The sequence below is a fragment of the Agromyces flavus genome (assembly GCF_900104685.1).
GTDB classification, from domain to species: domain Bacteria; phylum Actinomycetota; class Actinomycetes; order Actinomycetales; family Microbacteriaceae; genus Agromyces; species Agromyces flavus.
The window spans coordinates 2,105,251-2,553,728 of the sequence record NZ_LT629755.1 but is presented as its reverse complement, the minus strand read 5'-3'; the positions used below and the strand labels follow the sequence as shown (position 1 = coordinate 2,553,728).

Below are 448,478 nucleotides of genomic sequence, written 5' to 3'. Positions count from 1 at the left end.
TCGATGATGCCGACGACGGTCGAGCCGCCGCGCGCCCGCAGACGCCAGATTCCGTCGACGAGTCCGAGCACGCCGGCCGCGAGAGCGATGAGGAGGAGCCAGGTCAGAGTGATCATGGGATTCCTTCGGGTTGGTGTGGGGTCACCGCGACGAGGGATCCGGTCCCTCGACGGCGCCAGCGTAGCGGCGACGCGATCCGCGCCGTCGACGGTTGCGAAACGACGCGCCGAACGTGTATGCCCGCCCGCGCATGTCGACGGATCCCGGCCGAATCCCGGCTGATCGGGAATGGAAACGGGGCGTCATCCGGTTTCACCCCGTGGCCGCGGCCGTGATGGACTCGTCATGCCGGAGGCCCACCGAGCCACCGCCTCGCGCCCGATGCGCACTCCCCGAACGTCACGAACGGAGCACCCCCCATGTCACGAACCCGCACCATCCTCGGCGTCGCCGCCGCGTCCGCCGCCGTCCTCGCGCTCGCCGCGTGCTCGAGCGGTGACTCCGGCTCCGGTTCCGGCGAGGCGAGCGGCGCGGCCGACGACTACGGGCTGGTGTCGGACGGCACGCTCACCGTCGCCACCGAGGGCACGTACCGGCCGTTCAGCTTCCATGAGGACGGCTCGGGCGAACTGGTGGGCTACGACGTCGAGATCGCCGAGGCGGTCGCCGACAAGCTCGGCCTCGAGGTCGAGTTCCAGGAGACCCAGTGGGACGCGATCTTCGCGGGCCTCGACGCGGGCCGCTTCGACGTGATCGGCAACCAGGTCTCGATCACGCCCGAGCGCGAGGAGCAGTACCTCTTCAGCGAGCCGTACACCGTCTCGCGCGGCGTCATCGTCGTGAACGAGGGCGACTCGTCGATCTCGTCGTTCGACGACCTCGACGGCAAGACCACCGCGCAGTCGCTCACGAGCAACTGGTACGAGCTCGCGACCGAGTCGGGGGCGAAGGTCGAGGCGGTCGAGGGCTGGGCCCAGGCCGTCGCGCTGCTCGAGCAGGGCCGCGTCGACGCGACCATCAACGACGAGCTGACGTTCCTCGACTACCTGACCACCACGCCGGACGCCCCGATCGAGGTCGCCGCCGAGACCGACGAGACCTCCGAGAGCGCATTCGCGTTCACGAAGGACAAGGAGGCGCTCGTCGAGGCCGTCGACGAGGCGCTCGCCGAGCTGCGCGACGAGGGCGTGCTCGCCGAGATCGGCGAGAAGTACTTCGGCGCCGACGTCTCGCAGTAGTCCGCACCGGTTCCGGCGGTGCCGCGTGATCGCGTGCGGCACCGCCGTCGTCCGTTCGCACCGGTTGCCGCGCCATGACCGTCGGCCACGCCGCGGATGGCAACATGGGGCGCAGGGTCCGCGGACGCGGCATCCGTGCGCCCGGAGGGACGTGAGCTCGTGAACGAGAACCTGCAGCTCCTGCTCGAATCGGTCGGGCCCCTGGTCCTCGGCGCGGTCACGGGCACCATCCCGCTCGCGCTCGCGTCGTTCGCCATCGGGCTCGTGCTCGCCCTGGCCGTCGCGCTCATGCGCCTCTCGAAGAACCGGATCGTGTCGAACATCGCCCGGTTCTACGTGTCGGTCATCCGCGGGACGCCGCTGCTCGTGCAGCTCTTCGTGATCTTCTACGGCATGCCCTCGATCGGCATCACGATCGACCCATGGCCGAGCGCGATCGCCGCGTTCTCGCTCAACGTCGGCGGCTACGCGGCCGAGATCATCCGGGCCGCCATCCTCTCGGTTCCGAAGGGGCAGTGGGAGGCGGGGTACACGATCGGCATGTCCAGCGCGACGACGCTGCGTCGCGTCATCCTGCCGCAGGCCGCGCGGGTGTCGGTGCCGCCGCTCTCGAACACCTTCATCTCACTCGTGAAGGACACGTCGCTCGCGTCGCTCATCCTCGTGACCGAGATGTTCCGCGTCGCGCAGGAGATCGCGGCGTTCAGCACCGAGTTCCTGCTGGTGTACCTCGAGGCCGCCCTGATCTACTGGGTCATCTGCCTGGCCCTCTCGGGTGGGCAGTCCGCGCTGGAGAAGAGGTTGGACCGCTATGTCGCGCACTGAACCGCCCCAGCCGCCGGTGCCGCCGTCCGGCGGCGACCCGCTCGCCCCACCGCAGACCGGGTCGACGGATGCCTCGGTGCTGCTGTCGGCACGCGGCATCCGCAAGTCGTTCGGCACCAACGAGGTGCTGCGCGGCATCGACTTCTCGGTGCGACGCGGCGAGGTCGTGACGCTCATCGGTCCCAGCGGGTCGGGCAAGACGACCGTGCTGCGCTCGCTCAACGGCCTCGAGACCCCGGATGGCGGCGAGCTCGCGTTCGACGGCGGGCCGACGATCGACTTCTCGCGTCCGCTCGCCAAGGCCGACCGGATCGCGATGCGCGACCGGTCCGCGATGGTGTTCCAGCAGCACAACCTCTTCCCGCACATGACCGTGATCGAGAACGTCGTCGAGGGGCCGATCCGCGTGCAGCGCGTGCCGAAGGCGCAGGCGCTCGCCGAGGCATCCGCACTGCTCGATCGCGTGGGCCTCGCCGAAAAGCGCGACGCCTACCCGTTCGAGCTCTCGGGCGGACAGCAGCAGCGCGTCGGCATCGTGCGCGCGCTCGCGCTCAAGCCCGACCTGCTGCTGTTCGACGAGCCGACGAGCGCGCTCGATCCCGAGCTGGTCGGCGAGGTGCTGCACGTCATCAAGGAGCTCGCCGACGAGGGCTGGACGATGGTCGTGGTCACGCACGAGCTCGCGTTCGCGCGGCAGGCGGCGCACGAGGTGCTGTTCATGGACGGGGGCGTGATCGTCGAGCGCGGGGCGCCCGGCCAGATCTTCACCAACCCGCGCGAGGAGCGCACCCGCAGGTTCCTCGACCGGATCCTGCGACCCATGGACTGAGGATCGTCGGAGGCGGCGCCGCTAGCGTGGTGGACATGCCCGCGACCGTCACCGGCTCCGCCGCAGCGGTGACGAGCGCGGATGCCGCGGGGCGGGAGCCGGGGCCGGGGCCTGGGCCGCACGGCAGCGTGAACGCCCGGCGGGCGCTGGGCGTCTTCCGGTTGGCCATCGCGATCGTCCAGGTCATCGCGCTCATCGGCAACTTCCAGTACGTGCTGCGGTTCCCGCTCTTCGCCTCGGTGAACTTCTTCAGCTACTTCACCATCCAGTCGGCGATGCTCGCGGTCGTCACGCTGCTCGTCGCCGCCGCGTACGCGTTGCTGCGCCCCGTGGACCCGCCGCTGCTCGGCGCGTTCCGGACGATGGTGACCGTGTACCTGCTCGTCTCGGGCATCGTGTTCGCGCTCATCGTCGTGCAGGCCTCGACGCGCGACTACCGGGTCGAGGTGCCGTGGTCGGACACCGTGCTGCACTTCGTCGTGCCACTGCTCGCCCTCATCGCGTGGACCGTCGACGCCGTCATGGCGGTGAATCCGCCGGTGCCATGGGCGACGGTCGGGATCGTGCTCGTGCTGCCCTCGGCCTGGCTCGTCTACACACTCGTGCGCGGCGCGGACGTCGGCTGGTATCCCTACTTCTTCCTCGACGCGACGCAGGTCGGCGGCTATCCGGGGGTCGCGGCGTACTGCGTGCTCGTGCTGCTCATCTTCGTGGCGCTCACGGCGCTGCTCGTGGCCGTGCATCGGCGGCTCGCGCGGAGCGCGCTGCGACGGCCGGCGCGGTACTAGTCGGCAGCCGGCCCGAACTCGACCACGAACGGCTGGAGTCCCTCGAGCACGACCTCGAGAGCCGCCTCATCGTCGAGCTCCGCCACGCGTCGCGCGTGCTCGGCCGCGAGGAGCCCGACGAGCACCGGTCGCCGCGGGTCCACGCCGAGGTCGAGCCAGGCGGCGACCGTCGGCGTCGCGCCGACGAGGGTGAGCACGTTCGGCTCGCCCTCGGCCGAGCCATCCGGCGTCGACCGCCAGAAGGCCTCGTCGAACGCCAGCCACACCACGTCGAGCGCGCCCATGCCGATCGTCGAGATCGCGCGCTGGTGGAGCAGCGGAAGCGGCGGGTCGAACGTGATCGTGTCGGTGCGCAGCACGCCGATCGACGCGGTGACGACGAGGCGGTGCGTGCGCAGCGACTCCCCGCTGTCGAGGCGCAGGCTCACGCCCTCGTCGTCGACGGCGATGCCGGTCACGGCGCTCGCGCCGGCGATGTCGAGGCCGTCGGCCAGCTGCTCGATGAGGCCGGTCCATCCGCTCGTCACCTGCGACGTCGGCCGCCAGACCAGGTCGGGATCGAACCGCTTCGCCGAGACCCGGGTCGCGCTCGCCCCGGTCGTCGGCTCCACCCCGCTCGTCAGTGCGTTGACGAACCAGTCCTGCGTGCTGAGCCCGTCGGCGCCCGCTTCGTCGGAGGTCGGCACGGCCCCGGACCGGACGAGCGCCGTGGCGAGGGCGACGTCGCTGGACTGGCCGACGGCCCATGCCTGGGCGGAGGCGATGACGTCCCAGCCGGCGGTGGATGGCGCAGCCGCGACGCCATCGGGAGTGCGCGGGCCGACGACCGGCGCGAAGGGTCGCGTGGCGACGCCGGCGTCGGCGAGCACCGACCGCATCGACCCGCCGTCGGCGACGAACGGGCTGCCGAGCACGACCGGGTCGTCGAAGCCCCGATCCTCGACCGTGAGCAGGCGACCGCCGAGGTGGTCGCTCGCCTCGATGACGACGACCTCGAAGCCCTCGTCGACGAGCGTGCGCGCGGCCGCCAGCCCCGTGATGCCCGCGCCGATCACGGCGATGCGATCGTCGGGCTCGGCCAGCGCGGCGATCCCGCGTGCGGCCCGCAGGCCCTCGGCGTAGGCGCCGTGCACCGTGCCGGATGCCTCGGGGGACGTCGCTTCGCCGGCGATCACGAGCCGGTCCTCGACCGGTCGGCCGAGCTCGCGGCGCAGGTCGGGCGTCGCGCCGACCGAGTCGAAGCTCACCGCGCCGCGCACGAACGGGTCGGCGCTCCAGCGCGAGCGCCGGAAGGCGAGCGGCCGTGGGACGCCGCCGGGAGTGGGCGAGGGGCTGCCGTCGGGTGTCGGGATGGGCGGCGGGGACGTGGGTTCGGGCCGACCGTCGGTGCACGAGCTCAGGGACACGGCGGCGAGGCCGCCGAGCGCCGCGGCGAGGAACGCGCGTCGCGGCATCCCCCCGGCCGGGCCCCGTGCGTCCATGTGCCTCAGGCTAGCCGCTCGGCCCGTCGCCGCTCGGCGGGCGTCCTGCCCCTGCGTGCGTCCGGCCCCGCACTGCGCGGAAACGCAGGAGAATCCGGGATCCGGGCGCCCTGGCGGCCCGTCACCCGGATTCTCCTGCGTTCCGATCAGGCGAGCTCGGCGTCGGCGAGGTCGAGCGCCTCGTCGATGATGTCGAGGCCGCGGATCAGCTCCTCCTCGGTGATCACGAGCGGCGGCGCGACGTGCATCCGGTTGAAGTGGATGAACGGCCAGAGCCCGGCCTGCTTGCAGGCGGCCGCGACCCGCGCCATCGGCGCGGCATCCGCCCCCGACGCGTTGAACGGCACGAGCGGCTCGCGCGTCTCGCGGTCGCGCACGAGCTCGATCGCCCAGAACAGGCCGAGCCCGCGAACCTCGCCGACCGACGGATGCCGCTCGGCGATCGCCCGGAGGCGCGGCTCGACGACGCGCGTGCCGAGGTCGCGCACGCGCTCGAGGATGCCGTCGCGCTCGAACACCTCGAACGTCGCCACTCCCGCCGCACACGCGAGCGGGTGGCCCGAGTACGTCAGGCCGCCCTGGAACGACACGGTGTCGAAGTGCGACGCGATGCGCTGCGAGATGACCACGCCGCCCAGCGGCACGTAGCCCGAGTTCACGCCCTTCGCGAAGGTGATGAGGTCGGGCGTCACGCCGAAGTGGTTCACGGCGAACCACTCGCCGACGCGGCCGAAGCCGACCATGACCTCGTCGGCGATGTAGACGATGCCGAACTTGTCGGAGATGCGGCGCACGCCCTCGAGGTAGCCAGGCGGCGGCACGAGCACGCCGTTGGTGCCCACGACCGTCTCGATGATGATCGCGGCGATGGTGTTGGCGCCCTCGAGCGTGATGACCTGCTCGAGGTGCGCGAGCGCGCGCTCGGTCTCCTCGGCCTCGGTCGCGGCGTGGAACGACGACCGGTACGGGTACGGCCCGAGGAAGTGCACGACGCCGCCGTCGCTCGGCTCGTTCGCCCAGCGGCGCGGGTCGCCCGTGAGCGAGATCGCGGTCGCGGTGCCGCCGTGGTAGCTGCGGTACATCGACAGCACCTTGCGGCGGCCGGTCACGGCGCGTGCCATCCGCACCGCGTGCTCGTTCGCGTCGGCCCCGCCGTTCGTGAAGAACACCTTGTCGAGGTCGCCCGGCGCCACGTCGGCGATGCGGCGCGCGAGCTCGCCGCGCACGTCGTTGGCGAGGGCCGGCTGGATGGTCGCGAGGCGTCCGGCCTGTTCCTGGATCGCCGCGACGAGGTCGGGGTGCTGGTGTCCGAGGTTCAGGTTCACCAGCTGCGACGAGAAATCGAGGTAGCCGTTGCCCTGGTAGTCCCAGAACGTCGAGCCCTCGCCCGCGGCGACGGGCACCGGGTCGATGAGCGCCTGCGCGCTCCACGAGTGGAACACGTGGGCCCGGTCGTCGGCGCGCACCCGCGCCTCGGCGGCGGTGTCGGGCAGCGGATGGCGCGTCCCGCGCCGGTCGACGTACGACGCCGCGGGCGCGGCATCCGTCGTCGCTTCGGGGATGAGTGTGTCGGTCATGCGAAGTCCTTTCGACCGGTGAGGTGACGTGAACCGTCGTTCCATCGGGAACCGTCGACCGTTCGCGTCACGTCGGCGGAGGAATCAGTGGGGTCAGTGGTTCTGGGGGAAGCCGAGGTTGATGCCGCCGTGGGTGGCCGGGTCGAGCCAGCGGCTCGTGACGGCCTTCTCGCGCGTGAAGAAGTCGAAGCCGTGCACGCCGTAGGCCTTGCTGTCGCCGAAGAGCGACTTCTTCCAGCCGCCGAACGAGTGGTAGGCGACCGGCACCGGGATCGGCACGTTGATGCCGATCATGCCGACCTCGACCTCGTTCTGGAAACGGCGCGCGGCGCCGCCGTCGTTGGTGAAGATCGCGGTGCCGTTGCCGAACTCGCCCGAGTTGATGAGGTCGAGGCCCTCGTCGTACGACGCGACGCGCACGACCGAGAGCACGGGCCCGAAGATCTCCTCGGTGTAGGCGCGCGACGTGGTGGGCACGCGGTCGAGCAGGGTGGGGCCGAAGAAGAAGCCGTCCTCGTGGCCGTCGACCGTGAAGCCGCGGCCGTCGACGACGACCGTCGCGCCGTCGGCCTCGGCGATGTCGACGTACGAGGACACCTTGTCGCGGTGCACGTCGGTGATGAGCGGACCCATGTCGGGCTCACGGAGCGTGCCGTCACCGGCCTCGACGCCGGCGCCGTTGCCGATCTTCAGCTTCGCGATGCGCTCGGAGATCTTCGCGATGAGGTCGTCGGCGACGGGCTCGACGGCGAGCACGACCGAGATCGCCATGCAGCGCTCGCCCGCGGCGCCGTAGCCGGCGTTGACGGCCGAGTCGGCGACCAGGTCGAGATCGGCGTCGGGCAGCACTAGCATGTGGTTCTTCGCGCCGCCCAAGGCCTGGACGCGCTTGCCGTGCTTCGACGCCGTCTCGTAGATGTACTGCGCGATCGGCGTCGAGCCGACGAACGAGATCGACTGCACGACGGGCGAGGTGAGCAGGCCGTCGACCGCGAGCTTGTCGCCCTGCAGGACCGTGAACACGCCGTCGGGCAGGCCGGCCTCCTTCCAGAGCTCGGCGAGCCAGAGCGCGGCCGACGGGTCCTTCTCGCTGGGCTTGAGCACGACGGCGTTGCCCGCGGCGATCGCGATGGGGAAGAACCACATGGGGACCATCGCGGGGAAGTTGAAGGGGCTGATGACGCCGACCACGCCGAGCGGCTGCTTGAGCGAGTAGACGTCGACGCCGGTCGAGGCGTTCTCGGAGAACGCGCCCTTGATCAGGTGGGGGAACCCGGTCGCGAGCTCGACGACCTCCTGTCCGCGCAGGATCTCGCCAATCGCGTCGGAGAGCACCTTGCCGTGCTCGGCGGTGATGATCGCGGCGAGCTCGCCCTTCTTGGCGTTCAGGAGCTCGCGGAACGCGAAGAGCACGCTCTGGCGCTTGGCGATCGAGTAGCGGCTCCAGACCTCGTACCCGCGCTGCGCGGAGGCGATCGCCTCGTCGATCTCGGCCTGTTCGGCGAGGGCGACCTCGGCCCGGACGGCACCGGTGGCGGGGTTGTAGACGGGGGCGGTGCGTCCGGACGTCGACGCACGAAGCGCGCCGTCGATCCAGTGCCCGATGTGCGGCACGTCGGTGATCGCGGCGGGCGAGGTGGCGGTCTCGGTGAGGCTCATTGCAGTCCTTCGGTGGGTGGCGGTGCCGTGCAGACGCGGAATCCGGACAAATCGACCGGCATCGTCTAGGCTGGCGTTTCCCCAGTCTGACAGAGAGAGCGAGGCGGGCCTGGTGCCATATCGTCGCGAAGCGTCCGACATCCGGACGGATCGTCCGGCATACGGCGCGGCTTACGGCGCGGCGACTGCCGCCGCCGACGAGAGCCTGCCCACCGTGGGAGAGATCCTCGCTCTCGACGCCGTGGCGGCCGGCGTCCCCGAGGTGCTCGTGGGCGGTCCGGCGCTCGACGCGCGCGTGCGGTGGTTGCATGTCTCCGACAGTGCCGGCGTCGCCCGGCTCCTCAACGGCGGTGAGCTGCTGCTCTCGACGGGGTCGGGCTGGCCGGCCGAACCGGCCGAGCTCCGTGCGCTCCTCGCCGGCCTGGTCGAGGCGGGAATCGCGGGCCTGGTCCTCGAGCTCGGCGCGCACTACCGCTACGTGCCCGCCGTGGTCGTCGACGCCGCGGCCGAGCACGGCCTCGCCCTCGCAGCACTGCACCGCGAGGTGAAGTTCGTCGCCCTCACCGAGGCGGTGCACCGCCGGATCATCTCCGAGCAGACGGCCGCGCTGCACGCGCGCGACGAGGTGCGCGAGCGCTTCACCGCGCTGGCGCTGCGCGGTGCGCCGGCCGACCACATCGTGCAGCAGCTCGCGCGCACGCTCGGCGCGCCGGTCGTGCTCGAGAACCTCGCGCACGAGGTCGTCGCGGCCGACCTGCCGCCCGAGGCCGAGGAGGAGCTGCTCGGCGGATGGCAGCTTCGCTCGCGCGACGCGCATCGGCGCGCGAGCCTGGGCGGCGGTGCAATGGTGGCGGCGGCCCGGCCCGACGCCTGGCTGATCGTGCCCGTCGAGGCCCGCGGCATCCGCTGGGGGCACGTCATCGCGATGCCCGGCCCGGCGCACCCCGCCGGCCGCACGAGCGTGCTCGAGCAGGGGGCGATCGCGCTCGCGCTCGGCCGGCTCGCCGACGCCGACGACGACACGTGGGCTCGCATCGGCCGCCAGCGGCTCGTCGAGCACCTGCTCACCGGGCGGTTCGGCACCGCCGGGGGAGCCTCGGCCCGGCTTGCGTCGGCGGGCTTCGCGCTCACGGGCGCCGACCTGTACGGCGTCGTCGCGTCGGGCCGGGTCGCCGACGGCACGGTCGACGAGGCGGCGAGGCGGCTCGGAGGGCGCGCGCTCGAGGGCCGTCCGCAGGCGGGCGGCGCACCGGCATCCGCTCGGGTGCTGCTGCTGTCGCTGCCGGCCGGCACGCGCTTCGACGATGCCGCGGCACGCGGGTTCGCGGCGGCGCTCGCCGGGTCCGATGCGGGCGGTGCGGATGCCGCGGGCGTGGCGCTCGCGATCGGCCGGCAGGCGCACGACCTCGACGGGCTGCTGGTCTCGGTGCAGGAGGCGCTCGACCTCGCCCGCACGCCGCTCCCGGCGAAGGCGCGAGGTCCGGTCGTCCGCCGGTCGCAGGATCGCCCGCTCGTGCGCCTCGTCACGTCGTTGCGCGACGACCACCGCCTGCAGGAGCTCGGCGAGCACATGCTCGCGCCGCTCATCGAGCACGACCTCGCGCGCGGCGGCGACCTGCTCGACGTGCTCGGCGCGATGCTCGCCCACCCCGGCAACCGCACGGCGGCGGCGCAGGCGAGCCACCTGTCGCGGTCGGTCTTCTATCAGCGCCTCGCGCTCATCGGGGACCTGCTCGACGTCGACCTCGACGACGGCGAGACGCTCACGGCGCTCCATCTCGCGCTGCTCGTGCGGCGCAGCGCCACGCGGTAGCACGCCGGCTCGCCGATCCGTTTACTTGCTATTGACAAGTTCACTTGCAAAGAGCAAGCTGGGCGCATCAGGCAGCAGCCGAGACATCCACCATCGGAGGACACCATGACCGCCACGAGCATCTTCGTGAACATCCCGAGCACCGACCTCGAGCGCTCCAAGGCCTTCTACGAGGCGCTGGGCTTCACGATCAACCCCAACTTCACCGACGAGAACGCCGCGTGCGTCGTGCTCAGCGACACCATCTACTTCATGGTGCTGACGCGCGAGTACCTCCAGACGTTCACCGACAAGCAGATCATCGACCCGAAGTCGCAGGCGCAGGTGTCCATCGCCCTCACCCGCGACTCACGCGAGGCGGTCGATGACGTGCTCGCCAAGGGTCTCGCCGCGGGCGGCAGCGAACCGCGCGAGGCGCAGGACTACGGGTTCATGTACTCGCGCGACCTCGACGACCCCGACGGCAACAACCTCTCCTTCCTGTTCATGGAGCCCGCCGCCGCCGAAATGGGGCCCGAGGCCTACATGGCACAGCAGGGCGCCGGCGACTCCGGCACGGCCTGACGGGCCGAGCCGTGGCGACGCGCGCCGCGCGCGGCTTCGGCCAGTACGACGGCGTGGCCCGGGCGATCGAGCGGGTCGGCGAGCGATGGGCGCTGCTCATCGTGCGCGACCTGCTCACCGGCCCGCACCGGTACGGCGATCTCAAGACGGCCCTGCCGCGCATCCCGACCAACATCCTGGCCGACCGCCTCAAGGAGTTGCAGGAGTCGGGCGTCATCCGCAGGGTCCCGACCGTGCGCGGCGGGTACGAGCTCACCGCGCTCGGGCGCGAGCTGGCCCCGGTCGTGGCCGGGCTCGAGCGCTGGGGCTGGTCGTCCCTCGGCGAGCCGGCCGAGGGCGAGACGGTCACGCGCGAGGCTCTCATCACGGCGCTGCGCGCCGCCTTCCGAGCGGATGGCGCGGCCGGCACGCCGCCCACCCGGTACGTGCTCCACGTGGCCGAGGCGTCGGTCTCCGCCGTCGTCGCGGGCGGCGCGCTCGACGTGGTGCCGATCGGCCCGGGCGCCCTGCCGCAACCGCGGCGCGAGCGGCCCGAGCCGGCTGTCGAGGCGAGCGTCGAGCTCGCGCTCGAGCCGACGGAGTTCCGCGACCTGCTCGCGGGGCGGCTCGGGCCGGGCGCGGTCCGGGTCCTCGCGGGCGAGGCGACGTCGGTCGGGCACTTCGTGCAGACATTCCGCATCGAGCCGATCGCCGGTGCGGCGGGGGCGGCGGCGGATGGCGCGGGCACGGCGTCCGCGTCCGAGGCCGGCGGCTCGGCGGCATCCGTCACCTGATCGGCACCCGGTCACCCGGCCGCTGCGGGGGAATCCCGCGACCCGCAACCCATGGCACGCTGCGCCCGGACGCGGTAGAACAATCGCATGGCCGAATCGCCGCTCGTGCTCGGCCCGATGCTGCGGCACGTCGACGAGACCTCCGCCAGCATCTGGGTCGAGACGCACTCGTCCGGCACCGTGCGCGTGCGCGCCGGCGGCCGCGCGTGGAGCGCGCGCACGTTCCGCGTGCACGACCACCACTACGCGCTCGTCGAGGTCGACGGGCTGGAGCCCGACTCGGTGCTGCCCTACGAGGTCGACGTCGACGGCGTCACGGCGTGGCCTCGAGCCGAGCCCGATCCCGGAGACGACTTCGTCGCGCCGGCCTCCGTGATCGCCACGCGCACGCCCGGTCGTCGGCTGCGGCTCGCCTACGGCTCGTGCCGCACGAGCGTGCCGCACGACTCGCACGGCAACCGCACCCACGGTGTCGACGCGATGCGCACCTTCGCCCTCGCGATGGCCGCCGGGGACGAGGAGCGCCCCGACCTGCTGCTGTTCCTCGGCGACCAGGTCTACGCCGACCTGACGTCGAAGGAGATGCAGGACTTCATCCGCAGTCGGCGCGACATCCATGAGGAGCCCGGCAAGGAGCTGAAGGACTACGAGGAGTACGCGCACCTCTACCAGCTGGCCTGGTCGGACGGCGCGAACCGCTGGATGCTCTCGACCGTGCCGACGGCGATGATCTTCGACGACCACGACGTCCGCGACGACTGGAACGCCTCGCTCGACTGGAAGCGCGAGATGGAGGCGACGTCGTGGTGGCATGGCCGGATCGTCGCCGGCCTCGGCTCGTACTGGGTGTACCAGCACCTCGGCAACCTGTCGCCGAGCGAGCGCGCCGAGGACGAGCTCTGGCAGCGGGTCGTCGCGCACGACCGCGAGGGGGCGGCGGACGAGCTCGACCTGACCGAGGCGCTCGACGAGTTCGCCGAGCGCAGCGACCGGGACCCGGCCAGCGTGCGCTGGAGCTACTCGCGCGACCTCGACGACGTGCGGCTCATCGTGGTCGACTCGCGCGCGGCGCGCGACCTCACGCCGACGGCGCGGGGCCTGCTCGACCGTGACGAGCTCGCCTGGTTCGACGAGCAGCTGCGCGGCGGCTTCCGGCAGGTGATCATCGCGACGTCACTGCCATTCCTGCTGCCGATGGGGCTGCATCACGTCGAGGCATGGGACGAGGCGATCTCGCAGGGCGCCTGGGGTCGGCCTGCGGCGCGCATCGGCGAGCGGCTCCGGCAGGCCGTCGACCTCGAGCACTGGGCCGCGTGGGAGCACACGTTCCAGGCGGTGGCGCGCATGGTGTCCGAGCTCGCCGACGGCGCTCGGGGTCCCGCCCCCCAGAACGTGCTGTTCCTCTCGGGCGACGTGCACTACTCCTACCTCGCCGAGGTCGAGCGCGGGCACGGCGGGCGCATCCTTCAGGCCGTGTGCTCGCCGGTGCGCAACCCGCTGCCGCGCTTCCTGCGCTGGTTCGCCGTGGTGATGTCGTACGGCGTCGCGACGCCCGTGGGCGCCGCCGCGGCCCGCTCGGCCAAGGTGCCCGATGCGCCGTTCGAGTGGCACACGGTGAAGGGTCCGTGGTTCGACAACAACCTCGCGCTCCTGCGAGACGGTCCCGATGGGCTGGTGCTGACCTGGCACACGGGCGTGGTCGACCACGGCGACGAGCGGCATCCGCGCCTGAAGGAGGTCGCCTCGGTCACGGTGCCCGCGGATCGCGACGTCGAGATCACTGCCTGAGCCTCGACCCCGGGCGGATGGCGCGTCCGCCGCTACGGCGCGACGTACAGCTTGCGCAGGGTCTCGTGCACCGTCCACACCGTGCGCATGCCCGCCTCGAGGCGCACGAGCGAGCCGGGCGCGAGCTCGATCGCGGGCAACGCCGGATCGATGAACTCGACGGTCGCCCGGCCCGCGATGACGAGGAACACCTCGTCGGACTCGGTGTCGCGCATCGCGCCGGGCGTCATCTCCCAGACGCCGAGTTCGCGCGCGCCGTCGGCGGAGACGTCGAGCTCGCCGTACGCGGTCGTCGGCGCGCCGGCCACGACCTGGTCATCGGGCACGGGCTCGTGGGCGAGCGGCCGCGTCGCGGCATCCGTCACCTCGCCGGGCGTGAGCCGCACCGCGCCGGCCGCGCCGGTCGCGCCCGCCGCGCCGGTCTCGTCGGTCCCGCCGCCGTCGCCGCTCACGAGTCGAACCCCAGGCCGACGGCGTCGAGCGTGCGCAGCAGCAGGTTGCGGCGACCCTGCCGGTGATCGGCGCGGTCGAGCGACCAGCGCGTGAGGTTGATGCCGACGGATGCCGCGGGCTCGGGCGGGAAGGGCAGCGGGCGCGTTCGCACCATCTCGAGCGCGGTGCGCTCGGTCTCGCGGCCGGCGAGCAGGTCGAGCATGGTCTCGGCCATGAACCGGGTCGAGGCGACGCCGAGGCCGGTGAAGCCCGACGCGTACGCGACGCGACCGTCGCGGGCGAGCCCGGTGAACGCCGTGAACTGGGTCGACGTGTCGATCGCGCCGGCCCACCGGTGCGTGAACCGCAGGCCCTCGAGCTGCGGGTAGGTCGTGAAGAAGTGGCTCGCGAGCTTGGCGAAGCTCTCGGGGCGGCGCTCGTACTGCTCGCGGATGCGCGCGCCGGCGTGGTAGATCGCGTCGTACCCGCCGAAGAGGATGCGGCCGTCGCGCGTCATCCGGGAGTAGTGGAACTGGTTCGCCAGGTCGCCGACGCCCTGGCGGTTCGCCCAGCCGATCGACGCGCGCTGCTCGGACGAGAGCGGCTCGGTCATGAGCACGTAGTCGTAGACGGGGACGGTCATGAGGCGGTTGCGCTTGAGCAGCGACGGGAAGACGTTGGTCGCGAGCACCGCGCGGGTCGCGTCGACGCGTCCGTGCTCGGTGCTCAGCCGCACAGGGCTCGTCGACCCCGGGGTGTCGAGGCGGGTCACGGGGGAGCGTTCGAAGATCTCGACGCCCGCCTCCTCGGCGACGCGGGCGAGTTCGGCCGCGAGCTTCGCCGGGTGCAGGATGGCGCTCGTGCGCGTGTTCCAGACGGCGCCGAGGTACACCGGCGAGTTCACCTCGGCGCGCACCTGGTGCTCATCGAGCAGCCGCACGCTGCCGTCGCCGCGGGAGGCCGCCTCGGCCGCGGCCTCGTGCAGCCACTCGACCTGGTGCGGCTCGACCGCGACGTCGAGGGCGCCGTTGCGCTCGAACTCGAAGTCCATGCCGAAATCGGCCTCGCTCGCCTCGATCGCGTCGAGGTTGGCCAGTCCGAGCCGGTCGAGCTCGTCGATCTCGGCGGGCCAGCGCGAGAGGCCGTTGTCGCGCCCGTGCGTGAGGCTGGCCTCGCAGAAGCCGCCGTTGCGGCCGGACGCCGCCCACCCGACCTGTCTGGCCTCGAGCAGCACCACGCGGCGGTCGGGGTCGGCGCGCTTGGCGAGGACTGCCGTCCACAAGCCGGTGTAGCCGCCGCCGACGATCGCGAGGTCGACGACCCGGCTGCCCTCGAGGCGCGGACGCGTCCGCTTGGCCTCGCCGGGCAGGTCGTCGAGCCAGAACACGGACTGCTGCGTGTCGGCCAGGCTGCGCTCGATGACGGATGCCGCCGGGCGGCGGCGCTCGTAGACGGTCGTTCCCACGGCGGATCACTCCAAGTCGGTCGGTGCTCCCATCATCGCACTTATTGCACGCGTGGACAATAGTGGAGCCGTCCGGCGGTACGCCCCTCGCCGCACGATCCGTCCGGCCGCGGCGCGGGCCGGACCCGTGGGGTGGCGGGGGATGTCGGCAGGTGACGGCAGGATCGCGGCATGCCGCCCGCCCCGCCCGTGCCCCCGCCTGCCCCCGACCTGCTCGAGTTCGACGCCGACTTCTCGGGTCCCGAACTCGACTTCGACCAGTGGCTGCCCTACTACCTCCCGCAGTGGTCGAGCCGCGAGCGCACGCGCGCACGCTACGACGTAGGCGACGGGGTGCTCCGCCTCCGCGTCGACGCCGACCAGCCCGCCTGGGCGCCCGAGTTCGACGGCACGACGCAGGTGTCGAACCTGCAGACGGCGGTCCGGTCGGGGCCCGTCGGGTCCGATGTCGGGCAGCACCCGTTCCGGGACGGGCTCGTCGTGCGCGAGGCGCAGGCCGACCGGCGCCGGTACACGCCGCACTTCGGCCGCATCGAGGCGACCGTCGCGATCGACGGCATCGACGAGCACGCGATGGCCGCGCTCTGGATGATCGGCCTCGAGGAGGAGCCGACGCAGTCGGCCGAGATCTGCGTGTTCGAGGTGTTCGGTCGCGACATCCGCCCCGACGGCAGTGCGCTCGTCGGCATCGGCGTGCATCCCTTCCGCGACCCGTCGATCAGCGACGAGTTCGAGCGCGTGCCGTTCGCGGGCGACGTGCGCGAGCCCCACCGGTACGCCGTCGACTGGCGGCCCGACGAGGTTGTGTTCTCGATCGACGGTGTCGTCGCCAAGCGCGTCGCGCAGTCGCCGCAGTATCCGATGCAGCTCATGCTCGACGTGTTCGCGTTCCCGCCCGCGCCTCCGGCTGCGGCGGCGTACCCCGAGTCGTTCGCGGTGTACGCCGTACGCGGGTACCGGCTCGGGTGAGGCCGTCGCGGCCTCCGATGCCTAACCGCGAGGCGCGTGCGCCTCGAGGAACTGGTACACCTCGGTCTGGTCCACGCCCGGGAACGTGCCGGTCGGCAGCGCCGCCAGCAGCGAGGTGGGCGTGCGCGCGGCCGGCCACGAGGCATCCGCCCACTTCTCGGACAGCGTCGCCGGAGCGCGCCGGCAGCACGATTCATCGGGGCAGGTCGACACCGCGCGGTGCGGCGTCTCACGCCCGCGGAACCACTTCACGTGCTCGAAGGGCACGCCGACCGAGACCGAGTACTCGCCCTCCTTGGCCTTCTCGATGCGCGAGGTGCACCAGAACGTGCCCGTCGACGTGTCGGTGTACTGGTACCACGGGCTGAAGCGGTCCTCGATGTCGAACACCGTGCGCGCGGTCCAGTTGCGGCACACCGTCGTGCCCTCGACCGCGCCGAGCGCGTCGGACGGGAAGCGGACCGCGTCGTTCTCGTACGCCTTGATGATCGTGCCCGACTCGTGCACCTTCATGAAGTGCACGGGGATGTCGAGGCGCGCCGTCGCGAGGTTCGTGAAGCGGTGCGCGGCGGTCTCGTACGACACCGCGAAGTGGTCGCGAAGCTCCTCCATCGAGATGCGCCGCAGGTTCTTCGCCTCGCTGAGGTAGCGCACCGCGGCCTGCTCGGGCAGCAGGATGGCGGCCGTGAGGTAGTTCGTCTCGATGCGCTGGCGCAGGAAGTCGCCGTAGCTCGCCGGTTCCTCGTGCCCGAGGAGGTGCGAGGCGAGCGCCTGCAGGATCGGCGAGCGCGAGTCGCGTGATGGGGACTGCTGCGTCGGCAGGTAGATGCGGCCGTTGCGCTTGTCGGTCACCGAGCGCGTCGAGTGCGGCAGGTCGCCGACGTAGTGGAGCGAGTAGCCGAGGTGGCTCGCCATGTCGGCGACGAGCTGGTGAGAGACCGGGCCGCCCGAATGCCCCACGGCCTCGAGCAGCTCCGCGGCCTTCGCCTCGAGCTCGGGATAGAAGTTGTCGCGCGCGCGCATCTCGGCGCGCAGCTGCGCGTTGGCGCGACGGGCCTCCTCGGGTGTCGCGGCGCGCTCGCGGTGCAGGCGGTCGATCTCGTGGTGGAGGGCGAGGATCGTCTGCAGCGTCTGATCGGACATCGTCTTCGCCACGCGGAACGGCTCGAGGCCGAGCGCGGCGAAGACGGGTCCGCGCTGGGCGCGCTCGACCGCGATCTCGAGCGCTGCGCGCTCGGAGGGAGGGTCGGGGCGGAGCAGCTCGTCGGCACTGGTGCCGAGCGCGAGGGCGATCGTGCGGAGCATCGACAGCCGAGGTTCGCGCTTGCCGTTCTCGATGGCCGAGACCTGGCTCGGGGCCCGGTCGATGGCGGCGGCGAGCTCGCCGAGCGTGAGGCCCGCGGCGAGGCGGCGATCGCGGATGCGGCGCCCGAGCGTGAGGGCGTCGACCTCATCGGGCGCCGGCTCGGCGGCGAGGCCGACTCCGCCGTAGGCGGCGGCGAGGGTCGTGGAACGAGCGCGATCGGCGGTGACCATGCCTCATGCTCACATGAGGGAGCGGATGTCGCAAACGGAAGAACTGCGGAAGTTCCGCGTCTTGGCGGAAATCGAACCGATTCAGTGGATCACGACGACCGATCCCGTGCGAAGAATCGCCGGAATGTCGCGCGCTCGGTGGCAGGAGCGCGATCCCGGTACCCGATCCGCGGGCGGCGTGCAAGCCGTTTCCGCGGCACGGGAGGTCTGCGAGCATGACGGCGCCCGCGGGACGCGGGACTGCCGAACGGAGGACCCCGAACGTGACGACCCTACGACGCTCCATCCGACCCACCGCCGGACTGGCTGCCTCGCTGCTCGCCGCAGCGCTGCTCTCCGGCTGCTCGGGAGGCTTCGCGCCCGCCCCCGAGTCGACCGACGCCTCGGCTCCCGCCAGCTCACCTGCCGAGACGGACGGTGCCGCCGCCGGTGAGCAGAGCGTGGCGGAGGCGTGCGACGCGATCCTCGCCGGACTGCAGGACCTGGGCGAGATCGATGCGACCACGCTCCAGGACGATCTCGCGAACGACCCCGAGGCGGCCGAGGCGACGCTCGAGGAGGCGCAGGCCGCCGTCGTCGATGCAACGGACTCGGTCGAGAACGCCGAGATCCGCCCGTACGCCGATCGCGCCGCCGAGGCCACGCGCGAATTCTTCGACGCCGCTCGCGAAACCGCCGAGAATCCCGCGAGCGCGGATCCCGAGTCGCTGCAGGACGAGCTCGGCGCCTTCGCGGCGGCTCTCGCAGAACTCCAGACAGCCTGCGCCGGGAGCTGACCGTCGCTGCCGGCCTGCGCTCACCCGGCGGTGAGCGCGGGCCGGAGCTCGTTCGCGAAGAACTCGAAGAAGCCGTCGACGTCGGGGCCGAGGTTCATGATGGCGATGCGGTCGTAGCCCGCATCCTCGTAGGCGCGCACCGATTCGACGTGCGCCGCGACATCCGGCCCGCATGAGACGTTGTCGCGCACGTCGTCGACGCGCACGAATACCGACGCCTCCTCGAAGTTCGCGGGGTTGGGCAGCTCGCTCATGACCTTCCAACCGAGCAGGGACCACCGCGCAGTCTCGTGGGCGGCCGCTGCCGCGGCGTCGGCGTCTGGAGCCCAGGCGATCGCGGCCTCGCCGTAGCGAGGGCCGTCGCCGGAACGCGCCCAGTACGCCTCCACGAGCGCCCGGTCGGGGTCGGTGCCGAACATGGCGTCGCCGTGCTCTGCGGCCAGCCCCGCGGCATCCGGGCCGCCCGCCGCGACCGCGATGAGCGGCAGCTCGTCGGGCAGGTCGAACACCCGGGCGTCCTCGAGCGCGAGGTACTGGCCGTCGTAGGAGTGGTAGCCGCCCGACCAGAGCAGGCGGATGATCTCGATCGCCTCGCGCAGCATGGCCTGCCGGTCGCTCACGCTCGGATAGCCGGCCGCGACGATGTGCTCGTTGAGCCGCTCGCCTGAGCCGAGGCCCAGCGTGAACCGGCCCTCGCTCAGGATCGCGAGCGTCGCCGCCGCCTGCGCGATGATCGCAGGGTGGTAGCGCACCGTCGGGCACGTGACGCCCGTGGCGAGCCCGATCCGCTCGGTCGACGCGGCGATCGCGCCGAGCACCGACCACGCGAACGGCGAGTGCCCCTGCGAGTCGAGCCACGGATGGAAGTGGTCGCTGATCTCGACGAAGTCGAAGCCGGCCTCCTCGGCCAGCCTCGCCTGACGCACGAGCTCGCGCGGGTCGAACGCCTCAGCGGCGAGCTTGTAACCGTATTGGACGGGCATGCCGGACTCCTTCCTGCCGCGAGCGCGGCAGGAGCGCAGCGGCGGTCGTGCAGGGCGACGGTACCCGACGCGTCCGCGCCACGGGAGCCGGTTGCATCCGGTGGAGGCGACGTGTAGCGACGCCCGGACACCCGATGTCGGGGTTCGCGCGCGGGGTTATACGCCCCGGTTCCCGGGATCGCAAGACCCTTCATGGGTGAGAACCGCCGACCTAGCGTGGCCAGTGCAAATCCACCGTCGAGGCCGGAGCACACGCCCGGTCTCGGAGAGGAAGGGGCGAACATGGTGAACACCGCAGGGACCGGAACGTCCGATCTCAAGCAGGAAGCAGGTGCGGCCGGCCACCGGGTCGCCGACACCGCCAAGCAGGAGGCCCGCAACGTCGGGTCCGAGGCGAAGTACCAGGCCCGCAGGCTCGCGGACCGCGTCGGCAGCGAGGTCCGCTCGCAGGCCTCGACGCAGCAGCAGCGCGCCGCCGGCGGGCTGCGGAACGTCGGATCGCAGTTCTCGGAGATGGCCGCGACGAGCCAGTCCGGGTTCGCGCGGGACGTCGTCGAGAACGTCGGCTCGCGCGCCGACTCGGTCGCATCGTGGCTCGAGCAGCGCGAACCGCAGGACCTCCTCGAGGAGGTCAAGGGCTTCGCGCGTCGGCGTCCGGGGGTCTTCCTCGCGATCGCCGCAGGCGTCGGCGTGGTGATCGGCCGGCTGACGCGCTCGCTCGCGACGCCGAGCGACTCGTCGTCGAGCGCAAGCGGCGCGCGGGCACAGCTCGCGGGCACGGTCGACGCGCCGTACACGACCGAGTACCCCGGCACGACCGGGACCTACACGGGCACCGGCGGCACCTACACGGGAGCCGACGGGACGTACGGCACCGGCACCGGCGGCGCGCACGTCGCCGACACCGACACCACATGGACGGCCGAGCCGACCGGTGTGACGGGTACCGAGAACCCGTACACCGAGCCGCTCCCCGGTGAGGACACGCGCCGGGGCGACGTGACCGGAGCCCCGTGATGAGCGGCGCGCACGTGGGCGGCATCGATCCGCGATCGAGCGGTGCGCACGTCGCGGGTGCGCCGGCGATGGGCGCGCCCGCCGTGGACATGCCGACACCGTCCGAGCAGAAGGCGGCGACGACCTCGCTGGGCGACCTGGTCGCCGAGGTCACGCGCGACATGTCGACGCTCATGCGGCAGGAGGTGGAACTCGCCAAGGCCGAGGCCACGCAGTCCGCGAAGCGGGCGGGCAAGGGTGCCGGCTTCTACGGCGGGGCGGGGGTCGCAGGATGGCTCACGCTGCTGTTCCTGTCGATCGCCCTCTGGTGGGGCCTCGGCGACGCCATGGAGAACTACACCTGGTCGGCGATCATCGTCGCCGTCATCTGGGGCATCGTGGCGGCCGTCCTGTACTTCATGGGCAAGAAGGAGTTCGACCGGGTCCAGGGCCTGCCCCGCACGGTCGACACCCTCAAGCAGATTCCGGACACGTTGAAGAGGAATGAGGAGAACCGATGACTACCGATCCGAATGCCATCCGTTCCGACATCGAGCGGACGCGAGTGGAGCTCGGCCAGGACGTCGACGCCCTCGCCGACAAGGTCAACCCCGGCAAGGCGGTCCACCGCCAGACCGAGAAGGTCAAGGGCGTCTTCCGCCGCGCGAAGGACCGAGTGATGGGCAGCGCTCATGACATGGCCGACGGCACGGGCGACGCACTGCACTCGGCGGGTGAGGCCGTCGGCGCCGCGCCGCAGCGCGTGGCCTCCGCGACGCGGGGCAACCCCATCGCGGCCGGCCTGATCGTCCTCGGTGCGGCGTGGCTCGTCTCGTCGCTGATCCCGGCCTCGCGCCCCGAGCGCGACATCGCCGAGAAGGCCAAGGACGCCGCGGCGCCGCTGGTCGACGAGGTCAAGAACGTGGCGCAGGATGCCGCGCAGAACCTCAAGTACGACGCGAAGGACGCTGCGGGGGCCGTCAAGGACAGCGCCGCCGAAGGCGTCGAGAACGTCAAGTCCGAGGGCAAAGAGGCGGCGGCTGACGTGAAGGACGCTGCCCAGCAGGGCGGCTCCAGCACCGGCACCACCACTCCCACCGGCACGCAGTACACCACGTACTGAGCGCAGAGCGGGACCGTACCGGCGCCCGTCGTTCGAGCTGAGGCTCGACGGCGGGCGCCGGTCCATGTGTCAGGCGTCGGATGCCGCGTAGACCCGCTCGCCCTCGACGAACGTCTGGAGTGCTCGGGTCGCACCGATCTCGTCGGCGGGGCCGGCGAACGGGTCGCGGTCCAGCACCACGAGGTCGGCGTACTTGCCGACCTCAACGGTGCCGGTGACGTCGTCGAGGTGGTTCACCCACGCCGAGCCCGCGGTGTAGGCGCTCAGCGAGGTGGCCAGGTCGATCGCCTGCTCGGGCAGGAACGCGTCGTACTCGCCCTCCTCGTGGCCGGGTGCGGATCGACGGTTCACCGCGACATGGATCGCTGCGAGCGGATCCGGGGTCGAGACCGACCAGTCGCTGCCGGCGGCGAGTACGGCGCCGGACCGCAGCAGGTCGCCGAACGGGTACTGCCAGGCGCTGCGCGGCTCACCGAGGAACGGCAGGGTCAGGTCGACCATCTGCGGCTCGAGCGCCGCCCACAGCGACTGCATGTTCGCGGCGACGCCGAGTTCGCGGAACCGCGGGATGTCCTCGGGGTGCACGACCTGGATGTGCGCGATGTGGTGGCGGTGGCCGTTCCGGCCGTTCGCGGCGATCGCGTGCTCGACGGCGTCGAGGCACTCCCGCACGGCGCGGTCGCCGATCGCGTGGAAGTGCAGCTGGAACCCGAGCCGGTCGAGCTCGACGGCGGCCGGGTTCAGGATCGCGGGGTCGACGAACGAGATGCCCGAGTTGTCGGTGAAGTGGCCGTGACCATCGCAGTACGGCTCGAGCATGGATGCGGTGAAGTTCTCGGCGACGCCGTCCTGCATGATCTTGATGCTCGTCGCGGCGAAGCGTCCGCCGCGGTAGCGCTCGCGGCGCTCGACGAGCGAGGGGATCTGATCGAGCCCTGCGGTGCGGTCCCACCACAGCGCACCGACCACCCGCGCGGTGAGCGTGCCCGCCGCCGCGGCGGCGAGGTAGGCGGGGCCGGGGTCGCCGGCGTCGCCGTACGGACCGACGATGGCGTCCTGCCACGCGGTGACGCCGAACGAGTGCAGGTACCGCTGGCCGATGAGCAGCGCCTCGGTCAGGGTCTCGAGGCTCGTCTCGGGCAGGTGGCGGTTGACGAGGGTCATCGCGCCCTCGTGCAGCGTGCCGGTCGGGTTGCCGTCGGCGTCGCGTTCGATCCGCCCGTCGGCGGGATCGGGCGTGTCGCGGTCGACGCCCGCCAGGCGCAGCGCCGCCGAGTTGACCCAGGCGCCGTGTCCGTCGCGATTCGGCAGGAACGCCGGGCGATCGGGCACGACGCGGTCGAGCGCCGCGGCGGTCGGCGTGCCGCCGGGGAACGCCGACATGGACCATCCGCCACCGAGTACCCACTCGTCCTCGGGGTGGTCCGCCGAGTAGGCGGCGATGCGCTCGAGGTACTCGGCTTCGCTGCCGAGCTCGGCGAGGTCGCAGCGGATCAGGTCGAGCCCGCCCCAGACGGGGTGCACGTGCGCGTCCTGGAATCCGGGCACGAGCAGTCGGCCGGCCAGGTCGACCACCTCGGTCGACGGGCCGACGAGGTCGCGGACGTCGTGGTCGGAGCCCACGGCGACGATGCGCCCGCCGCGGACGGCGACCGCGCCGGCGCGCGAGCGCACGGTGTCGGCGGTGAAGACGGGGCCGTTCGTGAAGACGAGATCGGCGTGGGTCATGGCGGGGGAGCGTCCTCTCTAGTTTCCGGTCATGGTGCGCGCGATCTGCGTCGCCGAGTCGCCCGCGCGCCGCAGCACGAGCGCGACGAGCGCGAGGGCCACGAGCGTGAGCACGAGCATGATCGTCGAGACGGCGGCGATCTCGGGCCGAAGCCCCGATCGGAGCGCGCTCAGCACGTACACGGGCCACGGCGTGGTACCCGAGACCTGCACGAACGCGGCGATCACCGTGTTGTCGAGGCTCAGCGTGAACGACAGCAGGAAGCCGGCCAGCACGGCGGGCATCGCGAGCGGAAGGGTTACGCGACGGAAGGTCGTGAACGGCCTCGCGTAGAGGTCGGCCGATGCCTCCTCGAGCTGCGCCTCGAGCCCGACCAGCCGGGCGCGCACGATGTACGAGACGACCGCGATCGAGAACAGCGAGTGCCCGATCACGAGCCGCACGATGCCGTCGCTGAAGACGCCGAGGCCGAGGTCCTGCCCCAGGAACACGAGCCACGGCAGCAGCGCCACCGCGTCGACGATCTCGGGCGTGACCGACACGAGCAGCAGCAACCCGATGAACCACAGGGCCCAGCGGCCCGGATGACGCGCCATCGCGATGCCCGCGAGGGTGCCGAGCAGCGTCGCGAGCACCGCGGCGATGAAGCCGGTCTGGATGGACACGAGCACCGCGTCTCGGATGGCGGGCTTGGCGACGAGCGCCGTGAACGCGTCGAACCCGAAGCCGTCCCAGGCGACGAGCAGCCGCCCGGTGTTGAACGACGACGCGATGATCACCGCGATGGGGAGGAACAGGAAGGCGAACACCGCGACGCCCCAGACGGCGAGCGCGACATCCGACCACGACCGCTGCTTCATGCGGTCACCTCCTGAGGGGTGCGGGACGACGGGCCGGCGGTCTCGGCGACGTGCCCCGTGGAATCCGGGCCGCTGGGACCGGCGGTGCGGTCGGACGGCGGATCGCCGAGCACCAGCCGGTTCCGCATCCGGAACGGCAGCGAGACGAGCCACACGATCACGCCGCCCACCGCGACGGTGAGCATGATCACGAGGATGAGCAGCACCGCCATCGCCGAACCGAGCGCCCAGTTCTGCGCGGTCTGGAACTGGCTCGCGACGAGTTGGCCGACCATGTTGCCGCGCGCGCCGCCCAGGACGGTCGCCGTGATGTAGTCGCCCATGAGCGGGATGAACACCAGCAGCACGCCCGCGATCACGCCCGGCCGGGCGAGCGGCAGCGTGACCCGCAGGAACGTGCGCACCCGGCCCGCGCCGAGGTCCTTCGAGGCCTCGCGCAGCGGGCCGCCGACCCGGTCGAACGCGACGAAGAGCGGCAGGATCATGAGCGGCAGGTAGTTGTAGACCACGCCGATGAGCACCGCGGTCCTCGTGTACAGCACCTCGAGCGGGCCATCCGTGACGCCGACGGCCTGCAGCAGCGTCGACACCCAGCCCTCGGGAGCGAGGATGACCTGCCAGCCGATCGTGCGGACGAGGAAGTTCGTCCAGAACGGCACCATGACGAGCGCGAGCAGCAGGCCGCGCCGCGAGGCCGGCACCTTCACCGCCATCCAGTACGCCACCGGCAGGCCGATCACGAGGCACAGGAGCGTGCCCGCGATGCCGACCCACAGCGTGTTGGTGAACGTCTGGAAGAAGGTCGGCGACAGCGCCTCGGCGTACCGGTCGAACGACAGCACGTCGGTCGCGTGCGTCCCGAAGATGCCCGGCTTGTAGCCGAAGCTGAAGTACACGACCATCGCCACGGGGGCGACGAAGAAGACGACCAGCCACGCCCACGCGGGGATCGCGAGGGCGAAGCGCGGCATGCGCAGCGCTCGCACTATGCCCCCGCCGCGGCCTTCGTCTTGTTCCAGATGTCGACGCGCACCTGCTGGGCCTCGTTGACCTCGCCCTCGCGCATGGTCTCGAGCTGCTCGGGCGTGAAGAACACGAGGTCGAGCATGGGCAGCCCGGCGTCGGCCGCGGCCTGCTCGATGTCCTTGCCGCCCGTGTGGTACCCGATGTAGTCGAGCTCGGCGAGGGAGTTCTCGGGGCTGAGGACGTAGTCGATGAACGCGTGCGCGGCCTCGGGGTGCGGTGCGCCCGCGGCGATCGCCCAGTTGTCCATCCAGATCTCGGTCTCGGGGCCGGGGAAGACCCACTTCCAGCGGTCGGGCTCGCCGCCCTCGAGCATGCCGATGCGCGCGTCGCCGTTCCACGCCTGCATGAGCACGTGCGTGGCCTGCGGGATCGCGGCGCCGCCGGGGTACGAGTCGAACGCCGAGACGTGCGGGGCGAGCGAGTTCACGAGGTACTCCTCGGCCGCGGCGAGGTCGGCCTCGTCGGTCGTGTTCCAGTCGATGCCGTTGGCCCAGAAGTACATGCCGGTCAGGTCGCCCGGGTCGTCCAGGACGCTGGTCTTGCCGCTCGCCTCGTTCTGCGCGGCATCCAGGAAGTCGGCCCAGGTCGAGAGCTCGCGGGTGATGACCGTGGTGTCGTAGACGTAGCCCGTCGTGCCCCACGCCTTGCAGATGGAGTAGTCGTTGTCGGGGTCCCACGCGCGGCCGAGGTAGGCGTCGTCGACGTGCTGCAGGTTCGGGATGAGATCCTTGTTGAGCTTCGAGAGCAGTCCGTTCTCGATCATCTGCGGGATGAAGACGCCGGTCGGCACGATGATGTCGTAGCCCGAGCTGCCCTTGGCCGCGACGAGCTTGGAGATGAGCTCCTCGTTCGAGCCGAAGGAGTCCATCTGGATGGTGGGCCCGAGGTCGGCGGTGAACCCCTCGAGCACGTCGGGGGCGTCGTAGTCGCCCCACGTGTAGATCGAGAGGCTGTCCTCGAGCTCGCCGCCCGTGGCCTGCGGTGCGCTCGACGTGCCGCCGCCGGTCGAGCAGGCGGCGAGCAGGCTCGTGGCGCCGGCGGCCGCAGCGGCGGCGAGGAAGCGCCGACGGCTCAGCTCGGCGGTGATGGCCCTCGCCGCCGTGGTCGAGGCGAGGATGCGGACGGGGGTGCGCGGCTGGCTCATTCGGGTCTCCTCAGGGTTGGGGGTGCGTCGGACGTGCGGGGTCGAAGGTCAGCGGGTCGGCGGGGCGACGTATCCGCCCTCGTCGGCCGCGCCGTCGGCCGGGAAGAGGAGCACGCTCTCGGCGCTCCAGCTGCATCGCACGGCGTCGCCGACCGCGAGGTCGGGTGCCTCGGGCGTGGGTCGCCGCGCGATGAGGCTCTGGTCGTCGCCGAGGCGGACCAGGTACTGCATGGTCTCGCCGAGGTGCGCGACGCCGAGCAGCGTGCCGCGAGCGACGTTCGCGCCGTCGACGGCTCCGGCCACCCCGGCGGACTCGGCCTCGATCCGCACGTACTCCGGCCGCACCGCGGCCTGCGCGGGTGCGCCCTCGGCCAGCGTGTCCGCGGCGTCCGATCCCGAGCGGATGCCGCGCACGAGCGCGTGCTCGGAGGACACCGCCGACCCGCCCTCGCTGGCGGTTCCGCGGAAGAAGTTCTGCTGGCCGACGAACGCGGCGACGTACGCCGAGGCGGGACGCGCATAGATCGTGTCGGCGTCGGCGAGCTGCTCGATGCGTCCGTCGCGCATGATGGCGATGCGGTCGCTCATCGAGAGCGCCTCGCCCTGGTCGTGCGTGACGAAGACGAACGTGATCCCGAGCCGCGACTGCAGCAGCTTGAGCTCGAGCTGCATCTCCTCGCGCAGCTGGCGGTCGAGGGCGCCGAGCGGCTCATCGAGCAGCAGCACGGCGGGCCGGTTCACGAGCGCACGCGCGAGGGCGACGCGCTGCTGCTGACCGCCCGAGAGCTGCGTCGACTTGCGATCGGCGAAGCGGCGCATCTGCACGAGGTCGAGCGCCTGCGACACGCGGTCGCGCAGCTCCGCCTTGGGTGTGCGGCGCTGCTGCAGTCCGTAGGCGACGTTCTCGGCGACCGACATGTGGGGGAACAGCGCATACGCCTGGAACACGGTGTTCACGTCGCGCCGATACGGCGGCGCGCCCAGGACGGACTGTCCGGAGATGCGGATGTCGCCGCCATCCGGCTGCTCGAAGCCCGCGATCATGCGCAGGGTCGTCGTCTTGCCGCAGCCCGACGGACCGAGCAGCGAGATGAACTCGCCCGGCTCGATGGAGAGGGTCACGCCGTCGACGGCCGTCGCCTCGCCGTATCGCTTGATCACGCGGTCCAGGTCCACCGAGCCCGCTGCGCCTCGGCGCTCATCCGTCGGTGAGGCCGTCATCGCCTCGGTCGCCGCTGTCACTCCTGGCACCTCCCGGTTTTCCTGCCGCCACGTCGCGTCCGGCCATTCAACGACGTATTGGCCGCGTGTGCAATTCCCCGCCGGAGAACCGGACGAACCATCCGGGCGGCACCCGCGGACGCGCAGAACGTCCGGCCGTTCGTCACGCGCCGGTAACCGGGGACCTACGAATCGGGGTTGGTCCGCGCCGGCGACGCCTGATCCGTCGCCGGCCCGTCGAGCTTCGCGTCGGACGGGTCCGGGTCCGGGGGCGCCGGCGTCCTGGCCTCCTCCGCGACGAGCAGCATCCGCAGCCCGATGTGATGCAACACCAGCCCGATGACGACGGCGGCGATGATCGCGAGCGGCCACCACGGCACGTCCCCGAATGCGAGCACGACGCCGAGGACGACGAGGGCGAGCCCGAGCACCGGTCCGATGACGAAGAGCGCGAGCCCGGCCGTCCCGAGCCGCCGGGCGCGGGTGCTTCGGGCGCGGGCGCGAGCCTGATCGCGCCGGGTGCCGCCCACCTCTTCGTCGTGGGTCACGCCCTCCATTCTGCTCGTTCGCGTCCGATTCCACCGCAGCGGCCCGGGGAGTTCCGCAAGGCGGAAGAACCGGGAAAGTTCACCCCCGGATCGGCCGGTGGAAGTGGTTGCGCGCCCCGCAGCATGGATGCCACGGACCACGGCGTACCCCGCTCGACGGGACGCACGAGACATCCATCGCACCGAAGGAGCACGACGATGAGCACCGAGAACCGCCCCGGCGACCAGACCCAGACCGCTGCCGAACTGCAGCTCGAGTGGGACGCCGACCCGCGCTGGGAGGGCGTCGAGCGCGACTACACGGCCGAGGACGTGATCGCCCTGCGCGGCCCGGTCCGCGAGGAGCGCACGCTCGCGCGTCGCGGCGCCGAGAAGCTGTGGGAGGACATCCGGAAGAACACCGGCACGGCCTTCGAGCGCATGGAGGACCCGGAGTGGTCGGCCGCGCTCGGCGCCCTCACCGGCAACCAGGCCGTGCAGCAGGTGCGCGCGGGCCTGAAGGCGATCTACCTCTCGGGCTGGCAGGTCGCCGCCGACGCCAACCTCAGCGGCCAGACCTACCCCGACCAGTCGCTCTACCCCGCGAACTCGGTGCCGGCCGTCGTGCGCCGCATCAACAACGCCCTGCTGCGCGCCGGCCAGGTCGAGCAGGGAACCGACGACCGGGACTGGATGGCGCCGATCGTCGCCGACGCCGAGGCCGGCTTCGGCGGCCCGCTCAACGCCTACGAGCTCATGCACCAGATGATCGAGGCGGGCGCCGCGGGTGTGCACTGGGAGGACCAGCTCGCGAGCGAGAAGAAGTGCGGCCACATGGGCGGGAAGGTGCTCGTTCCGACCTCCCAGCACATCCGCACGATCAACGCGGCGCGGTTGGCGGCGGATGTCGCGGGCGTGCCCTCGATCATCATCGCCCGCACCGACGCGCTCGCGGCGACCCTGCTCACGAGCGACCACGACGAGCGCGACCGCCCGTTCGTGACCGGCGAGCGCACCGCCGAGGGCTTCTACAACGTGCAGAACGGCATCGAGCCGGTCATCGCGCGCGGCCTCGCGTACGCCGAGTACGCCGACCTGCTCTGGGTCGAGTCGGCCGAGCCCGACCTCGACCTCGCCCGCCGCTTCGCCGAGGCCGTGCACGCGAAGTTCCCGGGCAAGCGCCTGAGCTACAACTGCTCGCCCTCGTTCAACTGGAAGCGCCACCTCGACGACGACCAGATCGCGAAGTTCCAGCGCGAGCTCGCGTCGATGGGCTACGCGTTCCAGTTCATCACCCTCGCGGGCTTCCACTCCCTGAACCACGGCATGTTCACGCTCGCCAAGGACTACAGCGAGCGTCACATGTCGGCCTACGTCGAGCTCCAGGAGGCGGAATTCGCCTCGGAGGCGGCCGGGTACACCGCCACGCGCCACCAGCGCGAGGTCGGCACCGGCTATTTCGACCAGATCGCCACGGCGCTGAACCCCACGAGCGCGACCCTCGCCCTCGTCGGATCGACCGAGGAAGAGCAGTTCCAGCACTGACCAATCTCGCGGGTCGAGGAGGCCGCTCCGGCCCTTCTCGACCCCCACGAGACCAAGGAGACGAGACCATGACCATCACGATCGACCGACCCACCACGCACCAGCCGCGACCCGCCCGCACCGCCCCCGCCTTCGAGACCGTGCAGCCGCACCTCGAGGTCACGGCGCCGTACGGCGAGCGGTACGAGGAGATCCTGACGCCCGAGGCGCTCGAATTCCTCGCCGCGCTGCACGACCGTTTCGCGCACACCCGCCACGAGCTGCTCGCCATCCGCCTGCAGACCCGCGTCGACGCCGCGAACGGCCGCGACCCGAAGTTCCTGCCCGAGACCGAGTGGATCCGCGACGACGCCTCGTGGCGCGTCGCCGGCCCCGGCCCCGGACTCGAGGACCGCCGCGTCGAGATCACCGGGCCGACCGACCGGAAGATGGCGATCAACGCGCTGAACTCGGGTGCGAAGGTCTGGCTCGCCGACCACGAGGACGCGACGAGCCCGACCTGGACGAACGTGGTCGAGGGTCAGCTGAGCCTGTTCGACTTCCTGCGCGGCAACCTCGAGTACACGAGTCCCGAGGGCAAGGAGTACCGCGTCACGGCGACGGAGACGCCGACGATCGTCTTCCGCCCGCGTGGCTGGCACCTCGTCGAGAAGCACCTGCGGTTCCACGACCGCGCGGGGCGCGCGATGCACGCGTCGGGCTCGCTCGTCGACTTCGGCCTGTACTTCTTCCATAACGCCACGGCGCTCATCGCCGCCGGCCGCGGCCCGTACTTCTACCTGCCGAAGCTCGAGTCGCACCGCGAGGCGAAGCTGTGGAACGACATCTTCACGTTCGCGGAGGAGTACGTCGGCATCCCGCACGGCACCGTCCGCGCGACCGTGCTCATCGAGACGATCCAGGCCGCGTTCCAGATGGACGAGATCCTCTACGAACTGCGCGACCACTGCGCGGGCCTGAACGCCGGCCGGTGGGACTACATCTTCTCGATCGTGAAGACGTTCCGCTCGCGGGGTCGCCGGTGGGTCATGCCCGACCGCAAGTCGATCACGATGACGGTGCCGTTCATGCGGGCCTACACCGAGCTGCTGGTGCAGACGTGCCACAAGCGCGGCGCGCACGCGATCGGCGGCATGAGCGCGTTCATCCCGAACCGCCGCGACCCCGAGGTGACCGAGCGTGCGCTCGCCGCGGTGTCGGCCGACAAGCGCCGCGAGGCGACCGACGGCTTCGACGGCACCTGGGTCGCGCACCCCGACCTCATCGCCACGGCCCGCGCCGAGTTCGACGCCGTGCTGGGCGACCGACCGAATCAGGTCGATCGCCTGCGCGACGACGTGCACGTGACCGCGGCCGACCTGCTCGACATCCCGTCGGGCGGTGGCGAGGTGACCGAGGCCGGCGTCTACGACAACATCTCGATCACTATCCGGTACGTCGAGTCGTGGCTCCGAGGGACCGGCGCCGCGGCCATCGACAACCTCATGGAGGACGCCGCGACCGCGGAGATCTCGCGTTCGCAGGTGTGGCAGTGGCTGCACGACAACACCGTCACCGCCGAGGGCACGCGCATCGACCAGACGTCGATCGTGCGGATCATGGCACAGGCCGTAGCCGACCTGCCCCGCTTCGGGGGCGACCGCTTCGACGACGCGATCTCGGTGTTCCGATCGGTCGCGCTCGAGCCGGAGTTCCCGACGTTCCTGACGATCGGCGCGTACGCCCGGTTCCTCTAGGCATCGCCGGGAAGCGATGAGGCGAGCGGATGTCGCGGGGCTCCACCCCGCGGCATCCGCTTCGTCACGCCCGCCTTGACGCCGTCAGATCACTGACTAGAGTCAGAGAATGGCATCGGATGTCGCCCTCGATCCCGTCGCGACCGTGCGCGCCTTCAACCGCACGGTGACCGAGCGCGTGGGCGCGCTCGAGGAGACCTACCTCGCTCGCGGCCGGTCGCTCGGAGCCTCGCGCCTGCTGTGGGAGATCGGTCGCCCGGGCGCCGACGTGCGCGAGCTGCGCGCGCGGCTCGGCCTCGACTCGGGCTACCTGAGCCGCCTGCTGCGCGGGCTCGAGTCCGAGGGACTCGTGGACGTCACGGGTGCTCGGGGCGACGCGCGCGTGCGCCGTGCGACGCTGACCGACGCCGGCCGCGCGGAGCTCGAGCGGCTCGACGCCGCGAGCGACCGGCTCGCCGCATCCGTGCTCGACCCCCTGCCGCCGGCGCGACGCGCTCGGCTCGTGGAGGCCATGGCGACCGTGGCCAGGCTGCTCGACGCCGGTCAGGTGGTGATCGAGCGGGCGGATGCCGCGTCGGCCGACGCGCGCACCTGCCTCGACCGGTACTACGACGAGCTCGCACGCCGGTTCCCGCACGGGTTCGACGTCGGGCGGAGCCTGCATCCCGGCACCGACGAGTTCGCCGAGCCGCACGGCGCGTTCCTGCTCGCCCGGCTGCACGGGCGGGCGATCGGCTGCGGCGGCGTGCTGTTCGAACCCGACGGCACGGGCTACCTCAAGCGGATGTGGGTCGCCGACGACGTGCGGGGGATGGGCGTCGGCGGGCGCCTGCTCGCGGCGCTCGAAGCGGCCGCGCGGGAGCGCGGCTGCGTCGCCACGACGCTCGAGACGAACGCGAGCCTCACCGAGGCGATCGCGATGTACCGCGCCTCGGGCTACGCCGAGGTGCCCGCCTTCAACGACGAGTTCTACGCCGACCACTGGTTCCGCAAAGACCTCGTCTGAGACGCTCAGCGCATCGGCACGCCCACGTCGCTGCCGCCTTCGGGCGTGAGCCGTGACCCCATCTTCACGAGCGTCGGGGCGGGCACGAACCCGCCCGCGAACAGCGCCTCGCCCTGGCGGAACCACGGCGACATGGCGAGCAGCCCGGCGGGCGCGACCCCGAAGTACGACCCGAGCTGCGCGAGGTCGCCCGGCGAGCTCATCTTCATGACCGCGAGGTTGTCGCACTGCGAGATGATCCCCGCATGGATCTTCGAGGGCCGCTGCGTCGACAGCAGCAGCCACAGGCCGTATTTGCGTCCTTCGGCCGCGATCTGGATGATCCGCTCGCGCACCGCGACCGCGAGCGGGGTGACGAGGTCGGGCGAGCACAGGTTGTGCGCCTCGTCGATCACGAGCAGGACGGGCCGGCGCTCGGCGCGGCGCGCCCACAGGTCGTCGAGCACCGAGATCGCGACCGACAGGTGCTGATCGGGCGTCGAGAACCCGCCGAGGTCGAGCACCGTGGCATCCGGCCGCTCGGCGATGACCTCGTTCACGGGCGTGCGCTCGCCCGCCCACACCTCCCACTCGAGCATGCCGAGGTTGTCGATGCGCGTCGCGAGCGCCTGGCGGCCGGGGTCGTCGGACGCCCGGAGCTGCCCGAGCAGGGTGTCCTTGTCGAGCGCCGTCGCGACCGCGTCGGAGTGCAGCAGCGTGTTGAACTCCCGCGCGTCGGCGACGGGGTCGAGGCGCAGGATCGCGGCCTTCGCCTCGATGGGAAGGGAGCGGAAGTGGACGAGCAGCGGGTCGGGCCCGTTCGGGCGCAGCACCCGGATGTTCCGCTCGGCGAGCGCCGCGGCATCCGGCCCGGTCACGCCCTCGCGCCGCTCGCCGAGCCGCACGAAGTCGGAATTCGGGTCGAACACGACGACCGGCAATGCCGTGTGGGCGATCAGCTGCTCGAGCACGACGCCGAGTGCGTACGTCTTGCCCGACCCGGACTGTCCGCACCAGAACGTGTGCCGGTTGAAGCGCGTGCCGATGAGCTTCGCCGGGCCGGGCGAGGCGAGCATCGAGCCGATGTCGAGGGTCGCGCGCGAGGCCCGATGCAGGGCGTCGACGGATGCCGCGTCGGCAGGACGCACGTGCGCATTGCGGAACGGCGCATCCGAGCGCTGGTCGAGCCCGCCGTCGGCGTCGAGCACCCCGAGGACGCGGCCGACCTCGGCCCCGTCGGGTGCGACCGCCTCGACGAGACCCAGCCAGGCGCCCTCGGGCGTCTCGAGTCGGACGAGCGTGCCGGTCGGGGCGCCCTCGCCTTCGCTCGTCGTGAACGACCGACCGTCGACCGAGGCCGCGAGCACTCCTGACATCCGGATCCCCCTTCCGAAGCTCGGGCGCTCGTCGCCCGCTGCCTGACGTCACCTTCTCACGCGGTGTCCTCGCGCGTCGAGGGTTCGCACCGGGGGTAGGGTGCCGTGGTGACCGTGCAGATCCGACCCGCAGGGCCGGCGGATGCCGCGGCGCTCGCCGCGCTCGCCGCCGTGACGTTCCCGCTCGCCTGCCCGCCGTCGACCACCGCCGAGGCGATCTCCGATTTCATCGCTCGGAACCTCACGCGCGACCGGTTCGCCGAGTACCTCGCCGACCGCGATCGCACGTTGCTGGTCGCGGTCGCCGACGACGCCGGCGATCCGTCGTGGCGACGCGAGCTCGACGGAACGTCGGGCCTGGTGGGCTGGTCGATGCTCGTGCGCACCGAGGACGGCGAGCCGGCCGACGCGGACGCCGCGGCCGCGGTGTCGGCGCGGCCCGCCGTCGAGCTCAGCAAGATGTACGCGCATCCCGCCGCGCATGGACGCGGCGTCGCCGGCGAGCTCATGCGTGCGACGCTCGCCGAGGCTCGCCGCGAGGGCGCCCCCGTCGTGTGGCTCGGCGTGAACGAGGAGAACGCACGCGCCATCCGCTTCTACGAGAAGCACGGCTTCGCCGTCGTCGGCACGAAGCGCTTCAGGCTCGGGGACCGGCTGGAGCACGACCTCGTGCTCGAGCGCGCGCTGCCCTGACGGCGAGCGCGCGGCCTCGAGCCGGAGGGCGCCGCGCCGTCGACCAGAGGTCGACGGACACCGGACACCCTCCGGGTGGGCGCGTCAGAAGCGCAGCGAACGGAGGTAGTCGTAGCCGACCGCGGCCGTCTGCAGCGGCGTGACATCGGGGGTGTCGTTCTCGACGATGTACTCCTCGACCGCGTGTGCCGCGAAGATGCGGTCGAACGCGATCGTGCCGGTGCCCAGGTCGGCCATGTCGCCGTCGAGGTGCCGGTCCTTCACGTGGAACTGGCGCACCCGCTGCGGGGCCTCGTGGATCGTGTCGATGGCGAACTGCACCGGGTCGGCCTCGCCGAGGTTCGCGCCGCCGGTGACCGCCCAGTACAGGTCGACCTCGAGGTGGACGAGCGACGGGTCGAGCCGCTCGGTGAGCACCTGCCAAGGCGTACGCCCGCCGCCGAGGTCGGTCGTGAACTCGTGGGCGTGGTTGTGGTACCCGTACGCGATGCCGTACGACGCCGCGGCCTGCGCCTCGACGTTCATGCGATCGGCGAGCCCCTGCCAGTCGGCGAGCGAGTTCGAGGCGAAGTAGGGCACGTTGAGGTACTTCTGCCCCAGGGTTGCCGCGTTCTCGAGCTTGATCGCGAGTGCCGCGTCGTCGGCCGACACGCCGTCGTGCGACGAGCTGGCACGGATGCCGATCGAGTCGTAGAACGCGCGCAGCTCGGCCGCCGACCGACCGAAGTAGCCGAGCGCCTGCTCGACGCGAGGGTAGCCCAGCTCGGCGATCGCGCGCAGCGTCGTGTCGTAGTCGCCGGGGCCCCACGGCGCACCCAGTGCCTCACGAACCGTCCAGAGCTGGATGCTGATCTTGCCGGGCGGCACTCGCTTCCACGGCTTGGTCGCGACATCGGCGACCGCCGGCATCGCCCCGCCGCCGAGCGAGAGCGCCGCGGCGGACGCGCCGAGCAGCCCCATCAGCACCCCACGCCTGCTGATGCCGCGCTGAGCACGTGATGCCTGCATCGCCTGGTCGCCGTCGAATCCGTAACACATCGGTGTGGTTTCCCTTCGTGAGAGCTGTGTCGCCCTCGACTCGCCATCGAGCACGTCAGCCCACCTTCGCGAACTTGTGTCGTGATGTCAACAGAATCTGCATTGGTCGTAACGTAAGTCGCGTAGCCGGGGGCAAGAAGTCGAGAGTCCCTCGCGCCTGCCCGCGTCGGAGCGGCCGAGGGGACGCCCAGGCTCCGGCGGTCCGGTGAGTCTGCCGACCGGGCCCGGCAGGGCGTCGCGACCGACCTCAGGGCCGCGTCCTCTCTGCGAGGCGGACGTGCGCGACCTATCGAGCGGCCTTCACGTGCTCGTACGCCGCGAGCGCCGCCTCGCGCGTCGCCTTCAGGTCGACGATCGGCTCGGGGTACTCGTCGGTGCCGATCTCGGGCACCCACCGCCGCACATACGCCCCGTCGGGGTCGAACTTCTCGCGCTGCAGCTCGGGGTTGAACACGCGGAAGTACGGAGCGGCATCGGCACCCGAGCCTGCGACCCACTGCCACCCGAACGGGTTCGACGCGTGGTCGGCATCGACGAGCGTGTCCCAGAACCACTGCTCGCCCCGCCGCCAGTCCACGAGCAGGTTCTTCGTGAGGAATGACGCCGTGACCATGCGCACCCGGTTGTGCAGCACGCCCGTGTGCCAGAGCTCGCGCATGCCGGCGTCGACGACCGGCACGCCGGTGCGCCCCCGCTCCCACGCGGTGAGCGCCGAGGGATGCAGCCGCGGCCAGGGGAACGCGTCGAACTCGGCGCGCCAGTTCTTCGTCGCGAGGTCGGGGAAGTGGAACAGCACGTGCCACGCGAACTCGCGCCATCCGACCTCGGAGAGGAACTTGCGCGCGCCGGCCGTGCCGCCCGCGTGTTCACGCGTCGCGTGCCATACCTGGTGCGGGCTCAGCTCGCCCCAGCGCAGCCTCGGCGAGAGGTGGCTGGTCACCTGCTGGTCCATGCGGTCGCGGCCGGTCGCGTACTCGGCGAGGTCGTGGCGCAGGAACTCGCGCAGGCGATGATGCGCGGCCGCCTCGCCGGGCTCCCACGTGTCGCGGAGGCCGCCCGCCCAGTCGGGGGTCGTGGGGAGGAGCGCCCAGTCGTCGAGCTCGTCGCTCGCCGGGCCGTCGCGCCCGCTCGGGCCGCCGAAGCCGTCGAGCTCGGACGGGGCGGGCAGGGGATGCCGCGGCTCGTCGGCCGCGAGGCACGCCTTCCAGAACGGCGTGAACACCGAGAACGGCGTGCCCGAGCCCGTGCGGATCGTCCAGGGCTCGAACAGCAGCGATGCGCCGAAGCTCTGCACCTCGAGCCCGGCGTCGCGCAGCCCGGTCTTCAGGTCGGTGTCGACGGCGCGCTCGGCACCGCCGTAGCGCCGGTTCCAGTACGCCGCGCCCGCGCCGACCTCGTCGACGAGCGAGCGGATCGCGCGCCCCGCCGACCCGCGGCGCAGCACGAGCTTGACGCCGAGATCGTGCAGGTCGGCCGTGAGCGAGGCGAGCGAGTGGTGCAGCCACCACTTCGCGGCGCCGCCGAGCGGGCGGATGCCGCGCGACTCCTCGTCGAGCACGTAGACGGCGACGATGGGCTCGCCCCGCTCGACCGCCGCATGCAGCGCCGGATGGTCGGCGACGCGCAGGTCGTCGCGGAACCAGACGACGGACGGCGCGGCGCTCATGCCGTCACGCTAGTCGAGCCATCCGACGCCCGGCCTGTGGGTTGGCTGCGGATCGGCCCCGCGCCCCCCGCCGGCTCCTCACCGTTTCAGGAGATCGGAGGCGGATCAGGACGAAACTGCGGATCCGGTCCTGAGCAGCTTCCCTTCTCCTGAAACGCGCTCATCGGCCGCGCGGGCCGCACGGCGCGCGATCGCCCAGGTGCCGAGCCCCGACGCGAGGAAGATCGCGCCGAGCACCGTCCACCCCGCGAGCCCGTGCTCGAGTGCGGTCGATGCGACGACGAGCGGCGCGCACATCGCGCCGAGCGAGTACCCCATCGAGAAGACCCCCTGGTACGTGCCCGCGCGCACGGGGTCGGCGAGCTCGAAGCTGAGGCCCCAGCCGCCGGCCTGCGAGAGCACCTCGGCGAACGCGTGCGAGAGCGCCGCGACGAGCACCACGGCGATGGCGGCCCACGCGGGCAGCCCCGCCGCGAGCGCGTAGACCACGCACGCACCGGCCATGAGCCAGGCGGCGATCGCCGAGACGCGTCCAGCCACGCGGAGGTCGTGGGTGCCGCGGGAGAGCGGCACCTGGAAGAGCACGACGATCGCGGTGTTGAGCACGAGCACGAACGCGACCAGGACCTCGGGCGCCGCGGTGTGGTGCGCGATCCACAGCGGGACGCCGACGTCCGAGACGCCGAACTGCATGCCGAAGACCGCGCTGCACAGCGTCAGGAGCAGGTACCGCGGGTCGCGCCAGGGCGAGTGGGCGCGCAACGCGGCACGCTCGGCGCGGGCGGATGCCGCGACATCCGTCGATCCGGTCGCGGTGGTCACCGGCGTCGCGAGCAGCCGCGCCGGTGCGTCGCCAGTGCGCGGCAGCCGCACGAGCTGGGTGACGCCGAGCAGGTAGGCCACGCCCGCCCCGACGATGATGGCGCGGTACGCCTCGGGCGTGCCGACGACGAGCGCGATCGCGCCGATGCCGGAGCCCACCGCGATCGAGAGGTTCGTGACGGTCCGCAGTACCGCGCGGGCCTCGACGCGCCGCTCGCCGGTGAACGCACGCGCGATGATCGCGGTGCGCGTCGCGTTCGCCGCCTGCTCGACCGCTCCGACGCTGACGGCGATGACCAGCGCGGTGACGAAGTCGCCGGCGAAGACGTATGCGATGAGACCGACGCCGTCGGCGACCGAGAGCCCGATCAGCAGCGCGCGTGCGCTGACGCGATCGGCGAGCCATCCGCCCGCGAGCGACGACAGCACGCCCGCCGCGCTCGCGAGCGACAGCACGATCGCGACCTCGTTGGCGGGCAGGCCCACCACGAAGGTGAAGTAGAGCACGGTGACGGTCAGGAAGATGCCGCGGCCGATGCGGCTGATGAGGGTCGCGACGACGAGGACGCGGAGCACCGGGTCGGCGAGCGGCGCGAGGATGCGGGAGACGAGCGGGGGACGACTGGGGGCGACGGTCACGACTCCGTTCTGCCAGCCCTGCATCCGCGACGGAATCGATGTAGCGTTCTGCTACATGTTGCGGTACGTGCTCGAGGAACAGGATGTCGCGTCGGTGCGCTTCGGCATCTCGCCGCTGTGCGAGCTCGGCCTCTCGCTCCGCGCCATCCGCGGGCCCGCGTACTTCCCGCTGCAGCTGCCATGGGTGCGCCGCACGGAGGAGGCGCGTGCCGACCTCGACCATGAGGTGCTCGATGCGCTCATCGACGATCGGATGTGGACGCCCGACTTCCTGAACCCGCGACCGCACTCCCCGCTCACCCGGCTCGACGAGGAGCTCGCCGAGCTCCGCGAGCTCTCCGCCGACGTGTTCCACCGCGACCTGACGGCCGTGCACGGGCGGGTGCCCGACGTGCTCGCCGGACCGCCTCGCGCGGCCGTGCGTCGCGTGGTCGCCGCACTCGAGGAGCTCTGGGACGCGAGCTTCGAACCGTACTGGCCCCGGATGCGCGCCGTGCTCGAGGCCGACGTCGTGCACCGCGGACGGCAGATCGCCCAGCACGGGCTCGGCGCGATGCTCAACGGGCTCTCGGCGACGATCGACTTCGACGGCGACATCCTGTCGGTGCGGCTCAAGGACCCGACCGATCGCACGCATCGCATCGACGGCACCGGACTCACGCTCGTGCCGACCATGTTCACGCGGCGCGCGTCGGCGCCCGTCGGCCTGGGCCCGCCCATGCTCATGTACCCGGCTCGCGGACAGGGCGCCCTCTGGGAGACCGAGCGGATCGCGAATCCGGCGGCGGTCGCGGGCATCCTCGGCGAGACGCGCGCCTCGCTGCTCGCGGCGCTCGGCGACCCGGCCTCCTCGACCGAGCTCGGCGTGCGGTTCGACGTCACGCCCAGCGCGGTGAACCAGCACCTGCGTGCGTTGCGCGACGCCGGGCTGCTCGTCAGCACCCGGTACGGCCGGAGCGTGCTCTACCTGCGCAGCGAGCTCGGCTCGGCGCTGCTCGGCGGCCGCACGCCGTCGGGGTGACCCGACCCGCCGGGAGGAGCGGGTGCGGAAGTCGCGATGCCGGCAGCCGTCCTCCCCGCGCGTGCGAAGCCCTCCCGCGCGTCCGCGTCAGGCGGGGTCGGGCGCGACCCGGAGCACGAGCTTGCCGCGCACGTGCCCCTCGCCGAGCCGCCGGTGCGCGGCCTCGCCCAGGTCGAGCGGGTACTCGCCGTCGACGTGCACCCGCACCGATCCGTCGTCGATGAGCCGCGAGATCACCGCGAGCGTCCGTGCGTCGGGCGAGACCGAGTAGCCCGTGGCGCGCACGCCCGCGGCTTCGGCCTCCTCGGCCATGGTCGGCCACGACCGGGTCGGCACGTTGACGACGAGCCCGCCGCGGCGCAGCACCCGCAGCGACCGCGTGCCCGTCTCGTCGACGACGTTGCCGATCAGGTCGATCACGACGTCCTGTTCCCCCGCGACCTCCTCGAACCGCTCGGACGTGTAGTCGATCACGCGCCGCGCGCCGAGCGAGGCGAGGAACTCCGCGTTCTCGGAGGAGCCCGTGGCCGTGACGTGCGCGCCGAAGTAGCTCGCGAGCTGCACCGCGAAGTGACCCACCCCGCCCGCCCCGGCGTGGATCAGCATGCGCTGGCCGTCGTGCGCGCGCGCGACGTCGACCACCGCGCCCCACGCCGTGAGGGCCGCGCACGGCACCGCCGCCGCCTCGACGAAGCCCGTCGCGACGGGCATGGGGGCGACGCTCATCGACGACACGCTCACGTATTCGGCGTAACTGCCCGACCCGCGCGGCACGCGCGTCATGCCGTAGACCCGGTCGCCGGGCTGCAGCGGATGCGCCGCATACGGCACCGTCTCCACGACGCCGGCGAAGTCGTTCCCGAGCACCGCGGGGAACGACGGGATGGCGGCCGCCACCCCCTTGCCGAGCTTGGTCTTGCGGTCGATCGGGTTCACTCCCGCGGCGATCACGCGCACGAGCACCTCGTCGGACACGCGGAGCGGCCGCGGCACCTCGCCGACGCGCAGTTCGGCCCCCTCGCCCGCCTCGTCGATCACCAGTGCCCGCATCGCATCCGCCATCCGCTCGCCTCCCGTGGGTCCATTCTGGGGCAGGTTAGGCTGCGAGCACCGGGGAGTCGAGGGGGATCGGCATGCGCGCGTTGTTCGGGGTGCTCCGCATCGTGGCGGCGGGCGCGGTGATCGTCGCCATCGTGGGCCAGTTCATCGTGAGCTGGTCGATGGTGCCCGATCGCGCGGCGTTCATCGTCAACTTCTTCAGCTTCTTCACGATCCTCTCGAACGCGCTGACCGCGCTGGTCCTGCTCGTCGGCGCGTGGTTCGCCTTCACGCGGCCCGACGACCCCGGCTGGTACAACCTCATCCGTGCCTGCGCGGTGACGTACATGGCGACGACCTTCGTGGTCTACAACCTGCTGCTCCGCGAGATCTCGCTCGACCAGGCCACCACCGTGCCGTGGTCGAACGAGATCCTGCACGTCTGGGCGCCGCTCTACGTCGTCGCCGACTGGGTGCTGGCGCCGGGCCGGCACCGGATCCCGTGGGCGCGGCTCTGGACGATCGCGGTGTTCCCGCTCGCTTGGGCGGTGTATTCGCTCGTGCGCGGCCCGATCGTCGGCTGGTACCCGTATCCGTTCCTCAACCCCGCGCAGGAAGCGGGGTACGGCGGCGTCGCGGTCTACGTGATCGCGATCGCGGCGTTCATCCTCCTCGTCGGCGCGGGGGTGCTCGCGCTGAGCCGAACGCCGTGGCCGCACGAGGCGGTCGCGGCGCCCGCGCCGGGTTCGGTCGCCGGCGTGGGCGAGCCCGACGACCTCGACCAGCGGGTCAGGGCCGGCTGAGCCATCCGCCGACGATCGCGCGCATCGCGGCATCCTGCGCGGGCTGCCCGTCGTCGCGCGGCGGCACGCGCTCGAGCGGCGCGCCGAGGCCGCCGGCCCAGCGCTCGGCCAACGAGAACGGGTGCACGGGGTCGCGCGGCGCTCCGACCACGAGCGAGCGGATGCCGCGGCTCGCGAGCGCGCCGAGATCGCCGTCGGCCTCGAACGCCCGGTTGCGCGGGATCTCGACGAGGCGCATCGCCCGCCGCGCGGCATCCGGCGCGGTGAACTGCGTGAGGAGTCCTCGCGCGCCGGCCGGGGACTCGTGCGCCACGCGCGCGTACGGCTCGGTGTGCCGGAACCGCTCGGCGCCGGCGACAGGGCCCCGCTCACGCAGCAGCTCGCCGATGACGGGGAAGGCCCGCAGGTTCGGTGGGAGCGACCGCTCGCCGAACGCCGGACGCACGAACACCGCGCGCTCGACGGGCAGCAGGCCGAGCAGGCAGATCCGCAGTGCGAGCGCGGCGCCCATCGAGATGCCGATGATCGTCAGGGGTTTCGACGGCCCATCGGCGGGCGGGGCGGACGCCGCGGCGTCGCCGCTCGCACTGTCGAGCGCCGCACGGGCCGCCTCGCCGACCTCGCGCGCGAGCCGGTCGAGCGCGAAGTCGCCGGGTTCGCCGACGAGAGTGGACGCGCCGTGCGCCCGCACGTCGGGCGCCGCGATCGCGGTGGGCGGCACGCCGAGCTGGTCGAGCACCGGGCCGAACAATCCGAGCGGCTGATTGCGCGCCGCACCGAGTCCGTGCAGGAGCACGACCTCGGTCGTCACGCGAGCGGCCCCGGGCGGTAGAACGCACGCTCGGGCGACTCCCGGTAGCCGACGGGTTCGGGCGCCCCGGGCTGCGGCCGGATCGCCTCGAGCAGCAGGTCGGCGAGGCGCACGAGCTGTGCGACCTGGTTCTCGTCGCGATCGACCCAGCGGCACTGCGGGTCGCCGACGGGCACGAAGCCGTCGTGCTGCTCCCAGACGATGAGCGTGCGCTCGGCGCCGAGCACGTACTGCTGCCACCACACCTGACGCAGGTAGCCGCGGGGGATGCCGCGCCACGGCTTGGACGTGGTCTTGATCTCGCACAGTTCGACCGCGCCCGCCGCCGAGACCCGCAGCCCGTCGGGCGTCGCCAAGTGGCGTCGATCGCGCTCGGCGTGGAACAGCAGGCTGGACGGCGCGATGCCGTGCTCGCGGCGCACCCACTCCGCGATCACGGGCTCGCGCGAACGGCCGTGGTCGGTGTACCGGCTCCCGCCGAAGCCGCGGCCCGGCGTGCCGTAGAGCTTCTCGCTCGCCGCGGCCTTCACGGATGCCGCGGACGCGAGCTTCGCGGCATCCGTCGCCGTGACGCCCCGCGATCGGGCACGAAGCCACGCGACGCGATCGCCCGCGTCGGCCACGACGCGTCGCTCGTGCGGGTGCACGGGCTCGCGGAGGGCCGACGCGACGCGCGGCGCGACCGACTCGAGGTCGAAGAGCGCGAACGGGGTGTCGGTCACCCGACCACGGTACCCCCGACCGCCACCCGCGGACGGCCGTGGCGGACGCGCGGCGCCGAGTCCATTTGCCGGGGTCGTGCCTACTTGACCGCGCGCATGAGCCCGGTCGACGACGCGGCGATCATGGCCTCGATGTTGGCGGGGGAGAGCGAGTGGTGGATCGCGAGCATCGTGGCGCCCAGGACCGCCGCGTCGGCCCCCGTCTGCGAGAGCGTGATGTGCAGTGCCTCGGTCGCGAGCGGCATCGAGCGCCGGTAGACGACCTCGCGCACGCCCGCGATCAGGTGCTCGCCCGCCTCGGCCATCGCCCCGCCGAGCACGATGACCGACGGGTTCATGAGGCTCAGGCAGGTGGTGAGCACCTCGCCGATGTCGCGCCCGGCCTGGCGGACCGCCTGGATCGCCTTGACGTTGCCGTTCTTGACGAGGTCGACCACGTCGCGCGAGTTCGTAGCGGGGATGCCCTCGGCCGTGAGGGCGCGCGCGATGGCACTGCCCGAGGCGAGGGCCTCGAGGCATCCGAAGTTGCCGCAGTTGCACGCGATCTCGGCGCCGCGCGACACGTAGACGTGGCCGATGTCGCCCGCGGTGCCCTGTGCGCCGCGCTGCAGGAAGCCGCCGGAGATGACGCCCGCGCCGATGCCGGTCGCGATCTTGACGAACAGCAGGTGATCGACGTCGGGCCAGGCGCGCTCGCGCTCGCCGAGCGCCATGATGTTCACGTCGTTGTCGACGAGCACCGGGACGTCGATCTCCTGGCGGATCCAGCCGGCCACGTCGAAGCGGTCCCAGCCGGGCATGATCGGCGGGTTGATCGGCCGGCCCGAGCTGAACTCGACCGGACCCGGCACGCCAACGCCGATCGCCAGCAGGTCATCCAGACGCCGGCCGGCCCGGTCGATGAGCTCGCGGGCCGAGGCGATCGCCGTGTCGAGCACGATCCTGGGCCCCTCGGACACCGCGATGACCGAGTTGGTCTCCTCGAGCATGCGACCGGTGATGTCGCTCAGCGCGACCCGCACGTGCGACGCCCCGATGTCGACGCCGATCACGTACCGGTCGCTCGCGGTGATCGCGAACAGCGAGGACGGGCGCCCGCCCGTCGACGCCGCCTCGCCGACCGGGCCCACGAGGCCGAGGTCGGTGAGCGCGTCGATGCGCATGGCCACCGTCGTACGGGCGAGCCCGGTGATGGCCGCGAGCTCGCTGCGGGTGCGCGGTTGACCGTCGCGGAGGATCTGGAACAGGTCGCTCATCGCGGTCGATCCGAGCGCGTTCACGTGGGGTCGGGGACCCCCCGCACTGACATCACCCATCTGTCGATCCTCCCATAGCCCATGTCATGACTCGCATGGCTTCGTATGCACCCGTCGTTCGCCGCGCCCCAGATCGAGGGACGCTATTGCGTCCGCGATCCCTGTCCGGAGAAGCGCTGCTGGAGCAGCACGGCGATGACGATGATGACGCCCTTCGCGACGGCCTGGACCGACGTGGAGAGGTTGTTCTGGGTGAACACGTTCGTGAGCGTGGCGAAGATGAGCACGCCGAACACCGTGCCGGTGATGGTGCCTCGACCACCCGCGAGCAGCGTGCCGCCCACGACCACGGCGGCGATCGCGTCGAGCTCGTAGAGCATGCCGTGGGTCGACGTTCCCGCGGTGGTGCGACCGAGGATCATGACCGCGGCGATGCCGGCGGTCAGGCCCGCGAGCGCGTAGAGGTAGATGGTGTGGCGGCGCACGGCGAGGCCGGCGAGGCGGGCGGCCTCGCGGTTGCCGCCGATCGCGATCGTGCGGCGGCCGAACGTGGTGCGGTTCAGCAGGATCCAGCCGCCGACGGCGACGAGGATGAAGATCCAGATCAGCATGTCGACACCGAGCAGGTCGAGGTTCATGAACTCGATGTACTCGGGGATGCGGACGACCTGCGTCTGGCGGTTGGCGAGGATCTCGGCGAGACCGCGTGCCGCGACGAGCATCGCGAGGGTCGCCATGAACGCGACGACCTTGCCGTAGGCGATGACGATGCCGTTGATGAAGCCGGCGGCGAGGCCGACCGCGAGCGCCACGAAGACCATCACGAGCCACGTGGAGTTCTCGGCCGCGACCTGCACGGCGCTCAGCGTCGCGACGACCGAGGCCAAGCCCATGACCGAGCCGACCGACAGGTCGATGCCGCCGCCGATGATGACGAACGTCATGCCGATCGAGATCACGCCGATGATCGAGGCGAGGCGGAGGATCACGAGGATGTTGTCGACGTTCGTGAATCGCTCGCCCGCAGTGATGGCGCCCACCGCGAAGAGTGCGAGGAGGGCGAGGACCAGGCCGAGGTTGCGCCCGACCGAGCCGCTGAGGAGCGACTTCGCCGAGAAGCGCCGCTCGGTGGGGGGGAGCTGTTCGGGATCGTTCTGGGCAGAGGTGATGGTCTGCGACTGCTGCTCGCTCACGCGGCGGTTCCTTCCATGATGAGGTCGAGCACGCGGTGCTCGTCGATCTGGTCTGCCTTCACGGTGCTGAGCACGCGGCCGTCGGCGATGACGAGGACCGTGTCGGCCAGTCCGAGGACTTCTTCGATCTCGCTCGAGACGATGACGACGGCGTCCCCGTTCGCCGCGAGCTTGCGGATGAGGGCGTAGATCTCGGCGCGTGCGCCGACGTCCACACCGCGCGTGGGCTCGTCGAGCAGGAGCACCGACGTGCGGTTCACCAGCCAACGCGCGAGGAGGATCTTCTGCTGGTTGCCGCCCGACAGCGTGCGTGCCGGACGGTCGGGGTCGGCTGGCCGCAACTGCAGCGCGGAGATCTGCTCCTGGGCCGTGCGGCGCTCGGCCCGCTCGTTGACGAAGCCGCCCCGCGCGTACCGCGTGAAGGAGGCGAGCGTGACGTTCTGGTAGATGGGCTCGTCGAGCAGGAGGCCCTGGCTCTTGCGCTCCTCGGGCGAGAGCCCGACGCCCGCGCGCACGGCGTGGCGGACCGAGCCGCGGCGCAGCTCGCGGCCGTCGACCTGGACCGAGCCCCCCGTGGCGCGGCGGGCACCGTAGATGGTCTCCAGGATCTCCGAGCGGCCCGACCCGACCAGGCCGGCCAGTCCGACGATCTCGCCCGCGCGCACGCTGAAGTTGATGTCGTGGAACACGCCGTCGAGGCTGAGGCCCTCGACCTCGAGCTTCACCGGGGCGGATGGCTCGACCGGGGTCGCGGGCGGGAAGACGTTCGCGACCTCGCGGCCGGTCATCAGCCGGATGAGCTCGGAGGTCGGCGTGTCGGCGACGGGGAGCCCGTTCGCGGTGCTCCGGCCGTCCTTCAGGACCGTGATGCGGTCGCCGATCTCGCGGATCTCCTCGAGCCGGTGGGTGATGTAGACCACGGCGATGCCCGCGGCCGTGAGCTCGCGCACCACGCGGAAGAGGTTCTTGACCTCTTCACTGTCGAGCACGGCCGACGGCTCGTCCATGATGATCAGCTTGGTGTCGTGGCTCAGCGCGCGGGCCATGCTCACGATCTGCTTGTTCGCGGCACTCAGCGATCCCACCTCGCGGGACGGGGAGAGGTTCGCGTGGCCGAGGCGCTTCAGCAGTTGGCGCGTGCGCGTGTTCGCCTCGCCCGTGCGGAGGAAGCCGCCGACCTCGAGCTCGTGCCCGAGGAAGATGTTCTCGGCGATCGAGAGCCCGTCGACCACGTCGAGCTCCTGGTACATCGTGGCGATGCCGAGCGCGATGGCGTCCTGGGGGGAGGAGAGCGTCACCTCCTCGCCGTTCCAGAGGATGCTGCCCTCGTCGGGAGTGTGCGCGCCCGCGAGCGTCTTGATCAGCGTCGACTTGCCCGCGCCGTTCTGCCCGAGGATGCAGTGCACCTCGCCGGCGACGATCTCGAGGTCGACGCCCTTCAGCGCCTGCACGCCGGCGAAGCTCTTCGAGATGCCGCTCATGCGGAGTAATGCCGGAGAATGGTCGTCTTTGATCACTCTGGAATCATAACTCCATCTCGCCGAGAAGCAAGTCTCATCTTGGCCCTCCTGGCGATCATGCGCGAGTACCGACTTCGAGGGGTCGTCGCGGCCACTCGTCCCACTTTCGACAATCATCGTGCATAAGTTGCGCAACGCGGGTGGTCTTCTGCTACGGTGACGAAACGTCAACGTGGACTCCGTCGGGTGTGGTCGCACTCGGGTGGATGAAGTCCACCTGGCGGCGCTGCGTCACATCCAACGAGAGGACAACCACAATGAGCGTCAAGCGCACTTCACGTGCTCGCGCCTTCGTCATGGCGGGAGCTTCGCTCGCCGTCGCCGGCCTGCTCGCGGGCTGCACCGCGGGCGACTCGGGATCGAGCGTGACCGAGAACCAGAACTCGGCCGAGGAGAACGCCGCCTCGGGCGACACGGTCGTCATCGGCTTCTCCGGCCCCGCCGCTGACCACGGCTGGCTCGGCGCCATCAACTCGGCAGCGCAGGCCGCGGCCGACTCCTACGACGACGTCGAGCTGCGCGTCGCCGAGGGCACCAACGACGCCAACCTCCAGATCAGCCAGGTCGAGACCTTCGTCAACGAGGGCGTCGACGCGATCGTGCTGCTGCCGACCGACGGCGCTGCGCTGACCGAGGCGGCGATCCAGGCCATGGAGGCCGGCATCCCCGTCATCAACGTGGACCGCGAGTTCTCGGACCCCGCCGCGGCCCGCGCGACGATCCTCGGCGACAACTACGGCATGGGCGTCTCGGCCGGCTCCTACATCTGCGAGCGACTCGAGGGCCAGGACGACGCCGTCGTCGCCGAGATCGCCGGCATCGACTCCCTCCCGCTCACGCAGGACCGCTCGCGCGGCTTCGCCGACGCGCTCGCGGACTGCGGCCTCGAGGTGAGCAACCGCGTCGCCGCGGACTTCACCATCCAGGGCGGTGAGGCCGTGACCTCGCAGCTGCTGTCCGCGGCTCCCCAGATCGACGCGATCTGGAACCACGACGACGACCAGGGCGTCGGCGTGCTCGCCGCGATCGAGGCGGCCGGCCGCGACGAGTTCTTCATGGTCGGCGGCGCCGGCAGCGCGAACGCGATGCGCGCCATCGAGTCGGGCGACTCGGTGCTCGAGGCGACGGTCATCTACCCGTCGACCCAGGCGGCCGACGGCATCGCACTCGCGCGCCTCATCGCGCAGGGCAAGACCATGAGCGACCTCTACACGCCGAGCGTCCCGAACCGAATCGTGCTCGACGCGCCGGTCGTGACGGCCGACAACGTGGACCAGTACATCGAGTTCGCGTTCGAGTCCTGATCCGAACACCCTCGAGGCCGGGCGCCCACGGGCGCCCGGCCTCCCCTACACAGGAAGGCGGCTTCGATCCGCATGGCTGAACGACTCCGCGTCGCGATGGTGGGCAACGGCTTCATGGGGGCCGCCCATTCGCAGGGATGGCGCGTGGCGCCGAGGTTCTTCGACCTCCCGCTGCAGCCGACGATGGACGTGCTGGTCGGGCGAGATCCGGGCCGTGCGGGCGAGGCCGCCGCGAAGTGGGGCTGGGGCGAGGTCTCGACCGACTGGCGCGAGGTCGTCGAACGCGACGACATCGACGTGGTCGACATCGTCACCCCGGGCGACAGCCATGCCGAGATCGCGATCGCCGCGCTCGAGGCCGGCAAGCACGTGCTCTGCGAGAAGCCGCTGGCCAACTCGACGGTCGAGGCCGAGGCGATGACGCGGGCGGCCGAGGCCGCGTCGGCTCGCGGCATCCGCTCGATGCTCGGCTTCACCTATCGCCGCGTGCCGGCCACCGCCCTGGCGCGGCAGCTCATCGCCGACGGTCGCATCGGCGAGGTCCGCCACCTGCGCGCGTCGTACCTCCAGGACTGGCTGGTCGACCCGGCGGCGCCGATGACCTGGCGCCTCGAGAAGGATCGCGCGGGATCGGGCGCGCTCGGTGACATCGGCGCCCACGCGGTGGACCTCGCGCAGTACATGACCGGGCTGCGGCTCAGCGAGGTCTCGGGCGTGCTCGAGACGTTCGTCCGTCGTCGGCCCCTGCCCTCCGGTTCGAGCTCGGGCGCGATCGCCGGATCGTCGTCGTCCGAGCCCGCGACCGAGTTCGGCGAGGTCACGGTCGACGACCTCGCGCTCTTCCGCGGCCGGTTCGCCTCGGGCGCACTCGGCACCTTCGAGGCCTCGCGCATGGCCACCGGGCGCAAGAACTCCCTGCGCATCGAGATCTCCGGCTCGCTCGGCTCGATCGCCTTCGACCTCGAGAACCTGAACGCGCTCGAGTTCTACGACGCGACCGAGCCCACGGTCGAGCAGGGCTTCAAGACCATCATCGTGACCGAGCCCGAGCACCCGTGGGTCGATGCGTGGTGGCCCGCCGGGCACATGCTCGGCTACGAGCACGGCTTCGCCAACCAGGCGAAGGACTTCGTGGACGCGATCGCCGCCGGCTCGCCGCCGCGACCCTCGTTCGCCGACGGGCTGCACGTGCAGCGCGTGCTCGACGCCGTCGAGCACAGCTCTGCCACGGATGGCGCGTGGGTGGGCGTCGCCGACGGATCGGACTGACCGACCCGTCCGCGCCGTTCGGCCCGAGTGCGATGGCGCGCCGGGCGGGGAGGAGTGTGCCATGCCGTTGCAGGAGCAGGCACGGCTCGCGGTGCCGCACGGCATCGCGCCGGCGCCTCGTATCGACGGAGCCGCCGAGCTCGCCGACGCGGTGGGCCGAGCCGTCACCCGGACGACGGCCGCGGTGGCCGCGTCCTGGGAGCGGGTCGCCGACTCGGCCGCCGCGGCGGATCCCGAGCTGCGCGAGCTGATCGCGGTCCTCGCCGAGCTCGAGGGCGGCAAGCAGCTGCGCGCCCGGCTCGCGGTCGCGGCCTACCTCGGGATGGGCGGCGGTGATCCCGCAGTCTGCGATGCGCTCGGCGCCGCCGTGCAACTCCTCCACACCGGCCTCTGCGTGCACGACGACCTCATCGACGGCGACGACCGCAGGCACGGGCGACCCAACGTCGCCGGCACCGTACTCAACGCGTGGCGTGCGGCCGGGGCGGCTCCGGATGTGGCGACTCGCCAAGCCGACTCCGCCGCGTTGCTCGCCGGCGACCTGGCGATCAGCGCGAGCCTGCGCGCGGTCGCCGAGGTACCCGTGCCTCCCGCACTGCGCCTCGAGCTCATGCGGGAGGTCCTCACGGCGCTCGACGCCGCGATCGCCGGCGAGCTCCTCGACGTCCGCAGCGAGCGGCTCGCCCCCGGGGCGGCGCGGCCGATCCGGATGGCCGAGCTGAAGACCGCCGGGTACAGCGTGATCCTGCCGCTGCGCCTGGGCGCGGTGGCCTCCGGATCGGCCGATCCCGCCGCGCTCGCCGCGCTCGCCGAGTACGGGCGGCACCTCGGCATCGCGTACCAGCTGAGGGACGATGAGCTCGCCGTGTTCGGCGATGCGGGCCGCACCGGCAAGTCGACGAGCTCCGACGTGCGCGGCGGCAAGCGCACGAGGCTGCTGCAGCTCGCGCTCGACGGCGCCGAAGCGGCCGACCGTGCCGTGCTCGAGCGCGAGGTCGGACGTGCCGACGCCACCGAGGAGAGCGTCGAATGCGTGCGCGCGATCATGCGGCGGTCGGGCGCCCTCGAGCGCCATCGCGCGCTCGTCGTCGGCCACGCTGCCGAGGCGGTCGGCGCGCTCGACGCGGGGGACCTCCCGCATGCACTGGTCGCCTACCTCCAGGTGATCGCCCGCGGGGTCCCCGGACGAGACCGCTGACTTCAGTCGATCACTGCGCAGGTTTTCAACTCCGATAGCGCGACTTCTGATTGACCAAAGATGCAAGCTCCGATACGTTCGGAACGAGCCGGCCGAGGGCGGAGGCGCCCGGGCAACGATGCACACGGAACGGAGTGGTTCGACGATGAACGAGGGACGCACGGGAGTCTGGTTCGTGGGCGCGCGCGGCAGCGTCGCGACGACGGCGACGGTCGGCCTGGCGGCGCTGGCTGAGGGGATCGCCCGGCCCGTGGGCCTCGTGACCGCGGGTTCAGCGTTCGACGGGGTGCCGCTGCCCGACTTCGACGACTTCGTCGTCGGCGGCCACGACGTCGATGAGACGCCGCTCGTCGAGCGCGCTCGACGCCTCGCGACCGGCGGCATGATCCCGGCCGCGACCGTCGAGGCCGTCGCCCACCGCCTGGACGCCGCCGACGCCGAGATCCGGCTCGTCCCGCGAACGGCGCGCGGCTCCCAGCGCCGCGAGATCGGCCTTCGCGCCGACGACATCCGCTCCTTCCGCGAGCGTCACGGCCTCCGGCGCGTCGTGGTGATCGACGTGGCCTCGACCGAGCCGCTGCCGGCCGACCGCCCCGAGTTCCACGACCACGATGCGCTCGTCGCGGCCCTGGCGCAGGACGGCGTCGAGCTCCTTCCCTCGAGCACCCTGTCGGCGCTCGCCGCGGTCACGGGAGCGGGCGCGCCCTACGCGTGCTTCACGCCGTCGATCTCGCTCGGCATCCCCGCACTGCACGCCGTCGCGGCCGACGCGGGCGTGCCGATCGCCGGCCAGGACGGCAAGACCGGTGAGACCCTGCTGCGCACGGTGCTCGCCCCGATGTTCTCCTCGCGCGGCATGCGCGTGCTCTCGTGGGCGGGCGCGAACCTGCTCGGCGGCGGCGACGGCGCCACCCTCGCCGATCCCGCCGCGGTCGAGTCCAAGCTGGCCTCGAAGAACCGCGGCCTGCACGACCTGCTCGGGCACGACGTGGTCACCCCGCTGCACATCGACAACGTGCCCGACCTCGGCGACGTCAAGACGGCGTGGGACCACGTGCACGCCGAGGGCTTCCTCGACACGCGCATCACGCTGCAGACCACCTGGACCGCGTACGACTCCACGCTCGCCGCTCCGCTCGTCATCGACCTGGCGCGACTGCTGACCCTCGCCGACCAGGCCGGGCTGTCCGGTCCCATCGCCGAGCTCGGCTACTTCTTCAAGGACCCGTGGGGCAGCGAGGAGCACGCGTTCGCCCGCCAGGCCGACGAGCTGGTCTCGTGGGCCCTGCGCACGGCGGTGCGGAGGACCACGGCGCAGGTGGCGTGATGGCCTCGGCGTCCACCTTCCTCCAACTGGTCCGCGCGCCCGCAGGACTCACGGTCCTCGGTGACGCGACCGCGGGCATGGCGTCCGTCGGTCGCACGGGCCTCGTGCCGCGGCTCGGCCTGCCGATCGCGTCCGTGCTGCTCTACTGGGGCGGGATGGCGCTCAACGACGCCGCCGACGCCGAGCTCGATCGCGTCGAGCGGCCCGAGCGCCCGATCCCATCCGGGCGGATCACGCGGCGGGGCGCGCTCGGGGTGGCCGGCGCGCTCACGGTCGCCGGCGTCGCGGTCGCGGGACTGACCGGCGGCCGCAGCTCGCTCGCCGTGGCCGTGCCGCTCGCCGCATCGATCTGGACCTACGACCTCGTGGCCAAGCGCGGCTGGACCGGTCCGATCGTCATGGCGGCGTGCCGCGGGCTCGACGTGCTGCTCGGCGCGGGCCGAGATCGCGCGGGCGATGCGCTGCGACCGGCGCTCGTCATGGCGGGGCACACCGCGAGCGTCACCGCGCTCGCGCGCGGCGAGGTGCACGGCACGCGACCCGCGATCGCGGCGGCCGTGTCGGCGACCACGGTGGCCGCCGGTGTCGCGGCGGTGCGCCCCGAGGCGAGCGTCGCTGGCGTGGTGTCGGCGGCGGCCGCCGCCCGGTTCGCGGTGCCGACCGTGCGCGCGCAGGCGGCCGCGGTCCGTTCGCCGTCGGCGTCCGTGGTCCGCACGGCGACGCGCCGCGGCATCCTCGGCATGGTGCCCCTGCAGGCGGCACTGACGGCCCGGGCCGGTCGCCCGGTCGACGCCCTCGTCCTGCTCGCGATCGACGCGGTCGCGACGCGGCTCGCACGGCGGGGCGCCGCGAAGGGCAGGGATGTGACGTGAGCGCGACGATGCCCGCCACGAAGCCGCGCCCGCGGCTCGGCTACGGCACGAACGGCTTCGCCGACCATCCGCTCGACGACGCCCTCGACGTGCTGCAGTCGAACGGCTACGACGCGGTCGCCCTCACGCTGGGTCACCCGCACTTCGACCCGTTCTCCGCCGGATGGCTCGACCGCGCGATCGCGCTGCGCGCCGACCTCGAGCGACGCGGCCTGCGCGTCGTGGTCGAGACCGGCGCCCGGTACGTGCTCGACCCGGTGCGCAAGCACCGGCCGAACCTGCTCGACGACGAGGCCGAGGCGGCCGAGCGCGTGGCCTTCCTGGTGCGAGCGATCGAGATCGCGGCGCTGCTCGACGCCGACTGCGTGTCCTTCTGGTCGGGGGTCCGGCCCGAGGGCGTCGAACCGGACGTCGCGTGGCGCCGCCTGGTCGACCGCGCCCGCGAGGTCGTCGCCGCGGCCCGAGCCGCCGACGTCCGGCTGGGCCTCGAGCCCGAGCCCGGGATGCTCGTCGAGACCGTCGCCGACGCACTCCGCCTGCGCGCCGAGCTCGGCGACCCGCGCGAACTCGGGATCACGGTCGACCTCGGGCACTGCGTCGTCGTCGAGCCCGACGGCGTCGAAGGTGCGCTGCGGGCGGCCGGCGACCTGCTCGTCAACGTGCAGGTCGACGACATGCGGCCGCACGCGCACGAGCACCTCGAACTCGGCGGGGGGAGCGTCGACCTCGAGCGGGCCTTCCGCACGCTCGCCGAACTCGGCTACGACGGCGTCGCGGCCATCGAGTTGCCCCGGCACTCGCACGCGGCGCCCCGGATCGCCGCGGAGAGCATCGCGCGGCTGAACGACATCATCGAGGGGATCGGGTGATTCGCATGGAGTCCATCGAGGAGCGCTACCGCGACGGCGACACCGAGGAGCGCGTCCGCGTGCTCGACGAGCTCGACCGGCTCGCCGCCTCGGACGGCGTCGATGCCGGCACGCGCGACATGGGCATCGCGCTCATCCGCGACGCGCTGCGAGCCAACGACCCGCGCCTGGTGGCCAGCGCCTTGGGCCCGTTCGCCGAACGGCACCTGCCCGACCACGACTGGCGGCACGGCGTGATCAAGCTCGTCTTCATGGGCGTGCCGCTCTCGGGCGTCTCCGGCCTCGATTCCCGTGCCGACGCCGAGCTCGCACGCATGGCCGAGGACCTCGCCGAGGAGCGCGAGGCGGCCGGCCGCGCCATCCCCGACGACCTGCGGGCGCTGCTGCCCGCCGCCCGAGCCCGACGAGAGGAAGCCCGCTGATGCGCATCTTCGACCCGCACATCCACATGACGTCGCGCACGACCAACGACTACGAGGCCATGTACGCGGCGGGCGTGCGCGCCCTCGTCGAGCCGTCGTTCTGGCTCGGCCAGCCGCGCACGAACGTCGGCTCGTACCTCGACTACTTCGACGCGCTCACGGGCTGGGAACGCTTCCGCGCCTCGCAGTTCGGCATCCGCCACCACTGCGCGCTCGCGCTCAACCCGAAGGAGGCGAACGACCCCCGCTGCCGCGAGGTCCTGGCCGAGCTGCCGCGGTTCCTCCGGCGCGAGTCCGTCGTCGCGATCGGCGAGACGGGCTACGACTCGATGACGCCCGAGGAGGACGAGGTGCTCGAGGCCCACCTCGCCCTCGCGATCGAGCACGGCCTGTCCGTCATCGTGCACACCCCGCACCGCGACAAGAAGCACGGCACGCGCCGCACGCTCGAGGTGATCGCGCACTCCGGCATCGCGCCCGAGCTCGTCGTGCTCGACCACCTCAACGAGGTCACCATCGAGATGGTCAAGGAGAGCGGCGCCTGGATGGGCTTCTCGATCTACCCCGACACCAAGATGGACCCGCACCGGATGGTCGCCCTCCTCCAGGGGTACGGCACCGAGCGCGTGCTCGTGAACTCGGCAGCCGACTGGGGGCGCTCCGACCCGCTCCTCACCGCGAAGACCGGTGCCGCGATGCTCGACGCGGGCTTCGCGCCCGACGACGTCGACACCGTGCTCTGGAGGAACCCGGTCGACTTCTTCGCGCAGAGCGGACGGCTCGACCTCTCACCGCTGCCCGGCTTCGACCTCGCGACCGCGCCCGAGACCTTCTCGGGCAACTCGATCCTGCGGGGCGGGGCGGATGTCGCGACGCCGGTCCCCGAAGGGGCGGCGCGCTGATGCACCTCTCCTATTGCACCAACGTGCACCCCGCCGAGGACCTCGACGGCGTCATCCGCCAGCTCGACGCGTACGCAGGCCCGGCGAGGGCCGCAGCCGGATTCGAGACCCTCGGCGTCGGGCTCTGGCTGCCCGCCCCGCTGGCGGCCCGGCTCGCGGCCGAGCCCGCGGCGCTCGACCGCCTCCGTACGGCGCTCGACCGGAACGGGCTCGAGGTGCGCACGCTCAACGCGTTCCCCTCCGAGGCGTTCCACGCCGAGGTCGTCAAGCTCGACGTCTACCGGCCGGACTGGACCGATCCGGCTCGGCTCGACTACACGATCGACGCGGCGCGCGTGCTCGCCGCACTGCTGCCGCACGGCGCCGAGGGCAGCATCTCGACGCTGCCGCTCGGCTGGCGGGTCGGATGGGACGATGCGGCCGATCGCGCGGCGACGGACGCGCTCGTCGCGCTCGGCGCCGAGCTCCGCGCCATCCGTGCCGAGACCGGGCGGGTCATCCGCCTCGCCATCGAGCCCGAGCCGGGCTGCGTGCTCGACGACGTCGACGACGTGGTCGCCTGGCTCGCGTCGCACCGCGACCGGCTCGACCTCGACCGCCTCGGCGTGTGCCTCGACACGTGCCACCTCGCGGTCTCGTTCGCCGATCCGGCCGGTGCGGTGGCCCGTATCGCCGACGCGGGGATCCGGGTGGTGAAGGTGCAGGCGTCGGCCGCGCTGCACGTCGAGCGGCCCGACGACGCCGGCGCGCGCCTGGCCGTCGCGGCCTACGCCGAGGACCGCTACCTGCACCAGGTCCGCGAGCAGGCGCCGGGCGGAGCCATCCGCGTCGACGACCTGCCCGAGGCGCTCGACCGGCTGCCCGCCGAGGCGCCGTGGCGCGTGCATTTCCACGTGCCGCTGCACCTCGAGCCCGAGGCACCGCTCTCGTCGACCACCGACGTGCTGCGCACCGCGCTCGCCGTCGTGCGCGAGGTGCAGCCGGTCGACCAGCTCCACGTCGACGTCGAGACGTACACGTGGTCGGTGCTGCCCGGCGCGCCGGTCGACCTCGTCGACGGCATCGCCGCCGAGCTGCGCTGGGCCGCGGCCGAGCTCCTCGAACGCGAGGGGCAGCCGGCATGAGCGGCCGCGTGCTCCTCCTCGACGTCGTCGGCCTCACCGCCGACGCGCTGCAGCACATGCCGCGCCTGAACCGGATGGCGCGAGCCGGCGCCCGCGCCGAGCTCGGCACCGTGCTGCCCGCCGTCACGTGCTCGGTGCAGTCGTCGGTGCTCACGGGTGCCATGCCCTCGAGCCACGGCATCGTGGGCAACGGATGGTACTTCCGCGGCCTCGGCGACGTGCTGCTGTGGCGCCAGCACAACCGGCTGGTCCGCGGCGAGAAGCTCTGGGAGACCGCCCGCCGCCGACGCGGCGGCGACTACACGAGCGCGAATCTCGGCTGGTGGTACGCGATGGGCGCGACGACCGACCTCACCGTGACGCCGCGTCCGATCTACCACGCCGACGGCCGCAAGTCGCCCGACTTCTACGCCCGACCCCCGCGACTGCACGACGAGCTGCGCGAGGAGCTCGGCGAGTTCCCGCTGTTCCAGTACTGGGGGCCGACCGCGAGCATCCGTTCGACGCAGTGGATCGTCGACGCCACCCGACGGGTGCTCGCCGATCCCGGCACGCCCGACCTCACGATGGCGTACCTGCCGCACCTCGACTACGACGTGCAGCGGTTCGGACCCGACGCCCCCGAGGCGGCGCGCGCCGCCGCCGAGCTCGACGCCGCGATGACCCCGTTGCTCGACCAGGCCGAGGCGCAGGACGTCACGGTCGTCGCGCTCGCCGAGTACGGGATCGCGCCGGCCGGCCGCCCGGTCGACGTCAACCGCGCGCTGCGTCGCGAGGGCCTTCTCGAGGTGTACGTGCAGGACGGTCGGGAGCAGCTCGACCCGTGGACATCGCGCGCGTTCGCCGTCGCCGACCACCAGGTCGCGCACGTCTACGTCGCCGACCCGGCCGACGTGCCCCGTGTGGCGGCGATCCTGCGCGATCTGGACGGGGTCGACGAGGTGCTCGATCGCGAGGCGCAGGCACGGTACGGCCTCGACCACTCGCGGTCGGGCGAGCTCGTCGTCGTGGCAGAGCCCGGCGCCTGGTTCACCTACTACTTCTGGCTCGACGACGACCGCGCGCCCGAGTACGCGCGCGGCGTCGACATCCACCGCAAGCCCGGCTACGACCCCGCCGAGCTCTTCTTCGATCCCGCCGACAAGCTCGCCAAGGCGAAGGCCGCGGGCAACCTCCTGCGCAAGAGGCTCGGGCTCCGCTACGCGATGAGCACCGTGCCCCTCGACCCGTCGTGCGTGCGCGGCACGCACGGCCGGCTTCCCGACTCCGGCGCCGACACGCCCCTGCTCCTGGCGTCCGATCCCCGCTTCCTCGACGGCGCCGGCGAGCGCGTGCACGCGACCGAGTTGCGCGACCTCGTGCTGCGATGGCAGGGCCTCGGCGAGATCTCCACGATGTCCGACCCCCACGAAAGGATCCGAGCATGACCGACACTCCCGCCGCGACGCATCCCGTCACGCTGTTCACCGGCCAGTGGGCCGACCTGCCGTTCGAGGAGGTCGCGCGCCTCGCCTCGGAGTGGGGCTACGACGGCCTCGAGATCGGCATCGGCGGCGACCACCTCGACACGAAGCTCGCCGATGAGGAGCCCGGCTACCTCAAGGAGAAGCTCGAGCTCCTCAAGCGCTACGACCTGAAGGTCTATGCGATCTCCAATCACCTCACCGGCCAGGCCGTGTGCGACGACCCGATCGACTTCCGCCACCAGGCGATCGTGCGGCCGTACACGTGGGGCGACGGCGACGCCGAGGGCGTGCGTCAGCGTGCGGCCGAGGATCTCAAGCGCACCGCGCGCGTCGCCCGCAAGCTCGGCGTCGACACCGTCATCGGCTTCACGGGCTCGAAGATCTGGCAGTACGTGGCCATGTTCCCACCGGTGCCCGCCTCGGTCATCGACGCGGGCTACGAGGACTTCGCGAACCGGTGGAACCCCATCCTCGACGTGTTCGACGACGAGGGCGTGCGGTTCGCGCACGAGGTGCACCCGTCCGAGATCGCGTACGACCACTGGACCAGCGTGCGCACGCTCGAGGCCATCGACCGTCGTCCGGCGTTCGGCTTCAACTGGGACCCCAGCCACATGATGTGGCAGGGCGTCGACCCCGTGGGCTTCATCTGGGACTTCCAGGACCGGATCTACCACGTCGACTGCAAGGACACGCGCATCCGCACCGCGAACAGCCGGTCGGGCATCCTCGGCTCGCACCTGCCGTGGGGCGACCCGCGCCGCGGCTGGGACTTCGTCTCGACCGGGCACGGCGACGTGCCGTGGGAGGACGCGTTCCGCGCGCTCGACGCGATCGGCTACACCGGCCCGATCTCGGTCGAGTGGGAGGACGCCGGCATGGACCGCCTGCACGGCGGCCCGCAGGCGCTCGAGTTCGTGCGATCGCTCATCTGGCCGCGCCCGACCGCGTCGTTCGACGCCGCCTTCTCGAACCAGTAGGGCGGCGCCGGATCCCGGGTTCGCGCGAGTCTTCGTCGCGCGAACCCGGGATTCGCCGCGCCGTGGTGAGCGGATGCCGCGGGCCGGAGGGCGGGCCCGCGACATCCGCTCGGCGACTACGCCCGCTCGGTCACCGACCCGTCCGTGAGATGCAGCCGCCGCTCCGCCCGCCGCGCGACGGCGGAGTCGTGCGTCACGATCACGAGCGTCAGCCCGCGATCGCGCCAGAGTCCCTCGAGGAGGTCCATGATCTCGTCGCGGGTCTGCTCGTCGAGGTTGCCCGTGGGTTCGTCGGCGAGCAGCACCTCGGGCTCCTTCACGAGCGCCCGGGCGATGGCGACGCGCTGCTGCTGCCCGCCCGAGAGCTCGCTCGGCACGTGGTACGCGCGGTCGCCGAGGCCGACCGACTCCAGCGCCGCCGTCGCGCGGCTCCGCCGCTCGTCGGCCGCGACTCCGAGCGGTTCGAGCGCGGTCTCGACGTTCTCCTGCGCGGTCAGCGTCGGGATGAGGTTGAACCCCTGGAAGACGAAGCCGATCTCGCGCGCCCGGATGGCCCCGAGCTTCGTGTCGGGCATGCCCGACAGGTCGGCCTCGCCGAGCGAGACGCGGCCTGCGGTGGGCCGGTCGAGCGCGCCGAGCAGCTGCAGCAGCGTCGACTTGCCGCCGCCCGTCGGTCCCTGGATCGCGACGAGCTGGCCCGCCGGGATCTCGAGGTTGACGTCCTTCAGCGCCGTGATCGTGCGCTCCTTCTGGCGGTAGGTCTTCGAGACGTTCTCGAGGGTGTACATGGGGTGCTTCCTTCCGTGCGGGTCGTGCGGGTCGTGCCGGCCGTGCCGGTCGCGGTGGGGGCGAGCGGATGCCGCGACATCCGTCACGCGACGCTGCGCAGCGCCTCGGCGGGCCGCAGCCGGCTGGCGCGCCATCCGCCGATCGCACCGGCGAGCAGGCCGCCGAGCAGGGCGAGGCCGACCGCGATCGCGACCACCGAGATCGTCACCGGGGCCGTGAGCACGACCTCGCTCGAGGCCTGCGCGGCGTCGAAGGGGTTCGCCCCGCCCGCGAAGCCGCCGCCCATCGGGCCTTCGGCCGCGACCTGCGGCGCCGCGGTCGTGGCCAGGGTGGGGGCGATCGCGTTCACGATCGCGATGCCCGTGAAGCCGAGCACGAGTCCCGCCGCGCCGCCGATGAGGCCCTGCACGAGCGACTCGCCGGTCACCTGCCCGACGATGCGGCGGTTGGACCATCCGATCGCCTTGAGCGTGCCGAACTCGCGCGTGCGTCGGGTCACGCCCTGGATGGTGAACAGGATCGCGATCAGGAACGCCGCCGCGAGCACCGCGACCGAGAGCCACAGGCCGAGGCTCGAGATGAGCCGGCTCGCGCTGCCGAGCGAGCCCGAGACCGAGGCGGCGAGCTCCTCCTGCGTGCTGACCTGCTGGTCGGGCAGCGCCGCCTCGAGGTCGGACTTCACGCTCGAGATGACGTCGGCCGACTCGGCCTGCACCGCGATGTCGGAGACTTGGCCGTCGAGGCCCGAGAGCTCCTGCGCCACGTCGAGCGGGATGTACGCGTCGGACGCGGTCGAGGCGTCGGCCGACGTCGAGGCGACCGTGCCGACGACCTCGAACTCGGTGCCGCCGAGGTCGATGGTGTCGCCCACCGCGAGGCCCTCGGTCGTCGCGTAGGCCTCGTCGAGCACGACGACGTACTCGCCGGCGTCGTCGGCGTCGAGGCCGCGGCCGTCGACGAGTTCGACGGCGCTCAGGGGCCCGACCGCGTCGGCGGCCGGGTCGATGCCGGTCACGCTCGTGCTCGCGACGTCGAACGCGCCGCCGCCGAAGCTGCGGCTGCCGCCCTCGCCCGGCGCCGGCATCGTCGCGTCGCCGTCCGTGCCGTCGCCCCCGTCCGTCGGCGGCGCGGGCAGTTCCCCGTCGAACGTGACGTTCGTGAGGCTGAGGGTGGCGGATGCCGCGGCCACTCCGTCGACCTCCTGCACCGTGTCGAGCGCCGATGCGTCGAAGGTCGACGAGCCCGGACCTGCGGTCAGGCGCGAGTTGCTGAGCTCGGTCGTCGAGCCGTCCGATCCGGTGGCGCCGTCGTCCTGGCCGAACTCGAAGCGCACGCCGCCGCCGGGGCCCTCGCCTTCGCCCGGTGCAGCGGGCGCCTGGGATACGGTCAGGTCGGTGCCGACCCCGTAGACGGATTCGAGCACGGCGGCCTGCGCGTCGCGCACACCGGCCGAGACGGCGTTCACGATCATGACGAGCGCGATCGCGAGCGCCATCCCGATCGCGATGATGGCGGTCTGCCTGCGGCGCCCGGCGAGTTCGCGCCGGAGGTAGGTGAAGAACATGTGGGGTCCTCGGGGTCTCGGAGCGCCCACCGGGCGATGGGCTCGACGCGACGCTAGGAACCGCGACTGTGCCCGCCCGATGCCGGGCCTATGCCTCCGGTATGAGAGACTCCGCCGCGTGCGGTCCTCATACCTTCATCACAGGCGGCATCCGCCCTGCCCATAGGAAACCCACAGGGCGGCGCGCATACTCGGAAGACATGACGAGTCCTCCCGCACCCGGAACCGCGCAGCGACCGCAGATCGCCAAGGCCGACGGCAGCGCCGTGCGCGTGCTCGTCGTGGACGACGAGCATTCGCTCACCGACCTGCTCAAGATGGCCCTGCGCTACGAGGGCTGGGAGGTGCGGACGGCATCGGACGGCTTCGGCGCGGTGCGCGTGGCGCGCGAGTTCCGGCCCGACGCGATCGTGCTCGACATCATGCTGCCCGACATCGACGGGCTCGAGGTGCTGCAGCGCGTGCGGGCCGACGGAACCGAGACGCCCGTGCTCTTCCTGACGGCGAAGGACTCGCTCGACGACCGCATCGCCGGGCTCACCGCCGGCGGCGACGACTACGTCACCAAGCCCTTCAGCCTCGAGGAGGTCGTGGCGCGCCTGCGCGGTCTCATCCGCCGCTCGACCCTGACGCTCGCACAGGCGAAGGACCCGGTGCTGCGGGTCGGCGATCTCTCCCTCGACGAGGACTCGTACGAGGTCGAGCGCGACGGCACGCCGATCGAGCTCACCGCGACCGAGTTCGAGCTGCTCCGCTTCCTCATGCGCAATCCGCGACGCGTGCTCTCGAAGGCGCAGATCCTCGACCGCGTCTGGAACTACGACTTCGGGGGCAAGGAGTCGGTCGTCGAGCTCTACATCTCCTACCTGCGCAAGAAGATCGACGCGGGCCGCGAGCCCATGATCCACACCGTGCGCGGGGCGGGCTACATGCTCAAGGCGGCCGGATGACGCGCCCGGGCGATCCGGGGCACGCCGCCGCGACGCGACAGGCCGTCGCCGACGCGCGCGCCGCCGATCCGCGGGCTGCCGGCGCGCGACCCGTCGACGCGCCCGCGCACCCTTCCGGAGCACCCGTGTCCGGCGATGCCGCCGGCACGCCGAACGCCGACGCACGCGTGCCCGAGGGGACCTCGACCACGGCCGCCGCACGCCGCAGGGGTGCGCCGAAGACGCTTCGCCGGCGCCTGCTCATGATCATCGCGGGGCTCGTGGTCCTCGTGAGCGCCGTCGTCGGACTCATCAGCGTCGCGGCCCTGCACAACCAGCTCGTGGCCCGATTGGACGCGCAGCTCGAGCAGGCGATCGAGCGTGCCGCGCGAGTCGTCGACGACCCGGGTGGTCCGCTGCCCATCCCGCCCGAGGGTGCCGAGGCGCTCCTCCGGATACCCGGGCAGCCGCTCGGCGCGATCGCCGCGTTCGTCACCGATCGTGCGGTGCTGTACTCAGGTACCATCGATCGCGAGGGCGAGATCGGGAAGCTCTCGGACGAGGCGGGCGAAGCCATCGCCGCGATCCCGACCGACCGCCAGCCGGTGACGGTCGAGCTCGACGAGCTGGGGGAGTACCGTGCCATCGCGGCGCCGACGAACGGCGGGTACTCGTTCGTGGTCGCATTCCCGCTCGCCGAGGTCAACGCCGTGACGACGCAGCTTGCGATCACCGTCGCCATCATCGCGCTCGCGGGACTGGCCGGCGCGCTCCTGCTCGGGGCGGTGACCGTGCGGCGCGCGCTGCAACCGCTCGACCAGGTGACGGAGACGGCGACGCTCGTGTCCGAGCTGCCGCTCGCCCGCGGCGATGTCGAACTGCCCGACCAGGTGCCCGTCGACGACGAGCGCACCGAGGTGGGCCGCCTCGGCACGGCGTTCAACCGCATGCTCGGGCACGTGTCATCCGCCCTGTCGGCTCGCGAGCAGTCGGAGCGCAAGGTGCGCCGGTTCGTGGCCGACGCGAGCCACGAGCTCCGCACGCCGCTCGCGTCGATCCGCGGCTACGCCGAGCTCACGCGCCTCCATGGCGGCGAACTGCCGCCCGACGTGGTGCATGCCGTCGGCCGCATCGAGTCGGAGTCGCTGCGCATGACCGAGCTCGTCGAGGACCTGCTGCTGCTCGCGCGGCTCGACGAGGGCCGCGAGCTGCGGCGGGATCCGGTCGACCTGCGGCAGCTCGTCGTCGACGCCGTGGGCGACGCGCAGGTGGCGGCGCCCGACCACGACTGGCGCGTTGCGGTGCCCGACGGTCCGCTCCAGATCACGGGCGACGAGTCGCGCCTGCGCCAGGTGCTCGCGAACCTCCTCGCCAACGCCCGCGTGCACACCCCCGAGGGCACCAAGGTGATCGTGCGCCTCCAACGGGCCGACCCGACGCCGGATGGCACGGGGCGCGGGCGCCGCGTGCGCGTCACGGTGACCGACGACGGACCCGGCATCGATCCCGCCGTGCGCGCGACGCTCTTCGAGCGGTTCGCGCGCGGCGACGCGTCGCGGTCGCGTCGTGCGGGCAGCACCGGCCTCGGACTCGCGATCGTGCGCGCGGTCGTCGCGGCGCACCACGGCGAGGTCTCGGTCGAGAGCGAGCCCGGACGCACCGAGTTCGCGGTCGAGCTGCCCGCCTGAGCCGCGCGCTCGCTCGTCGCCGGGTCGCCCGGACGGCTACGCCTCGGCGAGCACCTTGAGCATCTCGGCGAACGTGCGCAGCTCGCTCACCGAGCGCGATTCGAGCGCCGCGCGAACCCGTGACTGGTTGGCCGCTCGCACGGCCAGGACCCGCTCGACCGCGGTGGGCGTCGCACTCAGCGCGCGCAGGCGCCCGTCGCGCTCGTCGGGACGGCTCTCGACGAGGCCGGCCTCCTCGAGCACGCGGATCTGCCGGCTCACGACGCTCTTGTCCATGTCGAGCAGGTCGGCCAGGACGTGCGCGTTGGTCGATTCGAGGCGCACGATCGTGGCGAGCACCTTGTAGGCCGCGGGCGGCAGGCCCGGCTGCACCTGGTCGGCGGCTTCCTTCCAGACGAGCCGGGCCCGGGTGAACACCACGCCGAGCTGGTCCTCGACGAGGGCGATGGCCTCGTCGACGGCGGGATCGGCGGTCATGGCGCTCATGCTATCGGGCGCTCCGAGCGCCGCTCCCGGCCTCGGCCGGCACCCCGACCGAGCCGGTCTCGGGGTCGCGCACGAGGCCGACGGGTCGGAGGGCCACGGATGCGGCGGCGGCGTCGATCGCCGCATCCTCGGCGTCCTCGAGCTCGCGGGCGTGCTCGGCGGCATCCGGCGTCTCGCTCTTCGCCCGCTGGATCGCGTTCTGCGTGCCCAGGCTGATGTTCGGGAGGAACGCCACGGCGATGAGGGTCACGATCGCCAGCGGCACGGCCGCGAGGAACACGCTGCCGACGCCCGTGCCGTAGGCCGACTCGACGATGACACGCAGGAAGCCGGGCAGCTGGCTGATCTGCGGGATGGCGCCGCCGCCGAGGACCTTGGCCGCCTCCAGCTGCTGCTCGGGCTCGAGCCCCCCGATGCCGTCCCTGATCGAGTCGGCCACGACCGTGCCGAGGATCGACCCCATGACCGCGACGCCGACGGTGCCGCCGAGGCTGCGGAAGAACGTCACCGCGCTCGTCGCAACGCCGAGGTTCTTCACCTCGGTCGTGTTCTGCACGACGAGCACGAGGTTCTGCATCAGCATGCCGACGCCGGCGCCGAGCACGAACATCGAGATGCCGACGTACCAGAACGGCGTGTCGTAGTGCAGGCGCGAGAGCAGGAGGCTGCCGGCGATCATGAGCACGCCGCCCGTGACCATGAATCCCTTCCACTTGCCGCGGCGGCTGACGAGCGCGCCGATCACGGTGGAGGAGATGAGCACGCCGGCCATCATCGGGATGGTGAGCAGGCCCGACTCGGTCGGCGTGGCGCCGCGCGCGAGCTGCATGTACTGGCTCAGGAAGACCGCCGTGCCGAACATGGCGACGCCGACCGAGATCGACGCGATCACGGCGAGCGTGAAGGTGCGGTTGCGGAACATGCCGAGGGGGATCACCGGCTCCTTCACGCGGAGCTCGACGACGATCGCGATCACGAGGAGGAGCGCAGCGCCGCCGACCATGAGCAGGCTCGGGACCGACAGCCACTCGAAGTCCTTGCCGGCGAACGTGACCCAGAGCAGCAGGAGCGAGACGCCCGCCGAGATCAGCACGATGCCGGCGTAGTCGATCGAGACCTTCGTCTTCGGGCGCTTCGGCAGGTGCAGCGTGCGCTGCAGCAGGATGAGCGCGACGACCGCGATGGGAAGGCCCACGAAGAAGTTCCAGCGCCAGCCGAGTCCGTCGGTGATGACGCCGCCGAGCAGCGGGCCGCCGACCGTCGCGACGGCCATGACGGCGCCGAAGAGGCCGGCGTACTTGCCGCGCTCGCGCGGGCTGATGATGTCGGCCATGACGATCTGGCTGAGGGCGGCGAGGCCGCCGGCGCCGAGGCCCTGGAAGACGCGCATCGTGATCAGGGTTCCGGTGTCCTGCGAGAAGCCGGCGACGGCCGACGCGACCACGAAGATCACGAGCGCGAGCTGGAGCAGGAACTTGCGGTTGAAGAGGTCGGCGAGCTTGCCCCAGATCGGGGTCGACACGGTCGTCGCGAGCAGCGTCGCGGTGACGACCCACGTGAACGCCGATTGGTCGCCCTCGAGGTCGGCGATGATGAGCGGCAGCGAGGTGCCGACGACGGTCGAGGCGAGCATCGACACGAACATGCCGAGCAGCAGGCCCGACAGGGCGGTGAGCACCTCGCGGTGCGTCATCCCGTTGTCGGAGAGCGCGGCGGATGATGCCGAGGCGGTGGCTGCGCGGTCGCGCGAAGGGTTGGACATTGAGCTCCTGAAATCGTTGACAAGCGTCAACTATACGTAACTCATGGACATTGGTCAACTATTCCCGGATGGGCCGCATCGGGTGAGCACGTCGTGGCGAACCCGATTTGGCGGCGTGCGCGCCATCCGCTACCCTTGTCGGAGCCGAAGACCGCTGGTCGTCGCGCCCACCGCGAGGTGAGCCGACCGAAGCTCTGCGAATGCAGGGGCCCGCGCAGGTGTGACGAAGACCTCCCGATCGAATCGGGCCGAGCTCCGCGCGTCTGCGCCGGAGCTCTTTCCATTCTCCCGAACGTTGCCAGCGCTCCGAGGCCGTGCATCGCCACCGCGATGCACGTCGAGATACAAGGAGTGGCCATGGCGAACAAGGAAGCCGCGGTTGCCGAGCTCACCGAGAAGTTCGAGAGCTCGACCGCCGTTCTGCTGACCGAATACCGCGGCCTCACTGTTGCGAAGCTCAAGGAGCTGCGCAAGTCCATCAGTGGGGACGCGAGCTACGCCGTGGTGAAGAACACGCTGACCAAGATCGCGGCGAACAACGCCGGGATCTCCGCGTTCGACGAGGACCTCAAGGGTCCGTCGGCGATCGCGTTCGTGCACGGCGACCCGGTCGCCGTCGCGAAGTCGCTGCGTGACTTCGCCAAGGCGAACCCCCTCCTCGTGGTCAAGGGCGGCTTCTTCGATGGCAAGCCCCTGACCGCCGAAGAGGTAGGCAAGCTCGCCGACCTCGAGTCCCGCGAAGTGCTCCTGGCGAAGCTCGCCGGTGCCTTCAAGGCCTCGCTGTTCGGAGCCGCATATCTGTTCAACGCACCGCTGTCGAAGGCCGTCCGCACGGTCGACGCGCTGCGTGAGAAGCAGGAGTCCGCTGCGTAGGCGCGAGCCTCTCAAGCGGTGAGTAACCAGGAAATCTAAGGAGAAACCATCATGGCGAAGCTGTCCACTGAGGAGCTGCTCGAGCAGTTCAAGGGCCTGACCCTCATCGAGCTCTCGGAGTTCGTGAAGGCGTTCGAGGAGACCTTCGAGGTCACCGCGGCCGCCCCCGTTGCCGTTGCCGCCCCGGCCGCCGGTGGCGCCGGTGCCGCTGCCGAAGAGGTCGAGGAGAAGGACTCGTTCGACGTCGTCCTCGAGGCCGCCGGCGACAAGAAGATCCAGGTCATCAAGGTCGTCCGCGAGCTCACCTCGCTCGGCCTCGGCGAGGCCAAGGCCGTCGTCGACGGTGCTCCCAAGGCCGTGCTCGAGGGCGCGAACAAGGAGACCGCCGACAAGGCGAAGGCCGCCCTCGAGGAGGCCGGCGCGACCGTCACCCTCAAGTAATGTCGCGCGCTCACTCGAGCGCCGCAGCTTGAGGTGACCCGCGTCACCTGAACACACGGATGCCCCGTGCCGATTCGCTCGGCACGGGGCATCCGTCGTCTGCGCTCAGTCGTGCTCGCTCCTCACGAGGAGGTGGGCGAGCCCGGCATACGTGTTCGGCCCGGGGATGCCATCGATCGGCCCGGTGTAGCCGCCGCGTTGGGCGATGCGCTGCAGCGCCTTCCACGTGTTGGGTCCCGGGACGCCGTCGATGGGGCCGGCGTACCCGGTGCCCGTGAGCACGAACTGCACGCCCTTCCACGAGTTGTTCCCGAGCTGGCCGTCGTACGGGCCGAAGTAGCCGCCGATGCGGGCGAGCACCTGGAGTGCCCGGTACGTGTCCTCTCCGGGGTACCCGTCGACGGGTCCGGCGTAGCCGAACCCGGCGAGCACGGTCTGCACGCCCTTCCACGCCTCCGGCCGCATCGCGCCGTCATTGGGGCCGGTGTAGCCGCCCTTGGCGGCGAGCCGCTCGAGCGCATCCCACGTGGCCGGGCCCGGATAGCCGTCGACGTGGCCCGCGTACCCGTAGCCCTTGCCGGTCTGCTGGAGCGCCTTCCAGGTGTTCGGGCCGGGGACGCCGTCGTTCGGGCCCCGGTAGCCGCCCGCGCGCGAGATCCGTTGCAGGATGAGTCCCTGCTCGTGAGTGATCGCCGCAGTGGTGGCGGCGGCGGATTCGGTGGTCATGGTGTCCTCCTTCGGTGGATGAAGGACCGCGTGCGTCTGAGGGTTCCGCAGGCCGCCCGATGCGGACGCTACGACGGTGTCATCGGCTCGGCCACCGGGCTGTCCCTGAGGGACACCGGAGTCGCGTGGCGTCTCCGGACGCGGTCAGCGGGGCGCGCTGGTGGTCGCCCGGACGACCAGCCGGGTCGGCAGCGGCGCGCCCGAATCGGGCAGCGGTTCGGCCGTCGCGTCGTCGAGCAGGAGGGCCATGACCACGTCGACCGCTGCACGGCCCTGCTCGCCGGGGTACTGCTCGACGGTCGTGAGCTCGAACATCTCGGCGTACTCGTGTCCGTCGACGCCGATGACCGACAGGTCGCCCGGCACGTCGAGGCCGAGCTTCTCGGCCGCGCGGATGGTGCCGATCGCCATCTCGTCGGACGCCGCGAAGACCGCCGTCGGACGCGCCCCCGGGTGCCCGAGCAGCTGGAGCCCGCCCGTGTACCCGCCGGGGAGGCTCATCTCGGTCTCGAGGAGGTGCGGGCCTTCGTCGTCGAGCACTCCGGCGGCCGCGAGCGCATCGAGATGACCCCGGCGGCGCTGGCCCTGCACGCTCGTCGGGCGTGCGGAGGCTCCGACACCGGCGAGGTGGGCGATGCGCGCGTGTCCGAGGTGCAGCAGGTGCTCCGTCGCGAGCTGGCCGACCGCGCGATCGTCGACCGAGAGCCGCGCATCGGCACCCCCGCTGCCGCCCAGCGCAACGAGCGGCTTCTCGCGCCGCTCGAGCGCGGCGACCTCGTGGTCGTCGAGGTCGACGCCGATCGCGATGACGGCGTCGACGCGCTTGCGGGCCAGGAAGAAGTCGAACACGCGCGTGCGCTGCGGGCCCTGCTCGGAGAGGTTGTAGAGCGTCAGGTCGTACCCGGCGGCGAGGAGCGCTCGCTCGACGCCCTCGAGCACCTCGCCGAAGAACCAGCGGTTGACGAACGGGATGATCACCCCGATGTTCTTCGTGCGACCGGTCACGAGGCTCGCGGCATCGGGTGACGCAATGTAGCCGATCTCGCTGGCGGCGGCCTCGACCCTGCGCCGGGTCTCCTCGGCGACGTAGCCTCCGCCCGACAGGGCCCGCGAGGCCGTTGCCTTCGAGACCCCCGCGAGCCTGGCGACGTCGCCGATGGCCGCCATCGCCGCCTCCCTCCGTCGGGCTGCTCCGTTGCAGAGTGTAGTGCTCGGAGGAGCGATGTGGAACCGGTTCCCTTCGAGGGCCCGGAGCCGACGTCCTCGGCGGCGTTCGCGCGTGGGAGCGCTCTCGCAGCACACCGCCGCCGAAGGGACACGGAAGCCGAACCGTGACCCGCGAGACCTTGTGAGGAATCGGCCCCGTGTCCTAGCGTGGGCGCTGGAACCGGTTCCCGGTTCCGCCCTGCACCAACTCAACGAGGAGATGACATGAGACTCACACGGCATCGCCGTTGGGCGGTCCCCATCGTGGCGGCCGCGGCGGTCGGCCTGACGCTCACGGCGTGCACCGGCGACATCGCGAACGAGGAGGCGGGCGACGTCGACTGCAGCGACTACGAGGAGTACGGAACGTTCGACGGCGCCGAGGTCACGGTCGCCGGCACGATCCTCGACCTCGAGGCCGATCGCCTCGTCGAGTCGTGGTCCGACTTCGAGACCTGCACCGGCATCTCGGTCGACTACCAGGGCTCGAGCGAGTTCGAGGCGCAGATCGCGGTCCTGGCCGAGGGCGGGAACGCCCCCGACGTCGGCATCGTCCCCCAGCCCGGCCTGCTCAAGCGGCTCGCCGACGGCGGATGGCTGATCCCGGCGTCCGACCCGGTCGTCGCGAACATCGACGAATTCTGGGACCCGATCTGGAAGGAGTACGCCACCGTCGACGACACGGTGTGGGCCGCGCCCCTCATGGCGAGCGTCAAGGGCTGGGTCTGGTACTCGCCCGACGAGTTCGAGGAGAAGGGCTATGAGATCCCGCAGACCCTCGACGAGCTCAAGGAGCTGTCCGACACCATCGCCGCCGAAGGGGACCACAAGCCGTGGTGCGTCGGCCTCGAGTCCGGTGACGCGACCGGATGGCCCGGCACCGACTGGATCGAGGACTACATGATCCGGCTGCACGGCGCCGACGTGTACGACCAGTGGGTCACGCACGAGATCCCGTTCAACGACCCGCAGGTCGCCGAGGCCTTCGACGCCGTCGGCGAGTACCTGAAGAGCGACGACATGGTCAACGGCGGCATCGGCGACGTGTCGACCCTCGTGACCGAGGCGTTCCAGACGGCCGGCCTCCCCATCCTCGAGGGCGAGTGCTCGCTGCACCACCAGGCCTCCTTCTACGAGACCTTCTGGAACCCCGAGGGCGGCGACGAGAACACCGTGGCGTCCGAAGGCACCGTGTTCGGCTTCCTCCTGCCGCCGGCGAACGCGGGCGACCCGCTTTCGGTCACCGGTGGTGGCGAGTTCCCCGTCGCCTTCCGCGACGCGGAAGAGGTCGAGGCGTTCCGCACCTACCTGTCGAGCGACCTCTGGGCGAACAACCGGGTGAGCCTGGGCGGCGTCGTCAGCGCGAACAAGGGGCTCGACCCTGAGAACGCGTCGAGCGAGCTGCTCGTGCAGGCGGTCGAGATCCTCCAGGATCCCGAGACCACCTTCCGGTTCGACGGATCCGACCTGATGCCCGGCGCCGTCGGTGCCGACTCCTTCTGGAAGGGCATCGTGGCCTGGGTCGGCGGCGAGAGCACCGAGCAGGTCCTCGACACCGTCGAGGCGAGCTGGCCCGCGAGCTAGCCGCCCGCGCGCCGTACGCGAGGCTCGCCCAGCGCACGGCATGATCGAGGGGCGGGGTTTCACAGCCCCGCCCCTCGGCACCCCCAGTTTCAACGACGATCCCGGGAGGCACCCATGACTACGGCCGATCTGCTCGGCAAACTCCTTCAGGTGGTGATGGGCCTCGCGATCCTCGCGGCGGTCGTCGGCCTCCTCATCTTCTTCATCGACAAGGCGCCGAAGAAGGGCCGGGACTACTGGCAGCTCGCCGGCTTCCTCCTCCCCGCCATGCTGCTCGTGGTCATCGGGCTCGTGATCCCGGCGATCCGGACCAGCCTCCTCGCGTTCCAGGACGGCAGCGGCAACTGGACGTGGGACAACTTCGTCTGGACGTTCACGCAGCCCACCGCCATCCGCACCCTCATCAACACCGTCATCTGGGTGCTGATCGTCCCGACGTTCGCGACGATCATCGGACTCGCCTACGCGGTCTTCATCGACCGTTCGCGTGGTGAGAAGTACTACAAGGTCGTGCTGTTCATGCCGATCGCGATCTCGTTCGTGGGCGCCGGCGTCATCTGGCGCTTCGTGTACGAGTACCGCTCGGGCGACCGCGAGCAGATCGGCCTGCTCAATGCCATCGTCGTCGCATTCGGCGGCGAGCCGGTGCAGTGGATGCAGACCGACCCGATCAACACGTTCCTGCTCATCGTCGTCATGATCTGGATCCAGACCGGATTCGCCATGGTCCTCCTGAGTGCGGCGATCAAGGGCGTGCCGACCGAGCAGATCGAGGCGGCCCAGCTCGACGGCACCAATGCCTGGCAGCGGTTCCTGAACGTCACCGTCCCCGGCATCCGAGGGGCCCTCGTGGTCGTGGTCACGACGATCTCGATCGCCACGCTGAAGGTCTTCGACATCGTCCGCACGATGACCGCCGGAAACTTCAACACGAGCACGATCGCGAACGAGATGTACACGCAGGCGTTCCGGGCGAGCGAGGTCGGGCGCGGATCCGCGCTCGCGCTGATCCTGTTCATCCTGGTCCTGCCCATCGTCGTCTACAACGTCAACGTCCTGAGGAAGCAGAGGGAGATCCGATGAGCAGCGTCGCACCCGCCGATCTTCCGGTCGGCAAGGACCTCGGCTCGATCGAGGCCGCCGAGCAGGCCGAGTACGGCGAGCCCAAGGCGGCGCGGGTCAAGAAGCGCCTGACGTCGCGCACCGCGACGATCGCCTCGCTCATCATCGCCGTACTCTGGACCATTCCGACGTTCGGCCTGTTCCTCTCGTCGTTCCGGCCGGCCGAGCTGATCCGCACGACCGGTTGGTGGACGTTCTTCGCGAACCCCGGGCTCACGCTCGACAACTACCGCGACGTCCTGCTCTCGACGTCGTCATCGTCGCCGCAGCTCGGCGCGTACATCGTGAACTCCATCGCGATCGCCCTGCTCGGCACACTCATCACGCTCGTGTTCGCCTCGATGGCGGCCTACGCCTTCGCGTGGATCAAGTTCAAGTGGGTCAACTGGCTCTTCATCTTCGTGTTCGCGCTCCAGATCGTGCCGCTGCAGATGGCGCTCGTGCCGCTGCTGCAGACGTTCTCGACCTGGCTCCGGCCGATGCAGGCCTGGCTGCACGATGTGGTGCCGATCATCCCCGAGCAGAACTACGCCCCGGTGTGGCTCGCGCACGCGATGTTCGGCCTGCCGCTGGCGATCTTCCTGCTGCACAACTTCATCTCCGAGATCCCGAACGACGTCATCGAGGCCGCGCGCGTCGACGGCGCGACGCACGGGCAGATCTTCGGTCGGATCGTGCTGCCGCTCGCGACGCCTGCGCTCGCATCGTTCGCGATCTTCCAGTTCATCTGGGTGTGGAACGACCTGCTGGTGGCGCTGATCTTCTCGGGCGGCACACAGGACGTCGCACCACTCACCCAACGATTGGCCGAGCTCGTCGGAACGAGAGGCCAGGACTGGCAGCTCCTGACGGCCTCGGCGTTCATCTCGATCGTCATCCCGCTGATCGTGTTCTTCGCGCTGCAGCGCTACTTCGTGCGCGGTCTCCTGGCGGGCGCGACGAAGGGCTGACCACCTGCGGATGCCGCGGCATCCGCATCGACGAGGGCGGATGTCGCGAGGCATCCGCCCTCGGCGTGTCGCCGGCCGGCGCGGTGTGTCGCGGGCGCGACACACCTCCGCACCTGCGTTGAATATGGAGCGGACGGGCGGGCGCACGTGCGCGCGCACGCGAATGGCGGGCGACCCGGAGGCCGCCCGCCACTCGGCGTGATTCAGGTCACTCCTTCGTTCGGGCTCCGGCTGCGCGGTGGCGCTGCGCGATCAACGCTGCTCCGCCGAGGCCGAGCAGGACCATCGACGCGGCCAGCAGGCCGCCGGTTCCACCGGCGCCGGTCTCGGCCAGGCCTGCCGGGGTCGCCGGCTTGCCGGGTTCATGCGGCTTCGGCGGGCACGGGTCCAACGTGAAGCTCGTGTGCGCGTTCAGCTCCCAGTAGTCGACCTCGCCCCACTCGGACATGCCGCCCGGCGGCTCCCACGGCGCGTACACGTACACGTCATAGGACATGTCCGCGGGCAGGTCGGTGAACTCGACGTCGGCCATGTGCGTCGCATCACCGACCACGGCCTGGACGCCGCCCTGCACGACATCGTTCTCATCGATCACCCACACCTCGTAGGTCAGGCCCTCGACGAGGCTCGTCAGGTGCACGACCGCTGAGCCGGTACCCCCGTATGCCGGGCACTGCGTCACGGTGACCGTGACGTCCGGCGGGCAGGGCTCGACGAAGAACGTCGCGTCCGCAAGCACGATCGGCTCCTCACCGGCCGGCCATCCGATCTCCAAGAGGTAGTTCCCCGGCGCGAGGTCTCCGAACGGAACGTCCATCGACTCCGCTTCGGCGACGAGCGTGCCCTCGGCGAAGTAGTCGTCGCCGATGAGCACCCAGTCGTACTCCTCATCGACGACGAGTCCGCTCAGGCTCACCAGGGCGTCACCGTCGTAGCCGAGGCTGCAGCCGATCGCGGCGACGGTGACGTCGAGCACCAGGCACTCCTCGACCGTGAACGACTCCTCGTCCACGACCTCCCACACGCCCTCGACGATCGATTGCTCGAACACCACCGTGTACGACCCGCCCGGGATCGGATCCCAGACGTTGGACACGGTGCCCGAGGTTCCGGCGGGAATCACCCAGACGTCCACGACGCCGTCCTGGTTGCTCACCGTCACGCGGTAGTCCAGGTTGGCTCGGAGTCCCTCGAGCGTCACGGTGAGGCTCGGGTCGTCGCCGTCGTAGCCGACGCACGTCGTGTACTCGACCTTCATCGTCGGCGGCGGAGGCGGTTGCGGCAGCGCGCAGTCGTTCTCGTAGATCGCCTGGCCCTCGGCATCCCAGTTGAGGCCGGGGAAGAACTCCGGATCGGACTCGCCGCCGTCGTTGTAGTAGAACGCCGGAACGATGTCGCCCCACTCGGTGTGCTTGGGGATGTCGGGGTAGAAGATCGGGCCGAGGTGCTCCTCGCCGTGTCCGATCGCGGATGGCTGACCGCCGACCTCGGCGTTGGCTGCCGGCGTGATCACCACATACGGGTTCGAGTACGAGTCGGTGCGATGGCAGATCGTCACCTTGTCGACCGGATCCTCGCCCGGTGGGACGATCAGGGCCGCGACGTCTCCGGCCGCGACGGACTCGGCCGGTGCTTCAGCCGCCGGCGCCTCCGCGAGCGTTGCGCCGGGTTCCTCGGCCGCCGGATCCTCCGTGGTGGGCTCGTCCGCGACCGGCGCGGCGGGCTCCTCGACCGGTGCGGGTTCGGCCGCCGGCTCTGCCGGCTCTGCCGGCTCTTCGACCGGTTCCTCGGCCACCGGTTCCTCGGCCGGTGGGGCGGCCTGCTCCTCGGCAGGCGGCGTCCCGGGCTCAGCGGCCTCCGCTTCGGCCGCGGGTGCACTCTCGACGACGGCCGGGTCGGCCGGTTCGTCAGCCATCGCGGGCGCGGCGAAGGCGGTCATGCCACCGAGCGCGAGCGCGGCGACCGCCGCCGTGGCGGCGGCAGTTCGCCAGCTTCGTCGTGCGGTCGTGATGTCAGTTTCGGGGTCTGGCCGGTCAGGCCGTCCCGTCCGGCGCGTGGCGCCGCGGATCCTCGTGTTCACAAGTCCCCCCATCGAGCGGTGAATGCATGCGGATGTCGGGATCCGCACGCGGACGGCACCGGGTGGCCGTACACGACTGATGCAAGCACCTGTGCACAGGTGAGCGGGAAGGTCATCACGGGGTGAGAAGCGGGTGAGCGGCTCGTGAAAATGCCTCGTCAGGCCCCCATTCGGGGGCCGATCAGTCGATCAGCCCGAGGTGTCGCGCACGCTGGACCGCGCCGTCGCGCGTGGTGACGCCGAGCTTGCGGTAGATGCTGCGGACCTGGGTCTTGATGGTGTTGGGTGACACGGAGAGGTCGAACGCGATGCCATGGTGGGTGGCGCCACCGCTCAGTCGCGAGAGCACGACGCGCTCTCGCGCGCTGAGGCTCTCGGGCGAGTATGCATCCCGGGTCGGATACCGGGCCGCGACCGCGTCGAGCAGTGCCCTGGAGGAGGTGGCGCCTCCATCGTCGTTCCGGGCGTGGGCGCTCCGATCGATCAACCCTGCGAGCTCGTGAGGCGCCAGGATCCCGAACGGTCGAACGGCGGCGCTCGGCGCAGCGAGTGCCACCGACCGGTCGAAGAGGTCGTCGGCGGTGCGGATGTCGCCGAGCGCCGCGTGGGCGGCGGCGGTGACGAGCATCGACATGACGGCCGTGCGCGGAGCGTGCGCATCGCCCAGCTCCAGACAGTCCGCGGCGAGCTCGATCGCGCGCGCCGGGTCGCCGGTGTCGAGCGCGACGCGTGCCGACCACGTCGGCGGGCACTGCGAGTGGGCGGAATCGGGCTCGAGCCGCCCGATCTCCGCGCGCGCGGCGACCACCTCGCGACGACGGACGAGCATCGCGATACGGTGCTCGTCGTGAAGCGCGAGCGGGAGGTTGGGCGCTTCCCATTCGCGGACGAGGAACTGGACGTCCTGCAGCAGATCGGCCGCCTGGTCATCGTCCTCGGACGCTTCAGCCGATTCGGCAACGACGAGCGGCGCGTATTCCGTGCTGGCGGTCTCGGCGATGAGCTCGACGAGCCGGTCGCCGATGCCGTCGATCGCCCCGCGTTCGATGGCGACCGCCGCATCGGCGAGTTCGATCAGGGCGGAGCCGAGACGTGGTGCCGGGCCGGCCTGCGTCGCGGCGATTCGTGCGGCGGCGAGGTGCGCGTCGGCGCTGCGGAGCCCGCCGCTGCGCAGCTCGATGAGTGCGACGGCGGCGAGGGCTTCCGCCCGAACCGCCGGCGGAGTGCGGTCCTCCGCCACGTTCAGGGCCCGGCGCAAGGCTCGATGCGCCTCATCGAGTCGTCCCGTGAGCAGCTGGCACAGGCCGGTCTCGAGCGAGACGAGCGATTCGAGCTCGACGCGGCACGAGAGCGGCAGGGCTCCGTCGGCGAGCCGGCGATCCGCGAGGGTGAGCTGTTCGCGCGCAGCGGTGAAACGCCCGAGCGCCCGGAGCGACGTCGACCGGATCACCGGAGCGAGCACGCGGAGGGCGTCGACGCCCTCGACGCCGTCGAGCGCGCGGTCGGCGGCGTCGAGGTAGGGCTCGACCGCGTACGGGTTGGCCGAGCCGGGTTCGCGATGTGCGGCGGCGATGGCGAGCAGCGCTGCGGGGTCCTGCGTCCAGGTGTCCTCCGCGCCGTGCCCGACGACGCGGTCACGCAACTCGGCCGGGCCGAGGCGCACGATCTCCTGCCAGGTCACCGCCCCCGCGGCATCCGTCGCCTCGACCATCGCCACCCCCGTTTCGTGGCCGACGAGCGTTGGCTGCAGTCTACGCGTGGGTGATCCGCGGGTGAGCAGGGGTCGACCGGGTGTCGCCGGGGGTCGTCGCAGGGCTCCGGATGCCGCCGCGATCAGTTCGGACGGCGGGCGCCGCGGCGCGAGAGCAGGAGGGCGCTGCCCATGGCCAGCAGCAGGAGACCGGCGGCGGCGAGCCCCGTCGTGTCGCCGGCGCCCGTTGCGGGCAGTGCGGCCGGCGTCGACGGATGCTGCGGCGTCACCGGAGCCACCGGACACGGCGCGAGGGTCACGTCCGCGGTCGCGACGAGCTCCACGGTCTCGAGCGGGACGAAGTTCCCGCCGCCGATGAAGGGCGGCTCCTCGTACGGATCGGCGGTCCACGTGCCGCTCACCAGCACGGTGTACGTCGCTCCGGGCGGCAGGTCGACGTCGAAGCCCGCTTCACCCGCGTCATCCGCGACGACGGGTCCCGTGTCGACGAGCGCTCCGCTGTCGGCGTCGATGATGTCGACGAGGTACTCGATGCCGGGCAGGAGGTCACCGAGCAGGACATGCAGCGTCCCGTCGCCTCCGGCGGTCGTGCACTGGGTCGCCGCGACCTCGAGGGAGGGCTGGCAGGGTTCGACCGCGAAGGCGATCCAGTCGTACATGGGCACGGGTGCCGTTTCACCCTCGGACGGTCTCCACTGCACGTACACGTAGTAGTTGCCCGGCGGCATCCCGACCAGCTCGCGATCCACGGTCTCGGTGTCCGCGTCGAACGGACCGCCGACCAGGAAGTCCGGGCCGACGACCTCGAATGAGTACGACTCGCCCGGAATGAGCCCGGTGAACCTGGCCATCGTGACGCCGTCGCGTCCCAGGCTGCAGCTCACCGGTGCCGCCGTGACGCCGAGGTCGGGGCACGCTCCGATCGTGGCGGACTCCGAGTCGAGTTCGACCCCGTCCAGGAGGAGTCCGAGTCGGTAGCCTCCCGGCGCAAGCGTGTAGGTCAGTGAGGCCTCGGTGGACCCCAGTACCTCATCGGACAGGGCGAGTTCGCCACCGTCGGTCAGCACTTCGACCACGTAGTCGACCTCCGGATCGAGGCCGGTCAGCGTGACCTCGATCGATCCCGATCCGCCGTACGTGACGCAGTCCGTCGTCGCCGTGATCTCCAGACTCGACGCCGGCGTCTCCTCGGCCGATGCCGGAGCTGCGATCACGAGCGAGGCGATCGCCAGGCCGGATGCGACGACGCCGGTGGACAGCATCCGCCACCACCGAGCGCCGGTGCGGGCAGTGCGGGCGGGACGGGCAGAGCGGGCGGTGCGGGGCATGGGCGGGCTCCCTCGCGACGGACGTGAGACGCGCTCACCGTACTCCCGAGACGCCGTGGGCGAACATCCCTCGTTCGGGGTCCCCGCGCAGGGAGCCGTGCCGGAGGCCGCGCTTAGGGTGAATCCATGAGCATGCACGGTGGCGGGATGCCCCCCGGCGCCCGGGTGGGCGCGACCGGCGCCGGTCGAGGCGGCGGGGTCAGACGCCGGATCTCGAGCGCCGACGAAGCGGCCCAGCGCGCCGAGAATGCCGAGGCGCCGAAGATCCCGCACCTCCTGCGACGGATCGCCGAGCTCTTCCGTCCGCATCGCGGGCCGCTCGCGGTGGTCGTCGTCCTGGTCCTCACCGGGGCGGCGCTCAGCGTCATCCCGCCGCTGCTCACGCAGCGCGCGTTCGACGACGCCCTCTTCCCGACCGACGCGTCGGGCGACGTCGGCGCACCGAACCTGGACGCGCTCGTGTGGATCGTGGGCGCCATGATCGGCGTCTACGTGTTCTCGGCCCTGCTCGGGGTCTGGCAGACGTTCCTCACCGCAACGATCGGCAACAAGGTCATGGGCGCGATGCGCGTGCGCCTGTTCAGCCATCTCCAGTCGATGGAGCTCAGCTTCTTCACGCGCACCAAGACGGGCATCATCCAGTCGCGCCTGCAGAACGACGTCGGCGGCGTGGCATCCGTGCTCACCAACACCGTCTCGAGCGTGCTCGGCAACACGGTCACGGTGATCTCGGCGTTCGTCGCCATGCTGCTGCTCAACTGGCAGCTGACGCTCATCGCGCTCGTGCTCATGCCGTTCATGGTGATCGCGCAGCGCCGCGTCGGCCAGGTGCGCGCGCGCATCGCGGCGAAGACGCAGGAGTCGCTGTCCGAGATGACGGCGATCACGCAGGAGACGCTGTCGGTCAGCGGCATCCTCCTCTCCAAGAGCTTCACGCGGCAGCGGAGCGAGATCGACCGCTACGCCGACGAGAACCGCAACCAGATCCAGCTGCAGGTGCGCCAGCAGATGTCGGGCCAGTGGTTCTTCGCGATGGTCTCGATCTTCATGTCCTCCATCCCGGCGATCGTCTACCTGGTTTCCGGATGGCTCATCACGGGCGGAGTCTCGGGGATCACCGCGGGCACGATCGTCGCGTTCACGACCGTGCAGGCGCGCCTGCTGTTCCCCCTCATGGGACTCATGCGCGTCGCGCTCGACCTGCAGACCTCGAGCGCGCTCTTCGCCCGCATCTTCGAGTACCTCGACCTGACGCCGGCGATCACCGATCGCCCCGGCGCGAGCGAGGTGCCCATGGGCACGGATGCCGCGGACGAGCCTCGCCTCGGACGCGTCGAGTTCGACCACGTGTCGTTCCGGTACCCCGACGCCGACGACGACCAGCGGCCCACGCTCGACGACGTGTCGTTCACGATCGAGCCGGGGCAGTACGCGGCGTTCGTCGGACCCAGCGGTGCAGGCAAGACGACCGTGTCGTACCTCGTGCCGCGCCTGTACGAGGCGTCGAGCGGTGCCGTCCGCTTCGCGGGCGTCGACGTGCGCGACCTGTCGCAGGAGTCGCTCATGTCGCACATCGGGATCGTGAGCCAGGAGACGTACCTCTTCCACGCGACGATCGCCGAGAACCTGCGGTACGCGAGGCCGGATGCCACGGACGCCGAGCTCGAGGCGGCGGCGCGTGCGGCGAACATCCACGAGACCATCGCGTCGTTCCCCGAGGGCTACGAGACGGTCGTCGGCGAACGCGGCTACCGGCTCTCGGGCGGCGAGAAGCAGCGCATCGCCATCGCGCGCGTACTGCTGAAAGACCCCGCGGTCCTCGTGCTCGACGAGGCGACGAGCGCACTCGACACGATCAGCGAGCGGGTCGTGCAGGCGGCGCTCGACGACGCGTCGCGCGGGCGCACGACGATCGCGATCGCGCACCGGCTCTCGACCGTGGTCGCCGCCGACGTCATCTTCGTGATCGTCGCCGGCCGGATCGCCGAGCGCGGGACGCACGCCGAGCTCATCGATGCCGGCGGCGTCTACGCGTCGCTCTACCGCCAGCAGGCGGAGCGGCCCGAGGTCGCGGCGCCGCAGGCGTAGCGCCCAGCCCGCTACGAGCGCTCGGCGAGCATGTCCTCCATGAGCGCGATCTCGGACTGCTGGCTGGCCACGATCGCCTCGGCGAGCGAGACGACCACGGGGTAGTCCGAACGCGCGAGCACCGCGTCGGCCATCTCGACCGCGCCCGCGTGGTGGGCGATCATGAGCTCGAGGAACATGCGTTCGGCCTCGACGCCCTCGAGCGACTTCAGCTCCTCGATCTGCTCCGGAGTCGCGAGGCCCGGCATGGGGTCACCGGGTTCGTGCGCCGACGTGCCATCGCCGGCGCCCGAGCCGTGGCCGCCGTGCGCCTCGCCGTCGTCGGCGGGCTGCGTCATCCACGTCATCGCCGGCTCGGCGCCGAACTGGGGGAGCCCCCACTCGGCGAGCCACGCGTACATCTGGCCCGACTGCTGCGCCTGGGTGGTGGCGATGTCGTAGGCGAGCAGGCGCGTCGCGTCGTCGTCGGTCGCGTCGCGGATGATCATCGCGAGCTCGACGCCCTGCTGGTGGTGCACCTGCATGTCGCGCGCGAACCCGGCCTCGGCGCTCGTGGTCGAGGGCGTGGGTTCGCCGAGCGTCGAGAGGCGCCCGACCGAGAAGGCGATCGCGGCCACCACGACGAGCGCGACGGCCGCCGCGAGCACGACGGTCCAGCGACCGACCCCGCGACGCGGGGCCTCGGCGGCCTCGGCCGGCGACGGGGAGGAGTCGGTCACGACACCTTGCCGGCGCCGTCGATCGCGCCGGCGCACGACGCGCCGGGCTCGGGCACGCTCTGGCTCAGCCAGTACTCCTCGAGGAACTCGCCGATGCGCGGGTCGTCGGCGTCGTCGACCTGGAGCTGCGCGTTCCAGCCGCTCAGCACGATGGGCGAGGGCAGGCCGTCGTACGGCGAGAGGATGACGTAGGTCGACGGCAGCTTCGAGCGGAGGTTCGCGACCTCGTCGCCTGACAGCGCATCGGCGTCGTAGGTGACCCACACGGCGCCGTGCTCCATCGAGTGCACGGCGTTCTCGTTCGGCACCGGCTCCTCGTAGATGCCGCAGTTCAGCCACGCGGGGTTGTGCTCGCCACCGGCGGGCGGGGTCTGCGCGTAGTCGACCGCACCCTCGACGTGCCCGGCCGCGTTCTCGAAGGTTTCGACGCCCTCGACCTCGGCGCCGGAGCCGCCGGCGCTGTAGGTCGCGGGGCGCGGCGTCAGCACCACCGACGTGACGATGAGCGCGATGATCGCCACGCCGACCGCGACCGAGCTCCAGATCGCGATGCGGCGGTTGCGCTTCATGCGCGCCTCGCGCTTCTTGAACTCCTCGAGCTTGCGTTCGCGCTCGATGGCACGCTGCTGCTTGACGGTGGGCTTCTTACCGGTCGGGGTCGCGCTCACGCGTGGGCCTTCCTCGTGCGGGGGAGTCGTCTGAGTATACGAATGCATGGGCTGGGAGAACGCCGACCACGCAGCGCCGCGCCATCCACCTCGACCAGCCTGCCATGCGGCATCCGTCATGCCCTAGGCTGGCCGCGTGAGCTTCTCGCCTCGGTGTTGTCGTCGCTAGGCAGGCGACCCCTACCCCTGCGTCGCGCGCCGTTCCGGGCGCTGCTCAGACGCACTCCACCAGAGGATGAACACACCGGCATGAAGTACGCACAGAACATCACCGAACTCGTCGGCGACACCCCGCTCGTGAAGCTCAACCGGGTGACGCAGGGGGTGACGGATGCCACGGTGCTGGTCAAGCTCGAGTACTTCAACCCCGGCGGCTCCGCGAAGGACCGCATCGCCGCGCGCATCATCGACGCGGCGGAGCGCGAGGGCAAGCTCAAGCCGGGCGGCACGATCGTCGAGCCCACGTCGGGCAACACGGGCGTGGGCCTCGCGCTCGTCGCGCAGCAGCGCGGCTACAAGTGCATCTTCGTGTGCCCCGACAAGGTGAGCGAAGACAAGCGGAACGTGCTCACGGCGTACGGCGCCGAGGTCGTCGTGACGCCGACCGCCGTCGCGCCCGACAGCCCCGAGTCGTACTACGGCGTGTCCGACCGGCTCGCGCGCGAGATCCCCGGTGCCTTCAAGCCCGACCAGTACTCGAACCCGAACGGGCCGCGGTCGCACTACGAGACCACCGGCCCCGAGATCTGGCGCGACACCGACGGCACGATCACGCACTTCGTCGCGGGCGTCGGCACGGGCGGCACCATCACGGGCACCGGCCGGTACCTGCGCGAGGTCTCCGACGACCGCGTGCGAATCATCGGCGCCGACCCCGAGGGATCGGTGTACTCGGGCGGCACCGGGCGGCCCTACTTCGTCGAGGGCGTCGGCGAGGACTTCTGGCCGAGCGCGTACGACCCGAGCGTGCCGCACGAGATCATCGCCGTGTCCGACGCGAAGTCGATCGAGATGACGCGCCGCCTCGCGCGCGAGGAGGGCATCCTCGTGGGCGGCTCGAGCGGCATGGCGGTCGTCGCGGCGCTCGACGCGGCATCCCGCCCCGAGGTCACGGCCGACGACGTGTTCGTCGTGCTGCTGCCCGACTCGGGCCGCGGGTACCTCGGCAAGATCTTCAACGACAAGTGGCTGCGGGCATACGGCTTCGGCAATGCGCCGGCCGGCCACACGATCCGCGACATCCTGTCGGCCAAGGCCGATCGCACGGCACCGCTCGTCTACGTGCACCCGAACGACACCGTGCGCGAGGCGATCGACCGGATGACCGAGAGCGGCGTGTCGCAGCTGGTCGTCATCTCGGCCGAGCCGCCCGTGGTGCTCGGCGAGGTCGTCGGCGCACTGCATGAAGAGGAACTGCTCGAGCAGGTCTTCTCGGGCCGCGCGAAGCTGACCGACGAGGTCTCGACCGTGGTCGGCGAGCCGTTGCCCCTCATCGGCGTGAACGAGCCCGTCGTGGCGGCGCGCCAGGCCTTCGGCGAGGCGCCGGCGATGCTCGTCACCGACGGCGGCAAGGCGCTCGGCGTCATCACGCGCGCCGACCTGCTCGCCTACCTCTCCTCCTGATGACCCACTCGAGCCACTCGATTCAGGAGAACGGAGGCAATTCAGGACGATGTCGCCGATCGGATCCTGATCAGCCTCCGTTCTCCTGAAACCACATCGCGATTGGAACCACCGACATGCAGCACGACGCTCGATTCGACACGCGCGCGGTCCACGCCGGACAAGACCCCGACCCGACCACGGGCGATGTCATCCCGCCCATCCACGTGACCTCGACCTATGCGCAGGACGGCATCGGCGGGTTACGCAACGGGTACGAGTACTCGCGCGGCGGCAACCCGACGCGCACCGCGCTCGAGACGCAGCTCGCGGCGCTCGAGGGCGGCATCCGGGGACTGTCGTTCGCCTCGGGTCTCGCGGCCGAGGACGCGCTGCTGCGCACGGTGCTGCAGCCCGGCGACCACGTCGTCATCGGGAACGACGTGTACGGCGGCACGCACCGCCTGATCCGCCGCATCTTCGGCGACTGGGGCGTGCGGCACAGCACGGTCGACACGAGCGACCTCGACGCCGTGCGCGACGCGATCGAGCTGGGCACCACGAAGGTGCTGTGGGTCGAGACGCCCTCCAACCCGCTGATGAAGATCTCGGATGTCGCGGCGCTCGCCGAGCTCGGCGACGAGGCCGGCGTGCTCGTCGTGGTCGACAACACGTTCGCCTCGCCCGCCCTGCAGCAGCCGATCGCCCTCGGCGGCCACGTCGTCGTGCACTCGACGACGAAGTACCTCGGCGGTCACTCCGACGTCGTGGGCGGTGCGCTCGTCTTCGCCGACGGGCGGGAGGATCTGGCCGAGCGGGTCGGTTTCACGCAGTTCGCGGCGGGCGCGGTGTCGTCCCCGTTCGACGCGTTCCTCACCACGCGCGGCATCAAGACGCTCGGCATCCGGATGCAGCGGCACAGCGAGAACGCGTTGGCGATCGCGCAGCGGCTCTCCGAGCACACCGGCATCGCCCGCGTGCTCTATCCGGGCCTCGAGTCGCACCCGGGCCACGAGCTCGCGGCGCGGCAGATGTCGGGCTTCGGCGGCATGGTGTCGATCGACCTCGCCGGCGGCGGCGAGGCGGCGCGACGCTTCGCGGAGTCGACCGAGCTGTTCACGCTGGCCGAGTCCCTCGGCGGGGTCGAGTCGCTCGTGAACTACCCGTCCGAGATGACCCACGCGTCGGTCAAGGGGACCGAGGCCGAGGTGCCCGAGTCGATCGTGCGACTGTCGGTCGGCATCGAGGATGTCGCGGACCTGCTCGCCGACATCGACCAGGCGCTCGGCCGGCTCTAGCCAGCCGCGCGGCCGGCGCGCCATCCGCCGGTGGGAGAATGGGGTCGACGGCGCGCGGCACGTCACCGGCGCCGAGGAGATGAGCGCCATGGTCTGGCTCTGGATCACCCTGATCGTGCTCGGCATCGTCGCGATCGTGCTGCTGTTCATGTCGATCAAGATCGTGAAGCAGTACGAGCGGGGCGTGGTCCTGCGCTTCGGGCGGCTGCACGGCGTGCGCGAGCCGGGCATCCGCTTCATCATCCCCATCGTGGACGTCATGACGAAGGTGTCGCTGCGCATCGTGACGCTGCCCATCCAGTCGCAGGGCATCATCACGAAGGACAACGTGAGCGTCGGCGTCTCGGCGGTCGCCTACTACCGGGTCGTCGACGCGGTGAAGTCGGTGATCGCGATCGAGAACGTGAAGTCCGCGATCGACCAGATCGCGCAGACGACGCTGCGCAAGGTGATCGGCCAGCACCACCTCGACGAGGCGCTGTCCGACACCGCGATGCTCAACGCCAACATCCGCCAGATCCTCGACGTGACGACCACGGAGTGGGGCGTCGAAGTGACCCTCGTCGAACTGAAGGACATCCTGCTGCCCGACTCGATGAAGCGAGCGATGGCCAAGCAGGCCGAGGCCGAGCGCGAGAAGCGCGCGAAGATCATCGCCGCCGAGGGCGAGGCGCTCGCAGCGACACAGCTCGGCGTCGCGTCCGACACGATGATGTCGCATCCGCTCGCACTGCAGTTGCGCACCCTGCAGACTCTCGTCGAGGTGGGCGTCGACAAGAACACGCTGGTCGTGGTGCCGGCGCCGCTGATGAGCTCGATCGGCGAGCTCGCGAACTTCCTCGACCGCGAGTCGGCGATCGCGGAGGTGCGGCGCTCGACGCCGTCGCCCGCGGCGGGTCTGGCAGGATCTTAACGAATGATGTCTACCCTGCCATCGTGACGCGTCGGTGGCAGGGCCCAGAATGAGCGGGTGAGTTCGAGAACGCTGGATGCCGCGCCACCCGTCGCCACCGCCACCGCCACCGGCACCGGGCACCGGGGCAGCCTGGGCCTCGTGCAGGGCACCGCGCTGTACATCGCGAGCGTGCTCGGCACCGGCATCCTCGTGCTGCCCGGCCTCGCCGCCCAGGCGGCCGGTCCGGCATCGATCCTCGCCGTGGCCGCGGTGCTCGTCCTCTCCATCCCGCTCGCCGGGACGTTCGCCGCGCTCGCCTCGCGCTTCCCCGACGCCGGCGGCGTCGCCAGCTACGTGCGCCGCGCGCTCGGGCCCACCGCCGCCCGCATGACCGGGTACTGGTTCTTCTTCGGCGTCTGCGTCGGCGCGCCGGTCGTCGCGATCCTCGGCGGCGAGTACGTCGTCGCGGTGCTCGGCGTCGACCGTGCGGCGGTGCCCGTCATCGGCTTCGCGGTGTTCCTGCCGCCGTTCGTCGCGAACTGGTTCGGGGTGCGGGTCGCGGGCTGGGTGCAGTTCGTGCTCACCGGGCTGCTGCTCTCGGTGGTCGTCGGCGTCGTCGCCGTCACGTTCCCCGCGGCCGAGCCCGCGAACTTCACGCCGTTCCTGCCCAACGGGTGGGCGGGCGTCGGCGTCGCCATCAGCCTGTTCGTCTGGGCCTTCGCCGGGTGGGAGGTCGGCACGCACATCGCGGGCGAGTTCCGCGACCCGAAGCGCACGATCCCGATCGCCACGGCCATCGCGATCGTCATCGTGGGCGCCGGCTACCTCGCGCTGCAGTTCGTGACCGTCGCCGCGCTGGGCGAGCGGGCGGGAGCGAGCCAGGTGCCGCTGCTCGACCTGGTCGAGACCACGGCCCCCGGCATCGGTTCGGTGCTCGTCGCGATCGTCGCCGCCATCGTCACGGTCGGCGTGGTCAACGCGTACCTGCCCGCGTTCGGCAAGCTCGGCGCCGCGCTCGGGCGAGACGGCGACCTGCCGCGCTTCTTCGCGAAAGGCGCCGCCGACGGTGAGGTCCCGCGCCGCGCCCTCGCGCTGACGGGCACGCTGATCGTCGTCTACTTCGGCCTCATGCTGCTCAACGACCTCGACCTCACCGGCTTCATCCTCATCCACACGAGCAACATGGTCGCGATCTACGCGGCCGGAATGGTCGCGGCCACGCTGCTGCTCCGGCGCTGGTCGGTCGGCTGGTGGCTCGCCGTCGTGGCGACCGTGCTCTCGGCGGGACTCCTCGTGCTGGCCTGGCAGAACCTCGTGGTGCCGCTCGTGCTCGCCGCGGCCGCGGTGGTCGTCACGGTGGTGCGCCGACTTCGTCGAGGCCGCGCGATCGCACGCGCCGGCGACCACCACGACGCCGGCGGGCGCCGCACTCGAGCCGCACTGCTCACCGCACCTCGTCAGGAGCCCAGTTGACCGAGTACCGTGCCCGCTTCGACGCCGAGATCGAGTTCGTCAACGGCGGAGGACTGCGGGCCGAGGCGTTCCGCTTGGACATCCCGTCGGCCGACCTCACCGAGGCGCAGATCGGGGAGCTGCTGGTGCGGCATCTCGGACTCGCCATGGTGGGTCGCGTCGAGCTCGCGAACCTCGAGATCGTCGAAGAGCCGCACAAGGGGTCGCGCGGCGTGTCCGATTCCGCGGTCGGTGCGGCCGCGGCATCCGGCCCGATCTCCACCAGAGGCGAGCTCGTCGACCTGAGCCACACGGTGCGAGCCGGACTCGTGACGTACCCCGGCATCCCGGCGCCCACCATCACACCGCACCTCACGCGCGAGGCGTCGCGCGAGCACTACGCGCCGGGCACCGAGTTCGCGATCGACCTCATCACGATGGCCGGCAACACGGGCACGTACCTCGACAGCCCGTACCACCGCTACGCCGACGGCGGCGATCTCGCGAGCCTCGATCTCTCGACGCTGGTGGGGGTGCCGGCCGAGGTGTTCCGATTCACGGATGCCGCCACCCGCGGGATTCCCGCAGCGGCGTTCCTCGACCGCGACCTGGCCGGCACCGCGGTGCTCCTGCACACCGGCTGGAGCCGGCATTTCGGCACGCCCGCGTACGCGCACGGCTCGCCGTTCCTCACCGACGAAGGCGCGCAGCACCTCGTCGACGCCGGCGTCGCCATCGTCGGCATCGACGCGCTGAACATCGACGACACCGAGTCCGGCGGCACCCGGCCGGCCCATTCGCTGCTGCTCGCCGCGGGCATCCACGTCGTCGAGCACCTGACGGGGCTCGACCGCGTTCCGGTCCGTGGGGCTCGGTTCACCGCCGTGCCACCGAAGGTCGAGGGGTTCGGCACCTTCCCGGTGCGGGCGTTCGCCGAGTTGCCCGTCGGATAGTTGCGCGGGCGGCGGATCGCTCACGGCCATCGTCTCGCGCCCGACGGCGGCGGCGTGGGAACCGGGAATGTCCGGTGACCGCGCGTCGCGGCTGGCACGCGGGGGCCGTTCCGGGTGAGGATGGATGCCATGACCGCCCATGCGTACGCGCTCGCCGACGGCAACACGATCCCTGCGATCGGCTTGGGCACGTACGGGCTGAACGACCAGTCGGGCGTCGAGGCCATCGTCTCCGCCATCCAGGACGGCTATCGCCTCATCGATACGGCCTACAACTACGGCAACGAGGAGGTGGTGGCCGAGGCCATCCGCCGCGTCGACGTCGACCGCAGCGACCTCTTCGTCACCACCAAGCTGCCCGGCCGCCACCACGGCCTCGAGGAGACGCTCGCGAGCTTCGAGCAGTCGCGCAAGCGCCTCGACCTCGACTGGGTCGACCTGTACCTCATCCACTGGCCGAACCCGAAGCGCGACCGCTACGTCGACAGCTGGCGCTCGATGATCAAGCTCAAGGAGCGCGGCGTCGTGCGCTCGATCGGCGTCTCGAACTTCACGCCCGCGATGCTCGATCGGCTGAACGCCGAGACGGGCCTCATGCCGGTCGTGAACCAGGTCGAGCTGCACCCGTACCATCCGCAGGTCGAGCTGCGGGCGTATCACTCCGAGCACGCGATCCGCACCGAGAGCTGGACGCCGCTCGCCAAGGGCAGCGAGCTGTTCGCCGAACCCGTGATCGCCGAGATCGCGGCGCGGCACGGCGTGACGCCGGCCCAGGCGGTGCTCGCGTGGCATCTCGAGCTCGGCTCCGTGCCGATCCCCAAGTCGGCCGATGCCGCACGTCGCCGCGAGAACCTCGACGTCTTCGACGTCGGGCTCGAGCCGGCCGAGGTCGAGGCGATCTCGGGCCTCGAGCGCGGCCGCCTGTGGGGTGCCGATCCCGAGGTGCACGAAGAGCTGTAGCGCTGTCCGGTTGTCGCGGGTCGGCGACCGGTTCGGCGCGGCGGATGTCGCCGCCCCGTCGTAGGCTCGATCGGGTGAGCGAGCGCACCACCCCCGCACCATCCGCGGCCACCGAGGTTCCGGTCGGGGGTCCGCTCGCACGGCCCTGGCGCTGGCTGTCGCTCGGCATGTTCGCGCTCATCTTCCTCGCGGCGTTCGAGGTGCTCGCGGTCACCACGGTGATGCCGCTCGTCGTCGCCGACCTCGACGGCGAGCACCTCTACGCGCTCGCATTCTCGGTCCCGCTCGCCGCGGGCGTCGTGGGCATGGTCGTCGCCGGCAACTGGAGCGACCGTTCCGGGCCGCTGCCGCCGCTCATCGCGGCGGGCGTGCTGTTCGTGATCGGCCTGGTGATCGCGGGGCTCGCGCCGAGCATGCCGGTGCTGGTGCTCGGCCGGCTGGTGCACGGCATCGGCGGCGCGGCCGTCATCGTGCCGCTCTACGTGATCGTCGCGCGGGTGTACCCCGAGTCGGTGCGCTCTCGGGTGTTCGCGGGCTTCGCGGCGGCATGGGTCATCCCGTCGATCGTCGGCCCGGCCGTCGCCGGATTCGTCGCCGAGCAGCTCGACTGGCGGTGGGTGTTCCTCGGCGTCATCGCGCTCGTGCTGCCGGCCGGCGCGATGATGCTCGTGCCGCTGCTGCGCGTCCACGACCAGGTGCGGGGCGACCCGTCGGTGCCGTGGAGCGGCTCCCGGCTCGCGTGGTCGGTCCTCGCCGCGTTCGCCGCGCTCGGGGTCAGCCTTGCGAAGGAGCTGCCCGAGCCGTGGCGCTGGATCGTCGCGGTCGTGGGCATCTTCGTCGCGATCGTCGCCGTGCGGCCGCTGCTCCCGCCCGGCGCGCTGCGGGCGGCGCGGGGCATGCCCGCGACCGTGCTCATGCGCGCGATCGTCGCCGGCGCCTTCTTCGCCAGCGAGATCTACCTGCCGTACCTGCTCATCGAGCGCTACGGGTTGATGCCGAGCCTCGCTGGCGCGGTGCTCACGGGCGCCGGCATCTCCTGGGCCGTCGCCTCGTGGTTGCAGGGCCGGCTCGGCGACCGGATCTCGAACGCCGACGTCGTGCGGATCGGCGCGGGCCTGCTCGCCGTCTCGCTCGTGGTCGTGCTCGGGGTCGCCGCCTTCACGCTGCATCCGGCGGTCGCGTTCGTCGCCTGGACGGCGTGCGGCGCCGCGATGGGCTTCATGTATCCGCGCTTCTCGGTCTCGGTGCTCGAGCAGTCGACGCAGGAGTCGCAGGGCTTCAACAGCGCGGCGCTCACGATCGGCGAGTCGCTCGGCGCGGCGGTCGCCTTGGCGATCACCGCCCTCGTCGCGAGCGTCGTCGGGCCCGATGCATTCACGGCCGAGTTCCTCGTGACGGTCGCGATCGCGATCGTCGGGGTGGCGCTGTCGTCGCGCGTCCATCCGCCGCGCTGACGGGCCGCCGATCCGATGTGACGGTCACATTGTGACGGTCACATTCGCGCCATCCGCGTGCATAATGGTCGCGGCGGCATGTGTGACCGTGAACATGCCGGAATCGAACCGAGGTCACGTGCCGGAGACGACGCAGGAGTCCGTGCGTGGGCGTGCGCCCAGCATCCGCGATGTCGCGCGCCTCGCGGGCGTCTCGCATCAGACGGTGTCGCGCGTGCTGAACAACCATCCGAGCATCCGTCCGGAGACCAAGCAGCGGGTGCTCGACGTGATGGCCGAGCTGCAGTACAAGCCCAACCGAGCGGCGCGCGCGCTCGTGACGAGCCGGTCGCGCACGATCGGCATCCTGTCGGCGTCGAGCACGCACTACGGGCCGGCGTCGAGCATCGCGGCCATCGAGTCGGCCGCGCGCACGTCGGGTTACTGGGTCACCACCGCCAACATCGAGTCGGGCGACGCGGGCTCCATTGCCGACGGGCTGGCCCACCTCGCCGCGCAGGGCATCGAGGGCCTCGTCGTCATCGCGCCGCAGGTGCGCGTGTTCGACACGCTCGCGCAGTTGTCGATCGACGTGCCGTACGTCACGCTGCAGTCGACCGGCCGCGACCCCGAGCACACGCTCTCGGTCGACCAGATCGCGGGCGCCCGGATCGCCACGCGCCACCTCATCGAGCGCGGGCACCGCCAGATCTACCACCTGGCCGGGCCGCAGGACTGGATCGAGGCCGAGGCGCGCATGCGCGGGTTCCTCGACGAGATGAGCGCGCGGGACGTGCCCACGACCGCGCCGATCCTCGGCGACTGGACGGCCGACTTCGGGTACTACGCCGGTCGCGAGCTGCTGACCGTGCGCGACTTCACGGCGATCTTCGCGTCGAACGACCAGATGGCGCTCGGCGTCATGCACGCGGTGCGCGACGCCGGGCTCGAGATCCCGAGGGACGTCTCGGTCATCGGCTTCGACGACATCCCAGAGGCGGCCCACTTCTGGCCACCGCTCACGACGGTGCGCCAGGACTTCGCCGAGCTCGGGCGGCGGTGCGTCGCGCTGCTGCTCGGCGACATCGACGCCTCGGCGCCCGAGTACCGCGGCACGATCGTGCCCGAGCTCATCGTGCGGTCGTCGGTCGGCGCGCCCGCGTTCTGACCGTCATCCGGGGGCGGTCACGGCCCGTTACCGTTCCGTGATCATCGGTCAGTTGACAGCCGCGCCGATCGTAGGGCTAACATGTGACTCGCCATGTGAACGGTCACATCGATCGTCACATCGGCCAGGATCCATCGCCGCCGAGGCGGCCGCACCATTCGACGAGGGAGTCCGCGTGACCAGCTTCGGCCCGCAGATCGAGGTCGCGATCGCCCGAGTCCGGGCTGACGTGGCCCGGCTGCACGGCGAACTGACCCGGTACGGCCTCGTCGTCTGGACCGGCGGCAACGTGTCGGGCCGGGTCCCGGGCGCCGACCTGTTCGTGATCAAGCCGTCGGGCGTGAGCTACGACGACCTGGCGCCCGAGAACATGATCCTCTGCGACCTCGACGGCAACGTGATCCCCGGCACGCCGGGCAGCGAGCGGTCGCCGTCGTCCGACACTGCGGCGCACGCGTACGTCTACCGCAACATGCCCGAGGTCGGCGGCGTCGTGCACACGCACTCGACCTATGCGGTCGCGTGGGCGGCGCGCGGCGAGGAGATCCCCTGCGTCATCACGGCGATGGCCGACGAGTTCGGCGGCCCGATCCCGATCGGGCCGTTCGCCATCATCGGCGACGACTCCATCGGCCGCGGCATCGTGGACACGCTCACCGGCCATCGCTCGCGGGCGGTGCTCATGCAGAACCACGGCCCGTTCACCATCGGCGCCAACGCGAAGGACGCCGTCAAGGCGGCCGTCATGGTCGAGGATGTCGCGCGCACGGTGCACTTCGCCCGCGAGGCGGGCCCCCTGATCCCGATCCCCCAGGAGGCGATCGACCGGTTGTACGACCGGTACCAGAACGTCTACGGACAGTCCTCGGACGCCCGTCGACCCATCCCCAGCTGACCCACCCACCAGCTGATCCATCAACAACTCAAGAGCTTGCGGCAGCCGCGGTCCCGAACGGACGCCGCAGGGAAGCCGGTCGTCATGGACGAGGCCGGATTCCGAAACGTCACCAAGACGACGACGTCCATGACCACACAGTGAAAGGACACACCGTGAACAGCACGAAGAAGGTGCTCCTCGCCACGCTGGCGGCCGGTTCGATGCTCGCGCTCGCCGCGTGCTCGGGCGGCGGCGGAGGCGGCGGCGAGGGCGGCGGCGACGGCGGCCTCATCGGCGTCGCGATGCCGACCAAGAGCTCCGAGCGCTGGATCCAGGACGGCGACTCCGTCAAGGAGCAGCTCGAGGAGCAGGGGTTCAAGGTCGACCTCCAGTACGCCGAGGACGACATCCCCACGCAGGTCTCGCAGGTCGAGAACATGATCACCAAGGGCGCAGAGGCCCTGATCATCGCCGCGATCGACGGCACCACGCTGTCGGAGGTGCTGCAGACCGCCGCCGACTCGGACATCCCGGTCATCGCGTACGACCGCCTCATCCGCGACTCCGAGAACGTCGACTACTACGCCTCTTTCGACAACTACAAGGTCGGCGTGCAGCAGGCGACGTCGCTGCTGGCAGGCCTCGGCCTGACCGACCTCGAGGGCGCAGAGGTCGACGGCGCACCCGCCGGCCCGTTCAACCTCGAGCTGTTCGCCGGTTCGCCCGACGACAACAACGCGACCTTCTTCTGGAACGGCGCGATCGACACGCTCCAGCCCTACATCGACGAGGGCACCCTCGTCGTGAAGTCGGGCCAGACCGACTTCGAGCAGGCCGCCATCCTGCGCTGGGACGGCGAGGTCGCCCAGAGCCGCATGGAGGACATCCTCACGTCGACCTACTCCGACGGCTCGAAGGTCAACGCGGTGCTCTCGCCGTACGATGGCCTCTCGCGCGGCATCATCTCGGCCCTCACCGACGCCGGCTACACCGTCGGCGACGAATGGCCGATCATCTCCGGCCAGGACGCCGAGCTCAACTCGGTGCAGGCGATCAACGCCGGTGAGCAGTACTCGACCATCTTCAAGGACACCCGCGAACTCGCGACCGTGGCCGTGGACATGGCGACCGCGCTGCTGAACGGCGAGGAGCCCGAGGTCAACAACACCGAGGACTACGACAACGGCGTGAAGGTCGTGCCGTCGTACCTCCTCGAGTCGCAGATCGTCGTCAAGGACAACATCACCGAGGTCCTGGTCGACAGCGGGTACTGGACCGAAGAGGAAATCAACGGCTGATTCGCCGTTGAGCCGAATCGGATGACGCGACACCGCGTGTCGGGACCTGCGGCGGGAGTACTCTCGCCTCAGGTCCCGGCCGCGGCATCCGTGGCACCGGACGGCGCACCGGCAATGGAGCAGGAGCAAGGATGACCACCCACATTCTCGAGATGCGCGGCATCACCAAGACGTTCCCCGGCGTGAAGGCCCTCTCGAACGTCAACTTCGAGGTCGAGCGCGGCGAGGTGCACGCCATCTGCGGCGAGAACGGCGCCGGCAAGTCGACCCTCATGAAGGTGCTCTCGGGCGTGTACCCGCACGGCACGTACGACGGCGAGATCGTCTTCGAGGGCGAGACCGTCGAGTTCCGCGACCTCACCGATTCCGAGGCCAAGGGCATCGTGATCATCCACCAGGAGCTCGCGCTCAGCCCGTACCTGTCGATCGCCGAGAACATCTTCCTGAACAACGAGCAGAAGGGAGCCGGCGGTCTCATCGATTGGAACAAGACCAACTTCGAGGCCGCGAAGCTGCTCGCGCGCGTCGGCCTGAAGGAGAACCCGACGACGAAGATCCGGGAGATCGGCGTCGGCAAGCAGCAACTCGTCGAGATCGCCAAGGCGCTGTCGAAGCGCGTGAAGCTGCTGATCCTCGACGAGCCGACCGCGGCCCTGAACGACGAGGACTCGGATCACCTGCTCGACCTGATCCTGCACCTGAAGGGGCAGGGCATCACGTCGATCATCATCAGCCACAAGCTCAACGAGATCAAGAAGGTCGCCGACACCGTCACGGTCATCCGCGACGGCAAGACGATCGAGACGATCGCGAAGGCCGATGTCACCGAGGACCGCATCATCAAGGACATGGTGGGTCGCGACCTCGAGCACCGGTACCCCGACCACACGCCGAACATCGGCGAGGAACTGTTCCGTGTCGAGGACTGGACCGCGCACCACCCGCAGGACACGTCGCGCGTGATCGTCGACAACGTGAACCTCAATGTCCGCGCCGGCGAGATCGTCGGCATCGCCGGCCTCATGGGCGCGGGCCGCACCGAGTTCGCCATGAGCGTGTTCGGCCAGTCCTACGGATCGAGGATCTCGGGCAAGGTCTTCCTGCGCGGCAAGGAGATCAGGACGCGCACGGTCGCCGAGGCGATCGAGAACGGCATCGCCTACGCCACCGAGGACCGCAAGACCTTCGGCCTCAACCTGATCGAGGACATCAAGCGCAACATCTCGATGGCCTCGCTGAGGAAGCTCGAGAAGTACGGCCTCGTGCACGACAACGAGGAGTACGCGGTCGCCAACGAGTACCGCAAGTCGATGAACATCAAGGCACCGAACGTGCTGGTGAAGACGGGCAAGCTCTCGGGCGGCAACCAGCAGAAGGTCGTGCTGTCGAAGTGGATCTACTCCGACCCCGACGTGCTCATCCTCGACGAGCCCACTCGCGGCATCGATGTCGGCGCGAAGTACGAGATCTACACGATCATCAACAGGCTGGCCGCCCAGGGCAAGGGCATCATCGTCATCTCGTCCGAGCTGCCCGAGCTGCTCGGCATCTGCGACCGCGTCTACGCCCTCTCCGAGGGTCGCATCACGGGTGAACTCCCCATCGAGGACGCCACGCCCGAAGCGATGCTCAAGCTCATGACCATGGAGAAGCCCCGCTAGCCGCCGGCTGACGGATCACACCAGGAGACACCAATGTCGAATCCGAATCCACCCCTCCTCGAAGACACGACTCCCGCGGCAGCGAGCCCCCATCCCGTCGAGAACAAGTTCACCGACCGGCTGACGCACATGCTCAGCGACCTCGGTCGCAACGGCATCTTCATCGCGCTGGTCCTGGTCGTGGTCCTGTTCGCGATCCTGACGGACGGGATCCTGCTGCGTCCGCAGAACATCTCCAACCTCGTCGTGCAGAACGGGTACATCCTCGTCCTCGCGATCGGCATGGTCATGGTCATCATCGCCGGCCACATCGACCTCTCGGTGGGGTCCGTCGCCGCATTCGTGGGAGCCTGTTCGGGCGTCTTCGCGGTGAACTGGGGGCTGCCATGGTGGCTCTCGGTGCTGCTGTCGCTCGGCATCGGCGCGCTCGTGGGCGTCTGGCAGGGCTGGTGGATCGCGTTCGTCGGCATCCCGGCGTTCATCGTGACGTTGGCCGGCATGCTCATCTTCCGTGGTCTTGCGCTCGTGGTGCTCGGCAACGCGAACATCGGCAACTTCCCGACCGAGTACCGCGCTCTCGGCAACGGCTTCCTCTCGAACGTGTTCGGCGAGTTCGAGCTCGATCCGCTCACGCTCGGCGTCGGCGCGCTCGCGATCGTCATCCTCATCGTGCAGCAGGTGCGCACGCGCCGCGGCCGCCAGAAGTACGGCCAGGACGTCGAGCCCATGCCGTGGTTCATCACCAAGCTGGTGCTGATCTCGGCCGCGATCGGCTTCTTCGCCTACGCGCTCGCGTCGTACAAGGGCATCCCGATCACGCTGATCATCCTGGGCGTGCTCGTGCTGGTGTACAGCGTCATCATGAACCGCACGGTCTTCGGCCGGCACATCTACGCGATCGGCGGCAACCGCCACGCGGCCGAGCTGTCGGGCATCAAGACGCGCCGGGTCGACTTCTGGCTGTTCGTGAACATGGGCTTCCTCGCGGCGCTCGCCGGGCTCATCTTCACGGCGCGCCTGAACCTCGCCGGCCCGAAGGCCGGTGACGGCTTCGAGCTCGAGGCGATCTCGGCTGCGTTCATCGGCGGCGCGGCCGTGCAGGGCGGCGTCGGCACGATCGGCGGCGCGATCATCGGTGGTCTGATCATCGGTGTGCTGAACAACGGCATGTCGATCATGGGCATCGGCATCGAGTGGCAGCAGGCCGTGAAGGGCCTCGTGCTGCTGCTCGCGGTCGCGTTCGACGTGTACAACAAGCGGCGGTCGGGCGGCAGCTAGGCCGCGCGACCTCCTGGCGAACGAGGGGCGGATGCTGCGGCATCCGCCCCTCGTCGCATGCTGCGGCGTCGGGGCGTCGGCACCATCCTCCGCGAGAGTATGCCGAACAGCGCTTCCGGCCCCGGCACGGCGACGTTCGGCATACCCTCGGCGACTCGGATGGGGTTGGCAGGCGGCTTCGTTAGCGCTAACATCGACGACTGTTAGCGCTAACGAAGCCGCCGCGATGCAGAAGGAGGGCGCTCGCCGATGAGCGACACCGAGAACACGACGGATGGCGCGCGCGCCGCGATCCTCGAGGGGCGCACGTCGCTCGGGATCGAGCTCGGCTCCACGCGCATCAAGGCCTGCCTCGTCGGGCCCGACCCCACCGAGGTGCTCGCCGTGGGCAGCCACGAGTGGGAGAACGAGTTCGTCGACCGCCGCTGGACGTACTCGCTCGAGTACGTCGAGGCCGGCCTGCAGGCCGCCTACGCCGACCTCGTCGCCGACGTGCAGCGCCGCTACGGCGTGCAGCCGACGACGTTCGGCGCGATCGGCGTCTCCGCGATGATGCACGGCTACCTTCCGCTCGACGGCGACGGCGAGCTGCTCGTACCGTTCCGCACCTGGCGCAACACCTCGACGGGCGCGGCGGCCGCCGAGCTCAGTGAGCGGTTCGGGCTCAACATCCCGCTGCGCTGGTCGATCGCCCACCTGCACCAGGCGGTGCTCGACGACGAGGCCCACGTCCGCGACATCCGGAGCTTCACGACGCTCGCCGGGTACGTGCATTGGCGCCTCACGGGCCGCATGGTGCTCGGCGTCGGCGACGCCTCGGGCATGTTCCCGATCGACCCCGACACGCACGACTACGACGCACGGCTCCTCGGCGTCTACGACGGGCTCGTCGCCGACCGGGCGCCCGGGCTCCACGTCGCCGACCTGCTGCCCGAGGTGCTGCCCGCCGGTCGCGAGGTCGGGCGGCTCACTGCCGAGGGCGCGGCGTACCTCGATCCGAGTGGGGGCCTGCAGCCCGGCGTGCCGCTGTGCCCGCCCGAGGGCGACGCCGGCACCGGCATGGTCGCGACGAACTCGGTCGCCCCGCGCACCGGCAACGTGAGCGCGGGCACGAGCATCTTCGCGATGGTCGTGCTCGAGCGAGCCCTGTCGCACGCCCACCACGAACTCGACCTCGTCACGACGCCGGCCGGCGACCCGGTCGCGATGGTGCACTGCAACAACGGGGCGAGCGAGCTCGCCGCATGGACGGGCCTGTTCGGCCGGTTCGCCGCCGCTGCGGGTACCCCGATCGGGTCCGACGCCGCCTTCGGGGCGCTCTTCCGCGAGGCGCTCGAGGGCGACGCCGACGCGGGCGGACTGCTCGCGTACAACCACCTCGCGGGCGAGCCCATCGCGGGCCTCGACGAGGGGCGCCCGCTGTTCGTCCGCACGCCCGACAGCCGGTTCACGCTCGGCAACTTCATGCGCGCGCAGCTCTACGGCGTGTACGGCACGCTCGCGCTCGGCATGCGCGTGCTCGCGGGCGAGGGCGTCGAGATCGACCGGATGTTCGCGCACGGCGGCATCTTCCGCACGGCGGGCGTCGCCCAGCGGTTCCTCGCCGGGGCGCTCGACGCGCCGGTCGCGGTCGGCGAGACCGCGTCCGAGGGCGGCGCGTGGGGCATCGCGGTGCTCGCCGCCTACCTCGGTGCCGCCGACGAACTCGACCTCGGCGCCTACCTCGACCAGCGCGTCTTCGCCGGCGCCGACATCGACACCATCGATCCCGACCCGGCGGATGTCGCCGGCTTCGCCGCCTACCTCGATCGCTACCGCGCCGGCCTCGCCGTCGAGGCCGCCGCGGTCGCGGCGCTCTGAGGCGCGACATCCGCTTCCGGCGCGGCTCGCCTCACGGCCATCACCACTCGCAACTCACACGCAGACGAACCTCGCAGTAAGGACATCCCATGACCCGCACTCCGCTCACCACCTCGCTCGACGGGTACGAGGTCTGGTTCCTCACCGGAAGCCAGCACCTCTACGGCCCCGAGACCCTGCGGCAGGTCGCCGACCAGTCGCGCACGATCGCGGAGACGCTCGACGCGGCATCCGCCGTGCCCGTGGAGGTGGTCTGGCAGCCGGTGCTCACCGACTCGGCCGCGATCAAGAAGCTCGTGCTCGAGGCGAACGCCGCGCCCAACGTGATCGGCGTCGTCGCGTGGATGCACACCTTCAGCCCCGCGAAGATGTGGATCGCCGGCCTCGACGCGCTGCAGAAGCCGCTCGCGCACCTGCACACGCAGGCGAACGTCGAGCTGCCGTACGCCGAGATCGACTTCGACTTCATGAACCTCAACCAGGCCGCGCACGGCGACCGCGAGTTCGGGTACATCCAGACGCGCCTCGGCGTGCCGCGCAAGACGATCGTCGGACACGCGACCGACCCGCGCGTGCAGGGCGAGCTCGCGACCTGGCAGCGTGCGGCGGCCGGCCTCGCGGCATCCCGCGACCTCAAGCTCGCGCGCTTCGGCGACAATATGCGCTTCGTCGCCGTGACCGAGGGCGACAAGACCGAGGCCGAGCTGCGCTTCGGGGTGCAGGTCAACACGTGGGGCGTGAACGAGCTCGCCGACGCGGTGCACGCGGCGTCCGACGCCGAGATCGACCAGCTCGTCGCGCTCTACGAGGACGAGTACGACGTGGCCGCCGAACTACGGAAGGGCGGCGACCGCCACGACTCGCTGCGCTACGGCGCGGCCATCGAGCTCGGCCTGCGCTCGTTCCTCGAAGAGGGCGGCTTCGGCGCGTTCACCACGAGCTTCGAGGACCTCGGCGCGCTGCGGCAGCTGCCCGGCCTCGCGGTGCAGCGCCTGCAGGCCGAGGGTTACGGCTTCGGCGCCGAGGGCGACTGGAAGACCGCCGTGCTCGTGCGCATCGCCAACGTGATGGGCGCGGGCCTGCCCGGCGGCGCGACCCTCATGGAGGACTACACGTACGACCTCACGCCCGGCGACGAGCTCATTCTCGGCGCGCACATGCTCGAGGTCGCCCCGTCGATCACGACGGCCAAGCCGTCGCTCGAGATCCACCCGCTCGGCATCGGCGGCAAGGAGGACCCGGTGCGCCTGGTCTTCACGGCCGACCCCGGTCCGGCCGTCGTGGTCGCGATGAGCGACCTGCGCGACCGGTTCCGCCTCACGGCGAACGTCGTCGAGAACGTCGCCCCGCGCCATCCGCTGCCCAAGCTGCCGGTCGGCCGTGCGATCTGGAAGCCCGCGCCCGACTTCCAGACGTCGGCCGCCGCGTGGCTCACCGCCGGCGCCGCGCACCACACCGTCATGTCGACCGCGGTCGGCGTCGAGGTGTTCCGCGACTTCGCCGAGATGGCGCGCGTCGAGCTGCTCGTGATCGACGACGAGACGACGCAGCGCGGGTTCGAGCGCGAGGTGCGCTGGAACCAGGCGTACTACCGGCTGGCGCAGGGCCTCTGAGGCCGGGCGCGATGAGCGGGGCGGATGCGGCGGGGCGGGCGGTGGACCCGGCTGCCGTGTCCGACCCGGCCGCGGGGCTTGGCGCGGGGCCTGCGGCCGACCTGAAGGCGCCCGATCCGGCGGCGGCGGCGACCTTCGCCGGGGTGCCGACCATGTTCGACGTGGCCCGGCACGCCGGTGTCTCGCACCAGACGGTGTCGCGCGTGCTGAACGACCTGCCCGGGGTCGCCGCCGCGACGCGCGAGCGCGTGCGGCAGGCGATGGCCGAGCTCAACTACGCGCCGTCGCCGACCGCGCGGGCGATGGCGCGTCGCCGGTCGGGCTCGATCGGGCTGATCCAGGCTGGCCGACCCGACTACGGCCCGTCGAGCGCGGCGCTCGGCTTCAACGAGGCCGCGCGCGAGGCCGGATACGCCGTGAGCCAGGCGAGCATGCGCGCGCTCGACGCCGACGAGCTCACCCAAGCGGTGCACCGGCTCGTGCTGCAGCGCGTCGAGGCGATCGTGCTCATCTCGGGCGAACGCGAGGGCGTCGACGTGCTGCGCGGGATCGACGCGGGCGTGCCGGTCGTCGCGGTCGCCTCCGAGCGGTCGCCCGGGACGCATCGCGTGTCGTTCGATCAGGCCGCCGGCGCGCGCCTCGCGACCGAGCATCTGATCGGTCTCGGGCATCGGCGCATCGCGCATGTGGCCGGTCCGGCCGATTCGATGGATGCCGCGGAGCGCCGCCGCGGGTTCGCCGCCGCGCTCGAGGCGCACGGCCTCGAGCACCGCGAGCCCATCGAGGGCGACTGGCTCGCGGCATCTGGACACGCCGCGGGGGTTCGCGTGCTCGAGGACGGATGGGCCACCGCCGTGTTCGTCGGCAACGACCAGATGTCGCTCGGGCTGCTCGCCGCGTGCCACGCCGCGGGCGTCGCGGTGCCCGATGACCTCAGCGTCGTCGGGTTCGACGACATCCCCGAGGCGGCCTTCTTCACGCCGGCGCTCACGACGATGCGGCAGGACTTCCACACCCTCGGCCTCGACATCATGGCGACGGTGCTCGACGTCCTGCGCGACGAGCCGTCGGCGCCCGACCGCACGACGCGTGTGCCCGAGCTCGTCGTGCGCGCGAGCACAGCCGCCCCGCCCCGCGCGGCTGACCTCGCCGGGATGTGACGCGAACTGCCGTTCCGGCGGCGGCGAACCGCGTTGCGCGTCACCTCACGGCCAGCGGCGCGCCTCGGTCGCGAACCAGTTGGCGCGGGGCTGCGTGCTACCTGCCGGGACGGGACGCGAATTGCTGTTCCGGCGGCGGCGAACCGCGTTTCGCGTCACCTCACGGTCAGGATGCCGAGTAGTCGGGCAGCTGCTGCAGGGTCCAGCGGTTGCCGTCGGGGTCGCGCAGGGTGATGAAGCGGCCCCACTCCTGCTCGTCGATGCCCTCGGCCTCCACGCCCTTGGCGCGCAGGTCGGCGAGCACGGCGTCGGCGTCGGGGATCACGACCTGGATCACGTCGAGCGAGCCGGGCTCGAGCGTCGCGCCCAGGCCCTCCCCGATCGCGATCGAGCACGCCGATCCGGGCGGCGTGAGCTGCACGAAGCGCAGCCCCTCGTACACGGTGCGGTCGTGGTCGGCGTTGAAGCCGAGCTTCTCGACGTAGAACTCCTTCGCGCGGTCGACGTCGCTGACGGGCACGTGGATGAGCTCGATCTTCCAGTCCATGGTGGTCCTCCGGGTCGGGCCGGGCGGGTAGGCACGGCGTCTCGTTTCACCGACGAGTCTGCTCGCCGATGTGGACAGTTCCTGTCCGGAATGGCACGGGGTAAGGCCGCCATCCGGACGGGGCTCCGCGCTCCACCATGTCGCGGACCCGGTCGACGCCGCAAGACCGGTCGCACGACCGCGACGCATGGGTGCCGGATGTCGCGGCCCGCCGCGACCGGACCGGCCCGGTCCGTCCGCCGCATCCGGTGGGAGGATGGAACGCATGACGACGCTCAACATCACCGGGGATGCCGCGGCCGACGAGCTGCTCAGCACCGACGCGTTTGCGCTGCTCGTGGGCATGCTGCTCGACCAGCAGGTCGCGATGGAGACCGCGTTCGCCGGGCCGTTGAAGATCCAGCAGCGCGTCGGCTCGATCAAGCCCGACACGATCGCGGCCGTCGACCCCGATCACCTGGTCGACGTCTTCAAGCAGACGCCCGCGGTGCACCGCTATCCCGGCTCGATGGCCGGGCGCGTCCAGGCGCTGGCCGGCGCCGTGCGCGACGACTGGGGGAGCGACGCCGCGGCGATCTGGACGCAGGGCGACCCCGACGGTCCCGAGGTGCTCCGGCGCCTGAAGGCGTTGCCGGGCTTCGGCGACCAGAAGGCGAAGATCTTCCTCGCCCTGCTCGGCAAGCAGCTGGGCGTCGAGGCGTCCGGATGGCGCGAGGCCGTCGGCCACTACGGCGAGGAGGGGTGCTTCGCCTCCGTCGCCGACATCACCGACGCCGAGTCCCTCGCCAAGGTGCGCGCCACGAAGCAGGCGGCGAAGGCCGCGGCGAAATCCTCGAAGGCCTGACCCGTCGATCACGGCCCCCGGGGCGTCAGGTGCACCGGGCGCCGCAGGTTCACGATCAGGTGCGAGTCGAACTGCTTCTGCTTCGTGACGAGCGCCTTCCCGCGCACGCTCAACGTCCCGGTGACCTTCACGTCTCCGCCTTCGACCGCGACGAGGTCGCCGGCCGCGACGATCGCGGCGCAACCGATGACCTGGAAGACGAGGTCGAGCTGGAACTCGACCCTTCCGACCGGGACGTCGTCGACGGAGACCTCGATGACCGGCGTGTAGGTCGAGGTGACGCGGTGCGAGGCGAGCTCCACCACCTCGCGCGCGGGGGAGCCGAGCGTCCGGCGGCCGGCGTCTGCGAGGGCCCGGTACTTGAGCCAGCCTTCGATGAGCGCGTCGGTCACGTCGAAGTCGAGCAGTCGCTGGGCCGCGGCGGCCACCTGGCCGTAGACGGCGTTTCGGGCCACCGTCGACAGGTGGTCGACGCCGCCGGACGCCGTCCCCTCGCGGTCGGCCGCGACGAGCGCAGCGGCGATCTCATCGGAGAGAACGTGCGCGCGCCCCGGGTCTCCGAGCAGGTCGAGCACGGTGAGGCGATCCTCGTGCGACGGTGCCAGCATGGTCACGATCGGACCTCCTCGATCTCGTGGCGTCGGTCGCCGGAATGAGCCTCGATCCGCACCACGTGCCGGCGGGCATCGCGTTCGTCGGGCAGCGCGTCGATCGCACTGCGCACGTCGACGGGCGTCACCGGCGTCGCGCGCACGTGCGCGGCGACCCACGCGCGCTGGCGCGCGACGTGCTGGACGCGGAGGAGCACCGCCATGGCGGCGATGATCGCCAGGGCGAGGAGCACGGCGGCCACGACCAGGATCGCCGTCGACAGCGAGAGGGACGGCGCCGTCGTGGTGTGGACCGTGACCTCGGATGCCACCGGCACGGCGGTGCCGGGCGCGGGGTCCTGGGCGTCGATGACGTCGCCGTCGGACGAGCCCGAGATCGCGAGCCGCAGGCCGACCGCGCTCAACGCCGCGGCGGCCTCCCCCGTCGACATGCCGACGAGATCGGGTACCGGGACGGTCTCCGGAGGAAGGGGCTGCAGCGTCACGTCCACCGCCGTCCCGACGGTCACCTCGGTGCCGGCGGGAAGCGACTGCTCGCCGACCAGGTCGCCCGTGCCCGAGACGGCGCCCCGAACCAGCTGGGCGGCATCGAGTCGTGCGTCCGCGTCCTCGAGCGTGAGGCCGAGCAGGTCGGGGACCTCCGTCATCTGGGCTGGTGGGGGAGTGACCAGGAAACTCGCCTCCGCGGTCATCTTCGCGTCGCCGGTGCAGCGAGCGACCACCGCGTGCGTGTCAGGACTCGTCTCCGTCGGCACCTCGAAGGAGGTGGACGCGACGCCGCCCGACGCGACGACGGTCCCGAGGTCGACCGAGACGCCCTGCTCGATCCACGTGAAGACCACCTCCGGGTCCCCGACGTCGTCGTTGCCCTCGAGCGGACAGTCGACGAAGCCCGTCGCGACGGCCGCGACCGTCGAGCCGGGCTCTCCCTCGACGGGATCGAGCTGGAGCTGAGGCGCGGTGGCCGGTGGCGCGTCCGGCGCAGGAGCTGCCGGCGCGTCCGGCACGGGCGGCGCGGCCGACGCGCCGGTTGCGGTGGTCGCGACGCCGAACATCGTGCCGACGGCGAGCAGCACCATCGCCGCCGCCGCACGAAGGCGAGACGAACTGGAGTGCGCCATATCGCGGCCCCCTCCCACCGCGTATGTTCACTCCCACGGTCCTCCGGACCGCGCCGGATGTCAACGACGGTCCCGGGACGGGTCGAGACCGGCGCGACTCGACCGTCGGGCGGCTCAGCGCCCGATTCGGTCGCGCCATGAAGCCGCCGTCGCGTCGAGCAGCGCGTCCCAGTCTGTCGGCGTGATGCCGAACACCTCGGTCGTCTCTGAAGCGTCCACGACGAACGGCCGGTCGAACTGGTAGTGGACTCCGCGCACCTCGCGCACCACGGGGACGACGGCGCCGAGGGAAGCCGCCGCCCAGCGCGGCATCCGTCGCAGTCGCGGCTCGCCCGCGCCGACCCGAGACCCGAGCGCTCGCAGCACTTCGCGCACGCTCACCGGCGGGTTCGAGGGCACGAGCCACGCCGATCCCCACGCCCGCTCGTCACGGCCGAGCACCGCGAGCGTCGCGGCGATGTCGTCGACCGCCGTCCACGAGTGCGGCGCGTCGGGGTCGCCGAACACCGTCGCCGGGCGTCCGGTGAGGGTGCGCTCCGCATACCTCGGCAGCAGCCCGCTCGACACGGGCGCGGTCGGCCCGAGGTAGTCCGAGGCGCGTGCCTCGGTCACGCGTACGCGCCCGGCCTGGTGGGCGGCGAGCGCCTCCTCCCACATTCGCGCCCGGAGCGCGCCCTTGTGGTCGGACGGCCGCAGCGGCGTCTCGCGGCGCATCGGCCCGTCGACCGGACCGTAGCCGTAGAGGTTGCCCATCGTGACGAGCACGGCACCGGCTGACTCGGCCGCATGCAGGATCGACGCCGCGAGCGGCGGCCACACCTGCTCCCAGAGCGGGTACGAACCGGGGTTCGCGCAGTTGTAGACCACGCTCGCGCCGTGCGCCGCGTCGGCCAGCGATCGGGCGTCGCTCGCATCGAGCGCGACCCGTTCGACGAGCGGATGACTCGCGCCTCCGCCCGAGCGCGTGACCACTCGCACGCGCGAGCCGCCGTCGGCGAGCCGCAGGGCGAGGGCGGTCCCGACGGGTCCCGCGCCGACGATCAGCTGGAACGGCTCGGTCATGTCGAGCATCCTGCCGCACCGGTATGTCCTGCCGATGAACGAACGTGCCCGACACCGACCAGTTGAGCGCTCACATTCCACCCACGGGCCGCGGAGACGGGAGACGATTCGCCCACCGAACGAGTGGCTGAGTACCCCGCGCCCGCGGCGGGAACGCCTGCGGGGCGCCCGTGACCCAACCGTGACGAAATTCCCACTTGTGAGCGCTCACAAGTGAGCGCTAACATCTCGACTGCGGCCGGAATGGACTGGCCGCCCGGCGCACCGAGACTTCGCAGCACCCCCGCCGCCGGCCAGTGAACAAGGAGGTTCCAGCTGATGAAGAAGCAGCTCATCGGCATCGCCGCCGCCGGCGCGATGCTCCTCGCCCTCTCGGGATGCGCCAGCTCGGGCGACGCCACCGCCGAGGGCCCCAAGCCGCTCGACGAGCTCGTGGTCGGGTTCGCCCAGGTCGGCGCCGAGTCGGGATGGCGCACCGCCAACACCAAGGACATCCAGGCCGCCTTCGAGGAGGCCGGCATCGAGCTGAAGTTCTCCGACGCGCAGCAGAAGCAGGAGAACCAGATCAAGGCGATCCGGTCGTACATCCAACAGGGCGTCGACTACATCGCCTTCTCGCCCGTCGTCGAGACCGGATGGGACGCGGTGCTCAACGAGGCCAAGGCCGCCGGCATCCCCGTGGTGCTCACCGACCGCGCCGTCGACTCGCAGGACGAGTCGCTCTACGTGAGCTTCCTCGGCTCCGACTTCATCGAGGAGGGCAAGAAGGCCGGCCTCTGGGTGCTCGACGAGTACAAGGACGCGACCGAGCCGGTCAACATCGTGCAGCTCGAGGGCACGACGGGCGCCGCACCGGCGATCGACCGTGCCGAGGGCTTCGCCGACGTCATCCGCCAGAACTCCAACCTCGAGGTCGTCGCGAGCCAGACCGGCGACTTCACGCGTGCCGGCGGCAAGCAGGTCATGGAGGCGCTGCTGAAGTCCAACCCCGACATCGACCTCGTCTACGCCCACAACGACGACATGGGCCTGGGCGCGATCGAGGCGATCGAGGCGGCGGGCCTGAAGCCCGGCGAGGACATCAAGATCGTCACGGTCGACGCGGTCAAGGACGGCATGCAGGCGCTCGCCGACGGCAAGATCAACTTCATCGTGGAGTGCTCGCCGCTGCTCGGCGGCCAGCTGGTCGACATCATCAAGACCCTCAACGACGGTGGCGAGGTCGAGAAGCGCATCATCACCGAGGAGACGACCTTCAACCAGGAGCAGGCCATCGAGGCCCTGCCCGACCGGCAGTACTGAGCCCCGAGGGGCGGATGTCGCGGCATCCGCCTCTCGGACCCGGCGGGTGCGCGGCGTCCATGCGCGCACCCGCCGTCCCCTACTCTCGACCCACGGCAACGCACGAGCGGATGCCGCCACCACACCTCGATGGAGAGACACGTGACCCAGGCACCCGCCACGCCGGCGCCGGTCGTCGAGATGCGCGACATCTCGATCACCTTCCCGGGCGTCAAGGCGCTCGACGGCGTCGACTTCCGCATGTTCCCGGGCGAGGTGCACTCGCTCATGGGCGAGAACGGCGCCGGGAAGTCGACGCTCATCAAGGCGCTCACGGGCGTCTACGGCATCGACTCCGGCACGATCACGCTCGCGGGCGACCAGGTCTCGTTCAGCGGTCCGGCCCAGGCCCAGGCGGCGGGCATCGCGACCGTGTACCAGGAGGTGAACCTCCTGCCGAACCTGTCGGTCGCCGAGAACATCCTGCTCGGGCTCGAGCCCCGGCGGTTCGGCTCGGTCGACTGGCGAGAGATGCGCCGACGCTCGCGCGCCATCCTCGCCGGCCTCGGCCTCGAGATCGACCCCGGCTCGCTCCTCGGCGACCACTCGCTCGCGGTGCAGCAGCTCGTCGCGATCGCGCGCGCGATCGACGTGAACGCGAAGGTCCTGATCCTCGACGAGCCGACGTCGTCGCTCGACACCGACGAGGTCGCCGAGCTGTTCCGCGTCATCCGCTCGCTGAAGGACCAGGGCGTCGCCATCCTGTTCGTCTCGCACTTCCTCGACCAGGTGTACGAGATCTGCGACCGCCTCACGGTGCTGCGCAACGGCAAGTTGGTGGGGGAGTACCTCGTCGACGAGCTGCTGCGCATCGACCTCGTGCAGAAGATGATCGGCAAGGAGCTCACCGCGCTCGACGAGCTCGAGCAGCGCGTCCACACGGTGGTCGCCGGCGATTCGGATGCCGCGACGTTCGTCTCGGCCGAGGGGCTCGGCCGCCGCGGCGCGATCAACCCGGCCGATCTGCCGATCGCGGCAGGCGAGGTCGTGGGCCTGGCCGGCCTGCTCGGCTCCGGCCGGACGGAGTTCGCGCGCCTCCTCGGCGGCATCGACCGCGCCGACACGGGCGAGCTGACCATCCGCGGCGAGACCGTGAAACTGCGCACGCCGCGCCAGGCGATCTCGAAGCGCATCGCGTTCTCGTCCGAGAACCGGCGCGACGAGGGCATCGTCGGCGACCTCACCGTGCGCGACAACATCGTGCTCGCGCTGCAGGCCGACCGCGGCTGGTTCCGCCCCATCCCGAAGAAGAAGCAGGACGAGCTCGCGCAGTCCTACATCCAGGCGCTCAACATCCGGCCCGGCAACGCCGACGCGCTCGTGCGCAACCTGTCGGGCGGCAACCAGCAGAAGGTGCTGCTCGCGCGCTGGCTCGCCATCGCGCCGCGCCTCCTGATCCTCGACGAGCCGACGCGCGGCATCGACATCGGGGCCAAGGCCGAGATCCAGAAGCTCGTGTTCAACCTCGCCGAGAACGGCATGAGCGTGCTCTTCATCTCGGCCGAGCTCGAGGAGGTGCTGCGGCTCAGCCACCGCGTCGTGGTGCTCCGCGACCGGCACGTCGTCGCCGACCTCGAGAACGACGGGCTCACGGTCGACTCGCTGCTCGGGCTCATCGCCGACGGGCGGGTCGCGTCCGACGACGAGGCGCTCGACGAGCTGGCGGATGGCGCGGCGCCGGCGCCTGCGACATCCGGTGCCGCGGCAGCGCCCGCGCCCGTCACGGCCGGCGCCCGCGCGACATCCGTCACCCCTGAACCCACCGACCCCGCCGCAGGAGGCACCCGATGAGCGCCCTGCTCGCCCGCATCGTCGCCAGCCGGCTGTTCTGGCCGGTCGTGATGCTGCTCGTCCTGTTCGCGATCAACCTCATCGCGTTCCCCGGCTTCTTCACGATCACGGTGCGCGACGGGCACCTGTTCGGCAGCCTCATCGACATCCTGCGCAACGGGGCGCCGACGCTCATCATCGCGGTGGGCATGACGCTCGTCATCGCGACCCGGGGCATCGACCTCTCGGTCGGCGCGGTCGCCGCGATCTCGGGCGCGGTCGCGTGCTCGATCATCCTCGGCTCGCCCGAGCCGGCGAGCTCGGCGACCGTCGCGGTCGCGGTCACCGTCGCGCTGCTGATCTCGCTCGTGCTCGGGGTGTGGAACGGGTTCCTCGTCGCCGTGCTCGGCATCCAGCCGATCATCGCCACGCTGATCCTCATGACCGCGGGCCGCGGCGTCGCGATGCTCATCACCGAGGGCCAGATCATCACCGTGAACAGCCCGCCGTTCAAGGCGCTCGGTTCGGGCTTCTGGCTCGGGCTCCCGATCGCGGCCATCATCGCGGCCGTCGTGTTCGGCGCCGCGGCGCTCATCACGCGGCGCACCGCGCTCGGCATGTTCATCGAGTCGGTCGGCATCAACCCCGAGGCCAGCCGCCAGGCGGGCGTGCGCGCACGCGGGCTGCTGTTCGCCGTCTACACGTTCAGCGCGTTCTGCGCGGCGATCGCCGGCCTCATCCTCACCGCCAACACCGCCGCGGCGGATGCCAACAACACGGGCCTGTTCATCGAGCTCGACGCGATCCTCGCGGTCGTCATCGGCGGCACATCACTCGCCGGCGGCCGGTACACGCTGCTCGGCACGCTGGTCGGGGCGCTCGTCATCCAGACCCTCGTGACCACGGTCTACACGGTCGGCATCCCGCCGATCGCGACCATGGTGTTCAAGGCGGCGGTCGTGACCGTCGTCTGCCTCCTCCAGTCGCCCACCACGGCACAGGCGCTCAGCGGGTTCCGCAGGCGCCTCGCCGTCCGAGCCGGGAAGGGGCTCGCCGCATCATGACCAAGCTGCTCGACGCCCCTGATCGCCCCTCGCGTGGCAGCGCCCGGCGCGCGGCGCGCCCGACCCGCGGCGCCGGCCGCGGGGCCGCCGGACGCGGCCGGGGCACCGGCCCAGCGCCATCCGGCGGCAGCCCGATCGCACGCGCGGGCCGCGCCGCCGCCGCACTGCTGACCAGTCCGAAGTACGGGCCCGTCACGGTCACCGCCATCCTGTTCGTCGCCGTGTTCGTCGTCGGCGGGATCCGCTACCGCGGGTTCTTCTCGGGACAGGTGTTCCTCAACCTGCTGGTCGACAACGCGTACCTGATCGTGCTCGCGGTCGGCATGACGTTCGTGATCCTGACCGGCGGCATCGACCTGTCGGTCGGCGCGGTGGTCGCCCTCAGCGGCATGATCGCCGCGAACACCCTGCAGACGGGCTGGTCGCCCGCGGTCGTGATCCCGCTCATCCTCGTGCTGACGAGCGTGCTCGGGCTTCTCGTTGGCCTCATGATCCACGTGTTCAAGGTGCAGCCGTTCATCGCGACGCTGGCCGCGATGTTCCTGGCGCGCGGCCTCTGCTACGTGATCAGCCAGAGCTCGATCTCGATCACCGAGCCGACGTTCGTGCAGCTCGCGGTCTCGCGCATCCCGCTCGGCGGCGGCATGTCCATCACGCCGAGCGTGATCATCGCGCTCGTCGTGGTCGCGATCGCGGTGTGGGTGCTGCACGCCACACGCTTCGGCCGCACGGTCTACGCGATCGGCGGCAGCGAGACATCCGGTCTGCTCATGGGCCTGCCGGTCGCGCGCACCAAGGTGCTCGTCTACGTGATCTCGGGCTTCTGCTCGGGCCTGGCGGGCGTGCTCTTCACCTTCTACACGCTCTCGGGCTACCCGCTGACGGCGATCGGCACCGAACTCGACGCCATCGCCGCGGTCGTCATCGGCGGCACGCTGCTCACCGGCGGGTACGGCTTCGTGCTCGGCTCGGTGCTCGGCGTGCTGGTGCTCGGGGTGATCCAGACCATCATCACGTTCGAGGGCACGCTCTCGTCGTGGTGGACCAAGATCTTCATCGGCGCGCTGCTGCTGGTGTTCATCATCCTGCAGAAGGTGCTCACGGCACGGCGGCGGTGAGCGAGAGCGGATGGCGCAGCGCCCGTTCCCACCGCGGACCGGGCGCTCCGCCTCCCCGACCGGGGCTTCCCCGGGCGGGATAATCGACATGGACGAGCGCGCCGGCGGCGCGGGGCAGGGAGCCAGGCAGCGAGTGGCCGAGCACGACGACAAGACCCGGGCGGCGACGATCTTCGACGTCGCTCGGCTCGCGGGCGTGTCGCACCAGACGGTGTCGCGTGTGCTCAACGACCTGCCGAACGTGCGCCCGGCCACGCGGGCCCGCGTCGAGCAGGCGATCACGCAGCTGCGGTACGTGCCGTCGCCCGCGGCGCGCGCCCTCGTCACGCGTCGCACGCGCACCCTCGGGCTGATCGTCACAGGGGCGCCCGACTACGGGCCATCCTCGACCGCGCTGCACTTCAACGAAGCGGCGCGCGACGCCCGGTACGCGGTGATCACCGCCAGCATGCTCGAGACGGATGCCGCGAGCATGCGCTCGACCGCCGAGCTGCTCGTGCGCCAGAACGTCGAGGCGATCGTGCTCATCGCCGCGCAGCGCGCCGCGCTCGACGCGCTCGACGGCATCGAGCTCGGGGTGCCGATCGTGGCGGTCGCGTCCGAGGAGCGAGGTGCCATGCACCGCGTCTGGCTCGACCAGTACGCCGGCGCACGCCTCGCGGTCGAGCACCTCATCGGACTCGGGCACCGAGCCATACGCCATGTCGCCGGACCCCTGAACGCGATGGATGCCGCGGAGCGCGTCCGCGGATGGGCCGCCGCGCTCGGCGACCACGGCCTGCCGGCGCGCGAGCCGCTCGTGGGGGACTGGTCGCCCGGCAGCGGGTACGTGCACGGCCGCGCGCTTGCGGCCGACCCCGACATGACCGCGGTGTTCGTCTCGAACGACCAGATGGCGCTCGGCGTGATGCACGCGCTCGCCGAGGCGGGCCGCTCGGTGCCGGGCGACGTGAGCGTGGTGGGCTTCGACGACATCCCCGAGGCGGCGTTCTTCGCGCCGCCCCTCACGACGATCCGCCAGGACTTCGACGCGCTCGGTCGCGACGCGATGGCCGGCGTGCTCACCGTGCTCGGCGACGACGATCGCATGCCGGCCCCGCGCGTGCCCGACCTCGTGGTGCGCACGAGCACGGCCGCGCCGTCGCGCGACCGGGCGGCCGTCACGTCCTGACGTCGCTGCCGTCGCCGTCGTCGCCCGCCCGTCCGCCGGCCGGGCCTCACGTCCCGGTCCATCCCGGGGCGAGCGCCCGGCCCAACGCATGAGGTGACGCGAAGCGCTCCATCCCGCGGGATCACGCGCAGATCGGGTCACCTCGGGGTCATTGCGACCGGGGGCGCGGTCCGGGCTCAGCCTCGAGGTGACGCGAAGCGCTCCATTCAGCGCGATATCGCGCCGTTCGCGTCACCTCGCCGAATCGCTGGAACGACTCGCTCAGCCAGCGGCGGCCTCGCGCAGCTCGCGGATCCGCGCCCGCACGCGGGCGGACGCGTCGGCGATCGCTCGCCGCTCGTCGGGCTCGAGCACGTCGAGGAACAGGGTGCGGATGTCGCGCCCGTGCTCGCGCGTCGCGCGAAGGAACGCGAGACGGCCGAGGCGTGTCATCACGATGAGCGATCCGCGACCGTCGGTGTCGCACTCGATGCGCTCGATTAGCCCGCGCGAGGCCATGCGCGTGAGGTGATGGGAGACCCGGCTCTTCTCCCAGCCCATCATCTCGCCGAGCGCGCCCGGGCGCAGGCGGCGCTCGGGCGTGCGGAAGAGCGTGAGCAGCACGCCGTAGTCGGGCTGCGAGATGCCGACGTCGTCCTGCAGTCGGCGGTCGAGTTCGCGGGCGAGCTCGAAGTGCATCCCCACGAACCCGTCGAAGAAGGTCCAGTCATCCGCCTCGAGCAGTGGCTCCTCGGCAGATGACATGAACCCATCTTACGTGAATTTGGTTGACGTGTCAACAACTTCAAGAGAGGATGGAAGATGTCCCGAGTCAAGATCGGCATCATCATCGGCAGCACCCGGCCCGGTCGGGTCGGCGACCAGGTCGCGCGTTGGGTGCTCGAGCGGGCGCAGTCGCGCACCAACGCGGAGTTCGAGCTCGTCGACCTCGCCGACTTCGCACTTCCGCACCTCGACGAGGCGATCCCGGCCGCGGCAGGCCAGTACGCGCACGAGCACACGAAGGCGTGGGCCGAGAAGGTCGACTCGTTCGACGGCTACATCTTCGTGACGCCCGAGTACAACCACTCGACGTCCGGCGCGCTGAAGAACGCGATCGACTTCGTCTACCGCGAGTGGAACAACAAGGCTGCGGGCCTGGTCAGCTACGGCTCGGCCGGCGGCACGCGTGCCGCCGAGCATCTGCGGCTCATCCTCGGCGAGATCCAGATCGCCGACGTGCGCCAGCAAGTGTCGTTCTCGCTGCTCACCGACTTCGAGGCGTTCACGACGTTCAAGCCGGCCGACAACCACGCCGGCATGCTCGCCGCGCAGCTCGACCAGCTCGTGACGTGGGCGACCGCCCTCCGCTCGGTGCGCGAGCCTGTCGAGGTGGCCCGGGCCGCGTAACCGGCCGGCACGCGAGAAACGGGCGGCATCGGGTGTTTTCCACCCCGGTGTCGCCCGTCACGCGTCCGTCCTCCGCGCGACCTTCGCCCGGCTTCCGTGCGTCGCGCGTGCGGCCATCCGCTCACCGACCGCCCAGGCGCTCAAGCGATTGCTCGAGACGCAGCCCGCCGAGTGAGCCGAGCGGGAGGCCAATACGATCGTCGAGTGAACTCCACCCGAGACCTGACCGAGTCCCTCATCGCCGAACTCGAGCCGCACCTCGCGGACACGGCGTACACGATCAGCCGCACCGAGCGCGGGTTCGAGGTCCTGCTCGACCTCGCAGACGCGAAGTGGTGGATGCCCCTCAGCCGCAACGGACTCGAGCAGACCTTCGCCTACCAGGTCGCCGTCGACGAGGCCGCGCGAAACTACAGCGTGAACGACGTGAGCCGCACCATCGAGTGGAAGGTCGGCGTGGGCGGTCAAGAGATGATCCCGTCGTTCGGGGCCGGAGTGTCGAGACGGTCGGGCTCGATCACCACGTACCAGCGGAAGATCGAGATCGGGATCTCGGACCGGGGTGCGGTGGAGCCCGTCGTCGACATCGCGTTCGACTCCGCCGCCGTGAAGAAGAAGATCCACGAGGCGGCTTCGCGCCTCGGCCTGAACAGGACCCTGAGTCGCGACCAGCGGATCGGCCTGTGGTTCGGAATCGGCGGGCTTGGGATCGCCGCCGCGACCGTGCTGATGATCGTCGTCGTCGAGGTGTTCGTCCGGCCGTAGGGCGGTTGGGCCCCGTGCGCGAGCGAGTCAGCGCTCGACGTGCGCGTCGAGGAACTCCGCGATGGTCTCAGCCATCTGCTCGGGCTGCCACTGGTGCTGGGCGGCCGGGATGGCGCGGCGCTCGGCGTTCGGCAGGGCGGCGGCGATCGCGTCGGCCGAGGGTCCCATCGCGTCGAGCGTCTCCTCGCCGACGAGCACGAGCGTGGGCGCCTGGATGCCGCCGAGCAGTTCGGAATGCGGTGCCGACTGCGACCAGGCGAGAGACTCGGCATCCGCCTCGAGGCTCGGCCCGATGCGCACCATGATCGGCCACGACGGGCTCGACTTCGCCTGCTCGAGCCACTCGGGCGGCATGTCCTTCATGAAGTACTCGACGACCGCGTCGGGGTCGTCGCCGGCGATGCGATCGCGCAGGCCGGCGAGGAACTCCTCGCCCTCGGAGCCGCCCTCGCGGTCGAGCGGCACCTCGAACATGACCAGCGCGCTCACGGGCAGCCCGCCCGCGGCGGCCGCGAGCGCGATCGCGCCGCCCGACGAATTGCCGAACAGCGCGACGCCCTGGGGCGCATCGCCCGTGCGCTCGAGCTCGGTGACGATGGCGTAGAGGTCGGCGATGCTGTCGGCCAGGGTCATGCTGCCCTCGTGCGTGCTCTCGCCGCGCCCCCGCCGGTCGTAGTTGATCACCGAGTAGCCGCGCCCGGCGAGCAGCTTCGCGAGCTGCTTCGTGGTCGGGTCGAACGCGCGGAACTGGAACGCGCCGCCGATGAGGATGACGGGCGGGCCGTCACCCTCCCGGTCGTAGGCGATCGACGTGCCGTCGCGCGAGATCACGGTGTGGGACGGGGCCATGCGGTCCTCCTTCGCAGGTCCGGGCTGCGGGGGTTCGGTCCGCGGGCCACGCTACCGGGGTGCGCGTCGATCCGACAGGGCTTTCCCACCTCCGTGCCTGCGCCTCCGCGCTCCCACGCGCCCGCGCGCCCGCGCCACGCGGCGTCGCGACATCCGCTCAAGTGAGGTTTGTGGGCCTGAGGCACGCAGGCGAACCGCCTTCGGCCCAGAAACCTCGCTTGTGCGACCGCGACGGGGCGAGAGCGAGCGGATGTCGCGTTGCCGCCGCGACGCGCCGTGGCATCTGCCGCTCGAATGTCGGTGGGTGGTGCGAGCATGAATGCGGACAACACCACATGTTGGGGTCGGCGGGCCATGAAGGCCCAGATATCGGGATGGCGCGACACGCCGCGACACGCCCGGCATCTGTTCACAGGCAGAATCCGCTCGAACGAGCGGGCCTGTGGAGAACCGGCAGCGGAACCGCGGAAATCCGCCGGTCACGGGGTCTTCGGGCTGGGGATGGACGGTGGAGAACGCGGTGGAAAACTACACGGATGTAACTACATCATCTTGTGGTCGTGCATTTGCTCAGCCACTAGATGTAGTATTGAAGGACACCAGCAACACCGGGGGAGACGGCTCCTTCAGGGGCCAGAGACGAGGGGTTTCGACATGACGGTCACGGTCTACACCAAGCCTTCCTGCGTGCAGTGCAACGCGACGTATCGAGCCCTCGACAGCAAGGGCATCGACTACGAGGTGCTCGACCTCTCACAGGACGAGCAGGCGCTCGCCGCCGTCAAGGAGCTCGGCTACCTGCAGGCCCCGGTCGTCATCACCGACGAGGACCACTGGTCGGGCTTCCGCCCCGACAAGATCGACGAGCTGGCGAGCCGGCTCGCGTAACGGCTCCCGGGAGCAGCGACCGGGGGTCGTGATGCGGAACCTGGAGCAGCAATGACGAACCTCATCTACTTCTCGAGCGTCTCGGGCTACACCGCCCGGTTCGTCGAGAAGCTCGGCCGGCCGGCAGAGCGCATCCCGCTGCATGCGAAGGATGCCCCGCTCGTCGCCGACGAGCCCTACGTGCTGATCGTGCCGACCTATGGCGGCGGCGACGGTCATGGCGCGGTGCCCAAGCAGGTCATCAGGTTCCTGAACGACCCGCGCAACCGCGCCCTCATCCGCGGCGTCATCGCCGCGGGCAACACCAACTTCGGAACGGCCTACGGCCTCGCCGGCGACATCATCGCCGCGAAGTGCCACGTGCCGCACCTGTATCGCTTCGAACTGTTCGGAACACCAGACGACGTTCGCGCCGTCGACGAGGGATTGGACGCATTTTGGTCAACGCAGCAGCATCCGGCCGCGACAGTGGCGTGAGCGTCATCGACGCACCGCGCACGAGCAACGCGGGAATGGACTACCACGCGCTCAACGCGATGCTGAACCTGTACGGCGCCGACGGAAAGATCCAGTTCGAGAAAGACCGTGAGGCGGCGCGCGAGTACTTCCTGCAGCACGTCAACCAGAACACGGTCTTCTTCCACTCCCTCAAGGAGCGCCTCGACTACCTCGTCGAAAAGGAGTACTACGAGCCCGAGGTGCTCGAGCAGTACTCGTTCGAGTTCATCCAGAAGCTCAACGACCTGGCGTACTCGAAGAAGTTCCGCTTCGAGACCTTCCTCGGCGCGTTCAAGTACTACACGAGCTACACGCTGAAGACGTTCGACGGCAAGCGGTACCTCGAGCGCTTCGAAGACCGCGTCGTGATGACCGCGCTCGGCCTCGCCGGCGGCGACGAGCAGCTCGCGATCGACCTCGTCGAAGAGATCATCGCCGGCCGCTTCCAGCCCGCGACGCCCACGTTCCTCAACACGGGCAAGGCGCAGCGCGGCGAGCTCGTCTCGTGCTTCCTGCTCCGCATCGAAGACAACATGGAGTCCATCTCCCGCGGCATCAACTCGTCGCTGCAGCTGTCGAAGCGCGGCGGCGGCGTGGCCCTGCTGCTCAGCAACATCCGCGAGTCGGGTGCACCGATCAAGCAGATCGAGAACCAGTCGAGCGGCATCATCCCCGTCATGAAGCTGCTCGAGGACTCGTTCAGCTACGCCAACCAGCTCGGCGCACGCCAGGGCGCGGGCGCGGTGTACCTGTCGGCGCACCACCCCGACATCATGCGATTCCTCGACACCAAGCGCGAGAACGCCGACGAGAAGATCCGCATCAAGACGCTCTCGCTCGGTGTCGTCATCCCCGACATCACATTCGAGCTCGCGAAGAACAACGAGGACATGTACCTGTTCTCGCCGTACGACGTCGAGCGCGTCTACGGCAAGCCGTTCGGCGACGTGCCGATCAGCGAGCACTACCGCGAGATGGTCGACGACCCGCGCATCAAGAAGACCAAGATCAACGCGCGCGAGTTCTTCCAGACGATCGCCGAGATCCAGTTCGAGTCGGGTTACCCGTACATCGTGTTCGAGGACACGGTGAACAAGGCCAACCCGATCAAGGGCCGGATCAACATGTCGAACCTGTGCTCCGAGATCCTGCAGGTCAACACGCCCACGACCTACAACGAAGACCTCAGCTACGCCCAGATCGGCAAGGACATCTCCTGCAACCTGGGCTCGCTGAACATCGCGCTGGCGATGGACTCGCCCGACTTCGGCAAGACGGTCGAGACCGCCATCCGGGGCCTGACCGCCGTGTCGAACATGTCGCACATCTCGTCGGTGCGTTCGGTCGAAGACGGCAACGACAAGTCGCACGCCATCGGGCTCGGGCAGATGAACCTGCACGGCTACCTCGCCCGTGAGCGCATCTTCTACGGCAGCGAAGAGGGCATCGACTTCACGAACATCTACTTCTACACGGTGCTGTTCCACGCGCTGCGGGCGTCGAACCAGATCGCGATCGAGCGGGGTGAGACGTTCGACGGGTTCGCCGAGTCGAAGTACGCCTCAGGCGAGTTCTTCGACAAGTACACGGATGCCGCGTGGGTGCCGCAGACCCCGCGGGTCATCGAGCTCTTCGCCGACGCCGGCGTGCACATCCCCACGCAGCACGACTGGCAGGAGCTGAAGGCCTCCATCCGGGAGCACGGCATCTACAACCAGAACCTCCAGGCGGTGCCGCCCACCGGCTCGATCTCGTACATCAACAACGCGACGTCGTCGATCCACCCGATCGCGGCGAAGATCGAGATCCGCAAGGAAGGCAAGCTCGGCCGCGTCTACTACCCGGCGCCGTTCATGACGAACGACAACCTCGAGTACTACGAGGACGCGTACGAGATCGGCTACGAGAAGGTCATCGACACGTACGCCGCGGCGACGCAGCACGTCGACCAGGGCCTGTCGCTCACGCTGTTCTTCAAGGACACCGCGACGACCCGCGACATCAACAAGGCCCAGATCTACGCGTGGAAGAAGGGCATCAAGACCATCTACTACATCCGGCTGCGGCAGCAGGCCCTCGAGGGCACCGAGCTGGACATGTGCGTCAGCTGCACGCTGTAGTGAGTAATCCTCACGTTTGATGACCCGTCCGCTTCGCGACATCCGCCTCTAAGGAACTGACATGACCCTCACCGACCCGGTCAACGCGGCCGCCAACGACCCCGCCCACCACGGCAAGGTGAAGCTGGTCGACCACGTCAACGCGATCAACTGGAACCGCATCCAGGACGACAAGGACCTCGAGGTCTGGAACCGCCTGGTCGGCAACTTCTGGCTGCCCGAGAAGGTGCCGCTGTCGAACGACATCCAGTCGTGGAACACGCTAACGCCCGAGGAGCAGCAGCTCACGATGCGGGTGTTCACGGGCCTGACGCTGCTCGACACCATCCAGGGCACGGTCGGCGCGGTCTCGCTCATCCCCGACGCGATCACCCCGCACGAAGAGGCGGTGTACACGAACATCGCGTTCATGGAGTCGGTGCACGCGAAGAGCTACTCGTCGATCTTCTCAACGCTGTGCTCGACGAAGGACATCGACGACGCCTTCCGCTGGTCGGTCGAGAACGAGAACCTGCAGAAGAAGGCCGCGATCGTCATGGAGTACTACCAGGGCGACTCCCCGCTGAAGCGCAAGGTGGCTTCGACGCTGCTCGAGAGCTTCCTGTTCTACTCGGGCTTCTACCTGCCGATGCACTGGTCGTCGCGCGCGAAGCTGACGAACACGGCTGATCTCATTCGCCTGATCATCCGCGACGAGGCCGTGCACGGCTACTACATCGGCTACAAGTTCCAGAAGGGCCTCGAGCGGGTGGATGACGCGACCCGCGACGAGATCAAGGACTACACGTTCTCGCTGCTCTACGAGCTCTACGACAACGAGGCCCAGTACACGCAGGACCTCTACGACGGCGTCGGCCTCACCGAAGACGTGAAGAAGTTCCTGCACTACAACGCCAACAAGGCCCTCATGAACCTCGGCTACGAGCCGATGTTCCCGAAGACCGTCACCGACGTGAACCCCGCCATCCTCGCGGCCCTCTCACCGAACGCCGACGAGAACCACGACTTCTTCTCGGGTTCCGGCTCGTCGTACGTGATCGGCAAGGCGGTCGTGACCGAGGACGAGGACTGGGACTTCTGATCCACCGGGGACGAGAGTCCGGGTGTGCTCGGACAGCACAAGAGGGCGGATGTTTCGGCATCCGCCCTCTTGCGTATCCAACTGCACCAGGTTCTCGCGGTGAAGCCAGACGATCGCGGCGGTGGCGACCCGCCGGTGCGGCCCTGGTTGACGCTGGAGGGCTCAAAGACTGCGGAGGTACGCCTCGATGCGGTCGAACGCGCCGACCCAGGCCTGAGAGGCGAAGAAGTCGCGGATCTCGGGCGTCGGGAAGCCCGACTGCACGAGGCTCATGAGCGTGCCGCCCTTGACGGGCTCGAACGTGACAACGATGTGCGTGGTCATGGTCTCGCCGCTCGGGTCGCTGCCCGTCGACTCGGTCACGAGCCGGTGCGGACGGTCGATCTCGAGGAAGACCTGCTCCTCGCGGAAGAGCGTGTCGCGGTCGGGTCCCCACACGGCGACCTGCCGGCCGCCGACGCGCAGGTCGACCTCGATCTCGACGACGCCCGGCTCCTCGTCGAGGATCGAGAACCAGATCTTCTGCTTCTCGGCGTCGGTGTAGGCGTCGAAGACCTCGTCCGGCGTCGCGGGGAGCGTGCGCGAGGCGCGCAGCTCGAGGGTCTCGGTGGTGGTGTCGGCGGCGGTGCCGCCCGCGTGCTCGGTCATGATGCATCCTTGTCGGTGTCGTTCCGCGTGCCGTCGCGGAGGGTGAAGTAGGCCTCGAGACCGTCGAGACGGCGCTCCCAGAGGCGCTGGTAGAACGAGATCCACGCCATGGCGTCGTCCAATCGCTCGGCGCCCAGCCGGCATTGCCGGGTGCGTCCGACCTTCTCGGTGGTGGCGAGCCCCGCGTCGACGAGCACGTCGACGTGCTTGCGGATGCCGGTGAGGGTCATCCCCGCGGACTCGGCCAGTTCGCTGATCGTGGCCGGCCCGTCGCCGAGTCGCACCAGGATGTCGCGCCGGGTGGTGTCGGCGAGGGCGGCGAACGCCCGGTCGAGCACCTCATGTTGAACCATGTGGTTCAGTGTAAAACACTGAACCGAAAAGTTCAATATCATTTTCTCGCGGCTGCCGCGCGCGGGCGTGTTGCCAGGTCGTATGCGGGCTTCCACACGCCGGCGATATGCGGCGCGTCGTCGTACGGGCGCCGCACGGCTGTCGACGGGCGACGTCGGTGCCGCCCGGGAAGAGGCCCTGGCCGTCGACTGTCGCAACCCCGTGCGCTTGGACCGCAGCCCTTCCTAGACTCCGTGTGAACCGCGCCGCCGGCGCGACGCCATCAGATGGGGAGCTCGTAATGCAGCTGGGAATGGTGGGACTGGGCCGGATGGGCGCCAACATCGTGCGGCGACTGATGCGCGACGGCCACGAGTGCGTGGTGTTCGACGTGAATCCGGATGCCGTCGCGGCCCTGGTCGCGGAGGGCGCCACGGGTGCCGACAGCATCGAGGACCTGGCGGCGAAGCTGGATGCGCCCCGTGCCGTCTGGCTCATGGTGCCGGCCGGGATCACCGGACAACTGGTCGACCAGGTCGCCGCGACGTTAGAGGCCGGCGACACGATCATCGATGGAGGCAACTCGAACTACCGCGATGACGTCCGGCGTGCGGCGAAGCTCAAGCCCCGAGGCATCCATTACGTCGACGCAGGCACGAGCGGCGGCGTCTTCGGGCTCGAACGCGGGTACTGCCTCATGATCGGCGGGCCCGACGAGGCGTTCACACGTCTGGAGCCGATTTTCCGCACCATCGCGCCCGGCGAGGGCACCATCGAGCGGACCCCCGGCCGCACTGGTGACTACGCGCCGGAGGAGCTCGGCTACCTGCATTGCGGGCCCTCAGGCGCCGGCCACTTCGTGAAGATGGTGCACAACGGCATCGAGTACGGCATCATGGCGGCGCTCGCCGAGGGCATGAACATCCTCGAGAACGCGGATGCCGGTACTCGCGAGGCGGAGCACTCCGCCGAGGTCGCACCCCTCGAAGAGCCCGAGTTCTACCAGTTCACCATCGACACGCCCAAGGTCACCGAGCTGTGGCGCCGCGGGTCGGTGATCTCCTCTTGGCTGCTCGACCTCACCGCCGCCGCTCTGCAGGAGAATCCGGCGCTCGATGGCCTGGCGGGCCGCGTGTCGGACTCGGGTGAGGGGCGGTGGACGGTGAAGGCTGCGGTCGACATCGGCGTGCCTGCCCCAGTGCTCGCGGCATCCCTCTTCGAACGATTTGCGTCGCGCGACGAGGACGAGTACGCCAACCAACTACTGTCGGCCATGCGCCTGCAGTTCGGCGGCCACCGGGAGCTGCCCGCCGGCGACGTGCTCGAGGCGGGCACCCGCAAGGCCGACGCGTAGGCGAGCCCGGCCGCGGGGTCGACAGTCGCCGACCCCCATGCCTCCTCACGGCAAGGAGATGGCCGCGATGGGACGTCACGCATCGGCGAGTAGCGGATCGTGTACGTCGCGTCGGCTGAGCAGATCAGCGGATGGCGCGCGGACGCCGGCGCGGCGCCATCCGCTGTCGCCGTCTTGCCGATCACGGCGGTCGCGCCGGGACTGCCGGTCGAGGAGCTGGTGGCCGAGGTGCAGCGGCTCATCGAGCGTGCCGGCGGGTCCCGATAGCCGCTGCTGCAGGATGGTGTCCAGCGTTCCCCCCATCGCCGGACCGGATCCGACTCGATCGGACCGCGATTGTCGGGTGGGCATCGGAACCGATGCGCAGGCTGGATGTCGAAGGGGGTTCCGTGATCGCAGCACTGAACCGGCTCGTCGAGTTCGTCGAGCAGCACCTCGCCGACGAGATCGACCTCGCCGAACTGGCGAGCGACCTCGGCACGACGGAGTACCACCTGCGACGGATGTTCTCGTCGCTCGCGGGCATGCCGCTGTCGGAGTACATCCGGCGCCGGCGCATGACCGTCGCCGCGGCCGACGTGCTCGCGGGTCGGGACCTGCTGGGTACCGCGGTGCGATTCGGGTACGGCTCGACCGAGGCGTTCACTCGCGCGTTCCGAGCGGTGCACGGTGTCGTGCCAAGCGACGTTCGGCGAGACGGCGGGCCCCTTCGCACGCAATCGCAGCTCAGGTTCCGCTTGACCGTTGAAGGGAACACCACGATGGACACTCGCATCACCGATCGACCCGCCTTCCTTCTCGTCGGCCACGCCTGGCGTGTGCCGCTCATTCACCAGGGGCCGAACCCGCACATCCAGGCGCACCTCGCCTCGTTGCCGCCCGAGGAGCACCAGCGCCTGAAGGCGTTGGGCGACACCGAACCAGCCGGACTGCTGCAGGTGAGCGCCGACGTCGACCCCGACTACGCCCAGGGGAGTGAGCTGACGTACCTGCACGGGGTCGCAGTCGCGTCGGATGCCTCGGTGCCGGAGGATCTCGACGTGATCGAGGTGCCGGATGGCGCGTGGGCGGTGTTCCGGTCGTCGGGGGCGTACCCGGACGAGCTGCAGGCGACGTGGGCGGCGACGGCCGCGGACTGGTTCCCGTCGAATCCGTGGCGACCGCGGCCGGGACCGTCGATGGTCGCGGTGCTGGAGCGGACCGAGGCCTTCAGTACGGCACGACGGAGCTGTGGTTGCCGGTCGAGCGTGAGTGAGCCGTGACGGGTTGCGAAAGCGCGTTCAGACCGTGCCGTCGCCGCGGGCACGCGCCAAGCTTGGACGCATGACGATCTCCGAGGCCGACGTCGTCCACTTGCACGGGGCGGCCGGGTTCGCACGCGCCACTCTGGGCGTACGCTTCATCCCGCCCTGCGTCGGAACTCTCGACCGGGTTCAGCGATTCGTCAAGGCCGATCGCGCTGCGCGCCGCATTCGGGAACAGCAGATCGGGTGCGCCGCCCTGGAAAGGGTCGTCGCCTCGTGAAGCTGTTCACGATCGGGTTCACGAAGAAGTCCGCGGCGCAGTTCTTCGGCCTGCTTCGTGGCAATGGCGCGACGACGCTCGTCGACACCCGCCTGAACAACGTCTCGCAACTCGCCGGCTTCACGAAGCGCGACGACCTGCAGTTCTTCGCGAGCGAGCTGTGCGACATGTCCTACCGTCACGAGCTCCGCCTGGCGCCGAGTGACGAACTCCTGGCTGCGTACAAGAAGGGCAGGATGCCCTGGGAGACGTATGCGGGAGCGTACCTCGAGCTCATCCGAGTGCGTCGCGTCGAAGCAACGCTCCGGCCCGAGGAGTTCGACAACGCCGTTCTGCTCTGCTCCGAGCCGACACCGGACCACTGCCACCGCCGACTGGCTGCCGAGTACCTCGCGGCTGCCTGGGGCGGCGTCGAGGTCGTCCACCTGTGATCTCCCGCGGCAAGTGGCCTGCTGCCGGTAGTCAGCGTCGGTCAGGTCGCGGTCGACCTGGCCCTATTCGGCCGGGTCGTCAGCCCGAGCCAGTGGTGCCCTCTGCCGGCAGGCTGTGCCAGATCTCGAAGGTGAGCTCCGATGCCCGCTCGGCGTCGGCGCTCTCCAGGAGATGGATCAGCCGTTCATGCCGTTCGACCGCCGCCTGCCCGTCCGTTGCGAAGCGTTCGCGTTCTGCTCGACGCACGACAGGGCCGAACTGGTCGAGTACCGACTCGATGGCGCGGTTCCCGAGGATGGACACCGGAATCGCGTGCAGCTCCTCGTCGGCGTCGAGCGCGGCGGCGGTCTCGCCAGCGCTCACGGCCCGTGCGAAGCGGTCGTTCGCTTCACGCATCCGCGCCACCTCGGCCCCGGACAGGTTGCCCGCCATCTCTCGAGCAACCAGGACGTGCATGGCGGCGACCACGTCGCGAGCGTCCTTGACGGCCTTCGGGTCGATGGTGCTGACCGTCGTCGAACGTCCGGGCACGGCGACCACGAGCCCGCTCGCGCCGAGACGAAGGAGTGCTTCGCGAACCGGGGTCCGGCTGACGCCGAGCCACTCCGCCAGGTCCGCATCCTTCAGCTGCTCCCCGGGCAAGAACGTGCCGTCGACGATCGAGTCCCGCAGTCGGCGGTAGACATCGTCGCGGAGCAGGGACCGGTCAACACCGGGGAGGCTGCGGGGGATGGGCATGCAATATATTGCCCACACTCGAGCCCACGGATGCTAGTCGACTCGCCGCGCTTCGATGCCGTGGCAACCGACATGCAATATATTGCACATCGCCGGTGTTACATCACATGACCGCAATCCACCGGCCGAACGGCCGCTACGGAAGGAAGAGACATGAACACCGCACACGACATCACCAACGTCGTCCTCGTGCACGGGGCGTTCGCCGATGGATCCGGATGGCGCCGCGTCCACGACCTGCTGACCGCGCGTGGTTACCGGGTCTCGATCGTGCAGAATCCGCTCACCTCGCTCGAGGCCGACGTAGCGGCCACCAAGCGGGTGCTCGACCTCCAGGATGGGCCGACGATCCTCGTCGCCCACTCGTGGGGCGGCACGGTCATCACCGAGGCGGGCGTCCACCCCAACGTCGCCGGACTGGTGTACGTCTCCGCCCTGGCGCCCGACGCCGGCGAGACGACCGCCCAGCAGTACGAGGGTTTCGCACCCACGCCCGAGTTCGTCATCGACGTCGGCGACGACGGGTACGGCTACCTCAATCGCGACGCCTTCCAGGCCGGATTCGGCGCCGACCTCAGCGACGCCGACGCGGCCTTCCTCGCTGAGAGCCAAGTCCCCATCGACATGAGCGTGTTCGGCACTCCGGTGACCGTGGCCGCGTGGCGGGAGAGGCCGAGCTGGGCCGTCATCGCGACCGAGGACAAGGCGTTCGACCAGGCCATGCTGCAGCACATGGCCACGCGCATCGGCGCCGACATCACCAACGTCCCGGGCAGCCACGCGCTGTTCATCAGCCAGGCCGAGGCGGTCGCCGACGTCATCGCCACAGCGGCTGAGCGCAGCGCGACGCGCTGACGTCGTCGCCGAGCTCCGGGGTCGGTCCGCTCACAGGAAGGGAGCCGACCCCGGTCGACGGAGAGCTCGGTCTCTCAGTGGGTCGAGCGCCGCCTACCGCCACCCCAGCGCCGGCGCGACGTGGGTCAGGATCGACTCGAGGACGTGAGCGTTGTAGTCGACACCCAACTGGTTGGGCACGGTGAGCAGCAGGGTGTCGGCGGCGGCGATGGCCTCGTCTTCACGCAACTGTTCGATGAGCACGTCGGGTTCGGCGGCGTAGCTGCGGCCGAAGACGGCGCGGAAGTCGTCGATCACGCCGAACTGGTCGGAGCGGTCGCCGCCGCCGATGAAGTACCGCCGGTCCATGTCGTTCACGATGGCGAAGATCGACCGGCTCACCGAGACGCGCGGCTCGCGCTCGTGCCCGGCCTCGGCCCAGGCTGCGCGGAACGCCTCGATCTGCTTGCGCTGCTGCACGTGGAAGGGCTCGCCCGACTCATCCTCCTTGAGCGTCGAACTCATGAGGTTCATGCCCTGCTCGGCCGCCCACACGGCCGTCGCGTCGGAGCCGGCGCCCCACCAGATGCGGTCGCGCAGGCCCGGGGACTGCGGCTGGATGCCGAGCGGCCCCAGGTGGGGGTTCGGGAACATCGGACGCGGGTTCGGCTCGGCGAACCGCGCTCCATCGATGACCTTCAGGAACACCGTGGTGTTGTTGCGGGCGACATCCGCCATCGTCGAACCCTCTGGCGCCTCGTAGCCGAAGTAGCGGGAGCCGTCGATCACCGACTCGGGTGATCCGCGCGAGACGCCGAGCTGCAGGCGGCCGCCGGCGATGAGGTCGGCGGCGGCGGCATCCTCGGCCATGTACATCGGGTTCTCGTAGCGCATGTCGATCACGCCCGTGCCGAGCTCGATGCGACTCGTCTTGGCGCCCGCCGCCGCGAGCAGGGGGAACGGGCTCGCGAGCTGGTTCGCGTAGTGGTGCACGCGGAAGTAGGCGCCGTCTGCGCCGACCTCCTCGGCCGCGACCGCCAGGTCGATCGACTGCAGCAGCACGTCGGACGCCGATCGGGTCTGCGAGCCGGGCGAGTTCGACCAGTGACCGAACGAAAGGAAACCGATGCGCTTCATACAAAGCTCCAACGCTGAGCGCCGTGCGGCATTCCGGCGGCGGCGCCGGGTGCTCAGTGCGGCGGACGGCCGTCACATCGGATCGTGTGTTCCGCAGCTGTCGCGCAGGATGAGCTCGGAACGAAGCGTCGTGCGCCGCCGGGTCGGCTTCTTGCCGTCGATCAGGTCGGACAGGAGGCGCATTGCGCGATGGCCGATCTCGTACGCCGGGACTTCGACCACGGTGAGCGGTGGGTCGACGAGTTCAGCCATCGGCGTGTCGTTGTACCCGACGACCGCGAGATCGTCCGGGACCCGCAGTCCACGCGACCTTGCTTCGGACACGGCTCCGAGTGCAAGGGGTGAGCCGGACGCGAAGACCGCGGACGGTGGATCGGGGAGCTCGAGCAAGCGCGCGAGACCGACCCGGCCCGCCTCGATGGTGAACTCGGGTACTTCGGACACGAGTGCCGGGGACCGGTCGGCGCCGGCCTCTTCGATGGCTCGTCGGTATCCGGCGTGGACCTCGCCGACGGTCGGCCAGTTCAACGGAGCAGTGAGGAGGCCGATCCGGTCGTGTCCGTGTTCGGCCAGGTGACGCGTGGCGGAATATCCCGCGCCCTCCCCGTCGAAGAGCAGGCTGTATCCCTTGCGGTCGGGCTGGTCGACGTGCACGATCGGCAGCCGACTGAGGTCCTCGTCGAGTTGGTCGGGCATCCGGCCGACCGAGACGGCGATGATGCCGTCGACGCCGCGCGCAATCAGACGCCGGGTCATGGTGTCGGCAAGACGCGGTGAATCGCGGGCGTCTGCAATGAGCACCAACGCCCCCCGGTCACTTGCGACATCCTGAATTCCCTTGAGCAGCGGGAGGTAGAAGGCATTGAGACCGGCGATGAGCACGGCGATCGTGTTGACACCGAAGGTGAGGGCGCCGCTCGCCGGGCCGCCGGTGGATGTGGCCAGCACGACGGACCCGACGCCGTGTCTGGTCTGCAGCAACCCGTCTGCCTCGAGCCGGGCATAGGCGGCGCGGACCGTGTTGACGTTGACGCCCAACTCACCCGCGAGAGACCGGACGGAGGGAAGGAGATCACCCGGCGTGTACTCGCCGTCCGCGATCTGCAGCGCGATGCGAGTGGCGATCTGCGTCGCGAGGCTCAGGCCGGAACGCGGGTCGAGCTCGAAGGTTGACAGGTCGTCCTCCAAGTCGTGCGTCGCAACTGTATTAGTGATATATAACAGTATATCTCTACGCTCGTGACGGCAATCTCTCGAGAGCGTACGCCGTCATTGCCGGGCCGCTCGGCGAATCCGCGGTCGCCCCGGAGCATGCGAGGTCGATAGCGGGAGGATGTCATGAACGGCAGCAGGACTCACGCGGGAGAACGAGGACGCCAGCTTCGCGCATCCGTTCCCGCCCGAGGGAGGGGCGTGCGGTGGCCGATCGGTCTGGTAGCGGCCACGGTGGTGATGGCGGCAGCTGCGGGATGCACGCCCGTGGCCTCCGATCCGGTCCCCGACCTCACCAGCCCGAGTCCCGAGCCGGCTGAGTCGGCGTCGCCAGCGGATCTGGCTGCGGCGGAAGCAGTGGCAGCGGCGTTCGCCGCCCACGACGTTGGAACCGCCACCCAGTACATTGCGCCAGATCGGGAGCTGTGGGACGGCTGGATTCGGCACTGGGAACGCGACGCCGCCTGGGGCGTCGAGGTGCTGATGGAGCCGTGCGTCGTCGTGCCCCCCACATCCTGGGCGACGGAGTTCAGTTGCCCGTTCGATATGAACGCGAATTGGTCTCGTGAGGTCGGATCGGGCCCGTTCACCGACAACGCGCTGACGGTTCGCGTCGCCGACGGGAAGGTCCTCTCGGCGCACCGGGAGATCCCGTACGACACCAACGGCTTCGGGGAACATCTCGGCGCGGTCTGGACGTGGCTCGAGGCCACTCACCCCGACGACCTGGCGTTCCTCGGGTCGGACGAACTGGCGGTCAACGAGGACCAGTGGCCCGGGTGGCTCGAGCTCTGGACGCAGCGCATAGCCGAGTACGTCGAGGCGAACACGGCGCGCTGAGCGTCCAGCTGCCTGCCGAGCGACTCAAGGTGCGACCGCGTTCTGAGGCACGCGCTCGACCAGCTCCTGCACCCGGGCTTGACCTTCCTGCGTTCTGTATACAAAATACTGAGTGCCGGATGTGCCGGCGAACGACCAACGACGGAAGAGGTGGGGCGCGATGCGCCGTGCGAACTCAATGACGAGGCGTCTGCTCGCGGCCGGCGCGATCAGCGTGATGACGATCGGCCTGGCGGCGTGCAGCGGAGGCGGCGGCGCATCCGATGAGAACACCGTGGTCTGGTCCACGTGGGGGACCCCCGAGGAGCTCACGCGCTTCGAGGAGTTCAACGAGGACTTCATGGAGCGCCATCCCGACATCAAGGTCGAGCTGCAGCCGGTCGCCAGCTATGGCGACTACCACTCCAAGCTCCTCGCGCAGCTCACGAGCGGCACCGCGCCCGACGTCTTCTACATCGGCGACGACATGCTCGGCCAGTTCGTGGATGCCGACGTGCTCCTGCCGCTGCGCGACCTGATGGAGTCGGACGAGAGCCAGACGCAGCCCGACGACTTCTTCCCCGGCCTGTTCGGGGTCGCCGAGCGCGACGGCGAGTACTACGCCGCCCCCAACGACTCCAACCCCGACGTGCTCTGGTACGACAAGAGCGCGCTCGCTGCCGCCGGCATCACCGAGGACCCGGCCACGCTCGCCGAGCAGGGCGAATGGACCACGGAGAAGTACCTCGAGATGAACCACAAGCTCGCCGACGCCGGGCTCATCGGCTCGATGTTCTGGAACTACTGGGCGACGCACTACAGCTGGATCTCGGCGCAGGGCGGCACCGCCTATGACGACTCCGGCGCGTTCGTCGGCAACACCGACCCCGCCACGGTCGACGCCGTCACCACGCTCGGTGACGAGTTCCAGGACGGCACCTTCGTCGTCGCCGACACGATGCCCGAGGGCGCTGGCGCAGACAGCGTCTTCGTCACCCACGGCGCCGGGTTCTTCGTGCAGGGCCGCTACACGATCGGCACCGTGACGAGCGCGGGCGTCGAGGACGACTACGACATCGTCCGCTGGCCCACGCCCGACGGCGCCGAGGCGCCCACTGGCGTGGCCGCGTCGTACCTGGCGATCAACGGCCGCACCGACGCGAAGGATGCCGCGTTCACCTTCTGGACCGAATTCCTCTCGGCCGAGGGCCAGACCTTCCGTCTCCAGGGCGGCGGCAACGCGGTGCCCTCCATCGCCGGTGCCGACGACGTCGTGCTCGAGGACGGCTACCCGGCCCACGCGCAGAGCTTCCTCGACATGCGCGACATCGGCTTCGCGAACCACCCGACCGAGGCACGCGTGCCCGGCTTGTCGGGCGACATCAGCGAGCTGTTCCTCGCGCTCTACGAGGGCAAGGCCGACGCGCAGGCGACGCTCGACGCCGTCGCCGACCTCGTCGCCGAGAAGTCGGGGGAGTGAGTCGACCCATGGCGATCACGACGGGCGGCGCGACCGGGACCCCGGTCGCGCCGCCCGCGACCGCAACACCGCCCGCACCTCGCGCAACGAGCCGGGTGCGCGAGCCGCGCCCGGGCGCGACGGGCCCGCGCCGCGAGGCCGCCTGGCGCCGCCGCGACCGCCGCTGGGGCTACGTCTTCGTCGCGCCGCAGCTCGTCGGCATGGCGCTGTTCGTGCTGCTGCCGTTCGTGGCGAGCCTCGTGCTCGCGTTCGCGTCGTGGAACGGCCTCACCGAGCTCGAATGGGTCGGCTTCGAGAACTTCACGGCCCAGCTGCAGGACGAGCTGCTCCTGCGGTCGATCGTGAACACCCTGCTCATCGCGGTCATAACGGTGCCCGTCGGCCTCGGCCTCGCGGTCGTGATCGCCGTGGCACTCGAGCGGCTGCGCACGCGCACCCTCTACCTCATCCTCTTCTTCGCCCCGGTCGTCACGAGCACCGTCGCCGTGGCCATGATCTGGCAGCAGCTCTTCCGCGCCGACGGCGTGCTCAGCACCACGATCGCGAACGTGTTCGGCGTCGCCCCGCCCGACTGGCTCAACGACCCGAGCCTCGCGCTCCTCGCGGTCTGCATCGTGTCGATCTGGTCGTCGCTCGGCCTGAACGTGATCATCTTCCTCGCCGGACTGCAGAACATCTCGCCGTCGGTGATCGAGGCCGCGCGCATCGACGGCGCCGGCGCGTGGCGGCTCTTCCGCAACATCCGCCTGCCCCTGCTCTCGCCGATCGTGTTCTTCTCGTCGATCGTCGCGTTCATCTCGTCACTGCAGACGTTCGACACGGTGTTCGTGCTCACCGCGAACGCCGGCCCCGACAACGCGACCCGCACGATCGTCTACCACATCTACGACCTGGGCTTCGGGCGGTTCGAGTTCGGACCCTCCAGCGCCGCCTCCGTGATCCTGCTGCTGCTGACCCTCGTCATCACCGCGATCCAGTTCGGCGCACAGAAGAAGTTCGTGCACTACGAGGACGACGCCGCATGACCGCCGCAGACCTGACCCAGCCGCTCGTCGGCGATCCCGACCTCGAGCGCCGCGACCGCGGCCGGGCCGCACCTCGCCCCGGACGGCCCCGCAGCCGCCGCACCCTCGGCAGCGTATTCATCCACGCAGCGCTCATCGTCGCGGGCCTCGCGATGGTCTTCCCGTTCGTCTGGATGCTGCTGACCTCGTTCAAGACGCTCCCGCAGCTGTTGCAGGACCCGCTGAGCTTCTGGCCCGACCCGTGGACGCTCGACAAGTACGTCGACGCGTGGAACGCCGTGCCGTTCGGACAGGCGTACCTCAACAGCATCTACATCTGCGTCCTGGCGGTCGTCGGCTCCCTGCTCACCGCGTCGATGGCGGGGTACGCGTTCGCCAGGATCCGGTTCCGCGGCAGCCGCGTGCTCTTCATCGTGTTCCTGGCGACGCAGATGATCCCGAAGCAGGTCACACTCATCCCGTTCTACCTGCTGATGGCGAAGTTCGGATGGGTCGACTCCCACCTCTCGCTGATCGTGCCGGCGATGCTCGTGAACCCGTTCGCGGTGTTCCTGATGCGCCAGTTCGTGCTCAGCCTCCCCAAGGAGCTCGAGGAGGCGGCGCTCGTCGACGGGGCCGGCCGCTGGCGCATCTTCTGGAGCATCATCCTGCCGAACCTCAAGCCCGGTCTCGGCGCGCTCAGCATCATCGTCGCGCTCGACGTGTGGAACAGCTTCCTGTTCCCGCTCGTACTGCTGAACTCGCCCGACCTGTTCACGGTCCCGCTGCTCCTCGCCAGCTTCCGCGGCCAGTTCGGCTCGGTCGACTACGGGCTCGTCATGGCGGCGTCGGCGCTCGCCACGATCCCCATGCTCGTGGCGTTCGTGATCGGGCAGCGTCGCATCCTGAACAGCATGGCCGCGTCGGGGCTGGGCGGCCGATGAGCGTCATGCCGGTGTCGACGCGGCGCGTCGTGGGGCGAGCGGATGCCGCATCCGCCGCCGCACGCGCGGGCGCGCACCTCGACCTCGTGCGGGCGCCCTTCACGCTGCCGCGTTCGCGCATCCTCATGCTGCGCGACGGCGATCGGCTGCGCGTGCACACGTCGGAGTACGAGCGATCGCTGTCCGAGTGCGTCGCACTGGAGGCGCTCGAGGTGTGCGACGCCGGCGGCGTGCCGATGCCGATCACGCGGGTGCTGCCGCACGTGATCGAGTTCGGCGACGGCGTCACGCTCACGTTCGCCGGCGCGTCGGCGTGGTCCGTCGGCCTGCGGCGGGGCGGCGACGCTCTCGTGCGATGGACGCGGAGGTCCGGCGACGAGGCGGAGGAGATCCGGATCGGCGAGCCGCACGCGGCATCCGTCGTCTTCCGGCTCGACCGGTCGCGCAATCTCGAGGTCGCACCGTCGGAGGACCACGGCGAGCACCTCGAGGCGACTCGGCGGGTGTGGCTCGACTGGTTCGCGAGCTGCCCGGTCGTGCGACCCGACCTGCAGGACATGGCCGCGTTCTGCTGGTGGGTGCTGGGGGCCAACACCGTCGAGCTGCCGCACCTCGGCGACGCGCGCGCCGTCGTCCCGTCGAAGATCGGCTACGTCGGCCTCTGGCAGTGGGACGCCTACTTCATCGCCGTCGGCCTGCGCCATGGCCACCCCGAGCTCGCGCGCGAGCAACTCGACGTCGCCCTGCGCTTCCCGACCGCGGACGGGCAGCTACCCGACGTGATGCACGAGGAGGGGATCCTCGCGAGCAGCGACGACCTGCCCGCCGCCGACCGCGAGACGCTGCGTCGCGCCGGCTCCGCCGTCGCGGATCCGGCGGCCCCGGTGCCGCTCACCAAGCCGCCGCTCGCCGCGTGGGCGCTCCGGAAAGTGCTCGAGGCCGACAGCGCCGAGGACGTGAGCGGCGTCGACGACGACTGGGCACGCCGCATGATCGGCACCATCCGCCGCTCGCAGGACTGGTGGTTCGCCCACTCCGACCTCGACAGCGACGGCCTGCCCGAGTACGGACACCCCTATTCGTCGGGCCTCGACGACAGCCCCGTGTTCGACGGTCCGCTGCCGACGACGACGCCCGACCTCGCTGCCTACCTTGTGCGCCAGGACCTCGAGCTCGCCGAGCTCGTCGAGCAATGGAGCGCCGAGCCCGAGCCGGCCGCGGGACGCGCGGACGCGGCATCCGCTCATCGTGAGCGCGCGACCCGCACGCTCGAGCGCCTGCTCACCCTGTGGGACGAGCCGAGAGGCCGATTCCGGTCGCTCGCCGCAGGCCGGCCCGTCGACAGCGACACCATCGTCGGCCTCATGCCGCTGATGACCGGCGGACTGCCCGAGGCGATCGTCGACCGCCTCGTCGCCGCGCTCGACGACCCGCTCCGGTTCGCGACGCCCTGGCCCATCCCGACGGTGGCCGTCGGCGACCCCGATCACGCACCCCAGCGGATGTGGCGCGGCCCCGTGTGGGTGAACACCAATGCGCTGGTCGCGGACGGCCTCGAGCGATCGGGCCACGCGGACCGCGCACGCACGCTCGCCGAACGCACCGTCGAGCTCGTCAGGCACGCCGGCGGTCCCCACGAGTACTTCGACCCGAACACCGGCGAGCGCGCCGCGGGCGCCACGACGGCGTTCGGATGGTCCGCCGCCCTGTTCATCGACCTCGCGGTCGCGCTGTCGCACGGCGACTGAGCGATCGCATGGCGCCGGCATCCGCCGGCGCATCCCCCACCGACGAAGGAGTCCCATGAAACGCCTCAGCCTGCTCGCCCCCGTCGCCGCGCTCGCCCTGCTCTCGGGCTGTGCGATGGGCGGCACGGGTGCGGCCGCACCGGTCGAGCTCGACCCCGACGCGACGCCGAGCGGCGAGATCACGGTGTGGTCGTGGGATGTCGCGGCGACCGCGCTCTCGCGCCTCGCCGACGAGTTCGAGGCCGAGCACCCCGGCACGTCGATCGACGTCGTCGACGTCGGCTACGACAACGCCTACGACAAGCTGTCCGTCGGCCTGCAGGCGGGAAGCGGTCTGCCCGACGTGGTCACCATCGAGACCGATCGGGCGCCGGGCTACATCGCCGAGTTCCCGGCCGGGCTCGTCGACCTCACGCCGGTCTTCGCCGAGCACGAGGCCGAGTTCGACCCGTTCAAGTGGTCGGCGCACAGCGACGACGACGGCGCGCTGAAGGTCGTGCCGTGGGACTCGGGCACGGTCGCCCTGTTCTACCGCGCCGACTACTTCGAGGCGGCCGGGGTCGACCCCGCCGACGTCGAGACGTGGAGCGACCTCGTCGAGGCGGGCGAGCGGATCAAGGCCGAGACCGGCCACACCCTGCTCTCGCTCGACGTCGCCACGGGTGCCGGGTTCCAGATGCTGCTCCAGCAGCAGGGCCAGGGGCTCTTCGACGAGAACGGCGACATCACCGTTTCCTCGCCCGAGGCGGTCGAGGCCCTCACCCTCCTGCAGACGTTGAACGAGCGCGGGCTGCTGAAGAACGTGAAGGGATGGGACGGCCGCGTCACCTCGGCGAAGAACGGCGATTCCGCCGTCACGCCCGAGGCGGTCTGGTGGATCGGCACACTGCTCGGGGACGCACCCGAACTGGCCGGGACCTACGGCGTCACCGAGCTGCCGGCCTTCGAGGAGGGCGGCGCGCGCACCTCGAACTCGGGCGGCTCCGGACTCGCCATCCCGGCGCAGGCGGAGAACCCCGACCTGGCCGCCTCGTTCATCGAGTACGCGCTCGCCGACGCCGACCGACAGGTCTCGATGATGGCCGAGGAGGGGCTGTTCCCCTCCTACCTGCCCGCGCTCGACGACGAGTACTTCTCGGCGCCACAGGACTACTTCGGCGGCCAGCCGGTCTATGAGCTCTTCGCCGAGCAGACGTCGCAGATCCCGAGCATCCCGTTCACGACCGACAACGCCGAGGCGAGCGACATCGTGGCGAACGCCGTCGTCGCCGCCGTGCTGAACGGCGCCGACCCGGCGACCGTGCTGCAGGATGCCGCGGAGCAGATCGCCACGGCGACCGGCCGCGAGATCGCCGAGTAGCCATGGCCGCCACCTCCCTCGCGCTGCGCGGGCGAGGCGGGGCCGAGACGACACGCCGTCGGGCGCTGGGGCGCAGGCTCCAGCGCCCGGGGGCGTGGTTCGCGCTTCCGGCCGCGCTGCTGCTCGTCGTCTTCTTCGCCTACCCGCTGGCGACCTCGCTCTGGCAGAGCTTCCACGCGACATCCGGCGGGGTCACGACCTGGGTCGGCCTCGACCAGTACGCCCGGCTGCTCGAGGACCCGCTCGTCGCCAAGAGCATGCTGAACGCCGGCCTGATCCTCGTGGTCCAGGTGCCGCTCATGATCGGCCTCGCGGTGGGGCTCGCCTACCTCCTGAACCAGGCGTGGCTGCGGTTCAAGGGGGGATTCCGGCTGCTGGTGTTCCTTCCCGCGGTCACCACACTGGTCGCCTACGCGGTCGTGTTCCGGGTGATGCTCGCCACCGACGGCGGCGCGATCAACCAGCTCATCGGCCTGGTCGGCATCGCGCCGGTCGACTGGCTCAATAACGAGTGGTGGGCCCGGGTCGCGCTCATCGCGGCGATCACCTGGCGCTGGACGGGCTACAACATGGTGATCATCCTCGCCGGACTCCAGTCCATCCCCGGCGAGCTCTACGAGGCCGCGCGGATCGACGGCGCCGGGCGATGGCAGACGTTCACCAGGGTCGTGCTGCCGCAGCTGCGCCCCGTCCTGATCTTCACGACGGTGACCTCGACGATCGGCGCGCTCCAGCTCTTCGACGAGAACTGGATCCTCACCGAGGGCGGCCCGAACGACGCGACCCTCACACCGGTGCTCTACCTCTACAAGGTCGGCTTCCGGCAGTTCGACTTCGGCTACGCCTCGGCGATCGCGTGGCTGCTCGTCGGGATCACCGCCGTCATCGCGTTCGTCCAGTTCCGGCTCATGAGGGAGAAGCCATGACCGTCGTCTCGACCCGTCCGACCGCGCGAGCGGCGCTCGCCCCGTCCGCGCCACCGCGGCCAACGGCCGCCCCGCGATCACGCCTGCGCCGCGCGCTGCTCCGCTCGCCCGTCTACCTCGCGCTCGCCGTGGCCGCCGCCGTCTCGGTGCTCCCGTTCGCCTGGATGGTCGTGGCCTCGACGCACACCACGTCCGAGCTCTTCGCCACGCCCCTGCCGGTGCTGCCGGGCGGCGAGCTGTGGACGAACCTCGCCCGCCTCGAGGAGTCGGTGCAGTTCGGCCGCGTGATGCTGAACAGCGCGCTCATCGCCGTGATCTACACGGTGTTCAGCTCGATCGTGAGCGTCATGTGCGGCTACGGGCTCGCGACCTACCGGTTCCGGGGCCGCGGCGTGCTGCTCGGCGTCGTGCTCGTGACGATGATGATCCCGATGCAGGTGCTGCTCGTGCCGCTGTTCCAGATGATGGCGAGCGCCGGATGGATCGACAGCTACCAGGCCGTGATCCTGCCGTTCCTCGCCAACGCGTTCGGCATCTTCCTCATGCGGCAGGCGTTCCTGGACTTCCCGGTCTCGCTCGTCGAGGCCGCCCGCATCGACGGCGCCGACGAGCTCCGCACGTTCTACCGGATCGTGCTGCCGGTCGCACGCCCGCAGGTCGCGGCCCTGATCATCTACACGTTCATCAGCCAATGGAACGCGTTCATCTGGCCGCTGCTCATGCTGAACACCGAGTCGAACTACACGGTGCCCGTGGCCCTCAACACGATGATCGGGCTTTCGCGCGTCGATTACTCGGGGCTCATGCTCGGGTCGCTGCTCGCGACGCTCCCGCTCATGCTGCTGTTCCTGGTCTTCCAGCGGCAGTTCGTGGCGGGGCTGCTCGGCGGAGCCGTGAAGGGGTGAGATGAGCCGGTCAGGCGCTGAAGTACGCGCTCGAGGCGTTCTCGACGATGCGGCGCATGCCGTTCATCCAGTTCGCCTTGAGGGCGACGGATGCCGCGGCCACGTCGCCCTTCGCGAGATGCCGGGCGATCTCGGCGTGCTCGGCCGCGACGCGCTCGATCATGACGTCGTTGGGCACGAGCAGCGACTCGTACCGGTGGAAGGCGCCGCGCGTGCTCTCGATGACCTCGAGCAGGCGTCGGTTCGGACAGGCCGAGAGCATGATCGCGTGCCACTCGTCGTCCTTGGTGACGACGAGGGCGTGCTCGACGACCTCCTGCTGGAAGTCGGCACTCAGTTCCTCGAGCCGGCGGCCGATCGACCTCAGCTCGTCGCGGGGGCTCAGCTCGAGCGCGAGGGACTCGAGCGCGGCCATCACCGGCGCGAGTTCCTCGAACTCCGTCGCGGAGAGCGGGACGAACCGGAAGCCCTTCCCGTTCTCGCTGGTGATCTGCCCCTCGCTCTCGAGTGCGATGAGCGCCTCGCGGAGGGGGGTCCGGCTGACGCCGAGCTCGGCGGCGAGCTGCACCTCGTTGATGCCCTCGCCCGGGCTGACCTGCCCGGCCCGCATCCGGGCGAGCAGCTCGTCGCGCACTTGGGAACGCAGGTTCTTGCGTTCGATCGCCATCCAATCCTCCAGCCGGTCGGGCCGACGCCGTAAGCCTAGGGCTTGACCCCCGGCGACTTGCGCCATAGCGTGTCTGTATACAGAATACAGTGCGCAGAACGACCTGTACAGATATCCGACCGAGAGGACCCGCGTGACCGACGCGACACCGCGCCGCATCCGCCTCGATGCCCTCGCCTTCGGCGGCGACTACAACCCCGACCAGTGGCCCGAAGAGGTCTGGCACGAGGACGTGCGCCTCATGCGCGAAGCGGGCGTGAACCTCGTGAGCCTGCCCGTGTTCTCATGGCCCCAGCTCGAGACCAGCCCGGGCGTCTACGACTGGGAGTGGCTCGACCGGGTCATCGAGGTGCTCTGGGCCGGCGGCATCCGCATCGACCTCGCGACCGCGACGGCCACGCCGCCCGCCTGGCTCGTGCGCGCCCACCCCGAGATGCTGCCGTGGGATGCCGACGGTCGTCGCCTCGAGTTCGGCTCGCGCCAGGCGTACTGCCCGAGCTCGCCCGTGTGGCGCGAGCACGTCGGGCGGATGGCCCGGGCGATGGCCGAGCGCTACGGGCAGCACCCGGCGGTCGCGCTCTGGCATATCTCCAATGAGTACGGCGACCACGTCGCGCGCTGCTGGTGCCCCGAGTCGGCGGCGCACTTCCGGCGTTGGCTCGAGGCCCGCTACGGCGACCTCGACGGGCTCAACGAGGCGTGGGGCGTGAACGTCTGGGGCCAGCGCTACACGGCGTGGACGCAGATCGAGCCGCCCCGCCGCGCGACCGGCCCCGTCAACCCGACCCAGCTGCTCGACTTCGAGCGCTTCGGCTCCGATGCGCTGCTCGAGCTCTTCCGCATCGAGGTCGACGTGCTGCGCGAGGTCACGCCCGAACTGCCGGTCACGACGAACTTCATGAGCCTCTTCCGCGAGCTCGACTACTGGCGCTTCGCCGAGCACGAGGACCTCGTCACCGACGACGCGTATCCCGACCCGGCCGACCCGCACGCTCACGTGCCCGCGGCGCTCAATTACGGCCTGATGCGCTCGCTCAAGGGTGGTCAGCCGTGGCTGCTGCTCGAGCAGGCCGCTAGCGCCGTCAGCTGGCGCGACGTCAACGTGCCCAAGGCGCCCGGCCGGATGCGCGTCGACAGCCTGCAGGCGATCGCGCACGGTTCGGACGGCGCCATGTTCTTCCAGTGGCGGCAGGCTCGCTACGGCCAGGAGAAGTTCCACTCGGCGATGCTCGGGCACCGCGGCGAGTCATCACGCTCCTTCCAAGAGACGGCGGCCCTCGGGCGCGAGCTCCAGCGTCTCGCGGCGGTCCGCGGCACGCGCGTGCGCAGCAGAGTCGCGCTCGTCGTCGACTGGGATTCGTGGTGGGCCACGAGCGCCACCGAGTCGCTCCCGTCCCAGCGCCTGAGCTGGCTGCAGCAGACCCGCGACTGGCACGCGGCCCTTCACGCGCTCGGTCACCCGGTCGACACCGTGCGGGCGACGGGCCCGTTCGAGGGGTACGACCTCGTCGTCGTGCCCAACCTCTACGTGACGGATGCCGCGCAGGCCGCAGCGCTCGAGGCGTACGCCGTCGGCGGCGGAACGGTCGTCGTCGGTCCGTTCTCGGGCGTCGTCGACACCACCGAGAAGGTCCACCCCGGGGGTGCCCCCGGTCCGCTCCGCGCGCTCCTCGACATCGAGGTGGACGAGCCGTGGCCGGTCGCCGACGGCTCGGTCGAGCGGATCGCCCTCGACGGCGCCCGGTACGACGCGCCGGTGTGGACCGAGTGGATCGAGGCCGGCCACGAGGCATCCGTCGTCGCCGGCTTCGCCGGTGGGGTGCTCGATGGACGACCCGCGATCACCCGCCGCTCGCACGGCGCAGGCACTGCCTGGTACCTCGGCGCGGTGCTCGAAATCGACGGGCTCGTCGCCGTCATGCGACGCGCCCTCGCCCACGCCGGGCTGCCCGCCCGCGACCGCACCGACCCGCATCTCGAGGCCGTCACCCGTGCCGACGACCGCACCGACTACACGTTCGTCCTCAATCACGGCCCTCGCGAGCTCACGCTCGACGTGCCCGAGGGCGCGACCGACCTGCTCGCCGACGGGGTCGTCGCCGCGCGACTCGTGCTCCCGCCCCTCGGCGTCGCCGTGCTCGCCTCGCCGCGCGCGAGCAAGCCCCCGTTCATCACCCTGTCCGACACCACCGAGTGAGGCACCACCCATGAACCGACCATTCGTGCATCCGTACATTCCGAACACGGCGCCCGAGGTGCGCGCCGAGATGCTCGTCGCCGTCGGCGCGGCATCCGTCGAGGACTTCTACGCCGACGTGCCCGCCGACCTCCGGCTCGGTCGTGCGCTCGACCTGCCGGAACCGCTCATCGCCGAGCAGGACCTCGTCCGCCACGTCTCCGGGCTGCTCGCTGCCAACGTGCCCACGACCGAGCGACTGAGCTTCCTCGGCCAGGGCACCTACCACCACCACGTGCCCGCCGTCGTCGACGAGGTCATCGGCCGCAGCGAGTTCCTCACCGCGTACGCGGGCGAGCCCTACGAGGACCACGGCCGCTTCCAGGCGCTCTGGCAGTACCAGTCGCTCATGGGCGAACTGCTCTCGATGGACGTCGTGAACGTGCCCACCTACGACGGGTTCCAGGCGACCGCGACCGGCCTGTCGATGGCCGGGCGCATGACCGGCCGGCGCCGCGTGCTCGTCGCGAGCGACGTGCTGCCCGGGAAGCTCTCGAAGGTCCGTGACTACGTGCGGGTGAACCTCGACCTCGAGCTGGTCGACCCGGTCGACGGAACGGCGGATGTCGCTGCCATCGCCGAGCGGATCGGCGACGACGTCGCCGCGGTCTGGGTCGAGACGCCGAGCCGCACCGGCGCGATCGAGCACCGGCTGCAGGCGCTCGCCGACGCCGCTCACGCGGTCGGCGCGATCCTCGTCGTCGGGACCGACCCGGTCGGATACGGCGTGCTGACGCCCCCGGCCGAGCAGGGTGCCGACATCGTCTGCGGCGACATTCAATCGCTCGGCCTGCACCAGTGGTACGGCGGCGCCCACGGCGGGTTCATCGCCGTGCACGACGACCCGCGCTTCGTCATGGAGATGCCGTCGCGCCTGTTCGGGCTCGCGACGACCGACGTGCCCGGTGAGATCGGCTTCGGCGACGTCGCGTACGACCGCACCTCGTTCGCGCACCGCGAGGAAGGGAAGGAGTGGGTCGGCACGGCGGCCGCCCTCTGGGGCATCGCTGCCGGCGTGCACCTCGCGCTCATGGGGCCGCAGGGCATGCGGGAGCTCGGCGAGGTGCTCCTCGCCCGCACCGCCTACGCGCAGCGCGTGCTCGCCGCCATCCCCGGCATCCGCCTCACCGACCGGGCCGTGCACCTGCGCGAGTTCGCGATCGACGTCTCGGGAGCCGGCCTGACCGCCTCGGGCGTCGTCACCGCACTCCGCGCCGACGGCATCGAACCCGGCGTCCCCGCCGGCGAGCACGAGCTCGTCGTGTGCGTCACCGAGATGACCTCCCAGCGAGACATCGACCGGCTCGCCGCGGCCGTCACCGGGCTCGTCGCGGCATCCGCCGCCGAGGCCGCATCCACCCTCGACCCCATCACCGAATCCGAGGAGCACCGCGCATGAGCCTGCCCATCGCACCCAAGCCCGCCCACCGCCGGTTCCACCAGGCGCGGTGGGACGAACCGCTCATCTTCGCCCTCTCCACGCCCGGCGAGCGCGGGGTGCTGGTCACTCAGGTCGAGCCCGGCGTGCGCGACGTCGTCGGCGACGTCACCGCTGCGCTGCCCGAGGGGCTCGCCCGGAAGACCGCGCCCGGCCTGCCCGAGATGGGGCAGATGCGCGTGCTGAAGCACTACCTGCGGCTCTCGCAGGAGAACCTCGGCGCCGACCTGAACGTCGACGTGGGCCAGGGCACGTGCACGATGAAGTACGCGCCGAAGGTCAACGAGCAGCTGATCGCGACGCCGAAGCTCTCGGCGATGCATCCGCTGCAGGACCCCGCCGACGCCCAGGGCGCGCTCGAGATCATCTGGCGCACCGAGCGGATGCTCGCCGAGATTTCGGGCATGGACGAGGTGTCGCTGCACACGCAGGGCGGCTCCGCCGCGATTTGGGCGAACATCGCGATGATCCGCGCCTACCACGAGGCGAAAGGCGAGGGCGAGCAGCGGCGCGAGGTCGTCACGACGATCTTCAGCCACCCGTCGAACGCTGCCGCCGCGAAGGCGGCCGGGTACGACGTGATCACGCTGCACCCCGATGCCGACGGCTACCCCGATCTCGAGGCGCTCAAGCGGGCGCTGTCGCCGCGCACCGCGGCGATCATGGTCACCAACCCCGAGGACACGGGCATCTACAACCCGGCCATCAAGGAGTGGGTCGACGCGGCCCACGCCGTCGGTGCGCTCGCCTCGTACGACCAGGCCAACGCGAACGGCATCCTCGGCATCACCCGCGCGCGAGATGCCGGCTTCGACGTCTGCCACTTCAACGTGCACAAGACGTTCGGCACGCCGCACGGTTCGGGCGGACCCGGCACGGGTGCGAACGGCGTGAGCGCCGCACTCGCGCCGTTCCTGCCCGGACCCCGCGTGGTGCGCGAGGGCGAGCGCTTCGAGGTGCGCGAGGCCGGGCCGCAGTCGATCGGGGCCATCGGACCGTTCCATGGGGTGGTCCCGAACATCGTGCGCGCCTACGCGTGGATGATGGCGCTCGGCGCCGACGGTCTGCGGGCCGTCGCCGAGACCGCGGTGCTGAACAACAACTACCTGATGAAGCGGATCCTCGACATCCCCGGTGCGTCCGCGCCGTACGCGACGGGCCGCCGACGCATCGAGCAGGTGCGCTATTCGTGGCAGGAGCTCTTCGAGGACACCGGCGTCACGTCTGAGGAGATCGGCATCCGAGCCAGCGACTTCGGCATGCACTATTGGACGAGCCACCATCCGTACGTCGTGCCGCAGCCGTTCACGCTCGAACCGACCGAGTCGTACTCGAAGGCCGAGCTCGACGAGTACGCCGACGTGCTTGCCGAAGTCGCCCGCGAGGCGCGCGAGACGCCGGAGGTCGTGCGCACCGCCCCGCACCGCCAGACCGTGCACCACACGCACCACGACGATCTCGACGACCCCGAGCGCTGGGCCGTCACCTGGCGGGCGTATCGCCGCAAGTACCCGGACGCCGTCGGAGCGTGACGTGATCGGACTCATCGTGAACCCGGTCGCGGGCGTCGGCGGCCCGGCCGGGCTCGGCGGAAGCGACGGGGGCGACGTGCAGCGTCGGGCTGGCGAGCGCGGGGCGCGACCCCGCGCGACCGAACGCGCCGCGGCCGCGCTCGCCGTCGTGGCATCCGCTCGCCGTCATGAGCGGATCGTGACGGCCGCCGGCGCGATGGGAGCCGACGCGGTCCGCGCCGCGGGGCTGGAGGCCATCGTCGTGTGGCATCCGCGATCGCCGACGTTCCCGACCGACACGACTGCCGCCGCTCGCGCGCTCGCCGATGTGGGCGTCGAGCTGGTGCTCTTCGCCGGCGGCGACGGCACGGCGCGGGATGTCGCGGCCGGCCTGCCGTCGTCGGCGGTCGCGCTCGGCATCCCGGCCGGCGTCAAGATGTACTCGCCGGTCTTCGCGGTCGGCCCCAGCGCCGCCGGAGCACTCGCCGCCGCGTGGATCGACGAGGGCGGCCTCCCGACCGTGGATCGCGAGGTGCTCGACGTCGACGAGGCGCAGCTGCGCCGGGCGCGCGTCGAGCCGCGACTGTACGCCACCATCCGGGTGCCCTATCGGGCCGGGCGCACGCAGGCGCGCAAGGCCGCGACGCCGGCCGACGAGCGGGCTGCCATGCGACTCGCCGCGCGAGGGGCGGTCTCGCGCTTGCAGCCAGGGGTCAGGTACCTGCTCGGTCCCGGCGGCACGATGGCCGAGGTGGCCCGTGAGCTCGGCGTCGACAAGACCCTGCTCGGCGTCGACGTCGTGCTCGACGGCCGCGTCGTCGTCGCGGGCGCCTCCGAGCAGGAGCTGCTCGACCAGGTCGGGAGCGGGCCCGCCCAGGCGATCGTGTCGATCATCGGCGGCCAGGGCTTCCTGCTTGGCCGCGGCAACCAGCAGCTCTCGGCGCGCGTGCTCGACGCCATCGGCGACGATCCCGTGCTGGCGGTCGCGCCGGAGCAGAAGCTGATCGACCTCGAGGGGCGTCCCCTTCTCGTCGACACGGGCGACGCCCGCGTGGATGCCCGGCTCGCCGGCTTCGTGCGCGTCGTCACCGGGCCGTCGACCACCAGCGTCTACCCAGTCCAAGCACCAGAGAACGAAGGAGCAGCAGACCATGCGGCTTGAGCAGAAGCAGGCCATCATCACCGGAGGGGCGGGCGGTATCGGCCGTGCCACCGCCATGGCCCTCGCAGCAGAGGGCGCGGAGGTCGCCGTCGTGGACCTGGACGGCCGCGCCGCGGAGGCCGTCGCCGCCGAGATCCGCGACGCGGGCTTCGCCGCGATCGCCATCGAGGCCGACGTGTCGAGCGAGTCCGACATCGAACGCGTGATCGCCACGACGGTGGCCGAGTTCGGCGGGGTGAACGTCGTCTTCAACAACGCCGGCATCATCCGCCGGACGACCGCCGTCGAGACGACGGCCGACGAGTGGGACCGCGTGTTCGGCGTCAACGTCCGTTCCATCTTCCTGATGTGCAAGCACGTCGTCCCGATCATGGCCGCCGCCGGCGGCGGCTCGATCGTCAACACCGGTTCCGGATGGGGCCTCAAGGGCGGAGGCCGGGCGATCTCGTACTGCGCCTCCAAGGGCGCGGTCGTCAACATGACGCGCGCGCTCGCCATCGACCACGGGCCGCAGGGCATCCGCGTGAACTCCGTGAACCCTGGCGACGTGAACACCGGCATGCTTCGTGACGAGGCGCAGCAGCTCGGCGAGGACACGGCCGCGTTCCTGGCCGAGGCCGCCGACCGCCCGCTGCGGCGCATGGGCGAGCCGCGAGAGATCGCCGCGGCGGTCGTCTGGCTTGCGAGCGACGAGTCGAGCTACGTCACCGGGTCGGCGCTCGTCGTCGACGGGGGCGGGATCGCGTAGTCGCAGGTGTGGCGCTATCGACCGCGCGCTCCGGCACGCTAGCTGCTGAACGCGGTCCGATCGACCGCGGGAACGCCGGGATCCGGTGCGGTCCAGTCCAGCAGGATGTCGAGGAAGGCCTCAGGGTTCTCGAGCGAAGGCAGGTGCGCGACATCCGGCCAGTCGATGCGTCGGGCGCCCGGGATGCCCGCGACCACTCGCGAGGCCGCGTCGTGCGTCGTGTCGAGATCATGACCGCCGGTGATCACGAGCGTGCGAGCGGCGATCTCGGTCAGCCGGTCGAGCGCCGGCGGATCGAGCTCGGTCTCGGGCGCGTCCGACCGCCAGGAAGCGGCCACGTCGAACGCGCGCCGCTGCATGATCCGCACCGCCGCGATGAGCTCCGGGCCGGGATCGTTCGGGCTGCGGCGCGGCCCCACCACCCAGGCGTCGATGTTCGCCTCCACCGCCGCATCGAGGTCGTCGCGGGCGAGGGCGTCTCGCTCGGCGTCGAAGAAGGCCTTGAGGTCAGGGGTCAGCTCCGCGAGCAGGCTCCCGCCGGGCGGGCACAGCAGCATCGACTCGACGAGCTCGGGCGCCGTCAGCGCGACCTCGACCGCGACGCCGGCGCCGAACGACGCGCCGACGAGGTGGCAGCGGTCGATGCCGACGTGGCGCAGCGTCTCGAGCACATCGGCGACGTGCGACCACGCGCCGTCCGGCTCGATCGTCGAGTCGCCGTAACCACGCAGGTCGAGCCGGAGCGCCGGGCCTGCCGAGCTGAGCTGAGCCCACTGCGGGTTCCACATCCGCCGGTCGGCGATGCCCGCGTGGATGAGCACGACGGGTATGCCGGATGTCGCGACGTGATCGAACGCGATGCCCGCCGGGCTGACGCCGGTGACCATCAGAGGCCCCAGTAGTACGCCGCCGCCGACCCGTTCGAGTTGCTCGCGACGGCCTCGACGGTGACCAAGGAGATCGGCCCGGGCCCGACCGGGCAGGTCACCGGGATGCTGACCGTTCCGGATGATCCGAGGCCGGACGCGAGGAGGATGAAGCCGCCCGTCGCCCGGTAATCACCATCGGTGTACGCGTAGGAGATGGCGACGGTGTTGCCCTCGCGGGCCTGCCAGCTGAAGGGAAGCGTGACGACCTGGCCCGTCGGGTTCTCACCGCAGCTCCCACGCGGGCCCGGCTCCATCCCGATGATTCCGGGGTCCTCCAGATGCCCGGCCCAGCCGCTCCCGCTGGAAGGGCCTCCGCCGGATGAAACACCGCCGTCCCAGGCACCCGTGTCCGCGTCCGCCTCCGCCGCCTCCTGCTTCGCGGCGGCCTTGGCCGCGGCGACGCCGGCCTTCTGAGCCGCGACGACGGCGTCGGAGGCGTTCTTCACGAGCGCGAGCGCTGCGGCGACGTCGTCGGCGGTGGCGAGCTCGGCGACGGCCTGGGTGAGCGCGTCTCGCGATGCCCCGGCGAGCGGGCTCGCACTTATGAGCGCCTCAGCCTGTCCGTCGGCGCTGGCGGCGAGCTGCGTGAAGGCTTCGGTGACCTCAGCGACGGCCGCCGACAACTCCTCGAGTTCCCCATCCGAGATGGCGAAGGCGAGCTTCACGCGCGCGGCTTCGAAGGCGGCGGCGGTATCCGGATGCACTGCTGCACCGAGTGAGACGGTGAGTCCGGCGTATTCGGCGTTGAGTCGGGCCGCGTCGTCCTTCGCCTCGGCGAGCGCTTCCGCCGCCTTCGCTGCGGCGTCCCTCGCGGCTGCCGCCTCCTGCACCGCGATCTCGAGGGCCAGCTGCCGATCGCGCTCACCGGCGGCGACCGCGGCGACCGGGATCGACACGCCGCCGAGGACGATGACCGCGGCGCCCGCGACGGCCGCCACGCGCGTCCATACGGGAAGCGCCATCAACCTACTGACGACCTGCGCAGTTGACGCGCGCTTCGCGAATCCGTGAATCACGGCGTCAAGCATGTCACGCGCGCGACGCCCGGCATGTCGCGGCGGGAATGCGGCGGCAACCTCAGTCGGGACCAAGACCGTAGGGCGGGGAGACGGCGGGGACATGGACGTCCCGCATCGGCGCGTAGCGCACGGGCGAGGCGATGAACGCGCCGACCGCGAGGATGAGGACGACGGTCACGATCGAGCAGACGCGCGCGACCACGACGCTGGTGCGTTGCCGCAGTCTGCGGCGCGCCAGGACGATCAGGCCGAGACCGGCCAAGCCCCCGGCGGTGTTGACGACGACATCGGTGACATCCGCGCTGCCGATCGTCAGGGCGTATTGGACGACCTCGAGAGCGAGGCTCGATGCGGCGAGCACGCCCGCGACCTTCGGCCAGCGCCACGACGGGGCGAGGAGTCCCAGATAGAACCCGAAGGGAACGAAGAGGAGCACGTTGGCGACGACCTCGACCGGGTCGCTGGCACCGTCCTGGGCGGTGGGCGCGAACGGCACGAGCTTGACATGCCGCAGCCCGCCCTGGCCGAAATAGGGCAGCTCGAGCTTCCAGAGGACGACCCAGGCGAGCAGCACGAGGTAGACCGCGAACAGCAAGACCAGCCATGTGTGCCCGCCCGACGGCGAGGTATCTGCCGTCCGAATGTCCCGGGGAGTCGACCGCGACATCCGAAGTTCTGGACTCCCCGTCACCACTGCATCCTCGGGTCGTGGCTGGGGTCGGCATACGTGGCGGGGCAACCGTGCTCGATCGCCTCGGGGCGGAGCTCGTAGTGCCACGGCTCGTTGTCGTAGATCTGGCAGAGCCCGAACTGGGCACCGTGCTCGAACAGCCACGCCGTGGCATCCTCCTGCCCGATGTCGACCGCATCACCCGACACGTGCGGAGACGTCGCCGCGGTGGCGACCCAGCGGGCGGCCGCTTCGCGGGAGCCGTACTCGGAGACGGCCTCCTGGAAGAGCTGATCCTGGTATTCCGCGGAGCGCCATCCGCTGTTGATGACGAACTCGACGCCGGCGCCGGCCGCGTGCGCTGCAGCCTGACGAAGCGCCTGGCGCAGCTCGGGATCGAGGTTGGCGACCGCCGGCTCCTCGTCATCGAAGACCGTGACGCCGTCGGCGATTCGGCCGGTCTCGTCGAGACCCGGTCGATTCTCCTCGCGTGAGGGCTGCGCAGGGGCATCCGAGAGGGACCAGGACGGCGACGCCGACGGGGAATCGGGCAGCGTGCTGACGAAGGCAGCGATGCTCGCCGCGATGACGACCACCAGGCCGACCACGAACAGTCTGGGACGTGCGCGCGTCGACGCCCGCGCCGGTCGGTTGCGATTCATGCTGCCAGTCAACGCGCGGGCGTGTTGCGAGCACGTATGCGGGTTTGCATATGCCCGCGATATGCGGGGGTTCGTAGCATGACACCATGCGGGTGCTGATCGTCGAGGACGAGCCGTACATGGCGGAGGCGATCCGCGACGGGCTCCGACTCGAGGCGATCGCGGCCGACATCGCCGGCGACGGAGACACCGCCCTGGAACTGCTCGGCACCAATGCCTACGACATCGCGGTGCTCGACCGCGACATCCCCGGGCCATCCGGCGACGAGGTCGCTGGGCAGATCGTGGCGTCCGGCAGCGGCATGCCGATCCTCATGCTGACCGCCGCGGACCGGATCGACGACAAGGCGTCGGGGTTCGAGCTCGGCGCCGACGACTACCTCACGAAGCCGTTCGAGCTGCGCGAGCTCGTGCTGCGGCTCAGGGCACTCGACCGTCGCCGGGCGCACAGCCGGCCGCCGGTTCGCGAGATCGCCGGCCTGCGGCTGGATCCGTTCCGCCGCGAGGTGTACCGCGACGGCCGCTACGTCGCCCTGACTCGCAAGCAGTTCGCCGTGCTCGAGGTGCTCGTCGCGGCCGAGGGCGGGGTGGTCAGCGCCGAGGAGCTGCTCGAGCGCGCGTGGGACGAGAACGCCGACCCGTTCACGAACGCGGTGCGCATCACGGTCTCGGCCCTGCGCAAGCGACTCGGCGAACCCTGGGTGATCGCGACGGTGCCCGGCGTCGGATATCGCATCGACACCGGGCCGAGCGGCGGGGCGGCGGGCGACGAGCATGGATAGGGCTCCCGGCATGAGCGTCCGCCTCCGGCTCACCCTGAGCTACGCGGGCTTCCTCATGGTCGCGGGGGTGCTGCTGCTCGCCGTGGTGTGGCTGTTCCTCCTCCGATATGTGCCCCCGCGCGCCATCGAGACCATCGACGGGTTCATCCCCGGCCGCGACGACCTCATCCGGGCGTTCGCGCCGCCGGCGGCATGGGTGCTGTTCTTCCTGCTGCTGTTCGGCCTCCTGGGCGGATGGCTCCTCGCCGGCCGGATGCTCGCTCCGTTGACGAGCATCACGGATGCCACGCGCCGGGCCGCGGACGGATCGCTCTCGTATCGCATCCGGCTGGAGGGCCGCGACGACGAGTTCCGTGAGCTCGCCGACAGCTTCGACTCGATGCTCGCGCGACTCGAGGCGCAGGTCGCCGAGCAGCAGCGCTTCGCGGCCAACGCCTCCCACGAGCTGCGCACCCCGCTGGCGATCACGCAGACGCTGCTCGAGGTCGCCCGGAACGACCCCGGCAGCGTCACGCCCGAGCTCATCGAGCGCCTCCACGCCGTCAACGCCCGGGCGATCAGCCTCACCGAGGCGCTCCTCACCCTGAGCCGTGCCGACCAGCGCTCCTTCACGCGCGAGGACGTCGACCTCTCGCTACTGGCCGAGGAGGCCGGCGAGACCCTCCTGCCCCTCGCGGAACGGCGGCGCGTCGCCATCCAGACCACCGGCGACCCCGCCCCGACCGTCGGCTCGCGAGCGCTGCTGCTGCAGCTGACCACGAACCTGGTGCACAACGCCATCGTGCACAACCTCATCCAAGGCGGCACGGTGTGGATCGACACCGGCGTCCGCGATTCGCGGGCCGTGCTCACCGTCGAGAACACCGGCACCGAGCTGAGCGCGGGACTCGTCGCGACGCTGACCGAGCCGTTCCAGCGCGGCACCGAACGCATCCATACGGATGGCGCGGGCGTCGGCCTCGGCCTGGCGATCGCCAAGAGCATCGCGGAGGCGCACGACGGCACGCTCATGCTCGCGCCACGCGCGGGCGGCGGGCTCAGCGCGAGGGTCGGACTGCCGGCCGCACATGACGCCGAGGGGAAGCCCGCTTAGTTGATGATCTCGCCGCGCTCGGCGTTGATCTTCGCGATCCGATCCCGCCATTCCTGCAGCGCCTCGGAGGTCAGCCGCGTCCAGTCCGCGACCTCACCCACGACCCTGATCGGCGCGGTGCTGCGGTACGAGCGAGTGGGATTGCCAGGGAACTTCTTGTCGGTCACGTTCGGGTCGTCCTCGAACGGCCCGGTCGGCTCGACGAGGTACACGCGTGGAGGAGCGTCGCCGGCCGCGAGTTCCGCCGCCAGGCCGGCGCCGTCGCGCGTCGCGGTGAAGTAGATGTGGTTCATCACGATCTCGGGCCGGTAGTTCGAGCGGAACCCGGGCGTGAGGAGATCACCGGGCCGCAGGTCGGCCTTCGTGCCGTGGTAGAACGGCCCCTCGTCCAACGGTTGGGTCACGCCGACAGCCTATGCACCGGGCTCTCGCGGCGGGTTGTGCATGAACTCGAGCCGGATGCCGTTGTCGTCCTCGACGAACGAGGCGTAGTAGCGGTCGTTGAACCGCGGGAACGACTTGGGTCCGCTCACCGCCGTCCACCCGGCGCCGAGTGCGATGGCGTGCAGGCGATCGACCTCTTCGCGCGAATCGACGGGGAAGGCGAGATGCTGCCATCCGACCCGGCCGTGCCGATGCGGCCCACTGCCCGGTTCGCGCGCCGGGAAGAGGATCAGTTCGTCCTCCTCGCGGTACCACGACACTCCGTTGTCGGCGTCCTGGCGCGTGCAGCCGAGCGCCTGCATCACCGGGTCGAACTGGGCGATGGAACGCGGAAGGTCCTCGACGGTGATTCCGATGTGGTCGAACAGGCGCACCACGACATCCTATGGACCCACCGGTCGACGCATCCGTCGCGCCATGCTTGAACCATGACGATCTCCGATGCCGACCTCGTCCACCTCGGCCGGGCCGTCGAACTCGCGCGCGAAGCGCTGGCCGCCGGCGACGGGCCGTTCGGGTCCGTGCTCGTGGACGCCGCCGGGATCGAGCGCGCCATTACGCCGCTCTAGGCAGCTGCCGGAGAACGTGTCCTCCCTTGTGCGGACCCGTTAGAGCTATTCCACAAGGATCGGCGTCTTGCGTCGAGTTTTCCTCAATCTTCCTGCCAGACTTCGAGCGGCCACGCGGCGAGAGGACTACAACTTCCCCAACCCGAACCCGCAGTGAAATTGGGGGATTCTCATGCGTTGGGTTTGGCTCAGAATCGCAGCCGCAGTCATCGCGAGTTCGGGTGTCATCGCCGGACTCCTGGTCAACATCGATCGCGCGATGCGCGAGGGACAGGATCGCAGCGACGTGCTGGCGAACTACTTCAGCATGTTCACGATCGTGTCGTCGATCCTCGCCGTGGTCGCATTGACGATGGCAGCGCGATGGATGCAGCGGCATCCGGGCACTTCGACCGAACCGGTCGTCATCGCGATGGCGATCGCCGCGGTCACCGGGCCGGTGATTTTGCTCGGCATCGTGTTCAACGTGCTGCTGCGAGGCGACCCACCGGCGATCGCCGCGACCGACCCGGGCTGGGTCGCGTTCATGGACTCGTGGGCGACCGAAACCCTGCACGTCGTCCTGCCGGTCTACTTCGTGTTCGACCTGCTGTTCGCCGACCGACGCCGTGGACTGCCCTGGTCGTCGCTCCTCGTCATCGTCAGCTACCCGCTGGCATGGACGATCTACACGATGATCCGCGGCGAGCGCGTGGCCAACCCCGACGGCACTGCGCCGTGGTGGTACCCGTACGGGTTCCTCGACCCGCACCTTGCCGGGTACGGATCGGCCTTCAGCTACATCGGCGGCATCCTGGTCGCGTTCGTGCTGCTCGGTGTCGCCATCATCGGCATCGGCCGGGCTCGTGAGCGGCACGCCTCGCACCACGACGCGCCGCCGCCTCCGCAGATCGGTCGCCTCGCGGTCTGAGCGCCACGTGCGCTGGGGCGCCGCCGCCTTTCGATTCGAATCGGGAAGCGTCGGCGCCCCGGATCAGCTCATGACGGGAGTCACCACCGTGCTCGGCACCGCTTCGCTCCACCTGCCCGCGCCGCCGACTGCACGCCAGGTCCGTCGTTCGGGTCTCGTGTCCTACTGGCGATCGAAGCTCTGGGGCCTGCTCCTCTCGATCGTCACCGATGGGGTGACGACCATCCCGGCCGTCGGTGGCGAACCAGTCCCGCTCGCCCGCAAGCCACCGGTGCCCGACGGGCCGCTCGTCGTCATCGCCAACCATGCATCCCATGCCGACACGGCCGTCCTGCTCGCGACCATCGGTCGGTCCCGGCCGGTGCGATTCGTCGCCGCGGCCGACTACTGGTTCGGGAGGCGGCGCAACAAGCTCATCGCGCGATGGCTGGTCGGCATCTGGCCCATCCGGCGAGATCGCAACGGGATGAAGGACCTGCTCGCCGCCGCTCCGACCGTCGCAGCGGGCGTCGTCGTCGTCGTGTTTCCCGAGGGCAGCCGCCGCCACGCACCGGGACTCGCCGGGTTCAAGCGCGGTGCCTTCGAACTCGCCGCCGCATCGGGTGCCAAGGTCCTGCCGGTGGGCTTGGTCGGTGCCGGCGACCTGCTTCCGGTCGACCGCAAGCTCATCCGTCGCCGGCCGGTCGAGATGCGCTGGGGCGAGCCGTTCACCGTCGAGACAGGGCATGCGGATGACGCGGCCGCCGCAGCATTCGGAGCCATCGACAGGCTCATCGAAGCGCCCGCTTCCCAGCGTCCCGGCCGCGCCTGGATCCGCGTGCGTCGCATGGCGTTCGCCACGGCCGGGTTGGCACTGGTCACCGCCTGGGCGTTCGCCGAAGGCATCTTCTGGCCGCTGGTCGCGGAGATGCCGCTCCTCCTGCTCGTCTGCACGGTCGGACGATCCTGGCGTGGCCCGATGCTGATCGCAGCGACGGCGATCGCATCCGCCGCCGGGATCCTCACGACCTGGTGGCTGGTGTCCCACGGAGTCGACACCCCCACCCCGTTGACCACAGCGCGGATGCACGACACCGCGGTGGACGAGCTCAGGACCGACCCGTCGAGCGCGTTCGCGAACCAGATGTTCAACGGGATCCCCGTGAAGGTGTACGCCCACAGCGCGGGTCAACTCGGCATGGATTTCTTCGACGTCGCGTTCTCGATGCTCCCGAGGCTCGCTCGCATCGGCATCGTCGGCGTCATCGGATGGGTCGCCGGTGGCCTCCTGTCCCGGTACCTCAAACCCTGCCTCGGCACCATCCAGGCCACCTTCCTCACGTTGTTCCCGCTCGGGCTCGGCCTCGTCATCTGGTGGTGGTCGTGATGCGCGGGCTGTACGCGGCGAAGCCGTGGTTCACCCGTCAACTCGGGAGGATCGTGACCGTCGCCGTCGACCGCGGATGGTCACCCGATGCCTTCACCGCCGCCGGTGTCGCCTTCGCCGCGGTGGCCGCGGGCGGCCTGCTGGCCGGATGGTGGCCACTGGTGCTCATCGGACTCGTCGGAAGGCTCGCCGGTGCGAACCTGGATGGCGCAGTCGCTCGCGCCAGAGGTGTCAGCCGCCCGTTCGGGTTCGTGCTCAACGAGATCGGCGACCGCGCCTCCGACCTCCTGCCATCGGCGGCCCTCAGCATCGTCGCGTGGCAGACCGGGTCGCTGGCCGCTCTGGTGCTGGCCCTGGTCGCGATCACCGCCGCGTCCTTGCCGACCTTCGTCTCGTTGGCGGCTGCCGCGGCGGGGGCGCCGCGGATCAATGGCGGACCGTTCGGGAAGACGGAGAGCGCGCTCGCCGTGTTCCTCATGTCGATGGCGTTCAGCTGGTTCCCCGCGGATGCGGTGATCGGCGTCGGTTCGGTGGTGATCATCGCCGGTTCCACCGTCACTGCGGCGACACGGACGCGAGCAGCCCATCGCCACCTGCAGCTGGTGGACGCATGACCTGGCTCAGCTTGAGCGCTCCCGCGACCGTCGGGCTCATCGTGCTGCTCGCCACGGCGGTGCCGGTGTTGATCTTCGGCGACTCGACCATCCGAAGCAGGTGGCTGACCTGGGCGGTCATCGGGGTGATCGTCGGCGCAGCGGAGAAGATCGGTGTCGCCGGTGCGGTCATCGTGGCCGTCGCGGTCAGCGTCGTGTGCCTCCTCGAGTACGTGCGATTGGCCGGTCTCCGACCCGCTGATCTCGCGGTGCTGATCGCTGCGGGAGTCGGCGCGCCGGTGTTGGCGGCCGTGCAGCCGGCCGCGATCAACGCGTGGCTGCCGTTCGCGTTGCTGGCCGCCGCGGTCCTTCCCGTGCTCAGCCGTGATCCGGAGTCGGCCCTTCCTCGCGCCACTGCTGCCGTGTTCGGGATGCTGTGGCTGGTGTGGGCGCCCGCGCAGTTGGTGATCATCCATCAGGACCTGACCTTGCTCGTGTTGACCGTCGCGCTCACCGACGTGGCCAGCTGGGCGGTCGGAAAGGCGCTCGGGCGGCTTCCCGGCGTGAGAGTCCGGCCTTTCGCGGTGTCGCCGAACAAGACGGTCGCCGGACTCCTGGGCGGCGCCCTTGCCGCCGCGTTCGTCTTGGCGGTCACCGGGGAGTTCAGCTGGGTGCTGCTCCTCGCAGCGGCGGTCGGCGCCCCGCTCGGTGATGTGGTCGCCTCCATGGTGAAACGCCACGCCGGAGTGAAGGATGCCGGGACATGGCTTCCGGGGTTCGGCGGGCTGTTGGACCGGGCGGACTCGCTGCTCGTGGTGGCACCGCTGTTCTCAGTGACACTCGCGTAGGCAGCCGGATCGCCACTGCGCCCACCCTTACAGCTCGAGCGAGTAGAAGAACGCGCGCTCCCCGGTGTCGGGGTCGACGCCGCTGAAGCCATGCCGTTCGTAGAAGCGCTGCGCGTCGACGTCGACGGCGTCGACGTTGATCTCGATCGCCGACACGCCGCTCGCTTCGGCATCGGCGACGAGCCGTTCGATCATCGCCGAACCGAGACCGCGCCCTCGGTCAGCCGGCGCGACGTACAGTTCGTCGAGCAGCGCGACCGGTCCGTCGTACCAGACGTTGCTCCGCAGCGTCACGAGCGCGACTCCCGTCGCCGGCTCACCGGCCAGGTATGCGATCGTGCCGGGTCCGGCGAGCAGCGACTGCAGGCGCGTGGTCAAGACTGCGACGCCCGGCGTCGGGGTTTCGAACTCGGTGTTGAAGTCGTGCAGCAGTCGCGCCACCGTCTGGGCGTCGTCGGGACCGGCGCGCCGAGCGGCGAGACGTACGGAACCGTCCGACATGGGCGCCAGCCTATCCGCGCCATCCGCTACGAATCGAGGTCGTCGAGCTCACCTCGCAGGTCATCGGCGATGGGCATGGCGTCAATCCTCCCCGGATCTCGAACCGCCGGAAGCCGGTGGTGACGCGTCGAGTTGCGCCTGCACGGCGCGGGCGACGTTGCCGTGGATGTTCCCCGTCCCGACGCGCGGCAGCACGCCGTCCCGTTGAAGCGTGGCCCGGACGGCCTTCTTGAGGCGGGCGAGCCGAAGGGTGATGCCGGAGTCCTCAGCGAGGGTGACGACGTCGTTCATCTTGGCGGAGCCCTGGGAGTCGATGAAGTTGATGCCGGCGCAGTCGAGGACGACGCCGGTGAGCTCGGGGGTCGAGTGGATGATCTCGCGGATCCGGTCTTCGAGCGCGTCGGCGGTCGCGAAGAACAGGCCTCCGTCCATCCGGATGACGACGACGCCGGGGGTCAGTCGGTCTTCCGGGAACTCGCTCACGTCGCGGAAGACATCCGTGCCGGCCTCCCGGGCGAGGGTCGGGATGCTGGGGTGCGTCGCGACGCCGATGAGCCAGAGGAGCGACAGGCCGATGCCGATCATGACCCCGGCCAGCACGCCGAAGGCCAGGGTCGCGACGATCGCGGCGACCGCGATCCAGAAGTCGAACGGCTGCACCCGAGCCAAGCGCCGCATCTCGGGGATGTTGATCATGCCCATCACGACGGCCTCGATGATGAGCGCGGCGAGGACGGGCTTCGGCAGCAGGGAGAACAGCGGGGCCAGCACGAGGAGCGTGAGCAGGACGGTCGCCCCCGACGTGAGCGACGCCAGCCCGGTGCGGGCGCCGGAGTGGTCGTTGAGCGAGCTCGCCGACAGGCTGGTCGAGACCGGCATGCCCTGGAAGAGCCCTGCCCCGACGTTCGCCATGCCCTGCGCGACCGACTCCTGGTCGATGTCGACCTGGTAGCGGTGCTTCGCTGCGAACGTCCTCGCGTCGCCGGCGGTCTGCGAGAAGCCGATGAGCACCAGCGCGACCGCGGCGATCGCCACGGTGGACGCGTTCTCCCACATCAGGCCGAGATCGGGGACGGCGAAGGCCGGCAGCCCGCGGGGCACCTCGCCGACGAGCGCCACGCCGCGATCGCCGAGAGCCAGGAGCCACGAGGCGATCAATCCACCCACCACGAGGACCAGCGCGCCGGGCACCCGCGGCGCGACGACCCTCACCCCGAAGACGACGACCAGCGACACGACGCCGACGATGAGGGTCGCCCCGTGCGTGTCGTCCAGGCTCCCGAACCACGACCACAACTCCTGGAACGAGTTGGCGCCGCTCGCCTCGGTGCCGGTGAGCTTCGGCAGCTCGGAGATGACCACGTCGATCGCCGCCCCGAACAGGAACCCCGTGACGACCGCCCGCGAGAGGAACTGCGCGATCCAGCCCATCCGAAGCAGGAAGAGAATCAGGAAGAGCACCCCGGACGCCAGCGTGATGCCCGCGACGAACGAGGCGACATCCGCCTGATCGGTCAGGCCGGAGACCAGTACCGCGCTGGCGGCCACCGCGGCCAACGCCGAGCTCGGCCCCATCGAGATTTGGCGGCTGGTACCGAAGATCCCGTACAGGATCGCGCCCGCAGCTGCGGCGTACAGGCCGTTCTGCAGCGGGATGCCCGCGATGCCCGCATACCCCAGGTTCTTCGGCACGATCAGCGCTGCGACCGTGACGCCCGCGATCAGGTCGCCGCGGAGCCAGCGCCGGTCGTACGAGCGGGCCCAGTCCAGAATCGGAAGGAGTCCGGTGAGCACGCGGCGCCGGCTCATCGCGCGTCACGCGTTCTCGACATGGGCGGTCCTGCCCTTCCGGCTCTCGGCCGCATTCGGGAGACGCGGGCACGCGTCCCCTCAGGACGGTCGAGGCGGACGACATTGTGACACCGACGTTCCGAAGCCACTAGGGACCGTAGGCCCGCCTCGGCGTCACTCGACGAGCTTGCCGACCGTCGACACCTCGCGCATGAGCGCCGCGATCTCGTCGGGGATCGGCGGGATCTCCTCGCGGGTCACGCCCGTCGACGGCGACCACACCAGGTTCACTTGCAGCGACTCGTCGATCGACGGGTAGTCGCTGCGGTTGTGGCATCCGCGGGTCTCGCGCCGTTCGAGCGCGGCCTCGAGGGTGGCCCGCGCGGCCAGCGCGGCCGACTTGAGGTCGAACGCGTGCGCGAGGTCCTGGTACCCGGCAATGTCGGGATGCACGCCGATGTCGGCGATGCGCGCCTCGATCGCGTCGAGCTCCGCGAGGCCGGCGAGCAGGCCGGCTTCGTCGCGCACGACTCCGGCGTGCTCGGTCATGGTGTTGCGGATGGCGCGCTGCAGGGCTCGCACGTTCTCCGAGCCATCCGACGCCAGCAGCCCGGCGATCTCGGCGCGGGCCCCATCGACCGCGGCGGCCGAGCGCTTCTGCGCCGGCAGCGAGGTAGAGTATGCCGCCGCGGCCTGACCGACGATGCGCCCGAAGACGAGCAGCTCGATGAGCGAGTTGCCTCCAAGCCGATTGGCGCCGTGCAGCCCCGAGGATGCCTCGCCGATGGCATAGAGGCCCGGGACGTCGGTTCCATGGTCCTCGGGCCGCACCCAGACGCCGCCCATCGAGTAATGCGCGGTGGGCGCGATCTCGATCGGTTCCTTCGTGATGTCGAGCATCTGGAGCTCGAGCATCGTCTGGTACACGCGGGGGAGGCGCTGCATGATCGTCTCGCGTGGGAGGTGCGAGACATCCAGCCAGACACCGCCATTGGGGGTGCCGCGGCCCTCCTTGATCTCGGTGTAGGCCGCGAGGGCGACGCGGTCTCGGGTCGACAGCTCCATCCGCTCGGGGTCATAGCGAGACATGAAGCGCTCGCCGAGGCCGTTGGTGAGGATGCCGCCCTCGCCGCGTGCCGCCTCGGAGATGAGGGTGCCGGCCGCGCTCTCGGGCTCGATGATGCCCGACGGATGGAACTGCACGAGCTCCGGGTCGCGCACGCGCCCGCCCGCCTCGACGGCGAGGCGCCACGAGTCGCCCGTGTTCTCGTCGCGGCGCGACGAGGTTCGGCGCCAGATGCGGTTGTGGCCGCCGGCGGCGAGGATCACCGCGTCGGCGTGGATGAGGTAGCGCGTGCCGTCCTCGAGGTCGAAGCCGTAGGCGCCGAAGACCGCCCCGTCGTCGTTCACGAGGATGCGCGTCACGTAGACCGTGTCGAGGATGGGCACGCCGAGCTGCGCGGCCCGGTTGACGAGCGTGCGCTGGATCTCGAGGCCGGTGTAGTCGCCCGCGAACGCGGTGCGGCGGTAGGTGTGGGCGCCGAAGAAGCGCTGCGAGATCCGGCCGTCGTCTTCGCGCGCGAACGGCATGCCGTAGCGCTCGAGGTCCTGGATGCCGCGGGCCGCCCCCGACGTGACGATCTCGACCGTGTGCGGGTTCGCGAGGAGGTAGCTCTCCTTCAGCGTGTCGGCGGCGTGCTGCTGCCAGCTGTCGTCGGGGTCCATCGTGGCGAGCGCGGCGTTGATGCCGCCGGCCGCGAGCGAGGTGTGTGCGTCGGACTTGGGTCGCTTGCCGAGGGCGAGCACGTCGACGCCCGCCTCGGCGAGCTCGATGGCGGCGCGCAGGCCCGATCCGCCGGTGCCGATCACGAGCACGGTCGTGGCGAGCTGACGCTCGGAAGCGGTGCCTGAGGTACTCATGCGAACCACGGTAGGTTCGAGCGAGACATGAGTCCAATGCATCATTCGACTGTTGACCATACGAATTGACTATCGGAACGACGAGGAAGTTCACCGTGTGGGCGCGCTGCTTCCGACTAGCGACGTGTCGATTCGGCCATCGCCCGTGCCTCGGAGGCGTCACCCGCCACGATCCGCCCGTCGACGAGCGTGAGGAGCACCGTGGCCCGCCCGAGCTCCTCGGCGTCCGCCGTCAGCGGGTCGCGGTCGAGCACCGTGACGTCGGCGACGGAGCCCACCTCGAGCACCCCGCCCTGCTGCCCGATCGTGGTGAACGGGCGGGTCGTGAACCCACGCAGCGCATCCGACGCGCTGAGCGCCTGGTCGGGCGTCACGGGCGTGGCGTCGGGATCGTCGTGCGGGCGCCGCAACCGGGCGTCGGCGAGGATGCCGACTGCATCGCTCGGCGCGACCGGCCAGTCCGAGCCGAGCGCCAGCGGAACGCCGGCACGGACGAGGTCGCCCATGCGGAAGCCGCGGCCGGCGCGCTCCTCGCCGAGGCGAGTCGACCAGTTGTCGCTCCCGTCGGCCTTCGTGAAGAGCGTGCAGTGCGTCGGCTGCATGCTGGCGGTGATGCCGGATGATGCGAACAGCTCCAGCGCGGCATCCGTCATGGTCTCGATGTGCTCGACGCGGTGGGTGGCGTTGCGGTGCGGCAAGCCGGCGATGGCGCGCACCACGAAGTCGATCCCCGCATCACCGATGGCGTGCGTGGTGGTCGGGATGCCGCGACGATCGAGCTCGGTCAGTGCGGCACGGTACTGCTCGGGGTCGAGCCAGAGCGACTTCGTCGACTCGCCGAGGCAATCGGGCTCGTGCAGCCAAGCCGTGCCGTTGTCGACCGTTCCGTCGATCATGAGCTTGACGCCGCCCACGATCCAGCGACGTCCGGCCGTGCCCTGCAGCTCCGCCAGCCGGTCGACCTCCCCGACGGCGGTTCCGGGCTCGAACCACGGCGACATCCGGAGTCGGATGGGCAGGTCGCGGGTCTGCTCGATGGCGCGCAGGAGCTCGATCGTGCCGGGTGCGAGGTCCTGCACCTGTCCGCCCGTGAAGCCCGCGCGGGCCATGTGGAGCAGCACGTCGTAGAGGCCGTCGACACGCTCCTCGAAGCTGAACTCGGGGACGAACGGTTCCACGATCGCCATCGCCTGCAGCTCGAGGAGGTAGCCGGTGGGCCGGCCCCGGTCGTCGGTCACGACGCGTGAGCCGTCGGTGAACTGCTCGTCGCCGCGGCATCCGGCGATCTCGAGCGCCCGCGACGAGGCGAGCGCGGCGTGCGCGTCGAAGAGCCGGATGAAGGCCGGCCGCCCCGGCGCGATCTCGTCGAGGATCCGGTTGGTGACCTCGGTGCCCTCGAAGGCGTTCGGGTCGAGGCCCCAGCCGAGGAGCCAGTCGTCGTCGTCGAGGTCGGCGACCTCGGCTCGGAGCCTGCGCTGGATCTCGGCGAGGTCGCGGCACCCGCTGAGGTCTGCGCCGCGCGTGAGCGCGAGACCGAACACCGGGTGGATGTGGCTGTCGACGAAGCCGGGCAGGATGGTGGCATCCGGCAGGTCGATCACCGTCGTGCCGGGCCCGATGCATGCCTCGAGCGAGTCCGCGTCGCCGATGGCGACGACTCGGCCGCCGGCCACGGCGATGCCCGTGGCCGCGTCGGGCGCGACATCCGGCTCGGCCATCGTGATGACGCGGCTGCCGAGGACGACGGTCTCGGCGAAGTGCGTGGTGGTCATGCCTGCTCGGCCTCCTGGCCGCCGATCAGGGCGAACCGGTCGGGCCGTGTCGAGCGCAGCACGAGCGCGTAGACGATGCCCGCGACGAGCACGATGGGGACCACGGCGAGGATCACCGCGTTGATGGCCGGCCCGGCCGCAGTGAGGTAGTCGATCGTCGAGACCAGGATCGCCAGGAGCACGGTCATCGCCACGATCGAGAAGACGGCCGCCGGCAGCACGTACCACTTCCGTTCGAGCTGCCGGTTGCGGAGGATGAAGACGAGCACGGCGATCGAGGCGAGCAGCTGGAGCGTGATGATGCCGTACACGCCCGGCGAGTTGACGAGGATCACGAGCTGCGTGAGCGGATCGAGGCCCGCGATGCCGAAGGCGAGCACGACCGCGATCGCGACGACCGTCTGCAGGAGGCCCGCCTGCCACGGGGCGCCGGTGCTGTTCGTGCGGCTGAAGAAGGCCGGCAGGATGCCGTCGCGGGAGAGCGCGAAGCTGTAGCGGTTGATGGCGTTGTGGAAGGCCAGCTGTCCGGCGAAGATGCTCGACACGATCAGGATGAACATGGCCGCGACGCCCCACTCGCCCACGTACTGCCCCATGGCGGTGAAGAAGAATGCGGCGGGATCCTCGGCGATCACGCCCTGCACCGCCGCGTCGCCGAAGGCCTGGATGACGAGCCAGAGCGTGCCCGTGTAGAAGATGGCGAGGAACGCCACCGCGATGTACGTCGCTCGCGGGATGGAGCGAACCGGGTCGCGCGTTTCGTTGCGGTACAGCACGGTCGACTCGAACCCCATGAACGCCGCGAATCCGAAGCCCAGGACGGCGAACATGCTCGGCGTGAAGACGTTCTCGGGCGCGAACGTCCCGAAGCCGAGGTCGCCGGCGCGCTGGCTCAGGATGGACGCGGCGAGCACGACGAGCAGCGCCGTCTCGAGCACGAGCAGCACTCCGAGCACGCGGGCCCCGACGTCGACGCCGGCGGCCGCGAGCGCGAAGACCAGGACCGCGCCGACCACCGCGAGCACCCACCAGGGCAGTTGGATGCCGAAGACCTGCGCGAGCATGCCCTCGGCCATCACGCCGAAGAGGCCCCACAGGCCGATCTGCAGCAGGTTGTACGACGCCCAGGCGAGGAAGCCCGCGCCGAGGCCCACCACCTTGCCCAGCCCCACCGCGATGTACGTGTAGAAGCCGCCCATGGGCTTGAGGTTTCGGGCCGTGAAGAGGAAGCCGATGGAGAAGATCGCGAGCACCACGCCCGCGATGGCGTAGACGAGTGGCGCCGAGACGCCGCCGATGAGCACGGCGAGCGGACCGATGCCGGCAAGTACGCTCAGCGGCGCCGCCGCCGACACCACGAGGAACACGACGCCCCACGTGCCGAGTGCCGCCGTCTTGAGCGTTCCGGTCTTCGGTGCGTCGTCGAGCAAGGTGGAATCGAGCGTCACGAGCAACTCCTTCGTTGAATGCCGAGCCGTGGGACGACGTCGGCAGCGGGGTGACCCGCCTGAGTCTGCCTCATTTCGAGTGATTGCGCAATCGATTGTGCAAAACTGGTCCCGAGCCCGACGCCGGTCAGTAGGATCAGAGCCCGAGGGGAGGCATCCGATGGTCGCCACACGCCCGCCGACGCTGCAGGACGTCGCCGACCGGTCCGGTGTCTCCCGGGGAACCGCATCGCGGGCGCTCTCCGGCAGCGGGCGGGTCTCGGCCGAGACGCGAGCGCGGGTCGCCGCCGCGGCCGCCGAGCTCGATTTCACGACGAACAGCGGCGCCAGGAACCTCCGCCGCGCCCGGGCGGGATCGATCGGCCTCTGGTTGCCGCAGGGCTTGGCGTCCATGGACTACTACATGAACTTCACCTTCGGCCTCGTCGAGGCGACCAACGATCGCGAGCTCACGGTCTCGCTCATCCCCGGCGACTACCCGCCCGGGAAGGCGCGCGGCCTCCATGTCGACGGGTTCGTCATGGCCGACGTCGACGGGCACGACCCGCTCGCCCGGGCCATCCTCGATTCGGGCCGGCCCGTCGTCACCTCCGAACTGGTGCCACCCGGCGTGCCGGAACCCACCGCATCCGTCACCGCCGACCATGCCGCGGCCACGCGATTGCTCCTCGACCGCCTCCGCGAAGGGGGCGCGGCCTCCATCGTCGTCCTCATCCCCGACATCGACCAGATGTGGGTGCGGGCCGTGCACGAGGCCGCAGCGGCCTGGTCCGCGCAGGAGTCGGTGGGGCTCTCGTTCCTGCCGCTCGTCGGGGTGCCGGCTGCGATCGAACTCCGCCGCACCGTCGACGGCCTGCTCGCAGCCCGGCCCGACGTCGACGCCATCGTCTGCGTGCCCGACGGGCTCGGCGTGGGCATCCTCTCGACGCTCCAGGAGCTCGGGCGCACCGTGCCCGATGACGTGCAGCTCGTCTCGTACGTCGACAGCGCCACGCTGCGGATCGTGCAGCCGCCGATCAGCGCGCTCGATCTCCGCCCGCGCGAAGCGGGCCTGCGGGCCGGCCAGCTGCTCGTGTCGATGCTCGATGGAGGAGGCGGCGACGACGACGACCCGTCACCGGAGGGTGGAATCCTGATCGAGACGTTCGGGCTCGAGTATCACGAGCGCGCGTCGACCCGGCCCAGGTCGCGGCCGGCGCGCTGAAGGCGGGGCCTGGGTCGGCGCTCAGCGCCGCCGCCATGGCGTTGTTTGCGCCGAGCGCATCGTGTCGGCGGCGATGATGCGCGTAGCCTATCGACGTGAACCTCGAGCAGCTGCGATCGTTCGTCGAGGTGGCCCGGTTCGGCAACTTCACGCGGGCCGCTGAAGAGCTCTACCTGGCGCAGCCGTCGCTGAGCCGGCAGATCGCCGCCCTCGAGAAGGACCTCGGGGCCGAACTCTTCCAGCGGGCGCGCGGCGGCTCGACGCTCACGGTCGCCGGCGAGGCACTGCTGCCGCTCGCGCGCCGCATGCTGGCCGACGCCGAGTCGGTGCGCCGCGAGCTCGCCGAGCTGGCCGGCCTCGAGCGCGGACGCGTGCGGCTCGGCGCCACGCCGACCCTCTGCATCAGCCTCGTCGCCGAGGTGCTCAGCGCCTTCCACGCCGACCATCCGGCCATCGAGCTGCACCTCTCGGAACAGGGCTCGCGGCGGCTGCTCGACGAGCTCGGCAGCGGCGAGCTCGATCTCGCCCTGATCACCACGTCGGATGCCGCGACGGCCGAGCGGTTCACGGTGACGCCGCTGCTCGTCGAGGAGCTCGTGGTCGTGTCATCCGCGGCCGCACCGCCGGTCACCACACGCGACCGCATCGGGCTCGCCGAGGTCGCGCGCCTGCCGCAGATCGTGTTCAGCTCGACCTACGACCTGCGCACGACGACGGATGCCGCGTTCCGAGCGGCCGAACTCACGCCCGACATCGTGCTCGAGGGTGCCGAGATGGACGCGGTGCTGCGGTTCGTCGAGCGCGGGCTCGGCGTCGCGATCGTGCCCGCCATGGTGCTCATCGACCGCCCGGGCCTGCGTTCGGTCCGCCTCGACGCGCCGACGCTCACGCGAACCATCAGCCTCGCCAAGCCGGCGGATGTCGCGACCACCGCCGCGGTCGACGTGATGCAGCGCACCATCGCGACGACCGCGACGGCCTTCGCGTCGAGGGCGGGGGAGACCATGCGCCTCGCGGGTGCGGGCGTCGGCGGGGACGACGCGGCCCGCTGACGAGGCCGTGTCGCGCAGAATCGAACCGTGACGTCGCCGGCCGCAGAGTTCATCGACCGCACGCTCCAGGCCGAGGCTTCGGAGTGGCGGGCCGACGCAGACGCCGAGCGGATCGGCGGGGGACTGCGGTTCTACGGCGCCTCGGTGGGCGCCATCCGGGGCACCGTACGCGATGCCGGTCGGCGGCATCCCGACATGACGCACGACGAGATCACCGCGCTCGCCGCCGAATTGTGGTCGCAGCCGGTGTTCGAACGCCGGCTCGCCGCCATCGTCCTCCTCCAACGTCACGCGCGGATGCTGCGGGGCAGCGACCTCACTCGCGTCGAGCAGTTCCTTCGCGATGCGCGAGTCGCCGAACTCGTGGATCCGCTGACAACCGACGTCGTCCGCCCCCTGCTGGCCGGGTTGGGCGGGGTCGAAGCGACGCGAGCGCAGCAGGTCGTCGCGCGCTGGGCGGTCGACCCCGATCCTCGACTGCGGCGCGCCGCGTCGCTGCTCTGACATCGCGCTCCGACACGTTTCGGCAATAGCGTGGTCCGCACACGGAATTCACGGGGGCGACGGGCCATGAGACGATTCGGGATCGACGCCCTCACCGCGCTACGCCTCACCGAGGACGACCTGCCCGTCGCCGAGAGCCACCAGCTGGTCGCGCCGAACGTGCTCCGCTCGCAGGTGCTGTCGCATCTCTATCGCGCCGTCCGCGCGGGTGAGTTGCCGCGCGACGACGCGCGCACCCGACTCGACCGCCTCGCCTCCCTGCGAGTGCGGCTCCTCGGCGACCGCGTCTCACGCGCGGTGGCGTGGAAGATCGCCGAGGAACTCGACTGGGATGACACGACGACGGCCGAGTACGTGGCCGTCGCCCAGCTGCAGGCCGACGCATTCATCACGCTCGACGCCGACCTTGCTCGCCGCGTCGAGGGCATCGTCCCGATCGCGCCGTTCGAGGCGCTCCGCGCACCCTGACGGGTCTCACCGCGTCACCGGCTCACCGTCTACCGCCGCGGGCTACACCGGGCTGGTGAGCCAGGTGCGGACGCTCCAGGACTGGACGACGCCCTCCACCACGAACGGGTCGGCGGGCGCGAACTCCTCGGCGGCCGCGCGATTCGTGAAGACGTTCATCGCCCCGGGTTGGCCGTCGACCGGCTCCGCGAGCGGACCCGTGAGCAGGAGCTCGCCCGGTCGCTTCGCCATGAAGTCCATCGTGTACGCGTGATGCCGAGGGAACACCTCGGGGACGCGGCTGCGGCCGTCAGGCCCCGAGAAGTAGAAGAGCACGAATCGCTCGACCCACTGAGGTTCAGCTGTCATGGTCGACACGGTACCCGCGTGCGCCGCCGATCCCCTTGTACGGTGAACAGGGGTCCGATCGCCGATGGAGGCGTGAGGTGAGGGGAACCTTGGGCACGATCATCCACCAGCCCGCCGACCAGATGATGGCCGGGCACGCCATCGGGATCCTGCTGCTGAACACGGGATACCCGATCATCCCGGGCAACGTCGCGAACGCCTCGACGTACGACTACCCGGTCAGGTTCACGGTCGTCGAGGGCGCCGACAGTCCTCGATTGATCGGTGGTGATCCGACGCTGCTCGAACCGATCCTCGCCGCCGCTCGAGAGCTCGTCCGCGACGGGTGCCGCGCCATCGTCGGTGCGTGCGGATACTTCGCACGCTTCCAACGCGAGCTCGCCGAGGCGCTGCCGGTTCCCGTCTTCCTGTCGAGCCTCTGCCAGGTGCCGATGGTGCTCGGCGCGCTCCAGCCCGAGCAGCGGCTCGGCATCCTGTGCGCGAAGCGGAGCAGCCTCGACCAGCGGATGCTGAGTGCGGTGGGCATCCGCGAGGACGCGCCGATCGTCGTGGCCGGCATGGAGGACAGCCCCGGCTTCCGCGGCGCGATCCTGGAGGACCAGGGCTGGATGGACCTCGAGCAGGTGCGAGACGAGGTGGTCGGCGCGGCCGTGCGGCTGGTTGAGGACCACCCCGACCTCGGCGCGCTGCTGCTCGAGTGCAGCGACATGCCGCCGTATGCGAAGCAGATCCAGGACGCCACCGGGTTGCCGGTGTGGGACTACGTCACGCTCATCGACTGGATCCATTCGAGCGTGGTGCGGCGCACCCTCGACGGCTTCATCTAGCGGATCGGGGGAGTGCGGGCGCCGACGGCGCGGACTACCGTGAAGGCGTGTCCGTTCGCGAGACCGACGCACGCAACGCCCACGCCGACGGCGTGGAGCGGCTCCTCGCGAGCTACCGGGCCGTGCCCGAGTCATCCGGGGTTCGGCTCGCGAAGCCCACGTCGAACCTCTTTCGGCCGCGTGCGAAGGCGGATGCCCCGGGGCTCGACACGTCGGGACTGACGCACGTCATCGCGGTCGACCCCGAGGCGCGCACGGCGGAGGTCGCCGGCATGTGCACCTACGAGCACCTCGTCGCCGCGACCCTCGCGTACGGACTCACCCCGCTCGTGGTTCCGCAACTGAAGACGATCACGCTCGGCGGCGCCGTCACCGGCCTGGGCATCGAGTCGGCCTCGTTCCGCAACGGGATGCCGCACGAGTCCGTGCTCGAGCTCGACATCCTCACGGGCGCGGGCGAGGTGGTCACGGCGTCGCCCGACGAGCATGCCGACCTGTTCCGCGCTTTCCCCAACTCGTACGGCACGCTCGGCTACGCGGTGCGCCTGCGCATCGAGCTCGAGCCCGTGCTGCCATTCGTCGCGCTCACGCACGTGCGGTTCCACACGCTCGACAACCTCGTCGCCGCGATGGACCGGATCGTCGAGACCGGCATGCACGACGGCGAGCGCGTCGACTACCTCGACGGCGTCGTGTTCAGCGCCGACGAGAGCTACCTGTGCCTCGGCGCGCAGACAGCGGCTCCCGGCCCGACCAGCGACTACACGCGGCAGCGCATCTTCTACCGCTCGATCCAGCATGACGACGGCGCCCTCCACGATCGCCTCACGATCCACGACTACCTGTGGCGGTGGGACACCGACTGGTTCTGGTGCTCGGAGGGGTTCGGCGCGCAGCATCCGCTCATCCGCCGGTTCTGGCCGCGGCGGTACCGCCGCAGCAGCTCGTACTGGAAGCTCATGCGCCTCGCGCGGCGGTACGGCATCGCCGACGGGCTCGAGCGTCTCAAGCGCAGGCCGCCGCGGGAGTGGGTCATCCAGGACATCGAGGTCCCCATCGGGCGGACCGTCGAGTTCCTCGAGTGGTTCCTCGCGAACGTGCCGATCGAGCCGATCTGGCTGTGCCCGGTGCGGATGCGCGACGACGAGGGCTGGTCGCTCTACCCGCTGCGCCCGCGTGAGACCTACGTCAACGTCGGGTTCTGGTCGACGGTCCCGGTCGGGGCGACCCCCGGCGAGACCAACCGCGCCATCGAGCGGGAGGTCGGCGATCTCGACGGGCACAAGTCCCTCTACTCCGAGGCCTTCTACTCCCGCGAGGAGTTCGACGCGAGGTACGGCGGCGACGCCTACCGCGCGGTGAAGGAACGCTACGACCCCGACGGACGACTCCTCGACCTCTACGCGAAGGCGGTGCAACGACGATGACGACGTTCAAGAGCCAGGTACCCGGGGCGGATGGCGCGGCCGAGGCCGCGACATCCGGCACGGCCACGGCGACGACCGAAGGCGATCGCAAGCTGACCCTCGCCGAGATCCTCGAACTGCTCGCCGGCGGGCGGCTGCCCCTGCGGTTCACCGCCTACGACGGCAGCTCGGCCGGCCCCGAGGACGCCCCCTTCGGGCTCGAGCTCACCTCGCCACGCGGCACCACCTACCTCGCGACCGCTCGCGGCGACCTCGGCCTCGCGCGCGCGTACATCGCCGGCGACATCGAGGTCCACGGCGTGCACCCGGGCGACCCCTACGAGCTGCTCAAGGCGCTCGCCGACGAGCTGGTGTTCCGGATGCCGCCGCCGAAGACGATGGCCAGGATCGTCCGCTCGATCGGGGTCGAGCACCTGCGACCGATCGCGCCGCCGCCGCAGGAGGTGCCGCCGCGCTGGCGCCGGTTGGGGACCGGACGGCGGCACAGCAAGGCGCGCGACGCCGAGGTGATCCACTACCACTACGACGTCTCCAACACCTTCTACGAGTGGGTGCTCGGCCCATCGATGACGTACACGTGCGCGTGCTACCCCAGGGCCGAGGCATCGCTCGACGAGGCGCAGGAGAACAAGTACCGCCTCGTGTTCGAGAAGCTCCGGCTCGGGGCGGGCGACCGGCTGCTCGACGTCGGATGCGGCTGGGGCGGCATGGTGCGCTACGCCGCTCGCCGCGGAGTCCGCGCGGTCGGCGTGACCCTGTCGCAGGAGCAGGCGACGTGGGCCCAGCGGGCGATCGCCGAGGAGGGACTCGACGACCTCGCCGAGGTGCGCTTCGGCGACTACCGCGACATCCGCGAATCGGGCTTCGATGCGGTGTCGTCGATCGGCCTGCTCGAGCACATCGGCGTGCGCAACTACCGGTCGTACTTCCGATTCCTGCGGTCCAGGCTGCGCCCGGGCGGGCTGCTGCTCAACCACTGCATCACCCGGCCCGACAACAAGGCTGAACCGTCGACGCACGGGTTCATCGACCGCTACGTCTTCCCCGATGGCGAGCTCACCGGCTCGGGGCGCATCATCACCGAGGCGCAGGATGCCGGACTCGAGGTGCTGCACGAGGAGAACCTGCGTCCGCACTACGCGCTCACCTTGCGGGACTGGTGCGCCAACCTCGTCGCCCACTGGGACGAGGCCGTCGCCGAGGTCGGGCTCGAGAAGGCCAAGGTGTGGGGCGTCTACATGGCTGGGTCGCGACTCCAGTTCGAGCGCGGCGGCATCCAGCTGCACCAGGTGCTCGCCGTGAAGGACGACGGGCACGGCGGAGTCGGCGACCTGCCGCTGCGCCCGTGGTGGACGCCCTGACGGCGGGCGGGGCTCGCTCCCGCGACGCATCGTGACGGCGGGGCATCCGCAGTGCTTTAGGATAGCCTTACCTCCCCGCTCGGACTGGAAGGTCCTCTTTTCGATGTCTTCTCGCCTGCGCCGCGCGCTCGTCGCGACCGCCGCCGTCTCCACCCTGATGCTCGCCGGCTGCGCCGCCGGCGGCTCCGGCACCGCGGAGCCCGCCGCCGACCCTGACGCGCTCGTCGTGTACAACGCGCAGCACGAGGAGCTCACGCAGGAGTGGGCCGACGCGTTCACCGAGGAGACGGGCATCGACGTCGTGCTCCGCAACGGCGACGACAGCGAGCTCGGCAACCAGCTCGTGCAGGAGGGCGCCGCCTCGAAGGCCGACGTCTTCCTCACCGAGAACTCGCCGGCGATGTCGCTCGTCGAGCAGGCCGACCTCTTCGCCCCGGTCGACGAGGCCACGCTCGCGCTCGTGCCCGAGCAGTACCGCCCGGCCTCGGGAGCCTGGACCGGCATCGCCGCCCGCTCCACCGTGCTCGTCTACAACCCCGACCTCATCTCCGAGGACGAGCTGCCCGCGTCGCTCATGGACCTCGCCGAGCCCGAGTGGAAGGGACGCTGGGGCGCCGCTCCCGCGAAGGCCGACTTCCAGGCCATCGTCTCCGCCGTCCTCGCGACGCAGGGCGAGGACGCCACGCGCGACTGGCTCGAGGGCATGGCCGAGAACGCCACCGAGTACCGCAACAACATCGTCACCATGAAGGCGGTCAACGCCGGCGAAGTTCCCGTCGGCGTGATCTACCACTACTACTGGTACCGCGATCAGGATGCCGCAGCCGAGGACAGCGGTGACACCGAGCTGCACTACTTCGGCAACCAGGACCCCGGTGCGTTCGTGAGCGTCTCGGGCGGTGGCGTGCTGAAGAACGCGCCGCACCCCGACGAGGCCCAGCAGTTCCTCGCCTTCATCGCGGGCGAGCGCGGCCAGCAGATCCTCGGCGAGGGCTACAGCTTCGAGTACCCGGTCGCCTCCGACGTGCCCGCGAAGCCCGAGCTGCCGCCGCTCGACAGCCTCGACGCGCCCGTGATCGACCCGTCCACCCTCAACGGACCCGAGGTCATCGACCTCATGACGGAAGCCGGCTTGCTCTGACCACCACTGCGACCCGTTCACCGACGGTCCAGACGCACGGGCGTCGACCGCCGGTCGGATTGGTCGCACTCGTCGCGGTGCTCGCGGCCGGCGCGCTCGTACCGATCGCGTACGTCGTGCAGGCCGCGGTCGCGATGGGCTGGGACGAGCTGTCGGCGCTCGTCTTCCGGCCGAAGGTGGGCGAGCTGCTGGTCAACACCGTCCTGCTCGTCGTGATCGGCGTGCCCGCGACCGTCGTGCTCGGCGTCGGCGGCGCCTGGCTCGTCGAGCGCACCGGGCTGCCTGCGCGCCGCACGTTCGCCGTGGCCTTCGCGGCGCCGCTCGCGATCCCCGCGTTCGTCGCGAGCTACGGCTGGGCCAGCGCCATCCCATCGATCAGCGGGCTCTGGGGCGGCGTGCTCGTCTCGGTGCTCGCGTACTTCCCGCTCGTGTACCTGCCCGCGCTCGCCGCGATCCGCGGACTCGACCCCGCGCTCGAGGAATCGGCACGCGCGCTCGGCATGGGCTCGTGGTCGGTCTTCGCCCGGGTCGTGATGCCGCAGCTGCGCCTGGCGATCCTCGGCGGCGCGCTCGTCGTGGGCCTGCACCTCCTCGCCGAATACGGCGCGTTCGCGTTCCTGCGCTTCGACACGTTCACGACCGCCATCGTCACCGCGTACCAGGCTACGTTCGCCGGACCCAACGCCGCCGCACTCGGACTCGTGCTCGCGGTGCTCTGCCTCGTGCTGCTCGGACTCGAGTCGCTCGCGCGCGGTCGCGCGCGGTACGCCCGCATCGGAAGCGGCTCGCCGCATCCGCCGGTGCGACTCGAGCTCGGCCGGCTCACCGTGCCGACCGTCGTCGGCGCGTCGCTCCTCGTCGTCGCGGCGATCGTCGTCCCGCTCGCGAGCGTGGTGCGCTGGCTGTTCCGCGCCGACTCGGCCGACCTCGGCGGGCTCGTGCCGGCGACGATCCAGACGCTGGGGCTGTCGATCGGCGGCGCGGTCTGCGCCATCCTCGTCGCCCTGCCGTTCGCGTGGCTCGCCGTGCGATACCCGAGCCGGATGTCGCGACTGCTCGAGGGCGCGGCGTACCTCGCGAGCAGCCTGCCGGCGATCATCGTCGCGCTCGCGCTCGTCGCCACGACCCTCGCCTTCGCCCCGGCCCTGTACCAGACGGCGTTCACGGTCATCGCGGCCTACGTCGTGATCTTCCTGCCCCGGGCGCTCGTGCCGTTGCGCGCCGGCCTCTCGCAGGTGCCCGAGTCGCTCGAGGAGGCGGCGCGCTCGCTGAGCGTTCCGCCGTGGGCAGCCCGGCTGCGGGTCACGGCGCCGATGCTGCTGCCCTCGGTGGTCGCGGGCGGCGCGCTGGTCGCCCTCGGCGCGGCGAACGAGCTCACCGCGACCCTCCTGCTCGCGCCCACCGGCACGCGCACCGTCGCCACGAGCTTCTGGTCGGCGGCATCCTCGCTCGACTACCCGGCCGCCGCGCCCTACGCGGTGCTGCTGGTGCTGCTCTCGGTGCCCGCGGTCGCCCTCATGTTCTCCAACGCCACCGGACGGAGCCTTCGATGACCCTTCGCCTCAGCGGCATCTCGAAGTCGTTCGGCAGCACCGAGGTGCTGCGCGACGTGAGCCTCGAGGTGCCCGACGGCACGCGGCTCGCGCTCGTCGGGTCGTCCGGCAGCGGCAAGAGCACGCTGCTCCGCCTCGTCGCCGGCTTCGAGCGGCCCGACGCCGGGACGATCTCGCTCGACGACCGTGAGCTCGCCGGCCCCGCGACATCCGTGCCGGCGCACCGTCGCGGGATCGGGTACGTCGCGCAGGACGGCGCGCTGTTCCCGCACCTCTCGGTCGCCCGCAACATCGCGTTCGGGCTGCCGCGCAGCGAGCGTCGGCCCGCGCGGGTCGCCGAGCTCATGGAGCTCGCCTCGCTCGACCCGGCGCTGGCGGACCGCATGCCGCACGAGCTCTCGGGCGGCCAGCAGCAGCGCGTCGCACTCGCCCGGGCGCTCGCCCTTCGCCCGAAGGTGATCCTGCTCGACGAGCCGTTCAGCGCGCTCGACACGGGCCTGCGTGCGCAGACCCGCCGCGCGGTCGTCGAGGTGCTCGAGCGCAGCGGCGTCACCGCCGTGCTGGTCACGCACGACCAAGAAGAGGCGCTCTCGTTCGGCCAGCAGGTCGGCGTGCTCGCGGGCGGGCGGCTGGTGCAGGCCGGCGACCCCGCGGCCGTGTTCGACGCGCCCGTCGACGCCGGCGTGGCCGAGTTCCTCGGCGACGTGGTCGTCGTTCCCGCGAAGCCGGCGGGTGCCGCGCTCGCCGATTGCGCATTCGGATGCCTCGCGGTGCGCCATGACCGCAGCGGCGGCGCCGAGCGGGTGTGCGCCATGCTGCGCCCCGAGCAGCTGCGGCTCGAACCCGCCGAGCTCGACGGGAACGCGACCGTGGTGGGGGTGCGCCGCACGGGAGCGTCCGCGGAGCTCAAGCTGCGGCTCGGCGCGACCGAGTTCCCTGTCGAGGTGAGCCATCGGATCCCGTTGCACGAGGCGGCGCGGTTCGTGCCCGGTTGCCCCGTGCGCGTGGCCGTCGACGGCGGCGTCGTGCTCTACCCCGAGCCCGATCAGCCGCCCGTCGCGACCACGGCCTGACGCGGGACGTCTGGCCCCGGACTGTCCGCGCGTCCCGGTTCGCGGTTAGGCTGAACGGGCGGGTTTCGAGGCTCCGCGGTGACGCGGCACGCATCGACCCGTCGGGCACCCGAGGAACCACGCCCGAAACGGAGCTGCTCACCGATGACCTGGGATGACGATTCGTACGGCGATCCTGTGCGTCGCCGCACCGAGCCGCGTTCGGGTCGGCAGATCCTCGCGCAGGTGGCGGGGTACGTCGGGCTCGTCGTGGCCGTCATCGCCCTGATCGTCGGGACCGTCTACGCGGTCACCGCGGTCGGCGTCGCCGTGAACCCGGGCGGATTCGCCGCCGACTCGGCGCGCGGGCAGGGCGTCGCGCTGCCGCCCGTGAGCGAGCCCCTCGACGACGGCGACGTGGCGGCCGGCCCAGGCGAGTCGACCGAGGCGCCGACCGGCGTCACCAGCTCCGAGGTGGCCCCGATGGTCGAGCCCGAGGTCGACACCAGCGCCGAGGTCGAGGAGAGCTGGGTCTCGCGCATCGCCGAGGCGACGGGCATCCCCGCGCGGGCCCTGTCGGCGTACGCACTCGCCCACGTCTCGATCGCGCAGTCCGAGCCCGAGTGCGGCCTCGACTGGACCACGATCGCGGCCATCGGCTCGATCGAGTCCGGGCACGGCAGCCACGGCGATTCGACGCTCGACGCGGACGGCACGGTCCGGCCGGCGATCCGCGGTCCGGCGCTCGACGGCAACGGCTTCGCCGCCATCCATGACACCGACGACGGCGTCCTCGACGGCGACACCGAATGGGATCGCGCGGTCGGGCCGATGCAGTTCATTCCGTCCACGTGGGACATGTGGGGCATCGACGCCAACGGCGACGGGGTCGCCGACCCGAACCAGATCGACGACGCCGCGCACGCCGCCGCCATGTACCTCTGCGCTTCCGGGCCGATGACGAGTGCCGAGGGATGGCGCGGCGCCGTGTTCTCGTACAACCACGACGACGCCTACGTCGACAAGGTCGCGCGCATCGCGAACGAGTACGCGGCCGCCGTCAACTGACCGGCTGCCACGGGTCATCGCCGCGTGCGAGACTGCCCCGGTGACCGAGATCGAGATGGCGCGGATCGACGGCGGCACCGTCGCTCTCCACGACGCGCGCCGCAAGGTGCGGTGGAGCGTCGAACTCGAGCCGTTCGAGATCGGCGTGTATCCGGTGACGCAGGCCCAGCTCGGCGAGCTGCTGGGGGAGACGGCGAACCACCCACGTCGACCGGCGACCGAGGTGAGCTGGCTGCGCGCCATCCGATTCTGCAACGCCGCCTCGGAGTGGGAAGGGCTCGACCCGGCGTACGCGTTCGACGGCGAGGACGTCACCTGGCACGTCGACGCCGACGGGTTCCGGCTTCCGACCGAGGCGGAGTGGGAGTTCGCCTGCCGCGCCGGGTCGACCGGTCCGCACTACGGGCCGCTCGCCGAGATCGCCTGGACGAGCGCCGACGGCGTGGCCTCGCCGCAGCCCGTGGGCGGCAAGCTGCCGAACCTCAACGGACTCTTCGACACGCTCGGCAACGTCTGGGAGTGGTGCTGGGACCTGCTCGACCCCGCACGCTACGACGAGTACCGCGTGTTCCGCGGCGGCGGGTACGCGGATGACGCGTGGAGCGTTCGCGCGTCGACGCGCCGCGGCGGCGCCCCGCGCATGCACCACGACGACGTCGGGTTCCGCGTCGCGCGCGGGGGCTTCGACGCGACGGATGCCGCGCAGGGGTGGTCGGCGCAGGCCGATCTCGAGCGCGCGTCGATCGACGGGCCGCTGCCGTCCGGCTGGACGCCGCGGCGCTGAGCGCGCCGCGGCGTCCAGGGGTCCACGATCACCTGACGACGCGGTACCTCAGATGCGTCGCGGCATCCGTATCGACCACCTCCGGGCGTTCGAGGCGCACGTGCCGGTCGATCCAGCCGTCGCCGAAGAGGAGCGTGCCGCTGCCGAAGACCACCGGCACGAGGTGGATCGAGATCTCGTCGACGAGGCCCTCGCGCAGGAACTGCCGTGCGATGTCGGCGCCGCCCATGATGCCCACGTCGGCGTCGCCGGCGGTCGCGCGGGCGGCGTCGAGGGCCGAGCGGATGTCGCCGACGAACGTGTAGACGCCGCCCTCCGGTACGTCGGCGGGCTCGCCGTGGCTCACGACGAATAGGGGGACTCGCGCGGATCCCGTCGGGCCATCCGCTCCCCACCACCTGATCGAGTTGTCGTACGTGCGACGCCCCGCGATGACGGCGCCGAGGCGTGCGCCGGCCTGGTCGAGCAGTTCGCGGTCGCGCTCGCCGCCGGCGAAGGCCCAGTCGTGCAGCACCTCGCCGCCGACGCCCATGCCGGTCTCGGGCGTCATGCCGCTCGCCGCGATGTAGCCGTCGAGCGACATGCTGATGTCGAAGATGACGATGCCCATGATGTGCTCCTCTCTCGGCAACGTGCTCTCACTGGTACGTCGAACGGAGAGGGCGGCGATCGACATCGGCCCGCGATGGCCGAGACGACGAAGGCGCCGCCCGGACGCGAGTCCAGGCGGCGCCCTCGATGGCGGCGCGGGCGCTAGTCGCGCGCGGCGAGCCGTTCCCGGTCGTCGTCGAGCAGCGCCTCCGCGCCCTCGTCGCCCTCGGTGATGACCTCGTCCTCCTGCAGCGACATGCGGAGCTTGCGGCGGAAGACGCGCGTCATCACGAGCAGGGCCACGAACCCGACCGCGAGCCAGATCAGGCCGTAGGTCATCGCCTCGCTGCTCACGTTGAGCCAGAGCACGACCGTCAGCACGACGCCGATCGCGGGCAGCACCACGTTGCGGAAGACCTGCCACGCGGTCTTCACCTCGCGACGGCGGATCGCGAAGTGCAGGATGACCGCGAGGTTCACGACCGTGAAGGCGATGAGCGCGCCGAAGTTGATCATCGAGAACACGAAGTCGAGGTCGGCCACGGCCGCGCCGAGCGAGACGACGCCGACGAGCACGACCGCGACGGCCGGGGTGCGGAACTTCGGGTGCACGTACGACAGGCGGCGCGCGATCGGCCCGTCGCCGTTGCGGCCCATGACGTAGATCATGCGGGACACGCTGGCGTGCGACGAGAGGCTCGAGGCCGCCGCCGCGGCGATCGCCGCCGAGACGAAGAAGATCTGGAAGAGCATGCCGCCGACCGAGAACGCGATCTCGGGCAGTGCGGTGCCCTCGGTGAAGCCCTCCGTCACCGGGAACAGCGACTGCGCGAACCATCCGGCGGTGAAGAAGATGACGCCGCCGATGACGAGCGAGAGCACGATCGCCTTCGGCACCGTGTGCGCGTCCTTCGCCTCCTCGGTGTACATCGTGATCGCGTCGAAGCCGATGAACGAGAAGCAGACGATCGTCGCCGCGCTGATGACCGTCGCGATCTGCACATTCGCGTGGTAGAGGGGCTCGATGCTGAAGGCGGTGCCGTTGCCGGCGCCCTGCTGCAGCGCACCGAACGCGAGGAGCACGAAGACCGCCATGAGCACGACCTGGAAGACGACCAGGGTGGCGTTCACTCGCGAGGTCGACGAGATGCTCCACAGGTTGAGCAGCGTGATGAGCGCGACGTAGCCGACGACCCAGATCCAGCCCGGCACCTCCGGGAAGAACGACTCGAGGTACTGGCGCACGAGGAGCGCGTTCACGAGCGGCAGCAGCAGGTAGTCGAGCAGTGCCGTCCAGCCGACGAGGAAGCCGGCGTTCGGGTGGATCGTCTCTGAGGCGTAGGTGTACGCCGAGCCCGCGGACGGGTAGACCCGCGTCATCCGGCCGTAGCTGATCGCGGTGAACAGCATCACCACGAGAGCGAAGAGGTACGCGAGCGGCACGACGCCGCCGCTCTCCTCGGAGACGTAGCCGAACGTGTCGAACACCGTCATGGGCGTCATGTACCCGAGTCCGAGGCCCACGATCGCCCAGAGTCCGAGGGAGCGCTTGAGCTTGGTGGGGTTGGCCGTCAGTGCGGAAGTGGTCATGGTGGATCCTGTCGTCGCCATTGTCGAGCGGGGTGACACTACGTGAGCGAGCGGATGTCGCGCACCGCCGCGATGTCGATCGCGAGCGTTGTAATGCGCCGCGCTGTCGAATCGCCGGAAATCCCGGCCTGTCGTGCAGCCGCAGCACGCTCCATACTGAGCACATGACCACGGCCACGGCCGATCCGGTCGGCGACGTCATCGGGGACTATCGGGCGTTCACGGCGCAGCAGCGCGATCGCCTCCTCACGCGAGGCATCGACATCGCGCCCTACGAGCTCGGCCATCTCGCCTTCCGCGTTCCCGAGTGGGACCAGTACGTGCACGTGCGGACGCTGCTCGAACGCCACTCCACCGCCAACATGGAGGGCGTCTGGAATGGACGGCCGATGTCGATGCTCCTCCTCTCCGAGCCGCTCCGCGTCCTCGACGGCAAGGAGATCCCGCTCATCGAACTCATCCCGCCGGTGCATCAGCGCATCTACAAGATGGGCATGGAGCACTTCGGCGTGGTGGTCGGCGAGGAGGTCGACGAATTCTCACGCACGCACCGGGAGGTGCTGACGGGACAGCAGTTCCAGAACCAGTGGAACGAGCCGTACTACGTCCTGTTCGAGGACTTCACCCACGTGAAGTTCCACCGGCGCTCGCTGCGCGAGGTCATCGAGCTGCAGGGCGGCACATTCGACGGCATCCGCCACGTCGAGGGCTGGGTCCCGCAGCGGCTGGTCACCGCGACCGGGCCGAACCCACTCCCTCGCTGACGAGGCGGAGTGACGTCAGCCCGTGACACCGGATCGGTGTCGGAGACCTCGATGGCGGTGAACTTCTCGCCACTCCACCTCGTAGTACAGATCGGGAGTCATCGCGGCGCCCTGCGGCTGCGCCGGTCCGATCACCGGGGCCGATGCGGCAGTCAGTCGAAAGGAGCACTCATGTCACGCCTGCGTATCCTCGTCGGCACGGGCCTCGTCATCGCCGGCCTCGTGGTCGTCCCCGCCGGAGCGGCATCCGCCCACACGCATGGCATCACGCCGCTGCGGTGCACGCCCGCGCCCGCGAACGCGGGAGCCAATCAGACCAATGTCACTCCCGCGTCTGCCGCCGAGGGCGGCCCGCTCTCCGGCGTCATCCCCATCACGATGGGCGGGAACGTTCCGCTCAACGGAGGTGGGTTCGACGCAGCCGTCTGTGACTAGTCGCCGTCTCCCGCGCCGCCGAGGTCGCCGGCGTCGACGGCGGAGGATTCCCGATCCTCCAGGACGGTCGCGGTGGTACCCCCGAGCGAATCCCCGGCGCGCAGGTGCGCCGCTTCGAGCGCGCGCTCGAGGGCGAGGTCGGTGTCGGATCCGGGTTCAGTGCGTCGAGCGTCATTCGGCATGGTGCCTCCCTGACGACGAACGTAGCCCGACCGCCCGGGACGGTCCAGACTCAGGGGCGCAGCAGCAGGAACAGCCCCGACGCGAGCGTGAGCACCAGCACGATCCGCTCGAACCACACCGGCGAGATGCGGCGGGCGACGCGCCATCCGATGAGCGCGCCGATCAGGAGCGCCGGTACGAGCAGGAGGTTGAGCAGCAGCGACTCGGGCGTCATGAGCCCGAGCCCGACCGAGAACGGGACCTTGAAGGCGTTCACGATGAGGAAGAACCACGCGGCCGTGCCGAGCACGGCCTGCACCGGCAGGCGGGATGCCACGAAGTAGAGCGACATCACCGGGCCGGCGGCGTTCGCGATCATCGTCGTGAAGCCGCCGAGCGGCCCGAACACGTGAGCGAGTCCGGCCGGGAGCGGACGCGGTTCAGCGCTCTGGCGGCGTTCGCGCGCGAGGAGCGCGACGCGAAGCACGACGAGCAGGACGAGGATCGCCCCGATGATGCGGCGCACGGTCGCGTCATCGGCGAACCACAGCACGAGCACGCCGAGCAGCACGCCGACGACCACCGAGGGCATGAGTCGACGGAGGATCCCCCAGTCGGCGTGCGCGTGGTACATCCGCACCGCGATGAGATCGCCGACGAGCAGCAGTCCGAGCACGGCGCCGGTCGACGCGCGTGCGGGCAGGACCGCGGCGAACAATGCCGCGGGAATCGGCCCGAACGCGGGCATGCCGCTCTTGGAGAGGCCGACCGCGCAGGCCGCGACCGCGAGGAGCAGCCACTCGAGGGGCGTGAAGGTCGCGATCACGTGCTGGAGGCGTCACCGGACGCCGAGGCGGCCCGGGCCGCCTCGGCCGCACGCTCGGCCCACTTCGGCGTCTCGCCGTAGCGCAGCGGCGGGACGAGCCGGCCCGCCGCGCTGTCATCGATCAGCTGAGCCAGGCGCCGCTCGCGCGTCGCCTCCTGCTTCGCGGAGAGCACCCAGTGCACGACCTGGCGGCGATAGGTGGGGGTCGAGGCCTCCCAGAACGCCGATGCCGCGGCATCGTCGGCGAGCCGCGCGGCCTGCTCGGGTGGGAACTCCTGCGGCGGGCTCTCGAACGAGTACACGCCCGACCGGTCGTCGCGCCGCCGCTCGAACGCGGCGACCCCGGCGGGGCGCATGCGCCCCTCGGCGGTGAGGCGCTCGACGATCGCGATGTTGACGGACGACCAGTTGCTCGCCGGCTTACGGGGGGTCCAGCGTTGGCGGCGCGCATCGTCATCGATGCGCTGCGACACCGAGTCGATCCATCCGTAGCACAGGGCCTCGGGAACGGCCTCTTCCCAGGTGAGTCCGCGGTCGCGCACGTGCTTCTTGTAGAGGCCCATCCACAGCTCGGTCTCGCTGGCGTGGTTCGCCTCGAGCCAAGCGCGGAACTCATCGGGGCCCGAGAAGAAGATCGCGGGCCGCTCGGGAGTGCCGCCGGGCGTGCCGATCGTCGCGCTCATGGCACGAGTCTGCCAGCGCCCTCCGTCATGTGGCGGCGCGGCGGCAACTCAGTCGGCCGCCGCCGCGCGCCGGGAGACGATCGCCGCGGTGATGCGGGAGATGAGCGCGTCGGGCAGTTCGACGGAGTGCGTGAACGTCACGGAATCCTTGCCCGACCGCAACGGGGCGACCTCGGACTCGAGCGGGTCGGGCAGCGTGGGGACGGGGTAGATGCCGATGTGCTGCTTCCATCCGGCGAAGTGCAGCGCATAGCGGCCGCCGAGCATGACTGCTGCGATGCCGTAGCGCATCTTCTCCTCGGGGTGGGGCACCTCGGCGAGGATCGCGGCGCGCGTGCGCCGGAGCCGGTCGGCGATGTCATCGGGGAAGGACGCGATGTAGTCCTCGACGGTCTGCGGCGCCGCGTCCGTGTTCCCGCTCACGGCAGATCGAAGGCGCTGTCGCCGAGCAGGATCGTGGCGGCCACGAGCACCACGCCCGAACCGATGACGAGCGCGCCCATCACGAGCATGAGCGCCGTGCCGAGGAGCGTGATCTTCGACTCCCGGGCGAGCGGGGTGGATTCCGGCATCGTGCGGTAGTCGGTCATCGGTGCTCCTTCTGCTGACGGGCGTCGCGTTCCCGATTGTCGCAGACGGGCCCGCGCCGGGCCATTCCGATGCGATCGTTCCCTGACGCGATGCGTCCGGCGCGCGGCGCGACCCGTGGGTCGAGGGGCCCGCCCCGGTCGGCGGCACCGGGCGTACGCTGGGGAAACACCCGATCGCCAGACGGGAGGGGTCATGGTCCAGGTCCGCGTCCTCGGGGTCGCGCTCGACGCGTCGGGGCAGCACATCATCCTGCTGAAGCCGCTCGGCGAGGCGGCGAGCGAGGGGCGCGTGCTGCCGATCTGGATCGGCGCGCAGGAGGCGACCTCGATCCTCATCGCGATCCAGGGCGAGCAGGCGCCGCGACCGCTGTCGCACGACCTCATGAAGATGCTGCTCGAGGCGGTCGGGTCGCGCATCGAGCGCGTCGAAGTCACGCGCATCGACGAGGGCACGTTCTACGCCGAGCTCTCGATCACCGGGCCGACCGGCACGTACACGATCGACGCCCGGCCGTCCGACTCGGTCGCGCTCGCCTCGCGCACGGGCGCGCCGTTGTTCGTCGCCGACGAGGTGCTCGACGAGGCCGGCATCCCCGCCGAGATGGTCGAACCGCACGAGGAGACTGAGGAGGAGAAGCTAGAGGAGTTCAAGAAGTTCCTCGACGACGTCGACCCCGAGGACTTCCAGGGCTGAGCCACGCGGGGACACACCCCGTATGCGAGCCACTGCGGGCGCACCATCCGGGACAATCGACCACGTGGGCTGGATCTGGACGGTCGCCGGCTTCGCGCTCATCGCGGTCGGCCTCAACGAGGTGTTCCACACCCTGTTGCATCCGACTGGCCGCGGGCGATTCTCGCATTACGCGGCGAGCGCCTCGTGGACGTTGTCCTCCCGATTCGGACGGCGCGGCCGCACCCTGGCCGGCCCGTTCGCGGCGGTCGCGGTCGTGACGGTGTGGGCCGGGTTCCAGATCGTGGGATGGACCTTCGTCTACGTTCCGTACGTGCCCGACGGCTTCTCGTACAATCCCGGGATCACGCCCGGCGCGTCCCCGGCCATCCTCGAGGCGTTCTACTTCTCGTCCGTGAACATGTCGACGCTCGGACTCGGCGACGTGTACCCCATCGACCCGTGGCTGCGCGCGTTCGCGCCGCTGCAGGCGCTGATCGGGTTCGCGCTGCTGACGGCCGCGGTGTCCTGGTTCATCGAGCTGTATCCCGGACTCGGGCGGCGGCGCGCGCTCGCGCTGCGGATCGCGCTCGCCCGGCGGGCCGACACGGCCGACCACCTGCTCGACATGGAGTCGGCGACCTCCAGCGCCTTGCTCGACGGGATCACCACCGACCTCGCCCAAGCCCGAGTGGATGTCTGGCACAACGCCGAGTCGTACTACTTCACCGAAGACGACCCCGAGGCCTCGCTCGCGGCGCAACTGCCGTACGCCCTGCACCTGGCCCGGCTCGCGCGCCGTTCATCCGATCGCACCGTCCGGATCAGCGGCCAGATGCTCGAGGAAGCGGTGGACGACTTCTGCCACGTGCTGCGCGGGCGGTTCATGCCGGAGGCCGTCGTCGCCGAGGGCGACACCGACGGCACGCTCCGCGAATACGCCCGTCAGCATCGGCAGCGGCCGTGGCAGGCGCCGGATGTCGCGACCGAGGCGTCCTGACGGTCATGCCCGCGCGCGATCCCGTCGTGCGAGCAGGAACGTGAACGCGAGCGCGGCGAGCGCCGTGGCGCAGAGCAGCAGCAGGCCGATCGTGTAGCTGTGCGTCTCGGCGTTGTACGTCGCACCCATGACGAGCGGCGGGAAGAAGCCGCCGAGTCCGCCGGCCGCGCCGACGATCCCGGTGACCGTGCCGACGCGCTCGGCGGGCGCACGCTGGGCGACCCACGTGAACACCGCACCCGTACCGAGGCCGAGGAAGACGGCCATGAGCACGAACGAGGAGCCCGCGAGCAGCTCGGGCGGCGGCTTGAGCGCGATGACGACGGCCATCACGGCCGCACCCGCGAGGGAGATGCCGAGCACCTTCGCCGGGCCGATCCGGTCGGACAGCCAGCCGCCGACGGGGCGTGAGATGACGGCAGCGATCGCGAAGCCGGCCGTGCGGGCGCCCGCGTCGGCGAGGTCGAAGCCGTACACCTCCTTGAGGTACGTCGGGAGGTACGTCGAGAACGCCACGAATCCGCCGAAGGTCACGGCGTACAGGAAGGCCATCTGCCACGTCACCGCGAGCTTCGATGCGGCCACGAGCTTCGGCATCACCCGGTCGGTGTTCGGCTTCCAGGTCGGGGCGTCGCGCATGAACACCCAGACGGTGGCCGCGACGACCAGGAGGGCGACCGCGATGATGAGGTGCGTCGCCGTGTAGCCGAACCACGCCACCATCCGTGGGGTGAAGAACGACGAGAGTGCCGTGCCGCCCATGCCGGCGCCGAACAGGCCGGTCGCGAAGCCGCGCTTCGATGGCTCGTACCAGGCGTTCACGAAGGGGATGCCGACGGCGAACGTGGTGCCCGCGATACCGAGCAGGAACCCGAACGCGATGAGCAGCGGGTACGAGCCGATCTGGCCGGCGTACATGACGAGCAGCACGGGCACGGCCGACACCGCGGTGAGGATCGTGAACATGGTCCGGCCGCCGAACCGGTCGGTGAGCGCGCCCGTGAGGATTCGGCCGAGTGAGCCGACCAGCACCGGCGTCGCGATGAGCACCGAGGTCTGCGCGGCATCCAGCCCCAGCCCGTCGGCGTAGCGCACGGCGAGCGGGGCGATGAGGTTCCACGCCCAGAACGTGATCGCGAAGGCGAGCAGCGCGAGTCCGAGGTTGAGTCCCCGGCCGGGGAGCGCCGTGATCTCGGAGGTCGGCTTCGCGGAGGCCTCGGTCATCTCGTTCCCCTTCCGGTGCGGTCCGGCGTTCGGGCGGGCCGACGGTCGCCGGCCCGGTCGGGCGTGCCGACGGGCGCCCACCCGCGCCGGCGGATGCCGGAGCCGGGCGCGGGCCGCGCGTCGCGCGAGCGGTACACGATGTACGGGCGGAACAGGTAGTGGATCGGGGCGGTGAACGCGTGCACGAGGCGCGTGAAGGGCCAGATCGCGAAGAGCAGCATGCCGATCAGCGTGTGGAGCTGGAAGGCGAGCGAGGCCTCCGACATCGCCGCGATGTCGGGCTGGAAGACGAAGAGCGAGCGGAACCACGGCGAGACGGTCTCGCGGTAGGTCACCTCCTCGTGCGGCCCGAACACGCTGATCACCGTGGTCGCGAGGCCTGCGACGATCGCCGCCACGAGCACCACGTACATCGTCTTGTCGTTCCTGGTCGTCGCCATGAACACCGGCCCGGTCGTGCGGCGCCGGTAGATCAGGATGACGACGCCCACGAGCGTCGCGATGCCGGCGACGGTGCCGAGCCCGAGCGCGGTCACGTGGTACAGGTCCTCGGAGACGCCGACCGCGTCGGTCCACGACTTCGGGATGACGAGCCCGATGACGTGACCGATGATCACGACGAGGATGCCGAAGTGGAACAGCGGGGAGCCGATGCGCAGCAGCCGCGACTCGTAGAGCTGCGACGAGCGGGTCGTCCAGCCGAACTGGTCGTACCGGTACCGCCAGATGAGGCCGCCGATGAGAATCGCGACCATGACGTACGGCAGCACGCCCCACAGCAGCACGCTCATGCGCGTCCTCCGGCCGTCGACAGCGGCAGCAGCCGCGGATCGTACGGTTCGAGCCCGACGGATTCGGTCGGCGGTCCGGCCGAGGCCATCGCCATGGCGTGCTGCCGGTCGGCGGGCGAACGGCCGGGCAATGTCGCGCACACCGCCGCGACCACGCCCGCGTACGGCGACTCGCGTTCCGCGAGCGCGAGTCGGATCAGCTCGAGGCTCGCCCGGTACTCCTGCAGCAGGGCCGCGCCGGCCTCCGGGCGGTGGCGCGCGAACTCCAGCACGAGCGGCAGGTGGTCGGGCAGCTCGCGCGAGCCGGATGCCTCGAGCTCGAGGCCCGCGTTGCGATACCGCTGGCGGAAGTCGACGAGCACCATGCCGCGACGGCGCGTGTCCCCGTCCGTCCAGTACGACAGGTAGAGCGCGTGGCGCTTCGACAGGTCGAACACGTCGACGTAGGTGCGCTGAACGTCGGCCGCGGGTGTGGTCGCCCACCAGTCGAGCAGCGGTGCGAAGGATGGCGCGGCCGCCGGCGCCGACTCCTCCAGCGCGCGGCGGACCAGGCCCGCGGTCCCGAGCACCGTCTCGTCGGGATAGCTCAGGCAGATCGAGGCTGCCTGGTACACGACGGGCCGGTTCACGGCTCCTCCAGCTCTCGGGCGACGTCGTCGGCCGACGGGCGTTCGGCACGTTCGGGGAACAGCCCCGGCGGCGCACCCTGCCCATCCCAGTTGAGCAGGTTCACGCGGCCGCGGAGGGTCTCGTCGCCGGCGGCTCGATCGGAGGTCTGCCGTTCGCGCAGGGCTTGGAACGTCTCGACCGCCACGGGCGCCGGTCGACCGCTCGCCTCGCCGAAGGGCCCGGATCCCAGCTCGTAGGGGCCGCCGTCGAAGTCGAGCGAGCAGCCGAGCTCCTCGAGCTCGTGTGCGCGCTCGTAGTGCGCGGTCGGGATGACGTACCGCTCGTCGTACTTCGCGATCGCCAGCAGCCGGTACATCTCGTAGACGGTTGCGCCGTCCATGCCGACGGCCTGCGCGATCGACTCGTTGGTCGGCCGGCTCAGCGCGATGTCTCGCAGGTACGCCCGCATGGCGGCGAGCTTGCGCAGCACGCCCGTGACGAGGTCGGTGTCGCCCGCGGTGAAGAGCTCGGCGAGGTACTCGACGGGGATCCGGAGCGCCTCGATCGCGCCGAACAGCGTGCCGGCCGACTCGGCGTCGTGGCCCTGGTCGCGCAGCAGGTCGACGATGGGCGAGAGCGGCGGGATGTACCAGACCATCGGCATCGTGCGGTATTCCGGGTGCAGCGGCAGCGCGACCCGGTACTTCTTCGCGAGCGCGTACACCGGCGACCGCCGGGCGGCGTCCATCCAGTCGTCGGCGATGCCCTGCTCGCGCGCCGCGGCGATGACGTCGGGATCGTCGGGATCGAGCATGAGGTCGAGCTGCGCCTCGTACAGGTCCTTCTCGTCGGGCGTCGAGGCGGCTTCGGTCACGCGGTCGGCGTCGTAGAGGAAGAGCCCGAGGTAGCGCAGGCGGCCGACGCACGTCTCCGAGCACACGGTCGGGATGCCGACCTCGAGGCGCGGGTAGCACAGCGTGCACTTCTCGGCCTTGCCCGTCTTGTGGTTGAAGTAGATCTTCTTGTACGGGCATCCGGTGATGCACTGGCGCCAGCCGCGGCAACGGTCCTGGTCGACGAGGACGATGCCGTCCTCCTCGCGCTTGTAGATCGCGCCCGACGGGCAGGACGCCATGCACGACGGGTTGAGGCAGTGCTCGCAGATGCGCGGCAGGTAGAACATGAACGTCTGCTCGAACTGGAACGTGATCGCGTCCTCGGATTCGCGCCGCACCTTCTCGACCACGGGGTCGAGGTGGCCGAGCTCGCTGGTGCCGCCGAGGTCGTCGTCCCAGTTCGCCGACCACGTGATCTTCGTGTCCTCGCCGGTGATGAGCGACTTCGGGCGCGCGACGGGGAAGTCGTCGCCGAGGGGTGCGTCGATGAGCGTCTCGTAGTCGTAGGTCCACGGCTCGTAGTAGTCCTCGAGCTTGGGCTGCACGGGTGAGGAGAAGATCGTGAGCAGGCGCTTGAGCCGGCTGCCGGTGCGCAGCTTCATCCGGCCGCGTGAGTTCAGGGCCCAGCCGCCGCGCCAGGTCTGCTGGTCCTCGTACCGGCGCGGGTACCCCTGCCCGGGTCGCGTCTCGACGTTGTTGAACCAGACGTACTCGGTGCCGGCGCGGTTGGTCCACGCCTGCTTGCACGTGACCGAGCACGTGTGGCATCCGATGCACTTGTCGAGGTTCATGACCATGCCCATCTGGGCCATCACGCGCATGAACGGCTCACCTCCTCAGTACGTCACTTCTTGGCTGCGGCGGCGGATCGTCGCCACCATGTCGCGCTGGTTGCCGGTCGGGCCGAGGTAGTTGAACGTGTACGACAGCTGCGCGTACCCGCCGATGAGATGCGACGGCTTCACGAGCAGCCGGGTCACCGAGTTGTGGATGCCGCCGCGTCGGCCGGTCGCCTCCGACTTGGGCACGTCGATCGTGCGCTCCTGCGCGTGGTGCACGTACACGACGCCCTCGGGCATGCGGTGCGAGACGATCGCGCGCGCGACGAGCACGCCGTTCGAGTTCACGCACTCGACCCAGTCGTTGTCGGCGGCGCCGATGGCCGCCGCGTCCGACGGGCACATCCAGACCGTGGGCCCGCCGCGCGAGAGCGAGAGCATGAAGAGGTTGTCCTGGTACTCGGAGTGGATCGACCACTTCGAGTGCGGCGTGAGGTAGCGGACGACGACCTGCTGCCGCCCGTCGGGGCCCAGCCGCGGTTCGCCGAACAGCCGGTGCATGTCGAGCGGCGGGCGGTAGATCGGCATGGTCTCGCCGAGGTCGCGCATCCAGTCGTGGTCGAGGTAGAAGTGCATGCGGCCGGTGAGCGTGTGGAACGGCTTCAGCCGCTCGATGTTCACGGTGAACGGCGCGTAGCGGCGGCCGCCCGTCTCGGAGCCCGACCACTCGGGGCTCGTGATGACCGGCACGGGCGCGGCCTGCGTCATCGCGAACGTGATGCGCTTCTCCTCCGACCCCTCGGCGAGGTCGGCGAGGGGCTTGCCGACGCGTTTCTCGAGGGTCTTGAAGCCCTGCACCGCGAGCTCCCCGTTCGTCGTGCCCGAGAACGACAGGATCGCCTCGGCGAGCTTCACGTCGGTGTCGATCGCCGGTCGGCCGGCCGCCGGGCCGTCGGGCAGCACGCCGTGCGCCTTCGCGAGCCGCTCGACCTCGTGGCTCACGTCGTACGTGACGTTCTTGATCGTGAAGCCGAGGGTGTCGGCGAGCGGGCCGACGGTCGCGAGCTTGTCGGCGATCGCGGTGTAGTCGCGTTCGACGATCGCGTAGACGGGCATCGTCCTGCCGGGGGTCGGTGGGATGTCGCCGCGCGCCCAGTCGCGAACGGCGCCGCCGGGTTGCGCGGTCTCGCCGGGGGTGTCGTGCTGCATCGGCACCGCGACGAGGTCCTTGCGCGTGCCGAGGTGCGCCTGCGCCATCCGCGACAGGTCCCGGGCGATCGCGTGGAACAGGTCGAAGTCGCTCTTCGCCTCCCACGGCGGGTCGATGGCGGGCGTGAACGCGTGCACGAACGGGTGCATGTCGGTCGACGAGAGGTCGTGCTTCTCGTACCAGGTCGCGGCGGGGAACACTACGTCCGAGAGCAGGGTGGTCGAGGTCATCCGGAAGTCGGCCGAGACGAGCAGGTCGAGCTTGCCCTCGGGGATCTCGTCGCGCCACGCGATCTCGCGCGGGCGGACGGACGCCTCGTCGGAGGCCATCACGTTGCTGTGCGTGCCCAGCAGGTGCTTGAGGAAGTACTCGTTGCCCTTCGCCGACGAGCCCATGAGGTTCGAGCGCCACAGCGTGAGGATGCGCGGCCAACTCGCGGGTGCGTCGATGTCGGAGATCGCGGTCTTGAGCGTTCCGTCTCCGAGCGAGCGGGCGACGAAGGATGCCGCGTCCGCGGCGCTTCCCTCGGCGACGGCCGCCACCGCATGGTCGGCGACCTCGAGCGGGTTGCGGTCGAACTGTGGGTAGAACGGCATCCACCCGAGCCGCGCCGACTGCGCGATCGTGTCGGCCGTGTGCATGCCGTCGAGGTTTCCCTCGGCGAGCGGCGACGCGAGCGCGTCGGCCGAGTAGCCGTCGAAGCGCCACTGGTCGGTGTGCATGTACCAGTAGGACGTGCCGGTCATCGTGCGCGGCGGGCGCGACCAGTCGAGCGCATTCGCGAGCGAGAGCCATCCGGTGATCGGGCGGCATTTCTCCTGGCCGACGTAGTGCGCCCAGCCCCCGCCGTTGCGGCCCATCGAGCCCGTGAGGATGAGCAGCGACAGGATGGCGCGATACGTCGCATCGCCGTGGAACCACTGGCAGATACCCGCGCCCATGATGATCATCGAGCGCCCGCCCGAGTCGATCGCGTTCTGCGTGAACTCGCGCGCGATGCGGATGCACGCCTCGGCGGGCACGCCGGTGATCTCCTCCTGCCACGCCGGCGTGTACGGCGTCGCGCGATCGTCGTAGTCCGTCGGCCACTCGCCGGGGAGCCCGATGCGTGCGACGCCGTACTGCGCCAACAGCAGGTCGAACACGGTGGTGACCAGTCGGCCGCCGATGCGCGTGGCCGGGACCCCGCGGCGGAGTACGGCCCCCGAACCATCCGGTGCGTCGAACCGGGGGAGCAGCACCTCGGCGTCCTCGGCGTCGACCTTCGCGTCGCGCACCGACAGGGCGGGCAGCGTCTCGCCGAGGTCGAGGTTCCAGCGGCCGACGCCGGAGTCCGCGTAGCGGAAGCCCATCGACCCGTTCGGGACGACCGGCTCGCCCGTGGCCGCGTCGAGCACGATCGTCTTCCACGCCTCCTCGTCGGCCGTGCCGCCGAGGTCGGCCGAGGTCAGGAACTTGCCCGGCACGAGACCGCCGTCGGCGTGCTCGACGAGCGTGATGAGATGCGGCAGGTCGGTGTAGGTGCGCGCGAAGTCGACGAAGAACGGCACGCGCCGGTCGACGTAGTGCTCCTTCAGCAGCACGTGGCCCATCGCCATCGCGAGCGCCGCATCGGTGCCGGCCTGGCACGGCAGCCACTCGTCGGCGAACTTCGTGTTGTCGGCGTAGTCGGGGCTGACGGTGACGACCTTGGTGCCGCGGTAACGGACCTCGGCCATCCAGTGCGCATCCGGCGTGCGCGTGACCGGCACGTTCGAGCCCCACATCATGAGGTACGTGGCATCCCACCAGTCGCCCGACTCGGGCACGTCGGTCTGGTCGCCGAACACCTGCGGGCTGGCAACCGGAAGGTCGGCATACCAGTCGTAGAAGCTCGTCATGACGCCGCCGATGAGCTGCGTGAACCGGGTGCCCACGCAGTGCGACACCATCGACATCGCGGGGATGGGCGAGAAGCCTGCGCACCGGTCGGGGCCGTACGCCTTGATCGTGTGCACGTAGCCGGCGGCCACCAGTTCGACCGCCTCGGCCCAGCTCGCGCGCATCAGTCCGCCCTTGCCCCGCGCCTGCTGGTAGCGGCGTCGGGTCTCGGGGTTCGTGCTGATCTCGCCGAACGCGAGCACCGGATCACCCAGGCGCGCCTTCGCCTCGCGGTAGGCCTCGAGGAGGACGCCGCGGATGTACGGATAGCGGACGCGCGTCGGCGAGTAGGTGTACCAGGAGAACGCGGCCCCGCGGGGGCATCCGCGGGGCTCGTACTCGGGTCGGTCGGGGCCGACGCTCGGGTAGTCGGTCTGCTGCGCCTCCCAGGTGATGATGCCGTCCTTGACGTACACCTTCCACGAGCACGAGCCCGTGCAGTTCACCCCGTGGGTCGACCGAACGACCTTGTCGTGACTCCATCGGTCGCGGTAGAACGCATCGCCCTTGCGGCCGCCCTCGAGGAAGACCGCACGGTGATCGGCGGTCTCATCGCGCCTCGTGAAGAAGCGTCCGATCTCGAGCAGGGCGTCGGACGCGGGACCATCAACTCCGGTGTTGGAGGCCATGCCCCGGACCATAGCGCAGGCGGCGCGCGGCGCACCAGAGGACCTCGGTCCCCCTTCTGCCGACCGGGACAGGGCGCCGGGGCAGAATGGCCGCATGGATGTCACCGCCCCCGCCGCGCTCACCGAGATGCCGTCGCCGCAGTTCGTCATGGTGGGCGACGGCCTGCGGATCGCGACCTACCTGTGGGAGGCCGAGGCACCGGATGCGCCGACCGCGCTGTGCGTGCACGGCTTCGCGTCGAGCTGCCGCGACAACTGGGTGAGCACCGGGTGGGTGCGCGACCTGACGCGCGCCGGGTATCGGGTGCTCGGCGTCGACCAGCGCGGCCACGGCCTCAGCGAGAAGCCGCACCTCGCGACCGACTACAGCATGGACGCGTTCGTGGGCGACCTCGTCACGGTCCTCGACACGTACCTGTGCGACGAGGTGCACTACGTCGGCTACTCGCTCGGCGCGCGCGTCGGTTGGCAGGTCGCGGTGCAGGTGCCCGATCACGTCGAGCGGGCGGTGCTCGGCGGCATCCCCGACGGCCGGCCGCTCGGTCGCGTGCGGATCGACCAGGCCCGCGCCTACGCCGAACAGGGCACCCCCGTCGAGGACCCGGTGACCCTGGACTACATCAAGCTGGGCGAGCGGGTGGCCGGCAACGACCTGCGTGCGCTCGTCGCGCTCGCCGAGGGCATGCGCTTCGGCGATGCCGACCCCGACCCGAGCGACCCGCCGCTCCAGCCGGTCCTCTTCGCGACCGGCACGGAGGACCCGATCATCGAGCGCTCGCGTCGCCTGGCGGAATCCGCCCCCAATGGGACCTTCGTCGAGATCCCGGGTCGGCACCACTTCAACGCGCCCGGGTCGCGCGCGTTCCGGCAGTCGGCGCTCGAGTTCCTCGGGCAGGCGGGCTGACGACGCGCGGTCAGGATGCCGGCGGTTCCTGGCCGCTCGCCTGGCTCGACTCGGCCTTCGGCGGCGCCAGGAACAGGTTCGCGAGGTACCCCGTGAACGTGCCGAAGATGGCCACGCCCAGCACGATCATGAGCGTGCCGGCGAATCGACCCGCGTTGGTGACGGGGTACTGGTCGCCGTAGCCGACCGTCGAGATCGTGACGATGGTGTACCACAGGGCGTCCGAGGCCGTCGTGATGTTCGCGCCCTCTGCGTCCTGCTCGATGTACAGGATGGTGAGGCTCCCGAACTGCAGGACGAACACGCCCATGAGCAGCAGCGCGTACAACGCGCTCCCGGCCCGGTCCCTCACCAGCGTGCGCCAGACCATGCCCGGTCCGATCTCGCGCATCAGGCGGATGACGCGGACGATCCGGAAGAGTCGCAGCACCTTGAACTGCGGGAACGGCAGGCTCGCGAGGAGGTCCGCCCATCCGTAGTGCCGGAAGAAGTAGGCGCCGCGGTGGGGCGCCGTCACGAGCCGATACGTGAAGTCGGCCAGGAAGACGGCACTGAACAGGGCGTTCATGACCACGAGCACGGTGGCCAGCGACCCATCGTCGCCGAGGGCGAATAGCAGGACGAGGTTGACGATCGACAGCACGGACAGCGCGCCGATGAAGATCTCGTAGCCCGTGCCCTTCAGTTCGGAGCGAACCTTCGCCATGCGTGGATTCTGGCACAGGGCATTCGCGCGCCCTCGCCGCCTAGGCCGCCGCGTTCAGGATCGCCATCATGCGGCGGGCGATCGTGCGGTCGAGGTCGTCGGGCACGGGCTGCGGCCCTGCGGTGAGCTCGACCGCGCGCGTCGCGACGCGCTCGAGCGAGAGCGACTGCAGCAGGAAGCCGAGGTCCATCGACTCGAGCGAGTTGCCCTTCGGCTCGGTGCCCGCGAGGTTGAACATGCGGCCCTCGGCCAGGAGCACCACGTGCCGCCCGTTCGGCAGGTCGAAGCGGTCGATCGCGTCGACGACACGTGTACGGGCGACCGCGTTCGCCCGGAGCGCGGGCACGTCGATCTCCCAGGGGACGTGCCCGATGTTGCCCACGATCGCGCCGTCGTGCATGCGCTCGATGAGGTCGAAGCCGAGCACGTCGGGCCGGCCGGTCGCGGTGATGAAGACGTCGCCCCACTCGGCGAAGTCGTCACCCGTGCCGACCCGGAAGCCGTCGAGGGTCGCCTCGAACGCCTTGAGCTCGTCGACGTCGACGACCGCGACCTTGCCGCCGAGCGCGCGCAGGTAGTGCGCGACGCCGCGGCCGCACCATCCGTACCCGAAGACCACGAAGCGGCGCCCGGTCACCATCGCGTTCGTGAGGCGCATGAAGCTCTCGACCGCGGACTGCCCGACGGCGTGCTTGTTCTCGCCGATGGCCTTGAGGAGGCTGTCGTTGATCACGATGACCGGGAACGGCACGCGCCCGTGTAGCTCGCCGCGCAGCCGATCGCCGCCGCTCGTGGTCTCCTCGGTGCCGCCGATGATCCGGTCGCCGAGACCGCGAGCGACGATGCCGGCGGCGAGGTCGCCGCCATTGTCGAGCAGGATGTCGGGATCCGCGTCGAGCACCGTGGCGACGTTGCGCTCGTGTTGTTCGAGCGGATCGGATCGCCGCCCGACGATCGTGATGCCGGGCAGCGTGTTGAGGTACGCGACCACGTCGTCCTGCGTGGACCCGAAGTTGCCGGTGCCCACGAGCTCGGCGCCGCCGGCCGCGAGGGTCTCGACGAGCACGGCCGTCTTCGGCTCGACGTGCAGCGACATCCCGATGCGGCGCCCGTCGAAGGGCCGGCTGGCAGCGAACTCGCGGCGCACGTCCGCGAGCAGCCCCATGCGGGAGCGGATCCAGTCGACGCGCGCGGCGCCGGTGCTGATGAGGTCGGCGTGGGTCATCCGTGCACTCTAGCGAGGGGCGAAACTCAGCGAGCAGCCGTCGACGCGCGTTCGACGAGCGTGGCGCGCAGCTCGGGCGCGACCGTCGGCGCCGGGCGACCCTCGACCGCGCTGAGGGCGAGCTCGGCGAAGAAGCGGCCGAGGCCCGCCGTGTCGACGTGGATCGTCGACAGTGCCGGCTCGAACATCGCGGCGAGCGGGGTGTCGTCATGACCGATCACCGAGAGGTCGCCGGGGATCGCGAGTCCCATCCGCAGGGCCGCGCCGACGAGGGCGCCGGCGACGTCGTCGTTGTACGCGGCGATGGCGGTCACGCCGCGGTCACGCCATTCGGCGAGTTCGGTGCCCGCCGAGGCATCCGTCAGCTCGATGTCGGCGGTGGGGAGCGAGCCGAGCCCGAGTGCCGCGGCGGTCTGATCGGCCGCCCGCCGGCGCAGCCGCACGAGATCGGCGACGCGCGGGTCTGCCGAGCCGGCGAAGGCGATCTCGCGGTGACCCAGGTCGTGCAGGTGCCGCACCTGCAGCACGGGCCCTTCCTCGCTCCATTCCTCGGCGGTCGGGTGCTCGGGGTCGGGGATGATGCGGGTCACGCCGGCAGAGCGGATGGACTCGGGCCGACCCGTCGCCCAGGGCGTCATGGACATGACGAGGTCGGGCTCGAGCGTCTCCCAGAGCGGGCGCGCCTGTCCGGTCGGGTGCGGGGTGTACGTGATGAGGGCGTACCCGGCTTCGTCGAGCGCGAGCGAGGCCTCCTCGATGTTGCGTCGCAGGTTGAAGTCGAGCGGCCAGTCGGGCAGCACGAGCAGCACGATGTGCGTCCGCCCGCTCGCGAGCGCGCGGGCGGCGATGTGCGGGCGGTAGCCGAGGCGCTTGGCCTCGTCGAGCACGCGGACGCGAGTGGCCTCCGAGATGGTCTGGCCGGGTGTGTCGTTGAGCACGAAGCCGACCGTCGCTCGCGAGATGCCGAGCGAGCGGGCGATGTCGGAGGCCGTCACTCGTCGCGTGGTCGTCGGCTGCGGCATCCGCTCACCCTTTCTCACGGCGCTACTTGCGCGCGCTAGTTACTCAATGTAGCATCGCTGCCATCCGCTAGCACGCGCTAGTACCATCGAGCCGAGCGGATGCCCCAGCACAGCCCGCATTCATACGACAACGGAGTCCCATGAACCCCACCGACCGCGACGACGAGCCGATCGTCACCCCGGTGCCGTCCCCGCTGCCCACCGCGACCGTCGACCCCGAGGTGATCGCCGAAGCCCACGACGCACCCGTTCCCGACCTGCCCAAGGTGAACGCCCGCTACATCTGGTTCATGGTCCTGGCGCAGTTCGGCGTCTTCATGGCCTTCATCACCCCGCTCGCCATCTCGCTGTCGATCCGGCTCAACGAGCTCGCCCCCGGCCGCGAGGAGGTGCTCGGCTACATCACGGGAGCCGGTGCGCTCTTCGTCATGCTCACCGCGCCGTTCATGGGCGTCTGGAGCGACCGCACCCGGACGGCCATCGGCCGCCGCCGCCCGTTCATGATCGGCGGCATGGTGGTCGGCGTGATCTCGCTCGTGGTGATGGCGCTCGCGCCGAACGTGTTCGTGCTCGGCCTCGGCTGGGTGCTCGCGCAGTGGGGCTGGGGCACGGTGCTCGGCAACCTGCAGAACTCGACGGCCGACCGGCTGCCCGAGGAACAGCGCGGCAAGGTCGCCGGGCTCACCGGCTTCGCCACGCAGGTCGCGCCCGTCTTCGGTGTCATCCTCACCGTCGGCTTCACCGGCGACGCGCTGCTGTTGTTCCTCATCCCCGGCGCCGTCGGCGTCGTGCTCGTCACGCTCTTCGTCACGCTCGTGCACGAGGACGACAGCCGCGGGCTGCCGAAGGACGCGCTGACCGTCGGGGGCCTGCTGCGCAAGTACGTCTACGACCCGCGCCGCTACCCCGACTTCTCGTGGAACTGGCTGGGCCGCTTCCTCTTCTACTTCGGCCTCACGCTCAACACCACGTTCACGGCCTTCTTCTTCGCGAACCGCCTCGGCGTCGACGTCACCGAGGTCGCGGGCATCATCGCCACCCTCGGCGGCGTCGGCGTGCTCGCCGTGACCGCGGGCGCGCTCGGCGGCGGGTTCCTCTCCGACCGGTTCCGTCGCCGCAAGGTCTTCGTCGTCGCGGGCGGTGCGCTCATGGCGGCCGGAATGGTGACCATGGCGCTGTCGTCCGACCTGCCGCTGCTCATCGCTGGGTCGCTCATCGTCTCGACGGGGATCGGAATGTTCTCTGCCGTCGACCAGGCGCTGCTGCTCGACGTGCTCCCCGAGAAGGCCACCGACGCAGGCAGGTTCATGGGCATCACCGGCTTCGCCACCTCGATCCCACAGTCCGCGGGTCCGCTCGTCGCCTCCGCGATCCTGCTCGTCGGGGTCACGGGCGGCGACAAGAACTACTCGCTCCTCTTCATCGTCGCCGCGGCGCTCGTGCTCGCCGGCGGCCTCGTCATCCTGCGCATCCGCTCGGTGCGCTGAGCCGGCCGCGCCCTCCGACATCCGAACCCCACCGAAGGACCCCTCGTGAGCATCACCATCACCCCCGTCCGCTTCGAGCACCACCGCGACGCGCTCGGCATCGGCGAGGCCGAGCCCCGCCTCAGCTGGATCGTCGAGTCGGCGCCCGCCGGGTGGCGTCAGGCACGCTACGAGGTCGAGTCGAAGGCGACGGATGGCACGACGCCCGCCTCGCACGCGGTCGACAGCCCTGATTCGGTGCTCGTGCCATGGCCGTTCGCCCCGCTGGCGTCCCGCGAGCGGCGCGAGGTCCGGGTACGCGTGACCGACGAGGGCGGCGCGGCGTCGGAATGGAGTGAATGGGCCCCGGTCGAGGCCGGCCTGCTCGAGCCGTCGGACTGGCAGGCGCGGGTGGTCGGCCCGGACCCCGAGGGCGCGTTCGCGGGCGAGCGATCGCCGCTGGTGCGCGGCGTCGCCGACCTCGACGACGCGCCCATCGTGCGTGCGCGCCTCTATGCGACCGCCCACGGGCTGGTCGAACTCGAGATCAACGGCGCGCGCGTCGGCGACCAGGAGCTCACGCCCGGATGGACCGCCTACGAGTCGCGGCTCCGATATGCGACCTTCGACGTGACCGACCTCGTGCGCCCGGGACGCAACGCGGTCGGCGCCTGGCTCGGCGACGGCTGGTGGCGCGGACGCCTCGGCTGGGACGGCGGGAGCGCCCTCTACGGGGACCGCCTCGGAGTGCTCGCCCAGCTCGAGGTCGAGTACGCCGACGGACGGCGGCAGATCGTGGCATCCGGCACCGACTGGAAGGTCGGCGCGAGCGCGATCCGCGCAGCCGACCTGTACGACGGCGAGGACTTCGACGGCCGCCGCGACGTCCCCGGCTGGTCGACGGTCGACTTCGACGACGCGGGATGGGAGGCGGCCGCCGCTCAGGACCGCGACCCCGCGACCCTCGTCGCACCCGACGGTCCGCCCGTGCGTGTCACCGAGACGCTCCCCGTCCGCGAGGTGCTCGCGAGCCCGTCCGGCAAGCTGATCGTCGACTTCGGGCAGAACCTCGTCGGACGGCTGCGCATCACGGTGACCGGCACCGCGGGCGACACGATCACGCTCCGCCACGCCGAGGTGCTCGAGCACGGGGAGCTGGCGATCGAGCCGCTCCGATCCGCGAAGCAGACCGACCGGTACGTCCTGCGCGGCGACGGCGAGGAGACGTGGGCGCCGAGGTTCACGTTCCACGGCTTCCGATACGCCGAGATCGATGGCTGGCCGGGTGCATTCGATCCCGCAGCGGTGGTCGCAGAGGTGCTGCACTCCGACATGGACCGCACCGGCCGGTTCGCGGCATCCGAGCCGCTCGTCGACCGACTGCACGAGAACGTCGTCTGGGGCATGCGCGGCAACTTCGTCGACGTGCCCACCGACTGCCCGCAGCGCGACGAGCGCCTGGGATGGACGGGCGACCTGCAGGTGTTCGCGCCGACCGCGTCGTACCTCTACGACAGCGCCGGATTCCTCGTGTCATGGCTGCGGGACCTCGAGGCGGAGCAGCGGCGCCTGGGGGGTGTGCCGATGGTCGTGCCCGCGGCGACGCCCGGCGCCGCTTCACCGCAGGCCGGTTGGGCCGATGCCGCGACCGTCGTGCCATGGACGATCTACGAGCGCCGCGGCGATCTCGAGGTGCTGCGTCGGCAGTTCGACAGCATGGCCGCGTGGGTCGACCAGGTCGCCGGGCTCGCCGGCGACGACCGGCTCTGGACCGGCGGCCACCAGTTCGGCGATTGGCTCGACCCGACCGCCCCGCCCGAGCGCCCCGACGCGACCATGACGTTCACCGAGATCGTCGCGACGGCGTACTTCGCCAGGTCCGCCCGGATCGTCGCGAACGCCGCGGCGTTGCTCGGTCGCGACGACGACGCTGCGCGCTACGGGCGCCTCGCCGACGAGGTGCGCGACGCGTTCCACCGCGAGTACGTCTCGGGGTCCGGGAGGCTCCTCTCCGACTCGGTCACGTCCTATGCGCTCGCGCTGCAGTTCGACCTGCTCGACGGCGCCGACGAGCGGCGCCGCGCCGCAGATCGGCTCGCGGCGCTGGTGCGCGAACACGGCTACAGGATCGCCACCGGCTTCCTCGGCACCCCGCTGGTGACCGACGCGCTCAGCCGGAACGGACATGCGGATGCGGCGTACAAGCTGCTGCTGCAGACGCAGAACCCGTCGTGGCTCTATTCGGTCAAGCACGGCGCCACCACGATCTGGGAGCGGTGGGACTCGCTCCTTCCCGACGGGACGGTCAACCCCAGCGGCATGACCTCGTTCAACCACTACGCCTTCGGGTCGGTCGCCGACTGGATGCATCGCGTCGCCGGCCTCGCCCCCGCAGCTCCCGGATATCGCCGCCTCCGCATCGCGCCTCAGCCGCCGAAGCGCGGGCTCACCAGCGCCACGACCTCGCTCGAGACCCCGTACGGTCGCGCGGCCTCCGGATGGCAGCTGGAGGACGGACGGCTGACCGTGCGGGCGACCGTACCGGTGGGCGCGGTCGCCGACGTCGTGCTGCCGTCGGGTGCGCAGCACCCGGGCCTCGGACACGGCGAGTACGAGTGGACCGAGCCGTTCGAGATGGACCCGATCGAACTGCCGGTGTTCACCGTCGACTCGCGTCTCGCCGACCTGATCGAGAGCGAGGAGGCCATGCGCGTCATCACGGGCGTCGTGGTGAAGCACATCCCGGCGGCCGCCAATCACATGCAGGCCGGCCTTCGCGGTCAGGACGAGGTGACGCCCCGGCAGATCGCGGTCATGCTCCCCGACCCCGACGGAGTGCTCGTCGACTTCGAACGCGGGCTCGCCGCGGTGTCCACCGGGGAGCCGATCCCGGCCGACGTGCTCACAGCCGCCGAACCGACGGACGAGGAGGCCGCGGCGGCCGAGGCCGACCTCGCCGAGCAGGCGGCACTGCTGAGCGGCGCGAGCTTCTGGGCGACGCGCGAGGGCCGCGGCATCCGCTCGCTCACGCTCGTCGACGGGCCGCACGGCATCCGCCTGCAGCGCGAGGGCGGGGACCACCTCGGCCTCAACGCGAGCGTGCCGGCGACGTGCTTCCCGCCCGGGGTCGCGCTCGGCTCGAGCTGGGACCCGGCGCTCGCCCGCGAGATCGGCGAGGCCATCGGCCGCGAGGCCCGCGCCCTCGGTGTCGACGTCGTGCTCGGTCCCGGCATCAACATCAAGCGCTCGCCGCTCGGCGGCCGTACATTCGAGTACCTCTCGGAGGACCCGCGCCTGACGGGCGTGCTCGCCACCGAGTGGGTGCGCGGCCTCCAGTCGACCGGCGTCGGCGCGTCGCTCAAGCACTTCGCCGTGAACGGCCAGGAGACCGACCGGATGCGCGTGAGCGCCGAGGTCGACGAGCGCACCCTGCGCGAGATCTACCTGCCCGCGTTCGAGCGGGTCGTGAAGGATGCCGCGCCCGCGACCGTCATGAGCGCGTACAACGCGATCAACGGCGTGTTCTCGTCGGAGAACCGGTGGCTGCTCACCGAGTTGCTGCGCGATGAGTGGGGCTTCGACGGCCTCGTCGTCTCGGACTGGGGCGCGATCAAGGACCGCGTGGAGGCACTCGCCGCGGGACTCGATCTCGAGATGCCCACCTCTGGTGACGAGGGAACGGAGGCGATCCTCGCCGCGGTCCGAGGGGAGCGGCTCGACCGGGCGGTGGTCGAGGCGAGCGTCGAACGGCTGCGGCGCCTCGCCGAGCAGACGGCGCCGGATGTCGCAGCAGCACCCTTCGCGTTCGATGCCGACGCCCATCACGCCCTGGCTCGCCGGGCAGCCGCGGCCTCCGTGGTGCTGCTCCGCAACGAGGACGCGACGCTCCCGCTGCGCGCCGGCCAGCGCGTCGCCGTGATCGGCGAGCTCGCGGTCGACCCCCAGTACCAGGGCGGTGGCAGCTCGAACGTGAACGCGACCCGCGTCGACGTTCCGCTCGACGAGATTCGCCGCGCCCTGGGCGACGACCGCGTGGCCTATGCCGCCGGATACGAGCGGGCAGCCGACGAAGCGACGCGGGACGCGCTGCTCGCCGAGGCGCGCGCCGCCGCGGCGTCCGCCGACGTTGTCGTCGTGTTCGCCGGGCTGTACGAGATCGACCAGTCGGAGGGCTTCGACCGCGAGCACCTCGACCTGCCCAGCGCGCAGGTCGCCGCGATCCAGGCCGTCGCCGCCGTGGCGAAGCGCACGGTCGTCGTGCTGTCCAACGGGGGCGTGGTCTCGCTCGAGCCCTGGCACGACGACGTCGACGCGATCGTCGAGGGGTGGGCGCTCGGCCAGGCCGTGGGCGGCGCGCTCGCCGACGTGCTCACCGGCGTCGTGAACCCGTCGGGCCGGCTCGCCGAGACCATCCCGCTGGCGCTCGCCGACACCCCGACGTACCTGAACTTCCCGGGCGAGCAGGAGGTCGTGCGGCATGGCGAGGGCGTGTTCGTCGGGTACCGCTACTACACGAGCGCCGACCGCGTCGTGCGGTACCCGTTCGGGCACGGCCTGAGCTACACCGGCTTCGAGGTCGAGGCGTTCGAGGTCGAGACGACCGGCGCCGACACCGCCGTGGCGCGGGTCACCGTGCGGAACGCGGGGCCGATGGCGGGCGCCGAGGTCGTGCAGCTCTACGTCGCGCCTGCGCGGTCGAAGGTCCGCCGCCCGGCCCGTGAACTGGGGGCGTTCGCGAAGGTCGAGCTCGCTCCCGGCGAGTCGACGATCCTCTCGCTCGAACTCGAGCGCCGTGCGTTCGCGCACTGGGATGCGCGCGGCTCCCGCTGGTGGGTCGCCCCCGGCACCTACCGCCTCGAGCTCGGCCGCTCGGCGAGCGACATCGTCGCGGCACGCGACCTCGCCCTCGACGGCGACGTCGACCGGCCCGCGGCGCTCAGCCTCGACTCGACGGTCAAGGAGTGGTTCGGCCACCCCGTCGTCGGGCCCGCGCTCATGCAGGGCATGATGGCGAACGCCACGGCCGAGCAACAGGCCGCCGCCGAGGCGAACGCGAATGCCCTGAAGATGGTCGAATCGATGCCGATGGGCCAGTTCGCACGGTTCCCCGGCGTCGACCTCGCCGACGACGTGCTCGACCGGTTCATCGCGCTGAGCCTCGCCGCGGCCCAGCCGGAGCCGGTCGCGTGAGCCGTGCGGCGCGTCGGCCACCGCTCCGGTCTCGGTGACGGCCTGGGACGACGTGCTCCCGGGTCGTCACGGCCCGATCCCGGTGCGCCGGTACCAGCCGCAAGCCGCCATCGCCGGTCCGGGCCGCGCGGCCGCGCTCGTGATCTGGCTGCACGGCGGCGCGTTCTCGCACGGCGGGCTCGACCAGCTCGAGTCGCACGCCGTCGGGCTCGCGCTCGCCGCAGCCGGACACCCGGTCGTCGCGGTCGACTACCGCCGGGTGCCGCCGTGGAGCTGGTGGCGGCGTCCGCGCCCCGGCGTGCTCGAGGGCATCCGGTACCCGGTTCCGGTGGAGGACGTGATCGATGCGGTCGCCGCGCTGCGCCGTGAGGCGGATGACGCGGGCCGCGAGCTCGTGCTCGGCGGCGCGAGCGCCGGCGCATGCCTCGCCGCGGCGGCCGCGCTGCGGCTCGGCGCCGAGCGCGGGCCCCGCCCCGACGGGCTGCCGCTCGCGTACGGGACGTTCCACGCGGCGCTGCCGCCGATCTCCCGCGCGCTGCGCGCCCGCATCCGCGGACGTCACTCGCTCATGCAGTTCCGGCCGTCGACGGTGGAGCGCATGAACCGCAACTACGCGGGCAGCCCCGAGGCGATGGAGGACCCATGGGCGTTCCCCGGCGGGCACGACCTGAGCGGGATGCCGCCGACGCTCGTGCTCGACGCCGACCGCGATTCGCTGCGCGCGTCGGGCGACGCATTCGTTGCAGAGCTCGGGAAGGCCGGGGTCGACGTGACGAACGAGATCGTGCCCGAGTCCGTGCATGGATTCCTCGACCGGCCAGGGACGCCCGCCTTCGAGCGCGGCATCGGCCGTGCCATCCGCTGGCTCGACCGCCACTGAAACCGAGACGGCTCGATGCCGTCGAGCCCTGGAGGCATCCGCCCATGAATGAAACGTTCCATCAGCGAGGCCGACGCCGCGTGCTGCTCACCGGCGCGGCCGGAAACTGGGGTCGCGCCACGCTCCGCGAGCTCCGTGATCGCGCGGACCGCATCGACGTCGTCGCGCTCGCGCTGCCTGGCGAGCGCGACCGCGCGGCACTCGCCGAGTTCGACGACATGCCGAACCTCGAGGTGATCTGGGGCGACCTCACCGACGCCGCGACCGTCGCCGCCTGCGTCGCCCGCGTCGACGTCGTGCTGCACGTCGGCGCGGTCGTCTCGCCGCTCGCAGACGAATGCCCCGAACTCGCGCACCGCGTGAACGTCGGCAGCATCCGCAACATCGTCGAGGCCGTCCGCGCCCTGCCCGACCCGGCCTCGGTCGCGATCGTCGGCATCGGCTCGGTCGCACAGACCGGCAGCCGGAACCCACCGCACCACTGGGGACGCATCGGCGACCCGATCCGGGTCTCGCAGTACGACGAGTACGGGCAGAGCAAGGTCGTCGCCGAACGCATCCTCGTCGACTCCGGACTGCCCAAATGGGTGCAGCTCCGGCAGACCGGCATCTTCCACCCCGGCATGCTCGAGATCCGCGACCCGATCATGACCCACTCGCCCTTCGGCGGGGTCATGGAGTGGGCGAGCGCCGAGGACTCGGCCCGACTGCTCGCGAACCTCTGCGAAGCCGACGTGCCCGACGAGGTCTGGGGCGGCGTCTTCAACATCGGCGGCGGCGACGGATGGCGGCTCACGAACTGGGAACTGCAGACCGCGATCGGGCGGGCGATGGGGGTCCGCGACATCCGCCGCTGGTACGACCGCGACTGGTTCGCCACCCGCAACTTCCACGGACAGTGGTACGCCGACAGCGACCGGCTGGACGAGCTCGTGCCGTTCCGCCGCGACACGTTCGACGACGCCCTCGCCCGGGCCCTCGCCGCGGCGCCCGCCTCAGTGCGCTCCGCCGGCCGGGTGCCGGCCTGGATCGTGAAGCACCTGGTCATGAAGCCGCTGACGCGCAAGCCGCGCGGCACCATGGCCGCGATCCGGCGTGGCGACGAACCCGAGATCGCGGCGCACTTCGGCTCGCGCGCCGAATGGGAGGCGATCGGCGACTGGTCGACATTCGAAGCGCCGAGCCCCTCGCGCGAGCCGACCCTGCTCGACCACGGGTACGACGAGTCGAAGCCCGCCGCCGAGTGGTCGGCGCTCGACTACCTCGAGGTCGCGGCGCATCGCGGCGGGCAGATGCTCAGCACCGAGGTCGTGCGCGGCGATCTCGCGACGCCCATCGGGTGGGCGTGCGCATTCGGGCACGAGTTCACTGCCAGCCCGCGACTCGTGCTCACCGCGGGCCACTGGTGCCCGGTCTGCGTGACCGATGCCGCGGGATACCCGGCGCAAGCCGAGCAGAACGCGTTCCTCGCGCAGGTGGTCGCGGCGTAGCGCTCAGCCCTCGGTCTGGAAGTACAGGTGCGTGTGCAGGCGGCACCGGTCGTTGAATCGCGAGCCGCACGCCGGGCAATCGGTCGTCTCGAGGTAGGCGGCGATCGTCAGCTCGCCACCGCACGCGCCGCAGAGCACGGCCTCGCGGTCGCGCTCGGCCAGCGGCCACTGCTCAGCCGGATGGTCGGCGGTCTCCTCGTGGCACAGGTGGCACGGGTAGTACTCCCCGCAGCACGCGAACCGGATCGCGACGATGTCGACCTCGGTGCGGTAGTGCACGCACCGCGTCATGTCGTCGACCACGGGACCCAGCACCCGCGGGCGCGCGGGACGGATCGCCGGCTCGGTCATGCCGACCATCATCGCAGGGGATGACGCGTCCCCGCGCCATTCGCCCTGACAACGCCGCCGCACCGGGCGTAGGGTGACGCCATGTCCGACACGAGCATCCCGCCGGCCATCCAGCAGTTCGTCGAAACCACGAACAGCGGCGACTCCCAGGGTTTCGTCGCGGCGTTCACCGACGACGCCTACCTGAACGACTGGGGCCGCGAGTTCCACGGCCGCGAGGGCGTCGCGAGCTGGAACGAGTCCGACAACATCGGCAAGCAGGCCCACTTCGACGTGCTCGGCATCATCGCGGGACGCAAGCCCGAGCAGTACCTGCTCACCGTGACGGTGTCGGGCGGCGGCTACAACGGGCCGGGCATGTTCACGTTCGACCTGCGCGACGGACTCATCGCACGGTTCCTCATCGCCTAGCGCGGCGGACCGGGCCAGGGGAGGGGGCGGATGTCGGGGCTCGAACTGGTCGTCGTGCTCGGCGCCGCCCTCGTCGCGTGCACCCTGCTCGCCCGCCGGTTGCGGATCGCCTCGGCCGTGCTGCTCCTCGTCTGCGGGATCCTGCTCGGCCTGCTGCCCGCGCTGCACGACGTGGGGCTGCCGCCCGAGATCGTGCTGTTCATCTTCCTGCCCGCCCTGCTGTTCTGGGAGAGCCTCACGACGTCGCTGCGGGGCATCCGCCGCGACCTCCGCGGCATCGTCCTCACCAGCACTGTGCTGGTCTTCTTGAGCGCCGGGGCCGTCGCCGTGGTGACCCACGCGTTCGGCGTCTCGTGGGGCGTCGCCTGGGTGATCGGCGCGGCGCTGGCGCCGACGGATGCCACGGCCGTCGCGGCGTTCGCGCGGTCGCTGCCTCGGCGCAACACGACCCTGCTCAAGGCGGAGAGCCTCGTCAACGACGGGACGGCACTGGTCGTGTACGGCATCGCGGTCGGCGTGGTCGTGAGCGGGACACGGCCGAGCCTGCTGGGCGTCACGTGGGACTTCGCGCTCTCCTACCTGGGCGGTGGTGCCGCGGGCGCGCTCGTCGCCGCGCTCGGCCTGCTCGCCCTGCGCCTCATCCGCGAGCCGCTCCTGAAGAACGTCACGCTCATCCTCATGCCCTTCGTCGGCTACCTCGCCGCCGAGCTCATCCACGCCTCGGGCGTGCTCGCGGTGGTCGTCGCGGGCCTCATCACCACGCAGGTCGGTCCGCGCGTGAGCACGGCGGCGTCGCGCAGCCAGGGTGATTCGTTCTGGTCCCTCGCGACCTTCATGCTCAACGGCGCGCTGTTCGTGCTGATCGGGCTCGAGGTCAGCAACGACGTGCGAAGCGTGCCCGCGTCGGAGCTGGGCCGTGCGCTCGGGATGATCGTCGCGGCGTGGCTGACGCTGCTCGCCGTGCGGTTCGCGTTCCACTTCCTGGCGGGGGCGCTGGTCCGGCTCACGATGCGCTCGCCGGATGAGCGCGCGCGTCACCTCGACGCGCGTGCGCGCGTGGTCGCCTCGGTGGCGAGCCTGCGCGGCGCGGTGTCGCTCGCCGCGGCGCTCGCGGTGCCGACCACGGTCGCCTCGGGCGCCGACTTCCCCGAGCGTCACGTCGTGATCTTCGTGACGGCGGGCGTCATCGTGCTCGCGCTGGTCGTGCAGGGCCTGATCCTGCCGCCCGTCGTGCGGTGGGCGCGATTCGCCGTCGACGCCGAGGAGGAGGACGAGCGGCGGCTGGCGGAGACGACGGCGATCGAGGAGGCCCTCGGCGCCGTGCCGCAGGTCGCCGAAGAGCTCGAGGTCGACGACGACGTGCGGGAGCGGGTGGCGCGGGAACTCGAGGCGCAGCTCGCCGAGCTGCGCGCCTCGCGGGGAGAGGCCGACGAGGATCAGGCGACGCTGAGTCGCGGCGACCAATACCGCGCGCTGCGCCTCGCGTTGCTCGACCGCAAGCGCGAGGCCGTGCTGGCGCTTCGCGATCGCGGCGAGATCGACGACCTGGTGCTGCGCCGCGTCCAGGCGGTCCTGGACGTCGAGGAGGCGCGGTTGCTGCGACCCGAGCCCGAGGGCTGAGCGCGCTCGGCTCGGCCCTCGGGCTCGGCAGGAAGGGTCGTCGTCAGGCCGCGCCGGGCGTGACGAAGGACTCGCAGTCGCACTTCGACCAGGCACCGCCGGTGAAGACGTCGGTGCGGCAGGCGCCGAGGTGCTCGTTGTCGTCGTGTCCGCAGTGCCGGCATTCGGCGAGTTCGAGGACGTTCATCTCGATCTCCGATCGTGTGGGTCGGCGCGCGTTCGGGTGGCGACATCCGACAGCCGCGAACGATGTCGCGGGGGTGTTCAAGGGGGCGGGGGCGGCCGTGGGGACGGCCGGTCGGGCTCCGTGGGGGCGGAGGGGGCTGGGCCGGGTCGGGGGTGATCCCGGCCGGAGGAAGGCTAACCGCCCCGAGGTGGGCGGGTCAACGTGATCGTCGACACGTGAAGAATACTCAGGGGATCCTGACGGGTACCCGTGAGCCGCGCGGTCGCTGCGATGGGTCGGCACAACCCCCTCCCGGACGTGCTCGACGCGACCTAGGTTGGCCGCACGAACCGCGACGGGAGGACCCATCCATGCGCACCTACCAGGTCAGCTACTTCGTCGGCAGCCTGTCGTCCACCTCCATCAACCGCACGCTCTCGAAGGCGCTCCTGCGCGTCGCGCCGGAGCATCTCGAGTTCACCGAGATCCCGATCCGCGACCTCCCGCTGTACAGCCCCGACTACGACGACGACTACCCGCCGGAGGCGCTCGAACTCAAGGCCGCGATCGACCGCTCCGACGCCGTGCTCTTCGTCACGCCCGAGTACAACCGATCCATCCCGGGCGCGCTGAAGAACGCGATCGACTGGGCGTCGCGACCATGGGGGCGCAACTCGTTCGACCACATCCCCGCGGCGGTGATCGGCGCATCGCCGGGCGCGATCGGCACGGCCGTGGCGCAGCAGAGCCTCCGCGCGGTGCTGAGCTTCTGCAACGCCCGCCAGATGACCGCGCCCGAGGCGTACATCACGTTCTCGCCCGAGGTCTTCCAGGAGGACGGCTCGATCACCAAGGAGAGCACGGAAGCGTTCCTCACCGAGTTCATGAACGAGTTCGGCGACCACATCCGCCGTGTCCTCGCGGTGCTGCCGAGATCCGCGTAGTCGAGAACACGGGCGCGCGCAGCGCCATCCGCCTAGCATTGGCGCATGAGCGCCGCAGCCCCGGCATCCGCGCCCGCGCCCGACACGACCACGTCTTCGCGGCCGTGGCACGCCCGATTGCGCTTCGGCACCGGCGATCGCGCCGCGGCGGCACTCCTGCTGCTGTTCACGGTGATCGCCATCCTGTGGGCGAATTCGCCGTGGGGCGACTCCTACGAGCGGTTCTGGGAGACGCCGGTCGAGATCGGCGTCGGCGACATGCTCTTCGTCACCACGTTCCACCACTTCGTCAACGACGCCGTCATGACGCTGTTCTTCTTCGTGGTCGGCCTCGAGGTCAAGCGCGAGTTCACGCTCGGCGAGCTCACCGATCGAGCGCGCGCCGTCGTCCCGGTCGTCGCCGCCGTGGCGGGCCTCATCGTCCCCGCGCTCATCTTCGTGCTGATCGCGTGGCCGACCGGTGAAGCGCACGCGTGGGGCGTCGTCATCTCGACCGACACCGCGTTCCTGCTCGGCGCGCTCGCGATCATCGGGCCGAGGTTCCCCGCCCGCCTCCGCGCGTTCCTGCTCACACTCGCGGTGGTCGACGACATCGGCGCGCTGCTGGCCATCGCGATCTTCTACAACTCCGGGATCCAGGTCCTGCCACTGGTCGTGGCCGCGGTGCTGATGGTGCTGATCGCGCTCGTGCGGTTCCTGCCCGCCTGGCGCGGCATCGCCTACGCCACGCTCGGCATCGCGCTGTGGTTCGCCATCGCCGCGGCCGGAGTGCATCCGACGCTCGCGGGCGTGGCGGTCGCCCTGCTCATCCCCGTCTTCCCGCCCCGTCGCACCGACGTCGAGCGCTCGGCCGAGCTCACGCAGGCGTTCCGCGAGTCGCCCAACGCCGCCTACGCGGCCGCCGTCACCCGCAGCCTCCGGAACTCGATCTCGATCAACGACCGGCTGCAGGCGGCGTGGGGCCCGTACATCTCGTTCATCGTCCTGCCGCTGTTCGCGCTCGCCAACGCGGGCGTGCACCTCGATGCGGAGACTGTCGGCGCGGCCGTGACGTCACCGCTCACGTGGGGCATCGTGGCCGGCCTCGTCATCGGCAAGTTCATCGGCATCGCGGGCGCGACGGCGCTGATCCGGATGACGGGACTCGGCCGTCTCGCGCCCGGGCTCGCGATGCCCCGCATCGCCGGCGGCGCCGCGCTGTCGGGTATCGGGTTCACGATCGCGCTGTTCATCGTCACGCTCGCGATCGCCGACCCCGAGACGCAGGACCTCGCGCGCGTCGGCGTGCTCGTGGCCTCCGTCATCGCGTTCTCGCTCGGCTGGGCGATCTTCGCGGTCGCCGACCGGCTCGCGCCCCCGCAGCCGATCGGCAAGATCCTGATCCGTCCGCTGGATCCGGAACGCGACCACTACCGGGGGCGCCCTGACGCCCCCCACCAGATCGTCGAATACGGTGACTTCGAGTGCCCGTTCTGCAGCCGCGCCACGGGCTCGATCGACGCCGTCATCGAGCACTTCGGCGACGACGTGTGCTGGGTCTGGCGTCACCTGCCGCTCGAGGCCGTGCACTCGCACGCCAAGGAGGCCGCCCAGGCGTACGAGGCAGCGGCGCTGCAGGGCCGGTTCCTCGAGATGTCGCGCATCATGTTCGCCAACCAGGACGCGCTCACGGCCGACGACCTGTGCCGGTACGCGAAGGAGATCGACCTCGACGTCGACCGCTTCATCGACGACATGCGCTCGCCGCACGTGACGCGGCGCGTCGAGGAGGACCAGCTCGACGCCGAGATGATGGACCTGCACTCGACGCCGACGTTCTTCATCGGCGGCAAGCGTCACATCGGCCCGTGGGACTCGCGCACGCTGATCCGCACGCTCGAGGCGTCGGCCGCGCCGAGGGTCGAGCCCGCGCCGTAGCCCGGACATGGTGAGGGGCGGATGCCGCGGCATCCGCCCCTCACTCGAACCCCGCGGCTCAGCCGCGCAGGTCGACGCCCTTCGTCTCCTTGACGAGCGAGACGCCGATCAGCGACACGATCGCCGCGATCGCGATGTAGACGCCGATCGTCCAGGACTTCCCGGTCGAGGTCATGAGCCACTCGGCGATCATCGGTGCGAACGCACCGCCGAGGATGGCGCCGAGCGCGTAGCCGATCGAGACGCCGGAGTAGCGCACGTTCGCCGGGAACATCTCGGCGTAGAGCGAGGCCTGCGGTCCGTACGAGAGGCCGAGCCCGAACGTCATGACGAACAGGGCGACGAAGTACCAGACGATGTCGCCGGTGTCGATGAGGAACCACATCGGCACGGCCCACAGCGCGAGGAACGCGTAGCCGATCTGGAAGGTGCGGACGCGGCCGAGCCGGTCGGAGAGGCGGCCGCCCCACAGCGTGAACCCGAGCCAGCCGAACGAAGCGAGCGTGGTCGCGAGGAGCACCGTCGGGCGGTCCATGCCGAGCACCGTCACCGCGTAGGTGGCGAAGAACGCGATGAGCAGGTAGCCGGCGGCGTTGTTGCCGATGAAGATGATCGCGGTGAGGATCACGTTCTTGGTGTTGTGGCGGAACAACTGTCCGAGCGGCGCCGACGACTCCTTCTGGCGGCGCTGGAGGTCCTGGAAGACCGGGCTCTCCTCGACCGCGCGACGGATCGCGTAGCCGACGACGATGAGCACGATCGACAGGATGAACGGGATGCGCCAGCCCCAGGCGAGGAACGCCTCCTGCGACATCGACGACGTGATGATCCACAGCGTGAACGTCGCGAGGATCATGCCCACCGGCACGCCGATCTGGGGGAACGCGCCGAAGAAGCCGCGCTTCTTGTCGGGAGCGTGCTCGACGGCCATGAGCGCGGCGCCGCCCCACTCGCCACCCGCCGAGAAGCCCTGCAGGATGCGGAGCGTGATCAGCAGGATCGGCGCGGCGATGCCGATCGCGGCGTAGGTCGGCAGGAAGCCGATGAGCGAGGTCGACAGGCCCATGAGGATGAGCGTGAAGACGAGCATCTTCTTGCGGCCGATCTTGTCGCCGAGCCATCCGGCGACGATCGCGCCGAGCGGGCGGAACAGGAACGAGATGCCGATGGTCGCGAACGAGAGCACCTGCGCGAGCGCGGGGTTCGACTCGGCGAGCGGGGCGAAGAAGAGCGGCGCGAGCACGAGCCCGGCGGCCTGCGCGTAGATGAAGAAGTCGTACCACTCGATGGAGGTGCCGACGAGGGTTCCGGCGAGGACCCTGCGCTCCTCCTTGGGCATGCGCCCGGTGCGTTCGGCTTCGTCGTGGATGGTTGAGGTCATGCGAACTCCGTTGTTCATGCGGGGGACTGCTCGGGTGATCCAGCGCGGGGGTGGTGCGCCGAGGTTTATCGACCGATCGTTCGGTCGGAAATCAGACCATAGCGCACGATCGCGGTGCGGGGGAAGTCCCGGCGCGACGAACGGCATGAGTGGCGCGACGAGTGGCGGGGCAGGATGGTCGCAGCGATCGGGATCGGAGGGACCGATGGAACGCACGCTGTTCTGGCGTCGCATCGACGAGGTCGGACTCGAACGACTGGAGCTCTCGGTCACCGAGGCGGGGATCGAGGCGGTCGGCACCGTGCTCGGCCTCGACGCCGGCGGGTTTCGGGTCGAGCACCGGTGGTCGCTTGCCCCGGACTGGCGGACGCGGACGCTGGTCGTGGAGCGATCGGGCGCGGTGGGCCGTGTTCGGCTGCGGATCGAGCGCGACGGCGACGGATGGCGCGTCGACGACGTCAGGCGGCCCGACCTCGACGGCGCCGACGAGCCCGACCTCTCCGTCACGCCCTTCTGCAACACCCTCCCGATCCGGCGGCTCCCCACCCGCCGCGGTGCGGCCTCGACGCTCGACACCTGCTGGATCGATGCCGACGAGATGGCCGTGGTGCGCTCGCGTCAGCAGTACGTCCGTCGCGGCGCACGGGCCGTCCGCTACATCGACCTCGGCGCGGCCGCGGGATTCGAAGCCGACCTCGAGGTCGACGGCGACGGCCTCGTCGTGCGCTACGAGCACCTGTTCGAGCGCGTGTCGCCCGGACCGGTCACGCCGTGACGTCGGCCGCGGCGTCGGCCCAGCGCAGCACGCGCAGGGCACGCAGGGTGTTCCAGTGGCTCGGCTCGCCCTCGGGTGCATCGACCGCGAAGTACACCTGGCGGGGCCAGGGGCGGCCCGCGAGCCAGCGGCCGTCGTCGCCGCGCCGCGATCGGAGCAGCTCGAGCGGCTCGTCGAGTCGAGGGTCGGGCGTACCGCCCACATCGCGGAAGTAGTCGAGCGCGCGCAGCACGTCGTAGAACCAGTAGGGCGGGAAGGTGAAGTTGAGATAGCGGTCCTTCACTACCTCGCCGGTCGACCGGCGCCGGAACAGGTGCCGCTCGAGCAGGTACTCCTCGCCCCCACGGCGCGCCTCGGCGATCTCGGCGGCGGGGACCGCCGACGAGCCGTCGCGCTCGACCGCCAGCAGGCCCTCGAGCACGCACAGCGTGGAGTCGAACGAGGACCGCTGCGACTCGTCGGCCGGTTCGCAGTTCCACCCGCCGTCGGGCAGCCGCTCGCCGAGCAGGCGCCGCACGATCGCGTCGGTGCCCTCGTCGAGCTGGCCGAAGTACGTCGCGAGGGCGAGCACGCCGCCGTTGACGCACTCCTCCTCTTCGCCGGCGAAGAACGGACGATCGTCGAAGTAGCGCCAGGTCACGCCATCGCGCACGCGGTCGATCGCCGCGCGGACTCGGGGGTCGTCGGGTCGAGCGCCCAGCCGCCGCAGCAGCGAGAGCGACCAGATCACGCTGCGGCGGTCGCCATCTTCGCCGTATTCGTGCCCGTTCCAGTAGCCGTCGTCGGACTGCAGGGCGAGGATCCGTGCGCCGACGCCCTCGGTCGCGACGCGATCGCGATCGGCGGCGACCTGCTGGTCGGATTCGCCGAGCACGTCGCGGCGCACCTGCCAGCGGATCGCGGGGTCGGCGTCGAGCATCCAGTCGATGACATCCATGCGGCCCATGCTTCCGGATGCCACCGACGCTCGTGTCGTCACGCGCCGCGGTGGACGAGCAGTGCAGCGCCGACCAGCGGCGCGTCGTCGCCGAGCTCGGCCGGAACCACGCGCAGCTCGGCGGCGGCGGGGAGCAGCGCCGCGCCGCGCGCCGCCGCCTCGACCAGTGGAAGGTAGTCGTCGGCGACGCGCGAGAACCCGCCGCCGATCGCGGCGACGCGCAGGTCGAGCAGTGCGGCATAACCGGAGATCGCCTGCCCGACCGCTTCGGCCGATCGTCGCACGGCGCGCGTCGCAACCGGGTCACCCGAGCGGTACGCGCGGGCGAGCTCGAGCCCGTCGGCGCCCGTCCACCCGTGCGCGTTCGCCCAGCGCACGGTCGCCGGACCGGAGGCGACGCCCTCGACCGACGCGCGCTCCGGATCGATGTCACCGGGTCGCCGAACCCACACCTGGCCGACGTGACCGGCGTTGCCGGTGTCGCCGCGGATGACGCGACCGTCGAGCACGATCCCGCCGCCGATGCCCGTCGACACGACCATCGCGAGTCCGTTGCGGACCCCGCGGAGCGCGCCGAACTCCAGCTCGGCCAGGGCGATGCAGGTGCCGTCGAGCGCCACGCGCACGGGAAGGCCACGGGCGATGGCCGCGACGGGCTCGACGACCGCGAAGTCCCGGATCCCCGGCAGGTTGAGAGGCGAGATCCGGGTGCCGTCGCCGCGAAGTGGACCCGCGGCCCCGATGCCGACGCCGACGAGCCGATGGGCCGGCCCCGCGGCATCCGCCGCCTGCCGGCACACCGACGCGATCGCGGCCGAGAACGTGTCGGGCGTCTGGCCGGGTCCCGTGGCCGCGCGATGCCGACTTCCGGAGATGATGCGCCCGCTCACATCGACCAGGGCGGCGTCGACCTTGGTGCCGCCGATGTCGACGGCCAGCGCGACGTCGCCCGCTCCGCTCTCGCTCATGCGTCGATCATCGCGCGCCGCGGCGGTTCAGCGCAGGTCGAGTCGCATGAGCACGCGCGGGAAGCCGTTGAGCACCGAGTCGGTGTCGGCCGCCTTGCGGAACCCCGCCCGCTCGAACAGCCCGCGCGTGCCGACGTAGGCCATCGTGAGGTCGACCTTGGCGCCGTCGTTGTCGACCGGGTAGCCCTCGATCGCGGGCGCGCCGTTCGATCGCGCGAAGTCGACCGCGCCCGTGAGCAGGTGGTGCGAGATGCCCTGCTTGCGATGCCCGGGGCGGACCCGGATGCACCACACCGACCACACGTCGAGGTCGTCGACGTGCGGGATCTTGCGATTGGTCGCGAAGCTCGTGTCGGCGCGCGGGTGCACCCCGGCCCATCCGACCACCTCGTCGCCGTCGTAGGCGAGCACCCCGGGCGGGGGCGACTGCCGCACGAGCTCGGCCACGCGTTCACCGCGCGCAGGCCCGCGCAGCGCGAGGTTCTCTTTCGACGACGTGAGCCGGTAGCTCAGGCACCAGCACACGTTCGCGTCGGCTCGCTTGGGGCCTACGACGGCCGCGACATCGGCCAGCACCGTCGCGGGGTGCACCTCGATCGCCATGGGTCGAGCCTGCCACCGGGGTGCGACATCCGCATCGCCGGTCACTCCGGGCGGTTGCCGGCCGCGCCGTCGATCGTGAACCCGGTCGTGACGCCCTCGTACATCACATGTGCGACGAGGCCGTCGACCGCGTGCGGCAGCGTGTGGCAGTGGTCGCTCCAGATGCCGGGGTTGTCGGCCACGAACGCGATGTCGAAGGCCTCGCCGGGATGCACGTCGAGCGAGTCGACGATCCAGGGGCTGCCGGATGCCGCGACGCCGTCTCGTGAGAGCACGACCACGTGGTGTCCGTGCAGGTGCATGGGGTGCACGTCGCCGGAGCGGTTCTCGATGCGCATCCCGACGACGTCGCCCTCGCGCACGTGGAACATCGGCACGTCGGGGAACATGCGGCCGTTGATGGTCCAGAAGTTGCCGGGGCGCCCGTCGATGATGCCGAAGCGGCGCGCGATCACGTACTCGAAGCTGCGGTCGGGCACGGTCGGGTCGAAGTCGAGCGGTGCGGGCGCGCCGTAGGCGAGAAGGTCCAGCGTGTCCTTCGGCTGACGCGCGGGCGGGGCGGATGCCTCGGGGTGCGCCGGATCCACGATGACGACGCTGCGTGCGCCGCCGACCTGCAGCCGCACGGCGCTTCCGTCCGCGGGCGCGCGCACCGCGACATCCGCTCGCCCGCCTGCGGGGATGAGCAGTCGCTGGTCGCGGACCTCGCCGGGCGCGTGGACGTCGCGACCGTCGATCGCGAGCACGCGGTACGCGGCCGCAGACCACACCGCAGCGGTGCCCTGATCGGAGTTGATGACGCGCACGCGCACGGTCTCGCCGGGATGCGCCTGGATGCGCTCGTCGCCGATGCGGCCGTTGAGGCTGTGCTGCCCGCCGTACACGTGGAGCAGCGCGGTGACGTCGACGTCGGTGCGGACCTCGGGCGGTTCGGCCGGGTCGATCACGATCGCCCCGAGCAGGCCGCCGACCACCTGCTCGTGCGACACCTGGTGCGAGTGGTACCAGAACGTGCCGGCGTCCTCGGCGACGAACCGGTACACGTGGCGGCCGCCGACCGGGACGGCGTCCTGCGTGATGCCGGCGACGCCGTCGGCCGCGTTCGGCACGTCGATGCCGTGCCAGTGGAGGGTCGCACCATCCGTCACCGACTCGTTGACGAAGGCGACTTCGACGAGGTCGCCCTGCGTCGCGCGGATCTCGGGCCCGGGGGAGGAGCCGTTGACCGTGTACCCCTGGACGCGGCGGCCGCCGGGCACGTCGAACGCCTCCTGGCGTGCGACGAGCTCGACCCGCACGTCGGCGGGGCGCTCGGGGTCGGCCTTCAGCGACGTGACGTCGATGCCTGCCGACGGTGCGACGACACCGGATGGCGCGGCGGCGCCGGTGCCGCCCGCGGCGCCGTGCGCGTGCGCGCCGGGTCCCCCCGCGGCCTCGGCACCCATGTCCATGACCGAGTACTCTCCGAGCAGCGTGGAGCTCCACGCGAGCGCACCGGCGCCGAGCGCGGTCGCGACCGCGACCCCGACGACGGTGCACCGGAGGAGCTCACGCGGCGACGGCATCGGTCTTCGCCTCCTCGGGGACGGGCTGCGAGCTGCGCCGCCGCATCCGAAGGGCCGCGAACGACGCCGCCGCCACGACCGCGAGTGCGTTCGCGCCGTGGATGAGGCCGAGGTACGGCACGTCGGTGATCGAGAAGCCGAGCGTCACCTGCATCGCGACGAGTGCGAGCACGATCGCCGCCCACGTCGTCGCGCCGCGCGTTCGCGTGAGGAAGGACACGATGAGCAGTGCGAGGGCGACCAGCGGGATGACGACGCCGCCGACCACGCCGTGGATCAGGAACCCGACCTCGCCGACGCCGGCCGCCTGGAAGCTCTCGAGCAGCGCCTTGTCGACCACGCCGCCCTCGGCGACGAGGTTGAGCATGCCGCCGAACGCGAACGCGATCGCCGCGGCCTGGATGACGACGGCTCCGGCGACGGTCCAGGCGAGCCCGGTGTACAGCTTGCGCATGATGCCTTCTCCTTCGTGCGGCGCCCGGTCGCGGCATCCGCTCGACCACACGCTCGTCGCGCGCGGCCGTCGCCGGAACGCAGAGAACCGGATGTCGCGTGGCGGGCCGCCGCACACCCGATGGAGGCCAGCCGCCAAGGGCTGGCGTGGATGGCCCTCTCCCGTTCGCGGTGCGACAGGAGGAGCATGGAACCGTGAACCGCAGGTGGGTGTGCCTCGCGACGATGGGCCCGATCGGCGTCGCGGCGCTCGTCTACGTGGTCATCGTGCTCGGGTTCATCGAGGCCGAAGCGGGCCATCGCCTCGCGTGGCCCGTGCTCGGCATCCTGCCGATGTTCGTGTTCGGCATGTGGCTGCTCACGGTGTCGGCGTCCCGAACCGCCCTCCTCCTGGCGCTCGCGCCGACGGCCATGCTCGTCGGCTCGGCCTACGAGACGTTCATCTACCGCAACGTCGAGATCGTCACGGAGCCGTGGTTCCCGCTCTTCAACGTGATCGGGCTGACGGCCGACGCCACCGCGACGGCGACGTTCCTGATCGTCTTCGCGACGTTCCCCGACGGCGTGCCCGAGAAGCGGTGGCAGCGGATCGCGGTCGGGTTCCTCTGGACGCCGATCCTCGCCGGTCCGCTGACCCTGCTCACGACTCCGCACGTCGTGACATCGCCCTACCTCGGCATCAGCGGGGACGCCATTCCGAACCCGTTCGCGGTGCCGGCGCTCGAGTGGGCGGCGCCCGCCGTGTACTTCCTCATCGTCCAGCCCTGGCCGGCCGTCCTCATCGGGCTGGGCGTGCTCGGTCATCGCGCGATCTTCGGGTCGCCCGCGGTCCGCGCGCGGACGCGGGTGATCGCGATCACGGTCGGCGCGGCCATGCTCGTGTTCCTCCTGTGGGGGCTGCTGCCCGACATCTGGGCCGTGCAGTTCCTGGTGTACGCCTCGCTCATCGCGTTGCCGGTCGCCGCGATCCACGGGATCCTCCGCTACGGCGCCTTCGACATCCCACCGGGCGACCGTGGGCGCGACGTCGCGCGGTCGTCGAACCTGCTCATCACGGTGGTCTACGCCGCCGCCGTCGCCACGCCGGCCGTGCTGCTCGCTCCGCCGCTCACCGCGGTGCCCGCGATCCTGCTCACCGCGCTCACCGCCGTCGTGCTGCTGCCGGCGCGAGGGTGGGCGCAGCGCCGATTGCACCGCACGCTCTTCGGCGATCGCGAACGTCAGCTCGCGATGCTCGGCGAACTCGGGGTGCAACTGCAGCGAACGGGTGAGCCCGGCGAGCTGCTCGACAGCCTGGCCGAGGCGGTGCGCGACGGCCTCGACGCCTCGTGGGTGCGGATCCGGCTCGTGTCGGCCGACGGCGAGTTCGCCGTATCGCCCGCCGGGGTGGCGGGCGGCGCCGACTCCGACGCACCCGTCGAGACGTGCGACCTCGTGCGCGGCGACGACGTGCTCGGCCGCATCGAGGTGGGGCCGCGGCGTCGCGGCGAGTACAGCGACGCCGAGCGCACGCTGTTGCGCACCGTGGCCGGGCAGGCCGCGGCATCCGTGGCCAACGTGCGACTCACCGCGCAACTGGCCGAGCAACTCGACGAGCTCACGGCGTCGCGTGAACGGATCGTGGCGGCGCAGGACGACGAGCGCCGACGGCTCGAGCGGGACCTCCACGACGGCATCCAGCAGGACATCGTGGCCCAGATCGCGGGGCTCCGGCTGGCGCGCAACCGCCTCGAACGCGGCGAGCTCGAGTCGGCCGAGCTGATCGAGCTGCAGGAGCAGGCACGCGAGACGCTGACCGACCTGCGCGAGCTCGCCCGCGGCATCCACCCGCCGGTGCTGAGCGACAACGGGCTCGTGGCGGCCGTGGAGTCGGGCGTGGCACGGTTCCCGATCCCGCTGGCCGTCGAGGCCGATGCCGCCGTGCGCGGCGAGCGCTACCCCGAGGAGGTCGAGACGACCGCGTACTACGTCGTGCGCGAGGCGCTCGCCAACACCGCGAAGCACGCCGGGGCGACGCACGCGTCGGTCGGGCTCGCGCGGTCCAACGGGCATCTCACGATCACCATCACCGATGACGGCCGTGGCATCGAACCCGCGGCGACGGCGGCCGTGCACGGCGGGCTCGCGAACATCCGCGACCGGGTCGCCGCGCTGCGCGGCACCGTGCGCGTGACGTCGGCGGACCCGCCGGACGCGGGCACCGTGGTGCTCGTCGACCTCCCGGTCGGTGATCGTCGTGGATGACTCCGGCACGCTGCGGGTCGTGATCGCCGAGGACAACTACCTCGTCCGCGAGGGCGTGCGCCGGCTGCTCGAGGACTCGGGCGAGGTCGAGGTCGTCGCCGGGACGGGCGACGCGACCGAACTGCTCGACGCGGTGCGCCGGTTCGCGCCCGACGCGGTGCTCACCGACATCCGGATGCCGCCCGGCCACCACATGGAGGGCATCGAGGCGGCCCGCGCCATCCGGGCCGCCCACCCCGACACGGGCGTCGTCGTGCTGTCGCAGCATGCCGATGAGAGCTACGCGCTCGCGCTGTTCGCCGACGGCTCGGCGGGCCTCGGATACCTCCTGAAGGACCGGATCGGCGATCTCGAGGACCTCGTGCACGCGCTGCGGGAGGTGCGCGCGGGCGGGTCGGTGATCGACCCGCAGATCGTCGACACGCTCGTGCGGCGCCGCAGCGCGGCCGCGTCGAGCCCGCTCGCGGCGCTGTCGCCGCGTGAGCTCGAGGTGCTCCGCGAGATGGCGCGCGGGCGCACCAACGCCGGGATCGAGCAGTCGCTGTTCCTGTCGTCGTCGACGGTCGAGAAGCACGTCAACGCGATCTTCACCAAGCTGCGGCTGCCCGAGAGCGGCGTGCACCGGCGGGTGGCGGCGGTGCTGGCCTTCCTCCAGGACGGGGATGGCGGCGGGGCCTGAACCCTGCGTCAGCGGTTGATCGTCAGCGGTTCGGGTTCGTCGCCGCTCCGTCGAGCCACAGCGTGTCACTCGGGTCGGAGTGCGTGCTGCCGCTGTCGACGTGCTTCCGACTGATCTCAGGTCCCTTGGTGATGACGTGCACGAGCGCCATGGCGTGCCCGCGGCCGAGCCCGTAGTCGGCGGCGAGCCACTCCACGATCGGGGTCGCCTTGGTGCCCGGGCCGAAGCCCCTGTCGCGTGCGAGGTCGACGAACTGACGCGGGGTCAGGCCCGTCTTGGACTCGATGTTGTCGAGGTAGGCCTGGAATGACATGCGGGGGTCTCCTTCGGTGGATGGTGCGGCGGCGACGGGCGACGGGACGGTCAGTCCTCGTCGGCCCAGGTCTGGATGATGACGTCGGAGGCGTGGATGCAGAGCATCCGGAGGCGGCCCTCGCCGATGTTCTCGAAGCGGTGCCACACGCCCGCGGGCACGGTGGCGGTGTCGTCGGCCTGGGCGACCAGGCGACGGTCGCCCATGGTGATCTCGGCCGTGCCCTCGAGCACGACCCAGGTCTCGGTGTACGGATGCCAGTGGAGTCCGGGGCCCTGACCGGGGTCGTTGTCGACGAAGAAGTACGAGATGCCGGCGCCGTGCTCGCGTCCGACGAATCGGCGGGTGCGGCCGGTACCGATGAGCAGGGATGCGGCCGGAACGATGTCGGCCGTGGCCGGCCCGTCCATGGTGGGTGCGAGCGTGATCTCGGCGGCGTTCATGAGCTGCTCCGTTCGGTCTCGGATAGGTGTCGCGGTCGCGGCGGGTTGCCTGCAGCAAGGCTCGCGCGGCGCGCCCGGCCCTCGGTAGTGTTTCGATGTGGATCGAAACTTCGTGGAGTTCCGGCTCGCACCCGGGGATGTCTCCGCGATCCGGTTCGGCATCTCGCCCGGGCATGAGCTGTGCCATGCGGTGCGGATCCTGCAGCGTCCCGCCGAGCACCCGCTGCAATGGGGCTGGCTCCGCCGGGTGCGCCCCGAGGTGCCACGCGAGGCGTTCGAGCTGCTCGCCGTGGTCGTGCGCGAGCGCGGGTACTTCCCCGATTTCCTCACCACGACGCCGACGTGGGACCTCGAGCCCGTCGATGAGGCGGAGCGGCTTCGCGAGGTGCCCGATGCGCTCATGCGGGTCGACCTCGTCAAGGTCCTCGCGAGGTCCGAGGGCGCTCGCCGTGACGCCGTGCAGCACATGCTCGACGATCTTCCGCGCGCTCGGGCGATGATCGCCGACGCCTGGCTCGAGCTGTGGGGGGCGCTGCTCGACCCGGTGTGGGAGCAGCTCGAGCGCATCCTCCGCGCCGACATCGCCGTGCGCGCCCGGCGCATCGCCACGGACGGCCTGGCCGACATGGTCGGCGGCCTGCATCACACCGTCGGATGGCACGACGACGCGCTGCGCGTCGAGCTGGGCTTCCACTCCGAGGTGCTCGACTGCCGCGGTTCGGGGATCGTGCTCGTGCCGTCGGTGCTCGGCGGACTCGGCTGCGCGGTGCTCACGGAGCCGCCGGCCCAGCCGACGATGTTCTATCCCGCGCAGGGCGTGACCGAGCGGTGGGCGACGGATGGCGCGGAGCGCGCCGACGCGCTGGCGCTGCTGCTCGGTCCGGCCCGCGCCGGCATCCTGCTCGCGGCGCACGAGGAGCGGACGACCTCCCGCGTCGCAGGCGACGCGGGGCTCGCGGTCTCCACGGCATCGCACCACCTCACGGTGCTGCGCGACGCCGGTCTCATCGCGAGCCGACGTGACGGAGCGCGCATGCTGCACGTGCGGACTCCGCTCGGCGAGGCCCTCATGGGCGCGCCCGCCTGAACGGTGCGGCTCAGTCGCCGTTCATCGGATACGTCTCCGTCGTGATCCCGCCGAAGAGCACCGGGGAGATCGAGTTGCCGAAGCCGGTCTCCGTCATCGGAATCGACCAGAACCAGATGTGGCTGATCAGGGCCGATCCGAGCGCGATGCAGATGACCGCCGCGCGGGCGCGCTCGATGATGCGGATCGCGTCGGCTTCGTCGACGGCGCGCTCGAGGACGCGCGTGAGTTCCACGAGGACGACGAACGCGATGATGACGTACACCAACGGGCTGGGATGCAGCGTCAGCGAGGTGCACGTCGGCGCGACCTCGGTCGGCTGGCCGAACCCGTCGATGTACCCTCCCTCGCCCGCGAATCCGCCGGGGCAGATGCTGCGCGACGAGCCGGTGACGACCGAGTACACGAAGCCGGCGCCGAGCGCCCAGAGCAGCAGACGGCGCGCATGCCACAGCATGACCCCGCCGGGCAGGCTCGCGAGCGTGCCATCCATCACCCGCTGGTTCGCGTCCGACATGCGCACATGCTGGCAGCGGAATCCGCTCGGATGCAACGGCCGGGTCGGAGCGTTCGGAAACGACCGGATAACGATCTCCGATTCCGCGGTTGGGAGGGGCTTCCGTCGCCGGCACGATCGACCTACGATCGCTGCATTCGTCTCCCGCCCCTACCGCGGATACGAAGTGGGCTCACGACCCGACTCGATGGCCGGTCGTGAGCCCGTTCCCGTCTTCGGTCGGCTGCGCCCAGATCAGCCGCCGAGCACTGCGGCGAGGCTCTCGCGCACGATCGCGAGGCCACGGCGCAGCTCGTCCTCGCTGATCGTGAGGGCGGGCAGGAACTTGAGCACCTCGTCGAACGCGCCGGAGGTCTCGATCACGAGGCCCCGCTCGAACGCCGCCTTCGAGACGCGGCCGGCGAGCGTGGGGTCGGCGTCGCACGCGATGCCCATCATGAGGCCGCGACCGCGCACGACGAAGCCGAGCTCGGGGTACTCGTGGGCGATCCGCTCGAGCTCACCGCGCAGGAACTCGCCCTTGGCGACCACGCCGTCGGTGAGCGCGGAGTCGGCCCAATACGTCTCGAGTGCGACCCGCGCGGAGACGAACGCGAGGTTGTTGCCGCGGAACGTGCCCGTGTGCGCGCCCGGCTTCCACACATCCACGTCGGGACGCAGCAGCACGAGCGACATCGGCAGGCCCGAGCCCGAGATCGACTTCGAGACCGTGACGATGTCGGGCACGATGCCGGCGTGCTCGAACGCGAAGAAGGTGCCGGTGCGGCCGACGCCGGCCTGGATCTCGTCGAGGATCAGCAGGATGCCGCGAGCCTCGGTGATCGCCCGGAGACGCCGCAACCAGGGGGCGCTCGCGACGTTGATGCCGCCCTCACCCTGCACCGCTTCGACGATGACCGCGGCGGGCAGGTCGACTCCGGAACCCGGGTCGTCGAGCATCTTCTCGAACAGGTCGAGGGTGTCGACATCCGGTCCGAGGTAGCCGTCGTACGGAAGGCGCGCGATGTCGTCGAGCCCGACGCCCGCGGCGCCACGGTAGTGGCTGTTCCCGGTCGCTGCGAGCGCGCCCATGCTCAGGCCGTGGAACGCGTTCGTGAACGCGACGACCGTCGAACGGCCGGTGGCCTGACGGGCGACCTTGAGCGCCGCCTCGACCGCGTTCGCGCCGGTCGGGCCGGTGAACTGGAGCTTGTGGTCGAGGCCGCGCGGCTCGAGCACGAGGCGTTCGAACGCCTCGATGAACGCCTTCTTCGCGGAGGTCGCCATGTCGAGTCCGTGGATGATGCCGTCGCGCTCGAGGTACTCGATCAGCGCGCGCGTGAACGCCGGGTTGTTGTGCCCGTAGTTCAGCACGCCGGCACCGGCGAAGAAGTCGAGGTACTCGCGGCCGTCGGCGTCGACGAGGGTCGATCCGACCGCACGGTCGAACACGGTCGGGAACGCGCGGATGTATCCCCGGACCTCCGACTCGCGGCGGTCGAAGACGTCAAGTGCTGCGGCGCCGCTCATGGCAGGCGGTCTCCTCTCGGAAAGGGGCGGTGCATCGAGACTACGGGGTCGCGATTGGGAGGGAGGTGTGGGCGTGCTTCAGCGGCGTCGAAATGCGGCCCTCGTCGGGCGTTTCGCGTGATCGGATGTCGGTGGGTGTTGGTTGACTGTTCGTATGACGCCGCCCCCGACACCGCTGCTCGAGTGGGGTGGCGCGGTCGGCGATGGCGAGCTGATCGATGAGGCGTTCGTCGGTGACGGATGGCTCGAGGAGGCGTTCGCGCGCCCGCCGGCCGGGACGGAGACGCCCTCGGACGACCGCACCGCGACCGAGGACGTGGCGCTGGCGGAGGAGTTGGCGCGGGTCGTGTCGTTGGAGCGCACGATCCGGTGGGCGCAGGCCGAGCAGTTCCGCCTGGTCGAGTCCGCCAGGGTCCGGCACGCCCGCCTCGAGGGTGTCGGTGAGGTGTCCACCGCGACGCAGCGGGAGTTCGCCACCCGCTCGTTCGTGGCCGAGCTGGCGACCACCCTGGTGGTGCCCGAGGCGACCGCGGGCCGGCTGGTGGCCGACGCGACCCGACTGGCCGGGCCGCGCGCCGCGACGCTGGCCGCATTGTCCGCCGGAGAGCTCAGCGGCGCCCATGTCCGGGCGCTGCTCGAGACCACCTCGACCCTGCCCGCCGACGCCGCCGATGAGCTCGAGCAGGTCGCGCTGGCGGATGCCGCGTCGCGGACCAGCGCCGGGTTCCGGCGCCGGCTGCACCGGCTCCGGGAACGCCTGCACCCCGAACCCCTCGCCGACCGGCACGCCCGCGCCGCCGCCGAACGCCGGGTCGTGATCGATCCGGCATCGGACGGGATGGCATGGTTGAGCCTGTTCCTCCAAGCCGACCGGGCCGTGGCGATCACGGCCCGTCTGACGCGCTCACCGACGCCCGCGACCCCGCCCGGCCCGACCCGCGCATCCGGGCACAACGCGCCGCCGACGTGGCCGCCGACCTACTGCTGACCGGCCGACTCGACGCGACGGACGCGCACCTGGCCGCCGCGACCGGACGCGTCGCCGCCCGGATCGTGGTCACCGTACCGGTGCTCACCCTGCTCGGCGTAACCGACGAACCCGCCGAACTCGACGGGTACGGGCCGATCGACGCCGACACCGCCCGCCGCCTCGCCGGGCATGCGCCCACCCTGCACCGGCTGCTGGTGCACCCCGAGACCGGTGCCGCACTCTCCTACGGCCGCACCACCTACCGCGCCGGCGCCGACCTCGCCGGCTACCTGCGCATCCGTGACGGCGGCTGCCGATTCCCGGGCTGTGCCCGCCGCGCCACCACCACCGACCTCGACCACACCACCGCATGGGCGCACGGCGGCCGAACCGACGCGGACAACCTCGCCCACCTCTGCCGATCACACCACCGCCTCAAACACCACACCGGATGGCGCATGCACCACCGACCCGACGGCACCATCCACTGGACCTCACCCGCCGGACACCACCTCACCACCCACCCCGAACACCCCTTCACCCCCGTCGGCGCACCACCCGAACACCAACCACACCCGCCAGCGCCGCAGCCCCTAGAGCCGCCCTCGCATGACTCGACTGCCGACATCGGTGAACGCGACGACCCGCCATGGGCCGCACGCGCGGCGTGAGACGCTTGCGACGTGAGCTCTGATCGAATCCAGGTCTCCGGTGAGACCTACCTGTTCCGTCGCGCACGTTCGGAGGACGTTCGCGACCTGATCGCCCTTCTCGCCGCGGACTCATTGCGCGCATCCGAGTTCGGATCCGGCGACGCCGATCAGGCCGCCTACATGAGCGCGTTCGAGGTGATCGACGCCGATGCGGCCCAGCTGTTGGTCGCGGTGGAGGGGCCCGACGCCAGGATCGTCGGCACGATGCAGCTCACCTTCATCCCGGGCCTGTCCCGCGGCGGCGCGACACGGATGCAGGTCGAAGCCGTGCGCGTTGCCGACGACCACCGCGGCAACGGCCTCGGATCGGCGATGATCCGGTGGGCCGTCGACCTTGCCCGCGAGCGCGGTGCGAGGCTCGTCCAGCTCACATCCGATGCCCGCCGTGCCGATGCGCACCGCTTCTACGAACGGCTCGGGTTCGACGCGTCGCACGTCGGGTTCAAGCTGTTCCTCTGACGTCCTCCTCCAGCAGCGCCGCGAGCGTCCGGCGTGCCAACTGCACCCAACGCCGCTCGGGCGAATCGAGCAGGATCAGGACCTTCCACAGCGCCCAGCCGCGTCCGCGCGCCCAGGTCGAGTCGTCGACGTCGTAGGCTCGCACGAACGCGCGACGCGACGCCCCGCTGAACACCGTCCACGCGATGACGGTGTCGCACGCGGGATCGCCGACCCCGGCGCATCCGAAGTCGATGACCGCTGAGAGGCGGCCTTCGCGGACGAGCAGGTTCGCCTGAGCCACATCGCCGTGGAACCACACCGGCGCACCGCGGTACGGCTCGGCGACCGCATCCTGCCAGATGGCCGCGGCGCGAGCCCGCACACCTGGGTCGCCGATGCGGGGGAGGAGCGCCTCGACTTCCTCGTCCCACTGCGACACCGGAGCGCCGCGAGAGGCGCAATGCGGCCCGGGCCCCGGCCCACCCGCTGCGTCGATGCTCCGAAGGGTCACCAGGAATCCCGCGATGTCCTCGGCGAACCGGACCTCGTCGCCGATCGGTGCGGTCGCGGCTGTCTCGCCCTCGATCCAGCCGTACACCGACCAGGGGAACGGGAAACGGGCGGATGGCTCGCCGACGCCGACGATGCGGGGGATCGGCAGCGGCAGTTCAGGTCCGAGCCGCGGCAGCCAGGCCTGTTCCTTCGCGACCTGCGGCACGTACGCCGACCCGCTCGGGATGCGGACCACGAGCTCGTCGCCGAGCCGGAACGACCGGTGGTCGAATCCGCCCGGCTCGACGGCCCGCAGCGGCAACCCCGCCCACTCCGGGAACCGACCGTCCACGAGCTCGCGCGCGAGGGAGACGTCGACGGTCGGAGCCGTCATCCGGCCGACTCCAGGAGCACGGCGACCAGCACGAGCACGCCGATGATCGAGCTCGCGATCGCGCCACCGCGCCGCCAGCGTGGGTCGGGCAGCACGAGCATGGCAAGCGCGCCCATCGCCGCGCCCATGATCAGCATGCCGACCTCGCTCATCGCCACGGTCAGGACGTACGGGGTGAACCCGAGGACCGAGCCCCAGTGCAGCACCGCCGGAACGAGCGCCAGGAGTGCGGCGGCGATGGGGTGCAGGCGCGCGGTCGTGAGGCGGAATACGAGCGCGATGACCACGCCGGTCGCCGCCGTGACGAGCACCCCGCCGACGATGCCTGCGGGAGGGAGGATCATGCCCACGATGGTCGCCGCGAAGTGCACCTGCATCGCGATCACGCCGATCACCGCGACGAGCACGGGCGCCAGCCAGGCGGGCGTCGCGGATCGCGGTGGAGCGGCGGGCACGGAGGGCTCGGCGGCCGCGGCTCCGGGCGTCTGGTCGGTCATGGCCCCGACGCTAGCGATGCCGACCGATCAGGTGAACGGATGTCGCGTGACCGCGTCCGAACCGTGACCTCCGGTCCATGGCGCGCGTCAGAAGTCCAACCGCACGCTCGCGACCTCGAGGGCGTCGTCCTCCTCGCGCACCACGCATCGCACGTTGCCGGACTTCGTGGCGCCGTCCTCGTCCTGGTACGTCCCGGTGCCCTGCACGCGGTACTCGTCGTCCCCGGCCTCGGTCACGGTGAAGCTGCCCGAGACGTCGCCCGCCGTCCGGCCGGTCGACTCCATCTCCTCGAGCACGGCCTCACGGCACAGCGCCTCCGCGACGTCCTCGGGATCGTCGGAGTCGGACGATGCGCTGACACCGACGATCACCGCCACGACGAGCGCGCCCAGCACGAGCACAGGTACGACGATGCGGACCCACAGTGGAATGCGCGCGAGCCATCCGCCATTCGTCTTCGACTGCGACCCCGGCTGCTGCTGCGGTTCCGACCCCGACTCCATGCGCCGAATGCTAGTCCCGTCGGTCCGGCGACCGCAGCCCCCGAACGAGCGCAGTCCTCAGTCGTCGGGCATCGAGCGGCGGTCGCCGACCGGTCCGGTCGCGCACGGGAAGGCCAGCGAGCCCGCCCGGACCCACCACTCCATCACGTCGTATGCGAGGCGGCCCGCGACGACCGACGGATCCTGGTCGGACAGGCGCGCCGCCTCGGCGGGGTCGCACGCGAAGACCGACATGCCACGGTACGACGGATCGCTCTGCTCATCGAACGGCCCGTTCACGACGAGCACGCCGTTGCGCGCGAGCTCGGCCCGGTAGGCGAGGTGGCGGGACTGCAGGGCATCGAGCTCGGCCTCCGGCAGGTCCGGCGCATCGGCGGGTCGCCGCAGGATCACGATCGTGTAGACGTCGAACGCGTGGGGGACGTTGGGATCGCGTGCCATGCCGCCACGCTACGCGCCCGGCCGGCCCGGCGACATTCTGCAACCACGGGGTTGCATTGTAAGCCACGACATGCAAGTATCGGGTTGCACATGATTGCAACCGAGGAGTTGCGCTCACCGCCGAAAGGACTGATCATCGTGACCATGACCGACCACCCCCAGCCCGCCGTGATCGACGCCGCCGCGTTCACGGTGCGTCGCACCATCCGCATCGCCGCCCCCGTCGAGAAGGTCTGGGCGGCCGTCACCGAGCCCGAGCACATCTCGCGCTGGTTCGGGCGCACCGTCCTCGACGGCACCGGCCCGGGCGCGACCGGCACCATGACCTTCGAGGGCTATGGCGCGGTTCCCATCCGGGTCGAGGCGATCGACGCCCCGCGCGCGGTGACCTACCGCTGGGGCAACGACGACGCCCGCGGGCGGCTCGAGGACCACGTCGACGAGGGGACCTCGACGGTCTTCAACTTCACCCTCGAGGCCGTGGCGGATGGCACGCAGCTCACCGTGGTCGAGACGGGCTTCGACCGCACGTCCGACCCGGCCGCGAACATGGCCGCACATCAGGAGGGCTGGGTGTCCGAGCTCGACAAGCTCATCGCGCTGTTCGAGCCCGCCGAGGGCGCCGCGTGACCACGGCGACGCTGGTTCCCGTGTTCGCCGCACTCGGCGACGAGACGCGGTGGAGCATCCTGGCCGCGCTCGGCGAGGGCGACGCCTCGGCGTCCGCCCTCGCCGGGCGGCTGCCCGTCACGCGCCAGGCGATCGCGAAGCACCTCGCCGTGCTGCAGGAGGTCGGCCTCGTCGAACCCGTGCGCGTCGGCCGCGAGGTGCGGTACCGGGTGATCGGGTCGCAGCTCAGCGACACCGCGCGCCGGCTCGACGCGATCGGCGCCGAGTGGGAGCGCCGCCTCGCGTCGATCAAGGAGATCGCCGAAGGGCTCTGATCGACGTCGGCGGGATGCGGCGCCGTCAGGCGTTCTCGAGCTCGGCGATCACGATCTTCTTCTGGCGCATCATGACCCGGATCTGCGCGGGCGTGCGCGTGAGCTCGCCCATGTTCGCCGGGACGACCTGCCAGCTCAGCCCGAACCGGTCCTTGCACCATCCGCACTGCTCGGATTCGGGCACGTGCGAGAGCTTCGACCAGTAGTAGTCGATCTCGTCCTGGTCGGCGCACGACACCATGAACGAGATCGACTCGTTGAAGGTGAACAGCGGCCCGCCGTCGAGGCACGTGAACGGCACGCCGTTGAGGGTGAACTGCCCGTTCAGCACCTTGCCCGACATCCCCGTGAAGTGCTCGTCGAGCTTCTCGTCGGGGTACTCGTCGATCCGGTCGAGGCGCGAGTCGGGGAAGACGCTGACGTAGTACTCCATCGCCTCGCGTGCCTGGCTGTCGAACCAGAGGCAGGGATGGATCGGTGCGAGCTCGGCCATGGTGAACCCCCTCGTTCGGTCGCGGCGCTCCCGGGCCACGCTACGCCGAGCCGTCGACCCGCGGAAGCGGAACGGCGCGGGGCTGCTCGGGCGTGTGCAGCCGGCCGAGCATGCGCTCGGTGTTCGTGGGTCGCCTGCGCCGGTCGACCAGCGAGACGACGAGGCACGCGAGCGTCGCCGCGGGGATGGTCCACGCGCCGGGCTGCGCGAGCAGCGTCGAGATCACGCCGGCCTCGACGTCGGCGGTGCGCAGGGCGGATGACGCGACGAGTGCCGCGGCGCAGAGGATCGAGCCGACGAGCATCCCCGCGATGGCGCCGCGCGCGGTGAGGCGGCGCCACCAGATGCCGAGCACGATGACGGGCGAGAGGGCCGAGGCCGCGAAGACGAACACGTTGCCGACCGAGGACACCAGCGCCTGCGGCACGGTCGCGAGGGCGACGAGCAGCGGGATCGCGGTCGTGAACACCGCCGCCCACCGGAACGAGCGCACGGTGCCGTGGAACAGGTCCTGGCTGACGACACTCGACAGCGACACCACGAGGCCCGACGACGTGCCCAGGAACGCCGCGAGCGCGCCGGCGATGACGAGCGCGGTCAGCAGGTCGCCGGCGACCCCCGGGATGAGGCGCGACGGCAGCAGGAGGGCCACGGTGTCGGCGACACCGGGTTGCGCGAGGTCCGGCGCGGTCGCCCGGGCCACCAGGCCGATCGTGCCCGACACCATGTAGAACACGCTCACCAGCCCGATCACGATGACGGTCGTCCACCGCGCGGACGTTCCCGTCGGGCTCGTGTAGAACCGCACGAGCACGTGGGGCAGGCCGATCGTGCCGAGCAGCAGCGCGACCAGCAGCGACGCCGTCGCGTAGGTGTCGAGTCCGCCCGGCCCGTGCTCGGCGGGGAAGACCAGGTCGGGATCGATCGTCGGCTCGTGGGGGCCGAGCGCGATGACGAAGAAGATGACCGGCACCGCGAGTGCCGCGAGCTTGAGCCAGAAGAGGAACGCCTGCACGAACGTGATCGAGCGCATGCCGCCCGCGGCGACCGATCCGCTCACGACGATCGCGACGGTGACGGCGCCGACCCACGGCGGGATGTCGGCGACGACGTTGAGCGCGAGCGCGGCCCCCTGGAACTGCGGCACGATGTACAGCCATCCGATGACCATCACCAGGATGCTCGTGACGCGACGTGCGGCGAGCGAGTCGAGTCGCGCATGGATGAAGTCGGGGATCGTGTAGGCACCGCTTCGGCGCAGCGGCGCGGCCGCGAACGCGAGCACCAGGAAGTATCCGGCCGCGTACCCGATGGGGAACCAGAACGCGTCGGAGCCCGAGAGCAGCACGAGGCCCGACAGGCCGAGGAACGTGCCCGCCGAGAGGTACTCGCCGCTGATCGCGGAGGCGTTCCAGATAGGTCGCACCGTGCGCGACGCGACGAAGAAGTCACTCGTCGTGCGCGAGATCCGCAGTCCGTAGACGCTGATCGCGGCGGCCACGAGCACGACGAGCGCGATCGCGCCGACGACGAGCAGCGGACTCATTCGTGCTCCACCAGGGCGCGGAACCGGTGCTCGGCGCGGATCGCCGCGATCGTGTAGAGCACGGCGAAGACCACGATGACCGGGTAGTACCCGTAGGCCTGCACGAGCCACGGCAGGGGGACGCCGGCGATGATCACGTGGTGCAGCGCCTCGACCTGGCTGATCAGGAACGTCAGCCCAGCCACGACCGCGACGAACGCGAGCACGAACGCGAGCGCGAGCCGCGCCTGGGCGCGCATGAGCCCGCGCGTGAACAGCGACTCGGCCTCGCTCACGTGCGCGGCGCCGGCCGGCCGGGTGGCGATCGATTCGGTGCGGACGGTCGGCCGGTCGACCGAGGTCACGCGCTCGCGCGCCGGTCGCCCGTTCATCGCGCGTCGCTCCGCGGCTGCAGGATCGCCTCGCGCACGACGGAGATCGAGCGGCGGCTCACCGGGATCTCCTCACCCGCGACCGTGAGCGTCGGATGCGCGCCGACGAGGCGCACGGTCGTGATCGCGGCGCGGTCGACGAGGTACGAGCGGTGCACGCGGATGAATCCGGCCGCCGCCCATCGCTCCTCGAGGTCGGAGATCGGCTCGCGGATGAGGTGGCTGTCGGAGTCGGTGACCAGGCGCGAGTAGTCGCCCTGCGCCTGCACCCAGCGCACGTCGCTGCGCCGGACCACGCGCATGACGTTGCCGACCCGCACGGCGATGTGCTCGTCGGGCACGACGTCATCGTCGACATCGGGTCCGCGTCCGGAGTCGCGGGCCGCGAGGATCCGCGACACCGCCCGATGGAGCCGTTCGCGCCGGATCGGCTTGAGGATGAAGTCGACCGCCTGGAAGTCGAACGCCTCGACGGCGCCGGCCTCGTCGGCCGTCACGAACACGATCGCGGGGGCCGAGCCGAACCGCGAGAGCGCCCGCGCCAGGTCGAAGCCCGAGAGCCCGGGCATGTGGATGTCGAGGAACGCCGCATCCACCGCGTGCTCGGAGAGCAGGCGGATCGCCTCCGAACCGGATGACGCGCGGCGGATGTCGCGCACGCGCTCGTCGCGCCGCAGGAGCGCCTCGAGCTCGTCGAGCACGGGTCGCTCGTCGTCGGCGATGAGCACGTCGATCTGCGTCATCCGCTCACCGCCCGCTCGGTCTCGTGGAACGGCTGCGACTTGGGGATTCGCATGCGCACCATCGTGCCCGCCCCGGGATTCGTCTCGACGACGAGCGCGTGGTCGTCACCGTAGATGCCGCGCACGCGCGAATCGACGTTGCGCAGGCCGATGTGGGCGACGCGGTCGGCCGGACTGCGTTCGGCGAACAGCTCGCGCAGCGCGGCCGGATCCATGCCCACGCCGTCGTCGTCGACCGTGATCTCGGTGTGCGTGCCGTCGTCGTGCGACGAGATCACGACCGTGCCACCGCGCTCGCGCGGCTCGAGCCCGTGCCGGATCGCGTTCTCGACGAGCGGCTGCAGGCTGAGGAACGGGATGACGGTCGCGAGCGTCTCGGGCTCGATGCGCAGGGTCACGCTCAGCCGGTCCTCGAAGCGCGCTCGCTCGAGCTCGACGTAGGAGTGCACGCTCTGCAACTCGTCGGCCAGCGTCGTGAACTCGCCCTGACGACGGAACGAGTACCGGATGAAGTCGGCGAAGTCGAGCAGCAGGTCGCGCGCCCGCTCGGGGTCGGTGCTGATGTACGACGCGATCACGCTGAGCGCGTTGTAGACGAAGTGCGGGCTGATCTGCGCGCGCAGTGCGCGCAGCTCGGCCTCGGCCAGCGCGGTGCGGGATGCCTCGAGCCCGCCGAGCTCGATCTGCGCGCCGCACCAGGTCGCGACCTCGGTCGTGGCCCGCACGAGCGGCGCGCGCACCTTCGCCGCGAACGCGACGATGACCCCGACCGTGCGGCCGTCGGCGACGATGGGCGCGCCGACCGCGTCGGGCGATCCGCGCAGCAACTGGCGCTGGCCGGTCTGGAGCACGCTCTCCGCGACCTGCCAGGCGGCCGGACCCAGGTCGAGCCGGCCGTCGATCGAGACGATGCCCTCACGATCGGAGATCGCGATCGCCTCGCTGCCGAGCAGGGCGCGCAGCGTCCGCGCGGCGCGCGGGACATCGCCCGCCCCGAGGCCGCCGCGCAGGTGCACTGCCGCACGGGACGCGAGCGACAGGGTGCGGAACGCCGCGCGCTCGGCATCGCTGCCGAGGTCGCGCGCGCCACGCGCCATCCGCCACACCCATTGGGCGAGGAGCGTGAACGCGACGCCCGCGAGCGCGGCGACCGGAAGCCACACGGCGTCGATCATGTGCGCTCCCTCGTCACGTCAGCAGCAGCGGGCCCCGGGGTTGCGGTCCTGCTCATCCATTCTCTGCCGCCAGAACTCCCGCTCGGTCATCGGCGGGTGCTCGGGGCCGTGATGGGCCGCGTGGTGCTCGAGGTAGACGCGGTAGGCGTTGTCGCCCATGAGGTCGCGGACGTACCACGCGACGCCGCGGCATCCGCGGAGCACGAGGTCGGCGGCGGCGGCGAGGGAGGCGGCGGCGCCCGCCCGGACCGCAGTGGTCCGGGCGGGACGCCGCACGGTGGCGTCGGCCATCAGTGGCGCGCCGTCTCCGGCTGCCGCTCGGCGGGCAGCTCGGCCCACTCGCGCTCGAGCGCCTTCTCGGCCTTCGTGGCGAACACGCCGGCCGGCGCGAAGCGACGGGATGCCACGGGGGCGTCCTCGTGGTTCTCGCCGCCGCCGTTGCGCAGCGCCCGAGCCGTCGTGATGAGCGAGGTGATGAGCACGACGATCGCGAGCGTCACGAAGATGATCGACAGCGTGCCCTGGACCGCGGTGTTGCGCACGACCGCCTCCATCGCCTCGACCGTCCCGGCCGTGCCGAACGAGGTCTCGCCGGCCTCGAGCGCGTTGCGGAACGCCATGTGGTTGGCCCAGTAGCCCACCTGCGGCACCGGCGAGAAGATCTTGAACATCGATGCCGTGATCGTGACGACCGCCGCGAACCCGAGCGGCAGCGCGATGATCCACAGCCACGTGAAGTAGCTCCGCCCGCGCTTGGCGACGATCGCGAGCACGACCGCGAGCGCGATGACCGCGAGCAGCTGGTTCGCGATGCCGAACAGCGGGAAGAACGTGTTGATGCCGCCGAGCGGGTCGGTCACGCCGAGGATGAGGATGTAGCCCCAGCCGGCGACCATGATCGCCGTCGTGATCCACACGCCCGGGCGCCATCCGGTGTCCTTGAACTTCGGGATGACGTTGCCGATCGAGTCCTGGAGCATGAACCGGGCCACGCGCGTGCCCGCGTCGACGGCGGTGAGGATGAACAGCGCCTCGAACATGATCGCGAAGTGATACCAGAAGCCGGCCATCGCGGCGCCGCCGAACGCCTGCTGCATGATGTGCGCGAGGCCGAGCGCGAGCGTCGGCGCACCGCCCGTGCGGGAGACGATCGACTCCTCGCCGACCGCCGCGGCGGTCGACGACAGCATGTCGGGCGTGAGGTTCACACCCGTGAGCCCCAGCGAGTTCACGAACGCGACCGCGCCCTCGATGGTGCCGCCCGTCGCGGCCGCCGACGAGTTCATGGCGAAGTAGATGCCGCGGTCGAGCGAGATCGCGGCGACGAGCGCCATGATCGCGACGAACGACTCCATGAGCATGCCGCCGTAGCCGATGAAGCGCGTCTGGCGCTCCTTCTCGATCAGCTTCGGCGTGGTTCCCGACGCGATGAGGGCGTGGAAGCCCGACAGCGCGCCGCACGCGATGGTCACGAACAGGAACGGGAACAGCGAGCCGGAGAACACCGGGCCGAGCTCACCGCCGGCGAACTCGCTGAACGCGGGCACCGAGATCTCGGGGCGCACGAGCACGATCGCGCCGGCGAGCATCACGATGACGCCGATCTTCATGAACGTCGACAGGTAGTCGCGCGGGGCGAGCAGCAACCAGACCGGGAGCACCGCGGCGATGAAGCCGTAGACGATGAGGCCCAAGGCGATGGTGGTGCGGTCGAGGTGGAACATCTCCGCGCCCCAGGGCGTCGAGGCGACCCATCCGCCCGCGACGATCGCGGCGATGAGCAGAACGAAGCCGATGATCGACACCTCGGTGATGCGACCGGGCCGGATGTATCGGAGGTAGACGCCCATGAGCAGCGCGATCGGGATCGTCATCGAGACGCTGAACACGCCCCACGGGCTCTCGCCGAGGGCGTTCACGACGACGAGCGCGAGGATCGCGATGATGATCAGCATGATGAGCAGCGACGCGACGATCGCCGCGGTGCCGCCGATCTTCCCGAGCTCGTCGCGGGCCATCTGGCCGATGGTGCGGCCGCCGCGACGCATCGAGAAGAACAGCACGAGGTAGTCCTGCACGGCGCCGGCGAGGATGACGCCGACGATGATCCAGACCGTGCCGGGCAGGTATCCCATCTGCGCGGCGAGCACGGGTCCGACGAGCGGACCGGCGCCGGCGATCGCGGCGAAGTGGTGGCCGAACAGCACGCGGCGGTCGGTCGCGTGGTAGTCCTTGCCGTCGGCCCTCGTCTCGGCGGGAGTCGCGCGACGGTCGTCGGGGCGCGCGATGTAGCGCTCGATCACCTTGGCGTAGAACCGGTAGCCGATGAGGTAGCTGCAGACGGCGGCGAACACGAACCACATCGCGTTCACGGTCTCGCCGCGGATGATGGCGATCATGGTCCACGCGACGCCGCCGAGGAGCGCGATGGCGCCCCACAGCAGGATCTTGGGGAGCGTCCACTTGCGCTCGCGCTCCAGCTCGGCGTCGGGGACGGCCGTGTGGGGCAGGTCGGGGTGTGGCCGGAGCTCGTCGCCGGGTTCGGCGTCGAGCGTCGACTGTGGGGGCTGCGACGTCATTGTGCTCCTCCTGGGGGTCGCCTCGTTGCGGTGGGACGCAGTCACGCTACGGATGGCGCGCGAGCCGTGGGCGCCCGTCGCGGCCAGCGGTGCGTCGGCGCGACGAACGGTCGATCGCCGCGACGAACGGCGGGCGCGGCGGCGGGCGCCGCGCGTCATACTCTCGCTCTCTCGACGTGGGCCGGACGGCGGTCGGCGTCAGCGGCGGCGCCTCGCCTCGAGGAATGCGCGGACGTCCGGATCGCGCGTGAGCTCGATCGCCCTCGCGTACGCGGCGTCGGCCTCGGCGTCGCGCCCGGCGCGCCGGAGCAGGTCGGCGCGGGTCGCCCACCACGGCTGGAACGACTCGGCCTGGACGCGGGCCGGCAGCGTCGCGAGGCCGGCGGTCGCGCCATCCGTCCTGCCGATGACCGCGGCGGCCGCGACCCGCGCGCCCAGGCTCGGGGCGACGATGAGGAGTGCCGCGTAGAGCTCGTGGAGGGCCCGCCAGTCGGTGGCGCCGGTGCGGCCGCGGTCGAGGTGGACGGCCTGGATCGCGGCCTCGAGTTCGAAGCGTCCGGGCGCCGCCGAAGCCGCGGGCCGCTCGCGCAGCTTCGCCGCGCGGCGGAGGAACGACTCGCCCTCGGCGATCGCGCCGGCATCCCACGTCGTCGGGTCCTGCTCCTCGATCGGGATGTAGGGACCGCCGCGCGGACGCGCGAGCGAGAGCGTGATCAGCGCCGCCAGCGCCCACGCCTCGGGCTCGCGCTCGAGCAGCGCGGCCAGCGTGACCGCGAGGTGGCGCGCCTCGCCCGCGAGCGAGTCGCGATCGTCGCGCCAGGTGATCGCCGCGCAGCCGTACACCGCCTCGAGCACGGCGGGCAGCCGCTCGGGCATGGCGCGCCGGTCGGGGATGGCGAAGGGGATGCCCGCGCGCGCGATGCGCCGCTTGGCGCGCACGAGCCGCTGCGCCATGGTCGCGGTCGGCACGGCGTAGACCGCGGCGATCTGCGCCGCGTCGAATCCGAGCACGGCCTGCAGGGTGAGCGGTGTGCGCACGCTGGCATCGATCGCCGGATGGGCGCACGCGAAGCACAGCTCGAGCCGGCGATCGGGGATGCGCAGCGGGTCGATGCCGTCGAAGGGGTCGGAGTATCGGGCCGAGACCGCGGCCTCGGTCGCGGCCTCGAGCGGCACGCTCGTGCGCGCCGCGGCCGACTTCCACGCGTCGCGCTGCCGATTGCGGGCCACGGTGATCAGCCAGCCTTCCGGGTTCTCGGGGATGCCGTTCGCCGGCCACCGCTCGAGTGCTGACGTGAAGGCGTCGCCGAGTGCGTCCTCGGCGAGCGCCAGGTCGCCCGTGCCGGCGGCGAGTACCGCGACCAGCCGGCCGTAGGACTCGCGCGCCGCGTGGGCGGCGGCGGCGTGGGCGGCGACCGCCGCGTGCGGGGCGTCGCTCAGCCGCCCGTCGTCCATACCCCGTCGACGGTGTGCGTGGCGCCCGGCCGGATCTCGACCGCGCCGCCCCACTCGAGCGCCGGTGCCTGCGACGCCCATTCGAGCGCCGCATCGAGGTCGGGCACGTCGATCACGACGGTGCCGCCGAGCTGCTCCTTGCTGTCGATGAGCGGCCCGTCCTGCACTCGGACCGCGCCGTCGCCCGCATCGCGTCGCAGGGTCGTCGTGGCATCGGACGGCTGCAGCACCTCGGCGGCGAGCAGCACCCCGGCGGCGTGCAGCGTGGCCGCGTACGCCGACATCCGCCGCATGCCCTCGGCGATGGCCGCGTCGTCGAGGTCGCCCTCGGCCGGCTCGCCGTAGTGCAGCAGCAGGGTGTACCGCATGATGACCCCCGTTCACCGCACAGCGTACTGGCCGATGACCACGCCGGTCGTGGTCGGGATCGAGCGCCGCAGGTTGAGCGTGAGCGGGGTCGCGTCGAACAGCGTGGTACCCGTCCCGAGCACGAGCGGATGCTGCAGCAGCACGAGTTCGTCGACGAGGTGCGCGGCGAGCAGCGCGCGCACCAGTTCACCGCTGCCGAGCACCGTGATGCCGCCGTCGCGCTCGGCGCGCAGTTGCGCCACCGTGTCGGCCGCCTCGCCCACGAGCGCGGTCGAGTTCGGGTGGTCGAGTCGGATGTCGCGACGCCGCGTGGCCACGAACTTGTCGGCGGTGATGAGCGCGCCGGTGAACGGGTTCGGCTCGGGTGTGCTGGTCCAGAACCCCATGAGGTCGTCGTAGGTGCGGTGCCCGAACAGGAGGGCGCCGCCCTGCGACATCCCCTCGGCGGCGAACCGCCCGGCGACCTCGTCCTGGTACGGCAGGGCCCAGCCGCTGTGCGCGAACCCGCCGCGCGGATCCTCGTCGGGTCGGCCCGGCGCCTGCATGACGCCGTCGAGCGTGACGCTCTCGAACACGGTGATGGCGGCCATCGTCTGCTCCGTCCCGGGCGCGCCGTGCGCCCCACATGAGTTGAACGATCGAGTCGCCGCCGAATCGACACCTCGCTCGGATGTCACAACCGGCGTTCGGGCGGTGTCTCCATGTCGTGCGACGATCCGAGACGTTGGAGGAGACCATGACCACCGCACGCATCCCCGCCGCCGAGCTCTCCGGCCCGGTCGGCGCGCTCGCGAAGTTCGGCGCCCGCCGGATGCTCGGCCGCGTGCCCGACTCGGTCGGCGTGATGTGGCACAACCGCCGCGTCCTGATGGACCTGATGGGCATCGGCCGCAAGTCCGAGAAGTGGAGCGCCCTCGACCGCAACCTGGGCTCGTACGCGACGATGGCCGCGGCCGCCGCGATCGGGTGCAGCTTCTGCCTCGACTTCCACTACTTCCTGGCGCACGACGGCGGCCTCGACGAGGCGAAGGCGCGCGAGGTGCCGCGGTGGCGCGAGTCATCCGCCTTCACGCCGCTCGAGCGCCGCGTGATGGAGTACGCGGAGGCGATGTGCCAGACCCCGGTCGCGGTCACCGACGAGTTGTCGGATGCGCTGCTCGCCGAGCTCGGGCCGGCCGCGCTGGTCGAGCTCAGTGCGAAGGTCGGCCTGATGAACGCGACCGCGCGCGGGAACATCGCCCTCGGCATCCGCTCGGAGCACTTCGCCGACGCGTGCGGCCTGCCCCCGCTCGAGACGCGCGCGACCGTCGGCGCGGGCGCGGGTGTCGGCGTCGCCGGTGCGGCGTAGGGTGGCCGTGATGACCACCGACCCGTTCGTCGCCCACCGCAACCTCCTCTTCACGGTGGCCTACGAGCTGCTGGGCTCGGCCGCCGACGCCGAGGACGTGCTGCAGGAATCCTGGCTGCGCTGGGCGGCCGTCGACCGGTCCGAGGTGCGCGAGCCCCGCGCCTACCTCGTGCGCATCGTCACGCGCCAGGCGCTCAACCACCTGCGCACGCTGTCGCGACGTCGCGAGGACTACGTGGGGGAGTGGCTGCCCGAACCCGTGATGACGAGCCCCGATGTCGCCGACGACGTCGCGCTCGCCGAGTCGGTGTCGATGGCGATGCTCACCGTGCTCGAGACGCTCGGGCCGGCCGAACGCGCCGTGTTCGTGCTGCGCGAGGTGTTCGACCTCTCGTACGACGAGATCGCGGATGCCGTGGGCAAGACGCCCGCGGCCGTGCGGCAGATCGCGCACCGGGCGAAGGAGCATGTGGCCGCCCGGCGTCCACGGGTGCATGTCGAGCCGAGCGAGCAGGAGCGCGTCGTCGAGCGACTCATGCTCGCATTCAACACGGGCGACGTGCAGGGCCTCATGGATGTGCTCGCGCCCGACGTGGTCGCCGTGGCCGACGGCGGAGGCAAGGTGCGCGGCGCAGCCCGGCACCCGATCCGCGGCGCGAAGAAGCTCGTGGCCTACCTGCGCGGCGGCCTCGAGAAATGGGGCGTGCACCCTGTCGCAAGCCTCGCGTGGGTCAACGGTGCGCCCGGCCTTCGCGTGGAGAACGACGGACAGCTCGCCGCGGTGCTGAGCGTGACCGTCGAGGACGGGGTCATCACCCGCATCTACTCGGTCGCGAACCCCGACAAGCTCGCGCGGCTCGACGCCGAGGCGTCGCTCGCCCGCTAGGAAAACACCCCGAACGGGGGCCCGGGGCGCGCTTTCCTGAGGAATACTCTGGTTCCGACCCGACGCCTTCATGTCCGGGGGGGGGGGGGGACGAGATGGCCATTCAGACGATCGTCGAAAAGCTGAGCCCCGGGGAGACGCTTCGGACCTACCGGTACGCGCGCCTCTCGATCATCGGAGCGGTACTCCTGTTGGCCATCGTGCTCGGGATCTACGTCGCGAACGAGGGAATGATCGAATCGGTCAGCGCCTCGTACTACACGCCGGCGCGCAACGTGTTCGTCGGCGTCCTGTTCGCCGTCTGCCTGGCGTTCCTCGCGATCTCGGGCTCGGGTGCGCAGCATTACCTCCTGAACCTGGCGGCGTTGATGGCGCCCGTGGTCGCCGTGGTGCCGACGCCCATCACATCCAGGGAGCTCCTCCGGCTGTCCGGCCTGAGCTGCGATGACGGCGAGGTGCAGTGCGTGCGCGAGCTCGTGAACCAGGAGGTCCGGATGTCCGTGTCCGGGCTCGTCGTCATCGGGATCATCGGCTTGATCGCGGCCGTCTGGATCTCGGTCGCCGAAGGCAAGCCGTGGCGGAACGCGCTGCTCGAGTACGCCTTGCCGGCGCTGGCGATCCTGGCGTTCGGTGCATGGATGATGCTCGACTTCACCGGGTTCAAGAAGGGGGCCCACGTCCTGGCCGCCGTCCTCTTCTTCCTCCCGATCGCGCTGATCGCGGCGATCCATGCGGTGCAGATCAGCTCGGAGGGCGGCCAAGGGCGTCGGTCGGTGTCGAAGTACGTGCAGGGTTACGCCGTGATCGGCTTCGTGATCGCGCTGGACGTCATCGTCATGGCCGGACTCCTCGTGGCCGACGACTGGGGTCTGCTCGACGCGCAGCAGATGCTCGGACCGTGGTGGGTGTTCGTCGGTGAGGCGATCGCGATCGGGGCGTTCGGAGCGTTCTGGTTGCTGCGGACGATCGAGACGTGGGGCGAGGAGCGCGAGGTGATCGAGAAGCAGAAGGACGACGTGACCGCGGCGAAGGCGCGCATCGCGCCGGAGGAGCAGGTCGGGAAGGCCGCGAGCGTCTAGCCCCCCGCGGCGACTCGCCGGCGCTCGAGGCCCTCGAGCAGCAGGTCGAGGCCGAACTCGAACTCGGTCTGGTCGTCGCACCAGCCGAGCGTCGAGTCGGGGTCGTCGTGCGCGACCTCGCCGAGCATGCCGGCGAGGTTCGGGGCGAGGGTCGCGAGCTGCTCCAGTTCGACCGGCGCGGGCGCGGCGGTGTCGTCGCTGAGCTCCTGCACGTACCCGTAGACACGGCTGCCGATCGCGTGCAGCGCGTGGTGGATGAGGTCGTACGACATGCCGCCGGCGCGCATGATGCCGACGATGCCGTCGACGTGGCGCATCGCGTTCTGGCCCGGGGCGCCGCGTGCGTTCATGATCCATGGGGCCCACGGATGGCGCAGCAGCACGCGCCGGGCACCGAGGATGCGTTCCCGCAGCGCGGGCGCCCAGCCCGCGCCATCCGTCGCCGCGGGCACCCCGAAGCCGCCCACCTCGGCCTCGACCTCGGCGAAGACCTCCTCGACGACGCCGTCGAGGATCGCGTCCTTGTTGGACAGGTGGTAGTAGAGCGACATCGCCTCGACGCCGAGCTCGTCGGCCAACGCGCGCATGGTGATGGCGTCGAGACCGCCGCGATCGGCCAGCTCGATCGCCGTGCGCAGCACGATGTCGCGGCTGAGCCGCGTGCGCGTGGCGTTCTTCGAAGCGGGCACGTATCCACCTTACGCCGTCAGAAAAGTTCGTCGGAGGTCTGGACGCCGGCGCGTCGAGGGCGTATCTTACGGCGTAAGACTTACGAGGTAAGGGAGCCATCATGACCACCGCACACCGCGAGAACGCGACATCCGCCCCGCTGGTCTCGACGATGCGTGCCGCCGTCGCCGACCGGTTCGGCGGGCCCGACGTCGTGCGCGTCGGCGACGTGCCGCGGCCGCAGCCGAGACCCGATGAGCTCCTGGTGCGCGTGCACGCCTCGACCGTGAGCATCGCCGACCACCGCCTCCGCAGCCGAGAGGTGCCGCGAGGCCTCGCCCTGGTCGTCGGGCCGACGATCGGGTTCTTCCGTCCCCGCGTGCGAGTCCTCGGCATGGAGGCGGCGGGCCTCGTCGAGGCAGTCGGCGACGACGTCACGCGCTTCGCCCCGGGCGACGAGGTGATCCTCATGCGCGGGTCGCGCTTCGGCGGGCATGCCGAGTACGTCACCATCGCCGAGACCGGCGAGGTGGCGCACAAGCCCGCGAACCTCTCGTTCGACGAGGCCGCCGCGGTGATCTTCGGCGGGCACACGGCCATCCGCTACCTCGATCAGGTCGAGATCGGGCCCGGCACCGAGGTGCTCGTGAACGGCGCCTCGGGCGCGGTCGGCTCGGCCGTCGTGCAGCTCGCGGCACAGCGCGGAGCGACCGTCACCGCGGTGACGAGCGCGCGCAATGCCGAGCTGGTCCGCTCGCTCGGCGCGGCCCGCGTCGTGGACTATACGCGCGAGGACTTCGCCGCGTCCGGCTCCGATATCCGCTACGACGTGGTCGTCGACTGCGTCGGCAACGCGCCGTTCGAGCGCGTCGCGCCGGTCATCCGCCCCGGCGGAACGTTGCTGCTCGTCATCACCGACCTGCGCGGCATGCTCGCTGCCGGCGGGCAGACGCGGCGCAGCGGCATCCGGGTCGACCACCGCGGCGGCGACTTCGGCGCCGACGGGATGGCACGCCTCGCTGCGCTCGCCGAATCCGGCGCGCTGCGCCCGGTCATCGATCGCACCTACCCGCTCGACGAGGTGGTCGAGGCGCACCGGTACGTCGACATCGGGCGCAAGCGCGGGAGCGTCGTCGTGCGGATCGTGTGACCACACCGGCCGCAATCCGAACGCCTGCACGCGGGGCTCCGACTCGGCCAGAATAGGACCGACACGAAGGGGTTCCGACATGGGCAGCGACACGACCGGTTCGACGACGGATGCCGCAGGCCTCGTGCACGAGCCCGGCCATCACGCGATCGGCTGCCCCGAGTGCTTCGAGGAGCTGCAGCGCAACCGGGACTGGTGGAAGGCGCGCCCCGAGGGATCCCGGCTCGTCGGCCTGGTCGTCCCGCGCGACGACATGCCGCCGATCGTCGAGCAGCGGGGCGACCTGACGCGGTTCGGCGTGCAGATCCTCGACTTCCGGTATCCCACGCCCGAGGCGCCCGAGTCGTGGGAGCAGCGCCTCGCCCGCCTGTTCGAGACGCTCCGCGCGGGTGACGTGCTCGTCGTCGTGAACGAGCGCGCGCTCGGCCGCACGCCCGACGAGGTCGCGCGCACCATCCGCACGCTGCGCCGCCACAACCTGGTCGTGAAGGTGCTGAGCCACGGCGCCCCGCACCTCGAGGACGCGCAGGTGTGACGACCGACCGCGAGCTCGCGCGCTGGCGGCTGCACTCGCAGATGCTGGCGGCTCCCGTCGCGGATGCCGAGGAGGTCGTGCGCACGCTCCTCGGCGTGCAGGCCGAGAACCCGTCGCAGTCGGCGTGGGCGGTCGCCACGCGAACCGCGGCGCCGCGTCAGGACGACCTCGCCGGCGCGATCGCGAGCGGGCGCATCCTCCGCACGCACGTGCTCCGGCCGACGTGGCACTACGTCCATGCCGACGACGCGAAGTGGCTGCTCGAACTCACCGCACCGCGGGTGCTGCCGGTCATCGACCAGCAGGTCGCGACACTCGGCGAGCGGATGACGCCGCTCATCGACCTCGTCACCTCGACGCTGGCCGAGCATCCCGACCGCACCCGCGGCGACCTCGCCGAGGTGCTCGCCGCTCGCGGAGGCGGACCCGAGCTCACGGGCTTCCAGCTCATGCTGCTCATGGCGCACCTCGAGATGCACGCGATCGCGTGCAGCGGGGTGCCGCGCGACGGCGAGCACACGTACGCCCTGTTCGCCGACCGGGTGCCCGACCAGCGGCGCCTCGATCGCGACGAGGCGCTGGAGGAGCTGGCGCTGCGGTACCTCACCTCGCACGGGCCGGCGACCGACCGCGACCTGGCCTACTGGGCGACGCTCACGCTGACCGATGCCCGCCGTGCTCGCGAGCTCGCCGCGGCCGGCGGCCGGCTCGAGTCGTTCGAGCACGACGGGCGCACCTTCTGGCACGCGCCCCGCGATATCCCGTCATCTGCCGAGCCAGCGGGCCACCTGCTGCAGATGCTCGACGAGATGTACCGGGGCTACCAGGATTCGCGGTGGCTGATCGACGCCGAGGAACTGGCCGAGCGCGGCCGCGAGGCCGCGATCGGCATGGCGCTCGTCGACGGCCAGCTGCTCGCGAGCATGAAGCGCAAGCTGACCGCGAAAGCCGTGACCTTCGAGATCCGGCCGCATCGCATCCTGCGCACCGCCGAGCTCACCGCCATCCGCGATGCCGCCGCTCGCTACGCCGAGTACCTCGGACGCGAGCCGCGCATCGACGTCGTCGAGGGCTGACCGCGGGTCACTGCAGGCGCGCGGCGACCCGACGCCAGGGCTGCGACGCATCGGGCCGCGCCGCGGGGCCGCGTGCCTCGCCGTCGCACCGCACGACGATGCCCCAGTCGTCGAGCGACGTGCCGGCCGCGGCCAGCCGATGCTGCAGCCGGCGAACGGCCCGGGGCGACGGATCGCCGCGCACCGACAGGTGCGCCATGTGGGTCTCGACGATCGCGGCGACCGCGTCGACGAGGGGCCGCGGCAGCGCGAGGCGGCGGCCCATGGCACGGAAGACCTCGCCGCCGCGCTCGGCGTGCCCGTGCGAGGAGATCCGTCCGTTCATGCGGCGGGTGGTCTGCGGCTTGCCCACGTCGTGGAAGAGCGAGGCGGTGACGAGCAGCTGACGCCGATCGGCGTCGAGGTCGTGCTCGAGCGCGTGGGATGCCGCGAGGTCGGCTGCCCACAGCGAGTGCACGAGCACGTCCCCCTCGGGGTGCCAGTGCGGGTCCTGGGGTGTCTCGCCGAGCGCGGCCAGTTCGGGGATCGCCTCGATCAGGCCGTCGTCGCGCAGGGCCTCCGACGGCACGTCCGCGTGCCGCGTCACCTCGAGCAACGCGGCACCGATCTCCCGTTGAGCGCGAGCCATGCCGAGCGGCTACGCCTCGTCGTCGGCCGGGCGGATGACACGACGCGCCACGTTCTCGGCCGCGTCGGCGGGCACCTCCTCGGTGATCCACGGCCCGGTTCCCTCGCTGATGTCGAGGACGCCCTGCTCGAGCCAGGTGTAGTGGTCGTCGAGGACGCGGGCCGCCAGGCGCTCGTCCGCGACATCCGTGTTGCGCCAGAGCTCGTCGAGCAGGCGCTCGGTGCGGTGACGGGACTGCTCGGCGAACGTGTCGGCGAGCTGGTATGCCGCCTTGCCGTGCTCGGGCGTGTCCTCGGCGATCATCGCGGCGCGCACGCACGACGCCGCGACCGCGAACAGCTCGGCGCCGATGTCCACGATGCGGGCGAGGAATCCCTGCTTCTTCTCGAGGCCGCCCTGCCAGCGCGCCATCCCGTAGAAGGTCTCGCGCGCCAGTTTGCGGCTCGTCCGCTCGACATAGCGCAGGTGCGGCGCGAGCGGGCCGAACTCCTCGTACGACATCGGCAGGTCGCCCTTTCCGGCGACGAGCTGCGGCAGCCACTTCGCGTAGAACCCGCTCGCCGAGACGGCGGCCCTGAGCTTGCCGGCGAGGTCCTGCTCGGGGTCGATGAGGTCGCCCGCCGCCTTGAGGTGCGCGTCGACCGCCTCGCGAGCGATCAGCAGGCGCATGATCTCGGTCGAGCCCTCGAAGATGCGATTGATGCGCAGGTCGCGGAGCATCTGCTCGGCCGGCACCGCGCGCTCGCCGCGCGCGGCGAGCGACGCCGCGGTCTCGAAACCACGTCCGCCGCGGATCTGGACGAGCTCGTCGCCGATGCGCCATCCCATCTCGGACGCCCAGAGCTTCGCGAGCGCGGCCTCGATGCGGATGTCCTTGCGGTCCTCGTCGGCGAGCACGCCGGACAGGTCGACGACGGCGTCGAGCGCGAACGTCGTCGCGGCGATGAACGAGATCTTGTGCGCCATTGCGGCGTGCTCGCCCACGGGCCTGCCCCACTGCACGCGCGCCCTGGACCATTCGCGCGCGATCTTGAGGCCCCACTTGCCGGCGCCCGCGCAGATCGCGGGGATGGCGAGCCGCCCGGCGTTGAGCGTGGTGAGGGCGATCTTGAGGCCCTCGCCCTCCCGGCCGATCAGGTTCTCGGCCGGCACTCGGACCTCGCGGAGCGTCGTGAGGCCGTTCTCGAGTCCGCGCAGGCCCATGAAGGCGTTGCGGCGGTGGACGGTGATACCGGGGGAGTCGGCCTCGACGACGAACGCGGAGATGCCGCCGCGGTGCCCGTCCGACGCGGGCACGCGCGCCATGACGACCAGGAGTTCGGCGACGACGCCGTTCGTCGTCCAGAGCTTCGTGCCGTCCAGCACGTACTCCGAGCCGTCGTCGCTCGGCACCGCCGTCGCGCGCAGGCGGGCGGGGTCGGAGCCGACCTCGGGCTCGGTGAGCAGGAACGCGCTGATGGCTCCCGCGGCGCAGCGCGGGAGGAAGCGGCGCTTCTGCTCCTCGGTTCCCGAGAGCACGAGCGGTTCGGGCACGCCGACCGACTGGTGCGCCGACAGCAGCGCCACGATGCCGGCGTTGACCGACCCGATCATCTTGAGGGCGTGGTTGTAGTAGTACTGCCCGAGCCCGAGTCCGCCGTACTCGACCGGGATCTTCATGCCGAAGCAGCCGAGGTCGGCGAGTCCCTGGAAGACCTCGTCGGGTATGCGCGCGTCGCGCTCGATGGCCGGCGCGTCGATCGTGCGCAGGAACGTCTCGAGGTCGGCGAGGAACAGCTCGCCGCGCTCGACGCGCTCGGGCCGGGGCCGCGGGTGCGGATGGATCAGGGAGAGGTCGAACTGCCCCAGGTACAGCCCCTTGGCGAAGCTGGGCTTGCGCCACTCCTGCTCGCGCGCGGCCTCGGCGACGGCGCGGGATTGCTGCTCGTCGACGTGCGGTGGGGCGGATGGCGCGGACGCGGCCTCGGCGACCCGTGGGGCGGTCTGCGACGGCTCGGGCTGTTCAGGCTGTGCGGCGGTGGACTCGGTGGACTCGGTCGTGCTCACGCGAACCTCCTCGTTCAGCGCCAATCTACGCCGCATCCGGCTCACCGGCCCCGTGCGCCCGCTCCCTTGACCCCGTTCCGACGCCGGAGGAGGATCGGGCCGAACGGCGATGGGGGTCGCCATGTCATTCGACACGCGCAACGGCACGCGAGGCGCGCGCCAGCCCGGGCACAGTCGCCTGGAGCGCTGGGGCAACGCGAGGATGGTGGAACGCCTCGGCCGCCGGGGCGACCGGCGCGGCAGGACGGTCGTGCTCGTCACCATCGGCAAGAAGACCGGCCTGGAGCGCCGTACCCCGGTCGGGTGGTTCCCCGGCGAGGATGGCACGGGGTTCATCGTCGCGTCGGCCAGCGGCGCGCCCCGCAACCCGTCGTGGTACTACAACATCGCCGCGCACCCGGATCGGTTGGCCGTGGAGCGCGCGGGCGAGCGGACCGACGTCATCGCCGAGCAGCTCCACGGGGCCGAGCGCGACGCGGTCTGGCAGCGCATCATGGCGGTCGAGCGGGGGTTCGCGCGGCACGAGCGGATCACCGATCGCGTGATCCCGGTCATCCGCCTCACTCCGCGCGGCGGCGAGCCACGCCTTCCGGTCGACGACTGACCCCGTCGGAGACGTCTTCCGAGCGGGCTGCCTCTTGACGGCAGCACCGGCTCGGAACAGGCTGAACGCATCCGTCATCCGCGAAGGCGCGGGATGCCGCGCGAGGGGGTCAGCCGAATGGACGTCGCCACCGACACCACGACCGAGAAGATCGCGCGAGCGTTCTCGAGCCATCGGTTCGACCTCGCGTTGCCGAACCTCGCCGACGACATCTGCTGGACCGTCGTCGGGACAGCTCCGATGATCGGGCGCAAGGCCGTGAAGAAGGCCATCGAGCGCACCGCCAAGGACCTGTCGAGCGTCACGACCGAGTTCCAGCGTTTCCGCTCCGTGGTCGGCGAGGACAGCGTCGTGGTCGACAGCCTGGCCAGGTACACCGATGGCGGCGGCGACGTGTCGATCGTCGCCTCGTGCGACATCTACGACTTCGACAACGACGGGCGCATCACCGAGATCGTGTCGTACACGGTCGAGCTGCCGAGCTGAGTCGGACCGGGTCGCGCCACGACCGTGGGGTTCCGGTGCCACCGAGCCCGGACGAGCGCACCTACCTGTTCGCGCTGACCGACGCGGGCGGCACCGTGCCGCCCGAGGTCGGCGTGGTGCGGCGGGTCGTCGATCGCGGGCACCGCGTGACGGTGCTCGCCGACGCGAGCATGGCGTCGCAGGTCGAACGAGCCGGTGCCGCGCTCCGCACCTGGTCGCGCAGCGGCGGGGAGTTCCGCGACTGGGAGCTCCGCACTCCGATGGCGCAGGCACGCGGGATGGCCGACCACATGTTCGTCGGGCCTGCTGCGGCGCAGGCCGACGACGCCGTCGAGGCCATCGACCAGGTCGAGCCCGACTTGGTCGTCACGTCGGGCTTCGCCTCGGGTGCGATGATCGCCGCGGAGTCGCGCGGCATCCCGTTCGACCTGCTGATGCCGAACGTGTACGTGCTGCCCGCCGAGGGCATGCCACCCTTCGGCGCGGGGCTCCGCCCGATGCGAGGCGTGCTGGGGCGTGCACGCGACCGCGCGGGACACGCCGCCGCCACGCGGCTGGTCGACCGGTACGCGCTCTCGCGGCTCAACGACGTGCGCGCGGCCCACGGCCTCCCGGCCCTCCCGACGCTGTGGGCGCAGATGCAAAGCGCCCGACGGCAGCTCGTCCTCACGTCCGCGGCGTTCGACTTCCCGGCGAAGCTGCCCGACAACGCACGGTACGTCGGGCCGATCCTCGACGATCCGGGGTGGGCGGACGGCGTGGACTGGGCTCCGCCCGAGGGGAGTGGCCCGCTCGTGCTCGTCGCCATGTCGTCCACGTTCCAGAACCACGTCGACTGCCTCCAGCGGATCACGGACGCACTCGCCACGCTTCCCCTACGAGGAGTCGTCACCACTGGACCGGCGGTCGCGCCGGACGCGATCCGCGCGCCCCCGAACGTCTCGGTCGTGGCATCCGCGCCGCATCGGGACATCCTGCCGCAGGCCGACCTCGTCGTCACGCACGGCGGGCACGGCACCGTGGTCAAGGCGCTCGCGGCGGGCCTGCCGCTCGTGATCCTGCACCACGGACGCGACCAGGCCGACAACGCGGTGCGCGTCACGACACGCGGCGCCGGCCTCGCTGTGCCGCGCGGTGCGTCGAGTGCACGGATCGCCCGGGCCGTCCGACGTGTCCTCGACGACCCGCGTTATCGTGCGGCGGCCGAGCACCTGGGCCGTGCGATCGCACGAGACTCGACCGGCACGGCGCTGCTGGACGAGTTGGAGAGCGTGCCTGCGCGGTCGGCGTGACCGTGCTTCGCGCGAGGTCGCCCGTGGCTACGCGACGATCTCGATCTCGAGCCGCGCGCCCAAGGGCAGCGCCGCGACCGCGACGGTCGTGCGCGCCGGATACGGAGCGGTGAGCACCGTTGCGAGCACGGCGTTCATCGCCGCGAAGTCCGCGATGTCGACGAGGTAGACGTTCACCTTCACGACATCGTCGAGGGTGCGCCCGGCCGCCGCGAGCACCGATTCCAGGTTCGCGAAGACCTGCCGCGTCTGCGCCTCCATGTCGCCCTCGATGAGCCGGCCCGTGGTGGGGTCGAGGGGAGCTTGAGCGGAGACGAACAGGGGCCCCGCAGCGTGCTGCACGGCATGCGAATACGGCCCCACCGGCTCGGGGGCGTGCGGATCGGTGACCGTCGAGCGAGCCATGGCTGGAGTCTAGGACGCCCGGCATACCCTGATCCCGTGGATGCCTGCGCCGCGCTCGCCGAATCGATCGAGCGCCTCGCCGCGCTCGGGTACTCCGACGGCCGCTTCCTGAAGGAACTCGGGCGGGCGGCCGGTGTGCGGCGCGGCCCGATGTGGCTGTTCGACGCGGCATCCGGCGGGCGCAATCGGATCCGTGGCCGCGGCTTCGATCGGGCCGTCGACGACGACACCGACGGGCAGGCGCGGCACTTCGCCGGCACGATCGCGGTCGCCGCGCGCCTGGGCGGTCGGCTCACGCGGTGGTTGGTCGTCCAGGTGCTGCGGGACGCGCCGGACAGCGCCGACGGACGCCTGAGCGACGAGGCGATCGAGTTCGTCCGACTCGTCCGCACGGGCGGGCTTCAGCAAGCGGATGCCGCGGACTGGGTGCGTGATCGCCTGTGCCGCGCAGCGGCGACGTGACGGGGCCCTTCACTCCTCGGGTTCGAAGAACGGTGCCTGGTGCTCGGGCGGCCAGTCGGTGGCACGGCGGGTGCCGGCGTCGACGTGGGCCACGATCATGAGGCAGGTGGCGAGCGTGGTGCCTGCGGCATCCGTCATCGTGCACTCGATCATCGCGTCGGGTCCGCGGAACTCGCGCACGAACGAGGTGATCGTGATCTCGTGGTCGGCGTTGACGGGCCTGATGAAGTCGATCTCCATGCGGCGGACCCAGGTCATGAAGCCCAGCGTGCCGAGCGTGGGCAGGTCCCAGCCGGCGTACTTCGCGAGGCCCTCCATGCGGTGGTCGGTGAAGTACCGGGCGTAGTTGCCGGTGCTCACGTGCTGGAACGGATCGAGCTCGGAGAACGCGATGCGGTGCGTGGTCTCGTAGACGACGGGTTTCGGCATCGTCAGTCGAGCCGCCCGAGGAACCCGAGCACGCGCTGCGTCAGGAGCCGCGCCGCGTCGGCGTCGTAGCTCGGCAGGCTGGAGTCGGCGAAGTAGTGCTGGTCGCCGGGGTACAGGAAGAGCTCGGCGTCGTCGGCCGACGCGACCAGCTCGCGCGCGGCATCGACATCGCCCTCGTCCATGAAGATCGGATCGGCGTCCATCCCGTGGATCTGCGCCGGAAGGCCGGCCGGCCACGCGCCGAACTCCGACGGGGGCACGCACGAGTAGAAGAAGAGCGCACCGCGCGCGCCCGAGCGGGTCTGCGCGAGCATCTGGGCGGGCAGGACGCCGAGCGAGAAGCCGCCGTAGATAAGCTCGTTCGGAAGCGCTTCGGCCGCGCGCTCGCCGCGCGCCATGATCTCGCCCCACCCCACTTCGCGCGCGTAGCCGACGCCCTCGTCGATCGAGCCGAACGTGCGCCCCTCGAAGAGGTCGGGCGTGTGCACCGTGTGACCCGCCTCGCGCAACTCGTCGGCGAAGGCGTGCAGGCCCTCGGTGGGACCCAGCGCATGGTGGAACAGGACTACCTCGGCCATCGTTCGCCTCGATTCCGACCGACGTCGACGTCGCTCGGTCGAAACCTACTCCCCGCCACCGACATCTCGAAGGGGCTACCGAGGGGTGACGGGTGACGTCGGGCCGTGACATCCGGCAGCCCGCGGAGCATGCTGGGGCGCATGGGAAGCGTGACGAGCTCGGAGGCCGTGATGAGCCGGCTCGTCGGCGCGATCAACGACCACGACCTCGATCGCATGGTCGCCCTGTTCCATCCCGACTACGACAGCCGGCAGCCCGCGCATCCGGGTCGTGCCTTCGTCGGACGCGAGCAGGTCCGCGCCAACTGGGCGGCCATGTTCGCCGGTGTCCCCGACTTCAGGGCGGAGGTCGTGCGCTCGGTGCAGGACGGCGAACTGAACTGGAGCGAATGGGCCTGGCACGGCACCCGATCCGATCGGCAGCCGTTCGAGGTGCGCGGCGTCACCCTCTTCCGGGTCCGCGACGGACTCATCGTCGACGGAACGCTCTACGTCGAGGACGTCGAGCGCGAGGCCATGGGGATCGAGGACGCGGTCGAGGGGATGTCGGGCACACGCCCGGCTTCGGATCGCTGAGGCTGCGGCAATGGTCGACCCGAATGAGCCCGGCGCTCGGATGCCGCGAGCCGACGTGGTCGCGGTGCGCGTGCCCCGACCGGATGGCGCGGTCATCGCCGCCGAGCTGATCGGGTCGTCGCGACATCCGCTCGTGTTGCTCGTCGCCGGCGGCGAGTCGTCGATGGACTGGTGGAGACCCGCGTTCTGCGACCTGCTCGTGGCTCGCGGCCTCCGGGTCGCGCGCTACGACCAGCGCGGCATGGGCGAGACGTCGCTCGGGCCGCCCGCTGCGCGGCGCGACGGGCTCGGCGTGGCGGTGGGCGACGCGCTCGCCGTGGTCGATGTCGCGGGGGTGCGGGACGCGCACTGGCTCGGATTCTCGGCGGGCGGATGGGTGTGCCAGCTCGCCGCGCTCGACCATGCCGACCGGGTACGGGCGCTCACGCTGGTCTCGACCACGCCCGACGTGTCCGGGACGGACGCCGACCTGCCCGGGCCGGCGGCGCGGCTTCGGGAGGCCTGGGCTCATCCACGGCCCGACCCGGACTGGGACGATCCCGATGCCGTGATCGAACACCACGTGGAGATCGACCGCGACTACGCCGGCGACGAGTTCGACGAGGCCCACGACCGCGCGATCTGGACCGACACGGTGCGCCGTGCGCCCGACATGCACCGCGACGAGGGCGGGACCGGCGAGTTCGAGGAGGTTCCGCGTTGGCGCGAGCGGCTCGGCGAGATCCGCGTGCCGACGACGGTCGTGCACGGAACGTCCGACCCGATGTTCCCGCTCGGCAACGGTGAAGCGCTGGCGCGGCAGATCCCGGGCGCGCGGCTCGTCACGATCCCAGGCGGTGGGCACGAGCTGCCGCCGAGCGCGTGGCCGATCGTGGTGGATGCCGTGGTCGGAGGATGAGCCTGGCGTTCAGCTCAGTGCGACCAGCAGGCTCAGGACCGCCAGCAGGGTGACGACGGGCGTCATCGTGTAGCGCTCGGGCTTGCTGCGCGAGATCGCGTTCAGCGGGATGCCGAGAACGAAGTACGCGAGCACCACCCACATCCCCACGTCGGAGACCACGTCGGGCACGACGTCGATGAGCCCCACCTTGTCGAGCGCCAGCACCGCGATGACCGCGTAGATCACGATCGACACCAGGCTGCCGATCCGCAGGCGCGTCGGCAGCACGCGGTGCTGCCCGCCCCAGGCGAACCGGCCGATCGGCGCGCCGAGCGCGAGCGCGAGCTGGAACACGGCGAGGGCGGCGAGGATGACGGTCAGCGCGATGGCGGCGGGCACGAGCGAAGCGTATCGGTGCTCAGCGGCGCGGGCTCGGAGGGCGGCGGCGCTCCCAGGCGTCGGTGATGTGGGAGCGCATCGCCCGCTCCGCGGCATCCGGGTCGCCGGCCTCGATGGCGGCGAACACCTGCTCATGCTCGTCGAGCGTGATCTCGAGGCGGCTGTGCAGGTGGAAGCGGGCGCTCTCGCGCGCGCGACCGAAGAGCGTCTGGACGAGGTTGACGGCGAGCCGGTTGGTGCTCATGTCGCCGACTCGGGTATGGAAGACCACGTCGGCGGCGTTGAACGCGGGCTCGTCCTCGATCGTGTCGCGCATGAGTTGGAGGGCTTCGCGCAGCCGCTCGAGGTCATCAGGCGACCGGTGGGTCGCCGCGTCTCGGGCGATGACCCCCTCGAGCGAGGCCCGCACGACGCTCAGGTCGTCGAGGATGCCGAGCGTCGCATCGTTCGCGACGAGCGCGGAGAGCACCGTCGCGTCGACCATGTTCCACGACTCCGCACCCAGGACCTGGGTGCCGCGGCCCTGCGCGACCGTCACCAGGCCCTTCTCCTCGAGACGCTTGACCGACTCGCGAATGACCGTCCGGCTGACGCCGAACTGCTCGCAGAGCACGGCCTCGGGCGGGAGCGACGTCCCCGGCGGGAGGTCTCCGCGCACGATCGCGTCGACGAGGTCGGCGACGACGGTCACTCCGAGGCGCGGCGTTCGCGCCCGCGCGGCGAGGGTGGGGTACGCGGCGGAACCGTCCGAGGCGCGGAGTTCGGTGGACATGCATCAAGCCTACCTCGAAATGATCACACCTATGATCTTTCATTGCCATTTGGTGAGACGTATGATGTAATCACTCTCAGCCCGCCCCGGGTGCTCCAGTCGTCATCGACGCCGACCAAGAACAGGATGCGCGACATGTCCCAGCAATCGTCTTCCCGCCGCCGAGCCGCTCGGCTGATCACCGCCGGGGCCGCCGTCGCCGCCGGCCTCCTCGTCCTGAGCGGATGCTCCTCCGATGCTTCCGGTGGAGGTGGAGACGCCTACGGGTTCGCCGCCGCCGAACAGGTGGAGGACAGCCCGATCACCGTGTGGGTCGACGCATCCCGCGAACCCGCCGTCACCGCCTTCCAGGAGGCGTACCCCGACATCGACGTCACGCTCGAGACCTATGACGGCAACGCCGGCGGCAGCGGCTCGTTCCAGAGCAAGATCTCGCTCATGGACCAGGCCGGCGAGGGCTGGCCCGACGTCGTCTTCTCGACCCAGCAGAACGACGCCATCTGGGCGTCGAAGGAGACGCCGCAGGGCGAGCCCGGCTTCGCGGCACCGCTCAACAAGGGCCTCTTCGACCAGGACTTCCTCGACGGGTTCGCCGAGGGTTCGCTCGACTACGCCACGATCGACGGCACCGTCTACGGCCTGCGCAACGACCTCGCCCAGACCGTCTTCTACTACAACCAGCGCCTGCTCGACGAGTTCGGCTACGAGGTTCCCACCACGTGGGAGGAGTACGCCGAACTCGGCGACAAGCTCGCCGCCGAGCACCCCGGGTACATCCTCGGCAGCATGGGCGACAGCTTCATGACGTACGTCTACTACGGCGGTTCCGAGTCACCGGTCTTCCAGTCGCCCGAGCCCGGCGTGTTCCACTCGGACACCGAGGACGAGCACGCCCAGAAGATCTCGGAGATCATCGACGGCATGCTGGCGAACGGCACCCTCGTGCAGGACAGCTTCTTCAGCCCGGAGTTCGCCGCCAACTACGCCGACAAGCTCGTGGGCGTCCCCGGTCCGGTCTGGTACACGGGCGCCATCTTCCAGGGCGGTCTCGCGACCCCCGCCGGTGAGATCGGCGTGGCGCCCCCGCTTGCCTGGGAGGGCGGCGACATCGCGGCGGGCAACGTCGGCGGCGGTGTCTGGTATGCCTCGAGCCACTCGAAGAACCTCGAGGCCGTCAAGACGTTCCTCGAGTTCGTGACGAGCGCCGACGAGTTCCAGGTCGAGGCCTCCTCCGGGTACCCTGCCTACACCTCGGCGGCCGAGAAGTGGCTCGACAAGCAGGCCGAGGCCGGCTACTTCGTCAACGACGACTTCAAGACGGTCATGTCGGATGCCGCGGGCCAGATCTGGGACGGATGGAACGTGACCTCCTGGAGCCCCGAGACCGCGTGGGCGAAGGTCGTCATCCCGGCGATCGCCGAAGGCGAGACCGTGGTGTCCCAGCTGCCGGCGTGGCAGAAGGAGCTCGAGAATGAAGCCACCGTCAACGGGTACACGGTCGAGTAACGTGACCGTCACCGCACCTCCGGCTCCGGCCGGCGTCGTCCCCTCGGGGCGGCGCCGGCCGGAGACCCGGCGCTCCTCCCGGGTGAACGCGGGGCAGTCGCGATACGGCTACCTCTTCGTCAGCGGATACACGATCCTGCTGCTCGCGTTCGGCCTCCTCCCCACGCTCTACGCGCTCTACCTCTCGTTCACGCGCGACGGCGACTTCGTCGGCTTCGACAACTTCGCCCGCGTGATGGGCGACTACCGGTTCCTGCCCGCGGTCGGCCACGTCGCGCTCTACATCGTCTTCTGGCTCGTCAGCCTCCTCATCTTCGTCGTGGTGCTCGCGATCGTCGTGCACGGCATCCGGGTCCGCTGGCTCGGCGACACCGCGCGGTTCCTCTTCTACATCCCGGGCGCGATCGCGGGCGCCTCGAGCGTGCTCCTCTGGCTGTTCGTGCTCGACCCGTCCGTCAGCCCCGTCTCGGGGCTCCTGCGGGCCATGGGGTTCGAGTCGCTCGTCAACGTCGTCGCGGTCGACAACCTGCCCGTGGTGTTCACGGTCATCGCCTTCTGGGCCGGGGCCGGTGGATGGATCGTCATCATGTACGGCGCGCTCAACAACATCAGCTCCGACATCATGGAGGCGGCTCGCATCGACGGTGCGAACGCGCTGCAGGTGGCCTGGCACATCCAGCTCCCCATGCTCACCAAGTGGATCAGCTACATGGGCATCATGTCCCTGGCAGCGGGCACCCAGCTCTTCGTCGAGCCGAAGGTCCTCGCCCAGGCGACGAAGAACGTCGTCCCCGAGGACTACTCGCTGAACCAGCTGGCGTACCTCTACGCGTTCCGGCAGGGCGACTTCTCGGGCTCCGCGGCGATCTCGGTCATGCTCCTCGTCGTCGCCCTCGGGCTGTCCACCGTCTTCATCTTCCGCGGAAGGCTGTTCGAACATGACTGACCTCGCCGTGCGCCGCCGACGCGCCCTGACGCCGGGGCAGTGGATCGGTCGCGCCCTGGTGGCCGTGCTGCTCCTGGCCTTCGCCGCCTTCTTCATCCTGCCGATCATCTGGCTGCTCCTGGCACCGACGAAGACGAACACCCAGCTGCTGCTGGACGGACCGTTCAGCTTCGGCTCGCTCGAGCAGCTCGGCGCCAACTGGAACGAGCTGTTCGCGTTCGGCAGCGGGGTGTTCTCGACGTGGCTCGCGAACTCGGCGTTCTACTCGTTCACGGCGCTCGCGATCACGCTCATCGTCAGCATTCCGGCCGGCTACGCGCTCGCCCTCATCGAGTTCAAGGGCCGTCGGGTGCTGCTGGTGACCACCCTCGTCGTGATGCTCATCCCGAACACGGCGCTCGTGCTCCCGATCTTCCTCGAGCTGAGCGCCGCCCGCCTCATCGGCAGCCCGCTCGCGGTGATCCTGCCGTTCTCCTTCTTCCCGTTCGGCGTCTACCTCACGTACATCTACTTCTCGACCGCCGTCTCGCGCGACCTGCTGAATGCGGCGCGCATCGACGGCGCGGGCGAGCTGCGGGTGTTCGCGCAGGTGGCCATGCCGCTTGCGACGCCCGTGATCGCACTCGTGGGCTTCTTCAGCTTCGTGGCCAACTGGAACAACTACTTCCTCCCGTTCCTCGTCGTCGGCGGCCAGAAGATCCCCGTGCAGGTCGGGTTGGCGAACCTGCTCTCCAACGTGCCGGCGTTCAACCCCACGACGGCGACGAGCATCGTCATCGAGCTGCCCACCCTTGCCCTGGCGACGCTGCTCTCGGTCGCCCCCATCCTGCTGATCTTCCTCTTCGCGCAGCGGTTCCTCGTCGAGGGCATGACCGCCGGCGGAACGAAGGAGTGAGGACCCCATGAAGATCACCGGGTATCGCACGCTCACCGCCCAGCACCACTGGCGGCGCGCGATCGGCGACGTCAACGGCCACATCGTCGAGGCCGTCACGGAGGTCCCGATCGTCATCGTCGAGACCGATTCCGGCATCGAGGGCGTCGGCATCGGATCGCACGCCGACCTCGACCGGTTGTTCCCCGCAATCGAGGGGGAGGACCCGCGCGGCGTCTCGGCGCTGTTCGACCGCATGCTCGCGCAGGTGTTCAAGTCAGGCCACGCCGGGGCCACCTACGGCGGGGTGGCGAGCCTCGACGCGGCACTCTGGGACCTGAAGGCCAAGGCTGCGGACGAGCCGCTGTGGCGCCTCCTCGGCGGACGCGACCGGTTCGTCCCCGCCTACGCTTCGGGACTCGACATCGCCCTCGACGATGAGGAGCTCGCGACGCTGTACGCCGAGTTCGCCGAACGCGGCTTCGTCGCGGGCAAGCTCAAGGGCGGGCTCGACTTCGACGCAGACGTGCGGCGCCTCGGCATCCTCGCCGACGCCCTCGCGGCGAACACCGCGCGGCCCGGGCTCATGCTCGACGCGAACGAGTCCTGGCAGGTCAAGCAGGCCGTGCGCTACGTCAGCGCGCTCGAGGAGCACGTCGACCTGATCTGGGTCGAGGAGCCGCTGCGACGGTGGGACGCGGTCGGCCATGCCCGGCTGAGCACCGCCATCCGCGCCGCCGTCGCCACCGGGGAGAACCTCACCGGTGTCGACCAGTTCCGGTCGCTGTTCGAGGCGGGAGCGCCGGACGTCGTCCAGGCCGGGGCCGTCTGGGGAGTCAGCCACATGCAGCGGCTGGCACTCGCGTCGGCGGCTCGCGACCTCCCCATCAGCCCGGTGGGCTACAACGCGAACCCCGCGGTGGCGCACGTGATGACCGCGGTGCCGAACCACCTCACGACCGAGCTGCAGGCGTTCGACTTCGCGGACGGCGTACTCGTCGACCACGAGTTCGTCGACGGCGGCATCGTGCTGGGCGACGAGCCGGGTTCCGGCATCAGCATCGACGAGGTCGTCATCGAGGGCGCGCGTCGCGGCGACGGTTGGGCGAACCCCGCAGGACCGCACATGCGACCGGTGCGCGCCGGCCTGCGCGTGGTGCTCGACGGCGTCGAGCGCTGAGGCGAAGGACGAGGAGATCCGGATGGAGATCAGGGACGGGTTGCACCGCGTGCAGGCACCGCTCGGCGAGCGCTTCGTCGCGCTCTACCTGCTCGTCGGCGACACCGCCGCACTGCTCGTCGACACCGGCATCCGCGAGAGCATCACCGAGACGCTGCTGCCGTACCTCGACGCGGCCGGGATTCCCCGCGAGAAGCTGCGCTGGGCGGTGAACACGCACTGCGACTACGACCACACCGGCGGCAACGGGGCGCTGAAGGCCGCGATCCCGTCGATCGAGATCATGGCGCACCGACTCGACGCCGAGCTCGTCGAGGACGTCGACCGGCTGATCGACGTGCGGTACGGCGAGTTCCGCGACACCGATGGCTTCGACGACCCGCCCGAGACCACGGCCTACCTGCGTGGCGTCGCCGACCTCGTTCCTGTCGACCGGCGCCTGGCGGGCGGCGAGGAGTTCGACCTCGGCGGTCGCACGGTGAGGGTGCTCCACGTGCCCGGCCACAGTCCGGGCCACGTCGCCGTGCACGATCCGTCCAATCGGGCGATCGTGATCGGCGATGCGACGCTCGGCACGACGGTGCCGTACGCCGACGGCCGCGCGGCGTTCCCGCCGACCTATCGCGACGTCGGTCCCTACGTCGACAGCCTCCGCGCCTTCCGCGACCTCGACGTCGACCTGCTCCTGACGGCGCACTATCCGGTGTACGAGGGTGCCGCCGTCCGCGCCTTCCTCGACGAGAGCGAGGCCTACACCGCGCGCATCGACGAGGTGCTGCGGGAACTCCTCGCCGACGACGACGAGCCGCGGACCACGCTCGAACTGGTCCGGGCGGCGGGCGCCGACCTCGGGCCGTGGCCCTCCGACGCACTCGACTACGCGGTCTTCCCCGTCACCGGCAACCTCGAGCGGCTGGCCGCCCGCGGGGTCGTGACCGAGCAGGCGGATGACGCGGGCCGCCGTCGCTGGAGCCCGGTCGAATGAGCCGGCGGGTGCGCCTGGGCGCGGTCGGCGCCGGCTGGTGGGCGACGAGCAATCACTTCCCGATCTTCGCCGCGCGCGAGGACGTCGACCTCGCCGGCGTCTGCGGCATCGGCTCGGAGCTCGAGGCGGTGCGAGAGCAGTTCGGCTTCGGCATGGCGACGAACGACTACGACGAGCTCCTGGATCAGGACCTGGACGCCGTGGTGATCAGCACGCCGCACGACCTGCACCACCCGCAGGCCGTCGCCGCGATCGATCGCGGCCTGCACGTGCTCGTGGAGAAGCCGGTCACGCTGACGGCGGAGCAGGGCTGGGACCTGGCGGATCGTGTCCGTGCGGCCGGCGTCCACTTCCTCGCGCCGTACGGATGGAACTACAAGCCCTTCACGATCGAGGCCAAGCGACTCGTGGCGGAGGGCCACCTCGGCGAGATCCAGCACGTCCTCTGCCACATGGCCTCTCCGACGCTGGGGCTGTTCGCCGGAGACACGAACCACATCCGTTCGCTCTGGGACTCGAAGACGAGCGGACCCGACCCCCGTACCTGGCAGTCGCCGGCGCGCGGTGGCGGGTACGCGCACGGCCAGGTCACGCACTCGAGTGCGATGCTGTTCTGGCTGAGCGAGTTGCGCGCGGCATCCGTCATGGCGAAGGTCTCGAACGGCCAGGCCGCGGTCGACCTCTTCGATGCCGCCGTCATCACCTTCGACGGCGGGGCGCTCGGCTCGCTGTCGGGTGCCGCCACCCTTCCCGACGGCGACCCGTACCAGGTCGACCTCCGCATCTTCGGCACCGAGGGCGTGCTCATGCTCGACACCGAGCGCGAGCGCGTGTCGCTGCATCGCTACGACGGCCGGAGGTGGGACCTCGACATCCCGCCCGGCGAGGGCGCCTACGAATGCATCGTGCCGCCCAACCGCTTCGTCGACCTGATCACCGGCGCGAGCACCGAGAACAACTCGGATGCCGACGTCGCAGCCCGCTCCGTCGAGCTGATCGACGCGATGCTGCGCAGCGCCGCGGCCGGCGGAGCCGAGGTCGCCGTGCGGCACGGCGTCGGCGCCCGGCAGCACCACCACCACGAGGAGTCAGCGTGACCCAGACCAACGGAGTGCTCGCGGGCTATCGCGTGCTCGACTGCTCCATCGCCATGGCCGGGCCGTTCGCGGCGCAGCGCCTCGGCGACCTCGGAGCAGACGTGATCAAGGTCGAGCCCACGACCGGCGAATGGCAGCGGCACACGGCCGCGGGCGGCGCGAGCGGGAACGAGATCAACGTGTCGTTCCTCTCCCTCAACCGCAACAAGCGGTCGGTCGCGCTCGACCTCAAGAGCGATGAGGGCCGTGCTGCGCTCCGCGGCCTCGTGGCGGGCGCCGACGTCTTCCTGCAGAACTACCGACCCGGCGTCGCGGCCCGACTCGGCGTCGACTACGAATCGTTGCGGGCGATCAATCCGTCGATCGTCTACGTCTCCATCTCGGGGTACGGCGAGGACGGCCCGTACCGGGACCGTCCGGGCCAGGATCTGCTCCTCCAGGCGATGTCCGGTGCGATGCTGTCCGCCGGCCGGCACGGCGACGAGCCGGCGCCTGCAGGCCAGTACCTGGCCGACGCCGTGACGGCGTCGACCGCGTTCGAAGGCGTGCTCGCCGCGTTGCTGCACCGCGAGCGCACGGGCGAGGGCCAGCTCGTCACGGTGAACATGCTCGATGCGCTCACGACCCTGCAGATGCAGGAGCTGTCGGTGTTCACCGTGGGCCGAAAGACCCAGGAACGCTCCGCCGAACCGCACGCGCACGTGTACATCCGAGCGCCGTACGGCGTCTTCGCCACGAGCGACGGCTTCGTGGCACTCGCCTTCGCCGACCTGCACGAGCTCGGACGCCTGATCGACGAGCCCGCCTTCGAGGGCTGGAACAGCGAGGTCGAGGGCTGGACCCGACGCGACGAGATCCACGCCAGGACCGCCGCGAAGCTCCGAGAGAAGCCGTCGGGGTATTGGATCGAGGTGCTCGGTGCCGCCGGGGTCTGGATCGGTCCAATCCTGGGCTACCAGGAGCTCGTCGACGACGCCCAGATCGTGCACAACGGCACGTTCATCGAGTACGACCACCCGACGGAGGGGCACGTGAAGACGCCCGGCTTCCCGTACCGCTTCTCGGCGACGCCGCCGCAGCTCTATCGCGGCGCGCCACTCGTCGGAGAGCACACGCGCGAGGTCCTCGCCGAGGCCGGCTTCGACGACGCCGCCATCGACGCGCTGCTGGCCTCGGGCGCCGCGCGCGCGACCGAGACGGCGCGCGTCGCCGCGAGCGCGTGATGGACGCAGGGCGCCGTGACGGCGTGCTCCCAGCTCGGCTGACGCGAGCGACGGGTCAGCGCGCGACGGGGTCCTGACCGGGTCGGCGGTCGAGATCGCGCCTCGTGGGAAATCCCTCCCAGTCGCCGGGGTGCGTGCAGGCGGCGGCGCCCGTGCGGACCGCGAGGTCGAGCCGCGCGGCGACGGGCTCGCCCGCGAGGCGAGCGGCGAGGTAGCCGGCGACGAACGCGTCGCCCGCGCCGACGGTGTCGACCACGCCGACGGGCACCGCCGGGCGCTCGGCCACCGCGCCGTCGCCGAGCGCGAGCGCGCCTCGATCGCCGAGCTTCACGACGACCTCGGTCGGTCCCAGCCCGGCGATCGCCCGTGCCAGCGCGGCCGGCGCGGCATCCGCCAGCCCGGTCACGAGCGCGGCCTCCTCGTCGCCGGCGAAGACGAGGTCGGCCCGCGACGCGAGCGACCGGTAGCACTCCGCGGCGGCCGCGGCGTCCGGCCAGAGGGAGCGCCGGTGGTTCACGTCGAACGACACGCGGACACCGGCGGCTCGAGCCCCATCGACGGCGGCGTCGATCGCGGCGCGCGCCGAGGCGGACAGGGCCGGCGTGATCCCGGTCACGTGCAGCAGGTCGAAGCCCTCGAGGTCGACCGGCTCGAGGTCGGACGGCGACAACCGGCTTCCCGCGCTGCCGGCCCGGTGATAGGTCACGACGGTGCGTCCGGGGGAGGGGGACTCCTTGATGAGCAGGCCCGTCGCCGCCGCCGGGTCGACGGGGGCGACGACCGCCACGCCCTCGGCGCGCAGCTCGCGCACGACCCGGGTGCCGAGCCCGTCGTCGCCGACGCGGCCGAGCCAGGTGACCGGCGTCCCGAGCCGCGCGAGTCCGATGGCGACGTTGCCCTCGGCGCCCCCGGTGCCGACGACGAGGTCGGGTTCGTGTGCGAGCGAGCCGAACCCGCGCGTCCGGAGCACGCCGAGGCCCTCGCCGATCGTCAGGACTCCGCCGCTCACGGAGCCACCCCGCCGACGGCTTCGCGGCTGATCCGCGCGATCGCGTCGAAGTCGCCGGCCGCGATGAGCTCGCGCGTCGCCATCCAGCTCCCGCTCACGGCGAAGACGTGCGGACTGGCGAGGTACTCCGCGGCGTTGGCGGCGGTCACGCCGCCGCTGGGCAGGTATCGCACCCCTGGGAACGGGCCGGCGAGCGCGCGGATCGCGGCCGTCCCCCCGAGCGGCCCGGCGGGGAACAGCTTGAGGCGATCGAGCCCCAGCCGGATGGCGCGCTGCACCTCGGTGGCGGTCGCGACGCCGGGGATGACCTCGACCCCGAGGGCCTGCGCGCGTTCCACCACGTCGTCGGCGAGACCGGGGCTCACCACGAATCGCGCGCCGGCGTCGAACACGCGGTCGACGTCGTCGGGTTCGAGCACGGTGCCGGCGCCGACCGTGAAGTCGGGCACCTCGCGGAGCGCCGCGATCGCGTCGATGCCGGCCGGCGTGCGCAGGGTGATCTCGGCGCACCGGATGCCGCCGCGCTGCAGCGCCTCGGCGAGGGGAACCGCCCGTGCCGGGTCGTCGAGCACGACGACCGGGACGAAGCGCTCGCCGTCGAGGATCATCGGCCGAGCCATCCGCCGTCGACGGGCAGGACGACGCCCGAGACGTAGTCGGCCGCGGGCGACGCGAGGAACACCGTCGCGCCGGCGAGGTCGTCGGCGCGTCCCCAACGGCCGGCCGGGATGCGCTCGAGGATCGCCCGGGAGCGATCGGGGTCCTCGCGCAGCGCCCGGGTGTTGTCGGTGGCGATGTACCCGGGCGCGATGCCGTTGACCGTGACGCCGCGCGCGGTCCACTCGTTGGCGAGCGCCTTGATGAGGCCGGCGATGCCGGATTTCGCGGCGGCGTAGCCGGGCACGTTGATGCCGCCCTGGAAGCTCAGGAGGCTGGCGGTGAAGATGACCTTCCCTCGCCCGCGCTCGAGCATGCCGCGCGCGATCGCCTGGGTGAGCACGAATTGGCTCGAGAGGTTCACGGCCACGACGCGGTCCCACAGCTCGAGCGGATGCTCGGCGGCGGGAGCCCGCTCGATGGTGCCCGCGTTGTTCACGAGGATGTCGATCCGGCGGTCGGCGAGCGACTCGCCCAACGCCACGACGGCGTCGCGGTCGGCGAAGTCGACCGCGTGCGCTTCGAACGTGCGCCCGTGGGCCGCGACCGCGTCGGCGATCGCGCTGCCGCTCGTCCCGAGCGTCGCGCTCACGCCGATGATGTCGGCACCGGCGGCGGCGAGTCCCTCGGCCATCGCGTACCCGATCCCGCGCTTGGCACCGGTCACGACGGCCGTGGTTCCGGTGAGGTCGAAGCTCACGCTCATGCCGCGGCATCCGTTCGGGGCTGCCCGGCCTGGACGTCCACGAGGACCTTCATGGCCCGCCCGGCCTCGAGGTCGTCGAACGCGGCGCGGGTCTCGGCGAGCGGGACCACCTGGGTGATGAGCAGGTCGGCGGGGATGGTGCCGTCGGCCACGAGCTCGGCCGCCCTCTCGAAGTCGGTGCGCTCGTAGACCCGCGCGCCGAGGATGCGCAGCTCGCGCCAGAACACGCGCTGGAGGTCGATCTCGCGCGGCGTCGGATGGATGGCGACGACGACCAGCGTTCCGCGGACCTTGGCGAGCGAGGTCGCCCCGAGCACCGCCGAGGCGGCACCCGAGACCTCGAAGACGACGTCGGCGCCTGCGCGACCGGTCCACTCCTCGACCCACGCGACCTGGTCGACCTCGCGCGGGTCGAGGGTCGCGAAGCCGAGGTCGGCGACCTGGGCCCGCCGGTTGGCATCGAGCTCGATGACCGCGACCTCGGCGCCGAAGGCGCGAGCGACGGTCGCGATGAGCACGCCGATCGGCCCGCCGCCGATGACCACCGCCTTCTCGCCGGGCGCGACCTCGGAGCGCCGCACGTCGTGCACGGCGACGGCGACCGGTTCGACGAGTGCCGCGTCCCGGAGTGCGACCCCGACCGGCAGGGGCACGACGACCCGGGCCGGCACGTTCCAGTAGGCCTGCAGGGCGCCGGGGGAGTCGATGCCGATGAAGTCGAGGTTCTGGCAGACGTGGGTGTTCCCCGCCCGGCAGGCGGGACAGGTCCCGTCCCAGTCGAGCGGCATCACGGTGACGGGATCGCCGACGGCGAACCCGGTGACGCCGTCGCCGAGGGCGGCGATGGTGCCGCTCATCTCGTGGCCGAACACGAGCGGGGTGCGCACGCGCGCATCCATGCTGCCGTGCAGGATGTGGAGGTCGGTGCCGCAGAGGCCGACATACGCGACGCGGATCTGCACCTGGCCGGGGGCCGGAGGCTGCGCTTCGGCCTCGGAGACGGTGATGGTCGAGTCGCCTGTGTACGCGGCGGTCAGCATTGATCCTCCAGAGCGTGTCGGGTAGCGACGCCGAATTGAGGAGACCTTTCGCGCCGAACTGGCTCGATTATGCCACAGGAATGGACCAGCGCGCCAAAGTCATCTAACCTTTCGTCTGTTCACATGTTCTCTGGAGGGTCCTCGATGCTGAGTCGCACGCTGCGGTCGGGCGCTGCCCTGACCGAGATCGGATTCGGAGCGGCGCAGATCGGCAACCTGTACCGCCCGACGGGCGACGACGAGGCTCGAGCCGCCGTCGACACCGCGTGGGATGCCGGCATCCGCTACTTCGACACGGCCCCCCACTATGGGCTCGGCCTCTCCGAGCGTCGCCTCGGAGCCGCGCTTCGCACGCGTCCGCGCGACGAGTACGTGCTCTCCACCAAGGTCGGACGACTGCTCGTGCCGAACGACGCCCCCGAGGGCGCGATGGACGACCAGGGGTTCGCGGTGCCGGCGACCGTCCGCCGCGAGTGGGACCTCAGCCGCGACGGCATCCGCAGATCGGTCGACGAGAGCCTCGAGCGGCTCGGCCTCGATCGGATCGACATCGCCTACCTGCACGATCCCGACGAGCACGGCCCGCAGGCGCATGCCGAGGCGATCCCGGCGCTCATCGAACTGCGGGAGGAGGGTGTCGTCGGCGCCGTCGGAGCGGGGATGAACCAATCCGCGATGCCCGCCGAGTTCGTGCGCCGCCACGACGTCGACGTGATCATGCTCGCCGGCCGCTACACCCTCCTCGAGCAGGGCGCCCTCGACGACCTGCTGCCGGCCGCCGTCGAGCGCGGCGTGCGGATCGTGGCCGCAGCGGTCTACAACTCCGGGCTCCTGTCGAAGCCCCGCCCAACCGCCGATGCACAGTACGACTACGCACCGGCCCCCGCGGAGGTGCTCGCACGCGCGAACGCCATCGCCGACGTGTGCGAGGCGTTCGGCCTGACGCTGCCCGAGGCCGCGATCGCCTTCCCGCTGCGACATCCGGCGGTCGCGTCGGTCGTCGTGGGCCTTCGCACGGCCGGCCAGGTCGAGGGAACGGTCGAACGGTACGCCGCCGACATCCCCGAGGACTTCTGGCGGTCCCTGTCGGAGCGAGGGCTGGTCCGCGATGCGTGAGCGGTCAGGATTCGTCGGCGACGGGCTGCTCGTCGAGATGCCGCGCGGTGAATTCCTCGACGCCGAGCACGTGGACGCTCATGCGGATGCGAGCGCGGTCAGGATCATGGGCCTCGAGCGCATTGAGGATGGCGCGGTGCTCGCGCTGGGTGTCGTGCACGGCACCCCGCTCATGGATGGCGCGCCACAGGCGAGCACGCGCCGTCCGACTGACGAGCGCCTCGATGATGGCCGCGAAGGCCGGATTGCCGCTCGCGGTGGCGACGAGCCGGTGGAAGTCGGTGTCGACGTCGATGGTGCCCTCGAGGTCGATGTCGCCGTCGGCGTCGAGGATCGCCTCGCCGCGCTCGAGGATGCGCCGAGCCTCCGCGAGCTGCTCGTCGGAGACCCGGAGTGCGGCCTGGGCGGCGACCTCGGGCTCGAGCACGCGGCGGACGCCGAGCAGGTGCACGCTGTTCTCGGGGCTCTGGAGCTCGGCGAGCATGCCGAGTGGCTCGAGAAGCTGCCCCGGTTCGAGCGACGTCACGTAGGTGCCGTCGCCTTGGCGGGTCTCGAGCACGCCGAGCACGACGAGCGCGCGCACCCCCTCCCGGAGCGGTCCGCGCGAGACGCCGAGGCGGGCGCCGAGCTCGCGCTCGACCGGGAGGCGCGACCCGGCCACGAGCTCGCCGCTCGTGATCATCCGGCGGATGCCGTCGATCACGACGTTCGAACGAGATCCGGTGGCCATGGCCACAGCATAGGCCAGGCGGCCGGATTCATCAGATCTTTCCGACAGACGCTCGAGGTGGCGGAATGAGCGAGATCATCGATGCCCACCAGCACGTCTGGGACCTCGAGCGGGCACGGTACGACTGGCTCGGTCCTGACGCGGGCGTGCTGTACCGCTCGTTCGGCATGGACGACGTCCGGCCGTCGTTCGCGGCGACGGGCGTCACCGGCACGGTACTCGTTCAGTCGGCGGACGACGACGACGACACCGACCTCATGTTCGAGGTCGCGGCCGACGAGCCGATCGTGCGCGGCGTCGTCGGCTACGTGCCGCTGCACGAGCCGGATCGCGCGGCCGAACGGCTCGCCGAACTCCAGCAGCGTCCGCTGTTCTGCGGCGTGCGCAACCTCATCCACACCCGCCCCGAGCCGGACTGGCTCCTGCGGCCGGACGTCGACGCCGGCCTGGGCCTCCTCGAGGCGGCCGGCGTGCCCTTCGACGTCGTCGGCGTGCTGCCTGCCCACCTCGAAGCCGTACTCGAGATCTCCGAGCGCCATCCTGATCTCGACCTCGTGATCGACCATCTCAACCATGCGCCCGTCGGCATGGACGACCTGGAGCCCTGGGCCACCCTCATCGCCCGGGTCGCGGGCAATCCGCGCGTGTTCGGCAAGGTCTCCGGCCTCTACTCCGCGGTCGGCGACCCCGCAGCGTGGGCGGTCGACCAGGTCCGTCCGATCCTCGACCATGCGCTCGAGGCCTTCGGCCCCGAGCGTCTGATGTACGGCGGAGACTGGCCGGTCTCGCTCATCGCCGGCGGATACGAGCGCGTGTTCGCCGGGATCGACGCCGCGCTCGGCGACCTCGACCCGCGCGAGCGGGATCTCATCTTCTCGGGCACCGCCCGACGCTTCTACTCCCTCCCCGACACGGAAGGCCCCCGATGACCGCACCATTCACCCTGGCCCGACTGGGCACCGCCGGCCGCGAGGTCCCCGTCGTGCGCGTCGGCGACCGCGTGCTCGACGCGCGCGGCGTCACGGCCGACTACGACGCGGGATTCTTCGCCGATGACGGCATCGCGCGCCTCGGCTCGGCACTCGACACCCTGCCCGAGTTCAGGGGCGACGGGACGCGCGTGGGGGCTCCGATCGCCCGGCCCGGCAAGATCGTCTGCATCGGCCTGAACTACCGCGATCACGCGGAGGAGACCGGCGCCGCGCTCCCGGACGAGCCGGTCATCTTCATGAAGGACCCGTCGACGCTCGTCGGCCCGTTCGACGACGTGCTCATCCCGCGCGGCTCCGAGAAGACCGATTGGGAGGTCGAGCTCGGCGTCGTCATCGGGACGACCGCGCGCTACCTCGACTCGCCCGACGAGGCGCTCAAGCACGTCGCGGGCTACGCCGTCTCGCACGACGTGTCGGAGCGCGGGTTCCAGCTCGAACGCGGCGGGCAATGGGACAAGGGCAAGAGCTGCGAGACGTTCAACCCGTTCGGCCCCGACCTCGTCCCCGCCGATCAGGTCGCCGACCCGCAGCGGCTCGGCTTGCGGCTCTGGGTCAACGGCGAGCTGCGCCAGGACGGCTCGACCGAGAACATGCTGTTCTCGATCGCCCACGTCATCTGGTACCTCAGCCAGTTCATGGTGCTGCACCCGGGCGACGTCATCAACACGGGCACACCCGCGGGCGTGGCGCTCGGGCTCCCCGGGAACCCCTATCTCCGGGCGGGCGATACGGTCGAGCTCGAGATCGACGGCCTCGGCCGCGCGAGCCAGCGGATGGTGCAGGCATGAGTGCGGCGGAGTTCGAGGGCCTCGTCGCCGTGGTCACCGGCGGTGCCTCCGGCATCGGCCTCGCCGCGGCGCAGACCCTCGCCGCGCGAGGGGCTCGGGTGGCGGTGCTCGACCGCTCGGTCGACGGCCTGCCGGAGCCGCTCGTCGGCTTCACGGCCGACGTGTCCGATCGAGCGACCGTCCAGACCGCGATCGAGGCGATCGCCGACGGCCTCGGCGGCATCGACATCGTCGTGAACAACGCGGGCATCAGCGCGGTCGGCACCGTCGAGGACAACGACGACGACGAGTGGGCACGCGTGCTCGACATCAACGTCGTCGGAATGGCTCGCGTGACCGCGGCCGCGCTGCCGTGGCTGCGGCGCTCGCACGCGGCATCCGTCGTCAACCTCTGCTCGATCGCGGCGCTGAACGGCCTGCCGCAGCGAGTCCTCTACTCGGCATCCAAGGGAGCCGTGCTCGCGCTCACGTACGCCATGGCGACGGACCACGTCGGCGAAGGCATCCGGGTCAACTGCGTGAGCCCGGCGACGGTCGCGACGCCGTTCGTCGACCGCATGCTGCAGGGCTTCGCCGATCCGGTCGCCGAACGCGCCGCGCTCGATGCGCGCCAGGCCACCGGCCGCATGGTCGCTCCGGACGAGGTCGCCGCCGCCGTCGCGTATCTCGCGAGCCCGCTCTCCGGGTCCACGACGGGAACGGCCCTCGAGGTGGACGGCGGCGTGACGCACCTGCGCGTGCGGCCCCCGGGGGCACGCGCATGAAGCGACTGGCGTCGGTCATCGGGCTGCCCGACGCCAACCGGGAGGAGTACGAGCGTCTCCACGCGGCCGTCTGGCCCGCCGTTCTCGAGCGGCTCAGGCTCAGCAACATCCGCAACTACTCGATCTACCGCCATGGCGAGGTGCTGTTCGCCTACATGGAGTACGTCGGCGATGACCTCGAGGCTGACATGGCGGCGATCGCCGCCGATCCCGCGACGCAGGGGTGGTGGTCGGTCTGCGAGCCGCTGCAGGCGCCGTTTCCCGAGCGCGGGCCCGGCGAGTGGTGGATGGAGATCCCGGAGATCTTCCACCTGGATTGATGCCGTCACGTCACCCGGTGATGTCCGCGGCCTCGCTTCCCACGTCGATCAGCACCTTGCCGACGGTGCCCGCCTCGACCGCGTCGTGCGCCTCGGCGGTGCGCTCGAGCGGGAAGCGCGTCAGAGGCAGGCCCGCCTCCTCGCCGACCGGCAGCGCGCCGTCGTCGACCGCGCGGGTGACGTCGTCGGCCGCCGCGGCGAGCGCCGCGTCGCCGACGGTGTAGAGCAGCAGGAACTGGTACCGGGCGTTGAGGGAGAAGTGGTGGCGCACGTCGAGCGTCATCTCGGCGCCGCCGTCGGTCGCGTACACCGAGACGGATCCGTGGTTGGCGATGACCTTCGCGTTGAGCGCCGCATTGCGCGCGGGCGAGACCTCGACGACCTGGTCGACCCCGTCGGGTGCGACGGCGCGGATGGCTCGGGCCGCGTCATCGGCGCGATAGTTCACCACGTGGTGCGCGCCGGCCGCCGTCGCGAGGGCTGCCTTCTCGGGCGAGCTGATCGTCGTGATCACCTGTGCACCCGCCCAGCGTGCGAGCTGGATGGCGGCGTGGCCCACCGCTCCCGCGCCGCCGGCGACGAGCACCGTGCGACCCTCGAGTGCACCCGGGCCGAGGCGGGTCGGCCCGACCTCATGCACGGTGAGGGCACGATGGGCGGTCATGGCGGGAACGCCGAGGGATGCGCCGAGCTCGAAGCCCGCGGCATCCGGCAGCTTCACGACCCGGCTCTCCGGGACGACCGTGAACTCCTGCGCGGTGCCGGTCGGTCGCCCGTGCGCGGCGAGGAACATCCAGACTCGGTCGCCGACGGCGACGCCCGTCACCCCGTCGCCGACGGCATCGACGACGCCCGCGCCATCCTGGTTCGGCACGACCTCGGGGAACGGCGCCGGCCGGCCCGCTCGCGCGCCGGCGCGCGCCTTCCAGTCGGTCGGATTCACGCCCGAGACCACGATGCGCACGCGCACCTCACCGGGTCCCGGTTGCGGGATGTCGCGGTCGACCAGCTGCAGGACGGACGACGGGCCGGTTTCGGAGTACGCGATCGCTCTCATGATGGGCGCAACGCTACGCTCGCTCCGGCTCTTCCGTCAGCGTTCTCCGCAGCGACGCCGTGCCGGCAGTCGGCCGAAGTGAGGACTGTTCAACTCGGCCGAGCGCGAGTAGGACTGACGAGGGGTGCGTTGTGATGTCGAGTCTGCTCGTCGGTCGCGACACGGGGGACGGCGTCGCCCCGGCCATCGAGCGGGCACCGTCGGTGTGCCTGCTCGATGGGCCGTACGTCATGGACGACGAGCGCCGGCTGCCCGTGCCGGAGGGGAGCGAACGGCTCCTCGTGTTCGTCGCGCTCCGGAACGGGCACGCGGTGAGCCGTCGCAAGGTGGCCGGTACGCTGTGGCCCTCGGTTCCGGATGACCGCGCGGCCGGCAACCTGAGAACGGCGCTGTGGCGCCTCCGGTGCTCGGGCATCGAGATCCTCGAGGCCGATCGGCACACGCTGTGGCTGCGGTTCGGGACGAGGATCGACGTTGCGGCGGTCGAGCAGTGGGCGGGCCGGCTGGTCGACGGCACCGCCGGCCCCGACGACGTCTCGCTGCGCCGCTTCCACCCGGCGGCGATCGAACTGCTGCCCGGATGGTACGACGACTGGGTCGTCTTCGAACGCGAGCGGCTCCGGCAGCGGCTCCTGCACGCCCTCGAGGCGCTCAGTCGCCGGCTCGCCGACGAGGGACGGTTCGGCGAGGCCGTCGAGGCGGCGATGACCGCGATCGACATCGATCCGCTGCGGGAGAGCGCGCAGCGATCGCTCATCCTGGTGCACCTGTGCGAGGGCAACCTCGCGGAGGCGCGGCGCGCCTACCTGCAGTACGCGCGCCGACTCCGCGCCGAGCTCGGCGTCGCGCCGAGCGCGCAGCTCATCGGGCTGGTCCGTCCTTGGATCCACTAGCTCCCCGCCGCGTCACTGGATCTCCTGGTCGGGCGGTCCGATGTCGATGCCCTCCTCGAGATCGACCGACGCGACGCCGGGCACGGAGTTCAGCGCAGCGATATCCTGCGCCGACCCGGTCACGATGCCCACGCTCGGCAGCACCTGCTCGACCTGCATGCCGCGTTCGCGCAGCCCCTCGGCCACGTCGTCGATCGTGTCGAGGTGCTCGTCGTCAACCGTGACGCTGACCTTCGTCCAGTCCATGGCCGGATGGTACTCCCGCTCGTCGTGCGCCGGTTCGTCGCCCGGCTCGCGCTCTGTCATGGCGCCAGCACGAGTCCCGAACCGACGTCGAGCGACGGAGCCATCAGGCGCCGACCGTTCTGCATGAGCAGCGACCAGAGCTCGTTGCCGCGGTAGCCGGTGGCCTCGGCCCACAGCGCGGCGAGTCCGGCGACGTGCGGCGTCGCCATGCTCGTTCCGCTGATCGTGCGGTACTGCGTCGGCATGGGCCATGACGAGTACACCTGGTATCCCGGCCCCGCGACATCCACCTGCCCGCCGTTCATGTCGGCGAGGGTGCGCGCCGAGAAGAACGCGACATCGAGCTGCTGGTTGAGGGCCGCGACCGCGACGATGTACGGGCTGTTCGCGGGCGCGCCCACGAAGCCGTACTTCAGGTCGGTGCGCATCGCGTTGTTGCCGGCGGCGGCGACGATGAGGCTGCCCTTGTCGAGCGCACGCTTCCCGGCGGCCGTGTACGGCGGATGGATGCGCGGAACGTCCGCGCCGAGGGACATCGAGATGACCTGGCAGCCGTTCGTGATCGCCCAGTCGATGCCGGCGAGGATGCCGCCGTCGGATCCGGATCCGCCGTTGCTCAGCACCTTGCCCGCGAAGATCGCGGCGTTGTACGCGACGCCGTACCGGGGACCGGTGCCCGGCGACTTCGGGCCGCACGAGGTGCCGATGCAGTGCGTGCCGTGCCCGTGGCCGTCCTGGGGCGACTCGTTGGGGATGAACGACTGCGTGGTCACCGATCGCCCGACGAAGTCGGGATGCGCCGAGTCGAAGCCCGTGTCGAGCACCGCGACCGAGATGCCCTGACCCGAGAACGTGGACAGCTGCGCCTTCGTCGCCTGGATGCCCCAGGTGAAGTCGGTCGAGTCGCGGAAGAACTGCACGCCCGGGGTCTCGGGCGGGCCGCCGGGTGCGTTGGCGGCCGGCGTCGACGTCACGCCGAGACGGCCCGCCAGGTCGTTCACGCCGTCGGCGTACCCGCGCACGTAGTCGTCGCCGCGCACGTGGTGGATGAGCTCGGGGGAGACCGACAGCACCCGCTGCGGGCCCTCCTCGGTGGACTCGAGCGCGCCCAGCTGGCCGGGTTCGACGCTGACGACCGCCATGCCGAGCTGCTCGAAGACGGTGTCGTTCGAGGCGACGGCGCCCTCCTCGCCGGCGAGTTCCTGGGAGCTCACGACGTCGTCGAGTCCGGCCTCCTGCAGGACGCTCGCCGGGTCGGCGCCCTCGGCGAACACGATGATGAACCTGCCGGTCGTCTCCGGTGGCGTGGACAGGGTCGGCCCCTCGGGCGTGATCGCGACCTGCGACCCGGGTCCTGACTCGATCATGGGAGTGCTCCTCTCCGCTGTCCGCTGGTGTACCGCGCGTCACGGCTCGCGGAACGGCCGGACATTCCAGTGAAGTGGGCGAGCGTCACCGCCGCGTCACGGGCGGTGAGATCCGGGTGTCGTTCAGGGGATGAGCGCGATGAAGACGATCAGCCCGGCGAGCACGACGGCCAGGGCGGCGCCCACCGCGAGCGCGACCCAGCGCCATACCGAGCGTTCGACCGCCATGAGCCGATCATCCCACGCTCGGGTGGCCTGATGATCACGGCGTGAGAGATCCGGATGCCGCGGGCTGACGGCCTCGGTGCGCCGGTGAGCGCGCACAATGGGGACATGGTCGACATCTCCGACGAGGACTTCGAGCGGATGGTCTCCGAGGTGTTCGATTCGCTGCCCGACGACATGGTCCGCGGGCTCGAGAACGTCGCGATCCTCATCGAGAACCAGCCGCCGGGGCAACGACCCCGGCTCTATGGGCTGTACGCCGGGCATCCGCTGAAGACGCGCGGCGTCTACGGATTCGGCGAGCTTCCCGACCGGATCACCCTCTTCAAGAACAACATGCAGGAGCACAGCGCCGACCTCGAGTCCCTGCGCACGCGGGTGCGCATCACGCTCGTGCACGAGATCGGGCACTACTTCGGGCTCGACGACGCCCGGCTGCGCGAGCTGGGGTGGGCGTAGGGTTCCGCGCATGTTCCTGTTCATCGGCGTCTTCCCGCGCGAGCGGGAGATCGCCGTGGCGCACATCCGGTGCGACCACTGCCACGCGGTGGCCGCGCAGCACATCGTCGAGAGCGGCAGCCGGCTGTGGGTGTTCCTCGTCCCGCTGTTCACGTTCGGGCGCCGGTACGTCATGCTCTGCGAGCACTGCGGATGGGCCACCGAGCTGAGCCGTGACGCCGCGCGCCGCGCCGCCGAGCTGGCCGGCCGGAGCAGGCCGTCGTCGTGAGCGCCCGCACGCGACCATGGAGTGCCGCGCTCATGCCGGCCGCGGCGGCCTGCGTCGTACTCGCCGGCTGCGCGCCGGCGGATGAGCCCGCGAGATCCGACCCGCCGGCGACGAACCGACCGACGAATGGACCGACGTTCGCCGCCGTCGGCGACTCGATCACCGACGCCGACAGCGGCGACTTCGCCGCCGGCGACCTCGGTCCGGCGTCCTGGGCGCGGTACGTGCACGACGCCGGCTACGGGTTCGCCGGCGGCTGGGCCGAGTGGGGTGCGACGACGGCGCGGATGGCCGAGTCCGCGACCTCCGTCGACGCCGACGCGCTCGTGCTGCTCGCCGGCACGAACGACGTCGCGTTCGGCGTGCCGTTCGCCGAGACGTCGGCGAACCTCGGTCGCATCGTCGAGCAGGTCGGCATCGACGAGGTCGTCATCGCCTCGGTCCCGCCGATGGACGCCTTCCCTGAGGGCGCCGACGAGCTCAACGAGCGGCTCGAGGAGCTGGCCGATGACCGCGGATGGCGGTTCGTCGACGCATCCGCAGGACTTCGCACCGACGATGGGACATTCCGCGAAGGGATGTCGTTCGACGGGCTGCACCCCTCGGAGCAGGGCGCGCGCGTGCTCGCCGACGCGATCGCCGACGGACTGCGAGACGGATGACTCGGCGCGTCAGCGCCAGAGCACCGCGATGGCCGCGTTGGCGAGCGTGAGGATGCCGATCGACCAGAAGATCGCCGCCGGAACGGACCCGGTCTTGCGCTGACGACCCGCGCCGATACCGAGCAGCGCACCGATCACGATGAGGATCACGAGCTTCGTGCCGATCTTCGCGTAGTTGAGGTCGTACTCGATGCCCCACGGCGCGGCGAGCACGAGCCCTGCGGCTCCCGCGATCGCGAGGCCCCAGTTCATCAGCCGCGTGATGCCGCGCTTGCCGTTGACCCATTCGACGACCCAGGCGCCGAACAGGACAGCGAAGCCGACGAGGTGGATGAGCACGACGATGCCGCGAAGGGTCTCCATGCACCGCAGGCTATCGCGCGTTCGGGTCGCGCGGGAGAGGCGCCCGCGGTGGACCGCTCAGAGGGGCAGGGCCCGATCGTCCACCACCGTCTTCATGACCAGCGTCGACTGCACCCGCGCGACACCGGGCAGCGCCGAGAGCTTCTCGTCCCAGAGCTTCTCGTAGGCCCGCAGATCGGGCACGGCGACGCGCAGCAGGTAGTCGGGGTCGCCGAAGAGCCGCAACGCCTGGATGACCTCGGGAATCTCGGCGACCGCGGCGTCGAACGCGGGCACGGTGTCGCGATTCGCCTGCGCCATCGTGACGAACACGAGCGCTCCGAACCCCATGCCGACCACGTCGGCGTCGATGACGGCGCGGTATCCGGTGATGGCGCCGGATGTCTCGAGCGCACGCAGCCGGCGGTGCGTCGGCGACATGCTCAGACTCACCCGCTCGGCCAGCTCGGTGAGGCTCAGCCGACCGTCGCGCTGCAGCTCGGCAAGGATCCTCCGGTCGATCGCGTCCACGAGGTGAATTCTTCCATGGATGGCGCAGAGAGAGGCGAAACCAGGCAGCGGCTTCCCTCGCGACATCCGTACCGTGCTCTTCATGGACGGTCAACTGCTGCTCGCGTGCTCGGTGATGATGGTGCTCATGGTGCTGCTGCCCGGCCCCGACTGGGCGTACCTCATCGCCACGGGCATCCGCGAGCGCAGCATCGTGCCGTCGCTCGCGGGCATCCTGCTCGGCTACCTCTCCACGGTCGCCGCGGTCGCCATCGGGGTCGGCGCCGCCGTCGCGGCGCTGCCGTGGTTCATCGTCGCGCTGACGCTGGCGGCCGCGGTCTACCTCACGTACCTCGGGGTGCGCGTGCTGCGCGAGCCGCCGGTCGTGGCGGCGGTCGCGGGCGGTGCGGCGGTCGCGGCGGGCGGCGGCGACGCCGCGACGCCAGGAGGAGCGGCGGGCGCGGCGGGCGGCGGCGACGCCGCGACGCCAGGAGGAGCGGGGGGCGCGACATCCGCTCGGCCATGGATGCGCCTGCTGCAGGGTGCGGGCGTCAGCGGGCTCAACCCGAAGGGGCTGCTGGTGCTCGTGGTGCTGCTGCCGCAGTTCACGGATGCCGCGGGCGCCTGGCCGATCCCCGTGCAGCTCGCGGTGCTCGGCCTGATCTTCGTCGGCGCGTGCGCACTGGTCTACACCGCGGTGGGGTTCGGCGCGCGGACGGTGCTACGGCTCAGGCCGTCGGCGATGCGGGTCGTGTCGCGGGTGTCGGGCGCGGCGATGATCGTGCTCGCGGTGGTGCTCGTGGTCGAGCAGGCGGGGCACCTGATCGGCGGATGACTCGGGCGGCGGTGCGACGTGACGGCTGATCAGGCGGGGTCGATGCGCAGCACCGTCGACGACTCCTCGACGGTCAGGTCCTCGATGATGCGGAGGCCGCGCGCGAGCTCGTCGACGTCGCCGATGACGGTGCCGAACCGCTCGCGATCACTGCACACGGCGGTCACGGTCACTAGGTGCGAGCCGAGGTCCCAGGTGTACGTCGCGAACGGCGGCCGGCCGGGTGGGGGAAGCGGGATGACGAGCTTCTCGCCGACGCCGAGGTACGTGCCGCGGAACTCCTCGGTGTCGTGGTATTGCATGGGCATGGACGCGCGCGCGATCCGCAGCTCGTGCGTCGCCGCCTGAACCTGCGCGACCACGACGAGCAGCTCGGGCTCCGCCTTCCACACCCACGCGAGCACCCGACCGGCCGCCCTGCGCATCAGGAACGGAACCGCCTGGCTCATCGCCCAGGTGCTGAACCCCCTGCCGGAGCCGCTCGGCGTGGCGGTCGGGCCCATCGCCTGCGAGAGCAGCATCCCGATCGCCGCCTTGCGGTGGCGGCGACCGCGGAATCCGAGGGAGTCCGTGACGGGCACCCACTTGGATCGATCGGATTCGGCGTGGAGTCGGGGCACGGTTCCAGCGTACGAGGCGACGTTCCGTTCGTCCGCCGCCGGCCCGCGCTATCCGACCTGCTCGGCCAGCGCGACGGTGATGCCCGCCGGGCCGCGCAGGTAGCACAGCCGGTACACGTCCTCGTAGTTCGCGACTTCGCGCAGCGGCTCGGCGCCGTGCGGACGCAGCCGCGCGAGGGTGTCGTCGAGGTCGTCGACCGCGAACATGATGCGGTGCAGCCCCAGCGTGTTCGGCGGCAGCACCGCCGGTGACGGGGCGGATGCTTCGGGGTGCAGGTACTTCGTCAATTCGAGCCGGCCGTGGCCGTCGGGCGTGCGCATCATCGCGATCTCGCTGCGGATGCCGTCGAGCCCGACGGTCTGATCGGCGAATTCGCCCTCGATGACCGCGCGACCGCCCGGCTCGAGCTCGAGGCCGAGCTCGGTGAAGAAGGCGATCGCCGCGTCCAGGTCGTCGACGACGATGGCGACGTTGTCCATGCGTTGGATGGTCATGGGGTCGAGGGTAGCCAGTGCCACCGACCACCGGCGTCGAGCAAACATCTGCAATGCTGCGGTTGCACTTCTGGGAACTGTGTGCAACCATCGGGTTGCATGACCGAACTCGATATGACGACACGAACCACGACGGAACGAGCACGAGCACGGGCACGAGCACGAGCCGTCCTCGCCGTCCTCTTCGCCGGCGCATTCGTGATGGGCAGCGCCGAGATGCTCGTGGTCGGCATGATCGACCTCATCGCGGCCGACCTCGGCGTCTCCGTGCCATCCGCCGGCGCGCTCGTCACGGCCAACGCCCTCGGCCTCGCGATCGGGGGACCGCTGCTCACCCTGGCGACCACGCGGTTCGACCGGCGACGCGTGCTGCTCACCGCGACGGCGGTGTTCGTCGCGGCGAACCTGCTTCCGGCGATGGTTGCGGACTACTCGCTGTTCGTGGTCGTGCGCGTGGTGATCGGTGCGGTGCAGGGGCTGTTCATCGCCGCCGCGATGGTGACCGCGACGACGATCGTGCCCCGCGAACGCACCGGTCGCGCGATGGCGGTGATCATCTCGGGCTTCGCGATGGCGAGCGCGCTCGGACTGCCGCTGGGCACGCTGCTCGGGCAGGCGGTCGGATGGCGCGGCGCCTTCGTCGCGGTCGTGGCGGCGGGAATCGCGGTGCTGGTCCTCGCGGCCGCACTGCTTCCGTCGGTGCCCACGCCGCGGGGGAGCGGAGCGGCCGGGCAGGCGCGGCACGCCTTCGCCCCGCGCGTGCTCGCGGTGCTCGCGGTGAGCTTCCTCACGTTCGCGGCGATGCTCGCGGCGATCACCTACCTCGTGCCGTTCCTGACCGACGTGACGGATGTCTCGGGGCCGACGGTGTCGGTGTTCCTGCTCGTCTACGGGGCGGCGACCGCGATCGGCTCGTTCGGCGGCGGACGCTTCGCCGACGCGAACGCCTCCCGCACGCTGATCGTCGGAGCGATCGGCGTGACGGCGTCGCTGGTCCTGCTGCTCCTCGTCGGATCGAGCCCGTGGCTGGTCGGGCTCGCCGTGTTCGGCGTGGGGCTGTTCGGCATGGGCACGGGTCCGTCGATCCAGCATCGCGTCGTCGGCCTCGCCGGACCCGGTGCGCCGCTCGCATCGTCGCTGCCGGCGTCGGCCGTGAACGCGGGCATCGCATTCGGCGCATGGGCCGGCGGCGTGGCGATCGACCGTGGCGGCGTGCCGTCGGCGGTGGTCGCGGCATCCGTCATCGCCGTCGCGGCGGTCGTCGCGGCATGGGCGACGCGCGGATTGGCGTCGCGCGACGAGGAGCCGCGCGACGACGAGGCGCAGGACAACGAAGGGAAGGTGGCGTGATGCTGCTCGAAGACAAGGTCGCCGTGATCCACGGCGGTGGAGGATCCATCGGCGCCGCAGCGGCGCGCGTGTTCGCCCGTGAGGGTGCCCGGCTGTTCCTGGCGGGCCGGAGTCGGCCACGGCTCGAGGCCGCGGCATCCGCAGCTCGGAGCCTCGGGGCGGTCGTCGACATCGCCGTGGTCGATGCGATGGACGAAGTCGCCGTCGACCGGCACATCGACGAGGTGACGGATGTCGCGGGCCGCATCGACATCGCCCTGAACGCCGTCGGCTTCGACCATGTGCAGGGCCTCGCGATCGGCGACACGTCGCTCGCCGACTACCTGCACCCGGTGACTGGCTACCTGCAGACGAACTTCGTGACGGCGAAGGCCGTCTCGCGGCCGATGATCGCGCAGGGCAGCGGCGTCATCCTGACGATCTCGACGCCGGGCGCGCGGCTCACCGGTCGCGGCCTGATCGGCAACGCCGCGCAGAGCGCCGGGCTCGAGGGGTTCTCGCGGGCGCTCGCCGGCGAGCTCGGGCCGGCCGGCGTGCGCGTGGTGTGCGTGCGGCCGCACGCGATGATGGACGCCCTCGACACCTCGTACACGCGCGAGATGTTCGGGCGCATCGCCGCCGACTCGGGCATCGCGTTCGGCACGTGGATGGACGGACTCGTCGGCATGACGCTGTTGGGCCGGCTGCCCACGCTCGACGAGGTCGCGGAGCACCTCGCGTTCGCGGCATCCGATCGGGCGAGGTCGATCACCGGGGTGGTCTCGAACCTGACGGCCGGGGCGCTGGTCGACTGAGGTCCGGCGAGTGGGCCTGAAGATCGCGAGGGTCGATGCGGACGTGGGTGGACGGTGACATCCGCTCGGCATCGCGCGATGCTGGAGTATGGCATTCGATACGCGGAACGGCACCCGCGGAGCACGGCAGCCGGGTCGCAATCGGCTCGAGCAGTGGGGCAACCGGCGGATGGTCGAGCGCCTGCGCCGTCACGGCGACCGGCGCGGCACGAAGCTCGTGCTCGTCACCATCGGATCGAAGTCGGGTGAGGAACGCCGCACTCCGGTGAGATGGTTCCCCGGCGAAGGCGACGAGCGGTTCATCGTGGCATCCGCGAGCGGCGCACCGCGCAACCCGTCGTGGTACTACAACATCGCCGCTCACCCCGATCACGTGGCGACCGAGCTCGCGGGCGAGCGGATCGACGTCGTCGCTGAACAGCTGCACGGCGCCGAGCGCGATGCCGTGTGGCGGCAGATCACGGCGGCCGCTCGCGGGTTCGCCCGGTACGAGCGGAAGACCGACCGCATGATCCCCGTCATCCGCCTGACGCCGCTCGGAGGAGCCGAGTCGCGGCATCGGATCGTGTGAAGGCCGGCGTTGAGGACTGGTGACGTTCACTGCGAGTCGACGCGCGTGTGCACCATCCGCCAGTTGACCGGCTCCCAGGTCGCACCGCCGTCGAACGAGAAGTCCTGCTCCCAGACCGGATGGGCGCTCCCGGTCTCGATCCAGTGGAAGCGCGCGAGGAACGCCCGCCCGCCGGCCTCGGCGGCTCCGACGAACGTGCCGCGCCCGTCGACGAACCGCCCACGGACGGGATCGTCGAGCACGCCCGGCCGCGACTTCGACGCCCACCAGATCGCCCATTCATCGGTCGCCGGGTTGAAGAGGCGGAGCGAGAAGCCGACGAAGTCGCTGCCGTCGGCGAGCGTGCCGCGGGTCTCGTCGGCGGTGCCGAGACCGTCGAGGATGTGCTGCACCGTCACCCGCGACCTGAACCGGAGTCGAGGGCCGTCGGGCGGGCCGAGAGTGTCGGCGAGCCGGTCGTGTTCGACGTCCCAGGTTCCGATGAGGAAGTCGAAGTCGGAGGCGGGCATGTCGGCAGTCTCTCCCTGATCAGTCGAGCTCTCGGAGCGCCGTCGTCCGTTCGCTCGGTGTGTCGCCGGTGTTGACGACGCCCTTGGGTTCGATCAGGATCGCCGAGACTTCACCATCCGATCTGGGGCAGTGCTCGACACCTCGAGGAACGACGAACACGTCGCCCGGGCCGAGTTCCACGTCGCCGTCTCGCATCTGGATCACGAGCCGGCCGGAGAGCACCATGAACAGCTCATCGGTGTCGGGGTGCGAGTGCCAGGTGAACTCGCCGAGGATCTTCACGACCTTGACGTCGTAGTCGTTGACGCTCGCGAGCCGTCGGGGTTGCCAGGGCTCCGAGAACGAGTCGAGGGCGGACTGCACGTTGCGAACCCGGGCGTTCATCGTCCGATCTTCACCCCGGGCCGCGCGATTCCGCAACGCGCATCGCCGCCGACGCTGCCGACGTCTGAGGTCTCGTGCTGGTGGAGGCGGTCGCCTCGCAGTACCCTCGTTCCTGATGAGCACGGGAGATCGCGACGCGCGGTTCGAGTATCCCGATAGCGCCGGATATCCCGACGGTACCGGGATCCTCGACGAGGGCACGGCGGCCCTCGTCGAGGAGGTGCGGGCCGGTGCCGTGCGGGACGTCGACACCCCGTCGGCGGACGCCGAGTCCGAGGTCCGGGTGCACCGCGTCGACGACGAGCACATCTATGCGGCGACCCTGCGCGACCTGCGGGTGGCGACCATCCCATACGAAGAAGCCGACGACCGGATCACGGTGTACACCACGACGGTCGAGCCCGACTTCCGTGGGCGCGGCCTCGCCACCGAGCTCATCGCATATGCGCTCGACGACATCCGACGGCGCGGCATGAAGCTGACCGTGCGTTGTCCGGTCGTCGCCGCATTCATGGAGGCGAACACTCAGTACGCCGACCTGATCGACGCCGAGCGTCCGAGCCCCTGACGGCCACGGGTCGAACGGCCTCGTCCGCCGGCCCAGGCCGCCGGTGGAGCCCCCGGCGGGGCGAGTACTCACATCATCGACTGCAGCAGCTGCGTGGCCCGCTGGTTGTCGCTCGTCGCGAGGACGACGCGGTTCCTGGAGGCCACGTACACGAGCGAGATGTTGATTCCGGCATCGGCGATCGCGCGCGCCATCTCACCGAACTTCCCCGGCGTGTCCAGGTCGGGTTCGGGGAGCGCCGGACTGACGAGGACATCGGTCTCGGCCTCGACCCCGATGCCCGCGCCCTCGAGCGCGGCCCGTGCGCCCGCCACGTCCTCGACGAGGACGTGGACGTGGGCTGTTCCGCCCTCCATGATCGCGCAGAGGCCCTCGATGTTGACGCCGGCCTTGCCGAGCGCCTCGCCGAGTCGAGCCCCTTCGCCGGGTTGGTCCGTGAGGGTGACCTTGAGATCCTTCGCCATGGCGACACCTCCATCTCGGATGCCTCAGGTCTACGCCCGCACCGTCGGTGCGTCAACGCGCGTCGGCGACACCACGCGCGCTACGCCGGCCGCTGGGCGGCCAGTCGAAGCGCGTCGAGCGTCTCACCGATCAGGGAGGCGAGTTCGCGGATGTTCGCCTCGTCTGATTCGTCGAAGTCGCGCTCACCGCTCTTGTCGCTCAGCTGCAGCAGACCGTAGATCCGACCGTCGTCGCCGCAGACACTCGTGGCGAGCCATCCCCGCATCGGCGGGTGGGCGTCGGCGAACGCGCCGAAGCCCTGGAAGAGCGGATGCGACGACACCTCGGCCTCGGTCAGGCGGATGACCTCGCCGGGTGGGATCTTCATCCCGTGAAGGCCGTGGCCTTTCGGGTCGACCCGGAAGTCGCGGAAGGCTGCGTACTTCGCGCTCATGCTGAAGTACTTGCGTGCCTGCGACGGGTCCTCGCCGACCCAGAGCTTGAGCGCCGCCTGTTCGGCACCGGTCAGCGCGCGGGCGAGATGGCAGGTGCGGCGCAGCAGCGCGTCGAGCTGGGCGGCGAACTCCGGTTCGACCGATCCGGCCGCCAGGATCGGGCTGATCTCGATTCCGACCTCGCCGGGGTCCATGGCACCAAACTAGCGCGCGAGGGCGCCGCCCACAGCGACGAGCGAGACCGGCTCGCTCCGATGGCGGGTGAGCTCAAATCACCGCGGCCCGCGCCGGCCGAACAGGCCGGCGAAGACGGCGTGCAGGAGCGGGACCACCGACACCACGATCAGCGTGACGCCCCACACCGGCTCCTCGCGCCGTAGCAGGATGCCGCCGACGAACAACCCCACGAACAGCACCGCCGAGACGATGCGCTGGGCCGCGCGCTCGAGTCGCACCATCCGGTGCTCGATTTTCGGCGAGTTCGCGACGAGGCGGCCGCCCTCGATGCGGTCGATGACGTTGTCGAGGCGCCCCGGGAGGCGCCAAGCGGTGCCGGCGACCGAGAGCGCCTGGCGGCCGAACGACTGCACGATGTTGCCGCGCTCGTCGCGCAGGAGTCGGGCCGCGTAGGGCTCGACGGCGTCCCAGATGTTGAACGCCGGGTCGAGCGAGCTGCACAGGCCCGAGGTCAGCGACATCGAGCGGATGATGAGGAGGAAGTTCTCGGGCAACTGGAACGGCAGCGTGCGCACGACCTCGCCGAACTCGATCGCGAAGCGGCGCAGTTCACGCTCGTCGACCTGCTGCAACTCGGCGAAGCCCATGCCGCCGAAGCGTGCGAACAGCTCGGACATCGCGCGTTCGAGCTCAGCCGTCTCGGCCGTGGGCAGCAGGAAGCCGACCCCGCGGATGGCGTCGACCATCCGCTTGCCGTCGCGCGCGGCGACCGCGAGCAGCAACTGCTGCAAGCCGCGACGCAGCCCGTCGGGCACCTCGCCCATCATGCCGAAGTCGATGAACGTGAACTGCCAGGCGGGGGCGGATGGCGCGGCATCCGAGCCACCGGAAGCGGGCCCCGCAGGCGCACCCGGCCCGCCCGCCGAGACCGGCGTCACGAAGATGTTCCCCGGATGCGGGTCGGCGTGGAAGTAGCCGTCGCGGAACAGCTGGTCGAACATGACCGCCGCGAACTGCTTCGCGACGTCCTTCGGGTCGATACCGGCGGCGAGCAGGCCCGCGCGGTCGTTGACCTTGATCGCCGTCACGTCGGCGAGCGTGAGCACGCGGCGGGTGGTGCGCTCCCAGACGACCTCGGGCGCGGCCACGCGCGGGTCGCCGGCGAAGCTCGCAGCGAACCGTTCGGCGTTGCCGGCCTCGTGCAGGTAGTCGATCTCCTCGAGGCTCGTGGTGGCGAATTCCTCGACGAGCGCGGGCAGGTCGACGCGGCTCGCGACGAACCGCACGCGGCTGAGCCATCCGGCCACCCGCCGCAGCGCCGCCAGGTCGACGTCGACGATCACCTCGATGCCCGGTCGCTGCACCTTGACGACGGCCTCGTCGTACCCCATGTCGGCGGCGTCGATGGGCGCGAGTCTGGCGCGGTGCGCCTGGCCGAGGGATGCCGCGGCCAGCGGCGTCGGGTCGAACTCGGCGTAGGCGCGCTCGAGCGTCACCCCGAGCTCGGCCTCGGCGAGGCGGCGGATGGCGTCGAACGGCACGGGCGGCACTTCGTCCTGCAGGCCCGCGAGCTCGCGCGTGATCTCGGGCGGCAGCACGTCGAGTCGTGACGAGAGGTACTGGCCGACCTTGATCATGAGGCCGCCGAGGTCGACCGCGAGCGCGTGGAAGCGCTGCGCGATGCGCGTCATGCGTGCCGTGCGCCCGCGCGCCGCGATCCTGGCCAGGCCGAACCGCGGCAGGACGATCTCGAACCACCACGTCTGGATGATGTACCGCGCGGCGAACCGCAGGATGCGGCGGTAGCGAGCGCGCGTGTTCCCCACATCGGGCATCCTGCCTGCCGGATGCCGACGTGTCGAGGGCACCTAGGTCAGTCCTGGGCGAGGATCGAGTAGAGACGCCGGCGCGCCTCGTCGATGATCTCGACCGCCTGCTTCACCTGCTCGGGCTTGCCGCTGCGCCCCACTGCCGCGGCCGCCTGGGCGAGGTCCATCCCGGCCTTCGCGAGCGGACCCGCGTTGCCCCAGTCGCGGCGGCCGCTGCTGCTGCTCCCGCCGCCGCTGGTGGTCGTACCACCCATCGGCCACGGCGCGCGGTCAGCGGATGCCTCGGCCTCGGCCTTGCCCGCCTCGGTGAGCGTGTACGTCTTGCGGCCGTTGGACTCCTCAGCGGTGATCAGTCCCTCGTCGGCGAGCAGCTGCAGGGTCGGGTACACCGAGCCCGCGCTCGGCTTCCACGCACCGCCGCTGCGCTCGGAGATCTCGCTGATGATCTGGTAACCGTGCATCGGCTTCTCGGCGAGCAGCGCGAGCACCGCCGCGCGGACGTCGCCCTTGCCCATGCGCGGCGCGACCTTCTGCTCGAACATGCCGCGAAGCTGCTCCATGGCCTCCCACAACCCCTGACCGGGATTGCCCTTGCCGCTCCAGCTGCTCGAGCCGCCGAAGCCGCCGCCGCTGTACGAATCGCTCATGATGACCTCCTGGAACCGGGGCCCTGATCGGGTCTCGACGATATGTCAACGATATATCGCTGGGTTGTGTCGGTGGTCGTGAGTTGGCTGTGAACAACGGCCGGCGGCGGGTGGGCTCTGGCGGCGAAGCGGCACGCGAACGTGCCGATCGGGGTGCTGATGAGGGGGCTGTCGGCATGGCTCGTTCGCGCACGGCTGCCGTTCTCGCGGCGTCGGCGTCGGCGACACGCCCACGGTGAACGCGTACGAATGGCGTCATGCCGCCCGCTCTTCGCGCAGCTCGAAGCGGGCTCGGCCGCCCAGTCGCGGCACCTGTGCCGGGTCGATGTGTGGTGGCGGGATGAACCACACTTCGGCCGGGCCCGCGTGAACGCGCCATCCGTCGCGGTGGATCATGTGGTGGCAGAAGCTGCAGAGCATCACTCCGTTCGACAGGTCGGTCGGTCCGGTGTCGCGTTCCCACCAGTCGATGTGGTGCGCTTCGACGTAGCCGATGTTCTGGCCGCAGGATGCGCATCCGCCGTCGCGTTCTCCGAGGGCGAGCCGTTGCGCCTTCGTGAACAGTCGAACGGCTCGTCCGAGGTCGAGCGGGAGGCTGTCACCGCCGAGGACGGCCGGGATGAGTTCGGCGTCTGCAGCCATGCGGCGAACGGTGCCTGCTGAGACGGGCTGTTCGATCCCGTCGATCCGAGCGTGGCCGAGCTGGGTGACGAGGGTGTCGAGGTCGACGCGCACGATCACCGTGGTCTTCGCGAGTGGCGCGAGTGTCTGGGAGCAGCCGAGCGCGTGCCGGGCGAGCGCGGCGAGCGCGTCGACTCGGATCTGCGGGATCGTGCGGTGGTCGTCGATGACCGGGCCTGACGCTCCCTCGCCGACCGCGCCTGCGCCGGAGTCGCGTCGCCGCAGCGCGTCGCTGACGAGCGCTTCGATCGCTGCCTTCACCGGAGCCGCGCTCTCGGGGTCGATTCGGGCGTGCAGGTGCACCATGCCGTGGCCGTCTTCCCGCATGGTCAGCGAGCGCTCCATGCGGAGTTCGTCTTCGCGGGGTTCGACGCCGTCGGGATCGAGCCGCGCCTCCGCCTCCCGCACTCCGCGCAGGAGGGTCTCGAGCGGCACCCGCCCGGCGAGGTCGACCAGCGCACGCTCGACGACCTGGACACGATCGGGGTCGGATCGCATCGACGCTCGGTCGAGCATCGTCGTGATTGCGGATGCCGCGTCGATGCTGATAGTGGCAGATTCGAGCGCCTCGGCGATGTGCCGGTGCCGCGACGGGAGTGGCTCGCCGGTGAAGGTCTGCCGTTCGGCTGTGGCGGTGCCGACCGCGATCAGCCTCGCCGCGTCGGATCGCGACGCTCCAGTGGCCGCGGCGACGAGGCGGATCGCGTTGTGGAACCCCTGCGCCTTGGCGAACCCGGAATCGCCGAACTCGGGCCCGGACCGCTTCGACATCTCGGCCGCGACCCTGGCAAGCACCGCGTCGACATCACGCCGGACCCTCGCCAGCGCATCGGTGACCTGCATGAGACCGGCATCGCTCAACTGCTCGAGCTCGGATTGCGGGCCCCCTCGCACGGCGCCCCACGCCGGCGACACGCCGGCCCACACCTCGTGCAGCGCGGCGACATCTCGCTGAAGCGCGGACAGCGCAGCGAGCGGATGCTGCTCGGGCGCGGGCTGTTCCATGCTTCGATCCTGCACCCACCCACCGACATTCGTGAGCAGGAAATAGCGTTTGACCAGCCCATTTGTCGTGTGCAGAACTCGGCCAGATGCCCGCCTGTGGAGGACGAGTCACCAGAACGCGCACTCGGGATGCCGCGATAGCGGACCTCTGAGCGAGTAGCCCCAGCGCGGCCTCGAGCAGCCAGAGCCGGGAGACTCGGGCTCGGTTCGCTCGACGACCCAGGACCGGCCCCGTGGTCCCGGTTTCGCCCGACCGTGCCGGGTCGGCCCGTGGCATCCGTCTGGGGTTCTGCCTCTCAGCTGGGGGCGCCGACGCAGCCAGCCGTGCGGCGTGTACCGCACGGCCCGTTTCGCGTCATCTCGACTGCGGCGCGATCGCTTGCAGATCGGATGCCTCGGGCGCAGGCGACGACTCCGGCACCGCCCCATCCGCCCTCGCCGCCGCCCTCCGCCGCCCCGGCGCGTTCGCCACGAACACCCCCGCCACGAGCACCGCCCCACCCGCCGTCTCCCACACGTTCGGTACCTGCCCGAGCAGCAGCGCCGCCGACAGCATCGCCACGACCGGCGCGAGCAGCACCCACGGCACGACCGACGCCGACCGGTTGCGGGCGAGCAGCCCATTGAAGATCGCGTAGCCGACGAGCGTGCAGAGGCCTGCGGTGTACAACGTCGAGAGCAGCGGCCGCCACCCGAACGCCACGATGCCGGCGGCGATGGCGTCGGGCCCCTCGATGAGCGCCGACAGGCCGAGCGCAGGCAGCGGCACGACGAGCGACGACCACACCGTGAGCGACAGAGCGCCGAGTCGCCGCGCCGGCGCGACCGGCCCCGCCCGCCGCGCGACCACGTTCCCGACAGCCCACGACAGCGCGGCGAGCAGGCACAGCACGACCGCGAGCGCCGGCGCGTCGCCGCCGCGACCGAACGCCACGATGCCGAGCCCCACCGTCCCGAGCAGTACCCCCGCGACCTGCAGGTGCGTCGGCCGCTCGCGCAGCGCGAGCGCCGCGACGAGGATCGTGAGCACGACCTGCGCCTGCAGCAGCAGCGCGGCGATACCGGGCTGCAGTCCGAGCGCGATCGACGTGTAGAGCAGCGCGAACTGGCCGAGGCTCATGAAGAGGCCCACCCCGACGACGGTCTTCCAACTCGCGAGCGGCCGCGGCACGACGACGACCGCAAGCGCGACGACGGCGAAACGGATGGCGACGAAGAACAGCGGCGGGATGCCATCCATGCCCCAGTCGATGACGACGAAGTTGAAGCCCCACATCGTCGCCACCAGCGCGGCCAGCAGCATGTCGCGTCTCGTCATGGGTCAAGGGTGGCTCGCGGCATCCGGAATCACCAGCGACCATTTCTGCCCCTGAATCGGTAGCATTGCTGCATGATCGATCTCGAAGCCGTGGTCGCGCTCCGGGCGGTGGCCACCAACGGCAGCGTCGCGGCGGCGGCGGATGCGCTCGGGTTCACGCCGTCGGCGGTGTCGCAGCAGATCAAGCGGCTCGAGCGCGGCACCAGGGTCGCATTGCTCGAGCGGGCGGGTCGCGGTGTGGTGTTGACGGATGCCGGTCGCCACCTCGTCACGTCGTCGGCGACGGTGCTCGCCGACCTCGAGCGCATCGAGGCCGACCTGCATCTCACCGGCCGAGCGAGCGGGGCGGATGGCGCAGCTGCCCGCCGCATCACGGGCGAGGTGCGCATCGGCGCGTTCTCGACCGCGGTGCGCGGTCTGCTGGTCGACGTGCTCCCGCGGCTGCGCGAGGAGCATCCGGAGCTGCGCGTGCCGTTGCGCGAGAGCGAGCCGTGGGAGACGATCGCGCTGGTCGCGTCGGGTCAGCGCGACCTCGGCATCGTGCACCGGTGGGGCGGGGTCGCGCTGGCGATGCCCGATCACCTGGTCGAGACGCCCCTGTTCACGGATGTCGCGGACGTGATCCTGCGCCGCGAGCACCCGCTCGCCGACCGGGCCGAGCTGACGCCGCTCGACCTCGCCGACGAGCAGTGGATCGCGACGTTCGACTCGACGATCTGCCGGCAGTGGCTCCGGCGGCTCTTCGACGGCGTCTCGAACGCGCCGCGCATCGTGCACGAGTCGATGGAGTTCGAGAATCACCTCGAGCTCGTGCGCGCCGGCCTCGGCGTGGCCTTGGTGCCGCGGATGGGGCGTCCCTCCCTGCATCCTGACCTCGTCGCCGTGCCGACGGTGCGCCCGGCGTCGACCCGCGGAGTCTCGGCCGTGCACCGTCGCAGCCAAGCGGACTCTCCGGCGCTGCAGGCGGTGCTTGATGCGGTGCGGTCTGGTGCGTTGGGACTGCACGACGGCTCGATCGCGTGAGTGGTATCACGGTGATACCACGCGGTACGCTGGTGGTGAGGGAAGGACCGTGCGATGGCGATGACCCTGCGACTCGACGCGGCTCACGACCAGCTGCTCGAGGCTCTGGCCACGAAGTTCGGGCGTTCGAAGACCGAGGTCGTGCAGATCGCGCTCGACGACCTGGCGGCGCGTGCCGACAAGTCCGCCCGTACGCGCGCGGCCTTCGATCGGGTACGTTCGCGCGACGCCGACCTCCTCGAGCGTCTCGCCAAGTGACGGCGCGCCGGGAGGTCGAGTACCTCGACCCCGACGACGTCGAGGCGCTGCTCGACGTCGAGGGGTTCCACTTCAAGGACGGCGCCCGCGGTCGCAATCTGTTGCTTTCGGCCCTCGCCGCACCGATGCCGGTGTTCGGCGAGGAGGTGCACCCGACGCTCGACGAGAAGGCGGCGGCGCTTCTGCTCGCGGTGATGCGCAACCATCCGCTCGCCGACGGGAACAAGCGACTCGCATGGTTCGTGACCGTCGCGTTCCTCGAGCTCAACGATCTCGACCTCGTGGCCGATGACGTGGTGGAGGCCGACCGGTTTCTTCGCGAGGTCGCGGCAGGCACGATCGATCTCGACGGCGTCGCGGCATGGATTCGACACCGCATCCGACCGCTGATGTGACCCGATCAGACGGCATCACCCCCCAGGTGCAGGCCTCAGTGGGCGTCATCCATCCCGGTAGCATGCACGGCTGCCCCGTGGCATCCGGCCTGCTGCCAGTCGTAGGCATTGCCGAGCGGCTGGTCGTCGGCGCCGTACATGGCCTCCCGCCACTCGGGAGTGCGGGCGTCGTTGAACGCGTCGAGCTCGTTGATCACCGCCATCGTGTCGCCCGTCTCCCAGGTCTGCCACATCGGGATGAACGCGGCTCTGAAGCCCTTCTCGGCCATGCAGACGGCGTCGAGGTGATCCTGCATCAGGCCCACCTCGACGTCGAACGGCCACTCCTCGAGGAACTCGGCCGAGGGCCTCGGGATCAGGTCGAGGTCGGAGGTCTCGTCGTAGACGGTGTACCCGAGGATGGTGGTGATGCCGCCGGGTTCTGGTGCGACCGCGTCCTCGACGACAGCGGATGCCGGTGACGGAGTCGCACTCGGACCGGGGTCGATCGTCGGGGGCGTCGGGACCATGGCCGCGTCGGGCGGCGCGGCTGCCGACACATCCGGAGCCGCGGTGGACGCAGCCGTCTGCTGGCCGTCGCCGCTGATCTCGGAGACGGCCGCTGCGGTGAGCGCGGCACCGGTTCCGATGGCGATGACCGCCCCGACGGCGCCGACCACGAGCGCGATTCGGTGTCGCGGCGTCGATCGCTCCTGTCGTCGTTCTTCGCGTCGTTGTTCGTCGTCGAGCAGGTCCTGCAGGTTCATCGGGGTTCCTCTCCAGCGTGTAGGGATGCTGCGGACGCGGCCGGGATTCGGCGCGCGGAGTTCGTCCACTGGGCGGTGGCGGCGAGGCAGAGGATCGCGACGCCGGTGCCGATCGCGTAGGCGGCCGGTTCGAGCCATGGCACTCCGATGATCACGACGAGCGCCGTCGCACTGAGGTAGTACAGCGCCTCGACGCTCTGCGCGAAGATCAGGAGGCCGGTGAGGGCGAGCGTCGCCGACCCCCAGGGCCGCGTAGGTCCGCGGCCGAGCAGCGCGAGAGCGACGAGCGCGACCGAGCCGAGCGCGATGGTGAGCGCTGCAGAGCTTGGGATGAAGCTGATGTCGCCGATCTGCAGTGCACGCACCTGCCGGACCGCGATGAACGCGCCGACCGCGACCTGCACGATCCCGATTGCGGCGACCGCGGCGAGGAGCAGCCCGTCGGTGCGCGGAAGACTCCACCGGACGCCCTCTCGACCGGAGAGCTGCGCGCGCCGCCAGCCGAGGTCGGCCGGGATGCCGCGCAGCATCCGCGCCCTGAGCGACCGGGCGGTGGCGCGCGGGCTGGTGCCGGCCTCGGTCGCCCATGCGGCGTGCTCGTGCAGGTCGGAGAGGATCTCCTCTTGCCGTCGAACCGCGACGAGGGGATCGAGACCGGCCGTGTACCGCACCGACCAGCGAAGGGTCGCGCGGGCGGCGCGTTCCACCGCTCGGTCGTCGCGGTCGCCTTGGCCGGTCACGCGAGCGCCTCACCGGTCACCGTGCCGCGCTGCTCGGTGCGGGCGGCCGCGCGAAACGCGGCCTCACCAGCCCCGGTCACTTGGTACAGCCGCCGGCGCGGGCGCCCCTCGGCCTCGGCCGCCTCGGGCGCTTCCCACTCCGATTCGAGCAGTCCCGCGGTCTCCATGCGGTTCAGGGCGCGGTACAGCGCGCCCTGCGAGACCAATGCGGAGCCGTCGCGTTCGGCGAGCGTGCGGGCGAGCGCGAAACCGAAGAACGACCTCTCGCGCGGCTGGATGGTGAGGCCCGCATCGAGGATCGCCAGCTCGATCGGGAGGAGCACTCCCGGGCGTCGTCGTGGCATGGATGCGACTATACGCACCTATGTGCGTATAAATCCAGAGGCGGCGTCAGTCGCTCCGCGAGCGGGCGCCGATCGGTCCGGTCCCGCGATGCGTATGACTCCTACCTCGCCGCCGCCGCCGTCGTCGTGGCTCGGGCGGCCAGCCACTCGCCGAACGACGTGGTCGACAGCTGCGCATCAGGGCCGGGCGTCAATTCGTCTCCCGAGAGCCGTGTGCCGAAGTACAGCGCGTCGGCGTCGCCCATGACCTTGCGCGGGTCGCCCGCGGCTCCGAGCCCGCGTCGGATGAACTCATCCATGGGCAGTCGCTCGGGTCCGCCGATCTCCAGCGTGCCGTTCACGGGTGCGCCGGCCGCCACCCGCGCGACCGAGGCCGAGACATCCGCGGCAGCGATGGGCTGCATGAGGCCGGTGCTGAGTCGCGCGACGCCGTCGACGGTCGCCTCGTCGGCGATGCGGCCGACGAACTCGTAGAACTGCGTTGCGCGCACGATCGAGTACGGCCGTCCCGACTCGCGGATGAGCTGCTCCTGGGCGACCTTCGCGCGCAGGTATCCGCTCGCGGGAAGCCGCTCGGCGCCCACGACCGACAGTGCGACGTGGTGTCCCACGCCCGCCTCGCGCTCCGCCGCGAGCAGGTTCCCGGTGGAGGTGGTGAAGAACGCGAGCACGTCGTCGTCGGCGAATGAGGGTGAGTTCGACACGTCGACGACCACGTCGGCGCCGACGAGTGCCTCGGCGACTCCCTCGCCGGTGATCGTGTCGACACCCGAGTTCGGCGAGGCGGCGACCGCGTCGTGGCCGTACGCCGTGAGCAGTTCGACGACCTTGGATCCGATGAGGCCGGTGCCTCCGATGACGGCGATCTTCATGACGGGTTCCTTCCGGTGCGCGGCTGCGGCGTCTCCGCTGCCGTCATGAACTCCGACCGGATGGCTCTCGGAACTGTGACACGTCGGCTCGTTCAGTTCCCGCCCACGCGGTTCCAGCAGGCGAGCTTGCCCGGTGCGGTCGTGACCCAGAGCTCGACGATCCGGCCGCGCCATCCCGACCGAAGACTGATCAGGCCGGTCACGTCGCCGTTCGGCCGGCGGATGGCGAGGCCGGGCGCGCCGTTGACGTGGACGATCTCGAGCGCGGCATCCGGATGGTGCAGAAGCCGCGCGACGAGTTCGCGTGCGACCGCAGTCCGTCCGGTTCGCTCGCCCCCCGATGAATCGCCCGAATCGATCGTGAGCCGCACCCTGGCGTCGAGGAGTCCGGCGAGTGCGACGTCGTCGCGGGGGTCGAGCGCGAGAAGCAAGCGGGCGGCGGCGTCGTCAGGCCGCAGCACGGAGCGCCACGGCGGCGAGCTTGTGCGGGTTCATCATCCACAGCACCTGATCGATGGCGTCCCCGGATGCGACGACGATCACCACCGCGAAGGTCGATCCAGCCTTCGAGAGGATGACGGACGGCTGGCCGTTCACGTCGGCCTCCTCGATGTCGACGCCCTCCCAGAAGTGCGTGTGGAACGCGCGAACGAACCTCGCCACCCGTACGCGCCCGACGACCGGGAACTTCGAGGCGCGCACCACACCGCCGCCGTCGGAGTACGACACGACGTCCTCGGTGAAGAGCTGCTCGAGTGCCTCGAGGTCACCCGTCTTCGCGGCCGCGAGGAACGCGGTGAGCAGCCGGTGCTGCTCGTGCCGGGTCACCTCGCGCCGTCGCTCGCCGGCGAGGTGCTTGCGCGCTCGGCTGACGAGCTGGCGCGCGGCGGCCTCGGACACCTGCACGATCTCGCAGATCTGCGAGTAGTCGTAGGCGAAGGCCTCGCGCAGCACGTACGCGGCGCGCTCGGTGGGCGTGAGCCGCTCGAGCATGACGAGCACGGCGAAGCCCAGCGCTTCGGCGCGTTCGGCACCGAGGGTCGGATCGTTGCTCGTGTCGACCGGTTCGGGCAGCCATGGCCCGATGTAGGTCTCGCGTCGCGCCCGAGCCGACTGCAGCGCGTTGATCGACAGGCGCGTGGTCACCGTCGCGAGGAACGCGGGCGGGTCGAGCACGGCCGTGCGGTCGGTGCCCTGCCACCGGAGCCAGGCGTCCTGCACGATGTCCTCGGCCTCCGACGCGCTGCCGAGCATCCGGTAGGCGATCCCGAAGAGCCTGGGTCGCACGGCCCGGAACGTATCGAGCGCGGCCTCGATGGTGCCTTCCATGTCGTTTCCCGTCGGTCGGCGAAGCGGGGCCGGGTTTCGGCCCCTACAGCTGAGACCACGCAGCCCGCCCCGACGTGACAGCGATCCGCGAATCCGCGCGAATGCTCGGGACGATACTCCGGATGCCGCGGGCGTGCGAGGCACGGACGCGGGCCCCGCACGCCCAGCGCACGGCTTCGACCGGTGGGGCGGCGGCGCGCACTCCGCTCACCCAGCGGACGGCGCCGAGGATGGTGCGCGGAAGGCGGTGCCCGGTCGACTGCCTCGCGCGGCTCAGCCGATCTCGGGCGCCGGCGGCGGTTCCGGCGTCGGCGGCAGGCCGACCTCGATGATTCGCGTCACCATCCGAACCGCCCGATCTGGCAGCGCTTCACCCGAGTAGAAGTCCTCGTACAGTTCCTCCGCGGCGTCGAGGGTCCGGATGTCGCAGATCGCCATGAGCTTGGCGATGTCGGTGTCGTCGCGGCCGGGCCGGTTGGCTCGGAGCTTCATCGCGAGAAGCGCCTCGGCGGAGGCGACCTGGATGACGACGACACCGTCGTCATGAAGTGTCTCCCATTCGGTGGAGCGCCGGCCGTAGTCCGGGACGAAGCCCGCGGCCTTGTCGTTCAGCCAGTCGTCGGGCCATCCGTTGGCTTCGGCGATCGCGCGACCTGCCTCGAGCACGAGCTCATGATCGCCGATCAGGCGCGCATCGATGTCAACAGTGGCCTCGCGATCGAAGTAGCGGAGTGCGAGCGCGGCGCCCCCCACGATCCCGATGCCGCTGCGCTGGCCGCGCTCGTTGAGGGTGCTAACGAGATGCCGGAGCCCAACGACGAGCTCGTCGCGTTCGAAGCGGGTCATGCGCTGACCAGCGTGTCTGCGTCGACGAGGACGCGGCGCCGAGCGAACTCCGGCGGCACCCGGTCGGGCGTCGGCGTCAACGTGTAGGGGCCTTCGCCGAGGGCCCACGGGCGTCGAAGCGTTCGCTCGGGGCTGACGGCCCAGTCAGGAATGGGCAGCTGCTCGGCCACGAGGTGGTGCGCGACGAGTGCGGCGAGCGCGGCATCCCACTGGCGGCTGCCGGTCGGCTCGGGCGGTGAGATGGCCAGGGCGAAGCGGGCCGCGCCGTGTTCGGCGTTCAGGTTGTCGTTGAGCTGGATGAATCGGCGCAGCGCCCCGCTCTCGCGACCGTCGGCGACGGCGAAGCGGATGTCTGCGGCGATCGCCGCCGCGTCGTCTCGGACGGTCGGCACCGAGACGAGCCGGTGGCCGGCGGCGCGGAGGGCACGCTCGACCGCCTCGAACGAGGGATTCTGATGCCCGCGCTCGATCAGCGAGAGGTGCGACTGCGACAGCCGGGCACGTCGGCCGAGCGCCTGCTGGGTGAGTTTCCGGCTCCGCCGCGCGGCGCGGATGAGGGTTCCTGCGCTCACAGATCACCTCCGAATATTCGATCCATCTCATACTAGCCCCTTTGCCATGTAGCTCGCCGGATGGCCTGGCGACGCAGGCGACTGCGACGTACCGACGCCCCGCGGTCGATGACGGGGTCGCCAGAACGTACGGCGAAGATGAGGCTCGACCCACCGACTTCCGATGGGAGAGGGTCGGTGCGAGGGGCGCCTCAGGCGGTCGCCGCGAGTGCGCGCACGGCGCGCTCGACTGCAGGACGCACGTCGAGTTCGGGGTCGACCGTGAGTCGGTGCAGCACCAGGCCGTCGCCGAGGGCCATCAGGGCGCGCGCCGCCGGCACGGGGTCGGGGATGCCGGCTGCGGCGATGAGCCGGTCGGTCCACTGCTCGAACTCGCGACGCTGGCGGCGCAGCGGTTCGAGCAGCTCGGGGTCGGCGGCGAGTTCGACGAAGAGCGCGTAGCGCGCCCGGGTGCGGGTCGCGGCGGGGCCGGTCTGTACGAGCAGCACGGCGCAGAGTCCCTCGGCGATCGAGTCGAGCGTCGGCTGCTCGAGCAGCTCGGGCGTGAAGTCGGCACGCTCGAGTTCGGCCATCCAGTCGATGATGCCGGCCAGCAGGGCCCGCCGTGTGCGGAACCAGTTCGAGGTCGACCCTGCGGGCAGCCCGGCGCGTTGATCGACGCGCGCATGGCTGAGTGCCCGCACTCCGTCGGTGCCGAGGACCTCGACCGCCGCCTCGAGGGCTCGCTCCCTGGTTGCTGCAGCCATCGGCGCCTCTCACGTCGCGTACGTCGACGAGTTTCGCACGGGCGCGCGTGGCGCCGTGGCATCCGTGCGCCGTGGCATCCGCAGGTCGGGGTCGCCGGGCCGAGCTCAGTCGGCTCGCCGGATCCAGTCGAGCGTGAGGTTCGCGACCGCGTCGGGAGCCTCGGCGGGGAGGAGCTTGCCCCCGTCGTCGACGAACGCGAACTCGACGTCGTCGGCGAATCGCTCGGGGTTCGCGCAGAGGCGGCGGATGAGCTCCTCGTCGAACCTGGTGTCGACCCGGCCGAAGGCGAAGAGCGTCGGGACAGTCAGGCGCATCCGCTTATACACGCCACGGCTCAGCCGCATCGACTCGGGGATCACCATGCCCCGGTAGAGCGCGCGGACCGCCTGGTCGATGGCGGGGCGCTGCTTGGGCGCGAGGTGCGCGTCGACCTCCGGCTCCGGCGTCCGTCTCGCGTTGTACTGATCGGCCCACACGTCCCGGAGCGAGCTCCCGGGGCGATGCCAGAGCAGCTTCGGCATGTGCCGGAAGGCGGCGACGAGCCTGGGGCTGAACGAGATGAATCCGGGCGGCACCGAGAGCTGAACCGCCCTCCCGACGCGTTCGGGGTGGGCGTAGTCTAGCTGCATCGCGGTGATCGCCCCCATGTCGTGACTGACGAGGTGCGCACGTTCGACGCCGAGCGCCTCGAAGAGCGCGAGCAGGTCATGCAGTCGCGTCTCGCGCTCGATGCCGGAGTCGTCGGCTTCGGTCCAACCGGCACCGCGAAGGTCGGGACAGATCACGCGGTAGCCCTGCTCGGCGATCAGCGGCGCGACCTGATGCCACTGCCACCAGTGCAGCGGGAAGCCGTGGAGCATGACGACGGGTTCACCATCGCCCACGGTGGCGACGTGGGTGCGCAGGCCCGGGGTCTCGACGATGAGGTGCTCGAATCCGGATGCCTCGGGCAGAGGCGGTGCGAGATCTGCCGGAGCGGTGATCGAGTGACTGTTAGGTTCAGGTGTACGCATGACGACTCCTTCGTCGGTGCGGTTTACTACGTTTATAGTACGGCGGATGGTGCGCGTCAGCCAGACCCGCTGTTCGGAGTTGCGGGGGCTCTCGTCGCTTGCAGCGGCGACCGGGTCGCGGCGCCCGGCTCGAACGGGTCGGGCACGTCGACGCTGCTCGACGTGCTGACCGGCGAGACCGAAGCGGATGCCGGAACCGTCCGTTGGGCGAAGGGCGTCAGGTTCGTCTCGTACAACCGGGTCTACGCCGAGCTGGATCTCGACGACACCGTCGGCCACGCGGTGAACGCCTACTCGGACTCACTCGCGTTCACGGCGACGAAGAAGGACGTGAACCGGTTCCCGTCGATGCTGCAGTTTCTCGGAGGCCGGCCTGCAGCAGAAGATCGGCACCCTCTCCGGTGGCCAGCGCGGCCGCGTCGCGATCGCCCAGCCTGCTCTCGGGCGCGGCGGTGATCGTGCTCGACGAGCCCACCAATCAACCGACATCACCTCCACCCAGGTGATGGAGCGGGCGCTCATGCACTTCCCGGGCGGGGTCATCGTGGTCTCGCACGACCGCTTCTTCGTCGACAAGGTCGCCGAACGGCTGCTCGTGTTCGACGGCGGGCCGCGGTGCGGGCGCTGGCGGCCGGGGCGCTCTGATGGGTCTCTGTGCACGCGACGGTCACCGGGTACCCGGTGCGTCGAGCCTGCTAGTTCGGACTCGCCGCCGGTGGAGCGACAGGGCGCTGCTATATCGTGTGGGGGATGGTGGCATTGAACGACGGCTCCGCGATCGTCGTTCGATTCGCGCCGTTCACTCGCGAGGGACTAGAAAAGAGTGCGGCCAAGCAGGCGCTGTCCGATCAAGCGAAGGGACGACCCGCGAGGCGTGGCGTCTCGGTGTTCGCTACGCACGTCGACGTTGGCGAGTCGCTCGACGATGCGGTTCGGCGCATATGCGAACACGCGTCACGATTCTGTGGAGGGGAGCGCGTGGCAGTGGTCGCAGAGAGTACGTTGAATCAGGAAGGCTACGCACTCCACTTGAGCGAGCCGCCAGATGCTCACTACCTTGTGGGTACGGCTGATCTCTCAGAGTTGCCAGACTTCAGCAGGCTCGCTGAATTGCTCCGGGACGATAGACGGGACAACCCCGGTTTCAGAGGAAGGGGCTAGGGATGCAGACTTCGACCGTTGAGATCGACCTCAACGATATCGACGAGGAAGGGCTGACCGTCGCGTTGCTCAGCGATGCCAGCGGACCACTTGAGCCCGGGCGGATGACGATTGCGTACGAGAACGAGGATCGGTTGGCGGCTCCTGCGCTCGTAGCGTCCGTGCGCACGGACCTTGGAATCGCTTATCTTCGCTTGAACTGGCGAGCACTAAGTCATCGTCTCTATAACGAGCGGGCTTTTCGGCTCGACCCGGTTCACTCAAGTTCCGCTGTACGCTCACGTCGAGCAGGCGCAGAGATTGACGCCGCATCTCGGCGAATAGTTGCACGCGGATCGGCGGCCGCGCCTAATTCGGCGGTGGCATTCCGTTGAGACACGTCACTGTCCTTACCCTCTGCGATGCCGTATCGGTACGGGAGGGCCTCCTGCACGTGCTCGGTGGCGGCATAACCCGGCTTGAGCGGGAGAGCTTCCCGGCGCCACTTTTGTGCAACATCGCAACGATGGTGGAAGTGGAGAATGTCGCAGACGAAGGCCACATAGACATCGTGCTTCGCTTGTTGAAGGCGGAGGCCGGTGGCGAGTCGCTGCTGAGTGAGATCTCGTTTGGCGCAGACTATGGGCCGAATGATGTCCTCTCGCTTGACGCACCTGCGGCCATCCCGCTTGCTGTTGAGGCGGCAAACCTAGGGCTGCCAGGCCCTGGTCGCTACCATGTAGCTGCTTTGCTGGATGGCAAAGAAGCCGCACGGATCTCGTTCTGGGCGGGACTGTCTCCCGAAACGCCGCAGGCATGAGCTCCGGGGCGATGGGCTTTTAGGCCCGCGGACGTCGCTAGGCGACAACGGATTTGCCCACTGCTCGATGGTGGTCGACGTCGCGTAGGCGCGTCACTCCACCAATCAGTTCCAGCGGTGGCGGCGCCTGCCGGTATAAATCGCTCCTCATGACCCTCCTGTGACGAGGCTCTGATCGGGTCTCGCAGAACTCGGGCCTATCCCTGCGTGAAGTCCTGTGCAGGAGTGTGGCACCGTTTCGCTTCGGACGATCAGGGCGGCAGACGTCTTCTCGATCTTCGACGTGATGGCGGTGGAACATGAATGGCCGGTCCGCGAGCCCAAAGCGTTGGACTGTCACGGCGACGGGCGTGGCGGGCAACTAGTCGGCCGTGAACTAGCGTCTCCACGGGCCGCCGGATGAGGAGGGGATAGTGGTCGATCCAGAAGCTGTTGTCTTCGATGTCGACGGCACGTTGTGTGACATTCGTGACGTACGCCACTACTTCGGGCGTCAAATCGACGCGCCTTCAGTCCCATCGTTACAGGGAAGCGACCTGGTCGTTTAGCGTCCGCGGCAAGATATCGAGCGGACGCGATCGTCAAGTCGGAATGATTGGTTCAAAGATGAGCCGATACAAGGGGTGCTCGCCGTAGATGACCGAGACGACATTCTGCGATTACGGGCGGCAGCCGTTGTCGGAACGGTAAGAGTCAGCGAGGAAGGCTCATCATTGGACGAGGTCCAGCGGCCGGTAGGCCAGCGGGATATCGTGATCGAGCGGCTGATCATCGAATGTCGACTGTGACGCGCCGTGCTCGCGGCGTGCTGCCGAAGTGCGTCTGCGGTCGTGGGTAGGGTGGGGTACCTCGACACTAACCACGAGTAGGGACCAATGACTGCGAGCACCGACACCGCTGTTGATCTCGCGGAACGGGCACGGAGCGTCGCGGCCGAAAGGATCCCGCCGTTCCTCCGCTGGGCGGGCGGCAAAAGGTGGCTCGTGCCGCAGATCCTTCGCCTAACCTCTGGCATCGAGGTCAAGCGGTACCACGAGCCCTTCGTTGGCGGAGGTTCGGTCTTTTTCGCACTTCCCCGGTTGGAGGAGGCCGTCCTTTCAGACCTAAACACCGATCTCATCGAGGTCTATCGGGAAGTTCGCGATCATCCTATGGACATACACGACCGGCTAGAGCGTTATGAGAACACTCGGGATCACTACTACGCTGCGCGCGCGGCATCACCGGTTGATGCGATCGATCGTGCGGCGCGATTCATCTACCTGAATCACACGTCATTCAACGGCATTTTCCGGGTGAATCTAAGGGGCGAGTACAACGTTCCGTTTGGAAATCGAAAGTCGGTAAACATTCCTGACCGCGCGGCACTGCGCGCTGCCAGCGAACGTCTCAAGGGTGCACGTCTGAACGCGGCGGACTTTGAGCGCGCCCTCGGTGACGTCCGTGAAGGTGACCTCGTGTTTCTAGATCCCCCTTATACAGTCGCCCACAACAACAACGGGTTCGTCAAGTACAACCAGCACTTGTTTTCTTTTGATGATCAGAGACGACTGGCAGAATCAGTTCGAACCTTGGTTGAAATCGGCGCAAGATACATCTTGACGAATGCTGCGCATCACTCAATCGACGAGTTGTTTTCTACCCACGGCCGACGCCTTACAGTCTCGCGTCGAAACGTTATCGCGGGCAAAGCGGCGGCACGCGGGAGTGCTGAGGAGTATTTGTTCACGAACATCGAGGAACTGTGACCACAGTCGAACTTGACCTTCTGCCCGCTACGCAACTGCGGGCCGCGACTGCCCGCCGTCTTTCCAGAGACCTCAGGGAGAAGGTTCCCCTCGCGCGCCAAGGTGAGTACGAGGCTAACGGCTGGGTGGTTGACAAGGTGCTGAAGAGCGCGGTCTGGATGCGGCGGCCGAAATCGCACGGCCTGGCATTCGAAGATCGCGTCTGGGCGATGTGCGCTCGGCTCGGCTTCTCCTCAATGAATCGGACACGGGAACTAAAGATTCGTTACGGGAAATCCGACAACGAGACAAAGCAACTCGACGTGTTCGCTGCCGACGACGATGTTGTCCTGGTAATTGAGTGCAAGTCCTCGGATAAGGATCAGGCTCCCACTTATGCTTTCAAGACGGAGATCGAAAGTATCCAGGGCTACCGGAAAGGAGTTACGCGCCAATTGCGCGAGCTCTTTCCGGACCACAAGGTGAAATTTGTCTTCGCGACAAACAACATCGGCGTGAGCGAGGAAACTCGCGAACGGATCTCAAATGCAGACATCGCGTACCTTGATGAGGAGTCCGTCGCCTACTACCACGAGTTGGCTGATCACCTGGGCGTGGCTGCCAAGTATCAGTTCCTTGGGAATTTGTTCCAGGGCGACAAGATTCAGGCGATGGATGCAACAGTTGCTGCGATCCAAGGAAAGATGGGTGGCCACACCTACTACTCCTTTGCTATCGAGCCTGACCGCTTGTTGAAGCTCGCGTACGTCTTACATCGGAACAACGCGAACTCTCAGTGGATGCCGACATACCAGCGAGTCATCAAGAGGTCGCGCTTGAAGCGCGTCACGGAATTTGTCGGGCGCGGTGGCTTCTTCCCCAATTCCCTCATCATCAACATCGAGACTGGTCGGAGAGGTCTTCGATTCGAGCGTGCGACAACTCAAGCGGGCGAGAGCAGACTTGGTGTTCTTCATCTACCTCAAAAGTACAGATCTGCATATGTTATCGACGGTCAACATCGGCTCTACGGCTTCGCCAACTCCGCTCGCGCGAACACTGAGTTGCTCCCTGTTGTGGCGTTCGTCGACCTTCCCGGGGACAAGCAGCTCGAATTGTTCATGCAGATCAACGAGAACCAGCAAGCCGTCCCCAAGAACCTTCGGCTGACTCTCAAGGCCGATCTCGAGTGGACGAGCATCGATCTGCGGCGTCGGGCTCAAGCACTGAAGTTGAAGGTCGCTCAGCAACTCGGTGAGCGAAAGTCTTCCCCGTTGCGTGGAAGAGTAATCCTTGGCGAGGAGAAGAGCACCGATCGGCTATGTATCACTCTCGACGCCATTAACCGAGGGATAGACCGCGGGCGTTTCATTGGGGAGTTCACTAGCAGCGAGATGAAGAAGGTCGGATCCTTCTATCGCGGCTCGAATGAAGCTACTCTGAGACCTCTTACGGAATTTCTTGAGTACTGTTTTGATCACGCTCGCGATCGCTTGCCACTTCAGTGGAACGCTGGCAAGGGCGAGGGGGGTTTTGTCTTCACGAATCCCGGCACCGAGGCGATGCTTCGGGTCGTCGGTGACATCGTCGACTTTCTCGCCGACCAAGGGAAGCTAGATGCGCGTGTCAATACCCCGAAGGAAACATTCGCACAGGTGCGCGAGATTTTGGATCCGCTGCTCAACCATCTTGCCCCCCTTTCAGTTGAGGATATCGCAGAGTTCAAGAGTTGGTTCGGCAGTGGTGGGCCGACCAAATATCTTCGCCGGTTTCAGGCCGCACTGGTCGAATGCGTCGACGGTTTCATGCCTGATGGATTCGACGAGTGGAAAGCCAATCAGGAAAAGCAATTTAATCAAGAGTCATATTCGATGATTAACGACATCGAGAACCACATGAAGCAGGACATCCGTCGGCGCCTCCAGGACCGGTTCCGCGGGACATGGATCAAGGACGGTGTGCCGAAAGCCGTGTATGCCCGTGCAGAGTCACTCCGTGCGGAAAAGCAGTACGAAGCACCCGAGGGTGTCACCGTCGATTGGTGGGATTGTCTTTACCTGATCGACTATCACAGCATCATGCAGCAGGGATCGAAGGCGTTGTGGGACGAGATATATGACGAGGCTTACACTTTGCCGAGCGACCGAAAGGCCGGGGCATGGAAGAGCAAGTTGTCGTGGGTAGTCACGCTCAACGAGGTTCGGAAGAAGACGCACCACAGTGGCGGCGAGGCCGTGACTGAGGAGGAGTATGCCTTTCTCCAGACCTTGCACTCCCACTTTGATCTCGGCGGAACTGGCCGGAACGACTAGTTGCGCCGGTCGCCATGCTTGGCTGGATTGCTTCGTCGTTCCGTGTTGAACCGGGGCAGTTGCCGAGGGTGTCCCGCGCGGGCGATGACTGCACCGGTAAGGTTCGTCGGTGTTCAAGCACGCGTGGCAACGACCATCGCGAGTGTTCGTCCGTGGCGTCGGCGCCGACCAATGGACATTTCTGGCGGTGGATGGTGATGGCGGGCATGTCGGCTTGCTAGCGGGCAGGGCGCAGACCCGCGCTGATTTGGAGCTTGCTGATTTGTGCGACGTCAGGCGCTCCGGGAGATTGGATCTTCGTCGGGCCATGCGCTGATACACAAGGCGGGAATACCGTCAGCTGCTCTGCGTTGAAGTTGAGCGTACCCAACTCAAGTTCCCCAGGAGGACCTAGGTGCCCGACAACTTCAACGAGGCCGGCGCGAGCTCGTTCGACGAGTTCCTCGCCCGCTACCTCGCGGGTGAGCAGGCCAGGCAGGCGCGGTCGATCGACCTCAGCCGGTTCCTGACCTCGCGCACCCAGAGCATCCTGCAGCGCGCCGGACGCTTCGCGCTCGAGCGCGGGCAGACCGAGCTCGATGCACTGCACATCCTGCGCGTCATCGTCGAGGACGAGTCCGTCGCGCAGGCGATCACGCGCGTCGGCGCGAGCCCCGAGCGCATCATCACGGCGACCGAGGCGCGGCTGCCCGCGGCATCCGACACCGCCGACGTCAATTCGGCCATGATCACCCCCAGCGCGAGCCGCGCGCTGTTCCACGCGTATCAGGTCGCGCGGTCGAGCGGGTCGACGTACATCGACCCCGAGCACCTCTTCTTCGCCCTCGTGCTCGGGCAGGACGCCCCCGCCGGGCAGGTGCTCGCGCGCGCCGGCGTCACCGCCGACGCGCTCGCGGCCGGGCTCGGCGAGCACGTGGCATCCGCTCAGGGCGAGGGCACCGACACCGCGAACGACGGTTACGGCGAGCAGACGGATGCCGCGGCATCCGCCACCCCCATGCTCGACAAGTTCGGCCTCGACCTCACCAAGCGCGCCATGAACGGCGAGCTCGACCCCGTGATCGGCCGTGCCGACGAGATCGAGCAGACCATCGAGATCCTCAGCCGCCGCACGAAGAACAACCCCGTGCTGATCGGCGAGGCCGGCGTCGGCAAGACCGCGATCGTCGAGGGCCTCGCCCGCGCGATCGTCGAGGAGAACGTGCCCGAGGCGCTGCTCGGCAAGCGGGTCGTAGCGCTCGACCTGCCCGGCATGCTCGCCGGCACCCGCTACCGCGGAGACTTCGAGGAGCGCCTCACCAAAACCATGGAAGAGATCGCCGAGCACCGGGGCGAGCTCATCGTCTTCATCGACGAGGTGCACACGGTCGTCGGCGCCGGTGGTGCCGGTGAGGGCGGCATGGACGCGGGCAACATCCTGAAGCCCCGCCTCGCGCGCGGCGAGCTGCACCTCGTGGGCGCGACCACGCTCAAGGAGTACCGCACCATCGAGAAGGACCCCGCGCTCGAGCGCCGGTTCCAGCCGGTGAAGGTCGGCGAGCCGTCGATCGAGGACTCCGTGCTCATCCTGCAGGGCCTCCGCCCCGCGTACGAGGAGCACCACGGCGTCACCTACACCGACGACGCGCTGCGCGCCGCCGTCGAGCTCAGCGCCCGGTACCTCACCGACCGCGTGCTGCCCGACAAGGCCATCGACCTCATCGACCAGGCCGGCGCACGCCTGCGCCTCAAGCTGGGCGTGAAGGTGGACGTCTCGGCGCTCATCTCCCGCCTGGCCGAGCTGGAGGCCGACAAGAACGCGGCCGTCCGCGCCGAGCACTACGAGGAGGCGTCGCGGATCCGCGACGAGATCTCGAAGGTGCAGGAGCGGCTCGACGAGGCGACCGAGAAGGCCGCCGCGCAGGGTCGTGCCGTGTCATCCGGTTCATCGACGGATGACACGACCGCCGCCTCGACGACCCTCGACGAGGCGCAGATCGCCGCCGTGATCTCGCGGGCCACCGGCATCCCGGTCAATCGGGTTACCGAGGGCGAGCGCGAGCGCCTCGCGAACCTCGAGGGCGAGCTGCACGCCCGGGTCATCGGGCAGGATGACGCGGTCACCGCCGTCGCCCGCTCGGTGCGGCGCAACCGCACCGGCATGGGCGACGCGAAGCGGCCCGTCGGCTCGTTCCTGTTCTTGGGTCCGACCGGCGTCGGCAAGACCGAGCTGGCGCGTGCGCTGGCGTCGTCGCTGTTCGACGACGAGGGCGCGATCATTCGCTTCGACATGAGCGAGTTCGGCGAGCGGCACACCGTGTCGCGGCTCGTCGGCGCCCCTCCCGGATACGTCGGCTACGACGAGGCCGGCCAGCTCACCGAGCGCGTGCGGCGCAACCCGTACTCGATCGTGCTGTTCGACGAGATCGAGAAGGCGCACCCCGACGTGTTCAACCTGCTGCTGCAGGTGCTCGACGACGGACGCCTCACCGACGGCCAGGGTCGCACGGTCGACTTCCGCAACACGGTGGTCATCATGACCTCGAACCTCGGCTCGGAGTTCCTCGCGTCGCGGTCGGGTGCGCTCGGCTTCGTGGCGTCGACGGATGGCTCGGGGTTCTCCTCTTCGGAGGACGTGAAGGCGCGCGTGATGGGCAAGGTGCGCGAGGCCATGCGGCCGGAGTTCCTGAACCGCATCGACGAGATCGTGCTGTTCCAGAAGCTCTCGGCCTCGGAGATCGCGTCGATCGTGCGCCTCATGCTGGGTGCGACCGAGCGCCGGCTGGCCGCTCGCGAGATCGGCTTCGAGGTGACGGATGCCGCGGTGGCGCTCCTCGCGGAGCGCGGCTACGAGCCCGAGTACGGTGCCCGCCCGCTGCGGCGCCTGATCCAGCGCGAGATCGACGACCGCATCGCCGACCTCTTCGTCACCGGCGCCCTCGGCGACGGCGAGGCGGTGCGAGTGGATGCCGCGGACGGCGCGTTCGTCGTCGCATCCGTGCCGAACGCGACCGTCGACATGGCCGCCTAACCCGGTGGTCGAGTAGCACCACCGAAGGCGGCGCCTACCGAGACCACTCGCAGGAGAACGCCCGACCCCGATCGCTGGGGCCGGGCGTTCTCTGCGCGGCGGCGTGTGGGGAACGTTTGGAGCACGCTGGCCGCGGAACAATGAGACATGCTCATCGAGGGAGATGCTTCTCGCGGCCATCGTTGGACGCTGTATTTGTCGGGGGGTGGAGTCCGAGCTGCACTCGCGGCAATCGGGGTGATCTACTTCATCGGGAGCGAGGGTGCGTGGCCGGCGGTCAAGCGGGTGGTCTCCGTTTCGGGCGGAGGACTGGTGAATGCGTGGTTGATGACCCGCCGCCCGAGCGAATCCGATATGCCCAGCGAGCTTGGCAAGATCTTCGATCTTCTCACCAATCGCGCCCGGTCCTGGATTCTCGTTCTCGTGGTGTTGGTGGTGACGATCGGGTCGGCCGCAGTCACGTCCATCCTGCTTCTCGGCGCGGTGGGTCCCGAGGCCAAGGGCTGGGTCTTGGCGGCTCTCGTTCTCTTGTGGATCGCAATCGGCCTTCAACTGAGCACGCGCATTTGGCTGCACTGGTTCTTCCTGCCCTTCGGTCGCCGGGAGCGCCTCGGGGAGACGCTCGGTACGGACTGGGAACGACTCCACGTCTTCGCGACATCTGACATCGGCAGCGCAGGCCCGCTGTTCTTCGAATCCAGTTCGGCCGTCTGTCTCGCCTCGTCTGATCGCAGAGGGGTCTTCGACGCGCGCGATGTCAGCGTCGCGAAAGTGCTGCGCGCTACCACCGCTTTCCCTCCCGCCTTCCCCCCGACCAGATTCAGGCCGCGAAGGCCGCCAATTGATCGAGGCCCCGATTGGACGTGGCAACCAACGCCGGACGGGACTCGCGCGGCATGGTTGGCCGACGGAGGCGTTACGGGCAACCTCGGCGTGCAGTACGGATTGGGGCGCTATGAAGCGGTTCAGTCGATCGTCGGCATTTCTGCCGCGCGTGCTCGAATCTCGTCGACAGCGATCGACTGCAAGGTGCATCGAGACCAAGTCGCGTGGCTCTGCGAGAGATGTGTACAGCGATCCGTGATCGTCGATGCCTCGGGTGCCACTCCTCGGCTCAGTGGACTCGTGGGGATCCTCGTCACGATTCCAGGGGTGGGGGTCGTTTATCACGCTCTCCGGTCACTCAGAGTGATGTACGAGTCGCACCTTCAGCTTGATGCCGTGACCGCTGACGCTGGTCTCATTTCCACCGTGCGCGTGCCCGCCTTAATCGACGAGATCGCAAGTGAACGAGCACCGGCGGTCGACGGCGGGAACCAAAACGCGGTGTCCCTGCGGTCGGGGGCGTTCCGCCAGTGGCGCCACAACGCCGTCGAGTTCCCGTCTGTCGCCTTCACGAGCCTGGAGTGGGCGTGCGTACGTGCACGTCTCGCAACCACCGGTGTGCGAACTGGGCTGCTGGCCGTGCGGCGGAGCACCGCCATGCTCGTGGTTGCGAGCGGCTACCTGAACGCGTGCCTGGCGATGCGCGGCCGCGACGCGATCGGGCGTGCGACTCAGGGAATCGCGCGCCTTGACCTTCGCTTCGGTCTCAATGGCGATCTCGTCGAGTGGTTGAACCGCGCATGCGCGGAGTTCACCGAGGGGGAGCTCACCGAACGGAATCGGCGCCTCAGCGCGCTCCTGCGTGGTGCTGGCCTGTCCAGGCCGGAGTAAGTGTCGACTTCCGCAACACGGTAGACATCATGACCTCGAACCTCGGCTCGGAGTTCCTCGCGTCGCGTCGGGTGCGCTCGGCTTCGTGGCGTCGACGGATGGCTCGGGGTTCTCGTCGCAGGATGAAGTGCGCCGGCGCGTGATGGGGAAGGTGCGCGAGGCCATGCGGCCCGAGTTCCTGGACCGCATCGCCGACCTCTTCGTCACCGGCGCCCACGGTGACGGCGCAGCGGTGAAAGTGGATGCCGCCGACGGTGCGGTTCTCGTGGCATTCGTGCCGAACGCGACAGTCGACCTGGCGTCGGCAGCGTAGCCCCCGCCGGGAGCCCCTGTCCGGGCAGTCGTTGCGGGTCGGTCGCCGACGACACCCGCAACGACCGCCCGTTCTGCCGGAAGGCCCGGCATCATCACGGTGCCGGGCTTCGTCGCATACGGCCGCCCTCCGCTCGCGACCATTGCATAAAGATCAGTTACAGCTATCATTAGTGCATGTCCGACCTGATTCGCACCACCCGGCAGGAGCTCGGCCTCACTGGTGCCGAGCTCGCCGAGCGTCTCGGTGTCACCGCGGGCGCGATCTCGCAGATGGAACGGTCGGAGCGCGACGGCCGCATCAGGCTCGACACCCTCGAGCGCGCGCTCGCCGCGCTCGGCCAGCGGCTGGACCTCGGAACGACGCCTGCGTCCGCGTTCGCCGACTACGCCCCGGCGGCGGTCACCGATCAAGTCAACGACGCGCTCGACGATCGCGACGGCAGCTACGCGCTGCGACTCATCACGCACGCGGCATCCGTAGTGCGCGATGACGCCGAGCAACTGAGCGATGCCGAACTGGAGCGCCGGCCATCGCGGATCAAGGACGCGCGCTGGGAGCAGCTGTTTCGAGCGGTGTACGGCGATGCCATCCCCGAGCGCCGGCGTCCCGACTGGGCGACGCCGGAGCGGCTGAACCGACGCTGGTACGTCTCCCGATTCGCGCCGCTCCGCGAAAAGGCCAAGACCTCGACCCCGCAGCGGCTGCGCGACCTGAACATCTTCATCGACGAGAACTCGCTGTCGACCCGATGAAACGCGAGTTCGACGCGCAGGCGGTCCGCGACCTCCTCGACAAGCTCATTCGGCGGCTCGAGGAGCGGGGCGTTCGCGGCACCATCCGCGTCGCAGGCGGGGCGGCTATGCTCCTGCACTTCCCGGACGACCCGGCGATGCGGGGTCACGCGTGACATCGATGCGGTGATCGAGCCGTCCGACGAGATCGAAGCCGTGGTCGCCGAGATGGCGGTCGATCTCGGACTCCCCTCCGGGTGGCTGAACGCCGCTGGTCGCGCAGAGCGTGATCGACGACGACGTACGCGGACCATGACCCTACGGGCACGGTGAGCACCCCCGCAGCCGCGTACCGGAACAGCACGCACATCACGAACGCCCGGCCTCACCTCGAGGCCGGGCGTTCGGGCACGCGCGTCAGCGCGAGATCACCTTCGGCGCCGACACCGCCTTGAGGCCGTGGATGCCGAACTCATGACCGTAGCCCGAGGCCTTCGTGCCACCGAACGGGATGTTCGGGTTGAGGACGCCGTGCTGGTTGATCCACACGGTCCCGGCCTGGATGCGACGCGCCACCGCGACCGCAGCGTCGGCGTCGCTCGACCACACCGAGGCGCCGAGCCCCTGTTCCGAGGCGTTCGCCCGGGCGATCGCGTCGTCGACGTCGGAGTAGCGGATCACCGGGATGACGGGACCGAACTGCTCCTCGTCGACGAGGGCCGCGCCGTCGTCGATGTCGGCCACGACGGTGGCGCGGTAGAACAGCGGACCGAGCTCGGGCGCCGGCTCGCCGCCGGCCACGACCCGCGCGCCACGGCCGCGGGCGTCATCGACGAGGCGGCGCACGATGTCGTACTGCTTCTCGTTCTGCAGCGGGCCGAGCACGTTGCCCGCGTCGAGGCCGCGGCCCATCGGCATGGTCCGCGCGATCCCGGCGAGCGTGTCGACGACCTCGTCGTAGACCGAGTCGTGCACGTAGAGCCGCTTCAGCGACGCGCACGTCTGCCCGGTGTTGATGAAGCAGCCCCAGAACAGGTCATCGGCGATCGCCGCGACATCCGTGCCCGGAAGGACGATGCCGGCGTCGTTGCCGCCGAGCTCGAGCGTGAGCCGCGCCAGGTTCTGCGCCGATGATTCCACGATCTTGCGGCCGGTCGCCGTCGACCCCGTGAACATGATCTTGTCGAGCCCGGGGTGGGCGGCGATCGCGGCGCCGACCTCGCGGTCGCCCGCGACCACCGTGAGCACTCCCTGTGGCAGGTGGCGGTTGAACACCTCCGCGAGCGCGAGCACCGACAGCGGCGTGTACTCGCTCGGCTTCACGACGACCGTGTTGCCCATACGCAGCGACGGCGCGATCTGCCAGACCGAGATCATCATCGGCCAGTTCCATGGTCCGATCGCGCCGACCACCCCGAGCGGCTCGTAGTGCAGCTCCGCCCGGGCGCTGCCGTCCTCGAACACCACCTCGGGCTCGAACGCCGTGTCCGCGGCATTCCGGGTCCACGCGGCGCAGGCGCCGACCTCGAAGCGGGCGTTCGGCCCGTCGAGCGGCTTGCCCTGCTCGCGCGAGAGCAGCACGGCGAGCTCCTCGGCGTTCGCCTCGATCTCGTCGGCGATGGCGTTCAGGATGGCGCTGCGCTCGCCGTGTCCGAGCGCGGCCCACGCGGGCTGCGCGGAGCGGGCGGCGGCAACGGCCGCGTCGAGGTCGGCGAGGGAGTGCACCGGGGCGTAGCCGATGGTCTCGCGGGTCGCGGCATCCGGAATCGGAAGGCCGGTTGTCTCGTCGGCGGCGATCGCCTCGAGGATCGTGGTGGGCTGCGTGGTGGACATGGGTTCCTCCGGAATCGTCGTTCGACTCGTGGGTCAGTCGGTGGGGTGGGCGGTCTCGTTGAGGACCGTGAAGCGGCTGTCGAACGGCAGGTGCACCGGCGCGAGGGTGGGTCCGTCCCAGCAGAACATGCGGCCGATCGACCGCTCGTTCACGAGGTCGACGACGAGGAACGACTCGACCGGCATGACGGACTCGCTCCAATGCAGCATCACGATGCCGTCGCCGAGCTCGTACACCGTCGCCGGGTCGACGTCGGCGAGGCCCTGCTCGGCGCCGCGGATGCAGTGCCAGACGAACGTGCCGTTGTTGAGGTAGATGTGCTCGTAGTGCTCGCTCGGGCTGTAGCGGTAGTAGATCCGCTTGCCCACGAGCGCGTTCGACCGCCGCAGCGGTTGGATCTCGCCCGTGCCGGCCACGCGACCGGTGAGCACCTCGGTATGCATGCGGACCGCGCCCTGCCGGTCGACGAAACTCGAGTCGGCGACCGTGACGCGACCGTCGTTCCGGTCGAGCACCATCGAGACATCGCTCGCGTGCGCCCCCTCGCCCTTGATGAAGTCGATGAAGTACAGGCCGGGGCGCGCCTCGACGGCGCGATAGGGGTGGGTGCCGGTCATCCCGGTGCCGTCGCCCTCGACGATCGTCCAGGTGACGGCGCCGCCCACGAAGCGGTGCGCGATGGTCCACCCGTTGTCGAAGCGGATGTCGAAGCTCGAGCCCTCGAGGTCGTCGGTCGCATCGAGGCTCGGCTCGCCGAAGCCCTCGAGCATGGCGGTGACGTCGGGCCATTCCTCGACGGGGACGTAGTCCTGCTCGATCGGAGTGGGGGTGGAGTTGCTCATGATGAGGCCTTTCAGGTGCGGATCGGATGCGGATCGGGGATCAGGCGACGGCCGTGACGACCGACTCGTAGTCGATGTCCTTCTTGACCGTGGGGAGGAGGGCGCCGAGGGCGAATGCGATGGGGATGAACCAGAGCAGGAGCTTGGCGGTGGCGCCCTCGCTGAAGAGCATCGCGTCGTAGTTCTGCAGCGCGATCACCAGCACCGCGACGACGAGGACGAGGGATGCCGCGGGCGCGACCTTCGTCGTCCAGAAGCCGCGCTCGACCTTCTCGCGGAGGAAGAAGACGACGATCGCGAGCGACGCGAGGGCCATCATGACGATGAAGCCGACCGTGCCGAGCGCGACGAACCAGGCATAGACGACCTCGATCGGGTCGGCGCCGGCGAGCAGGAAGGCGAGCACGATGACCGCGACGACGACGCCGTTCGCGAGCGCCGCCGCGTACGGCGCGTGCGAGCGCCGGCTGACGCGCGACAGCGGCGAGGGCAGCACGCCCGCGCGGGCGAGGGCGAACCCGTACCTGGCGAACATGTTCTGCATGCCGATGAGCATCGCGATGAAGCTCGACACGACGAGCACCTGCATCGTGACATCCAGCCACGGGCCGACGTACGTCGCCGCGAGGCCGAAGATGAGCCCGGCGAGGTCGTCGGCCGCCGCCTGCTGCACCTGGTCGGGACCGACCGCATAGCTGACGGCCCAGGTCGCGACCGTGTAGAAGATCGCGACGAACAGCACGACCGAATACAGGGCGAGGGGGATGGTGCGACGCGGGTTGCGAGCCTCCTCGCTGAAGACCGTCGTGGCCTCGAAGGTCGTGAAGCACGCGAAGACGAACAGCACCGCGACGCCGAAGCCCGGGTTCGCGAGCTGCGACGGGCTGAAGCTCTCGAGCGACGGCGGGTTGCCGGCCGCGCCGATCATGATGCCGACGACGAGGATGGCGACGACCGCGATCTCGGCCACGAGCAGCAGGCCGAGGACCCTGAGGTTGAGGTCGACGCCTCGCATCGCGAGGGCCGTGGTGAGCACGATGAAGGCGAGCGCCCAGACCCAGACGGGCAGGTCGAGGCCGAGCCATCCGGCTGCCAGCTGCTGCGCGAACACGCCGAACTGCGCCCAGAAGCCCACCTGCAGCGCGATGTAGGTGACGATGACGATCCCCGCCGCGCCCGTGGCGGCGTGCCGGCCGAGGCCACGGGCGATGTACGCGACGAAGCCGCCGGCGTGCACGATGTGACGGCTCATCTTCAGGTAGCCGACCGCGAACAGGGCGATGACGAGCGCGACGAGGACGTAGACGAGCGGGACGCCCGGTCCCATGATCGAGAACAGCACCGGTCCGGCGCCGACGAAGGCGGCCATCGGTGCGGCCGCAGCGACGACGAAAAACGCGATGCCGATGAAGCCGAGGCTGTTGGACTTGAGGGTCGTGCCGTGCACGGTCTCAGTTTGGGTCTCGACCGGCTCTGGTGTTGTGGTGGTGCTCATGAGGTCCTCCTTTGGACTTCGAGCGGTGCTCTGGTGGGTGAGGTGCCCGCGGGTGCGGGTGGCCGGCGCTCAGGCGCTGGCGGCGAGGAGACGGATGCCGGATCGGGCGTGCTCGGCGAGGATGCGGCGCGCTTCGATGAGGCCGCTCTCGATGGCGCCGTCGATGAAGCCGCCCCAGCCGTGGGCGTAGTCGGCTCCGGCGAACCGGAGGCGGCCGGCACCGGCGTGGAACTCGGGCAGCGCCCGCGTGAGGTAGCCGGGCCGGTGCATCGGCCAGGTCTCGCCCGCGAACGGGTCGGCGACCCAGTCGTGTGCCGCGACTGCGCTGACCCGGGCGCCGGGGATGAGGCGTCCGATGACCGCCTCGATGGCGCGAGCGTCGGTCGGGTCGATCGCACCAGCGTCGGGCCCGAAGCCGATGACGATGATGCCGTCCCCGTCGGGGTACTCGCCCTGGAAGAAGTTGAGCGGCCAGTGCTTCTCGCCGAACGCGACGAACGGTTCGCTGACGCCCTCGAGGCGGAACCACACCTTGGTTCCGAGGCCGGCCTGGCCTTCGGTCGCCGCCTGGCGCATGGCGCGGGGAAGCTCGGGCGTGACGCGGATCGGCGACAGCGCCGCGAGCGGGAACGTGACGATCGCGGTTCGTGCCGTGTGCACGTCGCCGTCGTCGGTGTACACGCTCACCGATCCCTCGTCGTGCTCGATACCCTCGACGACGGCGCCGAAGCGGAACTCGGCGTCCGAGTCCTCGGCGATCGCCTGGGCGAGACGCCCGGTGCCGCCGTCGACCTTGTACGACGCGCACGCCTCGAAGTTCACGGCCCAGTCGCCGTTCGTCAACGCGACCCAGCGCAGGGCCTGGGTGTATGCGGCCTCGTTGATCGATCCGTTCACGTTGAGCGTCCAGAACGTCTCGAGGAGCGCCCGTTCGGCGGCCGGGAGGTCGAGGGTGGCGATCCGATCGGCGATCGTCTCCTGGTCTGTCGACTCGACGAGCTCTCGTTGCTCGAGCGGCTGGAACGGCGTCGGGAAGACGCGCCGGGCGTCCGCCGTGAGACGCCGGTTCGGCTCGTCGAGGAGGCCGAGCAGCTCATCCGGGTCGCCCGACCGTGGTGCGCCCGCCTCCCACCAGTGGGCGACTGCTGGAGCCGGGCTCGGAACGGTCCCGATCCCGTAGCGGGCGAGCTCGGCCCAGACGTAGGGCTGGGTCCAGTGCACCCACGTGCCGCCGAACTCCAGCCCGCGGCCGAGGCCGTCGGCGTACCAGGTGCGACCGCCGATGCGGTCGCGCGCTTCGAGGACACGCACCGAGAGACCGCGCTGGGCGAGTTCGCGAGCGGCCGTGAGGCCGGCGAAGCCGGCACCGAGGACGAGCACGTCGGCGTCGGTCCGACGAGGGGGCGAGACACGGTTAGGCGTGTGCAGAGACATCATCGTTTCCTTCACGGGAGCTTCCACTCGAGCCGCGCAGAGCCGGACTAAGCAGTTGCTGAGTATTGGTGCCGGTAAGCTAAGCACATGCTCAGTTCAGCGTCAAGCAATTCGCGGACGACCGATGCGCCGGTGCCTACACTGGAGCGCATGACCGACCCGCCGCGGCGCCCCCTGAACCACGGCGACGGCAAGGAGGCGCTGCTCGCGGCGACGGTTCGAGTGGTTGCGGCGAAGGGGTTGCGGGGCATGACGTTCCGGGCGGTCGCCGATGAGGCCGGCGTCAACAACACCCTCATCGCGCACCACTTCGGCACACGCGACCGGCTCCTCGCCGCGACGCTCGAGTGGTCGATGGAGCGGTCGATCGGCCTGGCCGACCTCGGCGCGTATGCCCGCGAACCCGAGTCCTTCCGGGCCGCCCTGATCGAGAACGTGCTGTCCGAGCCCGCGCTGCAGGTCTTCCAGTTCGAGATGGTCCTCGAATCGAGTCGTCGCTCCGACTTGCAGCCGGCCGTGCGCAGGCTCTACCAGCGGTATGTCGAGGAGCTTGCACACGGCCGATCCGACCCCGAGCCGGCCGGCAGCGCGGGCTTCCACCGGGCGATGTTCGCGGCACTCGACGGGCTCGTGCTCCAGTACCTGGGTCGGGCCATCACCGCCGACCAGCTCGCCGAGGCGGTCGAAGCGCTCGGTGCGGTGATCGCTGCCGGACCGCGCGGCTGACCGGCGGCGCCGTCGCGCTCAGCCGCGGCAGGTGGTCGCGTGCTGCCGGCGTATGCCATTGTGAGCAGCGACCCGTGTCGGACTCGCGACGGAGGGGTTACGGATGACGGATGAGGCGGCCGACCCGGATGCCGCGGAGCAGACGCGCGTCTCGCGGTGGCGGCATCGGCCGTTCATCGAGATCGTCGCGGTGGCGATGTTGTCGGTGACCGCCGTCCTCACCGCCTGGTGCGGCTTCCAGGCCTCGCAGTGGAGTGGCGAGCAGTCGATCGCGTTCGCCGAGGCATCCGCCGCTCGAGTCGAGGCCGCCGATGCCGACGGCGAGGCCCGTGAGGCCCGAGTGGCCGACCTGGTCATCTTCGCCGAATGGGTCACCGCGACGGCTCGGGGCGAGACCGCCCTCGCCGATGAGATCGCGGCTCGGTTCACACCGCACTTCCGCGTGGCGTTCGACGCCTGGCAAGCCGACGAGGAAGCGGCGCCGAGTCCCTTCGCCATGGACGAGTACGTGCCTCCCGGCACGGAGGAGAGCGCCGAACGCACGGCCTACGCCGACGCACGCGCGGCCGAGGGCGTGGAGTTCAACGAGCGCGGCGACGACTACTCGCTGCTGACCGTGTTGTTCGCGCTGGTGCTCTTCCTGACGGCGATGGCGCAGCGCGACATCCGCCACGTCGCCGCGTGGGTGCTGCTCGGGCTGGCCGGCGTCATCGCGGTGATCGGGTTCGTCGCGATGCTGACGTTCCCGGCCCTGTGGTGACGCGGTGCCGCGGCGTCAGCCGCCGTTGTTCGAGATGGCCAAGCCGCCGAAGATCAGGATGAACATCGCGGTGAGGGCACCCGCCACCACGGCGAGCCAGCCGACAATCACCGCCGTCAGGGCGAGGCCGCGGCCGCGTTCGCCGGTGCGCTTGATCTGCGAGAGCGCGATGTGTCCGAAGATCAGGCCGAGGATCACCGTGAACCACACCGTGATGATGGCGACGATCGCCCAGACGTTCCACTTGTCGGTCTGCGGGGTTGCGGGAGCAGTCATGGCGGGAGGCTAGCCGCGGCCCGCGGATGCGGCAGGGTCGTTGGGCCCGGCGCGCTCAGGGCCAGCCCGGTGGTGCGAGCCGCATGCCCCGGAGAGGCTGGGCGGATGAGCGAAGCCCTGTCCAACGCCCACGACGCCGGCGCCCACCCTCCGATCGCCGAAGACCACCCCGCGTTCGAACTGCGAGGCCGTGCCACCGAGACGCTCGTGCTCGTGGCTTCCGTCGTCGTGCTTCGCCTGGTAGGCGTGCTGCTGCTCCTCGTCTCGTCGTACGAGTTCGGTTCGTTCGACGCGCTGCTGCCGCTTCTCGCCCTGGTCGCCGATCCCAACCTGCTCGTCTGGATCGGCCTCACCGCAGCCGTGCAGCTCGGGCTTCGGGGGATGCGCCGCTCCGGACGATGGGCGCTGATCCTGCTGGCCGTGCCGGTCGCCGTGTTCTTGGTCTCCCTGGTGCGCGGCATCCCGAACCTCGCATCCGCCGGAATCGTCGGGATACTGGGCAATGCCGTCGGATGGATCGACGCCGGCATCCTCATGGCCGTCGTCGCGCTCGGGCTCGTGTTCACCGCGGCGTTCGTCAGTCACGAACGCCAGAGGTCCGCGAGTATCGCCGGCGGGCTGCTCGCGGTCGGCGGACTGCTCACGCTCGTGCTCCTCTGGCAAGCCTTCGAGACGTACTTCACGCTGTTCGGCTCGCAGCCGGTCGTCACGCCGGCTGACGAGGACCGGTACGTCGTCACGGCTGCGCTCACGCTCGGCGCCCTCGTGGGCGCGATCGTGTTCGCCGCGATCAGCCGTCGGCGCGCCCTTATCGTCACTGCGTGCATCGTCGGATGCCTGGGTGTGGTCGTCGCGCTCGCCGTGCCCGTTCCCGCCGACCGCTTCATCCCTCCGCCGCCGCCCGCGCCCGGCGACGACGGCGGCGGCGGAGGCGGGAGCTGCTACGGTCCCGGCGATCCGAACTGCGTCGGCGGTTGACGTCCGCCTCGTGCGGTCAGCCGGCTCGACGCGCGAGCAGTGTCGAGTCCTCGACCTCGACCGTGCGGCCGTCGCGGACCACTGAGCGGGGACGCTGCTCGACGATGAGGGCTTCGAAGTCGTCGGGCAGCGCGGGCAGGAGGTCGACGGCGCGCCAGGTCGCGTCGCGATGACTCGAGGTCAGGTGCTCGTGCGCCTCGGATGGAGCGTGGCCGACCACCAGCAGGTGACCGCCCGGCGCCACGGCCGCCGTGAGCCGCCGCGTCACGTCGCGCATTCCGCCGCCGGGCGGGTGGAGGTAGTGCGTCGTCACGAGGTCGAACGACCGGCCCGCGGCGTCGAACTCGCGGGCATCGACCCGCCACCATTCGGTGCGGTCGGCAACGCCGGACTCCTCGGCGTGCCGGGCAGCGCGCGCGAGGCCGTTGGCCGAGAAGTCGGCGCCGGTCACGCGCCATCCCTGCCGGGCCAGCCAGATCACGTCCCCGCCTTCCCCGCAGCCCACGTCGAGCGCCGCGCCGGGGGTCAGCCTCGCGACCTCGGCGACCAGCTGGGGATTCGGATGACCGCTCCACACCGGCCCAGCGCCCGAGTACCGGTCATCCCAGGCCGGCGGCTCGAACTTCGCCGCCGCCGTGTCATCGCCGTCCCAGGGCGCGGGTTCGTGTCGGTGCATCGATCGTCCTCGTTCCGATGTTCGTGTCCTTCAATTCAGGAGGCGGGCGACCGCGGTCGTCACCACTTCCCGGACCCGCGCATCCGGCGCCTCGTCAAGCATGACCGGCACGATCGACGAGAGCACCTGCACAAGGGCGAGGACTTCGGTGGGGGAGAACCGGCTCGAGATCGTGCCGGAAGCCTGGGCTTCGGCGATGGCGGTGATCTTCGCGGCATCCGTCGCCAGGAGATCGGCGGAGCGCATGCCGGCGCCGCCGCGCTCGAGGCGGTCCCACAGGGCGAGGCGGACGAGCTCGGGGCGCTCGAGCGATGCGTCGACGAGTTCGCCCGCATACGCGTCGAGGTGCTCTGCGTCGATCGGGGTTTCAGCGACCAACCGGGCGACGAGCGCGGCGAACACGGCGTCGAAGAGCTGCTCCTTGTTGCCGAAGTACGAGTAGAGCAGCGCCTTGTTGCATTCCGCCGCCTCGGCGATGCGGTCGACCCGCGCGCCCGCGATGCCGCGCGCCGAGAACTCGGCTGTGGCGGCCTCGAGGATCCGGGCGCGAGTGCGGTCGGCGTTGCGTGCCATCCTGTGAGTATATAACCGGTTAGTTGCAAAGTTCAGGCGAACGTGCTTCACTCGAGACATCCAATGTAACCAACTGGTTAGGAAATTCGACATGGAACGACGCGTCGCCCTCGTGACTGGTGCCTCCTCCGGCATCGGTGAGCAGACCGCCCTCGAGCTGCTGCGTCGCGGCTTCATCGTCTACGGCGCGGCGCGGCGCGCCGCCCGGATGTCGGCGATCGTCGACGCCGGCGGCCACGCCATCGCCATGGACGTGACGGATGACACCTCCGTGCGCGCCGCCGTCGACCGCATCCTCGCCGAGCAGGGGCGCATCGACGTGCTCGTCAACAACGCGGGCTACGGCTCGTACGGCGCGCTCGAGGACGTGCCGATCGACGAGGCGCGGCGCCAGTTCGAGGTCAACGTGTTCGGCCTGGCGGGCATCACCCAGCTCGTGCTGCCCGGGATGCGTGAGCGCCGCTCGGGCACGATCGTGAACATCTCCTCGATCGGCGGGCGGATCTACGAACCCCTCGGCGCTTGGTACCACGCGACGAAGTTCGCGGTCGAAGGCCTGAGCGACTCGCTCCGCGTCGAGCTCGAGCCGCACGGCGTCCGTGTCGTGGTCATCCAGCCCGGCGCCATCCGCACCGAATGGAACGGCATCTCGAGGCGCAGCGCCATGGAGCGCTCGGGGACGACGGCCTACGCCGCGCAGGCGCGGGCGCTCGTGCGCACGCTCGAAGCGGCCGACGAGTCGGCCGGGGCGGGCGAGCCCCACGTGGTGGCGGCGACGATCGCCAATGCCGTGACGGCGCGGCGCCCCCGCACCCGGTACGCGACCCCCGTGAGCGCGAAGTTCATCGTCGGGCTGCGGCGCGTACTGCCCGACCGGGTCTTCGACCTCCTGATTCGAAGGATCTTCGCGCCGACGAAGGCCGAGTTCGCCGAGTCGGCCAACCCGCGCGTCGACGAAGCGAGCACCACGGCGAGCCCGGTCGCCGGCAGGGAGCGCGCCGCAGCCTAGCCAGGTATCCCGAGTTCCGTGTCGGCGCGGCCGAGGCGCACCGACACGGGACTCGGGGCGGACATCCCTGCCGAATCGTCAGCTCACGTGCGGCCGTCGGCGCCCTGCAACTCCTCGGCGATTCCCGACGCCCACGCGTCGATCACGTCCCACTCGCGGAAGTCGCCCTCGTCCATGAGGTCGCGGACCCCCGGAAGCCAGGCGACGAACCGGTCGCCGCGGTTGACCTTGTCGTGGTCGTACGCGCCGCGGAACACCGTCGTGCCCCGCGGGTGGACGAGTTCCTCGTACTTCGCGAACTGCTTCGGAGCCGAGTCCGTCAGGGCGTCGTTGCCCTCCTTGGCCTTCTCCTCGGCGCCGAGCGGCCCGCTTGCGAACAGCCACGTCGGCTTCGAGGCCAGCACCTCGGCGTTGTCCTCGACGAACTTCCTGGCGGCCTTGCGCCAGCTGAATTCGTAGACGGCGGAGCCGACGATGTAGGCGTCGTAGCCGGATGCCCCATCAAGGTCCTTGCACCTCCTGACGTCGACCTCGATCCCGCGCGCACTCAGGGTCTCGCCGATCCGCAACGCGATGCCCTCCGTCGCGCCGTACTTGCTCGCGTAGGCGACCAGCACCTTCATCGCAATCTCCCCCTCCCGCTCTCTGGCAGGAACGCTACGCCGGCGCGATGCGGACGCCGGTGACGAAGGTCACTCCCGGATGACAGTGCTCGTCGGCGAATGCGTCGATAGCCTTGGCGGACGGCCGGTCGTGGCGGCCGACCGGTCGGCAGGGGGCTTGGGTGGGCGCCGATGCAGGGCAGGCTGGGCCGGGCCGACGCGGATTCCGCGTCGATCGTGTGAGCGAGCACCTCCACTTCGTCCACACGCCGCACGTGAACTGGTCCATCTATGCCGGACCCGACGGGGTCACGCTCATCGACGCGGGGTACGTCGGGCAGCGCGACCTGCTCGTCGCCTCCCTGCAGATCATCGGTTGTCGCGTCGAGGACGTCTCCGCGGTCCTGCTCACCCACGGGCATGCCGACCACCTCGGCGGTGCCGCGTGGCTCGCCGCCACCTTCGGAACGCGCGTGTACGCCCACCCCTTGGAGGTGCGGAACGTCCGTCGCGACGTCGTCGAGCAGGCCGGCGTCGCCGACCTGGTGCGTCAGGCGTGGCGCCCCGGTGTGCTGCGCTGGGCCCTCGACATCCTTCCCCTGCTCGACCGGAACCCCGCCCTCGGCGTTCCGGATGTCGCGGCGATCCCGATGCGGGATGGCGAGGCCGACGTGCCCGGGCATCCGCGCGTCATCCTCGTCGAGGGCCACACGACCGGGCACACCGCGTTCGACTTCGAGGGCGAAGGCGTACTCGTCGTCGGTGATTGCCTTGCGACCCGCCACGGTACGTCGCACCTCGCCGGGCCACAGCTGCTGCCGTCCGTCTTCCATCACGACCTCGCCGGCGCACGTGAGACGCTCGGACAGCTTCGAGGCTCCTCATCACGCGTTGTGGTGCCGGGGCACGGCGAGGCGTGGATCGGGTCGGTCGATGCGATGGTGGACGCCGCGTTGCGCGCCGGGACGGCGTGGTGAGCGCGCGCTGCCGGTGGACGAGCCGGTCGATCTCAGGGCGCCTCCTGATTACCTGAGGAAATCTCAGAACTAATCTCGACCGCGAGCCGAGAGATCTGATGCGGTCATGTCCAGAGAATCAGGCGTGCGGACGCAGCCGAACGACAGCGGCGGGACTACGAACCCGCGAGGGCCGTCCTGGCGCCGAGCCGGAGTCTGGGTCGGCGGCGTCGCCGCGGCGGCGCTCGCGACCGTCATCGCCGGTGCGGTGAGCCAGGGCTTCGGATGGTTCCAGGCCGCCCTGGACACGCGGGGCGAACCCGTCGACGTGCGAGTCGACACCGAGCCGCGAATGGACGACGTCGTGCTCGCGCCATCCGCTGAACTCTCGTCGATCGAGCTCGCCGAACTGGCTGACCTGTCCCCAGAAGGGCAGGTCGAATGGCTCGAGGACAACGAGCACGGAGACGTCGCGGGGCCGCGGCGGGTCACGCTGTACCTCACCGGCAACCGGGCCGGCACCGTCCGCATCACCGACATCACCTCGGTCGAGCGCTGCGACCCGATCTCGCGAGGCACGCTCGTCCGCATGACGTCGGGGCGGGGTGCGGGAGTCGAGTCCGAGATCGTGAACATCCACGTCGGCGAGGGCCCGTCCGAGGCCTACGTGTACGACGAGGTCGGGAATCCGCATGACTACTTCCCCGAGCGCACGATCACGCTGGCCCGCGACGAGCAGATGGCGCTCGTGGTCGACTTCAGTCCGGCGTTCACCGGTTCGATCTGCGAGGTCGAGCTGGACCTGACGGTCTGGGATGGCAACACCAAGCACATCGAGCGCGTCTCGGCCCGGACGGCCCGTTCGTCGTCATGTCGATCGAGCTCGAGGAGGACGAGGGCGAGTACGGCGCCGTCTACCTCGGCGGCGAGGTGTGTCACCGGTACGTGCCGGCACCGCCCGACTGGAGCAGCAACACAGCGGCGTGCGGCGAAGGCAATCGCGTCGAGTGGTGAGCCCGGCGCGCGCCCCGCAGGTCGAGCAGGAATCGAGAAGCGAGCGCGTCCTCGCCGCGCCTACCGTCGAGGACATGAACACCACCGACTCCGCCACCATCACCACGATCGACTCCATCACCGTCAAGGTCGACGACCCCGAGGCCGCACGCCGTTTCTACGCCGACGCCTTCGGGCTCGGCGAGCAGGTGCACACGGTCCCATCGGATGCCGCGACGAGCGGCTTCCGCGGGTTCACCGTGTCGCTCATCACCTCGCAGCCGGCCGACGTGACGGCCCTGTTCGACTCCGCGGTCGCCGCCGGCGCTACCGTCGTGAAGCCCACCGAGAAGTCCCTCTGGGGCTTCGGCGGCGTCGTGCAGGCGCCCGACGGAACCATCTGGCAGATCGCCACCTCGAACAAGAAGGACACCGGTCCGGCCACGCGCACGATCGACCACATCGTCATGCTGCTCGGGGTCGACGACGTCGGCGCGAGCAAGCGCTTCTACGTCGAGCGCGGCCTCGCGGTCGCGAAGAGCTTCGGCAGCTACGTCGACTTCGCGACGCCCTCCAGCCCGATCGGCCTCGGCCTCTACAAGCGACGTGCGCTCGCCAAGGCCGCCGGTGTCGCGGCGGAGGGGACCGGTTCCCACCGCGTGCGGCTCAACGGTGATGGGGGAGCATTCACCGACCCGGACGGGTTCGCCTGGGGTGCGGCATCCGAGTGACCGACGTGACCCGCGCCGGTCGGACGCTCACAATCAGGGGTGTCCGCACGTCGGCGGGTCGTGCGATGCTGGCCGCATGCCCGAGTCGCCCGAGGTGCAGATCCTGGCTGAAGAACTCGATGCGGCGCTGGCCGGTCGTACCATCACCGACGTCGACGTCATCGAGTTCCGCGTCACCAAGACGCGAGCCAGGCCGCTGACCTCGCTCGTCGGCGGGAAGATCGCCCGTGTGACGCGGCACGGCAAGCTCATCGACCTCGCCCTCGACGGCGAAGCCGGGCATCTCGTCGTGTCGCTCGGCCGGCACGGCTGGGCGCGGTGGGCCGATGACGGCGACGACGCCGACGACGCCGGCGCCGCCACGACCGCGGCCGACGAGCCGCCACCTCCGGCGCTCGTCGAGATCACGTTCGACGACGGGCGCACGCTCCTGCTGACCGACGCGGGTGACTTCGTCTCGCTCGGCGGATGGATCGTCGACGATCCGTTCGAGGTGCCGGCCGTCGCCAAGCTCGGCCCCGACCCTGCCGCCGACGAGTTCTCGCAGGCCGACTTCGACGCCGCCACCGTGGGTCGCCGAAAGCAGGTGAAGGCGGTGCTGCAGGAGCAGGAGTCGCTCGCGGGCATCGGCAACGCGTACTCCGACGAGATCCTGCACGCGGCGAAGGTCTCACCGGTCGGGCACGCGGCGGCGCTCGCCGACGACGAGCGGGAGCGGCTCTACCGGGTGACCGTCGACGAGATCCGCTCCGCGATCGACGCACGCCGCGGCATCCCGATCGACAAGCTCAAGGGTGCGAAAGTCGCGGCCATGCGCGTGCACGGACTCGCGGGCGAACCCTGCCCGCGGTGCGGCGACACCATCCGCGACTTCACGTTCGGCAGCACGACGGCGCAGTACTGTCCGACCTGCCAGACGGATGGCGCGGTGCTGCCGCTCCGCGAGGCGTGAGCGTGGCGCAGCCGGTCGTCCTGGTCGTCGACGTCGCGAACGTCATGGGCTCACGCCCCGATGGTTGGTGGCGCGACCGAGCCGGTGCCGCCACGCGGCTGCTCACCGGGCTGCCCGGCCTCGCGGGGCGGGAAGTCGACGGGCCGGATGGACGCGTCCGCATCGAGCGCATCGTCGCGGTGGTCGAGGGTGCCGCCAGGGCCGCCGGCGCGCCCGAGGGTGTCGAGGTCGTGCGCGCACCGGCAGCCGGCGACGACGCCATCGTCGACGCGGCCGGCGACGCCGCGGCATCCGGCGCCCGGGTGCTCGTCGTCACCGCCGACCGCGGCCTTCGCGCGCGACTCGTCGACGTCGACGCGCTCATCGCGGGGCCGGGTTGGCTGAACGGCCTGCTCGGCCGCTGAGCGCGGGGGGTGACGTGCGCAGAATCCCACCGGAACGGGGGTGGAGGGGCACGGTCGCGCAGCAGTACGCTCGGTCCAAGTGAGGTCGGCTCACGTTGGGACGGTGAACTCCTCGGCGCGTTCGCGCGCCGCGACGCTCGTCCGCCCGCGACGGGCCGAAGTGCTCCGGGGGGAGGGGCCGACGATGGCCGAACACATCATCCGCACGGGCAAGGACGGCGAGCTCGAAGGCCTGTCCGCCGCCGACATCGACGAGATGGTCCGCGAGGCCGTCGCCAAGGGTCGCATCGTCGTGTACTTCCACGGCGGGCTCGTGCCCGAGGCGGCCGGCACCGCGACCGCGAAACGCCTCTCGACGGAGTTCACCGACGTCGGCGCGTATCCGGTCTTCTTCGTCTGGCGGTCCGGCTGGCTCGAGATCATCCGCAACAACCTGTTCGAGATCGCCAAGGAGGACCTCTTCGAGCGGCTCCTCAAGCGCGTGGTGTCGTGGGCCGTCGGCAAGGCGCGCGCCCCCGAGGGCAGCCGCGGGACGGCGCTGCCCACCGAGGCCGAGCTCCGAGACCAGCTCGCGCAGCGGCGACGGCTCGAGGCGCCCGAGACCGGCGAGGAACCGTTCGCGGGTGAGTCGACCGAGGGGACCGCCGAGCTGACGAAGGCCGACGAGGAGGCGTTCGAGCGCGACATCCGCATCGACACCGAGCTCAACCGGGCGCTCGCCGGGGCCTTCGCCGCACGCGACAAGCCGATGAACCAGGACGGCTCGCGCGGCGTGCCCGACGTGCCACCGAAGCCGACGCGCATGGACGACGACGTGCTCGACGAGATCGGCGAGGGCGTCGCAGCGGGCGGGGCGCGCGGCGACCTCAGCATCATCGCGCTCGCTCGGAAGGCGTTCCAAGTGCTCACCGCGGTCGTGGCCCGGTTCCGCAACGGCACCGACGCGGGCGTCTACCCGACCGTGGTCGACGAGCTGCTGCGTGCGTTCTACGTCGGCGAGGTCGGCGGCGCGCTCTGGAACGCGATGAAGAAGGAGACCGAGGACACGTTCAGGTCCGGAGGCGACCGCGGCGGGCGCCTCTTCCTCGACGCGCTCGCGAAGCATCTGCCCGACGACGGCAGCGTCAAGATCTCGCTGGTGGGCCACTCGACCGGCGCGGTCTTCATCGACAACCTGCTGCGGGATGTCGCCCGCCGCCGACGCGAGGACGAGACGCCGCTGCCCGAGATGACGAAGTTCCAGGTGGTGCTGCTCGCGCCGGCCGCCACCACCACGCACTTCGCCGAGACGCTCGCGCTCGCCGAGCCGATGGTCGAGCGCTTGCGCATCTTCACGATGGACGACACGAGCGAGCGCGCCGACCGGGTCGCCGGCGCCGTCTACCCGCGCTCGCTGCTCTACCTGGTCTCGGGCGCGCTCGAGCGCGACGGCGACGAGAAGTCGGCGCTCGTGCCGTTGATCGGGCTCTCGCGCTATCTCGCGGCCACCGAGGACGACGACCTCAAGCGCGTCCTCGCATCGCCGCTCAAGAAGTCCGCGCTGCTCTCGGAGACCCGCACCTATCTCGGGGTGAAGGACCGGGTCGTGCTCTCTCCGAGCAAGGATGACGCGCTCCCGGGGTTCCGGGCGAAGGCCCTCAGCCATGGCGCGTTCGACAACGAGCCATCCGTCATCGAGAGCGTGACGATGATGGTGCGGGATTGGTGATACGGGGGAGGCCGTGAGCGCGAATCCGTACCACTACGGCGTCGTCGTCGGCATCAACCGCTATCCGGGCGGGTACCGGGAGTTGAAGGGACCAGTGGCCGACGCGCGTGCGTTCGCGGTGTGGCTGACCGCGGCACGCCAGGGCGGCCTGCCGAAGGAGAACGTGCGGCTCGTCACGACGCAGCGGCCGTTCCCGAAGAGCCTCGGCGAGGCGCGGCCCACGAAGGAGCTCATCGACGACGCCCTCTGGGAGTCGTACAAGGCGCTGCGCGCGAAGCTCGACGCCGCGCCCGAGGAGCACCGCACCGAGCTCCGCAAGCAGTCGCGCCTCTACCTGTTCGTGGCCGGCCACGGCATCATGCCCGGCGGCGGGGACGCGGCGCTCCTCGACGCGAAGGCCGAACTCGACCGGCCCACCAACCTCGACCTCGGCCGCTACCTCGACTGGTTCCGCCGCGACGGGCTGTTCGCGGAGGTGTGCATCTTCGCGGACTGCTGCCGCGGATTCGAGCTGCTCGCCGAACCCGGGTCGCCGGGGTTCGGTCGCGCCGGGCGCGCGCCCGAGGCGGTCCGGTTCCTGCTGGCACTCGCGACGAGTTCGGGAGAGCTCTCGTTCGAGGACGTCACGTCCGATGCCGACGAGTGGCGCGGACACTTCAGCTACGCGCTCATGCAAGGACTGAACGGCGCGGCCGCCGATCCTGAGACGGGGCTGGTCACGTCGGACGCGCTCATCGCGTACGCACGGCGGATCGTCACCGATCGCACCGCCGGCCTCGGGCCGGGGCGCCAGCAGTCGGTGCCCGAGCCGGTCGTGAGCGGCTCGCTCACCTTCGGCCAGCCGAGGCGGGCGCCCGCGCCGGCGCCGGACGGCGGGTCGCCGCCGCCGCCCGGACGCGATCCCCGCAAGGTGCGCATCACGTTCCGGCGCCGGCCGCGGGGCATGGTCGAGCTGGTGGCACCCGACGGCACCACGCAGCGCTGGGATCCGGCGGACGGCCCGTGGACCGTCTGGCTCTACGACGGCACGTGGTACCTGCAGCACGCCGGCAAGGCCATGCACACCACCGGATTCGCGAACGACGGCGTCTTCACGATCACGGGGGAGGGGCGCGATGTCGAAGTCTGAAGCGCGCGGCTCGCTGCACGTCACCGCCCCCGGCGCCGACATCCAGGTGCTCGACGCCTACCTGCGCCCGGTGCCCGACGCCAAGGGCGTGGGCGCGGTGCAGGTCACGCTGCCGCCGGGTGCCTACACGGTGGTGAGCGGTCTCGAGGGCACGAGCGTGTCGCATGACCTGCTCGTGCGTCCGGGCAGTTCCAACGACGTGTCGCTCGAGGTGCCGCTCGCGCCGGCCGCACCCGTTTCGCGCTTCCCGACGGCGAACGAGACCCACGGCGAGCTCGCGCACGAGCTCAGTCGGGCGAGACCGCCCGCGGGGGCGTCGGCCCTCATCATCGTGCTGCGCGGGCTCAGGGGACACGAGATGGCGCCGCTCGAGCAGTCGCCCGAGATCACCGACTGGGATGGCGCGCCCATCGCGCTCCCTGCTCCCACCTTCGATCCGCACGTGCAGCCGCCCCGTGCAGTCGGATGGCGCGTCGACCTCGATCCCGGCGCCTACCGCGTGCGCTGGACGCGGATCGGCGCGCAGCCTGCTGAGCACACCGCGTGGGCGGCGCCCGACCGCAAGACGGTGCTGTTCGTGCCGCAGGGCCAGGGCGGGCCGGATGTCGCGGGCATGTCGATGCACCTGCTCGCGCGGACGCGCGCCTACGACCCCTACCGATCGCAGACCGAGACCGTCGAACGGGCACTGTCGATCCTCCGTCGCGGAGCGCGTCGCGCGTCGCTCGAGGACGCCGAGCGGATGCTCTCGGCGCGGACGCCCCTGACCGCCCGGCTGTTCGCGGCGGCCGCGCTCGCGACCCGTGCGGACGCGACATCCGACCGCACGCGATCACGCGTCGCCGACACCGTGCGCCGACTGCACGACGAGCTCGGCGACGTGCCCGACGTGCTCGCACTCGGGCGGGCCGTGTCCGAGAGCGGGGTCGCCGGGTCCGCCGATGTGCCCCCCATGCTGAGCGCCTGCATGGACCTGCTGCTCGCCGCCGATCGCGACGACCCCGACGTGATCCCTGCTGGATCGCTCGTCGAGACCGCCTCGGGGGAGCGGTACGCGTGCCGGCCCTGGCTGCTGTGGCGCCCGCTTGAACTTCCCGCCGAGGCAGGGTTCGACGAACTGCCCATGATGCCGCCGGCGCCGGGAGCCGCGCCCGCGACGGCGGCCGCCGAGCCGGTCTCGCCGACCGTCATGCGCCGCGTCGAGGAGGTCGTCGTGGAGGCCGCGCCCCGCCTCGAGCTCCCGGCGCACGAGGCTGCGGCCGCGCTGGGCGCGGAGGAGATCGCGCACCGGCTCGAGGTGCCGACCGCGCTGGTGGAGCGGAGCCTGGCGAACCTCTACGGCTGAGCGGGCTCCACGGCGCCCGGCCGGGACACCGCGTCGGCGTGGCGGTGGACGACGCGCCAGTCGCCATCCTCCTTGCGGTACACCTGCGTCGCGCGCAGCGTGAAGGTGCGCGGGCGCCCGTCGATCGACGCGGTCATGCGCTCGAAGCCCACGGTGTAGGCCATGTCGCCCACGACGTCGTACGAGATGAGCTCGAGGTTCCAATCGGTGCAGTCCGAGAAGCTCCCGGCGAGCACCTCGAAGGCCTCGATGAGCTCCTCGCGCCCGACGGCGTTCTTCCACGCGCCCAGTACGCTCACGGGCGGCACGCGCGACCAGATCGCACGGCGTGGATTGTCGTCGCCGCTCATCATCGCCCGCTCGGCGTTCACCAGGTCGCCTTGCACCCACGCCAGGAACTCATCGCGCTCGCTCATGCGTTCAGGATCCTCCCGCCGGGCGCGAGACACAATGACCGCGCCGCTCGCTGCTAGCATCCGCTGGTGCGCATCCTCCGCCGCGTCGTCGCCGTCGTCGCCGTCCTCGTGCTGGTCGTCATCGCCGCGTTCACCGGCGTCTCCCTCTGGCAGCAGCCGATCCTGCTCACCGGAACGGGATACGCGGCGCACAACGCGTGCGCCGTGACCGAGGTCACCGGCCGCGACGACCCCGAGACCGACCTGCCGCCGAACCCGCTCGTCCCCTACCTCCGCGTCGACGGTGCGGGCGATCCGACGACCGGTTCGCTGCTCGGGGCGCTCGCGCGGCAGAAGGCGTGGTACGCCGAGGGCTTCGGCTGCACGCTCGCGCCGTCGCGACCCGACCTCGGCGAGGCATCCGCCATCGATGCGGGAGCGAACCCGTTCACCGACGTCCCCGCGCCGGCGCCGAACCCGGCGCTCGATGACGCGATGGCCGCGGCATTCGCCGATGACGACGAGATCCTCGCCGACGTGCTCGGCACGCGCGCCGTCGTCATCGTGAAGGACGGCGAGCTCGTGGCCGAACGCTACGCCGAGGGCTTCGACGCCGACACCCGGCAGCTCGGCTGGTCGATGTCGAAGAGCGTCGCGAGCCTGCTCGCCGGCGTGCTGGTCGAGCAGGGCGTCGTCTCGCTCGACGACGACCACCTGCGCCCCGAGTGGACGGACGAGCGCGCAGACATCACGATCGAGCAGTTGCTGCGCATGACCAGCGGCCTCGATTGGGACGAGACCTACGACCTCGGCACGCCCATCACGCGCATGCTGTACCTCGAGCCCGACATGGGCGACTACGTCGCCAGCCTGCCCCTCGCGCACGAGCCGGGCGCGGTGCAGCTGTACTCGAGCGGCAGCACCACGCTGCTCTGCGACATCCTCACCGAACGCACCGGCGTGGATGCCGACCTGCCGCGGCAGGAGCTGCTCGGCCCGCTCGGGCTCACCTCGGCGGTGCTCGAACCGGATGCCTCGGGCACGCCCGTGTGCTCGTCGTACGTGTGGGCGACTCCGCGGGACTGGGCCGCGATCGGGCAGTTCGCGCTGCAGAACGGCGAGTGGAACGGCGAGCAACTGCTGCCGCGGGACTGGATGCTGCAGAGCCTCACCGTCACCGACGTCGACGAGACCGACGACCCCGGCTACGGCATGGGATGGCGCACCAACACGATGCCCGACGGATCGCTGCGCTGGCCCGAGCTGCCCGCCGACACCTACTACGCCGCCGGGCACGACGGACAGAAGATGCTCATCGTGCCGTCCGAGCAGCTCGTCGTGCTGCGAATGGGATTCACCCCCGAGGCGAGCGAGGACGAGTCCGTCGTGCAGCTCGTGGAGGACGCGATCGCGGCGCTGTAGCCTGCAGCCATGCCCGACGAGAAGGTCGACCTCAAGCGCATATACCGCGAGCTGTATGCGCCATCCGCTCGGGACTTCACCCTGGTCGAGGTGCCGCCGATGCGGTACCTCGCGATCGACGGGCACGGCGATCCGAACACCGCTCCCGCCTACGCCGAGGCGGTCGAGGCGCTCTATGCCGTCGCCTACGCGGTCAAGTTCCGCAGCAAGCGCGAACTCGGACGCGACTTCGTCGTCGGCCCGCTCGAGGGGCTGTGGCGCGCCGACGACCCGGCGACCTTCGTGACCCGCGAGAAGTCGGCGTGGGACTGGACGATGCTCATCGCCCAGCCCGACTGGATCGACGAGGCGCTCGTGGCCGACGCGATCGCGGCCGCCCGCGCGAAGGGCGATCGGCCGGGTCTCGACCTCGTCGAGCTGCGCGAGCTGGACGAGGGGTCGGCCGTGCAGATCCTGCACCTCGGCTCGTACGACGACGAAGGCCCGACGCTGGCGCGCCTGCACGACGAGTGGATGCCGCAGCACGGCCTCACCTTCGCCGGCGACCACCACGAGATCTACCTGAGCGACCCGCGGCGCACGGCGCCCGAGAAGCTCAAGACGGTCCTCCGCCAGCCCGTCCGGCCGGCCTGACGTTCGGAGCGGCGAGCGCCGTCCGAGAGAATGGACGGGTGACGACCCCCGCCTCCATCACCATCGAACGCGGCGACCTCGCCGATGAGCGCGTGCTCCGCCTGCTGCGCGACCATCTCGACGACATGTTCGCGACGTCGCCGCCCGAGAGCGTGCACGCGCTCGACGTGTCGGGACTCGAGGTGCCCGAGGTCACGTTCTGGACGATCGCCGAGGGCGGTGACATCCTGGGCTGCGTCGCACTGAAGGAGCTCGACCCCGGGCACGGCGAGCTGAAGTCGATGCGCACGGATGCCGAGTCGCGCGGGCGCGGACTGGGTGCGCGCCTGCTCGAGCACGTGCTGGCCGAGGCGGCCCGCCGCGGATACGGTCGCGTGAGCCTCGAGACCGGGTCGCAGGACTTCTTCCGCCCGGCGCGCACGCTGTACCAGCGGTACGGCTTCCGGGAGTGCGGACCGTTCGGCGACTACGTGCTCGACCCGCACAGCGTGTTCATGACGCTGGAGCTGGAGGGATAGCGCCGGCCTCTTCCTCGTCGTCCTCGTCGTCCTCGTCTTCGTCCTGCTCGTCGTCGCGGCGGGGCGTCATCGCGAGGGCGACGCCGAGCGGGGCGAGGATCGGCGTCACCAAGAGCGCGAGCAAGGCCGGCGTCTGACCTCCGCCGTGCATGACCAGGTGCAGCAGCCCGGGTGAGGCGACGAGGAGCGCTGTCCACCAACGGCCGCCGAGCGCGATCCCTCCGACACCGGCGGCGAGGCTTGCCAGCGTCGCCATCAGTGCGAGCGGCTCGGCCCACGGGTGCGCGTTCGGCGAACCGATGGCGCCGAATCCGTGGAACAGTTCGGCCACGATGATCACCGGCCCGGCCGCGATGGCGACCGCCGCCCAGATCGCCCGCACCGCCCAGTGGCTGCTCCAACCCGTTCCGGACATCGACGTCGTCACGGGCACAGCGTAGCGATCGCGGCGCCGTTCGCGGCGGATCTCCAGCCACGGCGCCGCCCGGCAGGGTTACGGTCGGAGGCATGGCCTCGTCGACCGCCGAGACGTCGCGCGCGACCCCGCGTCCGCGGGTGCGCGTCCGCGGTCGCACGACGCAACCCGACGACGAGCTCCCCGCCTGGACGCGCGCGCTCGCCGAGGGCGACGACCCCGGGTTCTTCGGTCCGGGCAGCGCCGTGTGGGCGGTCAACGGCGCACTGCCGACGCTCGTCGCCGGCATCCGGGCGTTGCTGCTCCAGACGTTGCATCCCGGCGCGATGGCGGGCGTCCACGACCACTCGCGCTACCGCGAGGACCCGCTCGGACGGCTCGACGGCACCATCCGCTGGGTCGCGACGACGACGTTCGGCGACCGTCGCCAGGCGACCGAGGCGTGCGCCTTCGTGACTCGGCTGCACGGACGCGTGCGGGGCACCTACACGGATGCCGCGGGCGAGACCCGCCCGTACGCCGCCAACGACCAGGACCTGCTGCGCTGGGTGCACGACGCGTTCACCGAGGCCTTCATCGGCGCGCATCAGGTCTGGGGGCGACCGATCCCGGGCGGACCCGACGCCTACGTGCGCGAGTGGGCGCAGGCCGGGCGGCTGATGGGCGTGGAGGATCCGCCCACGACCGTGACAGACCTGCACGCCGAGCTCGACGCGTACGTGCGCGACGCGAAGGTCGATGAGCGCGTGGTCGCGGCGGTGCGGTTCATCCGCCGGCCGGGGCTGCCGGGGCTCACCGGATGGCTCTATCCGATCCTGTTCGGCGGCGCCGTCGCGTCGCTCGACCCGCGGTACCGCCGCCTGCTGGGGCTCCGACGGCCGTGGTGGCCGGCGATCACGCTCACGCGCTTGGTGCTCGCGACCGGCGAGCGCGTGCTCGGGCGCGTCTCGCCGAGCGAGCGGCACGCGCGTCAGCGCATCGGGCGACTCGAGGTGTCGGCGGCCGACGCGAGCTGACGCTCGCGCGCGCCATCCGCTCGCGCGTCCGCCTGCCGGCGAGTTGCCACTTTCGCCCGGTGCGAGGCGTGCTGACCCGGCGCAACCGGCAACTCGGGCGGCGATGAGCTCGAATTTCCGCAGCCGACTTGACAGTGGGGGAGCAATGTCGTACGTTCGTCCCTCAGATGGTCAGACCATCTAATGTTCCACCACCGGCACGGCCGGACGATCGATACAAAGGGGTAGGGTCCGTGAACCTGTTCTCGCTCATGCAGCAGCGCACCGCCGAAGCGGGCCCGATCCGGGTCGGCGTCATCGGGGCCGGAAAGTTCTCGTCGATGTTCCTGACGCAGGCCGTCGGCAGCAGCAACATCCACGTCGTCGGCGTCGCCGACATCAACGTGCCGAAGGCCAAGGACGCGCTGGCGCGCACCGGCTGGCCGGCCGAGCGGTACGCCGCGGCATCCCTCGACGACGCCGTGCGCACCGGCGGCACCGCCGTCATCGACGACTCGACCGCGCTCATCACGCACCCGAGCGTCGAGGTCGTGCTCGAGATCACCGGCAACCCGCTCGTCGGCACGTACCACGCGGTCACCGCGATCGACCACGGCAAGCACGTCATCATGGTCAACGTCGAGGCCGACTGCATGGTCGGCCCGATCCTGCAGCGCCGCGCTCAGGACGCTGGCGTCGTCTACTCGATGGCGTACGGCGACCAGCCCGCCCTCATCTGCGAGCTCGTCGACTGGTGCCGCACGGTCGGCTTCGACGTCGTCGCCGCGGGCAAGGGCACCAAGTACCTGCCCGAGTACAACTACTCCACGCCCGACACGGTGTGGAACTACTACGGCTTCACCGACGAGCAGCTCGCGTCGGGCGACTACAACCCGAAGATGTTCAACTCGTTCCTCGACGGCACCAAGTCGGCCATCGAGATGGCCGCCGTCGCGAACGGCACCGGCCTGCTGCCCCAGGACGAGGGCCTGCTCTTCCCCGCCGCGAGCAAGGACGACCTGCCCACCGTGTTCCGCGAGCGATCGCTCGGCGGCTCGCTCTCGCGGCGCGGCACGGTCGAGATCGCCTCGAGCATGTACCGCGACGGGCGCGAGGTGCCCGACAACCTCCGCTGGGGCGTGTACGTCACGTTCGAGGCGGTCACCGACTACGCCGTGCAGTGCTTCGCCGAGTACGGCGTGCACACCGACGAGACCGGCCGCTACGGCTCGCTCTACCGGCCGTACCACATGATCGGCCTCGAGCTCGGGGTCTCGATCGCCGCCGCGGTCACGCGTGGTGAGGCGACCGGTGCGCCGACCGGCTTCCGCGGCGACGTCGTGACGACCGCCAAGCGCGACTTGCGCGCCGGCGACACGCTCGACGGCGAGGGCGGCTTCACGGTGTTCGGCAAGCTCGCTCCCGCGGCCACGTCGCTCGAGCGCAGCGCACTGCCGCTCGGCCTGGCCCATGGCGCGAAGCTCATCCGCGACGTCCCGAAGGACCAGATCGTCTCGTGGGACGACGTGCAGCTCGACGAGTCCCAGTTCGCGGTCCAGATCCGCCGCCAGCTCGAGGCGGAGTTCCGCGCCGAGCACCTCGCCGCGGCCGCTGCCTGACCAACGTCAGACGGTCAGACATCGGAGACTACGATGGACGCACACGAGACGCGGACCGGCCTCGGCCGGCGACCGGAGGGGCTTCCAGGTGGTCACGGCGAACGACGGATGGGAACCGGTCCAGCGCATCCGGACCTACGAACAGGTCATGGCGCAGATCGAGCAGCGGATCCTCGACGGACGGCTGAAGGCGGGCGACAAGCTCCCGAGCGAGCGCGAACTGGCGCAGTCGCTCGGGGTCTCCCGGCCCTCGCTCCGCGAGGCCATGCGGGTGCTCGAAGCGCTCGGCCTGGTCGACATCCGGGTGGGCGGCGGACCGGATGGCGGAGCCGTCCTGGTCCAGTCGCCCGGCGACGGCATGGTCAACCTGCTCAAGCTGCAGATCGCGCTCGCGCACTTCAGCTGGGAGGACGTGCTCGAGACGCGGCTGACCCTCGAGGTCTGGAGCGTCGAGGAGGCCGCCTACCGAGCGAATGAGGACGACCACCGCGAACTCGCCGCGATCCTCGAGCGCATGGATGACCCGTCCATCGACTCCGCCGAGTTCAACCGCCTCGACGCCGCGTTCCACGTCAGGATCGCGGAATCGACCGGGAACGCGCTGACCGCTCACTTCATGGGCTCGCTGCGTACCGCGATCCACCGCCAGATGGTGGAGGTGTACGCCGGGCTCGACGACTGGCGCGAGACCGCGAAAACCGTGCGGGCCGAGCACCGCGAGATCCTCCAGGCGATCGTCGATCGCGACGGGCCTCGCGCGGCCGCAGAGGTCCGCAACCACATCACCAGCTTCTACACGATCGACCCCCACCGCGGGAGCGAAGTCCCGAGTTGACCCTCGGTTCGTCTCCCGCCCAGGCGCACCAGAGCCGCCGGGGATTCACATCAAGGGAGATATGAACCGACATGACCACCATGACTGCAACTGAGCCCCGCGAAGTCCGGGCCGAGCACGGCTCGCCCGACAAGCTCCGCACCGCGATCGGCAGTGCCGTCGGCACCACGATCGAGAACTACGACTTCCTCGCCTACGGCACCGCCGCAGCGCTCTACTTCAGCGACGCGTTCTTCCACGCCGAGGACCCGGTCGTCGGCGTCCTGCTCGGCTTCGCCACGTTCGGCATCGGCTTCGCGATGCGGCCGCTGGGCGGCCTCCTCGGCGGGTACCTCGGCGACAAGATCGGCCGCAAGCCGGTGCTCGTCGGCGCGCTCCTGCTCATGGGGATCTCGACCGTGCTGATCGGCGTGCTGCCGACGTACGCGCAGGTCGGGCTGCTCGCGCCGATCCTGTTGACGCTCATCCGCGTCATCCAAGGCATCGCCTTCGGTGCCGAGTGGGGCGGCGCCATCCTGATGACCTTCGAGCACGCGCCGTGGAGGCAGCGTGGTCGATACACGGCCATCCCGCAGGCCGGCGTGCCGCTCGGCCTGCTGCTCGCGAACCTCGTGTTCCTCTGGTCGAGCACGCTCGACAATGAGCTCGCCTGGCGCCTGCCGTTCCTGCTCTCGGCGGTGCTCATCATCGCCGGCCTCATCATCCGCGCGAAGGTCTCCGAGAGCCCCGAGTTCATCGACACCAAGACGCAGGGCCTCGTCGTGAAGAACCCGCTCAAGGAGGTCTTCAAGAACGACTGGCGCAACATCCTGCGCGTCATCGCGCTGCGCCTCGCAGAGTCGGGCGGCTTCTACGTGATCGTCACGTACATGCTCTCCTACCTGACGAGCGGCGACGAGCCGATCACCGACCGTGCGACGGCGCTCACCGGCCTCATCATCGCGGCCGCACTGGGCCTGTTCACCACCATCCTGTTCGGTTCGCTCACCGACCGGATCGGCCGCAAGCCGGTCTACTTCTTCGGCACGATCGCGCTCATCGCCTTCGCGTTCCCCATGTTCCTGCTCGTGAACACCGGCCTGCCGTACCTCATCGTGTTCGTGTACGTCGTCGCCATGGCGATCATCCACGACTCGCTGGCCGGAACGCAGGGCGCCTGGTTCTCCGAGCTGTTCAACACGAACACCCGTTCCTCGGGCGCCTCGGTCGGCTACCAGTTCTCGGCGGCGATCTCGGGCTTCATCCCGCTCATCGCGACTGCGGTCGCCGTGCCCCTCGGCTGGGGCGGCGTGGCGCTCGTCTACATGGCGTGCGGCGTGCTCGGCCTGATCGGCACCGTGCTCACCCGCGAGACCTGGGGCAAGCGCGAGCGCGCCGAGGTCGACGCGATCATCGAGCGCTCCTGAGCGAAGTGCGGGGCGGGGCGGATGTCGCTCCCGCCCCGCACCCGCATCCCTCCGCTTCCGACTTCCGTCCGAGACCACCTGGAGACACCATGAAGACCGTCGTGCTCGACGACGACCCCACCGGCACGCAGTCCGCGACGGGCGTCACGGTGCTGCTCGACCACGACGCCGAGGCGCTGGCCGAGATCCTGGCCACTTCGGATGCCGTCTACGTGCAGACGAACAGCCGCGCGCTGCCCGAGGACGAGGCGATCGCGCTCGCGCGTCGCATCCGCGACGATGCGCTCGCGGCCGCCTCGCGCCTGGGCGCCGATGTCCGGTTCGTGCTGCGCGGCGACTCGACGTTGCGCGGGCACGTGTTCGCCGAGACCGAGGTGTTCCTCGACGGCGACGCGGTGATGCTCTTCGTCCCGGCGTTCCCCGACGGCGGACGCACCACGCGCGACGGCGTGCACTTCGTGCGCGTCGCGGGCGACGACGTGCCCGCGCACGAGAGCGAGTACGCCGACGACCCCGTGTTCGGGTTCGGCACGGGCGTGCTCGTCGACTACGTGGCCGAGAAGTCCGACCGGCGCGGCATCCACGTGCCGCTCGCCGACGCGCGGGCCGGCCGGCTGGCGCAGGCGCTCGCCGAGGCGCCCGCCGGCAGCGTGGTGCTGCCCGATGCGGTGACCGATGACGACATCCGGCTCATCGCCGAGGCGACGGATGCCGCGATCGCGGCGGGCACGTCCGTCGTCGTCCGTTCGGCCTCGCCGCTGGCCGCCGAGCTCGCCGGCGTCGCCAGCCACGGGCTGCTGCCGACCCCGCTCACCGGCACCGGCGGCCCGGTGCTGCTGGCCTGCGGCTCGCACACCGCGGGTGCGACGGCGCAGCTCGCCGCGGTCACCGCCGACTGGGGCGCGCCGGCCGTGATCGACACCGACGCGGCGCTCCTCGACCCCGTCGCCGCCGGGCGCGCGGCGGCCGAGGCCGCCTGGAGCGGCCTCGACCGTCGGCCGCTCGCGTTCGTCACGACCGACCGACGGCGTTCCGCGTCGCACAACACGCTCGCGCACGGCGAACGGGTCATGACCGCACTCACCACCGCCGTCCGAGAACTGCTGCCGGACGTGTCGGTCGTCGTCGCCAAGGGCGGGATCACGTCGGCCGAGGTCGCGCGGACCGGCGTCGGCGCGCGCGCCGCCGTCGTGCTCGGGCAGGTGCTGCCCGGCGTCTCCGCGTGGCGCATGACCGCACACGACGGGCGCGACGTGCTCTACGTCGTGGTGCCCGGCAACGTGGGCGGAGCCGACACGCTCGTCCGCGTGCTCGAGGCCGTGGGCGTGCGCGCGCCCGCCCGGGCCTGACCGGCCGGCGCTGCCAGGCCAGCTGGCCGCCCGCGAAGCGGCGGCCGACGCGTTCGCGTCCTAGGGTGAGTGGGCACCCCCCGACGAGCGAGGAGCCAGACCCATGAAGACCATCCGGCTCGGCGGCACCGAACTCGCCGCCCCCAACGTCGTGCTCGGCATGATGCGCATCCAGCAGATGACGGATGACGCGGTGCGCGAGCTCGTGGGGACGGCCCGCGACGCGGGCATCGACTTCTTCGACCACGCCGACATCTACGGCGATCCGCTCCACGAATGCGAGCGACGGTTCGCCGAGGCGCTGCACCTGACCGCGTCGGAGCGCGACGAGATCACCATCCAGACCAAGTGCGGGATCGTGAAGGAGCCGTGGGGCTTCGACTTCTCGTACGAGCACATCATCGACTCGGTCGAGGGCTCGCTTCGGGCGCTCGACACCGACCGGATCGACGTGCTGCTGCTGCACCGTCCGGACGCCCTGGTCGAGCCCGACGAGGTCGCGCGTGCGTTCGACGAGCTCGAGGCATCCGGGAAGGTGCGGCACTTCGGGGTCTCGAACCACACGCCGGGGCAGATCGAGCTCCTCAAGAAGTCGGTGACGCAGCCCATCGTCGCCAACCAGATCCAGTTGTCGGTCACGCACGCGCCGTCGGTCGCGCAGGGCCTCGCCGCGAACATGCAGGGCGTCGAGCAATCGATGAGCCTCGACCTCGGCGTCGTGGACTACTGCCGACTGCACGACATCACGATCCAGGCGTGGTCGCCGTTCCAGGCGGGGTTCTTCACGGGCGTGTTCCTCGACTCGCCCGAGTACCCCGAGCTCAACGCCGTGATCGACCGCCTCGCCGCGAAGTACGACGTGCCGCCCATCGCGATCGCGACGGCGTGGATCACGCGCCATCCGGCCGACATGCAGGTCGTGCTCGGCACCACGACCCCCTCACGCGTGGCGGCGGCGGCAAAGGGGTCCGACATCCCGCTCACGCGTGGGGAGTGGTACGAGCTCGTGCGCACGGCGGGGTACCGCGTGCCCTGACGCTCGGCGAACCGAACCGTCACGCCCCAGCAACCGGCCCATCGCCCGCGCCCCGCTCGGGGTCTGGCGGAGGCACGGCTCCGGTCCTAGGCTGTGCCGCGTCGACGGGTGTGCGCGCGCCCGTCCCGCGCTGATCCGGGGGGAGGGGCGGCGTGACCTGGTTCACCAACGCGAGCATCTGGATCACCCTGCCGCTCTTCGTCGGCGGATTCGTCCTCGCCTCGTGCCTGATCGTGCTCGCGCTGCGGCCCCTGGTGCGACGCCTGGTCAAGGATCGCGGCGAATGGGACCGCACGCTCGGACACGTGATCGGCACGTTCGGCATGTTCTTCGGCATCCTGCTCGCGCTCGTGGCGGTCTCGGTGTACGAGAACTACGCGGCGACGCGCGACGCGACGGTCGAGGAGGTCGGTCAGATCGGTGCGTTCTACCGCGCCACGACCGCGTTGCCCGACGAGGTCGGCGAGCCCATGCGAGAGCTCATCGACGACTACCTGGTCGCCGTGATCGAGGAGGACTTCCCCCTCCAGCGCGAGGGCGTGCTGCCCGATGCCAGCCTCGACGAGGTCGATGCCATCGAGGAGGTCATGCACTCGTTCGAGGCCGAGACGATGAGCGAGCAGATGGAGTACAAGCAGGTGCTCGAGGCGTTCGACCTCTTCGTCGAGGAGCGCCGGGAGCGCCTCGACGCCACCGCGCTCTCACTGCCCACCCTGATCTGGGTCGTCATCTGGGTCGGCGCCGCCGTGAACGCCGTCCTGATCGGGCTGATCTACGTCGACGGCAAGCGCATGCACGTGCTCATGGCCGGCCTGCTCGCACTCTTCATCGGCCTCGTCATCTTCGTGACCGCCGACATGGACTTCCCGTACGCCGGCACGGTGGCGGTCGACGCGGGCGCCTACGAACGCGTCTACGTGCAGATCGTCGAGTGACGGATGGCGCGGCCCTCAGCCCGCGCCGACCTCGCCCTCCCAGAATCCCGAGCCGTCGCCGTCGGGCGACGTGATCTGCCAGGGCACTGCGCCCGAGCCCTCGTCGAGGCCGTCCCTGAGTCCGGGAGCGACGAGGCGAGCCGCGATCGCCTCGGCCTCGGCCGTGGTGACGCGGGCGATGTAGAGCTTCGGATGCTGCGGCCCCTCGAGCAGCACCTCGGCGTGCGGGTACTCGCCGGTGAGCGCGACGAGCTCGTCGATGAGCGCGCGCGAGGTGACGCCCTCGATGTGCGAGAAGCGCAACAGGGGCTGCTCCGAGCGCAACGCGAACGACCCGCCCTGCGCGAAGAGCGGCGTCTCCATGAGCGCGTCGAAGCGATCGGCGACGCGATCGGGCTCGAGCAGGGCCGCGTACGGCCACCCGTCGATGAACGCGAGGCCGACGACGCCCTCGACCTCGGCGGCGTCGAGGAGGCCGCTGACCGTGGCGCCGGAGGTCGCGGCATCCGTCTCGGGCGTGATCTCGAACGACCACCAGGGCTCGACGAAGGTCGCCTCGGCGGCGGCGGATGACTCGGGCGCCTCGGCGGTCAGCGTGATCGGGTCCTCCCAGGCGAGGCCTGCCGCGATGCCCGGCACCTGCTCGGCCGTCGCGAGCACGTCGTCGCGCTCGGCGTCGGCCTCGAACGTGACGGTCGTGTAGCGGGGGTTCTCGTCGGCGGGCTCCATGCCGCCGATCTCGACGGACGCCACCGCCGGCAACTCGGCGAGGTCGGCCTTCAGCTGCGCCTCGGGATCGGCCGGCGGCTCGTCGGCGGCCGGCGCAGCGCACCCCGAGAGCGCGACGGCGACGAGCGCCGCGATAGCGGTGAGGCGGAGGCGCGATGCGGTAGGGCGCATCCTTCGAGCATGACGGATGACGCCGAGCATGCCCAATCGGAGGAGGGGGTCCGGTGCCCGGGGGACAGCAGGGCCAGCGCCGACACATCCGAGGCGGGGGCTTGCGGGCGACTTTTGAAACGTGCCAAACTGTGGATCGGTCTACAGTGTAGATCGGTCTACAAAGACTGGCGACGCCGGGACATGCCGGCGTCGCTTCGCGATCCACCTTCGACGGAGAGGGAACACACGATGCAGATGAGCCGGATTCACGACGGGCCGCGCGCCCGATCGCGGCGGCGCCTCGCGGCGCTCGTCACCGGTGCGGTCATCGCCTCGAGCGGGATGATCGCCGCAGCCGGCATGCCGGCCGCGGCCGAGGACTGCTCGACGGTGCCGTGGATGGACACCGCCACGAGCTCGGAGGAGCGTGCCGACGCGCTCCTCGCCGCGAGCTCGCAGCACCAGAAGTACCGCTGGCTCGTGGAGCAGCCGGCGAACGACCCGACCCGGACCACCTGGCCCGCCGGCATGACCGGTGAGGCGCCCGTGGTTTACCCGGCCCAGCTCGCCTGCACGCCGGTCGTCATCTACGCCAACGGACCCGACGGCGTCTACGGGAAGGCCGGCACCACGGCCTGGCCCGGCCCGATCGCCGTGGCGTCCACCTGGAACCTCGAGCTCGGCGAGGAGAAGGCGGTCGCCCACGGAAGCGAGTCGTTCGACAGCCGCAGCGCGGTCGTCCTCGGCCCGGGCATCGCGAGCGGCCGCACCCCGCTCTCGGGCCGCGGCTCGGAGTACTTCGGCGAGGACCCGCTGCTCTCCGGCCTCATGGCCGCCGCCAACGTCCGCGGGCTCGAGCACGGCAATGCCGACAAGCCGGTCGTCGCCAACCTGAAGCACTACGTCGCGAACGAGCAGGAGACCGACCGCGAGGAGAGCTCGTCGAACATGGACGAGCGCACCCTGCGCCAGGTCTACGACCTGCCGTACGAGATCGCGGTGAAGGAGTCCGACCCGGGCAGCGTGATGTGCTCGTACAACCAGGTCAACGGCGTGTACGCGTGCGAGAACCCCATCCTCACCACCAGCCTCGGGGAGCAGGCCGGATTCGACGGCTACGTGATGAGCGACTTCGGCTCGGTGCACTCGACCGTCGCATCCATGGACGCCGGCCTCGACCAGGAGCTCAACCGCCCGGTCTGGTACACCCCGGCACGCCTCGACGCGGCCCTGAAGGCCGGCGACATCACGCAGGCGCAGATCGATCAGGCCGCGTTCGACGTGGTGCACACCTACATCGAGAAGGGCCTGTTCGACCACCCGGTCCCCGCGACCGCGATCCCGAACGTGTCCACGGCCGAGCACAAGGCGCTCGCACGGGAGATCGCCGAGCAGAGCACCGTGCTGCTGAAGAACGACGGCGAGGTGCTGCCGCTCTCGGATGACGCGCCCACCGTCGCCGTCATCGGCCAGACCGCCTCGAAGACCGCCACCGGCAACGTCAGCGCCAAGACCGGCTGCGCCTGGTACCTCGTGTTCATCCGCGGCACCGCGTTGAACTGCGACGCGATCGTCGACCCGCTCACGAGCATCACCGAGCGCGTCGAGCAGGCGGGCGGCGAGGTCCTCTACGCCAACGGCGCCGACCTCGCGCAGGCGGCGTCCGTCGCCGAGCAGGCGGATGTCTCGATCGTCTTCGGCCACTACACGATGGGCGAAACGACCGACCTGGCCGACCTGCACCTCGATGCGAACGGCGACGCGCTCATCGAGGCGGTGGCCGCGGCATCCGATCGCACCGTCGCCGTGCTGAACGCCGGCAGCGCCGTCGAGATGCCCTGGATCGATGACGTCGACGCCGTGCTGCACGCGTGGCACTCGGGCGAGCAGTTCGGCCCTGCACTCGCGGGCCTGCTCTGGGGTGACGTCAACCCGTCGGGCAAGCTGCCGATGACCTTCCCGAAGTCGGTCGCCGACACTCCGACGAGCACGCCCGAGCAGTACCCGGGGATCGTCGACGAGTCCGGCATCCGCCAGGTCGAGTACTCCGAGGGTCTCGAGGTCGGCTACAAGTGGTACGACGAACAGGGCATCGAGCCGCTGTTCGAGTTCGGCCATGGCCTGTCGTACACGTCGTTCGAGTACTCCGACCTCGACGTGGCGGTCGACCGCCGCTCGGACGGGGCTGCCGTGACCGTCTCGTTCACGATCGCCAACACCGGCGACCGCGACGGCGCCGAGATCCCGCAGGTGTACCTGACGCTGCCGGCGTCCGCGCACGAGCCGGGCAAGCGCCTCGTCGGGTTCGACCGCATCGAGCTCGCCGCAGGCGAGAGCACGCGCGTCGAGCTCGTGATCGACTCGGCCGCGAGCAACCAGCCCTTCTCGATCTGGGACGAGGACGCGGACGCCTGGCTCGTGCCGAAGGGCCGCTACGAGGTCGCGGTGGGCTCGTCCTCGCGTGACCTGCCGCTCTCGAAGGCGCTCCAGCCGAACATCACCATGCCGTCGGCCGCTGCGAACGGCCTCGGCTGACGCAGTGACGCGGTGAACGACCGCGACGGGCGTCCGACTCCCTCCCGGAGGTCGGGCGCCCGTCGCCCGTCAGGGGCGTCGTCCATCCGCGCCCCGTTCAGACGGCGACCGGCGGGGCGAGTCGGAACGACGGCAGCCCGCGGCGCCGGATCAGCCACTCCGCGACGATGAGGTTCGGCAGACAGCAGAGGAACGGCACCACGGCGTACGCGTTCGCGAAGGCGGCATCCGCATCGAACCCGCCCGCGCCCGCCGAAGGGATCTGCGCGACGATGAGCAGCGGCAACCAGATCCGTAGCGTGACGGCGGCGTACGTGAGGGCGAAGTTGCGCATCATCCACGCCCGGTGGCTCGCGACATCCCGCGCCCGGATCGCGCGGTAGCCCCGCCAGCCGGTCAGCAGCCACAGCACGCCGAGCGCCCCGAACCCGAAGAGCCCCACCAAGCCGGCCCCGTTCACCGGCGCGAGCACGAGGCCCGCGATCGCCGCCGCGCCGACCGCGACGAGGTAGGTCCGACCGATCCAGCGATGGGCGAGCGGATGGCGCGTCCGCAGGCGCCGCCAGAACTGCAGCGGCCCCAGCACCAGCGCCAGGCCGCCGCCGACGATGTGCACGTAGAGCGCGACGAGCACCGGCGCCGGACGGCCGTCGTACGACGAGGCGAGACCGCCCGACGATTCCGCCAGCGGGGCGGTGAGGTACGGCACCACGGCGAACGCCGCGATCGCGAGCGAGCTGAGGAGGACCCAGGTCCAGCCGATGCGAGCGCCCATGCGTCGGTTCCCGCGAGGGCGGCCGACGTGGTCGTGCCCCGACTCAGCGGAGGCGTCGACGTCGGGTGCGTGGGTCGAGGTCGCGGTCATGCGCCGACGGTACCGATGGGTCGCTCGACGCCGACATGCGGCGAACCCCCCGATCGCGGAGGTGGCTGGCCGCCGCGCCTCAGCCGACCGCGGCGACCGCGGCGCGGATGTCGGCGTCGATGAGGTCGGCGTTGATGGCGGCGCCCGCCGTGTTGCCCGCGGCCATCGAACCCGGCACGGTCGCGCGCGCCGTCACGACATTGCCGGCGGCCCACACGCCGCGCACGCTCGTGCGGCCGTCCTCGTCGACGAGCACCCAGTCCACGCCGTCGTTCCGCATGCGCCGGGCTCGCACCTGCTGCAGCACCTCGTCGTTCGGCTCCGGACGCGGTGCGACGAAGATCGCGTCGACCTCGCGTTCGCTGCCGTCGTCGTAGCGGATGGCGCGCACGCGGCCGTCGCCGTCGGCGACCACCTCGGCGATCGCGCGCTCGTCGATCGAGATGCCGCGGGCCTCGAGCGATGCCCGGGCCGGGGCAGGCAGCGAGACGCCCTGCGCGTGGAAGGCCACGTCGGACGAGAGCTGCCGGAGCAGCTGCGCCTGGTGCGCGTTGGCGGCCGAGGTCGGGATCACCGCGATGCGCCGGTCGCGCACCTCCCACCCGTCGCAGTACGGACACGACACCACGCCGGTGCCCCAGTGCTCGGCCAGCCCGGGGATGTCGGGGAGGCGGTCGCGCAGGCCGGTGGCGACGAGGATGCGGCGAGCGGTGTGCCGCTCGCCCGACGAGAGCACGACCTCGAACGCCGGCTCGTCGTCGTCGGACGCCGTGACCGACGCGACCGTCGCGGACTCGATCGCGACGTCGTCGTAGCGTGCGAGCTCGGACCGGCCCGCGGCGAGCAGGTCGAGCGGAGAGGTGTGGTCGCGCCCGAGCACGCCGTGCATGTGGCCCGCGACCCGGTTGCGCGGCTCGCCGCCGTCGACGACGAGCACCCGACGGCGCGAACGGCCGAGCATGAGTGCGGCGCTGAGGCCCGCGCTGCCGCCGCCGACGATCACGACGTCCCAGGCCGTGCCGCCCATCTAGACGGCCCCTTCAGCTTCGGATGCGACGACGAAGTACGCGCCGGTCGGATCGGTCAGCCCGGCCCGGCGGCCCGCCGGCACGTCCCACGGCGGGACGACGAGCGTCGCGCCGGCGGCGATCGCCCGCTCGACCGAACGCTCGACGTCCTCGACGCCGAAGGCGACGCTCCACGACGGCGGCAGGTCGGCGCCCAGCAGTTCCTTCGCGTCGAGGATGCCCGCGTAGTTGCGGTGCGCGTGCGTGTAGACGCCGTACCGGGGTTCACCCTCGCCGTGGTCGACGCTCCAGTGGAACGCGTGCGCGTAGAACCGCTCGGCCGCGTCGAAGTCGCTCGCGGCGAGCTCGAACCAGGCCGGGGTGTCGGCCATGCCGAATGCGTCGAAGCCCGCGAGCCCGCCCGGCTGCCAGTACCCGACCACGGCCCCGGTCGCGTCGATCGCGAGCCCCATGACGCCCATCTCGGGGATGTCGAGCGGCTCGAACAGGACGGTGCCGCCGGCCTCGGCGATGCGCTCGCTCGTCGCGGCGGCGTTGTACGTGAGCAGGTAGACGGTCCAGTGCGGCGGCGCCGGATCGGACTCCTGCCGCCGCGCCGCACCCGCGACGCGCTCGCCGTCGTGGCGGAACGTGACGTAACCGCCGTCGCGGTCGTCGCCGTGTTCGGCGGTCCAGCCGAAGAGGGCCTGGTAGAACGCGACCGTGCGCTCGAGGTCGGTCGTGGTCACGTCGACCCAGGCCGGCGCACCGGCGACGAGGTCATCGGGTCCGGGCATGCGCGGCTCCTGTCGGGTGCGATCGGCATCGGCGGCGCCAGCACGGGCTGCCGTCGAGCGCGATGCTAACACCGCGCGCGCTCACGCGGTCGGCGCGTCATCGGCGGCCCCCGGGGTGATCGAGTCGACGAAGGCGAGCCCCTCCTCGGCGACGGCCCGCCAGCGATCGGCGCTCTCGGCGAGCGGCACGACCGCCCACTCGGCCATGGCCCGACCGCGCATGACCATGTTGTCGAGGCCGAGCTCGCCGATGCGGTCGCGGTCGAGCTTCACGACGAGGTCGCCCGTGTGCGCGGTGAACGCGAAGAACTTGCCCCGGATCGACAAGCCGTCGGAGCCGAACATGCGCCCGAAGCCGACCCCGGGCCGGCCGAGGAACTCGGGCGCGATCTCGTCGAGGCGTGCCCGCCCGCGGTCTCGATCGTCCATGGGCCGACGCTACGACGCACCACCGACACGCGACAAGGGCGGCCCTGGTCAGGATGCGGACCACGCCTCGAGGATGCGCTCGCGCAGGGCGTTGCCGCGCTCGGCGAACCCGCGCTGCCGACGGACGTACTCCGCCTTGCCCTCGGGCGTCTCGATGCGTACGGGCTCGCCGCCCCACGGCGCCATGTCGTACGGCGAGGCCTGCATATCGAGGTACCGGATGTCGCGGGCGAGCTCGAACGCGTCGAGCAGCAATTCACCCGGCACGAGCGGGCCGAGCTTGACCGCCCACTTGTACACGTCCATGCCGGCGTGCAGGCACCCGGGCTGCTCGAGTTCCGGCTGGGATGCGCGCGTGGGCGCGAACCGGTTGCGCGGCACCGCGTCGGGCGTGAAGAACCGGAACGCGTCGAAGTGCGTGCAGCGCACGTCGTGGGCCTCGACGACCTCGTCGGTCGCGGCCTGGCCGAGGCGCAGCGGCACCGGGTGGCGATGCTCGCCCTGCCGGTAGACCATTGCCCACTCGTGCAGGCCGAAGCAGCCGAACCGGCCGGGCCTCGCCGCCGTGCGCCGCAGCATCCGCTCGACCGCCCGCAGCTGCGGCCCCTTCTCGCGCAGCATCGCCTCGACGTCGACGATCAGGCCGGCGGATGTCGCGCCCCGCGCGTACCAGCGCCACTCCGCGCGCGGGGTGCCCGCGGCATCCGCGAGCTCGACGCCCGCGCCCGGGTGCCACCGACGCAGCAGCGAGGGGGAGTACGAGTAGTACGTGAAGAGGAAGTCCTCGATGGGATGCGACTCACCCCGCGCCCGGCGCGCCCGATGGCCCGTCGTGAGCGCGTCGGCGCAATCGGCGTGGGCCTCCTCGCGCGCGCGCCACTCGTCCACGGCGAGCACGGTCGCGGACGCGGTGGGAGCGGTCGGGGTCACCCGACGAGGATAGGCGCCGCGGCTGGGCGCGCCATCCGCCCCGCCCGCCCCCGAACGCGGGGAATTCGCGGATGGGGCCGAGCGGTACCCTGAGCTCGTGGGACGCTCGTTCGTCCCGGCCCTGCCGCAGCTCGGAATCGGTGCGGCAGCAGACACCGGTGAAGGGGTCGGATCGCCCGCGGCAGTGGCCGCCGGGGCGGTGCTGCCGCTCCCGGTCGCGGATCTCATCGTCCTGATCGCGGTCGGCACGATCGTGGCGATGATCGTCGTCGGCGTGCTGTGGTGGAGAGGCTCGATCGCGAACGGGCCTGATGTCGCCGTCGCACCCGACCAGGCGGGCCTGATCGCGGTCATCTTCGTGACCGGCATGGGCCGGGAGCGGTGGCTGGCGGCTGCCGTGCTCCGCCTTGCGATCGAGGGGGTGCTGCGCATCGTCGATGAGGGCGGGGTCACCTCGCCCGGCGATGACTCGCCGGGTGGACGGAGGATCTGGGTCGAGCGCCGCGCGGACGGCCCGGACCTGGATCGCGCGAGCGAGGTGGACGCGGACGATGCCGGGGTCGCGCGCGCCCTCTTCGGAGGTGCCGCGCCGCACGCGGCGCTCCGCGTCCCGGCACGGCTGAGGTCCGACATGATGCCCGAGCTCCGCACGACCTGGGCGGTCGGGACGGCGAGCGCGAGGCGGCGCTTCATGGACGTCATCCCGCGGCGCTGGCGCATCGCCTTCGTCCTCGGCAACACCATCGCCGTCGTGGGCGGGTTCGCGATCGCCGGCTACGGACTGCAGACCGGAGAGGGATACGTGCTCGCCGGGATCGCGATCGTGACGGGCCTGGTCGGGTTCATGGTCTGGATCATGATCAGGTTGCGGATGGGAGCGCTGGATCCGGCAGGCATCGACCTCCGGGAGCGATCGCAGCCGGAGCGGCTGTTGTCCCCGACGTTCGGCACCCTCTCCGAGGGCGCTCGGCTGCTCCCGTGGGCGGTCCTGTTCGATCGCGCCGACGTGATCGCGCGGTTCGCCGAGCTCGTCCAGCAGACGAAGGCCGTGCCCGACTGGTACCGGTGCGATCACCCCTTCTCCGCGGAACGTCTCGAGTCCTGCATCGCCGCCCTGCGCCTCGGGTTCGCACGAGCGACGCCGCCGGCGGTCACGGCGTCCGACGAGGAGGCGCTCGCGGAGTTCCAGGCGTACCGCCTCACGACGATGGGGGAGCGCGGGCTCTGGGCCGGTGTCGGCGACGGCGGCGACGGGGCCATCGGGGACTGGGGCGACGGAGGGGCTTTCGGGGGAGGCTTCGACGGCGGCGGCTTCGATGGCGGCGGGGGAGGAGGCGGCGACGGCGGCAGCTGACCCCGTCCCGCCATCCGTCGACGTGTCGCGAGGTGACGCAACATGCGTCTCAGGGCCGTGTCGGGAGCGTTCCGAGTCACCTCACGTGGCGGTTCGCTCGCCGACCACGACCGAGTCGTTGACGGGCGGGACGGCCTCGCGGATCATCCACTGCTCGGGATGCGGGAGCGGCGTGAAGCCGTAGCGTGCGTACAGTCCGTGGGCGTCGCCGGTCGCGAGCGCGATGCGCTTGAGCCCGAGCGGTTCGAGATCCGCGAGCACGAAGCCGACGAGCTCGACGCCCACTCCGCGTCCGCGCGCGCCGGGGTCGACGATGACGTCGCAGAGCCACGCGAAGGTGACGCCGTCGGTGACCACGCGCGCGTAGCCGAGCTGCGCACCGGTCGTCGTGTCGTAGGCGCCGTAGTTGCGAGACGCGTCGATCGCGGCATCCTGCACCTGTCGCGGCCGGTCGAGCGCCCAGTAGGCGTGCTGCGACAGCCATTCGTGCACCACGGCTCGGTCGAGCTCGGCGGCGTCGGACGAGCAGCGGATCCCGTCGGTCATCCGCCCATCCTCGCAGGCCAGGTCGGTGCCGGCGTGTCGCCAGGTGACGCGTTCTGCTCCTCGTGCTGGCGCGAGCAACGTTTCGCGTCACCTGGCGAGCCGGGGCTGGCCCCGGCTCAGTGGTAGCGGCCGCTGTAGGCGTTCAGGGCGGGCTGGCCGCCGAGGTGGGCGTAGAGCACGTTCGAGTCCCTCGGGATGTCGCCGCTCGAGACCAGCTCGATCAGGCCGGCCATCGACTTGCCCTCGTAGACCGGGTCCAGGATGACGCCCTCGAGGCTCCCCGTGAGACGCATGGCCTCGTCGGTCGACTCGACCGGGATGCCGTAGTGGTCGCCCGCCCAGCCCTCGAGCACCGTGATCTCGTCGTCGCGGATGTCGCGGCCGAGGCCGATCGTCGCCGCCGTGTCGCGAGCGATGCGCGCCACCTGGTCGCGGGTCTCGTCGATCTTCGCCGAGGCGTCGATGCCGATGACGCGGCGTGGCCGGCCGCCGAAGTTGTGCTCGAGGTCGGCGAAGCCGGCGATCATGCCGGCGTGCGTCGAACCCGTGACGGAGCACACCACGATGGTGTCGAAGAAGACGCCGAGCGCCTCCTCCTGCGCGGCGACCTCGTGCGCCCAGTTCGCGAAGCCGAGCCCGCCGAGGGGGTGGTCGGATGCGCCGGCCGGGATCGCGTACGGCGTGCCGCCGGCCGTCTCGACGTCGGCGATCGCCTGCTTCCACGACTCGCGGAACCCGATGCTGAAGCCCGCGGAGGAGAGGCGCACGTCGGCGCCCATCAGGCGTGAGAGCAGGATGTTGCCCACGCGGTCGTTCACGGAGTCGGGCCAGTCGACCCAGTGCTCCTGCACCAGCACGGCCTTCATGCCGAGGTGCGCGGCGACGGCCGCGACCTGGCGCGTGTGGTTGGACTGCACGCCGCCGATCGACACGAGCGTGTCGGCGCCCTTCGCGAGCGCGTCCGGTACGAGGTACTCGAGCTTGCGGGTCTTGTTGCCGCCGAACGCGAGGCCGCTGTTCACGTCCTCGCGCTTCATCCAGACGCGGGCGCCGCCGAGGTGGGCGCTGAGCCGGTCGACCGGGTGGATCGGGCTGGGGCCGAACGTCAGCTGGTGGCGGGGGAAGTCGGCGAGGGCCATGGGGCTCCTTCGGTCGGTGCGGTCGGGGAGGGGGGCTCGCTCGACCAGGGGCGGCATGCAATATATTGCAGCGGATGGCGCGACATCCGTCAAGCGTGCGGCCAGCCGACCGGGTCGCCGCGGCTAGATCGTCTGCGGGATCTCGCGACCGGGGAACAGCGTCGAGTACTGCTCGCGATACAGCCGCTTGCCGACGAGGCGGTACGCCAGCCGGATCGGCAACGGCATCTCGGCGAGGAACTCCCGCTGGTCGCCTGGCGGATTCGTCGCGAGGATCATGCCGAGGTAGGCGAGCACCACCTTCTTCTCGAAGGCGTCGACCCCGTGGCTCGCGAGCTTCTCGAACTCCTCCTGGGTGAGCACCTTCTCGACCGCCGGCGTCACCTCGGTCACCTCGCGGCGGAGATGCACCTGCAGCATGGCCGACAGTCGCTCGTACCCGGCTGCGAGCTGGTCGCCGAGCGCCGCGTCGGCCGTGTCGCGCCACTGCTCCCGAATCGGCGCGAGCTCGTCGAGGACTCCCTTGACCTCCTCGTGCTGCGCCAGCATCTGCGCGATGTGCAACTCGCACCCTGGAGCGCGTTCCCCCAGCTGCGGGTACATGAAGAGGTCCTCGCCCTCGTGGTGCACGTGCAGGAGCTTGTCGAAGTTGCCGAGCACGTCGCCGACGTACCGGGAACGTTCGGTGTCGCCGTCGGCTGCGGAGCGCGCGAGCCCCGGTGCCTCCCCGTACGCCCACAGGAAGACCCGGTGGACACGGCGCATGGCCGGGGTCGCCGGGCACAGCACGGGGCCGTCGGGAACGGGCGCGGCGGTCTCGCCCTCGCGCATGGTGAAGAAATCGGACATCGGCCAACCTCCAGGCGGACGCGCCGACCTCGATGCCGGCCACGCCGTCGAGCGCGAACATATCGGCCGCCCTCGGGGGCGACAAGAACCCCGTTCGGGTGAGCGCCGCGGCGCAGCCGGCCCTTCTCGATGTCGGAGCGCGCGCGTAGCGTGAGGCGCATCCGAGCGCGGTGGTGCCGACGGTGGCCCGCCGCACGCAGCCGAATCAAGGAGGCATCATGGCCAACCTCGTCGTGCACTTCGAGATCCACGCGTCCGAGCCGCAGCAGCTCATCGACTACTACTCCGAGCTGCTCGGGTGGAGCTTCACCCAGTACGGCGACGACTACTGGGTGATCGAGACCGGTGAGGGCGCCATCGGCAACACCGCCGGGCAGCCCGGCATGGGCATCAACGGCGGCCTCACCCGGCGCGAGGGTCCGGCGCCCGAGGTCGGCGCGCCCGTCAACGGCTGCAACATCGTGGTCGGCGTCGACGACATCGACGGTCTGATGCGGCGCGGAGTCGAACTCGGCGGCACCGAGGCCCTGGCCGCTGCCGACTGGCCGGGCATCGGTCGCGGCGGGTACCTCCTCGACCCCGACCACAACCTCATCGGGCTCATCTCGCCGGTCCTCTCCGACGGCACCACGGCGATGGGTCCCGACGCAACCCCCTGACCGCTGCCGGCCTCGACTCGGCCGGTGTCGGCGGCCGGTGCCAGACTGGGCGGGTGCTGCTCGACGAGCTGGTCGCCACCGCCGAGCGGGTCGCGTCCACGCGGTCGCGCCTCGCGAAGGTCGATGCGCTCGCGACGCTCCTCGGCCGACTCGAGCCCGACGAGATCCTGCCCGCCGTGGGCTTCCTCACCGCCAAGCCCCGTCAGGGTCGGGTGGGCGTCGGATGGCGCGGGCTCACCGGAGCCATGGGCGACCCGGCCGATGTCGCGACGCTCACGATCCTCGACGTCGACCGCGCGCTCGAACGGCTGGCCTCGGCGTCCGGTGCCGGCTCCGCGACCGAGCGCGCCCGCATCCTGCGCGAACTGGGCTCGCGGGCCACGACTCGCGAGCAGGACTTCGTGAGCCGCGTCATCCTCGGCGAGCTCCGCACCGGCGCGCTCGAGGGCGTGCTCACCGACGCGATCGCCAGGGCGGCCGACCGCCCCGGCGAGGTCGTGCGCCGCGCCGCGATGCTGTCGGGCGACCTCGGCGAGACCGCGCGCGTGGCGCTCACGGGCGCGCCCGGCGACCTCGAGTCGATCGGACTCGTGGTCGGGCGCCCGGTGCAACCGATGCTCGCCGGCACCGCCCCGAGCGCGGCCGCGGCGCTCGAGCAGGTGGGCCGTGCCTCGGTCGAGTACAAGCTCGACGGCGCCCGCATCCAGGTGCATCGCTCGGGCGACGACGTGCGCGTCTACACGCGCAACCTCGCCGACATCACGCACCGCCTTCCCGAGGTCGTCGAGGTGGTGCGCGGCATGCCCGCGAACGACCTCATCCTCGACGGCGAGACGCTCGCGCTCGACGAGGGGGGCGCGCCGCGTCCCTTCCAGGACACGATGTCGCGCTTCGGCGCCGAGGCCGCGCGCGAGGTGCTGCTGCATCCGTGGTTCTTCGACGTGCTCCACGTCGACGGACGCGACCTGCTCGACGAGCCCCTGACTGATCGGCTCCGCGAGCTCGAGCGCGTCGCCGGCCCGCATCGCATCCCCGGCGAGGTCACCGATGACCCCGAGGTTGCCGAGGGCATCGCGCGCGACGCGCTCGCGGCCGGCCACGAAGGCGTTGTCGTCAAGGGCGTCGACGCGCCGTACGCGGCGGGCCGGCGCGGGGCGAGCTGGATCAAGGTCAAGCCGGTGCACACCTACGACCTGGTCGTCCTCGCCGCCGAGTGGGGTTCGGGCCGGCGCACCGGTTGGCTCTCCAACCTCCACCTCGGCGCGCTCGACCCGGTCGGCGAGTTCGGCGAGCCGGGCGGGTTCGTCATGGTGGGCAAGACCTTCAAGGGCCTGACCGACGACCTCCTTCGCTGGCAGACCGAGCACTTCCCCGAGATCGAGACGCGTCGGACCGCCAACACCGTCTGGCTCGAGCCCGTCACGGTCGTCGAGATCGCACTCGACGGCGTGCAACGCTCGAGCCGGTATCCGGGCGGCATCGCGCTCCGGTTCGCGCGCGTCAAGCGCTACCGCGACGACAAGCGGCCCGACGAGGCCGACACGATCCAGACGTTGCGGGCACTGCTCCGCGGCGGTGCGGCGGAGGGAGCGGATGATGGCGCATGAGGCGGCAACGGGTCGCGTGCGGCAGCTCAGGCTGGTCGTCGAGGCCGAGGATCTCGAGGCGGCGGTGGCGTTCTACCGCGACGTGCTCGGCATGCCCGAGCAGGAGTCGTACGACGGCGACGAGGGCGCGCGCGTCGTGATCCTCGACGCCGGGCGCGCCACGCTCGAGCTGTCGAACCCCGCGCAAGTCCGCTTCATCGACCGCGTCGAGACCGACGGCGGTCCCAGCGACCGGCTCCGCGTCGCCCTCGAGGTCGACGATGCCGCGGCCGTCGCCGACGACCTCGTCGATGCCGGTGCCGACCTCGAGGCCTCGGCCCGCGAGACGCCGTGGCGCTCGATCAACGCGCGGCTCCGCGGGCCTGCCGACCTCCAACTCACGCTCTTCCAGGAGCTCGACGAGCGCTGAGTCCTACTCGTCGATCTGGATGCCGGTGACCGGCACGCCCGCGCGTTCGTAGACCAGCGAGACGGCCCCCTTGGGGAACGCGATCGGCTGCTGGGCGAGCGAGAACGCCGCCGGCACCGTGCCGGTGTCGAACAGCCGCTTCCCAGCCCCGAAGACGATGGGGTATAGGTACAGGTTGAGCCGATCCACGAGGTCGGCCGCCAGCAGTGAGCGGGCGAGCGCGCCGCTGCCGATCACGTGGATCTCCTCGAAGCGTTCCTTGATGGCGGGGATCTCGGCGGCGATGTCCGTCACGACCGTGGTGCGCGCCCACGTCGGATCGGTGAGCGTGCGCGACGCGACGAACTTCGGCACCTCCTCGAACTTCGCCCCGATCGGCGTGTCGGTGTGCTTCGGCCAGTAGTCGGCGAAGATGTCGTACGTCTTCCGGCCGAGCAGTAGCGCGTCGAGCCGGTCGATCCCCGCGCCGATGACCGCGCCGGACTCGTCGTCGAAGTAGGGCGCCTGCCATCCGCCGTACTCGAATCCGTCCGACGGGTCCTCCTCCGGGCCCCCGGGGGCCTGGTAGACCCCGTCAAGGGTGATGAACAGGTCGACCGCGACGATTCCCATGGTGATGCTCCCCTCCGCGCGCCACGCTAGCGTCGTGCGCGGGCGGCGTCGAGGGGCGATCAGGGGGAGCCTTTCGGCCACCGGGGTGCAAGCGTAGAGTCGATGCGCCGGGCCGTTCGTCACGGGCCACCCGGTCGCGCACTCCGCGGGAGCGTCGCGAGCCGCGTCGGGGAGGCACCTCATGCGCGCTCCACAATCGCATTCATCGGGCCCCGCGCGCCGGGCCGCCGTCCGGGCCGCGGTCGCTGCTCCTGCCGCCGTCGCCGCGGCCGTCCTCGCGCTGTCGGCCTGCACGGCCGGCACCCCGGCCGCGAGCCCGTCCGCGGGCGACCTGCCGCAGGGCGGCGAGACGGTCGAGCTCGACCCCGCCGAGTTCTCGGCCGACATCGACCATCCGTACTGGCCCATGGAGCCGGGCACCCAGTGGGAGTACCGGGAGCTCGACGGAGACGGTGAGACGCTGCGCGTCGTGGTGACGGCGACGACCGACACCCGCGAGATCGCCAACGGCGTCACCGCGCGCGTCGTCCGCGACACCGTGTACCAGGGCGACGAGATCGTCGAGGACACCTTCGACTGGTACGCGCAGCGCGACGACGGATCGGTCTGGTACCTCGGCGAGGACACCGCCGAGTTCGAGGACGGCGAGATCGCCACGACCGAGGGTTCGTTCGAGGCGGGTGTCGACGGCGCGCAGGCGGGCGTGCTGCTGCCAGCGGACCCGAAGCCGGGGCAGTCGTATCGGCAGGAGTACCTCGAGGGCGAGGCCGAGGACGAGGGCGAGGTCCTGCGGGTCGGCGAGCGCGCCGAGGCGCCGTACGGCGCGTACGACGACGTGCTCGTGACGCGCGACACGAACGCCCTCGAACCCGATGTCGTCGAGTACAAGTTCTACGCGCGCGACCTCGGCCCGCTGCTCGCGCTGGATGTCGCGGGCGGGAGCGGCCGCGAGGAGCTCGTCGACGTGCGCACGGTCCCCGACGGCACCGGCACCGGCCCGCTGGGTGATCCGGGTTGAGCATCCGCCCAGCAGGCCGAGCCTAGGCTGGAGGACATGCAGCTCGCCCTCATCCGCCATGGACAGACCGACTGGAACCTCCGCGGAGTGATGCAGGGGCGCACCGACATCCCGTTGAACGACACCGGGCGAGCGCAGGCCGAGGCGGCCGTGGCGCTGATCGACCCGGCGGAGTGGGACCTCGTGGTGAGTTCGACCCTCGGACGCGCGCGCGAGACCGCCGCCATCCTGGCACGTGGCCTCGACCTCCCGGTGGCCGGGGCGTACCACGATCTCGTCGAGCAGGACTTCGGTGCCGCCGAGGGGACGCCGGTCTCCGAGATCGACGTCCGCTGGCCGGGTCGCGCGTTCGAGGGCAAGGAGCCCGACGCCGAGGTCGGACCGCGGGGGGTGCGGGCGCTCGAGCGGATCACGGTCGACCACGCCGGTGCCCGGGTGCTCGCGGTCGCGCACGGCACGCTCATCCGTCACGTGCTCGGCGAGCTCAGCGGGCACGAGGCGAGCAGCTACCCGAGGCTCGACAACCTCGCGATGTCCGAGCTCGAGCGCGCGGCCGATGCCTCGTGGCGAGTGCGCACCGTGGGCGGCGCGCCGTTCGCCGAGGTGCTGCCGTCGCTGCTCGCCGTCGAACTGGCGGCCTGACCGACCCGCCCTTCGGCCCTGCCGCCGCGCCACGATCCGGACGTACAATCCGGAAATGGAGGGTCCCGGCAGCACCACCCTCGTCGTCGTCGGCGACGAGTCGACGAGCGCGATCGATTCGCTCGCGGGGTTCGCGAACGTCGAGAGCGCCAGCTTCGCCGAGATGCCGGATGCCACCGACGCCGAGGTCGTCACGTGGTCGAGCACGTCGCACGCGCCGTTCGTCGTGCACGACCGTGATCCGCTCGGCCACGTCGCCTCGGCATGGGTCGAGTTCTACGACGAGCGATCGACGCTCGGGGTGCTGCAGCTCGAGATCGACCAGGTGATCGACCAGGTCGCGCGGCATCAGCTGCGTGTGCCGGACTACTACGTCGTGCTCGAACCCGAGTCGCTGCAGGGTACGTGGCTGCACTGGTGGCTCGGGGTGCTGGCCGCCGCGTCGCCGAGTCGCGTCATCCCCTGGGCGCCGGGGGAGGCGCCGCTCGCAGGCCTCATCCGCCGATTGCCGACCGCCCGGGCGTGGCCCGAGGTGCGCGACTGGCTGCCGACGGTCGTGAAGGCCGTTCCCGATCGCGTCGGGCCCGGCCTTCCCGGTGCCGCCTGAGGCGGGCGCCGCCGTCAGGAGGCGTCGGCGGGCTGCAGCTCGGCGTGCTCGACCGCCCAGGCGAGCGCGAAGTCGGCGACCTCCTGCCATCCGTCCTGGCTGACGATCCGGTGGGTCCGGCCCGGGAACTCCCGGTAGTCGACGATCGCGGGGCTGCCGGTCGAACGGTACTTCTTGACGATGGCTCGCCCGATGGCCGGCGGCACGACGTGGTCGATCTCCCCGGTGATGACGAGCAGGGGCGCGCGATCGGTGCGGCCGTAGTCGACGTGGGTCACGCCGCCCTTCTCGTTGAGCGTCGAGGCGACGCCCTCGAAGAACACGCGGTTGTAGGAGTTCACCGCGTACTCCTCCCAGATGCGGTCGGATGCCTCGCGGGTGAGGTCGTTGCCGAACGTGAAGTGGAAGTGGCGCTTCGAGATCGGGCGCGCCCCGTTGCGGTCGAACGGGTTCGACAGGATCGGGAAGCCGGTGCGCAGCGTCGACGGCGGGAGCGTCGTGATGCCGGCCGCCTGGCCGGGCGTCACACCGACGTAGGCGGCGCCGAGCCCCCGGTCGGCGAGCATCTGGGTGATGACGCCGCCGAACGAATGGCCCATGATGAGGGGCTTCTGCGGCAGCGCCCGGATGATCCCCTCGTAGTGGTCCACGATCTGCTTCAGGCCGATGCCCTTCAGCGGTTCGGGGTTCGAGCGGATGTCGCTCACGGACCGGTCGTCGATGCCGGGCCATCCGGGCACGATGACCTCGTGGCCGGAGGCGCGGAAGCGCTCGGCCCACGTGTCCCAGCTCTTCGGGGTCATCCAGAGCCCGTGGATCAGGACGATGGGGGCCTTGGTGGTGCTGCTCATGATTCGTGCTCCTTGTCGGTACGTCGATGAGAAGTAGAACGATCGTTCTGTCTTGGTATTCCCACACGGTACGCCCGGGCGCGATCCTGTGTCAAGCCAAAAAGAGAAAGATCGTTCTATCATTTACGACGTGGCAACGCGAACGACATCGAGCGGCACCTCAGCGGCGCGTGAGCGCCTGCTCGCGACCGCCAGCGAGCTCTTCTACCGCGAGGGCATCCACGCCGTCGGGGTCGACCGCATCATCGCCGAGGCCGGCGTCACGCGGGCGACGTTCTATCGCCACTTCCCGAGCAAGGAGTCGCTGGTCGAGGCGTATCTCGGCGTGGAGGACGCGAACATCAAGGCGGCCTTCGCGGCGGCCGAGGCCACCGGTGCCGAGCCGGCGCCCTTGGTCGACCTGGTGATCGACGGCCTCGCCGACGACATCGCGCGCCACCACACGCGCGGCTGCCCGTTCATCAACGCCGCAGCCGAGTACCCGGATGCTGCGAGCGGAGTCCGCACGACCGTCGCGCGGCATCGCGAGTGGTTCCGTTCCGAGCTCGAGGAGCTCCTCGGTGCCGCGGGTGCTCCTGAGCCCGCCGAGTCCGCCGCGGAGCTGGTGCTGCTCCGCGACGCCGCGATGGTGGGCGGATACCTCGACGGCTGGGACCGCGTGCGTCCCGCGTTCGTGGCATCCGCCCGCCGCATCGCGGGCGTGCCCGGCACCTCGGCGGGGGAGTAGCCGCTACCCGTGCACGCGCAGGTCGACCCAGACCAGCCGGTGGTCGCTCGATGGGAACGGGAAGTTGCCCGTGAGCGCCGAGAGCGGATCGCTCGACACCGGCCAGAAGACCCCGGCGTCGAGCACGCGCAGGTCGCGCGAGGGCAGCACGTAGTCCGCACGCAGGTTGCCGGGCGCGGGGTTGTCGTTGAAGTCGGCGGTGTCGTACGCCGGGTCGCCCTCGTGCGTGAGGTTCGCGCCGCCCTGGATCTCTGACGCCTCGACGGCACCCTCCGAGGTGGGCAGCGGGTCGGTGAGGCGCGGGTGGTCGAGGAACTGCAGGATGGCGTCCTCCGTCGAGTCGCCGTCGAGCGGGTCGGCGTTCTGGTCGCCGAGGATCACGAAGGACTCGCCGGGCTTCAGGCCGCCGTGGACGCGCTCGTCGTCGTAGATGTACCTGGAGGCCGCGCCAGGCGTCACGTAGTCGGCCCAGAAGCGGATCTCGTCGTGGTTGCGCGTGCCGTTGCGGTCCTCGGCGCCGTCGAAGGTGGGCGGGGTCGGGTGCGACGCGAGGACGTGCACGGTGCGGCCGTCCACGTCGACCGGGACATCCCAGTGCGACTTGCTCGACAGCCGGAAGACGTCGAGCTCGGCGGGCGAGTACCAGTCAGCCGGTGCGGCCGTGTTCGGATCGTCGGGCAGCAGTGCGCCGGGCATGTCCTTCCAGAGGAAGTGCTGGAACGTACGGACGGCGTCGGTGTCGATCGGGTACTTCGAGAGCACCGCCATGCCGTATTGACCGGGGAAGAGCCCGAAGCCGAACGCATCGTCGCCGCCGCCGATCGTGCCGTTGTTGTTGAGGTCGAAGCCGCTCGGGATACCGGTGTTCGACGGCGCGACGAACGCGTACGGGTACTCCACCGGGTCGGCGCCGCCCTGCGACACCTCGAGGTAGTTCTCGCGGAAGAGGTCGACCGCGAGCCCCTCGTCGTCGAAGTCGAACTCGTTGAGCAGGACGATGTCGGGGTTCGTGCGCTGGATGATCTCGGCCACCGTCTGCGCCTGGTCGTTGGTGGGTGTCGACAGGTCGTCGATGAGCTGGCCGGCGGCGTTGCGGTTGAGCGAGAGATTGTAGGTCGCCACGCGCACGTCGGTGGTGCCGCTCCCTTCGGGCGGTGCCGCGGCGGCCGGGCCGGCGAGCGAGGTGACGGCGGCGGCTCCGATCAGCGTGGCGGTTGCAGTGAGTGCGGCGGTGGTGCGGCGGCGTCTCGTGGACATGCGCGTTCTCCTTCTCGGCGACATCGGCGATGGCGACTGCTGACCCCACGCTAGGCCGGTGAGGTGGAGTCCGGAAGAACGGGCAGTGACCGGATGTCCCTCAGTCGATGCCCGTTCGGTGCCATCCGTCAGCCGGTGGCGGCCGCGAGCACCGCATCGACCTCGGCGATCCATGTGTCCTTCTCGCGGGGCTCGGCGAAGCTCGCCGTGAACGAGTTGCGGGCGAGGGTCGCCAGGGCTTCGGCATCCAAGGGCAGCGCCGAAGCGATCGCGCGGTAATTGTCATCGATGTAGCCGCCGAAGTACGCCGGGTCGTCGCTGTTGACCGTCACGACGAGTCCCGCGGCCATCATCGCGGGCAGCGGATGCCGCGACAGCTCGCGCGGCGCGGTGCCGAGCGCCACGTTCGAGAGCGGGCAGACGGTGAGCGGCATCCGCAGCTCGGCGAGCCGCCGCACGAGGTCCGGATCCTCCATGGACCGGTTGCCGTGGTCGACCCGTTCGACGTGCAGCACGTCCACGGCCTCGCGCACGTACTCGGGCGGACCCTCCTCGCCGGCGTGCGCGACGAGGTGGAGCCCCGCGGAAGCGGCGCGCGCATAGACCTCGGCGAACAGGTGCGGCGGGTGGCCGACCTCGGTCGACACCATGCCCAGGCCGACGAAGTGCTCGCGGAACGGCAGGATCACGTCGAGCATGTCCATCGCGGCATCCGCCCCGCGCTCGCGCAGGAGGCAGGGGATGAGCGCGATCGACATGCCGAGATCGCGCCGTGCCTCGTCGAGCGCCGACGCGAGGCCGCCGATCACGGCCTCGAACGGAATGCCGTTGCCGAGGTGCGTCTGCGGGTCGAAGAACATCTCGGCCCGGCGCACGCTCGCCCGGTGCGCGCGCCGCAGGTAGGCGCTCGCGAGGTCGTGGAAGTCCTGCTCGGTGCGCAGCACCCCGAGGTTGGCGTAGAGGCGGTCGAGGAACTCCTGCAGGTCGGCGAACGCGTACGACTCGCGCAGCACGTCGGGGTCGTAGGTGGGCAGGACGACGCCGTTGCGGCGTGCGAGCTCGACGAGCAGCTCGACCTCCATCGTGCCCTCGAGGTGCACGTGCAGCTCGGCCGTCGGCCAGTCGATCACGTTCGCCGTCATGGAGGCTCCGTCATCCCCACGGCTTCCGCGTGGGATTTCAGCGCCCGCAGCATCCGCTCGCTCTCGCGCGCGTAGCGCCCGACGATCACGGGCCGGAGGAGACCGATGCGCCGAGGGATCCCGAGCTCGACCGTTCGCGTGACATGCGTGCGGTCGCCGTTCGAGCCCACCGCCATCGTCACGGTGCTGTCGATCGTCCCGGCCACGCGCGGGCGCAGGGTCATCGGCTGACGGAAGGCGACGCGTGCCGGCCGCTCGAAGGCGATGACCCGCCCGTGGCGCACGCCGCGGCGGCTGTGCTCGACGTAGGTCGTGCCGACCGCGACCGGCGGGGGCGAGACCTCGCTCGTGCCCTCGTAGTCGCCCGCCGACGGCAGCCAGCGACCGTAGCCGTGCAGGTCGGCGACGAGGTCGAAGACCACCTCGGGGGCTGCCTCGATCTCGATGTGCCGCTCGATGGTCGTCGTCACGCCCCCAGCGTCCCACCGTCGGCCGCGCGTGCATAGCGCTCCGACAGCGTCCTGAGCAGCTGGACGAGCTCGGGCGGCGATTCGACCGTGAAGTCCATGCCGAGCATGCCGATGTAGGCGCCGATGGTGTCGAGCGTGTCGGCGCCGGTCACCAGCACGGATTCCGCGTCCGAGACCGCCTCGACGACACCGACGGCCGGGTTGATGCGGTCGAGTACGGCGTCGGCGGATGCCGCGATCCGCAGGCGAGCGTGCACCTTCCATCCACTCGCGGCGATCGAGCGCATGGCGAACGCGGTGTAGTCGCCGCCGGGCAGCGGTACGGGGGTGAAGCGGCGTCGCGTCGGCATCCGCGGCTCGAGCCAGTCCGCCCGGTACGTGCCCCACTCGCCCGTGTCGGGATCGCGGCCGACGAGGTACCACCGGCGCTGCCAGCTGAGCAGCCGGTACGGCTCGACCAGGCGGGGCGTGCCGCGGTCGGTGAATCGGAACCACTCGACATCACGGATCGCGGCGGCGATCGCCGCGAGCACGGCGGGGTCGACCTCGGGATCGGGCGCGTCCGTGCCCGTGTTCTCGGGCGCCCGGTCGACGACCGAACCGATCGCGGCGACGACCGGACGCAAGCGCGACGGCAGCACCTGCTCGAGCTTCGCCAGGGCACGGGCGCTCGACTCCTCGACGCCCGCGACCCCGGTCGCCTCGCGGAGCCCGATCGCCACGGCGACCGCCTCCTCGTCGTCGAGCAGCAGCGGCGGCAGCCTGCCGCCCGCGCCGAGACGGTAGCCGCCGGCGGCCCCGCGGGTTGCGTCGACGGGGTAGTCGAGCTCGCGGAGCCGCTCGATGTCGTTGCGGATCGTGCGGGTCGAGACCCCCAGGCGCTGGGAGAGTTCGGAGCCGGTCCAGCCTGGTCGCGACTGGAGCAGGGAGAGGAGTGCGAGCATCCTCGCGGCGGTGTCGGACATGTCTCGATCTTCCTCGACTATTAGGAATCAAACGTGCCTGATTGCACCGTAGCGTCGGAGACATGACGAACACGACGAACACCCCGAACACCACCGCCGCCACCGACATCCGCCCGTTCCGCATCGAGGTCGACCAGGCCCAGCTCGACGACCTCATGGACCGCCTCGCCCGCACGCGCCTTCCGCAGCCGGCGCCCGGTGACGACTGGAGCTACGGCACGCCGAACGCCTACCTCCGCGACGCGGTCGAGCAATGGCGCTCGACCTACGACTGGCGCGCCGAGGAGGCCCGCATCAACGCCGTGCCGCACTTCATGACCGAGATCGACGGGCAGCCGATCCACTTCATCCACGTGCGCTCGCCGCACGAGGGCGCGACACCGCTGCTGCTCGCGCACACCTACCCCGGCTCCTCGCTCGACTACCTCGACCTGATCGGCCCGCTCTTCGACCCGGTCGCGCACGGTGGACGCGCGGAGGACGCGTTCGACGTCGTGGTGCCGGATGCCCCCGGCTTCGGCTTCTCGAATCCCGTCACCGAGCCCGGCTGGGCCACAGCCCGAGTCGCCCGAGCGTACGACGAGCTCATGCGACGGCTCGGCTACACCGAGTACGGGATCCACGGCTCCGACAACGGCGCGATGGTCGCTCGCGAGCTCGGCCTGCTGAACCCCCACGGCTTCCTCGGCCTGCACGTGCTGCAGCTGTTCTCGTTCCCGTCGGGCGATCCGGCCGAGTTCGAGAAGCTCGGGCCGCAGGATTACGCCGGTCTCGAGCACATGCAGTGGTTCCAGTCCGTCGGCGGCTACAACACGATGAACGCCAGTCGCCCGCAGACGGTCGCGGTCGGACTCAGCGACTCGCCGGTCGGCCTGCTCGCCTACAGCGAGCTCTTCAACTCGTTCGGCAACGGCACCTCGCTCGTCCCGCTCGAGAAGATCCTCACCGAGGTCACGGTGAACTGGTTCGCGAACGCCGCCGCCGGCATGAGCCGCGTCTACCTCGAGGACGCCCGCGTCCAGGCCGAGCCGAAGGTCAACGACGCGCCGACGGGCGTGGCCGTGTTCAAGGACGACTTCCAGACGATCAAGGTCTTCGCCGAGCGCGACAACTCGAACATCGTGCACTGGCGCCGCTTCGAGCAGGGCGGGCACTTCGCCGCGCTCGAGGTCCCCGAGGACGTCGTCGGCGACATCCGGGCGTTCTTCGCCACGCTGCGAGGCTGACGCCGAGGCACGGTGTGACGAGCGGATGTCGCGGGCGCAGGCTCGCGACATCCGCTCGTCGTCTGCGCGGCGTTCAGGCTGCGCCGCGCACGGTGGGGGTCAGGTCGAGTGCACGCTCGCGCACCTGCCCGAGGGCGTGCTCGATCGCCCCGAGGGTGACGCAGCGGTCGCCGAGTTCCGACCGTCGGAGCTCTGGCGCGGTGGGGTCCCCACTTTCGTCGAGGATCGCCGCGGCGCGCGTGATGACCATCGGCAGCGATGCTGCGGCGGCGCCGCTGACGACGACGCGGTCGACGTCGAGGAGGTCGCCCAGCAGGAGGCAGATCCGCGCGAGGCGCGCCGCGAGCCGGTCGATGATGTCGATGGCGGCAGGGTCGCCGGCCAGCGCGGCATCGCCGACGGCGCCCTCGTCCAGGTCGAGGGGATCCAGCAGGCCGAGCGCGCTGTCGGACGGGAGGCCGGCGCGGATCGCCTCGACCGCCCACCGCCGGGCGAGGAGTGCGACGCCGTCGGCCGAGCCGACGCCCTCGACGCGGTCGAGGAAGCGCAGCTCGCCCGCACCGCCGCGGCGCCCGCGGACGAGGCGTCCGTCGAGCATGAGGCCCGCACCGAGCCCCTCGCCGACGATCAGCGCGATGAACGAGTCCACGTCTCGACCGCCGCCCGCAGCGACCGAACGTTCCGCGATCGCCGCGAGGTTCGCGTCGTTCTCGACCGTGACGAGCTCGGCCGAGGCTTCGAACAGGTCGGCGTAGCCGGGGTTCGTGAGACTCCAGAACCAGTCCTCGGCAGGGGACGCGCCGTCGCGATCGGCCGGTGCGGGCACCGCGACCGTAATGGCGAGCACCTCGCTGCCGTCGGCGTTCGCGTCCTGCAGTGCACCCGCCACGGCCGCACGAGCGAGCGTGCGACGCTGTTCGGCGTCGGCGAGGCGTTCGATGTGCTCAGGGCCGGGCGCCGGGATCACGGCCCCGTGGGTGCCGAGGATCGTGCCGCGAAGGTCGGCCACCGCCGCCGAGACGTGGTCGTACCCCGCATCGACGCCGACGACGACCGCCGCCCGCTCGCGCAGCGCGTACCGTCGCGCCGGGCGCCCCTTCGTGTAGGCGCCCACGGCGCGCGCGTCCTGGAGCTCTTCGAGCCAGCCCTGCCGCAGCAGCTCGTCGCACACGCCGATCACGGTCGAGCGCGTGAGGCCGGTGGCGGCCATCGCATCGGACGCGGTGAACGCCCCGGTGCGCCAGGCGTGCTCGAGGACCCGGCGGGCGTTGACTCGGCGCAGCACCTGCGGCGACGTCGCCGCACCGATCTCCTGGTCGATCTGCTTCATCCGCTTGACACCTCCCTGCCCCTCCGTCATTATTTACGACAACAAGTAAATATATAGTCTAAATTTACTTAGCAGGGCAGCGGCGCCATGTGGCGACGGCCCGGAACACGGGGAGACGACGACGTGCCTCATCGCGACATCCGACACACTGCCCGAGCCCGGCGCGCGCGTCGCCGCGCACCGCTCGCGATCGCGACCGCGGGAATGCTGGGCGCCGTGCTCGCGCTGTCCGGCTGCGCCGGTGCCGGCGGCGGCGGCCGGGCCGAGATCACGTTCCACATGTCCAAGCCCGAGGCGATCCCGTACTTCCGCGATCTCGTCGAGCAGTTCAACGCCGAGCAAGACGACGTGCGCGTCACGCTCGACACCGCCTCGAACCTGTCGGCCGGCTTCCTGCGCGGCAATCCTCCCGATGTCGGGCTGCTCAACTACAACTACGAGATGGCGCGGTTCATGGAGCGCGGGGCACTCTCCGACCTCTCCGACATGCCCGAGGCCGACCGCATCCGCCCCGAGGTGCAGGATCTCGTCGATCAGTACGCGACCTACCCCGGCCGCACGAGCGTGCTGCCGTATTCGGTGGCCGCGGCATCCGTCATCTACAACGTCGAGATCTTCGAGGAGAACGGCCTCGAGGTGCCGACGACCTGGGACGAGCTGATCGCGGTCTGCGACGAGCTCGAGGCCGCGGGCGTCACCCCGATCTACAGCACGTTCAAGGACACGTGGACCCTCGGCCAGGGTCTCTTCGACTACTCCGTGGGCGGGTTGGTCGATGTCCCGGAGTTCCTCACGAAGATGGAGGAGCTCGGCACCGAGGTCGGCCCCGACTCCGAGGTCTCGTTCCAGAAGACGATCCTCGAGCCCTCCGAGAAGATGAAGCAGCTCGCCGACTACTCCAACGACGACGCCGAGAGCCGGGGCTACGGCGACGGGAACGTCGCCTTCGCGAACGGCGAGGCGGCGATGTACATGCAGGGTCCGTGGGCGTTCGGCGAGATCGCGAAGACGAATCCCGACCTCGAACTGGCGACGTTCCCGTTGCCCTCCTCTGACGACCCCGACGACCTCAAGGTCCGGGTCAACCTCGACCTCGCCCTCTGGATCCCAGAGGCGAGCACCGAGAAGGAGGCCGCACGGGAGTTCGTGTCGTACCTCATGCAGCCCGAGGTCATGGACGAGTACAACGCGGCGTTCCTCGGCTTCGGCACGACCACCGACGCCGCACCGGTGACCGACGAACGGATCGTCCCGATGCAGGAGTACTACGACGACGGCGCCTTCTACCAGGGCCTCTCGCGGTCGATCCCGCTGACCATCCCGATCGACAACTACATCCAGACCATGGCGACCGGCGGGGACATCCCCGAGACGCTCGCCAAGATCGACGCCGACTGGGCGCGGCTCGCGCTGCGCGGCTGACCGGCCGAACCGAGAGAGGACTCCTGCCATGAGCACTCCGATCACGACCGCGGCGGCCTCGGCCGGCGCGCTGGTCGACGAGGCCGAGCACGGCCAGGTCGACCACCTCGCGGGCGCCGCCCACGACAAGCGGGGGCGCCCTCGGGTCGACCCGATCTACTACTGGTTCCTGATCCCCACCCTCGTGGTGTTCACGCTCGCGATCACGGTCCCGGCGGTGCTCGGCATCTTCTACTCGTTCACGAACTTCATCGGGTTCGGCGACTGGCAGTTCATCGGGTTCACGAACTACATCGCGGCCTTCACCGACCCGGCGATCCTGGCCAGCTACGGCTTCACGTTCGGCTTCGCGATCGTGACGGTGCTGCTGGTCAACGTCATCGCGTTCCTGCTCGCGGTGGGCCTCACCTCGCGAATCAAGTTGAAGACGCCGCTGCGCGCGGTGTTCGTGATCCCGATGGTGATCTCGGCGATCGTGATCGCCTACGTCTTCAACTTCCTCTTCTCGAACTCGCTGCCGGCATTCGGCGCGGCCGCCGGCATCCCCTGGCTGTCGGAGTCGATCCTCGCGAACCCCGATCTCGCCTGGGTCTCGATCGTGATCGTGACCGCCTGGCAGTCGATCCCGGCGACCCTGCTGATCTACATCGCCGGGTTGCTCTCGATCCCGGGCGACGTCTACGAGGCCGCCGACATCGACGGCGCGAGCGCGGCCCGTCGTCTCTGGTCGGTGACGCTCCCGCTCGTCGCGGGGTACGTCGTGATCAACGTGATCATCGGCTTCAAGAACTACCTGAACGTCTACGAGGTCATCGTCGGCCTCACCAACGGCGGCCCCGGAACGGCGACGCGGAGCATCGCGATGACGATCTTCACCGGCTTCACCGGAGGCGACTACGCCTACCAGATGGCCAACGCGACGATCTTCTTCATCATCGCCGTGGCCCTCTCGGTCCTCCAACTCCGAATCTCCCGCGGAAGGGCGGCGATCTGATGACCACGGCAACGAAGCGACTGCCCGCTTCCGTCACGACCACCCGCACCCGCGACGATGCCGTCGCCGCGACCGCGCCGCGCCGCCGGCGCCGAGTCGGCCAGGAGCGCACGAACTGGACGACCTTCGTCATCCTGCTCCTCTGCGCGCTGACCGTGCTCCTCCCGCTGTACGTGACGATCTCGATGTCGCTCAAGTCGACATCGCAGGCGGTCGACGGCAACGCGTTCTCGCTCCCGAACCCGATCGACTTCTCCGGGTTCGCGCAGGCGTGGGAGCTGACCAACTTCCCCGTCGCCTTCATGATCTCGCTCTTCATCACCGCCGGAACCGTGGTCGGCACGGTGATCCTGGGTGCGCTCGCGTCGTACGCGATCGTGCGGAACTGGGACCACCGGCTCTTCCGCTGGTCGTTCTTCTACCTGCTCACGGCGCTGTTCCTGCCGTTCCCGGTCGTCGCGCTCCCGCAGATCCAGCTGACGGGGCTCGTCGGCCTCGCGAACCCGGTCGGCGTCATCATCCTGAAGATCATGTTCGAGCTGTCGTTCAGCATCCTGCTGTTCACGGCGTTCCTGCGCTCCATCCCGCTCGAGCTCGAGGAGAGCGCCCGCATCGACGGCGCGACGACCTGGCAGACCTTCCGTCAGCTGATCTTTCCGCTGCTCGCGCCGATGAGCGCGACGGTCGCGATCTTCGCCTTCCTCGCCTCGTGGAACGACTTCATGATGCCGTCCCTGATCATCGCCGACTCGGCCCAGCAGACGCTTCCGGTCGTGCAGTCGATCTTCCAGACGCAGTTCAGCAACAACTACAACGTGTCGTTCGCGTCGTACCTCATGGCGATGGCGCCGGCCATCATCGTGTACCTCTTCACGCAGCGATGGGTCATGGAGGGCGTCACCCAGGGAGCGGTCAAGGGCTGAGCCCTTCCGGTACACGCTGCCGACCGAGCACCCCATCCACCGACCGAGCGTCCCTCCTCCGACCGAGCACGCCATCCGACCGAGCACGCCCTCCGAATGAAAGAGCCGACCACGAACATGTCCGACCTCCTCGCACGCCCCGACCTCGACCGGACCCGGGCGGATGCCGACTGGTGGCGCCAGGCTGCGGTGTACCAGATCTACCCGCGCAGCTTCGCCGACGCCGACGGCGACGGCATCGGCGACCTGCGCGGCATCCTCTCTCGCGTGCCCTACCTGCGCCGGCTGGGAATCGACGCCGTGTGGCTCAGCCCGTTCTACCCGTCGGCGCTGGCCGACGGCGGGTACGACGTCGACGACTACCGCGACGTCGATCCGCGGCTCGGCACCATCGCCGACTTCGACGCGCTCGTGGAGGCGCTCCACGACGCCGCCATTCGTGTGATCGTGGACATCGTCCCGAACCACACCTCCGACCGTCACGAGTGGTTCCGCGAGGCGATCGCGTCGCCGCGCGGGTCCGCGGCCCGCGCCCGCTACATCTTCCGCGACGGCCTGGGGCCGGATGGCGCGTCGCCGCCCGCCGACTGGACCAGCGCGTTCGGGGGATCCGCCTGGGAGCCGGTGGGCGACGGGCAGTGGTACCTGCACTACTTCGCCCGCGAGCAGCCCGACCTCAACTGGGACAACCCCGACGTGCGCGAGGACTTCCTCACGACCCTGCGGTTCTGGTCGGACCGCGGGGTCGACGGGTTCCGCATCGACGTCGCCCACGGCCTCGCCAAGCGCCTCGGTGACGACCTGCCCGATCAGGCGACGCTCGACGCGCTGCCGCGCGACGGCGCCCACCCGCTCTGGGACCGCGACGAGGTGCACGAGATCTACGCCGAATGGCGCCGGCTCTTCGACGAGTACTCGCCGCCCCGCATCGGCGTGGCCGAGGCCTGGGTCGAATCCCACCGGCGCCCGCGCTACGCGAGCGTGGAGGGCCTCGGGCAGGCGTTCAACTTCGACCTGCTCGAGGCGCCGTTCGACCCGCACGCGTTCCGTCGGATCGTCGACGCGAACCTCGCCCTCGCCGCCGCTTCCGGCTCGTCGACCACGTGGGTGCTGTCCAACCACGACGTCGTCAGGCATGCCACGCGGTACGGGCTCCCCGAGCCATCCGACCCCGAGGAGAAGCACGGCGCGGCCTGGTTGCTCTCGGGCGGCACCCTGCCCGTGCTCGACCGGGAGCGCGGCCTTCGACGGGCTCGCGCCGCGAGCCTGTTCATGCTGGCCCTTCCCGGCTCGGCCTACCTGTACCAGGGCGAGGAGCTCGGCCTGCACGAGGTCGCCGAGATCCCGGCGACCTCGCGCCAGGACCCCTCCTACTTCCGGAACCCCGGCGTGGACGTCGGCCGTGACGGGTGCCGCGTGCCGCTGCCCTGGACCACCGCCGACGGGTCGTTCGGGTTCGGCCCGGCCGGCGCGCACCTGCCGCAGCCGGAGTGGTTCGGCGAGCTCGCGGCCGATGCGCAGGCCGACGACCCGTCATCCACCCTGTGGATGTACCGCCGCGCGCTGCTGCTGCGGTCCGACCTCCAGACGTCCGAGGAGCTGGAGTGGCTCCCGACCGCCGATCCCGAGGTGGTCCACTTCCGCCGTCCGCACGGGTGGCACGTCGTGATGAACTTCGGGACCGAACCCGCCGAGCTTCCCGAGGGGGTGCCGCTGGTGGCGAGCGGGCCGCTCGAGCACGGTCGGCTGCCCGGCGAGACGACGGTGTGGTTGCGCGCTTGACGGGCGCCGCCTCGCGTGGTCGCATGACCACATGGACGCCGCGCGGCCCGAGCTGATCACCGACGACGCGCTCGACGACCTCGAACGCGAGGCGATCGGACGCGTGCGCGGTCGCGTGCTCGAGATCGGTGCCGGCGAGGGCGCGAACTTCGGCGCCTTTCACGAGGACGTCGAGTGGATCGGGCTCGAGCCCGACTTCGACCGGCGCGTCGAGCTCGCGCAGCAGGCGCGCGCCTGGCGACACGCGGGGGAACCGCTCGACGCGGTCGCGGAGTCGATCCCGCTGCCCGACGCCTCGGTCGACGCGGTGGTCGGCACCTATGTGCTGTGCTCGGTACGCGACCAGGGTGCCGCGCTCGCCGAGGTGCGACGCGTGCTGCGCCCCGGCGGACGCGTGGTGTTCGTCGACCACGTCATCGCCCCGCCGCGCACGCTCAAGCGCGCCATCCAGCACGTCGTCACGCCGTTCTCGACGCGGTTCTGCCACGGGTGCCACTGGGATCGTGACACGGGGGCCGCGCTCGCCGCCGCGGGCTTCACCGGCGACGACGTCCGGATGGTGCGCGTGCCGTCGTTCCCGTTCGGCCCGACCCGGGTGCTGCTCTTCAGCGGACGTGTGCCCGAGGCGGCCGTATGACGCTGGGCGGCATGCCGCGCCTCGTCGTGCTCACGGGCGCCGGCATCTCGGCCGAGAGCGGCGTGCCCACGTTCCGCGATGCCGGCGGGCTGTGGGAGGGGCACCGAGTGGAGGACGTCGCGACGCCCGAGGCGTTCGAACGCGACCCCGACACCGTGCAACGGTTCTACGACGCACGCCGCCGCGCCGTGGCATCCGTCGCCCCGAACCCCGCGCACGCCGCCCTCGCCCACCTCGAAGCCCGTCTCGGCGACGACTTGCTGCTCGTGACGCAGAACATCGACGATCTGCACGAGCGCGCCGGTTCGGTGCGCGTGCGCCACATGCACGGTGAGATCGGACGTGCGTCGTGCCTCGCCTGCGGATCGAGGGTCGACGTGCCGGGCGACCTCGCCGACGCGCCGCCGTGCCCGGTCTGCGGCGAGCGGATGCTGCGCCCAGACGTCGTCTGGTTCGGCGAGATGCCCTACTGGCTCGACGACATCGATGCCGCCCTCGTCGCCTGCGAGCGGTTCGTCGCGATCGGCACCTCGGGAGCGGTGCACCCCGCGGCCGGATTCGTCCTCACCGCGTCGGCGTTCGGTGCGGCCACGCTCGAGCTGAACCTGGCCGAGAGCGAGATCACGCCGTTCTTCAGCGAGAGCCGGCTCGGCCGCGCGACCGTGCTCGTGCCGCAGTGGGTCGACGAGGTCCTCGGCGGATAGCGGGCTCAGGCCCGGTCGGCCGCGACCGGATGCACCTCGTCGAGCACGGATCTCGCGAGCATCGTCGCACCCGCGACCGCCGCGGGCATCGTGGCGATCGCGCCGAGCGGCACGAGGAAGCACAGCTGCGTCGCGACGCCGAAGCCGAGGAACCGCCACCGATGCGCCCGGATGAGCGCACGGCGCACCCGCGGATCGAGGTGCCGGGCGTCGAACGCCCTGGCGGCGAGCTCGCGCGCCAGCAGCCGACCGGTGAGCACCGCGCCGAGCACGGCCGCGAGCACGCCGCCGACGACGGGGACGAAGCCCGCGACGGCGACGACCGCGGCCGAGAGCACGCCCTGGACCACGAGCACGAGCGAGTTGCCCACGCCGCTCCAGAAGCTGGGGCCCTCGGCCGGCACTTCTCCGCCGAGATCGGCTTCGACGGCCTTCCAGATCCGCTCGTAGAACGGATCGCCCACGATCAGGGTGAGCGCGGTGAACGTCACGAACGCGAGCACGGCCGCACCGGCGAACACGACCACCGTGACGAGCGCGCGGAACGCCGATCGCCAGAACTCCTGCCAGCCGTCGGCGAAGGGCGTCGCCCAGTCGACGAGTCCGGGCAGGCCGATGCCGAGTGCGACGAGCCCCCACACGAGGGCGGCGAAGACGATCGCCGCGGGCACGAGTCCGAGCAGCATGACCCCGGCATCGCGGCGCCAGAATCCGAAGCCGCGCAGCAGCATGCGCGCACCGGCCGCGAGTTCCTTCAGCATCCGCCCCAGCATAGAGACCGCGGATGGCGCGTGCCGCCCTCGTCGCGGAGCGTCATCCGCCGCACGCGTTCCCAGCCGGCGGCGCTATCGTCGTAACGCCTTGTGCCCCCGCCGACCGCACCGGAGAAGGAACCGCCCGGAGATGACCGTGACCTCGACGAAGCCCTCGCGCGCCGCCGAATGGTGGAGGGCGCAGCGCCGGCGAGTGGCGTGGGGCGTCGGCATCGCACTGGTTGCCCTCGTCATCGCCGTGGTGGTCGCGCGCGCCCTCCGCGGCATACCGGCCGTCGAGGCGTTCGTCGCCGAGTACCCCGGCATCGTCCCGCCGCCCGAGGAGGCGCCGGTCGGCATCCCGGCATGGCTCGGCTGGCAGCACTTCCTCAACGCCTTCTTCCTCGCGCTGCTCGTGAAGACCGGGTTCGAGCTCCGCGGCAAGCGCCGCCCACCCGGGTTCTGGACCCGCGACAACACGCGCTGGCCGCGCACGAAGCGAGCACCGCGTCGGCTGGGGATCTGGCTGTGGTTCCATCTGTGGCTCGACGCGTTCTGGGTGATCACCGGCGTGAGCTACGTCGTGCTGCTCTTCGCGACCGGCCAGTGGGTGCGCATCGTGCCGACCGACTGGGCGGTCGTGCCGAACGCGATCTCCGCGGCGCTGCAGTACGCCTCGCTCGATTGGCCGACCGAGGACTCGTGGATCGTCTACAACTCGCTCCAGCAGCTCGCGTACTTCGCGGTCGTGTTCGTCGCGGCGCCGCTCGCGCTGCTCACCGGACTTCGGCTGTCGTCGGCCTGGCCGGTCGAGGGTGCGCTCGCGAGCCCGGCGACCGAGAAGTGGGCGCGCGCCATCCACTACCCCGTGATGCTGTTCTTCCTCGCGTTCACGTTCGTGCACGTCGTGCTCGTCTTCACGACGGGCGCCCTGCGCAAGCTCAACCAGATGTACACCGCACGCGACACCGACGACTGGCTCGGCTTCGCGGTGTTCGCGCTCTCGGTCGTCGTCATGGTCGCCGCGTGGGTGCTCGCGAAGCCGCCGCTGCTCAAGCGGATCGCGGCGAAGTCGGGGCGGGTCCAGGGCTGACGGGTGCCGACGGGCGGACTCCTCCGCAGCGCCGCTAGGCTCGGAGGATGGCCCGCACCATCTGGATCGTCCTCGGCGTCATCGCCTCCGTCGTGATCGCGTGGTTCGTGGTCGACCTCGTGTTCAGCGTGCTGTGGTTCATCGTCAAGCTCGCGGTCGTCGCGGTCGTCGCCGTCGCGGTGTTCTTCGCCCTGCGTGCGTGGCTCGGGCGCGCCGGCGAGCGGAGCAGCATCGAGCGCTGACGCTCAGCGGTGCCGAATCATCGCTTCTTCGACCCGGCCCACTCGACCAGGCGGTCGGCGTCCCAGGTCGTGACGATCCGCTCCGCCGGGATGCCGGCCGCCTCGGCACGGGCGGCGCCGAGCGCGAGGAAGCCGAAGTGCCCCGGCGCGTGGCCGTCGGTGTCGATCGAGAAGCGGCATCCGTGGTCGAGCGCGAGCCGGATCAGGTCGTCGGGCGGGTCCTGACGCTCTGGGCGCGAGTTGATCTCGACCGCGACGTCGTGCTCGGCGCACGCCGCGAACACCGCGTCGGCGTCGAACTCCGACTGCGGCCGGGTTCCGCGCGACCCCTGGACGAGGCGTCCCGTGCAGTGCCCGAGCACGTTCGTCCGCGGATCCCGGATGGCGCGCAGCATCCGCGGCGTCATCTCGGCGGCCGGCGCGCGGAGCTTCGAGTGCACGCTCGCGACCACCACGTCGAGACGGTCGAGCAGGTCGGGTCGCTGATCGAGCGTGCCGTCCTCGAGGATGTCGACCTCGATGCCCGTGAGGATCCGCACGCTGAGGTCGCCGCGGTCGCGCGCATCGGCGTCGTCGACGCCCTCGCCGTGCCCGGCATTCAGGGCCGCCACGATCTCGAGCTGCGACTCGAGCCGCTCGGGCGAGAGGCCGTTCGCGACGCGCAGGTTGGGCGAGTGGTCGGTGAGCGCGAAGTACTCGAGACCGGCGGATGCCGCGGCGCGCGCCATCGCGGCGATGCTCGTCGTGCCGTCCGACCATTCCGAGTGCGCGTGCAGGTCGCCCTTCAACTCGGCCCGCAGGCCGGTGCGGGATTCGGCTCCCGCCTTCTCGCGGAGGTCGGCGAGGTACGAGGGCACGTCGCCCGCCAGCGCCTCGGTGATCACCCCCAGGCTCGAGTCGCCGATGCCCGGCGTGCGCTTGAGCCGCCCGTCGGCGGCCCGCTCGCGCACCTCCTCGGCAGACAGCGGCGCGATCGCCGCGGCCGCCTTCCGGAAGGCCTTCGCCTTGAACGGCGAGGCGAGCTGCACCTCGAGCAGCGTCGCGATCTCCTCGAGCGCCTGCACCGGGTCCATCGCCCCAGTCTGCCGGGGCGACGGCCGGTGGTCGAGGGGTCAGGCGTCGAAGGCGACCGCGCGCACGGGAGCGCCGTCGGTGCCGAGCCGGACCGGGAAGATGCCGATCCGCACGCGCGGGGGCAGTCCGTCGAGGTTCGCCAGGTTCTCGACGATGAGCCCGTCGGCCCCGAGCACGATCTCGTGCACCGGGAAGTCGGTCGTCCCCGCGGCATCCGTCGGGTCGGGGCTCAGCGTGTCGACCGCGAGCACGCGCATCCCGCGGTCGACGAGCTCGCGCGCCGCCTCGGCCGACAGCGCCGGATGCCGCAGCGCACGCTCGCTGCCGAAGTGCGCGGCCCATCCCGTGTCGAGCACGACGATGGCGGGGACACGCTCGGGGAGGTCGCCGAGGTCGGCGACCCCGACCGTCGCCCGATCCTCCAGCCCCGCGACCCGGATGACGAGCGCGTCGCCGACCAGTTCGTCGAGCCCGACCGCGTCCATCGTGCGGCCGCCCGCGACGGTGTGCGCGGGCGCGTCGACGTGCGTGCCCGTGTGCGATCCCATCCGCACCGACGTGACGGCGGCGCCGTCGCGTTCGAGCTCGAGCGCGGGCGCGAGGTGTACCCCGGGGTCACCGGGGTACACCATCATGCCGTCCGCGATGGGGTGGCTGAGGTCGCGCACGGTCAGGCCCGCGCCTCGCGCGGCGCGTCCTCGACGCCCTCGGCGGTGCGGGAGAGGTGCCGACTCGGCTCGGCGGGGTGCTTCGAGCGCTCGCGCAGGGAGAGCAGCAGGTACAGCACGAACGTCACCGCGAAGCCGGGGATCGTCGCGCCGATCGGCGTCGGCCACACGTACGTCCAGAGGTACACCAGCACCGCGCCGACCAGCCACGACGCGACCGCGGCCCAGTTCACCCCCGCCAGGTACCAGTACCGGCCGCCGCCTCGGGCGTCGAGGATCGCGGGCGTGTACGCGCCGCGCTTGACGATGTAGTAGTCCGCGATCATGATCGCGAACACCGGCGCGAACAGCGCGCCGATCGTCACGAGGAACGTCGTGAACTGGTTGAGGAGCCCGAAGAACGTCGCGCCGATGACCGAGATCGCGCCCAGGATCAGCGCGGTCGGCAGGAACTTCACGCGCGTTCCGGGCACCGCGTTCACGACGGTCGTGACCATGCCGTAGACGACCATCGTGTTCGTGGCCATGACCGAGACGAAGATCACGATCGCGAGCGGCCAGCCGAGCGGCTCGATGATGCTGACCGGGTCGAAGGGGATCGCCTCGCCGCCCGACAGGATGACGAACGCGAACGCGGTCGCGCCGAGCGCCATCGAGATGATCGTCGAGAGGCTGTAGCCGATGCCCGATCCGATGATGCCGGCCTTGCTGTCGCGCGCGAACCGGTTGAAGTCGGCCGAGAGCACGGTCCACGAAATCGCCGTCGCGATGACCACGTCGAGCACCAGGATGGGCGTGTAGATCGTGGGTGCTTCCGGGATGGCGTTGTACTCGGCCGGCGTGAAGGTCGTGAAGGCGACGAAGAAGATGTACGCCATGATCGCGAGCATGAGCGCCGCGAGCCACGGCTCGATCCTCGCGATGCCCTCGTGGCCGAAGATCGCGAGGATCACGACGATCGTCTGGCAGACCACGGCCCACAGCACGGGCATCGAGACGCCGGTGACGGATGCCACGAGGAAGTCGAGCGCGATCCCCGCGAGCATCGCCTGCACCCAGCTCCACCCCATGAGGATGACGACGTTCGCCGTCACCGGGAGCAGGCTGCCGCGCGTGCCGAACGGACCGCGCGTGAGCGCCATCGTCGGCAGGCCCGTGCGCGTGCCGATGTTGCCCACGAGCACGAGCACGACCGCGCCGATCAGGGTGCCGACGACGATCAGCAGGATGACGAGGCCGTAGTCGACCTCGGGGATGAAGAGCGTGCCGGTCAGCAGCGTCGTGACGACGAGGTTGGCGGCGAGCCAGATCATGCCGATGCGCACCAGCGAGAACTCGCCGCGCACCGGGCCGGCGTCATCGGAGTTGCGTTCGAGGCGTTGTTCGAGGCGGGTGTAGAGCGACATTGCTGTTCTCCTCGGTAAGGGGGTGGGGCGGTCAGGCCGCGTCGGAGGCGGGCATGGGGGAGAGGTGCTCGTGCACGGCGACGAGTCCGCGGTTGGGGTCGGTGCGGAAGACGATGGTCTCGCGCTCGAGGTAGGAGTCCTGGCCGTCGGGCGTCTCGACGGTGGTGTCGACCGTGTGGCTGAACACCGCGCCGCCGGGGAAGGGCTGCACGGCGGGTTCGCTCGACGTGCATGTGACGACGCGCCATCCGCCCGCCACCCACTCGGCCCAGAGCCGCTCGTAGGCGGCCCGGTCGTCGAGCCGTGCCGGCTCGGTGTGGAAGACGAACGTGGCGTCGGGCGCGAACGTCGCGAAGTAGCGGGGCGCGTCGGTCGCGGCGAAGGCGTCGACGATGGCGGATGCCGCGGTCTCGACCTCGTCGCGGGAGGGGGTTCGGGGTTCGGACATCTGCTGGCTCCTTCGCCGGATGTGAGAGGGGTGGTGGGGGATCAGGCGCGGGGCGCCATCGCGCTGAGCAGTTCGTACGCGACGTGGCTCGCCGCCACGGCCGTGAGCTGCGCGTGATCGTAGGCCGGCGCGACCTCGACGATGTCGGCGCCGACGATGTTCCGGTCGGCGAGCGCCCGGAGCATGCGCAGCAGTTCGCGGCTCGTGAGGCCGCCGGCCTCGGGCGTGCCGGTGCCGGGTGCGTGGGCGGGGTCGAGCACGTCGATGTCGATCGAGATGTAGAGCGGCGCGTCGCCGATGCGGGCGCGCATGCGATCGATCGCGCTCGCGACGCCGTGCTCCTCGAGGTGCTCGCTCGTGACGATCGAGAAGCCGAGCCGCTCGTCATCCTCGAGGTCGCTCTTGGCGTAGAGCGGTCCGCGGATGCCGACGTGCATGCTCGCGGTGAGGTCGATGAGGCCCTGCTCGCTCGCGCGGCGGAAGGGCGTGCCGTGCGTGGTGGGAGCGCCGAAGTAGGTGTCCCACGTGTCGAGGTGCGCGTCGAAGTGCAGCACCGCGACCGGACCGTGCTGGGCGTGGACCGCGCGCAGCAGCGGCAGCGCGATCGTGTGGTCGCCGCCGATGGCGACGAGCTTGCCCGCGCTGGACTGCAGCTCGCGGGCCCCCGCCTCGACCTGACGGACAGCCTCGGCGATGTCGAACGGGTTCACCGCGATGTCGCCCGCGTCGGCGACCTGCTGTGCACCGAAGGGGAACACGTCCTGCGCCGGGTTGTACGGGCGCAGCAGGCGCGACGCCTCGCGCACGTGCGACGGGCCGAATCGAGCGCCCGGGCGGTAGCTCACTCCCGAGTCGAACGGGACGCCGACGATCGCGACATCCGTACGCCCCACCTCGTCGAGGCGCGGCAGGCGGGCGAAGGTCGCGATGCCGGCGAAGCGCGGGACGACGCTGGCGTCTACCGGGCCGCGCGGGCCGTGCTCGGGAGTGGGTTGCATATTACGAAACTTCCAGTACTGTTGAGGAAACTTGAGCACACCGTACGCCCGCCACGCGCCGGCGTCAAGCGCGAGGAGCCGCCCTGCGTCCCATCCACCCCTCCGCCGATGTCGGCGGAACCCCCATCGGCGCCAAGCTCCGCAGCACGCGGATGGCGCAGGGCCTCACGCTCGCCCAGGTTGCCGAGTCAACGGGGCTGAGCAAGGGGTTCCTCAGCCGGCTCGAACGCGACGAGACCTCGCCGAGCGTCGCGACCCTCGTGCAGCTCTGCCAGGTGCTCTCGCTGCCCGTCGGCGCGCTCTTCGCCGAACCCGAGATCCAGAAGGTCTCGCGCACCGAGGCGCCGCGCATCAACCTCGGTGGGGTGCACGTCGAGGAGCACCTCATGTCGCCGCGCGGCGAATCCCGCGTGCAACTGCTGCGCTCGTCGCTCGAGCCCGGGGCGCACGGCGGCCACGAGCTCTACACCGTGAACTGCGACGTCGAGGTGCTGCACGTCATCTCGGGCGCGGTCAGCGTGCGGTTCGCCGATCGCGTCGTCGAGCTCGAGGCCGGCGACGCGCTCACCTTCCCGGGGCGCGAGCCGCACACCTGGAACGCCGAGGGCGACTCGCCGGCCGAGGTCGTGTGGGTGCTCGTCCCCGCGCCATGGAGCGGCTCCGCCTGAGGCGCGCCGCGTCAAGGCCCGTGCAAACCCGGTCGACCGGCCCTATCGTCGTGCCATGTTCTTCCGACGCAGGGACACCCACGAGACCGTCGCCTCCGCCGACCCGGGCGGAATCGCGGACGACCCGGCCAGTCGCGGGGCAGGCGGACCGATCTGGAACGACCGGCTCGGTCGTTGGTCGATCCGCAGCCTGCAACTCACCCTGTTGGTCATCATCGCGGCCATCGGCATCTGGGCGCTCCTGCAGGTCAAGGTGCTCGTCATTCCGGTGCTCGTGGCCGTCATCCTGGCGGCCGCGGCCAGCCCGCTCATCGTGTGGCTCCGCCGCCACGGGTTCCCGGCGATGCTCGCCGCCTGGGTGACGCTGGTCGGCGGCATCATCGTCCTCGGCGGCATCATCACCGCGATCGTGTTCGCGGTTCGCAGCCAATGGGATGAGCTCGCCGACTCCGCGACGCAGGGCTTCGACGACCTGCTCGGGTGGGTCGAGCAGCTGCCCATCCCGATCGAGCAGCAGCAGATCGACGACGCCCGCAACTCGATCATCGACTTCATCACGAGCGCCGAGTTCGGCCAGACCGCGCTCACGGGCGTCTCGCGCGCGACGGAGTTCATCACCGGCCTGCTGCTCATGCTCGTCGTCCTGTTCTTCTTCCTGAAGGACGGCGATCGGATCTGGGCCTTCTTCCTCCGTCCCTATCGCGGCGAACGACTCGAGCGGGGCCGCCGCATCGGCGTGACGAGCGTGAAGGTGCTCGGCGGGTACATCCGCGGCACGGCGATCGTCGCCTTCGTCGATGCGTTCTTCATCGGCCTCGGACTCGTGATCCTGCAGGTCCCGCTCGCGTTGCCGCTCGCGGTCATCGTGTTCCTCACGTCGTTCATCCCGATCGTCGGCGCCACGCTCGCGGGCATCCTGGCGGCCCTCGTGGCGCTGGTCGCCAACGGACCCGTGGTCGCGCTCATCGTCGTGGCGATCGTGATCGTCGTGAACCAGCTCGAGGGCGACCTGCTCCAGCCGGTCGTCATGGCGCAGTCGCTGAAGCTCCATCCCCTCGTGATCCTGATCGCGCTGACCGCGGGCACGCTGCTCGCCGGCGTCGCCGGTGCCGTGCTTGCGGTGCCGCTCACCGCGCTCGGCTGGGCGATCATCAAGGTGTGGAACGGCCCCGACCCGTCGCTCGACGAGCGGAAGTCGTACCGGCTCAGGCGACGGCAGCACGCCGACGCGACCTCCGACGCTCCGGCGCTGCCAGCCGACACCGCCGGCGGCACGCCGGTCGCATGACGATCAGCAGCGCGACCCCGGCCGTCTTCTTCGGGGCCGCGACGAGCTACGCGGCGAACTGCGCGCTCGGTGCGTCGGTCGCGCTGCGGCTCGTCGACACGCGCGACGTCCGATGGGTGCACCACGCGATCTACATCGCGACGTGCGTGCTCGCCGGGGCCGCGGTGTCGAGCGCGCTCTGGGGCCGCCCGCGGCGTACCGCGAGGTCCGCGGCGCTGGCCCTCGCTCCCGCGGCCGTGCCGCTCGCCATGATCCCGTACGCGGGGACGCACACGCCGCGCCATCCGCTCATCGCCCTGACCGCCGCGCCGTTCTTCGCGGCCGCGGCGATCCGCGCCGGGAGGTCATGACCATGGAACTGCTCGACGCCATCCGACGACGCAAGACGACCAACGGACCCTTCCTGCCCGATCCCGTGTCCGAGGAGCACCAGCGCACGCTGGTCGAGGCCGCGGGCCGTGCGCCGTCGCAGCTGAACAGCCAGCCCTGGCGATTCGTCCTCATCGAGGACCGCGCGACGATCGAGGCGATCGCGCGCATCTCGGGCGAGAGCATGACCGAGGCGATGTCGAACGGCACCTTCTTCGAGCGGTACAAGCCGTACTTCCGGTTCAGCCAGGCCGAGATGGAGGAGAAGCGGTCGGGCATGCTGTTCGACAAGCTGCCCGCTGCGCTGCGGCCGTTCACCTCGCAGGTCTTCACGAAGCGCGGCCAGAAGCTCATGAACACCTTCGGGGTCCCGAGGACGCTCGGCGAAGAGAATCGCAAGTTGGTCGCCGGCTCGCCGCTGCTCATGGGCGTCATGCTCGACCGGTCGGAGTACCGGCCCGGGCAACTCTCGTCGTTCTACTCGGTCTTCAGCATGGGCGCGGCGATGGAGAACGTCTGGCTCACCACGGTCGAGCTCGGCATGGGCATCCAGTTCATCTCGTTCCCGATGGAGGTGCCCGGGCGATGGGAGGAGATCGTTCGCCTGCTGCACGTGCCCGACGAGCTCGAGCTGATGGCCGTGTACCGGCTCGGGTACGTGCCGGCCGAGCAGCGACGTCCGGCGATCGACTGGGTGAGCCACGAGCGCAAGCTGCCGTCGCAGGTCGTGTTCCGCGAGACCTGCGAGACGCCGCAGACCGGATGGGACGAGCCGCTGCGCTGAGCACCGATTCAGGAACTCGGAGGCTCATCTGGACCCGGGCGGCGATCCGGTCCTGATCAGCCTCCAAGTTCCTGAAACCCGAAGGTCAGGCGGATGTCGCGAGGTGCCGTTCGAGCGCGTCGAGCGCGCCGAGCTGGCCCTTCACGAGGAGCGTGCGCGCCTCAGCGAGCCCGGCCCAGCGCACGTCGTCGACCTCGGGGAACTCGGCGGTGCGCCCGGAGCGCGGCGGCCATTCGAGCTCGAACGTGCCGGGCGCGAATCCGTCGAGCTCGAAGTCGGTGGCCTCACCGGCGAAGACGTGCAGGAGCTTGCCCGACGCGTATCGCACGGTTCCGAGGTCGGCGTAGTCGACCTCGGGCGCGGGTAGGCCGAGCTCCTCGGCGAACTCGCGCAACGCGGCGGCGCGCGGCTCCTCGTCGGCGTCGAGCTCGCCTTTCGGGATGGACCACGCGTGCTCCTGTTTGCGCGCCCAGAACGGACCGCCCATGTGCGCGACGAGCACCTCAAACTGCGGCGCGCGCCGGTAGAGCAGCACGCCGGCGCTCGTCACCGGCATGGGCGGCGCCCGGTCACGGTCGAGGCGAGCGCGCGAACATCCACAGGCAGGCGGCGAGGCCGAGCCCGCCGATCGCCATGATTCCGAAGATCGCGCCCCAGAGCAGCGTTTCGATCGACATGCGCACCCCCGTGTGTCGTGTCCTGGGCTCATTCTGCACGCGCGTCGGGCGATGACGCCAGCATTCCGCGCCCGGTGTTGCCGACGAGGCATCCGTCACTACGGTTGAGGTACCGGGGAAGGGGACGACGATGGCGAAGGTGCTGATCATCGGGGGCCACGGCAGGGTGGCGCTCCAACTCGAGCGGATCCTGGCGGAACGCGGCGACGAGGTCGATGCGGTCATCCGGAACCCCGACCACGTCGACGAGGTCGCCGACACCGGGGCCAACCCGGTCGTCGCCGATATCGAGGAACTCGACGTCGCCGGGCTCGCCGAGCTCATCACCGGGCACGACGCCGTGGTCTGGTCGGCCGGAGCCGGCGGCGGCAACCCCGTGCGCACGCGCGCCGTCGACCACGACGCCGCCGTCCGCTCGATGGATGCCGCCGAGCAGGCGGGCGTGCGTCGCTACGTGATGGTCTCGTACTTCGGTTCGCGCACCGACCACCGGGTGCCCGCCGACAGCGCGTTCCGCCACTACGCCGATGCGAAGGCCGACGCCGACGAGCACCTGCGTGCGTCGAGGCTCGACTACACGATCCTCGGGCCCTCGACGCTGACCGATGGGTCCGGCACGGGCGCGATCGACGCGTCGGGCGATCACAGCAGCGAGGTCGACCGAGCGGATGTCGCGGCGGTCGCCGCGGCCGCGCTCGCTGCCCGGGCACGATCGGGCGCACCATCCGATTCAACCGCGGCGACACCCCGATCGCGGAAGCCCTCCGGGCGGCGCCATGAGCGCGATCTTCCGCAAGCTCAACCTCAAGGGGGACGGCGCCGTGCACGTCATCGACGCGCCGAGCTCGTTCGAGCCCGAGCTCGCCGAGGTCGGTGAGACGAACGCCGTCGAGCGCACCCTCGAGGGTGTGACGAACGCCGGCTTCGCGATGGCATTCGCGACGAAGCAGCACGAGGTCGACGCGTTCGCCGAGCAGGTCGCGCGCGCGACCGAGGGCGACGCCGTCGTGTGGATCGCCTACCCCAAGGCGTCATCGAAGCGGTATACGTGCGAATTCAACCGTGACAGCGGATGGGCCCCGATGGGCGCGGGGGGGTTCGAACCCGTGCGCCAGGTGGCCATCGACGAGGACTGGTCGGCGCTCCGGTTCCGCCGTGTGGAGTTCATCAAGAACCTGACCCGATCGAGCGCGAACACCGAGCAGGGCCGGGCCCGGCTCGCCGAGGGCGACTCGGCCGGCTGAGCCCCGCCGCGGCGGCGGATCAGGCCGACTCGCGCCAGACGATCTCGGTGTCGAGGCGCCGCTCCGTGATCATCTCCTGTTCGCGCAGCTGGGCGAGGACGAGACGGGCCGCCTCGGCACCGAGTCCGGCCGCCGGCTGTCGCACGGTCGACAGCTGCGGCGTCGTGCGACGCGCCCATGCGCTGTCGTCGAATCCCACGACGCCGACATCCTGGGGGACGCGACGGCCCGAGGCACGCAACGCCTCGATCGCGCCCGCCGCGACGGCATCGGATGCCGCGAACACGCCGTCGAGGTCGGGGGCGCGCTCGAGCAGCCGCCGCATGCCGTCCCGTCCCGCGGAGTACGAGTAGAACGGCACGGGCTCGACGAGGGCTTCGTCGAATGAGTCGCCGAGCGCCGCGGTGAAGCCGGCGAGGCGGTCGGCGCCCGAGTCGCGGTCGAGGGCCGCGGCGATCATCCCGATCCGTCGACGGCCGGTGGCGGCGAGCCGTTCGGTGATCGAGCGAGCCGCGCCCAGGTTGTCGATCACGACGAACGCGGCGCTGCTCGCGGCGCCCGGCGGATGCCCGACGTAGGCCGCGGGCAGCTGCAGGCGCTCCACGACACGGGTGATCGGGTCGTCGGCGCGTGCTGAGACGATGATCACCCCGTCGACGAGTCCGCCGGTGAGATACCGGGCGACGCGGTCGGTGTCGCGGTCGGAATCGACGATGAGCACGACCATCTGGTGGTCGGCTTGGGAGAGCTCGGTATTCGCACCCAGGAGGATCGATCCGATGTTGGGATCATCGACGAACAGCGAGTGCGGCTCGTGCACGATGAAGCCGACGGCCTGCGTCCGCTGCATCACGAGGTTGCGCGCGGCCGTGTTCGGCACATAGCCGACCTTCGCGATGGCCGCCTCGATCGCGTCGCGCGCGGCTGCCGAGACGTACCGCTCGCCGTTGACGTACCGACTGACCGTGCCGCGCGAGACGCCGGCTTCGAGGGCCACGTCATGCACGGTGGCGCGCTTCGATCGGGCCGGCCTCGTGCTCATGCGACTCACTGTACTGCGGTCCGGTGTTGACACGGTCGATTCGCGATGGCAGTCTGTGTACGTTCACAGAAATTGCCCGCAACATCCGCTCGGCGAAATCTGTGCACGTTCACAGAATCAATGACGATCACCGGGAGCACCGTGGACCACCCCGCGACGACGCTGGCGCCGATCCCGCCGCAGCAGGCCGAACCTGCGCCCGCCGCCGGACGCCCTCAGTTCCAGCACCAGGGGATCGCGTTCGGATGCGACTACAACCCCGAGCAGTGGGACCCCGCCGTCTGGCGGGAGGACGTCGCGCTCATGCGCGAGGCGGGGGTCGACCTCGTCGCGGTCAACATCTTCGGGTGGGCCCAGCTCCAGGGCCCCGACGGCGAGTTCGACTTCTCAGCACTCGACGAGGTCATCGAGCTCCTCCACGGCGCCGGCATCCGCGTCAACCTCGGCACCGCGACCTCGTCGCCGCCTCCGTGGCTGACCGCGCGCCATCCCGAGATCCTCCCCGTCATGGAGGACGGCACGAGTCGCTATCCCGGCGGCCGGCAGGCGTGGTGCCCGAGCTCCCCGGTGTTCCGTCGGTATGCGCTCGCGCTCGTCGAGGCCGTCGCCGAGCGGTACGCGAGGCACCCCGCCGTCGAGCTGTGGCACGTCTCGAACGAGCTCGGCTGCCACAACGCCCTCTGCCACTGCGACGAGAGCACCCGGGCGTTCCGCCGTTGGCTGCGCGAGCGCCACGCCACCATCGAGGAACTCAACCGCGCGTGGGGGACCAGCTTCTGGAGCCAGCGCTACACCGACTGGGACGAGATCCTCACTCCGCGGCTCACGGTCTCGAGCCGCAACCCCGGTCAGGTCCTGGACTTCCACCGGTTCTCCTCGGACGAACTGCTCGCGTACTACCGCGCGGAGGCCGAGGTGATCCGTCGGCACAGCACGCTTCCGATCACGACGAACTTCATGGTCACAGCGCACATCCGCGACCTCGACTACTGGTCGTGGGCGGCCGAGATGGACGTCGTCGCCAACGACCACTACCTCGACCACCGCCTGGGCGAGCCGCGCACCGAACTCGCGTTCGCGGCCGACCTGACGCGCGGCCTCGCGGGCGGCGCGCCGTGGCTGCTCATGGAGCACTCGACCGGCTCGGTCAACTGGCAGCCCGTCAACCTGGCGAAGGAGCCGGGTGAACTGCTGCGCAATTCGCTCACCCACGTCGCCAAGGGGGCCGACGGCGTGTGCTTCTTCCAATGGCGGGCGTCGCTGCAGGGTTCCGAGAAGTTCCATTCCGCGCTCGTCCCGCACGCCGGCACCGACACGGATCTCTGGCGCGAGGCCCTCGAGCTGGGCCGCATCGTCGGCTCGCTCGGCGAAGTCGCCGGCAGCCGGGTGCAGGCCGACGTCGCCCTGCTGTTCTCGTGGGAATCGTGGTGGGCGTCCGACGCCGAGGCCCGCCCCACGCACGCGATCGAGTACCTCGACCAGGTCCACGCGCTGTACGGCGCACTCCACGACCTCGGCGTGACGGTCGACGTGGTGCGACCCGGCGCCGACCTCACGGGATACCGGCTCGCGGTCGTGCCCGGCCTGTACCTCGTCGGGGACGACGACGCCGCCGCGCTCGATGACGCCGTGGCATCCGGCACCCACGCCCTCGTCACGTTCTACAGCGGCGTCGTCGACGAGCACGACCGCGTGCGGCCGGGGGGATACCCGGGTGCGTGGCGCGACCTGCTCGGCATCCGGGTCGAGGAGTTCGCGCCCGTCCTGCCCGGCACGCCGATCACGCTCGAGTCGGGTTCCGCCGCGTCCCTCTGGGCCGAACGGCTCGCGGTGACCGATGCCGCGGCGCTCGACCGGTTCGCCGACGGCCCCGCCGCCGGCCGCCCCGCCGTGACGCGACGTGACGGCGCCGACGGCGCCGGAGACGCGTGGTACGTCGGCACGCTGCTCGAGCGCGACGACCTGCTCGACCTCGTCGGCCGTGCCGTCGAGCGCGCCGGCGTCGTCCCGGAGCCCGGAGCGTCGGCGGACGTCGAGGTCACGCGCCGCACCGACGGCGAGCGCACGTGGCGCTTCATCGTGAACCACGGTTCCACCGCCGTCGAGGTCGACGGGCGGGGCACCGAACTCGTGACCGGATCGGCCGTCGACGGGCGCCTCGAGGTGCCCGCCGGCGCGGTCCGGGTGATCAGAGAGGATGGCGCGGCATGACCGCTTCGGCCACCACCCCGACCGCCGCACGATCGGCCGTGCTGGAGGAGAAGGGGCGGCGGGGCTCGCCTCGCCGGCGTCGCGTGCAGCACCCGTGGGCCATCGTCGCCTTCGTCGCGCCGTTCGCCGTGATGTTCATCGCCTTCTACCTCGTGCCCATCGCCGTGGCCGTCTGGCAGTCCCTGCTCGTCGTCGAGCGCGAGGGCACCTACGGCGCGGCGACCGAGGTGTTCGGCGGACTGCAGCAGTACGCACTGGTGTTCCAGAACGAGGCCTTCTGGACCTCGGTCGTGCGCGTGCTCATCTTCGGCATCGTGCAGGTGCCCGTGATGCTCGGACTCGCGCTGCTCTTCGCGCTCCTGCTCGACTCGCCGCTCATCCGGGGCAAGAAGTTCTTCCGCCTGGCATTCTTCGCGCCCTACGCCGTGCCGGGCGTGATCGCGGCGATCATGTGGGGCTTCCTGTACTCGCCGAACCTGTCGCCGTTCGAGGCGCTCACGAGCCAGGTGAACCTGCTCTCGGCCGACTTCGTGCTGTGGGCGATCGCGAACGTCGTGACGTGGGTGTTCGTCGGCTACAACATGCTGATCATCTACTCGACCCTCCTCGCGATCCCGCAGGAGATCTACGAGGCGGCCCGCATCGACGGCGCGGGCCAGGCGCGCATCGCGTGGTCGATCAAGATCCCGCTCGTGCGACCCGCGCTCGTGCTCACCGCGGTCCTCTCGATCATCGGCACGCTCCAGCTGCTGGCCGAGCCGCAGACGTTCCGTTCGTTCAGCTCGGCGGTCACCAGCACCTACACGCCGAACATGACGATCTACGCGACCAGCTCGATCCCGAACGTGTCGCTCGCGGCCGCATTCTCGGTCGTGCTCGCGCTGGCCACGTTCATCCTCTCGTTCACGTTCCTGCGACTCACCCGACGGAAGGGAGCGGGCGAATGAGCACCGCGATCGGACCGGACGCGACGACCGCGTCGCCCGCCGTCAACCCTCGTGGCCTCGCTCGCACCGGCGGTGCCTCCACCAGCCGCGGCCCACGCGAGAGCCTGCTGTCGCGCACGGGTGCCATGCTGGTCATGGCCGTCTTCACGTTGTACTTCCTCGTGCCGATCTGGTGGCTCGTCGTGGCCTCGACCAAGAGCCGCGGCGACCTGTTCAGCACCAACCCGCTCTGGTTCGCCGACTTCAACCTCTTCGAGAACATCGGCGCGCTGTTGACCTACCGCGACGGCGTCTATCTCAGGTGGATCCTGAACAGCCTGCTCTACGCCGGCCTCGGCGCGGTCGTCGCGACGATCCTCGCCGCCATGTGCGGATACGCGCTCGCGAAGTACCGGTTCCCCGGCCGCGAGACGATCTTCAACGTCGTGCTCGGCGGCGTGCTGGTCCCGGCCACCGCGCTCGCGCTGCCGCTGTTCCTCCTGTTCAGCCGCGTGCAGCTCACCGACACCTTCTGGGCCGTGTTCCTCCCGAGCGTCGTGAGCCCGTTCGGCGTGTACCTCGCGCGCGTCTTCGCCGAGGCGTCCGTGCCCGACGAGCTGCTCGAGGCAAGTCGGCTGGATGGCGCGGGCGAGCTGCGCACGTTCTTCACGGTCTCGATCCGGCTCATGTTCCCCGCGCTCGTCACGGTCTTCCTGTTCCAGTTCGTGACCATCTGGAACAACTTCTTCCTGCCGCTCATCATGCTGCGGAGCGAGGAGCTGTTCCCCGTGACCTACGGCCTCTACGCCTGGAACTCGACCATCAACCAGTTCCCCGAGCTGCGCACGTACGTGCTCGTCGGCTCGATGCTCTCGATCATCCCGTTGATCATCACGTTCCTGCTGCTTCAGCGTTACTGGCGCACGGGCCTCGGCACCGGCGCCCTGAAGTAGGCACTCCACCCGGAGACATCCGGGCGACCACCCCACCGAGAAGAGGAAACCCCATGCGTCACACGAAACGAGCGGTCACCGCAGCCCTGCTCACCTCCGCCGCGCTCGCGCTCACCGGCTGCGCCGCGGGAGACTCCGGTTCCGGCGGCGGCGACGCCGCCGCATCCTGCGAGCCGGCCGGCGAGGACGTCACGCTCACGTTCACGAGCTGGATCCCCGGGATCGAGGACGCCGTCGCCGTCTGGAACGAGGCGAACCCCGACATCCAGGTCGAGGTGCAGACGGGCCCCAACGGCAACTCCGGCACCTACCAGAACTTCTTCAACCAGCTCGAGGCCGGCAACGCGCCCGACCTCGGCCAGATCGAGTACGACGCCCTGCCGAACTTCCGCGTGCAGGACGGTCTCGAGAACCTCGCCGCGTGCGAGGACGTCGTCGCCGCCGAGGACCAGTTCCTCGACTGGACCTGGGGCCAGGTCTCCCTCGGCAGCGAGGACGAGGTGTACGGCATCCCGCAGGACCAGGGCCCGATGGCGCTGTTCTACCGCAGCGACCTGTTCGAGCAGAACGGCATCGCCGTGCCCACGACGTGGGAGGAGTACCGCGAGGCGGCCGTGAAGGTGCGCGAGGCCGGCGGGTACATCACGAACTTCTCGCAGACCGACATCAACCAGTTCGCCGGCTTCGTGTGGCAGGCGGGCGGACAATGGTTCGCCAACGACGGCGACGAGTGGACCGTCGAGCTCACGAGCGACGAATCGACGAAGGTCGCCGAGTACTGGCAGGACCTCATCGAGAACGACCTCGTCTCGACCTACCCCGCGTGGACCGACGAGTGGAACAACGCCTACAACTCGGGCGAGGTCTGGACGTGGAACTCGGCCGTGTGGGGCGCCAACTCGATCGCGTCGGGTGCTCCCGACACCGCCGGCAAGTGGTCGGTCGCACTCGCACCGCAGTGGGAGGCCGGCGGCGCCGCGGCCGGCAACTGGGGCGGTTCGTCGATCGCGGTCTTCAAGGGCACCGACCACCTCTACGAGGCGGCCAAGTTCGCCCTGTGGCTGAACACCTCCGACGAGGCGCTCACCATCCTCAACGAGCAGGCCGCGATCTATCCGGCCACCGAGGCGGGCCTCGACCTGCCCACGCTCACCGAGGGCGTCGAGTTCTACGGCGGCCAGGCGATCTACGACGTGTTCGCCGAGGCGTCGGCGCAGGTCGACCCCGACTTCACCTGGGGTCCGACCATGACGCAGACCTACGCCGACGTGTCGGACGGCTTCAAGGCCGCCGCGTCCGGCAGCGGCACACTCATGGAGGCGCTCGAGAAGGGCCAGCAGTCGACCGTCGACGCGCTCGAGGCCCAGTCCATCCCGGTCGCCGGATAGCGCGACTGGAGCAACCGCCCGGGCCGTGGGCTGTCGACGTGCGAGTCGACACCCACGGCTCGGGCGTACGTGCTCCTGCGGGTGCGGGATGATGGGGCCATGGCCCTTCCGCTGCCCGGCACGTCCCACGAGCCCGACGGCGCGGCGGGCGAGACGTACGGCGCGGCGCTTCTGCGCACGAACGGCGGGCTGACGCGCGACGTCGTCGTCGCCGCGCTGCGCGGTCTCCGCTTCACCGGATGGGTCGCCGAACCCGACGGCGGATGGATCACCGCGATCGCGGAGCCGGGAGCGGGTGTCGCCGCCGCGGGACGGCGCGGCGTGCTCGAGGTCGCCGCGGCGCTCGCCGAGCGATTCGAACTCACCGGATTCGCGCTGCGAGTCAGGCAGGACCGCCAGCTGGTGATCGCCGCATGGACCGGGCACGACGAACTGGGCCGCTACTCGAGCGACCCGTCGAGGGAACCCGGCGCCGACGACGAGGTGCTGAGCGAACCGCACGGTGCCGAGCATGCTGGCGCGTTCGCCGCCGCGGCCGGCCGACCCGATGCCGCCGATGAGCTCGCCGAGGTCCTCGAGGAGGAGCTCGACTCCGACAGCGTGTTCGAGTCCGAACGACTCGCGCGCGTGCTCGACCTGCTCGGGATGCCGCGCTGGATCGTCGCCGTGGCGGCCCTGCCGCGCGACATCCCGACCGGTCCCGGACGGCGGGAGCTCGTGCGGCTCGGCGCCGGGTCGCCCGGCGTGCTCGGTCGCGCGCGCGGGCGCGCCGCGGCATCCGCTCGACGACGGATGGCGCCGCCACCCGCGATCGCGGACCCGCCGCGCGGCGACGACCTCGGCATCGATCCGTGGCTGCTCTGAGGCCCGACGGATCACGAGCGACGCGCCGATCGGGTCTGGCCGCGGCGACCGCGCGGGAGTAGCATCGCCCGCACCTGCCGGTCCGACACCGCCTCTGGAGGTCACCGTGAGCATGACGCTCGACGAACTGCCCGCCGTCGCCGAATGCTCGGTGGCCGGGTGCTCGTACAACGACCACTCCCACTGCCACGCCGCCGCCGTGACGATCGCCGGGTCGATCGGCGACGCCGAGTGCGCGACGTTCATCCCGCTCGGCACCAAGGGCGGGCTCGACAAGGTGATCAGCCACGTCGGCGCATGCCAGCGGTCCGAGTGCGTGCACAACGACGCGCTCGAGTGCACCGCGGCGTCGGTGCGCGTCGGCCCCGGCGCGGTCGACGCCGACTGCCTCACGTACGAGCCGCGCTGACCCGCCCGGCCGCCCGTCCGACCGTTCTGCTGTGAGCGGATCGGCCTGTCGCTCGCGGACGCCGCTGCGTAGCCTCGGGGCATGGGCCTGGTCGAGTTCCCGTCTCCCGAGCCGGCGCGGCGCAACGCGAAACCGCTGTGGCGTCACGTGCTCGGCGAGGTGCTGCGCGGCGAGCGCCTCGAGCAGGAGCGCATCCTGACCGAGGTCGCCGCGACCGCGGGCGTCTCGCCGCAGTACCTCTCCGAGGTCGAGCGCGGTCGCAAGGAGGCCTCGTCCGAAGTGCTCGGCGCGGTGGCCGAGGCGCTCGGGCTCGAGCTCGTCGACGTGGTGGTCCGGGCTGCGGGGCGGCTCGCGGCGCGCACCGACGGACGACGCACGCTCGACCTGCGCGAGGCGCACGTCCGCGGCGCGGACGCGATGCGGTCCACGACAGAACTCGCCCCGAGCACCGCCCCGCCCGGCAGCTCCATCACCGGCGCCTTCCTCCTCGCCGCCTGACCGCGCGCGGCCTCGCCGGAGCGCCGCGAGATGACGCGAACTGCGGTCCGGGGCGGCGGAGACCGCAGTCCGCGTCACCTCACCGAAGTCCGGCGCCGGCGAGCATGCCGGCCGCGGCCGGCACCGCCGCCGACAGCACGTGATCGGCGAGCCCGTACTCGACGGCCGCCTGCGCCGGCAGGATCAGGTCGCGGTCGGTGTCGACGCGGATCGCCTCCGCCGAGCGCCCGGTGTCCGCCGCGAGCGCCGCCTCGAGCTCGGCACGGACGCGCAGCACCTCGTCGGCGTGCAGGATCAGGTCGGGCACCGTGCCGCGGCCCTGCGTCGACGGCTGGTGCAGCGTCACGGTGCTGTGCGGCAGCATCGAGCGCTGACCGCGCGCGCCGCCGGCCAGGAGCACCGCAGCCGGCCCGCCCGCGCGGCCCACGCACGTCGTCGCGACATCCGGCCTGATGTGCCGCATGGTGTCGTACACCGCCAGCGCCGCGCTCGGGGAGCCGCCGGGCGAGTTGACGTACAGGCTGATCGGCGCGTCGCTGGAGTCTGCGGCGAGGTGCAGGAACTGCGCGATCAGCACGTTGGCGACGCCGTCGTCGATCTCGGTGCCGAGGTAGACGATGCGCTCCGACAGGAGGCGGCTGTACACGTCGAGCGACCGCTCGACGCCGCCGCGCTTCTCGACGACGTAGGGGATGGCGTACGAGCTCATGCCGGCACCCCCAGCCCGGCGACGGCGCGCGGTTCGACGGGGAACAGCTCGTCGAGCCGGTGCGCGACGTGGTCGATGAAACCGTAGTCGACCGACTGCTCGGCGGTGTACCAGCGGTCGCGCAGCGAGTCCTGCCGTACCCGCTCGACGGGCTGCCCGGTGCGCTCGGCGATGAGCCCGAGCACGGTGTCGCGCGTGTGCCGCAGGTCGTCGGCCTGCAGCTCGACGTCGACCGCCGTTCCGCCGATGCCCGCGGAGCCCTGGTGGAGCAGGATGCGCGCGTGCGGCAGCGCGGCGCGCTTGCCCGGCGTCCCCATCGTGAGCAGGAACTGCCCGGCACTCGCGGCCATGCCGATCGCGATGGTCGCCACGTCATTCGGGATGGCGCGCATCACGTCCATGATCGCGAGCATCGCCGGCACCGACCCGCCGGGCGAGTTGATCCAGAGGCGGATGTCGCGGCGCGAGTCGTCCGCCGCGAGGGAGACGAGCTGCGCGCAGATGCGGTTGCCGCCCGCCTGGTCGAGCTCGTCGCCGAGCACGACGATGCGCTCGTGGTGCAGTCGGCGGATGAGCTCGTGGTCGATGGGCTGGATGGGTGGGCTCTCGTCTTCGCTCATGCCTCCACACTGCGTCGCGCGGGCCCCTGGTGGGGCGGATGCCGCTCAGGGCAGTGCTGCCCTCGGCAGCACGATCGGGCGGGTCACGGCGGTGCCGGGCGCCATCCGGGTTAGATTGACACGAGGGACCCCGGATGCAGAGGAGGCATCGTGCTGTTCACATCGACCGGGGGCGCGTGACGACGCGATGACCACGAGCGCCCGAGCCCCCGCCACGGACGTGCTCCAGCCGTACGTCGCCCGCCTCGTCCGCTACTGGGACGAGGAGGCGCCGGGACGGCTGCATCGCACGTTCGAGGGGACCATGGCGCTCGTCGACATCTCCGGTTTCACGCGGATGTCCGAACGGCTGGCACGGCACGGCCATGTCGGTGCCGAGGAGGTCACCGAGGTCATCGACGGCACCTTCGGAAGGCTCCTTCCCGCCGCCTACGCGTTCGGCGCCAACCTGCTGAAGTTCGGCGGCGACGCCCAGCTCCTGTGGTTCACGGGCGAGGATCACCACCTGAGGGCGGCCGCCGCCGCGCACGCGATGCGCGCCGAGCTCCGGCGGATCGAGGGGTTCGCGACGAACGCGGGCAACGTGACGCTCCGGATGTCGGTGGGAGTGCACAGCGGCCACTTCGACTTCTTCCTCGTCGGCGGGTCGCATCGCGAGTTGATCGTCGCGGGTCCGGCCGCCACGCGCACGGTCCACATGGAGACGGCGGCCTCCGCGGCGCAGATCCTCCTCAGCCCCGAGACCGCGCGGCTGCTTCCGCGCTCGTCCCTCGGCGCACGGAGCGGCCCCGGCGTCCTCCTCCGTCGGGCCCCCGAGGTCGATGAGTTCGGTTTCCGCGCGGCCGAGAGCCCTGCGGTCGACCTCGAGCAGTTCGTTCCGCGCGGCCTCCGGCAGACTCTGACGAGCGGCACGATCGACCCCGAGCACCGGCCGGCTGCGGTGGCCTTCCTGCGCTACATCGGATTCGACCGGCTCGTGCTTCACGATCTGAACGACGCCGCCGACGTCCTCGACGACCTCGTCCGTGCCGTGCAGCGGTTCGCCGACTCGCACGGCGTGACCTTCCTCGCCACGGACATCGCCGAGGACGGCGGCAAGATCATCCTCACCGCAGGGGTGCCCGACACTGCGGGCAACAACGAGGAGCAGATGCTGCTCGCCCTCGGCGAGATCCGGAATTGCGCCCCCGAGGGCCTCGCGCTCCGCATCGGCGTCAACTCGGGCTACGTCTTCGCGGGTGCGGTCGGCCCCGGCTACCGGCGGACCTACACGATCATGGGCGACGCGGTGAACCTGGCGGCCCGGATCATGGAGAAGGCACCGGCGGGCGAGGTCTACGCCACGAGGGATGCATTGGACGGGTCGCGCACGACGTTCCACGTCTCCGCGCCCGAGCCGTTCTCGGTGAAGGGCAAGGCGGAGCCCGTCCATGCCTTCTCCGTCGGCAAGCCGGAGGGCAGCCGCAGTTCGCTGCAGGTGACGACGACGCCGCTGGTCGGTCGCGACGAGGAGCTCGCCGTCCTCACCCGGGCCTGGGCCGACGCCCTGGAGGGCCGCGGGGGCGTGGTGGAGATCACTGCGGGCGTCGGCATGGGCAAGTCCCGGCTCGTGCAGGAGCTGTTCACGGCCACCCAGCCGGAGCGCGTGATCGCGGTGGAGTGCCGGCTCTACCGGACCAACACGCCGTACTTCCCGTTCCGGGCACTCCTCCGGGAAGCCTGGGGCCTGGAGGACCTCGACCCGGTGGCGACCGCGGCCGCGCTCGCCGAACTGGTGCGCTCGCTGGCCCCCGACCTCGAGCCCTGGCTCGCGCTGATCGGCACGCCCCTGGGCCTCGCGTTGCCCGAGTCGCCCCAGGTCGCCGAGCTGGACGACCAGTTCCGCCCGGTGCGCACCAACGCGGCGGTGTCGGCACTGCTGCGGGCCACGAACGACCAGCCCACCCTGTTCCAGATCGACGGCACGCAGTGGATGGACGAGGCGTCCCGCGACCTGCTCAACGCCCTCGTCGCCGAGATCGAACACCATCCGTGGCTGGTGATCCTCAGCCGGCAGCCCGGCGACGACGGCTTCGTCGCGGACGAGAACCCGGCCGTCACGCGTCTCGAGCTTCGACCCCTCGAGACGGCGGACGCGAAGGTGCTCCTCCAGCGCGCGACGACGGGTGTGCCGCTGCTGTCCAGCCAGGTCGACACGCTGGCCGCACGAGCCGAGGGCAACCCGCTGTTCCTGCTCGAGCTGCTCCACGCGCTGCGCGCCGGCGCAGCGGTCGACTTCCTTCCCCAGTCGGTCGAAGGCCTGATCGCGGCGCGCATCGACACGCTTGCGCCCGCCGACCGCAACCTCGTCCGGCGCCTGGCCGTGCTGGGGACCGGATTCCGGCAGGAGCACACCCCCGCCGTGCTGGGTCGATCGGCCGAGGACCCCGGCTGGCTCCTCAGCACCCTCAACCGGCTCGGCGACTTCCTCTCGGTCGACGCGACCGGGTGGGTCAGCTTCCAGCACAGCCTGATCCGGGATGTAGCCTACGAGGGGCTGCCGTACAAGACCCGCCGGGAACTGCATGCCGACGTCGGCGACGCCATCCGGGCGAGTTCGTCCGGCCACCCCACGGGTCAGGTCGAACTCCTGTCGGTGCACTACTCCGAAGCTCATCGCTGGCCGGAGGCGTGGGACTTCTCCCGGCAGGCGGGCGACGGCGCCAAGGAGATCTACGCGAACCTCGAAGCTGCGACGTTCTACCGACGGGCTCTGGCCGCATCGAGCAGCATCCCGGATCTGCCCACCTCCGAGGTCGCCGACGTATCGGAGGCGCTCGGCGACGTTCTCGAACAGGCTGGGCTCTTCGAAGAATCGCTGGACGCCTTCCGGCGAGCCAGCCGGTTCGTGCGGGACGATCCGATTCGATCCGCCGACCTGCTGCTCAAGCGTGCTCGCCTTCGCGCTTATACGGGCGCCTACTCCGTGGCATACCGCGAGCTGTCGATCGGCCGACGGCTCGTCGCAGAGATGGGAACTGCAGAGGCTCTGGGCGCGACGGCGCGGCTCAATGCGCTCAATGCCCAGATCCGGCAGCTGCAGCAACACCCGCAGGCGGCACTGCGCCTCGCCGCCAAGGCGATGGCTCAGGCGGAAGCCTCAGGTGAGCGAGAGGCGTTGGCGCGTTCGTACCAAGTCGTTGATGCGGCCTACAACATGCTCGGCCAATCGGCCAAGGCGGTCTACGGCGAGCGGGCGCTGGCGATCTACGAGGAACTCGGAGACCTGCCCGACACAGCGATCGTGACGAACAACCTGGGGGGCCAGGCCTACTTCGAGGGCAAGTGGGAGGACGCGGTGAGTTTCTACGCACGCGCCCGGGATGCCGACGCGCGCGCCGGGAACGAGGTGGGAGCAGCGATCTGCGGCGCCAATATGGGCGAGCTGCTGGTCAGCCAAGGGCGGCTGTCGGAGGCCGAGGATGTGCTGGTCGACTCGGTACGAGTGCTGCGGGCGCACGGCCGCGTGGCCGCGACGTTCGCCGCGATACAGCTCGCGAGGTTGCGACAACTTCGTGGCGAGAGCGGAGCGGCCGAGACTCTGAAGGCCTTGCGGCTTGAGGCCGTACGCACCGGTCAGGTGCAGTCGGCGATTGAGGTCGCGATACTGATCGCTCACGGTCTCGTCATGGAAGGCAGGGCGCAAGAGGCGCTCGACACGTTGACTGAGATAGAGCGTGGGGCCGGTGACGAAGCCGAGCTCTACGGCAGCATGCTCGCCCGCACGCGCGCCCAGGCGCTCGCCGCGGTCGGTCGCAGCGGAGAGGCATGGGATGCAGTGACCGCCGGGCTTGAGCAGGCCCGCGAACAGGGCCTCCCCTTCGAGGTGGCGCAGCTGCTCCTCATCGAGGCCGAGATGATCTCCGATCCGAGCGCGCGGGAACGGGCGCTCGCCGAGGCGGACCGCCTGCTGCGACAGCTGGGCGTGGTGAGCACTCCGCCGAGTCTTCGTCGCTGACGATCAGCGGAAGTACGGGTCGCCGATTCCTACTGCATTCCACGTGGTGCGCGTCTGCGTCGCCGATGCAATCTCGGTGCCCTCGGAAACGATGCACCAGGTGTCGCCGGCGGGGATCACCGAGGTATTGATCGAGCCAGGTGCGTCCGGGTTGGTGAACGGATCGCCGGTGCACCACGGCATGTCCTCGAAACCGAGCGGGCCGTCGCCGTCCTGGTCGTACTCCAGCTGACTCGTGAACGGGTTGGCCGAGTTCTGTGGAGCGAACTTGAGCGTGGCTTGATACGTCGCCGGCTGCGGTGCCCCCTCGTTGTCGACCGGCACGAAGCTGATCGTCTCGGCCGCGATGTCGACATCGAGCGTGTAGGGCTTCAGCACGCAGTCGGATCCGTCGCTGTTCTCGAGACGCGTGAAGCTGCCGAAGACCGTGCCTTCCTCGATCGTGGCGGTGTTGTCGGCCTCGGTGCATCCGAGCTCGCCGTCGAACCCCGACCCGAGGGTGAAGATCGTGTCGAACGCGGGGTTGTTACCGAAGTCGGCGCTGCCCTCGAGCGAGACCTCGCCCTCCGCGGGACGCAGCAGCACGGTGTCAAAGGCCGACGAGGGTTCGATGGTCACATAGCAGTTGTCCGCCGGCCCCGCGTCCGGGCCGGAGTTCGAGGCGTTGCGGCAGTTGACGATCGGCTCCGCGGATGTCGCGGTGGCGGTGAACGGCTCCGTTCCGCTGCCGTTGACGCCTTCGCCGGGCACGATCTCGTCGCCCGAGCGGACTTGGAACGTGTCGACCGGGGTGCTGCCGAGCGAGACCACGATGTCGAGGAGCACCTCGCCCTTGAGCTCGAGGTCGAGCGAGGCCGAGATCGCGTCGGGCACGCCCTTCAGGGCGACGGTCAGCTCCTCGGTGTTGTCCACGCGAGCGCACGGCACGCCGGTCGAGCCACCGGACTTGATGCCGATGGAACCGTCCTTGAGGCCGGGGCCCTGATCGGTGCCGGTGATGGTGGCGAGCGCCCCGTCGATGCTCACCCGGCAGTTGCGCGGAGCGGGGATCGTCTGGGTGATCGGGTCGCCGCCGTTGCTGTAGACGAAGCGCGTGCCGTCGCTCCCGAGGTGCAGCCGGAGCGTCTCGTCGTCGGCGCCGGCGGCGCTCAGCGCTGCCGTCGACCCGAGGGCGAGGAGCACTGCGGCGGATACCAGCACCGCAGGCTTGGCGAGAGCTCGAACCACGTTCATCCTGGCCTCCTCAGCACAGGTGATCCGGGCGCGGCCGTATCGCCGTCCCTCGGGTCACGATCACGCTCATGCTAACGATGCACCATCGCCGCCACGACCCACCAATGGGGGGTGAGTGCCTGCCCGGTCGGGCGCGGAATGCGTTCCGAGGAACTGCATCGCGCACCCTCGCGTGCCCGCTAGGCTCATGCCTCGACGCGGAGCGAAGGATGGACCGGATGGGCAGCGAGGAGTCGGCTGTCGAGGATCGCGCGCAGGATGAAGGCACGCGCGAGTTCGTCGCGGGAGCCGACACCGCACGGCGTCTCGCCGACGGATACGTCCGCTACGTCAACACGCGTCCCGTGGCGATCGCGATCCTGGCGGCGCTCGCCGTCGTCGGGGTGGTGCTCGCGGTGACCGTCTTCGGCTCGTGGATCGGCGCCGTCCTGCTCGTCGGGTGCGAAGCGGTCGGCGCATGGATCGGCGTGATCGTCCAGCGCGGCCGCTTCACCCGCCAGGTCCGAAGCGTCGCGGCGGAGGGCCTCCGCATGCGGCTGGATGCGCGACCCGACGGGCTGTGGCTGCAGACCGCGCTTTCCGAGGGCCACGTGCAGTACGGGGCGTTCGGTTCGCTCGTGGTCAGCGGAGACGCCGTGCTGCTCAAGACCAGCAACGGCAGCTCGTACACGGTCCTGCCCGCTGAGCTCTTCCCGCCCGAGACGCTCGCCCGGGTCCGACAGCGCATCAGTGACGCCGCGGCGTCCTAGCCGGCCCGCGCGAGCGCCGGACCCTCGCTGAACTGGCAGGAGGTCGCCGAGAGGCGCTCGTCGGGGTCGAGCCGCGCGAGCACCGCGCCGGCGATCGCGTAGAGCTGCTGCAGCTGCTCGGGAGTGAGCGCGTCGAGCACCATGCGACGGACGGTGTCGACATGGCCCGGGGCAGCTTGCTCGATGAGCTCCATGCCGGCGTCGCTGATCGTGGCATTGGTCGCCCGCCGGTCCTCGGGGCACGGGAAGCGGCGGATGAGCCCGCGCTCCTCGAGGCGGCGCGCGACGTGCGAGAGCCGGGGGAGGGTCGCATTCGTGCGGGCGGCGAGGGCGGTCATGCGCATCGTGCGGTCGGGTGCGGCCGCGAGCGCCATCAGCGCGCCGTACTCGAAGTGGGTGAGCTGGGCCTCTCGCAGCAACTGGGCGTCGAGCGCGCCGGGCAGCAGTTCGGTGAGCGCCACGAGGCGCACCCATGCCGCCGATTCCTCGGTGTTCAGCCAGCGCGTGTCATCCGTCATGTCGACATTCTCTCACACATAGTTGACGCGACAACTGATCTGGGCTACTTTATTGGTTGTCGCAACAATTAATCGCGTCGGATGACGCGGAGAGGACATCATGACGACGGTCAGCATCATCGGAAACGGCAACATGGGCACCGCCATCGGCGGCATCGTGGCAGCGGGCGGCAACACCGCCGAGTACGTCGGCCGCGACGCCTCGCAGCAGGTGACGGGCGACATCGTGATCCTCGCCGTGCCCTATCCGTCGCTCGGCGAGATCATCGAGGCGCGTGGCGAGCAGCTCGCCGGCAAGATCGTCGTCGACATCACCAACCCCCTGAACTTCGAGACCTTCGACTCCCTCGTCGTGCCGGCCGACGCGTCGGCCGCTGCCGAACTCGCGGCGAAGCTTCCCGAGTCGCGCGTGCTCAAGGCGTTCAACACCAACTTCGCCGCAACCCTCGCCGCGAAGTCGGTCGGCGGTGCCCACCCCACGACGGTGCTCGTGGCCGGCGACGACGACCTCGCGAAGCAGGCGCTCGTCGACGTCGTCCGCGCCGGTGGCGTGAACGCGGTCGACGCCGGAACGCTCTCGCGTGCCCGCGAGCTCGAGTCGATCGGCTTCCTCCAGCTCACGCTGGCCGTGCAGGAGAAGGTCGGCTGGAACGCGGGCGTCGCGCTCGTCGCCTGATCCTCGCGCACCAAGCGCCCCGCGCCATCCGCCCCCACGCGCGACGCGCCCCGAGCCCCGGCTCGGGGCGCGTCGTCGCTTCCCGGGTCGCCCGAGCGGTGAAGGGTGTCAACCCGTTGACGCTTCCGCGGTGCCGGAGCAACGTGGAGTCATCACGGAATCCACGATTCGCAGAGGAGGCACGCGCACATGGGCGACCCGCTGAACCCGTGGGAGGACGAGGATCGACTCCCACCCGCGGGAGACCTCAATGAGGACTCGCCGGCGCTGACCGGCACGATCAACACGATGGGTGGGGGAAGCATGATCGACTCCGGAGGAACGATGGGCGGCGGCGGCAGCCACGGCGACGCGATGCTCGACCCCGACACGGCCGACCGCGAGGCGGCCGACGCGGAGCAGGCCGCGGCAGGCGGTGTCGGGGACACCGGCGCCGCGTCAGGTCCCGGTGGCCGGGCCGACACCGACCCCGGCCCCGACGCGAACGACCTCGAGGCCGACAACGCGGTCGAGCAGGAGACCATCGAGACGCTCGACCCGCAGAATCCACCGGCCTGACGCATCCGACCGGGCACCGACCGCGCGGTGGGGCCATGGGCCCGGGCCGGCCGTCGGCAGCGCGGCTAGCGTGGCGACGTGGACGGGACCGACTGGTTCTGGTGGTTCGACGCGCGCGACTCCGACCTCGCGCGCGAAGTGCTGCAGCGCGGCATCGCCGCTCTCTACCTCATCGCGTTCGTCTCGACGCTGAACCAGTTCCGAGTGCTGCTCGGCGAGCGCGGGCTGCTCCCCGTGCCCGACCTGCTCGACGCGGTGCGTGCGACCGAGCGGCGCATGCACGAGCGCGAAGCGCGCCTCGGCGAGAAGGTCGGCCCGCTCCGGCGCACGCGCCGTCGCGGTTACCTCGGCCCGACGGTCTTCCGCCGATGGGGGTACAGCGACGCGAAGCTCGTCGGCGTCGCGGTCGTCGGGGTCGTGCTCGCGGCATCCGTCGTCGTCGGATTGCCCCAGCTCGGCCCGCCCTGGCTCCCGATGCTCGTGTTCCTCGCGATGTGGGGCCTCTACCTGTCGATCGCGAGCGTGGGCCAGACGTTCTACGGCTTCGGCTGGGAGATGCTCCTGTGCGAGGCGGGCTTCCTCGTCGCGTTCCTCGGCTCGCGCGAGGTGCCGCCGCCGCTGCTGATCATCGTGCTCGTGTGGTGGTTGGTGTTCCGCCTCGAGTTCGGCGCCGGCATGATCAAGATCCGGGGCGATCGAGCCTGGCGCGACCTCACCGCGCTGTACTACCACCACGAGACCCAGCCGATGCCGGGCCCGCTGAGCCGCCAGGCGCACCTGCTGCCGAAATGGTTCCACCGCTTCGAGGTGCTGGGCAACCACTTCGCGCAGCTCGTCGTGCCGTTCCTGCTCTTCGCGCCGCAGCCCGTGCGGACCGTCGCGGCCGCCGTCATCATCGCCACGCAGCTGTGGCTCGTGATCACCGGCAACTTCGCCTGGCTCAACTGGATCACGATCGTGCTCGCGTTCGGCGCGGTCGGCGACACCGCGGTCCAGTGGCTGCTCCCGTGGCTGCCGCTCGACGCGATCGAGGCACCCGCGGATGCCGCGAGCCCGCGATGGTGGATCGCGATCGTGCTGCTCGTCACGGCGCTGATCCTGTGGCTCAGCCGACATCCGCTCATGAACCTGTTCTCGAAGCGGCAGCTCATGAACGCGTCGTTCGACCGCTTCATGCTCGTCAACGCGTACGGCGCGTTCGGATCGGTCACCCGGCAGCGCGTCGAGGTGATCGTCGAGGGCACGGCCGACGATCCGCGCGACCCGTCGGCGGAATGGCGCGAGTACGGGTTCAAGGGCAAGCCAGGTGACGCGAAGCGCATCCCCCGGCAGTTCGCGCCGTACCACCTGCGACTCGACTGGCTCATGTGGTTCCTGCCGCTCGGCCGCATCGAGGAGAACTGGTTCCTGCGCTTCCTCGAGAAACTGCTCGAGGCGGATGCCGCGACGCTGAAGCTGCTCGCGCACGATCCGTTCCGCGGCGAGCGCCCCACCGCCGTGCGCGCGCGGACCGAGCTGTACACGTTCGCGACGCGGGACGAGCATCGGCGCACGGGCGACGTGTGGGTGCGCCATCCGCTCGGCACCGCCATCCCGCCGATCTCGCTTCGGCCGACGCACCGGGACTGACACGCGTACGCCGCCGCGACCTCGTGTGCCTCGTTCTGGGGTCTCGGCCCACTCGGCTGGTCGGTAGAGTCCAGCCATCCGTCGCAGCTGCGGCCCCACCGGTGGGCCTGACGGGAGATCCCGCGGCGGCGAGTCTCGAGGGGGACCACGTGCGACGACTCGGTGCGCTTGCGACGATCACGACGATCCTTGGGGTGGCGCTCGCGGCGGTCGCGACCCCGGCCGTGGCCGCGCCGCGCGGGCCGAAGCCGCCGTCACCCGGGGACACGGTCACCCTGGCGGAGCACCTCGTGACCCCGCTGACGTTCGACGTGACGCCGAACGGCACGCTCTACGTCGGCCAGGACTTCGCCGGCCTGTTGACGAAGGTCACCAAGGGGGCGCCCGAGACGCTGGCGACCGGCCCGGGCATCGCCGCCGTATCGACCCTCGGCGACGTCGTGATCTGGGGCGAGCGCGAGGGCGACATGGAGCAGGTGCTCGCCTCGCGGCTCATGCAGCGCGCGGCGGACGGAACCGTGTCGTCGATCGACGTGCTCGCGTGGGAGCAGGCGAACAACCCGGATGCGGACGCCGAGTACGGCTTCCGCGACCTCGCACCCGACTGCCTCGAGCAGATCCCGCCGTTCCTGCTCCCGTTCGTCGGTCCGCACGGCGGCGCGATCGACACGCACGTCTACGGAGCGCTCGCACTGAAGGGCGTGACCTACGTCGCGGATGCCGGTGCCAACGCCGTCCTCGCGGTCGATCCGGCCGGGGAGATCTCGACTGTCGCCGTGCTGCCCCCGTCGAGCCTCATCGCCACGGACTCGCTCGCCGCGGCGTTCGGCCTGCCCACGTGCGTCGTCGGTCACGAGTTCATCACCGAGCCCGTGCCGACCGACGTCGAGATGGGACGCGACGGATGGCTCTACGTCACGTCGCTCCCGGGCGGCCCTGAGGATGAGAGCAGCGGCGCGCGAGGCGCCGTGTACCGCGTGAACCCCGACACGGGTGAGGTGCAGCTGTACGCGTCCGGGTTCGCGGGTGCCACCGGCGTCGCGGTCGCCCCGAACGGCAACGTGTTCGTCACCGAGCTGTTCGGCGGCAAGGTGTCCGTCATCACGAAGCGCGGCGAGGTCAGCACGTTCGCCGAGCTGCCGTCGCCTGCGGGCGTCGAGTGGCAGAGCGGCCGCCTCGTCGTCTCGACCGACGTGTTCGGCGACGGCAAGGTCGTCTCGATCGGGTTGCGATAGTCCGCCCGATCGCGAGGTCTCGCCGGTCCGACGCACAGGGACTGACCACCGCACTCGGAGAGAATGGTCCGCATGGACTTCTCCCTCGAGTTCACGCCCGACCTGGTGGCCGTGTTCCTGACCCTGTTCGTGCTCGAAGTCGTGCTCGGCGTCGACAACGTGATCTTCATCTCGATCCTCGCCGCGAAGCTGCCCGTCGAGCAGCAGGCGAAGGCGCGCAACCTCGGCCTCACGCTCGCGATGGTCATGCGCGTCGGGCTCGTGTTCGCGGCCGGATGGATCATCACGCTGAAGACCGACCTGTTCACGCTCTGGGGCATGGGGTTCTCGGGCCGCGACCTGATCCTCATCGCCGGCGGCACGTTCCTCGTCTACAAGGCCGTCACCGAGATCCACCACAAGCTCGAGGGCGCCGAGGAGCACACGACCGGCGCGGGCACGGCCACGTTCGGCGCGGTGATCGCGCAGATCCTCGCACTCGACATCGTGTTCTCGCTCGACTCGGTCATCACGGCCGTCGGCATGACCGAGAACATGATCGTGATCATCACGGTGGTGGTGCTCTCGTTCGCGCTCATGCTCGTCGCGGCGCGGTACATCTTCGCGTTCGTGAACCGTCACCCCACGGTGAAGATGCTCGCGCTCTCGTTCCTGCTCCTGATCGGCGTGTTCCTCATCGCCGACGGGTTCGGCCTCAAGATCGACAAGGCGCTGATCTACGGGCCGATGGCCTTCGCGATCTTCGTCGAGCTGCTGAACCTCACGGCGGCACGGCGTCGCGCGAGGCGTGCGGCCGCGCGCGAGGTCGAGCCCGTGCACCTGCACCAGCAGTACGTCGACGACACCGGCAGCGTCAAGGAGGTCCAGCCGGTCGAGTGACCGGCCGTGACGTGGCGGATGGCGCGCGCCATCCGCCCACGTCGGCCTAGCCTCGGCGGAGGTACTCGAGCTGCGCGCGCACCGATGCCTCGGCGGCGAACCGCACGGACCCGTGGACGTCGGCGTACACGACATCGGTCACGGCTTCCGCGGTGGCGTCGGCGCCGAGCCGGGCGAGCGCAGCCCGGATCTGGTCGAGGCGTTCCTGTCGGTGCGCGAGGTAGGCATCGCAGATGCCGGCGAGGTCGGGGAGCACGGGCCCGTGGCCGGGGAGGACGGCGACGCCTCCCGCGGCGCCGAGCTCCCGCAGGCGCGCGAGCGAGTCGAGGTAGGGGCCGAGCGCGCCGTCGGGGTGGGCGATGATCGTCGTCCCGCGGCCGAGGACGGTGTCGCCGGTGAACACGGCAATCGCGGTGTCCGAGGCGCCGGGCGCGTCATCTGCCGCCGCCACCAGGGCGAAGCACGCCGAGTCGGACGTGTGACCGGGCGTCGCGAGCACCTCGAGCTCCACTCCTCCCGCTCGGATGCGCTCGCCGTCGACGAGCGGCGCACCGCCGCGGCACCACATCTCATCGATCGCCCGTACGGGCGCACCCGTGAGCGCCGCGAACGCGTCGACGGCCTCGGTGTGGTCGGGATGGCGGTGGGTGATGAGCACCAGCTCGACGCCGCCTCGTGCGAGTCGCTCGAGGTGCGCGGCGTTCGCAGGTCCGGGGTCGATGACGATCGCGCCTGAGGCACCGGGCGCGCGAAGGACCCACGAGTTCGTGCCGTCCAGCGTCATCGGGCCCGGGTTCGGCGCGCGGACCAGCGTCACGCCATCGGGCGGGTGCGGGGCATCGGCGGTCTCGGCCACCTCGGCAGTGTATCGACCGGCATAGGCTGACGGGATGGATCGCGACGAGGCCCCCGCCACCGTTCCCGCCGTCGGGTCGGCCGCGACCGTCGTGCTGCTGCGCGACGGGATCGGGGGAGTGGAAGTGCTCCTCGGCTTGCGGCCCGACCGAGGGTCCTTCGCCGGTGCGTGGGTCTTCCCGGGCGGCGCCGTCGACGCCGAGGATGCCGCGGGCGAGGCGATCGACTCGAGCGCGGCCGCACGACGCGCGGCGGTTCGCGAGACGGCCGAGGAGGTCGGACTGTCGATCGACCCCGAGGCTCTCGTGGAATTCGCGGTGTGGAGTCCGCCCGAGGGCGTCCCCAAGCGTCTGCGCACGCGGTTCTACGCCACCCGCGCACCCGAGGCGGATCCGGTGCCGTCGGAGGCCGAGCTCGTCGCGACCGAATGGTTGCGGCCGACCGATGCGCTCGATCGCCACGCCGCAGGCGGCATGACGCTGTTCCCGCCGACGTGGGTCACGCTGCACGGCCTTCGCGACGCGACGTCCTCCGATGCCGTGCTCAGGCAGCTCCGCGAGCAGGGCGTGCTCCCGTTCGTCGGGCGGTTCAGCGGCGACCGGAGCCGGTTGTACTGGCAGGAGGATGAAGAGTTCGCCGCGGAGCGCGACGCCGTGGTGGCCGACGAGGCGGCATCCGACGCGGTCGGCCCGAGGCATCGGCTCGTCATGGACCGCCTGCCATGGACCTACGTCCGATCGTTCTGAGTCACCGGGCTCCCGATCGGGTTCACTAGATCGTCTAGTAACGAGGTCATGTAGTATCGGTGGGATGACTGGCGAGCGCTCCTCGGGGTACTGGTACGCCGCCGATCGCACCCGTCGCGGAGTCGCGGTCCTCAATGCGCTGCGCGACTATCGGGCCGCTGAGGCCGCGATGCGGCGACGCACGCGCTCGGCCATGCGCATGGGCGAGACCGATCTCCTCGCGATCCGGTTCCTGCTCAAGAGCGAGACGGAAGGTCGCTCGGTGAGCCCGAAGGACCTCTCCGCCCATCTCGGGATCTCGTCGGCGTCGACGACCGTGCTCATCGACCGCCTGGTGCGCAGCGGCCACGTCGAGCGCCGTCCGCATCCCACCGACCGCCGAGCGCTGGTGATCGCACCGACCATCTCGAGCGACGACGAGGTGCGCGCGACGCTCGGCGAGATGCATCGGCGGATGATCGATGTCGCCGAGGGGCTCGCGCCCGAGGAGGCCGTCACGGTCCTCGACTTCCTCGAGCGCATGCGCAGTGCCGTCGACAGCGTGAGCGAGGTCGACGCGCACGCGGCGGAGGCCGACGTGCTGGTCTCGCCGATCCCTTCCGCGCGCAGTGTCTCCTGAACCGAGCACTGCTGCTGCACGTTCGCGTCCGCGTGTCAACGGGCAGCGGGTGAATTGCCTTGCCGTATCCGGATTCGGAAGACTGCATGGTGTGATGCGATCGCCGGGGTTACTAGTTAGATAAACTAGCGAAACGACGCAAGATCCCCAGCAATCGTGCGCGTGGAGCCGGTCGCCCCCGACCGGAGAGAAGAGGCCATCCGCATGCACGAGTCGTCGCCCGAAGGGCGCCCCCACCCGCCCGGCATGCCCGGCGTCGCGGGCGTCGGCGTCAGCACCGACCCCACCCTCCGACCCGATGCCGCGTACCGCACCGGGCCGAGTGCGGTTCCGGGCCAGAACTCGGCCGGCGCGCACGCGGCAGGCCTGCACGCCGATCCCATCCTCCCCGCCCACCGCGACGTTCGCACCGACCCGAGCGTCCGCACGGATCCCAGCGTCCGCACCGACCCCGGCGCCATGCCGTCGATCCCGGGCGCCGTCTCGCCCGATGCGGCGCTTCCGACGAGTGCGCCGGGCACCGCCGGTGAGTCCGAGTACGCCGAGCCGGTGCCGCGCTACGAGTTCCTCGAGCACATCGGCTCCGGCGGCATGGCCGATGTCTACCGCGCTCGCGACAACGAGCTCGGCCGGCACGTCGCCGTGAAGCTGTTCCGCGACGCCGACGAGACGGTGGCCGATCGCCAGCGCCGCGAGCGCGAGATCAACCTGCTCAGCGGGCTCACCCACGTGGGACTCGTTCCGGTCTACGACGCCGGACGGCTCATGCACGCCGGCGTCGAGCGCCGGTACCTCGTCATGGAGCTCGTCGAGGGACTGTCCCTCGCACACCGCATCCACAACGGGCCGCTCAAGCAGCGGCAGGTCGCCGATGTCGGCGCCCAGGTCGCCGACGTGCTCAGCTACGTGCACGGGCACGGTGTCATCCACCGCGACATCAAGCCCGAGAACATCCTCGTCAGCGAGACCCCGACCTTCGGGTACACGCTCATCACGCGACTCGCCGACTTCGGCGTCGCCCAGTTCGTCGACGGCACGCGCCTCACCGGGCACGGCACGATCATGGGCACGGCGGCGTACATCTCGCCCGAGCAGGCCCGCGGTGAGGACGTCACCGCGGCGACCGACATCTACTCGCTCGGGCTGGTGCTCCTCGAAGCGTTGAAGGGCGAGCGCGAGTACTCGGGCACTCCCATCGAGGCCGCGCTCGCGCGCCTCCACCGGTCGCCCGAGATCCCCGAGGACCTCTCGCCCGAGTGGCGGGCCCTGCTCGCCGCGATGACGGCGGACGACCCGGCGGTGCGCCCGAACGCGCATGACGTTGCGAGCACCATGCGCGACATCATCCGATCGATGATCGTCGAGACGCAGGTGCGCAAGGGCCGGGTGCCGACCTGGGCCCGTGTCGCCGATCGGGCGGATGCCTCGAAGCAGCGCCTGCTCGTCGGCGGCGCCGGCGTGCTGCTCGGCGCGCTGGCCGTCGGCATCGCCGTCGTGGTCTGGCTCACGACCGGCGGTATGCCCGCGTGACCGGCCCGGTGGCGATGGTGATGCCGCACGTGTTGGACGTCGGCGCGGCGCGCCGGTCGGACCGTCGCGCGGCTCACGCGTAGCGTCGCAGCCATGTGGAGACGCGTCGCCGGCGTGGTCCGGCAGCCCGAGCCGCCCGTCCAGGCCGAGGTGACCGCCGAGGCCAACTCGAACGCGCCCGAGGTCAGGGTCCGGGCGTTCCGGATGGGGTTCGTCGGCGCGATCGGCGTCCTGCTCGCGGTGTTCCTGGGCGGCATCGTGGGTCAGCTGAGCACGGTCATCCTGTACATCGCGTTGGCCCTGTTCCTCGCGCTCGGCCTCGACCCGGTCGTGAGCTGGCTGCAGCGCCGCGGCATGGCGCGGTGGCTCGCCATCCTGCTCGTCTTCCTGTTCGTCATCGGCCTGTTCGTCGGGCTCATCGCGACGATCGTGCCGCTCGTCGTCGAGCAGGTGACCACGATCGTCGAGAATTGGGACCAGATCGTCGAGGATGCCGCGAACAGCGACCTCGTCGCATGGATCAGTTCGATCGCCGGCGGCACCACGTGGATCGAGGACAGCATCGGGTTCCTCGGCGACTGGCTCGGCGACCCGAAGAACATCGGAGCGCTGACGGGCGGCATCCTGGCCGTCGGCGCGGGCATCGCGGGTGGACTCACGGGGGCGACGATCGTGCTGATCCTGACCCTGTACTTCCTCGCGTCGCTCGACGCGATGAAGCGCTACGCCGGGCGGTTCGTGCCCGCGTCCTCGCGCAACGGGTTCGTCGAAGTGTCCGAGGAGATCACGGGCTCGGTCGGCCGCTACGTGATCGGCCAGGTGAGCCTCGCCTCGATCAACGGCGTGCTGAGCCTCATCTACCTGACCATCATCGGCGCGCCCGCGCCCATCCTGCTGGCCTTCATCGCGTTCCTCGGCTCGTTGGTGCCCCTGATCGGAACCCTGACCGGCGCCGTGATCATCACGCTCATCAGCTTCACCGCGGGGCCCGCCACGGGCGTCGCCGCCGGGATCTACTACCTCATCTACATGCAGATCGAGGCGTACGTCCTCAGCCCGCGCATCATGAGCCGCGCGGTCTCGGTGCCGGGTGCGCTCGTGGTCATCGCGGCGGTCGCGGGCGGCACGCTCGGCGGCGTGCTCGGCGCGCTCGTCGCCATCCCGATCGCGGCATCGCTCATCATCATCGTCGAGAAGGTGATCTTCCCGCGCCAGGACGCGGCGTGACTCGAGGCCGGTCGAGCGGATGTCGCGTCAGAACCAGATGCTGAGGTGCGGCGTGCGCGGCGACGCGAACATGCGATCGGCGAGCTCGAGGGCGCCGGGCGACGCCTCGGCGATCCGGCCGGCGCGGGCGAGCACCGACGGACGCACGCCGCCGAGGTAGATCGACGCGAGATCGCGGACGTGCAGGCGCATCGACCGCGGTGCCGCCGCGCGCGATGCCGCACGTGCGCCGCCCGTCGATGCGTCGGCCCCGCGCGAGCGGGACCGCTCGCGCTTGGGGGCCTCGTCGGTCTCGCCCTCGCCACGCGGGGAGTGCACGACCGCGCGTCCGTCGGCGGAGGCCAGCAGGGTGTAGCGACCGGCCGCGTAGCCGAGCGGATCCACGATGTCGAGCACGAGCTCGCCGGCGGCACCGTAACGCCGCGCCCCGAGCGCGGCCGCGGCGTCGACCACGCGGACCCACAGGTGGTCGCCCGCGTCGCGCGTCGTCACCGCGCGCGGATCCTCGAGCAGCCACTCGAGCGGCTCGTCGACCGAGCGCAGCAGCCCGCGCACGCCCGTCACGAAGTCCTGCTCGACGAGCACGCGCCAGAGCGCCCGCTCCGCGTCATCGGTCGCCGCGGCCAGCACGTCGAACTCGACCCAGCCGGGCTCGTTCGGCTCGCGGGTCACCCGGAACGTCGCGAAGCCCTGCGGCTGGCCGTGCTCATCGTCGTATCGCAGCGCGCGAAGTCCACGCGAGGCATCGGAGTCGGGATCGACGAGTCCGAGCATCCGATCGAGCGCACCCGGCCACCGGTCGATCTCACCGGGCGTGCGGGAGACGGCGCGCCGCGAGATGGCGGGCGCCTGGTCGCGAAGCGACCCGGGTTCGACGAAGTGGACGCGCCCCGGCGCGTCGGGCCCGATCCAGTGCGCGCGGCGGCGGTCGACCTCGACGGTCGCGGCCTTGGCGGCGGGGGCGTAGCCGAAGCGGCCGTAGATGGTCGCCTCGGTCGCGGTGAGCATCGCGACGGCCGCGCCAGCGCGGCGCGCGGTCGCGAGTTCGGCCTCCATGAGGGCGCGCGCGATGCCGCGACGACGGTGCGTCGGCGAGACGGTCACCGAGCTCACGGCCCAGCCGTCGACGCTGCGGCCACCGGGCACGCTGAGTCCCGCCGGCCAGCTCGAGACCGTGGCGACGGGCACGCGCGGCTCGGGGATGTCGTCGTCGTACACCCCGTGGATGCGGCGCTCGGCCATGACCGCGCGGTCGTACTCGCGGCCCGGGTCGCGGGGCCGCGCGTGATGGAAGCCGCGGTGGTCGGCGTCGATCCATCCGTCGAGTGCCTCGAGGTCGTTCGAGTCGACGAGTCGGTAGTCGAGGCCCTTGGCGGCGAGGGCCGCCTTCGCGTCGGGGTCGATCGGGATGGACCGGGGTTCGAACGACATCGATCCAGCCTACGATGCCGCGCCGACTCGCGGGCACCGCCATGTGGTCGAGCGACTCGCGGCCGGCAGGATGCGCGGAACTGCATCGCGTGCGATCCGCGTGATCGCAGTAGCCTGACCGGAAGGGTCCGCGCGGGCCCGTTTCCCGGGGGTGCTCGATGGACTGGACCGAACGCCTGCTCGTCGACGGCTACGTCTTCGGGTATCCGCTCGTCTACAACCTCTCGTCGATCCAGGCGATCGCCGCGCACGGCATGGGGGCCGCCCTTCCGCCGCCGGGATGGAACCGCTTCGCGTTCGCTCCGCGGCTCGCGACGCCCGATGACGCGTTCGTGAGCGTCAACAACGACACGATCTACGCGATCGCGTTCCTGGACCTCTCGGGTGGCCCGCTCCGGCTCCGGGTTCCCGACACCGACGGGGCGTACTACGTCCTGCAGTTCGTTGACGCGTGGACGAACAACTTCGCCTACGTCGGTCGGCGGGCGACCGGCACGGGTGAAGCGGAGTTCCTCATCGTGCCGCCGGGGTGGGAGGGCGCGGGCGCCTCCGACGGCGTGCGCGTCATCGAGTCGCCGACCGACGTGGCCGCCATCGTGGGCCGGCTGGCGGTCGACGGGGACGACGACCTGCCCCGTGTGCAGGCCATCGAGGCGGGCCTCGCGCTCGAGTCGCTCCCCGGGAACGGGCCGCTCCGCGGCATCCCGCACGGCCATGCCGCCGGGCTGCCCGAGCACCTTCGCCCGTGGGAACTGCTGCGCGTGTGGAGCCAGGCGTTCCCACCGGCCGCCGCCGACCGCGAGTACCTGCACCGCTTCGCCGCGTACGGGCTCGCGGATCGCGGCAACCCGTACGGCATCGTCTCGCGCGAGCTCGACGAGCACCTCGCGCACGCCACCGCCGAAGGACGCAACCGCATCGAGGAGCTGTCGCGACCCGACGCGTCGAGCGCCGTGAACGGGTGGAACCTGCTCGTGCACGCGTTCGACTACAACCTCGACCACTTCGGCGTCGGCACCATCGACTCGCCGGAGTGGCGCATCGCCGATCGCGAGCAGGCGTACGAGACGCGGGCGCGATCGGCGCGCAACGGCCTCTGGGGCAACCACGGATACGAGGCGGTGTACGGCGAGGTGTTCGTCGACGCCGAGGGCCGGCAGCTGACCGGCGCGCACGCCTACGAGCTGCGACTCGAGGAGCCGCCGCCGGCCGACGCGTTCTGGTCGATCACCATGTACTCGATGCCCGACTTCCTGCTCGTGGCGAACCCCATCGACCGGTACTCGATCGGCGACCGCACGCCCGGACTCGTGCGCGGAGCCGACGGATCGCTCGTGATCAGGATGCAGCACCAGCGACCGTCCGACGCGGATGCGGCGGCGAACTGGCTGCCGACGCCCCTGGGCGAGTTCCGGCCCATGGTGCGCATCTACCAACCGCAGGCGTCGGTGCTCGACGGCACGTACCGGCTGCCCGCCATCACGCGCCTCGACTGACCGCGGATCGGGACTGTGCGCGGCACACTCGCGCATTGTCAGCGGCCGCGACCTGCGGGACCATGGAGGGGCGTCCCCAGAGGCACATCACCCGTTCGAATGCACATGGTCGTGCGTGAGGAATCGGAGGAAGCCATGGCCGTCTCACCTGCCTCGTCCCGTGCGGGCCGGAATGCCGTGCTCGCAGTGATCGCCGCCGCCGCGTTGGCGGTCGCTCCCGGAACGGCCCAGGCCGAGGAGGTGTTCACGCCCGGCGCCCCGGGTGTCGGCGATCCGTACTTCCCGCTCGACGGCAACGGCGGGTACGACGTCGACCACTACGGCCTGGAGGTGGCATACGACCCGCGGACCGACGTGCTGACCGGCACGGCCACGATCTCGGCGCTCGCGACGCAGGGCCTGTCGAGCTTCAACCTCGACCTCGACGGACTGTCCGTGCGCTCGATCAAGGTCGACGGCAGGCCCGCGACGTGGAGCCGCGCCGGAGACGAGCTGACCGTCACGCCGCGACGCGGCATCGCCGACGGCGCCGCCTTCACGACGGTCGTGCAGTACGACGGCGTGCCGAAGACGCTGCCCGACGGCTCCGGTTTCTTCCACACCGACGACGGCGCGCTCGCGCTCGGCCAACCGCACGTGGCCGACCTCTGGTTCCCGGTCAACGACCATCCGATCGACAAGGCCTCCTACACGATCGCGATCACGGTGCCGGAGGGCCTCGAGGCGATCTCGAACGGCGTGCTCGCCTCCGAGCGCACCCGCAAGGGGCTCACCACGTGGACGTGGGACGCCGTCGAGCCCATGGCCTCCTACCTCGCCATGATGGCGATCGGCGAGTACGAGCTCGACGCCTACAGCGACGGCGGGCTGCAGTACTGGGATGCCCTGGACTCCGACCTCGTCGAGCCGTTCGCGGCTCGGACCGGTGGGCAGTATGCGTGGTCGCAGGTCGCCGACACGACCTACAAGCGCCTGAGCCGGACCATCAGCGTGCCGCAGGATGGCGCGCAGCTGTCGTTCTGGATCAACCGCGAGACCGAGCTGAACTGGGACTTCGCCTTCGTCGAGGCCCGGACCGCTGGTCAGGGCGACTGGACGACGCTGCCCGACCTCAACGGGCACACCAGCCAGGGCACCGGATCCGTGTGTCCGTACTGGTTCGGCCTGCACCCGTTCCTTCGGCACTACCAGTCGCAGGCGCCCGGTGGATGCGCGCCATCCGGTTCGACGGGTGAATGGTGGGGCGTGAGCGGCGCGAGCAACGGGTACGAGCAGTGGGCCGTCGACCTCTCCGACTACGCCGGCACCGACGTCGAGGTCTCGATCAGCTACGCGAGCGACGACCTGTTCCAGTTCAACGGCGTCGTCGTCGACGACATCGTCGTGTCGACCGGCGAGGGCTCGACCTCGTTCGAGGCCGACGGCGACGTGATGGACGGCTGGACCGTGCCGGGCTCTCCGGCCGGCAGCGCGCCGAATGCCAACGACTGGATCGTCGCCACCGCGGCGGATGCCCCGACTCCGCTGGGTGCGATCGCCCAGTCCTCGATGGACCGCCAGCCCGAGATCATCGCGTTCCTGGCGGACACGTTCGGGCCCTACCCGTTCTCATCCGCCGGTGGGGTCGTCGACGACCTGAACGAGCTGGGATTCGCACTCGAGACCCAGACGCGCCCGGTGTACTCGCGGTACTTCTTCACCGACACGTTCAGCGGAGACGCCGTCTTCGTGCACGAGATCGCGCACCAGTGGGTCGGCGATCACCTCGCGGTGGAGCAGTGGCAGCACATCTGGCTGAACGAGGGATTCGCGACCTACGCCGAATGGCTGTGGAGTGACGCCGAGGGTCTCGGGACCACGCAGCAGATCTTCGACTTCTACGACAGCATCTTCCCGGCGAAGGACCCGATCTGGGGTGTCGTCATCGGCGATCCCGGACCCGATCTCCTGTTCGACTTCGCCGTCTACTTCCGCGGGGCGATGACGCTGCAGGCGCTTCGGCTCACGGTCGGCGACGAAGACTTCGTCGAGATCCTCCGGCAGTGGGTGGCCTCGCAGGCCGGCGGGCACGTCACCACCGACGAGTTCATCGCGCTGACCAAGGACGTCTCCGCGGTTCCGGATGCCGAGCTCGACGAGCTGTTCCAGACGTGGCTGTTCACGCCGGAGAAGCCCGACATCGATGCACTGCTCGAGTCGACGTCGGCATCGACGGATGCCTCGAGCCTCGAGCTCTTCCGGGCGCCGTCCACGTTCACAGCTCCGGATGACCACCGGGGGGCCAAGCACTGACGGGCCGATGACGGTTCGGTCGCGCGGCGATCGCACGCCGGGGCGGATCAGCTCCGGCCCGGCGTCGCCTCGCCCAGTACGACCGCGGTGCGCACGGGCGCGGGTGGTCGGCCGTCGAGAGGCCTTTGTGCCCCACGGCCGCGCCGCCCTGGTGGCAGCATCGCCGGCATGACCGATCCAGTGAACCCTCCCGCCGGCTGGTACGACGACGGCCGCGGCGCGCTGCGCTACTGGGACGGGACGCAATGGACGGAGCACACCGCCCCGCTCGCGCCCGCCGCCGACCAGGCCGCGACCGCCGCCTATCCGCCGAGCCCGGCCGACCTGACCGCCACTGCGCCGTACGGCGCGGTCCCGCCCGCCGACCAGTACGCGACGCAGCAGTTCGGCACCGATCCGTACGGCACGCGAGCGGCGGGCACCGATCCGTACGCGATCGCGCCGTACGGCACCACCACGACGACCACGACGACCCGACCTGCGGGCGGGCCCGGGGGCGAGTCGACCGGCGCCAACGTGGTCGGGATCATCGCGCTCGTGATCGCCGTCGTGGGCTTCGTGTTCGCGTGCATCCCGTTCGTGCAGGTCGTCGGATGGATCCTCCTGCCGATCGCGTTCGTGCTCTCGATCGTGGGCCTGTTCCTGAAGGGCCGCAAGTGGCCCGCGATCACCGCACTGATCGTCTCGGTCGTAGGCGCGATCGCCGGCGCCATCGTGGCCGCCGTGGTCGCGTGGGGCATCTTCGGGCAGCTCGTCGACTCCGGTGTCATCCAGGATGAGATCCGCGAGACCATCGAGGACGAGCTCGGCACGCCGGTGCCCAACGAGTCGCCCGATCCGGGCGACGACGACGAGGCGACCGCGAACGGGCTCGCGTTCGGCGAGACGATGGAGTGGAGCGACGGCGTCACCATGACGGTGTCGGAGCCCGAGCCGTTCAGCGCGTCCGACCTCTCGGCCGGCTCCGACCAGGCCGAGGACCTCGTGTTCACGCTGACGATCGTCAACGACTCGACCGAGAACGTGCAGCCGATCGTCGTGTCGACGCTCTCGTCGGGCGGCACCGAGGCGACGCGGATCATCGACGTGGGCGCCGAGGGCGGCCAGGTCGGCATCCCGCCGACGACTCCCATCCAGCCGGGTGAGTCGATCACGTGGCAGGAGGCCTGGTCCGTCGCCGATCCCGACTCGCTGACGATGAGCACCTCACCGTCGTTCGTGTACGAGGCGGCGACTTTCACGAACGTGTCGCAGTGAGCCGATGACGCGGGCCGGATCACCCGGCGAGCGAGTCGTCAGCGCTCGCCGTCGATCGCCGGCGCACCTCGCGGGTACCCGAGCAGCATCGCGCCCGACGCGATCCAGACGGCGCCGATCGCCACGATGAGCGCCTCGGCGCCGACGCCGGCCGCGAAGCCGGCGATCGCGGCTCCGGCGGCGGCCGCCGCCGCGCGGAGGCCCGCGCCGACCGTGAAGACCTGCGAGCGGAGCGCCGGGGGGCTCTGCTGCTTGCGGATGAGCAGCATCGCCGCCGAACTCGACGCCGTGAACAGCCCGGACGCGCCGATCGCCGCGACGGTCCACCACGACCCGAGGTCGAGCACGGCGAGCACGGTGAAGACGCCCGTCGCGGCGAAGCCCGCGCCCATGACCCACTCGGGCGCCCGACGCGACTGGTGCCGCGAGTTCCACAGCGCGCCGAGCAGCCCGCCGATCGCGAACGCGGTCACGATCACCGGACCCTGACCCGCTTCGCCCGTCCGCGAGATCGAGAGCGCGACGGCCGCGATCGTCAGGCCGCCCGCACCGAATTGGCTGAGCGTGCCGCTCGCGGTGATGACCGCGAGCGGGCGATGCGTGGCGATGTGGCGGAAGCCGGCCGCGATCGTGCCGAGGAACGACGCCGATTCGTGACGACCTGCGAGCGGCCTCAGTCGCAGCGGCACCGTGGCCAGGGCGCCGAGCAGCGCGAATGCGGCCATGAGCAGCGTCGCAGCGCGGGCCGAGCCCAGCGCAGTGGCGGCCGCGACGGCGGCCGGGCCGATCACGGCGCCGAGGTTGTAGGCGAGCGCGTCCATCGCGTACGCCCGGCGTTCGTCGGGGATCTTCTCGGTGACGAAGCTGGACAAGCCGCCGAACACGAACGGCGTGGTCGCTCCCGCGAGCACGAGTGCGAGCGCGACGACCCACACGGGGACCGGCCCGAGGAATGCGGCGATCGTGAACGCGACGGCCGTGGCCGCTCCAGCGCCGGCCACGAGCGCGCCCGGCCGACGGCTGCGGTCGAGCAGGGCGCCGGCGATCGGGGCCGCGACGATGCTCGGGCCGAGCGCGGCCGCGGCGAGGAGGCCGCCGACCGCGACATCCCCCAGCTGCTCGACCGCGAGGACGGGCAGCGCGACCGTGATGCCGCCGACGGCGAGGCGCGGCGGGGTCGCGGCGGTGAGGTAGGAGCCGACCCCCACTCAGGCGACCGGTTCGGGTTGCCCCGGCAGAACCAGCACGCCGTTCACGCGCCGCGGGATGCCGAGCACGTTCTCGTCGCGCAGTTCCGGCGGCAATGCGGCATCCGGAGCGTCCTGGAATGCGATCGGCCGCAGGAACCGACGCATCGCGGTGACGCCGACCGACGTGTGGATCGTCGTCGTCGACGGCCATGGCCCGCCGTGCTGCTGGGCCCAGCTCACGGCGACGCCCGTGGGCCAGCCCGCGAACAGCACGCGCCCCGCGACCTCGGCGAGCACCTCGACGATCGGCGCGACGTCCTCGCCCGGCTGCGCGTGCACGGTGGCCGTGAGGCTGCCGCCGACGGCGCGGATGGCCGCGAGCGCGTCCGCGACATCCGCGTACTCGACCACCAGGGTCGACGGACCGAAGCACTCGTGGAAGAGGGTGCCGGGGTCGGCGAGCACCGCGGCGGTCGTGGTGCGCAGCACGACCGGGGCACCGGAGCCGGGCTGCTGCGCCGGGTCGCCCGCGATGACCTCGACGTCGGCGTGGCCGGCGAGCCGCGCGATCCCGTCGGCGAAGGCCGCGGCGATCCCGTCCGTGAGCATGGGTACCGGGCCGGCGGATGTCGCGGCCACCGCGGCACCGACCTGCTCGGCGAACCCCGAGCCGGCCGGTACGAACACGACTCCCGGGTTGGTGCAGAACTGCCCGGCGCCGAGGGTGAACGACCCGGCGAGGCCGGCCGCGAGTTCGTCGGCTCGCGCCTCGAGGGCGGCTGCGGTGATGAGGACGGGATTCACCGCGCTGAGCTCCCCGTAGAACGGGATGGGGTCGGGGCGCTGCTGCGCCAGGTCGAAGAGCGCGCGCCCGCCGTGCAGCGATCCGGTGAATCCGACCGCACGGATCTCGGGATGCTGGACGAGCGCGATGCCGGTCTCGTGGCCCTCGACATGGCCGAAGACGCCTTCGGGTGCGCCCGCGGCGACGAGGGCCGCGGCGACGATCTCGGCGGTTCGGCGCGACAGTCGGGCGTGCGCGGGGTGGCCCTTGACGATGACGGGGCATCCGGCCGCGAGCGCCGACGCCGTGTCGCCGCCGGCGACCGAGAACGCGAACGGGAAGTTCGATGCGCCGAACACCCCGACCGGGCCGAGCGGACGCAGCATCCGGCGCAGGTCGGGGCGCGGCGGGATCGCCGCCGGGTCGGGGTGGTCGATGGTCGCCTCGAGGTAGGAGCCCTCGAGCACGGCGTCGGCGAAGAGGCGCAGCTGGGCGGTGGTCCGGGCGACCTCGCCCGTGAGGCGTGGCGCGCCGAGGTGCGTCTCCTCGTCGGCGAGGGCGACCAGTTCGTCGCGCGCGGCGTCGAGGGCGTCGGCCGCGGCACGCAGCCAGGACGCGCGTTCGGCGGCGGTCGAGGCGAGTGTGACCGCGAACGCCCGGCGCGCCGCGGCGGCGGCCGCATCGAGCTCGGCGGGGGCGGTCGTGGTCGCGATGGCGGTGTCGGTCATGGTTCCTCCGTGGGTCGATCGGATGGCGCGCCATCCGACTGCTCGCGTGAAAAGCGTATGCCGAGACCGGGCCGTGCGGAGGTGGACACCGTGGCGCCCGCGACCACGACCGGTGCCGCCTCGGCGAATGCTCGGTGCGGTCAGGGGACGTCGGACGGCCGACCCACACGGCGGCGCAGCCCGCGCAGCATGCCGCGCGACATCACGAAGTCCGCCGGCACGATGAACAGGTGCGCACCGAGCGTCAACCACCACGGCGCGGTGCGGGCGCGCCACCGGAACACGAGCCGCGTCGCGCGCCCACCGTCGACCGGCGTCAGCCGGAAGCTCCACGTCCAGTGCAGGCGCGCCAGGTCGCGTTGACGCCACGACAGCGGCAGGTGCGTCGTCGACTCGAGGAGCAGGTGGTCGGCGGCCTCCACCTCGCGCACGGTGAACCCGCACATCGTCTCGGGCGTTCCGTCGGGAATCACGTCCCCCACCGCGAGCTCTTGGAATTCCGCGTGGATCCGGCTGGCACTCGGCCAGTTGTCGGGGAACAGCAGCGCGTCGACCCAGCGCGGCGTGTACCAGCCGCCCCGGTGCCATCCGACCTGGACCAGCCACGGCCAGATGCGCTCGGGCGCCGCCGGCAGGGTCGCCGCATGCGTCGCGACGATCTGCGGATCGTCGACGACCTCGTCACCGGGAAGTCGCGCGCGTCGCTCGGTCGCCGTCGAGCCCGAGGTGCGGCCGAGCCACTGGAGTGCCGCGATTCCCGCGGTGAGCGGAACGACCACGGCCAACGCGACGTTGCGGGCGGAGGGCATGCGCCGAGTCTGGCGACGGCGGGCACCGCGCGGTCGGGTCGATGGTCCTTCGGTCGGTGTTCGCAATCCGGTGCCGGATGCCTCGACCGGCGCCGCTACGCTGTCCGGATGCATCCCGACTGGATCGAGCACCGGCGCGGTGCCGACGGCGAACTGCTCGGCTGGATGGAGCCGGCCGAAGGCGGGTTCGTCGTCATCGACCTGCTCGGTCGGCCGCGCTCCGACGCGCTCGACTGGCTCGCCGCCGAGGAGACCCTCGACGCGCTCGGGATCGGCTACCTCGGTGAGCCGCACGAGCTGCGACTGGACACGGGGGAGTGGATCCGCGTCCGCATCACCGAGGCATCGCCCCGAGGCATCCGCGTCAAGCAGGACGACTGGGGTGCCCAGGCGGTCGGTTCCCCGCAGGTCTTCTTCACGGTCGAGTTCCCAGCGCCCGCGCACCTGCGACCGATCATGCGCGGCACCGCCCGATGACGCGATCCGCGGTCCTCGACGAGGTGGCGCGCCGGCTCAGCGAGCGGGACGCCGGGCATCCGCTGCGCATCGGCATCGACGGCGTGTGCGGGGTGGGCAAGAGCACGTTCGCCGAGGAGCTCGTCTCGCGCATCGGGTCGCACGGCCGGCCGGCGATCCTGCTCGACTCCGACGGCTTCCATCACGTGCGGGCCATCCGGTATCGGCGGGGTCGGGACTCGGCGCGCGGGTACTACGAGGACGCCTACGATTTCGGAGCGCTTCGCGAATTCGCCCTCGAGCCGCTCGGGCCCGAAGGTTCGCGGCGGTACGCGGTTCGGGTGCACGACCTCGCGACCGACGAGATCGTGCGCGAGTTCGCGACGGCACCCGCGGACGCCGTCGTCGTCTTCGCCGCGACCTTCCTCCAGCGCGGCGATCTCCGCGAGCTGTGGGATGAGGTCGTCTACCTGGATGCCGCCATCGAGCGAGCCGAGCGGCGAGGCATCCGGCGCGATGCCGTGCAGCTCGGCGGCGCGGATGTCGCGGCGCGCGCGTACGCGTCCCGGTACATGGCCGCGTGCCGGATCTACCTCGACGAAGAGGACCCGCGGAGCAGGGCATCCATCGTGGTCGACCACGACGACCCCATGCGCCCTCGCCTGGTGGATCGGCGCGACTGAGCACCCCACGCGCCGCGGGCCGGAATGCGAGACGCGTGTCGGTCCTGAGGAGCAGTATGGAGGCAGCGCCGGACGACGACCAGAAGGAGATCCGATGGACCCCGCCGGGCACGCCGCCCACTCGCCCTCCGACACGGCCGGCCCGCTGCGGGCCGCCATCATCGGCACCGGCGCGATCGCCAACGCGCACGCGAAGGCGATCGCCGCGACGCCGAATGCCGAGCTCGTCGCGGTGGTCGACCGCGACGACGACGCGGCTGGTCGCTTCGCCGAGCTGTGGGGCGGTCCGGCCGGCCCCGCGGTCGTCTCGTCGCTCGACGCGCTGCTCGCCACCCGCGCCGCCGACGTGCTGCACATCTGCACCCCTCCCGGCGTGCACGCCGAGCAGGCGATCGCCGCCCTCGACGCCGGCGTGCACGTCATCTGCGAGAAGCCCGTCGCTCGCTCGCTCGGCGAGCTCGACGCCATGACCGAGGCCGCGGCGAAAAGCGACCGCAGGCTCGCCGTCGTGTTCCAGCAACGAACCGGAACCGCCGCGGCTCACGTGCGGGAGCTCCTCGAGTCCGGCGCACTCGGCCGTCCGCTCGTCGCGACGTGCGAGACGCTCTGGTACCGCGATCCGGCGTACTTCGCGGTGGCGGGTCGAGGCGATTGGGCCGCAGAGGGCGGCGGCCCGACGCTCAGCCTCGGCATCAACCAGATCGACCTCCTGGCATGGCTGCTCGGCGACTGGGCCAGCGTGCACGGCCGGCTCTGGCGGCTCTCGCGCGAGACCGAGACCGAGGACGTCTCGACGGCGACGGTCGAGTTCCGGAACGGCGTGGTCGCGTCCGTCACCACGAGTGCGCTCTCACCCCGCGAGATCAGCGCCATCCGCATCGACACCGAGCTCGCGACCGTCACCGTCGACCACCTCTACGGACACGGGCACGAGCACTGGCGGATCACGCCCGCCCCGCACGTGCACGAGTCCGTGGCAGCGCGCTGGGCCCTGCCCGAGGTCGAGGAGGCGAGCGGTCACGAACCGCTCGTGCGTGACATCTACCGCGCGCTCGTCGCGGGTGGGCCGCTCCCGCCCACGGCGACGGATCCCGCGCGCTCGTTCGAGATCGTCACCGCGATCTACTCCTCGGCCGCCACAGGGCGTACTGTCACGCCCGAGGCGCTCCGCGACGACGCCGACCGCCTGCGCAGTCTCGAGAGTCCGATCACCGACCTGCGCCGATGAGCGATGCCGACGTGCGAGCGCATCCGGGCCCGCCGCGCGAGGGCAACCGGATGGCGGAGGTCCGGCTCGAGGCGTACGACTGGGCCATGGTGCTCAGCGACTGAGCGTCGTACGATGCCGCCGACCGAGGAGGTTCCATGCGCGCGATCATCCTGAGCGGAGCCGGGCGATACGACGACCCGTGGCATCCGTACCCCGAGACGAGCGCGCGGCTCGCCGAGCTCGCGCGCAACGCCGGGTTCGAGGTCGAGGTGCGCGAAGACGTGGATGACGCGCTCGCGACCCTCGACGACGACGTGACGCTGCTCGTGGTGAACGCCGGCGATCCCGACGGCCCCATCCCCGACGGCGGCGACGACGGGGCCGACGACCTCGTCGACCCCGCGGCACTCGACGCGGCGCTCGAGCGCGGCATCGGCATCCTCGCGATGCACGCGGCCGCATCCAGCCTGCGCGACTACGGCGCGTTCGACCGGGCGCTCGGCGCGCGGTGGGAGCCCGACGAGTCGTGGCATTCGCCGCTCGGAGACGCCCTCGTGCACCTCGTCGGGAACCACCCCGTGCGCGAGGGGATCGACGACTTCACCGTGGAGGACGAGCGGTACGCCGACCTGCACCAGTACGAGGTGATCGAGCCCATCGCCGAGCACGTCGAGGGCGGCATCCGGCACCCGCTCGTGTGGGGTCGGGAGCTCGGGCGTTCGCGGCTCGTGTACGACGCGCTCGGGCACGACACGCGCTCGTACGACTCGGCCGAGCATCGGGCGCTGATCTCGCAGGCGCTCGCCTGGCTCTCGCAGGTGCCGGCGCCGTCCGCGGGCGACTTCGGCGGCGACACGGGCGACGGTGGTGAGGGCGGCGGGGCGGGCGACGTGGCCGACGGGCGGGCCGGATGACGCGCCGCGTCGTCTTCGCGCCGGACTCGTTCAAGGGCACCGCCACCGCCGCCGACGCCGCCGCGGCGCTCGCCCGCGGGTGGCGCTCGGTCGCGCCCGCCGACGAGCTCATCGAGAAGCCGATGGCCGACGGCGGCGAGGGCACGCTCGACGCGTTCGCCACATCGGTGCCGGGCGCCGAGCGCATCCCGGTCACGGTGCAGGGGCCCGACGACCGCCCCGTGGATGCCGCCTGGCTCCGCCTGCCCGACGGATCGGCCGTGGTCGAGCTCGCGATGACCAGCGGCATCACGCTGCTCGACCCGCTCCGCCCGCTCGACGCGCACACCCTCGGCTTCGGTCAGGCGATCGCGGCCGCGCTGGATGCCGGTGCCACGCGACTGCTCCTCGCGCTCGGGGGCAGCTCGTCGACCGACGGTGGCGTCGGGGCGCTCGTCGCGCTCGGCGGCAGCTTCCTCGACGCGCAGGGTCGCCCGGTGCGGCCCGGCAACCGCGGCGTCGGGACACTCGCCCGCTTGGACCTGTCGCGGCTTCGGCCGTTGCCACCGGATGGCGCGCTCATCCTGTCCGACGTGACGAATCCGCTGGTCGGCCCGTTCGGCGCGGCCGCGATCTTCGGCCCGCAGAAGGGCGCGACGCCCGAGCTCGTCGAGGCGATGGATGAGAACCTCGCGCGGCTCGTGCGCGCCATGGCCGGTGGCGAGGAGCTCTGCGAGTCGGCCGGCGCGGGTGCCGCCGGCGGCACCGGCTTCGGACTGCTCGCGTGGGGCGCGACGATGGCGGGCGGCTCGCGTGCGGTCGCCGACGCGATCGGGCTGTCCGAGGCGCTGCGTGGCGCGTCGCTCGTCGTGACGGGCGAGGGCCGCTTCGACGGTCAGTCGGCCGCCGGCAAGGTGCCGAGCGAGGTCGCCGCTCGCGCCGGCGCGTCGGGCGTGCCGGTCGCGCTCGTCGCGGGCGCCATCGAGGCGGATGCCTCGCAGTTCGCGGCATCCGCGTCACTCACCGCGCTCGCGGGCGACGGTGCGTCCGCGATGACCGACCCGCTGCGGTGGCTCGAAGCGGCCGGCGCACAACTCGCGCGTGGCTGATCGCGACCAGCGGGGAGTGCTCGGTCAGATGTGGTGCATGCCCGGGTGCGGCTTCGGGGGCTCCGAGCGCACGTACTTGCCGTGGCGCTCGCTGGGATCGTGCGTGTGCGGATGCTCCTCGGTCGACACGTAGTCGCCAACCACGTTCTCGTCGTCGGGAGCCCCGTCGGTGCGGGTGTACTCGCCGGCGACACCGCGCGTCGGGGCCGCTTCGCCGTCGACCTCGGTATACGTGCCCTCGACGCGGTCGCTGTCGGTGGCCTGCTGGCCGGGCTCGGCGTTCTCGTCGGCCGGAGTGCGGTCTGACATGTTCGCTCCCTCGCTCGTGGTCCGGGGCGCCGTCGTACGACGTCTCACCCTCATGCTAAGCCCGAAGGTGCGCCGGGCCGCGGTGCGGGGGCGACTTCACAGAACGACGGATGCCGCGTCGGCCACGCCGCGCGCGATCGCGAACGGCCTGGGCGCGTCATCCGTACCGGCTTCGCGCACCACGTAGTCGCCGGCGAAGCCCCGCACCGACACGCGCCCCGCGGCATCCGTGCGCACCGTGGTCGGCGCCAGCCACCATTCGCCCTTCACGAGCGCGTGCACGGCGTCGAACGACGGCTTCGGCGTGCCATCGGCGCGCAGCAGGCCGATCGGGGCGTTCAACCACGCGCCGCGATCGGTGATGCCCCAGTACGTGATCGCCTCGACGGCGGGGTGTCCGACGAGCGCGCGGTAATGGCGCTCGAGCTCGTCGGCCTGCTGGGCTTCGCCCTCGGGAGTGGACGGCCACTCGTCGACCTGCCAGTCGTTGAGGTCTTCGATATACGCGGGCATGAGCTCGCCCGAGACGAGCGACGTCTCGGTGAAGTGCAGCGGCAGGCCGAAGCGCGCGAAGCGGTCGGCGATCTCGACGAGCGCGTCCTCGCCGCGGAAGCCCTGGTGCATGTGCGTCTGCAGCCCGATCGCGTCAAGGCGGATCCCGGCGTCGAGCACCTCCTCGATCAGGCGCTCGTATGCGCTCGAGAGGTCGAAGTCGTTGAGCAGCAGCGTGGCGCCGGGGTTCGCGGCGCGCGCCTCCTCGAACGCGAGGCGGACGACGTGGATGCGGCCGCGCTCGCGAGCGAGCGGCGTGATGGCATTGTCCTCGGCCTCGAACACGGGCATGATCACGACCTCGTTGATCGCGTCCCACGTGTCGATGAGGCCGGCGAAGTCGGTGACGTCGCGTCGGATGCGGTTGCGCAGGGTGGCCTCGATCTCGTCGAGGGGTCGGTCGAGCAGCCACCGCGGGGCGAGCGTGTGCCAGGCGAGCGGATGTCCCTTGACGGCGATTCCGCGGTCGCGGAACCACTCGGCGGCGCGACGGAGCTCCTCGGTGCGAGGACGCCCCGGCTCGGGCTCGAAGTCGCGCCAGTAGAACGGGAGCGTCGCGGCGTTGAACAGCTCGACGTAGCGTTCGCCGAGCTCGTCGTCGCCCGGACGGCCGCGCCCGTTCGCGAGGTCGATCAGGTCGAAGCCGATGTTGCCGAACGTGAAGGCGTGGCGTGTCTGCTCGACGGTGACGTCGGTGTCGGCGAGCGGCGTGCCGTCCGGCGCGGTGAGCGTCAGGGTGGTCGTCCCGAACCGGTGCTCGGGTCCGCCGGGTGCGGCCACGACCGCGGTCATCCGGCGCTTGCGCGAGATGCCGGTTCCGCCGGGTCGTCGGCGACGGGACCCGGCGCAACCGGCACGTCGACGCTGGGCTCGGAGGAGACCGTGGCCACCCGGCGCGCCTGGGCCGCGTACTGCTCGCGGATGACGGCGCGTTTGTCGGCGGCGACCTCGTCGGCGATCTCGACGGACCAGGTCGGCCGCTCGCCCGTGAGCGCCCACGCCGCCTGGCGCGCGGCGCCGTCGGCCACGTACTCGCCGGGAGCCGGCACCGTCACGGGCACGTCGAAGACCTGTGCCGCGACCCGTCGTACGGCGGGGTTCTGGGCGGCTCCGCCGATGAGCAGCACGCGCTGCGCCTCGACGCCCTGGCCGCGCACGGCGTCGAGCCCGTCGGCGAGTCCGCAGAGCATGCCCTCGATCGCGGCGCGCGCGATCGAGGGTCGCGTGGTGTTGGCGAGCGTGAGGCCCGAGAACGACGCGGTCGCCTCGGGCAGGTTGGGCGTGCGCTCGCCCTCGAAGTACGGCACGAGCACCGCCCCGGATGCCCCGGGCTCGCCGTCGAGCGCGATCCGGCCCAGCTCGGCGTGGTCGACGCCGAGCAGGCGCGCGGTCGCGTCGAGCACGCGGGCCGCGTTGAGGGTGGCGATGAGCGGTAGGAAGCGCCCCGTGGCATCCGCGAACCCCGCGACCGTGCCCGAGGCATCGGCGACGGGGGCATCCGTCACCGCGAACACCGTGCCGCTCGTGCCGATCGACACGACGACGTCGCCGGATGCCGCATCGAGCCCGAGCGCGGCCGCCGCGTTGTCGCCCGCGCCGGGGCCCACGACGATGCCGTCGGGCGTGCGCCCGGCCGCGTCGCCGGGGCCGAGCACGCGCGGGAGGATCGCGTCGTGCCCGAGCGCCCGCACGAGGAGGTCGCGGTCGTAGCCCTCGGCGCCCCAGTACGCGGTGCCGCTCGCGTCGGACCGGTCGGTCGTGAGTTCGTCGAGCTCGGGTCCGAGCGGCGACTCGCCCGCGGGGCCGTAGCCGCGCAGGCGCCAGGTCAGCCAGTCATGGGGGAGCGCCACCGCCGCGACGCGCGCCGCGGCATCCGGCTCGGCGTCGCGCAGCCAGCGCAGCTTCGTCGCCGTGAAGGAGGCGACCGGGACGACGCCGGTGCGGCGTGCGTACTCGTCGGCGCCGACCTCGTCGATCAGGTCGCGGGCGGCCTGCGCCGATCGCGTGTCGTTCCAGAGCAACGCGTCGCGGATGACGCGACCCTCGGCGTCGAGCGCGACCATGCCGTGCTGCTGCCCGCCGATCGAGATGGCCTCGACGCCGTCGAGTCCGCCGGCATCGGTGAGCGCGCTGAGCAGGGCGCCCCACCACGCGGCGGGGTCGACCTCGGTGCCGTCGGGATGCGGTGCCCGACCGGAGCGCACGAGCGCGCCGGTCGCGGCATCCCGGATCACGACCTTGCAGGACTGCGTCGACGAGTCGACACCGGCGACCAGTGCCATGAGTTCCTCCGGACGCCGCCTCAGCGGGCGCCGAGCACGTGCTCGGTCGCCAGCTGCTGCAGGCGCACGAAGCCGAAGCCCTTGCCGCCGAGGTAGGCCGAGGCGTCGAAGTCCTCGAACGCCGAGCGGTCGGCGAGCAGGTCGCCGTACGACTCGCCGTCGCCGAGGGTCGGCTGCGCGAGCTCGAGCACCTTGGCGGCCTCGAGCGCCTGCTGCACCTCGGGGTCGGCGCGGAACGCGGCCGCGCGCTCCTTGAGCAGCAGGTAGGTGCGCATGTTCGCGGCGGCCGACTCCCAGACGCCGGTCTCGTCCTCGGTGCGACTCGGCTTGTAGTCGAAGTGGCGCGGGCCCTCGTACGCCGGTCCGCCGTTCGGCCCGCCGTTCTCGAGCAGGTCGACGAGCGCGAACGCGTTGTGCAGGTCGCCGTGGCCGAACACGAGGTCCTGGTCGTACTTGATGCCGCGCTGGCCGTTGAGGTCGATGTGGAAGAGCTTGCCGTGGTAGAGCGCCTGGGCGATGCCGGCGGCGAAGTTGAGGCCCGCCATCTGCTCGTGGCCGACCTCGGGGTTGAGGCCCACGAGCTCGGGGCGCTCGAGCGAGTCGATGAAGGCGAGGGCGTGGCCCACCGTGGGCAGCAGGATGTCGCCGCGGGGCTCGTTCGGCTTCGGCTCGATCGCGAACTTGAGGTCGTAGCCCTTGTCGGTCACGTAGTCGCCCAGCAGGTTCACGGCCTCGCGGTAGCGCTCGAGCGCCGCGCGGATGTCCTTCGCGGCGTCGTACTCGGCGCCTTCGCGGCCGCCCCACATGACGAACGTCTTCGCGCCGAGCTCGGCGGCGAGGTCGATGTTGCGCAGCACCTTGCGGAGCGCGAAGCGCCGCACCTGGCGGTCATTCGAGGTGAATCCGCCGTCCTTGAACACCGGGGCGCTGAACAGGTTGGTCGTGACCATCGGCACGATGATGCCCGTGGCCTCGAGCGCGCCTTTGAGGCGGTCGATCTGCGTCTGGCGCTCGGCGTCGGAGGAGCCGAACGCGAACAGGTCGTCGTCGTGGAAGGTGAGGCCGTAGGCGCCGAGCTCGTCGAGCTTCTCGACCACGTGCACGACGTCGAGCGCGTTGCGCGTCGGACCGCCGAACGGGTCGGTGCCGTTGTAGCCCACGGTCCAGAGACCGAAGGAGAACTTGTCGTCACGGGTCGGGGCGCTGGCCATGATCCGCCTCTCAGCGTCGTCGGTGATTTGTTGGCGTACAAAACATAACCGGATGGCGCGGTCCGCGCAAGTCGAGCCCGGCCATTTGTTCTCAATCTCGACAAACTACTTGCGAAACGCTTCGACACCTGCGTAACATCCCCGTCAGTCCCAATCGAAGCGTTTAGACGATGGAGTCGACATGGCGAAGATCCACGAGGTGGCCGAGGCCGCCGGCGTGTCCATCAGCACCGTGTCGTATGCACTCAGCGGCAAGCGCTCGATCTCTCCCGACACGCGCCGCCGCATCGAGGAAGCGGCGCGCGCCCTGGACTACCGTCCGAACGCCGGTGCCCGCATGCTCGCCGGTCGTCGGACCCAGATCTTCGCGCTGACGGAGCCGTTCCGGGCCGACACCCACGCGCCGGCCCACATGGCGTTCGTGCTCGCGACCTCGATCGCTGCACGCAGGTACGAGTACGACATCCTGCTCCTCACCGAGGAGGAGGCGTCGGCGGGCATGCGCCGGGTCGCGTCGAGCGGCCTGGCCGACGGCGTGCTCGTCCTGGACGTGGCACCCGACGACGAGCGCGTCGCCCTGGCGCGGCGCATCTCGCTGCCGACCGTCTTCATCGGCGTGCCCGACGACCACGAGGGCCTCGTGTGCGTCGACCTCGACTTCGAGTCGGCCGCCGCGCTCGCGATCGATCGGCTCGCCGGGCTGGGCCATCGCTCGATCGGCTTCATCGGCCACCCGCCGACCTCGTACGAGAAGTCGAACTTCCCACCGCGCGTGCGAAAGGGTATCGAGATGCGTGCAGCCGAGCTCGGTCTCGCGCTCGAAACGCTCCTCCCGGAGGGCGACGGTCCGCGACGCACCCCTATTCGCGCCGCCGTCCGTGCCCTCGTCGAGGGCGGCGCGACCGCGCTCGTGCTGCACTGCGACGACACGAGCCACGCCGTCGCGCTCGACGAGCTCGCGACGCTCGGCCGCCGCGTGCCCGAGGACGTGTCCATCGTCTCCGTCGGAGCCACCTTCGACACCTCCGCCTTCCAGCCTCCGATCGACTCGATCCCGCTCGTGCCGAGCGCGTCGTGCGAGCTCGCGGTCGAACTCGCCATGCGCCTCGTCGAGGGCGAGGACGTGCCGGCCGGCGTCCGCCTGATCGCCCCGGAGTACCGCGAGCACGGTTCGACCGCGCCGCCGCCCCGCGCCGGCTGACGCGCTCGCGTCGACTCGCGGCATCCGTTCGCCCCGTTTCGAAGCGCTTCGACGACATCACGACCCGACCCGACATCCCACACCCACCACCCACCCCACCACCACGGAACCCAGCACCACCCACACCAGGAGGTAGCAATGAAGCACACCAGAACCCTCGCCACGGCCGCATCCCTCGCGGCCGCGGCGCTCATCCTCAGCGGTTGCTCGGGGAGCGACGCGGGCGGCGACGACGACACCCTCCGCCTCTGGCACTACGAGGGCGCCGACTCGGCCATGGGCATCGCCTGGGATCGCGCCATCGAGATCTTCGAGGAGGAGACCGGCGCCACGGTCGAATTCGAGGAGAAGAGCTTCGAGCAGATCCGCTCGACGGCGAGCCAGGTGCTGAACTCCGACGAGGCGCCCGACATCCTCGAATACAACAAGGGCAACGCGACCGCCGGCCTGCTCTCGAGCGAGGGCCTGCTGACGCCGCTCGACGACGTCGTCGACGAGTACGGCTGGGGCGACCAGCTGGCGCCTGCGCTGCAGACGACGGCGCGGTACGACGAGAACGGCATCATGGGCTCGGGCAGCTGGTACGGCGTGCCCAACTACGGCGAGTTCGTGCAGGTGTACTACAACAAGGACGCGTTCGCCGAGGCCGGCGTCGAGGTGCCCACCACGCTCGACGAGTTCGAGGCGGTGCTGAAGACGTTCGCCGACCAGGGCACCACGCCGCTCGCCGAGTCGGCCGCCGAGTACCCGCTCGGCCAGCTCTGGTATCAGCTCGCGCTCACCGAGGCCGATCGGCAGTTCGTGAACGACTACCAGCTCTATGAGAACCCGGTCGACTGGTCCGGTGACGAGATCTCGTACGCGACCGAGACCGTCAAGGACTGGGTCGACGCCGGGTACATCTCGACGGATGCCTCGGGCCTCAAGGCCGAGGACGCGGGCGTCAGCTTCATCAGCGGCGACGCGCCGATCTTCTACTCGGGCAGCTGGTGGTACGGCCGCTTCCAGAGCGAGATCACCGACTTCGAGTGGGGCACGTTCCTCTTCCCGGAGGCCGAACTCTCGCCGGGCTCCGCCGGCAACATGTGGGTCGTCCCCGAGCGCGCGAAGAACAAGGAGCTCGCCTACGAGTTCATCGACATCACGATGCGTCCCGAGATCCAGGCGCTGCTCGGCAACAACGGCGGCGTGCCGGTCGCGGCCGACGAGGCCGACATCACCGACGAGAAGTCCAAGGAGCTCATCGCGAACTTCAACGCGCTCAACGACATGGACGGCATCTCGTTCTACCCCGACTGGCCCACGCCGACGTTCTACGACGAGCTCAACGCGGGCCTCCAGGAGCTGGTCAACGGCACGAAGACGCCGGCCGAGGTGCAGGAGCAGCTCGGCGAGCAATACCAGTCGGGCGTCGACGACATCATCGGCTGACCGGCTGATCGACCCGGATGCCGCGGCGAGTGCGTGCGCCGCGGCATCCGCCCTCGGGGCCATGCCCCGAACCATCCCACCCGACCCGGACGGACCACCGGAAGGACCACCATGTCAGCCCTCGACACCAGGGCCGCGACGACGATCGAGGCGGCGGATGCCGCATCCGGCCGCCGCGCGCCCCGCCGCCGGCCGCGCGGGCCCGAGGAGGGACTCATCCCGGGCGCACGTCGCGGCACGTACTGGCTCTACCTCGCTCCCGGACTCGCACTGCTCGCGATCATCGTGATCGTGCCGCTGCTCTGGAACATCTACCTGACGTTCACCGAGTACCGCGGCATCCGACCGCCGCAGTGGATCGGCCTCGAGAACTGGGTCGAGCTCCTCGGCGACGAGGTGTTCTGGACGAGCTTCGCCAACTCGATCGCGATGATCCTCGCGATGGTCATCATCCCGACGCTGCTCGGCCTGCTCCTCGCCGCGATGCTGTTCGACCTCATCGGCCGCAAGTTCGGCGGCAAGCTGGCGAGCTTCCTTCGGGCCACGTACTACCTGCCGCAGATCCTCCCCGCGGTCATCGCGGCGATCGTGATCGGCTGGATCCTGCGGCCGAAGAACGGCGCGCTGAACCAGGTGCTCGAGGCGATCGGCCTCGGCCACCTCGCGCACAACTGGCTCGGCAGCCCCGACACCGCGCTCGCCAGCATCATGGTGATCATGGTCTGGGTGCAGCTCGGCTACCCGATCGTGATCTTCATGGCCGCGCTGCAGCGCGTCGACCCCGAACTGTACGAGGCCGCCGAGCTCGACGGCGCGAACTGGTTCCAGCGGTTCCGCGCGATCACGCTCGGCATGATCCGCCCCGAGATCTTCGTCGTCACCCTGACGTGCACGATCGCGGCCCTGAAGGTGTTCGGGCCGGTGTATGCGCTCACGGGCGGTGGCCCCGGCACCTCGACGATCGTGCCCGCGTACTACGCGTACAGCGAGTTCTTCCAGTCCCAGCAGGTCGGCTACGGCGCGACCATCGCGACCGCGCTCACGATCGTGATCGCCGCCGTCAGCGTGCTGTTCATCCTCGCCCAGCACCGCATGGAGAAGAAGGAGGAGGCGCGATGACCGCCATCGTCCAGGAACTCGACCCCGAACGGCGCGACGTCGAGCTGCCCACCGATGACACGCCCGCACGTCGGCCCCGTCGCGACATGCGTTCGCGCCGGCCCGCCGGCAACGCGAGGCGCACCGCCGGTGACTGGGTCGTCCTGGCCGTCGCCGTGCTGCTCGGCTTCTTCATCGCCGTGCCGTTCCTGCTGATCCTCATCAACTCGTTCAAGTCGCCGGCCGACTACAACACGTCGGGGCCGCTGAGCCTGCCGACCCAGCTCTACTTCGACGGCATCGTGAGGTTCTGGGAGCGCGTCGACTTCCCCGAGAAGCTCTGGAACAGCGTGTTCATCTCGGGCCTGGTCGCGGTGTTCGCCGTGCTCATCTCGATGCTGAACGCGTTCGCGCTCGGGATCGGACGCGTGAAGGGCCGGCTGTGGATCGTCGTCGTGATCCTCCTCGCGAACATGCTGCCGCAGGAGGTGCTGCTGTACCCGCTGTACTTCATGTTCAAGCAGGTGGGCCTCTACGACAGCCAATGGGCGGTCATCATCATCTTCACCGTCATCCAGTCGGCCTTCGGCACCTACCTGCTCGCGTCGGTGTACTCGACGTTCCCGAGGGAACTGCTCGAGGCCGCCTCGCTCGACGGCGCCTCGCGCTGGCAGATCCTGTGGCGGGTGGTCTATCCGATCTCGCGGCCGACCCTCTCGGTGCTCCTGATCTTCTTCTTCATCTGGACGTGGAACGAGTTCCTGATCCCGCTGACCTTCCTCGTGTCGAACTCGACCCAGACGGTGCCCGTGGCGATCACGGTGCTGCAGGGCGACCGGCTCATGGATGTCACGACCACGAGCGCGTCGGCGCTGCTCGGGCTCATCCCCACGCTCGTCTTCTTTCTCATCTTCCAGCGCACCCTCACGCGGGGCATCACGGCAGGAGCAGTCAAGTAATGAAGTTCACCGACGGGTTCTGGCACACTCGCCCGGGTGTCGAGGCCCTGTACGCCCAGGAGGGGCGGGACCTCGCGGTCGAGGGCGACGAGCTGGTCGTGTGGGCGCCGACCCGGGTCATCGCGACGCGTGGCGACACGCTGAACCGGCCGATGCTCACGGTGTCGCTGTCAAGTCCGGCGGAGGGCGTGATCCGGGTGCGCGTCGAGCACCACTGCGGCACGCCCCGCGACGTCGGCTTCGAGATCCAGGCGGATGACGCGTACCGCGCGTCGCTCTCGGTGGACGACGGCGGCGGCGTGGTCGACGCGGGCTCCCTGCGCGCCCACATCCGGCGCGGGGCGCCGTGGGACCTGACGTTCGAGGATGTCGCGGGCACGCTGGTCACGTCGAGCGGGCACAAGTCCGTCGGGTACATGCGGCTCGCGCCCGGCGCGCCGGTGGCCGCCGAGCCCACGGGCGTCACGGGCATCACGACGACGGGCCTCGCCGAGGCATCCGCCTACCTGCACGCGCAGCTCTCGCTCGGCGTCGGCGAGCTCGTGTACGGGCTCGGCGAGCGATTCGGCCCGCTCGTGAAGAACGGCCAGACGGTCGACATCTGGAACGCCGACGGGGGCACGTCGAGCGAGCAGTCGTACAAGAACGTGCCGTTCTACCTGACGAACCGCGGATACGGCGTTCTCGTGAACCACGCCGGGCACGTGTCGTTCGAGGTCGGGTCCGAAGCCGTCGAGCAGGTGCAGTTCTCCGTCGCGGGGAGTGCCTCGAGTTCTTCGTGATCGCCGGACCCACGCCCGCCGAGGTGCTCGACCGGTACACGCGACTCACGGGCCGGCCGGCGCGCGTGCCCGACTGGTCGTACGGACTGTGGCTCTCGACGAGCTTCACGACCGACTACGACGAGGCCACCGTCAACGCCTTCATCGACGGCATGGCCGAGCGCGACATCCCGCTCGAGGTGTTCCACTTCGACTGCTTCTGGATGCGCGAGTTCCACTGGACCGACTTCCAGTGGGATCCCGCGGTGTTCCCCGACCCCGAGGGCATGCTCGCGCGGTTGCACGATCGCGGGCTGCGGGTGAGCGCGTGGCTGAACCCGTACATCGCGCAGCGTTCGCGGCTGTTCCGCGAGGGCGTCGAGCGGGGCTACCTGGTGCGCCGAGCCGACGGCTCGGTGTGGCAGTGGGACCTCTGGCAGGCGGGCATGGCGCTCGTCGACTTCACGAACCCGGAGGCGACGCGCTGGTTCCAGGAGCACCTCCGCGGGCTCATCGCCCAAGGCGTGGACGCGATCAAGACCGACTTCGGCGAGCGCATCCCCGTGGATGTCGTCTGGCACGATGGCAGCGATCCCGAGGCGATGCACCACCGCTACACCCAGCTGTACAACCGCGCGGTCTTCGCGGTGCTCGAGGAGTCGCGCGGCGAGGGCGAGGCTGTGCTGTTCGCGCGGTCGGCGACGGCCGGCGGCCAATCCATGCCCGTGCACTGGGGCGGCGACAATTCGTCGACGTTCACCTCGATGGCCGAGAGCCTGCGCGGCGGCCTGTCGCTCGCCATGAGCGGCTTCGGCTACTGGAGCCACGACATCGGCGGTTTCGAGGGAAGCCCCGACCCGGCGGTGTTCAAGCGCTGGCTGGCGTTCGGACTGCTCTCGAGCCACTCCCGGCTGCACGGCTCGACGAGTTACCGGGTGCCGTGGGCGTTCGACTCCGGCGACGAGGCACCGGGGCAGTCGGCCGTCGAGGTGGCGCGCACGTTCGCGAAGCTGAAGGCGTCGCTGCGGCCGTACCTCGTCGCGGCGGGCGAGGAGGCGCATCGCACGGGGACGCCGGTGATGCGGCCGATGCAGCTGGCATTCCCGTCGGACCCGGCGGTCGCGTTCCTCGACCGGCAGTACCTGCTCGGTCCGGATCTGCTGGTCGCACCGGTGTTCTCGGCGTCGGGCGACGTCGAGTACTACCTGCCCGAGGGGCGATGGACGAACTGGTTCACGCGCGAGTCCATCGAGGGCGGCGAATGGCGCCGCGAGCGGCACGGGTTCGAGACGGTGCCGCTGTGGATCCGGGCCGGGGCCGTGATCCCGGTCGTCGACACCGACGGCACCGCCGGTGAGGTGCATGGCTGACCGTCACCCATCCACGGCGGTCGGCGCATCAGGGCGAGCCCTCATGCGCCAGGCGATGCCCGCTGGCTAGCATGCGCAGAGCCGCACGTGGCGCGCGGCGGAGTGGAGCTCGCGATGTGGAACCCCCCAGTCGTCCGAGCGGCCGTCCTGGCCGCGGTCTGCAGCGTGGTCCTCGGGGGGTGCGCCGCATCCGTCGACCCGGTCGCATCGAACGCCCGACCCGCGAGCTCGACGGAGCCGCTCGACCGAGGGAGCGCCCCGCTGACGGAGCCGAGCCCGGATCCGCGGAACGCGGCAGCTGCGGGCGGGGCCGGTAGCGCGCAGCAGGTCGACGCCGAGCCCGAGGTCGAATCGCCTGCGCCCGCGGGCGCCGCGGAGCCGCCCGCCGACCGCCCGCCGGCCGCGGGCGACCCGGCGCCCATTCCGCGATGCGCCGACGAACAACTCACACTCGCGTACCGCGCTCGACCGCAGGATTCCGGCGCCGGGAGCTTCTGGGCCGACCTCGTCTTCGCCAACGTCTCCGCGAGCGACTGCTCGTTCGCCGGCTGGCCGGGCCTCGTCGCCCTGGACGCGTCGGGCGGGCAGCTCGGCGGTCCCGCGCGCATCGAGGGCGACACCTGGCAGACAGTGGTGCTGCACGCTCACGGCGGCGTGGCGATCTCACGGTTGCACGGCACCAATCCCGGTGCCTGGGGCTGCCCGGAGGCGACGTCGACCACGCTGCGCGCGACCATCGGATCGGACGGGGCAGGCCCGGGGGTTTCGGTCGCGCAGGCGATCCCGGTGTGCGCCGACCGCACGTCGACGCTGGCCGTCGGCGCACTGGTCGCCCGATGACCGGGTTCGGGCCGCCTGCGACATCCGGCCGCAATTTTCGCCACTAGACTTCGAAACATGTCAACGGATGGCTCGACGGAGCGCGTGACGCTCGCCGAGATCGCCCACGAGGCGGGCGTGTCCCTGTCGACGATCTCGAAGGTGCTCAACGGCCGGGCGGATGTCGCGGCCGCGACGCGGGCGCGCGTGGAGCACGCGCTCGCCGAGCGGGGCTACCGGCGGCGCGGCAACGGACGCTCGGAGTCGCGCGCCGAGCTGATCGAACTCGTCTTCCACGAGCTCGACCCGATCTGGTCGATGGAGCTCATCGACGGCGTGGAGTCGGTCGCGAAGCAGCACGGGCTGTCCGTCGTCCTGACGGTGAGCGGCAGCCGGCACTCGCCCGACCCCGACTGGATCGAGGGCGTCATGCGCCGTCGGCCCGTCGGCGTCGTGCTCGTGTTCAGCGACCTGGTACCGGAGTACCGCGAGCAACTGCACGCGCGCGCCATCCCGTTCGTGATCGTGGATCCGGCCGGCGATCCGTCGGCGGACGCGCCATCCGTGGGCTCGGCGAACTGGTCGGGCGGGCTCGCCGCGACCCGGCACCTCATCGAGCTCGGCCATCAGCGCATCGCGGCGATCACGGGCCCGGCCGACATGATGTGCTCGCTCGCGCGCATCGACGGGTACCGCTCGGCGATGAACTCGGCCGGACTGCCGATCGAGGAGTCGTGGATCCGCTTCGGCGACTTCCACGTGTCGGGTGGCCGTGACCGCGCGCGCGAGTTGCTCGACGGTCCTGAGCGGCCGACGGCGATCTTCGCGGGCAGCGACATGCAGGCCCTCGGCGTGCTCGAGGCGGCGCGAGAGCGCGGCATCCGCGTGCCCGAGGAGCTCTCGGTCGTCGGCTACGACGACATCCCGCTCGCCGCGTGGCTGACGCCCAAGCTCACGACCGTGCACCAGCCGCTGCGCCGCATGGGCGAGGAGGCGACGCGCCTTGCGATCCGTCTGGCCGACGAGCCGCTCGGGCCGGGGGCCGCGACGCCGCGCATGGACCTCGCGACGAGCCTCGTCGTGCGCGAGAGCACGGCGCCGCCCGCGGCGGCCTGAGACGCGCTATCGAGGCGTCTCGGTCTGTCGCCGTTCGTTGATCCGCTCGACCTGCCACTCGTGCACGTCGGCCAGCCAGTACAGCGGGCCCGTCGGCGCGATCCGCGGGTCGTCGGGCTGCGCTCCGTCGCGCAGGGCTTCCACGTAGGCGCGATCGAGCTCGATGCGTGCGCGGAACTCCTCGGCGCCGCCGACCGAGCCATGACCCGGAACGACGGCGTCGACGTCGTCGGCCACGGTCTCGAACCGGCGCAGCGCGGCGAGGTAGTCACCGATGGGATCCGCAGCCTGCAGGTCGAGGAAGGGCATCAGGATGTCCGAGAGCATGTCGCCAGCCACGAGCACGCTTCGCTCCTCCACCAGCAGCGCGGCATGGCCGGGGGCGTGCGCCCGATGCTCGAGAATGCGGACCTCGGGTCCGCCCCAGGGGATCCGCGTGGCGCCGGCGGGAAGGCCGGTGACGAGGCCGAGCAGGTGCATCGGAATGTCCTCGGCGTACTCGGGTGGCAGCCCCTCGGCCACCTGCTCCTTCCAGTCGTCCTGCGCGAGCAGCTGCTCGAGCGCGGCGGCGCACCCGGCTGTGCCGTAGCGGGGCGCGCCGCCGAAGGCGTCGACCCAGAGCACGTGATCCCAGTCCGGATGCGTCGAGAAGCCTGCCGCGACGGGCGTGCCCAGGTCGCGAAGGTCGGCGGCGATGGTCGCCAGCTCCCCGCTCGTGATGCCGGGATCGACGACCAGCACGCCCTCTGCACCCTCGACGATCACGGAGTTGCTCTGGATGAACTCGCTCTCGTGCACGAGAACGCCCTCGGCGATCTGCTTCAGCATGGAATGCCTCCCGTCCGCGGTGCGCCACTGCTCGCGACGGTAGTACCAGCGACGACGGATCGCGAGCGATCCGGGCCGGATCGGACGTTCACGCGATTCCGGCCAGCTCGGCGAGCCGCGCGAGCCCCTGCGACCGGTGGGCCTGCAGGCGATCGAGCGCGTCGCCGAGCTCGGTGGTGCGCGGGGACTCGGGCGGGATCCGCGCTGGGTTGAGGGCGACGCCATCCGCCCAGGCCGAGATGTCGGGCTCGGAGGCGAATGAGGCGGCCGAGCGCGCGCCGATCACCGTCATCCGCGCCCACTCGGCGGTCGAGTCGGGATACGGAGACGGCGGGCACAGGCGGTTCTTCTCGGGATCGTCGTCGCGCGTCGCCTCGACGAAGCCCACGAGAGCCGCCCCGAAGCATGGGAAGCCCGAGCGGATCGGCTGGAGCGTGATCGCCTCCGGCGTCCAGACGGGGATGAGCGGCCGCATTCGCAACCCCTCGCCTGCGCAGTGCACCACCAGGGCGTCGGCGACGCGCACGACCGCGCCGTCTGCGAACTCGAGTCGACCGCGCGCGACCGCCGCGAGGTGATCGTGCCGCTGCACGTCCTCGATGGAACGCAGCAGGTCGAGCTCCCACGTCGCGAGCGTCGGCGTGCGCGCCATCGTCGGCTCGACGGTCCTGTCGATTCGCAGCATGACGCCCGCGTCCTCGAGCCTGAGGAAGAGGTCGGACAGGGAGGAAGCGGCCTCCGCCGCCTGCATCGTGTCGGCGACCATGCCGAGGAAGATCGCCGGGTCGGGCTGCACGACCGCGCGGTTCAGCATCCACGGGTCGCGTGGCCGCACCCAGCAGATCGCACCGGGATCGACCCCGCGTCCGAGCAGCCACACGCACGCGTCGGTCGCGGTCTTGCCCGAGCCGACGATGACGTACTGACTCGCCGGTTCGTCGAGGTGGGCCAGCTCGTTGACTGGCACGACCCGGGCGTCGTCGGCCACGACGAACGGCGGCGTCAGCTCGGCCGGGATGCCCGGGGCGAGGTAATGGGCGTCGACGACCCGGCATCGCTCAGACACGGTGAACCGCTCGCCCGACACCCGGGAGACGAACGTGCGGCCGTCGTCGAGCACGTCGCAACCCGGGAAGAACTCGACGCGGCCCGACTCGAGCAGGCGGTCGGCGAGGATGTCCTCGTAGTAGGCACAGATCTCGGCGCGTGTGGCGCGCTCCTGGAGACCCGCCTCGGGTCCGCGGTGTTGCAGGCGGCCACCGCCGAGGAGCGTCGATGCGACGCCGTAGAAGGCCGAGGCCTGATGCAGGCGCACGAACGGGTATGCCTCGAGCCAATGGCCGCCCACGCCCTGACGACGGTCCACGAGTGCCACGGTCGCACGGCCGGCGTGCTCGATCAGGGCGTCGGTGAACGCCATTCCGGTGGCGCCGGCGCCCACGACGAGATAGTCCGCCCGGACCACGTGGGCCACGGCACCACTGAACCACGCGCGGGGCGGGACGTCCACCGGCTCCGGCGTCAGATGGCGCCGGTGCCGGTGTTCCGCGCCGCACCGGCGCCGTACGCTCGGGCTTCCGCATCGGCCCGGGCGGCGTCCGCCGGGGTGTCCGAGGCTCCTGAACGGTTCGCACGGTCGCGTCGGAGCAGGACCACGGCGAGTGCCGCGATGAGGACGATGGCGATGACCGCTCCGACGATGAACTCCATGCCCCGCCTTCGCTTTTCGCTGAGGCTAGCAGCGCCTCACCCGACTGGGCGAGACCCGCTCCTCCTCAACGGCATCGTCGACGGGTCATGCGGCCGGACCCGCGACCGGGATCGGTCGCGTGAGTGGCGGCTCGGGCGCCGATCCCGCGCGTGCCGGCGCGAGCGCGCGGTGCACCCGCCAGGCCGCGAACACCGCGAGGGCGCTCACCCCGAGGTGCATGAGCAGGAAGCCGTCGGCGAGGTCCGCGCCGAGCAGCACGCCCGCCACCATCGGCCCGGCCGCGGTGAAGGCGGTCTGCAGCGCGGCCATCGCGCCGAGCGTCTGGCCGACCTTGCCCTTCGGCGCGAGCGAGGCGGTGAGCGGGTTCAGCACCGGGCTGTAGATCGTCTCGCCGACCGCGAAGACGCCGTAGGTCATCACGAAGATCGCCGACGCGACCCCGGGCGCGAACTGCGCCGCCGAGAGCCCCAGCCACGCGATCACCCAGATCGTGCCGACCGCCATGAGCAGCACGGGTGCGCTGCGCTTCGCGGTCACGCGCACGACGACCACTTGGATGGCGACGATCACGATGCAGTTCACGGCCGCGGCGGTCCCGATCGCGGTCGGGTCGACGCCGAGCACCGTGATGCCGTACGCCGGCAGGCCCGACTCGAACTGCGCGTAGAAGCCGAGCGCGAGCGTGATGGTGACGATCGCCGTCCAGCGCAGGGCCGGGTTCGCGAAGATGAGCCGCAGGATGCCGCGTGGGCGCCCCTCGATCGCCGCGATCGCGCCCGTCGGATCGGCCGTGAACTCGCTCGGCACGGCCGCGCCGCGCCCGGCGAGGGCGATGATCGCGGACGACACGACGAAGCCGGCCGCGGCCATGAGGAAGCCCACGTTCAATCCATCGGGGCGATCGAGGTCGACCAGTTGGCCGGCGATGAAGGCGCCCGCCGCCATGCCGAGCGCCTCGCCCGTGAACTTGTAGGCGAACACCTTGCGACGGTCGTCGCTCGACGACCACTGCAGCGCGAGCACCTGCTTGGCCGGCGCGGCGGCCGACAGGCCGAGCCCGAACACGAGCATGCCCGCGAGGAACGTCGCCGGGTCGCCGGCGAGGATCAGCGACGCCGCGCCGGCCGCGCCGATGAGCTGCGCGAGGACCGCGACGCGCACGGGCGGGAAGCGGTCGCTCAGCCGGCCTGCGAGCGGCGCCGCGACGAGCGCGCCGACGGAGAACAGCGACGCCGCCCCGGCGGCGACGAGTGCGCCCCAGTCCCTCGTGTCGGCGGCATAGGCGTACTGGTAGGGCAGCACGCCGCCCCAGCCCAGTGAACCGATGCTCGAGGCGAGGACGAGCAGCATCGCGCGCATGGGCGCACCCCTTTCCGGTGATCGACGGAGGTCGCGGCCGACCCGGCCGCGTGGAACTCGACGTCGGCGACGCGGATGTCGGCTTCGGCGTCGAAGAGTTCGATATCGAAATCTTAGCAACCGAAACGGGTGTGCGAGAATTCCCGCATGGCGAAGCGGAGGCCGACTGCGGCCGAGCAGCACCGGCGAGCGGTCGCGACGTACGTCGCGGCGGGCGGCGAGGAATCGGTGCAGCGCGTCATCACCGCGATCGGGAGCCTCTCGCGCAAGCTCGACCAGTGGTACGCGCGACAGCTCGCCGACCTCGGCATCACGGGCGGCGAGTGGGCGGTGGTCGCCACCCTCGCGAAGGCCGACGGCCCCCTCACGCCCAGCCAGCTCGCCGATCTCACGAACGTGGCGCCCTCGTCGATGACGCATCGGCTCGACAAGCTCGCCGAGCGCGGGCTCGTCGAGCGCACGCCCGACGCCGAGAACCGCACGCGGATCCTCGTCGGGCTCACGAGTGCGGGATGGGAGTTCTTCAGCCTCGCGATCCGCGGGTCCGACGTGGTGGAGTCGGACGTGCTCCAGGACCTTTCGGACGCCGAGCGCGGCGAACTCGCCCGCCTGCTCGAGGTCGTGATCGCGCGGCTCGACGACGTCGAGGCGTGACGCCCGACCGCAGGGGTCAGACGGGGTCGGGCATCGCTCCGCCGGCGTCGAGGTGGTCGACGATCAGGGACTGCCACGAGGCGAGAGAGGTCGAGTACTCGTCGGCGAAGCGATCGAGGTCGGCCGCGGCATCCGGATGGATCGCCGTGAGGTCGTACTCGACCGTGACGCGGCATCCGCTCGGTGTCTCGGTCAGTGCGACGGCCGCGGTACCCGCGGTCCACCCCTCGGCCACGCGGGCGTAGCGTACGCGCGACGGCGGGTCGGCGTCGAGCACGATCCACGTGGTCGCCCGGCCCTCGTCGTCGTCGGTGCGCCACACGGTGCCGAGATCGAGTCGTCGTCGACGTCGGCGAAGAACCGCGGGGACCAGCCGGGCACCCACAGCTGCTCGCCGCGAGCCGTGAACAGCCGGAATGCGGCACTGCGCGACAGCGGGAGGTCGAAGCTGTCGCGGAGCGTGGTGCGGGACGGCATCACTCGGCCGAGGCGTCGGACGGGATCGCGGCGATCGCGTCGATCTCGACGAGCGCGCCGGGGCGCGCGGGCGCCACGGTGAGCACCGTGACCGCAGTGCGATGCGCGCCCCACACGGAACCCGTGGCCGCGTAGCCGTCGGAGGGGTCGATGCCCGGCGCGAGGTGGATGTTCAGCTTCACGACGTGCTCGGGCCCGGAGCCCGCCTCGGCGAGCACCGCGAGGACGTTGCGCAGCGCCTGCTCGGTCTGCGGGCCCAGGCCCTCGAGCAGCTCGCCGGAGGCATCGGTGCCGTTCTGACCGCCGACGAAGAGCAGTGGCCCCGCCGGCGCGATCATGCCCTGCGCGAAGGCCGGACTGCGGTGCAGCTGCTCGGGGTCGACCGGGGTCACGTGCGTCGTCATGTTCGTTCCCTTCATCCACGGTGAGTCTTCCGCAGACGCCCGACATGCCGCCAGACGGCAGGGCGGCCGATCGCTCCACATGATCACGACGCTCCGCTTCCGCCGTCGAGCCCGCTCTCGAAATCGGAGTCGATGACGACCGCGCCGCCCGCGCGCGGCGTGCCCTCGGGGAACGTGAAGGTCCAGCCGTCCGCGAGCCGTTCGGTGACGACGATCTCGACCGCCGCGAGCGTGCCGGACCGGTCACCGCCGCCGTCGTGTGCGAGCACGACCTCACCGGGCTTCATCGCTGCGCGGAGGTTCTCCGTCAGCGTCGCGACATCCTGCGTCGCCCAGTCGTCGATCGTGTTCACGACCGCGAGGGGCTGCATGCCGAGCGAGACCGCGACGGCGGGGGTGACGCCCCAGCTGCCATCGGGTGCGCGCCAGAACGGCACGGCTTGGTCGGGGTTGCCGAGCGCCGTGCGGATGATCTGGAGGTCGGCCTTCAGGACGGACTCGACCTGCTCCGCCGACCACGAGCCCATATCGGCGTAGCACGTCGAGTGGTTGCAGAGCACGTGGCCGTCGGCGACGATCCGCTTCAGGATGTCGGCACCGCCGGGCGCCGTGATGTTCTGCCCGATGACGCAGAACACCGCCTTCAGGTCGTGCTCCGCCAGGAAGTCCAGCAGGGCCGGCGTGGTCCCCGGGTTCGGCCCGTCGTCGAACGTGAGGGCCGCCACGTCGCCGCTGCCCTCGGCGAGGCCGACGGGCGTGGCGACCGGGTCGATCGCGCCGCCCGGCACGAAGTCGGGATCCGGCACGCTGCCTCCGTCCTCGGTCGTGATGAGCAGGTCGTTCTGCGGGCGCGACGGCCCGGCGGATGGCGCGCACGAGCGCCATCCGCCGGAGCCTCGCTGTGGTCAGCCCGTCGTGGGCGTCTCCATCGGTGCGCGCTCGACGTCGACGATGGGATGCAGGCGTCGAGTGTGGTCGACCACCCGGACCGGCCCGTCGAGCCGCACGGTGCACGCGTGTACCAGGTCGGAGCTCGACCGGCCGACGCTCAGCACCAGTTCGCCGGGCTCGACGACGCGCTCGCCCGACCGGGACGTGAACGAGGCGAGGTCGGCCGCAACCGTGAACCACACGTCGGCGGCCTCGCCCGCATCCAGCTCGACGCGGGCGAACCCGATGAGCCGCTGCACGGGCCGGACCACGGACGCCACGGGATCGTGCAGGTAGAGCTGCACGATCTCGCTGCCGGGACGGTCGCCCGAGTTGCGCACGCGCACCCGGACACTCGTCGCCCCGTCCGTCGTGATGGCGTCGTCGTCGCACTCGAACGACTCCCAGTCGAACGACGTGTAGCCCAAGCCGTGCCCGAACGCGTACGCCGCCGTCGGATCGACGTTCGACACGTCGTTGGCGCGGGCCAGCGGGGCGGCCAGGTACGTCGTCGGCTGCGATCCGGGCGTCGACGGGATGGAGACGGGCAGGCGCCCGCTCGGGTTCACGCGTCCGCTCAGCACGCCGGCGATCGCGGGCGCACCCTCCTCGCCGGCGAAGAACGCCTGCAGGATGCCGGCCGCCTCCGTCGTCGCGCGGCCGAGTGCGTAGGGGCGTCCGGCGAGCAGCGCGAGCACGGTGGGCGTGCCCGTGTCGAGCACCGCGTCCACGAGCTGCTGCTGCGCGCCAGGGAGGTCGAGCGACTCGGCGTCGCAGCCCTCGCCACTCGTGCCGCGCCCGAACAGCCCGGCGCGGTCGCCGAGCGCGAGCACGACGACGTCGGCCGATGCCGCGAGCGCCGCGGCATCGGCGATGCCGTCGGTCTCCCCGCCGTCGACGGTCGTGCCGAGCGCGTGGCGGATGTCGCTTCCGGGGAACTCGGCCCGGATCGCCTCGAGCAGCGTCGGGATGCGGATGCCCATCTCGACGCCCGGGTGCTGCGTCACGACGTGCGTCGGGAAGGAGTAGCAGCCGAGCATGGCGTACGGGTCGTCGGCGTTCGGGCCGATGACCGCGACGACGGATGGCGCAGCGTCGCCGCTCGCGAGCGGCAGCGTGCCGTCGTTGCGGACGAGCACGACGGCGCGCTCGGCGAGCTGTCGCGCCACGTCGCGGTTGGCGGGCGAGTCGAGGTCGATCGTGCCCCGCACCGCCGCGGCATCCGCGAGGTCGACGCCCTCGAGGGCCGGCGGGATCGGCGACCAGTCGGCGTCGAGCAGGCCGAGCTCGCCCTTCTGCCGCAGCACGCGCCGGAGCGCCGTATCGACGAGCGCGACATCGATCGCACCCGACGCCACCGCAGCGCGCAGCGGCTCGCCGAACGCCTTGACGGTGGGCAGCTCGACATCGATGCCGGCCTCGAGCGCCGCGCCCGCGGCATCCGCCCAGGTGTCGGCCACGCCGTGCAGCAGCTTCAGGAACGCGACCGCGAAGTAGTCGGCGACGACGGTGCCGTCGAAGCCCCACGTCTCGCGGAGCAGCTCGGTGAGCAGCCACCGGTCGGCCGCCGACGGCACGCCGTCGAGGTCGGAGTACGAGTTCATGACGCTGCGCGCGCCGCCCTCGCGGACGGCCATCTCGAACGGGGGGAGCAGCACGTCGGCGAGCTCGCGCTCGCCGACGGACACGGGCGCGAGGTTGCGTCCCGCCTTCGACGCCGAGTAGCCGACGAAGTGCTTCAGGGTCGAGACGATGCCGGATGACTCGAGCCCGCGCACGTACGCGGTGCCGACGCTCGCCACGAGGTACGGGTCCTCGCCGATGGTCTCCTCGACGCGGCCCCAGCGGGCGTCGCGCACGACGTCGAGCACCGGCGCGAGGCCCTGGTGGACGCCGACGGAGCGCATGTCCTCGCCGATGCGGCGCGCCATCCGCTCGACCAGCGGGGGGTCGAACGTCGCGCCCCACGACAGGGGCACCGGGTAGGCCGTCGCCCCCCACGCCGCGAAGCCCGCGAGGCACTCGTCGTGCGCGACGGCGGGGATGCCGAATCGGTTGGCCTCCACGATGCGCTCCTGCATGCGCACGAGCGAGAGCGCTCCGACCGCGGGGTCGACCGGGGCCGTGCCGAACGGGCGCGTGACCTGTCCGAGGCCGGCGGGCAGGATGTCGTCGAGGTCGACGTCGTCGTTCAGGTCGTGCTGATGCGGGGCGACGTCGGCGTGGCCGTCGTCGGAGGCGCCGACCCACACGCCGTAGAGCTGCGCGAGCTTCTCGTCGAGCGTCATCGCGGCGACGAGGGCCTCGACGCGCTCGTCGAGCGGGCGGGCGGAGTCGCGCCACGCGGCATCCGTCATCGGTGCGGCCGGCGTCGCGGTCGCGTCGTCGAGCTGCGTCATCCCTTCACCGCCCCCTGCAGGCCGCCGACGATGCGTCGCTCGGCGGCGAGGAAGAACACGAGCGCCGGGATCATCGCGAGGGACGTGTAGGCGAGCACCGCCGCGGTGTCCTGCGAGTACTGCGTCGAGAACTGGGTGACGCCGAGCGGCAGCGGCCACAGGTCCTGCGGCAGGGTGCCCGTGCTGATCACGAGCAATGGCAGCAGGTAGCCGTTCCAGCTGCCGACGAACGCGAGCACGCCGACGGTCACGAGGCCCGGCATCGAAAGCGGCAGCAGGATGCGCCAGAAGAACCCGATGCGCGAGGCGCCGTCGATCTGCGCGGCCTCTTCCAGTTCGTCGGGGATGGCGCGCAGGAACGGCACCAGGATGATGATCGTCGTCGGCAGCGCGAACGCGATCGACGGGATGATCACGCCCAGGTAGGTGCCGTGCAGCCCGAGGGTGCGGAGCATCAGCGTGAGCGGAAGGGCGGCGACCGTGAGGGGGAACATGAGACCGGCGGTGAACAGGGTGTAGAGGCCCTGACGGCCGCGGAACTCGTACCGGGCGATCACGAACGCGGCCATGATGCCCACGATGACGACACCGAGCGTGGTGCCGGCCGCGAGCACGACGCTTGCGAACACGTTGCCCCAGAAGCGAGGCGCACCCAGCACCCGTACCCAGTTCTCCAGCGTCCACGGGTCGGGCAGCCCGGCAGGGTCGGCGTTGAGGTCGGCGGTCGTGCGGAAGCCGCCGAGGAACACGTAGACGACCGGGCCGATCGCGAGTGCGGCCACGACGAGCGCGATGAGGTAGACGAACGGCTGGCCCCAGTCGAACCGGCGCCCGGCGGCGCGCCGCTCCGGCAGGTCCTCGGGCGGACGGCCCGTGGTGATGGCGGTGGTGGCGGTCATGTCAGCGCACTCCTCGGGTGATGGCGCCCGCGAGGTCGCGGCGGAGGGCGAAGCGCTGGTAGACGAGCGCCACGATCAGGGAGATGAAGAAGAGGATGACGGCGATCGCGCTGCCGTAGCCGGGCTGGCCGGCGAACTGGCCCTGCTGCACCATGTACGTCGCCATGGTCTCCGTCGCCATCGCGCGAACCGTCGGGGCGACAGTAACCCAGACCATGTCGAACAGCTGCAACGCGCCGATCATGGAGAGGAACGCCCAGATGCGGATGGTCGGGCCGAGCAGCGGGATCGTGATGTGGCGCTGGATCTGCCACCAGTTCGCGCCGTCGATGGCTGCCGCCTCGGCGAGTTCCTCGGGCACGCCCTGTAGTCCGGCGAGCATGAGGATGATCGCGAAGCCGAGGTACTTCCACGTCAGGATGACGAAGAGCGTCCACAACGCGATCTCGGGGTCGGCGAGCCAGTTCTGCTGCCAGGCGCCGAGCCCGACGGCCTCGAGCATGGCGTTGACGGCGCCCTGCGGCTGCAGGAGGAGCTTCCACGAGAGGCCCGCGATGACCTCGGCGAGCACGTACGGCACGAAGATGAGCAGCCGCAGCACGCCGCGCCCGCGCATCGGACGGTTCAGCAGCAGCGCGATGCCGATCGCGAGCGGCCCCTGGATGAGCAGCGAGAGGAACAGGATGATGAAGTTGTTGCCGATCGCGCGGATGAACTCGGGGCTGTTGAACGCGCGCTCGTAATTGGCGAGGCCGACGAACCGCTCGGGGTCGGCCAGGTGCTCCCAGCGGAACGCGGGGGGCAGGTTGTAGAGGCTGTAGACCGCGGCGAGCAGCACCGGCAGGATCACGAAGCCGAGGAACAGGAGCAGGGCGGGGCCCACCAGGATCGTGATCTCGATCCGCTGGCGGGTCGAGCCGGAACGGCGGCGCCGCACCGGGGCGGTGGGGGCCGGGCCCGCGGTGGTCGCGGGCCCGGCCGGGTTGAGGACTGCGGTCATGGTGCTTACTGCGTCGCCGCGGCGTCCTGCATCCTGGTGACGACGTCCTCGGGCGTACCGGCGCCGCCGAAGAGGTTGGTGATGCCCTCGTTCATGGCGTTGCCGACGGTGGTGCCATAGGCGGTGTCGAGCCAGAGCTGCACGAACGAGGCGTTCGCGAGCCCTTCGGCCACGGCCTTGAGGTTCTCGTCGTCGAGGGACTCCGTCGCTGCGGGGACGGTCGGGATGCCCGAGCCGCTGGCGGCGAACTTCGCCTGCACGTCCTCGCTCATGATGTACTCCAGCAGTTCGGCGCACTCCGGCGGGGCCTCGGCCGAGCAGCCGAATCCGTCACCGCCGCCGAGCGCCGCGGTCGGGTCGCCGTCGGCGCCCTCGATGCCGGGGAACGGGAACCAGCCGAGGAACGGCGGCACCTGCTGGTCGGCCGTGAGACCGCCGATCACGCCGGCGTTCCAGTGGCCCATGAGCTCCATCGCGGCCTGGCCGTTCGCGACGAGACCGGCGGAGCTTCCCGCGCCCTGCTGGGCGGGGGTGCCGAGGAAGCCCTCCTGGAAGGGCTCGAGCGCGAGGAACTCCTCGAGCTGCTCGCCCGCCTCGACGAAGCACTCGTCCTCGAAGTCGTACTCGGTCTCCGCCGCCTGAAGCGCCTCCGGCGAGCAGGAGTGGAGCGCGAACTGGTACCACCAGTGCGCGGCCGGCCACTTGTCGCCCGCACCCACGGCGATCGGGGTGATGCCGGCGTCCTTGAGCTTGCCGACGGCGTCGGTGAGCTCGTCGAAAGTGGCGGGCGGCGCGTCGATGCCGGCCTGCTCGAAGAGGTCGGTGTTGTACCAGAAGCCCTCGATGCCGAAGGTGAACGGGACGCCGTAGGTCTTCCCGTCGACCTGCCACGGGTTGACGGTCGCGCCGACGCTCTCGATGGTGTCGGCGATCTCGTCGTCGAGCGGCATGAGGTAGCCGTTCTCGACCTGGTCGCGCAGCTCACCGCCCGGCCAGACCTGGAACAGGTCCGGCGGGTCGCCCGCCGCGAGGGCGTTCGGGATGAGCGTGCGCTGCAGCTCCTCGTTCTGGTAGCCGGTCTGCTCGACGGTGACGCCGGGGTGCGCCTCCTCGAACTCCGTCGCCACCTCCTCCCAGACATCGGGCAGCGGGCCGGTCGTGCCGTTGTGCCACCAGGTGATGGTGACGTCGCCGTCGCCGCCGTCGTCAGCCCCGCCGCCGGCGCTGCACGCCGTGAGCGACGCGAGCGCGAGGCCGGTGGCCGCGGTGAGCGTGACGAACCGCATGGTGCTGCGTCTGTTCATCATTGAACCCTTCGAAATTTTCGACATCTACGCCGAAAGTGATACGGACGACTTGAATATACGACGCCACCGATTTGCGGTCAAGCGCAACATATTCGGCGCGCCGACCCGCCCGGATGGCGGGGCGTCCCTAGAGTGGACGCGTGACAGACCGGTCCGGCAGTTTCGACGGCGTCCATCGCCGGAACCTCGCACGTGTGCTGAGCCTCGTGCATCTCGAGGGGCCGCTCTCGCGCGCGCGCCTGACGGCGCTGACCGGCCTCAACCGGTCGACGATCGCCGCGCTCTCCGCCGAGCTCGTCGAGCTCGGCCTGGCCGAGGAACGCGCGCCCGACCCCACCAATCGGGTCGGTCGGCCGTCCCCCGTGATCGCACCCCATCCCGGGCTCGTCGCGGTCGCCGTGAATCCCGAGGTCGACGCCGTCACCGTGGCCGCCGTCGGGCTGGGCGGACGGATCGAGGCGCGCGAGCGCATCGAGGTCGACCACCTCGTCACGCCCGAGGAGACCGCCCGGCTCATCGCCGATGCCATCGCGCGGTGGCGGACGGGCGACCTGCAGCACGGCCGGTTCGCGGGCGTGGGCCTCGCCGTGCCGGGCCTGGTGCGCGCCTCCGACGGCCTCGTGCGCTTCGCCCCGCACCTCGAGTGGCGGGAGGTGCCGATCCGCGCGTTCGTCGAGGAGGCGACCGGGCTGCCGACCGCGGTCGGCAACGACGCGAGCCTCGGCGCGATCGCCGAGCACCTCTTCGGGGCCGGTCGCGGCGTCGACGACCTGCTGTACCTCAACGGCGGCGCGAGCGGCATCGGCGGCGGGCTCATCGTGCACGGCCGGCCCGTCGGCGGCAAGAGCGGATACGCGGGGGAGTTCGGCCAGAACCGTCCGGGCATCGCATCGGTCGAGGACCGCCGTGCGAACGGCGGCGTCCTCGAGGACGAGGTGAGCCGCTCGCGGCTGCTCGACGCGGTCGGGCTGCGCGGCGCCGACGAGCCGACACTGGCGGCCGCCATCCGCTCGGCCCTCGATGCGTCGGACGGCGCCCCGATCGCCGACGAGCTCGCGCGGCAGCGCCGAATCCTCGCGACCGCGCTTGCGAACGCCGTGAACGTGCTCAACCCGTCGCTCGTGATCCTCGGCGGGTTCCTCGCGACCCTCGCCGACCTCGACCCGGCCGCGCTGCGCGACGCGATGGCCGCGCAGGCGATGCCGGCCGCAGCGGAGGACGTCGACGTCCGCGTCGCCGCGCTCGGCGAGGACCGGCTCATGATCGGGGCGGCCGAAGCGGCGTTCACGGAACTGCTGGCCGATCCGCTCGGCGCAGCGGGCTGAGGTGGCAGCCGGTCGGACGGCTCCGGGCCGCGCCGCTGGCCGCGCGCGGACCCGTTCGCGGGTACGACCGGGGCCCGCCGACGGCCGGCACTTGCATGCCCCGGGGGGTGAAACGCTACAATCGAAACTCAGTCGAATCGATTCGAGGCCCTCGCGGCCGAGATCACCCAGCGGCGGCGCCCAGCATGACGGGCGCCGCTTCGTCCTCCCGGCGCCCGACGGCGTGCGCCTGCACCGACCTTCGCACGTCCGCACTCCAGCACGCCTCGGGAACTCCATGTCCACTGCCTCCATCCCCATCGTCCGGCCCGACGACTACACCGCGCCGCGGCATCCGGGCGACCT

448 protein-coding genes and 4 pseudogenes (2 of these 452 only partly in view) are annotated in these 448,478 nt (G+C 70.9%); 253 read left to right on the top strand and 199 right to left on the bottom strand.

Translation table 11 applies throughout. From position 1 onward, the window contains the following. On the bottom strand, nt 1–116 hold the beginning of the coding sequence (locus BLT99_RS12090) for a hypothetical protein (RefSeq protein ID WP_092672770.1). The gene continues 214 nt to the left of window position 1, outside the view; 116 of the gene's 330 nt are visible here — the first part of the coding sequence; the start codon lies at nt 114–116; its stop codon lies off the left edge, out of view. Between the two features lie 303 nt (nt 117–419). Here BLT99_RS12090 and BLT99_RS12085 point away from each other — a divergent pair, with 303 nt between their 5' ends. From BLT99_RS12085 to BLT99_RS12070, 4 genes are all read left to right on the top strand, one after another. Then, complete coding sequence (locus BLT99_RS12085; RefSeq protein ID WP_092672767.1) at nt 420–1,238, top strand: amino acid ABC transporter substrate-binding protein; 819 nt, start codon at nt 420–422, stop codon at nt 1,236–1,238. Nucleotides 1,239–1,397: 159 nt separating this feature from the next. After that, on the top strand, nt 1,398–2,063 hold the full coding sequence (locus BLT99_RS12080; RefSeq protein ID WP_229724442.1) for an amino acid ABC transporter permease: 666 nt from the start codon (nt 1,398–1,400) through the stop codon (nt 2,061–2,063). Next, on the top strand, nt 2,050–2,892 hold the full coding sequence (locus BLT99_RS12075; RefSeq protein ID WP_092672761.1) for an amino acid ABC transporter ATP-binding protein: 843 nt from the start codon (nt 2,050–2,052) through the stop codon (nt 2,890–2,892). Before BLT99_RS12080 ends, BLT99_RS12075 begins: the two co-directional genes overlap by 14 nt. Nucleotides 2,893–2,927: 35 nt before the next feature. Next, nucleotides 2,928–3,680, top strand: coding sequence for a Pr6Pr family membrane protein (locus tag BLT99_RS12070; protein ID WP_133988415.1), 753 nt, complete (start codon nt 2,928–2,930; stop codon nt 3,678–3,680). On the opposite strand, the gene BLT99_RS12065 is transcribed toward BLT99_RS12070, so the two are convergent. The 3 genes from BLT99_RS12065 to BLT99_RS12055 all read right to left on the bottom strand — a co-directional run bounded on the left by BLT99_RS12065 (nt 3,677) and on the right by BLT99_RS12055 (nt 8,397). Beyond that, entirely contained in the window at nt 3,677–5,161 is a 1,485-nt protein-coding gene (locus BLT99_RS12065; RefSeq protein WP_092672755.1) for a flavin monoamine oxidase family protein, read from the bottom strand. The two genes, BLT99_RS12070 and BLT99_RS12065, sit on opposite strands and share 4 nt — an antisense overlap. Before the next feature lie 146 nt (nt 5,162–5,307). After that, on the bottom strand, nt 5,308–6,738 hold the full coding sequence (locus tag BLT99_RS12060) for an aspartate aminotransferase family protein (protein WP_092672752.1): 1,431 nt from the start codon (nt 6,736–6,738) through the stop codon (nt 5,308–5,310). Between the two features lie 93 nt (nt 6,739–6,831). Then, nucleotides 6,832–8,397, bottom strand: a complete 1,566-nt coding sequence (locus BLT99_RS12055) for a CoA-acylating methylmalonate-semialdehyde dehydrogenase (protein ID WP_166670873.1) — start codon at nt 8,395–8,397, stop codon at nt 6,832–6,834. A 214-nt stretch (nt 8,398–8,611) separates the two neighbouring features. Here BLT99_RS12055 and BLT99_RS12050 point away from each other — a divergent pair, with 214 nt between their 5' ends. The 4 genes from BLT99_RS12050 to BLT99_RS12035 all read left to right on the top strand — a co-directional run bounded on the left by BLT99_RS12050 (nt 8,612) and on the right by BLT99_RS12035 (nt 13,335). Beyond that, complete coding sequence (locus BLT99_RS12050; protein ID WP_092676251.1) at nt 8,612–10,210, top strand: PucR family transcriptional regulator; 1,599 nt, start codon at nt 8,612–8,614, stop codon at nt 10,208–10,210. 105 nt (nt 10,211–10,315) lie between these two features. Then, the gene (locus BLT99_RS12045) at nt 10,316–10,774 is read left to right on the top strand and encodes a VOC family protein (protein WP_092672749.1); all 459 of its coding nucleotides are present in this window, start codon (nt 10,316–10,318) and stop codon (nt 10,772–10,774) included. A gap of 11 nt (nt 10,775–10,785) precedes the next feature. After that, nucleotides 10,786–11,547 carry a winged helix-turn-helix transcriptional regulator gene (locus BLT99_RS12040; protein WP_092672746.1) on the top strand — a complete coding sequence of 254 codons (762 nt, stop codon included), beginning with the start codon at nt 10,786–10,788 and terminating at the stop codon, nt 11,545–11,547. Nucleotides 11,548–11,634: 87 nt separating this feature from the next. Next, the gene (locus BLT99_RS12035) at nt 11,635–13,335 is read left to right on the top strand and encodes an alkaline phosphatase D family protein (protein ID WP_092672743.1); all 1,701 of its coding nucleotides are present in this window, start codon (nt 11,635–11,637) and stop codon (nt 13,333–13,335) included. A 32-nt stretch (nt 13,336–13,367) separates the two neighbouring features. On the opposite strand, the gene BLT99_RS12030 is transcribed toward BLT99_RS12035, so the two are convergent. Both BLT99_RS12030 and BLT99_RS12025 read right to left on the bottom strand, forming a co-directional pair. Beyond that, nucleotides 13,368–13,787, bottom strand: coding sequence for a cupin domain-containing protein (locus BLT99_RS12030; RefSeq protein ID WP_308208987.1), 420 nt, complete (start codon nt 13,785–13,787; stop codon nt 13,368–13,370). Beyond that, nucleotides 13,784–15,232, bottom strand: coding sequence for an NAD(P)/FAD-dependent oxidoreductase (locus tag BLT99_RS12025; RefSeq protein ID WP_092672740.1), 1,449 nt, complete (start codon nt 15,230–15,232; stop codon nt 13,784–13,786). Before BLT99_RS12025 ends, BLT99_RS12030 begins: the two co-directional genes overlap by 4 nt. Before the next feature lie 171 nt (nt 15,233–15,403). On the opposite strand from BLT99_RS12025, the gene BLT99_RS12020 reads away from it, so the two are divergent. After that, nucleotides 15,404–16,201: a glycoside hydrolase family 16 protein gene (locus BLT99_RS12020; RefSeq protein WP_092672737.1), complete on the top strand. Its 798-nt coding sequence runs from the start codon at nt 15,404–15,406 to the stop codon at nt 16,199–16,201. A gap of 21 nt (nt 16,202–16,222) precedes the next feature. Here the strand turns inward: BLT99_RS12020 and BLT99_RS12015 are convergent, their stop codons facing one another. Then, nucleotides 16,223–17,737, bottom strand: a complete 1,515-nt coding sequence (locus BLT99_RS12015; RefSeq protein ID WP_092672734.1) for a helix-turn-helix transcriptional regulator — start codon at nt 17,735–17,737, stop codon at nt 16,223–16,225. Nucleotides 17,738–18,000: 263 nt separating this feature from the next. Here BLT99_RS12015 and BLT99_RS12010 point away from each other — a divergent pair, with 263 nt between their 5' ends. Beyond that, the gene (locus tag BLT99_RS12010) at nt 18,001–18,513 is read left to right on the top strand and encodes a hypothetical protein (RefSeq protein ID WP_092672731.1); all 513 of its coding nucleotides are present in this window, start codon (nt 18,001–18,003) and stop codon (nt 18,511–18,513) included. Nucleotides 18,514–18,533: 20 nt separating this feature from the next. Here BLT99_RS12010 and BLT99_RS12005 read toward each other — a convergent pair whose 3' ends face one another. Then, on the bottom strand, nt 18,534–19,496 hold the full coding sequence (locus BLT99_RS12005) for a TIGR03557 family F420-dependent LLM class oxidoreductase (RefSeq protein ID WP_092672728.1): 963 nt from the start codon (nt 19,494–19,496) through the stop codon (nt 18,534–18,536). A gap of 282 nt (nt 19,497–19,778) precedes the next feature. Between BLT99_RS12005 and BLT99_RS12000 the strand changes: the two genes are divergently transcribed. From BLT99_RS12000 to BLT99_RS11990, 3 genes are all read left to right on the top strand, one after another. Beyond that, entirely contained in the window at nt 19,779–20,513 is a 735-nt protein-coding gene (locus tag BLT99_RS12000; protein ID WP_092672725.1) for a hypothetical protein, read from the top strand. A gap of 68 nt (nt 20,514–20,581) precedes the next feature. Further along, nucleotides 20,582–21,013, top strand: a complete 432-nt coding sequence (locus tag BLT99_RS11995) for a phage holin family protein (protein ID WP_092676245.1) — start codon at nt 20,582–20,584, stop codon at nt 21,011–21,013. After that, the gene (locus BLT99_RS11990) at nt 21,010–21,615 is read left to right on the top strand and encodes a DUF3618 domain-containing protein (protein ID WP_092672722.1); all 606 of its coding nucleotides are present in this window, start codon (nt 21,010–21,012) and stop codon (nt 21,613–21,615) included. The genes BLT99_RS11995 and BLT99_RS11990 overlap by 4 nt, the downstream gene beginning before the upstream one ends. Nucleotides 21,616–21,684: 69 nt before the next feature. On the opposite strand, the gene BLT99_RS11985 is transcribed toward BLT99_RS11990, so the two are convergent. From BLT99_RS11985 to BLT99_RS11960, 6 genes are all read right to left on the bottom strand, one after another. Next, complete coding sequence (locus BLT99_RS11985; protein ID WP_092672719.1) at nt 21,685–23,343, bottom strand: amidohydrolase; 1,659 nt, start codon at nt 23,341–23,343, stop codon at nt 21,685–21,687. A gap of 18 nt (nt 23,344–23,361) precedes the next feature. Continuing rightward, nucleotides 23,362–24,204 carry an ABC transporter permease gene (locus BLT99_RS11980; RefSeq protein WP_092672716.1) on the bottom strand — a complete coding sequence of 281 codons (843 nt, stop codon included), beginning with the start codon at nt 24,202–24,204 and terminating at the stop codon, nt 23,362–23,364. Then, nucleotides 24,201–25,175, bottom strand: coding sequence for an ABC transporter permease (locus tag BLT99_RS11975; protein ID WP_092676240.1), 975 nt, complete (start codon nt 25,173–25,175; stop codon nt 24,201–24,203). The genes BLT99_RS11980 and BLT99_RS11975 overlap by 4 nt, the downstream gene beginning before the upstream one ends. A 14-nt stretch (nt 25,176–25,189) precedes the next feature. Further along, nucleotides 25,190–26,374, bottom strand: a complete 1,185-nt coding sequence (locus BLT99_RS11970; RefSeq protein ID WP_092672713.1) for a polyamine ABC transporter substrate-binding protein — start codon at nt 26,372–26,374, stop codon at nt 25,190–25,192. A gap of 48 nt (nt 26,375–26,422) precedes the next feature. Beyond that, nucleotides 26,423–27,616: an ABC transporter ATP-binding protein gene (locus BLT99_RS11965; RefSeq protein ID WP_407922602.1), complete on the bottom strand. Its 1,194-nt coding sequence runs from the start codon at nt 27,614–27,616 to the stop codon at nt 26,423–26,425. A gap of 164 nt (nt 27,617–27,780) precedes the next feature. Beyond that, a complete protein-coding gene (locus BLT99_RS11960; protein ID WP_133988417.1) occupies nt 27,781–28,143 on the bottom strand; it encodes a hypothetical protein in 363 nt (120 codons plus the stop codon). Between the two features lie 198 nt (nt 28,144–28,341). Between BLT99_RS11960 and aceA the strand changes: the two genes are divergently transcribed. The 3 genes from aceA to BLT99_RS11945 all read left to right on the top strand — a co-directional run bounded on the left by aceA (nt 28,342) and on the right by BLT99_RS11945 (nt 32,409). After that, on the top strand, nt 28,342–29,667 hold the full coding sequence (aceA, locus tag BLT99_RS11955) for an isocitrate lyase (RefSeq protein WP_092672706.1): 1,326 nt from the start codon (nt 28,342–28,344) through the stop codon (nt 29,665–29,667). Between the two features lie 68 nt (nt 29,668–29,735). Beyond that, nucleotides 29,736–31,403, top strand: a complete 1,668-nt coding sequence (gene aceB / locus BLT99_RS11950) for a malate synthase A (RefSeq protein WP_092672703.1) — start codon at nt 29,736–29,738, stop codon at nt 31,401–31,403. 109 nt (nt 31,404–31,512) lie between these two features. Then, nucleotides 31,513–32,409, top strand: a complete 897-nt coding sequence (locus BLT99_RS11945; RefSeq protein ID WP_092672700.1) for a helix-turn-helix domain-containing GNAT family N-acetyltransferase — start codon at nt 31,513–31,515, stop codon at nt 32,407–32,409. A 5-nt stretch (nt 32,410–32,414) separates the two neighbouring features. On the opposite strand, the gene BLT99_RS11940 is transcribed toward BLT99_RS11945, so the two are convergent. Continuing rightward, nucleotides 32,415–33,764: an ATP-binding protein gene (locus BLT99_RS11940; protein WP_092672697.1), complete on the bottom strand. Its 1,350-nt coding sequence runs from the start codon at nt 33,762–33,764 to the stop codon at nt 32,415–32,417. 108 nt (nt 33,765–33,872) lie between these two features. Between BLT99_RS11940 and BLT99_RS11935 the strand changes: the two genes are divergently transcribed. Next, complete coding sequence (locus BLT99_RS11935) at nt 33,873–34,457, top strand: GNAT family N-acetyltransferase (RefSeq protein WP_092672694.1); 585 nt, start codon at nt 33,873–33,875, stop codon at nt 34,455–34,457. An 84-nt stretch (nt 34,458–34,541) separates the two neighbouring features. On the opposite strand, the gene BLT99_RS11930 is transcribed toward BLT99_RS11935, so the two are convergent. The 3 genes from BLT99_RS11930 to BLT99_RS11920 all read right to left on the bottom strand — a co-directional run bounded on the left by BLT99_RS11930 (nt 34,542) and on the right by BLT99_RS11920 (nt 38,622). Beyond that, the gene (locus tag BLT99_RS11930; RefSeq protein ID WP_092672691.1) at nt 34,542–35,495 is read right to left on the bottom strand and encodes a sugar phosphate isomerase/epimerase family protein; all 954 of its coding nucleotides are present in this window, start codon (nt 35,493–35,495) and stop codon (nt 34,542–34,544) included. 286 nt (nt 35,496–35,781) lie between these two features. Then, the gene (locus tag BLT99_RS11925; RefSeq protein ID WP_092672688.1) at nt 35,782–37,161 is read right to left on the bottom strand and encodes a cryptochrome/photolyase family protein; all 1,380 of its coding nucleotides are present in this window, start codon (nt 37,159–37,161) and stop codon (nt 35,782–35,784) included. A gap of 105 nt (nt 37,162–37,266) precedes the next feature. Next, nucleotides 37,267–38,622 carry an MFS transporter gene (locus BLT99_RS11920; protein WP_229724361.1) on the bottom strand — a complete coding sequence of 452 codons (1,356 nt, stop codon included), beginning with the start codon at nt 38,620–38,622 and terminating at the stop codon, nt 37,267–37,269. Nucleotides 38,623–38,677: 55 nt separating this feature from the next. Here BLT99_RS11920 and BLT99_RS11915 point away from each other — a divergent pair, with 55 nt between their 5' ends. Further along, nucleotides 38,678–39,643, top strand: a complete 966-nt coding sequence (locus BLT99_RS11915; RefSeq protein ID WP_092672682.1) for an ArsR/SmtB family transcription factor — start codon at nt 38,678–38,680, stop codon at nt 39,641–39,643. 87 nt (nt 39,644–39,730) lie between these two features. Here BLT99_RS11915 and BLT99_RS11910 read toward each other — a convergent pair whose 3' ends face one another. After that, the gene (locus tag BLT99_RS11910) at nt 39,731–40,705 is read right to left on the bottom strand and encodes an NADP-dependent oxidoreductase (protein WP_092672679.1); all 975 of its coding nucleotides are present in this window, start codon (nt 40,703–40,705) and stop codon (nt 39,731–39,733) included. A gap of 71 nt (nt 40,706–40,776) precedes the next feature. On the opposite strand from BLT99_RS11910, the gene BLT99_RS11905 reads away from it, so the two are divergent. Further along, nucleotides 40,777–41,484 (top strand): Pr6Pr family membrane protein, encoded by a 708-nt coding sequence (locus tag BLT99_RS11905; RefSeq protein ID WP_166670874.1) that lies wholly within the window; start codon nt 40,777–40,779, stop codon nt 41,482–41,484. On the opposite strand, the gene BLT99_RS11900 is transcribed toward BLT99_RS11905, so the two are convergent. The 5 genes from BLT99_RS11900 to BLT99_RS11880 all read right to left on the bottom strand — a co-directional run bounded on the left by BLT99_RS11900 (nt 41,471) and on the right by BLT99_RS11880 (nt 46,947). Next, complete coding sequence (locus BLT99_RS11900) at nt 41,471–42,295, bottom strand: alpha/beta hydrolase family protein (protein WP_092672676.1); 825 nt, start codon at nt 42,293–42,295, stop codon at nt 41,471–41,473. The genes BLT99_RS11905 and BLT99_RS11900 overlap by 14 nt on opposite strands. Continuing rightward, nucleotides 42,292–43,017: a YqaJ viral recombinase family protein gene (locus tag BLT99_RS11895; RefSeq protein WP_092672673.1), complete on the bottom strand. Its 726-nt coding sequence runs from the start codon at nt 43,015–43,017 to the stop codon at nt 42,292–42,294. The genes BLT99_RS11900 and BLT99_RS11895 overlap by 4 nt, the downstream gene beginning before the upstream one ends. A gap of 80 nt (nt 43,018–43,097) precedes the next feature. Next, nucleotides 43,098–44,273 (bottom strand): ROK family transcriptional regulator, encoded by a 1,176-nt coding sequence (locus BLT99_RS11890; protein ID WP_231945683.1) that lies wholly within the window; start codon nt 44,271–44,273, stop codon nt 43,098–43,100. Between the two features lie 143 nt (nt 44,274–44,416). After that, entirely contained in the window at nt 44,417–45,466 is a 1,050-nt protein-coding gene (locus BLT99_RS11885; RefSeq protein ID WP_092672667.1) for an ABC transporter permease, read from the bottom strand. Further along, nucleotides 45,463–46,947: a sugar ABC transporter ATP-binding protein gene (locus BLT99_RS11880; protein ID WP_172802975.1), complete on the bottom strand. Its 1,485-nt coding sequence runs from the start codon at nt 46,945–46,947 to the stop codon at nt 45,463–45,465. Before BLT99_RS11880 ends, BLT99_RS11885 begins: the two co-directional genes overlap by 4 nt. A 296-nt stretch (nt 46,948–47,243) precedes the next feature. On the opposite strand from BLT99_RS11880, the gene BLT99_RS11875 reads away from it, so the two are divergent. The 11 genes from BLT99_RS11875 to BLT99_RS11825 all read left to right on the top strand — a co-directional run bounded on the left by BLT99_RS11875 (nt 47,244) and on the right by BLT99_RS11825 (nt 58,719). Next, complete coding sequence (locus BLT99_RS11875) at nt 47,244–48,290, top strand: substrate-binding domain-containing protein (RefSeq protein WP_092672664.1); 1,047 nt, start codon at nt 47,244–47,246, stop codon at nt 48,288–48,290. A 72-nt stretch (nt 48,291–48,362) separates the two neighbouring features. Beyond that, nucleotides 48,363–49,559 (top strand): Gfo/Idh/MocA family protein, encoded by a 1,197-nt coding sequence (locus BLT99_RS11870; RefSeq protein WP_229724359.1) that lies wholly within the window; start codon nt 48,363–48,365, stop codon nt 49,557–49,559. A gap of 61 nt (nt 49,560–49,620) precedes the next feature. Beyond that, nucleotides 49,621–50,757 (top strand): polyprenyl synthetase family protein, encoded by a 1,137-nt coding sequence (locus BLT99_RS11865; RefSeq protein ID WP_157674993.1) that lies wholly within the window; start codon nt 49,621–49,623, stop codon nt 50,755–50,757. A gap of 145 nt (nt 50,758–50,902) precedes the next feature. Continuing rightward, nucleotides 50,903–52,084, top strand: coding sequence for an inositol-3-phosphate synthase (locus tag BLT99_RS11860; RefSeq protein WP_229724358.1), 1,182 nt, complete (start codon nt 50,903–50,905; stop codon nt 52,082–52,084). Continuing rightward, nucleotides 52,084–52,956: an SCO3242 family prenyltransferase gene (locus BLT99_RS11855; protein WP_092676226.1), complete on the top strand. Its 873-nt coding sequence runs from the start codon at nt 52,084–52,086 to the stop codon at nt 52,954–52,956. The genes BLT99_RS11860 and BLT99_RS11855 overlap by 1 nt, the downstream gene beginning before the upstream one ends. Then, complete coding sequence (locus tag BLT99_RS11850) at nt 52,953–53,825, top strand: sugar phosphate isomerase/epimerase family protein (protein WP_229724357.1); 873 nt, start codon at nt 52,953–52,955, stop codon at nt 53,823–53,825. The genes BLT99_RS11855 and BLT99_RS11850 overlap by 4 nt, the downstream gene beginning before the upstream one ends. Nucleotides 53,826–53,830: 5 nt before the next feature. Next, a complete protein-coding gene (locus BLT99_RS17865; protein WP_092672655.1) occupies nt 53,831–54,247 on the top strand; it encodes an EboA domain-containing protein in 417 nt (138 codons plus the stop codon). After that, a complete protein-coding gene (locus BLT99_RS11840) occupies nt 54,247–55,149 on the top strand; it encodes a TatD family hydrolase (RefSeq protein WP_092672652.1) in 903 nt (300 codons plus the stop codon). The genes BLT99_RS17865 and BLT99_RS11840 overlap by 1 nt, the downstream gene beginning before the upstream one ends. Further along, nucleotides 55,149–56,273 carry a metabolite traffic protein EboE gene (gene eboE, locus BLT99_RS11835; RefSeq protein WP_092672649.1) on the top strand — a complete coding sequence of 375 codons (1,125 nt, stop codon included), beginning with the start codon at nt 55,149–55,151 and terminating at the stop codon, nt 56,271–56,273. Before BLT99_RS11840 ends, eboE begins: the two co-directional genes overlap by 1 nt. Beyond that, complete coding sequence (locus BLT99_RS11830; protein ID WP_092672646.1) at nt 56,270–57,700, top strand: alkaline phosphatase family protein; 1,431 nt, start codon at nt 56,270–56,272, stop codon at nt 57,698–57,700. Before eboE ends, BLT99_RS11830 begins: the two co-directional genes overlap by 4 nt. Then, nucleotides 57,697–58,719, top strand: a complete 1,023-nt coding sequence (locus BLT99_RS11825) for a sugar phosphate isomerase/epimerase family protein (RefSeq protein ID WP_092672644.1) — start codon at nt 57,697–57,699, stop codon at nt 58,717–58,719. The genes BLT99_RS11830 and BLT99_RS11825 overlap by 4 nt, the downstream gene beginning before the upstream one ends. A 116-nt stretch (nt 58,720–58,835) precedes the next feature. Here BLT99_RS11825 and BLT99_RS11820 read toward each other — a convergent pair whose 3' ends face one another. Both BLT99_RS11820 and BLT99_RS11815 read right to left on the bottom strand, forming a co-directional pair. Further along, entirely contained in the window at nt 58,836–59,507 is a 672-nt protein-coding gene (locus BLT99_RS11820; RefSeq protein WP_092672641.1) for an ABC transporter ATP-binding protein, read from the bottom strand. A gap of 83 nt (nt 59,508–59,590) precedes the next feature. Beyond that, nucleotides 59,591–61,072 (bottom strand): ABC transporter permease, encoded by a 1,482-nt coding sequence (locus BLT99_RS11815; RefSeq protein ID WP_092672638.1) that lies wholly within the window; start codon nt 61,070–61,072, stop codon nt 59,591–59,593. A 200-nt stretch (nt 61,073–61,272) separates the two neighbouring features. Between BLT99_RS11815 and BLT99_RS11810 the strand changes: the two genes are divergently transcribed. Together BLT99_RS11810 and BLT99_RS11805 are read left to right on the top strand one after the other, a co-directional pair. Continuing rightward, the gene (locus tag BLT99_RS11810; RefSeq protein WP_092672635.1) at nt 61,273–62,022 is read left to right on the top strand and encodes a response regulator transcription factor; all 750 of its coding nucleotides are present in this window, start codon (nt 61,273–61,275) and stop codon (nt 62,020–62,022) included. Then, the gene (locus BLT99_RS11805) at nt 62,019–63,689 is read left to right on the top strand and encodes a sensor histidine kinase (protein ID WP_229724356.1); all 1,671 of its coding nucleotides are present in this window, start codon (nt 62,019–62,021) and stop codon (nt 63,687–63,689) included. Before BLT99_RS11810 ends, BLT99_RS11805 begins: the two co-directional genes overlap by 4 nt. 36 nt (nt 63,690–63,725) lie before the next feature. On the opposite strand, the gene BLT99_RS11800 is transcribed toward BLT99_RS11805, so the two are convergent. Beyond that, entirely contained in the window at nt 63,726–64,166 is a 441-nt protein-coding gene (locus tag BLT99_RS11800; protein WP_157674992.1) for a MarR family winged helix-turn-helix transcriptional regulator, read from the bottom strand. A gap of 10 nt (nt 64,167–64,176) precedes the next feature. Continuing rightward, nucleotides 64,177–65,937, bottom strand: coding sequence for an MDR family MFS transporter (locus tag BLT99_RS11795; RefSeq protein ID WP_092672629.1), 1,761 nt, complete (start codon nt 65,935–65,937; stop codon nt 64,177–64,179). 357 nt (nt 65,938–66,294) lie between these two features. Here BLT99_RS11795 and rplJ point away from each other — a divergent pair, with 357 nt between their 5' ends. Further along, nucleotides 66,295–66,810: a 50S ribosomal protein L10 gene (gene rplJ, locus BLT99_RS11790; protein WP_092672626.1), complete on the top strand. Its 516-nt coding sequence runs from the start codon at nt 66,295–66,297 to the stop codon at nt 66,808–66,810. 51 nt (nt 66,811–66,861) lie between these two features. Next, on the top strand, nt 66,862–67,251 hold the full coding sequence (rplL, locus tag BLT99_RS11785) for a 50S ribosomal protein L7/L12 (RefSeq protein ID WP_092672623.1): 390 nt from the start codon (nt 66,862–66,864) through the stop codon (nt 67,249–67,251). Between the two features lie 105 nt (nt 67,252–67,356). Here the strand turns inward: rplL and BLT99_RS11780 are convergent, their stop codons facing one another. Next, nucleotides 67,357–67,977, bottom strand: a complete 621-nt coding sequence (locus tag BLT99_RS11780) for a peptidoglycan-binding domain-containing protein (protein ID WP_092672620.1) — start codon at nt 67,975–67,977, stop codon at nt 67,357–67,359. A gap of 144 nt (nt 67,978–68,121) precedes the next feature. Beyond that, complete coding sequence (locus BLT99_RS11775; protein ID WP_092672617.1) at nt 68,122–69,144, bottom strand: LacI family DNA-binding transcriptional regulator; 1,023 nt, start codon at nt 69,142–69,144, stop codon at nt 68,122–68,124. A gap of 264 nt (nt 69,145–69,408) precedes the next feature. On the opposite strand from BLT99_RS11775, the gene BLT99_RS11770 reads away from it, so the two are divergent. From BLT99_RS11770 to BLT99_RS11760, 3 genes are all read left to right on the top strand, one after another. After that, nucleotides 69,409–70,767 carry an ABC transporter substrate-binding protein gene (locus BLT99_RS11770; RefSeq protein ID WP_092672614.1) on the top strand — a complete coding sequence of 453 codons (1,359 nt, stop codon included), beginning with the start codon at nt 69,409–69,411 and terminating at the stop codon, nt 70,765–70,767. Nucleotides 70,768–70,881: 114 nt separating this feature from the next. After that, nucleotides 70,882–71,850, top strand: a complete 969-nt coding sequence (locus BLT99_RS11765) for a carbohydrate ABC transporter permease (RefSeq protein WP_092672610.1) — start codon at nt 70,882–70,884, stop codon at nt 71,848–71,850. Beyond that, entirely contained in the window at nt 71,847–72,839 is a 993-nt protein-coding gene (locus BLT99_RS11760) for a carbohydrate ABC transporter permease (protein WP_092672607.1), read from the top strand. Before BLT99_RS11765 ends, BLT99_RS11760 begins: the two co-directional genes overlap by 4 nt. A gap of 208 nt (nt 72,840–73,047) precedes the next feature. Here the strand turns inward: BLT99_RS11760 and BLT99_RS11755 are convergent, their stop codons facing one another. From BLT99_RS11755 to BLT99_RS18070, 3 genes are all read right to left on the bottom strand, one after another. Then, on the bottom strand, nt 73,048–74,778 hold the full coding sequence (locus BLT99_RS11755) for a hypothetical protein (RefSeq protein ID WP_092672604.1): 1,731 nt from the start codon (nt 74,776–74,778) through the stop codon (nt 73,048–73,050). Nucleotides 74,779–75,100: 322 nt separating this feature from the next. Further along, nucleotides 75,101–75,547 (bottom strand): helix-turn-helix transcriptional regulator, encoded by a 447-nt coding sequence (locus tag BLT99_RS18075; protein WP_231945705.1) that lies wholly within the window; start codon nt 75,545–75,547, stop codon nt 75,101–75,103. A gap of 1,205 nt (nt 75,548–76,752) precedes the next feature. Then, nucleotides 76,753–77,958 (bottom strand): LPXTG cell wall anchor domain-containing protein, encoded by a 1,206-nt coding sequence (locus tag BLT99_RS18070; RefSeq protein WP_133988421.1) that lies wholly within the window; start codon nt 77,956–77,958, stop codon nt 76,753–76,755. 126 nt (nt 77,959–78,084) lie between these two features. Here BLT99_RS18070 and BLT99_RS11740 point away from each other — a divergent pair, with 126 nt between their 5' ends. After that, complete coding sequence (locus BLT99_RS11740; RefSeq protein ID WP_092672595.1) at nt 78,085–80,046, top strand: ABC transporter ATP-binding protein; 1,962 nt, start codon at nt 78,085–78,087, stop codon at nt 80,044–80,046. A gap of 11 nt (nt 80,047–80,057) precedes the next feature. Here the strand turns inward: BLT99_RS11740 and BLT99_RS11735 are convergent, their stop codons facing one another. Further along, nucleotides 80,058–80,765: a DUF305 domain-containing protein gene (locus tag BLT99_RS11735; protein WP_092672592.1), complete on the bottom strand. Its 708-nt coding sequence runs from the start codon at nt 80,763–80,765 to the stop codon at nt 80,058–80,060. Then, nucleotides 80,762–81,433: a DUF3105 domain-containing protein gene (locus BLT99_RS11730; RefSeq protein WP_229724355.1), complete on the bottom strand. Its 672-nt coding sequence runs from the start codon at nt 81,431–81,433 to the stop codon at nt 80,762–80,764. Before BLT99_RS11730 ends, BLT99_RS11735 begins: the two co-directional genes overlap by 4 nt. Nucleotides 81,434–81,682: 249 nt before the next feature. On the opposite strand from BLT99_RS11730, the gene BLT99_RS11725 reads away from it, so the two are divergent. The 15 genes from BLT99_RS11725 to BLT99_RS11655 all read left to right on the top strand — a co-directional run bounded on the left by BLT99_RS11725 (nt 81,683) and on the right by BLT99_RS11655 (nt 100,941). Further along, nucleotides 81,683–83,056, top strand: coding sequence for a cystathionine beta-synthase (locus BLT99_RS11725; protein ID WP_092672586.1), 1,374 nt, complete (start codon nt 81,683–81,685; stop codon nt 83,054–83,056). A gap of 116 nt (nt 83,057–83,172) precedes the next feature. Then, nucleotides 83,173–84,333 carry a cystathionine gamma-synthase gene (locus BLT99_RS11720; RefSeq protein WP_092672583.1) on the top strand — a complete coding sequence of 387 codons (1,161 nt, stop codon included), beginning with the start codon at nt 83,173–83,175 and terminating at the stop codon, nt 84,331–84,333. Then, on the top strand, nt 84,284–85,246 hold the full coding sequence (locus tag BLT99_RS11715) for a slipin family protein (RefSeq protein ID WP_331712576.1): 963 nt from the start codon (nt 84,284–84,286) through the stop codon (nt 85,244–85,246). Before BLT99_RS11720 ends, BLT99_RS11715 begins: the two co-directional genes overlap by 50 nt. 57 nt (nt 85,247–85,303) lie before the next feature. After that, complete coding sequence (locus BLT99_RS11710; RefSeq protein WP_229724354.1) at nt 85,304–86,701, top strand: APC family permease; 1,398 nt, start codon at nt 85,304–85,306, stop codon at nt 86,699–86,701. Beyond that, nucleotides 86,698–87,633: a cyclase family protein gene (locus BLT99_RS11705; protein WP_166670876.1), complete on the top strand. Its 936-nt coding sequence runs from the start codon at nt 86,698–86,700 to the stop codon at nt 87,631–87,633. The genes BLT99_RS11710 and BLT99_RS11705 overlap by 4 nt, the downstream gene beginning before the upstream one ends. A 129-nt stretch (nt 87,634–87,762) precedes the next feature. Then, nucleotides 87,763–88,593, top strand: a complete 831-nt coding sequence (locus BLT99_RS11700; protein WP_197675496.1) for an aldo/keto reductase — start codon at nt 87,763–87,765, stop codon at nt 88,591–88,593. 74 nt (nt 88,594–88,667) lie between these two features. Further along, complete coding sequence (locus BLT99_RS11695) at nt 88,668–90,047, top strand: MFS transporter (protein ID WP_229724353.1); 1,380 nt, start codon at nt 88,668–88,670, stop codon at nt 90,045–90,047. A 118-nt stretch (nt 90,048–90,165) separates the two neighbouring features. Then, the gene (locus BLT99_RS11690) at nt 90,166–91,194 is read left to right on the top strand and encodes a LacI family DNA-binding transcriptional regulator (RefSeq protein ID WP_229724352.1); all 1,029 of its coding nucleotides are present in this window, start codon (nt 90,166–90,168) and stop codon (nt 91,192–91,194) included. 175 nt (nt 91,195–91,369) lie between these two features. After that, on the top strand, nt 91,370–92,089 hold the full coding sequence (locus BLT99_RS11685) for an L-ribulose-5-phosphate 4-epimerase (RefSeq protein ID WP_092672570.1): 720 nt from the start codon (nt 91,370–91,372) through the stop codon (nt 92,087–92,089). Between the two features lie 203 nt (nt 92,090–92,292). Continuing rightward, on the top strand, nt 92,293–93,369 hold the full coding sequence (chvE, locus tag BLT99_RS11680; RefSeq protein ID WP_092676205.1) for a multiple monosaccharide ABC transporter substrate-binding protein: 1,077 nt from the start codon (nt 92,293–92,295) through the stop codon (nt 93,367–93,369). A gap of 131 nt (nt 93,370–93,500) precedes the next feature. After that, nucleotides 93,501–95,030 (top strand): multiple monosaccharide ABC transporter ATP-binding protein, encoded by a 1,530-nt coding sequence (gene mmsA, locus BLT99_RS11675; protein ID WP_092672567.1) that lies wholly within the window; start codon nt 93,501–93,503, stop codon nt 95,028–95,030. A gap of 129 nt (nt 95,031–95,159) precedes the next feature. Beyond that, nucleotides 95,160–96,308: a multiple monosaccharide ABC transporter permease gene (gene mmsB / locus BLT99_RS11670; RefSeq protein ID WP_229724433.1), complete on the top strand. Its 1,149-nt coding sequence runs from the start codon at nt 95,160–95,162 to the stop codon at nt 96,306–96,308. A gap of 249 nt (nt 96,309–96,557) precedes the next feature. Next, on the top strand, nt 96,558–98,168 hold the full coding sequence (locus BLT99_RS11665) for a xylulokinase (protein ID WP_092672561.1): 1,611 nt from the start codon (nt 96,558–96,560) through the stop codon (nt 98,166–98,168). Nucleotides 98,169–98,257: 89 nt separating this feature from the next. Beyond that, complete coding sequence (araA, locus tag BLT99_RS11660) at nt 98,258–99,781, top strand: L-arabinose isomerase (protein ID WP_092672558.1); 1,524 nt, start codon at nt 98,258–98,260, stop codon at nt 99,779–99,781. Nucleotides 99,782–99,792: 11 nt separating this feature from the next. After that, nucleotides 99,793–100,941: a LacI family DNA-binding transcriptional regulator gene (locus tag BLT99_RS11655; protein WP_229724351.1), complete on the top strand. Its 1,149-nt coding sequence runs from the start codon at nt 99,793–99,795 to the stop codon at nt 100,939–100,941. A gap of 166 nt (nt 100,942–101,107) precedes the next feature. Here BLT99_RS11655 and BLT99_RS11650 read toward each other — a convergent pair whose 3' ends face one another. Beyond that, nucleotides 101,108–101,488, bottom strand: a complete 381-nt coding sequence (locus BLT99_RS11650) for a VOC family protein (RefSeq protein ID WP_092672555.1) — start codon at nt 101,486–101,488, stop codon at nt 101,108–101,110. 265 nt (nt 101,489–101,753) lie between these two features. Here BLT99_RS11650 and BLT99_RS11645 point away from each other — a divergent pair, with 265 nt between their 5' ends. Continuing rightward, on the top strand, nt 101,754–102,332 hold the full coding sequence (locus BLT99_RS11645) for an HhH-GPD-type base excision DNA repair protein (RefSeq protein WP_371874198.1): 579 nt from the start codon (nt 101,754–101,756) through the stop codon (nt 102,330–102,332). A gap of 8 nt (nt 102,333–102,340) precedes the next feature. Here BLT99_RS11645 and BLT99_RS11640 read toward each other — a convergent pair whose 3' ends face one another. The 3 genes from BLT99_RS11640 to BLT99_RS11630 all read right to left on the bottom strand — a co-directional run bounded on the left by BLT99_RS11640 (nt 102,341) and on the right by BLT99_RS11630 (nt 105,126). Next, nucleotides 102,341–102,946, bottom strand: a complete 606-nt coding sequence (locus BLT99_RS11640) for a hypothetical protein (RefSeq protein ID WP_133988424.1) — start codon at nt 102,944–102,946, stop codon at nt 102,341–102,343. Then, complete coding sequence (locus BLT99_RS11635; protein WP_092672546.1) at nt 102,943–104,064, bottom strand: PASTA domain-containing protein; 1,122 nt, start codon at nt 104,062–104,064, stop codon at nt 102,943–102,945. Before BLT99_RS11635 ends, BLT99_RS11640 begins: the two co-directional genes overlap by 4 nt. Before the next feature lie 114 nt (nt 104,065–104,178). Continuing rightward, nucleotides 104,179–105,126, bottom strand: coding sequence for an NAD-dependent epimerase/dehydratase family protein (locus BLT99_RS11630; RefSeq protein WP_092672543.1), 948 nt, complete (start codon nt 105,124–105,126; stop codon nt 104,179–104,181). A 318-nt stretch (nt 105,127–105,444) separates the two neighbouring features. Here BLT99_RS11630 and BLT99_RS11625 point away from each other — a divergent pair, with 318 nt between their 5' ends. The 5 genes from BLT99_RS11625 (at nt 105,445) to BLT99_RS11605 (ending at nt 111,590) form a co-directional block, all read left to right on the top strand. After that, nucleotides 105,445–106,428: an ABC transporter substrate-binding protein gene (locus BLT99_RS11625; protein WP_092672540.1), complete on the top strand. Its 984-nt coding sequence runs from the start codon at nt 105,445–105,447 to the stop codon at nt 106,426–106,428. A 180-nt stretch (nt 106,429–106,608) separates the two neighbouring features. Next, the gene (locus BLT99_RS11620) at nt 106,609–108,258 is read left to right on the top strand and encodes a sugar ABC transporter ATP-binding protein (protein ID WP_229724431.1); all 1,650 of its coding nucleotides are present in this window, start codon (nt 106,609–106,611) and stop codon (nt 108,256–108,258) included. Further along, nucleotides 108,255–109,301 carry an ABC transporter permease gene (locus BLT99_RS11615; protein ID WP_092672534.1) on the top strand — a complete coding sequence of 349 codons (1,047 nt, stop codon included), beginning with the start codon at nt 108,255–108,257 and terminating at the stop codon, nt 109,299–109,301. Before BLT99_RS11620 ends, BLT99_RS11615 begins: the two co-directional genes overlap by 4 nt. Continuing rightward, entirely contained in the window at nt 109,298–110,419 is a 1,122-nt protein-coding gene (gene yjfF / locus BLT99_RS11610) for a galactofuranose ABC transporter, permease protein YjfF (RefSeq protein WP_092672531.1), read from the top strand. The genes BLT99_RS11615 and yjfF overlap by 4 nt, the downstream gene beginning before the upstream one ends. Before the next feature lie 88 nt (nt 110,420–110,507). Beyond that, nucleotides 110,508–111,590 (top strand): LacI family DNA-binding transcriptional regulator, encoded by a 1,083-nt coding sequence (locus BLT99_RS11605; protein WP_092672528.1) that lies wholly within the window; start codon nt 110,508–110,510, stop codon nt 111,588–111,590. Between the two features lie 261 nt (nt 111,591–111,851). On the opposite strand, the gene BLT99_RS11600 is transcribed toward BLT99_RS11605, so the two are convergent. Next, nucleotides 111,852–112,334: a MarR family winged helix-turn-helix transcriptional regulator gene (locus tag BLT99_RS11600; protein ID WP_197675495.1), complete on the bottom strand. Its 483-nt coding sequence runs from the start codon at nt 112,332–112,334 to the stop codon at nt 111,852–111,854. 57 nt (nt 112,335–112,391) lie between these two features. Here BLT99_RS11600 and BLT99_RS11595 point away from each other — a divergent pair, with 57 nt between their 5' ends. Further along, entirely contained in the window at nt 112,392–112,979 is a 588-nt protein-coding gene (locus BLT99_RS11595) for an NADPH-dependent FMN reductase (RefSeq protein ID WP_092672525.1), read from the top strand. Between the two features lie 204 nt (nt 112,980–113,183). Further along, entirely contained in the window at nt 113,184–113,744 is a 561-nt protein-coding gene (locus BLT99_RS11590) for a hypothetical protein (protein ID WP_092672522.1), read from the top strand. Nucleotides 113,745–113,771: 27 nt separating this feature from the next. On the opposite strand, the gene BLT99_RS11585 is transcribed toward BLT99_RS11590, so the two are convergent. Continuing rightward, entirely contained in the window at nt 113,772–114,593 is an 822-nt protein-coding gene (locus BLT99_RS11585; RefSeq protein WP_092672519.1) for an alpha/beta fold hydrolase, read from the bottom strand. Nucleotides 114,594–115,247: 654 nt separating this feature from the next. Here BLT99_RS11585 and nrdH point away from each other — a divergent pair. From nrdH to nrdF, 4 genes are all read left to right on the top strand, one after another. Further along, nucleotides 115,248–115,481, top strand: a complete 234-nt coding sequence (gene nrdH, locus BLT99_RS11580) for a glutaredoxin-like protein NrdH (protein WP_092672516.1) — start codon at nt 115,248–115,250, stop codon at nt 115,479–115,481. A gap of 51 nt (nt 115,482–115,532) precedes the next feature. Next, nucleotides 115,533–115,958, top strand: a complete 426-nt coding sequence (nrdI, locus tag BLT99_RS11575; RefSeq protein WP_092672513.1) for a class Ib ribonucleoside-diphosphate reductase assembly flavoprotein NrdI — start codon at nt 115,533–115,535, stop codon at nt 115,956–115,958. 35 nt (nt 115,959–115,993) lie between these two features. Next, the gene (gene nrdE, locus BLT99_RS11570) at nt 115,994–118,099 is read left to right on the top strand and encodes a class 1b ribonucleoside-diphosphate reductase subunit alpha (protein WP_229724429.1); all 2,106 of its coding nucleotides are present in this window, start codon (nt 115,994–115,996) and stop codon (nt 118,097–118,099) included. Nucleotides 118,100–118,160: 61 nt separating this feature from the next. Further along, on the top strand, nt 118,161–119,180 hold the full coding sequence (nrdF, locus tag BLT99_RS11565) for a class 1b ribonucleoside-diphosphate reductase subunit beta (RefSeq protein ID WP_092672510.1): 1,020 nt from the start codon (nt 118,161–118,163) through the stop codon (nt 119,178–119,180). A gap of 162 nt (nt 119,181–119,342) precedes the next feature. Here the strand turns inward: nrdF and BLT99_RS11560 are convergent, their stop codons facing one another. Together BLT99_RS11560 and BLT99_RS11555 are read right to left on the bottom strand one after the other, a co-directional pair. Then, on the bottom strand, nt 119,343–119,828 hold the full coding sequence (locus BLT99_RS11560) for an SRPBCC family protein (protein ID WP_092672507.1): 486 nt from the start codon (nt 119,826–119,828) through the stop codon (nt 119,343–119,345). Further along, nucleotides 119,825–120,181 carry an ArsR/SmtB family transcription factor gene (locus BLT99_RS11555; RefSeq protein WP_092672504.1) on the bottom strand — a complete coding sequence of 119 codons (357 nt, stop codon included), beginning with the start codon at nt 120,179–120,181 and terminating at the stop codon, nt 119,825–119,827. The genes BLT99_RS11560 and BLT99_RS11555 overlap by 4 nt, the downstream gene beginning before the upstream one ends. Nucleotides 120,182–120,462: 281 nt before the next feature. On the opposite strand from BLT99_RS11555, the gene gnd reads away from it, so the two are divergent. After that, entirely contained in the window at nt 120,463–121,515 is a 1,053-nt protein-coding gene (gene gnd, locus BLT99_RS11550; RefSeq protein ID WP_092672501.1) for a phosphogluconate dehydrogenase (NAD(+)-dependent, decarboxylating), read from the top strand. A 75-nt stretch (nt 121,516–121,590) separates the two neighbouring features. Here the strand turns inward: gnd and BLT99_RS17775 are convergent, their stop codons facing one another. Then, nucleotides 121,591–121,818: a hypothetical protein gene (locus tag BLT99_RS17775; RefSeq protein WP_172802974.1), complete on the bottom strand. Its 228-nt coding sequence runs from the start codon at nt 121,816–121,818 to the stop codon at nt 121,591–121,593. Between the two features lie 86 nt (nt 121,819–121,904). On the opposite strand from BLT99_RS17775, the pseudogene BLT99_RS11545 reads away from it, so the two are divergent. The 3 genes and pseudogenes from BLT99_RS11545 to BLT99_RS11535 all read left to right on the top strand — a co-directional run bounded on the left by BLT99_RS11545 (nt 121,905) and on the right by BLT99_RS11535 (nt 123,470). Beyond that, a pseudogene (locus BLT99_RS11545) lies at nt 121,905–122,770 on the top strand (AraC family transcriptional regulator). 68 nt (nt 122,771–122,838) lie between these two features. Then, nucleotides 122,839–123,039 carry a hypothetical protein gene (locus BLT99_RS11540; RefSeq protein ID WP_092672498.1) on the top strand — a complete coding sequence of 67 codons (201 nt, stop codon included), beginning with the start codon at nt 122,839–122,841 and terminating at the stop codon, nt 123,037–123,039. After that, nucleotides 123,036–123,470 carry a DUF488 domain-containing protein gene (locus tag BLT99_RS11535; RefSeq protein ID WP_092672495.1) on the top strand — a complete coding sequence of 145 codons (435 nt, stop codon included), beginning with the start codon at nt 123,036–123,038 and terminating at the stop codon, nt 123,468–123,470. The genes BLT99_RS11540 and BLT99_RS11535 overlap by 4 nt, the downstream gene beginning before the upstream one ends. Before the next feature lie 79 nt (nt 123,471–123,549). On the opposite strand, the gene BLT99_RS11530 is transcribed toward BLT99_RS11535, so the two are convergent. Further along, nucleotides 123,550–124,209, bottom strand: coding sequence for a GntR family transcriptional regulator (locus BLT99_RS11530; protein ID WP_092672492.1), 660 nt, complete (start codon nt 124,207–124,209; stop codon nt 123,550–123,552). A 153-nt stretch (nt 124,210–124,362) separates the two neighbouring features. Between BLT99_RS11530 and BLT99_RS11525 the strand changes: the two genes are divergently transcribed. Continuing rightward, on the top strand, nt 124,363–125,064 hold the full coding sequence (locus tag BLT99_RS11525) for an alpha/beta fold hydrolase (RefSeq protein WP_092672489.1): 702 nt from the start codon (nt 124,363–124,365) through the stop codon (nt 125,062–125,064). 93 nt (nt 125,065–125,157) lie between these two features. Here BLT99_RS11525 and BLT99_RS11520 read toward each other — a convergent pair whose 3' ends face one another. Together BLT99_RS11520 and BLT99_RS11515 are read right to left on the bottom strand one after the other, a co-directional pair. Then, nucleotides 125,158–126,180, bottom strand: coding sequence for an LLM class flavin-dependent oxidoreductase (locus tag BLT99_RS11520; RefSeq protein ID WP_092672486.1), 1,023 nt, complete (start codon nt 126,178–126,180; stop codon nt 125,158–125,160). Between the two features lie 72 nt (nt 126,181–126,252). Then, the gene (locus BLT99_RS11515) at nt 126,253–127,368 is read right to left on the bottom strand and encodes a substrate-binding domain-containing protein (protein WP_092672483.1); all 1,116 of its coding nucleotides are present in this window, start codon (nt 127,366–127,368) and stop codon (nt 126,253–126,255) included. Between the two features lie 225 nt (nt 127,369–127,593). On the opposite strand from BLT99_RS11515, the gene BLT99_RS17655 reads away from it, so the two are divergent. Continuing rightward, the gene (locus tag BLT99_RS17655) at nt 127,594–128,232 is read left to right on the top strand and encodes a hypothetical protein (RefSeq protein ID WP_133988426.1); all 639 of its coding nucleotides are present in this window, start codon (nt 127,594–127,596) and stop codon (nt 128,230–128,232) included. A 24-nt stretch (nt 128,233–128,256) separates the two neighbouring features. On the opposite strand, the gene BLT99_RS18065 is transcribed toward BLT99_RS17655, so the two are convergent. Then, nucleotides 128,257–128,520 (bottom strand): hypothetical protein, encoded by a 264-nt coding sequence (locus BLT99_RS18065; RefSeq protein ID WP_229724350.1) that lies wholly within the window; start codon nt 128,518–128,520, stop codon nt 128,257–128,259. Here BLT99_RS18065 and BLT99_RS11505 point away from each other — a divergent pair. Genes BLT99_RS11505 through BLT99_RS11475 form a run of 7 tightly spaced genes read left to right on the top strand, consistent with a single transcriptional unit; the run spans nt 128,507 to nt 136,578 of the window. After that, nucleotides 128,507–129,691 (top strand): ABC transporter substrate-binding protein, encoded by a 1,185-nt coding sequence (locus BLT99_RS11505; RefSeq protein ID WP_229724349.1) that lies wholly within the window; start codon nt 128,507–128,509, stop codon nt 129,689–129,691. The two genes, BLT99_RS18065 and BLT99_RS11505, sit on opposite strands and share 14 nt — an antisense overlap. Nucleotides 129,692–129,699: 8 nt before the next feature. Further along, nucleotides 129,700–130,716 (top strand): carbohydrate ABC transporter permease, encoded by a 1,017-nt coding sequence (locus BLT99_RS11500; RefSeq protein ID WP_092672477.1) that lies wholly within the window; start codon nt 129,700–129,702, stop codon nt 130,714–130,716. After that, nucleotides 130,713–131,639, top strand: coding sequence for a carbohydrate ABC transporter permease (locus BLT99_RS11495; RefSeq protein WP_092672474.1), 927 nt, complete (start codon nt 130,713–130,715; stop codon nt 131,637–131,639). The genes BLT99_RS11500 and BLT99_RS11495 overlap by 4 nt, the downstream gene beginning before the upstream one ends. Further along, entirely contained in the window at nt 131,636–133,387 is a 1,752-nt protein-coding gene (locus tag BLT99_RS11490) for an amylo-alpha-1,6-glucosidase (protein WP_133988428.1), read from the top strand. Before BLT99_RS11495 ends, BLT99_RS11490 begins: the two co-directional genes overlap by 4 nt. 55 nt (nt 133,388–133,442) lie before the next feature. Beyond that, a complete protein-coding gene (locus BLT99_RS11485; RefSeq protein WP_092672469.1) occupies nt 133,443–134,747 on the top strand; it encodes an ABC transporter substrate-binding protein in 1,305 nt (434 codons plus the stop codon). 2 nt (nt 134,748–134,749) lie between these two features. Then, nucleotides 134,750–135,673, top strand: a complete 924-nt coding sequence (locus tag BLT99_RS11480; protein ID WP_092672466.1) for a carbohydrate ABC transporter permease — start codon at nt 134,750–134,752, stop codon at nt 135,671–135,673. Beyond that, nucleotides 135,670–136,578 (top strand): carbohydrate ABC transporter permease, encoded by a 909-nt coding sequence (locus BLT99_RS11475; protein ID WP_092672463.1) that lies wholly within the window; start codon nt 135,670–135,672, stop codon nt 136,576–136,578. The genes BLT99_RS11480 and BLT99_RS11475 overlap by 4 nt, the downstream gene beginning before the upstream one ends. Nucleotides 136,579–136,588: 10 nt before the next feature. Here BLT99_RS11475 and BLT99_RS11470 read toward each other — a convergent pair whose 3' ends face one another. Next, a complete protein-coding gene (locus BLT99_RS11470; RefSeq protein ID WP_092672460.1) occupies nt 136,589–137,245 on the bottom strand; it encodes a GntR family transcriptional regulator in 657 nt (218 codons plus the stop codon). Nucleotides 137,246–137,378: 133 nt separating this feature from the next. Here BLT99_RS11470 and BLT99_RS11465 point away from each other — a divergent pair, with 133 nt between their 5' ends. From BLT99_RS11465 to BLT99_RS11445, 5 genes are read left to right on the top strand one after another with little or no spacing between them, the layout of a single operon-like run. Continuing rightward, a complete protein-coding gene (locus tag BLT99_RS11465; protein ID WP_229724348.1) occupies nt 137,379–139,442 on the top strand; it encodes a beta-galactosidase in 2,064 nt (687 codons plus the stop codon). A 10-nt stretch (nt 139,443–139,452) separates the two neighbouring features. Further along, entirely contained in the window at nt 139,453–140,880 is a 1,428-nt protein-coding gene (gene gcvPA / locus BLT99_RS11460; protein WP_092672457.1) for an aminomethyl-transferring glycine dehydrogenase subunit GcvPA, read from the top strand. Continuing rightward, nucleotides 140,877–142,451 (top strand): aminomethyl-transferring glycine dehydrogenase subunit GcvPB, encoded by a 1,575-nt coding sequence (gcvPB, locus tag BLT99_RS11455; RefSeq protein WP_092672454.1) that lies wholly within the window; start codon nt 140,877–140,879, stop codon nt 142,449–142,451. Before gcvPA ends, gcvPB begins: the two co-directional genes overlap by 4 nt. 1 nt (nt 142,452) lies before the next feature. Next, the gene (locus BLT99_RS11450) at nt 142,453–143,592 is read left to right on the top strand and encodes an ATP-NAD kinase family protein (RefSeq protein WP_197675494.1); all 1,140 of its coding nucleotides are present in this window, start codon (nt 142,453–142,455) and stop codon (nt 143,590–143,592) included. Continuing rightward, a complete protein-coding gene (locus BLT99_RS11445) occupies nt 143,582–144,340 on the top strand; it encodes an SDR family NAD(P)-dependent oxidoreductase (RefSeq protein ID WP_092672451.1) in 759 nt (252 codons plus the stop codon). The genes BLT99_RS11450 and BLT99_RS11445 overlap by 11 nt, the downstream gene beginning before the upstream one ends. 38 nt (nt 144,341–144,378) lie before the next feature. Here the strand turns inward: BLT99_RS11445 and BLT99_RS11440 are convergent, their stop codons facing one another. The 4 genes from BLT99_RS11440 to BLT99_RS11425 all read right to left on the bottom strand — a co-directional run bounded on the left by BLT99_RS11440 (nt 144,379) and on the right by BLT99_RS11425 (nt 147,620). Beyond that, nucleotides 144,379–145,227, bottom strand: a complete 849-nt coding sequence (locus BLT99_RS11440) for an alpha/beta fold hydrolase (RefSeq protein ID WP_092672448.1) — start codon at nt 145,225–145,227, stop codon at nt 144,379–144,381. After that, entirely contained in the window at nt 145,227–146,297 is a 1,071-nt protein-coding gene (locus tag BLT99_RS11435; protein WP_157674989.1) for a hypothetical protein, read from the bottom strand. The genes BLT99_RS11440 and BLT99_RS11435 overlap by 1 nt, the downstream gene beginning before the upstream one ends. A 49-nt stretch (nt 146,298–146,346) precedes the next feature. Beyond that, nucleotides 146,347–146,883, bottom strand: coding sequence for a VanZ family protein (locus BLT99_RS11430; RefSeq protein WP_229724347.1), 537 nt, complete (start codon nt 146,881–146,883; stop codon nt 146,347–146,349). A gap of 92 nt (nt 146,884–146,975) precedes the next feature. After that, on the bottom strand, nt 146,976–147,620 hold the full coding sequence (locus BLT99_RS11425) for a D-alanyl-D-alanine carboxypeptidase family protein (RefSeq protein ID WP_092672439.1): 645 nt from the start codon (nt 147,618–147,620) through the stop codon (nt 146,976–146,978). Nucleotides 147,621–147,706: 86 nt separating this feature from the next. Here BLT99_RS11425 and BLT99_RS11420 point away from each other — a divergent pair, with 86 nt between their 5' ends. Further along, a complete protein-coding gene (locus tag BLT99_RS11420; RefSeq protein ID WP_092672436.1) occupies nt 147,707–148,402 on the top strand; it encodes a response regulator transcription factor in 696 nt (231 codons plus the stop codon). Nucleotides 148,403–148,412: 10 nt separating this feature from the next. After that, entirely contained in the window at nt 148,413–149,495 is a 1,083-nt protein-coding gene (locus BLT99_RS11415) for a sensor histidine kinase (RefSeq protein WP_269456990.1), read from the top strand. Here BLT99_RS11415 and arr read toward each other — a convergent pair. After that, nucleotides 149,492–149,899, bottom strand: a complete 408-nt coding sequence (gene arr / locus BLT99_RS11410) for an NAD(+)--rifampin ADP-ribosyltransferase (protein WP_092672430.1) — start codon at nt 149,897–149,899, stop codon at nt 149,492–149,494. The genes BLT99_RS11415 and arr overlap by 4 nt on opposite strands. A 9-nt stretch (nt 149,900–149,908) precedes the next feature. Beyond that, nucleotides 149,909–150,313 carry a VOC family protein gene (locus tag BLT99_RS11405; RefSeq protein WP_092672428.1) on the bottom strand — a complete coding sequence of 135 codons (405 nt, stop codon included), beginning with the start codon at nt 150,311–150,313 and terminating at the stop codon, nt 149,909–149,911. Nucleotides 150,314–150,367: 54 nt separating this feature from the next. On the opposite strand from BLT99_RS11405, the gene BLT99_RS11400 reads away from it, so the two are divergent. From BLT99_RS11400 to BLT99_RS17645, 5 genes are all read left to right on the top strand, one after another. Then, on the top strand, nt 150,368–150,508 hold the full coding sequence (locus tag BLT99_RS11400; protein ID WP_371874197.1) for a tRNA-specific adenosine deaminase: 141 nt from the start codon (nt 150,368–150,370) through the stop codon (nt 150,506–150,508). 259 nt (nt 150,509–150,767) lie between these two features. Next, nucleotides 150,768–151,418, top strand: a complete 651-nt coding sequence (locus BLT99_RS11395) for a Pr6Pr family membrane protein (RefSeq protein WP_092672425.1) — start codon at nt 150,768–150,770, stop codon at nt 151,416–151,418. Between the two features lie 70 nt (nt 151,419–151,488). Further along, entirely contained in the window at nt 151,489–152,784 is a 1,296-nt protein-coding gene (locus BLT99_RS11390; RefSeq protein WP_092672422.1) for a lysophospholipid acyltransferase family protein, read from the top strand. Between the two features lie 53 nt (nt 152,785–152,837). Continuing rightward, the gene (locus BLT99_RS17650) at nt 152,838–153,398 is read left to right on the top strand and encodes a CDP-alcohol phosphatidyltransferase family protein (protein WP_157674988.1); all 561 of its coding nucleotides are present in this window, start codon (nt 152,838–152,840) and stop codon (nt 153,396–153,398) included. Then, a complete protein-coding gene (locus BLT99_RS17645; protein ID WP_157674987.1) occupies nt 153,395–154,225 on the top strand; it encodes a phosphatidate cytidylyltransferase in 831 nt (276 codons plus the stop codon). Before BLT99_RS17650 ends, BLT99_RS17645 begins: the two co-directional genes overlap by 4 nt. 27 nt (nt 154,226–154,252) lie before the next feature. Here the strand turns inward: BLT99_RS17645 and BLT99_RS11380 are convergent, their stop codons facing one another. From BLT99_RS11380 to BLT99_RS11360, 5 genes are all read right to left on the bottom strand, one after another. After that, nucleotides 154,253–154,726: a GNAT family N-acetyltransferase gene (locus BLT99_RS11380; protein WP_092672416.1), complete on the bottom strand. Its 474-nt coding sequence runs from the start codon at nt 154,724–154,726 to the stop codon at nt 154,253–154,255. 81 nt (nt 154,727–154,807) lie between these two features. Continuing rightward, nucleotides 154,808–156,535: a SulP family inorganic anion transporter gene (locus tag BLT99_RS11375; protein WP_092672413.1), complete on the bottom strand. Its 1,728-nt coding sequence runs from the start codon at nt 156,533–156,535 to the stop codon at nt 154,808–154,810. A 156-nt stretch (nt 156,536–156,691) separates the two neighbouring features. Continuing rightward, nucleotides 156,692–158,437: an L-aspartate oxidase gene (locus BLT99_RS11370; protein ID WP_092676180.1), complete on the bottom strand. Its 1,746-nt coding sequence runs from the start codon at nt 158,435–158,437 to the stop codon at nt 156,692–156,694. A gap of 116 nt (nt 158,438–158,553) precedes the next feature. Then, complete coding sequence (locus tag BLT99_RS11365; protein WP_092672410.1) at nt 158,554–160,209, bottom strand: amidohydrolase; 1,656 nt, start codon at nt 160,207–160,209, stop codon at nt 158,554–158,556. Then, nucleotides 160,206–161,657 (bottom strand): APC family permease, encoded by a 1,452-nt coding sequence (locus tag BLT99_RS11360; protein ID WP_229724346.1) that lies wholly within the window; start codon nt 161,655–161,657, stop codon nt 160,206–160,208. Before BLT99_RS11360 ends, BLT99_RS11365 begins: the two co-directional genes overlap by 4 nt. A gap of 160 nt (nt 161,658–161,817) precedes the next feature. Between BLT99_RS11360 and BLT99_RS17640 the strand changes: the two genes are divergently transcribed. The 4 genes from BLT99_RS17640 to BLT99_RS11335 all read left to right on the top strand — a co-directional run bounded on the left by BLT99_RS17640 (nt 161,818) and on the right by BLT99_RS11335 (nt 164,885). Next, complete coding sequence (locus BLT99_RS17640) at nt 161,818–162,861, top strand: LacI family DNA-binding transcriptional regulator (protein WP_166670879.1); 1,044 nt, start codon at nt 161,818–161,820, stop codon at nt 162,859–162,861. 95 nt (nt 162,862–162,956) lie between these two features. Next, entirely contained in the window at nt 162,957–163,913 is a 957-nt protein-coding gene (locus BLT99_RS11345) for a LysR family transcriptional regulator (protein ID WP_166670880.1), read from the top strand. 27 nt (nt 163,914–163,940) lie between these two features. Further along, nucleotides 163,941–164,417: a DNA alkylation repair protein gene (locus tag BLT99_RS11340; RefSeq protein ID WP_092672400.1), complete on the top strand. Its 477-nt coding sequence runs from the start codon at nt 163,941–163,943 to the stop codon at nt 164,415–164,417. A gap of 66 nt (nt 164,418–164,483) precedes the next feature. Next, nucleotides 164,484–164,885 carry a type II toxin-antitoxin system VapC family toxin gene (locus tag BLT99_RS11335; RefSeq protein ID WP_092672397.1) on the top strand — a complete coding sequence of 134 codons (402 nt, stop codon included), beginning with the start codon at nt 164,484–164,486 and terminating at the stop codon, nt 164,883–164,885. Nucleotides 164,886–164,927: 42 nt separating this feature from the next. On the opposite strand, the gene BLT99_RS11330 is transcribed toward BLT99_RS11335, so the two are convergent. Next, complete coding sequence (locus BLT99_RS11330; RefSeq protein WP_133988437.1) at nt 164,928–165,233, bottom strand: YciI family protein; 306 nt, start codon at nt 165,231–165,233, stop codon at nt 164,928–164,930. A gap of 77 nt (nt 165,234–165,310) precedes the next feature. On the opposite strand from BLT99_RS11330, the gene BLT99_RS11325 reads away from it, so the two are divergent. The 8 genes from BLT99_RS11325 (at nt 165,311) to BLT99_RS11290 (ending at nt 174,446) form a co-directional block, all read left to right on the top strand. Next, nucleotides 165,311–166,060 (top strand): aspartate/glutamate racemase family protein, encoded by a 750-nt coding sequence (locus BLT99_RS11325; RefSeq protein WP_197675493.1) that lies wholly within the window; start codon nt 165,311–165,313, stop codon nt 166,058–166,060. Nucleotides 166,061–166,107: 47 nt separating this feature from the next. Beyond that, nucleotides 166,108–167,487 (top strand): FAD-binding oxidoreductase, encoded by a 1,380-nt coding sequence (locus tag BLT99_RS11320; RefSeq protein WP_092672391.1) that lies wholly within the window; start codon nt 166,108–166,110, stop codon nt 167,485–167,487. After that, nucleotides 167,484–168,848: a class I SAM-dependent methyltransferase gene (locus BLT99_RS11315; protein WP_092672388.1), complete on the top strand. Its 1,365-nt coding sequence runs from the start codon at nt 167,484–167,486 to the stop codon at nt 168,846–168,848. The genes BLT99_RS11320 and BLT99_RS11315 overlap by 4 nt, the downstream gene beginning before the upstream one ends. Before the next feature lie 103 nt (nt 168,849–168,951). After that, nucleotides 168,952–169,989, top strand: coding sequence for an iron ABC transporter substrate-binding protein (locus BLT99_RS11310; protein WP_133988439.1), 1,038 nt, complete (start codon nt 168,952–168,954; stop codon nt 169,987–169,989). 59 nt (nt 169,990–170,048) lie between these two features. Then, the gene (locus BLT99_RS11305) at nt 170,049–171,542 is read left to right on the top strand and encodes an ABC transporter permease (RefSeq protein ID WP_229724344.1); all 1,494 of its coding nucleotides are present in this window, start codon (nt 170,049–170,051) and stop codon (nt 171,540–171,542) included. Continuing rightward, on the top strand, nt 171,539–172,615 hold the full coding sequence (locus tag BLT99_RS11300; protein WP_092672385.1) for an ABC transporter ATP-binding protein: 1,077 nt from the start codon (nt 171,539–171,541) through the stop codon (nt 172,613–172,615). The genes BLT99_RS11305 and BLT99_RS11300 overlap by 4 nt, the downstream gene beginning before the upstream one ends. Nucleotides 172,616–172,759: 144 nt before the next feature. Next, nucleotides 172,760–173,662: a lytic transglycosylase domain-containing protein gene (locus BLT99_RS18060; protein ID WP_229724343.1), complete on the top strand. Its 903-nt coding sequence runs from the start codon at nt 172,760–172,762 to the stop codon at nt 173,660–173,662. Nucleotides 173,663–173,717: 55 nt separating this feature from the next. Continuing rightward, entirely contained in the window at nt 173,718–174,446 is a 729-nt protein-coding gene (locus BLT99_RS11290; RefSeq protein ID WP_092676162.1) for a formylglycine-generating enzyme family protein, read from the top strand. A 28-nt stretch (nt 174,447–174,474) separates the two neighbouring features. Here the strand turns inward: BLT99_RS11290 and BLT99_RS11285 are convergent, their stop codons facing one another. Continuing rightward, the gene (locus BLT99_RS11285; RefSeq protein ID WP_092672382.1) at nt 174,475–175,056 is read right to left on the bottom strand and encodes a dihydrofolate reductase family protein; all 582 of its coding nucleotides are present in this window, start codon (nt 175,054–175,056) and stop codon (nt 174,475–174,477) included. 143 nt (nt 175,057–175,199) lie between these two features. Then, complete coding sequence (locus BLT99_RS11280) at nt 175,200–176,627, bottom strand: APC family permease (RefSeq protein ID WP_092672379.1); 1,428 nt, start codon at nt 176,625–176,627, stop codon at nt 175,200–175,202. 164 nt (nt 176,628–176,791) lie between these two features. Between BLT99_RS11280 and BLT99_RS11275 the strand changes: the two genes are divergently transcribed. Then, on the top strand, nt 176,792–177,391 hold the full coding sequence (locus BLT99_RS11275) for a VOC family protein (RefSeq protein WP_092672376.1): 600 nt from the start codon (nt 176,792–176,794) through the stop codon (nt 177,389–177,391). A gap of 171 nt (nt 177,392–177,562) precedes the next feature. Beyond that, complete coding sequence (locus BLT99_RS11270; RefSeq protein WP_092672373.1) at nt 177,563–177,826, top strand: hypothetical protein; 264 nt, start codon at nt 177,563–177,565, stop codon at nt 177,824–177,826. On the opposite strand, the gene BLT99_RS11265 is transcribed toward BLT99_RS11270, so the two are convergent. Genes BLT99_RS11265 through BLT99_RS17635 form a run of 5 tightly spaced genes read right to left on the bottom strand, consistent with a single transcriptional unit; the run spans nt 177,823 to nt 180,087 of the window. Further along, nucleotides 177,823–178,008 (bottom strand): hypothetical protein, encoded by a 186-nt coding sequence (locus tag BLT99_RS11265; RefSeq protein ID WP_092672370.1) that lies wholly within the window; start codon nt 178,006–178,008, stop codon nt 177,823–177,825. The genes BLT99_RS11270 and BLT99_RS11265 overlap by 4 nt on opposite strands. Before the next feature lie 50 nt (nt 178,009–178,058). Continuing rightward, entirely contained in the window at nt 178,059–178,814 is a 756-nt protein-coding gene (locus BLT99_RS11260) for a sulfite exporter TauE/SafE family protein (RefSeq protein WP_229724342.1), read from the bottom strand. After that, nucleotides 178,811–179,497: a YdeI/OmpD-associated family protein gene (locus BLT99_RS11255; RefSeq protein ID WP_092672367.1), complete on the bottom strand. Its 687-nt coding sequence runs from the start codon at nt 179,495–179,497 to the stop codon at nt 178,811–178,813. Before BLT99_RS11255 ends, BLT99_RS11260 begins: the two co-directional genes overlap by 4 nt. A gap of 48 nt (nt 179,498–179,545) precedes the next feature. After that, nucleotides 179,546–179,920, bottom strand: coding sequence for an iron chaperone (locus tag BLT99_RS11250; protein WP_092672364.1), 375 nt, complete (start codon nt 179,918–179,920; stop codon nt 179,546–179,548). Beyond that, entirely contained in the window at nt 179,917–180,087 is a 171-nt protein-coding gene (locus tag BLT99_RS17635; protein ID WP_157674986.1) for a hypothetical protein, read from the bottom strand. The genes BLT99_RS11250 and BLT99_RS17635 overlap by 4 nt, the downstream gene beginning before the upstream one ends. 193 nt (nt 180,088–180,280) lie before the next feature. On the opposite strand from BLT99_RS17635, the gene BLT99_RS11245 reads away from it, so the two are divergent. Both BLT99_RS11245 and BLT99_RS11240 read left to right on the top strand, forming a co-directional pair. Beyond that, on the top strand, nt 180,281–180,781 hold the full coding sequence (locus BLT99_RS11245) for a bifunctional nuclease family protein (protein WP_092672361.1): 501 nt from the start codon (nt 180,281–180,283) through the stop codon (nt 180,779–180,781). A gap of 64 nt (nt 180,782–180,845) precedes the next feature. Next, entirely contained in the window at nt 180,846–181,760 is a 915-nt protein-coding gene (locus BLT99_RS11240) for a potassium channel family protein (RefSeq protein ID WP_157674985.1), read from the top strand. A gap of 3 nt (nt 181,761–181,763) precedes the next feature. Here the strand turns inward: BLT99_RS11240 and BLT99_RS11235 are convergent, their stop codons facing one another. The 5 genes from BLT99_RS11235 to BLT99_RS11215 are packed head-to-tail and all read right to left on the bottom strand — an operon-like array spanning nt 181,764 to nt 189,818. Then, on the bottom strand, nt 181,764–182,984 hold the full coding sequence (locus tag BLT99_RS11235; RefSeq protein ID WP_092672355.1) for a nitrate/nitrite transporter: 1,221 nt from the start codon (nt 182,982–182,984) through the stop codon (nt 181,764–181,766). After that, nucleotides 182,981–183,775 carry a respiratory nitrate reductase subunit gamma gene (narI, locus tag BLT99_RS11230; protein ID WP_092672352.1) on the bottom strand — a complete coding sequence of 265 codons (795 nt, stop codon included), beginning with the start codon at nt 183,773–183,775 and terminating at the stop codon, nt 182,981–182,983. Before narI ends, BLT99_RS11235 begins: the two co-directional genes overlap by 4 nt. After that, entirely contained in the window at nt 183,772–184,404 is a 633-nt protein-coding gene (gene narJ / locus BLT99_RS11225) for a nitrate reductase molybdenum cofactor assembly chaperone (protein WP_092672349.1), read from the bottom strand. Before narJ ends, narI begins: the two co-directional genes overlap by 4 nt. Beyond that, complete coding sequence (narH, locus tag BLT99_RS11220; protein ID WP_092672346.1) at nt 184,401–186,101, bottom strand: nitrate reductase subunit beta; 1,701 nt, start codon at nt 186,099–186,101, stop codon at nt 184,401–184,403. Before narH ends, narJ begins: the two co-directional genes overlap by 4 nt. A 15-nt stretch (nt 186,102–186,116) precedes the next feature. Continuing rightward, on the bottom strand, nt 186,117–189,818 hold the full coding sequence (locus BLT99_RS11215) for a nitrate reductase subunit alpha (RefSeq protein ID WP_092676156.1): 3,702 nt from the start codon (nt 189,816–189,818) through the stop codon (nt 186,117–186,119). A gap of 94 nt (nt 189,819–189,912) precedes the next feature. Between BLT99_RS11215 and BLT99_RS11210 the strand changes: the two genes are divergently transcribed. Next, nucleotides 189,913–190,722 carry an alpha/beta fold hydrolase gene (locus BLT99_RS11210; RefSeq protein ID WP_092672343.1) on the top strand — a complete coding sequence of 270 codons (810 nt, stop codon included), beginning with the start codon at nt 189,913–189,915 and terminating at the stop codon, nt 190,720–190,722. A 10-nt stretch (nt 190,723–190,732) separates the two neighbouring features. Here the strand turns inward: BLT99_RS11210 and BLT99_RS11205 are convergent, their stop codons facing one another. From BLT99_RS11205 to BLT99_RS11195, 3 genes are read right to left on the bottom strand one after another with little or no spacing between them, the layout of a single operon-like run. Continuing rightward, nucleotides 190,733–191,428: an ion transporter gene (locus tag BLT99_RS11205; protein WP_092672340.1), complete on the bottom strand. Its 696-nt coding sequence runs from the start codon at nt 191,426–191,428 to the stop codon at nt 190,733–190,735. Between the two features lie 40 nt (nt 191,429–191,468). After that, nucleotides 191,469–192,653, bottom strand: coding sequence for an adenosylhomocysteinase (locus tag BLT99_RS11200; protein ID WP_092672337.1), 1,185 nt, complete (start codon nt 192,651–192,653; stop codon nt 191,469–191,471). Nucleotides 192,654–192,679: 26 nt separating this feature from the next. Then, nucleotides 192,680–193,675 (bottom strand): LacI family DNA-binding transcriptional regulator, encoded by a 996-nt coding sequence (locus BLT99_RS11195; RefSeq protein WP_172802972.1) that lies wholly within the window; start codon nt 193,673–193,675, stop codon nt 192,680–192,682. Nucleotides 193,676–193,815: 140 nt separating this feature from the next. Between BLT99_RS11195 and BLT99_RS11190 the strand changes: the two genes are divergently transcribed. The 4 genes from BLT99_RS11190 to BLT99_RS11170 are packed head-to-tail and all read left to right on the top strand — an operon-like array spanning nt 193,816 to nt 202,701. Then, entirely contained in the window at nt 193,816–195,162 is a 1,347-nt protein-coding gene (locus BLT99_RS11190; RefSeq protein WP_092672334.1) for an MFS transporter, read from the top strand. 45 nt (nt 195,163–195,207) lie between these two features. Continuing rightward, entirely contained in the window at nt 195,208–200,331 is a 5,124-nt protein-coding gene (locus BLT99_RS18055; protein ID WP_229724341.1) for a family 78 glycoside hydrolase catalytic domain, read from the top strand. Between the two features lie 34 nt (nt 200,332–200,365). Further along, entirely contained in the window at nt 200,366–201,211 is an 846-nt protein-coding gene (locus BLT99_RS11175; protein WP_092672331.1) for an alpha/beta hydrolase, read from the top strand. Nucleotides 201,212–201,255: 44 nt separating this feature from the next. Then, nucleotides 201,256–202,701, top strand: a complete 1,446-nt coding sequence (locus BLT99_RS11170) for an NAD-dependent epimerase/dehydratase family protein (protein ID WP_092672328.1) — start codon at nt 201,256–201,258, stop codon at nt 202,699–202,701. Nucleotides 202,702–202,704: 3 nt separating this feature from the next. Here the strand turns inward: BLT99_RS11170 and BLT99_RS11165 are convergent, their stop codons facing one another. Continuing rightward, nucleotides 202,705–203,052 carry a CHY zinc finger protein gene (locus BLT99_RS11165; RefSeq protein WP_092676146.1) on the bottom strand — a complete coding sequence of 116 codons (348 nt, stop codon included), beginning with the start codon at nt 203,050–203,052 and terminating at the stop codon, nt 202,705–202,707. A gap of 81 nt (nt 203,053–203,133) precedes the next feature. Here BLT99_RS11165 and BLT99_RS11160 point away from each other — a divergent pair, with 81 nt between their 5' ends. Beyond that, nucleotides 203,134–203,463 (top strand): nuclear transport factor 2 family protein, encoded by a 330-nt coding sequence (locus BLT99_RS11160; protein ID WP_092672325.1) that lies wholly within the window; start codon nt 203,134–203,136, stop codon nt 203,461–203,463. Nucleotides 203,464–203,493: 30 nt separating this feature from the next. Continuing rightward, on the top strand, nt 203,494–205,083 hold the full coding sequence (locus tag BLT99_RS11155; protein ID WP_092672322.1) for a Na+/H+ antiporter: 1,590 nt from the start codon (nt 203,494–203,496) through the stop codon (nt 205,081–205,083). Nucleotides 205,084–205,126: 43 nt separating this feature from the next. Here BLT99_RS11155 and BLT99_RS17630 read toward each other — a convergent pair whose 3' ends face one another. After that, nucleotides 205,127–205,270, bottom strand: a complete 144-nt coding sequence (locus BLT99_RS17630; RefSeq protein ID WP_157674984.1) for a hypothetical protein — start codon at nt 205,268–205,270, stop codon at nt 205,127–205,129. 350 nt (nt 205,271–205,620) lie between these two features. On the opposite strand from BLT99_RS17630, the gene BLT99_RS11150 reads away from it, so the two are divergent. Then, nucleotides 205,621–206,193, top strand: a complete 573-nt coding sequence (locus BLT99_RS11150) for an NADPH-dependent FMN reductase (RefSeq protein ID WP_092672319.1) — start codon at nt 205,621–205,623, stop codon at nt 206,191–206,193. A gap of 45 nt (nt 206,194–206,238) precedes the next feature. Then, nucleotides 206,239–208,110 carry a Na+/H+ antiporter NhaA gene (nhaA, locus tag BLT99_RS11145; RefSeq protein WP_092672317.1) on the top strand — a complete coding sequence of 624 codons (1,872 nt, stop codon included), beginning with the start codon at nt 206,239–206,241 and terminating at the stop codon, nt 208,108–208,110. Nucleotides 208,111–208,168: 58 nt separating this feature from the next. On the opposite strand, the gene BLT99_RS11140 is transcribed toward nhaA, so the two are convergent. After that, nucleotides 208,169–209,491, bottom strand: coding sequence for an MFS transporter (locus BLT99_RS11140; RefSeq protein ID WP_092672314.1), 1,323 nt, complete (start codon nt 209,489–209,491; stop codon nt 208,169–208,171). A gap of 205 nt (nt 209,492–209,696) precedes the next feature. Between BLT99_RS11140 and BLT99_RS11135 the strand changes: the two genes are divergently transcribed. Next, nucleotides 209,697–210,266, top strand: coding sequence for a putative glycolipid-binding domain-containing protein (locus BLT99_RS11135; RefSeq protein WP_092672311.1), 570 nt, complete (start codon nt 209,697–209,699; stop codon nt 210,264–210,266). Here BLT99_RS11135 and BLT99_RS11130 read toward each other — a convergent pair. Genes BLT99_RS11130 through BLT99_RS11110 form a run of 5 tightly spaced genes read right to left on the bottom strand, consistent with a single transcriptional unit; the run spans nt 210,256 to nt 214,793 of the window. Further along, nucleotides 210,256–211,203 (bottom strand): prenyltransferase/squalene oxidase repeat-containing protein, encoded by a 948-nt coding sequence (locus BLT99_RS11130; RefSeq protein WP_092672309.1) that lies wholly within the window; start codon nt 211,201–211,203, stop codon nt 210,256–210,258. The genes BLT99_RS11135 and BLT99_RS11130 overlap by 11 nt on opposite strands. Before the next feature lie 38 nt (nt 211,204–211,241). Further along, nucleotides 211,242–212,171 (bottom strand): ROK family protein, encoded by a 930-nt coding sequence (locus BLT99_RS11125; protein ID WP_092672306.1) that lies wholly within the window; start codon nt 212,169–212,171, stop codon nt 211,242–211,244. A 27-nt stretch (nt 212,172–212,198) separates the two neighbouring features. Further along, nucleotides 212,199–212,774 (bottom strand): GNAT family N-acetyltransferase, encoded by a 576-nt coding sequence (locus tag BLT99_RS11120; protein WP_092672303.1) that lies wholly within the window; start codon nt 212,772–212,774, stop codon nt 212,199–212,201. Nucleotides 212,775–212,815: 41 nt separating this feature from the next. Then, nucleotides 212,816–214,339 (bottom strand): multicopper oxidase family protein, encoded by a 1,524-nt coding sequence (locus BLT99_RS11115; protein ID WP_092672300.1) that lies wholly within the window; start codon nt 214,337–214,339, stop codon nt 212,816–212,818. After that, nucleotides 214,323–214,793 carry a hypothetical protein gene (locus tag BLT99_RS11110; protein ID WP_092672297.1) on the bottom strand — a complete coding sequence of 157 codons (471 nt, stop codon included), beginning with the start codon at nt 214,791–214,793 and terminating at the stop codon, nt 214,323–214,325. The genes BLT99_RS11115 and BLT99_RS11110 overlap by 17 nt, the downstream gene beginning before the upstream one ends. A 194-nt stretch (nt 214,794–214,987) precedes the next feature. Between BLT99_RS11110 and BLT99_RS11105 the strand changes: the two genes are divergently transcribed. Beyond that, a complete protein-coding gene (locus BLT99_RS11105; RefSeq protein WP_133988441.1) occupies nt 214,988–217,036 on the top strand; it encodes a sensor histidine kinase in 2,049 nt (682 codons plus the stop codon). Then, a complete protein-coding gene (locus tag BLT99_RS11100) occupies nt 217,029–217,715 on the top strand; it encodes a response regulator transcription factor (RefSeq protein ID WP_229724340.1) in 687 nt (228 codons plus the stop codon). Before BLT99_RS11105 ends, BLT99_RS11100 begins: the two co-directional genes overlap by 8 nt. A 22-nt stretch (nt 217,716–217,737) precedes the next feature. On the opposite strand, the gene BLT99_RS11095 is transcribed toward BLT99_RS11100, so the two are convergent. Next, entirely contained in the window at nt 217,738–218,028 is a 291-nt protein-coding gene (locus tag BLT99_RS11095) for a DUF4287 domain-containing protein (RefSeq protein ID WP_092672291.1), read from the bottom strand. A gap of 50 nt (nt 218,029–218,078) precedes the next feature. Beyond that, the gene (locus BLT99_RS11090) at nt 218,079–218,471 is read right to left on the bottom strand and encodes a cupin domain-containing protein (RefSeq protein WP_229724339.1); all 393 of its coding nucleotides are present in this window, start codon (nt 218,469–218,471) and stop codon (nt 218,079–218,081) included. Nucleotides 218,472–218,568: 97 nt separating this feature from the next. Between BLT99_RS11090 and BLT99_RS11085 the strand changes: the two genes are divergently transcribed. Further along, on the top strand, nt 218,569–219,558 hold the full coding sequence (locus tag BLT99_RS11085) for an ArsR/SmtB family transcription factor (protein WP_092672288.1): 990 nt from the start codon (nt 218,569–218,571) through the stop codon (nt 219,556–219,558). A gap of 10 nt (nt 219,559–219,568) precedes the next feature. Here the strand turns inward: BLT99_RS11085 and BLT99_RS11080 are convergent, their stop codons facing one another. Continuing rightward, nucleotides 219,569–220,075, bottom strand: a complete 507-nt coding sequence (locus BLT99_RS11080; protein ID WP_092672285.1) for a hypothetical protein — start codon at nt 220,073–220,075, stop codon at nt 219,569–219,571. Between the two features lie 234 nt (nt 220,076–220,309). After that, nucleotides 220,310–221,584, bottom strand: coding sequence for a diaminobutyrate--2-oxoglutarate transaminase (gene ectB / locus BLT99_RS11075; protein WP_092672282.1), 1,275 nt, complete (start codon nt 221,582–221,584; stop codon nt 220,310–220,312). 154 nt (nt 221,585–221,738) lie between these two features. Between ectB and BLT99_RS18050 the strand changes: the two are divergent. The 3 genes and pseudogenes from BLT99_RS18050 to BLT99_RS11060 all read left to right on the top strand — a co-directional run. Continuing rightward, nucleotides 221,739–222,799, top strand: a pseudogene (locus BLT99_RS18050) (DUF222 domain-containing protein); the annotation flags it as partial. A 45-nt stretch (nt 222,800–222,844) separates the two neighbouring features. After that, nucleotides 222,845–223,225, top strand: coding sequence for an HNH endonuclease signature motif containing protein (locus tag BLT99_RS18260; RefSeq protein WP_331712605.1), 381 nt, complete (start codon nt 222,845–222,847; stop codon nt 223,223–223,225). Between the two features lie 12 nt (nt 223,226–223,237). Then, entirely contained in the window at nt 223,238–223,726 is a 489-nt protein-coding gene (locus BLT99_RS11060) for a GNAT family N-acetyltransferase (protein WP_229724338.1), read from the top strand. Here the strand turns inward: BLT99_RS11060 and BLT99_RS11055 are convergent. The 4 genes from BLT99_RS11055 to BLT99_RS11040 all read right to left on the bottom strand — a co-directional run bounded on the left by BLT99_RS11055 (nt 223,710) and on the right by BLT99_RS11040 (nt 226,036). After that, on the bottom strand, nt 223,710–224,594 hold the full coding sequence (locus tag BLT99_RS11055; protein WP_092672274.1) for an aminoglycoside phosphotransferase family protein: 885 nt from the start codon (nt 224,592–224,594) through the stop codon (nt 223,710–223,712). The two genes, BLT99_RS11060 and BLT99_RS11055, sit on opposite strands and share 17 nt — an antisense overlap. Next, nucleotides 224,591–225,091 carry a hypothetical protein gene (locus tag BLT99_RS11050; protein ID WP_092672271.1) on the bottom strand — a complete coding sequence of 167 codons (501 nt, stop codon included), beginning with the start codon at nt 225,089–225,091 and terminating at the stop codon, nt 224,591–224,593. The genes BLT99_RS11055 and BLT99_RS11050 overlap by 4 nt, the downstream gene beginning before the upstream one ends. An 87-nt stretch (nt 225,092–225,178) precedes the next feature. Continuing rightward, nucleotides 225,179–225,595: a hypothetical protein gene (locus BLT99_RS11045; RefSeq protein ID WP_092672268.1), complete on the bottom strand. Its 417-nt coding sequence runs from the start codon at nt 225,593–225,595 to the stop codon at nt 225,179–225,181. A gap of 57 nt (nt 225,596–225,652) precedes the next feature. Further along, nucleotides 225,653–226,036: a YciI family protein gene (locus tag BLT99_RS11040; protein WP_092672265.1), complete on the bottom strand. Its 384-nt coding sequence runs from the start codon at nt 226,034–226,036 to the stop codon at nt 225,653–225,655. A gap of 144 nt (nt 226,037–226,180) precedes the next feature. Here BLT99_RS11040 and BLT99_RS11035 point away from each other — a divergent pair, with 144 nt between their 5' ends. Then, nucleotides 226,181–226,666: an SRPBCC domain-containing protein gene (locus BLT99_RS11035; protein ID WP_229724337.1), complete on the top strand. Its 486-nt coding sequence runs from the start codon at nt 226,181–226,183 to the stop codon at nt 226,664–226,666. Beyond that, a complete protein-coding gene (locus BLT99_RS11030) occupies nt 226,663–226,980 on the top strand; it encodes an ArsR/SmtB family transcription factor (protein ID WP_092672259.1) in 318 nt (105 codons plus the stop codon). Before BLT99_RS11035 ends, BLT99_RS11030 begins: the two co-directional genes overlap by 4 nt. Before the next feature lie 25 nt (nt 226,981–227,005). Here BLT99_RS11030 and BLT99_RS11025 read toward each other — a convergent pair whose 3' ends face one another. The 10 genes from BLT99_RS11025 to BLT99_RS10980 form a co-directional block, all read right to left on the bottom strand. Beyond that, nucleotides 227,006–227,473, bottom strand: coding sequence for a VOC family protein (locus tag BLT99_RS11025; protein WP_092672256.1), 468 nt, complete (start codon nt 227,471–227,473; stop codon nt 227,006–227,008). A gap of 40 nt (nt 227,474–227,513) precedes the next feature. Continuing rightward, the gene (locus BLT99_RS11020; protein ID WP_092672253.1) at nt 227,514–229,019 is read right to left on the bottom strand and encodes a sodium/solute symporter; all 1,506 of its coding nucleotides are present in this window, start codon (nt 229,017–229,019) and stop codon (nt 227,514–227,516) included. Then, nucleotides 229,016–229,390, bottom strand: a complete 375-nt coding sequence (locus BLT99_RS11015; RefSeq protein WP_092672250.1) for a hypothetical protein — start codon at nt 229,388–229,390, stop codon at nt 229,016–229,018. Before BLT99_RS11015 ends, BLT99_RS11020 begins: the two co-directional genes overlap by 4 nt. Further along, nucleotides 229,387–230,133 carry a LytR/AlgR family response regulator transcription factor gene (locus BLT99_RS11010; RefSeq protein WP_092672247.1) on the bottom strand — a complete coding sequence of 249 codons (747 nt, stop codon included), beginning with the start codon at nt 230,131–230,133 and terminating at the stop codon, nt 229,387–229,389. Before BLT99_RS11010 ends, BLT99_RS11015 begins: the two co-directional genes overlap by 4 nt. After that, nucleotides 230,130–231,308 (bottom strand): sensor histidine kinase, encoded by a 1,179-nt coding sequence (locus BLT99_RS11005; protein WP_092672244.1) that lies wholly within the window; start codon nt 231,306–231,308, stop codon nt 230,130–230,132. The genes BLT99_RS11010 and BLT99_RS11005 overlap by 4 nt, the downstream gene beginning before the upstream one ends. A gap of 18 nt (nt 231,309–231,326) precedes the next feature. Beyond that, nucleotides 231,327–231,599, bottom strand: a complete 273-nt coding sequence (locus BLT99_RS18045) for a YbdD/YjiX family protein (RefSeq protein ID WP_092672241.1) — start codon at nt 231,597–231,599, stop codon at nt 231,327–231,329. Then, complete coding sequence (locus BLT99_RS10995) at nt 231,599–233,887, bottom strand: carbon starvation CstA family protein (protein WP_092672238.1); 2,289 nt, start codon at nt 233,885–233,887, stop codon at nt 231,599–231,601. Before BLT99_RS10995 ends, BLT99_RS18045 begins: the two co-directional genes overlap by 1 nt. 198 nt (nt 233,888–234,085) lie before the next feature. Then, entirely contained in the window at nt 234,086–235,342 is a 1,257-nt protein-coding gene (locus BLT99_RS10990) for an RNA polymerase sigma factor (RefSeq protein ID WP_092672235.1), read from the bottom strand. Then, nucleotides 235,324–235,710: a YciI family protein gene (locus BLT99_RS10985; RefSeq protein WP_092672232.1), complete on the bottom strand. Its 387-nt coding sequence runs from the start codon at nt 235,708–235,710 to the stop codon at nt 235,324–235,326. The genes BLT99_RS10990 and BLT99_RS10985 overlap by 19 nt, the downstream gene beginning before the upstream one ends. Nucleotides 235,711–235,722: 12 nt before the next feature. Next, nucleotides 235,723–236,301: a dihydrofolate reductase family protein gene (locus BLT99_RS10980; protein WP_092672229.1), complete on the bottom strand. Its 579-nt coding sequence runs from the start codon at nt 236,299–236,301 to the stop codon at nt 235,723–235,725. Between the two features lie 146 nt (nt 236,302–236,447). Here BLT99_RS10980 and BLT99_RS10975 point away from each other — a divergent pair, with 146 nt between their 5' ends. The 3 genes from BLT99_RS10975 (at nt 236,448) to BLT99_RS10965 (ending at nt 239,024) form a co-directional block, all read left to right on the top strand. Continuing rightward, entirely contained in the window at nt 236,448–237,059 is a 612-nt protein-coding gene (locus BLT99_RS10975; RefSeq protein WP_092672226.1) for a carboxymuconolactone decarboxylase family protein, read from the top strand. A gap of 10 nt (nt 237,060–237,069) precedes the next feature. Further along, the gene (locus BLT99_RS10970) at nt 237,070–237,945 is read left to right on the top strand and encodes an RNA polymerase sigma-70 factor (protein WP_092672223.1); all 876 of its coding nucleotides are present in this window, start codon (nt 237,070–237,072) and stop codon (nt 237,943–237,945) included. Nucleotides 237,946–238,040: 95 nt separating this feature from the next. Further along, nucleotides 238,041–239,024, top strand: a complete 984-nt coding sequence (locus BLT99_RS10965; protein ID WP_092672220.1) for a hypothetical protein — start codon at nt 238,041–238,043, stop codon at nt 239,022–239,024. Here the strand turns inward: BLT99_RS10965 and BLT99_RS10960 are convergent. Beyond that, nucleotides 239,021–239,713 carry a TetR/AcrR family transcriptional regulator C-terminal domain-containing protein gene (locus tag BLT99_RS10960; RefSeq protein WP_229724336.1) on the bottom strand — a complete coding sequence of 231 codons (693 nt, stop codon included), beginning with the start codon at nt 239,711–239,713 and terminating at the stop codon, nt 239,021–239,023. The genes BLT99_RS10965 and BLT99_RS10960 overlap by 4 nt on opposite strands. Nucleotides 239,714–239,814: 101 nt before the next feature. Between BLT99_RS10960 and BLT99_RS10955 the strand changes: the two genes are divergently transcribed. The 3 genes from BLT99_RS10955 (at nt 239,815) to BLT99_RS10945 (ending at nt 242,454) form a co-directional block, all read left to right on the top strand. Beyond that, a complete protein-coding gene (locus tag BLT99_RS10955; protein WP_197675492.1) occupies nt 239,815–240,843 on the top strand; it encodes an NAD(P)-dependent alcohol dehydrogenase in 1,029 nt (342 codons plus the stop codon). A gap of 79 nt (nt 240,844–240,922) precedes the next feature. After that, a complete protein-coding gene (locus BLT99_RS10950; RefSeq protein ID WP_092672217.1) occupies nt 240,923–241,378 on the top strand; it encodes a recombinase family protein in 456 nt (151 codons plus the stop codon). Continuing rightward, nucleotides 241,375–242,454, top strand: coding sequence for a winged helix DNA-binding domain-containing protein (locus BLT99_RS10945; RefSeq protein WP_092672214.1), 1,080 nt, complete (start codon nt 241,375–241,377; stop codon nt 242,452–242,454). The genes BLT99_RS10950 and BLT99_RS10945 overlap by 4 nt, the downstream gene beginning before the upstream one ends. 7 nt (nt 242,455–242,461) lie before the next feature. On the opposite strand, the gene BLT99_RS10940 is transcribed toward BLT99_RS10945, so the two are convergent. Then, a complete protein-coding gene (locus BLT99_RS10940) occupies nt 242,462–243,082 on the bottom strand; it encodes an HD domain-containing protein (protein ID WP_092672211.1) in 621 nt (206 codons plus the stop codon). A 9-nt stretch (nt 243,083–243,091) separates the two neighbouring features. Then, nucleotides 243,092–245,164 (bottom strand): acyl-CoA dehydrogenase family protein, encoded by a 2,073-nt coding sequence (locus tag BLT99_RS10935; RefSeq protein WP_092676124.1) that lies wholly within the window; start codon nt 245,162–245,164, stop codon nt 243,092–243,094. A gap of 85 nt (nt 245,165–245,249) precedes the next feature. Here BLT99_RS10935 and BLT99_RS10930 point away from each other — a divergent pair, with 85 nt between their 5' ends. The 3 genes from BLT99_RS10930 (at nt 245,250) to BLT99_RS10920 (ending at nt 247,510) form a co-directional block, all read left to right on the top strand. Next, nucleotides 245,250–245,732 (top strand): nitroreductase/quinone reductase family protein, encoded by a 483-nt coding sequence (locus BLT99_RS10930; protein ID WP_092676120.1) that lies wholly within the window; start codon nt 245,250–245,252, stop codon nt 245,730–245,732. Between the two features lie 117 nt (nt 245,733–245,849). Next, nucleotides 245,850–246,218: a nuclear transport factor 2 family protein gene (locus tag BLT99_RS10925; RefSeq protein WP_157674983.1), complete on the top strand. Its 369-nt coding sequence runs from the start codon at nt 245,850–245,852 to the stop codon at nt 246,216–246,218. A 35-nt stretch (nt 246,219–246,253) separates the two neighbouring features. Next, nucleotides 246,254–247,510, top strand: coding sequence for a glycosyltransferase (locus BLT99_RS10920; RefSeq protein WP_092672205.1), 1,257 nt, complete (start codon nt 246,254–246,256; stop codon nt 247,508–247,510). Between the two features lie 27 nt (nt 247,511–247,537). On the opposite strand, the gene BLT99_RS10915 is transcribed toward BLT99_RS10920, so the two are convergent. Continuing rightward, nucleotides 247,538–247,915: a RidA family protein gene (locus tag BLT99_RS10915; protein WP_092672202.1), complete on the bottom strand. Its 378-nt coding sequence runs from the start codon at nt 247,913–247,915 to the stop codon at nt 247,538–247,540. Between the two features lie 36 nt (nt 247,916–247,951). Between BLT99_RS10915 and BLT99_RS10910 the strand changes: the two genes are divergently transcribed. Beyond that, a complete protein-coding gene (locus tag BLT99_RS10910) occupies nt 247,952–248,377 on the top strand; it encodes a hypothetical protein (RefSeq protein WP_092672199.1) in 426 nt (141 codons plus the stop codon). Nucleotides 248,378–248,386: 9 nt separating this feature from the next. Here BLT99_RS10910 and BLT99_RS10905 read toward each other — a convergent pair whose 3' ends face one another. Together BLT99_RS10905 and BLT99_RS10900 are read right to left on the bottom strand one after the other, a co-directional pair. Further along, nucleotides 248,387–248,806, bottom strand: a complete 420-nt coding sequence (locus BLT99_RS10905; protein ID WP_092672195.1) for an acyl-CoA thioesterase — start codon at nt 248,804–248,806, stop codon at nt 248,387–248,389. A 2-nt stretch (nt 248,807–248,808) separates the two neighbouring features. Beyond that, nucleotides 248,809–249,384: a dienelactone hydrolase family protein gene (locus tag BLT99_RS10900; RefSeq protein ID WP_092672192.1), complete on the bottom strand. Its 576-nt coding sequence runs from the start codon at nt 249,382–249,384 to the stop codon at nt 248,809–248,811. A 141-nt stretch (nt 249,385–249,525) separates the two neighbouring features. On the opposite strand from BLT99_RS10900, the gene BLT99_RS10895 reads away from it, so the two are divergent. Further along, complete coding sequence (locus BLT99_RS10895; protein WP_157674982.1) at nt 249,526–249,960, top strand: nuclear transport factor 2 family protein; 435 nt, start codon at nt 249,526–249,528, stop codon at nt 249,958–249,960. 10 nt (nt 249,961–249,970) lie between these two features. Then, complete coding sequence (locus BLT99_RS10890) at nt 249,971–250,858, top strand: alpha/beta fold hydrolase (protein WP_092672186.1); 888 nt, start codon at nt 249,971–249,973, stop codon at nt 250,856–250,858. A 9-nt stretch (nt 250,859–250,867) separates the two neighbouring features. Here the strand turns inward: BLT99_RS10890 and BLT99_RS10885 are convergent, their stop codons facing one another. Together BLT99_RS10885 and BLT99_RS10880 are read right to left on the bottom strand one after the other, a co-directional pair. After that, nucleotides 250,868–251,239: a hypothetical protein gene (locus BLT99_RS10885; protein ID WP_092672183.1), complete on the bottom strand. Its 372-nt coding sequence runs from the start codon at nt 251,237–251,239 to the stop codon at nt 250,868–250,870. A gap of 19 nt (nt 251,240–251,258) precedes the next feature. Next, a complete protein-coding gene (locus tag BLT99_RS10880; protein WP_092672180.1) occupies nt 251,259–252,011 on the bottom strand; it encodes a FadR/GntR family transcriptional regulator in 753 nt (250 codons plus the stop codon). Nucleotides 252,012–252,146: 135 nt separating this feature from the next. On the opposite strand from BLT99_RS10880, the gene BLT99_RS10875 reads away from it, so the two are divergent. Genes BLT99_RS10875 through BLT99_RS10845 form a run of 7 tightly spaced genes read left to right on the top strand, consistent with a single transcriptional unit; the run spans nt 252,147 to nt 259,822 of the window. Beyond that, nucleotides 252,147–253,517 (top strand): ABC transporter substrate-binding protein, encoded by a 1,371-nt coding sequence (locus tag BLT99_RS10875; RefSeq protein ID WP_092672177.1) that lies wholly within the window; start codon nt 252,147–252,149, stop codon nt 253,515–253,517. Nucleotide 253,518: 1 nt separating this feature from the next. Continuing rightward, nucleotides 253,519–254,463: a carbohydrate ABC transporter permease gene (locus BLT99_RS10870; protein WP_229724334.1), complete on the top strand. Its 945-nt coding sequence runs from the start codon at nt 253,519–253,521 to the stop codon at nt 254,461–254,463. After that, nucleotides 254,456–255,358, top strand: a complete 903-nt coding sequence (locus BLT99_RS10865; RefSeq protein WP_092672174.1) for a carbohydrate ABC transporter permease — start codon at nt 254,456–254,458, stop codon at nt 255,356–255,358. The genes BLT99_RS10870 and BLT99_RS10865 overlap by 8 nt, the downstream gene beginning before the upstream one ends. Nucleotides 255,359–255,365: 7 nt before the next feature. Then, complete coding sequence (locus tag BLT99_RS10860; RefSeq protein ID WP_092672171.1) at nt 255,366–256,517, top strand: mandelate racemase/muconate lactonizing enzyme family protein; 1,152 nt, start codon at nt 255,366–255,368, stop codon at nt 256,515–256,517. 22 nt (nt 256,518–256,539) lie between these two features. Continuing rightward, nucleotides 256,540–257,502, top strand: coding sequence for an MBL fold metallo-hydrolase (locus tag BLT99_RS10855; RefSeq protein ID WP_092672168.1), 963 nt, complete (start codon nt 256,540–256,542; stop codon nt 257,500–257,502). Next, complete coding sequence (locus BLT99_RS10850) at nt 257,499–258,599, top strand: Gfo/Idh/MocA family protein (RefSeq protein WP_092672166.1); 1,101 nt, start codon at nt 257,499–257,501, stop codon at nt 258,597–258,599. The genes BLT99_RS10855 and BLT99_RS10850 overlap by 4 nt, the downstream gene beginning before the upstream one ends. Then, complete coding sequence (locus BLT99_RS10845; protein WP_197675491.1) at nt 258,596–259,822, top strand: CaiB/BaiF CoA transferase family protein; 1,227 nt, start codon at nt 258,596–258,598, stop codon at nt 259,820–259,822. The genes BLT99_RS10850 and BLT99_RS10845 overlap by 4 nt, the downstream gene beginning before the upstream one ends. A 55-nt stretch (nt 259,823–259,877) precedes the next feature. On the opposite strand, the gene BLT99_RS10840 is transcribed toward BLT99_RS10845, so the two are convergent. Genes BLT99_RS10840 through BLT99_RS10825 form a run of 4 tightly spaced genes read right to left on the bottom strand, consistent with a single transcriptional unit; the run spans nt 259,878 to nt 263,234 of the window. Then, nucleotides 259,878–260,831, bottom strand: a complete 954-nt coding sequence (locus tag BLT99_RS10840; protein ID WP_092672160.1) for a sugar kinase — start codon at nt 260,829–260,831, stop codon at nt 259,878–259,880. Beyond that, nucleotides 260,828–261,439 (bottom strand): bifunctional 4-hydroxy-2-oxoglutarate aldolase/2-dehydro-3-deoxy-phosphogluconate aldolase, encoded by a 612-nt coding sequence (gene eda / locus BLT99_RS10835; protein ID WP_229724333.1) that lies wholly within the window; start codon nt 261,437–261,439, stop codon nt 260,828–260,830. Before eda ends, BLT99_RS10840 begins: the two co-directional genes overlap by 4 nt. Further along, complete coding sequence (locus BLT99_RS10830) at nt 261,436–262,194, bottom strand: SDR family oxidoreductase (RefSeq protein ID WP_092672154.1); 759 nt, start codon at nt 262,192–262,194, stop codon at nt 261,436–261,438. The genes eda and BLT99_RS10830 overlap by 4 nt, the downstream gene beginning before the upstream one ends. After that, complete coding sequence (locus tag BLT99_RS10825; protein ID WP_092672151.1) at nt 262,191–263,234, bottom strand: zinc-dependent alcohol dehydrogenase; 1,044 nt, start codon at nt 263,232–263,234, stop codon at nt 262,191–262,193. Before BLT99_RS10825 ends, BLT99_RS10830 begins: the two co-directional genes overlap by 4 nt. Before the next feature lie 144 nt (nt 263,235–263,378). On the opposite strand from BLT99_RS10825, the gene BLT99_RS10820 reads away from it, so the two are divergent. Continuing rightward, on the top strand, nt 263,379–264,350 hold the full coding sequence (locus BLT99_RS10820) for an aldo/keto reductase (protein ID WP_092672148.1): 972 nt from the start codon (nt 263,379–263,381) through the stop codon (nt 264,348–264,350). 4 nt (nt 264,351–264,354) lie between these two features. Here BLT99_RS10820 and BLT99_RS10815 read toward each other — a convergent pair whose 3' ends face one another. Beyond that, nucleotides 264,355–265,080, bottom strand: coding sequence for a FadR/GntR family transcriptional regulator (locus BLT99_RS10815; protein ID WP_092672145.1), 726 nt, complete (start codon nt 265,078–265,080; stop codon nt 264,355–264,357). A gap of 65 nt (nt 265,081–265,145) precedes the next feature. Between BLT99_RS10815 and BLT99_RS10810 the strand changes: the two genes are divergently transcribed. Genes BLT99_RS10810 through BLT99_RS10795 form a run of 4 tightly spaced genes read left to right on the top strand, consistent with a single transcriptional unit; the run spans nt 265,146 to nt 267,944 of the window. Beyond that, nucleotides 265,146–266,009, top strand: a complete 864-nt coding sequence (locus BLT99_RS10810; protein ID WP_092672142.1) for an amidohydrolase family protein — start codon at nt 265,146–265,148, stop codon at nt 266,007–266,009. Continuing rightward, nucleotides 266,006–266,860, top strand: a complete 855-nt coding sequence (locus tag BLT99_RS10805) for a fumarylacetoacetate hydrolase family protein (RefSeq protein WP_092672139.1) — start codon at nt 266,006–266,008, stop codon at nt 266,858–266,860. Before BLT99_RS10810 ends, BLT99_RS10805 begins: the two co-directional genes overlap by 4 nt. Then, nucleotides 266,857–267,624 (top strand): SDR family NAD(P)-dependent oxidoreductase, encoded by a 768-nt coding sequence (locus tag BLT99_RS10800; protein WP_092672136.1) that lies wholly within the window; start codon nt 266,857–266,859, stop codon nt 267,622–267,624. Before BLT99_RS10805 ends, BLT99_RS10800 begins: the two co-directional genes overlap by 4 nt. Continuing rightward, nucleotides 267,621–267,944 (top strand): L-rhamnose mutarotase, encoded by a 324-nt coding sequence (locus BLT99_RS10795; RefSeq protein WP_092672133.1) that lies wholly within the window; start codon nt 267,621–267,623, stop codon nt 267,942–267,944. Before BLT99_RS10800 ends, BLT99_RS10795 begins: the two co-directional genes overlap by 4 nt. A gap of 10 nt (nt 267,945–267,954) precedes the next feature. On the opposite strand, the gene BLT99_RS10790 is transcribed toward BLT99_RS10795, so the two are convergent. Then, nucleotides 267,955–269,001, bottom strand: coding sequence for an NADPH:quinone reductase (locus BLT99_RS10790; protein ID WP_092672130.1), 1,047 nt, complete (start codon nt 268,999–269,001; stop codon nt 267,955–267,957). 134 nt (nt 269,002–269,135) lie between these two features. On the opposite strand from BLT99_RS10790, the gene BLT99_RS10785 reads away from it, so the two are divergent. Continuing rightward, nucleotides 269,136–269,894 carry an AfsR/SARP family transcriptional regulator gene (locus BLT99_RS10785; RefSeq protein WP_092672127.1) on the top strand — a complete coding sequence of 253 codons (759 nt, stop codon included), beginning with the start codon at nt 269,136–269,138 and terminating at the stop codon, nt 269,892–269,894. A gap of 12 nt (nt 269,895–269,906) precedes the next feature. Here BLT99_RS10785 and BLT99_RS10780 read toward each other — a convergent pair whose 3' ends face one another. Continuing rightward, the gene (locus tag BLT99_RS10780) at nt 269,907–270,140 is read right to left on the bottom strand and encodes a ketohydroxyglutarate aldolase (protein WP_133988443.1); all 234 of its coding nucleotides are present in this window, start codon (nt 270,138–270,140) and stop codon (nt 269,907–269,909) included. A gap of 56 nt (nt 270,141–270,196) precedes the next feature. Then, on the bottom strand, nt 270,197–271,507 hold the full coding sequence (locus BLT99_RS10775; protein ID WP_092672121.1) for a S8 family serine peptidase: 1,311 nt from the start codon (nt 271,505–271,507) through the stop codon (nt 270,197–270,199). Nucleotides 271,508–271,840: 333 nt separating this feature from the next. Here BLT99_RS10775 and BLT99_RS10770 point away from each other — a divergent pair, with 333 nt between their 5' ends. Genes BLT99_RS10770 through BLT99_RS10760 form a run of 3 tightly spaced genes read left to right on the top strand, consistent with a single transcriptional unit; the run spans nt 271,841 to nt 273,121 of the window. Then, nucleotides 271,841–272,191 (top strand): metallopeptidase family protein, encoded by a 351-nt coding sequence (locus BLT99_RS10770; protein WP_092672118.1) that lies wholly within the window; start codon nt 271,841–271,843, stop codon nt 272,189–272,191. A gap of 10 nt (nt 272,192–272,201) precedes the next feature. Continuing rightward, entirely contained in the window at nt 272,202–272,459 is a 258-nt protein-coding gene (locus BLT99_RS10765) for a zinc ribbon domain-containing protein (RefSeq protein ID WP_092672115.1), read from the top strand. Beyond that, complete coding sequence (locus BLT99_RS10760; protein ID WP_133988445.1) at nt 272,456–273,121, top strand: SGNH/GDSL hydrolase family protein; 666 nt, start codon at nt 272,456–272,458, stop codon at nt 273,119–273,121. The genes BLT99_RS10765 and BLT99_RS10760 overlap by 4 nt, the downstream gene beginning before the upstream one ends. 9 nt (nt 273,122–273,130) lie before the next feature. Here BLT99_RS10760 and BLT99_RS10755 read toward each other — a convergent pair whose 3' ends face one another. Then, nucleotides 273,131–273,484: a Fe-S protein gene (locus BLT99_RS10755; RefSeq protein WP_092672109.1), complete on the bottom strand. Its 354-nt coding sequence runs from the start codon at nt 273,482–273,484 to the stop codon at nt 273,131–273,133. Between the two features lie 57 nt (nt 273,485–273,541). Continuing rightward, nucleotides 273,542–273,994: an Lrp/AsnC family transcriptional regulator gene (locus BLT99_RS10750; RefSeq protein ID WP_092672106.1), complete on the bottom strand. Its 453-nt coding sequence runs from the start codon at nt 273,992–273,994 to the stop codon at nt 273,542–273,544. A 19-nt stretch (nt 273,995–274,013) separates the two neighbouring features. Between BLT99_RS10750 and BLT99_RS10745 the strand changes: the two genes are divergently transcribed. Continuing rightward, nucleotides 274,014–274,808 carry a LysE family translocator gene (locus tag BLT99_RS10745; RefSeq protein WP_229724332.1) on the top strand — a complete coding sequence of 265 codons (795 nt, stop codon included), beginning with the start codon at nt 274,014–274,016 and terminating at the stop codon, nt 274,806–274,808. 29 nt (nt 274,809–274,837) lie between these two features. Here BLT99_RS10745 and BLT99_RS10740 read toward each other — a convergent pair whose 3' ends face one another. Both BLT99_RS10740 and BLT99_RS10735 read right to left on the bottom strand, forming a co-directional pair. Next, complete coding sequence (locus BLT99_RS10740; RefSeq protein ID WP_092672103.1) at nt 274,838–275,428, bottom strand: hypothetical protein; 591 nt, start codon at nt 275,426–275,428, stop codon at nt 274,838–274,840. A gap of 48 nt (nt 275,429–275,476) precedes the next feature. Next, a complete protein-coding gene (locus tag BLT99_RS10735) occupies nt 275,477–275,923 on the bottom strand; it encodes a VOC family protein (RefSeq protein ID WP_092672100.1) in 447 nt (148 codons plus the stop codon). A gap of 99 nt (nt 275,924–276,022) precedes the next feature. Between BLT99_RS10735 and BLT99_RS10730 the strand changes: the two genes are divergently transcribed. The 3 genes from BLT99_RS10730 (at nt 276,023) to BLT99_RS10720 (ending at nt 278,638) form a co-directional block, all read left to right on the top strand. Continuing rightward, nucleotides 276,023–277,273 (top strand): MFS transporter, encoded by a 1,251-nt coding sequence (locus BLT99_RS10730; protein ID WP_229724331.1) that lies wholly within the window; start codon nt 276,023–276,025, stop codon nt 277,271–277,273. After that, on the top strand, nt 277,273–278,067 hold the full coding sequence (locus tag BLT99_RS10725; protein WP_092676107.1) for an SDR family NAD(P)-dependent oxidoreductase: 795 nt from the start codon (nt 277,273–277,275) through the stop codon (nt 278,065–278,067). Before BLT99_RS10730 ends, BLT99_RS10725 begins: the two co-directional genes overlap by 1 nt. A gap of 88 nt (nt 278,068–278,155) precedes the next feature. Then, on the top strand, nt 278,156–278,638 hold the full coding sequence (locus BLT99_RS10720) for a nitroreductase/quinone reductase family protein (protein ID WP_092672097.1): 483 nt from the start codon (nt 278,156–278,158) through the stop codon (nt 278,636–278,638). Between the two features lie 26 nt (nt 278,639–278,664). Here BLT99_RS10720 and BLT99_RS10715 read toward each other — a convergent pair whose 3' ends face one another. Beyond that, nucleotides 278,665–279,147, bottom strand: a complete 483-nt coding sequence (locus BLT99_RS10715; protein WP_092672094.1) for a hypothetical protein — start codon at nt 279,145–279,147, stop codon at nt 278,665–278,667. Nucleotides 279,148–279,166: 19 nt separating this feature from the next. Continuing rightward, nucleotides 279,167–279,532: a cupin domain-containing protein gene (locus BLT99_RS10710; protein ID WP_092672091.1), complete on the bottom strand. Its 366-nt coding sequence runs from the start codon at nt 279,530–279,532 to the stop codon at nt 279,167–279,169. Nucleotides 279,533–279,647: 115 nt separating this feature from the next. On the opposite strand from BLT99_RS10710, the gene BLT99_RS10705 reads away from it, so the two are divergent. Next, the gene (locus BLT99_RS10705) at nt 279,648–280,100 is read left to right on the top strand and encodes a GNAT family N-acetyltransferase (protein ID WP_092672088.1); all 453 of its coding nucleotides are present in this window, start codon (nt 279,648–279,650) and stop codon (nt 280,098–280,100) included. A 68-nt stretch (nt 280,101–280,168) separates the two neighbouring features. Here BLT99_RS10705 and BLT99_RS10700 read toward each other — a convergent pair whose 3' ends face one another. The 6 genes from BLT99_RS10700 to BLT99_RS10670 all read right to left on the bottom strand — a co-directional run bounded on the left by BLT99_RS10700 (nt 280,169) and on the right by BLT99_RS10670 (nt 286,656). Further along, entirely contained in the window at nt 280,169–280,564 is a 396-nt protein-coding gene (locus BLT99_RS10700; RefSeq protein ID WP_092672085.1) for a hypothetical protein, read from the bottom strand. A gap of 80 nt (nt 280,565–280,644) precedes the next feature. Next, nucleotides 280,645–281,193 carry a GAF domain-containing protein gene (locus tag BLT99_RS10695; protein ID WP_092672083.1) on the bottom strand — a complete coding sequence of 183 codons (549 nt, stop codon included), beginning with the start codon at nt 281,191–281,193 and terminating at the stop codon, nt 280,645–280,647. Nucleotides 281,194–281,271: 78 nt separating this feature from the next. Further along, nucleotides 281,272–283,011: an ABC1 kinase family protein gene (locus BLT99_RS10690; RefSeq protein WP_092672080.1), complete on the bottom strand. Its 1,740-nt coding sequence runs from the start codon at nt 283,009–283,011 to the stop codon at nt 281,272–281,274. A gap of 38 nt (nt 283,012–283,049) precedes the next feature. Beyond that, nucleotides 283,050–283,652 (bottom strand): PadR family transcriptional regulator, encoded by a 603-nt coding sequence (locus BLT99_RS10685; protein WP_092672077.1) that lies wholly within the window; start codon nt 283,650–283,652, stop codon nt 283,050–283,052. A 255-nt stretch (nt 283,653–283,907) separates the two neighbouring features. Beyond that, nucleotides 283,908–285,338, bottom strand: coding sequence for an HNH endonuclease signature motif containing protein (locus tag BLT99_RS10680; protein ID WP_133988447.1), 1,431 nt, complete (start codon nt 285,336–285,338; stop codon nt 283,908–283,910). Nucleotides 285,339–285,693: 355 nt separating this feature from the next. Continuing rightward, entirely contained in the window at nt 285,694–286,656 is a 963-nt protein-coding gene (locus BLT99_RS10670) for an EamA family transporter (RefSeq protein ID WP_092672068.1), read from the bottom strand. A 72-nt stretch (nt 286,657–286,728) separates the two neighbouring features. On the opposite strand from BLT99_RS10670, the gene BLT99_RS10665 reads away from it, so the two are divergent. Genes BLT99_RS10665 through BLT99_RS10655 form a run of 3 tightly spaced genes read left to right on the top strand, consistent with a single transcriptional unit; the run spans nt 286,729 to nt 288,332 of the window. Further along, nucleotides 286,729–287,679, top strand: a complete 951-nt coding sequence (locus BLT99_RS10665; protein WP_092672065.1) for a LysR family transcriptional regulator — start codon at nt 286,729–286,731, stop codon at nt 287,677–287,679. 54 nt (nt 287,680–287,733) lie between these two features. Further along, entirely contained in the window at nt 287,734–287,937 is a 204-nt protein-coding gene (locus tag BLT99_RS10660) for a TraY domain-containing protein (RefSeq protein WP_092672062.1), read from the top strand. Beyond that, nucleotides 287,934–288,332, top strand: a complete 399-nt coding sequence (locus BLT99_RS10655) for a type II toxin-antitoxin system death-on-curing family toxin (RefSeq protein ID WP_092672059.1) — start codon at nt 287,934–287,936, stop codon at nt 288,330–288,332. Before BLT99_RS10660 ends, BLT99_RS10655 begins: the two co-directional genes overlap by 4 nt. A gap of 35 nt (nt 288,333–288,367) precedes the next feature. On the opposite strand, the gene BLT99_RS10650 is transcribed toward BLT99_RS10655, so the two are convergent. The 10 genes from BLT99_RS10650 to BLT99_RS10605 form a co-directional block, all read right to left on the bottom strand. Next, entirely contained in the window at nt 288,368–289,078 is a 711-nt protein-coding gene (locus BLT99_RS10650) for a hypothetical protein (RefSeq protein WP_092672056.1), read from the bottom strand. Next, a complete protein-coding gene (locus tag BLT99_RS10645; protein ID WP_092672053.1) occupies nt 289,075–289,818 on the bottom strand; it encodes a hypothetical protein in 744 nt (247 codons plus the stop codon). Before BLT99_RS10645 ends, BLT99_RS10650 begins: the two co-directional genes overlap by 4 nt. After that, the gene (locus tag BLT99_RS10640) at nt 289,815–290,162 is read right to left on the bottom strand and encodes a PadR family transcriptional regulator (RefSeq protein WP_092672050.1); all 348 of its coding nucleotides are present in this window, start codon (nt 290,160–290,162) and stop codon (nt 289,815–289,817) included. Before BLT99_RS10640 ends, BLT99_RS10645 begins: the two co-directional genes overlap by 4 nt. A 101-nt stretch (nt 290,163–290,263) precedes the next feature. Continuing rightward, nucleotides 290,264–291,034 carry an SDR family oxidoreductase gene (locus BLT99_RS10635; protein WP_092672047.1) on the bottom strand — a complete coding sequence of 257 codons (771 nt, stop codon included), beginning with the start codon at nt 291,032–291,034 and terminating at the stop codon, nt 290,264–290,266. Between the two features lie 92 nt (nt 291,035–291,126). Beyond that, nucleotides 291,127–291,495, bottom strand: a complete 369-nt coding sequence (locus BLT99_RS10630; RefSeq protein WP_092672044.1) for a sigma-70 family RNA polymerase sigma factor family protein — start codon at nt 291,493–291,495, stop codon at nt 291,127–291,129. After that, on the bottom strand, nt 291,482–292,363 hold the full coding sequence (locus BLT99_RS10625) for an RNA polymerase sigma-70 factor (protein WP_092672041.1): 882 nt from the start codon (nt 292,361–292,363) through the stop codon (nt 291,482–291,484). Before BLT99_RS10625 ends, BLT99_RS10630 begins: the two co-directional genes overlap by 14 nt. A gap of 273 nt (nt 292,364–292,636) precedes the next feature. After that, entirely contained in the window at nt 292,637–293,209 is a 573-nt protein-coding gene (locus BLT99_RS10620) for a DUF6036 family nucleotidyltransferase (RefSeq protein WP_092672038.1), read from the bottom strand. Further along, nucleotides 293,206–293,781: a helix-turn-helix domain-containing protein gene (locus tag BLT99_RS10615; RefSeq protein WP_092672035.1), complete on the bottom strand. Its 576-nt coding sequence runs from the start codon at nt 293,779–293,781 to the stop codon at nt 293,206–293,208. Before BLT99_RS10615 ends, BLT99_RS10620 begins: the two co-directional genes overlap by 4 nt. Nucleotides 293,782–293,972: 191 nt before the next feature. Further along, nucleotides 293,973–294,527 (bottom strand): TetR/AcrR family transcriptional regulator, encoded by a 555-nt coding sequence (locus tag BLT99_RS10610; RefSeq protein ID WP_092672032.1) that lies wholly within the window; start codon nt 294,525–294,527, stop codon nt 293,973–293,975. A 105-nt stretch (nt 294,528–294,632) separates the two neighbouring features. Further along, entirely contained in the window at nt 294,633–295,541 is a 909-nt protein-coding gene (locus BLT99_RS10605) for an alpha/beta fold hydrolase (RefSeq protein WP_197675489.1), read from the bottom strand. Between BLT99_RS10605 and BLT99_RS18310 the strand changes: the two are divergent. From BLT99_RS18310 to BLT99_RS17610, 11 genes and pseudogenes are all read left to right on the top strand, one after another. Beyond that, nucleotides 295,422–295,703: pseudogene (locus tag BLT99_RS18310) on the top strand (hypothetical protein); the annotation flags it as partial. The gene BLT99_RS10605 and the pseudogene BLT99_RS18310 overlap by 120 nt on opposite strands. Beyond that, on the top strand, nt 295,704–295,997 hold the full coding sequence (locus BLT99_RS18305) for a hypothetical protein (RefSeq protein ID WP_229724330.1): 294 nt from the start codon (nt 295,704–295,706) through the stop codon (nt 295,995–295,997). A 707-nt stretch (nt 295,998–296,704) separates the two neighbouring features. Further along, a complete protein-coding gene (locus BLT99_RS17620) occupies nt 296,705–297,076 on the top strand; it encodes a hypothetical protein (protein WP_133988448.1) in 372 nt (123 codons plus the stop codon). Beyond that, complete coding sequence (locus BLT99_RS17615; RefSeq protein WP_371874196.1) at nt 297,073–297,501, top strand: DUF6941 family protein; 429 nt, start codon at nt 297,073–297,075, stop codon at nt 297,499–297,501. Before BLT99_RS17620 ends, BLT99_RS17615 begins: the two co-directional genes overlap by 4 nt. An 875-nt stretch (nt 297,502–298,376) precedes the next feature. Beyond that, entirely contained in the window at nt 298,377–299,249 is an 873-nt protein-coding gene (locus BLT99_RS10595; RefSeq protein ID WP_092672029.1) for a DNA adenine methylase, read from the top strand. Then, on the top strand, nt 299,246–301,540 hold the full coding sequence (locus BLT99_RS10590; protein ID WP_092672026.1) for a DGQHR domain-containing protein: 2,295 nt from the start codon (nt 299,246–299,248) through the stop codon (nt 301,538–301,540). Before BLT99_RS10595 ends, BLT99_RS10590 begins: the two co-directional genes overlap by 4 nt. Nucleotides 301,541–301,934: 394 nt before the next feature. Next, nucleotides 301,935–304,550, top strand: coding sequence for an ATP-dependent Clp protease ATP-binding subunit (locus tag BLT99_RS10585; RefSeq protein ID WP_092672023.1), 2,616 nt, complete (start codon nt 301,935–301,937; stop codon nt 304,548–304,550). 147 nt (nt 304,551–304,697) lie between these two features. Continuing rightward, entirely contained in the window at nt 304,698–306,266 is a 1,569-nt protein-coding gene (locus BLT99_RS10580; protein WP_092672020.1) for a patatin-like phospholipase family protein, read from the top strand. Nucleotides 306,267–306,429: 163 nt separating this feature from the next. After that, entirely contained in the window at nt 306,430–306,579 is a 150-nt protein-coding gene (locus tag BLT99_RS10575) for a hypothetical protein (RefSeq protein WP_157674981.1), read from the top strand. Nucleotides 306,580–306,755: 176 nt separating this feature from the next. Continuing rightward, on the top strand, nt 306,756–307,334 hold the full coding sequence (locus tag BLT99_RS10570; protein ID WP_092672014.1) for a helix-turn-helix domain-containing protein: 579 nt from the start codon (nt 306,756–306,758) through the stop codon (nt 307,332–307,334). Continuing rightward, nucleotides 307,331–307,489: a hypothetical protein gene (locus BLT99_RS17610; protein WP_157674980.1), complete on the top strand. Its 159-nt coding sequence runs from the start codon at nt 307,331–307,333 to the stop codon at nt 307,487–307,489. The genes BLT99_RS10570 and BLT99_RS17610 overlap by 4 nt, the downstream gene beginning before the upstream one ends. A 241-nt stretch (nt 307,490–307,730) precedes the next feature. Here BLT99_RS17610 and BLT99_RS10565 read toward each other — a convergent pair whose 3' ends face one another. The 4 genes from BLT99_RS10565 to BLT99_RS10550 all read right to left on the bottom strand — a co-directional run bounded on the left by BLT99_RS10565 (nt 307,731) and on the right by BLT99_RS10550 (nt 312,864). Beyond that, complete coding sequence (locus BLT99_RS10565; protein ID WP_092672011.1) at nt 307,731–309,146, bottom strand: aldehyde dehydrogenase family protein; 1,416 nt, start codon at nt 309,144–309,146, stop codon at nt 307,731–307,733. A gap of 33 nt (nt 309,147–309,179) precedes the next feature. Beyond that, nucleotides 309,180–309,989, bottom strand: a complete 810-nt coding sequence (locus BLT99_RS10560; RefSeq protein ID WP_092672008.1) for a MoaF C-terminal domain-containing protein — start codon at nt 309,987–309,989, stop codon at nt 309,180–309,182. A gap of 40 nt (nt 309,990–310,029) precedes the next feature. Continuing rightward, nucleotides 310,030–311,484 carry an APC family permease gene (locus BLT99_RS10555; RefSeq protein ID WP_092672005.1) on the bottom strand — a complete coding sequence of 485 codons (1,455 nt, stop codon included), beginning with the start codon at nt 311,482–311,484 and terminating at the stop codon, nt 310,030–310,032. 69 nt (nt 311,485–311,553) lie between these two features. Beyond that, nucleotides 311,554–312,864: a flavin monoamine oxidase family protein gene (locus tag BLT99_RS10550; RefSeq protein ID WP_231945682.1), complete on the bottom strand. Its 1,311-nt coding sequence runs from the start codon at nt 312,862–312,864 to the stop codon at nt 311,554–311,556. Between the two features lie 204 nt (nt 312,865–313,068). Between BLT99_RS10550 and BLT99_RS10545 the strand changes: the two genes are divergently transcribed. Continuing rightward, nucleotides 313,069–313,644 carry a TetR/AcrR family transcriptional regulator gene (locus BLT99_RS10545; protein WP_092671999.1) on the top strand — a complete coding sequence of 192 codons (576 nt, stop codon included), beginning with the start codon at nt 313,069–313,071 and terminating at the stop codon, nt 313,642–313,644. A 103-nt stretch (nt 313,645–313,747) separates the two neighbouring features. After that, complete coding sequence (locus BLT99_RS10540) at nt 313,748–314,404, top strand: hypothetical protein (RefSeq protein ID WP_229724328.1); 657 nt, start codon at nt 313,748–313,750, stop codon at nt 314,402–314,404. A gap of 15 nt (nt 314,405–314,419) precedes the next feature. On the opposite strand, the gene BLT99_RS10535 is transcribed toward BLT99_RS10540, so the two are convergent. Further along, the gene (locus BLT99_RS10535; RefSeq protein ID WP_092671996.1) at nt 314,420–314,680 is read right to left on the bottom strand and encodes a DUF4190 domain-containing protein; all 261 of its coding nucleotides are present in this window, start codon (nt 314,678–314,680) and stop codon (nt 314,420–314,422) included. A 105-nt stretch (nt 314,681–314,785) separates the two neighbouring features. Here BLT99_RS10535 and BLT99_RS10530 point away from each other — a divergent pair, with 105 nt between their 5' ends. After that, entirely contained in the window at nt 314,786–315,658 is an 873-nt protein-coding gene (locus BLT99_RS10530; RefSeq protein WP_092671993.1) for a hypothetical protein, read from the top strand. Nucleotides 315,659–315,674: 16 nt separating this feature from the next. Here BLT99_RS10530 and BLT99_RS10525 read toward each other — a convergent pair whose 3' ends face one another. Both BLT99_RS10525 and BLT99_RS10520 read right to left on the bottom strand, forming a co-directional pair. After that, the gene (locus BLT99_RS10525; protein WP_092671990.1) at nt 315,675–316,334 is read right to left on the bottom strand and encodes a class I SAM-dependent methyltransferase; all 660 of its coding nucleotides are present in this window, start codon (nt 316,332–316,334) and stop codon (nt 315,675–315,677) included. A 30-nt stretch (nt 316,335–316,364) separates the two neighbouring features. Continuing rightward, nucleotides 316,365–316,907 (bottom strand): TetR family transcriptional regulator, encoded by a 543-nt coding sequence (locus tag BLT99_RS10520; protein ID WP_157674979.1) that lies wholly within the window; start codon nt 316,905–316,907, stop codon nt 316,365–316,367. Nucleotides 316,908–316,998: 91 nt separating this feature from the next. On the opposite strand from BLT99_RS10520, the gene BLT99_RS10515 reads away from it, so the two are divergent. Continuing rightward, the gene (locus BLT99_RS10515) at nt 316,999–317,916 is read left to right on the top strand and encodes an oxidoreductase (RefSeq protein ID WP_092671987.1); all 918 of its coding nucleotides are present in this window, start codon (nt 316,999–317,001) and stop codon (nt 317,914–317,916) included. An 83-nt stretch (nt 317,917–317,999) separates the two neighbouring features. On the opposite strand, the gene BLT99_RS10510 is transcribed toward BLT99_RS10515, so the two are convergent. Beyond that, nucleotides 318,000–318,539: a flavodoxin domain-containing protein gene (locus BLT99_RS10510; RefSeq protein WP_092671985.1), complete on the bottom strand. Its 540-nt coding sequence runs from the start codon at nt 318,537–318,539 to the stop codon at nt 318,000–318,002. A 218-nt stretch (nt 318,540–318,757) separates the two neighbouring features. On the opposite strand from BLT99_RS10510, the gene BLT99_RS10505 reads away from it, so the two are divergent. Beyond that, nucleotides 318,758–319,495: an MBL fold metallo-hydrolase gene (locus BLT99_RS10505; RefSeq protein ID WP_157674978.1), complete on the top strand. Its 738-nt coding sequence runs from the start codon at nt 318,758–318,760 to the stop codon at nt 319,493–319,495. Between the two features lie 118 nt (nt 319,496–319,613). On the opposite strand, the gene BLT99_RS10500 is transcribed toward BLT99_RS10505, so the two are convergent. Beyond that, on the bottom strand, nt 319,614–320,168 hold the full coding sequence (locus BLT99_RS10500; protein WP_092671979.1) for a hypothetical protein: 555 nt from the start codon (nt 320,166–320,168) through the stop codon (nt 319,614–319,616). A 176-nt stretch (nt 320,169–320,344) separates the two neighbouring features. On the opposite strand from BLT99_RS10500, the gene BLT99_RS17605 reads away from it, so the two are divergent. The 7 genes from BLT99_RS17605 to BLT99_RS10470 all read left to right on the top strand — a co-directional run bounded on the left by BLT99_RS17605 (nt 320,345) and on the right by BLT99_RS10470 (nt 326,736). Then, a complete protein-coding gene (locus BLT99_RS17605; protein WP_157674977.1) occupies nt 320,345–320,488 on the top strand; it encodes a hypothetical protein in 144 nt (47 codons plus the stop codon). Between the two features lie 74 nt (nt 320,489–320,562). Then, the gene (locus tag BLT99_RS10495; protein ID WP_229724327.1) at nt 320,563–321,198 is read left to right on the top strand and encodes a VOC family protein; all 636 of its coding nucleotides are present in this window, start codon (nt 320,563–320,565) and stop codon (nt 321,196–321,198) included. Nucleotides 321,199–321,274: 76 nt separating this feature from the next. After that, nucleotides 321,275–322,150 (top strand): DNA-formamidopyrimidine glycosylase family protein, encoded by an 876-nt coding sequence (locus BLT99_RS10490; protein WP_092671976.1) that lies wholly within the window; start codon nt 321,275–321,277, stop codon nt 322,148–322,150. A 2-nt stretch (nt 322,151–322,152) separates the two neighbouring features. After that, complete coding sequence (locus BLT99_RS10485) at nt 322,153–322,554, top strand: hypothetical protein (protein ID WP_229724326.1); 402 nt, start codon at nt 322,153–322,155, stop codon at nt 322,552–322,554. A gap of 184 nt (nt 322,555–322,738) precedes the next feature. After that, nucleotides 322,739–324,262 (top strand): hypothetical protein, encoded by a 1,524-nt coding sequence (locus tag BLT99_RS10480; protein WP_133988452.1) that lies wholly within the window; start codon nt 322,739–322,741, stop codon nt 324,260–324,262. A gap of 13 nt (nt 324,263–324,275) precedes the next feature. After that, complete coding sequence (locus BLT99_RS17765; protein WP_092671970.1) at nt 324,276–325,391, top strand: caspase family protein; 1,116 nt, start codon at nt 324,276–324,278, stop codon at nt 325,389–325,391. Then, nucleotides 325,378–326,736, top strand: coding sequence for a hypothetical protein (locus tag BLT99_RS10470; RefSeq protein WP_092671967.1), 1,359 nt, complete (start codon nt 325,378–325,380; stop codon nt 326,734–326,736). The genes BLT99_RS17765 and BLT99_RS10470 overlap by 14 nt, the downstream gene beginning before the upstream one ends. Here the strand turns inward: BLT99_RS10470 and BLT99_RS10465 are convergent. Next, nucleotides 326,727–327,152: a nuclear transport factor 2 family protein gene (locus BLT99_RS10465; protein ID WP_092671964.1), complete on the bottom strand. Its 426-nt coding sequence runs from the start codon at nt 327,150–327,152 to the stop codon at nt 326,727–326,729. The genes BLT99_RS10470 and BLT99_RS10465 overlap by 10 nt on opposite strands. Before the next feature lie 66 nt (nt 327,153–327,218). On the opposite strand from BLT99_RS10465, the gene BLT99_RS10460 reads away from it, so the two are divergent. The 3 genes from BLT99_RS10460 to BLT99_RS10450 are packed head-to-tail and all read left to right on the top strand — an operon-like array spanning nt 327,219 to nt 329,704. Continuing rightward, nucleotides 327,219–328,553: a serine hydrolase domain-containing protein gene (locus BLT99_RS10460; RefSeq protein WP_092671961.1), complete on the top strand. Its 1,335-nt coding sequence runs from the start codon at nt 327,219–327,221 to the stop codon at nt 328,551–328,553. Nucleotides 328,554–328,562: 9 nt separating this feature from the next. Next, nucleotides 328,563–329,186 carry a GyrI-like domain-containing protein gene (locus BLT99_RS10455; protein WP_092671958.1) on the top strand — a complete coding sequence of 208 codons (624 nt, stop codon included), beginning with the start codon at nt 328,563–328,565 and terminating at the stop codon, nt 329,184–329,186. A 38-nt stretch (nt 329,187–329,224) separates the two neighbouring features. After that, nucleotides 329,225–329,704, top strand: a complete 480-nt coding sequence (locus BLT99_RS10450; protein ID WP_229724325.1) for a GNAT family N-acetyltransferase — start codon at nt 329,225–329,227, stop codon at nt 329,702–329,704. Here BLT99_RS10450 and BLT99_RS10445 read toward each other — a convergent pair. Continuing rightward, nucleotides 329,679–330,131: a hypothetical protein gene (locus tag BLT99_RS10445; protein ID WP_092671955.1), complete on the bottom strand. Its 453-nt coding sequence runs from the start codon at nt 330,129–330,131 to the stop codon at nt 329,679–329,681. The genes BLT99_RS10450 and BLT99_RS10445 overlap by 26 nt on opposite strands. A gap of 80 nt (nt 330,132–330,211) precedes the next feature. Between BLT99_RS10445 and BLT99_RS10440 the strand changes: the two genes are divergently transcribed. The 7 genes from BLT99_RS10440 (at nt 330,212) to BLT99_RS10410 (ending at nt 338,294) form a co-directional block, all read left to right on the top strand. Further along, nucleotides 330,212–331,135 carry an oxygenase MpaB family protein gene (locus BLT99_RS10440; RefSeq protein WP_092671951.1) on the top strand — a complete coding sequence of 308 codons (924 nt, stop codon included), beginning with the start codon at nt 330,212–330,214 and terminating at the stop codon, nt 331,133–331,135. A 233-nt stretch (nt 331,136–331,368) separates the two neighbouring features. Next, nucleotides 331,369–332,733, top strand: coding sequence for an NAD(P)H-dependent oxidoreductase (locus tag BLT99_RS10435; protein WP_092671948.1), 1,365 nt, complete (start codon nt 331,369–331,371; stop codon nt 332,731–332,733). An 88-nt stretch (nt 332,734–332,821) separates the two neighbouring features. Further along, on the top strand, nt 332,822–333,568 hold the full coding sequence (locus tag BLT99_RS10430; protein WP_197675488.1) for a FadR/GntR family transcriptional regulator: 747 nt from the start codon (nt 332,822–332,824) through the stop codon (nt 333,566–333,568). Between the two features lie 71 nt (nt 333,569–333,639). Beyond that, complete coding sequence (locus BLT99_RS10425) at nt 333,640–334,974, top strand: MFS transporter (protein WP_166670882.1); 1,335 nt, start codon at nt 333,640–333,642, stop codon at nt 334,972–334,974. An 89-nt stretch (nt 334,975–335,063) separates the two neighbouring features. Next, nucleotides 335,064–336,323 carry a four-carbon acid sugar kinase family protein gene (locus tag BLT99_RS10420; protein ID WP_092671945.1) on the top strand — a complete coding sequence of 420 codons (1,260 nt, stop codon included), beginning with the start codon at nt 335,064–335,066 and terminating at the stop codon, nt 336,321–336,323. A gap of 103 nt (nt 336,324–336,426) precedes the next feature. Continuing rightward, nucleotides 336,427–337,359, top strand: coding sequence for an aldo/keto reductase (locus BLT99_RS10415; protein WP_092671942.1), 933 nt, complete (start codon nt 336,427–336,429; stop codon nt 337,357–337,359). A gap of 152 nt (nt 337,360–337,511) precedes the next feature. Next, nucleotides 337,512–338,294 (top strand): bestrophin-like domain, encoded by a 783-nt coding sequence (locus BLT99_RS10410; protein ID WP_092671939.1) that lies wholly within the window; start codon nt 337,512–337,514, stop codon nt 338,292–338,294. Between the two features lie 15 nt (nt 338,295–338,309). Here BLT99_RS10410 and BLT99_RS10405 read toward each other — a convergent pair whose 3' ends face one another. Then, nucleotides 338,310–339,194 carry a hypothetical protein gene (locus BLT99_RS10405; protein WP_133988454.1) on the bottom strand — a complete coding sequence of 295 codons (885 nt, stop codon included), beginning with the start codon at nt 339,192–339,194 and terminating at the stop codon, nt 338,310–338,312. A gap of 237 nt (nt 339,195–339,431) precedes the next feature. On the opposite strand from BLT99_RS10405, the gene BLT99_RS10400 reads away from it, so the two are divergent. Continuing rightward, nucleotides 339,432–341,711: a glycoside hydrolase family 3 C-terminal domain-containing protein gene (locus tag BLT99_RS10400; protein ID WP_197675487.1), complete on the top strand. Its 2,280-nt coding sequence runs from the start codon at nt 339,432–339,434 to the stop codon at nt 341,709–341,711. A gap of 97 nt (nt 341,712–341,808) precedes the next feature. On the opposite strand, the gene BLT99_RS10395 is transcribed toward BLT99_RS10400, so the two are convergent. The 5 genes from BLT99_RS10395 to BLT99_RS10375 form a co-directional block, all read right to left on the bottom strand. Next, nucleotides 341,809–342,576, bottom strand: a complete 768-nt coding sequence (locus BLT99_RS10395) for a DUF2306 domain-containing protein (RefSeq protein WP_229724324.1) — start codon at nt 342,574–342,576, stop codon at nt 341,809–341,811. A gap of 79 nt (nt 342,577–342,655) precedes the next feature. Then, nucleotides 342,656–343,603, bottom strand: a complete 948-nt coding sequence (locus BLT99_RS10390; RefSeq protein WP_092671933.1) for an NAD(P)/FAD-dependent oxidoreductase — start codon at nt 343,601–343,603, stop codon at nt 342,656–342,658. After that, a complete protein-coding gene (locus tag BLT99_RS10385; RefSeq protein ID WP_092671930.1) occupies nt 343,604–344,380 on the bottom strand; it encodes a VOC family protein in 777 nt (258 codons plus the stop codon). A gap of 81 nt (nt 344,381–344,461) precedes the next feature. Then, entirely contained in the window at nt 344,462–344,809 is a 348-nt protein-coding gene (locus tag BLT99_RS10380) for a hypothetical protein (RefSeq protein ID WP_092671927.1), read from the bottom strand. A gap of 48 nt (nt 344,810–344,857) precedes the next feature. Beyond that, the gene (locus tag BLT99_RS10375; RefSeq protein WP_092671924.1) at nt 344,858–345,739 is read right to left on the bottom strand and encodes a 3-methyladenine DNA glycosylase; all 882 of its coding nucleotides are present in this window, start codon (nt 345,737–345,739) and stop codon (nt 344,858–344,860) included. Nucleotides 345,740–345,836: 97 nt separating this feature from the next. Here BLT99_RS10375 and BLT99_RS17595 point away from each other — a divergent pair, with 97 nt between their 5' ends. Next, the gene (locus BLT99_RS17595; protein WP_133988456.1) at nt 345,837–347,093 is read left to right on the top strand and encodes a DUF2207 domain-containing protein; all 1,257 of its coding nucleotides are present in this window, start codon (nt 345,837–345,839) and stop codon (nt 347,091–347,093) included. 81 nt (nt 347,094–347,174) lie between these two features. Here BLT99_RS17595 and BLT99_RS10365 read toward each other — a convergent pair whose 3' ends face one another. From BLT99_RS10365 to BLT99_RS10355, 3 genes are all read right to left on the bottom strand, one after another. Beyond that, a complete protein-coding gene (locus BLT99_RS10365; protein ID WP_092671920.1) occupies nt 347,175–347,639 on the bottom strand; it encodes a GNAT family N-acetyltransferase in 465 nt (154 codons plus the stop codon). Nucleotides 347,640–347,755: 116 nt separating this feature from the next. Beyond that, nucleotides 347,756–348,778 (bottom strand): 1-aminocyclopropane-1-carboxylate deaminase, encoded by a 1,023-nt coding sequence (locus BLT99_RS10360; RefSeq protein WP_092671917.1) that lies wholly within the window; start codon nt 348,776–348,778, stop codon nt 347,756–347,758. Nucleotides 348,779–348,901: 123 nt separating this feature from the next. Beyond that, the gene (locus BLT99_RS10355; RefSeq protein ID WP_092671914.1) at nt 348,902–349,627 is read right to left on the bottom strand and encodes a hemerythrin domain-containing protein; all 726 of its coding nucleotides are present in this window, start codon (nt 349,625–349,627) and stop codon (nt 348,902–348,904) included. A 218-nt stretch (nt 349,628–349,845) separates the two neighbouring features. Here BLT99_RS10355 and BLT99_RS10350 point away from each other — a divergent pair, with 218 nt between their 5' ends. From BLT99_RS10350 to BLT99_RS10340, 3 genes are read left to right on the top strand one after another with little or no spacing between them, the layout of a single operon-like run. Next, a complete protein-coding gene (locus BLT99_RS10350) occupies nt 349,846–350,286 on the top strand; it encodes a VOC family protein (protein ID WP_092671911.1) in 441 nt (146 codons plus the stop codon). A 53-nt stretch (nt 350,287–350,339) separates the two neighbouring features. Beyond that, complete coding sequence (locus BLT99_RS10345) at nt 350,340–351,893, top strand: ATP-dependent DNA ligase (protein WP_092671908.1); 1,554 nt, start codon at nt 350,340–350,342, stop codon at nt 351,891–351,893. Continuing rightward, nucleotides 351,880–352,302 (top strand): VOC family protein, encoded by a 423-nt coding sequence (locus BLT99_RS10340; RefSeq protein ID WP_308208986.1) that lies wholly within the window; start codon nt 351,880–351,882, stop codon nt 352,300–352,302. The genes BLT99_RS10345 and BLT99_RS10340 overlap by 14 nt, the downstream gene beginning before the upstream one ends. Before the next feature lie 3 nt (nt 352,303–352,305). Here the strand turns inward: BLT99_RS10340 and BLT99_RS10335 are convergent, their stop codons facing one another. After that, nucleotides 352,306–352,914: a dihydrofolate reductase family protein gene (locus tag BLT99_RS10335; protein ID WP_092671902.1), complete on the bottom strand. Its 609-nt coding sequence runs from the start codon at nt 352,912–352,914 to the stop codon at nt 352,306–352,308. A 181-nt stretch (nt 352,915–353,095) separates the two neighbouring features. Here BLT99_RS10335 and BLT99_RS10330 point away from each other — a divergent pair, with 181 nt between their 5' ends. From BLT99_RS10330 to BLT99_RS10320, 3 genes are read left to right on the top strand one after another with little or no spacing between them, the layout of a single operon-like run. After that, nucleotides 353,096–353,932, top strand: a complete 837-nt coding sequence (locus BLT99_RS10330; RefSeq protein ID WP_197675486.1) for a hypothetical protein — start codon at nt 353,096–353,098, stop codon at nt 353,930–353,932. 36 nt (nt 353,933–353,968) lie between these two features. Further along, the gene (locus BLT99_RS10325; RefSeq protein WP_092671899.1) at nt 353,969–354,574 is read left to right on the top strand and encodes a histidine phosphatase family protein; all 606 of its coding nucleotides are present in this window, start codon (nt 353,969–353,971) and stop codon (nt 354,572–354,574) included. Nucleotides 354,575–354,629: 55 nt separating this feature from the next. Beyond that, nucleotides 354,630–355,181: a hypothetical protein gene (locus tag BLT99_RS10320; protein ID WP_092671896.1), complete on the top strand. Its 552-nt coding sequence runs from the start codon at nt 354,630–354,632 to the stop codon at nt 355,179–355,181. A gap of 14 nt (nt 355,182–355,195) precedes the next feature. Here the strand turns inward: BLT99_RS10320 and BLT99_RS10315 are convergent, their stop codons facing one another. Continuing rightward, nucleotides 355,196–356,032: an alpha/beta hydrolase gene (locus tag BLT99_RS10315; protein WP_092671893.1), complete on the bottom strand. Its 837-nt coding sequence runs from the start codon at nt 356,030–356,032 to the stop codon at nt 355,196–355,198. A gap of 130 nt (nt 356,033–356,162) precedes the next feature. On the opposite strand from BLT99_RS10315, the gene BLT99_RS10310 reads away from it, so the two are divergent. Further along, on the top strand, nt 356,163–356,759 hold the full coding sequence (locus tag BLT99_RS10310) for a TetR/AcrR family transcriptional regulator (RefSeq protein WP_092671890.1): 597 nt from the start codon (nt 356,163–356,165) through the stop codon (nt 356,757–356,759). A gap of 3 nt (nt 356,760–356,762) precedes the next feature. Here BLT99_RS10310 and BLT99_RS10305 read toward each other — a convergent pair whose 3' ends face one another. The 4 genes from BLT99_RS10305 to BLT99_RS10290 all read right to left on the bottom strand — a co-directional run bounded on the left by BLT99_RS10305 (nt 356,763) and on the right by BLT99_RS10290 (nt 360,593). Then, the gene (locus BLT99_RS10305; protein ID WP_092671887.1) at nt 356,763–358,016 is read right to left on the bottom strand and encodes an endonuclease/exonuclease/phosphatase family protein; all 1,254 of its coding nucleotides are present in this window, start codon (nt 358,014–358,016) and stop codon (nt 356,763–356,765) included. A gap of 128 nt (nt 358,017–358,144) precedes the next feature. Then, nucleotides 358,145–359,158 (bottom strand): adenosine deaminase, encoded by a 1,014-nt coding sequence (locus BLT99_RS10300; protein WP_229724323.1) that lies wholly within the window; start codon nt 359,156–359,158, stop codon nt 358,145–358,147. Next, nucleotides 359,155–359,628, bottom strand: a complete 474-nt coding sequence (locus BLT99_RS10295; RefSeq protein ID WP_157674976.1) for an SRPBCC family protein — start codon at nt 359,626–359,628, stop codon at nt 359,155–359,157. Before BLT99_RS10295 ends, BLT99_RS10300 begins: the two co-directional genes overlap by 4 nt. After that, complete coding sequence (locus tag BLT99_RS10290; protein WP_092671884.1) at nt 359,625–360,593, bottom strand: helix-turn-helix transcriptional regulator; 969 nt, start codon at nt 360,591–360,593, stop codon at nt 359,625–359,627. Before BLT99_RS10290 ends, BLT99_RS10295 begins: the two co-directional genes overlap by 4 nt. Nucleotides 360,594–360,655: 62 nt before the next feature. On the opposite strand from BLT99_RS10290, the gene BLT99_RS10285 reads away from it, so the two are divergent. Next, nucleotides 360,656–361,819, top strand: coding sequence for an epoxide hydrolase family protein (locus tag BLT99_RS10285; protein ID WP_092671881.1), 1,164 nt, complete (start codon nt 360,656–360,658; stop codon nt 361,817–361,819). Nucleotides 361,820–361,892: 73 nt separating this feature from the next. Here the strand turns inward: BLT99_RS10285 and BLT99_RS10280 are convergent, their stop codons facing one another. Further along, entirely contained in the window at nt 361,893–363,149 is a 1,257-nt protein-coding gene (locus tag BLT99_RS10280; RefSeq protein WP_157674975.1) for an ROK family protein, read from the bottom strand. Nucleotides 363,150–363,353: 204 nt separating this feature from the next. Between BLT99_RS10280 and BLT99_RS10275 the strand changes: the two genes are divergently transcribed. The 6 genes from BLT99_RS10275 (at nt 363,354) to BLT99_RS10250 (ending at nt 369,611) form a co-directional block, all read left to right on the top strand. Next, on the top strand, nt 363,354–364,571 hold the full coding sequence (locus BLT99_RS10275; protein ID WP_092671875.1) for an ABC transporter substrate-binding protein: 1,218 nt from the start codon (nt 363,354–363,356) through the stop codon (nt 364,569–364,571). A gap of 28 nt (nt 364,572–364,599) precedes the next feature. After that, nucleotides 364,600–365,565 carry a carbohydrate ABC transporter permease gene (locus BLT99_RS10270; RefSeq protein ID WP_092671872.1) on the top strand — a complete coding sequence of 322 codons (966 nt, stop codon included), beginning with the start codon at nt 364,600–364,602 and terminating at the stop codon, nt 365,563–365,565. After that, nucleotides 365,565–366,488 (top strand): carbohydrate ABC transporter permease, encoded by a 924-nt coding sequence (locus BLT99_RS10265; protein ID WP_092671869.1) that lies wholly within the window; start codon nt 365,565–365,567, stop codon nt 366,486–366,488. The genes BLT99_RS10270 and BLT99_RS10265 overlap by 1 nt, the downstream gene beginning before the upstream one ends. A 117-nt stretch (nt 366,489–366,605) precedes the next feature. After that, nucleotides 366,606–368,270 (top strand): glycoside hydrolase family 13 protein, encoded by a 1,665-nt coding sequence (locus BLT99_RS10260; protein WP_092671866.1) that lies wholly within the window; start codon nt 366,606–366,608, stop codon nt 368,268–368,270. Nucleotides 368,271–368,301: 31 nt separating this feature from the next. Continuing rightward, complete coding sequence (locus tag BLT99_RS10255) at nt 368,302–368,907, top strand: class I SAM-dependent methyltransferase (protein WP_092671863.1); 606 nt, start codon at nt 368,302–368,304, stop codon at nt 368,905–368,907. 11 nt (nt 368,908–368,918) lie between these two features. After that, complete coding sequence (locus BLT99_RS10250) at nt 368,919–369,611, top strand: NAD-dependent deacylase (protein ID WP_092676060.1); 693 nt, start codon at nt 368,919–368,921, stop codon at nt 369,609–369,611. A 5-nt stretch (nt 369,612–369,616) separates the two neighbouring features. Here BLT99_RS10250 and BLT99_RS10245 read toward each other — a convergent pair whose 3' ends face one another. Next, nucleotides 369,617–370,372, bottom strand: a complete 756-nt coding sequence (locus BLT99_RS10245; RefSeq protein ID WP_229724322.1) for an EI24 domain-containing protein — start codon at nt 370,370–370,372, stop codon at nt 369,617–369,619. Between the two features lie 142 nt (nt 370,373–370,514). Here BLT99_RS10245 and BLT99_RS10240 point away from each other — a divergent pair, with 142 nt between their 5' ends. Together BLT99_RS10240 and BLT99_RS10235 are read left to right on the top strand one after the other, a co-directional pair. After that, the gene (locus BLT99_RS10240) at nt 370,515–371,456 is read left to right on the top strand and encodes a cytochrome b/b6 domain-containing protein (RefSeq protein WP_092671860.1); all 942 of its coding nucleotides are present in this window, start codon (nt 370,515–370,517) and stop codon (nt 371,454–371,456) included. 47 nt (nt 371,457–371,503) lie between these two features. Continuing rightward, nucleotides 371,504–371,698, top strand: coding sequence for a hypothetical protein (locus BLT99_RS10235; RefSeq protein WP_092671857.1), 195 nt, complete (start codon nt 371,504–371,506; stop codon nt 371,696–371,698). A gap of 17 nt (nt 371,699–371,715) precedes the next feature. Here the strand turns inward: BLT99_RS10235 and BLT99_RS10230 are convergent, their stop codons facing one another. The 5 genes from BLT99_RS10230 to speB are packed head-to-tail and all read right to left on the bottom strand — an operon-like array spanning nt 371,716 to nt 376,292. After that, a complete protein-coding gene (locus BLT99_RS10230; RefSeq protein ID WP_092671854.1) occupies nt 371,716–372,771 on the bottom strand; it encodes a PHP domain-containing protein in 1,056 nt (351 codons plus the stop codon). A gap of 39 nt (nt 372,772–372,810) precedes the next feature. Next, on the bottom strand, nt 372,811–373,440 hold the full coding sequence (locus tag BLT99_RS10225; RefSeq protein WP_092671851.1) for a cyclase family protein: 630 nt from the start codon (nt 373,438–373,440) through the stop codon (nt 372,811–372,813). Nucleotides 373,441–373,442: 2 nt separating this feature from the next. Continuing rightward, on the bottom strand, nt 373,443–374,846 hold the full coding sequence (locus tag BLT99_RS10220) for a purine-cytosine permease family protein (RefSeq protein ID WP_092671848.1): 1,404 nt from the start codon (nt 374,844–374,846) through the stop codon (nt 373,443–373,445). A 31-nt stretch (nt 374,847–374,877) separates the two neighbouring features. Continuing rightward, on the bottom strand, nt 374,878–375,294 hold the full coding sequence (locus BLT99_RS10215; RefSeq protein ID WP_092671845.1) for a YybH family protein: 417 nt from the start codon (nt 375,292–375,294) through the stop codon (nt 374,878–374,880). 41 nt (nt 375,295–375,335) lie between these two features. Then, the gene (gene speB, locus BLT99_RS10210) at nt 375,336–376,292 is read right to left on the bottom strand and encodes an agmatinase (RefSeq protein ID WP_092671842.1); all 957 of its coding nucleotides are present in this window, start codon (nt 376,290–376,292) and stop codon (nt 375,336–375,338) included. Nucleotides 376,293–376,375: 83 nt separating this feature from the next. Here speB and BLT99_RS10205 point away from each other — a divergent pair, with 83 nt between their 5' ends. The 4 genes from BLT99_RS10205 to BLT99_RS10190 are packed head-to-tail and all read left to right on the top strand — an operon-like array spanning nt 376,376 to nt 379,401. Continuing rightward, nucleotides 376,376–376,960 carry a helix-turn-helix domain-containing protein gene (locus tag BLT99_RS10205; RefSeq protein ID WP_092671839.1) on the top strand — a complete coding sequence of 195 codons (585 nt, stop codon included), beginning with the start codon at nt 376,376–376,378 and terminating at the stop codon, nt 376,958–376,960. Nucleotides 376,961–377,015: 55 nt separating this feature from the next. Beyond that, nucleotides 377,016–378,248 (top strand): AI-2E family transporter, encoded by a 1,233-nt coding sequence (locus BLT99_RS10200; protein ID WP_092671836.1) that lies wholly within the window; start codon nt 377,016–377,018, stop codon nt 378,246–378,248. Further along, nucleotides 378,245–378,598 carry a hypothetical protein gene (locus BLT99_RS10195; protein WP_092671833.1) on the top strand — a complete coding sequence of 118 codons (354 nt, stop codon included), beginning with the start codon at nt 378,245–378,247 and terminating at the stop codon, nt 378,596–378,598. Before BLT99_RS10200 ends, BLT99_RS10195 begins: the two co-directional genes overlap by 4 nt. Nucleotides 378,599–378,600: 2 nt before the next feature. Further along, on the top strand, nt 378,601–379,401 hold the full coding sequence (locus BLT99_RS10190; RefSeq protein ID WP_092671830.1) for a nitroreductase family protein: 801 nt from the start codon (nt 378,601–378,603) through the stop codon (nt 379,399–379,401). Nucleotides 379,402–379,486: 85 nt separating this feature from the next. Here the strand turns inward: BLT99_RS10190 and BLT99_RS10185 are convergent, their stop codons facing one another. Then, nucleotides 379,487–379,957: an NUDIX domain-containing protein gene (locus BLT99_RS10185; protein ID WP_092671827.1), complete on the bottom strand. Its 471-nt coding sequence runs from the start codon at nt 379,955–379,957 to the stop codon at nt 379,487–379,489. Nucleotides 379,958–380,208: 251 nt separating this feature from the next. Between BLT99_RS10185 and BLT99_RS10180 the strand changes: the two genes are divergently transcribed. Both BLT99_RS10180 and BLT99_RS10175 read left to right on the top strand, forming a co-directional pair. After that, the gene (locus BLT99_RS10180; RefSeq protein WP_331712573.1) at nt 380,209–380,955 is read left to right on the top strand and encodes an SDR family oxidoreductase; all 747 of its coding nucleotides are present in this window, start codon (nt 380,209–380,211) and stop codon (nt 380,953–380,955) included. After that, a complete protein-coding gene (locus BLT99_RS10175; protein WP_331712572.1) occupies nt 380,900–381,322 on the top strand; it encodes a hypothetical protein in 423 nt (140 codons plus the stop codon). Before BLT99_RS10180 ends, BLT99_RS10175 begins: the two co-directional genes overlap by 56 nt. Before the next feature lie 19 nt (nt 381,323–381,341). On the opposite strand, the gene BLT99_RS10170 is transcribed toward BLT99_RS10175, so the two are convergent. Then, nucleotides 381,342–382,364 carry a LacI family DNA-binding transcriptional regulator gene (locus BLT99_RS10170; RefSeq protein WP_092671821.1) on the bottom strand — a complete coding sequence of 341 codons (1,023 nt, stop codon included), beginning with the start codon at nt 382,362–382,364 and terminating at the stop codon, nt 381,342–381,344. 120 nt (nt 382,365–382,484) lie between these two features. Between BLT99_RS10170 and BLT99_RS10165 the strand changes: the two genes are divergently transcribed. The 7 genes from BLT99_RS10165 (at nt 382,485) to BLT99_RS10135 (ending at nt 389,613) form a co-directional block, all read left to right on the top strand. After that, nucleotides 382,485–384,575 (top strand): beta-galactosidase, encoded by a 2,091-nt coding sequence (locus BLT99_RS10165; protein ID WP_092671818.1) that lies wholly within the window; start codon nt 382,485–382,487, stop codon nt 384,573–384,575. After that, entirely contained in the window at nt 384,572–385,522 is a 951-nt protein-coding gene (locus tag BLT99_RS10160) for a carbohydrate ABC transporter permease (RefSeq protein WP_092671815.1), read from the top strand. The genes BLT99_RS10165 and BLT99_RS10160 overlap by 4 nt, the downstream gene beginning before the upstream one ends. Then, nucleotides 385,519–386,454 carry a carbohydrate ABC transporter permease gene (locus BLT99_RS10155; protein WP_197675485.1) on the top strand — a complete coding sequence of 312 codons (936 nt, stop codon included), beginning with the start codon at nt 385,519–385,521 and terminating at the stop codon, nt 386,452–386,454. Before BLT99_RS10160 ends, BLT99_RS10155 begins: the two co-directional genes overlap by 4 nt. 53 nt (nt 386,455–386,507) lie before the next feature. Further along, nucleotides 386,508–387,842 carry an ABC transporter substrate-binding protein gene (locus tag BLT99_RS10150; protein ID WP_092671813.1) on the top strand — a complete coding sequence of 445 codons (1,335 nt, stop codon included), beginning with the start codon at nt 386,508–386,510 and terminating at the stop codon, nt 387,840–387,842. 99 nt (nt 387,843–387,941) lie between these two features. Next, nucleotides 387,942–388,706 (top strand): hypothetical protein, encoded by a 765-nt coding sequence (locus BLT99_RS10145; protein ID WP_092671810.1) that lies wholly within the window; start codon nt 387,942–387,944, stop codon nt 388,704–388,706. 112 nt (nt 388,707–388,818) lie between these two features. Continuing rightward, nucleotides 388,819–389,115, top strand: coding sequence for a DUF1540 domain-containing protein (locus BLT99_RS10140; RefSeq protein WP_172803005.1), 297 nt, complete (start codon nt 388,819–388,821; stop codon nt 389,113–389,115). An 81-nt stretch (nt 389,116–389,196) separates the two neighbouring features. Continuing rightward, complete coding sequence (locus BLT99_RS10135; protein ID WP_092671804.1) at nt 389,197–389,613, top strand: helix-turn-helix domain-containing protein; 417 nt, start codon at nt 389,197–389,199, stop codon at nt 389,611–389,613. 79 nt (nt 389,614–389,692) lie between these two features. On the opposite strand, the gene BLT99_RS10130 is transcribed toward BLT99_RS10135, so the two are convergent. Both BLT99_RS10130 and BLT99_RS10125 read right to left on the bottom strand, forming a co-directional pair. Then, nucleotides 389,693–390,322, bottom strand: coding sequence for a ClpP family protease (locus BLT99_RS10130; RefSeq protein WP_092671801.1), 630 nt, complete (start codon nt 390,320–390,322; stop codon nt 389,693–389,695). Next, complete coding sequence (locus BLT99_RS10125; protein ID WP_092676049.1) at nt 390,319–390,942, bottom strand: ClpP family protease; 624 nt, start codon at nt 390,940–390,942, stop codon at nt 390,319–390,321. Before BLT99_RS10125 ends, BLT99_RS10130 begins: the two co-directional genes overlap by 4 nt. Before the next feature lie 187 nt (nt 390,943–391,129). On the opposite strand from BLT99_RS10125, the gene BLT99_RS10120 reads away from it, so the two are divergent. Beyond that, on the top strand, nt 391,130–394,939 hold the full coding sequence (locus BLT99_RS10120) for an adenylate/guanylate cyclase domain-containing protein (protein ID WP_166670883.1): 3,810 nt from the start codon (nt 391,130–391,132) through the stop codon (nt 394,937–394,939). A gap of 3 nt (nt 394,940–394,942) precedes the next feature. Here the strand turns inward: BLT99_RS10120 and BLT99_RS10115 are convergent, their stop codons facing one another. After that, nucleotides 394,943–396,172 carry a hypothetical protein gene (locus tag BLT99_RS10115; protein WP_092671795.1) on the bottom strand — a complete coding sequence of 410 codons (1,230 nt, stop codon included), beginning with the start codon at nt 396,170–396,172 and terminating at the stop codon, nt 394,943–394,945. Between the two features lie 218 nt (nt 396,173–396,390). Here BLT99_RS10115 and BLT99_RS10110 point away from each other — a divergent pair, with 218 nt between their 5' ends. Next, the gene (locus tag BLT99_RS10110) at nt 396,391–396,921 is read left to right on the top strand and encodes a hypothetical protein (RefSeq protein ID WP_092671792.1); all 531 of its coding nucleotides are present in this window, start codon (nt 396,391–396,393) and stop codon (nt 396,919–396,921) included. Here BLT99_RS10110 and BLT99_RS10105 read toward each other — a convergent pair. Next, nucleotides 396,918–397,439: a MarR family winged helix-turn-helix transcriptional regulator gene (locus tag BLT99_RS10105; RefSeq protein ID WP_092671790.1), complete on the bottom strand. Its 522-nt coding sequence runs from the start codon at nt 397,437–397,439 to the stop codon at nt 396,918–396,920. The two genes, BLT99_RS10110 and BLT99_RS10105, sit on opposite strands and share 4 nt — an antisense overlap. Nucleotides 397,440–397,539: 100 nt before the next feature. On the opposite strand from BLT99_RS10105, the gene BLT99_RS10100 reads away from it, so the two are divergent. The 5 genes from BLT99_RS10100 to BLT99_RS10080 all read left to right on the top strand — a co-directional run bounded on the left by BLT99_RS10100 (nt 397,540) and on the right by BLT99_RS10080 (nt 402,416). Then, a complete protein-coding gene (locus BLT99_RS10100; protein WP_092671787.1) occupies nt 397,540–398,115 on the top strand; it encodes an NADPH-dependent F420 reductase in 576 nt (191 codons plus the stop codon). A gap of 189 nt (nt 398,116–398,304) precedes the next feature. Then, nucleotides 398,305–398,673: a hypothetical protein gene (locus tag BLT99_RS10095; protein WP_092671785.1), complete on the top strand. Its 369-nt coding sequence runs from the start codon at nt 398,305–398,307 to the stop codon at nt 398,671–398,673. A gap of 78 nt (nt 398,674–398,751) precedes the next feature. Beyond that, on the top strand, nt 398,752–400,302 hold the full coding sequence (locus tag BLT99_RS10090) for a lipase maturation factor family protein (protein ID WP_092671782.1): 1,551 nt from the start codon (nt 398,752–398,754) through the stop codon (nt 400,300–400,302). 149 nt (nt 400,303–400,451) lie between these two features. After that, nucleotides 400,452–401,537 (top strand): ScyD/ScyE family protein, encoded by a 1,086-nt coding sequence (locus tag BLT99_RS10085; protein WP_157674974.1) that lies wholly within the window; start codon nt 400,452–400,454, stop codon nt 401,535–401,537. 72 nt (nt 401,538–401,609) lie between these two features. Continuing rightward, nucleotides 401,610–402,416 carry a TerC family protein gene (locus BLT99_RS10080; RefSeq protein WP_092671776.1) on the top strand — a complete coding sequence of 269 codons (807 nt, stop codon included), beginning with the start codon at nt 401,610–401,612 and terminating at the stop codon, nt 402,414–402,416. A gap of 46 nt (nt 402,417–402,462) precedes the next feature. Here the strand turns inward: BLT99_RS10080 and BLT99_RS10075 are convergent, their stop codons facing one another. After that, entirely contained in the window at nt 402,463–403,272 is an 810-nt protein-coding gene (locus BLT99_RS10075) for an MBL fold metallo-hydrolase (protein ID WP_229724320.1), read from the bottom strand. 34 nt (nt 403,273–403,306) lie between these two features. Here BLT99_RS10075 and BLT99_RS10070 point away from each other — a divergent pair, with 34 nt between their 5' ends. The 4 genes from BLT99_RS10070 to BLT99_RS10055 all read left to right on the top strand — a co-directional run bounded on the left by BLT99_RS10070 (nt 403,307) and on the right by BLT99_RS10055 (nt 407,393). Beyond that, nucleotides 403,307–404,017: an NUDIX hydrolase gene (locus BLT99_RS10070; RefSeq protein WP_092671773.1), complete on the top strand. Its 711-nt coding sequence runs from the start codon at nt 403,307–403,309 to the stop codon at nt 404,015–404,017. A gap of 64 nt (nt 404,018–404,081) precedes the next feature. After that, complete coding sequence (locus tag BLT99_RS10065) at nt 404,082–404,636, top strand: MarR family winged helix-turn-helix transcriptional regulator (RefSeq protein WP_092671770.1); 555 nt, start codon at nt 404,082–404,084, stop codon at nt 404,634–404,636. Between the two features lie 156 nt (nt 404,637–404,792). After that, nucleotides 404,793–406,166, top strand: a complete 1,374-nt coding sequence (locus BLT99_RS10060) for a serine/threonine-protein kinase (protein ID WP_157674973.1) — start codon at nt 404,793–404,795, stop codon at nt 406,164–406,166. Between the two features lie 93 nt (nt 406,167–406,259). Then, nucleotides 406,260–407,393, top strand: a complete 1,134-nt coding sequence (locus BLT99_RS10055; protein WP_092671764.1) for an AI-2E family transporter — start codon at nt 406,260–406,262, stop codon at nt 407,391–407,393. A 27-nt stretch (nt 407,394–407,420) separates the two neighbouring features. On the opposite strand, the gene BLT99_RS10050 is transcribed toward BLT99_RS10055, so the two are convergent. Next, the gene (locus tag BLT99_RS10050; protein WP_092671761.1) at nt 407,421–408,824 is read right to left on the bottom strand and encodes a GNAT family N-acetyltransferase; all 1,404 of its coding nucleotides are present in this window, start codon (nt 408,822–408,824) and stop codon (nt 407,421–407,423) included. Between the two features lie 158 nt (nt 408,825–408,982). Here BLT99_RS10050 and BLT99_RS10045 point away from each other — a divergent pair, with 158 nt between their 5' ends. From BLT99_RS10045 to BLT99_RS18035, 3 genes are all read left to right on the top strand, one after another. Next, the gene (locus BLT99_RS10045; RefSeq protein ID WP_092671758.1) at nt 408,983–410,320 is read left to right on the top strand and encodes a DUF1254 domain-containing protein; all 1,338 of its coding nucleotides are present in this window, start codon (nt 408,983–408,985) and stop codon (nt 410,318–410,320) included. Between the two features lie 135 nt (nt 410,321–410,455). Continuing rightward, complete coding sequence (locus BLT99_RS10040) at nt 410,456–412,612, top strand: M1 family aminopeptidase (RefSeq protein WP_133988470.1); 2,157 nt, start codon at nt 410,456–410,458, stop codon at nt 412,610–412,612. A gap of 168 nt (nt 412,613–412,780) precedes the next feature. After that, complete coding sequence (locus BLT99_RS18035) at nt 412,781–413,869, top strand: DUF2510 domain-containing protein (protein ID WP_229724319.1); 1,089 nt, start codon at nt 412,781–412,783, stop codon at nt 413,867–413,869. 38 nt (nt 413,870–413,907) lie between these two features. Here the strand turns inward: BLT99_RS18035 and BLT99_RS10030 are convergent, their stop codons facing one another. The 3 genes from BLT99_RS10030 to BLT99_RS10020 form a co-directional block, all read right to left on the bottom strand. Continuing rightward, nucleotides 413,908–415,077, bottom strand: coding sequence for an MFS transporter (locus BLT99_RS10030; RefSeq protein ID WP_092671752.1), 1,170 nt, complete (start codon nt 415,075–415,077; stop codon nt 413,908–413,910). Beyond that, nucleotides 415,078–416,571: an aldehyde dehydrogenase (NADP(+)) gene (locus BLT99_RS10025; protein ID WP_092671749.1), complete on the bottom strand. Its 1,494-nt coding sequence runs from the start codon at nt 416,569–416,571 to the stop codon at nt 415,078–415,080. A gap of 140 nt (nt 416,572–416,711) precedes the next feature. Then, on the bottom strand, nt 416,712–417,380 hold the full coding sequence (locus tag BLT99_RS10020) for a hypothetical protein (protein ID WP_092671746.1): 669 nt from the start codon (nt 417,378–417,380) through the stop codon (nt 416,712–416,714). Nucleotides 417,381–417,488: 108 nt separating this feature from the next. Between BLT99_RS10020 and BLT99_RS10015 the strand changes: the two genes are divergently transcribed. From BLT99_RS10015 to BLT99_RS09995, 5 genes are all read left to right on the top strand, one after another. After that, the gene (locus tag BLT99_RS10015) at nt 417,489–417,857 is read left to right on the top strand and encodes a hypothetical protein (protein ID WP_092671743.1); all 369 of its coding nucleotides are present in this window, start codon (nt 417,489–417,491) and stop codon (nt 417,855–417,857) included. Beyond that, on the top strand, nt 417,854–418,519 hold the full coding sequence (locus BLT99_RS10010; protein WP_133988472.1) for a nucleoside/nucleotide kinase family protein: 666 nt from the start codon (nt 417,854–417,856) through the stop codon (nt 418,517–418,519). The genes BLT99_RS10015 and BLT99_RS10010 overlap by 4 nt, the downstream gene beginning before the upstream one ends. Nucleotides 418,520–418,613: 94 nt before the next feature. Continuing rightward, nucleotides 418,614–419,747, top strand: a complete 1,134-nt coding sequence (locus tag BLT99_RS10005) for a Gfo/Idh/MocA family protein (RefSeq protein WP_092671740.1) — start codon at nt 418,614–418,616, stop codon at nt 419,745–419,747. Nucleotides 419,748–419,884: 137 nt separating this feature from the next. Then, the gene (locus BLT99_RS10000; protein WP_092671737.1) at nt 419,885–420,643 is read left to right on the top strand and encodes a ThuA domain-containing protein; all 759 of its coding nucleotides are present in this window, start codon (nt 419,885–419,887) and stop codon (nt 420,641–420,643) included. Continuing rightward, nucleotides 420,640–421,731 carry a glycerate kinase gene (locus tag BLT99_RS09995; RefSeq protein WP_092671733.1) on the top strand — a complete coding sequence of 364 codons (1,092 nt, stop codon included), beginning with the start codon at nt 420,640–420,642 and terminating at the stop codon, nt 421,729–421,731. The genes BLT99_RS10000 and BLT99_RS09995 overlap by 4 nt, the downstream gene beginning before the upstream one ends. Before the next feature lie 24 nt (nt 421,732–421,755). Here the strand turns inward: BLT99_RS09995 and BLT99_RS09990 are convergent, their stop codons facing one another. The 4 genes from BLT99_RS09990 to xylA form a co-directional block, all read right to left on the bottom strand. Continuing rightward, nucleotides 421,756–422,040: a hypothetical protein gene (locus BLT99_RS09990; protein WP_092671730.1), complete on the bottom strand. Its 285-nt coding sequence runs from the start codon at nt 422,038–422,040 to the stop codon at nt 421,756–421,758. 96 nt (nt 422,041–422,136) lie between these two features. Continuing rightward, the gene (locus BLT99_RS09985) at nt 422,137–423,384 is read right to left on the bottom strand and encodes an endo-1,4-beta-xylanase (protein WP_092671727.1); all 1,248 of its coding nucleotides are present in this window, start codon (nt 423,382–423,384) and stop codon (nt 422,137–422,139) included. Further along, nucleotides 423,381–424,874 carry a xylulokinase gene (gene xylB, locus BLT99_RS09980; RefSeq protein WP_092671724.1) on the bottom strand — a complete coding sequence of 498 codons (1,494 nt, stop codon included), beginning with the start codon at nt 424,872–424,874 and terminating at the stop codon, nt 423,381–423,383. The genes BLT99_RS09985 and xylB overlap by 4 nt, the downstream gene beginning before the upstream one ends. A gap of 20 nt (nt 424,875–424,894) precedes the next feature. Beyond that, complete coding sequence (gene xylA / locus BLT99_RS09975; protein WP_092671721.1) at nt 424,895–426,085, bottom strand: xylose isomerase; 1,191 nt, start codon at nt 426,083–426,085, stop codon at nt 424,895–424,897. Nucleotides 426,086–426,266: 181 nt separating this feature from the next. Here xylA and BLT99_RS09970 point away from each other — a divergent pair, with 181 nt between their 5' ends. The 7 genes and pseudogenes from BLT99_RS09970 to BLT99_RS09940 all read left to right on the top strand — a co-directional run bounded on the left by BLT99_RS09970 (nt 426,267) and on the right by BLT99_RS09940 (nt 434,840). After that, on the top strand, nt 426,267–427,286 hold the full coding sequence (locus BLT99_RS09970) for a LacI family DNA-binding transcriptional regulator (protein WP_092671718.1): 1,020 nt from the start codon (nt 426,267–426,269) through the stop codon (nt 427,284–427,286). 138 nt (nt 427,287–427,424) lie between these two features. Further along, on the top strand, nt 427,425–428,717 hold the full coding sequence (locus BLT99_RS09965; protein WP_092671715.1) for an ABC transporter substrate-binding protein: 1,293 nt from the start codon (nt 427,425–427,427) through the stop codon (nt 428,715–428,717). Between the two features lie 111 nt (nt 428,718–428,828). Continuing rightward, nucleotides 428,829–429,836, top strand: coding sequence for a carbohydrate ABC transporter permease (locus tag BLT99_RS09960; RefSeq protein WP_092671712.1), 1,008 nt, complete (start codon nt 428,829–428,831; stop codon nt 429,834–429,836). Next, complete coding sequence (locus BLT99_RS09955) at nt 429,833–430,774, top strand: carbohydrate ABC transporter permease (protein WP_092671709.1); 942 nt, start codon at nt 429,833–429,835, stop codon at nt 430,772–430,774. The genes BLT99_RS09960 and BLT99_RS09955 overlap by 4 nt, the downstream gene beginning before the upstream one ends. Beyond that, nucleotides 430,774–432,866: pseudogene (gene yicI, locus BLT99_RS09950) on the top strand (alpha-xylosidase); the annotation flags it as partial. The gene BLT99_RS09955 and the pseudogene yicI, both read left to right, overlap by 1 nt. Nucleotides 432,867–433,019: 153 nt before the next feature. After that, nucleotides 433,020–433,745 carry a DUF4232 domain-containing protein gene (locus tag BLT99_RS09945; protein WP_133988476.1) on the top strand — a complete coding sequence of 242 codons (726 nt, stop codon included), beginning with the start codon at nt 433,020–433,022 and terminating at the stop codon, nt 433,743–433,745. A gap of 57 nt (nt 433,746–433,802) precedes the next feature. Further along, a complete protein-coding gene (locus BLT99_RS09940; protein WP_092671703.1) occupies nt 433,803–434,840 on the top strand; it encodes a LacI family DNA-binding transcriptional regulator in 1,038 nt (345 codons plus the stop codon). A gap of 6 nt (nt 434,841–434,846) precedes the next feature. Here BLT99_RS09940 and BLT99_RS09935 read toward each other — a convergent pair whose 3' ends face one another. From BLT99_RS09935 to BLT99_RS09920, 4 genes are all read right to left on the bottom strand, one after another. Beyond that, nucleotides 434,847–435,668: an MBL fold metallo-hydrolase gene (locus tag BLT99_RS09935; protein WP_092671699.1), complete on the bottom strand. Its 822-nt coding sequence runs from the start codon at nt 435,666–435,668 to the stop codon at nt 434,847–434,849. An 88-nt stretch (nt 435,669–435,756) separates the two neighbouring features. Continuing rightward, nucleotides 435,757–437,142, bottom strand: coding sequence for an NAD(P)-binding protein (locus tag BLT99_RS09930; RefSeq protein ID WP_166670884.1), 1,386 nt, complete (start codon nt 437,140–437,142; stop codon nt 435,757–435,759). A gap of 47 nt (nt 437,143–437,189) precedes the next feature. Next, nucleotides 437,190–437,378: a hypothetical protein gene (locus BLT99_RS09925; RefSeq protein ID WP_092671696.1), complete on the bottom strand. Its 189-nt coding sequence runs from the start codon at nt 437,376–437,378 to the stop codon at nt 437,190–437,192. Nucleotides 437,379–437,463: 85 nt separating this feature from the next. Next, complete coding sequence (locus BLT99_RS09920) at nt 437,464–438,738, bottom strand: MFS transporter (protein ID WP_092671693.1); 1,275 nt, start codon at nt 438,736–438,738, stop codon at nt 437,464–437,466. A 147-nt stretch (nt 438,739–438,885) separates the two neighbouring features. Between BLT99_RS09920 and BLT99_RS09915 the strand changes: the two genes are divergently transcribed. Beyond that, nucleotides 438,886–439,392 (top strand): MarR family winged helix-turn-helix transcriptional regulator, encoded by a 507-nt coding sequence (locus BLT99_RS09915; protein WP_092671689.1) that lies wholly within the window; start codon nt 438,886–438,888, stop codon nt 439,390–439,392. A gap of 16 nt (nt 439,393–439,408) precedes the next feature. On the opposite strand, the gene BLT99_RS09910 is transcribed toward BLT99_RS09915, so the two are convergent. The 7 genes from BLT99_RS09910 to BLT99_RS09880 all read right to left on the bottom strand — a co-directional run bounded on the left by BLT99_RS09910 (nt 439,409) and on the right by BLT99_RS09880 (nt 446,805). Next, nucleotides 439,409–439,714, bottom strand: coding sequence for an SRPBCC family protein (locus BLT99_RS09910; RefSeq protein WP_092671686.1), 306 nt, complete (start codon nt 439,712–439,714; stop codon nt 439,409–439,411). A 154-nt stretch (nt 439,715–439,868) separates the two neighbouring features. Next, complete coding sequence (locus BLT99_RS09905; RefSeq protein WP_092676033.1) at nt 439,869–440,273, bottom strand: RidA family protein; 405 nt, start codon at nt 440,271–440,273, stop codon at nt 439,869–439,871. An 83-nt stretch (nt 440,274–440,356) separates the two neighbouring features. Further along, nucleotides 440,357–441,079 carry a polysaccharide deacetylase family protein gene (locus BLT99_RS09900; RefSeq protein WP_229724318.1) on the bottom strand — a complete coding sequence of 241 codons (723 nt, stop codon included), beginning with the start codon at nt 441,077–441,079 and terminating at the stop codon, nt 440,357–440,359. A 99-nt stretch (nt 441,080–441,178) separates the two neighbouring features. Continuing rightward, nucleotides 441,179–443,602, bottom strand: a complete 2,424-nt coding sequence (locus BLT99_RS09895) for a beta-xylosidase/alpha-l-arabinosidase (protein ID WP_229724317.1) — start codon at nt 443,600–443,602, stop codon at nt 441,179–441,181. Next, complete coding sequence (locus BLT99_RS09890) at nt 443,599–444,501, bottom strand: carbohydrate ABC transporter permease (protein WP_092671680.1); 903 nt, start codon at nt 444,499–444,501, stop codon at nt 443,599–443,601. Before BLT99_RS09890 ends, BLT99_RS09895 begins: the two co-directional genes overlap by 4 nt. Nucleotide 444,502: 1 nt before the next feature. Continuing rightward, the gene (locus BLT99_RS09885) at nt 444,503–445,501 is read right to left on the bottom strand and encodes a carbohydrate ABC transporter permease (protein WP_092671677.1); all 999 of its coding nucleotides are present in this window, start codon (nt 445,499–445,501) and stop codon (nt 444,503–444,505) included. A gap of 5 nt (nt 445,502–445,506) precedes the next feature. Beyond that, nucleotides 445,507–446,805: an ABC transporter substrate-binding protein gene (locus tag BLT99_RS09880; protein ID WP_229724316.1), complete on the bottom strand. Its 1,299-nt coding sequence runs from the start codon at nt 446,803–446,805 to the stop codon at nt 445,507–445,509. 143 nt (nt 446,806–446,948) lie between these two features. On the opposite strand from BLT99_RS09880, the gene BLT99_RS09875 reads away from it, so the two are divergent. Further along, a complete protein-coding gene (locus BLT99_RS09875; RefSeq protein ID WP_092671674.1) occupies nt 446,949–448,133 on the top strand; it encodes an ROK family protein in 1,185 nt (394 codons plus the stop codon). 277 nt (nt 448,134–448,410) lie between these two features. Continuing rightward, nucleotides 448,411–448,478 carry the start of a multidrug effflux MFS transporter gene (locus tag BLT99_RS09870; protein ID WP_092671671.1) on the top strand. The gene runs 1,204 nt beyond the window's last position, so only the first 68 of its 1,272 coding nucleotides appear in the window; its start codon is at nt 448,411–448,413; its stop codon lies off the right edge, out of view.

Bases quoted from the DNA above. Each gene is read 5' to 3' on its own strand.
- BLT99_RS12085 (WP_092672767.1), top strand. From the start codon at position 420: ATGTCACGAACCCGCACCATCCTCGGCGTCGCCGCCGCGTCCGCCGCC.
- BLT99_RS12075 (WP_092672761.1), top strand. From the start codon at position 2,050: ATGTCGCGCACTGAACCGCCCCAGCCGCCGGTGCCGCCGTCCGGCGGC.
- BLT99_RS12070 (WP_133988415.1), top strand. From the start codon at position 2,928: ATGCCCGCGACCGTCACCGGCTCCGCCGCAGCGGTGACGAGCGCGGAT.
- BLT99_RS12065 (WP_092672755.1), bottom strand. From the start codon at position 5,161: ATGGACGCACGGGGCCCGGCCGGGGGGATGCCGCGACGCGCGTTCCTC.
- BLT99_RS12060 (WP_092672752.1), bottom strand. From the start codon at position 6,738: ATGACCGACACACTCATCCCCGAAGCGACGACGGATGCCGCGCCCGCG.
- BLT99_RS12055 (WP_166670873.1), bottom strand. From the start codon at position 8,397: ATGAGCCTCACCGAGACCGCCACCTCGCCCGCCGCGATCACCGACGTG.
- BLT99_RS12045 (WP_092672749.1), top strand. From the start codon at position 10,316: ATGACCGCCACGAGCATCTTCGTGAACATCCCGAGCACCGACCTCGAG.
- BLT99_RS12035 (WP_092672743.1), top strand. From the start codon at position 11,635: ATGGCCGAATCGCCGCTCGTGCTCGGCCCGATGCTGCGGCACGTCGAC.
- BLT99_RS12020 (WP_092672737.1), top strand. From the start codon at position 15,404: ATGCCGCCCGCCCCGCCCGTGCCCCCGCCTGCCCCCGACCTGCTCGAG.
- BLT99_RS12015 (WP_092672734.1), bottom strand. From the start codon at position 17,737: ATGGTCACCGCCGATCGCGCTCGTTCCACGACCCTCGCCGCCGCCTAC.
- BLT99_RS12005 (WP_092672728.1), bottom strand. From the start codon at position 19,496: ATGCCCGTCCAATACGGTTACAAGCTCGCCGCTGAGGCGTTCGACCCG.
- BLT99_RS12000 (WP_092672725.1), top strand. From the start codon at position 19,779: ATGGTGAACACCGCAGGGACCGGAACGTCCGATCTCAAGCAGGAAGCA.
- BLT99_RS11995 (WP_092676245.1), top strand. From the start codon at position 20,582: ATGGGCGCGCCCGCCGTGGACATGCCGACACCGTCCGAGCAGAAGGCG.
- BLT99_RS11990 (WP_092672722.1), top strand. From the start codon at position 21,010: ATGACTACCGATCCGAATGCCATCCGTTCCGACATCGAGCGGACGCGA.
- BLT99_RS11985 (WP_092672719.1), bottom strand. From the start codon at position 23,343: ATGACCCACGCCGATCTCGTCTTCACGAACGGCCCCGTCTTCACCGCC.
- BLT99_RS11980 (WP_092672716.1), bottom strand. From the start codon at position 24,204: ATGAAGCAGCGGTCGTGGTCGGATGTCGCGCTCGCCGTCTGGGGCGTC.
- BLT99_RS11975 (WP_092676240.1), bottom strand. From the start codon at position 25,175: ATGCCGCGCTTCGCCCTCGCGATCCCCGCGTGGGCGTGGCTGGTCGTC.
- BLT99_RS11970 (WP_092672713.1), bottom strand. From the start codon at position 26,374: ATGAGCCAGCCGCGCACCCCCGTCCGCATCCTCGCCTCGACCACGGCG.
- aceA (WP_092672706.1), top strand. From the start codon at position 28,342: ATGAGCACCGAGAACCGCCCCGGCGACCAGACCCAGACCGCTGCCGAA.
- aceB (WP_092672703.1), top strand. From the start codon at position 29,736: ATGACCATCACGATCGACCGACCCACCACGCACCAGCCGCGACCCGCC.
- BLT99_RS11945 (WP_092672700.1), top strand. From the start codon at position 31,513: ATGGCATCGGATGTCGCCCTCGATCCCGTCGCGACCGTGCGCGCCTTC.
- BLT99_RS11940 (WP_092672697.1), bottom strand. From the start codon at position 33,764: ATGTCAGGAGTGCTCGCGGCCTCGGTCGACGGTCGGTCGTTCACGACG.
- BLT99_RS11930 (WP_092672691.1), bottom strand. From the start codon at position 35,495: ATGTGTTACGGATTCGACGGCGACCAGGCGATGCAGGCATCACGTGCT.
- BLT99_RS11925 (WP_092672688.1), bottom strand. From the start codon at position 37,161: ATGAGCGCCGCGCCGTCCGTCGTCTGGTTCCGCGACGACCTGCGCGTC.
- BLT99_RS11915 (WP_092672682.1), top strand. From the start codon at position 38,678: ATGTTGCGGTACGTGCTCGAGGAACAGGATGTCGCGTCGGTGCGCTTC.
- BLT99_RS11910 (WP_092672679.1), bottom strand. From the start codon at position 40,705: ATGGCGGATGCGATGCGGGCACTGGTGATCGACGAGGCGGGCGAGGGG.
- BLT99_RS11905 (WP_166670874.1), top strand. From the start codon at position 40,777: ATGCGCGCGTTGTTCGGGGTGCTCCGCATCGTGGCGGCGGGCGCGGTG.
- BLT99_RS11890 (WP_231945683.1), bottom strand. From the start codon at position 44,273: ATGAGCGACCTGTTCCAGATCCTCCGCGACGGTCAACCGCGCACCCGC.
- BLT99_RS11880 (WP_172802975.1), bottom strand. From the start codon at position 46,947: ATGAGCGGCATCTCGAAGAGCTTCGCCGGCGTGCAGGCGCTGAAGGGC.
- BLT99_RS11875 (WP_092672664.1), top strand. From the start codon at position 47,244: ATGAGCGTCAAGCGCACTTCACGTGCTCGCGCCTTCGTCATGGCGGGA.
- BLT99_RS11870 (WP_229724359.1), top strand. From the start codon at position 48,363: ATGGCTGAACGACTCCGCGTCGCGATGGTGGGCAACGGCTTCATGGGG.
- BLT99_RS11865 (WP_157674993.1), top strand. From the start codon at position 49,621: ATGCCGTTGCAGGAGCAGGCACGGCTCGCGGTGCCGCACGGCATCGCG.
- BLT99_RS11860 (WP_229724358.1), top strand. From the start codon at position 50,903: ATGAACGAGGGACGCACGGGAGTCTGGTTCGTGGGCGCGCGCGGCAGC.
- BLT99_RS11855 (WP_092676226.1), top strand. From the start codon at position 52,084: ATGGCCTCGGCGTCCACCTTCCTCCAACTGGTCCGCGCGCCCGCAGGA.
- BLT99_RS17865 (WP_092672655.1), top strand. From the start codon at position 53,831: ATGGAGTCCATCGAGGAGCGCTACCGCGACGGCGACACCGAGGAGCGC.
- BLT99_RS11840 (WP_092672652.1), top strand. From the start codon at position 54,247: ATGCGCATCTTCGACCCGCACATCCACATGACGTCGCGCACGACCAAC.
- eboE (WP_092672649.1), top strand. From the start codon at position 55,149: ATGCACCTCTCCTATTGCACCAACGTGCACCCCGCCGAGGACCTCGAC.
- BLT99_RS11830 (WP_092672646.1), top strand. From the start codon at position 56,270: ATGAGCGGCCGCGTGCTCCTCCTCGACGTCGTCGGCCTCACCGCCGAC.
- BLT99_RS11825 (WP_092672644.1), top strand. From the start codon at position 57,697: ATGACCGACACTCCCGCCGCGACGCATCCCGTCACGCTGTTCACCGGC.
- BLT99_RS11820 (WP_092672641.1), bottom strand. From the start codon at position 59,507: ATGTACACCCTCGAGAACGTCTCGAAGACCTACCGCCAGAAGGAGCGC.
- BLT99_RS11815 (WP_092672638.1), bottom strand. From the start codon at position 61,072: ATGTTCTTCACCTACCTCCGGCGCGAACTCGCCGGGCGCCGCAGGCAG.
- BLT99_RS11810 (WP_092672635.1), top strand. From the start codon at position 61,273: ATGACGAGTCCTCCCGCACCCGGAACCGCGCAGCGACCGCAGATCGCC.
- BLT99_RS11805 (WP_229724356.1), top strand. From the start codon at position 62,019: ATGACGCGCCCGGGCGATCCGGGGCACGCCGCCGCGACGCGACAGGCC.
- BLT99_RS11800 (WP_157674992.1), bottom strand. From the start codon at position 64,166: ATGACCGCCGATCCCGCCGTCGACGAGGCCATCGCCCTCGTCGAGGAC.
- BLT99_RS11795 (WP_092672629.1), bottom strand. From the start codon at position 65,937: ATGTCCAACCCTTCGCGCGACCGCGCAGCCACCGCCTCGGCATCATCC.
- rplJ (WP_092672626.1), top strand. From the start codon at position 66,295: ATGGCGAACAAGGAAGCCGCGGTTGCCGAGCTCACCGAGAAGTTCGAG.
- rplL (WP_092672623.1), top strand. From the start codon at position 66,862: ATGGCGAAGCTGTCCACTGAGGAGCTGCTCGAGCAGTTCAAGGGCCTG.
- BLT99_RS11780 (WP_092672620.1), bottom strand. From the start codon at position 67,977: ATGACCACCGAATCCGCCGCCGCCACCACTGCGGCGATCACTCACGAG.
- BLT99_RS11775 (WP_092672617.1), bottom strand. From the start codon at position 69,144: ATGGCGGCCATCGGCGACGTCGCCAGGCTCGCGGGGGTCTCGAAGGCA.
- BLT99_RS11770 (WP_092672614.1), top strand. From the start codon at position 69,409: ATGAGACTCACACGGCATCGCCGTTGGGCGGTCCCCATCGTGGCGGCC.
- BLT99_RS11765 (WP_092672610.1), top strand. From the start codon at position 70,882: ATGACTACGGCCGATCTGCTCGGCAAACTCCTTCAGGTGGTGATGGGC.
- BLT99_RS11760 (WP_092672607.1), top strand. From the start codon at position 71,847: ATGAGCAGCGTCGCACCCGCCGATCTTCCGGTCGGCAAGGACCTCGGC.
- BLT99_RS11755 (WP_092672604.1), bottom strand. From the start codon at position 74,778: ATGACCGCCTTCGCCGCGCCCGCGATGGCTGACGAACCGGCCGACCCG.
- BLT99_RS18075 (WP_231945705.1), bottom strand. From the start codon at position 75,547: ATGCTCGTCACCGCCGCCGCCCACGCGGCGCTCGGCGACATCCGCACC.
- BLT99_RS18070 (WP_133988421.1), bottom strand. From the start codon at position 77,958: ATGCCCCGCACCGCCCGCTCTGCCCGTCCCGCCCGCACTGCCCGCACC.
- BLT99_RS11740 (WP_092672595.1), top strand. From the start codon at position 78,085: ATGAGCATGCACGGTGGCGGGATGCCCCCCGGCGCCCGGGTGGGCGCG.
- BLT99_RS11725 (WP_092672586.1), top strand. From the start codon at position 81,683: ATGAAGTACGCACAGAACATCACCGAACTCGTCGGCGACACCCCGCTC.
- BLT99_RS11720 (WP_092672583.1), top strand. From the start codon at position 83,173: ATGCAGCACGACGCTCGATTCGACACGCGCGCGGTCCACGCCGGACAA.
- BLT99_RS11715 (WP_331712576.1), top strand. From the start codon at position 84,284: ATGTCGCGGACCTGCTCGCCGACATCGACCAGGCGCTCGGCCGGCTCT.
- BLT99_RS11700 (WP_197675496.1), top strand. From the start codon at position 87,763: ATGACCGCCCATGCGTACGCGCTCGCCGACGGCAACACGATCCCTGCG.
- chvE (WP_092676205.1), top strand. From the start codon at position 92,293: ATGCTCGCGCTCGCCGCGTGCTCGGGCGGCGGCGGAGGCGGCGGCGAG.
- mmsA (WP_092672567.1), top strand. From the start codon at position 93,501: ATGACCACCCACATTCTCGAGATGCGCGGCATCACCAAGACGTTCCCC.
- mmsB (WP_229724433.1), top strand. From the start codon at position 95,160: ATGCTCAGCGACCTCGGTCGCAACGGCATCTTCATCGCGCTGGTCCTG.
- BLT99_RS11665 (WP_092672561.1), top strand. From the start codon at position 96,558: ATGAGCGACACCGAGAACACGACGGATGGCGCGCGCGCCGCGATCCTC.
- araA (WP_092672558.1), top strand. From the start codon at position 98,258: ATGACCCGCACTCCGCTCACCACCTCGCTCGACGGGTACGAGGTCTGG.
- BLT99_RS11655 (WP_229724351.1), top strand. From the start codon at position 99,793: ATGAGCGGGGCGGATGCGGCGGGGCGGGCGGTGGACCCGGCTGCCGTG.
- BLT99_RS11650 (WP_092672555.1), bottom strand. From the start codon at position 101,488: ATGGACTGGAAGATCGAGCTCATCCACGTGCCCGTCAGCGACGTCGAC.
- BLT99_RS11645 (WP_371874198.1), top strand. From the start codon at position 101,754: ATGACGACGCTCAACATCACCGGGGATGCCGCGGCCGACGAGCTGCTC.
- BLT99_RS11635 (WP_092672546.1), bottom strand. From the start codon at position 104,064: ATGGCGCACTCCAGTTCGTCTCGCCTTCGTGCGGCGGCGGCGATGGTG.
- BLT99_RS11630 (WP_092672543.1), bottom strand. From the start codon at position 105,126: ATGACCGAGCCGTTCCAGCTGATCGTCGGCGCGGGACCCGTCGGGACC.
- BLT99_RS11625 (WP_092672540.1), top strand. From the start codon at position 105,445: ATGAAGAAGCAGCTCATCGGCATCGCCGCCGCCGGCGCGATGCTCCTC.
- BLT99_RS11620 (WP_229724431.1), top strand. From the start codon at position 106,609: ATGCGCGACATCTCGATCACCTTCCCGGGCGTCAAGGCGCTCGACGGC.
- BLT99_RS11615 (WP_092672534.1), top strand. From the start codon at position 108,255: ATGAGCGCCCTGCTCGCCCGCATCGTCGCCAGCCGGCTGTTCTGGCCG.
- yjfF (WP_092672531.1), top strand. From the start codon at position 109,298: ATGACCAAGCTGCTCGACGCCCCTGATCGCCCCTCGCGTGGCAGCGCC.
- BLT99_RS11605 (WP_092672528.1), top strand. From the start codon at position 110,508: ATGGACGAGCGCGCCGGCGGCGCGGGGCAGGGAGCCAGGCAGCGAGTG.
- BLT99_RS11600 (WP_197675495.1), bottom strand. From the start codon at position 112,334: ATGTCATCTGCCGAGGAGCCACTGCTCGAGGCGGATGACTGGACCTTC.
- BLT99_RS11595 (WP_092672525.1), top strand. From the start codon at position 112,392: ATGTCCCGAGTCAAGATCGGCATCATCATCGGCAGCACCCGGCCCGGT.
- BLT99_RS11585 (WP_092672519.1), bottom strand. From the start codon at position 114,593: ATGGCCCCGTCCCACACCGTGATCTCGCGCGACGGCACGTCGATCGCC.
- nrdH (WP_092672516.1), top strand. From the start codon at position 115,248: ATGACGGTCACGGTCTACACCAAGCCTTCCTGCGTGCAGTGCAACGCG.
- nrdI (WP_092672513.1), top strand. From the start codon at position 115,533: ATGACGAACCTCATCTACTTCTCGAGCGTCTCGGGCTACACCGCCCGG.
- nrdE (WP_229724429.1), top strand. From the start codon at position 115,994: ATGGACTACCACGCGCTCAACGCGATGCTGAACCTGTACGGCGCCGAC.
- nrdF (WP_092672510.1), top strand. From the start codon at position 118,161: ATGACCCTCACCGACCCGGTCAACGCGGCCGCCAACGACCCCGCCCAC.
- BLT99_RS11560 (WP_092672507.1), bottom strand. From the start codon at position 119,828: ATGACCGAGCACGCGGGCGGCACCGCCGCCGACACCACCACCGAGACC.
- BLT99_RS11555 (WP_092672504.1), bottom strand. From the start codon at position 120,181: ATGGTTCAACATGAGGTGCTCGACCGGGCGTTCGCCGCCCTCGCCGAC.
- gnd (WP_092672501.1), top strand. From the start codon at position 120,463: ATGCAGCTGGGAATGGTGGGACTGGGCCGGATGGGCGCCAACATCGTG.
- BLT99_RS17775 (WP_172802974.1), bottom strand. From the start codon at position 121,818: ATGGGGGGAACGCTGGACACCATCCTGCAGCAGCGGCTATCGGGACCC.
- BLT99_RS11540 (WP_092672498.1), top strand. From the start codon at position 122,839: ATGACGATCTCCGAGGCCGACGTCGTCCACTTGCACGGGGCGGCCGGG.
- BLT99_RS11530 (WP_092672492.1), bottom strand. From the start codon at position 124,209: ATGCCCATCCCCCGCAGCCTCCCCGGTGTTGACCGGTCCCTGCTCCGC.
- BLT99_RS11525 (WP_092672489.1), top strand. From the start codon at position 124,363: ATGAACACCGCACACGACATCACCAACGTCGTCCTCGTGCACGGGGCG.
- BLT99_RS11520 (WP_092672486.1), bottom strand. From the start codon at position 126,180: ATGAAGCGCATCGGTTTCCTTTCGTTCGGTCACTGGTCGAACTCGCCC.
- BLT99_RS11500 (WP_092672477.1), top strand. From the start codon at position 129,700: ATGGCGATCACGACGGGCGGCGCGACCGGGACCCCGGTCGCGCCGCCC.
- BLT99_RS11495 (WP_092672474.1), top strand. From the start codon at position 130,713: ATGACCGCCGCAGACCTGACCCAGCCGCTCGTCGGCGATCCCGACCTC.
- BLT99_RS11490 (WP_133988428.1), top strand. From the start codon at position 131,636: ATGAGCGTCATGCCGGTGTCGACGCGGCGCGTCGTGGGGCGAGCGGAT.
- BLT99_RS11485 (WP_092672469.1), top strand. From the start codon at position 133,443: ATGAAACGCCTCAGCCTGCTCGCCCCCGTCGCCGCGCTCGCCCTGCTC.
- BLT99_RS11480 (WP_092672466.1), top strand. From the start codon at position 134,750: ATGGCCGCCACCTCCCTCGCGCTGCGCGGGCGAGGCGGGGCCGAGACG.
- BLT99_RS11475 (WP_092672463.1), top strand. From the start codon at position 135,670: ATGACCGTCGTCTCGACCCGTCCGACCGCGCGAGCGGCGCTCGCCCCG.
- BLT99_RS11470 (WP_092672460.1), bottom strand. From the start codon at position 137,245: ATGGCGATCGAACGCAAGAACCTGCGTTCCCAAGTGCGCGACGAGCTG.
- gcvPA (WP_092672457.1), top strand. From the start codon at position 139,453: ATGAACCGACCATTCGTGCATCCGTACATTCCGAACACGGCGCCCGAG.
- gcvPB (WP_092672454.1), top strand. From the start codon at position 140,877: ATGAGCCTGCCCATCGCACCCAAGCCCGCCCACCGCCGGTTCCACCAG.
- BLT99_RS11445 (WP_092672451.1), top strand. From the start codon at position 143,582: ATGCGGCTTGAGCAGAAGCAGGCCATCATCACCGGAGGGGCGGGCGGT.
- BLT99_RS11440 (WP_092672448.1), bottom strand. From the start codon at position 145,227: ATGGTCACCGGCGTCAGCCCGGCGGGCATCGCGTTCGATCACGTCGCG.
- BLT99_RS11435 (WP_157674989.1), bottom strand. From the start codon at position 146,297: ATGCTTGACGCCGTGATTCACGGATTCGCGAAGCGCGCGTCAACTGCG.
- BLT99_RS11425 (WP_092672439.1), bottom strand. From the start codon at position 147,620: ATGAATCGCAACCGACCGGCGCGGGCGTCGACGCGCGCACGTCCCAGA.
- BLT99_RS11420 (WP_092672436.1), top strand. From the start codon at position 147,707: ATGCGGGTGCTGATCGTCGAGGACGAGCCGTACATGGCGGAGGCGATC.
- BLT99_RS11415 (WP_269456990.1), top strand. From the start codon at position 148,413: ATGAGCGTCCGCCTCCGGCTCACCCTGAGCTACGCGGGCTTCCTCATG.
- BLT99_RS11400 (WP_371874197.1), top strand. From the start codon at position 150,368: ATGACGATCTCCGATGCCGACCTCGTCCACCTCGGCCGGGCCGTCGAA.
- BLT99_RS11395 (WP_092672425.1), top strand. From the start codon at position 150,768: ATGCGCGAGGGACAGGATCGCAGCGACGTGCTGGCGAACTACTTCAGC.
- BLT99_RS11390 (WP_092672422.1), top strand. From the start codon at position 151,489: ATGACGGGAGTCACCACCGTGCTCGGCACCGCTTCGCTCCACCTGCCC.
- BLT99_RS17645 (WP_157674987.1), top strand. From the start codon at position 153,395: ATGACCTGGCTCAGCTTGAGCGCTCCCGCGACCGTCGGGCTCATCGTG.
- BLT99_RS11380 (WP_092672416.1), bottom strand. From the start codon at position 154,726: ATGTCGGACGGTTCCGTACGTCTCGCCGCTCGGCGCGCCGGTCCCGAC.
- BLT99_RS11375 (WP_092672413.1), bottom strand. From the start codon at position 156,535: ATGAGCCGGCGCCGCGTGCTCACCGGACTCCTTCCGATTCTGGACTGG.
- BLT99_RS11370 (WP_092676180.1), bottom strand. From the start codon at position 158,437: ATGAGTACCTCAGGCACCGCTTCCGAGCGTCAGCTCGCCACGACCGTG.
- BLT99_RS11365 (WP_092672410.1), bottom strand. From the start codon at position 160,209: ATGACCACCACGCACTTCGCCGAGACCGTCGTCCTCGGCAGCCGCGTC.
- BLT99_RS17640 (WP_166670879.1), top strand. From the start codon at position 161,818: ATGGTCGCCACACGCCCGCCGACGCTGCAGGACGTCGCCGACCGGTCC.
- BLT99_RS11335 (WP_092672397.1), top strand. From the start codon at position 164,484: ATGAGACGATTCGGGATCGACGCCCTCACCGCGCTACGCCTCACCGAG.
- BLT99_RS11330 (WP_133988437.1), bottom strand. From the start codon at position 165,233: ATGACAGCTGAACCTCAGTGGGTCGAGCGATTCGTGCTCTTCTACTTC.
- BLT99_RS11315 (WP_092672388.1), top strand. From the start codon at position 167,484: ATGACGACGTTCAAGAGCCAGGTACCCGGGGCGGATGGCGCGGCCGAG.
- BLT99_RS11310 (WP_133988439.1), top strand. From the start codon at position 168,952: ATGTCTTCTCGCCTGCGCCGCGCGCTCGTCGCGACCGCCGCCGTCTCC.
- BLT99_RS11300 (WP_092672385.1), top strand. From the start codon at position 171,539: ATGACCCTTCGCCTCAGCGGCATCTCGAAGTCGTTCGGCAGCACCGAG.
- BLT99_RS18060 (WP_229724343.1), top strand. From the start codon at position 172,760: ATGACCTGGGATGACGATTCGTACGGCGATCCTGTGCGTCGCCGCACC.
- BLT99_RS11290 (WP_092676162.1), top strand. From the start codon at position 173,718: ATGGCGCGGATCGACGGCGGCACCGTCGCTCTCCACGACGCGCGCCGC.
- BLT99_RS11285 (WP_092672382.1), bottom strand. From the start codon at position 175,056: ATGGGCATCGTCATCTTCGACATCAGCATGTCGCTCGACGGCTACATC.
- BLT99_RS11280 (WP_092672379.1), bottom strand. From the start codon at position 176,627: ATGACCACTTCCGCACTGACGGCCAACCCCACCAAGCTCAAGCGCTCC.
- BLT99_RS11275 (WP_092672376.1), top strand. From the start codon at position 176,792: ATGACCACGGCCACGGCCGATCCGGTCGGCGACGTCATCGGGGACTAT.
- BLT99_RS11270 (WP_092672373.1), top strand. From the start codon at position 177,563: ATGTCACGCCTGCGTATCCTCGTCGGCACGGGCCTCGTCATCGCCGGC.
- BLT99_RS11265 (WP_092672370.1), bottom strand. From the start codon at position 178,008: ATGCCGAATGACGCTCGACGCACTGAACCCGGATCCGACACCGACCTC.
- BLT99_RS11255 (WP_092672367.1), bottom strand. From the start codon at position 179,497: ATGAGCGCGACGATCGGCACGCCCGGCGGCACTCCCGAGCGGCCCGCG.
- BLT99_RS17635 (WP_157674986.1), bottom strand. From the start codon at position 180,087: ATGACCGACTACCGCACGATGCCGGAATCCACCCCGCTCGCCCGGGAG.
- BLT99_RS11245 (WP_092672361.1), top strand. From the start codon at position 180,281: ATGGTCCAGGTCCGCGTCCTCGGGGTCGCGCTCGACGCGTCGGGGCAG.
- BLT99_RS11235 (WP_092672355.1), bottom strand. From the start codon at position 182,984: ATGACCGAGGCCTCCGCGAAGCCGACCTCCGAGATCACGGCGCTCCCC.
- narI (WP_092672352.1), bottom strand. From the start codon at position 183,775: ATGAGCGTGCTGCTGTGGGGCGTGCTGCCGTACGTCATGGTCGCGATT.
- narH (WP_092672346.1), bottom strand. From the start codon at position 186,101: ATGCGCGTGATGGCCCAGATGGGCATGGTCATGAACCTCGACAAGTGC.
- BLT99_RS11215 (WP_092676156.1), bottom strand. From the start codon at position 189,818: ATGGCCTCCAACACCGGAGTTGATGGTCCCGCGTCCGACGCCCTGCTC.
- BLT99_RS11210 (WP_092672343.1), top strand. From the start codon at position 189,913: ATGGATGTCACCGCCCCCGCCGCGCTCACCGAGATGCCGTCGCCGCAG.
- BLT99_RS11205 (WP_092672340.1), bottom strand. From the start codon at position 191,428: ATGGCGAAGGTTCGCTCCGAACTGAAGGGCACGGGCTACGAGATCTTC.
- BLT99_RS11200 (WP_092672337.1), bottom strand. From the start codon at position 192,653: ATGACCCACGCCGACCTCATCAGCACCGGCGCCGCGCGCGTCGACTGG.
- BLT99_RS11195 (WP_172802972.1), bottom strand. From the start codon at position 193,675: ATGCCGCAGCCGACGACCACGCGACGAGTGACGGCCTCCGACATCGCC.
- BLT99_RS11190 (WP_092672334.1), top strand. From the start codon at position 193,816: ATGAACCCCACCGACCGCGACGACGAGCCGATCGTCACCCCGGTGCCG.
- BLT99_RS11170 (WP_092672328.1), top strand. From the start codon at position 201,256: ATGAATGAAACGTTCCATCAGCGAGGCCGACGCCGCGTGCTGCTCACC.
- BLT99_RS11165 (WP_092676146.1), bottom strand. From the start codon at position 203,052: ATGACCGAGCCGGCGATCCGTCCCGCGCGCCCGCGGGTGCTGGGTCCC.
- BLT99_RS11160 (WP_092672325.1), top strand. From the start codon at position 203,134: ATGTCCGACACGAGCATCCCGCCGGCCATCCAGCAGTTCGTCGAAACC.
- BLT99_RS11155 (WP_092672322.1), top strand. From the start codon at position 203,494: ATGTCGGGGCTCGAACTGGTCGTCGTGCTCGGCGCCGCCCTCGTCGCG.
- BLT99_RS17630 (WP_157674984.1), bottom strand. From the start codon at position 205,270: ATGAACGTCCTCGAACTCGCCGAATGCCGGCACTGCGGACACGACGAC.
- BLT99_RS11150 (WP_092672319.1), top strand. From the start codon at position 205,621: ATGCGCACCTACCAGGTCAGCTACTTCGTCGGCAGCCTGTCGTCCACC.
- nhaA (WP_092672317.1), top strand. From the start codon at position 206,239: ATGAGCGCCGCAGCCCCGGCATCCGCGCCCGCGCCCGACACGACCACG.
- BLT99_RS11140 (WP_092672314.1), bottom strand. From the start codon at position 209,491: ATGACCTCAACCATCCACGACGAAGCCGAACGCACCGGGCGCATGCCC.
- BLT99_RS11135 (WP_092672311.1), top strand. From the start codon at position 209,697: ATGGAACGCACGCTGTTCTGGCGTCGCATCGACGAGGTCGGACTCGAA.
- BLT99_RS11130 (WP_092672309.1), bottom strand. From the start codon at position 211,203: ATGGATGTCATCGACTGGATGCTCGACGCCGACCCCGCGATCCGCTGG.
- BLT99_RS11125 (WP_092672306.1), bottom strand. From the start codon at position 212,171: ATGAGCGAGAGCGGAGCGGGCGACGTCGCGCTGGCCGTCGACATCGGC.
- BLT99_RS11120 (WP_092672303.1), bottom strand. From the start codon at position 212,774: ATGGCGATCGAGGTGCACCCCGCGACGGTGCTGGCCGATGTCGCGGCC.
- BLT99_RS11115 (WP_092672300.1), bottom strand. From the start codon at position 214,339: ATGCCGTCGCCGCGTGAGCTCCTCCGGTGCACCGTCGTCGGGGTCGCG.
- BLT99_RS11110 (WP_092672297.1), bottom strand. From the start codon at position 214,793: ATGCGCAAGCTGTACACCGGGCTCGCCTGGACCGTCGCCGGAGCCGTC.
- BLT99_RS11095 (WP_092672291.1), bottom strand. From the start codon at position 218,028: ATGTCATTCCAGGCCTACCTCGACAACATCGAGTCCAAGACGGGCCTG.
- BLT99_RS11090 (WP_229724339.1), bottom strand. From the start codon at position 218,471: ATGAACGCCGCCGAGATCACGCTCGCACCCACCATGGACGGGCCGGCC.
- BLT99_RS11080 (WP_092672285.1), bottom strand. From the start codon at position 220,075: ATGTCGGACGCGAACCAGCGGGTGATGGATGGCACGCTCGCGAGCCTG.
- ectB (WP_092672282.1), bottom strand. From the start codon at position 221,584: ATGAGCGGCGCCGCAGCACTTGACGTCTTCGACCGCCGCGAGTCGGAG.
- BLT99_RS11055 (WP_092672274.1), bottom strand. From the start codon at position 224,594: ATGACGGCTCCGACCGTCGACGTCTCCCTCGCGCGCGAGCTCGTGGAC.
- BLT99_RS11050 (WP_092672271.1), bottom strand. From the start codon at position 225,091: ATGACCGACCAGACGCCCGGAGCCGCGGCCGCCGAGCCCTCCGTGCCC.
- BLT99_RS11045 (WP_092672268.1), bottom strand. From the start codon at position 225,595: ATGGAGTCGGGGTCGGAACCGCAGCAGCAGCCGGGGTCGCAGTCGAAG.
- BLT99_RS11040 (WP_092672265.1), bottom strand. From the start codon at position 226,036: ATGGCACGCGATCCCAACGTCCCCCACGCGTTCGACGTCTACACGATC.
- BLT99_RS11035 (WP_229724337.1), top strand. From the start codon at position 226,181: ATGACCGACCACCCCCAGCCCGCCGTGATCGACGCCGCCGCGTTCACG.
- BLT99_RS11025 (WP_092672256.1), bottom strand. From the start codon at position 227,473: ATGGCCGAGCTCGCACCGATCCATCCCTGCCTCTGGTTCGACAGCCAG.
- BLT99_RS11020 (WP_092672253.1), bottom strand. From the start codon at position 229,019: ATGAGTCCGCTGCTCGTCGTCGGCGCGATCGCGCTCGTCGTGCTCGTG.
- BLT99_RS11015 (WP_092672250.1), bottom strand. From the start codon at position 229,390: ATGAACGGGCGACCGGCGCGCGAGCGCGTGACCTCGGTCGACCGGCCG.
- BLT99_RS11010 (WP_092672247.1), bottom strand. From the start codon at position 230,133: ATGACGCAGATCGACGTGCTCATCGCCGACGACGAGCGACCCGTGCTC.
- BLT99_RS11005 (WP_092672244.1), bottom strand. From the start codon at position 231,308: ATGATCGACGCCGTGTGGCTTCCGGTCGCCGCGCTCGCGGGCGTCGCG.
- BLT99_RS18045 (WP_092672241.1), bottom strand. From the start codon at position 231,599: ATGGCCGACGCCACCGTGCGGCGTCCCGCCCGGACCACTGCGGTCCGG.
- BLT99_RS10995 (WP_092672238.1), bottom strand. From the start codon at position 233,887: ATGACGTCGCAGCCCCCACAGTCGACGCTCGACGCCGAACCCGGCGAC.
- BLT99_RS10990 (WP_092672235.1), bottom strand. From the start codon at position 235,342: ATGGACGACGGGCGGCTGAGCGACGCCCCGCACGCGGCGGTCGCCGCC.
- BLT99_RS10985 (WP_092672232.1), bottom strand. From the start codon at position 235,710: ATGCGGTACACCCTGCTGCTGCACTACGGCGAGCCGGCCGAGGGCGAC.
- BLT99_RS10980 (WP_092672229.1), bottom strand. From the start codon at position 236,301: ATGGCCGCCATCACCGTGTTCGAGAGCGTCACGCTCGACGGCGTCATG.
- BLT99_RS10975 (WP_092672226.1), top strand. From the start codon at position 236,448: ATGACCACCGCACGCATCCCCGCCGCCGAGCTCTCCGGCCCGGTCGGC.
- BLT99_RS10970 (WP_092672223.1), top strand. From the start codon at position 237,070: ATGACCACCGACCCGTTCGTCGCCCACCGCAACCTCCTCTTCACGGTG.
- BLT99_RS10965 (WP_092672220.1), top strand. From the start codon at position 238,041: ATGGCCATTCAGACGATCGTCGAAAAGCTGAGCCCCGGGGAGACGCTT.
- BLT99_RS10955 (WP_197675492.1), top strand. From the start codon at position 239,815: ATGACCACCGCACACCGCGAGAACGCGACATCCGCCCCGCTGGTCTCG.
- BLT99_RS10950 (WP_092672217.1), top strand. From the start codon at position 240,923: ATGGGCAGCGACACGACCGGTTCGACGACGGATGCCGCAGGCCTCGTG.
- BLT99_RS10940 (WP_092672211.1), bottom strand. From the start codon at position 243,082: ATGGCTCGCGCTCAACGGGAGATCGGTGCCGCGTTGCTCGAGGTGACG.
- BLT99_RS10935 (WP_092676124.1), bottom strand. From the start codon at position 245,164: ATGCGGCGTAGATTGGCGCTGAACGAGGAGGTTCGCGTGAGCACGACC.
- BLT99_RS10930 (WP_092676120.1), top strand. From the start codon at position 245,250: ATGTCATTCGACACGCGCAACGGCACGCGAGGCGCGCGCCAGCCCGGG.
- BLT99_RS10925 (WP_157674983.1), top strand. From the start codon at position 245,850: ATGGACGTCGCCACCGACACCACGACCGAGAAGATCGCGCGAGCGTTC.
- BLT99_RS10915 (WP_092672202.1), bottom strand. From the start codon at position 247,915: ATGGCTCGCTCGACGGTCACCGATCCGCACGCCCCCGAGCCGGTGGGG.
- BLT99_RS10905 (WP_092672195.1), bottom strand. From the start codon at position 248,806: ATGCCGAAACCCGTCGTCTACGAGACCACGCACCGCATCGCGTTCTCC.
- BLT99_RS10900 (WP_092672192.1), bottom strand. From the start codon at position 249,384: ATGGCCGAGGTAGTCCTGTTCCACCATGCGCTGGGTCCCACCGAGGGC.
- BLT99_RS10895 (WP_157674982.1), top strand. From the start codon at position 249,526: ATGGGAAGCGTGACGAGCTCGGAGGCCGTGATGAGCCGGCTCGTCGGC.
- BLT99_RS10890 (WP_092672186.1), top strand. From the start codon at position 249,971: ATGGTCGACCCGAATGAGCCCGGCGCTCGGATGCCGCGAGCCGACGTG.
- BLT99_RS10880 (WP_092672180.1), bottom strand. From the start codon at position 252,011: ATGTCCACCGAACTCCGCGCCTCGGACGGTTCCGCCGCGTACCCCACC.
- BLT99_RS10875 (WP_092672177.1), top strand. From the start codon at position 252,147: ATGTCCCAGCAATCGTCTTCCCGCCGCCGAGCCGCTCGGCTGATCACC.
- BLT99_RS10865 (WP_092672174.1), top strand. From the start codon at position 254,456: ATGACTGACCTCGCCGTGCGCCGCCGACGCGCCCTGACGCCGGGGCAG.
- BLT99_RS10860 (WP_092672171.1), top strand. From the start codon at position 255,366: ATGAAGATCACCGGGTATCGCACGCTCACCGCCCAGCACCACTGGCGG.
- BLT99_RS10855 (WP_092672168.1), top strand. From the start codon at position 256,540: ATGGAGATCAGGGACGGGTTGCACCGCGTGCAGGCACCGCTCGGCGAG.
- BLT99_RS10850 (WP_092672166.1), top strand. From the start codon at position 257,499: ATGAGCCGGCGGGTGCGCCTGGGCGCGGTCGGCGCCGGCTGGTGGGCG.
- eda (WP_229724333.1), bottom strand. From the start codon at position 261,439: ATGATCCTCGACGGCGAGCGCTTCGTCCCGGTCGTCGTGCTCGACGAC.
- BLT99_RS10830 (WP_092672154.1), bottom strand. From the start codon at position 262,194: ATGAGCGTGAGCTTCGACCTCACCGGAACCACGGCCGTCGTGACCGGT.
- BLT99_RS10825 (WP_092672151.1), bottom strand. From the start codon at position 263,234: ATGCTGACCGCCGCGTACACAGGCGACTCGACCATCACCGTCTCCGAG.
- BLT99_RS10820 (WP_092672148.1), top strand. From the start codon at position 263,379: ATGCTGAGTCGCACGCTGCGGTCGGGCGCTGCCCTGACCGAGATCGGA.
- BLT99_RS10815 (WP_092672145.1), bottom strand. From the start codon at position 265,080: ATGGCCACCGGATCTCGTTCGAACGTCGTGATCGACGGCATCCGCCGG.
- BLT99_RS10810 (WP_092672142.1), top strand. From the start codon at position 265,146: ATGAGCGAGATCATCGATGCCCACCAGCACGTCTGGGACCTCGAGCGG.
- BLT99_RS10805 (WP_092672139.1), top strand. From the start codon at position 266,006: ATGACCGCACCATTCACCCTGGCCCGACTGGGCACCGCCGGCCGCGAG.
- BLT99_RS10800 (WP_092672136.1), top strand. From the start codon at position 266,857: ATGAGTGCGGCGGAGTTCGAGGGCCTCGTCGCCGTGGTCACCGGCGGT.
- BLT99_RS10795 (WP_092672133.1), top strand. From the start codon at position 267,621: ATGAAGCGACTGGCGTCGGTCATCGGGCTGCCCGACGCCAACCGGGAG.
- BLT99_RS10790 (WP_092672130.1), bottom strand. From the start codon at position 269,001: ATGAGAGCGATCGCGTACTCCGAAACCGGCCCGTCGTCCGTCCTGCAG.
- BLT99_RS10785 (WP_092672127.1), top strand. From the start codon at position 269,136: ATGTCGAGTCTGCTCGTCGGTCGCGACACGGGGGACGGCGTCGCCCCG.
- BLT99_RS10780 (WP_133988443.1), bottom strand. From the start codon at position 270,140: ATGGACTGGACGAAGGTCAGCGTCACGGTTGACGACGAGCACCTCGAC.
- BLT99_RS10775 (WP_092672121.1), bottom strand. From the start codon at position 271,507: ATGATCGAGTCAGGACCCGGGTCGCAGGTCGCGATCACGCCCGAGGGG.
- BLT99_RS10770 (WP_092672118.1), top strand. From the start codon at position 271,841: ATGGTCGACATCTCCGACGAGGACTTCGAGCGGATGGTCTCCGAGGTG.
- BLT99_RS10765 (WP_092672115.1), top strand. From the start codon at position 272,202: ATGTTCCTGTTCATCGGCGTCTTCCCGCGCGAGCGGGAGATCGCCGTG.
- BLT99_RS10755 (WP_092672109.1), bottom strand. From the start codon at position 273,484: ATGGAGACCCTTCGCGGCATCGTCGTGCTCATCCACCTCGTCGGCTTC.
- BLT99_RS10745 (WP_229724332.1), top strand. From the start codon at position 274,014: ATGGCGCAGAGAGAGGCGAAACCAGGCAGCGGCTTCCCTCGCGACATC.
- BLT99_RS10735 (WP_092672100.1), bottom strand. From the start codon at position 275,923: ATGACCATCCAACGCATGGACAACGTCGCCATCGTCGTCGACGACCTG.
- BLT99_RS10730 (WP_229724331.1), top strand. From the start codon at position 276,023: ATGACCGAACTCGATATGACGACACGAACCACGACGGAACGAGCACGA.
- BLT99_RS10725 (WP_092676107.1), top strand. From the start codon at position 277,273: ATGCTGCTCGAAGACAAGGTCGCCGTGATCCACGGCGGTGGAGGATCC.
- BLT99_RS10720 (WP_092672097.1), top strand. From the start codon at position 278,156: ATGGCATTCGATACGCGGAACGGCACCCGCGGAGCACGGCAGCCGGGT.
- BLT99_RS10715 (WP_092672094.1), bottom strand. From the start codon at position 279,147: ATGCCCGCCTCCGACTTCGACTTCCTCATCGGAACCTGGGACGTCGAA.
- BLT99_RS10710 (WP_092672091.1), bottom strand. From the start codon at position 279,532: ATGAACGCCCGGGTTCGCAACGTGCAGTCCGCCCTCGACTCGTTCTCG.
- BLT99_RS10705 (WP_092672088.1), top strand. From the start codon at position 279,648: ATGAGCACGGGAGATCGCGACGCGCGGTTCGAGTATCCCGATAGCGCC.
- BLT99_RS10700 (WP_092672085.1), bottom strand. From the start codon at position 280,564: ATGGCGAAGGATCTCAAGGTCACCCTCACGGACCAACCCGGCGAAGGG.
- BLT99_RS10695 (WP_092672083.1), bottom strand. From the start codon at position 281,193: ATGGACCCCGGCGAGGTCGGAATCGAGATCAGCCCGATCCTGGCGGCC.
- BLT99_RS10690 (WP_092672080.1), bottom strand. From the start codon at position 283,011: ATGCCCGATGTGGGGAACACGCGCGCTCGCTACCGCCGCATCCTGCGG.
- BLT99_RS10685 (WP_092672077.1), bottom strand. From the start codon at position 283,652: ATGAGCGATTCGTACAGCGGCGGCGGCTTCGGCGGCTCGAGCAGCTGG.
- BLT99_RS10680 (WP_133988447.1), bottom strand. From the start codon at position 285,338: ATGGAACAGCCCGCGCCCGAGCAGCATCCGCTCGCTGCGCTGTCCGCG.
- BLT99_RS10670 (WP_092672068.1), bottom strand. From the start codon at position 286,656: ATGACGAGACGCGACATGCTGCTGGCCGCGCTGGTGGCGACGATGTGG.
- BLT99_RS10665 (WP_092672065.1), top strand. From the start codon at position 286,729: ATGATCGATCTCGAAGCCGTGGTCGCGCTCCGGGCGGTGGCCACCAAC.
- BLT99_RS10660 (WP_092672062.1), top strand. From the start codon at position 287,734: ATGGCGATGACCCTGCGACTCGACGCGGCTCACGACCAGCTGCTCGAG.
- BLT99_RS10650 (WP_092672056.1), bottom strand. From the start codon at position 289,078: ATGAACCTGCAGGACCTGCTCGACGACGAACAACGACGCGAAGAACGA.
- BLT99_RS10640 (WP_092672050.1), bottom strand. From the start codon at position 290,162: ATGCCACGACGACGCCCGGGAGTGCTCCTCCCGATCGAGCTGGCGATC.
- BLT99_RS10635 (WP_092672047.1), bottom strand. From the start codon at position 291,034: ATGAAGATCGCCGTCATCGGAGGCACCGGCCTCATCGGATCCAAGGTC.
- BLT99_RS10625 (WP_092672041.1), bottom strand. From the start codon at position 292,363: ATGGAAGGCACCATCGAGGCCGCGCTCGATACGTTCCGGGCCGTGCGA.
- BLT99_RS10620 (WP_092672038.1), bottom strand. From the start codon at position 293,209: ATGACCCGCTTCGAACGCGACGAGCTCGTCGTTGGGCTCCGGCATCTC.
- BLT99_RS10610 (WP_092672032.1), bottom strand. From the start codon at position 294,527: ATGGCTGCAGCAACCAGGGAGCGAGCCCTCGAGGCGGCGGTCGAGGTC.
- BLT99_RS10605 (WP_197675489.1), bottom strand. From the start codon at position 295,541: ATGCGTACACCTGAACCTAACAGTCACTCGATCACCGCTCCGGCAGAT.
- BLT99_RS17620 (WP_133988448.1), top strand. From the start codon at position 296,705: ATGCAGACTTCGACCGTTGAGATCGACCTCAACGATATCGACGAGGAA.
- BLT99_RS10595 (WP_092672029.1), top strand. From the start codon at position 298,377: ATGACTGCGAGCACCGACACCGCTGTTGATCTCGCGGAACGGGCACGG.
- BLT99_RS10580 (WP_092672020.1), top strand. From the start codon at position 304,698: ATGCTCATCGAGGGAGATGCTTCTCGCGGCCATCGTTGGACGCTGTAT.
- BLT99_RS10575 (WP_157674981.1), top strand. From the start codon at position 306,430: ATGCGGCCCGAGTTCCTGGACCGCATCGCCGACCTCTTCGTCACCGGC.
- BLT99_RS10570 (WP_092672014.1), top strand. From the start codon at position 306,756: ATGTCCGACCTGATTCGCACCACCCGGCAGGAGCTCGGCCTCACTGGT.
- BLT99_RS17610 (WP_157674980.1), top strand. From the start codon at position 307,331: ATGAAACGCGAGTTCGACGCGCAGGCGGTCCGCGACCTCCTCGACAAG.
- BLT99_RS10565 (WP_092672011.1), bottom strand. From the start codon at position 309,146: ATGTCCACCACGCAGCCCACCACGATCCTCGAGGCGATCGCCGCCGAC.
- BLT99_RS10560 (WP_092672008.1), bottom strand. From the start codon at position 309,989: ATGAGCAACTCCACCCCCACTCCGATCGAGCAGGACTACGTCCCCGTC.
- BLT99_RS10555 (WP_092672005.1), bottom strand. From the start codon at position 311,484: ATGAGCACCACCACAACACCAGAGCCGGTCGAGACCCAAACTGAGACC.
- BLT99_RS10545 (WP_092671999.1), top strand. From the start codon at position 313,069: ATGACCGACCCGCCGCGGCGCCCCCTGAACCACGGCGACGGCAAGGAG.
- BLT99_RS10540 (WP_229724328.1), top strand. From the start codon at position 313,748: ATGACGGATGAGGCGGCCGACCCGGATGCCGCGGAGCAGACGCGCGTC.
- BLT99_RS10535 (WP_092671996.1), bottom strand. From the start codon at position 314,680: ATGACTGCTCCCGCAACCCCGCAGACCGACAAGTGGAACGTCTGGGCG.
- BLT99_RS10530 (WP_092671993.1), top strand. From the start codon at position 314,786: ATGAGCGAAGCCCTGTCCAACGCCCACGACGCCGGCGCCCACCCTCCG.
- BLT99_RS10525 (WP_092671990.1), bottom strand. From the start codon at position 316,334: ATGCACCGACACGAACCCGCGCCCTGGGACGGCGATGACACGGCGGCG.
- BLT99_RS10520 (WP_157674979.1), bottom strand. From the start codon at position 316,907: ATGGCACGCAACGCCGACCGCACTCGCGCCCGGATCCTCGAGGCCGCC.
- BLT99_RS10515 (WP_092671987.1), top strand. From the start codon at position 316,999: ATGGAACGACGCGTCGCCCTCGTGACTGGTGCCTCCTCCGGCATCGGT.
- BLT99_RS10510 (WP_092671985.1), bottom strand. From the start codon at position 318,539: ATGAAGGTGCTGGTCGCCTACGCGAGCAAGTACGGCGCGACGGAGGGC.
- BLT99_RS10500 (WP_092671979.1), bottom strand. From the start codon at position 320,168: ATGCGGATTCCCGACCTCGTCGTACACGTAGGCCTCGGACGGGCCCTC.
- BLT99_RS17605 (WP_157674977.1), top strand. From the start codon at position 320,345: ATGTCGATCGAGCTCGAGGAGGACGAGGGCGAGTACGGCGCCGTCTAC.
- BLT99_RS10495 (WP_229724327.1), top strand. From the start codon at position 320,563: ATGAACACCACCGACTCCGCCACCATCACCACGATCGACTCCATCACC.
- BLT99_RS10490 (WP_092671976.1), top strand. From the start codon at position 321,275: ATGCCCGAGTCGCCCGAGGTGCAGATCCTGGCTGAAGAACTCGATGCG.
- BLT99_RS10480 (WP_133988452.1), top strand. From the start codon at position 322,739: ATGGCCGAACACATCATCCGCACGGGCAAGGACGGCGAGCTCGAAGGC.
- BLT99_RS10470 (WP_092671967.1), top strand. From the start codon at position 325,378: ATGTCGAAGTCTGAAGCGCGCGGCTCGCTGCACGTCACCGCCCCCGGC.
- BLT99_RS10465 (WP_092671964.1), bottom strand. From the start codon at position 327,152: ATGAGCGAGCGCGATGAGTTCCTGGCGTGGGTGCAAGGCGACCTGGTG.
- BLT99_RS10455 (WP_092671958.1), top strand. From the start codon at position 328,563: ATGCCCGACGAGAAGGTCGACCTCAAGCGCATATACCGCGAGCTGTAT.
- BLT99_RS10440 (WP_092671951.1), top strand. From the start codon at position 330,212: ATGGCCTCGTCGACCGCCGAGACGTCGCGCGCGACCCCGCGTCCGCGG.
- BLT99_RS10425 (WP_166670882.1), top strand. From the start codon at position 333,640: ATGACCACCATGACTGCAACTGAGCCCCGCGAAGTCCGGGCCGAGCAC.
- BLT99_RS10420 (WP_092671945.1), top strand. From the start codon at position 335,064: ATGAAGACCGTCGTGCTCGACGACGACCCCACCGGCACGCAGTCCGCG.
- BLT99_RS10415 (WP_092671942.1), top strand. From the start codon at position 336,427: ATGAAGACCATCCGGCTCGGCGGCACCGAACTCGCCGCCCCCAACGTC.
- BLT99_RS10405 (WP_133988454.1), bottom strand. From the start codon at position 339,194: ATGCGCCCTACCGCATCGCGCCTCCGCCTCACCGCTATCGCGGCGCTC.
- BLT99_RS10400 (WP_197675487.1), top strand. From the start codon at position 339,432: ATGAGCCGGATTCACGACGGGCCGCGCGCCCGATCGCGGCGGCGCCTC.
- BLT99_RS10395 (WP_229724324.1), bottom strand. From the start codon at position 342,576: ATGACCGCGACCTCGACCCACGCACCCGACGTCGACGCCTCCGCTGAG.
- BLT99_RS10390 (WP_092671933.1), bottom strand. From the start codon at position 343,603: ATGGGCGGCACGGCCTGGGACGTCGTGATCGTCGGCGGCGGCAGCGCG.
- BLT99_RS10385 (WP_092671930.1), bottom strand. From the start codon at position 344,380: ATGCCCGGACCCGATGACCTCGTCGCCGGTGCGCCGGCCTGGGTCGAC.
- BLT99_RS10380 (WP_092671927.1), bottom strand. From the start codon at position 344,809: ATGGACGATCGAGACCGCGGGCGGGCACGCCTCGACGAGATCGCGCCC.
- BLT99_RS10365 (WP_092671920.1), bottom strand. From the start codon at position 347,639: ATGACCGACGGGATCCGCTGCTCGTCCGACGCCGCCGAGCTCGACCGA.
- BLT99_RS10360 (WP_092671917.1), bottom strand. From the start codon at position 348,778: ATGGCCCTCGCCGACTTCCCCCGCCACCAGCTGACGTTCGGCCCCAGC.
- BLT99_RS10355 (WP_092671914.1), bottom strand. From the start codon at position 349,627: ATGTCCGATTTCTTCACCATGCGCGAGGGCGAGACCGCCGCGCCCGTT.
- BLT99_RS10350 (WP_092671911.1), top strand. From the start codon at position 349,846: ATGGCCAACCTCGTCGTGCACTTCGAGATCCACGCGTCCGAGCCGCAG.
- BLT99_RS10340 (WP_308208986.1), top strand. From the start codon at position 351,880: ATGATGGCGCATGAGGCGGCAACGGGTCGCGTGCGGCAGCTCAGGCTG.
- BLT99_RS10335 (WP_092671902.1), bottom strand. From the start codon at position 352,914: ATGGGAATCGTCGCGGTCGACCTGTTCATCACCCTTGACGGGGTCTAC.
- BLT99_RS10330 (WP_197675486.1), top strand. From the start codon at position 353,096: ATGCGCGCTCCACAATCGCATTCATCGGGCCCCGCGCGCCGGGCCGCC.
- BLT99_RS10325 (WP_092671899.1), top strand. From the start codon at position 353,969: ATGCAGCTCGCCCTCATCCGCCATGGACAGACCGACTGGAACCTCCGC.
- BLT99_RS10320 (WP_092671896.1), top strand. From the start codon at position 354,630: ATGGAGGGTCCCGGCAGCACCACCCTCGTCGTCGTCGGCGACGAGTCG.
- BLT99_RS10315 (WP_092671893.1), bottom strand. From the start codon at position 356,032: ATGAGCAGCACCACCAAGGCCCCCATCGTCCTGATCCACGGGCTCTGG.
- BLT99_RS10305 (WP_092671887.1), bottom strand. From the start codon at position 358,016: ATGTCCACGAGACGCCGCCGCACCACCGCCGCACTCACTGCAACCGCC.
- BLT99_RS10300 (WP_229724323.1), bottom strand. From the start codon at position 359,158: ATGACGGCGAACGTGATCGACTGGCCGACGGCCGAGCTGCACGTGCAC.
- BLT99_RS10290 (WP_092671884.1), bottom strand. From the start codon at position 360,593: ATGTCCGACACCGCCGCGAGGATGCTCGCACTCCTCTCCCTGCTCCAG.
- BLT99_RS10285 (WP_092671881.1), top strand. From the start codon at position 360,656: ATGACGAACACGACGAACACCCCGAACACCACCGCCGCCACCGACATC.
- BLT99_RS10280 (WP_157674975.1), bottom strand. From the start codon at position 363,149: ATGAAGCAGATCGACCAGGAGATCGGTGCGGCGACGTCGCCGCAGGTG.
- BLT99_RS10275 (WP_092671875.1), top strand. From the start codon at position 363,354: ATGCTGGGCGCCGTGCTCGCGCTGTCCGGCTGCGCCGGTGCCGGCGGC.
- BLT99_RS10270 (WP_092671872.1), top strand. From the start codon at position 364,600: ATGAGCACTCCGATCACGACCGCGGCGGCCTCGGCCGGCGCGCTGGTC.
- BLT99_RS10265 (WP_092671869.1), top strand. From the start codon at position 365,565: ATGACCACGGCAACGAAGCGACTGCCCGCTTCCGTCACGACCACCCGC.
- BLT99_RS10260 (WP_092671866.1), top strand. From the start codon at position 366,606: ATGTCCGACCTCCTCGCACGCCCCGACCTCGACCGGACCCGGGCGGAT.
- BLT99_RS10255 (WP_092671863.1), top strand. From the start codon at position 368,302: ATGGACGCCGCGCGGCCCGAGCTGATCACCGACGACGCGCTCGACGAC.
- BLT99_RS10250 (WP_092676060.1), top strand. From the start codon at position 368,919: ATGCCGCGCCTCGTCGTGCTCACGGGCGCCGGCATCTCGGCCGAGAGC.
- BLT99_RS10245 (WP_229724322.1), bottom strand. From the start codon at position 370,372: ATGCTGAAGGAACTCGCGGCCGGTGCGCGCATGCTGCTGCGCGGCTTC.
- BLT99_RS10240 (WP_092671860.1), top strand. From the start codon at position 370,515: ATGACCGTGACCTCGACGAAGCCCTCGCGCGCCGCCGAATGGTGGAGG.
- BLT99_RS10235 (WP_092671857.1), top strand. From the start codon at position 371,504: ATGGCCCGCACCATCTGGATCGTCCTCGGCGTCATCGCCTCCGTCGTG.
- BLT99_RS10230 (WP_092671854.1), bottom strand. From the start codon at position 372,771: ATGGACCCGGTGCAGGCGCTCGAGGAGATCGCGACGCTGCTCGAGGTG.
- BLT99_RS10220 (WP_092671848.1), bottom strand. From the start codon at position 374,846: ATGTCGCTCTACACCCGCCTCGAACAACGCCTCGAACGCAACTCCGAT.
- BLT99_RS10215 (WP_092671845.1), bottom strand. From the start codon at position 375,294: ATGTCCGAACCCCGAACCCCCTCCCGCGACGAGGTCGAGACCGCGGCA.
- speB (WP_092671842.1), bottom strand. From the start codon at position 376,292: ATGCAACCCACTCCCGAGCACGGCCCGCGCGGCCCGGTAGACGCCAGC.
- BLT99_RS10200 (WP_092671836.1), top strand. From the start codon at position 377,016: ATGTTCTTCCGACGCAGGGACACCCACGAGACCGTCGCCTCCGCCGAC.
- BLT99_RS10195 (WP_092671833.1), top strand. From the start codon at position 378,245: ATGACGATCAGCAGCGCGACCCCGGCCGTCTTCTTCGGGGCCGCGACG.
- BLT99_RS10190 (WP_092671830.1), top strand. From the start codon at position 378,601: ATGGAACTGCTCGACGCCATCCGACGACGCAAGACGACCAACGGACCC.
- BLT99_RS10185 (WP_092671827.1), bottom strand. From the start codon at position 379,957: ATGCCGGTGACGAGCGCCGGCGTGCTGCTCTACCGGCGCGCGCCGCAG.
- BLT99_RS10180 (WP_331712573.1), top strand. From the start codon at position 380,209: ATGGCGAAGGTGCTGATCATCGGGGGCCACGGCAGGGTGGCGCTCCAA.
- BLT99_RS10170 (WP_092671821.1), bottom strand. From the start codon at position 382,364: ATGAGCACGAGGCCGGCCCGATCGAAGCGCGCCACCGTGCATGACGTG.
- BLT99_RS10165 (WP_092671818.1), top strand. From the start codon at position 382,485: ATGACGATCACCGGGAGCACCGTGGACCACCCCGCGACGACGCTGGCG.
- BLT99_RS10160 (WP_092671815.1), top strand. From the start codon at position 384,572: ATGACCGCTTCGGCCACCACCCCGACCGCCGCACGATCGGCCGTGCTG.
- BLT99_RS10155 (WP_197675485.1), top strand. From the start codon at position 385,519: ATGAGCACCGCGATCGGACCGGACGCGACGACCGCGTCGCCCGCCGTC.
- BLT99_RS10150 (WP_092671813.1), top strand. From the start codon at position 386,508: ATGCGTCACACGAAACGAGCGGTCACCGCAGCCCTGCTCACCTCCGCC.
- BLT99_RS10145 (WP_092671810.1), top strand. From the start codon at position 387,942: ATGGCCCTTCCGCTGCCCGGCACGTCCCACGAGCCCGACGGCGCGGCG.
- BLT99_RS10140 (WP_172803005.1), top strand. From the start codon at position 388,819: ATGACGCTCGACGAACTGCCCGCCGTCGCCGAATGCTCGGTGGCCGGG.
- BLT99_RS10135 (WP_092671804.1), top strand. From the start codon at position 389,197: ATGGGCCTGGTCGAGTTCCCGTCTCCCGAGCCGGCGCGGCGCAACGCG.
- BLT99_RS10130 (WP_092671801.1), bottom strand. From the start codon at position 390,322: ATGAGCTCGTACGCCATCCCCTACGTCGTCGAGAAGCGCGGCGGCGTC.
- BLT99_RS10125 (WP_092676049.1), bottom strand. From the start codon at position 390,942: ATGAGCGAAGACGAGAGCCCACCCATCCAGCCCATCGACCACGAGCTC.
- BLT99_RS10120 (WP_166670883.1), top strand. From the start codon at position 391,130: ATGACCACGAGCGCCCGAGCCCCCGCCACGGACGTGCTCCAGCCGTAC.
- BLT99_RS10115 (WP_092671795.1), bottom strand. From the start codon at position 396,172: ATGAACGTGGTTCGAGCTCTCGCCAAGCCTGCGGTGCTGGTATCCGCC.
- BLT99_RS10110 (WP_092671792.1), top strand. From the start codon at position 396,391: ATGGGCAGCGAGGAGTCGGCTGTCGAGGATCGCGCGCAGGATGAAGGC.
- BLT99_RS10105 (WP_092671790.1), bottom strand. From the start codon at position 397,439: ATGACGGATGACACGCGCTGGCTGAACACCGAGGAATCGGCGGCATGG.
- BLT99_RS10100 (WP_092671787.1), top strand. From the start codon at position 397,540: ATGACGACGGTCAGCATCATCGGAAACGGCAACATGGGCACCGCCATC.
- BLT99_RS10095 (WP_092671785.1), top strand. From the start codon at position 398,305: ATGGGCGACCCGCTGAACCCGTGGGAGGACGAGGATCGACTCCCACCC.
- BLT99_RS10080 (WP_092671776.1), top strand. From the start codon at position 401,610: ATGGACTTCTCCCTCGAGTTCACGCCCGACCTGGTGGCCGTGTTCCTG.
- BLT99_RS10070 (WP_092671773.1), top strand. From the start codon at position 403,307: ATGGATCGCGACGAGGCCCCCGCCACCGTTCCCGCCGTCGGGTCGGCC.
- BLT99_RS10065 (WP_092671770.1), top strand. From the start codon at position 404,082: ATGACTGGCGAGCGCTCCTCGGGGTACTGGTACGCCGCCGATCGCACC.
- BLT99_RS10055 (WP_092671764.1), top strand. From the start codon at position 406,260: ATGTGGAGACGCGTCGCCGGCGTGGTCCGGCAGCCCGAGCCGCCCGTC.
- BLT99_RS10050 (WP_092671761.1), bottom strand. From the start codon at position 408,824: ATGTCGTTCGAACCCCGGTCCATCCCGATCGACCCCGACGCGAAGGCG.
- BLT99_RS10045 (WP_092671758.1), top strand. From the start codon at position 408,983: ATGGACTGGACCGAACGCCTGCTCGTCGACGGCTACGTCTTCGGGTAT.
- BLT99_RS10040 (WP_133988470.1), top strand. From the start codon at position 410,456: ATGGCCGTCTCACCTGCCTCGTCCCGTGCGGGCCGGAATGCCGTGCTC.
- BLT99_RS18035 (WP_229724319.1), top strand. From the start codon at position 412,781: ATGACCGATCCAGTGAACCCTCCCGCCGGCTGGTACGACGACGGCCGC.
- BLT99_RS10025 (WP_092671749.1), bottom strand. From the start codon at position 416,571: ATGACCGACACCGCCATCGCGACCACGACCGCCCCCGCCGAGCTCGAT.
- BLT99_RS10020 (WP_092671746.1), bottom strand. From the start codon at position 417,380: ATGCCCTCCGCCCGCAACGTCGCGTTGGCCGTGGTCGTTCCGCTCACC.
- BLT99_RS10015 (WP_092671743.1), top strand. From the start codon at position 417,489: ATGCATCCCGACTGGATCGAGCACCGGCGCGGTGCCGACGGCGAACTG.
- BLT99_RS10010 (WP_133988472.1), top strand. From the start codon at position 417,854: ATGACGCGATCCGCGGTCCTCGACGAGGTGGCGCGCCGGCTCAGCGAG.
- BLT99_RS10005 (WP_092671740.1), top strand. From the start codon at position 418,614: ATGGACCCCGCCGGGCACGCCGCCCACTCGCCCTCCGACACGGCCGGC.
- BLT99_RS10000 (WP_092671737.1), top strand. From the start codon at position 419,885: ATGCGCGCGATCATCCTGAGCGGAGCCGGGCGATACGACGACCCGTGG.
- BLT99_RS09995 (WP_092671733.1), top strand. From the start codon at position 420,640: ATGACGCGCCGCGTCGTCTTCGCGCCGGACTCGTTCAAGGGCACCGCC.
- BLT99_RS09990 (WP_092671730.1), bottom strand. From the start codon at position 422,040: ATGTCAGACCGCACTCCGGCCGACGAGAACGCCGAGCCCGGCCAGCAG.
- BLT99_RS09985 (WP_092671727.1), bottom strand. From the start codon at position 423,384: ATGACCGCGGTCGTGGCCGCACCCGGCGGACCCGAGCACCGGTTCGGG.
- xylB (WP_092671724.1), bottom strand. From the start codon at position 424,874: ATGGCACTGGTCGCCGGTGTCGACTCGTCGACGCAGTCCTGCAAGGTC.
- xylA (WP_092671721.1), bottom strand. From the start codon at position 426,085: ATGGCCAGCGCCCCGACCCGTGACGACAAGTTCTCCTTCGGTCTCTGG.
- BLT99_RS09970 (WP_092671718.1), top strand. From the start codon at position 426,267: ATGGCGAAGATCCACGAGGTGGCCGAGGCCGCCGGCGTGTCCATCAGC.
- BLT99_RS09965 (WP_092671715.1), top strand. From the start codon at position 427,425: ATGAAGCACACCAGAACCCTCGCCACGGCCGCATCCCTCGCGGCCGCG.
- BLT99_RS09960 (WP_092671712.1), top strand. From the start codon at position 428,829: ATGTCAGCCCTCGACACCAGGGCCGCGACGACGATCGAGGCGGCGGAT.
- BLT99_RS09955 (WP_092671709.1), top strand. From the start codon at position 429,833: ATGACCGCCATCGTCCAGGAACTCGACCCCGAACGGCGCGACGTCGAG.
- BLT99_RS09945 (WP_133988476.1), top strand. From the start codon at position 433,020: ATGTGGAACCCCCCAGTCGTCCGAGCGGCCGTCCTGGCCGCGGTCTGC.
- BLT99_RS09940 (WP_092671703.1), top strand. From the start codon at position 433,803: ATGTCAACGGATGGCTCGACGGAGCGCGTGACGCTCGCCGAGATCGCC.
- BLT99_RS09935 (WP_092671699.1), bottom strand. From the start codon at position 435,668: ATGCTGAAGCAGATCGCCGAGGGCGTTCTCGTGCACGAGAGCGAGTTC.
- BLT99_RS09925 (WP_092671696.1), bottom strand. From the start codon at position 437,378: ATGGAGTTCATCGTCGGAGCGGTCATCGCCATCGTCCTCATCGCGGCA.
- BLT99_RS09920 (WP_092671693.1), bottom strand. From the start codon at position 438,738: ATGCGCGCGATGCTGCTCGTCCTCGCCTCGAGCATCGGTTCACTGGGC.
- BLT99_RS09915 (WP_092671689.1), top strand. From the start codon at position 438,886: ATGGCGAAGCGGAGGCCGACTGCGGCCGAGCAGCACCGGCGAGCGGTC.
- BLT99_RS09905 (WP_092676033.1), bottom strand. From the start codon at position 440,273: ATGACGACGCACGTGACCCCGGTCGACCCCGAGCAGCTGCACCGCAGT.
- BLT99_RS09895 (WP_229724317.1), bottom strand. From the start codon at position 443,602: ATGACGCAGCTCGACGACGCGACCGCGACGCCGGCCGCACCGATGACG.
- BLT99_RS09890 (WP_092671680.1), bottom strand. From the start codon at position 444,501: ATGACCGCCACCACCGCCATCACCACGGGCCGTCCGCCCGAGGACCTG.
- BLT99_RS09885 (WP_092671677.1), bottom strand. From the start codon at position 445,501: ATGACCGCAGTCCTCAACCCGGCCGGGCCCGCGACCACCGCGGGCCCG.
- BLT99_RS09880 (WP_229724316.1), bottom strand. From the start codon at position 446,805: ATGAACAGACGCAGCACCATGCGGTTCGTCACGCTCACCGCGGCCACC.